328 protein-coding genes and 11 pseudogenes (2 of these 339 only partly in view) are annotated in these 461,373 nt (G+C 61.1%); 168 read left to right on the top strand and 171 right to left on the bottom strand.

From position 1 onward, the window contains the following. Both ACMGT0_RS20665 and ACMGT0_RS20660 read right to left on the bottom strand, forming a co-directional pair. A protein-coding gene (locus ACMGT0_RS20665; protein WP_416769582.1) for a DUF2357 domain-containing protein crosses the window boundary here: on the bottom strand, positions 1–1,233 show its 5' portion. Its footprint begins 378 nt before the window's first position; 1,233 of the gene's 1,611 nt are visible here — the first part of the coding sequence; its start codon is at positions 1,231–1,233; its stop codon lies off the left edge, out of view. A gap of 6 nt (positions 1,234–1,239) precedes the next feature. Continuing rightward, complete coding sequence (locus ACMGT0_RS20660; protein WP_416769580.1) at positions 1,240–3,636, bottom strand: McrB family protein; 2,397 nt, start codon at positions 3,634–3,636, stop codon at positions 1,240–1,242. A gap of 115 nt (positions 3,637–3,751) precedes the next feature. On the opposite strand from ACMGT0_RS20660, the gene ACMGT0_RS20655 reads away from it, so the two are divergent. The 3 genes and pseudogenes from ACMGT0_RS20655 to ACMGT0_RS20645 all read left to right on the top strand — a co-directional run bounded on the left by ACMGT0_RS20655 (position 3,752) and on the right by ACMGT0_RS20645 (position 4,973). Beyond that, positions 3,752–4,219: a hypothetical protein gene (locus ACMGT0_RS20655; protein ID WP_416769578.1), complete on the top strand. Its 468-nt coding sequence runs from the start codon at positions 3,752–3,754 to the stop codon at positions 4,217–4,219. 109 nt (positions 4,220–4,328) lie between these two features. Continuing rightward, positions 4,329–4,703, top strand: a pseudogene (locus tag ACMGT0_RS20650) (DUF6896 domain-containing protein); the annotation flags it as partial. A 69-nt stretch (positions 4,704–4,772) separates the two neighbouring features. Beyond that, positions 4,773–4,973: a hypothetical protein gene (locus tag ACMGT0_RS20645; protein ID WP_054064530.1), complete on the top strand. Its 201-nt coding sequence runs from the start codon at positions 4,773–4,775 to the stop codon at positions 4,971–4,973. Positions 4,974–5,067: 94 nt separating this feature from the next. Here ACMGT0_RS20645 and ACMGT0_RS20640 read toward each other — a convergent pair whose 3' ends face one another. After that, positions 5,068–5,421, bottom strand: coding sequence for a DUF6124 family protein (locus ACMGT0_RS20640; protein WP_416769576.1), 354 nt, complete (start codon positions 5,419–5,421; stop codon positions 5,068–5,070). 477 nt (positions 5,422–5,898) lie between these two features. Here ACMGT0_RS20640 and ACMGT0_RS20635 point away from each other — a divergent pair, with 477 nt between their 5' ends. Continuing rightward, positions 5,899–6,258, top strand: a complete 360-nt coding sequence (locus tag ACMGT0_RS20635) for a DUF3742 family protein (protein ID WP_416769574.1) — start codon at positions 5,899–5,901, stop codon at positions 6,256–6,258. A gap of 10 nt (positions 6,259–6,268) precedes the next feature. Here ACMGT0_RS20635 and ACMGT0_RS20630 read toward each other — a convergent pair whose 3' ends face one another. The 6 genes from ACMGT0_RS20630 to ACMGT0_RS20605 form a co-directional block, all read right to left on the bottom strand. Then, complete coding sequence (locus tag ACMGT0_RS20630) at positions 6,269–7,789, bottom strand: conjugal transfer protein TraG N-terminal domain-containing protein (protein ID WP_416769572.1); 1,521 nt, start codon at positions 7,787–7,789, stop codon at positions 6,269–6,271. Further along, complete coding sequence (locus ACMGT0_RS20625) at positions 7,786–8,139, bottom strand: hypothetical protein (RefSeq protein ID WP_416769570.1); 354 nt, start codon at positions 8,137–8,139, stop codon at positions 7,786–7,788. The genes ACMGT0_RS20630 and ACMGT0_RS20625 overlap by 4 nt, the downstream gene beginning before the upstream one ends. A 379-nt stretch (positions 8,140–8,518) precedes the next feature. Then, positions 8,519–9,259, bottom strand: a complete 741-nt coding sequence (locus tag ACMGT0_RS20620; protein WP_416769568.1) for a hypothetical protein — start codon at positions 9,257–9,259, stop codon at positions 8,519–8,521. Further along, positions 9,259–10,173 (bottom strand): endonuclease/exonuclease/phosphatase family protein, encoded by a 915-nt coding sequence (locus tag ACMGT0_RS20615; protein ID WP_416769567.1) that lies wholly within the window; start codon positions 10,171–10,173, stop codon positions 9,259–9,261. Before ACMGT0_RS20615 ends, ACMGT0_RS20620 begins: the two co-directional genes overlap by 1 nt. Positions 10,174–10,540: 367 nt before the next feature. Further along, entirely contained in the window at positions 10,541–12,790 is a 2,250-nt protein-coding gene (locus ACMGT0_RS20610) for a KAP family P-loop NTPase fold protein (protein WP_416773529.1), read from the bottom strand. A gap of 644 nt (positions 12,791–13,434) precedes the next feature. Then, on the bottom strand, positions 13,435–13,749 hold the full coding sequence (locus ACMGT0_RS20605) for a hypothetical protein (RefSeq protein WP_416769565.1): 315 nt from the start codon (positions 13,747–13,749) through the stop codon (positions 13,435–13,437). Positions 13,750–14,489: 740 nt separating this feature from the next. Between ACMGT0_RS20605 and ACMGT0_RS20600 the strand changes: the two genes are divergently transcribed. From ACMGT0_RS20600 to ACMGT0_RS20590, 3 genes are all read left to right on the top strand, one after another. Beyond that, on the top strand, positions 14,490–15,779 hold the full coding sequence (locus ACMGT0_RS20600) for an AAA family ATPase (protein ID WP_416769563.1): 1,290 nt from the start codon (positions 14,490–14,492) through the stop codon (positions 15,777–15,779). Then, positions 15,776–16,432: a hypothetical protein gene (locus ACMGT0_RS20595; protein ID WP_416769562.1), complete on the top strand. Its 657-nt coding sequence runs from the start codon at positions 15,776–15,778 to the stop codon at positions 16,430–16,432. The genes ACMGT0_RS20600 and ACMGT0_RS20595 overlap by 4 nt, the downstream gene beginning before the upstream one ends. Before the next feature lie 160 nt (positions 16,433–16,592). Continuing rightward, positions 16,593–17,270, top strand: coding sequence for a DUF5710 domain-containing protein (locus ACMGT0_RS20590; RefSeq protein WP_416769560.1), 678 nt, complete (start codon positions 16,593–16,595; stop codon positions 17,268–17,270). Here ACMGT0_RS20590 and ACMGT0_RS20585 read toward each other — a convergent pair. From ACMGT0_RS20585 to ACMGT0_RS20565, 5 genes are all read right to left on the bottom strand, one after another. Next, positions 17,260–17,532 (bottom strand): hypothetical protein, encoded by a 273-nt coding sequence (locus tag ACMGT0_RS20585; RefSeq protein ID WP_416769559.1) that lies wholly within the window; start codon positions 17,530–17,532, stop codon positions 17,260–17,262. The two genes, ACMGT0_RS20590 and ACMGT0_RS20585, sit on opposite strands and share 11 nt — an antisense overlap. A 450-nt stretch (positions 17,533–17,982) precedes the next feature. Next, a complete protein-coding gene (locus tag ACMGT0_RS20580) occupies positions 17,983–18,393 on the bottom strand; it encodes a hypothetical protein (protein WP_416769557.1) in 411 nt (136 codons plus the stop codon). A 123-nt stretch (positions 18,394–18,516) separates the two neighbouring features. Beyond that, entirely contained in the window at positions 18,517–19,299 is a 783-nt protein-coding gene (gene istB / locus ACMGT0_RS20575; protein ID WP_416768943.1) for an IS21-like element helper ATPase IstB, read from the bottom strand. Further along, positions 19,296–20,321 (bottom strand): IS21 family transposase, encoded by a 1,026-nt coding sequence (istA, locus tag ACMGT0_RS20570; RefSeq protein ID WP_416768942.1) that lies wholly within the window; start codon positions 20,319–20,321, stop codon positions 19,296–19,298. The genes istB and istA overlap by 4 nt, the downstream gene beginning before the upstream one ends. A 442-nt stretch (positions 20,322–20,763) precedes the next feature. Beyond that, positions 20,764–21,207 (bottom strand): hypothetical protein, encoded by a 444-nt coding sequence (locus tag ACMGT0_RS20565; protein ID WP_416769555.1) that lies wholly within the window; start codon positions 21,205–21,207, stop codon positions 20,764–20,766. 531 nt (positions 21,208–21,738) lie between these two features. Here ACMGT0_RS20565 and ACMGT0_RS20560 point away from each other — a divergent pair. The 7 genes from ACMGT0_RS20560 to ACMGT0_RS20530 all read left to right on the top strand — a co-directional run bounded on the left by ACMGT0_RS20560 (position 21,739) and on the right by ACMGT0_RS20530 (position 35,022). Next, positions 21,739–23,892, top strand: a complete 2,154-nt coding sequence (locus ACMGT0_RS20560; protein ID WP_416769553.1) for a type I secretion system permease/ATPase — start codon at positions 21,739–21,741, stop codon at positions 23,890–23,892. Next, positions 23,879–25,300, top strand: a complete 1,422-nt coding sequence (locus ACMGT0_RS20555) for an HlyD family type I secretion periplasmic adaptor subunit (RefSeq protein ID WP_416769551.1) — start codon at positions 23,879–23,881, stop codon at positions 25,298–25,300. Before ACMGT0_RS20560 ends, ACMGT0_RS20555 begins: the two co-directional genes overlap by 14 nt. A gap of 114 nt (positions 25,301–25,414) precedes the next feature. Then, a complete protein-coding gene (locus ACMGT0_RS20550) occupies positions 25,415–25,912 on the top strand; it encodes a hypothetical protein (protein WP_416769549.1) in 498 nt (165 codons plus the stop codon). Between the two features lie 29 nt (positions 25,913–25,941). Continuing rightward, the gene (locus tag ACMGT0_RS20545; protein WP_416769547.1) at positions 25,942–32,049 is read left to right on the top strand and encodes a beta strand repeat-containing protein; all 6,108 of its coding nucleotides are present in this window, start codon (positions 25,942–25,944) and stop codon (positions 32,047–32,049) included. Positions 32,050–32,179: 130 nt separating this feature from the next. After that, positions 32,180–33,007 carry a sulfotransferase family protein gene (locus tag ACMGT0_RS20540; protein ID WP_416769546.1) on the top strand — a complete coding sequence of 276 codons (828 nt, stop codon included), beginning with the start codon at positions 32,180–32,182 and terminating at the stop codon, positions 33,005–33,007. 35 nt (positions 33,008–33,042) lie between these two features. Next, complete coding sequence (locus ACMGT0_RS20535) at positions 33,043–34,509, top strand: TolC family protein (RefSeq protein ID WP_416769545.1); 1,467 nt, start codon at positions 33,043–33,045, stop codon at positions 34,507–34,509. Positions 34,510–34,614: 105 nt separating this feature from the next. Further along, on the top strand, positions 34,615–35,022 hold the full coding sequence (locus ACMGT0_RS20530) for a lysozyme inhibitor LprI family protein (protein ID WP_416769544.1): 408 nt from the start codon (positions 34,615–34,617) through the stop codon (positions 35,020–35,022). A 249-nt stretch (positions 35,023–35,271) separates the two neighbouring features. On the opposite strand, the gene ACMGT0_RS20525 is transcribed toward ACMGT0_RS20530, so the two are convergent. Then, positions 35,272–35,469, bottom strand: coding sequence for a hypothetical protein (locus ACMGT0_RS20525; protein WP_416769543.1), 198 nt, complete (start codon positions 35,467–35,469; stop codon positions 35,272–35,274). A gap of 536 nt (positions 35,470–36,005) precedes the next feature. Between ACMGT0_RS20525 and tnpC the strand changes: the two are divergent. After that, positions 36,006–36,597, top strand: a pseudogene (gene tnpC, locus ACMGT0_RS20520) (IS66 family transposase); the annotation flags it as partial. Positions 36,598–36,682: 85 nt separating this feature from the next. On the opposite strand, the gene ACMGT0_RS20515 reads toward tnpC, so the two are convergent. Further along, positions 36,683–37,303: an exonuclease domain-containing protein gene (locus tag ACMGT0_RS20515; protein ID WP_416773527.1), complete on the bottom strand. Its 621-nt coding sequence runs from the start codon at positions 37,301–37,303 to the stop codon at positions 36,683–36,685. Between the two features lie 382 nt (positions 37,304–37,685). On the opposite strand from ACMGT0_RS20515, the gene ACMGT0_RS20510 reads away from it, so the two are divergent. From ACMGT0_RS20510 to ACMGT0_RS20495, 4 genes are all read left to right on the top strand, one after another. Beyond that, the gene (locus tag ACMGT0_RS20510; RefSeq protein ID WP_416769541.1) at positions 37,686–37,880 is read left to right on the top strand and encodes a hypothetical protein; all 195 of its coding nucleotides are present in this window, start codon (positions 37,686–37,688) and stop codon (positions 37,878–37,880) included. Positions 37,881–38,034: 154 nt separating this feature from the next. Then, positions 38,035–38,397: a hypothetical protein gene (locus tag ACMGT0_RS20505; RefSeq protein WP_416769539.1), complete on the top strand. Its 363-nt coding sequence runs from the start codon at positions 38,035–38,037 to the stop codon at positions 38,395–38,397. After that, the gene (locus tag ACMGT0_RS20500; protein ID WP_416769537.1) at positions 38,391–38,804 is read left to right on the top strand and encodes a hypothetical protein; all 414 of its coding nucleotides are present in this window, start codon (positions 38,391–38,393) and stop codon (positions 38,802–38,804) included. Before ACMGT0_RS20505 ends, ACMGT0_RS20500 begins: the two co-directional genes overlap by 7 nt. A gap of 54 nt (positions 38,805–38,858) precedes the next feature. Beyond that, positions 38,859–39,251 (top strand): hypothetical protein, encoded by a 393-nt coding sequence (locus tag ACMGT0_RS20495; protein ID WP_416769535.1) that lies wholly within the window; start codon positions 38,859–38,861, stop codon positions 39,249–39,251. 108 nt (positions 39,252–39,359) lie between these two features. Here ACMGT0_RS20495 and ACMGT0_RS20490 read toward each other — a convergent pair whose 3' ends face one another. From ACMGT0_RS20490 to ACMGT0_RS20480, 3 genes are all read right to left on the bottom strand, one after another. Next, the gene (locus ACMGT0_RS20490) at positions 39,360–39,674 is read right to left on the bottom strand and encodes a hypothetical protein (protein WP_416769533.1); all 315 of its coding nucleotides are present in this window, start codon (positions 39,672–39,674) and stop codon (positions 39,360–39,362) included. A gap of 80 nt (positions 39,675–39,754) precedes the next feature. Beyond that, positions 39,755–40,384, bottom strand: a complete 630-nt coding sequence (locus tag ACMGT0_RS20485) for a hypothetical protein (protein WP_416769531.1) — start codon at positions 40,382–40,384, stop codon at positions 39,755–39,757. Positions 40,385–40,847: 463 nt separating this feature from the next. After that, positions 40,848–41,297 (bottom strand): hypothetical protein, encoded by a 450-nt coding sequence (locus ACMGT0_RS20480; protein ID WP_416769530.1) that lies wholly within the window; start codon positions 41,295–41,297, stop codon positions 40,848–40,850. 739 nt (positions 41,298–42,036) lie between these two features. Between ACMGT0_RS20480 and ACMGT0_RS20475 the strand changes: the two genes are divergently transcribed. Together ACMGT0_RS20475 and ACMGT0_RS20470 are read left to right on the top strand one after the other, a co-directional pair. After that, entirely contained in the window at positions 42,037–42,297 is a 261-nt protein-coding gene (locus ACMGT0_RS20475) for a hypothetical protein (RefSeq protein ID WP_416769528.1), read from the top strand. After that, positions 42,294–42,455, top strand: coding sequence for a hypothetical protein (locus ACMGT0_RS20470; protein WP_416769526.1), 162 nt, complete (start codon positions 42,294–42,296; stop codon positions 42,453–42,455). The genes ACMGT0_RS20475 and ACMGT0_RS20470 overlap by 4 nt, the downstream gene beginning before the upstream one ends. Before the next feature lie 105 nt (positions 42,456–42,560). Here the strand turns inward: ACMGT0_RS20470 and ACMGT0_RS20465 are convergent, their stop codons facing one another. Next, a complete protein-coding gene (locus tag ACMGT0_RS20465; RefSeq protein WP_416769524.1) occupies positions 42,561–44,051 on the bottom strand; it encodes a P-loop ATPase, Sll1717 family in 1,491 nt (496 codons plus the stop codon). Positions 44,052–44,955: 904 nt separating this feature from the next. Here ACMGT0_RS20465 and ACMGT0_RS20460 point away from each other — a divergent pair. From ACMGT0_RS20460 to ACMGT0_RS20450, 3 genes are read left to right on the top strand one after another with little or no spacing between them, the layout of a single operon-like run. Next, positions 44,956–45,864 carry a pentapeptide repeat-containing protein gene (locus ACMGT0_RS20460; RefSeq protein WP_416769522.1) on the top strand — a complete coding sequence of 303 codons (909 nt, stop codon included), beginning with the start codon at positions 44,956–44,958 and terminating at the stop codon, positions 45,862–45,864. Continuing rightward, entirely contained in the window at positions 45,861–46,484 is a 624-nt protein-coding gene (locus ACMGT0_RS20455; protein WP_416769521.1) for a hypothetical protein, read from the top strand. The genes ACMGT0_RS20460 and ACMGT0_RS20455 overlap by 4 nt, the downstream gene beginning before the upstream one ends. Beyond that, entirely contained in the window at positions 46,481–46,774 is a 294-nt protein-coding gene (locus ACMGT0_RS20450) for a hypothetical protein (RefSeq protein ID WP_416769519.1), read from the top strand. Before ACMGT0_RS20455 ends, ACMGT0_RS20450 begins: the two co-directional genes overlap by 4 nt. 162 nt (positions 46,775–46,936) lie before the next feature. Here the strand turns inward: ACMGT0_RS20450 and ACMGT0_RS20445 are convergent, their stop codons facing one another. The 4 genes from ACMGT0_RS20445 to ACMGT0_RS20430 all read right to left on the bottom strand — a co-directional run bounded on the left by ACMGT0_RS20445 (position 46,937) and on the right by ACMGT0_RS20430 (position 49,944). Next, on the bottom strand, positions 46,937–48,271 hold the full coding sequence (locus ACMGT0_RS20445; RefSeq protein ID WP_416769518.1) for a chloride channel protein: 1,335 nt from the start codon (positions 48,269–48,271) through the stop codon (positions 46,937–46,939). A gap of 196 nt (positions 48,272–48,467) precedes the next feature. Further along, positions 48,468–48,833, bottom strand: a complete 366-nt coding sequence (locus tag ACMGT0_RS20440; RefSeq protein WP_416769516.1) for a DUF6124 family protein — start codon at positions 48,831–48,833, stop codon at positions 48,468–48,470. 290 nt (positions 48,834–49,123) lie between these two features. Further along, on the bottom strand, positions 49,124–49,375 hold the full coding sequence (locus ACMGT0_RS20435) for a hypothetical protein (RefSeq protein ID WP_416769514.1): 252 nt from the start codon (positions 49,373–49,375) through the stop codon (positions 49,124–49,126). Between the two features lie 17 nt (positions 49,376–49,392). Next, positions 49,393–49,944 (bottom strand): cytochrome b, encoded by a 552-nt coding sequence (locus ACMGT0_RS20430; protein ID WP_054063188.1) that lies wholly within the window; start codon positions 49,942–49,944, stop codon positions 49,393–49,395. A 259-nt stretch (positions 49,945–50,203) separates the two neighbouring features. On the opposite strand from ACMGT0_RS20430, the gene ACMGT0_RS20425 reads away from it, so the two are divergent. The 11 genes and pseudogenes from ACMGT0_RS20425 to ACMGT0_RS20375 all read left to right on the top strand — a co-directional run bounded on the left by ACMGT0_RS20425 (position 50,204) and on the right by ACMGT0_RS20375 (position 64,985). Beyond that, positions 50,204–50,866: a response regulator gene (locus ACMGT0_RS20425; protein ID WP_054063197.1), complete on the top strand. Its 663-nt coding sequence runs from the start codon at positions 50,204–50,206 to the stop codon at positions 50,864–50,866. Next, positions 50,863–52,230, top strand: coding sequence for an ATP-binding protein (locus ACMGT0_RS20420; protein WP_054063187.1), 1,368 nt, complete (start codon positions 50,863–50,865; stop codon positions 52,228–52,230). Before ACMGT0_RS20425 ends, ACMGT0_RS20420 begins: the two co-directional genes overlap by 4 nt. Before the next feature lie 236 nt (positions 52,231–52,466). After that, a pseudogene (locus ACMGT0_RS20415) lies at positions 52,467–53,222 on the top strand (MCP four helix bundle domain-containing protein); the annotation flags it as partial. Then, positions 53,199–54,080 carry a methyl-accepting chemotaxis protein gene (locus ACMGT0_RS20410; protein WP_416773525.1) on the top strand — a complete coding sequence of 294 codons (882 nt, stop codon included), beginning with the start codon at positions 53,199–53,201 and terminating at the stop codon, positions 54,078–54,080. The pseudogene ACMGT0_RS20415 and the gene ACMGT0_RS20410, both read left to right, overlap by 24 nt. Positions 54,081–54,179: 99 nt before the next feature. Continuing rightward, positions 54,180–57,053: a sensor histidine kinase gene (locus ACMGT0_RS20405; protein ID WP_416769512.1), complete on the top strand. Its 2,874-nt coding sequence runs from the start codon at positions 54,180–54,182 to the stop codon at positions 57,051–57,053. Further along, the gene (locus ACMGT0_RS20400; RefSeq protein WP_054063184.1) at positions 57,043–58,119 is read left to right on the top strand and encodes an HD-GYP domain-containing protein; all 1,077 of its coding nucleotides are present in this window, start codon (positions 57,043–57,045) and stop codon (positions 58,117–58,119) included. Before ACMGT0_RS20405 ends, ACMGT0_RS20400 begins: the two co-directional genes overlap by 11 nt. Before the next feature lie 57 nt (positions 58,120–58,176). Further along, the gene (locus ACMGT0_RS20395; protein WP_054063183.1) at positions 58,177–58,398 is read left to right on the top strand and encodes a hypothetical protein; all 222 of its coding nucleotides are present in this window, start codon (positions 58,177–58,179) and stop codon (positions 58,396–58,398) included. Positions 58,399–58,439: 41 nt separating this feature from the next. Continuing rightward, the gene (locus ACMGT0_RS20390; protein WP_152973036.1) at positions 58,440–58,682 is read left to right on the top strand and encodes a GGDEF domain-containing protein; all 243 of its coding nucleotides are present in this window, start codon (positions 58,440–58,442) and stop codon (positions 58,680–58,682) included. A gap of 26 nt (positions 58,683–58,708) precedes the next feature. Then, positions 58,709–62,764: a CHASE domain-containing protein gene (locus ACMGT0_RS20385; RefSeq protein ID WP_416773523.1), complete on the top strand. Its 4,056-nt coding sequence runs from the start codon at positions 58,709–58,711 to the stop codon at positions 62,762–62,764. Positions 62,765–62,781: 17 nt separating this feature from the next. Next, positions 62,782–63,729, top strand: a complete 948-nt coding sequence (locus ACMGT0_RS20380; protein ID WP_416773521.1) for a diguanylate cyclase domain-containing protein — start codon at positions 62,782–62,784, stop codon at positions 63,727–63,729. 103 nt (positions 63,730–63,832) lie between these two features. Continuing rightward, positions 63,833–64,985 (top strand): IS3 family transposase gene (locus ACMGT0_RS20375; protein WP_152973035.1). Its coding sequence is split into 2 segments (ribosomal slippage): positions 63,833–64,074 and positions 64,073–64,985, totalling 1,155 coding nucleotides; the frame shifts between segments, so codons are not numbered across the junction. A 100-nt stretch (positions 64,986–65,085) separates the two neighbouring features. Here the strand turns inward: ACMGT0_RS20375 and ACMGT0_RS20370 are convergent. Together ACMGT0_RS20370 and ACMGT0_RS20365 are read right to left on the bottom strand one after the other, a co-directional pair. Next, on the bottom strand, positions 65,086–65,547 hold the full coding sequence (locus ACMGT0_RS20370; RefSeq protein WP_416769509.1) for a PAS domain-containing protein: 462 nt from the start codon (positions 65,545–65,547) through the stop codon (positions 65,086–65,088). Positions 65,548–65,577: 30 nt separating this feature from the next. Continuing rightward, positions 65,578–65,673 (bottom strand): annotated as a pseudogene (locus ACMGT0_RS20365) (DUF2256 domain-containing protein); the annotation flags it as partial. 155 nt (positions 65,674–65,828) lie between these two features. On the opposite strand from ACMGT0_RS20365, the gene ACMGT0_RS20360 reads away from it, so the two are divergent. The 3 genes from ACMGT0_RS20360 to ACMGT0_RS20350 all read left to right on the top strand — a co-directional run bounded on the left by ACMGT0_RS20360 (position 65,829) and on the right by ACMGT0_RS20350 (position 68,366). After that, the gene (locus ACMGT0_RS20360; RefSeq protein WP_054063179.1) at positions 65,829–66,287 is read left to right on the top strand and encodes an Hsp20 family protein; all 459 of its coding nucleotides are present in this window, start codon (positions 65,829–65,831) and stop codon (positions 66,285–66,287) included. A gap of 703 nt (positions 66,288–66,990) precedes the next feature. Beyond that, positions 66,991–67,170 carry a hypothetical protein gene (locus ACMGT0_RS20355; protein ID WP_054063178.1) on the top strand — a complete coding sequence of 60 codons (180 nt, stop codon included), beginning with the start codon at positions 66,991–66,993 and terminating at the stop codon, positions 67,168–67,170. 554 nt (positions 67,171–67,724) lie between these two features. Next, a complete protein-coding gene (locus ACMGT0_RS20350) occupies positions 67,725–68,366 on the top strand; it encodes a DUF1349 domain-containing protein (RefSeq protein WP_416769507.1) in 642 nt (213 codons plus the stop codon). Positions 68,367–68,578: 212 nt separating this feature from the next. Here ACMGT0_RS20350 and ACMGT0_RS20345 read toward each other — a convergent pair whose 3' ends face one another. Both ACMGT0_RS20345 and ACMGT0_RS20340 read right to left on the bottom strand, forming a co-directional pair. After that, positions 68,579–68,710, bottom strand: a complete 132-nt coding sequence (locus ACMGT0_RS20345) for a DUF2256 domain-containing protein (RefSeq protein ID WP_081009867.1) — start codon at positions 68,708–68,710, stop codon at positions 68,579–68,581. A gap of 330 nt (positions 68,711–69,040) precedes the next feature. Beyond that, positions 69,041–69,208, bottom strand: a pseudogene (locus tag ACMGT0_RS20340) (IS5/IS1182 family transposase); the annotation flags it as partial. 47 nt (positions 69,209–69,255) lie between these two features. Here ACMGT0_RS20340 and ACMGT0_RS20335 point away from each other — a divergent pair. Further along, positions 69,256–69,771: a hypothetical protein gene (locus ACMGT0_RS20335; RefSeq protein ID WP_054063175.1), complete on the top strand. Its 516-nt coding sequence runs from the start codon at positions 69,256–69,258 to the stop codon at positions 69,769–69,771. Positions 69,772–69,793: 22 nt separating this feature from the next. Here the strand turns inward: ACMGT0_RS20335 and ACMGT0_RS20330 are convergent. From ACMGT0_RS20330 to ACMGT0_RS20280, 11 genes and pseudogenes are all read right to left on the bottom strand, one after another. Further along, a pseudogene (locus ACMGT0_RS20330) lies at positions 69,794–70,186 on the bottom strand (hypothetical protein); the annotation flags it as partial. 103 nt (positions 70,187–70,289) lie between these two features. Further along, positions 70,290–71,762 (bottom strand): TIGR03752 family integrating conjugative element protein, encoded by a 1,473-nt coding sequence (locus ACMGT0_RS20325; protein ID WP_054063173.1) that lies wholly within the window; start codon positions 71,760–71,762, stop codon positions 70,290–70,292. Beyond that, positions 71,759–71,998, bottom strand: coding sequence for a DUF3438 family protein (locus tag ACMGT0_RS20320; protein WP_152973033.1), 240 nt, complete (start codon positions 71,996–71,998; stop codon positions 71,759–71,761). The genes ACMGT0_RS20325 and ACMGT0_RS20320 overlap by 4 nt, the downstream gene beginning before the upstream one ends. Before the next feature lie 64 nt (positions 71,999–72,062). Continuing rightward, entirely contained in the window at positions 72,063–72,731 is a 669-nt protein-coding gene (locus tag ACMGT0_RS20315) for a PFL_4703 family integrating conjugative element protein (RefSeq protein WP_054063172.1), read from the bottom strand. Further along, on the bottom strand, positions 72,728–73,132 hold the full coding sequence (locus tag ACMGT0_RS20310) for a TIGR03750 family conjugal transfer protein (protein WP_054059681.1): 405 nt from the start codon (positions 73,130–73,132) through the stop codon (positions 72,728–72,730). The genes ACMGT0_RS20315 and ACMGT0_RS20310 overlap by 4 nt, the downstream gene beginning before the upstream one ends. Before the next feature lie 12 nt (positions 73,133–73,144). Continuing rightward, positions 73,145–73,519: a TIGR03745 family integrating conjugative element membrane protein gene (locus ACMGT0_RS20305; RefSeq protein WP_054059682.1), complete on the bottom strand. Its 375-nt coding sequence runs from the start codon at positions 73,517–73,519 to the stop codon at positions 73,145–73,147. A 38-nt stretch (positions 73,520–73,557) separates the two neighbouring features. Then, the gene (locus ACMGT0_RS20300) at positions 73,558–73,791 is read right to left on the bottom strand and encodes a TIGR03758 family integrating conjugative element protein (RefSeq protein ID WP_054063171.1); all 234 of its coding nucleotides are present in this window, start codon (positions 73,789–73,791) and stop codon (positions 73,558–73,560) included. Further along, positions 73,788–74,123, bottom strand: coding sequence for an RAQPRD family integrative conjugative element protein (locus ACMGT0_RS20295; RefSeq protein ID WP_081009866.1), 336 nt, complete (start codon positions 74,121–74,123; stop codon positions 73,788–73,790). The genes ACMGT0_RS20300 and ACMGT0_RS20295 overlap by 4 nt, the downstream gene beginning before the upstream one ends. A 250-nt stretch (positions 74,124–74,373) precedes the next feature. After that, positions 74,374–75,114 (bottom strand): TIGR03747 family integrating conjugative element membrane protein, encoded by a 741-nt coding sequence (locus ACMGT0_RS20290; protein ID WP_054063193.1) that lies wholly within the window; start codon positions 75,112–75,114, stop codon positions 74,374–74,376. A gap of 364 nt (positions 75,115–75,478) precedes the next feature. After that, a complete protein-coding gene (locus tag ACMGT0_RS20285; protein WP_054063170.1) occupies positions 75,479–76,129 on the bottom strand; it encodes a hypothetical protein in 651 nt (216 codons plus the stop codon). Positions 76,130–76,217: 88 nt separating this feature from the next. After that, the gene (locus ACMGT0_RS20280; RefSeq protein ID WP_054063169.1) at positions 76,218–76,610 is read right to left on the bottom strand and encodes a hypothetical protein; all 393 of its coding nucleotides are present in this window, start codon (positions 76,608–76,610) and stop codon (positions 76,218–76,220) included. An 842-nt stretch (positions 76,611–77,452) separates the two neighbouring features. Between ACMGT0_RS20280 and ACMGT0_RS20275 the strand changes: the two genes are divergently transcribed. Then, positions 77,453–77,650 (top strand): hypothetical protein, encoded by a 198-nt coding sequence (locus tag ACMGT0_RS20275; RefSeq protein WP_054063167.1) that lies wholly within the window; start codon positions 77,453–77,455, stop codon positions 77,648–77,650. Positions 77,651–77,698: 48 nt separating this feature from the next. Beyond that, the gene (locus tag ACMGT0_RS20270; protein ID WP_054063166.1) at positions 77,699–78,250 is read left to right on the top strand and encodes an STY4526/YPO1902 family pathogenicity island replication protein; all 552 of its coding nucleotides are present in this window, start codon (positions 77,699–77,701) and stop codon (positions 78,248–78,250) included. Between the two features lie 173 nt (positions 78,251–78,423). Here the strand turns inward: ACMGT0_RS20270 and ACMGT0_RS20265 are convergent, their stop codons facing one another. The 3 genes from ACMGT0_RS20265 to ACMGT0_RS20255 all read right to left on the bottom strand — a co-directional run bounded on the left by ACMGT0_RS20265 (position 78,424) and on the right by ACMGT0_RS20255 (position 81,763). Next, entirely contained in the window at positions 78,424–78,834 is a 411-nt protein-coding gene (locus ACMGT0_RS20265) for a hypothetical protein (protein ID WP_416769501.1), read from the bottom strand. 739 nt (positions 78,835–79,573) lie between these two features. After that, on the bottom strand, positions 79,574–80,014 hold the full coding sequence (locus ACMGT0_RS20260; RefSeq protein ID WP_054063164.1) for a hypothetical protein: 441 nt from the start codon (positions 80,012–80,014) through the stop codon (positions 79,574–79,576). Between the two features lie 87 nt (positions 80,015–80,101). After that, on the bottom strand, positions 80,102–81,763 hold the full coding sequence (locus ACMGT0_RS20255) for a hypothetical protein (RefSeq protein WP_054063163.1): 1,662 nt from the start codon (positions 81,761–81,763) through the stop codon (positions 80,102–80,104). 143 nt (positions 81,764–81,906) lie between these two features. Here ACMGT0_RS20255 and ACMGT0_RS20250 point away from each other — a divergent pair, with 143 nt between their 5' ends. The 8 genes from ACMGT0_RS20250 (at position 81,907) to ACMGT0_RS20215 (ending at position 96,336) form a co-directional block, all read left to right on the top strand. Beyond that, positions 81,907–82,599: a hypothetical protein gene (locus ACMGT0_RS20250; protein WP_152973032.1), complete on the top strand. Its 693-nt coding sequence runs from the start codon at positions 81,907–81,909 to the stop codon at positions 82,597–82,599. A gap of 270 nt (positions 82,600–82,869) precedes the next feature. Beyond that, positions 82,870–84,333, top strand: a complete 1,464-nt coding sequence (locus ACMGT0_RS20245) for a TolC family outer membrane protein (RefSeq protein ID WP_054063161.1) — start codon at positions 82,870–82,872, stop codon at positions 84,331–84,333. 167 nt (positions 84,334–84,500) lie between these two features. Next, positions 84,501–86,645 carry a type I secretion system permease/ATPase gene (locus tag ACMGT0_RS20240; protein WP_416769498.1) on the top strand — a complete coding sequence of 715 codons (2,145 nt, stop codon included), beginning with the start codon at positions 84,501–84,503 and terminating at the stop codon, positions 86,643–86,645. A 6-nt stretch (positions 86,646–86,651) separates the two neighbouring features. Beyond that, positions 86,652–88,076, top strand: a complete 1,425-nt coding sequence (locus tag ACMGT0_RS20235; RefSeq protein WP_054063159.1) for an HlyD family type I secretion periplasmic adaptor subunit — start codon at positions 86,652–86,654, stop codon at positions 88,074–88,076. Between the two features lie 40 nt (positions 88,077–88,116). Further along, a complete protein-coding gene (locus ACMGT0_RS20230) occupies positions 88,117–88,662 on the top strand; it encodes a hypothetical protein (protein WP_152973031.1) in 546 nt (181 codons plus the stop codon). Positions 88,663–88,860: 198 nt separating this feature from the next. Next, complete coding sequence (locus tag ACMGT0_RS20225; protein WP_054063158.1) at positions 88,861–89,331, top strand: hypothetical protein; 471 nt, start codon at positions 88,861–88,863, stop codon at positions 89,329–89,331. Positions 89,332–89,384: 53 nt separating this feature from the next. Further along, positions 89,385–94,829, top strand: a complete 5,445-nt coding sequence (locus ACMGT0_RS20220; protein WP_416769495.1) for a calcium-binding protein — start codon at positions 89,385–89,387, stop codon at positions 94,827–94,829. A gap of 220 nt (positions 94,830–95,049) precedes the next feature. After that, the gene (locus ACMGT0_RS20215; RefSeq protein ID WP_416769493.1) at positions 95,050–96,336 is read left to right on the top strand and encodes a DUF1173 family protein; all 1,287 of its coding nucleotides are present in this window, start codon (positions 95,050–95,052) and stop codon (positions 96,334–96,336) included. Positions 96,337–96,481: 145 nt separating this feature from the next. Here ACMGT0_RS20215 and ACMGT0_RS20210 read toward each other — a convergent pair whose 3' ends face one another. Further along, positions 96,482–97,111: a hypothetical protein gene (locus ACMGT0_RS20210; RefSeq protein ID WP_241494371.1), complete on the bottom strand. Its 630-nt coding sequence runs from the start codon at positions 97,109–97,111 to the stop codon at positions 96,482–96,484. A 181-nt stretch (positions 97,112–97,292) separates the two neighbouring features. Continuing rightward, on the bottom strand, positions 97,293–97,832 hold the full coding sequence (locus ACMGT0_RS20205) for a DUF3577 domain-containing protein (RefSeq protein WP_054063157.1): 540 nt from the start codon (positions 97,830–97,832) through the stop codon (positions 97,293–97,295). A 541-nt stretch (positions 97,833–98,373) separates the two neighbouring features. Between ACMGT0_RS20205 and mobH the strand changes: the two genes are divergently transcribed. Further along, complete coding sequence (gene mobH, locus ACMGT0_RS20200; protein WP_416769491.1) at positions 98,374–100,299, top strand: MobH family relaxase; 1,926 nt, start codon at positions 98,374–98,376, stop codon at positions 100,297–100,299. Between the two features lie 89 nt (positions 100,300–100,388). Here the strand turns inward: mobH and ACMGT0_RS20195 are convergent, their stop codons facing one another. Continuing rightward, a complete protein-coding gene (locus tag ACMGT0_RS20195; protein WP_416769489.1) occupies positions 100,389–101,336 on the bottom strand; it encodes a LysR family transcriptional regulator in 948 nt (315 codons plus the stop codon). A gap of 189 nt (positions 101,337–101,525) precedes the next feature. Between ACMGT0_RS20195 and mdlC the strand changes: the two genes are divergently transcribed. Together mdlC and ACMGT0_RS20185 are read left to right on the top strand one after the other, a co-directional pair. Next, entirely contained in the window at positions 101,526–103,115 is a 1,590-nt protein-coding gene (gene mdlC, locus ACMGT0_RS20190; RefSeq protein ID WP_416769487.1) for a benzoylformate decarboxylase, read from the top strand. Positions 103,116–103,176: 61 nt separating this feature from the next. After that, entirely contained in the window at positions 103,177–104,511 is a 1,335-nt protein-coding gene (locus ACMGT0_RS20185) for an MFS transporter (RefSeq protein ID WP_416773519.1), read from the top strand. Here the strand turns inward: ACMGT0_RS20185 and ACMGT0_RS20180 are convergent. Continuing rightward, positions 104,487–104,816 carry a nitrilase-related carbon-nitrogen hydrolase gene (locus ACMGT0_RS20180; RefSeq protein ID WP_416769485.1) on the bottom strand — a complete coding sequence of 110 codons (330 nt, stop codon included), beginning with the start codon at positions 104,814–104,816 and terminating at the stop codon, positions 104,487–104,489. The genes ACMGT0_RS20185 and ACMGT0_RS20180 overlap by 25 nt on opposite strands. A gap of 230 nt (positions 104,817–105,046) precedes the next feature. Here ACMGT0_RS20180 and ACMGT0_RS20175 point away from each other — a divergent pair, with 230 nt between their 5' ends. From ACMGT0_RS20175 to ACMGT0_RS20160, 4 genes are all read left to right on the top strand, one after another. After that, a complete protein-coding gene (locus ACMGT0_RS20175; protein WP_416769483.1) occupies positions 105,047–105,955 on the top strand; it encodes a ketopantoate reductase family protein in 909 nt (302 codons plus the stop codon). A gap of 85 nt (positions 105,956–106,040) precedes the next feature. Further along, a complete protein-coding gene (locus ACMGT0_RS20170) occupies positions 106,041–107,516 on the top strand; it encodes an aldehyde dehydrogenase family protein (RefSeq protein ID WP_054059703.1) in 1,476 nt (491 codons plus the stop codon). Positions 107,517–107,535: 19 nt separating this feature from the next. Then, complete coding sequence (locus ACMGT0_RS20165) at positions 107,536–108,318, top strand: coniferyl-alcohol dehydrogenase (RefSeq protein WP_416769481.1); 783 nt, start codon at positions 107,536–107,538, stop codon at positions 108,316–108,318. A gap of 292 nt (positions 108,319–108,610) precedes the next feature. Beyond that, entirely contained in the window at positions 108,611–109,120 is a 510-nt protein-coding gene (locus ACMGT0_RS20160) for a ferritin-like domain-containing protein (protein WP_054063155.1), read from the top strand. Between the two features lie 1,009 nt (positions 109,121–110,129). On the opposite strand, the gene ACMGT0_RS20155 is transcribed toward ACMGT0_RS20160, so the two are convergent. Continuing rightward, on the bottom strand, positions 110,130–111,116 hold the full coding sequence (locus tag ACMGT0_RS20155; protein WP_416769479.1) for a GNAT family N-acetyltransferase: 987 nt from the start codon (positions 111,114–111,116) through the stop codon (positions 110,130–110,132). A 1,013-nt stretch (positions 111,117–112,129) separates the two neighbouring features. Between ACMGT0_RS20155 and ACMGT0_RS20150 the strand changes: the two genes are divergently transcribed. The 16 genes from ACMGT0_RS20150 (at position 112,130) to ACMGT0_RS20075 (ending at position 154,516) form a co-directional block, all read left to right on the top strand. Continuing rightward, the gene (locus ACMGT0_RS20150; protein ID WP_054063153.1) at positions 112,130–112,507 is read left to right on the top strand and encodes a bleomycin resistance protein; all 378 of its coding nucleotides are present in this window, start codon (positions 112,130–112,132) and stop codon (positions 112,505–112,507) included. Positions 112,508–112,648: 141 nt separating this feature from the next. Continuing rightward, complete coding sequence (locus ACMGT0_RS20145; RefSeq protein WP_416769476.1) at positions 112,649–122,113, top strand: amino acid adenylation domain-containing protein; 9,465 nt, start codon at positions 112,649–112,651, stop codon at positions 122,111–122,113. Between the two features lie 41 nt (positions 122,114–122,154). Further along, positions 122,155–122,367 (top strand): MbtH family protein, encoded by a 213-nt coding sequence (locus tag ACMGT0_RS20140; protein WP_054063151.1) that lies wholly within the window; start codon positions 122,155–122,157, stop codon positions 122,365–122,367. 2 nt (positions 122,368–122,369) lie between these two features. Further along, positions 122,370–123,242 carry a class I SAM-dependent methyltransferase gene (locus tag ACMGT0_RS20135; RefSeq protein ID WP_054063150.1) on the top strand — a complete coding sequence of 291 codons (873 nt, stop codon included), beginning with the start codon at positions 122,370–122,372 and terminating at the stop codon, positions 123,240–123,242. Then, complete coding sequence (locus ACMGT0_RS20130) at positions 123,232–123,978, top strand: thioesterase II family protein (protein ID WP_054063149.1); 747 nt, start codon at positions 123,232–123,234, stop codon at positions 123,976–123,978. The genes ACMGT0_RS20135 and ACMGT0_RS20130 overlap by 11 nt, the downstream gene beginning before the upstream one ends. A gap of 46 nt (positions 123,979–124,024) precedes the next feature. Further along, positions 124,025–124,948 carry an aspartyl/asparaginyl beta-hydroxylase domain-containing protein gene (locus ACMGT0_RS20125; protein WP_054063148.1) on the top strand — a complete coding sequence of 308 codons (924 nt, stop codon included), beginning with the start codon at positions 124,025–124,027 and terminating at the stop codon, positions 124,946–124,948. 7 nt (positions 124,949–124,955) lie between these two features. Continuing rightward, positions 124,956–125,954 carry a TauD/TfdA family dioxygenase gene (locus ACMGT0_RS20120; protein WP_416769474.1) on the top strand — a complete coding sequence of 333 codons (999 nt, stop codon included), beginning with the start codon at positions 124,956–124,958 and terminating at the stop codon, positions 125,952–125,954. 66 nt (positions 125,955–126,020) lie between these two features. Beyond that, positions 126,021–131,045 (top strand): non-ribosomal peptide synthetase, encoded by a 5,025-nt coding sequence (locus ACMGT0_RS20115; RefSeq protein WP_054063146.1) that lies wholly within the window; start codon positions 126,021–126,023, stop codon positions 131,043–131,045. Further along, the gene (locus ACMGT0_RS20110; RefSeq protein WP_081009861.1) at positions 131,017–134,373 is read left to right on the top strand and encodes an AMP-binding protein; all 3,357 of its coding nucleotides are present in this window, start codon (positions 131,017–131,019) and stop codon (positions 134,371–134,373) included. The genes ACMGT0_RS20115 and ACMGT0_RS20110 overlap by 29 nt, the downstream gene beginning before the upstream one ends. Next, complete coding sequence (locus ACMGT0_RS20105) at positions 134,351–139,030, top strand: beta-ketoacyl synthase N-terminal-like domain-containing protein (protein ID WP_416769471.1); 4,680 nt, start codon at positions 134,351–134,353, stop codon at positions 139,028–139,030. The genes ACMGT0_RS20110 and ACMGT0_RS20105 overlap by 23 nt, the downstream gene beginning before the upstream one ends. Beyond that, complete coding sequence (locus ACMGT0_RS20100) at positions 138,987–140,639, top strand: condensation domain-containing protein (RefSeq protein ID WP_416769469.1); 1,653 nt, start codon at positions 138,987–138,989, stop codon at positions 140,637–140,639. Before ACMGT0_RS20105 ends, ACMGT0_RS20100 begins: the two co-directional genes overlap by 44 nt. Further along, complete coding sequence (locus tag ACMGT0_RS20095; RefSeq protein ID WP_416769466.1) at positions 140,632–141,699, top strand: TauD/TfdA family dioxygenase; 1,068 nt, start codon at positions 140,632–140,634, stop codon at positions 141,697–141,699. The genes ACMGT0_RS20100 and ACMGT0_RS20095 overlap by 8 nt, the downstream gene beginning before the upstream one ends. Further along, entirely contained in the window at positions 141,696–144,659 is a 2,964-nt protein-coding gene (locus ACMGT0_RS20090) for an AMP-binding protein (RefSeq protein WP_416769464.1), read from the top strand. The genes ACMGT0_RS20095 and ACMGT0_RS20090 overlap by 4 nt, the downstream gene beginning before the upstream one ends. Continuing rightward, the gene (locus tag ACMGT0_RS20085) at positions 144,656–146,158 is read left to right on the top strand and encodes an FAD/NAD(P)-binding protein (protein WP_054063140.1); all 1,503 of its coding nucleotides are present in this window, start codon (positions 144,656–144,658) and stop codon (positions 146,156–146,158) included. Before ACMGT0_RS20090 ends, ACMGT0_RS20085 begins: the two co-directional genes overlap by 4 nt. Before the next feature lie 194 nt (positions 146,159–146,352). After that, on the top strand, positions 146,353–152,844 hold the full coding sequence (locus ACMGT0_RS20080; RefSeq protein ID WP_054063139.1) for a non-ribosomal peptide synthetase: 6,492 nt from the start codon (positions 146,353–146,355) through the stop codon (positions 152,842–152,844). Next, positions 152,837–154,516 (top strand): condensation domain-containing protein, encoded by a 1,680-nt coding sequence (locus ACMGT0_RS20075; protein WP_416769462.1) that lies wholly within the window; start codon positions 152,837–152,839, stop codon positions 154,514–154,516. The genes ACMGT0_RS20080 and ACMGT0_RS20075 overlap by 8 nt, the downstream gene beginning before the upstream one ends. Positions 154,517–154,544: 28 nt before the next feature. Here the strand turns inward: ACMGT0_RS20075 and ACMGT0_RS20070 are convergent, their stop codons facing one another. After that, the gene (locus ACMGT0_RS20070; RefSeq protein ID WP_054063137.1) at positions 154,545–155,342 is read right to left on the bottom strand and encodes a cupin-like domain-containing protein; all 798 of its coding nucleotides are present in this window, start codon (positions 155,340–155,342) and stop codon (positions 154,545–154,547) included. Positions 155,343–155,510: 168 nt separating this feature from the next. Here ACMGT0_RS20070 and ACMGT0_RS20065 point away from each other — a divergent pair, with 168 nt between their 5' ends. Further along, entirely contained in the window at positions 155,511–162,017 is a 6,507-nt protein-coding gene (locus ACMGT0_RS20065) for an amino acid adenylation domain-containing protein (RefSeq protein ID WP_416769460.1), read from the top strand. 105 nt (positions 162,018–162,122) lie between these two features. Further along, positions 162,123–162,524, top strand: a complete 402-nt coding sequence (locus ACMGT0_RS20060; protein WP_054063135.1) for a DUF5990 family protein — start codon at positions 162,123–162,125, stop codon at positions 162,522–162,524. A gap of 28 nt (positions 162,525–162,552) precedes the next feature. Here the strand turns inward: ACMGT0_RS20060 and ACMGT0_RS20055 are convergent, their stop codons facing one another. Next, positions 162,553–163,818, bottom strand: a complete 1,266-nt coding sequence (locus tag ACMGT0_RS20055) for a lysine N(6)-hydroxylase/L-ornithine N(5)-oxygenase family protein (protein WP_054063134.1) — start codon at positions 163,816–163,818, stop codon at positions 162,553–162,555. 697 nt (positions 163,819–164,515) lie between these two features. Between ACMGT0_RS20055 and ACMGT0_RS20050 the strand changes: the two genes are divergently transcribed. The 3 genes from ACMGT0_RS20050 to ACMGT0_RS20040 all read left to right on the top strand — a co-directional run bounded on the left by ACMGT0_RS20050 (position 164,516) and on the right by ACMGT0_RS20040 (position 185,285). Further along, the gene (locus ACMGT0_RS20050) at positions 164,516–166,966 is read left to right on the top strand and encodes a penicillin acylase family protein (protein WP_416769457.1); all 2,451 of its coding nucleotides are present in this window, start codon (positions 164,516–164,518) and stop codon (positions 166,964–166,966) included. Further along, on the top strand, positions 166,950–168,674 hold the full coding sequence (locus tag ACMGT0_RS20045) for a cyclic peptide export ABC transporter (RefSeq protein ID WP_416769455.1): 1,725 nt from the start codon (positions 166,950–166,952) through the stop codon (positions 168,672–168,674). The genes ACMGT0_RS20050 and ACMGT0_RS20045 overlap by 17 nt, the downstream gene beginning before the upstream one ends. 174 nt (positions 168,675–168,848) lie before the next feature. Continuing rightward, positions 168,849–185,285: an amino acid adenylation domain-containing protein gene (locus ACMGT0_RS20040; RefSeq protein ID WP_416769453.1), complete on the top strand. Its 16,437-nt coding sequence runs from the start codon at positions 168,849–168,851 to the stop codon at positions 185,283–185,285. A gap of 113 nt (positions 185,286–185,398) precedes the next feature. Here the strand turns inward: ACMGT0_RS20040 and ACMGT0_RS20035 are convergent, their stop codons facing one another. The 5 genes from ACMGT0_RS20035 to ACMGT0_RS20015 form a co-directional block, all read right to left on the bottom strand. After that, a complete protein-coding gene (locus tag ACMGT0_RS20035; RefSeq protein WP_160320663.1) occupies positions 185,399–186,169 on the bottom strand; it encodes a cupin-like domain-containing protein in 771 nt (256 codons plus the stop codon). A 91-nt stretch (positions 186,170–186,260) separates the two neighbouring features. Further along, positions 186,261–187,277, bottom strand: coding sequence for a CmcI family methyltransferase (locus ACMGT0_RS20030; protein WP_081009892.1), 1,017 nt, complete (start codon positions 187,275–187,277; stop codon positions 186,261–186,263). Between the two features lie 9 nt (positions 187,278–187,286). Next, entirely contained in the window at positions 187,287–188,141 is an 855-nt protein-coding gene (locus ACMGT0_RS20025; RefSeq protein WP_054063638.1) for a TauD/TfdA family dioxygenase, read from the bottom strand. A 77-nt stretch (positions 188,142–188,218) separates the two neighbouring features. Beyond that, entirely contained in the window at positions 188,219–190,207 is a 1,989-nt protein-coding gene (locus ACMGT0_RS20020; RefSeq protein WP_416769450.1) for an ABC transporter permease, read from the bottom strand. Next, positions 190,204–191,394, bottom strand: a complete 1,191-nt coding sequence (locus tag ACMGT0_RS20015; RefSeq protein WP_081009893.1) for an efflux RND transporter periplasmic adaptor subunit — start codon at positions 191,392–191,394, stop codon at positions 190,204–190,206. Before ACMGT0_RS20015 ends, ACMGT0_RS20020 begins: the two co-directional genes overlap by 4 nt. A 368-nt stretch (positions 191,395–191,762) precedes the next feature. On the opposite strand from ACMGT0_RS20015, the gene ACMGT0_RS20010 reads away from it, so the two are divergent. Then, positions 191,763–192,692 (top strand): LysR family transcriptional regulator, encoded by a 930-nt coding sequence (locus ACMGT0_RS20010; RefSeq protein WP_416769448.1) that lies wholly within the window; start codon positions 191,763–191,765, stop codon positions 192,690–192,692. Here ACMGT0_RS20010 and ACMGT0_RS20005 read toward each other — a convergent pair. Further along, on the bottom strand, positions 192,683–193,126 hold the full coding sequence (locus ACMGT0_RS20005; RefSeq protein ID WP_416769446.1) for a GlcG/HbpS family heme-binding protein: 444 nt from the start codon (positions 193,124–193,126) through the stop codon (positions 192,683–192,685). The two genes, ACMGT0_RS20010 and ACMGT0_RS20005, sit on opposite strands and share 10 nt — an antisense overlap. Before the next feature lie 2 nt (positions 193,127–193,128). Continuing rightward, on the bottom strand, positions 193,129–194,472 hold the full coding sequence (locus ACMGT0_RS20000) for an amidohydrolase family protein (RefSeq protein WP_416769445.1): 1,344 nt from the start codon (positions 194,470–194,472) through the stop codon (positions 193,129–193,131). A gap of 259 nt (positions 194,473–194,731) precedes the next feature. Between ACMGT0_RS20000 and ACMGT0_RS19995 the strand changes: the two genes are divergently transcribed. Further along, complete coding sequence (locus tag ACMGT0_RS19995; RefSeq protein ID WP_416769443.1) at positions 194,732–194,944, top strand: hypothetical protein; 213 nt, start codon at positions 194,732–194,734, stop codon at positions 194,942–194,944. Here ACMGT0_RS19995 and ACMGT0_RS19990 read toward each other — a convergent pair. Then, positions 194,932–196,089: an alpha/beta hydrolase family protein gene (locus ACMGT0_RS19990; RefSeq protein WP_416769442.1), complete on the bottom strand. Its 1,158-nt coding sequence runs from the start codon at positions 196,087–196,089 to the stop codon at positions 194,932–194,934. The genes ACMGT0_RS19995 and ACMGT0_RS19990 overlap by 13 nt on opposite strands. A gap of 183 nt (positions 196,090–196,272) precedes the next feature. Further along, on the bottom strand, positions 196,273–197,211 hold the full coding sequence (locus tag ACMGT0_RS19985) for a LysR family transcriptional regulator (RefSeq protein WP_054061245.1): 939 nt from the start codon (positions 197,209–197,211) through the stop codon (positions 196,273–196,275). Between the two features lie 277 nt (positions 197,212–197,488). Here ACMGT0_RS19985 and ACMGT0_RS19980 point away from each other — a divergent pair, with 277 nt between their 5' ends. From ACMGT0_RS19980 to ACMGT0_RS19920, 13 genes are all read left to right on the top strand, one after another. After that, on the top strand, positions 197,489–198,430 hold the full coding sequence (locus tag ACMGT0_RS19980) for a VOC family protein (RefSeq protein WP_054061246.1): 942 nt from the start codon (positions 197,489–197,491) through the stop codon (positions 198,428–198,430). A gap of 3 nt (positions 198,431–198,433) precedes the next feature. Next, positions 198,434–198,781: a Rieske (2Fe-2S) protein gene (locus ACMGT0_RS19975; RefSeq protein WP_416769439.1), complete on the top strand. Its 348-nt coding sequence runs from the start codon at positions 198,434–198,436 to the stop codon at positions 198,779–198,781. 139 nt (positions 198,782–198,920) lie between these two features. Beyond that, complete coding sequence (locus tag ACMGT0_RS19970; protein ID WP_054063647.1) at positions 198,921–200,045, top strand: FAD-dependent oxidoreductase; 1,125 nt, start codon at positions 198,921–198,923, stop codon at positions 200,043–200,045. Between the two features lie 87 nt (positions 200,046–200,132). Continuing rightward, positions 200,133–201,803: a DUF1302 domain-containing protein gene (locus ACMGT0_RS19965; RefSeq protein ID WP_054061249.1), complete on the top strand. Its 1,671-nt coding sequence runs from the start codon at positions 200,133–200,135 to the stop codon at positions 201,801–201,803. A gap of 14 nt (positions 201,804–201,817) precedes the next feature. Further along, a complete protein-coding gene (locus ACMGT0_RS19960) occupies positions 201,818–203,185 on the top strand; it encodes a DUF1329 domain-containing protein (protein WP_054061250.1) in 1,368 nt (455 codons plus the stop codon). A 55-nt stretch (positions 203,186–203,240) separates the two neighbouring features. Further along, entirely contained in the window at positions 203,241–204,302 is a 1,062-nt protein-coding gene (locus ACMGT0_RS19955) for a WD40/YVTN/BNR-like repeat-containing protein (RefSeq protein WP_054063648.1), read from the top strand. Positions 204,303–204,305: 3 nt separating this feature from the next. Beyond that, on the top strand, positions 204,306–206,804 hold the full coding sequence (locus tag ACMGT0_RS19950; protein WP_416769436.1) for an efflux RND transporter permease subunit: 2,499 nt from the start codon (positions 204,306–204,308) through the stop codon (positions 206,802–206,804). Then, complete coding sequence (locus ACMGT0_RS19945) at positions 206,794–207,984, top strand: MFS transporter (protein WP_416769434.1); 1,191 nt, start codon at positions 206,794–206,796, stop codon at positions 207,982–207,984. Before ACMGT0_RS19950 ends, ACMGT0_RS19945 begins: the two co-directional genes overlap by 11 nt. After that, positions 207,981–208,754: an SDR family NAD(P)-dependent oxidoreductase gene (locus tag ACMGT0_RS19940; protein WP_054063651.1), complete on the top strand. Its 774-nt coding sequence runs from the start codon at positions 207,981–207,983 to the stop codon at positions 208,752–208,754. Before ACMGT0_RS19945 ends, ACMGT0_RS19940 begins: the two co-directional genes overlap by 4 nt. Before the next feature lie 11 nt (positions 208,755–208,765). Continuing rightward, on the top strand, positions 208,766–209,338 hold the full coding sequence (locus tag ACMGT0_RS19935) for a cupin domain-containing protein (protein WP_054057536.1): 573 nt from the start codon (positions 208,766–208,768) through the stop codon (positions 209,336–209,338). After that, entirely contained in the window at positions 209,335–210,327 is a 993-nt protein-coding gene (locus ACMGT0_RS19930; RefSeq protein ID WP_054063652.1) for a fumarylacetoacetate hydrolase family protein, read from the top strand. The genes ACMGT0_RS19935 and ACMGT0_RS19930 overlap by 4 nt, the downstream gene beginning before the upstream one ends. After that, positions 210,318–211,304, top strand: coding sequence for an NAD-dependent epimerase/dehydratase family protein (locus ACMGT0_RS19925; RefSeq protein ID WP_416769431.1), 987 nt, complete (start codon positions 210,318–210,320; stop codon positions 211,302–211,304). Before ACMGT0_RS19930 ends, ACMGT0_RS19925 begins: the two co-directional genes overlap by 10 nt. Further along, a complete protein-coding gene (locus ACMGT0_RS19920) occupies positions 211,301–212,083 on the top strand; it encodes a cyclase family protein (protein WP_416769429.1) in 783 nt (260 codons plus the stop codon). Before ACMGT0_RS19925 ends, ACMGT0_RS19920 begins: the two co-directional genes overlap by 4 nt. Before the next feature lie 112 nt (positions 212,084–212,195). Here ACMGT0_RS19920 and ACMGT0_RS19915 read toward each other — a convergent pair whose 3' ends face one another. Both ACMGT0_RS19915 and ACMGT0_RS19910 read right to left on the bottom strand, forming a co-directional pair. After that, positions 212,196–216,971, bottom strand: coding sequence for a hypothetical protein (locus ACMGT0_RS19915; protein ID WP_416769428.1), 4,776 nt, complete (start codon positions 216,969–216,971; stop codon positions 212,196–212,198). 78 nt (positions 216,972–217,049) lie between these two features. Beyond that, positions 217,050–217,658: a DUF7673 family protein gene (locus ACMGT0_RS19910; protein WP_152973063.1), complete on the bottom strand. Its 609-nt coding sequence runs from the start codon at positions 217,656–217,658 to the stop codon at positions 217,050–217,052. Positions 217,659–217,841: 183 nt separating this feature from the next. Between ACMGT0_RS19910 and ACMGT0_RS19905 the strand changes: the two genes are divergently transcribed. Then, a complete protein-coding gene (locus ACMGT0_RS19905; RefSeq protein WP_054057530.1) occupies positions 217,842–219,287 on the top strand; it encodes a PLP-dependent aminotransferase family protein in 1,446 nt (481 codons plus the stop codon). Here ACMGT0_RS19905 and ACMGT0_RS19900 read toward each other — a convergent pair. From ACMGT0_RS19900 to ACMGT0_RS19850, 11 genes are all read right to left on the bottom strand, one after another. Beyond that, positions 219,253–220,389 carry a PLP-dependent aminotransferase family protein gene (locus ACMGT0_RS19900; protein WP_054063657.1) on the bottom strand — a complete coding sequence of 379 codons (1,137 nt, stop codon included), beginning with the start codon at positions 220,387–220,389 and terminating at the stop codon, positions 219,253–219,255. The genes ACMGT0_RS19905 and ACMGT0_RS19900 overlap by 35 nt on opposite strands. Before the next feature lie 16 nt (positions 220,390–220,405). After that, on the bottom strand, positions 220,406–221,986 hold the full coding sequence (locus ACMGT0_RS19895; RefSeq protein WP_081005906.1) for a class I tRNA ligase family protein: 1,581 nt from the start codon (positions 221,984–221,986) through the stop codon (positions 220,406–220,408). A 1-nt stretch (position 221,987) separates the two neighbouring features. Then, positions 221,988–222,317, bottom strand: coding sequence for a cupin domain-containing protein (locus ACMGT0_RS19890; protein ID WP_054057528.1), 330 nt, complete (start codon positions 222,315–222,317; stop codon positions 221,988–221,990). Between the two features lie 19 nt (positions 222,318–222,336). After that, the gene (locus ACMGT0_RS19885) at positions 222,337–223,116 is read right to left on the bottom strand and encodes a phytanoyl-CoA dioxygenase family protein (protein WP_054057527.1); all 780 of its coding nucleotides are present in this window, start codon (positions 223,114–223,116) and stop codon (positions 222,337–222,339) included. 34 nt (positions 223,117–223,150) lie between these two features. After that, positions 223,151–224,353 carry an MFS transporter gene (locus ACMGT0_RS19880; protein WP_416769424.1) on the bottom strand — a complete coding sequence of 401 codons (1,203 nt, stop codon included), beginning with the start codon at positions 224,351–224,353 and terminating at the stop codon, positions 223,151–223,153. A gap of 31 nt (positions 224,354–224,384) precedes the next feature. Continuing rightward, positions 224,385–225,701, bottom strand: a complete 1,317-nt coding sequence (locus ACMGT0_RS19875) for a lysine N(6)-hydroxylase/L-ornithine N(5)-oxygenase family protein (protein WP_416769422.1) — start codon at positions 225,699–225,701, stop codon at positions 224,385–224,387. A gap of 196 nt (positions 225,702–225,897) precedes the next feature. Further along, positions 225,898–226,137 (bottom strand): helix-turn-helix domain-containing protein, encoded by a 240-nt coding sequence (locus ACMGT0_RS19870; protein WP_416769420.1) that lies wholly within the window; start codon positions 226,135–226,137, stop codon positions 225,898–225,900. A 177-nt stretch (positions 226,138–226,314) separates the two neighbouring features. Beyond that, positions 226,315–226,860 (bottom strand): cytochrome b, encoded by a 546-nt coding sequence (locus ACMGT0_RS19865; protein ID WP_416769418.1) that lies wholly within the window; start codon positions 226,858–226,860, stop codon positions 226,315–226,317. Between the two features lie 2 nt (positions 226,861–226,862). Continuing rightward, the gene (locus tag ACMGT0_RS19860; RefSeq protein WP_416769416.1) at positions 226,863–227,936 is read right to left on the bottom strand and encodes a catalase family peroxidase; all 1,074 of its coding nucleotides are present in this window, start codon (positions 227,934–227,936) and stop codon (positions 226,863–226,865) included. A 224-nt stretch (positions 227,937–228,160) separates the two neighbouring features. After that, complete coding sequence (locus tag ACMGT0_RS19855) at positions 228,161–229,648, bottom strand: aldehyde dehydrogenase family protein (RefSeq protein ID WP_416769415.1); 1,488 nt, start codon at positions 229,646–229,648, stop codon at positions 228,161–228,163. A 139-nt stretch (positions 229,649–229,787) separates the two neighbouring features. After that, on the bottom strand, positions 229,788–231,116 hold the full coding sequence (locus ACMGT0_RS19850; protein WP_054057520.1) for a hypothetical protein: 1,329 nt from the start codon (positions 231,114–231,116) through the stop codon (positions 229,788–229,790). Positions 231,117–231,417: 301 nt separating this feature from the next. Here ACMGT0_RS19850 and ACMGT0_RS19845 point away from each other — a divergent pair, with 301 nt between their 5' ends. From ACMGT0_RS19845 to feaR, 3 genes are all read left to right on the top strand, one after another. Beyond that, on the top strand, positions 231,418–232,917 hold the full coding sequence (locus ACMGT0_RS19845) for an APC family permease (protein WP_054057519.1): 1,500 nt from the start codon (positions 231,418–231,420) through the stop codon (positions 232,915–232,917). Next, entirely contained in the window at positions 232,898–233,479 is a 582-nt protein-coding gene (locus ACMGT0_RS19840; RefSeq protein WP_054063663.1) for a DUF3156 family protein, read from the top strand. Before ACMGT0_RS19845 ends, ACMGT0_RS19840 begins: the two co-directional genes overlap by 20 nt. 122 nt (positions 233,480–233,601) lie before the next feature. Beyond that, complete coding sequence (gene feaR / locus ACMGT0_RS19835) at positions 233,602–234,564, top strand: transcriptional regulator FeaR (protein WP_054057517.1); 963 nt, start codon at positions 233,602–233,604, stop codon at positions 234,562–234,564. 58 nt (positions 234,565–234,622) lie between these two features. On the opposite strand, the gene ACMGT0_RS19830 is transcribed toward feaR, so the two are convergent. The 7 genes from ACMGT0_RS19830 to ACMGT0_RS19800 all read right to left on the bottom strand — a co-directional run bounded on the left by ACMGT0_RS19830 (position 234,623) and on the right by ACMGT0_RS19800 (position 240,334). Then, positions 234,623–235,378: an SDR family oxidoreductase gene (locus tag ACMGT0_RS19830; RefSeq protein WP_416769412.1), complete on the bottom strand. Its 756-nt coding sequence runs from the start codon at positions 235,376–235,378 to the stop codon at positions 234,623–234,625. Beyond that, positions 235,371–236,171: an SDR family NAD(P)-dependent oxidoreductase gene (locus tag ACMGT0_RS19825; protein WP_416769410.1), complete on the bottom strand. Its 801-nt coding sequence runs from the start codon at positions 236,169–236,171 to the stop codon at positions 235,371–235,373. The genes ACMGT0_RS19830 and ACMGT0_RS19825 overlap by 8 nt, the downstream gene beginning before the upstream one ends. Beyond that, on the bottom strand, positions 236,164–236,988 hold the full coding sequence (locus tag ACMGT0_RS19820) for a molybdenum cofactor biosynthesis F family protein (protein ID WP_416769408.1): 825 nt from the start codon (positions 236,986–236,988) through the stop codon (positions 236,164–236,166). The genes ACMGT0_RS19825 and ACMGT0_RS19820 overlap by 8 nt, the downstream gene beginning before the upstream one ends. An 85-nt stretch (positions 236,989–237,073) precedes the next feature. Then, positions 237,074–237,733 carry a helix-turn-helix transcriptional regulator gene (locus tag ACMGT0_RS19815; RefSeq protein WP_416769407.1) on the bottom strand — a complete coding sequence of 220 codons (660 nt, stop codon included), beginning with the start codon at positions 237,731–237,733 and terminating at the stop codon, positions 237,074–237,076. Positions 237,734–237,784: 51 nt separating this feature from the next. Then, complete coding sequence (locus ACMGT0_RS19810) at positions 237,785–238,150, bottom strand: cupin domain-containing protein (protein ID WP_054060869.1); 366 nt, start codon at positions 238,148–238,150, stop codon at positions 237,785–237,787. Positions 238,151–238,199: 49 nt separating this feature from the next. Then, positions 238,200–239,498 (bottom strand): NAD(P)/FAD-dependent oxidoreductase, encoded by a 1,299-nt coding sequence (locus ACMGT0_RS19805; protein WP_054060868.1) that lies wholly within the window; start codon positions 239,496–239,498, stop codon positions 238,200–238,202. A gap of 434 nt (positions 239,499–239,932) precedes the next feature. Continuing rightward, positions 239,933–240,334, bottom strand: a complete 402-nt coding sequence (locus tag ACMGT0_RS19800) for a hypothetical protein (RefSeq protein ID WP_416769405.1) — start codon at positions 240,332–240,334, stop codon at positions 239,933–239,935. A 187-nt stretch (positions 240,335–240,521) separates the two neighbouring features. Here ACMGT0_RS19800 and ACMGT0_RS19795 point away from each other — a divergent pair, with 187 nt between their 5' ends. Then, positions 240,522–240,980, top strand: coding sequence for a metallophosphoesterase family protein (locus ACMGT0_RS19795; RefSeq protein ID WP_416769403.1), 459 nt, complete (start codon positions 240,522–240,524; stop codon positions 240,978–240,980). A 6-nt stretch (positions 240,981–240,986) separates the two neighbouring features. Here ACMGT0_RS19795 and ACMGT0_RS19790 read toward each other — a convergent pair whose 3' ends face one another. The 3 genes from ACMGT0_RS19790 to ACMGT0_RS19780 all read right to left on the bottom strand — a co-directional run bounded on the left by ACMGT0_RS19790 (position 240,987) and on the right by ACMGT0_RS19780 (position 243,499). Beyond that, positions 240,987–241,715 carry a type 1 glutamine amidotransferase gene (locus ACMGT0_RS19790; RefSeq protein ID WP_054060865.1) on the bottom strand — a complete coding sequence of 243 codons (729 nt, stop codon included), beginning with the start codon at positions 241,713–241,715 and terminating at the stop codon, positions 240,987–240,989. Positions 241,716–241,777: 62 nt separating this feature from the next. Beyond that, positions 241,778–242,671: a dihydrodipicolinate synthase family protein gene (locus ACMGT0_RS19785; protein WP_416769401.1), complete on the bottom strand. Its 894-nt coding sequence runs from the start codon at positions 242,669–242,671 to the stop codon at positions 241,778–241,780. A 45-nt stretch (positions 242,672–242,716) separates the two neighbouring features. After that, on the bottom strand, positions 242,717–243,499 hold the full coding sequence (locus ACMGT0_RS19780; protein ID WP_054063671.1) for an aldolase: 783 nt from the start codon (positions 243,497–243,499) through the stop codon (positions 242,717–242,719). Between the two features lie 136 nt (positions 243,500–243,635). On the opposite strand from ACMGT0_RS19780, the gene ACMGT0_RS19775 reads away from it, so the two are divergent. Next, positions 243,636–244,172 carry a helix-turn-helix domain-containing protein gene (locus ACMGT0_RS19775; RefSeq protein WP_054060862.1) on the top strand — a complete coding sequence of 179 codons (537 nt, stop codon included), beginning with the start codon at positions 243,636–243,638 and terminating at the stop codon, positions 244,170–244,172. A gap of 21 nt (positions 244,173–244,193) precedes the next feature. Here the strand turns inward: ACMGT0_RS19775 and ACMGT0_RS19770 are convergent, their stop codons facing one another. From ACMGT0_RS19770 to ACMGT0_RS19760, 3 genes are read right to left on the bottom strand one after another with little or no spacing between them, the layout of a single operon-like run. Further along, complete coding sequence (locus ACMGT0_RS19770) at positions 244,194–245,051, bottom strand: alpha/beta fold hydrolase (protein ID WP_054063672.1); 858 nt, start codon at positions 245,049–245,051, stop codon at positions 244,194–244,196. A 23-nt stretch (positions 245,052–245,074) separates the two neighbouring features. Further along, complete coding sequence (locus ACMGT0_RS19765) at positions 245,075–246,055, bottom strand: MBL fold metallo-hydrolase (protein ID WP_416769399.1); 981 nt, start codon at positions 246,053–246,055, stop codon at positions 245,075–245,077. A 60-nt stretch (positions 246,056–246,115) separates the two neighbouring features. Next, positions 246,116–247,318, bottom strand: coding sequence for an MFS transporter (locus ACMGT0_RS19760; RefSeq protein ID WP_416769397.1), 1,203 nt, complete (start codon positions 247,316–247,318; stop codon positions 246,116–246,118). Between the two features lie 145 nt (positions 247,319–247,463). Here ACMGT0_RS19760 and ACMGT0_RS19755 point away from each other — a divergent pair, with 145 nt between their 5' ends. Continuing rightward, positions 247,464–248,348 carry a LysR family transcriptional regulator gene (locus ACMGT0_RS19755; protein WP_416769395.1) on the top strand — a complete coding sequence of 295 codons (885 nt, stop codon included), beginning with the start codon at positions 247,464–247,466 and terminating at the stop codon, positions 248,346–248,348. 8 nt (positions 248,349–248,356) lie between these two features. Here the strand turns inward: ACMGT0_RS19755 and ACMGT0_RS19750 are convergent, their stop codons facing one another. Continuing rightward, positions 248,357–248,791: a DUF6678 family protein gene (locus ACMGT0_RS19750; protein ID WP_416769393.1), complete on the bottom strand. Its 435-nt coding sequence runs from the start codon at positions 248,789–248,791 to the stop codon at positions 248,357–248,359. Positions 248,792–248,900: 109 nt separating this feature from the next. Between ACMGT0_RS19750 and ACMGT0_RS19745 the strand changes: the two genes are divergently transcribed. Continuing rightward, the gene (locus ACMGT0_RS19745; protein ID WP_416769391.1) at positions 248,901–250,091 is read left to right on the top strand and encodes an MFS transporter; all 1,191 of its coding nucleotides are present in this window, start codon (positions 248,901–248,903) and stop codon (positions 250,089–250,091) included. On the opposite strand, the gene ACMGT0_RS19740 is transcribed toward ACMGT0_RS19745, so the two are convergent. Then, positions 250,016–251,035, bottom strand: coding sequence for a LysR substrate-binding domain-containing protein (locus tag ACMGT0_RS19740; RefSeq protein WP_416769389.1), 1,020 nt, complete (start codon positions 251,033–251,035; stop codon positions 250,016–250,018). The genes ACMGT0_RS19745 and ACMGT0_RS19740 overlap by 76 nt on opposite strands. A gap of 163 nt (positions 251,036–251,198) precedes the next feature. Then, complete coding sequence (locus ACMGT0_RS19735) at positions 251,199–251,675, bottom strand: hemerythrin domain-containing protein (protein ID WP_054058128.1); 477 nt, start codon at positions 251,673–251,675, stop codon at positions 251,199–251,201. Positions 251,676–252,007: 332 nt separating this feature from the next. On the opposite strand from ACMGT0_RS19735, the gene ACMGT0_RS19730 reads away from it, so the two are divergent. Next, positions 252,008–253,552, top strand: coding sequence for an EAL domain-containing protein (locus tag ACMGT0_RS19730; protein WP_416769387.1), 1,545 nt, complete (start codon positions 252,008–252,010; stop codon positions 253,550–253,552). Here ACMGT0_RS19730 and ACMGT0_RS19725 read toward each other — a convergent pair. Together ACMGT0_RS19725 and ACMGT0_RS19720 are read right to left on the bottom strand one after the other, a co-directional pair. Then, positions 253,542–254,222 (bottom strand): response regulator transcription factor, encoded by a 681-nt coding sequence (locus ACMGT0_RS19725; protein ID WP_054058126.1) that lies wholly within the window; start codon positions 254,220–254,222, stop codon positions 253,542–253,544. The genes ACMGT0_RS19730 and ACMGT0_RS19725 overlap by 11 nt on opposite strands. Beyond that, positions 254,222–256,021, bottom strand: a complete 1,800-nt coding sequence (locus ACMGT0_RS19720) for a PAS domain S-box protein (protein WP_416769384.1) — start codon at positions 256,019–256,021, stop codon at positions 254,222–254,224. The genes ACMGT0_RS19725 and ACMGT0_RS19720 overlap by 1 nt, the downstream gene beginning before the upstream one ends. Before the next feature lie 199 nt (positions 256,022–256,220). On the opposite strand from ACMGT0_RS19720, the gene ACMGT0_RS19715 reads away from it, so the two are divergent. Further along, positions 256,221–257,843 carry an acyl-CoA synthetase gene (locus tag ACMGT0_RS19715; protein WP_054058124.1) on the top strand — a complete coding sequence of 541 codons (1,623 nt, stop codon included), beginning with the start codon at positions 256,221–256,223 and terminating at the stop codon, positions 257,841–257,843. Between the two features lie 15 nt (positions 257,844–257,858). Then, on the top strand, positions 257,859–259,628 hold the full coding sequence (locus ACMGT0_RS19710) for an acyl-CoA dehydrogenase C-terminal domain-containing protein (protein WP_416769382.1): 1,770 nt from the start codon (positions 257,859–257,861) through the stop codon (positions 259,626–259,628). 125 nt (positions 259,629–259,753) lie between these two features. Here ACMGT0_RS19710 and ACMGT0_RS19705 read toward each other — a convergent pair whose 3' ends face one another. The 4 genes from ACMGT0_RS19705 to ACMGT0_RS19690 form a co-directional block, all read right to left on the bottom strand. Further along, positions 259,754–260,101, bottom strand: a complete 348-nt coding sequence (locus tag ACMGT0_RS19705; protein WP_054058122.1) for a DUF6124 family protein — start codon at positions 260,099–260,101, stop codon at positions 259,754–259,756. 388 nt (positions 260,102–260,489) lie between these two features. Then, positions 260,490–260,729: a hypothetical protein gene (locus ACMGT0_RS19700; RefSeq protein ID WP_054058134.1), complete on the bottom strand. Its 240-nt coding sequence runs from the start codon at positions 260,727–260,729 to the stop codon at positions 260,490–260,492. A gap of 269 nt (positions 260,730–260,998) precedes the next feature. Further along, positions 260,999–262,693: a hypothetical protein gene (locus tag ACMGT0_RS19695; RefSeq protein ID WP_416769379.1), complete on the bottom strand. Its 1,695-nt coding sequence runs from the start codon at positions 262,691–262,693 to the stop codon at positions 260,999–261,001. Between the two features lie 388 nt (positions 262,694–263,081). Then, positions 263,082–264,860 (bottom strand): ATP-dependent nuclease, encoded by a 1,779-nt coding sequence (locus tag ACMGT0_RS19690; protein ID WP_054058121.1) that lies wholly within the window; start codon positions 264,858–264,860, stop codon positions 263,082–263,084. Between the two features lie 417 nt (positions 264,861–265,277). Here ACMGT0_RS19690 and ACMGT0_RS19685 point away from each other — a divergent pair, with 417 nt between their 5' ends. Next, entirely contained in the window at positions 265,278–266,075 is a 798-nt protein-coding gene (locus tag ACMGT0_RS19685; RefSeq protein ID WP_054058120.1) for an alpha/beta fold hydrolase, read from the top strand. A 106-nt stretch (positions 266,076–266,181) separates the two neighbouring features. Here ACMGT0_RS19685 and ACMGT0_RS19680 read toward each other — a convergent pair. The 6 genes and pseudogenes from ACMGT0_RS19680 to ACMGT0_RS19655 all read right to left on the bottom strand — a co-directional run. After that, positions 266,182–266,374 (bottom strand): annotated as a pseudogene (locus tag ACMGT0_RS19680) (integrase); the annotation flags it as partial. A gap of 193 nt (positions 266,375–266,567) precedes the next feature. Continuing rightward, positions 266,568–266,999, bottom strand: coding sequence for a DUF6124 family protein (locus ACMGT0_RS19675; protein ID WP_054058119.1), 432 nt, complete (start codon positions 266,997–266,999; stop codon positions 266,568–266,570). A 664-nt stretch (positions 267,000–267,663) separates the two neighbouring features. Next, entirely contained in the window at positions 267,664–269,316 is a 1,653-nt protein-coding gene (locus tag ACMGT0_RS19670) for a hypothetical protein (protein WP_416769376.1), read from the bottom strand. A gap of 56 nt (positions 269,317–269,372) precedes the next feature. Next, entirely contained in the window at positions 269,373–270,773 is a 1,401-nt protein-coding gene (locus ACMGT0_RS19665) for an integrating conjugative element protein (protein WP_416769374.1), read from the bottom strand. A 44-nt stretch (positions 270,774–270,817) separates the two neighbouring features. Beyond that, the gene (locus tag ACMGT0_RS19660) at positions 270,818–271,762 is read right to left on the bottom strand and encodes a TIGR03756 family integrating conjugative element protein (protein ID WP_273822322.1); all 945 of its coding nucleotides are present in this window, start codon (positions 271,760–271,762) and stop codon (positions 270,818–270,820) included. Between the two features lie 286 nt (positions 271,763–272,048). Further along, positions 272,049–273,089, bottom strand: a complete 1,041-nt coding sequence (locus tag ACMGT0_RS19655; protein ID WP_416769372.1) for an alpha/beta hydrolase family protein — start codon at positions 273,087–273,089, stop codon at positions 272,049–272,051. A 309-nt stretch (positions 273,090–273,398) separates the two neighbouring features. On the opposite strand from ACMGT0_RS19655, the gene ACMGT0_RS19650 reads away from it, so the two are divergent. Together ACMGT0_RS19650 and ACMGT0_RS19645 are read left to right on the top strand one after the other, a co-directional pair. Beyond that, positions 273,399–274,037, top strand: coding sequence for a glycoside hydrolase family 25 protein (locus tag ACMGT0_RS19650; RefSeq protein ID WP_054064285.1), 639 nt, complete (start codon positions 273,399–273,401; stop codon positions 274,035–274,037). Positions 274,038–274,122: 85 nt separating this feature from the next. After that, positions 274,123–275,676 carry an ATP-binding protein gene (locus ACMGT0_RS19645; RefSeq protein ID WP_416769369.1) on the top strand — a complete coding sequence of 518 codons (1,554 nt, stop codon included), beginning with the start codon at positions 274,123–274,125 and terminating at the stop codon, positions 275,674–275,676. Between the two features lie 28 nt (positions 275,677–275,704). On the opposite strand, the gene ACMGT0_RS19640 is transcribed toward ACMGT0_RS19645, so the two are convergent. The 9 genes from ACMGT0_RS19640 to ACMGT0_RS19600 form a co-directional block, all read right to left on the bottom strand. Further along, the gene (locus ACMGT0_RS19640) at positions 275,705–276,415 is read right to left on the bottom strand and encodes an SDR family NAD(P)-dependent oxidoreductase (RefSeq protein ID WP_054058113.1); all 711 of its coding nucleotides are present in this window, start codon (positions 276,413–276,415) and stop codon (positions 275,705–275,707) included. Positions 276,416–276,467: 52 nt separating this feature from the next. Continuing rightward, a complete protein-coding gene (locus ACMGT0_RS19635; protein WP_054058112.1) occupies positions 276,468–276,683 on the bottom strand; it encodes a tautomerase family protein in 216 nt (71 codons plus the stop codon). A gap of 231 nt (positions 276,684–276,914) precedes the next feature. Beyond that, positions 276,915–278,159, bottom strand: a complete 1,245-nt coding sequence (locus ACMGT0_RS19630) for a saccharopine dehydrogenase family protein (protein WP_054058132.1) — start codon at positions 278,157–278,159, stop codon at positions 276,915–276,917. Between the two features lie 29 nt (positions 278,160–278,188). Continuing rightward, the gene (locus ACMGT0_RS19625; RefSeq protein ID WP_054058111.1) at positions 278,189–279,286 is read right to left on the bottom strand and encodes a carboxynorspermidine decarboxylase; all 1,098 of its coding nucleotides are present in this window, start codon (positions 279,284–279,286) and stop codon (positions 278,189–278,191) included. A gap of 382 nt (positions 279,287–279,668) precedes the next feature. After that, entirely contained in the window at positions 279,669–279,896 is a 228-nt protein-coding gene (locus ACMGT0_RS19620; protein WP_054058110.1) for a hypothetical protein, read from the bottom strand. Positions 279,897–279,968: 72 nt separating this feature from the next. Further along, positions 279,969–280,799 carry a helix-turn-helix domain-containing protein gene (locus ACMGT0_RS19615; protein WP_054058109.1) on the bottom strand — a complete coding sequence of 277 codons (831 nt, stop codon included), beginning with the start codon at positions 280,797–280,799 and terminating at the stop codon, positions 279,969–279,971. Between the two features lie 540 nt (positions 280,800–281,339). Further along, positions 281,340–282,680, bottom strand: coding sequence for a diaminobutyrate--2-oxoglutarate transaminase family protein (locus tag ACMGT0_RS19610; protein WP_054058108.1), 1,341 nt, complete (start codon positions 282,678–282,680; stop codon positions 281,340–281,342). Between the two features lie 586 nt (positions 282,681–283,266). Beyond that, positions 283,267–284,082: a helix-turn-helix transcriptional regulator gene (locus tag ACMGT0_RS19605; protein ID WP_416769365.1), complete on the bottom strand. Its 816-nt coding sequence runs from the start codon at positions 284,080–284,082 to the stop codon at positions 283,267–283,269. A gap of 165 nt (positions 284,083–284,247) precedes the next feature. Beyond that, complete coding sequence (locus ACMGT0_RS19600; RefSeq protein ID WP_416769363.1) at positions 284,248–285,132, bottom strand: TauD/TfdA family dioxygenase; 885 nt, start codon at positions 285,130–285,132, stop codon at positions 284,248–284,250. Between the two features lie 201 nt (positions 285,133–285,333). On the opposite strand from ACMGT0_RS19600, the gene ACMGT0_RS19595 reads away from it, so the two are divergent. Beyond that, the gene (locus tag ACMGT0_RS19595; protein ID WP_054058105.1) at positions 285,334–286,284 is read left to right on the top strand and encodes a LysR family transcriptional regulator; all 951 of its coding nucleotides are present in this window, start codon (positions 285,334–285,336) and stop codon (positions 286,282–286,284) included. A 37-nt stretch (positions 286,285–286,321) separates the two neighbouring features. On the opposite strand, the gene ACMGT0_RS19590 is transcribed toward ACMGT0_RS19595, so the two are convergent. Both ACMGT0_RS19590 and ACMGT0_RS19585 read right to left on the bottom strand, forming a co-directional pair. Further along, positions 286,322–287,764 carry an efflux transporter outer membrane subunit gene (locus ACMGT0_RS19590; RefSeq protein WP_416773516.1) on the bottom strand — a complete coding sequence of 481 codons (1,443 nt, stop codon included), beginning with the start codon at positions 287,762–287,764 and terminating at the stop codon, positions 286,322–286,324. 2 nt (positions 287,765–287,766) lie between these two features. Then, positions 287,767–288,567: a helix-turn-helix transcriptional regulator gene (locus ACMGT0_RS19585; protein WP_054058103.1), complete on the bottom strand. Its 801-nt coding sequence runs from the start codon at positions 288,565–288,567 to the stop codon at positions 287,767–287,769. Positions 288,568–289,066: 499 nt separating this feature from the next. Here ACMGT0_RS19585 and ACMGT0_RS19580 point away from each other — a divergent pair, with 499 nt between their 5' ends. The 5 genes from ACMGT0_RS19580 (at position 289,067) to ACMGT0_RS19560 (ending at position 336,480) form a co-directional block, all read left to right on the top strand. Next, positions 289,067–295,468, top strand: coding sequence for an amino acid adenylation domain-containing protein (locus ACMGT0_RS19580; RefSeq protein WP_416769360.1), 6,402 nt, complete (start codon positions 289,067–289,069; stop codon positions 295,466–295,468). Positions 295,469–295,914: 446 nt separating this feature from the next. Then, a complete protein-coding gene (locus ACMGT0_RS19575) occupies positions 295,915–318,618 on the top strand; it encodes a non-ribosomal peptide synthase/polyketide synthase (RefSeq protein WP_416769358.1) in 22,704 nt (7,567 codons plus the stop codon). Next, positions 318,615–333,311: an amino acid adenylation domain-containing protein gene (locus ACMGT0_RS19570; protein WP_416769356.1), complete on the top strand. Its 14,697-nt coding sequence runs from the start codon at positions 318,615–318,617 to the stop codon at positions 333,309–333,311. Before ACMGT0_RS19575 ends, ACMGT0_RS19570 begins: the two co-directional genes overlap by 4 nt. Before the next feature lie 56 nt (positions 333,312–333,367). Next, the gene (gene macA / locus ACMGT0_RS19565) at positions 333,368–334,525 is read left to right on the top strand and encodes a macrolide transporter subunit MacA (RefSeq protein ID WP_054064278.1); all 1,158 of its coding nucleotides are present in this window, start codon (positions 333,368–333,370) and stop codon (positions 334,523–334,525) included. Beyond that, positions 334,522–336,480, top strand: a complete 1,959-nt coding sequence (locus tag ACMGT0_RS19560; protein WP_054064277.1) for a MacB family efflux pump subunit — start codon at positions 334,522–334,524, stop codon at positions 336,478–336,480. Before macA ends, ACMGT0_RS19560 begins: the two co-directional genes overlap by 4 nt. Positions 336,481–336,537: 57 nt before the next feature. On the opposite strand, the gene ACMGT0_RS19555 is transcribed toward ACMGT0_RS19560, so the two are convergent. Further along, on the bottom strand, positions 336,538–337,257 hold the full coding sequence (locus ACMGT0_RS19555; protein ID WP_054056569.1) for a helix-turn-helix transcriptional regulator: 720 nt from the start codon (positions 337,255–337,257) through the stop codon (positions 336,538–336,540). Positions 337,258–337,440: 183 nt separating this feature from the next. Between ACMGT0_RS19555 and yfcF the strand changes: the two genes are divergently transcribed. Then, positions 337,441–338,076 carry a glutathione transferase gene (yfcF, locus tag ACMGT0_RS19550; RefSeq protein WP_054064276.1) on the top strand — a complete coding sequence of 212 codons (636 nt, stop codon included), beginning with the start codon at positions 337,441–337,443 and terminating at the stop codon, positions 338,074–338,076. A gap of 412 nt (positions 338,077–338,488) precedes the next feature. Here yfcF and ACMGT0_RS19545 read toward each other — a convergent pair whose 3' ends face one another. Then, positions 338,489–338,989 carry a hypothetical protein gene (locus tag ACMGT0_RS19545; RefSeq protein WP_054060647.1) on the bottom strand — a complete coding sequence of 167 codons (501 nt, stop codon included), beginning with the start codon at positions 338,987–338,989 and terminating at the stop codon, positions 338,489–338,491. 543 nt (positions 338,990–339,532) lie between these two features. Next, positions 339,533–340,387, bottom strand: a complete 855-nt coding sequence (locus ACMGT0_RS19540; RefSeq protein WP_054060648.1) for a LysR family transcriptional regulator — start codon at positions 340,385–340,387, stop codon at positions 339,533–339,535. Between the two features lie 108 nt (positions 340,388–340,495). On the opposite strand from ACMGT0_RS19540, the gene ACMGT0_RS19535 reads away from it, so the two are divergent. From ACMGT0_RS19535 to ACMGT0_RS19445, 19 genes and pseudogenes are all read left to right on the top strand, one after another. After that, on the top strand, positions 340,496–341,137 hold the full coding sequence (locus tag ACMGT0_RS19535; RefSeq protein WP_054064275.1) for an FMN-dependent NADH-azoreductase: 642 nt from the start codon (positions 340,496–340,498) through the stop codon (positions 341,135–341,137). 371 nt (positions 341,138–341,508) lie between these two features. After that, entirely contained in the window at positions 341,509–342,300 is a 792-nt protein-coding gene (locus tag ACMGT0_RS19530; RefSeq protein ID WP_054064274.1) for an SDR family NAD(P)-dependent oxidoreductase, read from the top strand. A gap of 273 nt (positions 342,301–342,573) precedes the next feature. Further along, positions 342,574–343,242: a GntR family transcriptional regulator gene (locus ACMGT0_RS19525; RefSeq protein ID WP_054060653.1), complete on the top strand. Its 669-nt coding sequence runs from the start codon at positions 342,574–342,576 to the stop codon at positions 343,240–343,242. Between the two features lie 71 nt (positions 343,243–343,313). Then, positions 343,314–344,120 (top strand): ABC transporter substrate-binding protein, encoded by an 807-nt coding sequence (locus tag ACMGT0_RS19520; protein ID WP_054060652.1) that lies wholly within the window; start codon positions 343,314–343,316, stop codon positions 344,118–344,120. A gap of 12 nt (positions 344,121–344,132) precedes the next feature. Next, positions 344,133–344,909 (top strand): amino acid ABC transporter permease, encoded by a 777-nt coding sequence (locus ACMGT0_RS19515; protein ID WP_054060651.1) that lies wholly within the window; start codon positions 344,133–344,135, stop codon positions 344,907–344,909. A gap of 2 nt (positions 344,910–344,911) precedes the next feature. Continuing rightward, a complete protein-coding gene (locus tag ACMGT0_RS19510) occupies positions 344,912–345,691 on the top strand; it encodes an amino acid ABC transporter ATP-binding protein (protein WP_054064272.1) in 780 nt (259 codons plus the stop codon). Positions 345,692–345,762: 71 nt separating this feature from the next. Beyond that, positions 345,763–347,373: a gamma-glutamyltransferase family protein gene (locus ACMGT0_RS19505; RefSeq protein ID WP_273820921.1), complete on the top strand. Its 1,611-nt coding sequence runs from the start codon at positions 345,763–345,765 to the stop codon at positions 347,371–347,373. 739 nt (positions 347,374–348,112) lie between these two features. Beyond that, positions 348,113–349,279, top strand: coding sequence for a hypothetical protein (locus ACMGT0_RS19500; RefSeq protein ID WP_160320669.1), 1,167 nt, complete (start codon positions 348,113–348,115; stop codon positions 349,277–349,279). Positions 349,280–349,309: 30 nt separating this feature from the next. Next, the gene (locus ACMGT0_RS19495) at positions 349,310–350,272 is read left to right on the top strand and encodes a hypothetical protein (RefSeq protein WP_054057642.1); all 963 of its coding nucleotides are present in this window, start codon (positions 349,310–349,312) and stop codon (positions 350,270–350,272) included. A 77-nt stretch (positions 350,273–350,349) separates the two neighbouring features. Then, a complete protein-coding gene (locus ACMGT0_RS19490) occupies positions 350,350–351,720 on the top strand; it encodes a hypothetical protein (RefSeq protein ID WP_054057643.1) in 1,371 nt (456 codons plus the stop codon). Between the two features lie 13 nt (positions 351,721–351,733). After that, positions 351,734–356,230, top strand: coding sequence for a DUF6603 domain-containing protein (locus ACMGT0_RS19485; RefSeq protein WP_054057644.1), 4,497 nt, complete (start codon positions 351,734–351,736; stop codon positions 356,228–356,230). Positions 356,231–356,289: 59 nt separating this feature from the next. After that, on the top strand, positions 356,290–358,728 hold the full coding sequence (locus ACMGT0_RS19480) for a hypothetical protein (RefSeq protein ID WP_054057645.1): 2,439 nt from the start codon (positions 356,290–356,292) through the stop codon (positions 358,726–358,728). Continuing rightward, positions 358,725–363,041, top strand: coding sequence for a hypothetical protein (locus ACMGT0_RS19475; protein ID WP_054064270.1), 4,317 nt, complete (start codon positions 358,725–358,727; stop codon positions 363,039–363,041). The genes ACMGT0_RS19480 and ACMGT0_RS19475 overlap by 4 nt, the downstream gene beginning before the upstream one ends. 26 nt (positions 363,042–363,067) lie before the next feature. Next, positions 363,068–365,392 carry a hypothetical protein gene (locus ACMGT0_RS19470; protein WP_054057647.1) on the top strand — a complete coding sequence of 775 codons (2,325 nt, stop codon included), beginning with the start codon at positions 363,068–363,070 and terminating at the stop codon, positions 365,390–365,392. Positions 365,393–365,436: 44 nt separating this feature from the next. Continuing rightward, on the top strand, positions 365,437–366,936 hold the full coding sequence (glcD, locus tag ACMGT0_RS19465; RefSeq protein ID WP_416769347.1) for a glycolate oxidase subunit GlcD: 1,500 nt from the start codon (positions 365,437–365,439) through the stop codon (positions 366,934–366,936). Next, complete coding sequence (glcE, locus tag ACMGT0_RS19460) at positions 366,936–367,991, top strand: glycolate oxidase subunit GlcE (RefSeq protein WP_054064267.1); 1,056 nt, start codon at positions 366,936–366,938, stop codon at positions 367,989–367,991. The genes glcD and glcE overlap by 1 nt, the downstream gene beginning before the upstream one ends. A gap of 4 nt (positions 367,992–367,995) precedes the next feature. Continuing rightward, positions 367,996–369,231, top strand: a complete 1,236-nt coding sequence (gene glcF / locus ACMGT0_RS19455) for a glycolate oxidase subunit GlcF (RefSeq protein ID WP_054064266.1) — start codon at positions 367,996–367,998, stop codon at positions 369,229–369,231. Between the two features lie 158 nt (positions 369,232–369,389). Next, positions 369,390–370,172: pseudogene (locus ACMGT0_RS19450) on the top strand (MCP four helix bundle domain-containing protein); the annotation flags it as partial. Then, complete coding sequence (locus ACMGT0_RS19445; RefSeq protein WP_416773514.1) at positions 370,167–371,030, top strand: methyl-accepting chemotaxis protein; 864 nt, start codon at positions 370,167–370,169, stop codon at positions 371,028–371,030. The pseudogene ACMGT0_RS19450 and the gene ACMGT0_RS19445, both read left to right, overlap by 6 nt. Positions 371,031–371,057: 27 nt before the next feature. Here the strand turns inward: ACMGT0_RS19445 and ACMGT0_RS19440 are convergent, their stop codons facing one another. The 5 genes from ACMGT0_RS19440 to ACMGT0_RS19420 all read right to left on the bottom strand — a co-directional run bounded on the left by ACMGT0_RS19440 (position 371,058) and on the right by ACMGT0_RS19420 (position 376,543). Beyond that, positions 371,058–372,203, bottom strand: a complete 1,146-nt coding sequence (locus tag ACMGT0_RS19440; protein ID WP_054064264.1) for a class II histone deacetylase — start codon at positions 372,201–372,203, stop codon at positions 371,058–371,060. 14 nt (positions 372,204–372,217) lie between these two features. Next, positions 372,218–373,396, bottom strand: a complete 1,179-nt coding sequence (locus tag ACMGT0_RS19435; RefSeq protein ID WP_416769344.1) for an MFS transporter — start codon at positions 373,394–373,396, stop codon at positions 372,218–372,220. 21 nt (positions 373,397–373,417) lie between these two features. Beyond that, complete coding sequence (locus ACMGT0_RS19430) at positions 373,418–374,299, bottom strand: transporter (protein WP_054057349.1); 882 nt, start codon at positions 374,297–374,299, stop codon at positions 373,418–373,420. Between the two features lie 113 nt (positions 374,300–374,412). Beyond that, the gene (locus ACMGT0_RS19425; protein WP_054057348.1) at positions 374,413–375,375 is read right to left on the bottom strand and encodes a helix-turn-helix transcriptional regulator; all 963 of its coding nucleotides are present in this window, start codon (positions 375,373–375,375) and stop codon (positions 374,413–374,415) included. A 235-nt stretch (positions 375,376–375,610) separates the two neighbouring features. Further along, positions 375,611–376,543, bottom strand: a complete 933-nt coding sequence (locus ACMGT0_RS19420; protein WP_416769341.1) for a LysR substrate-binding domain-containing protein — start codon at positions 376,541–376,543, stop codon at positions 375,611–375,613. A 107-nt stretch (positions 376,544–376,650) separates the two neighbouring features. On the opposite strand from ACMGT0_RS19420, the gene ACMGT0_RS19415 reads away from it, so the two are divergent. Next, on the top strand, positions 376,651–377,262 hold the full coding sequence (locus ACMGT0_RS19415) for a glutathione S-transferase (RefSeq protein ID WP_054064260.1): 612 nt from the start codon (positions 376,651–376,653) through the stop codon (positions 377,260–377,262). Positions 377,263–377,594: 332 nt separating this feature from the next. On the opposite strand, the gene ACMGT0_RS19410 is transcribed toward ACMGT0_RS19415, so the two are convergent. Continuing rightward, positions 377,595–378,542, bottom strand: coding sequence for a helix-turn-helix transcriptional regulator (locus tag ACMGT0_RS19410; protein WP_416769339.1), 948 nt, complete (start codon positions 378,540–378,542; stop codon positions 377,595–377,597). A gap of 179 nt (positions 378,543–378,721) precedes the next feature. On the opposite strand from ACMGT0_RS19410, the gene ACMGT0_RS19405 reads away from it, so the two are divergent. Both ACMGT0_RS19405 and ACMGT0_RS19400 read left to right on the top strand, forming a co-directional pair. Beyond that, a complete protein-coding gene (locus ACMGT0_RS19405) occupies positions 378,722–379,150 on the top strand; it encodes a hypothetical protein (protein ID WP_054064259.1) in 429 nt (142 codons plus the stop codon). Between the two features lie 27 nt (positions 379,151–379,177). After that, the gene (locus ACMGT0_RS19400; protein ID WP_416769337.1) at positions 379,178–379,828 is read left to right on the top strand and encodes a hypothetical protein; all 651 of its coding nucleotides are present in this window, start codon (positions 379,178–379,180) and stop codon (positions 379,826–379,828) included. Positions 379,829–379,922: 94 nt separating this feature from the next. Here the strand turns inward: ACMGT0_RS19400 and ACMGT0_RS19395 are convergent, their stop codons facing one another. After that, positions 379,923–381,278, bottom strand: a complete 1,356-nt coding sequence (locus ACMGT0_RS19395) for a hypothetical protein (RefSeq protein WP_054057343.1) — start codon at positions 381,276–381,278, stop codon at positions 379,923–379,925. Positions 381,279–381,851: 573 nt separating this feature from the next. Between ACMGT0_RS19395 and ACMGT0_RS19390 the strand changes: the two genes are divergently transcribed. The 3 genes from ACMGT0_RS19390 (at position 381,852) to ACMGT0_RS19380 (ending at position 385,838) form a co-directional block, all read left to right on the top strand. Beyond that, positions 381,852–381,989, top strand: a complete 138-nt coding sequence (locus ACMGT0_RS19390) for a PA0050 family protein (RefSeq protein ID WP_017904532.1) — start codon at positions 381,852–381,854, stop codon at positions 381,987–381,989. A 147-nt stretch (positions 381,990–382,136) separates the two neighbouring features. After that, on the top strand, positions 382,137–383,186 hold the full coding sequence (locus ACMGT0_RS19385; protein ID WP_054057342.1) for a nucleoside hydrolase: 1,050 nt from the start codon (positions 382,137–382,139) through the stop codon (positions 383,184–383,186). 162 nt (positions 383,187–383,348) lie between these two features. Beyond that, positions 383,349–385,838 (top strand): exo-alpha-sialidase, encoded by a 2,490-nt coding sequence (locus ACMGT0_RS19380; protein WP_416769334.1) that lies wholly within the window; start codon positions 383,349–383,351, stop codon positions 385,836–385,838. A gap of 124 nt (positions 385,839–385,962) precedes the next feature. On the opposite strand, the gene ACMGT0_RS19375 is transcribed toward ACMGT0_RS19380, so the two are convergent. Next, the gene (locus ACMGT0_RS19375) at positions 385,963–386,868 is read right to left on the bottom strand and encodes a LysR family transcriptional regulator (protein WP_054057340.1); all 906 of its coding nucleotides are present in this window, start codon (positions 386,866–386,868) and stop codon (positions 385,963–385,965) included. Positions 386,869–386,963: 95 nt separating this feature from the next. Here ACMGT0_RS19375 and ACMGT0_RS19370 point away from each other — a divergent pair, with 95 nt between their 5' ends. After that, the gene (locus ACMGT0_RS19370; RefSeq protein WP_416769332.1) at positions 386,964–388,097 is read left to right on the top strand and encodes an alanine racemase; all 1,134 of its coding nucleotides are present in this window, start codon (positions 386,964–386,966) and stop codon (positions 388,095–388,097) included. A 30-nt stretch (positions 388,098–388,127) separates the two neighbouring features. Here ACMGT0_RS19370 and ACMGT0_RS19365 read toward each other — a convergent pair whose 3' ends face one another. Together ACMGT0_RS19365 and ACMGT0_RS19360 are read right to left on the bottom strand one after the other, a co-directional pair. Then, positions 388,128–389,351 carry a hypothetical protein gene (locus tag ACMGT0_RS19365; protein WP_416769331.1) on the bottom strand — a complete coding sequence of 408 codons (1,224 nt, stop codon included), beginning with the start codon at positions 389,349–389,351 and terminating at the stop codon, positions 388,128–388,130. 88 nt (positions 389,352–389,439) lie between these two features. After that, positions 389,440–390,189, bottom strand: coding sequence for a substrate-binding periplasmic protein (locus tag ACMGT0_RS19360; protein WP_416769329.1), 750 nt, complete (start codon positions 390,187–390,189; stop codon positions 389,440–389,442). A gap of 179 nt (positions 390,190–390,368) precedes the next feature. Between ACMGT0_RS19360 and vapC the strand changes: the two are divergent. After that, positions 390,369–390,626: pseudogene (vapC, locus tag ACMGT0_RS19355) on the top strand (tRNA(fMet)-specific endonuclease VapC); the annotation flags it as partial. Between the two features lie 46 nt (positions 390,627–390,672). On the opposite strand, the gene hpaI reads toward vapC, so the two are convergent. The 8 genes from hpaI to ACMGT0_RS19315 form a co-directional block, all read right to left on the bottom strand. Next, positions 390,673–391,470 (bottom strand): 4-hydroxy-2-oxoheptanedioate aldolase, encoded by a 798-nt coding sequence (gene hpaI / locus ACMGT0_RS19350; protein WP_416769327.1) that lies wholly within the window; start codon positions 391,468–391,470, stop codon positions 390,673–390,675. A gap of 16 nt (positions 391,471–391,486) precedes the next feature. Next, complete coding sequence (hpaH, locus tag ACMGT0_RS19345) at positions 391,487–392,290, bottom strand: 2-oxo-hept-4-ene-1,7-dioate hydratase (RefSeq protein WP_416769325.1); 804 nt, start codon at positions 392,288–392,290, stop codon at positions 391,487–391,489. A gap of 14 nt (positions 392,291–392,304) precedes the next feature. Next, on the bottom strand, positions 392,305–393,612 hold the full coding sequence (locus ACMGT0_RS19340) for an MFS transporter (protein WP_054057333.1): 1,308 nt from the start codon (positions 393,610–393,612) through the stop codon (positions 392,305–392,307). Positions 393,613–393,648: 36 nt separating this feature from the next. Next, positions 393,649–394,059 (bottom strand): 5-carboxymethyl-2-hydroxymuconate Delta-isomerase, encoded by a 411-nt coding sequence (locus tag ACMGT0_RS19335; RefSeq protein WP_054057332.1) that lies wholly within the window; start codon positions 394,057–394,059, stop codon positions 393,649–393,651. A 15-nt stretch (positions 394,060–394,074) separates the two neighbouring features. After that, positions 394,075–394,998: a 3,4-dihydroxyphenylacetate 2,3-dioxygenase gene (hpaD, locus tag ACMGT0_RS19330; RefSeq protein WP_054064255.1), complete on the bottom strand. Its 924-nt coding sequence runs from the start codon at positions 394,996–394,998 to the stop codon at positions 394,075–394,077. 80 nt (positions 394,999–395,078) lie between these two features. Continuing rightward, complete coding sequence (gene hpaE / locus ACMGT0_RS19325; protein ID WP_054057353.1) at positions 395,079–396,539, bottom strand: 5-carboxymethyl-2-hydroxymuconate semialdehyde dehydrogenase; 1,461 nt, start codon at positions 396,537–396,539, stop codon at positions 395,079–395,081. 5 nt (positions 396,540–396,544) lie between these two features. Continuing rightward, the gene (locus tag ACMGT0_RS19320; protein WP_054064254.1) at positions 396,545–397,312 is read right to left on the bottom strand and encodes a fumarylacetoacetate hydrolase family protein; all 768 of its coding nucleotides are present in this window, start codon (positions 397,310–397,312) and stop codon (positions 396,545–396,547) included. After that, complete coding sequence (locus tag ACMGT0_RS19315) at positions 397,309–397,980, bottom strand: fumarylacetoacetate hydrolase family protein (RefSeq protein ID WP_416769323.1); 672 nt, start codon at positions 397,978–397,980, stop codon at positions 397,309–397,311. Before ACMGT0_RS19315 ends, ACMGT0_RS19320 begins: the two co-directional genes overlap by 4 nt. 154 nt (positions 397,981–398,134) lie before the next feature. On the opposite strand from ACMGT0_RS19315, the gene hpaA reads away from it, so the two are divergent. The 4 genes from hpaA (at position 398,135) to ACMGT0_RS19295 (ending at position 401,926) form a co-directional block, all read left to right on the top strand. After that, the gene (gene hpaA, locus ACMGT0_RS19310; RefSeq protein WP_054057328.1) at positions 398,135–399,043 is read left to right on the top strand and encodes a 4-hydroxyphenylacetate catabolism regulatory protein HpaA; all 909 of its coding nucleotides are present in this window, start codon (positions 398,135–398,137) and stop codon (positions 399,041–399,043) included. Positions 399,044–399,224: 181 nt separating this feature from the next. Next, positions 399,225–399,647 carry a homoprotocatechuate degradation operon regulator HpaR gene (gene hpaR / locus ACMGT0_RS19305; protein WP_054064252.1) on the top strand — a complete coding sequence of 141 codons (423 nt, stop codon included), beginning with the start codon at positions 399,225–399,227 and terminating at the stop codon, positions 399,645–399,647. A 121-nt stretch (positions 399,648–399,768) separates the two neighbouring features. Continuing rightward, positions 399,769–400,938 carry a p-hydroxyphenylacetate 3-hydroxylase oxygenase component gene (locus tag ACMGT0_RS19300; protein WP_416769320.1) on the top strand — a complete coding sequence of 390 codons (1,170 nt, stop codon included), beginning with the start codon at positions 399,769–399,771 and terminating at the stop codon, positions 400,936–400,938. Between the two features lie 61 nt (positions 400,939–400,999). After that, complete coding sequence (locus ACMGT0_RS19295; RefSeq protein ID WP_054057325.1) at positions 401,000–401,926, top strand: p-hydroxyphenylacetate 3-hydroxylase reductase component; 927 nt, start codon at positions 401,000–401,002, stop codon at positions 401,924–401,926. A gap of 231 nt (positions 401,927–402,157) precedes the next feature. On the opposite strand, the gene ACMGT0_RS19290 is transcribed toward ACMGT0_RS19295, so the two are convergent. Beyond that, positions 402,158–402,586 (bottom strand): helix-turn-helix domain-containing protein, encoded by a 429-nt coding sequence (locus ACMGT0_RS19290; RefSeq protein ID WP_416773513.1) that lies wholly within the window; start codon positions 402,584–402,586, stop codon positions 402,158–402,160. A gap of 343 nt (positions 402,587–402,929) precedes the next feature. Here ACMGT0_RS19290 and ACMGT0_RS19285 point away from each other — a divergent pair, with 343 nt between their 5' ends. Then, positions 402,930–403,391, top strand: coding sequence for a RidA family protein (locus ACMGT0_RS19285; protein ID WP_054057323.1), 462 nt, complete (start codon positions 402,930–402,932; stop codon positions 403,389–403,391). 18 nt (positions 403,392–403,409) lie between these two features. Here the strand turns inward: ACMGT0_RS19285 and ACMGT0_RS19280 are convergent, their stop codons facing one another. The 5 genes from ACMGT0_RS19280 to ACMGT0_RS19260 form a co-directional block, all read right to left on the bottom strand. Next, positions 403,410–404,396, bottom strand: a complete 987-nt coding sequence (locus ACMGT0_RS19280; protein ID WP_416769317.1) for a LysR family transcriptional regulator — start codon at positions 404,394–404,396, stop codon at positions 403,410–403,412. A gap of 63 nt (positions 404,397–404,459) precedes the next feature. Next, complete coding sequence (locus ACMGT0_RS19275) at positions 404,460–405,152, bottom strand: DUF1963 domain-containing protein (RefSeq protein WP_416769315.1); 693 nt, start codon at positions 405,150–405,152, stop codon at positions 404,460–404,462. A gap of 820 nt (positions 405,153–405,972) precedes the next feature. Then, on the bottom strand, positions 405,973–406,275 hold the full coding sequence (locus ACMGT0_RS19270; RefSeq protein WP_416769314.1) for an SDR family NAD(P)-dependent oxidoreductase: 303 nt from the start codon (positions 406,273–406,275) through the stop codon (positions 405,973–405,975). 184 nt (positions 406,276–406,459) lie between these two features. Then, the gene (locus ACMGT0_RS19265; RefSeq protein ID WP_416769312.1) at positions 406,460–407,323 is read right to left on the bottom strand and encodes an SDR family NAD(P)-dependent oxidoreductase; all 864 of its coding nucleotides are present in this window, start codon (positions 407,321–407,323) and stop codon (positions 406,460–406,462) included. 4 nt (positions 407,324–407,327) lie between these two features. After that, positions 407,328–408,248: an alpha/beta hydrolase gene (locus tag ACMGT0_RS19260; protein WP_416769310.1), complete on the bottom strand. Its 921-nt coding sequence runs from the start codon at positions 408,246–408,248 to the stop codon at positions 407,328–407,330. Positions 408,249–408,381: 133 nt separating this feature from the next. Between ACMGT0_RS19260 and ACMGT0_RS19255 the strand changes: the two genes are divergently transcribed. Next, positions 408,382–409,434, top strand: coding sequence for an AraC family transcriptional regulator (locus ACMGT0_RS19255; RefSeq protein ID WP_416769307.1), 1,053 nt, complete (start codon positions 408,382–408,384; stop codon positions 409,432–409,434). Between the two features lie 142 nt (positions 409,435–409,576). On the opposite strand, the gene ACMGT0_RS19250 is transcribed toward ACMGT0_RS19255, so the two are convergent. From ACMGT0_RS19250 to ACMGT0_RS19240, 3 genes are all read right to left on the bottom strand, one after another. Then, the gene (locus ACMGT0_RS19250) at positions 409,577–409,936 is read right to left on the bottom strand and encodes a cupin domain-containing protein (RefSeq protein ID WP_416769306.1); all 360 of its coding nucleotides are present in this window, start codon (positions 409,934–409,936) and stop codon (positions 409,577–409,579) included. Beyond that, complete coding sequence (locus ACMGT0_RS19245; protein ID WP_241494446.1) at positions 409,933–410,526, bottom strand: GNAT family N-acetyltransferase; 594 nt, start codon at positions 410,524–410,526, stop codon at positions 409,933–409,935. The genes ACMGT0_RS19250 and ACMGT0_RS19245 overlap by 4 nt, the downstream gene beginning before the upstream one ends. Before the next feature lie 210 nt (positions 410,527–410,736). Continuing rightward, positions 410,737–411,708 (bottom strand): GlxA family transcriptional regulator, encoded by a 972-nt coding sequence (locus ACMGT0_RS19240; RefSeq protein WP_416769304.1) that lies wholly within the window; start codon positions 411,706–411,708, stop codon positions 410,737–410,739. Between the two features lie 109 nt (positions 411,709–411,817). Between ACMGT0_RS19240 and ACMGT0_RS19235 the strand changes: the two genes are divergently transcribed. Next, complete coding sequence (locus tag ACMGT0_RS19235; protein ID WP_416773511.1) at positions 411,818–412,381, top strand: thioesterase family protein; 564 nt, start codon at positions 411,818–411,820, stop codon at positions 412,379–412,381. 406 nt (positions 412,382–412,787) lie between these two features. Here the strand turns inward: ACMGT0_RS19235 and ACMGT0_RS19230 are convergent, their stop codons facing one another. Then, the gene (locus ACMGT0_RS19230; RefSeq protein ID WP_416769302.1) at positions 412,788–413,192 is read right to left on the bottom strand and encodes a hypothetical protein; all 405 of its coding nucleotides are present in this window, start codon (positions 413,190–413,192) and stop codon (positions 412,788–412,790) included. A gap of 346 nt (positions 413,193–413,538) precedes the next feature. Here ACMGT0_RS19230 and ACMGT0_RS19225 point away from each other — a divergent pair, with 346 nt between their 5' ends. Then, the gene (locus ACMGT0_RS19225) at positions 413,539–413,994 is read left to right on the top strand and encodes a methyltransferase family protein (RefSeq protein WP_416769300.1); all 456 of its coding nucleotides are present in this window, start codon (positions 413,539–413,541) and stop codon (positions 413,992–413,994) included. 414 nt (positions 413,995–414,408) lie between these two features. On the opposite strand, the gene ACMGT0_RS19220 is transcribed toward ACMGT0_RS19225, so the two are convergent. Next, positions 414,409–414,813: a MerR family transcriptional regulator gene (locus ACMGT0_RS19220; RefSeq protein ID WP_054057898.1), complete on the bottom strand. Its 405-nt coding sequence runs from the start codon at positions 414,811–414,813 to the stop codon at positions 414,409–414,411. A 74-nt stretch (positions 414,814–414,887) separates the two neighbouring features. Between ACMGT0_RS19220 and ACMGT0_RS19215 the strand changes: the two genes are divergently transcribed. Further along, positions 414,888–415,952, top strand: a complete 1,065-nt coding sequence (locus ACMGT0_RS19215; RefSeq protein WP_416769298.1) for an SDR family oxidoreductase — start codon at positions 414,888–414,890, stop codon at positions 415,950–415,952. 242 nt (positions 415,953–416,194) lie between these two features. On the opposite strand, the gene ACMGT0_RS19210 is transcribed toward ACMGT0_RS19215, so the two are convergent. The 3 genes from ACMGT0_RS19210 to ACMGT0_RS19200 form a co-directional block, all read right to left on the bottom strand. Next, complete coding sequence (locus ACMGT0_RS19210) at positions 416,195–416,551, bottom strand: DUF6124 family protein (protein ID WP_416769296.1); 357 nt, start codon at positions 416,549–416,551, stop codon at positions 416,195–416,197. 434 nt (positions 416,552–416,985) lie between these two features. Then, positions 416,986–417,852, bottom strand: coding sequence for a DNA adenine methylase (locus tag ACMGT0_RS19205; protein WP_416769294.1), 867 nt, complete (start codon positions 417,850–417,852; stop codon positions 416,986–416,988). Positions 417,853–417,914: 62 nt separating this feature from the next. Next, on the bottom strand, positions 417,915–419,549 hold the full coding sequence (locus ACMGT0_RS19200) for a hypothetical protein (RefSeq protein ID WP_416769293.1): 1,635 nt from the start codon (positions 419,547–419,549) through the stop codon (positions 417,915–417,917). An 893-nt stretch (positions 419,550–420,442) separates the two neighbouring features. On the opposite strand from ACMGT0_RS19200, the gene ACMGT0_RS19195 reads away from it, so the two are divergent. Beyond that, positions 420,443–420,811 (top strand): hypothetical protein, encoded by a 369-nt coding sequence (locus tag ACMGT0_RS19195; protein WP_416769292.1) that lies wholly within the window; start codon positions 420,443–420,445, stop codon positions 420,809–420,811. Positions 420,812–420,911: 100 nt separating this feature from the next. On the opposite strand, the gene ACMGT0_RS19190 is transcribed toward ACMGT0_RS19195, so the two are convergent. The 5 genes from ACMGT0_RS19190 to ACMGT0_RS19170 form a co-directional block, all read right to left on the bottom strand. Next, positions 420,912–422,492 carry an aldehyde dehydrogenase (NADP(+)) gene (locus tag ACMGT0_RS19190; protein WP_416769290.1) on the bottom strand — a complete coding sequence of 527 codons (1,581 nt, stop codon included), beginning with the start codon at positions 422,490–422,492 and terminating at the stop codon, positions 420,912–420,914. A 92-nt stretch (positions 422,493–422,584) separates the two neighbouring features. Continuing rightward, positions 422,585–424,138 carry a galactarate dehydratase gene (gene garD / locus ACMGT0_RS19185; protein WP_054064555.1) on the bottom strand — a complete coding sequence of 518 codons (1,554 nt, stop codon included), beginning with the start codon at positions 424,136–424,138 and terminating at the stop codon, positions 422,585–422,587. 80 nt (positions 424,139–424,218) lie between these two features. After that, the gene (locus ACMGT0_RS19180; protein WP_416769288.1) at positions 424,219–425,586 is read right to left on the bottom strand and encodes an MFS transporter; all 1,368 of its coding nucleotides are present in this window, start codon (positions 425,584–425,586) and stop codon (positions 424,219–424,221) included. A gap of 104 nt (positions 425,587–425,690) precedes the next feature. Then, complete coding sequence (gene kdgD / locus ACMGT0_RS19175) at positions 425,691–426,602, bottom strand: 5-dehydro-4-deoxyglucarate dehydratase (protein ID WP_054064553.1); 912 nt, start codon at positions 426,600–426,602, stop codon at positions 425,691–425,693. 284 nt (positions 426,603–426,886) lie between these two features. Beyond that, complete coding sequence (locus ACMGT0_RS19170; RefSeq protein ID WP_416769286.1) at positions 426,887–427,786, bottom strand: LysR family transcriptional regulator; 900 nt, start codon at positions 427,784–427,786, stop codon at positions 426,887–426,889. A 100-nt stretch (positions 427,787–427,886) separates the two neighbouring features. Here ACMGT0_RS19170 and ACMGT0_RS19165 point away from each other — a divergent pair, with 100 nt between their 5' ends. The 5 genes from ACMGT0_RS19165 to ACMGT0_RS19145 all read left to right on the top strand — a co-directional run bounded on the left by ACMGT0_RS19165 (position 427,887) and on the right by ACMGT0_RS19145 (position 432,156). Further along, the gene (locus ACMGT0_RS19165; protein WP_273820979.1) at positions 427,887–428,018 is read left to right on the top strand and encodes a hypothetical protein; all 132 of its coding nucleotides are present in this window, start codon (positions 427,887–427,889) and stop codon (positions 428,016–428,018) included. Next, entirely contained in the window at positions 428,015–429,802 is a 1,788-nt protein-coding gene (locus tag ACMGT0_RS19160) for an acyl-CoA dehydrogenase C-terminal domain-containing protein (protein ID WP_416769285.1), read from the top strand. The genes ACMGT0_RS19165 and ACMGT0_RS19160 overlap by 4 nt, the downstream gene beginning before the upstream one ends. A gap of 77 nt (positions 429,803–429,879) precedes the next feature. Continuing rightward, positions 429,880–431,043 carry an iron-containing alcohol dehydrogenase gene (locus ACMGT0_RS19155; RefSeq protein WP_416769283.1) on the top strand — a complete coding sequence of 388 codons (1,164 nt, stop codon included), beginning with the start codon at positions 429,880–429,882 and terminating at the stop codon, positions 431,041–431,043. 308 nt (positions 431,044–431,351) lie between these two features. After that, positions 431,352–431,549: a hypothetical protein gene (locus ACMGT0_RS19150; RefSeq protein WP_054056974.1), complete on the top strand. Its 198-nt coding sequence runs from the start codon at positions 431,352–431,354 to the stop codon at positions 431,547–431,549. 55 nt (positions 431,550–431,604) lie between these two features. After that, positions 431,605–432,156: a DUF2857 domain-containing protein gene (locus tag ACMGT0_RS19145; protein ID WP_054056973.1), complete on the top strand. Its 552-nt coding sequence runs from the start codon at positions 431,605–431,607 to the stop codon at positions 432,154–432,156. Positions 432,157–432,223: 67 nt separating this feature from the next. Here the strand turns inward: ACMGT0_RS19145 and ACMGT0_RS19140 are convergent, their stop codons facing one another. Beyond that, positions 432,224–434,299, bottom strand: a complete 2,076-nt coding sequence (locus ACMGT0_RS19140) for a TonB-dependent siderophore receptor (protein WP_416773509.1) — start codon at positions 434,297–434,299, stop codon at positions 432,224–432,226. Positions 434,300–434,605: 306 nt separating this feature from the next. Here ACMGT0_RS19140 and ACMGT0_RS19135 point away from each other — a divergent pair, with 306 nt between their 5' ends. Next, complete coding sequence (locus ACMGT0_RS19135) at positions 434,606–435,451, top strand: fumarylacetoacetate hydrolase family protein (RefSeq protein ID WP_054056972.1); 846 nt, start codon at positions 434,606–434,608, stop codon at positions 435,449–435,451. 16 nt (positions 435,452–435,467) lie between these two features. Here ACMGT0_RS19135 and ACMGT0_RS19130 read toward each other — a convergent pair whose 3' ends face one another. Next, positions 435,468–436,091: a TetR/AcrR family transcriptional regulator gene (locus ACMGT0_RS19130; RefSeq protein ID WP_416769280.1), complete on the bottom strand. Its 624-nt coding sequence runs from the start codon at positions 436,089–436,091 to the stop codon at positions 435,468–435,470. Positions 436,092–436,296: 205 nt separating this feature from the next. Between ACMGT0_RS19130 and ACMGT0_RS19125 the strand changes: the two genes are divergently transcribed. Both ACMGT0_RS19125 and ACMGT0_RS19120 read left to right on the top strand, forming a co-directional pair. Next, complete coding sequence (locus tag ACMGT0_RS19125) at positions 436,297–437,817, top strand: phytoene desaturase family protein (protein ID WP_416769278.1); 1,521 nt, start codon at positions 436,297–436,299, stop codon at positions 437,815–437,817. After that, positions 437,810–438,973, top strand: a complete 1,164-nt coding sequence (locus ACMGT0_RS19120) for a 2Fe-2S iron-sulfur cluster-binding protein (protein ID WP_054064549.1) — start codon at positions 437,810–437,812, stop codon at positions 438,971–438,973. The genes ACMGT0_RS19125 and ACMGT0_RS19120 overlap by 8 nt, the downstream gene beginning before the upstream one ends. Positions 438,974–438,992: 19 nt before the next feature. On the opposite strand, the gene ACMGT0_RS19115 is transcribed toward ACMGT0_RS19120, so the two are convergent. From ACMGT0_RS19115 to ACMGT0_RS19100, 4 genes are read right to left on the bottom strand one after another with little or no spacing between them, the layout of a single operon-like run. Continuing rightward, positions 438,993–439,406: a DoxX family protein gene (locus tag ACMGT0_RS19115; RefSeq protein ID WP_239687910.1), complete on the bottom strand. Its 414-nt coding sequence runs from the start codon at positions 439,404–439,406 to the stop codon at positions 438,993–438,995. Between the two features lie 11 nt (positions 439,407–439,417). After that, positions 439,418–440,170: a putative DNA-binding domain-containing protein gene (locus ACMGT0_RS19110; protein ID WP_416769275.1), complete on the bottom strand. Its 753-nt coding sequence runs from the start codon at positions 440,168–440,170 to the stop codon at positions 439,418–439,420. Then, positions 440,167–440,991 (bottom strand): DUF692 domain-containing protein, encoded by an 825-nt coding sequence (locus ACMGT0_RS19105; RefSeq protein WP_416769273.1) that lies wholly within the window; start codon positions 440,989–440,991, stop codon positions 440,167–440,169. Before ACMGT0_RS19105 ends, ACMGT0_RS19110 begins: the two co-directional genes overlap by 4 nt. A gap of 1 nt (position 440,992) precedes the next feature. Next, positions 440,993–441,286, bottom strand: coding sequence for a DUF2282 domain-containing protein (locus tag ACMGT0_RS19100; RefSeq protein WP_054056965.1), 294 nt, complete (start codon positions 441,284–441,286; stop codon positions 440,993–440,995). Between the two features lie 217 nt (positions 441,287–441,503). Between ACMGT0_RS19100 and ACMGT0_RS19095 the strand changes: the two are divergent. The 6 genes and pseudogenes from ACMGT0_RS19095 to ACMGT0_RS19070 all read left to right on the top strand — a co-directional run bounded on the left by ACMGT0_RS19095 (position 441,504) and on the right by ACMGT0_RS19070 (position 446,284). After that, positions 441,504–442,092, top strand: a pseudogene (locus ACMGT0_RS19095) (sigma-70 family RNA polymerase sigma factor). Next, the gene (locus ACMGT0_RS19090; RefSeq protein WP_416769271.1) at positions 442,082–442,723 is read left to right on the top strand and encodes a DUF1109 domain-containing protein; all 642 of its coding nucleotides are present in this window, start codon (positions 442,082–442,084) and stop codon (positions 442,721–442,723) included. The pseudogene ACMGT0_RS19095 and the gene ACMGT0_RS19090 overlap by 11 nt, the downstream one beginning before the upstream one ends. Before the next feature lie 162 nt (positions 442,724–442,885). Further along, positions 442,886–444,244, top strand: coding sequence for a Na+/H+ antiporter NhaA (gene nhaA / locus ACMGT0_RS19085; protein ID WP_416769270.1), 1,359 nt, complete (start codon positions 442,886–442,888; stop codon positions 444,242–444,244). 243 nt (positions 444,245–444,487) lie between these two features. After that, positions 444,488–444,697, top strand: a complete 210-nt coding sequence (locus ACMGT0_RS19080; RefSeq protein ID WP_026145362.1) for a hypothetical protein — start codon at positions 444,488–444,490, stop codon at positions 444,695–444,697. Positions 444,698–444,727: 30 nt separating this feature from the next. Beyond that, the gene (locus ACMGT0_RS19075; RefSeq protein ID WP_162491358.1) at positions 444,728–444,889 is read left to right on the top strand and encodes a hypothetical protein; all 162 of its coding nucleotides are present in this window, start codon (positions 444,728–444,730) and stop codon (positions 444,887–444,889) included. Between the two features lie 210 nt (positions 444,890–445,099). Beyond that, entirely contained in the window at positions 445,100–446,284 is a 1,185-nt protein-coding gene (locus tag ACMGT0_RS19070; protein ID WP_416769268.1) for a sugar transporter, read from the top strand. Between the two features lie 4 nt (positions 446,285–446,288). Here ACMGT0_RS19070 and ACMGT0_RS19065 read toward each other — a convergent pair whose 3' ends face one another. After that, positions 446,289–447,305 (bottom strand): GlxA family transcriptional regulator, encoded by a 1,017-nt coding sequence (locus ACMGT0_RS19065; protein WP_416769266.1) that lies wholly within the window; start codon positions 447,303–447,305, stop codon positions 446,289–446,291. A gap of 87 nt (positions 447,306–447,392) precedes the next feature. Between ACMGT0_RS19065 and ACMGT0_RS19060 the strand changes: the two genes are divergently transcribed. After that, positions 447,393–448,505 carry a DJ-1/PfpI family protein gene (locus tag ACMGT0_RS19060; RefSeq protein WP_416769264.1) on the top strand — a complete coding sequence of 371 codons (1,113 nt, stop codon included), beginning with the start codon at positions 447,393–447,395 and terminating at the stop codon, positions 448,503–448,505. An 88-nt stretch (positions 448,506–448,593) separates the two neighbouring features. On the opposite strand, the pseudogene ACMGT0_RS19055 reads toward ACMGT0_RS19060, so the two are convergent. Together ACMGT0_RS19055 and ACMGT0_RS19050 are read right to left on the bottom strand one after the other, a co-directional pair. Then, positions 448,594–448,665, bottom strand: a pseudogene (locus tag ACMGT0_RS19055) (helix-turn-helix domain-containing protein); the annotation flags it as partial. Between the two features lie 17 nt (positions 448,666–448,682). Next, on the bottom strand, positions 448,683–448,811 hold the full coding sequence (locus ACMGT0_RS19050; RefSeq protein WP_239687909.1) for a type II toxin-antitoxin system RelE/ParE family toxin: 129 nt from the start codon (positions 448,809–448,811) through the stop codon (positions 448,683–448,685). A 242-nt stretch (positions 448,812–449,053) separates the two neighbouring features. Here ACMGT0_RS19050 and ACMGT0_RS19045 point away from each other — a divergent pair, with 242 nt between their 5' ends. Continuing rightward, complete coding sequence (locus ACMGT0_RS19045) at positions 449,054–449,401, top strand: BON domain-containing protein (protein ID WP_273821001.1); 348 nt, start codon at positions 449,054–449,056, stop codon at positions 449,399–449,401. Between the two features lie 63 nt (positions 449,402–449,464). Here ACMGT0_RS19045 and ACMGT0_RS19040 read toward each other — a convergent pair whose 3' ends face one another. The 10 genes from ACMGT0_RS19040 to ACMGT0_RS18995 form a co-directional block, all read right to left on the bottom strand. Continuing rightward, entirely contained in the window at positions 449,465–449,905 is a 441-nt protein-coding gene (locus ACMGT0_RS19040) for a type II toxin-antitoxin system YafO family toxin (protein ID WP_416769262.1), read from the bottom strand. A gap of 8 nt (positions 449,906–449,913) precedes the next feature. After that, the gene (locus ACMGT0_RS19035; RefSeq protein WP_416769260.1) at positions 449,914–450,420 is read right to left on the bottom strand and encodes a hypothetical protein; all 507 of its coding nucleotides are present in this window, start codon (positions 450,418–450,420) and stop codon (positions 449,914–449,916) included. A gap of 157 nt (positions 450,421–450,577) precedes the next feature. Then, positions 450,578–451,549: an oligopeptide/dipeptide ABC transporter ATP-binding protein gene (locus tag ACMGT0_RS19030; protein ID WP_054056956.1), complete on the bottom strand. Its 972-nt coding sequence runs from the start codon at positions 451,547–451,549 to the stop codon at positions 450,578–450,580. After that, entirely contained in the window at positions 451,546–452,538 is a 993-nt protein-coding gene (locus ACMGT0_RS19025) for an ABC transporter ATP-binding protein (RefSeq protein WP_416769258.1), read from the bottom strand. The genes ACMGT0_RS19030 and ACMGT0_RS19025 overlap by 4 nt, the downstream gene beginning before the upstream one ends. Positions 452,539–452,540: 2 nt before the next feature. Then, on the bottom strand, positions 452,541–453,422 hold the full coding sequence (ddpC, locus tag ACMGT0_RS19020) for a D,D-dipeptide ABC transporter permease (RefSeq protein ID WP_054056954.1): 882 nt from the start codon (positions 453,420–453,422) through the stop codon (positions 452,541–452,543). 1 nt (position 453,423) lies between these two features. Then, on the bottom strand, positions 453,424–454,440 hold the full coding sequence (locus ACMGT0_RS19015) for an ABC transporter permease (protein WP_416769256.1): 1,017 nt from the start codon (positions 454,438–454,440) through the stop codon (positions 453,424–453,426). 70 nt (positions 454,441–454,510) lie between these two features. Continuing rightward, positions 454,511–456,091, bottom strand: a complete 1,581-nt coding sequence (locus ACMGT0_RS19010) for an ABC transporter substrate-binding protein (protein WP_054056952.1) — start codon at positions 456,089–456,091, stop codon at positions 454,511–454,513. Between the two features lie 195 nt (positions 456,092–456,286). Then, a complete protein-coding gene (ddpX, locus tag ACMGT0_RS19005) occupies positions 456,287–456,826 on the bottom strand; it encodes a D-alanyl-D-alanine dipeptidase (RefSeq protein ID WP_054056951.1) in 540 nt (179 codons plus the stop codon). 35 nt (positions 456,827–456,861) lie between these two features. Then, positions 456,862–457,722, bottom strand: a complete 861-nt coding sequence (locus ACMGT0_RS19000; protein ID WP_054056950.1) for a MurR/RpiR family transcriptional regulator — start codon at positions 457,720–457,722, stop codon at positions 456,862–456,864. A gap of 157 nt (positions 457,723–457,879) precedes the next feature. Then, positions 457,880–458,215, bottom strand: coding sequence for a DUF6124 family protein (locus ACMGT0_RS18995; protein ID WP_416769254.1), 336 nt, complete (start codon positions 458,213–458,215; stop codon positions 457,880–457,882). Positions 458,216–458,643: 428 nt separating this feature from the next. Here ACMGT0_RS18995 and ACMGT0_RS18990 point away from each other — a divergent pair, with 428 nt between their 5' ends. Next, the gene (locus ACMGT0_RS18990; RefSeq protein WP_416769252.1) at positions 458,644–459,240 is read left to right on the top strand and encodes a helix-turn-helix transcriptional regulator; all 597 of its coding nucleotides are present in this window, start codon (positions 458,644–458,646) and stop codon (positions 459,238–459,240) included. Then, positions 459,233–460,111: a queuosine precursor transporter gene (locus ACMGT0_RS18985; protein ID WP_416769250.1), complete on the top strand. Its 879-nt coding sequence runs from the start codon at positions 459,233–459,235 to the stop codon at positions 460,109–460,111. The genes ACMGT0_RS18990 and ACMGT0_RS18985 overlap by 8 nt, the downstream gene beginning before the upstream one ends. Positions 460,112–460,160: 49 nt before the next feature. On the opposite strand, the gene queC is transcribed toward ACMGT0_RS18985, so the two are convergent. Further along, the gene (gene queC / locus ACMGT0_RS18980; protein ID WP_054064542.1) at positions 460,161–460,856 is read right to left on the bottom strand and encodes a 7-cyano-7-deazaguanine synthase QueC; all 696 of its coding nucleotides are present in this window, start codon (positions 460,854–460,856) and stop codon (positions 460,161–460,163) included. A gap of 129 nt (positions 460,857–460,985) precedes the next feature. After that, positions 460,986–461,373 carry the 3' portion of a winged helix-turn-helix transcriptional regulator gene (locus tag ACMGT0_RS18975; protein ID WP_416769248.1) on the bottom strand. The gene runs 104 nt beyond the window's last position, so the window shows 388 of its 492 coding nt (coding positions 105–492); the start codon falls outside the window, past its right edge — the gene reads right to left on this strand; its stop codon occupies positions 460,986–460,988.

The following is a 461,373-nucleotide window of genomic DNA, read 5'->3' as shown; positions in this document are numbered from 1 at the left end:
TAGGCTGGCGAATCCCTGCCAATGAGGGCGATCCACTGCAGGGCAGCGTGCCTGTAACCACACTTCAATGACCTGCTGGTCGTCGGCACCTCGCCAGAAAAAACGATCAACCTTCTGTGAGGGGCTGTGCTCAGTCCAGCGCATCTGCGGGTAGCACAGGCGCAACTGCTCCAGAATCTTCACATAGCACCAGCGTTCGTAGATCTCCCAAGTGGGGCTGATCCACAGCGACTCGGCCGATGCCTGGCCCTGTACGCCGGCTCGCAACGCGTACCAGGTGAACCGGTAGGCACGGGCATAGTCGGGGTGAGCAGAAATGGCGTTGAGGCCGGCGGCCGATAGCCGCCGACGACTGAGCTGACGAAAAAGAGAGGCGTTGGCGAGACGTTCCAGGCGCTGGCGCAACTGACTCAGGAACTGAATACGGCGGCGTAGACGAGGAGCCAGCGGCGTACGGGTATCGCTGGCTCGTTCATTACTCTCCAGTTCCGAGAAGACAGCAATGACGCTGTTGCAGCGGCGCAGCACCTCATGCAGAACCAAGCCCAACGCTTGGTTGGCGGGATTGTCCAGCGTCTCATGGGCCAAGGCCACGTCCAGACTGACGGTGTTGAGGGCAGGGCGCGTCAGAACATCACGGTGAAGCAGGGCTAGGCCATTGGGAGAACCCATGGCCTTGCGGACCGTGGTGGCATCCATGCGTTTGACCTGATGAGCAGGCGCTGAACGGCGCTCGCGGTGCAGTCTTGTCAGCGGCTTGCGTAGGACCTGGGCATAGGCATCGACGATCGGCTTCCAGTACCGGCGCAGCCTGGCGTATTGCAGGTGAGGGTTGGACAGTATGCCGTCGGTGCCGATCAGGCTCTGGGCCTGCTCCGATCCGTACAGCAACTGTGGATCGAAGTCGGCGATATCCTGCAGCATGCCGGCGAAAATCTCTGCGCCCAACTTGCCTGGATGAGGCGACACGTCCAGGCGGTAGGTCGCCAACGAATTGCCCTCGGCATCGACCAACTCACCTACGACCTCACCAGCGTAGTATCCCACCGACCAGCGCCAAGCCTGCGAGCTGCCGTGCAGGACGACCTCAAGAGGCTGATCATCAACGTACAACTGCGCGCCAGGATGCACCGAGATGAAGTACTCACCCTGTTCGATGAATCCTGTAGTGAGCTCGTCGGGGACCAGTTCCAGGCGCGTTGCATCGCTGGCACAGTGACAATGAAGTCGCATCCGCTATTACCGCCAGAATCTCGTTGATCCACTGTGCAGCAGGTCCTGCTGCATGTCACCGACCTTCACCGCAGACCGTGCCAGCTTGTAGCGCTCTAGGGTGTCCCCAAGCTCCTTGAAGACCTTCTGCAGGCGAGGGGAGTCCTCACCTCGCAGCTTGGGCAGGATCTTGGAGTAGATGGCTTGGTCCAGGGCCTCCTGGAACTCGATGATCCCACCCTGTTGGGTCTGCTGCAGGTAGCCGATGATGTCGTGCAGAGTTCGCCAACCAAAGTGCAGGCGGGCAGGGCGCAGGATCGTCATCAGCTGCTCCATCAGTTCGCGTAGCGTCGCCAACTGCTCCGTGGCAAGGTCCGCCTTGTCCCAGCCCGGATAGGCATGAACATCGATGTCCCAGAACTCGATTACCGAGGCCCGGTCCAGCACCTTGTCGCTCAGTCCATGGGTGGTCTCGTCCATGTTGACCGTGCCGATGATCACCAGGTTGGACGGATAGGCGATGGTGGCGGGTACGCCATTGATGGCTTCGGCTTGGCCATGCAGGTCGATGCATTCGCCCGTCTCCATCGCAGAAAGGAAGGGCGCCAAGTACTGCTCGGGATGGGAGAGATTCATCTCGTCGAGTACGAGGGTGTAGGGGCGAGTAGGGTCCGAGGCAGCCTGCAGGACGAAGTCCAGAACGCGGGTACGCACATAGGATTCGCTTTCCAGTGGGTTCACGTAACCCAACAGGCTTGAGTATTCGTGCCAGCCCGGCTGCACGGGGACGATCAGCAGACCATCCGATGGCTGTTGTTCACCCTGCCAGAGGCTCAGGGCGTAGCCGCGGGCCAGTTGTGTCTTGCCAGCGCCACTCAGGCCTGTGAGCACTGCAAAGTGCCTACGAGGATGGCTCCAGAGCCCAGCATCGAGCTGGCCGATCAAGCTGGGCGAGAAGGGCAAGCTTGAGTCGAAGGCTTGGATGATCTCCGCAAGCGCTGGGCGTTCGACATCTTCACTCCAAGCCAGGTTAGGGAGGAGAGCGATCAACGAATCTATATCTTCCTCGACCTGAAGTGGCTCGGGCGTCCAGTCGATGCGCTGGACCCACTGCTCACCCAGAGCAGTCAACTGCACTCGCTTGTCGATTATCTCTATCAGCTGTAGCCAACGGAGCCAGTTGAACAAGCTTGTAGGGGCGAAGTCGGACTTCCAGTTGGGATTGACTTCGCGCAGTTTGAGCAGCGTGTCGCGACGGCTCAAACGCTCGAAGCTGAGCGCCTTTAGCAGGTAGTCGAAGCCGAGGATGCGTGTGACCATCCAGTCGATCACTTCGTTCGGTTCGCCGGACTCCAGCAGCGCCTCACCACGCGCGGTCAAATGCAGGTTGTTCTGATCTGCCCGAACAACTCCCCACTCAGCGATCAATGCATTGAGCTGGAGGTTCAAGGTGGAACGTTTACACTGTGGGCTCATCGATTGCAGGTGGTCAATGAAGTCGTCACGCGTGCTGCCATGCGCCAGAAACTCGATCATTGCCTGGATCGTTGCCAGTCCGCCGCCGATAGCCAGCATGCCACGTCGCCGGCGCTCGGGAGGCAATGGATTGAGTCGCTCGTCGCGGCTATCTGGCTCTGAAATCTCAGTGGCTTCCTGCTCTTGGTTCTGCACGTAGGAGGCGTATAGGAACCAGGGAAGGGTCAGTCGAGTTACACCTTCATGACTCAGCGCATCAGGGGCCGCACCGAGAACTTCCTCAAGGCGTTCTAGCACCAGCCTGTGCATTGCGGGGCGAACCTCGCCTGAATGGTTAACGCCCATTTGAGACGCGAGCTCTAACAGCTTGCGAAAGTCAGCGATAGTGGTGAAGGAGCCTGGGCACAGAAGCGCAAACAGCCGGTACATCTTCAGTCTGGGGCGACGCTTTGAAAGTTGTGTGACGAGGCTGGAGACTTTGGACCAAGCATTGTTGATCAGTACTTCGCGACCCAGCGGGGCGGGCGTGTTCGCGTAGCTGACCTTCAACTGCCAGAGCTGTTCTGCTACTTCAGCATCGGCTGCCACTTTGGAGATGTCGACGTGGCCCATTCCTGTGGCCGACACCGATTGGGTGTTCCAAAGCTCAAGCTGGAACTTTTCACTGACGAACTCGTCGTGACCCACATCTCTGACACGCTGCATCCAATGCAGCACTTCACTGATCCAGGCTTGGTTGCCTGGGAGTGACACGACGTTTTCCAGCAGACTCTCGCAGGCAAGGCGGAGCTGTTCATCATCCATTAGATTAAGCACGGCGTCCTGGCTCTCGGTTCCAAAATGATGGCCGGATGATGCCAGCTTGAGCTGATTGGCCGCCAGCGCTTCCTTGGTGCTTGCTTGAAAAAAAGGCCTGACGAGTCTGCTGCAACGCTCCTCGGGACTCATGGCTCTCGGCCACGAGCCGCACGCTGACGGTCGGCGAGCAGAAGCGTGGACGTAGTGTGGAGGCATCTGTAGCCTGCTGGGAGCATGGAATCGAACACGGAAGACAGCCCCCTCAATGAACCGCCTGACCATCGTTCAGCACACCTCCAAATACATCACCCAGCCATACCCGACGTTCGCCATTGATGGCCTGCCGTTTGAGGTCTGGCTACCACAGCAAAACCCAGACACGGAGATGGATCTCGTCAGTGCGCATTGGGGACTCGACAACGATTGGGATGTCGAGCTGATCTGGGACCGGAGCTATTCAACGGCCCCGGGCTGGAAAACACTGGTTCCGCTGCTGGTCTGCTCGGAGGACCTGGATCTGAACTGCGCTGTCGTGGCGGTTGAACAGGCAGCGGATCAAGAGCGCATTCATTGGCAGCGGTTCGGGGTAATGCGCGGCTGGATACATGACGCAGACCCCGAGGTCGACTGGTTTGAGGGTGTACCCCCCGTCTCGTTTGAACGAGCGGAGTTCATGAGCGCCCTGGACAGCTTCCGTCAGCTCATCGGCCTCAAGCTCGACTGGTACGACTAACGCGGAAACCCTCGAGCATTGGCACAGGCTCAGCCACCGCCGATAGCACCTGTCCACGCAGTCGTCTCCCTGCTGAGGGAGCGACCCACTTTCTGCCGTTCGAGATTCCATGAATACCCAACTTGCCCGTTTGATTTCTGACTACCAGGCCAGCGTCCGAATGGCCGTGCAGCTCATGCAGCGCTCGGGTTTCGAACTGCCGGCTACCCCTACCGATTGGTTGGCTGCTGACATTCCCGAGCAAGGAACGCTTGAGGGCGGCGTACGCTACTTCAAGCATGGCCACGGCTGCGCCGTTCTGCTTTCCACGGGTGCTGTGAGCTTTGACTTTGGGGCGCAGGGACAGATCGACGGTTTCAATGTGGGACGGCTTGCAGGCTTTGCGGCATCCCGATTGCCCGGGTACGGCTTTGCGACGGAGGATGCGCTCAAGGCGTGTTTCAAGGCTGGGGTGGAGCAGGGCGCGCTGGTGTATTCAGGGGACGTCCTCTACTACGTTGCCGGTGCGGCTCATTCATACGCTGTCGACCTCTACACGGGCAGCCCATCGCGGCTGGAAGTTGAGAGCGCCAGCTACCACGAGTTTCTCGAACGATGGGAGCAGGGCTTGTTTGCTGGGCAGCGACTGGGCCAGGCGTTCTACAACCATTTTCGCCTGCATCGACTCGCTGACCAGGCCTGTTTACAGGGCCTGTATGAGGCCGACGGCGATAAAGCCCGTGCTCTGATTTCTCGGGTTTTTCAGATCCGTTAGCACGGGGCGCCGGCATCGGCGTCAGGCCCGACGGATACGAGTAGAGCGGGAAGCTGTGCTCCTGCTTCCCGCTTTTCCCTGAAGCCCGTCGTGATCAGCTGCTGGCGCTGATCGGCTGCCCATTCAGGAACTGATCCATCCTCGACTGCGCCAGCTCAATCAGGTACACCACGCCCATCGCCACCTTGCGATTGGGGCCGGTCTGGTTGTCGGCGTTCTCATAGGCCGTGGCCGCGGCCGACTGCAGGATTGAGTGGATGTCGACCAGGACCTCTTCTTGGCCGAGCAGCGTAGGTGAGTTGCATGGCGGTATCACTGTGGGCAGAGGAGTGGGCTCCGTACCTGCCTCCGGGCCTAGGTTGTGGTGGGCCAGTGCTCGATCGGCGATGCGGGAGTCGATGATTGCTGCGTTGCGTTTCGCTGGCGGATTGGGGGTTACTTTGAACATGTCTGCACTTCCAATGTTAAGTGGAACTGCCTGCGTCGCGACTAAACGAGTGGGAGGCAGCTGTACGCAGGTTAGTCGTACCGGAACATTGGGAACCCGGCGCGCTCGAAAGCGCCCTACGCACAGCCACCATCAAGCAGGGCACAGAAATGCCCGATTGGGAGGTGACGCTTGTGCGACCAATGTAAGATTTCCAGGCGACTAAACCTGGTCACTGATGAGCAGTGACGAGCCGAAGACTAGCGGCGAGATTGGGCGCAAAACAAGCACTTGGGATTGTCTCGGAAATTTCACTCAAGGGAAAGCGAGTTGTCTTGCAGGAGGCTGAATAAGCCAAACTTCTTTGCTCTTGCTGCCGAATCCACCGTTATTTGGGAAAAATCCTACAAGCCCATATTAGAGCCCTCTGCCAAGCTGATTTGAACGTCGTACTGGCCGTCGGTACGACGACAGAAATCTCAATCGCGAGGTGGAAGCATGGCTACCGAAACAAAGAAAAAAGGACTCATCTACCGCTTGGGATACGCATTCGGCTGGTTCTCTGGTCGCTATCGCAGACTGGAGGAACCGGTCCTTCGCTGGGCAATGAAAAAAGGCATGCCCGCCACGTTGGCGAGCTTGCTGAGTGGGTTGGTGCGACTATCTCTGATCGGTTTGTTCCTATACCTAGCGTTTTGGGTTGTGGTCGTGATTTTTGGAGTATACATAGTCAAAGAGATGGTTAACTATGAAATAGACTCCAGTGAAGATGAGGGAAAATTTGATGATATAGATTTTTGCCCTGATCGATTCTCTCCTGAGTATATTCATGACCCGAGATTTGATCATAAGCCATGAGCTTGATTTTTCACTTCTTCGAAAGCAGCTTAGTTGCGGATTTCTTTAGTACGTTCTTGCCCGCGCCTCCGTATTGTCGAACATCGCTAGTACCATCTGCGAATCCTCGAAGAGCTGATCCAGCATGTTGCCCAGCCCAACCTAAAGCCGTTATCCAGAAAGTTGGCAGGAAAATAAATATCGCTCCCATCACCATACTCAACAGAAAATCCGCCTGCTCATTGTTCAGTCCCATCAACGGGTTCAGGGGCGCGTGGGGCGAGCCGGATCCGTACAGGGCATCGAAGATGGTGCTGTCCATCCAGCGTGCCAACTGGAACCAGAAATCCACGAAGATCAGTGCGAACTGCACTACCGATATCGTGACCAGCGCTTTCAAGTCGTAGCTGCCGAGCACCAGCACCAACGGAATGCAGATCACCAGCGCCATCTTCAAGAAGGCCATGATCATCGGCAGCGCCTGGCGAACCACATCCATGGCTGGCATGTTCGTCAGCGTGCCCATGGTCGTTCCCACTGCTCCTGTTACCCTGGCGGCAACGTCAGGTATCGAGGAACCGATCCTTCCGCCGTAGTCGGTATAGACCTTGCCCTGGGTCATTTGCTGGTTCCTCGGCGACACCACCTGCCGAATGAGCGCCTCGTCCACCTTGTCCTTGCTGGTAAAGGTGGCCCACTTTGTGAAGCGCTCCAGTAGGGAGCTGTCCACTTCGGCAAGTAGTCGGCTTTTCAATCCCTCCTTTTCGTCACTCCACCACTGCTTGCACGTCGGGTAGCCGCCACCGCTGGGTACTTTCGCCAGGCCCGCGTCCCGCTCTGGATCGTAAGGCCATGCGTCGCGTGGAGTCTTGGAGTGATAGGTGTCGTAGAAGCCCGTGTTCTGCAGGAAATACCGCGAGCCAATCCAGTTGGTGTCGTTGGTCTGCTCCTCGGTCAGGGTCGGTTGCTTCATGAACAGCTTGGCCCGGGAATAGCCATAGCAGTTGTCGACGAAGTCGGCCACCTCCTGGGCCAGCAGCGGGTTTTTCAGGCGAGTGTTGTTCACTTCCATGCGCATCTGCCGCAGATCCGTCCCGCAGGGAATGGCGGCCACGGCGGCACCACTGATCGCTTTGGATACCGAATGCACAAAGAACCACCAGATCGGCACTTTCGCACTCTGGCCGTTCAGGGTGGTGAAGGACTTTGACCAACCGGTGTTCTGGGGCAGGGGGGCCTGATGCTGACACTGTTCCGAACGACTCTGGTCGAACTTCAGGGTGCTCAGGCTCACCGTGATGAAGGGCACCCCGGCGAACATCACCACCGCAGTCGCCAACCACAGGCGATGCTCGATGCTGGCGCTGGCCGCCAGCGCCGCATCAGCACCACCGCCTTCCTCTCGGCCCCTGAACCATTCCTGCAGAATGATCACCAGGAACGGCAACGCGAAGAAGCCTGAGTCCATCAGCACGTTCCAGATGCCATTGCTGACCAGCCAACCCACCAGGGTCAGGTAGAACTCCAGGTAGTCGTTGGTGTAGAGCGTCATACCAGGCTCTCCCACAACGCACTGATCCGCACCAGTTCGATCAGCAGGATGCCTAAGACTGCGGTCACTTCAGCCCTTTTCACAGTGTGAAGAAAGACCGGTTGAACCTTGAGCGTCCGGCGGCGAAACCACACCCAGCCCCACGCAACGAAACCGAAGAACACGATGCGAGCGATCAGGAAGAGCCAGTAGTTGTGGATCTGCCACTCCTGCCACTGTGCAAAACGCATCAGGGAAAGCCCACCGATCGTCACAAGGCTCCCCACGAGCACGCTCAAGAGAGCGAGCACCATGGGCACAAAGACAATCAGCGCCAGCAGCTTGAGGTATTTGCGCGTGGTCAGGTTCATGGCTTCACCGCCTGTGTCTGCGCACACCGTACAGCGGCATAGCCATACTCAGCGGCCCGTGGCAGCTCGCGGCATTGAGACGATGGACCAAATACCGCCGGGGCATAGCGCAGGAGGAGGGCGCTTAAAGACCTGGCTACGGCCGGCGCAGGCACGGTCCTTTGCATTGAGGCGGTATTGGAGGCCGCAGCTGGCGTGTGTAAGAGGTGGAGTTGAGACATAGCGAGGCTCCTGAAAGAGAAGCCTCAAATCCTCCTTAGGGGCTCTCGCCAGTGCAGCTGGAAAACTGGATTATGAGAGGTATATTTTGCAGGGGAAATCGCTGCGTAATAGGTTGTAATACACACTGGCCATGTCTTGCTAATCTGGTAGGAACAGCTCAAGAAGTAGCTAGCCGTTCGCTGATAACTTCCTCAGCAGATGGTAGCGCTTGAAACTCAAGCGTTTGATTCCACTTGTCCGAGAATGTGTTTATAGGAGTTCTTGTTCTTCTTGCAGTAGATTTGGTGAGATTTTTTTTAATTGTGGGCATATTTTTTGATTTGTTAGCTGTGGTTCTAGCTGTCTTCGTGGCTGCTGTGTTGGCTGTGCATTTAATTTGGTTCTTGTTTAGAGGTTTCTTGGTTTTTTCTGATTTGTTGGCAGTGATAGTAGAGCGCTTTAAATTTTTAGTAGGTAAGTTTGCTTTTTTTTCATTTGCATGCTTGAGTAATGTCAAGCCTACAGCCGGGGACTCAAGAAGGCCGCTGAGAGCATTTTCTATGTTTTCAGCGGAATCAATAATTACTTGCTTTCCATCGTAAACGATAGAGAATTCGAAATTCGAATCGGCTTGATGCCAGTCTGCAATTCTTTCTGTCTTGTTACTTTCTGGAGAGTACAGGAAAATTGAGCCATACTTTCTTTTAGAATTTTTTGCTTCTTTAATTTTCGTTGTGAGGTCGGCAGGGTTTTTTATTGTTAAGTTGCTTGGTCCTTTGACCACTTTCACTCGGTTTTTTGTGAAATTTTTAATTGTTAGGTCGAGTTTTTCAAATGCTGCCTGAAGCTGCTTTTGATTGTCTTCGTGATCTTTTGCGGCTTTTAGGCCCTTTTTCAAAGAGTCAGCGAGTTTTGACATTACGCTCTCCTAATTTGGCTTATTACTGGGAAGTGGTCTGAGACATTTTTTCGCCATTTTTTGTATTTCTCATCTAAAGCAGGCTCAGAGCAAATCTTTGTTTTCGATTCTATCAGATGCCAGCCCTGACTATCAATAAAGGCGCTGGAGAACAATATTTGGTCGAATGTTTTCCAGTAGGTCATTTCCTTTCGCTCTTTATATAGGCAGGTTCCCCCGACATGGGACCACGTGTGTACATTCTCATGATCATGTGGGGAGTGAGCGCCGAGTATTCGCCAGAAGGGGTTGTAGAGGACTTTGGGGAATTCCTTTACAACAGCTTTGTCGCGGGAAGATAAAAGTTCGAAGCAGACTGAGTCATCGAATGGCTCATCATTGAAATCCCCCATTAATATTATGTGTGGGGATGTGTTTTCTTGAAAAATAGTATTCAGGGCTTTTCGTAAAAATCCGCCAAGCTTTCTTCTGTGCTTTGCTTTCATTGAAAGCTGGCTTTGCCAGTGTGACAAGAACAAGAAGAAGCTATCATTGTTTATTTCTAGATTTACTCTGATACCAATTTTGTAGTAGGTTTCTAGTTCGTCGCGGCAGTATTCGAGTTCTAGGCTGTCTTTGAATGTGATTTTTGTTGAATTGATGATTAGGCAATAATCATCAATGCGTCCTTCATGCTTTTTGTAAAGGGGGATGACTTTGTAATCGTTGAGATTTGAATTTGTGAGGTGGGTTTTTATTTTGTCGATATCTATTAGATCTACTTCGCAAAGGCCAAGTAGGTCTATATGCTCATGTGTTATAAGGTGTTCTATTATTTTAAGATAGAGCCCGGTCTTCTTTTTTCCGGTATCTTTTGTTTTTTTTGCTACGGGTGGAGAAAGGCTTGTATTCCACCAGCCAATGTTAATTTCCATATAATGCTCTCTGGATGGGTGAGTCGATAGTTGTGGTGCCTAAATGTTTTCTCATTTGAGCTTTCTAATGCTACTGAGAGTAAGTGCGATTGATATTCTTGGCAAGCCTTATTTGGCTTGGTAAGCTTGATTCCTAGATGCTCAGTCGGTCCATGAGAAAAACCAGAAGCAAAAACTCAGCTGTCCCATGTCCACTTCCTTTGAGGCTAGTAGCTGGGCTTCTTTCACCTACAAAATGCCATATGCCTTCTCTCTCAGCATGTTCTCTTTACCTTATCTCTGCTTGGTTCATAGCAGACCTGCCTCGCAAGAGGTTTCTGGTTATTGATGTTGTTGAGTGTTTCATGTGTCATTATTTTTCTTGATTTTAATCGAAGTCTGATTTTTCACCGCGGTCATACCTTGAGATTGCATTTTCAACAAGGGAGAGAGCTTCGATGTCTTCTTTTTTTAAGTTTAGCTGTTTGGATTGGTGTATAAGTTCTTTGCAGGAGTCTATCCCTAGTAAATCGTCTAGCGTCTTTATGGAGATATATCGATAATGAGACGTGTTTCCCTCGCTGCTCTGTATGGCGGTGCTTGCGGCAGCTTGAGAGAACTTCAAAAAACGCACGCCATTATTTATATTTAGCTTAGCCCAATTGGTTCCGGAGTTTTCGTGGAAATTATTAAGTCGATAGAGGAAGGGTACGAGATTCCAGTGGGATATAAAAGCATCGGGGTCGGAGTCAGCGGTTTCTATTAAGGAGTTTGAAAATGCTCGTTTTAGATTCTGAAATCCTGAGAAGTCTAAATAACTTTCAGACTCTCTTGTCCTTCTGGAATATTCTAGGCCAAGTAGAAAGTTAAGTGTTACAAATGATTTTTCTTGGTTGAAAGCATCCAGGAGTAGTTGGCTCCTAATGTGCTCTTCTGGATGCCGGCATAAAAACTCTTGTAGCAAGCCGCACACCAGCATTGGGCTTGATAGCGTCAACAACGAACTGTCATCTTCCCTTACAGACTCTCCAAGTCTGATGAACGTGCGTACCACTGCTGGAGAATCCTGAATCGGAAAGTCCTCTACTCTACCCTCTAATCGATTGAGGATTTCACGCTGTAGCTCAGGTCTCTGAGTGCCGAATAGGCTACAGAACGACTCCGCATCATTGATCACGCTCACCAGCTCAGATAAAAGGCTGTTCGTTATATCTCGTATAGGAAGAGAAAGCTCGAAATATCGATCGAACACTTCGGCACGGCAAACTCGAGAGTCTGCCAGCCAGACTGAAGGTCTCTGCTGTCGGTGGCTTGACGGGTGGGTCAAAGCCCAATCCAGTCCCGGAAACATCAGCTCAATCACTCGTCTTGTTGCGTTGCGATGAATTTCGGGCGCCAGGGTTACGAGTTCATCTACTACTTTTTTGACTTCGATTTCATGGTCAGTGTCTCGTCGAGAAATTGGATTGCTGTCTGTGAGCAAAACCTTATGGCGTGACATGTTCGCATAGGTGTCTGGTGAGAAAATTCGTAAGCACTCGAGCGCAAATAAATCGACTGCACTGACCTCGGCTACTTCTGTTCCGCGAAGTAGGCGAGAGTGAAACGCTAAAGTAGAAGTGTAGCGATATACGTTCCGTAAATTGCTGAAAAATGGCCGCAATCCTTGCGAAAACATAGTATGCCAATAATTTTTGTCGAATCTGGTGAGTAATTGAGGTTCGGAGGCGAGTATTGCTTCTAGTCGCTGGTTTAGTACTTCCTCAAGCTTTAATTGAGGCATCACGGGGACGCTGAATGGTACCTGGATTATTTTCTCCAAATAATCAGCGCCTTCGAATCCGGCGCGCTGCAAACCTCGTTCAACAACGTCGCGCTGGAATAATAACAAAAAAACTACATTTGGGAATGCCATGTTAGCTTTGACTAACTGGAAAATCGCACGCATCTGGTCGGCAGACAATCGATCAAGATCATCAAGCACTATTACTAGAGGATGTTCTTTCTTAATTAAGAGCTTGTGGATTTCCTGCCTGACTTCACTCAGCGTGCTTTCGTTGTCCTTGGCCTTATCTTCCTCTACCTTCGAACGATCGGACAGAAAGGTACCAATCTTTCGTATTGTTGGTGTGAGTACCCCGGCCCATGCCACGAGACTCACGACGCTTAGGATGGTCTGCGTCAGCACCTCTGAAGCAAATCCGCTGAGGGCTGTCGAGACTGAAGCAAATAGTATTAGGGTGTGCTTGGCGATGCCGTCTACCATGTCAGCGCCGGTAGTGAGGCGGCGGCCGTACTGCCTTAGGGCTTTAGCGAGTTTTTTGCCGTACTTGCTTTTATCCTTACGGCGTATTGTGAGTGAAATATCTTCGAAGAATGCAGCGCTTAGGCTCTCCTGGCTGGCCCATTCCCACGGATTAAACTCAATCAGTTGGCACAGATTGGCCTGCTTTAACTCCTGCACAACCATATTTTTGATCGAGCTCTTCCCGCAACCCCAGTTTCCGGTCAAACCGATGACCAAGCTCTCTTGCTTTCGCCAAGATGCAACTGCAGTGGTGAGTGCATGAGCGAAAGCGGCACGTTCCAGAATGTCTTGATCCTTAGACGTAATTGCTCGATCCGTTGCAAAGTCCATATGATCCACGGTTTTTTAAATCTCCCAGAAAGCTATGTAGTGAAGATCTGTGCGAGTGATGGCATTCTAACCTCATCCGCTCGCCTAAGTAGAGGTGTCAGCAAGGACGCAACGTCCACTGCAGCTGGTTCACCTTTGCCGTAACGGGGGGGGTTGAGGTTTTTCTAGAAGCCGACAGCACGCTCACTCTGCCGATGCAGGAGCAGGTCCTGATCAAGGTTGGCGCCGAGCAGACCTGATGGGAGGAGGGCCTGTTGAAGGCGTACTTCACCTCGGGTATTTCAGTTTGGGTCGAGGAAAGGACTGTAGACTTCGACATCTACGCAGAGGATACCAAGGACATGGACTTTCGCGTCTCGGTGTTCGCAATCTCAGGATCAAAATCCCGGAGCCAGAGGGACACTCGAGCATGGGAGATCTGGATAATATCGCCCGTGGCATCCCCAAGCATGCCCAAGGTTCTTCGTGATCAGCCTCCAGTTTGAAACCATGATGTACTGGCGGGATGCTGTCGGATTGCATCACCAATCGACGCGAAGCTGAGGCCCTTTTCCTGCACCTGGCCGCTGCCCCTCATGTACACCTGCAGAAAAAAGCCCGGCAGAGCCGGGCTGGAGTGAAGTACCGCTACAGCTCGAACCCGGTCATCCCACTACCGGCTCTCCCAGCAGCGACAGGAGCAAATACGGCACTCCTTGCGGTGGATCTATGCGCCTCAGCGTCAGTGCCAGAGCACCTTCCTTTTGCTCTGGGGAGCCCAAGTCAAAATCGACCTGCCTCGCCTGAGGGTTCTGGTTGTGGGCCCTGGCCACCGCCTGGAACAGACCCATCAACCGACTCTCGTACGTCGAGCGCCGGCGATCGGCCGGATCCAGCAGCACCTGGTCCCACACCTGTGCAGTGATCGCGATGCCATATTCCATTACCTGGTCAACGCGTTGTTTCTTCATTCGGGGCATCTGATTTCTCCTTCAAATTGAGAAACCACTTGCCCCAACCGGGAAGTGGTTTCCCGGTGACAGCGATTACGATTGCAGCGTCAAGCGTTGCAGCAGGTGACGCCTGTGTTGTCGAGCGCCTGCAGGGCAAACCCTCGCCATCTGGGTGAAATCAGAAAGCCCCTGAGTTCCATGGCTTCCCGGCGGGCCCTCCTGGCCGATTCAAAAGCCTCCTGGCTCATGTCCTGGTGCGCCTGCTCGTAGAGCGCCGCCATCCGCTGTCCAACAGCCCAAACTTCAGCTGCCGTCCGGCAGGGACGTCGCCACACGATCTCCGATGCCTAATTCTCTGTCCGGGCTTGGAGTCTTTCGACGAGTTCGCCTCGATGCATTACAATAGGCACATGTGCCTACGAGGCTTTCCATGTACCCTAAAGACAAGCTCCTGTGGCTTATTGAGCAATCGGGTGTCACTCAGGCCCGGGCGGCCGAACTCATTGCTCAAGAAACCAAGCGCCCGTGTAGCGTTCGTAGCGTACGGGCATGGCTGGCGGACTCAGACAAATCCAGTGCAAGGACATGCCCAGAGTGGGCTGCCAATGCCTTGGAGAGTCGTCTGCGTTTACTCAAAATGATTATTTGAGAACAGGCACAAGTGCCCTGTATGGATTCTCATCGCGACCTGCTGGACAACGCCCCAGATCCCTGGTGGCCTACACAGCGCCCATGGGTTGGCACCCGAATGATTGGAGACACCGCCCATGCTTAAAAATTTGACGTTTGAAGGCGTTGGTCCTGCTCATACGCTTGCCCTCGACTTCAAACCTCGCCTGAACTTCCTGACCGGCGACAACGGCCTGGGCAAGAGCTTCGTGCTGGACATTGCCTGGTGGTCGTTGACGCGTACTTGGCACAGAGACGGCATCGCCACGCCGCGTCAGGATGCCAGCCGTTCGAGCATTGCTTACTGTTATGAAGGCAGCACTGGCGATTTCGCCTACAAAAGTGACTTCGATCATGAGGCCCAGCAATGGTCCGTCAAGCAGAGCCGTCCGGCGATTCCGGGGGTCGTGATCTACGCCGGTGTCGACGGGAGCTTCTCGGTCTGGGACCCCGCCCGTAACCACTGGAGAGAGCAGGGAGAGACTGCAGCGCCCGCCCGCCCTCGTAGTTTTGACTTTTCACCGGATGAAGTTTGGAACGGCCTGCACTTCGGCGACGTTAAGATCCAATTGTGCAACGGGCTGATCAGTGACTGGGTGCTTTGGCAGGAAGGGGGAAAGCCCGCCTTCGATGACCTGGTCAAAGTGTTGGATGCTCTATCACCCTCTGGCGTAGAAAAGATGCAACCAGGGGAACCGATGCGTGTGGGTGATAGCGTTCGTGACATTCCCTCGCTGCGCATGCCTTATGGGCAGGATGTCCCGCTGACCCAGGCCTCAGCCGGTATGCGTCGTATTGCGGCGCTGGCCTACCTGCTGGTGTGGACATGGCGAGAGCATCAATTGGCTTGTAAGCGATACCGTATCCAGCCAGCCAGAGAAATCATCTTTCTGATCGATGAAATCGAGTGCCACCTGCACCCTCAATGGCAGCGCCGAATTGTTCCGGCCTTGCTCGATGTCATGAACGCTCTGACTGGCAGCCGTGATGTACCCGTACAGCTCCTGGCAGCGACTCACTCCCCGTTGGTACTGGCCTCGGTGGAGCCCCAATTTGATAACGAGCGCGACTGCATCTGGGACTTCGATCTGGTCGGCACCGAGGTACAGGCGTCGCTGTATCCCTATTCGCGCAAAGGTGATGTGAACGCCTGGCTATCGTCCGAGGTGTTCAACCTGAAAGAGCCCAGTTCGGTCGCCGCTGAAGAGGCATTGCTGAGGGCGCGTGAGTTCCTGCGAGACGTCAGTCTGCAGAAGACACCTCTGACCGCTGAGCAAAAGGGCACGCTGCTGGAGATCGACTCAGCCTTGCGGGGCAGCCTAAGTGATGTCGATTCCTTCTGGATTCGTTGGAGCCATTTCCGCGAGCAGAAGGTCGGCATCGCATGATTCGAGTTCAGCCAGCAGATGAGCCTGAGAGCTTTGATGAAAAAGTCCGACAACCAGGACTGCGCGCTATCGCTGAATTGATCGGGGAGCAGGGGCTGGAGAAGCGCAAGGGCCGGCCCAGAAAGGTTGTCGCGCAAACACGCGAAGAGATACCTGCTGACAAATTCCCTCCGGTTTGGACCGAAGCCCTGCCAGATTTGATGGAGGCATACGGTCGTCTGTGTGCCTACGTCTGCATCTACATCGAGCGGGTCACTGGCGGTGGTTCAGTGGATCACATGCTGCCCAAGTCTCAGGCGTGGAACGACGTCTATGAGTGGCAGAACTATCGCCTGGCCTGCACGCTGATGAACGCTCGCAAGAGCCACTATCAGGACGTTCTGGATCCGTTCGAGGTCGAGGAGGGATGGTTTCGTCTCGAGCTGGTCGGCTACCAGGTCGTGCCAGGCGAGAATCTAGATGCCGAGATCGAGGCACGCGTGCGCGCCACGATTGATCGCCTGAAGTTGAATGATCATGATTGCGTGAAGGTCCGTGAAGAGTACGCCACGGCCTATTTCAACGATGACATCTCACTGGACTATCTGCGCCAGCGTGCGCCGTTCCTGGCAATAGAGCTTGAGGCTCAGGGTGCGATTGCTCCTAGGCAGTAGATAGCATTAGTCAATGCTGTGTTGGTGACCCCTTCCTGATGATGTGGTCGGTCTGAGTCGCTCACATGCGATAGGAACACATTGTTTAAAGGTAGCATTCGACTGCGTGGTGCACGCGCAAACGGAGCATCTAAGACGTAAGAGAATATGGATATTGTCTATGGCTAGAGTTGATCTGAATGTTCCGTTTTCCCAAAAGGACTTGGCGAAATCACTCGGTGCGCGTTGGGATCCGCAGGCGAAAGTCTGGTATGTGCCTGACGGGGTTGAAATCGGGGAGATGGAGCGATGGGTGCCCCCACCCGATAAGTCAGAGCTGGAGCACCAGCCTGAATTTAGAACCAGATCACCTTACTACTACGTTATGGAGTCGATATCCGATTGTTGGAAATGCTGTGCCCCGACACGCGTGTTCTCATTCCGGCTCCCTGATGAATACGAAGAGTTTCATTACATTGAGGAGTACGAAGATCCTCAGGTGTTCACGCTGACCAGTAACCTGGGTCAGTGGAAAAGCCGAGGCTACGGAGGCACGGTGTCCGACGTGGGCAGCCTATCTCCTCAAGTACTGAGGCGGATTCGCCAATTCACGGGGAGCTTTAGGCTGGACTACAGCAAAATGGCTGGATGTCGTTACTTCATGAATCACTGCCAGCACTGTGGTGCGAAGCTTGGGGACTTCTACATGCATGCGGAACCCGGTGGTGCCTTCGTCCCGATGTCTCCAGAGCAAGCCGGCAAAATCACTCTCCACAGAATCAACGAGCGCTTCGATGCAAATTGCGGTGTCGGATTTGCAACGCAAGACTTCATGGAGTGGATGCAGATCAGAGATTAAGGCGGCCGGTTTCGGCGATGTGCTCGACTGATATCCCGCAGAAGAAGTGGAGGACAATTTGCTCTGCAACTGTACGAACCTCCGGCGCCTGAATGACACTTGGTAAAAACACGTTCGCCTGATCCTCTGGCAGACTCCGCACATCCGTAGAGACAATCGCGAACTGTTGTTGGAGCCGATCCAGACGCGATGCCGAACCGGATAGGTAAGGGTTGCCAATGAACGGAAACGGCAGTCGTAGTCCATTCACCGGTCCTTCCATGTAGCTCTCCTCAGGTGCGAGACGGACCTCGTCTCATAGGACAAGGAAATCCCAGTGGATGGTTGTCAGGTTTAAGCCGCGGCCAGGCCCGGCGCGGTGTAAAGACATCCGAAAGCAAACCGCAGAAGCGACCAGCAGCCGGTAGCAGCGGACAGCAGAGTCGGGTATCTGCCCCCACCTGACGAAAAATCAGTGGCAGGGCCGCGTGTAGTGGGTGGGCGCGCCAAACAGCAGTACGCCCATGAAGTGAAAGCCGATGAACAACGAACCCCAACAGCAGGCCGACGTTCAGATCAGCAAGTCAGCCCAGGGCTGACGCAGTCAAAGTGGAGCGATCAACGCTCGAAAGTACAACAGCAGGGCTTCGCGATTCTCCGTGTGAAACAGAATGCGGAGAACACTTCGCCCGGCGGGGGAGTGTCCCCGCATGGGTGGTGACAACAGAAGCGGCTAGAGGTACTTCAGCGCAGCGAACAACAAGCTCACGCAGCCAACTAACATCGCACCCAACCGTAAGGTCAGTTTGTTCTCCTGTTTCGCAAGCTCTTTGCTTTGCCTTTCTCCGTTGACCTCAAGCGTGTGGCGAATCTCTGACATATCGGCCCTGATTTCAGAACGAAATGTCGCCATATTCGCTTCAAGCCTCGTGATGTCCAGCTTGAACTCACTACGAACAGCCATGAGTTCATGACGAACGTCTGCTATATCCGCTTTCAGTTCGTTACGAGCCTCAGTGAGATCGGCCTTGCTAGCAAGGACACTGGTCATATCTTTCTCCAACGCATTCACGAGAGCGGTTGCGCTTCGATGCGGCATGCCGCTATTGCGTAGCGCGCCGTAATAAGCAGTTCCCATTTTCATCAGACCTCCAGATTGGGGAGGGCCTGCCCCTACGGGCGAGGCCCATAGGTGTCAACGCCAACCCAAAACTGACCCCTCTACCTCATTTTTCGCCAACTGAAATTTGACCCCCTTGGCCTGTTTCTAAACGGTTTTCTCTGCCCTGGTCGGGCTGGTACCCGCCTTGCGTTTGTCCTTGAGGCGATAGCTGTCGCCCGAGATCTGCACGATGTGTGCGTGGTGTAGCAACCGATCCAGCATCGCGGCCGTCAGCGTCTGGTCATCCGCAAAGGTGCCAGCCCACTGGGTAAACGGCAGGTTGCTGGTCAGAATCATGCTGCCGCGCTCGTAGCGCCTGGCGACCACGTTGAAGAACAGGTTGGCTTCGTCGCGACCGAAAGGCAGGTAGCCAATTTCGTCGATGACCAACAACCGAGGCCCCATCACCGCACGGTTGAAATACTCTTTCAGGCGATCCTGTCGATGGGCCGCTGCCAGTTGCAGCATCAGGTCAGCGGCGGTGATGAAACGGGTTTTGATACCCGCCTGGGTCGCGCGATAGGCCAGGGCGCAAGCCAGGTGCGTTTTGCCTACGCCACTGGGGCCGAGCAGGACGATGTTCTCGGCACGTTCGACGAAGCTCAGCCCGGCCAACTCCTGCAGTTGCGCTCGCGGCGCACCGCTGGCAAACGCGAAATCGTACTGCTCCAACGTCTTGAGCGCAGGCAGTGTCGCCATCTTCAGCAATGTCTGGCGCGAGCGCTCAAGGCGTGCCTCAGCTTCAGCGCGCAGCAACTGCTCCAGGAAATCGGCGAAGCTCTGTTCCTGAGTCGCGGCTTGTTGTGCCAGGCCCGCCCAGTCCACCGCCATCCGTTCAAGCTTGAGCTGTTGGCACAGTTCGATGATGCGGGCATGCTGCAGGTTCATCGGCTCAACTCCAGTAACTCATCATAGACCGAAAGCGGGTGCTGCAAGCTCTCATGCGGTAGAACCCGTCCCAGGCGCAACGAGGTGATCGTCGGTGCGCTCGTCACCCGGCAGGCTGGTAGGGGCAGCAAGACATCACGTTCTTCAGCCAGGCGAGTTGCCGGTTTTACACCGGTGGTGCCATGTATCCGCTGGTGCGCGATTTCCTCGAGCCAACGACCAATATGCGCATTGGCGGTGGCCACATCCAACGGTAATCCCGCGCTCTTGAGCGTGGCCGCCAATGGTGTAATGAAACTGCCCTTGAGGTAGCCGTTGAAGCGCTCGACCTTGCCTTTGGTCTTGGCCCGATAGGGCCTACAAACACGAGGACGAAAGCCATATTCGTCGGCCAGCGCCAATAACCGGGGATGCCAGCGATGCAGACCTTCGCCATAGGCATCGCGCTCCAGGATGATCGCTCCGGCGTTGTCGAACAGCGCCTCCTCGGGTACCCCGCCGAAATAAACAAAAGCCTCACGCAAGCCGTCCAGCCATGCATCACTGTCTTCGCGGGCACCGAAGCGGACGAAAGTGACGCGGCTGTAGCCCAGCGTGGCGACGAATGCCTTGAGCGGGTTACTGCCCCTGCGGATGGTGGTGAAATCGACTTGCACCTGCTGACCGGGCGCCGTCTCGAAGCGCACCACAGGGTCATGACGCGGACATTTGAACGGTGCCAGGTAGGATTTGAGCCGGCTGATGCCGCCTGTGTAGCCTTGTGCCTGGACTTCACGCAATAGCACCGTCGCAGGAATCCAATGTGGCCGGGCCGCTTCCACGCGTTCTTGCAGATAAGCCTTGAACGGGTCGAGCTTCTCTGGACGCGCTGCTCGGCCTGTATAGCGCGGCGACTCGGCTTCGCCACGCAGGTACTTGCGCACGGTGTTGCGCGACAAGCCCAGCGTGCGCGCGATGGTTTTGATGCCCATGCCCTGACGGGCCAATACCCTGATTTCCACTGACTGCTCCTGGGTCAACATCTCGGCAGCTCAAAGCCGCCATGATGGCCCAGGGGGTCAAATTTGCGTTGGCGTTAGGGGGTCAGTTTTACATTGGCGGTGACACATAGGGGGAAATCATGTCCAGCAGTGCTTCCATCGACCGCAATGGCAGTCGAGTGGTCGCATCGTGGGAAGCTTAGCGACCGGTTGGTTGGATCACGCGCAATGGCGCGTCGTAGCCCCTCCGATCCCAAGCTACTGTGCATGTTGCTGACAAGGCCAGCAGTACGCCCCCGCACAATGAACACCCCGGCTGTAGGCTGTCAAATCGGTCTCTGCAACAGGTTATTTCTGGAGTGAGCTACCTGTAGGACGCAGGAGCGGTGGAGAGAAATTTGTCTTCCTGGTTGGGGTAGGAATTGCTCTATCAGGCCTGTCGGTCGATGCTGTGCTTGTCTACAGAAACCAGACTCCCTGCTACTCAATCACTGGCGCTACCCATCAGAATCCAGCGCTGCCCGTCGGCGTGAATGTCGAAGGCAAAATCCCACCACACCGGGTAAGCCGGATGACCTTCGGCGAGCCAGAACGAGCTGAGGGTGTCGGCCTGGTCCAGGCGCACACGGCTGAGCAGTGCCTCGGCCAAACGGATGATCTCCAAGCGCTTACCCGGTAAATCCACCGGCCCATAGCCGCCATCTCCCGAGTGCAGCAGGTGCTCCAGTACCTGGCTGCGCACCTCGCCGGCAGGCACGGGAGTCTCCCTACCCACGACGCTGCGGTTGCTGACTGAGTGGCGCAGTTGCTCTTCGAGTGAGCAGTCGGAGTTGAAGGGGCCGTAAACGCCTACCCAGGCGGAGTAATTCATCCCTTCCAGCAGATGCTCAAGTCTCTGAATTTCGGGTGCCCGGGTGTCTGCGGTCATTCGCATCGTGGCGACTCCATCCTGCTGCGGGTGAGCGGGTAGTGTGCGGCAAGGCGGACGACAGCGGTAGGCCGCTGCCGCAATGTCGCTCTCAAGCGATTGTTCCTGTCGGCCGGCGGCAGGTTTGTGGGGGATGCACAGACTGCCGGCGCTATCGAAAGATGAAAAAAATTTCATCTTCTAAATTTGGAAAATTTCATTGCTCGTATATAGCAATAACTATTCCAATTTATGTAATAGCTCCTGAAGTTTCATCTAATTTATCTCATGCTGAACCGCGGCTGAATGGAAATGTTAAAAACTGTTCTTGCGAGAAAATTCGCAGGAAAAGCCCCGTGCAGCCTGATAGAAATATGGCGTTTTGATAACACTCCAAAGCCTGATTAAAAGCGGGGGAAGAGGGCTTTGTTCAGCCTTTAACTTAACCGTTGCCCTCAGTCAGAACCCTTGAAGCGTTGTTAAGTATCGAGTCTGTTACGAAGTCAGGCAGGCATGCTGACCTAGGGATTTTTTGTGTCAGGAAGCGCATCAATGGACAGGGCTCCCCATCCCGCTGAAATCACCCAGGGCGACAGCGGCATTGCCTCGCTTGTGGTCATTGCCCAACTCTCGGGTGTGGCGGTCAGCGCTGAACGTCTGCGGCACCTGTCCGGGCTCTCCAAGCCGGTCGACACCCTGACTCTGGTGCGCCTGGCTCGACAGATCGACCTCAAGGCCCGTGCCACCCATACCCAGATCAGTCGCCTCGCACAGACGCCGTTGCCAGCGATTGTCGAGATGGGGGATGGTCGCTTTCTGGTGCTGGCCAAATGCGCAAACGAGCAGGCCCTGCTGCACGACGAAGTGCAGCAGCGGACCTTCCAGATCAGCATGAGTGACTTCGAAAAAGTCTGGTCCGGTCGTTTGATCCTCATCACCTCGCGTGCGGTGCTGGCGCAAGGCGGTGGGAAGTTCGACCTGTCGTGGTTCATTCCCTCGATCGTCAAGTACCGCAAGCAGTTTCTGGAAGTGCTGACCGGGTCGTTCTTCCTGCAATTGTTTGGACTGGTCTCACCGCTGTTCATGCAGGTGGTCATCGACAAGGTGCTGGTGCACAAGTCGATGTCGACCCTGGATGTCCTGGTGTTCGGCCTGGTCACCATCTCGGTGTTCGAAGCGTTGCTGGGCGGCCTGCGTACCTACGTCTTCAGCCACACGACCAACCGGGTCGACGTTGAGCTGGGGGCTCGCCTGTTCAACCACCTGCTGGGCCTGCCACTGGCCTACTTCCAGGCCAGGCGTGTGGGCGACAGCGTGGCGCGGGTACGCGAACTGGAAAACATCCGCAACTTCCTTACCGGCAATGCGCTGACGGTGGCGATGGACCTGTTCTTCACCTTGGTGTTCTTCGCGGTGATGCTGACCTATTCGCCGTGGCTGACCCTGATCGTGTTCGTCTCGCTGCCGTGCTACGTCGCCTTGTCGGTGCTGGTGACGCCGGTGCTCAAGGCGCGGCTCGATGAGAAATTCCGTCGCAGCTCGGAAAACCAGTCGTTTCTGGTCGAGTCCGTAACCGGTATCGAAACCCTCAAGTCGATGGCCGTCGAACCTCTGATCCAACGGCGCTGGGAGGAGCAACTGGCGGCCTATGTCTCCAGCGCCTTCAAGGCCTCCAACCTCTCCAGCTCGGCCAACCAGGTGGCCTCCCTGATCAGCAAACTCACCACGGCGGCGCTGTTGTGGTTCGGGGCTCGACTGGTGATTGGGGGCGATCTGTCGGTGGGTGAGCTGATCGCCTTCAACATGCTCTCCGGCCGCGTCAGTGGCCCCATCCTGCGCCTGGCACAACTGTGGCAGGACTTCCAGCAGGTACGGCTGTCCATGGCCCGGCTGGGCGATATTCTGGACAACAAGGCCGAGTCCGGCGCATCTGCCGGGCAAGCCTCGATGCCACCGGTGAAAGGTGAGGTGGTCTTCGACCGCGTGGTATTTCGCTATCGCGCCGATGGCCCCGAGATCCTGCGTGGCCTCTCGCTGACGGCCCAGGCCGGCAGCGTGATCGGTATCGTTGGTCCCTCCGGCTCAGGCAAAAGCACCCTGACCAAGTTGATACAGCGCCTTTACTCACCTGAGCGCGGACGGGTGCTGATCGATGGCATGGACCTGTCCGTGCTCGATCCTGCTTCTCTGCGCCGGCAGATCGGTGTGGTCCTGCAGGAGAACATGCTGTTCAAGGGCACGGTGCGCGACAACATCGCTTTCGCTTCACCCGGCATGGCCTTCGAGCAGGTGGTCGAAGCTGCGGAGTTGGCCGGCGCTCACGATTTCATCCTGGAACTGCCGCAGGGCTACGACACTGAACTGGGGGAGCGGGGCACAGGCCTGTCCGGCGGGCAACGGCAACGCATCGCAATTGCCCGGGCCCTGGCGACCCAACCGAAGATCCTGATCTTCGATGAGGCCACCTCCGCGCTGGACGCCGAGTCCGAATCCATCATCCACGGCAACATGCACAAGATCTGCAAGGGGCGCACGGTGTTCATCATCGCCCACCGCCTGTCTGCCGTCAGGATCGCTCAGCGCATCATCACCGTCGAGAAGGGCACCATCGTCGAAGAGGGCAGCCACGAGGAACTGCTCGAACAGAACGGCCGCTATGCCTCGCTGTGGCGCCACCAGACGGGGCATCTCCATGTCGCTGCTTGATCGCTTGTTCCCCCGGTTGCGGCATTACCGCGACATTGCCCGTGCGGCCCTCGAAGCAGAGAAGGCCCAGGGCAGCAGTGTGCAGCGAAGGCGCGATGAGGTCGAATTTCTGCCCGCAGCACTGGAGGTGCTCGAAACCCCCGCATCGCCCATAGGACGTGGCTTGATGTGGATGTTGATGCTGCTGTTCGCGATCGCCCTGGTCTGGTCCATCGTCGGCAAGCTGGATGTGGTGGCGGTGGCCGAGGGCAAGGTCGTGCCCAATGGCAACAGCAAGACCATCCAGCCGCTGGAAGCGGGCATCGTCAAGGCGATCATGGTCGACAATGGTCAGCACGTGACCCAGGGGCAGGCGCTGATCGACCTGGACCCGACCGAGGCCACCGCCGATGTCAGCAAGTCCAGGATGGCCCGAATCGACGCGATGCTGGTGATCAATCGTGCCCAGGCCTTGCTGGATACCCAAACCACCAACCGTGCGCCGGTGGTCGAGGCGGTGCAGGATGCGAGCGAAGACCGCCAACGTGATACCCAGCGCTTTGCCGAAAGTGCTTTCTACGAGCAACGCAGCAAGCTCACGGGCCTGCGTTCGGAACTGCAAAAGCGCCTGCAGGAGTTGCAGACCACTCAGCACAAGATCAGCGGCCTGCAGCAGACCTTGCCCATGACCCGTGCTGAGGAGGAGGACTACAAGACCCTGCTGCAGCAAAGCTATGTGCCACGGCACGCCTACCTGGAAAAGATGCAGGCGCGCATCCAGCAGGAGCAGGAACTGGCCGGGCAGCAGAGCTACGCCAAGGAGCTGCAAGCCACCATCCAGGAACAACGCGACGATATCGATACGGCGATCGCCCAGTTTCGTCGTGAACAACTCGACCTGCTCAATCAGGCGCAACAGCAGTTGGCCCAGGACCAAGGCGATGAAACCAAGTCCCGCCAGCGGCAGGGCCAAACCCACCTGACCGCTCCCGTGAGCGGTACCGTCCAGGAACTGGCGGTGCACACCATCGGCGGGGTGGTGACGCCAGCGCAGGCCTTGCTGGTGATCGTGCCTGATGACGTCGGGCTGGAGGTCGATGCGCAGATTCTCAACCGGGACATTGGTTTTGTCCGGCCGGGTCAGGACGCCGAAATCAAGCTCGATGCCTTTCCGTACACCCACTACGGGACGATCGCCGGCAGGGTCATGTCGATTTCGCAGGACTCGGTGAAGGACGACAAGCTGGGACTAGTTTATCCAGCCCGAATCGAACTCGGTGCGCACCAAATTCTCGCTGACGGCAAGAGCATTCCGTTGGAGCCGGGGATGACCAGTTCGGTGGAGATCAAGACCGAGCAACGGCGGATTATCGAATACCTGCTGACACCGCTGTTGAGGTACGAAAGCGAGGCGCTGAGAGAACGATAAAACTCATTCTATCTGACGGTTCCTCAGAGTGAGTTTTTTTATTAATGGGGGTTTTGCTTTTAAACTTTTCCGGGAAGAGATGGGGGGTTTAAGAGCGGTATAGGAGATGAAGTAGTGATAAAGCCAGCGCCGTCCCTGAGCAGCAATGAGGATGAATTTTTTTATGGTGCGCATGAAGGTCGTCTAATGAAAGTCATGAGGCGGCCTGCAGGCTCTCTGCGAGGCTGGTGGAAAGCGCTATTGATCTTGGCAGTTTTCACTTCTCATGAGGCCTGCGCTGATTCTTCCCCAGGTGACAATAATCCTCTGTGGGTGACGAGCGTTTGCAGTAAATTTGATTTTTCTGCATGGGATAAAATAAGTGCGCATCCCCCCTATCGTCTAAAGTATGTCGTTAAGCGTACTCTCTATACATATACTGCGGAGAAGTTCTCTGATAATTCGGGGTCTTCACCCAAGGCGAAATTTCCAGACGATTTTGTTGACGGTTCTGGTCGGCCTGCGCATTTAACGAGTTCATGTGCTGTTGGAAAAATGACCTATGAGATTTACGTTGATGGTACTCGACTGGAGGCCGGCGAGATCAATGTTGGATTAAAGGTTGATAACTGATTAATTCTTATAGGTGCAAGGAGTGTAGCATGGCAAATAGCATGTCGGGCTTGAACGCTAATCAACTGGACGTAGCCAATCAAATTATAGCTGCGGGTATCCAGGCCGGAGAGCCAGCAATTGTCATCCAGTCGGCCGTTCTGATTGCATTTTCAGAGTCATCGCTTGGTGAGCATATGCACACGGATGGTCACTCTGCTACGGGGCTTTTTCAGTTTCAGCCACCCTCATGGGAACCACTTTGGAATAATTTTGTAATTGCCAATCCTGATAATCCTTTGTCAAGCCTATCGGCGGAACAGGCCATAAATGAATCCGATGCACAAATTCAGATTATGTATAAGAATCTGAATAAGTGGTATGCCGGATACGATGAAGGGAGCTTGGCTAGAAACTATCTGCCGGGTCACGATTTATACACGAGTGTGACAGTTCCTTTGCAGAATTCCGGTATCGATATTTTAACGAATTTTCTCGATTACTCATACCTGCGTCACAATACGACTGTTGATCAAACGACCAAAATTATAAATGCTGATTATACGCCAGAAAATCTCGGGATTTCTTCCCAGATGATCTCGTCGCAGATGCAGGGTTCTTCGGCTGGGCAGGAAAATTCATCAGTGAGTGAAGATGGTCTAACGGTGACCACAAGTATCAAGGATGATAACGGTACTGTAATTGGTCAAGATATACAGACGTACACAGACGCTGATCGGGATACGTTATTATCTGAAGTCGTAACGGAGAAGAGCAATGTGGGTGGTACGGCAGCCACGACTACGACCACGATCAGTTATAACCCCGACGGTAGCTCTTGCACGTTTGATAGCACAGTCACAGACAGCAATACTGGCTCGGTGCTGAACTCCACTTCGGGTACTCAAGATAGCAATGGTTCTGTTAGTGAGAATGTGGCAGGAAATAATGCCAACGTTAATCTTTCTGGCGCAAATTTATCGATCGCCGATGACACATCAACCAATGTCAATGGCTCCCATAACGACATAACCGTTGGCTCAGACTCGAAGGTCAATCTGTCAAACGATTCGGATTGGGATGTCCTGACCATGATGAAAAACGGCGAGGTGATCCTCGCCAGTACAGACGACGATATTGAAGTCCACGCCAATAGTGGCTCTGTGGCCATGGGGACAGGAAACGGAGTTTCCATTGATGGCGACAACGTGAAGGTCACGGGCGGTGAAAACAACCAGGTCACCACTCATGGCGCCGAAGAAGATGTCACGCTGGGCAACGGGAGCACCCTGAAAGTCGAGAGCGGTTCTGCAACGGCAAACCTCAGCGACAGTGCTGTTGATGTTGCGCAAGGGGCCAAGGCCACTATCGCCGGTAGCGAAGACTCAGTCGGGATCGGTGCGAACGATACGATTACACTGGCATCGGGATCAGACAATGATGTGATCTCCTTGGCCGGAGTGGGCACAGTCAATATTGCTGACGGCGATATCGGGGAAGCCATTAGCGCAAGCGGCAGTACCTTTTCATTGGGGCAGGGGGTCAGTGCTACCATCAGCGGTAGTGCCGATTACTTCGCAGGGAGCAACGACACTTTAACCCTGCTGGGCTCAGGCGATTTGATCACAGGCGCTGGCAATACCATTAACGCCAGTAACGCTAGCCTGACTCTCTCTACGGGAACCGGTGTAGCGAGCGATGTGCTCATCGGAGACAACAACTCCATTTCGGCCAACGGCAGTGTGCTGACCCTGGATGGTTCCGGTGAGTCCATCATTGGGGGCAGCAATACCCTGGAGTTTTCTGGCAGCAACGAATCCGTTTTAGGCAACTTCGACATCATCCGCCTAGATGATGGTGGCTCTGCCACGTTGCACACCTACGGGGCTTCGATCACCTTGGGCGATGGTGTGACCCTGATCAGTGATGGCGACGGTTCCAACACCATCACTGCCACCGCTGACGACAAGCTCACCATCGGCAACGACTCCTACTACACCGACACGCTGATCGTTTCCAATAACCAGAACATCGCATTGGACGGTGGTGTTTACCTCAACCTGGTCGGGACGGGCAACGCGCTCACAGGTGCCGGCGGTGACACCATTTCGGGTAGCGGTGATACGTTCACGTTCCTCGGCTCAGGCGACTCGGTGACCGGCTCCGGTGACACGATTGCGGCCATTAACGACTCGCTGTTCATTTCCGGGGGAGCCAGTGGTGCCGCAGACGTTGTGATCGGTGACAACAACTCCATTTCGGCCAACAGCAGTGTGTTGAGCTTGCAGGGATCGGGTGAGTCTGTCACTGGGAGCGGCGACACCGTTGAACTCTCTGGTACTGGCGAGTCTGTCTTTGGCAACTTTGAGACCATCACGCTGGACGACGCTGCATCGGCTGTCTTGCATACCTACGGTGCTTCAATCAGCCTGGGCGCCGGTGCGACACTGACCAGTGATGGTGACGGTTCCAACACCATCACTGCCACCGCTGACGACAAGCTCACCATCGGCAACGACTCCTACTACACCGACACGCTGATCGTTTCCAATAACCAGAACATCGCATTGGACGGTGGTGTTTACCTCAACCTGGTCGGGACGGGCAACGCGCTCACAGGTGCCGGCGGTGACACCATTTCGGGTAGCGGTGATACGTTCACGTTCCTCGGCTCAGGCGACTCGGTGACCGGCTCCGGTGACACGATTGCGGCCATTAACGACTCGCTGTTCATTTCCGGGGGAGCCAGTGGTGCCGCAGACGTTGTGATCGGTGACAACAACTCCATTTCGGCCAACAGCAGTGTGTTGAGCTTGCAGGGATCGGGTGAGTCTGTCACTGGGAGCGGCGACACCGTTGAACTCTCTGGTACCGGCGAGTCTGTCTTTGGCAACTTTGAGACCATCACGCTGGACGACGCTGCATCGGCTGTCTTGCATACCTACGGCGCTTCAATCAGCCTGGGCGCCGGTGCGACACTGACCAGTGATGGTGACGGTTCCAACACCATCACCGCGACCTCTGACGACAAGGTCACCATCGGCTATGACTCTTACTACACCGATACGCTGAACGTTTCCAACAACCAGAACATAACGTTGGACGGCGGCGTCTACGTCAATATTGTCGGGGCAGGAAATACGATCACGGGTGCCGGCGGTGATTCAGTGTACGGCAGCAACGACACATTCACGTTCCTGGGCTCGGGCGATTCAATTTCGGGTGCAGGCGACACCATCAACGCCAGCAATGACAGCCTGAGTATTACGATGGGAGCTGGTGGCGCGAGCGATATTGTCGTGGGGGATAGCAACTCCATTTCGGCCAATAACAGCGTGCTCACCTTGGAGGGATCGGGTGATAACCTATCGGGTAACTACGACTCGTTGAGCATCGGGGAGGGGGATAGCGCGTCTCTCAATACCTACGGGGCGACGGTGACCTTGGGTGCCGGTTCTAGCCTGGTCAGTTCCGGCAGCGGTTTCAACTCCATTTACGCAGCTTCCGATTCCACCGTGCTGTTGAATGCAGTGGCGAACTCGAGTTACTACTTCAACGATACGCTGTACGCCAATGATAACCAGAGCATCACGCTGGGTACCGGCGCCTCGGTCAATGTGGTGGGTAGCGGCAATACCCTGGCAGTGGATGGTGGGGATGTTGTAACAGCCAGCAACGATACGCTGAACATTTTGGGTAGCAACGACTCCATCACCGGTGGTGGTGATGCAATCTCCGCCAGCGGCGACAGTTTGTGGATTTCGAACAATGGCGGCGCAAGTGACGTCATCAGTGGCGACAACGACACCCTGTCGGCCGACCACAGTGCCGTGACCCTTGCGGGTGCTGGTGAGTCGGTCACGGGCACCTTTGACACCTTGACGCTGACCGGTACGGACGAAACCGTCTCAGGTAACTACAACTCGGTCACCTTCGGTCCTCACACCACGGCATCGGTGACGAGCTACGGGGATACGATCTCCTTGGGGGCAGGCTCGAGTCTGAACAGCGTCGGTGATGGCTTCAACACCATTTACGCGACCTCCGATGACATCTTGTCGATCGGCGCAACGGTGAACTCAGACTACTACTTCACCAATAGGCTTTATGTGGATGACAACCAGAACATCAGTCTGGCCAGTGGTTCATCCCTCAACGTTGTGGGTAGTGGCAACACCGTCACTGCCAACGGTAGCGATAACATCATCGCCAGCAACGACACGCTGGACCTGGTGGGCGGTGGCGATGCAATCACCGGTGCGGGTGACGCGATCACCGCTAGTGGCGAAAGTTTGTCTATCTCCAATGCCGGTGGTGGTGCCAGCGACGTCATCACGGGTGACGGCAACACGGTGTCGGCCGATAACAGTGTCGTGACCTTGGTGGGCTCGAACGAAACCCTGTCGGCTAGCCATGCCGCTGTATCCATGACTGGCACAAACGAGAATGTGGTCGGTTACTACGACTCCTTCAGCTTCGGAGATGGCAGCTCAGTCAATCTCAATGGCTATGGCCATGGCATTACACTGGGCAGCGATGTCGCGTTGATCAGCGATGGTTGGGGCGACAACACCATCAATGCCAGCACTGGGGATCTTATCCACATTGGGACCACGGGGGGCAGTGAGTACAGCACCGATACCATCAATGCCAAAGGCGACCAAGTCTTTCTCGATACAAGCGCAGCGGTCAACGTCGTAGGCGATGGTAACGACATCACGGTCAGCGGCTCGGACAGCATCTCGGCCAGCGACAATAACATCAGCGTCCTGGGTGATGGGTCTGTTATCACGGGGTCGGGTGACGCGATTTCGGCCAATGGGCAGAGCCTGACCATCAGCAACCGGTATAGCAATGCCACGGATGTTGTCACAGGCAACAACAACGCGATCTCCGCGAACAACAGCAACATCACGCTCGACGGTTCCTCCAATGTGCTGTCCGGTAGCAACAACACCCTTACCGTCACCTTCGGGAAAGCCGTATCGATCAATGGCTCGGGGAACGTGATACAAGGGTCATCGGATCAGATCACCCTTCTGGGCGATAACAGCACGATGGTCGTCCAGGGCAACAAGGATAATTTCTCCGCGACCGGCATCAATGACCGCATCATCGATGACCGCGCTGATGGCACCTCTGTCGTTTACAACTGGAGCGGCAGCGGTGTTGAAACCGACACCGTCTACTCCGGCGCTGACGGCTCGGGTGACATCATAGGCGGCTACGGCTACACCGGTAGCGGCCCCGGGGAGGACCTGCCGGGCAGCTACGGTGGTGGGGATGAGGGGGGCGGATACGGTTTTGCCGGCACGCAATCCCTGGTGTCCTCTCGTGTTGGGGCCGACATTGGTTCTATCGCGCAATACGATCTGAGCCACGGTAATTTCTCTGCCGCGCAATCGGCGGAGGCGGCCCAACACCAGGCAGCCAGCATTGCAGCGTTGACGCCCACCGCAGGCTCCGGCTCTGCCGTCCTGGAAGGCGCCAAGTGGGACCAACAGGTCATCACCTGGAGCCTGGCGGACAGCTCAGGAACCCAGGCTGCTCCGTTCTCTGGCTACATGGGCAGTGCTGAGGAGTCTGTTGTGCAGGCGGCCTTTGGCGCCTGGGCCAGTGCGATGCCAGGTGTCACCTTCGAAGAGGTGACCGACTCCGCGCAGTCTGATATCCGGATCGGCTTTGGCGATTTCGATAGCGCCAATACCGGTGTGGTTGGCTACACCAGCTATCAGGCCAAAGCCGGCCAGTTGGAGTCGAGCACCATCATTCGAGTTGAAGACACGGCGCAGGACACACTGACCACCGGCGCCGATGGGCAACAGACCTATGCCGGCACCGACGCCACGCTTTCCCAAGTGCTGCTGCATGAAATCGGTCACGCCCTGGGCCTGGCGGACAACGCTGACCAGAACTCGGTGATGAACTACCAGCTCACCGCCAGCAACCGTACGTTGGATCAGACCGACTTGGCAGGTATCGGGTCGCTCTATGGCGGCAGCGCCAACACCTCGCCAGTGGGCGGCAGCGGCGTGAGCCAGTTGATTCAGGCGATGTCCACGTTTGGTGCTGACGGTGGGGTGGCTGACACCACGTTGTTGCCGCCTTCGTTGGCAGACCAGAAGGTGACACTGAGCGCGTCTTCTCACGCGGCTTGATTGCCCGACCACGTCCTTCCATCAACCGATCGACACCCCTGACGGCGATCAGCCGCCAGGGGTGTCGCCTGTCAGCGTACGGTGATTTCGGCGTGCTGTTCCGAAGTCGAAAACGCCTAAGGAGTGCCCTTTGGCTACTCAGTTTCACGCGATATCGGGTTTGCCGCGCTCGGGGTCGACGCTCTTGTCGGCCTTGCTGCGCCAGAACCCACGATTTTCTGCCGCCATTACCAGTCCGGTTGCCGCACTGGTGGGGGCCGCGCATGCCAAGATGTGCGGCGGTGAGTTCGGTGGCTTTTTCGATGACCATAAACGCGCAACGATCCTGCGCGCGGTCGTCGAGTCCTACTACACCGAGCAGATTTCCGACATGCCCGATGACAGGGTGCTCTTTGACACCAACCGCACCTGGACGGGGCGGGCGGCGCTATGGGGAGCCCTGTACCCTCAATCGCGCATCATCTGCTGCGTCCGAGAGGTCGGCTGGATCATCGACAGTGTCGAACGAATGCTCGCCAAGAACCCCCTGCAACTGTCGCGCATGTTCAACTTCCAGCCGGGCGCGTCTGTCTATGCCCGGGCCGAAACCTTGATGAACTCCGACACCGGCCTAATCGGCCTGGCCTGGAGCAATCTGCGCGAGGCCTGGTTCGGCGAGCAGGCCAAGCGCCTGATCCTGGTCCCATACGATCACCTGGTCAAAGAGCCGCGGCGCACCCTCGAGCGGCTTTACGCCGAATTGGGGCAGCCCTGGTTCGAACATGACCTGCAGAACGTGGTGTACGACGAGCCGGATTACGATGCGCAACTGGGTATGCCTGGCCTGCACGCCGTGCGTAAAACTGTCGAGTACCAGGCCCGCCCGCTCTGCATCCCGCCAGATCTTTTTGCTCGCTACGCGACGACCAGCTTCTGGAACCATACCGAACTCAACACGCGTGGCGTGACGATCATCTGAGTAGGAAGTGAAGGGCCAGGATGAGTGCGCAAAGCATGCTGAAAACTCGTAAGGCGATGTCGTTCACTCAGAGCGTGACCTTCGCGCTGGTGATCGGAATGGGGCCGGCAGCGGCTTGGGGATTCGGACCTTCCGGTCCGCTGCGCCAGTTCAATGATGTGCCGGCCACCGCCGCCAACCACATGTTCGATTCAGCACCCGAGGTGGATGGCTGTACGGACAATTCCAGGGTCGACCTGAGCCTGCTGGACATCGTCTCCAGTGCGCTGTGCCACAACCCCAAGACCCGCGAGGCCTGGGCCAACGTCAAGGTACAAACCGCACAGGTGGGCGTATCCAAGGCCGCCTACCTGCCGACCCTGAGCAGCACGCTACAGGAGGCCAAAGACAGCTCGACCAGCCACGGCACCTCGTCCAATCCGTTCGTGGTCCAGTCCAACAGCCATTTCCAGAACGCCGTCATGAGCTTGAACTGGGTGCTGTACGACTTCGGTGCCCGATCGGCAGGCGTCGACTACGCCCAGAGCAAACTCGCCTCGGCGCTGGCCGAGCAGGACAATGCCCTGCAGACGGTCTTCGCCAGCACCGTGAAGGACTACTACGCCGCCCTCGTGGCGCAGAAGGACCGACAGGCGACCCAGCAGATCGAAGCCGATGCCAAGCAGGTGCTGGATGCTGCCGCCTTGCGCGTTCGCCATGGGGTGGCAGCGATCAGCGATCAACTGCAAGCCCAGACCTCCTACTACCAGGCCACCTTCAATCGCAACAAAGCCGAAGGCGACTGGAGAAGCGCGCTGGGGCAGGTGGCGATCGACATGGGAAGGCGTCCTAATCTAGCCCTGCATCTGCTGGGAGAGGAGGGCGTAGCCCCACCGGACCTGGCGTTTGAAGAGTCCGTCGAGGACCTGCTCAAGACCGCCCAGCAACGACACCCCTCACTGATTGCCGCCCGTGCCGAACTGGCCGCAGCCCAGGCCAACGAACAGGTGGTCCGTGCCCAGGGGCGGCCGACGATCAGCTTCGTCGGCAAATACAGCTACGACAACCAGCCCCAAAGCTCCGGTGCCGGCCAGCAGTTCACGGGGGAGACGGTGCGGGATCGATCGGTTTCCCTGCAGGTGAACATTCCTCTGTTCGAGGGCTTCACCCGCACCTATCAGGTCCGCGGTGCACAGGCCCAGACCGAGAGCAAGGAGGCGGCCCTGAACGATGCCGAACTGCAGGTGGCCTCCAGCGTCTGGTCGGATTACCAGACCCTGAAAGTCGATACCGAAAACGTGCGCACCAGTCAGCAGGTGCTGGAGAGTGCCAGGCAATCCTTCGACGCGGCGCAGGCACGCTACGCCAAAGGCGTGACAGGCATTCTCGAAGTCATCACCACCCAGACGGCCCTGGCCAACGCTCAACAGCAGCAGATCAGCGCCATGGCCGGCTGGCAGAACGCACGTATTCAGCTCGCCTCCAGTCTGGGTAACCTGGACCTGAAGAGCATCTACCCATAGTTGGATAGATCTGATCCACCCAGTCGGTGTAGTGCAATACGCCTCGTTATCGGAACAGTGCGCGTTGCGGAGTATCAACGCATCTTCAGAGCAGTGAGGTTTGGGATGAGCGTGTTCGTGAAAGTGAGAGCTGTATTGGTTTTTAGCATGCTCGGTATTGGCAGTTGTCTGAGCGTGTTTGCAGATGACCAGACATGCTCGCTGAACACTACGCTAGGCGTGGCACAGTGCTCGGGAGAGAAGCTCAAGATACTGGAACAACAGCTGCAATCGAGCTACGAGGCTGCCCTTGATGAGCTGCCTGAAACAGATAACTGGGATACGAGAAAGACCAAGGGGCAGTTGATCAGGGCACAGACTGCTTGGAAGACCTTCAGGGACGAGCACTGCAGCTATGTGGGTGGGCTTCAGGGAGGGAACAACATGATGGTGAACGTGTTCTCTAACGAGTGTGCGATTGAGGAAACAAAAAAACGAATTGGTTTTTTCAGCCATCTACCCAGAGGCGGTTGAGAGCACATTTAGTCGTGATGCAGACCAGGCAGCGGAGCACGCGGACCAGAAAAGGCTCGAGAGGGAAATCGGGCGTTGCGCTCTTGCTGAGTGATAAGGGGTGGAGAACCCAACGCCCGAAGGCGAAGGGTTTCCGTTCAAGATGACACGCGAAATCAAGGAGCGCGTCGTCATCTACTCCCTGGATGAACAGCTCTTTGCGACGCTAGACGTCCTAGGTATCAAGCCGAGACAGAGACTTGAGGCTTTTCAGATTGCTCCGTCCTGGTGGAGCGTTGCGTGACCCGTTTCGCGCCTGTCAGATTCTGCCTTAAACCACGAGGCTTCCCCTTTTCTGCGGTGCATATCATCGATGGCATCATCCAAGGCATCAGCGACAATTAAAGCTTTTTCATCCGTGACATCGATTGCGATCAGAGCCCGGTACATCGCTAAACTCAGTTTCATCAGACCTCCAGCATTCATGAGAGAGCCTGCTCCAAGGTGCGAGGCTGTTATGGGTAAACATTGAGCGCGGCAGTGCTAAGGGCGACTGTCGCAGACGTCCATGAGCCGCAACACGGATAGCATCGCGACCTGAGGGCACATGCGGCGACGGCACCGATTAGCCCTCAGATTCCTGGTTCATTGGCATGCTGCTGACAAGCTCAGCAGTACGCGCCCAGCACAATGATTACCCCGCTCCAGGTCTGTCAAAAAACGCTCTGCAACAAGCTTTTTCCGCAGTGGGGTGTTTGTATGAAACTTGAGATATCGCTGCCGTGGGGGCTCCGGGAAGCATGTAAGAAACCTCTTGCATTGCCTTACGCTGTTGCTGCTTCTCGTGTGCGTAATGCTCAATCGGCCCGGACTGACGCCTGTTCGCCAGGGTAAGCACTGCTGGTCGTACCCAACGTCGGCTTGCATTCGTTCAAATCCCGTTGATACCAGTGAGCCAGTCACCACTTCTATCGGTGTCGGCCGGTCGCACGAGCGATGTCGATCGTGGCAAGTGGGCCTGCCGCCAATGCGAAACTCTGATTCAAGCGCCGGTACCGGCACAGGTGATCGACAAGGGCACACCCACCGACGGCTTGTTGGCTCACGTGATGGTGGCCAAATTCGCCGACCATCTTCCGCTGTACCGGCAGGAAAAGATCTTCGGCCGTGCCGGTTTGGCGATCCCGCGCTCGACGCTGGCTCAGTTGGTGGGCCAAACCGGCGTACAACTGCAACCGCTGGTAGATGTAGTGCGCGAGTCCGTGTTGGCCCGGCAGGTCATCCATGCCGATGAAACTCCGGTGCAGATGTTGGCGGCAGTCGAAAAAAACGCATCGTGCGTATGTCTGGGCCTACTGCACGACACCATGCTGCGCATTGAAAGCGGTGGCCTACGACTTCAGCCCCAGCCGTGCTGGCGAACATGAGCGCAACATCCTGGGCACCTGGAACGGCAAGTTGGTGTGCGATGACTTCGCGGGTTACAACGCCGGCTTCGAGCAAGGCATCACCGAAATCGGTTGCATGGCCCACGCCCGGCGTAAATTTTTCGACCTGCATGTGGCGAATAAAAACCAGTTGGCCGAACAAGCGCTGTCGCAGACTGGCTCATCGCTCGATCGTCAGCAAATCGGTGCTGGCACCCTGTCGATAACGGGCCCCCTATGCATTTTGACCATGGTCAGCTAAGCAGGTGAATGGCCACATTTGCCACGTTGCGGGCATCATCGATGCCGCGGTGGTAGGTACCTTCCCATTCGAGCCCTAGCATCTCCACGGCAGGCTGTAGGCCCATCGCGCGGCACTCGAAGACCTTCCAGTGCCATTTCTTCAAATTGGTGTGAAGCATCCCATCTAGCATCGGTTTGCAGTGCAAACGTGAGGCATCTTTCTGAAGCTGTTTGTAGTCGTAATCACCCCACGAGCACCACATTGAATTGGGGTAGGCCTCTAGGAATGCCTCAAGCATCTGAGCAACCCTGGCATAGCCAGGAGCAGCATCAACATCGCTTTGCTTGATCGTGGTTAGCTTTCGGCAGAAGTCGGTGAGTACCGGGTGCAGGGTGGGTCGGACAAAGCTTTGAAAGTGGTCGACCACCTGGAGCGATGAGAGGTCGATCACAACCAAGCCAATCTCAATCGTTTCCATATCCTCACGATGCACGAGCAGTGGGCGTGGAGGCTCTCCCGGCTTGGCGTCCTCATCGCACGTAGCCTCAAGGTCGACGCACAGTAGGTAGTGATAAGGGTGTAATAACTCCCTTAGCGCTTCTAAATGTTGGGGCTTACGAACAGGTACCATGCGTAGCTCTAATTTGGGGAATGATGAAAAGTAGCCAACACCTTGTTGGCCGTCGGGAAAATTATCCGATGCCAATGCGCATTGTCCACCGGACGGCTCATCCTGAGAGTGCTGCATAGGTGAGCGTATATCCTGGTCAGACTGACAACGTTTCGCTCCGCCACGGCTCAGCAGGGTAGCCGCAGACTTTTCTTACAGACGATGTCGGTGAACCTGATGCACCGTATCAGCCAGTCGCCATCGCCCACGCGTGAGTGGCAAGTGAAAATAATGAACAGTGCGACTCCACTCAGGCCAATGGGGCCTTGTCCCAGCATGCGCCTGCAGAAACGGCTCCTCCCGCCGATACATTCACGTTCAGATCCTGCGAGCCACTGACTTGATGAACCTCTCCGACGCTGTGCTGATCCTGCTCCTGGCCGCCCGTATCCATGGTACGGACGAAGCCGTGCGGGCCTCAGCCAAGAGCTGCGTGAAGAAGCTGCCCCGGTCCAAACGTGACCCGATCTACAACGTGATCAACAGCCGCAGTCCCATGGAACTGATCGCTTTCCTGGCCGAAAACCTCGAGGATTGAAAACGCCTGCATGAACACCGGCTGCCGGGCGCACGTCCGGTCCTTCATGAGGTGCCAAGCGCTCGAAGGGAGTCGCTCCTCCAGGGGCAAATTGAGTATTTCAAGGACAGGCGGGTAGGGTGGGCGCACTACCTGCAAAAACGAGATTTCTGGAATGAGTGATACCTACACGGCCTACGAACATGCCAATCGCAATCAGGCCGAGATCGAAAGCAGCAGCACCTGCGCCTGCTATGGCTGCTACGCCAGCTTTGCCGCTAGCGAGGTCACTCGGTTCACCCACACAACGGCCTGGTGTCCTCGCTGTGAGGCCTGGGCCACGGTGATGGGTGATGCCTCGGGACTGCCTCTGGAACGAGACTTCCTTGAGGCCGTGCACGATCACTGGATCGGCCCCCAGGAATGGCTGGACGAACAGGCTGAGCGGACTCACCTGATCGCGAAAGCGCTCTATGAGAAACCGGACAGTCCTCCTGCCGCGCCTGCGAAAACTCGGCCATGGTGGCGGTTGTGGTAAATCCCTTCGAGGGCAAAATCCGGATACCCGATTGCCGGTCCATCCTGGACGTGATCCGCCTGATCAAGTGTGAAGGTCCTGTGTGGGCGTCACGCTACGTCACTCTTCGGTTCCCCAGTCCAGTTGATGCCTGGGTTCTGGTGTACCCGCTCTGGGAAAACAGTGCTCCATACTTTGACGTCCAATACACCCGTGACGAGCCCCCTCGCCAGGCGCTGGCCGGGCTGCTGGAGAGGTACCCGCAGTGCGCCGTTCTGGACTGGTCGCCCGGCCGACTGGCTTGCATCGAGGTCCTCAATGAAAGCCTGGAGAGCCTTGCACAGATCATTCAGGACGTCGTTGAAGCGATCGGTGGCGAGCGCATCACGGTCCTTGAGGCTTTCTACGAGCAAGCGGGCAGGGCGTAAGCCGTTCAGTCGAGAACAACCCTTGTAATGACACCCCATGAGGTAGGTTTCAACGTGAGCCTTGAGATGTTTTTGGAAGCCGATAGCGCACTCAGCTTGCCGATCCTGGAGCAGGTCTTGGCCCGGGCGGGCGCTGAGGAAGTCTATTGGGAGGATGGCCTGCTGAAGGCCAACTTCACCTCAGGTATTTCAGTCTGGGCCGAGGAAAGAGCTGAAGACTTCGACATCTACGCAGAGGATGCCAAGGGCATGGACTTTCGTGTCTCGGTGTACTGCAATCTCAGGCTCAAGGGCCCGGAGCCAGAGGGGCATTCGAGCATGGAGGATCTGGACAAAATCGCCCGTGGCATTGCTCAAGCATGCCCAGCATGCTTCGTGATCAGCTTCCAGTTCGAAACCACGATGTACTGGCGTGACGCCGCCGGATTGCATCACCATTGGAGATGAAGTTGTCCTCCCGGTTCCTACCGCTGGCTGCTGCCTTTCATGCGCACTTGCAGGAAAAAGCCCGGCAGAGCCGGGCTTGAGTGAGGTACCGCTACAGCTTGAACCCAGTCATTTCTCGACCGGTTCTCCCTGAAGCGACAGGAGCAAATACGGCACTCCTTGCGTTGGATCCATGCGCCTCAGCGTCAACGCCAGAGCACCTTCCTTTTGCTCTGAGGAGGACAGGTCAAAATCCACCTGCCTCGCCTGAGGGTTCTGGTTGTGGGCCCTGGCCACTGCCTGAAACAGACCCATCAACCGACTCTCGTACGTCGAGCGCCGGCGATCGGCCGGATCCAGCAGCACCTGGTCCCACACCTGCGCAGTGATCGCGATGCCATATTCCATTACCTGGTCAATGCGTTGTTTCTTCATTCGGGGCATCTGATTTCTCCTTCAAGTTGAGAAACCACCTGCCCCAACCGGGAAGTGGTTTCCCGGTGACAGCGATTACGATTGCAGCGTCAAGCGTTGCAGCAGGTGACGCCTGTGTTGTCGAGTGCCTGCAGGGCAAACACTCGCCATCTGGGGGAAATCAGAAAGCCCCTGAGTTCCATGGCTTCCCGGCGGGCCCTCCTGGCCGATTCAAAAGCCTCCTGGCTCATGTCCTGATGCGCCTGCTCGTAGAGCGCCGCCATCCGCTGTCCAACAGCCCACACTTCAGCTGCCGTCCGGCAGGGACGTCGCCACACGATCTCCGATGCCTGAATGACACCGGACAGCACCCGTCGAGCGTCATCGCTGGCACAGGCCATGGGCTTTCGCCGATAGACCTTCGTCAGCGTGTCGTAGACCTCCACCGTCCGTGGATCGAACGAGGCCACGGCGCCGAGCTTTGGATACGCATGCAGCTCGTAGAAGCGCGACTCGCACAACGCAATCGCCTCTTCAAGCAAGCCGCAATACCCCACGACGTACTCACCCGACACGGAGTAGAACCCCACGTGCGGTTCGTCCTGGGGCAAGCTCAACACGCCCGTACAGACAATCGTGAACTGCCGTTGGAACCGATCCAGTCGCAACGCCGTACCGGGTAGGTAAGGGTTGCGGATGAACGGAAACGGCAGCCGTAGAACATTCACAGGTTTTTCCATGTAGCTCTCCTCAGGGGCGGGACGGACCTCGCCCCATAGGGCAAGGAAATCCCTATGGATGGATGTCAGGTTCAGGCCGCGGCTATGCACCGGCACAGGCGCACAAGGCACCCGAAATGCAAACCGCGAACGCGATCAGCCGCCGGTACGAGCGAACAGCAAAGTGGGGTATTCGCCACACCACAAACCTGACGAAAAATCAGGGGGCAGGGCAGTGCGTAATGGGTGGGCGATGCCAACCGGTAGCACGCCCATGAAGTGGATGCCGACGAACAACGAACCTCACAGGAGGCCGGCATTCGGATCAGCGGGTCAGCCCAGGGCTGACGGAGTCAAAGAGGAGCGATCTCGCTCGAAAGTGCAAAAGCAGGGCATCGCGATTCTCCGGGTTCAGAAACAGAATGCGGAGAACACTTCGCCCGGCGGGGAGTGTTCCCCGCGTGGGTGGTTACAACAGATGGTCCTACTTGAAGAACCTGAGTGCAGCGAACAGCAAGCTCCCTGCAATCCCTTGCAGTGCGGTCATGACGACCACCATCCTTACGGTGAGTGTGGTGTTCAGGTTGGCCATCTCTTTCAGCAGGCTCAGTTCCACAGTCTTCAGATCAGTAGCCACTTTCGTGATTTCTATCTTCAGCTCTGCGCGGACCTGAGCGATATCCGCCTTCAGTTCAGATCGAACTGTTGCGATCTCAGCCTTCAGATCATTCCGAACTGTTGTGATTTCAGCCTTCAGATCATTCCGAACTTCTGCGATCTCAGCCTTCAGTTCATTCCGAACTTCTGTGAGATCGGTTTTGTTTGCCAATACTGAGGTCACATCTCTCTCCCAGGCTTCAACGAGCGCAGTAGCGTTTTGCTCTGAGACGTTGGATGCAACCATCGCCTTGTACAGAGCTGTTTCCATTTTCATTTGACCTCCAGATTTCAGTAGGAGGGCCAGCCCATACGGGCTAGGCCCGTATGGGGGAAACATCACGTTCAGCAGTGCTTCCACCGACCGCAATGGCAGTCGATTGGTCGCATCACTGGAAGCTTGGCGACCTGTTGGTTGGATCACGCGCAATGGCGCATCGTAGCCCCAGATCCCAGCTACTTTGGCATGTTGCTGACAAGGCCAGCAGAACGCCCCTCCACCATGAATGTCCCAGCCACTGGCAGTCAAAGTGCTCTGTGCAACAGGCTATTTCCGGAGCGGGGCATCCGTAGGAAACAGGGACAGAGTCTATTGAGTCCACCCTTATTGACGCTGTAGGAGCACCTCTGCATTGAGTGTCGGGCGCTGCTGTATTTCACGTGCGGCTGCTCCTCGCTTCAGGGCAGGAGCAGGCGCGAATGGCTGCTATGGACCCAAGCCGTCGTGATGCAGCTTCCGAGTCATGGCTTGAACGGATCGATCCAGCTAGGCCGAAGTCCTGCCTCGTATTCTTGGCGTACGTAGTCGAGCGACTCTGCGCATCCCATTTGCGCCTCGATAGCGCCTATGCATCCCCAGCAATCCCCGCCGGTATTGCCTGATAGCAGATCTTGCGGATTGTCGAGTAGGCGTGCGCAGATCGTGCAGTGTTGCGGCTTCTTGTTGTTTGTCATACTACTCTTCCGATACGTTCCTTCTTAGCCCTCGCGTGCGAGCCAGCGGAATGATGGGACACGTGAGGGCTACCGATGAGTTTCTGCCCGGCGTGGTCCTGCCGGCCGGCTACCACGACGTGCTGCGCCGGCGCCTGGCCGAGATCAACACCGCCGACACCGCGGTTAATTGCCTGATCGCCCAGGCCCGCGTCGAGGGCATGGTCGAAGCCCTGGAAATGCTCAAGGCGTTGGACAGCTCGCGCATCGAGCGCCTGTATCAGCTGGAGATCGATACCGCCACGGCGCGCCTGTTGGAGCTGGAACAGGGGCAGGGCGAATGATCGGCCTGGCTGTCGAAAGCAATACCCTGCGGGTGCTGGTCAGCACCCGTCAGGTGCGCGACGCCGTGGCCGGGCTGTATGAGCTGGACCGCGGCCAGTGGACGCTGGGCATTCGCGTCGGCGGGCCTTTGGTGCGGCTGGCCCCGGTGCGCCCCTAGCGCTAGCCGGTGAAGACCTTGGCCAGCTTGGATACCCTGGTGAAGTTCGCAGAGGACTGCGGCCTGGACGGCCTGCGAATCGAGCTGTAAGCGGCGCCGATAGTTCTAGTTTGCTTTCCCCTGAATAAGGTCGAGGGCATCGCGATACAAAAATGGGACCCAATAAGTTGGCTGATTCTTATCATTTCGAGCTTCGAAAAAGCCTGCAGCAACAAGTTGGTCTGCGATTGACAACGCTTTCTCAGGGGGGATATCCCATATTCGCGCTAGCGTATCAATCTTCTGCTCCGCTTTCTCATTTTTGAGGAGCTCGGTATAGGATTTCAAATTGGGGTATTCAGCGCACAAGGTTTGTCGGTATCTTACTTCCGACACCGATGAGAGCGATTCTTTAAATACGGTCCTATCGAAAAGTATCTCGGCTTCCGGCTCGGGCTTGCCCTGTTCTATCTTTTTCAGCTGGCTCGCCAGAAGACATTCCAGCATGTGGATTATCTCGCGCGGGGCAGACTTTTTAGTGCCATCTTGAACCCGAGAGACGATCCAGTCGAATGCATCAGGGTTCTTACCAGTATCAACCTTTTCGGGAAGGATTCGTTTGATTATTGCCTCTTGCTTTGTGATGTCGTTGATCACGGTGTCTTTATCGGTTTTTAGATAATCTACCAAGGATTGGTTGTTCAGTAGTCGGCTAATAACCAGATTCAAAAGTCCGTCGCGATCCCATTCAATAGTATCTGTTTTGATTACATGACTTGCTTCTCGGAATCCGCCTTCCGTAATGCGTTCCCAAATATCTTTCCGGACAAATATCTTTGCCTTTATATTGGTGTAAGGTTTCAGGTCTGCATACACACGGAACAAAGCACGCAACGCTGATTTCTCAAGCTCTGGTGAGCTGGAAAACGATACGTCTAAACGATCAAATAGCAGCCAGATATTAAGATGTTCGTCTACAAGTCCTTCGTTTGCGAAATGCAGTAAGTCATTAACTGGGACGCTTGATAGTTTTGACTTGATATCCGTGGGTCCGTAGGACGCTTTCCTAGTAGCACTAGGTGCTCCAGAGGTCGGGTCCAAAGATAGTGTCCACTCTATATCAGTAGTTTCTTTGTCGCCGAAGCTTTTTATGTAATTAATTGCCCTGCTGAACAAACTTCCAAGTGTGTATGATTTTGGTAGAAGGCCGGCTGTTTCCAAGGCTTCAATTAGTTTCGTTGATACGCTGCTTGCAGAGTTGCTCCCTCGCAGCTTGGCTGATATTAGTTGAAGGATGTATAGCTTCCAAATATAAGTAAGGTCGGCTTCGCTACAGGACTCATCGTCAATAAGCTCTTGAAAGGCAGACGCTCCCAGAGGGTTTTCTGCGGGTGCTAGAAGGATTCCTCTTGTTTTGAATTCTTCTATATTGTTTGTGAGTAAGGAGTACAGGGCGCTCTTTCCCGTGCCTTTTGCGCCGTATATGACGTCTATTTCGCCGTTCGAAAGCTTATTCCATTGCGATGTTTTGATGAAGTAATTGGCTAATTCATTTTTTTCATCTTCTGCAACCCGGTGCCCGACTCGAATCGAAGATAGTAGGTTTTTTTTGTTCAACTTTTAGCTCCATGCAAATTCTTAGTGAAGGCAATCTGAGCGATCTATGGCCGATTCGCTTGGATGCCATCATATTTTTTGGGTTTGGTCAATTTGTGCAAGCGATGCAGGGGTAGTGGAGAGGTTACGAATTGCTTCGGCGTTGGTACAAAATTGGTACATAACTTGATTTGGATGCGGCAGGGCCACGCAAATAGAGGGGGCTCAGGCGGTATGCCTCCAATCCTCAATTGCGCCAGTTCAATCAGGTACACCACACCCATGGCCACCTTGCGATTCGGACCGCTCCGATTGTCGGCCTTCTCGTAGGCCGTGGCCGCTGCCGAGGCGGATTGGGGGTGGCTTTGAACATGGAGTCGCTCCTGTGATGAGTGACTACCGCCCGTTGCTGTCAAACAGTAAGGGTGGCAGCTGTACGTAGGTTGACAGACCGGACACAGGATACCCGGCGCATCCGAAGATGCCCTGCGCACAGCCGCCATAACACGCAACCGAACGCAGAGTGAAAGCGTCGGCAGGGGGGATGGGGCTGTTTGTGCCTGTGTATTTCAGTCTGTCAAAACCGAGTCACCCGCTAAGTGGTGACGCTCAGGAGACTATTGCACTGGAATTGTCAGGCGCAAGCGGCCGGGATTTTCTAGGAAAATTCACTCAAGGGAAAGCGAGACGTCTGGTCAGCCGCTGAGTGGAGGTGTCCAATGTCGAATGACAGCTATCGACCCAAGGCTGCCTATCGAGAGTCACGAGCATGCAACAGGGCTGTAACTCCTGAAAGCTGCGTCATCCAGAATCTTGCTGCCCGCGAATATTGATAATTGCAGGACTTCCACGGGGCTTTGAAGCACCGGCGATTTAGGTCATTATGCACTCCAACAATGGAGCGATAGGGCAGCATAAGCTGATCATGATGGACGAGAACCCACCCTCAGAGAACGCAGGCCTCGAGGCACTAACGGCGGACGGGGTTGCCAGTATCGTACAGAGAAAGCCTCGTGAGGCACTGCTGCCAGGGAACCGGGAGGTGATCACTGATCTTTACGTCAGCAGGAATGTCGAGAACGAGCCTAAAGACTATGCGTTCAAGGTTTATGTCAGGCTAAACGCCAAGAAACAGACGCTTCGTAAGGTCTCCTTCCAGCATAGCGTTTTCGACGCTTGCTACTTCAATAACTGTAACTTCGACTCCTGCGACTTCACCGGCTGCCGGTTCGTTGGCTGTAATTTCCATCAGTCCGCATTTTCCGGATGCAAGTTTGAGTATGCGGTCTTCGAGCGTTGCCAAATCGACGACGACATCCTTGAGCGGGAGGCACCGCGTGAGGAAAACTTGAAAATGCGGTTTGCCAGATCGCTTCGAATGAATTTTCAGCAAATCGGCGATGCCAAAGCTGTCAACAGAGCGATTTCACACGAGTTGGAGGCTACATCGAGCTATCTGAAAAAATCTTGGTCATCAAGAGAGACGTATTACCGGGATAAGTATCCAGGCTGGAAGAAGGTGCCACAGTTCATCAAATGGCTTGAGTTCAGAGTACTAGATGCGATATGGGGCAATGGCGAGGATACACTTAAGCTGTTACGGGCGATCATAGTAGTTCATTTCCTAATAGCTTTTTATGATACTTATCACTTCGGCAATCCCTGGGATCTTACTGCCTATCTCACTAGCCTTGCGGCCTCTCCTGGGGTATTCTTTGGGATAGCCACCCCGCACGCCTACCCAATTTGGTTCTCATCGATTATTGCTGCTACGCGTCTAGTGGGATTCGCCTTTCTCACCGCTATTCTTGTAAAACGGTTTGGTCGGCGATGAATATGCACATTTATGCCTTCGGCTCCATCTGCCGAGGGGAGATTGACTTAGGATCAGATGTCGATCTACTGGCCTGCGTCGGCGGCCCAGCAGAGCAGATTGATCACGAAAAATACTCCGTGTATCGATATGAGCGGATTCAGGCTTTGTGGAAAGAAGGCAATCCCTTCGCCTGGCACCTGCATCTAGAGTCGAGATTACTTTTCTCCCCAGATGGCACGGACTTTCTGGACGGCCTAGGGAAGCCAGCGCGTTACATCGCGGATGCCCAAGACTGCACCAAATTCCAAAGACTTTTCGACCGCTCTTACCAAGAATTGAGGCAGTCTTTAAACAGTGCGACCTTTCACCTATCCTGCATATTCTTGGCCATCCGAAATTTCGCAACCTGTCATTCGCTTTCGCTCGAGCAACCCATCTTCTCGAGGAAGTCTCCTCTGATGGTGCTGCCAAGCCTCAATATCGACCCCCACGCATTCTCCATCCTGACACGCGCGCGATTACTATCGACACGAGGTTATGGAGAAAACCTCACGCGTGAAGAAATCGTCGCAACTATCAACGCAGTCGCCATCGTTCCACGCTGGATGGAAGCGTTACGGAGCCAGCGTTCGCCATGATTGAATTCAACAATCGAATTGACGCTCAGCGTGTAATTCTGAATCTTGTTAATCGCGGGATCTGGAAGGAGGAGCTTTATGGTCTCTCTACTGGCGCAATCGACCGTTGGGTTCGTGTCAATGGAATTGATCCCTCCGCCGATCTGCCCCGTGCAATCTGCGAGTCGGCCGATAAACTTTTTTTCCTAGCCAACAAAAGTCAGGAACAAGTTACGGATGAGTATCGCCTCCTATCGGTAGAAGTTCTCGAATTGACTCAGCGAATCGCTAGGATCCTGGATATCGTATGACTGCTCTTGGCCGATTGTAGCCTGTCGCGAAAGGCTACATCGACCCAAAGCAGCCGCTAGCACCCGGCAACTCACGCGGCTGAGCATCCGTGCGGTGACGTGCCGCCCAAGTAATCGCCGCGGTTGGACTCATCGATCACCACCGACATGGCGATACACGGATCAAGGGTTGCTCGGTGCGATTTTGTCCAGCAACTGCCGGGCCAGCGCGTGGTACAGCGAGACCGGGGCGATCCAGCCGGAAATGGTGGCGGCCATGACCGTGGCGGCCAGCATAGGGATGAGCAGGTCGGGACTGTGGGACAGTTCCAGCACGATCACCGAGGCGGTCAGCGGCGAGCGGGTCACGCCAGCGAGGTAGGCCCCCATGCCCAGCAGCGCACAGGTCTGTGGGTTGAGGTTGGGCAGCAACGACAGCAGCGGGGCGAAAGCCGCGCCTATGCTCAGCGAGGGCGAGAAGAGGCCGCCAGGAATCCCGGAGAGATAGGACACCACGTTGGCCAGAAACTTCCACAGCAGGAAGTCCTGCCCGGTCATCGGGTGGCCTTCGAGCAGGGCGCGGGTTTCTTCGTAGCCGGTACCAAACACATGGTTGCCGGAGACCAGCCCCAGCAGCGCCAGCAACAGGCCGCAGGCGGCGGCGAAGGGTACCGGGAAGCGCTCGCGCAGCCGGCACATGCGGCCAAGCCAGCCGGCCTGGGTGGGGAGCACCAGTTTGACGTAGAGCCCGCCCAGCAGGCCGCCGAGCAGGGCGCAGGCTGGCACTTCGCTCCAGCCCCAGCCGGCCGGCAGGCTGCCGCCGATCTCACCGAAGTACGAGTAGTGGCCCATCAGGCCGAGGGTGATGGATCCGCCGATTAGAACCGCTGTCAGCACTAGGCCGCTGAAGCGTTGCTCGAAGGTGCGGCTGAGTTCCTCGATGGCGAAAACGATACCTGCCAGCGGCGTGTTGAAAGCTGCAGCGATGCCGGCGGCGGCGCCGGCGAGAATCAGTCCTGCGATGGTGCGCCTGCCGTGCAGGCCCAGACGTCGACCGAAGGCATAGATGATGGCGGCGCCGACGTGCACCGTAGGCCCTTCGCGGCCCACCGAGCCACCGACCAGCAGGGCGGCCAGGGTGAAGAGCATTCGCGCGGCGGCAACCGGTAACGCTAGCACCCTGGCGCGCAAGCGCCGCGAGGGCGACTCCAGTGCGGCAATTACTTGGGGTATGCCGCTGCCCCTGGCCTGAACGAGCCAGCGCTGGGTGATCCAGGCCAACAGGGCGAAGCCCGCCGGGGTGACCAGCAGCGGCAGCCAGGAGGCGACGCCGAGCATGTGCTTAAACAGAGCGAAGGATTGGTCCGCCAGCCAGGCGAAGGCCAGCGCGACCAGGCCCACCAGCAGCGCGCCGACCCAGAACGCCAGGCGTTGTCGCCACTCCAGCCAGCGTGGCCGTCGGAAGCGTCGTGGCTGGGTGGTTACGGGTGATACGTTTGGGTTGGGGTGTTCGGACATCGGCGCGACCAGGATCGTGGAGCAAGGGGCAATTCTACTCAAATCTGCTGCCCATACAGGTGATACAGCACGTTGTCATTGGAAGACCAGGCCGTGCATACATTGCTCCAGGAGTTGGTACTGATCCGCACCGAGCACCTCTTGCTGCTGGGCAAAAAACGGGACGCTGGGCTTCCCGCTCCACGGCAGAATGACGTCAGCCATTGGCACAGACGATCGACTTCTCCAGCATCGAATCCATCCTCAGTTGCGCCAGCTCTATCAGGTGCACCACACCCATCGCCACCTTGCGATTCGAGCCGGTCTGGTTGTCGGCGTTCTCGTAGGCCGTGGCTGCCGCTGACTGCAGAATCGAATGGAGGTCGAGAAGAGTAGCCTCGTGGTTCAACGAGAGCGGAGGCTGCCCAGGTGGCGCGGCTGGTGCAGAGACAGCAAACGTCGGTACGGGTCTCGGTGTTGCCTCTGGCCCTAGGTCATAGTGGGACAGTGCCCGGTCGGCGATGCGCGGATCGATGGCTCCGGCGTTGGATCTTGCCGGCGGATTGGGGGTAGGTTTGAACATGTGGCGTGACTCCAGTCAGTCAGCTGAGAGAGCCGCAACCATCGCTACTAAACGATAGGGTGGCGGCCGAACGCAGGTTAGTAGACCGGTGACTAGGCCCGGTGCGCACGAAGACGCCCTGCGCACGGCCACCATAAAGCGAAGGCTGAAAAACGAGCCTGGCAGAAGGGGCACTTTGCGCCTAGTCACATGGCGGGCTACTAAACCCGGTCACTGAATTGGCAGTGACAAACCGGAGCCTAGCCCCGTGATCAGGCGCAAAACAAGCGCTCGTGATTTTCTAGGAAATTTCACTCAAGGGAAAGGGAGTTGTCTGGTTTGGAGGCCAGCTGCAGTTCGTACGGTGTACTCCGGTTTTTTTCAGCACAGGCCATCTCTGCTTCGACCTGGCTATGAAACAGAGTAATGATCCGACATTTTTCTTCGTTGTCGTAAATGTCGAAGCGGGGGGGAGCCGGTTCAGCGCTGTACGATGTGCCGCGACGAGGATAGGAAACCCTGTTTTGAGAAACCGCCGGGATCACCACGAATCTGGACTTCATCGAAGGCCCCCTTTTATTCAGCTCTTGCGAGAGATCGGGAGCATGCGTACCAGCGTATTGTCCCTGACCCAGTAATGGTGGAAGAGGCCCGCTGCGGCGTGCATCGCGATCAACCAGTAACCCGCACTGCCGATGAATTCATGCCAATGCTTAAGCTGTTTCGCCAGGTCAGGGCTGACCTGGACCGGGGCCCACACGCTGAAGCCGAAGTAGGGAAACGGTTTGTCCGCTGCGGCAAGCATCAGCCAGGCGAACAGCGGTGTGGCGATCATCAGTCCATAAAGGGCCAGGTGCATGACTTGGGAAAGGTTTTCCTGCCATTTCACCAGCCTGGGAGTAATCGGCGGACGTGGAGTCAGACGTCCGAGCAGGCGAAGCCAGACCAGCGTAAAAATGCTCATTCCGAATGCGCCGTGCAATCCCAGCAACAGGCTGCGAGCATTGCTTCCCCGAGGTAGATAGCCCTTGATCTCTATACAGGCATAGACACCCACAAACAGAGCCAGCATCAACCAGTGCAAGGTGATGGAAAGTGTTGCATAGCGCTGAGGCTTCGTATCTCTGGTCATGACATACCTCATGAAATCCTAGTGGGGAACGACGATGTGCTGAGCCTACTGACGAAATCTTAAGCCCATCTGAAGGCCTTCTCGGGTCTAGCTCAATCATCAGGGGATACCTCCGTTCCACAGCCGCTGTCGCGTTCGGTGCTTGGAGGCGATGGAGCGGTTCTGGAGACCTCCTGCCGGCCTGTACTTGCGGGATAATCACTTCTATCGTAAAGCCAACGGGGATGCCTGGAAGATCAAACTATTGAAGGGAAAGATCGTGCGGCTATTGCTGATCGAGGACGATGTGGCCTTGCGAGAGGGTGTCCACCAGGCGCTGGCCCGTGAGGGCTATACCGTCGATTGGGTTCACGACGGACAGGATGCGCTGCATTCTCTGCTCAGTGAGACCTTTGACCTGGCCGTGCTGGATCTTGGGTTGCCGCGGCTTGACGGTCTGGAGGTGTTGCGTCGGCTGCGTGAGAGCGGCTCGACCCTGCCCGTGCTGGTGCTGACCGCCAGGGATGCGACGGATGACCGTATCGCTGGCCTAGATGCCGGGGCCGACGACTATCTGGTCAAACCCTTCGACCTCGCTGAACTTAAGGCCAGGTTGCGCGCGTTGCTGCGGCGCAGCGCCGGGCGGGCCAGCCCGCTGATCGAGCATGCCGGCATCACCCTTGACCCGGTCAGCCAGCAGGTATGCTGGGGAGGCCAGCCGGTTACCTTAACACCCAAGGAATACCAGCTGCTTTACGAGTTGCTTTCACCGCCGGGACGGGTGATGACACGCGAGCGCCTGACTCAGTTGCTGTACGGTTGGGGGGATGAGGCCGAGAGCAATACGCTGGAGGTTCATATCTACAATCTGCGCAAGAAGTTCTCCACCGATTTGATTCGGACTATCCGCGGTGTCGGGTACCGCATGGAAAAGACTTCATGATTTCGATACGGCGTCGCACGGTGACGCTGATCATCGGGATACTGTTAGTTGGGAGATTGATCATTACCTTGCTCAGTCTGCACGATAGCAATCGGGAGATCGACGAGGTCTACGATGCGCAGCTGGCGCAGAATGCCCGTCTGCTTCAGGGCGTGATGCGCATGCCGTTGGTACAGGGCGACGAGAGCAAACTCTATGAGGCCTTCAATCAGGCGCTGGGGGAGGGCGTGTCGAAGTCCGATGGCCACCCCTACGAGCGCAAGATTGCCTTCCAGGTCTGGAGCCCCCGAGGAGAAGTGCTGGTGAGAACGGCCAGCGCTCCGGTCTTTGAGCAACTACCGTCCGTGGCAGGCTTCAGTGATGTCGTCGACCTCAAGCAACATGCCTGGCGGGCCTTTCTGCTCGAGGATAAGCAGAATCACCAGCGTATCTGGGTCGGCGAAAGGGATGATGTCCGTTCCGACCTGGTCTATCGGATCATCCGCCACACCATCTGGCCCAATGTCTTTGGCACATTAATCCTGGCCATCCTGGCCTGGCTGGCCATTGGCTGGGGGCTGGGCCCCCTGGCGAAGATGGCCATGATCCTGAGAGGAAGGCATCCTGGCTCCCTAGAGCCGCTACGCCTGGAGCCCTTGCCCTCGGAGCTTGAACCCATGCAGTCGGCCCTCAACAGGGTGTTGGTGCAGGTGCAAGAATTGCTGGGGCGCGAGCGCCGTTTTATCGACGATGCGGCCCATGAGATGCGCACCCCGCTGGCGGTATTGCGTGTCCATGCCCAGAATCTGCTGGAGGCTGAAACCGAGCAGCAGCGAAGCCAATCCTTGCATCACCTGATCAGCGGCGTGGATCGCACCACCCGGCTGGTCAATCAACTGCTGACCATGGCCCGCCTTGAGCCATTGAGGGACGTCACGGCGACGCAACTGATCGATCTTGAGCAGGTCCTGCGCGAGAACCTGTCACAGTTGGGGGCCTGGTTGCTGGACAAGGGGCTGGAGTTCGAGTTCGATGTTGAGCCGGGCGAGTACCAGGCCCGGATCAGTGCCGATGCACTGGCGATTGCCTTGCACAACCTGATCACCAACGCGGCCAATTTCTCCCCGGCCGCAGGACTGATCTCTGTCCGTCTGTCGAGCAGGGCGGGGCAATTCGAGCTGTCTGTGCAAGATCAGGGCCCTGGCATCGATGAGAGCCAGAGAGAGCGGTTGTTCGAGCGTTTCTACAGCCGGGGGAACGACCAGGGAGCAGGGCTGGGACTGACTATTGTCCAGACGATTGCCCTACAGTTCGGCGGCCAGGTCCGCCTGGAGAACCGTGATGCGGGCGGACTGTGTGCCTCGTTGACGATTCCGCGTCCCTAGAAGCATCCTGGCCGTTTGCTCAGGAAAGGGAGCAGTCTCGGTGCCCGATCAATCCATCTTCAGATTTCCTTAAGGTTGTAATGTCATTGTGACATCACGGCTTTCAGTCGCCACGTCTATCATCAATCTGTGGGCGCTGCACTGACGTTCTGATGCGTTGATGACCTGTTGATCTGACGCATTAAAAGCCGCCGTGAGCCGGGCCTATATCGAAAATGGGATAAACGGGTGAGTAAATGAACATGCGTAGACTAAAGGTTTCTACACGGGTTGTAGCAGGCTTTCTCAGTCTTATCGTACTCATGCTTGTGATCGGGTTGGGATCCCTGGCCCAGATGAGGAAGATGAACCAGAGCTCCCACGAAGTTGATAGCAACTGGTTGCCCAGCATTCTGGCATTGAACGGCATCGATGAGGCTGTCATGCGCTTGCGAACCCTCACCTTGCGTGCGGCCATCGGTTTCAATTCCCAGACGCCCAATGATGTGACACGTGCCCGGGAACAACTGGATGATGCAGTGCGTACCTACAGCGCATTGATCTCCAGCCCGGAAGAGCATGCGATCTACGAGCGTTTCCTCAAGGCCCGCCAGGATTACGAGCAAACCCAATCCAGTATTGTCGTCCTGCTGGCCAATAATGAAACCGGCAAGGCGATAGAGTTGATCAACAATGTCCTCAATGCCAAGGGCAGTGCCGTCGTGGCCGAGGTGGATGCCTTGGTCAAGCTGAACACCGCGGGAGCCAGGCAGGCGACCCTGGCCAGCGCTGCTGCCTATGACCAAGCCAACCTGATGGTGATCGGAATACTGGTGGCCTCCGTGATAGCTGGGGCGATTCTGGCAATGATCTTGTCGCGCAGCGTCGTATTGCCTCTGCTGCAAGCGGTGCGCGTTGCCCGGACCGTCGCCTCGGGGGACCTGACGCAGAGCATTCCCAATGAGGGGCGTGATGAGGCATCGCAACTGATGGACGCCCTGCGAGACATGCAAGGCAGCTTACGCGGTACCTTGGGCCTAATTGCGGACTCCTCGGCTCAGTTGGCTTCGGCTTCACAGCAACTGCATGCCGTCACCGAGGATGCCCACCGCGGAATTCAGCAACAGAGCCACGAAATCGAACAGGCTGCCACTGCTTGCAATCAGATGAGCGCAGCCGTTGACGGAGTTGCCCAGAACGCGGCGACTACGCTGGAAGCTTCCAGGGAGGCGGATCGGGCTGCCAGCCAGGGTCGAAATCAGGTCGACGAGACGGTGGTCTCGATCGGCAACTTGGCCAATGACGTGCACTCCAGCGTTTCTCGAGTGGAGGCTCTGGCGAATGAGATGCAGGAAGTCGGCAAGGTGCTGGATGTGATCCGCGCCATCGCCGAGCAGACCAACCTTCTGGCGCTTAACGCGGCGATCGAGGCTGCGCGGGCCGGGGAGCAGGGACGAGGCTTCGCGGTGGTGGCAGACGAGGTTCGCATGCTGGCCCAGCGCACCCAGCAGTCAACACAGGACATCGAGAAAATGGTGTCCTCATTGCAACAGCAGGCGGTCGAGACCGTCCAGACGATGCAAGGCAGCGCCAGGCAGGTTCGCGCGACCGTCGAGAGTGCTGAAGCTACCAAGGCGTCGTTGGGCGCCATCGTGCGTACCATTGCCGCGATCAACGAGCAGAACGTGATGATCGCCAGCGCCGCGGAAGAGCAGGCAGCCGTCGCCAAGGAAGTCGACCGTAGCCTGGTCAGTATCCGCGACCTGTCCTTCCAGACCAGCGCAGGGGCCAATCAGACCAGTCATTCCAGCCATGACCTGTCTAGGCTGGCAACAGACTTGAAAGGCGTTGTCGCCGGGTTTCGCTTCTGAAATCCGACTCCCGGGTCCTGTCTCTAGCGTATTCGACTATAACTGGGTGATGGCTTTTTGCTCTGTCGCTGACAGGGGATCCGCCCATCAGGAGGCTTAATGAGACAGGGTGTCCCAAAAATCCGCTTGCGCCAATGGATCTGGCGCGCCTTCCTGAGCAGTGCGCTGATACCACTGATCCTGGTGGAAACGGTGTTGATTGCGAGCTACTTACTGACCAACCAGGTCATACGGGAGGCACAGGTCGATTATCTCAAGCGTAGTGCAGTCGATAGCTTGAGTGCCAGTGTCGAGCAGAATGCACTCATTGTCGAGAGCAAGCTCGAGCACCTGACCGGCGTGGCCGGCCTGCTGGGGACAATGACAGAGCAAGCACTGCTGACGCCGGCCAGCGTACCAGGCGAAGTGCTGGCCGTGACGCCCGAAGGTGCGCGTTACAGCGCGACGGATCTAGGTGGTGCGGCCTCTTTCTATTCAGCAGCGACACCTTTGGCTCTTCAGGATCTGGACAAGGTACGGCGGCTTGCCAGTCTCGATACCCTGTTCAAGCAGATCAGACAGGCTGACCCGATGATTGCCAGTCTCTATTTCAACTCCTGGGACAGCTACAACCGGATCTACCCTTGGTTTCGCACCAATGAGCAGTATCCGGCTGACATCCGTATTCCAGAGTTCAACTTCTACTATTTGGCGGACGCGACCCACAATCCACAAAAAGCGACCCGTTGGACCGAAGTCTACCTAGATCCCGCTGGACATGGGTGGATGATGTCCGCTGTATCACCTGTATATCGTGGTGATTTTCTTGAAGGAGTCGTTGGGCTCGACATCACCGTCGATGGCATGCTGAATGAGATTGCGCACTTGAGGGTGCCATGGTCCGGGTACCTGCTGCTGGTCAGCAATGAGATGACCATCATGGCGATGCCGCCCCAGGCTGAGGATGATTTCGGCATGAGTGAACTCAAGGCTCCTGATGCGAAGACGGTGGTGTCAGGGAATGTCCTAAAACCTCGCACATTCAACCTCGGGCAACGTGATGACGCGGTAGTAATGGCAAACGAGCTCGAGACGGCTGACTCAGGATTCAGTGAGGTAACACTGCAAGGCCGCCCACATCTGTTTGCCTGGCGAACGATCAAGAATACTGGCTGGCGGCTGGTTGCCCTGGCCGAGAAAGAAGATGTCATGGCTGAAACGTACGGTTTGGCCAGGCATTTTCGCAACATAGGCTATCTGATGATTGTCGGCCTGGTATTGTTCTATATCGTGTTTTTCACGGTCCTATGGCGTCGTTCCCGCAAGCTGAGTGAACGGCTGCGCCAGCCCATTTCGGGCATCGTCCAGATGCTTCGCGAGATCGGCCAGGGGCGCTGGCAACCGGCCCGCGTCGAGTCCGGGATCGCCGAACTCGACGAGATGGCCGGCAATGTCCTGACAATGGGCAGCCAACTGGCAACCAGTGAGCAACAGCGCCATGTTGCACAGGAGCGTTTGGCGCTGGTGATGGAAAACGCCTCAACCGGTCTGTGGGAGTACCACCTGGATGATGACAGCCTGACCTTGCGTGGGGGATTGGTCGTCAGGCTCGAGCTGCCTGAAACGTCGATGAGTCGAGAAGCTTTCCTGGCCCGGTTGGATGCCAACGATGCGCGGGCCGTGATGCAGGCTTTCGACTCGCTGCGCATGGGGCAGACCAGTCGTATCGACATCGAGTTCAGGCTCAGTCGTCCGGATGGCAGCTTTCTGTGGCTGCTCGGACGTGGCCGGATGATCAAGGGCGTTCTGGACGGTGGGAACGTAGCGGTGGGCACCTTGGTGGACATTGATGCGCTGAAACTGACGGAAATGGAGCTGCGTGAGCGCACCTTGCAGGCCCAGGCGGCTAGCCAGGCCAAGTCACGCTTCATTTCCAGCATGAGCCATGAACTGCGAACTCCCCTCAATGCCATCCAGGGCTTTACCCAGTTGATGCGCATGGGCGCGCGTCATGAAACGGACGAGCAACACCTGGACGAGATACTGGGCGCCACCACGCACCTGGCGCAACTGGTCGATGACCTACTCGATTGGTCCAGCCTGCAGGCCGAGCCCCAGAAACTCACGCTCAAGCCCGTCCCGGTTCTTAGCATATTGAAAGAATGTGCCGACATGGTTCGTTCCCAGGCAATGGCGGCGGGCCTGTTGCTTGAGCTGGAGCTCGAGCTGACGGATACGCCGGCAGAGGTGTATGCGGATGCGCGGCGTTTACGCCAGGTCCTGCTGAATCTCTTGTCCAATGCAATCAAGTACAACCGTCCCGGTGGTCGCCTGTTGATCGGTGCACTGAGGGTCGGGGAATGGATACGCCTGTTTGTCGAGGATGGCGGGCTGGGTATCGAGCCTGCTCTGCAAACGGCCTTGTTCGAACCGTTCCAGCGGCTTGGCAAGGAGAACACGGCTATCCAGGGGACAGGCATCGGCCTGGCCCTGTGTCGTGAGCTGGCCGGGTTGATGGGCGGGCAGATGGGGCTTTCAAGTGAGCCCGGCAAGGGCAGCCGATTCTGGATCGATCTTGTCCCCACGCACCTGGTCGAGCCCTCTGGCATTCGGGAAAAACGACGAACTGCGATTTTCTATGCCGGGAACGATGAGTCTATTTTGCCATTCATTTCTACCATTGCTGGAGAGCGTGCCACGCTCAAGTCCGGAACATTGGAGGGCTGTGTCGTTGACTCAGGCACTGAGGGTGCGCCTGGTATCCTGCTGCTCGATTGCGATGATGAAAATACCAACCGTTCGGCCCAGCTTGGAAGGCTAAGACGTAGTCTGAACGCCGAGTTCATGTCGGTCGTGCTGTTGGGGTCTGCACCCAAGGCATTGGCCTGGGTGGGCTTTGAGTTTCAGGCCGTGCTGAAAAAACCATTGGAAGTGGAAGCGTTGCGTGAGGTTCTTGACGCGCTGCTGGAGAAGGAGAGCTCGAATGTTCACTGATATTCCTCTCGATACCCGTATTCTTATCATTGATGACGTCGCGGCCAATCTGCGCTTGCTCTCCTCGAGTCTCAAGGCGTTTGGGTTGAATGAAATCGTCAGCTTTTCCGACTCAGGGCAAGGGCTGGAGTGTGCCCGGCATGAAGATTGGGATCTTCTGCTGCTGGATCTGGATATGCCTGAACCGGATGGGTTCGAGATTCTGCGACAGCTCAAGGACCGCGACCGGTCACGGCAGCCGATCATCATCCTGACGGCGTTGAGCGATGCGAACAGCCGGCGATTGGGGTTGGAGTTGGGGGCCAACGACTATCTGACCAAACCTCTGGATTTACCTGAGCTGATCTTGCGTGTACGCAATTGTCTGCGTCTGGCACAAGCGAGCAAGAAGCTGCAAACACTGAATCTTGAGCTCGAGATGAAGGTCGTGGAGCGCACTCTGCAACTGCAGCAAAGTCACCAAGCGGCGATCAGGGCCTTATCTCGCGCAGCCAGCTATCGCGACAATGAAACCGGCAATCATATTCGCCGGATTGGCGATGCATCGGCATTACTGGCAAAAACCATCGGTATGCCAGCTCAATGGTGTGAAAGGCTGCGTTTGGCGGCCCCTATGCATGATCTTGGAAAGATAGGCATATCGGATGAAATACTTCTGAAGGAAGGGCCGCTTACCCCGGATGAGCGACAGAACATGATGAAGCATGCCGCCATCGGTCATGAAATTCTGCATGAGGAGCAAGGAAGTGACCTGACCCGCATGGCGGCAGAAATTGCCTACTGCCACCATGAAAAATGGGACGGGAGTGGCTATCCTCGCGGGCTTGCGGGTGAGGAAATTCCTCTGTCGGCGCGTATTGTCGCGTTATGCGATGTTTACGATGCTTTGCGCATGCCGCGTCCCTACAAAAGCAGTTGGTCCGCTGAGAGAGCCCAGTCCTACCTGGCCGAGCAGTCTGGGCGACATTTCGATCCCTCGCTTGTCGAGGCTATTCAGAAAGTCTTCGGTGAAATAGAGAACCTGTTCCAAGAGGACACGGAAGTTACATTGCGAGGGATGGCATAAGTGCGCACCTTAATATCCATGTGGAAGCCACACTTGCTGATGTAGTGGAATGATTTGATGTCAACACTGAAACAACCAAGGCTCAAGCTGAGAACGCTTATTCTTTTGTTTGCCTTGCTTTCGGCATGCGTGACGCTGGCCAACAGTCTATGGGTTATCTATACGGGGCAGCGTGACGTGGGCATCAGCGATGTCCTTGAGGACAAAACCCCCTATGGCTACCGAATACCCGTGAGCGTGGATCAACTGCTCAGCGCCGAATTGTTCAGGCTGGACTAAAGCGCTGACAGGATAGCCGGCAGTGCGCGGAACAAGGCAGGGTGAAGGAACAGCCGATTGCCAGCGCCTCACTGATGGAGGCTACCGAGGTGGCAGAGCGACTGCGGCGAACTGTGGAAACCACGGATATCGAGCGCATCACGATTTCGGCGGCTGTTGCACGCTGGCGTCTGGATGGCAAATTCACTGCTACTGTGTTTGAAGCCGTAGATCGGCTGCTGTACCAGACCAAGGAATCAGGTCGAAATGCTGTCGTCGTGCAGTACCTTGACTCTCCCATGTAATCATTTCTGCAGTGAGCGCCGGGTCGATGAAAGCAAACTCTTTCAAGTGGTCGGTGGGCTGGATGGCCATGATACTAGTGGTAGGCCTGGCAGCCAGCTACGTCGTCAGCTACCAGCAGGCCAAGACCATCGAGGGTCATGTCGGGTCGGTTCTCAAGGACGCCGGGGAAGCAATCGGTGACAACCTGCAGACACGCTTGAAACTATATGAGTACCGTCTTCGTGGCATGCGCGGTGCTATCCAGATGCTGAACCTGGATTACGTCAGCAACCGCCAGATGGCTCGTTTTGGCCAGGGGCGTGATATTGAAAAGGAGTACCCGGGGGCGCGCGGTTTCGGCTTCATTCGTCGGGTACCGGCTGACGGCGAAGAGCAATTCATGCGTAACGTCAGGGCTGACGGTCAGCCTGATTTCAAGTTCACCCGGCTGGGCGCTCACCCGGGAGATCGTTTCATCATTCAGTTCATCGACCCACCTGCTGGCAACTCCCAGGCCCTTGGGTTGGACATCGCCTCGGAAACACGTCGTCGTGAGGCGGCTATCGAGGCAATGCGCACAGGGGTTTCAAGGCTGACTGCGCCGATCACGCTGCAGCAGGACGCTCAAGAGAGCCTGCGAGCGTTTTTACTCCTGTCGCCGGTTTATAACACGCCGGAGACCCCAACCGATGTTGCGCTGCGGGAGAAGAACCTGATTGGTTGGACCTATGCTCCCCTGACCATGCGTGAGGTGATGACCAGCCTGGACCCGGCGAATCACCGGTTGCATCTGAAACTCTACGATGTCGGGGATACCAGGCAACTGATCTATCAGACCCCGGAAAATGGCCAGGACCCTCAAGTACTGCAAACCTATACCTTTGAGCGAGAGATCTATGGGCGCCACTGGCGGATGGAGGTGGGCGCACACCAGGCGTTTGTCGATGCGCTTGATCCGGTACCGGCGAGCCGGGTCTTTGCCATCGGCGCAGCGGCCAGCTTCCTGTTGACAGGGCTGGTTGGCACGTTGCTGATCTCACGGCAGCGCAAACAGCAAGTCGTGGCCGGTCAGGCCCGACTCGCGACCATCGTTGAAAACTCCAGCGATGCGATCATCGGTGAGGCGCTGGATGGCCGGATCATCACCTGGAACCGCGCCGCCGAGCAGATGTTCGGTTACACCGAGTATGAGGTACTGGGGCAACCGTTGGCACCGTTGTTGGTGCCAGTGGAACGCGTGCATGAGGACGAACAACTGCTGGAACAGGTCGCTCGCGGTGACCGCGGTTCGACCCTGGAAACCCAACGCCTGCACAAGGACGGTCGGCTGATCGATGTGACCATCACCTGCAGTCTGATCCGGGAGGCCGATGGCGCTATCCTGGGCGCGGCGAAGATGATGCATGACATCACCGATCGCAAGCGGGTCGAACGCTACCTCATGGAGTTCAATGCCCAACTCGAGAAGCAGGTCAGCGAGCGTACGGCCGAGCTGTCCAGGCTCGCCGGGTTAATGCAGGCGGTTCTGGATGCGTCGTCGGAGGTTTCGATCATTGCCACCGACACCCAGGGGCAGATTGTCGTGTTCAACCGCGGCGCCGAACTGTTGTTGGGCTACAGCCATGCCGAGATGGTCAGGCGCAAGACCCCGGCGGATTTTCATCTGCCTGAAGAGATCGCTGAGCGTTCTGTCGAACTGACCCAGGAATATGGCATCCCCATCGAAGGCATCGATGTCTTTTGCTACAAGGCTGCACTGCAAGGCTCCGAAACCCGGCAGTGGACCTATGTGCGCAAGGATAGCTCGCAGGTGCAGGTGTCGATGGTCATCACCCCGATTCGCACCGCCGATGGTGAATTGACCGGTCATCTGGGCATTGCTCAGGACATCACCGATCGCCTGCGCCACAGCGCCGAATTGCAGACGGCCAAGGCCAGCGCGGAGGCGGCGAATGCGGCCAAGAGCCTGTTCCTGGCGAACATGAGCCATGAAATCCGCACGCCCATGAATGCCGTGATCGGCATCGCCCATCTGTTGCAGAACAGCTCCTTGAACGAGCAGCAGCGCCAGTTGCTGACCAAATTGCAGATCGCTGGACGATCCCTGTTGGGCATCATCAACGACATTCTGGACATCGCCAAGATCGAAGCCGGCGAGATGCGTCTGGAGCACAACCCGTTCAGCCCACGGCAGTTGCTTGAGGACTTGGGTGATCTGTTTGCGGCTCAGGCCGAGCAGAAGGGGTTGAGCTTTGCCGTGAAAGGAGCGCTGCAGTTGCCCGGGCTGCTGATTGGCGATGCATTGCGGATCAACCAGATCCTGATGAATCTGGTGGGCAACGCCCTAAAGTTCACCACGCAAGGGCGGGTCGAGGTGATCGTCAGTCACGAGCCAGATGCCACCGATCACTGTTGGCTGCGCTTCAGCGTACAGGATACCGGTTGTGGCATCGCTGCCGATGCCCTGGGCCAGTTGTTCACCCCGTTTACCCAGGCGGACGCCTCCACTACCCGTCGCTTTGGTGGAACCGGATTGGGTCTATCCGTTGTGCGTGGGTTAGCCGAGCAGATGGGCGGCCATGTGTTGGTGCGCAGTGAGTTGGGCAGCGGCAGTGAGTTCCAGGTTTCCTTGCCCTTCCAGGTCTGTTCGAGCGAACTGGAGGCGACCATCACCGGTGGCAGCCTGGAAGTGTTGATGCTCAGTGATGATACCGCCTCGGCGCAGGCACTGCAGCGGGTCTGCCGAGGCCTGGGTTGGCGGGTGTCGAGCGTGACTGACGAGCAGGCATTGCGGCTGATGCTTCAGGAGCGCCATCAGACCCAGGGGCCTTTACCGGATATCCTCCTGGTCGATTGGCGTGACCCGATCGAGCAGGATCTGCGGCGCTTGCGCGAAAGCACGCAACTACCGTTGATTTTGGTGACCCCGTGCGCTGCGGAGCTGATGCTCGATGACCAGGTCGACCGTGTGCTGTCCAAGCCGCTGGACAGTTCCGCACTGTTCAATGCGGTCAACGCTTGTATTGCCCGGTACCAGGGCAGCACGGAACGGGTCCTGCAGTCCACGCGACTGGATACCGGCATGACCCACTGGTTGAGCGGGCTGCAGTTGCTGTTGGTCGATGACAGCGAGATCAACCTGGAGGTGGCGACCCTGCTTTTGGAACAGCAGGGCGCTCAGGTGCAGACTTGCATCAATGGTTTGCAGGCTTTGGAGCGTCTGCGCCAAACCCCCGATTTCTTCGACGCGGTGCTGATGGATGTACAGATGCCGGAAATGGATGGCTACGAGGCGACCCGGCGCCTGCGCAACGAGTTGGGACTCAAGACCCTGCCGGTGCTGGCGCTCACTGCCGGAGCGCTGGCTGAGGAGCGTCGACAGGCCGAGATGGCGGGCATGGATGACTTCCTGACCAAACCGCTGGAACCGAGTGCCCTGATCCGTGCCATACGGCGGGCCGTCGAAAGGGTGCGTGGTACCTCCGTTGCGGTCAGTACCATCGCGACCTCTGAGGATGAGCCCGCTGAGCAGTGGCCTGTGATAGAGGGGCTGGATATGCGCGAAGCCGCCTACCGCTTTGGCAACGACGTGCAGTTGTTCCGCACTTCGGTCCGACGCTTTTTCAATGAGTTTGCCGGATTTGCCGATAGCGAGGCGGTGTTGCAGCGCAAGCAGCAGCCTGGCCCGTTGATCGCGGATCTGCATAAGTTGCGTGGCGTGGCAGGCCTGCTGGGCGCCACCCTGGTGGGACAGTTGGCTGGGCAGGCTGAATCGCTGCTGCGCGACGGGCAGGGAGCCGAGCCGGTGCTCAGCGCCTTGAGTGCGGCGCTCTCAGCACTATTCAAGCAGACGGTCAACGTACAGGAGTCCGTGCTGGCGGTGCCGAGTACAGAGACGGACCAAGAAGCCGCTCAGCAGGCCTTGGCGAGGTTGCATGCCTTGCTCGAAAACCACGATCTGGCCGCGCTGGATCAGTTTGCAGCGGCTGCGCCGGCACTGCGGGCGGCAGCCGGGCAGGTGCTGGTTGAACAGCTGTGGGAGGCCATCGAGGAATTGGAGTTCGAGCGAGCGCTGCACATGCTCGAACGTGCGAATTTGTGAACGGAGAGCCACTCATGATGCAACGCACACCTAGCTTGCTGATCGTTGATGATGATATTTCTGCCATCCGCGTGCTGAGCCGTATCCTTCAGGGCCTGGGCCAGATCCGTTTTGCGACGGGGGGGGAGCAGGCACTGAAGATTGTCCAGGAAATGCGTCCAGACCTGATCCTGCTCGATGCCGAGATGCCCGGCATGAGTGGATTCCAAGTGTGCGAGAAGCTCCAGTCCGATCCACTGCTGCAGGGTGTACCCATCATCTTCATCACCAGTCATACCGAAACCCAGGTGGAGGAGGCCGGGCTGGCACTCGGGGCGGTGGATTTCATCGGAAAGCCAGTCAAGCCCGCGATCGTCACGGCTCGGGTCAAGACGCACCTGAACCTGAAAATGGCCATGGATCAGCTCAGCCTACTGGCCCAGACCGATGGACTGACCGGATTAGCCAATCGTCGCTTGCTTGACCAGCGTATCGAGTATGAGTGGCTCCGCTCACTACGCAACCAAAGTGCATTTTCGGTGTTGTTGCTGGATATCGATTTTTTCAAGCGCTACAACGACCGCTATGGACACCTGCAAGGCGACGAGTGCCTGATTGCAGTTGCCCAGACGCTCAAGCGCTGTGTGCAGAGATCCACTGATCTGGTAGCACGCTATGGCGGGGAGGAATTTGCCGTACTGCTGCCAGAAACGGGCGAGGAGGGGGCTCGGCAGTTGGCAGACGAAATTGTTCAGAGCGTCCACAGCCTGGGCGAGGTGCACGAAACCAGTGACTTTGGCAGGGTGACGATTTCCGTGGGTGTCGCAAGCTTAGAGGCGGGCTCGCTACTGCCCCCGAGCACGCATACCAGCGATGTACCATCCATCGCTGCAGCGCTGCTTGCTGAAGCCGACCGGGCTTTGTATCAGGCTAAGCATGATGGTCGAAATTGTAGCCGCTTTGTACCCATAGAGCTTGCACCCTGAAGGTCCATGCTTTTTGGTGCCAAGCACCGCTGTAAATTACAGGGTTCTACCCCACTAATACGGACACTTTCGAGTAAGCTCGCACCGAGCTGAAGGAGTGTTCATGAAGCGCAAGAAATACAGCCCCGAGTTCAAGCGGGAAGCCATCGAGCTGGTTCGTCGTTCAGGAGCGAGCTGTCGACAGGTAGCCCTGGAGATTGGTGTTGCTCCCAACCTGCTCACACGCTGGGTACGGGAGGCACAACCAGATACTGAGAAAGCCTTTCCTGGAACGGGAAGCCCGCGAGATGAGGAGCTTGCCCGCCTCAAGCGCGAGTTAGCCCGAGTCACCAAGGAACGTGATTTTTAAGAGACGCGGCAGCGTACTTTGCCAAGGAGTCATCGAGCGGTACACGGTGATCCAGCGCTGCCGCAAAGACTACCCGGTACGATTGATGTGCCGTTGCCTGAAGGTTTCCGCTAGCGGCTATTACGCCTGGCAGGATCGTGAACCAAGCCCGCGAGCTCAGGAGAATGCGCGCTTGGTGAAGCGCATTCGGGAGATTCACGAAGATAGCCGTGGTGTGATCGGAGCGCCACGTATGCATGAGGATCTGCTCGACGAGGGCGAAGCCGTCAGCCTGAACCGAGTTGCTCGCCTGATGGCGGCTGAGCGAATTCAAGGCTGGCCACGCCGGAAGCGGCGTGGCTTTGGGAGAGTCGCCAGCAGCCGTCCAGCAGGCGTGAAAAACCTGCTGGAGCGCAACTTCACCGTGCAGGAACCAGAGCGCAAGTGGGTCACGGACCTCACGGAAATCGCCACCCAGGAAGGCAAACTCTTTCTATGCGTGGTGCTCGACTTGTACAGCAAGTTGGTGATCGGTTGGTCGATGCACCACCGCCAGGATCGGCAGATGGTGATTCGAGCGGTGGAGATGGCGATCTGGCAGCGCCAGGGTGACTGGTCAGTGATCCTGCATTCGGATCGCGGTAGCCAATTCACCAGCGGCGACTACCAGCGTTTTCTGAATCGCAACACACTGGTTTGCAGCATGAGTGCCGTCGAGCACTGCGGCGACAACGCGGCCTGTGAAGGCTTCTTCGGTCAGCTCAAACGGGAGCGCGTTGTCCATCAGTCGTATCGAACTCGTGATGAGGCACGAGCGGATTTATTCGACTACATCAAGCGGTTTCATAACCCACGAATGCGTCGTAGAGTTGCCCGGCAAGATCTGAAGTTTTCAGCCCTTTTCAAACCGTCCGTGGAAATGGGGTAGAACCCGCGTTTGAATCGTAAGCGAACGGCAAACACGCCTACCGAACTCCAGTTTTAAGGGCGATGGTGTCCGTCTATTTTTGCCGTTTTTCTATAGCTCTCTAAGTCGATGAAATGCTTCGTTGTAATCGAGCCAGCTGAATTTTCAGATCCTCGACTTCAGCCTCCAACTGACGGGCACGTTCGCTAGCCTCAACCTGGACGGTAACGTCCTTTTGGATGCCGATGTAATAGGTGAGTTGATCCTCGTCGTTAAACACTGGGGTTATCGAAAGCTCATTCCAGAAAACACGGCCGTCTTTGCGATAGTTTCGAATGATATGCCGGCAAGGCTGAAAATTTTTTATTGCTTCGCGGATAGCAGCAATGCCTGGTTGGTCTCGATCATCGCCCTGCAGGAACCGGCAGTCCTGATACAGGGTGTCATCAATGCTATAGCCGGTCAGGTGCTGAAAGGCTTGGTTGGCGTAGATGAGGATGTGTTCATCGCCTTCCTGCTCTGCCACCACAATGCCATCGTTGGAAGACTCGATCATCAGTTTCAGCAGTTCTGCATCGATCATTTTCGGAGCCCTTATGAGTTTCAAAGAAGTCTATACCAACCTTTCCGATCTGACCTTGAGAGGCGATTTGCGCCAGCAACGCTTCGAGCAGTAACGCACTTCATCCCAGCAGAGTGCCCATTTCTTCCTCCCAGCTGGTAGATCACGGCGTGATCAGATCACCGCTAAAAATTTCCCGAGCGCCCTTGAATTTTTGTCTTCGATTCCTACTTAGGATTTTGCGCGATGCCGAATGCGGGTCGCGCCTCAAATCACTTGGAGAAAACTCAGGAGATTTAGCAATGGCTACTACTCTTTCGTTGGCCCCACTTTTCCGTCACTCGGTCGGCTTTGACCGTTTCAACGATCTTTTCGAATCGGCGCTTCGCAGTGAGGCCGGAACTTCCTATCCTCCTCACAACGTTGAAAAACACGGTGATGACCAATATCGAATTGTCATCGCGGTGGCTGGCTTGGCTGAGGAGGACTTGGACATTCAGGTTGAAAAGGGCGTTTTGACGGTCGCCGGCGATAAGCGAGAAAGCAACGGAGATGTCACTTACCTGCACCAAGGTATCGCTCAGCGTGCTTTCCGGCTGTCGTTCCGCTTGATGGATCACATCGAGGTGCAGGGCGCGAAGCTCGCTAACGGTTTGCTGAACATAGACTTGCTTAGAGTGGTACCGGAGGAAGCGAAGCCTAAGCGCATCATGATCGGAGGGGCTGAGTCTGCTCACTCCAGGCCGGTCAGTGAGCAGTAAGGTGAATAATGGGGCGCTCTTCGGAGCGCCTCTTTTTTGTGGGTATCTCAGGCACCTTCCTGACGGCGCAGCAGTGACCTTGACCTTCAGAGCATGGCGGTTGCGCTATGCAATCTCCTGATTGTGGAAAGCGTCCGCCCAACTCACCTTGCGTAAGTCAGGCCGGCATCCACTGAGGCGGCAGCAACTGCCCGATCTCACTGGCCCGTTGGGTCGGCAAACGGCGCTGAGGTGCGCACGCTGAGGTGCTTAGCCTGGCTGATAGCCGATGCTGAGTGTCCAGGCCGCAAAGATCAGCGCTACGGTCAGAACCAGGCCCGACAACAGGGTGGTGCTTTCTGCTGGCGTGAAACCGCCCATGGCGTGCGTTCCTGATCCGAGGGTTCGGTCCGCACCCCCATACGCAGCAGAGCTGGCTGAGGGCGCGAGACGTCGAAGGTGTCTGAAGGCAAGGGGCATGGGAGCGGCTCGCTGGGATAAGGTTCATCGTGCGTGCCGAAGAGCGCTGACGAGGACAGCAGGAAAACAGGAATCGGGGTGACTGGGTTTTGCGCAGTGTTTAGCGGTTCACAATAGGGTCTAGACGACCATCGCGAACGGTATGACGCTGAGTCGATTCGGGTTATTCCGATCGCGATCAACTGGCGAAAATGTTGAAATGGGCTTCGAAGCATGAAGCTTCAAGCGAAAAGTGAGGTGATAGGTGAATATCGGTGAGGTTCTTGAGTACTCGGTGGAAGGTATTTTCGAGGAGGACGAGGATGCTTCGCGAGAGGGCGTTGAAGCGTTAAGCCGAGCGATGTCGGAGCTGTCGCGCAAAGTCCACAATGGCGAGGACATTGATATTGAACCCTCTCGGGTTCACACCTACGTCTTCGAGTAACCTTGACCCCATTTGGGGACGTAGGCCTTTGAGGAGACAATAGGTTTTCCGCTGAAGTGGTCCACAATTCCCGGGTACCGAATGAGCTGTTCCTGTCGCAACCGCCGGCAGCCCGAAACAGTGGCTTGTGCAGCAAGCGAAATCTGATCGGCACGCTTGATTAGGTCGCCGCCGTATTTATGCGTTACCTTCGCATCACCCCTTGGACGATAGAAGATGAGTCCGACTCTCCATAAGGCAGCTAACGGTCATCTGTCACTTGATGTCAACGGGTGGCCAGAGACGTGCTGGCGATCGCTGGAAGACGAATTGATAACGCGCCGAGGATTCACGCGCGTGGGCGCCTCCGTCATAGGCATGGATGAAGAAATTCATCCAACCTTCCACTGTGCCGAGTTCAGTCTCACAGCGGGCTGGGATCATTGGTCGGGTCGTTATTTGCTGTCAGATTCAGTGGAGGGCGATATCTTTCTGCAAGAGCTATTCGACCAGCTCCGTGTCTGACAGAGGACGTCGGGAGGTATTCCTAAGAAACCAATAGCGAGAGTCAAATCATGGAGGACATTTTGACGAGTAAAAAGACAAGCGCAGCGATCGTTCAGCGTTTTGATGAATCGGTCTGGGTCAAGGCCCACTGGCTCAATGAACCCAAGCATTATCTCACCCACCCAGACGGCTCACTGGAGGTAATGACGAGCCTGCAGACCGATTTCTGGCGTGAAACCCACTATGGCTTCATACGGGACAGCGGACACCTGCTGGCCTTTGAAACCGAGGGAGACTTTACCGCCCAAGTCAGGGTGAACGCCGATTTTCGTGAGCTGTACGATCAAGCGGGCCTGATGGTCAGACTCAATGAGCAGACGTGGGTAAAAGCGGGCATCGAGTTCAACGACGGGAACCCGATGATCAGCAGCGTCCTGACCCAAGGCCAGTCGGACTGGGCGCCCGCTCACTTTACGGGAGACCCCACCAGCTTTTGGCTGCGTGTAACGGTCTCTGACGGTGTGCTGCGGGTGCAGTATTCGACCGATGGGAAAGTCTGGCCGCTTCTCAGACTGGCACCGTTTCCAAAGGCAAACCATTACCAGGTGGGCCCGATGTGCTGCACACCGGAGCGTGAGGGCTTGAGGGTGAGGTTCTCCGAGTGGTCTCTAACACGTCCGTTGGGCCGAGATCTGCATGATTTGAGCTAGGCAACCGTTCGCGAGCAGGTCCCATCTTGCTCGCTAATCTCCAAGCTCGTATTGCTGAACCCCCACGCGCGTGACCTGCATCACCTCTTCTTGAGGTGGTGGTGCGCCGGCAAAACGACGCCGGGAAGGCGAAAGAATGGATAACGGCTTCTAGCGCAGACAGGTTCCGATGACCTTCAGATTGATGGGCGTCCACGCACTTTTGAGGGGCTTCATTTTTTGGTGCGCCGGCAGCGTTCCGAACAATAACGAACCTCCTCCCAGCAGCGAGCCCACTTCTTGCGCCAAGTGAAGGGAAGGCCGCAGGTGACGCAGACTTTTACTGGAAGCTCGCTTTTTTTCAAAATGATCCACCCTCATTCGATTAGGCATGTACAACGGACCGCGTCGGCGCTGCGCGTCCTGTTCAGATCCACCCGTTCGGTCACGATTGTATGATCGTGGCCCTACGCTCATTGCCTGGCAGACGATCGTCGTGGCGCTTCAGGTGATCGGTTCTCAAGCGAGGCGCCGCCGGTTAATTGTGAAATGGTTTGGGTGTCGGGTCCACGCCACCGATCACCATGAATGGGGAGCCCCAGCGCAATAACTATCGATGTTTAGCGAAGTGGCAGGCCATCGCCCCTGTCCGCACATGGCCACTAGCACCTCGACAGTGGGGCAGTGGAGCACCTTGTCGTTGCAATGCGCCGAGCCACATCACGAGCAGCTTCATGGACGCTGTGAGCAATCTTGCGAATCGAAGTGCTCGGGCAGCACTTGGCTTTCACCGAACATGCCGCGCAGTCGGTCTGTCTGGGGTGGAAGATGACGGTGTTGGCTTTGGTGACGTGCGAACGCTCGTTCTTGGTATTGTGCTCTCTGAAGGGCATGCATTTGAGGAGCGAGCATGGGAAAAAGGGCTAGCAATTTTAAAGGTGACACCCTGAAGCTGATCAGTAAGCTTCCAGCCGAATGGGGCTTTGCTTTTCTGCTGGGTACGTTGCCGATTTGGGTGTTCAGCAAAACTTCCAAGGACTTCGAAGAGATGGTGTCGGGGCTTCTGGCAATCGGGCCATTGATTGAATACTTTGGTTGGATGTTGATTCCTTATGGTTTGTTGTTTGTCTTCAAGTACGTGATGCGCTTTGGTTCAGATCGGGGTACGCAGGTATTCGGCTTTTTTCATAAGCTCATCGCTGAAGTAGGGACCGGTCTGTTGACCATTACCCGAACAGGCTTAGGCGTAGCCGCTGGCATCTTTTTCCTATCGGATGAGGTGGTGACGCTCACTCAAGATCAAATGGTGCGTTTGTGCTGGATGATTGGCGTGCTCACCCTCGCTAACTGTGCCCTGGCGATGCTGAAGGATGAAATGATCGAGAAGACCAGCAGGCCGGCTTACAAGAACCCCATCAAGCTCTAAGAGCGGCCCGCCACCCGCGCACTCAGGTATCACCCTTGAGTATCGTGGTGTTGGAAATCCCACGGGCCTGATCTATCCGGCGCGCCATGGCCATGGCCGCTTCCAGCTCACTGAGCCCCTGGGTTTTCATGAGCTCGAAGCGCTCGGGTTTCTCTTCCGGTGCGGTCATGGCCATGATCAGGTAGAGGCTGGGCGGTACCGCACGAAACAGCACCTCCATCGACTTGGAGAGGACCAACTGCGCGTTGTAGCCCTCGTGTGCGTAGGTCGCGAGGTCCACCAGGGTGATGTCGGCTTCCGGCCAGGGCGTGCCGTCGCGGTTGAACAGATCGACATTGACGCCCTGGCAGAACATGTCCATGGCGTCGGCCATTTCCAGCAGGCGCAGGCGGCGTGATTCTGGGGACCGACCGTCCCATATGTCAACCATAGTGTGCGGACCGTGGGGCAGCAACTGGTCCTTGTCGGTGGCGCAGCCGCTGACCCGCAGCGCGCTCATCAATAAACCGGGCATGGCCTTAATCGAGGCTGTCGGCAGGGGAGGCTCCTGCCAACTGCCGCACCTGACGGCCTTCGGGTTCGTAATCGATCTCCAGTTGCTGATCCAGGTGCACGGCCACCTGGGCGCCGGGTTGCACATAGACCGCGGCAAAGGCCTGGCCGTAGAGCTTGTTGACCCAGTCGCCGATGTCCTTCACGCCCCCGGAGAGGATGCTGTTGAGCGCCGAAGGTCCGGTCTTGACGGCGCTGCCGCCCGGTGCGACCACGTTGCTGACATCGGGCTGATCGGCTTCAAGCAGCTTGGCCACCCCCGCGCCGGCGGCGGTGATCAGGCTCTTGGTGCCCAGGTACTGCTGGGCGTTTGAGCGCCGTTCACCGGCGATACACGGCACCCCATAGGGATCGCTGAGCCAGCCGATACCGCCCTGGATCTTGCCCGGTGCGGCATTGCCGCTGGCGCTGTTGCCCTGGCGACCGGTCAGCTTCTGGGGCGCGGGCAGGGTGCGAATACGCCCATCGTTGAAGACAAAGGTCAGGCTCACGATATGGCCGCGCACGCAGGACAGGGTCCAGTCGCCGGCGGCGGTACCACTGAGGACCGCACCGGCCACATCCGGCAGGTCAATGCCGTTGGCGGTGAGGTTGTCCGGGCCGATCAGCACCTTGAACGGGTAGGGGTCATTGACCACACCGTCCACCGGGACCCGGCCGATCAGGGCTGTCATGGCGATGGAGCCGGTCAGGGTGCTGTTTTCCGGCAGGGTGTAGACCGCCCTGGCGGGGGCCTTCTGTGCGCTGGCGGTGGGATTGCCGCCCTCCAGGGCGGTACTGTCCTTGAGCTGGCGCTGGCCTGGGGTGGGCGGCTCGATGAAGGCGTTGGGGAAGCTCACCCCCTTTGCCGGCTGGCCGGAACCGGTGGGTAGGGGTTTGCCATTGGCGTCGACAGCGGTCGCATCCTGAGGCTCGATCCAGATCAGCTCGTGTTCGTCCGTGGAGAATGATGCACTGTCGCCAGCCTCAAGCCCCAGGCCAATCGGCAGGTCCTCACTCGACTTGCTGAGAAACTCGGTCGACAGCGCCTGCCTGAGATCGTCCAGCAGGTGCTTTTTCTGCTGCGGGCTCAGGTCTGGTCGACCGCCGTTGCCCATTTGCTCCCGCTCGGCACTCACGGCCTTCTGGATCCGCAGATCCACCTCGCTTTCGCGTAGCCTCAGGCGATCGTTTTCCTCTTTCTGTTGCCGGTTTTCCGAGAGCAGGGTTTTGAGTTCCTCGCGCATGGCCTTGGTCTGGGCCACCAGGGTGGCGACCGTGTCATGCGGCGTGTCGCCGTCGATGCCCAGTTGCTTCATTTCCTCAGGGGTGAGGCGGTATTGATGGGGATCAGAGTCATTGGAGGCGCTCTGCTGGCTGCTGCAGGCCTTGATCAGGCCAAACAGCGCGAGCGCTACCACGGGTAGCAGCAGCCACTTGAACAGGGCATTACTTTTCATTGGGGAAGTCCCTCTACAGCGTTGGGCCCCGCAGGGGCAGCGGGCGCACTGACGACGGGCAGCAGGGCCTGCGCCAGGTCGCGTCTGCGCATGACCCGATACACCAATGAGGTGTCACGACTCGGGTGCGCCGACCCCACGCACGGAGGCTGAAAGGCCGCACGGATGAAGTTGCTCTGCGGGTGCGGTGAATCGAGGTGCAGCGGTACGTTCTGGGGCAGACGGTCATAGGTCATCAGTTCGACCGCCTGGGCGGTGTAACCGAGCAGCCAGAGCGCAGGCCGTACCGTAATCGAGGCCTCAACCCTCTGCGTCCTGCGCGCTTGCAGCCGTCCCTGATGAGCCTGCGGACAGGCGCTTGGGGACGCCGTCGTAGCAATCGATGGCGAGGCCGAATGGATTGGTTTCCGGGTCCACATCGCGACGCACCACCTTGATGGGGTAGCGCACGAAGGTCTGCTTGATCCGCTCCGAGCCAAAGAACTCCTCGGTCGCCAGATCCAGGTTCAGCAGCCACTGATCGCGTCCCTGCACCTGGACGCGTAGCTGAGGAGAGCGGCCGTAGTTACGATCCGGAAGCTCGAACACCCCACGGGTGCGGTTGCGCAATTCACCGGCGATCTGACGCTTCTGGGCATCCTGTTCCAGCTGGGATTTGCAACTGGGGGTCAGGTAGGCCGATAGCCGATGGATGGCCGAGGGATAGTCCTTCTCCCCATCCGCCGGCCAGCGGTTGAGCTGCTGGAAGATATACAACCCGAAGGTGTACACCGACTCCGGCGGCACCTCCCACCATTTGCGGGTACTGCCTGAGCGCAGGTCGGGCGGGATGTTGATGGTCAGGTTGCGTGGGGCATCCCACCAGCCCAGTCCCGAGAGCAACGTCGTGCCCAGCAGCACCGCGCAGCCGATGCGCAGGGACGTGACATGGGCCTGCAGTCGGTTCACCTCGTTCTTGAAGCGACTCATGCCCCAGGGCTCCGGCGTGTGCTCCAGAGCCCCGAGCGCATCACCAGACCGGTTGCGCCGATCCAGGGAGCCAGCCAGGGCCAGGCGAGTGCCAGGCGCCATTGCAGATGACGGTACAGCCACGTCTGGGGCTTGCCGCGCTTGTGCCGACGCAGCAGCCTGCCGCCGACCAACAGGCCGCCGCCAATGCTCAGCACAATCCCCGTGGGGGCCAGGGCAATGCTGTTGAACCCGATGGCGGCGGCGGTACCCAGACAGGCCCCCACCAGGGTGGCGGCGATCACGGTGAGCCACATTTCGTCAGCGGTGAGCCCCAGCACAATGACCGGTTGGTGATTGAGGCGTGAGGGCAGAAACCGAATGGTTCCGTCGGGCAGGTAATGGTCAGCATCATGTGTCATGGCGGTTTCTCCTCACAGCACCGACGTGGCTTTGGTTAGCAGCCAGATACTGATCACCAGCAGCGCGGCGCCGACGCCGCAGGTCAGGCCGAACTGGCCCCAGGTCTTTTTGCCGCTCTGAACGTCGGAGTAGGTGGTGTAGGCGTGGTAGGCCACGCCGCAGAACGAGGCCGCGGCAATCAGCAGGGCGATCAGCGAAACGATGTCATACGCATGGTTTTGCAGGGTCTGGATGATGCCGGTGCCCGGTCGGCTGGGGGTTTCCAACTCGGGCAGCCCGGCAAGGCTGCGCGAAGGCGATAGCAGATGGCTGGTGAGCAGACCCAGGGTGATGACCCGGCGAGCCAGGGAATGGGAATGGGATTTGAGGGAGGAGAAGCGGTTCATCAGTGCCTCCATGGCGTGGTTGAGTGTGTGTCGGGAAATCAATTGAGCAGGAGCAGGGTGAGCAGGATGTAGATCAGCGCCACCTTGGCTGTGATTTCCGCCCATCGGCCCTGTGACAGTTGTCCGCGAGCCCACGCGCGGTAGGCACTGCCAATGGCCCAGGCGGCAAACACCAGCGCCAGGACCAGGCCACAGAGCAAGGCGGTGGTTTGCGCAGGGGTAAAGCCGCCCATGGCGCCAAAGGCCTTGAGCTGAAAGTCCGTCATGCTCATGGCATGGCCTCGGTGGACTGGGTGTAGTGGCCGGTCAATTCAGGCAAGGCCCGGGGCTGGGCGCGCGAGGGCGTGAGGTAGTGCTCGATGCCCTGTTGGATCAACTCCAGATCAGCGGCCAGGCGTGGATAGTCGAAGTGAAAACGCGCCTGCTCATCGACGGGCTGGGCCGCACGGGTGTGGACCTGTTGGGTCAGGGTGTCGAGCTGGCGCAGCCAGGCACTGAGCAGCGTGCGTTCTTGAGCCGTGGGCTCGGCCTGCGCCATGGTCGCCTTGAGGCTGAGGACGAGACTGAGTGCGATGTAGCGCGGGAGGGGGATGACAGCAGGCATCGGGGCATTCCGCTCAAAGAAAGTTCTCCGAGCGTGCCGTAGGACATGAGGAGCAACAGCAAGAAAACTGGATCGGACCGGTCAGTTTTAGCGCCAGGATACGGCCCGAACCCACCGGGCAGGGGCATCGTCGGTTTATTGTCTGTGGGGTAGCGAGCGCATGGAACTTCGTTCCAGTGCTGTCCCACGTTGCCTGCTGGGGTGTGGTCAGCGCTGGAGCGATGAAGATCGCCGATCTTCCTTACCGTGCTTACAGGTACTTCTTGAAGCTGCCCACGGTGATACTCACCACCAGGCTCAGGGCCAGCGCACTGGGCAGTAGCACCAGCATGGGATTGACCGTCATGGGCAGGGCCGGGTAGATGATCCAGGGCGCCACCCACAGCGGCATGATCAGCATCTTGGCCCGGTGGTAGATGAACCCGGACTCACGGCCGGCGCCGAAGCGTCGCAGGTCTCGGCGCACCAGGCCATCTGCGGCACCGGTAAAGACTGCGACCAGCACCATCGGCATTGTAAGGATCAGGATCATCACGCGCGCCAGCAGGGTCAGCACGGCGTACACGGCCGCCAGGCCATAGTCTTCGAGGTACGCATAGGCCTTTAGCAGATGCCGCTGAGGTCCGGCCATCGCGGGGTGGGTCTGTTGGGCGGGTTGGACGATCCACTCGATCAGGCCGGTTTTCTCAAAGCCCCACTCATAGGCCTGCACGATGATCCAGCGGGCGTTTTGCTCCACTTCGTTCAGCAGCAGGCTGTTGGGGAAGGCCGTCGAGATCCAGGTCAATTCACTGTTGAGCATGTCCTGGGAATGGCGCCAGCCTTCCTCGGGCCAGAAAAAGAACAGGCCGACCCACTCGCTGACGATGCTGAAAAACAGCGCCACCATCAGGATGCCGAGGAGGGTGAAGGGCAGGCCCAATAGTCGGCTGATCGGCCCCTTTTCACGGTAGGCTTGCTGGTTCTTTGCGGTGTCAGTCGTATTGGCCATGGGCATCCGCGCTCAAGGGGCGTGAGCGCCTGCCGCTCGGCAGATGCCGGCAGCGGGGCGGGCAGGAGGTGAGCGCCCAGGCGTGTTCACGTGAGATGGGGCACAGGCTTGCACATCGACGGGGCTATTACGCCGCAGAAACGAGACCCGCCTTGGAGCGTTTTGCCGAGCAGCACACGTCCAGGGCGCACAGCGTTTGAAGCGGATGAGGGCACTGCGATCAGGTCCAGACTCGGTCAGGTGAGGGTGGTCACCAACCGGGGCGTGGCACAAAAGAAAAGCCCGACAGAGTCGGGCTGAGGTGAGGGTGTTTCAGAAGGTCAGGCGCGGGGCCTGACCTGCAGGGTTGTGCAGCGATCTTGTCTCAACGGCCACTGCTGGAGGGGTACTGCTCCGTCACGCAGGACACGCCCGTTTGATCGAGCGCCTTGAGCGCGAAGTTCCGCCATTTCAGCCGATCGGCAAACTTCTTCAGCTCCGGGGCTGCTCGGCCGACGATCCTGGCGATGTCCACCTCGTCGGTGCAGGTCTCTGCGGTGAACTGACGCTGAAACGTATCCAGCCAGTACTGGAACTCGTGGATCTCGTTCACCACCTCATCAGGGCGGCGCCAGATGATCTCCGACTCCTCGACCACCCCCCACAGAACGCAGGGAACGCCCAGGCCCAAGGCTTGGGAGCTGGCTCTGTAGGCCTTGCCCGCGGTGTAGAAGATCTCCACCAGATGCGGCTCAAACGCTGCACCGGCCTTGATCTGCGGGTAGACATACAGGTCGTGGAACTTCGAGGTACAGAAGCGGATGGCGTCCTCGATCGAGCTACGATGACCCATGGTGTATTCCGCACTGACCTGGCGATAGCCCAAGCCATGATCGTTGAGTGGCAGTTTCATCTCGCCGGTACAGACGACGGTGAACTGCTTGTGAAACGCATCCAGTCGCAGAAACGAATGGGGTGCGTAGGGGTTACGGACAAACGGAAACAGCGGCCGCAGCACGTCCAGTATTTTTTCCATGGGGATTCTCCTGTTCACAAAGGCAAACGCGGAGAACCTCTCGCCCGACGGGGAGACATTCCCCGCGTGGGTGGGTTGAAGCAGAGGGTTAGGCCAGGTACTTGATGCTCAGGGCCGTCACGGTACCGAGCGCCAGCGCCAGGGCTGCGAACGACTGAAACAGCCGTACGGTCAGCTTGTGGCTCATGGCGTCCATCTTGGTGTTGATCATCATCAGGCTCGTATTGAGCGCCAAGGCTGTGTCTTTCGACTCACCGCGCAGGGTGGAGGCGTCGAGCAGAATCTTCGACAGGTCCGACTTCATCTCTGCGCGAAACGCCGTAATCTCCAGCTTCAGGTCATGACGAGACTCGGTGACATCGGTTTTGCTGGCGAGCAATGAGGTTCTTTCGAACTCCAGGGCTTCACTCACATCGTGTGCGTTTTTCTCCGGGACACCGGCGGCGACCAAGGCTTTGTAGAGCGCCATATCCAGTTTCATCAGACCTCCAGATTTTATGGGATGGGCCTGCCCCGACGGGCAAGACCCGTGCGGGGAAAACAAGAACAGCGATGCTTCCACCGACCGCAATCGCCGTCGGTTGGTCGCATCATTGGAAGCTTGGCGACCGATGGGGTGGATCATGCGCAATGGCGCATCGTAGCTCCTCCGATCCCAAGCTACTGTGCATGTCGCTGACAAGGCCAGCAGTACGCCCCTGCACAATGAACACCCCCACCCAGGGCTGTCAAAACACCCACTGCAACAAGTTTTTGCCGGCGCAGACACGCTGTGCGAAAGCGCGCCTGCGCCTTTTGAACGCCATCCTCGACAGGCGCAGGAAGGCGCGCGCTGCATCGGTCAGACATGGCTGATTCCTCTGGCAGCAAAGGCGCACGCGCGCGGTAGCCTGCTGGCCGACATCGCGCTCCAGGTGCTGCTCAGCGGGCATTGGCGGTGAGTTCAAACGCTGGCGACGACTCTCTGCCAGGATCAGCTCCACCCAATAGATGACTGCCCTGTTCAAGTCTTCGGCTGGCAACCCTCCAGGGCTTAGGCCTGCGAGCCAATCACTGCCCCAGCGTTCCACCGGCCAAGGGCCTCCCACAATGCCTCACACACGACGCCTGCTTTTCCTCGCTGGCGCGATGCTTTGCCCTACAGAGGGTTGTGGTCCCAGCAACTACATATTCATGGGCAACACACAATTGAGCAGCAGGGCAGGCGAAGGGCGCTCCCGTCATGGGGCCCATCGCGCACTGCCTGGGTGAAGCCTCACGGCCTGCTCATCCATCAAGCCCGTCGCAGATGGAGGCGATAGGCATCACAGGGAGTACTCACCTATGGACATGAGTCCTGAACACACCGCTGAAAAGACCTGCCAGATCCTGCTCAAAATCAGCGTGCAGGCACGCCGGCGTGACGGCCTGCTGCTTGAGCTGGTCGGCCACATCGAAGGCTTTGCAGGCGCTGAAATCCTGGGCTTCGAATTTGGGCGCACAGGCGAACCTGAGCCTCGCCCAAAGGCGTACCTTGCTTGAAACACACCGGCCCGCGCGCGGGCCATCACTGACCATGGAGTGGTTGATATGCACCCTTTGAATATGGCTGTCGCCTTTCAAATCATGAACAACATCAAGAGCGGCCAGTTGCGCAATTGTCTGGCCATGGGGTTTCAGGAGCGGGACCTGGAGGCCCTGATCGATCCCCGTTGCGTCGGGGCCCTGGTGAATTCGCCGGTGCCCTGGTTCAAGCTGCTGGTCGACAGCGATGTCGTTCAGCGCCTGATGGCCCATGTCCGGAGTGATGACGAGGAGGGACTGATCCGCCGGGCTCTCACCCTCGGCGCCAGCTCTCCCATGCTTCACCAGCTCTTTGGGCTGCCGCCCAAAGAGGTTGCCGTGCGCCGCAACATGCTGGGCCTTGAGCACCGCCGGGGGCGCTGGCCACTCATTGGTCATGATGATGAAATGCGCCTGTGGGAACACTGGCGACGGATATCCAAGGAGCAGGGCACCCACCCGAACGATCCGCGCTCGGTGCTGCATGTCGCGATGCTGATGACCGAGTGCGAGCCGACCTTGAACTTGGCGATGATCTGGAACCAGATCCAACAGTGGATTTCCGACGACCTGGTCTGAGGTTTGGCAGTGGTACCGAGAAAGCAATTCATCGCTCTGCGGCAGGCGACACCGTGAACTGTGCCGGCTTGCCTCAGGCCACCGCGAGAACGATCGATCGTTGTTGAACGCCGTCTGGCATCGCAAAAAGCCTACTCACCGGTGACGGTGAGTAGGCGAACAGTCAGATTAAATTATCTGTGGGTCTGCAGGTGTTGCATGCAGTCAAGCTCGTCTGCCAGCAACATCAACGTAAAGGCCCGGCTTGGGGCGCTGTAGAGGTACAGGCAGATTTCGTCATTGCCACCGGCGTAATAGATCGAGAGCAGTCCTTCACCGTTTTGTAGCGATTGCAGGTTGACCGCCCATTGTGCAGCCTTGAGGTTTCCCCAGTCGCACAGCAGATGCCGTATCAGGTAGGGAAGGCCGTCGAGTAGACCTACGGCTTGAAGCGCCTGGACTCCGTCGGTCATCAGCAGCCTGCCCGGTTCAAAGAGCAGTCGCAGATCTTTCGGGATATCCAGTGTCTGCAGGATCAACGTGGCGTGTGTGTCGCAACACTCAGCCGCCAACAGTGCTTGGTACATCGTTGTTTGTGTCTTCATTCAGACCTCCAGATTTCACAGGGGAGGGCCTGCCCATACGGGCATGACCCGTATGGGGGGAAAACATTCAGAACAGCAGTGCTTCCTCGACCGCAATGGCAGTCGATCGGTCGCATTACCGGAAGCTTGGCGACCTGAGCATGGATCATGCGCAATGGCGCATCGTAGCTCTCAGATCCCGGCTACATTGGCATGTTGCTGACAAGGCCAGCAGTACGCGCCTTCACAATGGACAAGCTCAGGAGGGCTGTCAAAAGTCCATCTGCAACGGGCTGTTTCCACAGTTTTGGTGAGCGACGTACGACAAATATCAAGCCGGTGCTTGGTGAAGGAGACTGTGCGGGAAAAGGTTCAGGCGCGGCTCTATCTCGTGTGGGAAAACGCGACTCGCTCGTTTGTTTATCGACGCTGCTTGGCGCTGTCACTAACCTTGATGCCGTTCTGATCAGCCCAAGTAGATGAATGGCTGATGAACGTTAGGCGAGGCCCTGCAATCCTGAGCCGAGTAGATGATTGGGTCCTTCAGTTCAGCAGTTCTAGTGAAATATATAGATATCTAGCTATGTATAGTGAACTCAGCTAGACATAGCTCTATTTGTGTAGAGATCAGTATTCTTGAGGCCGCTGTGGATCCGTTCCGAAACCCTTTTGCACCTTGCGCAGGCAGTAGGCCACCTGAGTTGGCGGTTGGGACGTATGGGTTGGCCTTCAAGAAAGCGCAGTGTTTGATTGCTGGCACTCAGGGGCCAAACCTCAACGCCACCGTGCCGTCGTGAGCGATCGCCACCATCCAATTCAGGCTCTCGTCGAAGATCTCAATGTCGTCAACACCTGGGTACCAGATGCTGGAGAACACCTTGAAGAGGTCCGTGGTGCGTAAGGCGTCGATGTCATCGAATCGGCCCCAGTTGATGAACACCCGCTCTCTGGATCGTATGCCCAGGTATTGGAAGCACTCGCTCAGTGAGAAGTGATCATCCGCTGCGTTGTCGGGGTGAACAGAAACGACAATCTTCTGAGTTTTTGCCATTTCGTGGGGCAGGACTATTTCGAACCTGATGGAAAATAGATGGAAAATCCTGCTCTTAAGCGCGGCGAGATCATCTCCAAGAACCTTCTGAACATCAGGAAATGGATCGGCAGTCACGTCGCTGTGATTCTTGATTTTATGAGCATCCATGCTTGTCTCCTAAGGGGGAAGGCGATTGCTTACGAATTTTCCCGGACTGGTAGGCAACCGCTGACGCGACAGCGGTTGCCATGGCCCTCAAATGACCGCTAGTTGTACATTGAGCGGTTCAGACGGATTGGTGGATTGCAGTGCTTCGCCACCAGCCGACGGGCTGAACGCGGCCATGCTGCTGATCAACATTTGTGTCTGCTGTTCCACGACCGGATCGATCGAACTGTTAGTCGTTGGCTTATCTGACACCGCCGAAGCCGGTTTACTGTAGCTGAAATAGACGTCTGCGATCTCGCGGGTCTCGCCCGATTCCAAGGTGTACTCGGAGATCCACTTGATAGTGTTGCCGTTCATGTCGGGGCGATGGGTACTCTCAACGTCATTCAGCGAAATCGATTTGATGCCCGCATCGCGCAACGTCTTGAGTTCTCCTTCGTCTGAAATGGCGTTCTGATTGGTATCCTGCCAAACCAGTAGCTTTTCGAAGAGCTCATCGGAGGCATCGATATGCCCATCACCATTGGAGTCAAGTCGGCGTAAAGCAGTAAAACCATCCTCTGTTGGGCCGCCGAACAGCTCGGTTCCATCATCGATCGTGCCGTTGCCATTACGATCCAGGGCCAGGAACCCACTGTTGGCATCTAGCCAGCCGTGGTAGGCACCTTTTTCTCCTGGAATAAATTCGAAGCCCTTGATGCCATCGAAAATTGAGCGTGTCCCAATCCCATTTCCGCTGAGGTCAAACGCCAGCGGTGTCAGCTCCGCTAGTGCGTCCTGAATGATGCTAGATGTCTCACCGGCTCTGTCAGCAAGAGCGGAGGCCTGACCTGCCAACGCTTCGTTAGCCCGGCCGTAATTGTTATTAATGAACTCTTCCATATTTCTGGCCGAGTCGACCAGATTGGTCAGTTTTTCATTGAAAGCGCTTTGCCAACTGTCGCTGCCTGAGAGATCAAGCCCACCACGATTGAACGCGTAATCTTGAAGTGCGTTATAACCTCCATTCCACTGGAGCAGGCCATTTTTGTCATAATGAAGGAAATCATCGCCTGGCTTGATCAGGCTTGAAAGTGAGAAGTTAAAATTATTGATTTGATTTTGTGCCTGCTGAAGGAAGCCTCGGTCCAAGCCTCGCTGATAGTTGTCAATAAACCTCTGAGTACCTTCTTCGATGTTATACCCATCATAGTGCCCATTGACGTAAGTTACGTCGAGTTCCAGCACTGGCGGTCGATTGATATCGAAGTTTTCGGGTAGCGAAGCTGGGTTGAGCTTCATGAATGTATAGACAGTTCTTGCCGCTTGCTTGCTCCAGTCACTTGCCGCTAGCTTGCTCAAACCATAGATCCCTTCGGCTGCTTTGCTACCAGCCCATCCGGCGCCGTAGAGGAAGCCGCCTAATGCGAGGGTTCCCACGATGGGATATACCGTAGTAAGGGCGCCGATCCCTAAGGCAAAAGGAACCGACATGGTAATCAGGGCTTCTAGTGCCGCCACTCCAGCCACAGTCCCCAACATCCCGGCGGAAACTTTTGCCGCGCTATCGAGCACACTCGCAATGTCCTCCGTCGACTCAGCCATACTGGCAAAGTCGGACAATATACCGCCGATGTCTCCTGAATTGGCCAGTGCCTCACCCAAGGCCTTCAGTTTCGGATTTCCGTTGTTTTTGAGCGAGTTTCCCATCGCGGTTACAAGATCCGAGATGAGTTTGGCTTGCTCGATTTCCTTGGCTGTAAAGGCCATACGTTTATTTCCTTCTACTCATCCACACGCCGGATGACTTGCGCGCATGATGGCTAACCCATCATGACGTCCTAGCCGCCTGACCCTGTCCTTTGGGTGTCTTCATGATGCGTTGACGAAGAGACCTATGGCGAAAAGCCGGCATGTATGCCAAGATGGCTACCCCTTGTCAACAGCGATTATCGTTTGCGATTGGTGTTGGTTTGCATTATCGGCCCGGTTGCTGCAGCGCAAAAGTTGCTGATCAGGTGCTGTACGCGTATTTGAAATGTGGTGGAAGGAATTCAGGGATGGGGCTTAAAGCTTTGCTGTACGGCTGGATAACCTATTGGGTTATTTCTTGGTTGACCAGCTTGGGTATTTTTTATAGCGACATAGCGCTCGACAGCGATTTGCACCGTTGGTTGCCTGTCATTGCCCGTGCAGAGAGCTACTTTGTTGCTAACGGTCAGTTGGACTTTTTGAAAAAAGCTGCCTGGATCTACGAAAAAGACTTTATGCTGTTGACCTGCATGATGGTGTGGGTGTGTCTATTTTGTCGGTTCTCGCTAAAGGGAAGTTTTCTCACCTTCTTCAGAGTCTCGAGCTATCGGCAAAGCTGGATATCGTTTGCCGGGCTGTTGGTTTGTGCTGGTCTGATCTCGACAGTAATTTTCGGACCTGATGTGGGGCAGTCCACGCGAGGTATTTACGAAAACCAACTGTACCGCCTTAGTGTCTTCTTTGGCGCAATGCACAGCACGCTAGTACTGCCTCCTTTGGTGTCAGCCATTGCTTTTAGTCTTGGTAGCTTTCTTGATCCCATTAAGGATCGTACAACTGCCCTGCGTCACTAAGTGGCTTGGGCGCTCATCAGACCACCCACTTGGTTGAGCGCCTGAGTACGAATCTCTTCTTTGGTGGAATGGAAAAACACCTTTTTCAGCATTTCTGAAGATCGCGCAGCGAGCTATGCGTAGACTTGCAGCCCACCGTATTTCGCAGGACTATTTCGTTTCTTTCTGAGTGTGATGAAATTGACTTGCCGCATGCACTGACATAGCGTGCTCGCCCGCGAGGCCACTGTGCCCCTTTCTCGTTTTTTGGCCTCACAAAAGGACTTGTTCATGACCCGCAGGTATTGCGTCTGGTTGATGGTGTGTTTGACGCCTGTCAGTGTACTGGCAGCTCAACTGGAATCGCTCCCATCTGACCGCGCCGAACTGATGTCGGTTTATCGCGAGGCGGTCTCGAACAACGCCGAACTCAAGGCTGCCCGGGCCGGCTTCGAAGCACAACAGGAAGCGATTGCGCAGGCACGCGCCAACCTGTTGCCGGCAATCAACACCAGTGCAACGATCGAGTCGACTCGACTGGAGCGCGATGCTCCCGAGCTGACCCGCGCCCGCAGTGGGACTACCTACCAGGCCAACCTGAGGCAGCCACTGTTTCGGGCGGATGCCTGGTATGGTCTGAAGGCCGCCAAGGCCAGTGTCTCCCAGGCCGCTATCGAGCTGTCAGCGACGGAGCAGGAACTGATCCTGAAAACCGCCGAGACCTACTTCGAGACATTGCGCGCCTCTGACACCCATGCTGCGGCGCTGGCTGAAGAGGTTGCCTTCAAACAGCAGATGGAACAGGCCCGCGGGCGCCTAAAAGGTGGTTTGGCCAGCATCACCGACGTGCTCGATGCAGAGGCTGCCTACGACAATGCCCAAGCCAATCGGGAACTGGCGGCGCGCAAGGTCGACGATGCCTTCGAACAACTGGTCCATCTGACCCATCACGACTACACCAGCATCGAAGGGATTGAGCATCATTTGCCAGTGCTGGCACCGGTTCCAGCCGACGCCAAACAGTGGGTCGATGCCGCAATGAAACAGAACTTCAAACTGCAGGCCAGTGACATGGCCGTTGAGTCGGCTGAACAGGTGCTCTCCCAGCGCAAGGCTGGGCACGCTCCGACACTGGATGCAGTGGCCTCTTACCGCAAGGGCGACAACGATAGCTTCGGCTACAGCAACCCTAGCGACTTTGGTCGGGACGGTTATCGTGACAACGTCACCCAAAGCTCGATTGGCTTTGAGGTCAACTTGCCGATCTACAGCGGTGGCCGAACCAGTTCCCAGGCTCGGGAGGCTTACAAGAAGCTGAGCCAGAGTGAGGAACAGAGGGAAGGGCAGCGCCGGGACGTGGTGCTCAATACCCGAGGGTTTTATCGCGCTGTCAATTCGGACATCGAGCAGATTCGGGCCCGAAAAAAAACTATTCTGTCGGCCCAAAGCTCGCTCAAGGCTACCAAGGTCGGCGCTGATATCGGCAGTCGCAACACGGTAGACGTACTCAATGCCCAGCGGCAGTTGTTCACCTCGGTCCGTGACTACAACAACGCCCGGTACGATTACATCCTGAACAACCTTCGCCTGAAACAGTCGGCTGGCACGCTCAGTCCTGCAGACTTGCAGAGCCTGGCCCAGTACCTGAAGGCGGACTATGACCCGCAGCGCGATTTTTTGCCGCCTGAAATGGCCAACACCAACCTGGATTCGTCGCGGTTTTCAGCACCTCGGGCAGACAGCAAAAGCCTTTAATTCGGGCGTTAAACCATATTTTTGAGTGTCAAGTGAAATATTGTTTGGGAAATGCATGGCTGATGTCGTTTTGCCCTTCCGCCGTTGAATCCGTCCGCATATTATCTGCCTGCCCCGCGTCTGACGGGGTATTACGGGCTTGAAGCTTTTAGCAAGGATGCGGTTGTATGCACGAACAAGGCGGGGGGGCTGCTCGGTCCTCGGATACTGTTGATACTGGCCTTGCGTGCCTGGTCATGTTGGCAAGGTTTCACAGTGTTGCCGCATCGCCGGAGCAATTGGCGCACGAATATGTCGCGGAAGGTCAGCGATTTTCAAAGCCGGACATCCTGTTGGCTGCCAAGCAGCTAAAGCTCAAGACCAAGGCCGTCCGTACCTACGCCGAACGCCTTTCGCAAACCCCTTTGCCCGCCATTGCCTGCTCGAACGACGGTAGCTTTTTTATCATTGCCCGTGTCGACCAGGAAAAAACACTAGTCCACGATCCGCTTCTGCAGCGCCCGACGGTACTCAGCACCGAGCAGTTGCAGGCGCGTTGGAATGGTGAGCTGATTCTGGTCCAATCGGCTTCCTCGCAGGCCGGTGAGGTTTCACGGTTCGATTTCACGTGGTTCATTCCGGCCATCGTCAAGTATCGAAAGCTGCTGGGCGAGGTGTTGCTGGTATCGCTGGTTCTGCAGATTTTCTCCTTACTGACGCCGTTATTCTTCCAGGTAGTGATGGACAAGGTGCTGGTGCACCACGGGCTGACCACCCTTGATGTCGTGGCCATCGGTCTGTTGGGCATCATGTTGTTTGAGTCTACGCTCAGTGGTCTGCGCAGTTACGTGTTTGCCCACACCGCCAGCCGGATCGATGTCGAGCTCGGATCGCGGTTGTTTCGTCACCTGGTGACCTTGCCCCTGGCGTACTTCCAGGCTCGGCGAGTGGGGGATTCCGTGGCACGCGTGCGGGAGCTTGAGAACATTCGAAGCTTTCTGACCGGCAATGCCATCACGCTGCTGCTGGATGTGCTGTTCTCGGTGGTCTTCATTGCGGTGATGTGTTTCTACAGCGGGTGGCTGACCCTGATTGTGCTGGTGTCGTTGCCGCTGTACTTCATCGTGTCATTGTTCATCACGCCGCTGTTGCGGGCTCGACTGAACGAGAGCTTTGCCCGCGGTGCCGAGAACCAGTCCTTTCTGGTCGAAACGATCAATGGCATCGACACCGTCAAGTCGATGGCTGTCGAGCCGCAGGTCACCCGCAAATGGGACAACCAACTGGCGGCCTACGTGTCGGCTGGTTTCAAGACCCAGACGCTATCCACCATCGCTAACGAGGCCGTTTCGCTGATCGGTAAGTTGGTTACGGTGGCGACTCTGTGGTTGGGGGCACGTCTGGTGATTGATGGGCAACTGTCGGTCGGCCAACTAGTGGCTTTTAATATGCTGGCCGGCCGTGTCGCCCAGCCGATCATGCGCCTGGCGCAGTTGTGGACCAACTTCCAGCAGACGGGCGTTTCGGTCCAGCGCCTGGGCGATATCCTCAATACCCGCACCGAGCTGTCCCAAGCCACACGCAGCGCGCTGCCCACCCTCAAGGGACGTATCGAATTTGACCAGGTGCACTTCCGTTATCGCCCGGAGGGCTCGGAGGTGCTGCGTGGCGTGAAGCTGGTGGTAGAGGCTGGCGAAGTCATCGGCGTGGTTGGGCGCTCAGGCTCGGGCAAAAGCACCCTGACTCGCTTGTTGCAGCGACTGTACGTACCCGAGCGAGGGCGTGTACTGGTTGACGGCATGGACCTGGCACTGGCGGACGTGTCCTCGTTGCGTCGGCAGATCGGGGTTGTGCTGCAGGACAACATGCTGTTCAACCGCAGCATTCGCGAGAACATTGCTCTGACGGATCCCGGTGCGCCGCTGGAGGCCGTCATGCACGCCGCCAAAATGGCCGGTGCGCACGAGTTCATCCTAGAGTTACCCGAGGGCTACGACACCGTAGTAGGCGAGCATGGCGCCTCCCTGTCCGGCGGCCAGCGTCAGCGTGTTGCCATCGCCCGGGCTCTGATCGGCAACCCCCGTATTCTGATCTTCGACGAGGCCACCAGTGCCTTGGACTATGAGTCGGAACGGATCATCCAGCAGAACATGCAGGCGATCTGCAAAGGGCGGACGGTGATCATCATTGCTCACCGACTTTCTGCTGTGCGTGATGCCAACCGAATCATCGTCATGGACCGTGGGCAAATCGTGGAGCAAGGCAGTCATGCCGAACTCCTGACTCTTCAAGCAGGGCATTACTCGCGTCTGTACCGTTTGCAACAAGGATAAGTTGTCATGAGCCAAGCTTCAGCAGGTCGTGAGCTGTTTCGACGGTATTGTCGTGTCTGGAAACAGGCGTGGGCGCAGCGCAAGTCGATGGATGCACCCAAACGCCTGCCCCATGAGGTGCAGTTTCTACCGGCGGCGTTGGCGCTACAGGATCAGCCCGTTCACCCCGCGCCTCGTTACATCCAGTGGGTCATCATGTTGTTTGCGCTGCTGGCTTTGCTCTGGTCCATTTTTGGCCAGATTGATGTTGTTGCCACCGCCACCGGGAAGGTGGTTGCCAGCGGTAAGAGCAAGACCATCCAACCCAGTGAGGTTGCTGTCGTCAAATCGATCAAGGTGCACGACGGGCAGGCTGTGAAGGCCGGGGAGGTGCTGGTCGAGTTGGACACCAGTGCCACCGGAGCTGACATCAAACGCTTGCAGAGCGAGTTGCTTGCTGCCCAGGTGGACACCGCACGTGCGACAGCCCTGATCGAAGCCATTCAGACCGGCAAGGAACCTGGCTCACTTGTTGGGCGCATCCCTCAGGCGGCTCCTGAGCAAGAGCTGGCGGCCCAGCGCTGGTTACAGGGGCAATACCTAGAACTGCGCAGCTCGATGGAACAGATCGACGCAGAAATCGAACAGCGGTCCGCCGAGATACAGTCCACCAAGGCAACGCTGGCGTCCTTGCACAAAACGTTGCCGATCGCCCGTCGTCTGGCTGAGGACTACCAGCAGATGCTGGAGCAGCAGTACGTGCCCCGTCACGCCTACCTGGAAAAGCAGCAGGCTCTTTTGGACCAGGAGAGGGACATGGCCGTGCAGCAATCGCGCCTCGCCGAAGTCGAGGCCTCGAAAAAAGAAGCCGAGCGCAGGCGGTCAGTACTGCTGGCCCAAACGCGGCGCACGATGCTGGACCTGCAACAGCAGTCGGAACAGAAGGCGGCGTCACTCACCCAGGAACTCAACAAGGCCGAGCAGCGCGATCATCTGATGAGCCTGACCGCTCCTGTGGACGGTACCGTTCAGCAATTGGCGGTGCACACCATTGGCGGCGTGGTGACCGCGGCGCAGCCGCTGATGGTCATTGCTCCAAGTGACCAGCCAGTTGAGGTCGAGGCGATGTTCGAGAACAAGGACATTGGCTTTGTGCGGCCTGGGCAGCCGGTCACCGTGAAGGTTGAGACCTTCACTTTCACCAAGTACGGCACAGTCGATGGTGAGGTGGTGAGCGTTTCCAGCGATGCCATTGAGGACGAGAAACGCGGGCCGATCTATAGCAGCCGTATTCGACTGCTCAAGGATAAGGTCAATGTGCAAGGGAAAGAGGTTTTGCTGTCTCCCGGCATGTCGGTGACGGCGGAGGCGAAGACGGATAAGCGACGCGTGATCGAGTACTTCTTGAGTCCTCTGGAGGCCTATGCGAGTTCAAGTTTGAGCGAGCGATAATCGCGCTGTGCCGGTTTTCTCCGATGGGAGTTTAATGCGAATGGATAAGTGTGCGCGATCAAAATTGTTCTCTCCGCTTCTCTTAACGGCTGCCATTTTTTTGTGTGGCTCGAAGGCGTTTGGTAGCTGTGATTTTTACTTTGATAGTGGCCCGAAGGTGGTGTTCAACGGGGCGGGTGCGGAGTGCAAAAAAGCTAGATTCAATGGGGCTGTTTTGACGTTCTATGTTAATTATCCAGGTGGTGAAGTGTTGAGTGGTAGGGCTATTGATGGCTCTGTGGTTGTTGATCGTGTACGCAAGATTTCGAGCGATTTGGTACGTGGTGATGTAAGTATTAAATACATGTCGTTAGCTTCCAGTGTTGACGGTGTTGAGTTTTATGAGGCAGGTGATAGGAAGCTATTTAGGTTCAAGGGCGTAGATGGTCAGCGGGTGTATGTTGGTGGAGGGGATGTTAGTGAGGGTAATCGGGCGTTTCAGGGATTAGAAATTCTTTATCAATTTTCAAAGGGGTATGTGAATTTCAAGGTCATTGATGATTTTGTGTTGGGTGTGTTGACTTCAAGAGTAGCCATTGGAAATTAATGGAGTGAATGATGGTCTTATTGGAAATGAGTGCCTCGCTGTTGGGTGGGTTGAGTCGTCTTCGGTCTGTTGAAGCATACCCTGAAACTTATTTTCATTCGTCTGCTCAAGGATAAGGGGTGATGAAAATATTATTTAAATGGACTGTGGTGTTGCTTGGCTAGCGGTTAATTTCCTAGTGCGGGTGGAGGTTTTTAAATGAGTTTTTTGGTTATGTTTTTGGGGTTTCTTCTGTTCTTGCCTTACTATGCTTCTGGGATTGAGGCTAGATTTGATGTGGATAAAAAATTCAAACCTTATGATTTGATGGGGAATCTTAGGGCGCGGAAGAAGGGGGGCACTGTACTGCCGGTATTTGGTTTGCTTCTGATTGTTGCTAGCCTTGTATTATATTTTGTTCTGCCTATTGGTCCTCCGGTTAGTTTGCGTGATCGAGTTAAAGATCTCGCTTGTTTATTGTTGTTTTTCTTGATCTTTTTCTATGGGTATATGCAGGAGTTGTATCTTGAGAAATTCGATAAAGGGATGGGGAAGGTGAAGTTCTCTGAGTTATTTGAGGTTATTCCTTTCTCGGAAAAGGTCTCATGTTTTGTGCGGGCAGCACGAAGCTACTCTGTGGTTTTGATTTTCTTTGGTGTTGTTGTTTTTATTAAAAGAATTTTGCCTTGAGGTAATTGGGTGTGGCGAGAACAAAGTTATTTGAAGATTTAATAGATGCCTTGATGATCAACAAGTCTGGTGATGACCTGATTGATTCAAAGACTGTTTTTGAAGGTGTGACGAATTCTTTTGGTCTGATTTCAGCAATTTTTGCAAAAAACCCCGGCCTGCAGCTTTCTAATTTGATTTGGCAGGGAGGTGTATTAATAAAAGGTGGTAGCGAAGGTTCCATATCTGGTAAAGATATCTTGGGGGCCACAGGGGCCATTATTGGTACCGTGGCTGCATTTGCGATTGTCCTTGAAGCCTCTGTTCCGGTCGCCATTGTCAGTGCTGTGCTTGGGTTGATGTTGTCAAGAGATGAGCTCAGTGATGTTCTAAAGGAAGTGTCAGATTGGCTTTCCGAACCGGAGAATATCGATGGGCTGGCAGATGGTTTGCGCGATCTTTACCCTGACATCGATGTTGCTAAGGTAATAGAAGATCTTGCGTCAGCCGGACGGTCAACTGAAGAAGTTATTGAGGAGGCTTTGGGTGCAGGCTATGACTGGATCTCTAAGAGCGTGAAATCCATGCTTGCATCTAGCCTTGGAGGGGGCAGTGAAGTAAGTAGTGGGGTGAACGACTCCTTTGTTGGAGCGCTAAATTTCGTCCCGCGAGCTGATCCGCTTACGCTAGATCTAGATGGTGATGGAATCGAGACGGCCTCTGCAGATACCGGTATTACATTCGATTTCGATGGTGATGGCGTTAAGACTGGTACTGGATGGGTAAAGGGCGATGATGGGTTCTTGGTCCTTGATCGAAATGGTAATGGACTGATCGATAGTGGGCGTGAGCTGTTTGGTGTCGATACAGTCAAGTCAGATGGCGCGAAAGCTCGCAATGGTTTTGATGCCCTAAGTGACTTGGACAGTAACGGCGACGGTGTGTTCGATGCCCAAGATGCCGAGTTCAAAAATGTCCTTGTCTGGCAAGATAAAAATCAAGATGGTATCTCGCAAGCCGGTGAGCTAAAAAGCCTGAATGAATTACATATTCAGTCGATAAATCTGGCATCGACTGATTCTAATAAAAACTCAAATGGCAATATCATCAGTGCTACCGGTGCTTTTACTTTTGCTGATGGACATACTGGCACGGTAAATGGCAATCAGAGCCTCGCTGCAAATCTGGACCTGGCGTCCAATCCGTTCTATCGAGAGTTTACTGACAAGATCCCTTTAGATGAGACAGTCAAGGCTTTGCCTAATATGACTGGCTCTGGTGCAGTGCGCGATCTGCGTGAGGCATCAATGCAGGATGATCAGTTGAAAACCACATTGTTGGCCTACAGTCAGGCGCACAGTCGTGATGAGCAGCTTGGTTTGATTGACCAGTTACTTGCAGATTGGGCAAAAAGTGCCAACTATGCCACCTTTGACAAGCGTATTGATGCACTCGATACGGCTGGCTTAGACGTTCGCTTTCAATACTCATGGGATGTAAGTGGCGCACCGCCCACACTTGCTCAGCAGGGCGCTCGGCAGCTTTTGGAACGAATAAAGGTACTGGAAGTCTTCAATTCTCAGAATTTCTTTAACTTTAATTTTGGAGTGGTTGTTAATAATTACTACCAGCTGTCAATGACTTTCGGAACACTTCATGGGCTTGGTTTGATCTCTTCCCAAGATGGAAAGGCGACTGTTACGGAAGCGAATCTGGGAATAGATGGAACCCAGGCATCTTTTGTCAACCGTGCATACGAAGAGTTACGTCGGTCCGTCTATGTCGGCTTGCTTTTTCAGACTCGCCTAAAACCGTACATCGATAGCGTCGAAATGAAGCTCGAAGGCGGAACGCTGAGTATGGACTGGTCTCCTCTCAAAGCGATTTTTCTGGAACGATCCGCCGTATCGTTGACTAACGCCTTCGAGGAGTTTCAGGACCTGATCCAAAGCCCTTTGCTGTCCGGAGAAGTAAAAAATCAGATTATTTCTGAAGTGGGGTTGTGGCTTAAAGATGGGAAACTTGATGTTGTCGGCTCAGAAGCGAATGACAAGATTACCAGCATCGATGGTTACTACAGTGTTTTAAACGGGATGGGTGGCGATGACACGCTCATTGGTGGTTCGGGCAATGACCAGCTTGATGGCGGCGAGGGCAACGATAGCCTAACCGGAGGTGCTGGAAACGATACGCTGATCGGCGGTGCGGGTAACGACAACATGGACGGTGGTGAGGGTAACGATACTCTCAACGGAGGCTTAGGCGACGATACGCTCAATGGTGGGTATGGTATCGACATCCTGTCAGGCGGCACCGGTAACGATGTGTTGATAGGCTCCACTGGCAGCGACACCTACCTCTTTGATCTGGGGGATGGTCAGGACACTATCTATGAAGCAGAGTCCATGTGGAGCACCGACGTGTTGCGTTTCGGTGCTGGCATCAAGGCTTCGGACATCCAGGTCAGTCGAGACGGTGCGAATCTGGTGCTGCAGCACATTAATGGTCAAGACCGTGTCACGATCATGAACTGGCTCCTAACGGCCTATAGCTTCAGCAACTACTCACAGTTGAGCCGTATTGAGTTCGCGGATGGAACTGTCTGGGGACAGCAAGAGCTAACTGCTGCCGTGATCACGACTTACGGCACGGGAGATGACGACACACTCACTGGTATGGATCAGGTTAATGACGACCTTAGGGGCCTGGGAGGAAACGACTCTCTTCACGGCCTGAGTGGCGATGACCGCCTGGAAGGCGGTGACGGCGACGACAAGCTCTACGGTGGCCAGGGCCACGATGTGCTCGAAGGCGGTAATGGTAACGATACGCTGGATGGGGGAGAGGGCGATGACACGCTCAATGGGGGCGCGGGCAACGACACGCTCGACGGTGGTAACGGCAACGACACCCTCAGTGGTGGCGCAGGCGACGACACACTGAGTGGTGGCTATGGCAACGACATCCTGTCCGGTGGTGTAGGTAACGATCTGCTGATTGGCGCCACTGGCAGCGACACCTACCTCTTTGAACTGGGGGACGGTCAGGACACGATCTCTGATGTGGAGTCGATGTGGACCACAGACGTGTTGCGTTTTGGCTCGGGCATCAAGGCGTCGGATATCCAGGTGATTCGAGACGGCGTGAATCTGGTGCTGCAACACAGCAATGGCCAGGATCGAGTGACGATCGCGAACTGGTTCCTGAACGCCTACGGCTACAGCAACTACTACCAGTTGAGCCGTGTCGAGTTTGCCGATGGAACCGTGTGGAGCCAGCAACAGCTCACGGCCGCAGTTCTGACGACTTACGGCACCGAGGGAGATGACACCCTCACTGGTCTGGACAATGGTAACGATGACCTGCGTGGCCTGGGGGGCAACGATACGCTCAGTGGTCTTGGCGGCGATGACCGCCTGGAAGGCGGTAACGGCGACGACAAGCTCTACGGTGGCCAGGGCCACGATGTGCTCGAAGGCGGTAATGGTAACGATACGCTGGATGGTGGAGAGGGCGATGACACGCTCAATGGGGGCGCGGGCAACGACACGCTCGACGGTGGTAACGGCAACGACACCCTCAGTGGTGGCGCAGGCGACGACACACTGAACGGTGGCTATGGCAACGACATCCTGTCCGGTGGTGTAGGTAACGATCTGCTGATTGGCGCCACTGGCAGCGACACCTACCTCTTTGAACTGGGGGATGGTCAGGACACGATCTCTGATGTGGAGTCGATGTGGACCACAGACGTGTTGCGTTTTGGCTCGGGCATCAAGGCGTCGGATATCCAGGTGATTCGAGACGGCGTGAATCTGGTGCTGCAACACAGCAATGGCCAGGATCGAGTGACGATCGCGAACTGGTTCCTGAACGCCTACGGCTACAGCAACTACTACCAGTTGAGCCGTGTCGAGTTTGCCGATGGAACCGTGTGGAGCCAGCAACAGCTCACGGCCGCAGTTCTGACGACTTACGGCACCGAGGGAGATGACACCCTCACTGGTCTGGACAATGGTAACGATGACCTGCGTGGCCTGGGGGGCAACGATACGCTCAGTGGTCTTGGCGGCGATGACCGCCTGGAAGGCGGTGACGGCGACGACAAGCTCTACGGTGGCCAGGGCCACGATGTGCTCGAAGGCGGTAATGGTAACGATACGCTGGATGGTGGGGAGGGCGATGACACGCTCAATGGGGGCGCGGGCAACGACACGCTCGACGGTGGTAACGGCAACGACACCCTCAGTGGTGGCGCAGGCGACGACACACTGAACGGTGGCTATGGCAACGACATCCTGTCCGGTGGTGTAGGTAACGATCTGCTGATTGGCGCCACTGGCAGCGACACCTACCTCTTTGAACTGGGGGATGGTCAGGACACGATCTCTGATGTGGAGTCGATGTGGACCACAGACGTGTTGCGTTTTGGCTCGGGCATCAAGGCGTCGGATATCCAGGTGATTCGAGACGGCGTGAATCTGGTGCTGCAACACAGCAATGGCCAGGATCGGGTCACGATCGCGAACTGGTTCCTGAACGCCTACGGCTACAGCAACTACTACCAGTTGAGCCGTGTCGAGTTTGCCGATGGAACCGTGTGGAGCCAGCAACAGCTCACGGCCGCAGTTCTGACGACTTACGGCACCGAGGGAGATGACACCCTCACTGGTCTGGACAATGGTAACGATGACCTGCGTGGCCTGGGGGGCAACGATACGCTCAGTGGTCTTGGCGGCGATGACCGCCTGGAAGGCGGTAACGGCGACGACAAGCTCTACGGTGGACAGGGCCACGATGTGCTCGAAGGCGGGAATGGTAACGATACGCTGGATGGTGGGGAGGGCGATGACACGCTCAATGGGGGCGCGGGCAACGACACGCTCGACGGTGGTAACGGCAACGACATCCTCAGTGGTGGCGCAGGCGACGACACACTGAGTGGTGGCTATGGCAACGACATCCTGTCCGGTGGTGTAGGTAACGATCTGCTGATTGGCGCCACTGGCAGCGACACCTACCTCTTTGAACTGGGGGACGGTCAGGACACGATCTCTGACGTGGAGTCGATGTGGACCACAGACGTACTGCAATTCGGCGCCGGTATTAAAGCGTCTGATATCCAGGTGAGTCGTGACGGTACGAGCCTGGTGTTGCAGCACATCAACGGTGAGGATCGAGTGACGATCGCGAACTGGTTTGCGACCGCCTATGGCTACAGCAACTACCACCAGTTGAGCCGTGTCGAGTTTGCAGATGGTACCCAATGGTCCCAGGAGAAACTAACGGCGGACGCCCAAGCGAGCACTATGACCATTAGCGCTGTTACCGCCATGGCGAAGGCGAATGATGGCGGCAGCCAGGTTTCAAGCTTGAGCGGAGATGCAGATATGGAGAGGCAGACCAACATTCTGATTGACGCTATGGCGGGCTTTGGCGTTCAGGCAGGCAGTCTGTCAAGTTTTGCCGTAAACCAAGCGTCTCAGCTCGACGCTGTGATTGTTTCAAACGCGAGCTAAGTGCCTACAGCAATGGCGGCTGAGTACCTCTGGTTCTCGGTCGTTTGAGCAGGTCTTGAAATTGCCGTTCGTTCTTATAAGCCACTTCATGCCCTGCCAGTTGGGTCGGGGCATGGAGTGGCTCAATCTTTCAGGTACGTCCATGTAAAACACCTTGTAACGCCTAGGCAGTTCGAACCTCTCCTTAGCAAGGGTACAGTCAACCAGCAGCCTCCGCTGTATGACGTACCAAGGCAAGGAGTGCCTGCGCATGGTGTATGAGCGATTCCCCGTCGTCATCGACGGCAAACCCTTCTCGACGGTTTTCCAGACGCAGGAGGCGTTCGCCAGCGCCTGGAAGGCCGTTCTCGAAAAAGCCTACGGACGCACCCATGCCATCTGCCGGTGCCCAGGCAAGGGCGAGCGCAAGTTGGCTATCAAGCGCCGTGAGGACACCGATGGTTTTCACCTGGCGCGGTTCGCTGGCACAGGACCTGAGCACGCCAACGAATGTCGCTTCTACGCTCCCGCTCCTGAACGCTCCGGCATGCAGGGCTATGAGGTGGGCGTGATCGAGGAAACTGGCGACGGCACCCTGCGTGTCCGGCTGGCCCGCGGCCTGGTCGAGCTGCCCGCTAGAGCGAGCAGCCTACAGGGCGAGCGCCTCACCCTGAACACCAGCAGCCCACGCAAACGTGCCATGACGCTCCTGGGGTTGCTCTGCCTGCTCTGGCAGGAAGCCCGACTGAGCATCTGGTACCCCACCATGGAGGGCAAACGCAACAGCGGACAGGTCCATGGCCTGCTGCGCAAAACGGCCCGCCGCATCCAGGCTGGCCACGTGATGCTTCACGAGGTGCTGATGGTGTGTGCGACACCACGCTCGCGTGCCGAGGCGACCAACATGGCCGTCGCGCAACGGACAAGCAAGGCTGGGCGCAGGGCCTTGGTGATCTCCCCGCTGGCGCACTTTGACGCCCGTAAGCACGATGGCTCGATGACCAAGCTCCCCGTGGCAGGCCCCTATGGCATTCCGCACCTGAGCATGGACCACGAGATCTGGGAGGACGCCCAGAAACGTTTCCCTGTCGAGGTGGCGGCCTGGAGGCGGGGCGAGCGCATCATGGTCTTGGCTCAACTCAATATTGAGGCTGACAAGAACCAGCTATGGGCGGGGGTGACGGACCTGGCCCTGATGCACATCAGCAAGCGCTGGATCCCCGTGGACTCCGCATACGAGTCCATCCTTGAGTCGGAACTGGCTGCCGCCGGCCGCAGCTTCGAGAAGCCCCTGCGCTATGACGCAGCAGAGTGCGAGTTCTTCCCCGACTTCTGGCTCCTGGACATGAAGCGAGACTTCCCCCTGGAGGTCTTCGGGATGGACACCCCTGAATACCTCGCGCAAAAGGCTCGCAAGACCCAGTGGTACAACCGGGTCTATGGCCCTGAAGGGTGGTGGCGTTGGGAGGCGGCACAGAGCGATGATATCGACCTGATTCCTGCGTTGCCGGTATCCAAACGCTGGTAGTCACCGATATGCGTCCTGCAGATCTGGCGCAGAGTGAACGATCGCGCGATGGCGGGATGCTGCCGGCACAAACAAGAAACCGCCTACTCGCCCCAGGGGCCAGTAGACGGTTTAGAAGCCCCCGCTAGGCAGGGGCAGGGTGGAATCAGTACTCCGACGGCAAGAGCAGCGTGGTGCAGCTTCTGTCCGCTTCAGTGATGATCCAGAGCTTGTCTTCTCCTGCGGCGTCTATCTTGTACGCGGACAACAAACGTAGACCGTGCTCCAGAGCCTGTTTGTTGCTTTGTTTGTCCTCATCGTCCAGATCTCCCCAATCACCTACCAGGTGGCGACTGAGGTAGACCGATGGGTCCAGCAGTTTTTGTTTCACTAAGGCATGCACACCTTTTGATTGCACGAAGCGGCCTGGTTGGAAAAATATCCCAGGTATAGGTTGTTCAGGATCAAAAACCTCATCCCTGAGCATGATCTTCAAGCCTCTGGGCTCACCCTGTTTGCGCACCACGACAACACGCAGTTGCAACCAGTGATCTTCGAGCGGATCACCCGTGGTGACCACACAAGGCACCTCAATATCATAGAACTCCTGAACCTCGGGTGAGGTGCATAGAGCAAGGGCCTCCAGCGCCATATAGATCGTGTCATTCCTGCGCTCAAGCATCTGCGCCGATGTGGCATGGCCTTCCAGGTTCATGGCTTGCCAAGCGTTATCGGAGATAACGATAGGCCATTTGATTAGCTGAGCCTGTTGCTCGGTTGGTTCTTCAAACATCATGGAGCTCTCCGGAATATCCCATCGCGCAGAGACACCTCGCCCTTGCGGGGAGTGTTCCCCGCATGGGTCGTTTCAGATCAGCGCTTTAGCAGCGCCGTTTTACGCAGACATGCCTTCCCAAGGGACGGTATGCCTGTGTGTGAGTAAGGCGCCCATGTGAGCGCCTTGGTTGAATGAACGATCAGACCGCTTGTTCAGCGTCTGTCGTGGGAGGTAAAGCACAAGCCCCAGAGGGCCCTGGGTTATCAGGAGGATCGCTTGGATCCGTTGGTTCAGCGTTTTCAGCTTGTGTCGATGACTCCGAGCCAGCTTCTGCTTTCTTGTCCGGCGCGGTGTAGATCATCTCGCCATTAATGATCATGTTTTTGATCGAAATCAGGTCTGCCCTGATACTCGATCCAAGCTGTCCCTCTTTATCACCTGTTGGGTAGATGAAGGGCATGACCCAAAGATTACTAAGGACGAACCGCACGAAGACGGTTTCTCCCGTATTGATAGGTCGAGCGCACAGCTTGATGATCTCCTTGGCTGCGTTACCAGTCACCCGGCAATCGAAGTAGGTGTAACTGTGGTCTCCTTCGGGACCTTGTATCGCGGCAATCTTCACCACCAGATAGGGCGTCTTGTTGGGTGGTGAGATGGTACGGACATTGTTGAGGTAGCCAATGCCGTGTATGTAGTAATTGAAGTATCTCTTTTCTTCTATGTTGCTTTCACTCATGTGCTTCTCCTTACTCAATACGATAAAGGGGAAGCACTTGCCCCAAAGGGGAAGTGACTTCCCCCATGGGTTATTCAGCATGCGTTCGCTCACCAGCACGTCTGGGGAGTGACCGCATCTCTGAACGCTTCAGCGGTCTTCATTCGATCCCGCGACTGGCACGGAGCAACCTCTCAGATCGTGGCTACCTAACAATGTCGCCGACAATGTCAGCTGAACACGCTTCAAGCATGGAAAAGTCGCCAGGGCCGGTCCAGTCCTCTTCTTCGACAACCGCTGTAGGAGAACTCACTTCGTAGGTCCCGGTACGAACCGCAGAAGTCAACGGCCGTTACGTCGCAAAACACGCCCAATTGCATCCCGTTTTCCCCTCGAATCGCCCGCGCCGAAAGGGTCATAACGCAAAGGGAAAAAGGGGAGAAATGGGCAAAGGGAAAGGCCCACAAGGGAAACAAAACGAAGGGTAAAAGGCCTGCCCGAAAAGGTTGCTGATCCCCCCAAAGGGAGCGCTTTCCACGACGACACACATGGACGAGACTGCATGCTCTGGCGCTGGATGCTGAGAAAAAAGGCCGCAAACCCCACCACAGACGAAGATGATGAACCACCGGCCCAATACACCACGCCTCAGTCGGCCAGCGAACTGCTCTCGACTCCGCGCCGCAAGAAACTCATGGCGCAGATCTGGCAGCTCACCTCCCTGTCGCGCCAGCAGTTCGCCGATCTCTATCAGTACCCCATCGAACGCTACGCCGAGCTGGTCCAGCAACTGCCCGCTTCGGAGAATCACCACCATGCCTACCTGGGCGGCATGCTCGACCATGGCCTGGAAATCGTGGTGTACGCCCTGAAACTGCGTCAATCGCACCTGTTGCCCGCCGGCGCTGGTGCTGAAGCCCAGGCCTCCCAGACCGAGGCCTGGACCTTGGTGATCGCTTACGCCGCGCTGCTGCACGACATGGGCAAAATCATCGTCGATGTTGAGGTGCAATTGTCCAACGGCACCTGGTGGCATCCCTGGAAAGGCCCCCTCAACAAACCCTATCGCTTCAAGTACGTCAAAGGCCGGGAGTACAAGCTCCATGGCGCCGCTGCGGGCATTTTGTTGACCCGTATCCTGCCCGAATCAACCCTCGACTGGCTGATCACCTACCGTGAGCCCTGGACTGCGCTGCTCTATGTCCTGGCCGGACAATACGAGCACGCCGGCATTCTGGGTGAACTGGTCGTGCAGGCTGATCAGGCCTCGGTCGCCAAGGAGCTGGGCGGCGACCCCTCCAAAGCCCTGGCCGCCCCGAAATCATCCCTGCAGCGTCGACTGGTGGAGGGCCTGCGTTTTCTGGTCACCGAGCAATTGAAAATCAACCAGACACGTGCCTCCGACGGCTGGCTGACCGAGGATGCCCTCTGGCTGGTCAGCAAAACCGTCGCCGATCGGCTGCGGGCCCACTTGCTGTCCCAAGGCACCGACGGTGTTCCGTCCTCGAATGCGACGCTGTTCGACATCATGCAGGACAACTCGCTGATCCTGCCCAATGCACACGGAAAGGCGATCTGGAACGTCACGATCCAGAACGGCAAATGGAGAAAGACTCTGACCTTCTTCAAGGTCGCACCGGCGCTGATCTGGGACACCGAGCAGCGGCCGCCGGTCTTCGCAGGCTCGGTGACCATTGAGTTGGACTCTGAAGCAGGCGAGGAGGGTGTACCGCCCGCTTCAGACCTGCAACCTATCGCAGAGAACAGCGCATCCCCCCAAGATCCATCACAGAGCCGACAGCCGCCTGTCCAGGGCGCTTTTGCCCTGGAAGTACCCTCGCACCACCTCACTGATGTACCGGATTTCGACGAACCACCGTGGGCAGAGGACCTGGGTGATCCCACAGCGTTCGACCCGAGCCCCGATACCCATACCACCTGGAGCGAGGAAGAGGCTGAGGTGCACAGCACCCAGGCAGAGCCCATACCGGCATCCCGCCAGGCGCCGTCATCTGCACCCCAGCAACCTGCAAAACCGCCTCAGCCGACCAGCCCCCACCCAAAGCCCAAGGCTCATTCACTTCAGCCGACCGCAAGCGCGGATGACTTGGGCAAGGCCTTCATCAAGTGGCTGCGCCACGGCATTCTGACCAACAAGATTCCCATCAACAATGCCACGGCCAAGGTGCACAGCGTGGCCGGCACCGCCTTTCTGATCTCACCGGGCATCTTCAAACGCTACACTGACGAACACCCTGAAGTCGCCCACCTCGCCAAGTTGCAGGGCACCAACGACTGGCGCTGGCTGCAGCGCTGCTTCGACAAACTGGGTGTCCACCACAAGAGCGAAGACGGCCAGAACGTCTGGACCTGCGAAATCAAGGGCCCTCGCAAGACCCGCGACATCAAGGGCTACCTGCTCAAGGATCCGATGCTGATCTTCAGCGAGCAGCCCTATGACAATCCTTACCTGCGGGTGAAGGAATGAGATTGCACACTGGCCCCAAAGCGCCAACGGCACTGGCGCATTAAATGGTAGGGAATCAGCGTCAACGCTTTCGCCTCCTGCCGGTCCTGCTAGTGGTCAACTTGGCTACCTGGGCTATCCTGCGCCGCCCCCATGTCGCTGCCCAAGGCGATCTGCACCTGGCGGACAAACCAGGTCAGCGCAGTGGACTGGGCGCTGCGTGAATGCCAATACAGAGTGACGTCAAAGGCCGGGACATCGAAGGGCAACTCGAGCATCTTGAGCTTCCTGGGCAGCGGCATTTCACAAAAGCTCTGGGCAATCTGGTGGGGCAGGATGCCCAGCAGATCGGTGCCCGGAATCAGTCGAGGCAGTACCGAAAAATGCGGCAGACGCAGTTTGATCCAGCGCTCGATGCCGAGCAGCTGCAGCGCGTCTTCAGCCATGCCATGGCCGGAGGTGCGAGTCACCAGCACGTGCGGCTCAGCGAGAAACTGCTGCATGTTGATGGTTTCACCAATCCGTGGATGGCCTGCATCGAGCAGCAATACATAGCGCTCTTTCATCAGTACACGCGAGGCCATTCCGGTTTCGTTAAGCTTCCTGCTGCAGATGGCTGCGTCGATGTGGCCATCGTTCAGCCAGGTGCCGACCTGGTCGATTTCCAGCGGGACCACTTCCAGTTCGATGTTCGGTGCCAGGGTACTCAGGTGTTCTATCAGCCGAGGCAATAGCGCCATCTCGCCCAGGTCCGACAGCGCCAGACGGAACTGACGCCGCGAATGACCGGGTTCGAACTTGCGCGCTTCGCCTACCGCCGCGTCGATGCAGCGTGAGGCTTCCTTGAAACCGCCGTAAAGCTGTGTGGCCAGTCGCGTCGGTTGCATGCCCTGGCGGTTGCGCACGAACAACGCGTCGTCAAATTGCTCTCTGAGTTTTGCCAAGGCGTAACTGACTGACGGCTGGGTGACAAACAGACGTTGTGCTGTGGCCGTCACGCTTTGGGTTTCATAGAGGGTGATGAAGGTGGTTATCAGATTCAGATCGAAGCTGGCCATGAGCGTGCGCCTGTTCCTTTTTGTTCTCGAGTCAGGTCTGGGCCGCTTGCAGCGTGGCTGGGTCGCGCAGCGGATTTGAGCAAAGCTCACATAATCCATATTTATACATAGGCTGCAAATCATTTATTTGATCGATTTGTTTTTGCTTCTTAGAGTGAAGCCCTCACGACATACGCGGAACTCTGCCCCATGCAAACCATCCACTCGGCCGCCTATACGCTGCTACGGCGCCACGGCATAACCACAATCTTCGGCAACCCGGGCTCCAACGAACTGCCGTTTCTGAAGTCATTCCCTGAAGATTTTCAATACGTACTCGGGCTGCATGAGGGGGCGGTGGTCGGTATGGCCGACGGCTTTGCATTGGCGAGCGGCAAACCGGCTTTTGTCAATCTGCACGCCGCGGCGGGCACCGGCAATGGCATGGGCGCACTGACCAATTCATGGTATTCACACAGCCCGCTGGTGATCACCGCGGGTCAGCAAGTGCGGCCGATGATCGGTGTCGAGGCGATGCTGGCGAATGTGGATGCAGTGCAACTGCCCAAGCCGCTGGTCAAGTGGAGCTACGAACCTGCCAATGCGCAGGACGTGCCGCGTGCGCTCAGCCAGGCAATTCATTACGCCAACACCACGCCCAAGGCACCGGTATACCTTTCTATTCCCTATGATGACTGGGACGCGCCATGCGCTCCCGGTGTCGAGCATCTGTTCGAGCGCCAGGTGCAGGTCGCAGGCACGCCCGACGCGGCTCAGTTGCAGGCGCTGATCGAGCAGTTGGATCAGGCACGTAATCCGGTACTGGTGCTCGGGCCCGAGGTGGACGCCACCCTCGGCAACGCCGCCGCCGTAGCCCTGGCCGACAAACTGCACTTGCCGGTATGGATCGCGCCGTCGGCCTCGCGTTGCCCGTTTCCCACCCGTCACCCGAGCTTCCGTGGCGTGCTTCCGGCAGCTATTGCCGGGATCAGCAGGATGCTTGACGGGCATGACCTGATCGTTGTGGTCGGGGCGCCGGTATTCCGTTATCACCAGTTCGCGCCAGGCGACTACCTGCCAGTGGGGGCACGCCTGTTGCACATCACGTCCGATCCGCAGGAAGCGGCGCGTGCGCCCATGGGCGACGCCTTGATTGGTGATATCGCGGTCGCCCTGCGGGCGCTGGCCGAGGGCGTCAGGCTGCATTCGCGAGCCTATCCCGAGCCACTGCCGGTGCCACAGCAGATGGCTGACGAGCCTGGTCATCTGCGTCCGGAAACCCTGTTCGATGTGCTCGATGCCGTCGCACCGGAAGATGCCATCTACGTCAAGGAGTCGACCTCCACCACCAGCGCCTTCTGGCAGCGCATGAACCTACGCCATCCCGGCAGCTACTACTTCCCGGCTGCTGGCGGACTGGGCTTTGGATTGCCCGCAGCAGTAGGCGTACAGCTGGCCCAGCCGCAGCGGCGGGTGGTCGCGCTGATCGGTGATGGCTCTGCCAACTACGGTATCACCGCCTTGTGGACCGCTGCGCAATACCGCGTGCCAGTGGTGTTCATCATTCTTAAGAACGGCACCTACGGCGCATTGCGCTGGTTCGCAGGCGTGCTCAAGGCCGAAGACGCCCCAGGCCTGGATGTACCCGGGCTGGATTTCTGTGCCATCGCCAAGGGCTACGGCGTAAACGCCGTGCACACCGACACCCGCGAAAGCTTCGAAGCGGCATTGCGCGCCGCGCTTGATGCAAACGAGCCCACCGTCATCGAGGTACCGACCGTCACCATCGAACCCCACTGACAGCGGGAGGGGGCATTACGGCCCTCTCAATCCACAGACATAAAAACAAGAAGACATGATGATGACTCATAAATCTGCGCTGGACATTGCGGGGGCAGCGCCCCTCGGCAAGCTTCATTACACCCTGCTGTTCTGGTGTTCTTTCATCATGCTGTTCGATGGCTACGACCTGGTCATCTACGGTTCGGTGGTTCCCCGCCTGATGGAAGAATGGGCTCTGACGCCGGTGGTTGCCGGCTGGATGGGCAGTGCCGCGCTGTTCGGCATGATGTTCGGCGCGGTCGTGGTCGGCCCGCAGGCCGACCGACTCGGGCGTCGCAAGGTGATCATCGGCTCCATCGCCCTCGCAAGCCTGTGTACCTTGGGGACCGCGTTCACCTGGGATGCACCGGGCTTTGCCCTGCTGCGCTTCATCACCGGCGTAGGCCTTGGGGGGGCGATTCCCAACATCGTTGCTTTGATGAACGACCTTGCGCCGACATCGCGCCGCAGCTCCCTCACCACCATCATGCTCAGCTTCTACTCGATTGGCGCGATGGTTTCCGCGCTGGTCGCGATGTTGATCATCCCTCGCTACGGCTGGGAGGCGACCTTCCTCATCGGCGGTCTGCCGCTGCTGTGCCTGCCTTGGCTGGCGCAGCAACTACCCGAGTCGCTGCACTATCTGCTGGAAAAGGACCGTGATGCGGCGAGCCATCTGCTCACCCGTATCGTTGCGCAGGTTGATACGAGCAACGTCAGCTTCGATGCACCGCTCAGGACCTCTTCTGCGGCACCGCTTTCGCGTCTGTTCGCCGAAGGTCGTGGCGTTGGTACGGTGTTCCTCTGGCTAGGCTTCGGCATGTGCATGCTGATGGTCTACGGACTCAACACCTGGTTACCGAAAATCATGGTTGCCGGGGGCTTCGAGCTGGGCTCCAGCCTGATGTTCCTGGTTACCCTGAACATCGGCGCTACGGCCGGCGCGCTGGGCGGTGGCTGGCTGGCTGACCGCTGGGGTTGCAAGCCCACGCTGATGCTGTTCTTCCTGCTTGCCGTAGCGTCGCTGTGCATTCTGGGCATCAAGCCTGGCCCGGTGTTGCTCAACGTCATGTTGCTGATAGCAGGGGCTACCACCATCGGCACCTTGGCGGTAATCCATGCCTTTGCCGCTCAGCAGTACCCCAGCGAAATTCGCTCGACCGGCGTCAGTTGGTGCTCGGCAATTGGCCGCTTCGGTGGCGTCGCCGGTCCAACCCTGGGCGGGCTGATGCTGAGCATGAACCTGCCGCTGCAACTCAACTTCATCCTCTGTGCAGTGCCTGGAGTGATAGCGGTGTTTGCCATCGCGATGATCCGCAAACGCACTATCGCAGCGCCCGCCGCTGCAGGTCAGGCGCTGGGCCCCCAGCACTGACCTGAGATAGACGCTCGGCGCCTGGCTGGCGCCGAGCCCATCCCGGGCGAGCCTGCGCCCCACTTCAATCCCGGCAGCATTAGCCGCTCGGCCTTGAGCTGCGGATGGATCGAGCCGTTCTGAAAACAATAAAAAGGTATCGGGTAGCCGGGGAAGAAATTCTCGGGAAATGCAATCAGGCTTGCGCCTGCGCTAGCGGCCTGTTGCATCAGACCGACAGCTTTCTCGAGGGTGGCTTCGAGGTCCAGAGACTCAGGGGCCGCCTGAACGGCGGCAACCCGGTATTTGGGGTGATTGATGGGCATCGCAGGCTCCTTTGGACATGTGCAGCCTCATTCTATGGATACGACATGCCGCGCTTTTTCCCCTGCGTTGCGTAAAAGTTGCCTAGGCGTAGCAAATTCGGAATCAAGCGTTGGGACAGCTGAGGGCTTCAATTTCATAAGTGCTGTCTATGTTTTCCCTATTAATTATTTATTTGTGAGATATCCAATGAGTTCTTACAGTGTGTTTTTATTCACTCGGAGGAACAGCGATGAAGATTGCGATTGTTGGTGCAGGCGCCATGGGCGGGCTGTTTGGTGCGCGTCTGGCATTGGCAGGGCAAGATGTTTCGTTCGTTGAAGCTTCCGATCACACCATTGACGTCATCAGTCGACACGGTTTGCGCCTTGAAGCCCCCGATGTGCAGGCCACCGTGCAGGTCCCGATTGCTCGGGCAGCACAATTGTCAGGTCACTTTGATTTGCTGGTGATCTTCACCAAAGGCTTTCACACCGCAGCGGCAATCGACTCGGTGCGCCATCTGGTCGGGCCCGACACCTGGGCGCTGTCAGTACAGAATGGCCTGGGCAACGCTGAACTGATTGCCGACGTGGTGCCTGCCGAGCGCGTTATCGTTGGCATGACCAATCTGCCTGCGGACCTGGTGGCACCCGGCGTGGTTCATAGCCATGGCGAAGGCCACGTCAACCTCTGGTCCTACGGCGGCGAAGATAGCCCGATAGTCCAAAAGGTCGCTGCTGTGTTCAGTCAGGCTGGCTTACCCTGCGAGGCCGATCCGCGGGTGCAGGTAGCGATCTGGGAGAAGGTGGCCTTCAACGCAGCACTCAACTCGGTGTGTGCCGTTACTCGCCAGACGGTGGGGGCAGTTGGCCGCTGCGAGCAGGGGCGGCAAGTATTGGCCAGCCTCCTTGCGGAAACGGTGGCCGTTGCCCAAGCCAATGGGGTCGCGGTCGATAGCGAGCGAGTCAACGCCGCAGTGAACCACGCCTTACACCATCACCAGCAGCACAAGCCGTCGATGCTGCAGGACCTGGAAGCAGGGCGAAAGACCGAGATTGATTTCATCAATGGGGCAGTGGTGGCGCAAGGCAGGCGTTTGGGCGTGGCGACGCCTGTATTGCAGGCGCTGTACAACCTGGTCAAGGTCAGCGAGGGCTAAACCTCACGGCGTTGCAGACGGAACCCCTGCGCTGTGATCAATGACTCATCGAACGATGAGCGCTATTCCAATAAAGAGGTAACTCATGACTCACCTTGCCACGCAATTCCCAGTCTTCACCCAACAGTTCATTGCCGGTCAATGGCGCGACGGCCGTGACGGCAGTGTGCTGCAGGTGACCAACCCGTTCGATGGCAGCCAGTTGGCACAAATTGTCCAGGCTGATCGGGACGACCTTGACGAAGCCTATCGCAAGGCTGCCGAAGCGCAGGTGCAGTGGGCCGCCACTGGCCCCGCCGAGCGGGCCGCGGTGATGCATCGAGTGGTGCAGTTGTTCGATGAACACCGCGAAGCGATCATTGACTGGATCATTCGCGAGTCGGGCAGTACCCGGATAAAGGCGCAGATCGAATGGGGCGCGGCACGCAGCATTACCCTGGAGTCCGCCTCGTTTCCGGCCCGGGTTCAGGGGCGCCTGTTGCCGTCCAACGTGCCTGGCAAGGAAAACCGCGTATACCGTGAGGCCCTGGGCGTAGTGGGGGTGATCAGCCCATGGAACTTCCCGCTGCACTTGTCACAGCGCTCCGTGGCGCCTGCCTTGGCCTTGGGGAACGCTGTCGTGATCAAGCCTGCCAGCGATACGCCAGTCACCGGCGGCTTGCTCCTGGCCAGTCTGTACGAAGCGGCCGGTCTACCGGCGGGGCTGATCAGCGTCGTAGTCGGCGCCGGGTCGAAAATTGGTAATGCTTTCGTCGAGCATGAGGTGCCCAAGTTCATCTCCTTCACCGGCTCGACGCCCGTCGGGCTGAACATTGGCCGCCTGGCGTCGGGCGGGCAGCACCTCAAGCATGTGGCCCTGGAACTGGGTGGCAATAGCCCTTTCGTGGTCTTGGCCGATGCCGACCTGGAACAAGCGACCAGTGCTGCGGTGGTGGGCAAGTTCCTTCACCAAGGCCAGATCTGCATGGCGATCAATCGGATCATCGTCGAGGACGCGATTTACGACGAGTTTGTGTTGCGTTATGCCGAAAAGGTCAAGGCGTTGAAGGTGGGTAACCCGCATGACGCCGACACAGTGGTCGGCCCGATCATCAACCCCAGGCAGTTGCAAGGTCTGCTGGAAAAGGTGGCGCGCGCTAAACAGGAAGGCGCCCGGGTAGTGGTCGAAGGCGAGGTGCAGGGCCAGTTGCTGCCGCCCCATGTGTTCGTTGATGTAACCAGGGATATGGAGATCGCCCGTGAAGAGATCTTCGGACCACTGGTCGGTATCCAGCGCGCACGTGATGAAGCGCACGCGCTGGATTTGGCCAACGACAGCGAGTTCGGCCTATCCAGCGCCGTGTTTAGTGGCGATTTGGAGCGTGCGGTGCGTTTCGCTCGTCAGGTCAAGGCCGGCATGACCCATGTCAACGATATCCCGGTTAATGACGAGGCTCATGCACCGTTCGGAGGCGAGAAAAATTCCGGACTCGGCCGTTTCAATGGCGACTGGGCCATCGAGGAGTTCACTACCGATCATTGGGTCAGCGTGCAGGCCAGCCCACGCCGCTATCCATTCTGATGCAATCGGGAGAACGTTCATGCTCAACGGTAAAGTGCTGGTCATAACCGGAGTGGCTTCCGGCATCGGCGAAGAAACCGCGCGTACTGCGTGCGCGCAAGGCGCCCACGTCATCGGTGTGGACATCAATCGACCCAAGGTCGAAGTCGACCGCTTCATCCAGGCTGACCTGTCGTCCCAAGCCTCCATCGACAGCCTGTTGGGGCAACTCCCTGACGGCCTTGACGGTTTGGCTAACATTGCCGGGTTGCCGCCGACGCAAAGTGCCGAACTGGTGCTCAAGGTCAATCTGGTCGGCCTCAAGTATCTGACGCTTGGGATGTTGCCACGACTGGCTGACAATGCCTCCATTGTCAACTTGGCCTCGCTGGCGGGCATCGGGTGGACTCAGTCGGTCTCGGCGATCAATGAGAGTGAACACCTGAGTTTCTCTGGCGCTGCGGCGTTCTGTGCTCGCCATGGGATCGTCGGCGCGCGCAGCTATTTCTTCTCTAAGGAAGCGTTGATCGCCTGGACTCTGCAGCACCGCTGGACGTGGCGGGAGCGCGGCATTCGCATGAACGCCGTAAGCCCCGGGCCGGTGGATACCCCGATCCTCCAGGACTTCATCGAAACCCTTGGTGCCCGCGCCGAGGAAGACATGAAAACCATGGATCGGCCCGGTAAGGCCACTGATATCGCTCCGGTGGTGGCCTTTATGCTAAGCGATGGTTCGCGCTGGATGCGTGGTACCAATTTGTCGGTCGATGGCGGTATGCACTCGCATATTCTTGCCAGCAGTAATGGCTTGCGAACTCCATAGTGCAGGTATTTCGACGAAGTCCGACGTTTAGGGACTTCGTCGAACCTTGCGCGGGTACCTGCTCAAGGATCCGATGCTGATCTTCAGCGAGCAGGCCTATGACAACCCTTACCGGCAGGTGAAGGAATGAGCTTCCACACTTGCCCCCAAGCGCCAGCGGCACCTGCCTGCAACCGCTGGTCGTGCTTTCAGAGCATATTTTGAAATTTACTTGCCCGTATCTGCCTCACTGAAAGTAAGCGAGTGCCCGAATCAGGGGGCCGCTTTCATTTTCTAAGAGAGGAATAACGCCATGGCTACCCCACAGGAAAACGTACTCGACTGGCTACGCGATGCTCATGCGATGGAGCAGCAGGCCGAGAAGATGCTCAAGGCGCAATCCGAACGCCTGGAACATTACCCCCAGCTCAAGGCACGAATCGACCAGCACATCCAGGAAACCCTTGGCCAGCAGCAGCTCATTGACGAATGCCTGAGGCGCCTGGGAGGGAGTCCTTCCACTCTGAAAGATCTGGGCGGCAAGCTGATGGCTTTCGGGCAGGCGGTGGGTGGCTCACTCATGAGTGATGAGGTGATCAAGGGCGCGATGGCCGGTTATGTGTTCGAAAATATGGAAATTGCAAGTTACACGGTGCTCATAGCGGCCGCGAAGGAGGCGGGTGACGCGCTGACCCTGGCGGCGTGCGAAGAAATTCTGCCCCAGGAAATTGCCATGGCTCAATGGCTGCTGGAAAAGTTGCCCGAACTGACGCAGGCATTTCTGGAGCGTTCTGCCGATCCCGACGCACAAGCCAAACGCTAACGCTAAGCCCGGCGCCCAACTGCGATAGGGCGCCGGGCTGGACGCCTCATTCCGCTGGCATAAACGGCTGTGGGTTCTTGAGTGGCTCCTCTGGCGGCCTACAACGGCGCACAAAATTTTCCCACTGCTCAGGTTTACGCTGTTCACCACAGTGCATACAAACATACACACCCTGATCCACTCCCAGATAATAGCCTTTGCGGATATAAGGGTGGTCGCACTGGCCGCAGGTATTGTCTTGACCAGGCTGAGGACACTGGTTACTCATGCACATCACCATAAAAAAGCCCGTACTGCGTACGGGCAAGACAGGAGCGTATCAGGAGTCTGCACGGGGTAGACTCATTATTGGGATGAAAAATACTGGGAGCAGTTTATTCTTTCGCCGTAAGCTGCGACGAATGGTAATTACCGTCTTGCTCAGCGCTTTTGTTTGGATAGTTTGAAGGGCATGGTCCATTTTTTTGTTATGTGATGTTTGTACTGCGGTGAGTTCGTCATATGCTTTGGTATGGGGCCGCTTGGGCAGAGCAAGACTACTTCCTGCCGAGCCTGGAAAGTTTTAGTTTAGTTACAGCCGTTTTTACATAATCTTTGGCATTGTAGCCAACGTCAAAAGTACGGGGCGTCAGGCTTGCCTTGCTCTTCCAAAATTCGGTAGACCGCGAACCGAAACGAACTGCGCAGTCAGAACGATAGCTAGGCTCGGTACGAAATGTATCTGTATTCGCCCAGGCTGAGTTGGAGATAGGATTGGAGTGCGTATTTGCTCCCGTAACGTCGGGATTAAAGAACTCTCAGGAAGTAGAGGTCATGATAGCAACTACCTTCATCTGACGTTCGATAAGAACGGTGTTTTCAAATCATGATCGCAATAATCGAATGTTGCTCGCCGCTCGCGGAAGGGTCGTAGGGGTCGTCCGCCTCACGGTTGTCGCCGGGGCGGGACGGTATAGGGACTTGAAATCCCTCTAGGCGTGCTCGATCCCAGTGCATCACACGCCTTGTCTCACGAACAGTTTCGAGCAATAAAAGTCTCGCGGGCGAGTGTCATCAGTGCGGCCCGCTTATGCGGGAAGTCGAAATGCTTTTCAAATTCGAAGTCGTGGCGCCGAAGCAATGCAATTGTTTTAGCGTTATCTGCCCGAGGCTCCACGACAATACGATTGGTCCTCGTTTCATCTGAAAATAGGTATCGCACTATTGAGGACAGTAATACGTCAGTTCGTCCTCGGCCCAAAAAGCGCTTTTCGCCAACCAGCAAGTGAAAACCGCGGTCATAGTCCTGGGCATTGCAAAAGGGAGCGATACGATCCTCCTTTGCCCAGTATGCTTCAAGATAAGCAAAGGGTTCACTTTGAAAGCAGGCTATTATTGAATAAATGTGGGGGTCGGAGTCAATCCGGCTGAGATACTCGAAGTGATCATCAAGGCTTCCTTCCTCCTGCCAGTAATGTGCAACTCTGGGGTCGTTTTGCCATTTGTTGAAGATCTCTAGGTCATCATCAATACAAAGGCTTCGTAAGCTCAGCGTTTCATTTAGCATCGGATCGAAGTGGTGATAAAGCTCACCTGTTGGCTTAGCAGGGCGAGTAGGAGGAACGTGAGGGGGTGCAGTCATAGTCTCGTTTTTCCGTAATTGTGAAATTTGTAAATTTTCTGCTTGAGAGAATATGTAGCGATTTAAGGTTTTGTCGATTGGCGTGATTCTTGAAGCTCTTGCGGCAAGGTCGCTCGATAAATGTTCGCATTGCACAAAGAAGGCTTCCTCGTCGCGATAAAGCTTTGCTAAATGATGAAAAAGTTCGCGTAGTGCTTTATCTCTTATAGCTGGGTCTATAAATGAAATTTCTCCACCGGAGATGTTATCAGTTTTTCTGATTCTGGCTACCAAGACTTTTCTGTCATCGTGGGCTAACGTCAGGAAAGCCCCATCCTGATCGACAGTCAAAATCATTCCGTTCTGTGTTGACATTGTCGGTGTTTGGTCAGTCACGTGGGGGCTCACTCTTGATCACAAAATATTTAACCAGCGCGGGGCCGAGGTGAATCATGCGTAGGTGAAATGCTGACAGACATTACGATTTTGAAGGGAATACTAATGCAAAGAAAGGTTGGTGACCATTGGGTTGTGGAGGGGAGTTTTGGCTTGTCTTGGCGTGGGCGGCAATTGCCTCGGCAGGTCTGACAGGTTGGTTAAGATCAGCTTTCTCCCCTTCAAGCTGCTTTGGGCTGATCGCTGGCGAACCTTCGGCGGATTTTGTTCAGATTGAAATGGTCGCTATCTTCGTAAGTCAATTGGATGTCATTTCAATGCTGGATTTGGTTGTTTTTTCTTGCTAGCACCTGCTTGTTGAGTGCCTTTGATGCTTCGGTTTAGGCTGCTCAAGTGGTGTCTGTCTCCACTCCTGGAGCTGCTGTGAGAAGAGTGGACGGCCCCGGATTCATGCCGTTACCGATATGCGCTTCGGCGCCATGGGTAGGCTATCTTGGCTTGCTTAATGGTCTGCGGGCGGGACAAATACGATGGCGAGTCTGCTGAGCGTTTTCATCGACGGATGACAGTTTCTACTCTGCCAGTTTGTCACTAGGAACAAGATATCTCGACGTACGTCCTTGCATTCAGCGCTACCACTAGGGTGGCTGAGCGGGTGCAAGCATGGTGCCACCATCCGCGCAATCCGGTCGAGCCAACCTGGGAGAATTGTCGAATGCGTGTTGATTTTCCAGTGTGTCTGCGTATTATTGACGCCATCGCTAATGATACAGGGACTGTACGTGAAGCATCATCTAAATCACAGTTCATCTTGTCCTGTCCTGAAATTGGCACAATATTTGCCCCATTGGCATTTGTGTTGTGTGCTGTCTTGCCTATGTGCTTGCATTTGCCTCCCGCTGTGGCGGTATTTGATGTTTTTCGCTGGGTATGCGAAAAGGTTGATCGGTTGTAATGCCTGTAATTAGTGGGTCATCTTTGAATGGTATCCATGGCTTTTTTGGAGGGAGAGTATGGCAGAGGTTAAGGACGTTCTTCTGAAGGCGGTTCCGATACTTGCTTCTACGGATATTGCGCGTACGATAGATTTTTATCGTTCGCTGGGGTTCAAGGGGCACTATTTCGAAGACTTCTCCTACGGTATGGCTGGGTGGGGGGAGGTGGAGCTGCATTTTTGGAAGTGTGAGGACAAGCGGATTGCTGAAAGCACGTCCTGCTACATACGGGTTTCTGATATCAATGTGCTACGCGAAGCTTTGGTCCAGGTGTTGCCAGAGCTTCCAGAGGTCAAGCGCACTGCCTGGGGTACGGCGGAGCTTTATATTCTCGATCCTGACGGGAACCTTCTTAAGTTTGGCGAGTCGCTTGATGACGAGGAGCATCACGACTGAGCTGTACTGACGCCTTGGTCGTTCGCCTATTGGTGCTGTACAGGAAGTTTGTTAGAGACTTTATGGTGATCGGTCGCATGGGGGCTCCCGCGTTAGCTGCTATTGCACGTAATTAACCTTTCGGATGGCGAAGCAACTTTAATGGAATCGTTTAGTTCAAGGATGAACCCCGGTACTGGGAAGTTTGTTTCGTCTGCTGAAAAATTTCGGGTTACTCATTTGCAGGAGTCTATTTGGCTCCGAGAGCAACGGGCGCCTGGAGAATCTGCTTACAATTCACCTGTAGTTGTGCGCGTTAAGGGGTGGTTGCACTCTGATGTGCTTGCTTCGGCGCTGGATAAAGTCCTTGCGTCGAATGAAGCGCTGCGTGCCTGCTTTATCGAGAACAGTGGGCAAGTTTGGCAATATGCTGCGACGGGTCGATCTGTTCCCTTTGTTGTGGAAGATTTCTCGACGTCTAGTCGCGTGGATCGCTGGCGTAGGTTGTACGCTGCGATAAAAAATGAAGTCGACAAGCCCTTTGATTTGCAGCAAGGCGTATTGTTGCGTTGTGCTCAGTTTATATTGAGCGAAGACGAGTGCGTACTTGTGCTCGTGGTGCATCATATCGTTTCGGATGGCTGGTCGCAGGGTATACTGCTCTCTGAGCTCATCCAATACTATCGCCAGAATGCCTTGCCCACGCAGGCCAAGGTGAGTTTTTTCGAGTACGCACATGCCCGTCGGCTGGGACTCGATTCGCAACGTTCGTTCGAAGCGTCCCGCGATTATTGGCACCAGTTCATTGAGCAGCATCAATGTGCGGCGATACATTGCGATCACGTGCGGGCAATGGATCAACTGAGTGTGGGGCGCAAGCAGTTCTTTTCTCTCGATTCCGCCAGCGCCATGCGGCTCAGGGCCTTGTGCGCATCATCAGGTACATCGCCATTTATTGTGTTTTTGGCTGTGTTGGGGCTGTTGCTGGAAGAGCGCAACACGAGCACTGGCAGTTGGTGCATTCCTGTAACGGTTGGATATCGCGAAGATGCGCAGTGGTTCAATGTCATCGGCTGCTTCGTTGATCATGTGCTGGTACGGCCTCTTGCCGATGCGACGCTTCCTTTTTCTGCTTATCTGAATCGTGTCTATTCCGCTTGGCAAGCGGCCTTCGAGCACCGTGATTACCCGTTTGATCGGTTGCGGATGGAGGGGTTCGAGAAGGGCCTTTCGCTTGAACCTTCAACCGTATTCGTTTATCAGAATCTGACCCCTTTCGCTGGCCTCGATGACATTGAACTGATCCCCCTGGTATTGCCTGAGGCTCCGGCCAAGTTCGATATGACCTTTATGGTTGCCGAGCAGGTCGATACTTTTGCATTGTCGCTGGAGTACGATTCCACGCTTTACGATGAAGCGACCATCGGGGAGCTGGGCGAACGTTTCATCCATCTCTGCGAGAGATTGCTCGGCGCTTCCGATGAGCCTGTAGCGGATATCCTGCATGCAGGCGCAAGGCTAAAGCTGCCCAGCGTAGCCGAGGGTGAGCGTTGTGCATGGCCGGTGCAGTCCTTTGCCCAGATTTTCGATGCGACCGCTCGGCGTCAGCCCGAGAAGGCAGCGATACGCTCTGGTTCCACCGTCCTCAGTTATGGCGAGTTGAAAGCGCGTGTTGATGCTCTAGCAGCCAAGCTTGGGAGCCTGGAAGGGCAAGGCGTCAGGGTGGGGGTGCACCTGGATCGCTCGATCGAGTTGATCGTGTCGGTTCTTGCGATTCTGTCCGAAGGGCATTGCTATGTGCCTCTGCCCCCCGCGTATCCTGATGCCAGGCTTGCCCTGCAGATCGCTGATAGCGACCCTGTTGTGATATTGACCGATGCTCAAGGTCTCAAGCGTCTGAGCGGGGTTACCCCAGGTCGCCGGGCTTTCGACGTTAACCAAGTGGAAGTGGTTGAACCTCGGCAAGCCTCATTATGTCGCCGTCACGGCCCCGATGCGCCCGCATACTTGATCTATACGTCGGGAAGCACTGGTCAGCCAAAAGGCGCCTATGGGTTGGCAGATGCCTTGCTCAATCGACTCCATTGGCAATGGAGCAGCGCGCCTTACGAGCCCGATGATCGTGTCGTCCTGCGCAGCCCGCCGATGTTTGTGGACTCCTTCATCGAGATGCTTGCACCCATCCTGGGCGGTGCATGCGTAGTTGTGGCTTCCCAGGAGTCGCTGAGCGATCCCCGACAGTTCTGGCGCCTGCTCGCAACCGAGCGGATCACCCACCTGACGATTGTTCCCTCCTACTTGCAGTTGCTTCTCGATACATCAGTCTCAGGAGCGGAGCTGGCCTTAAAGCGTGTGCATTGCAGTGGCGAAGCGTTGCTAGAGTCGACTGCCCTGGCGTTTCGCAAAGTGCTTCCCGGCGTTTCGCTCATCAATTTGTACGGTTCCACCGAGGTGACTGCTGATGCCACTTGGCATGTCGTGGACGGCGGGCGCCTTTCGATTGGCAAAGCTATCAGCAATACCTCGCTCTATATTGTGGATGCCCACGGGAGGGTGGTGCCGCGGGGGACACACGGCGAGATCGCGGTCTCGGGAAGCGCGGTGGGTGGCGGTTACCATGCTGCACCAGCGCTGACTGCTGATCGGTTCTGGCCTGCACCCGAGGGCGGCAGAATGTTCCGCTCTGGCGACTATGGCTTCATGGATGAAACAGGGGCCTGTCACTATCTTGGTCGCCTCGACATGCAGATCAAGGTGCGCGGCATGCGCACCAGCGTGTTGGAGATCGAGGTGGCCATGCGGACACTGCCAGGCCTGCGGGATATTTGCGTGATCCTTGATGAGTCTGACCGTGGGGGCTTGATTGCCTTCTACTCCGCCGATATCGAGCTGTCTAAAGCACGTTTGAACGAGCACGCCCGAGCGCTCCTTCCCGCGCATGCCATTCCTACACTTTGGCTGAAAGTGGCGGATATACCACGTACCGACTCGGGCAAGGCCGTGCGTGACGGACGTGCCCTCAAAGCACTCGCGTTGCCAACCGGTGCATACGAAGACAGTGCTGACATCTCCTTGCTGGAGCGAGACGTCATGCATGTCTGGAAGGATGTACTCGGTGCTGGAATGTTGTCGATCGACGATCACTTCGATCAGGTCGGTGGCCATTCTCTTTTGGCGATTCGCCTGGTTGATACGTTAAACCTGCGGTTCGGCTGCTCGATGCGCCTCGCAGAGTTTTTCGCAGCGCCCACGGTGCGTGGCATGGCCTTGTACATCGCCGAACACACTGGTGAACAGGTCGCTGCGCGTGCCCCGTTGGTGGTTGATCCCAGGTCACGGTACGAGCCATTCCCGCTGCTGCTCATGCAACAAGCCTACCGAATAGGCCATGACGTTGAGAATCATGCTCAGATGTCGACAATCTGCGCATTCTCGATGGACTACGATTGCCTGTCGTTGCCGGACTTCGCCGAGGCGCTCAACCGTTGCATCCGTCGACATGACATGCTGCGAGCCGTACTCGTCGGTGAGGATGCGCAGCGCATTCTTAGCGAGGTACCGATTTATCAGATCGAAACCCAAGACCTGTCTCAATTGGCCGAGCAAGACTTGGCCATAAAGCTGGATCAATGTCGCGACGAGTTTTCCTGCACACGTTTCGAGCCGGGACAATGGCCATCGTTTCGCGTCGCCGCTGCATACTTAGGGGGCGAGCGCTATCGGCTGTTCTTCGCTTTCGACATGTTGTTCATTGACCTCTTCAGTGCACGGTTGTTGATGCGTGAGCTGGAGGCAAGCTACCAGCGGGACTTGGTGCAATTACCGCAGATCGCGCTGTCATTCCGTGATTATGTGATCGCGAGTCAATCTTCGCAGCAAGGCGCGACATTCGAGCTAGCCAAGGCTTACTGGCTTGAGCGCATGGAGTCGTTGGGCAAGACGCCGCAATTGCCCATGGCGCGGCGCCGCCCCAGCGATGAGACGCCGATGCGCTTCAATCGACGAGGCATGAGACTTTCTGGCGTTCAATGGCGGGCTCTGCAGGCGCGTGCCGCGCAATCAGGAGTCTCGGTTACCAGTGTCCTGCTGGGTGCCTATGCCTCGACCATTGAGGCGTGGTGCGCCAGTGAGGCATTCTCGCTGGTTCTGACGCTTTTTGATCGTCAGTTGCTGCACTGCGACATCGACAAGGTGGTCGGCGATTTCACATCCTCATTGGTTTTCAGCTGCGAATCCTGCGCAAACGAAGTGGCATCTCAAACCTTCGTTCGTGTGCAATCGCAATTACGGGAGGTGCTCGAGAATCGAGCCTTCTGTGGTGTTCAGGTTCAGCGTGAGCTGACTCGACGCAATGGCGGCGAACGAATCGCCCTGCCCGTGGTATTCACCAGCGCGTTGGGGTTGCCTGAAGCGATGAGTGAGCAGACGAGTCGACTTTCTGGGCGCCTTGTCCATAGTGTCACGCAAACCTCGAACGTATGGATCGATTGCCAGATCGAAGAGGCGGGTGGTGAGCTGGTCGTCAATTGGGATGCCGTCGATGAAGCGTTTCAAGCCGGCGTCGTCGAAGCGATGTTCGCTCATTACCGTTGCCTGCTTTGCGCGCTAGCGACCCAAGATGATGCCTGGATGACTAGCCTTCGTACGACACGAGATGCGGATGCCTGGCCGTCGTTCGATAACCGGCAAGTGATCAGCAGCACGCTGCCTGAACAAGTCATCAAGGCTGCCTACCTCTACTCGGATCATGCCGCGATTATCGCGGCTGATCGAACACTTAGCTACGCGCAATTGCTGGACCTGGCTCAGCGCTTGCGTGCGACGTTGGAAGCTGCAGGCATGCGGCCCGGAGATCGGGTCGGTCTGCTATTGGAAAAAGGCTGGGAAGCTGTGGTGGCTATGCTCGCCATCAACCTGGGCGGTTGCGCATATGTGCCTATCGATCGCGCCTGGCCTAAGGCACGCCGCGATACGGTCATCTCGGCAGCACGGCTTTCATTGCTGATCACCCATCCGGGCTCGACCGAGGGCTTGGGAGGGGGCTATTCGGTGGTGGTGCTCGATGACGCTGCGTTTGAATCCGCGCCGAGTTCCTGCCCCGTCGAGGCTATGCCAGACGGCATTGCCTACATCATCTTTACCTCGGGCACCACGGGAACGCCCAAAGGTGTCGTGATCGAGCATGGCGCCGTATTGAACACCATAGAGTCTGTCAACCAGTTGTTCGAGGTGACAGAACATGATCGAGTTCTTTGCGTTTCTTCACTGTGCTTTGACCTTTCCGTCTACGATATCTGGGGGCCGCTCTTCGTTGGTGGCGCCTGTGTGATGCTGACCTCTGAGGAGGGCGCACGCCCCTGGCGATGGCCAGAGCTGATCAGCAAGCATGACGTGACGGTGTGGAACTCCGTTCCGGCACTGATGGAATTGCTGATCGATAACTGCAAGGGCCGGGGCGACGCCCTGGCAAGTCTTCGCTTGGCGTTTCTTAGTGGCGACTGGATCGCTCTGACGCTGCATGCGCGGTTGAGCCAGATCGTGCCTGCTATGCAGCTCGTCTCTCTGGGGGGCGCAACCGAAGCATCGATTTGGTCAATCTACTTCCCCATCGACGCCATTGACCCGCAGTGGGTCAGTATTCCTTACGGTCGCGCCTTGCCCGGTCAGAGCATGTATGTGCTCGATGTGCTGCTTCAACCCTGTCCGGTGTGGGTGGCGGGTGAAATCTACATCGGTGGCGCGGGGCTGGCGCGTGGCTATTGGGAATCCCCACAGAAAACAGCCGCTCAGTTCATTTGCCATCCTGTCACGGGCGAGCGTCTATATCGGACAGGTGACATCGGCTGTTACATGCAAGATGGCAATATTCGCTTCATGGGGCGCCAGGATGGACAGGTCAAGCTCAATGGTTTGCGAATCGAACTCGGAGAGGTGGAGGGGGTACTTCAGGCGCACCCGATGGTAAAGAGCGCTGTTGCCATCCTCAACCATGCTCGACAACTGAATGCTTATGTCGTACTGACACCTGACATCGGTGTGACCGATGAAGTCCGGCTTCGACGCTCATTGTTCGATCATGCACAGGCACACCTTCCGGGCTATATGGTGCCTGCTGCCTTGCAGATATTGACGGCCTTGCCGATGGGCGCCAACGGCAAGGTCGACCGTGCGATGCTCCAGAGTGAAGCTCTGCCTGAACACAAACTCGAACGAGAGCGGGGCTCGAGCGATGTCATCGTGGAGCCAGTCGTTGCCGAGTTGTGGCAGGTCATGCTTGGTGTCATGCACCCCCAAAAACAAGAGAACTTTTTCAGCAGCGGTGGCGACTCGCTCGTCGCCACCCGATTCGTCGCCAAGCTCAACTCGATCTTCGACCTGGATCTGACTGCCCGGGCGATTTATGATCACCCCACCCTGCAGGCAATTGCCGAACACGTTGAGCGTTGCCGAGACATGAGCGGGGGAGCGGTTGCGCCTCTGCCGATGGCCATCGCCGCCGAGGCTGCCGAGCAGTTCCTGCCGTTCCCGTTGACGGATATCCAGCGCTCGTATCATGTTGGGCGTCGTGATGATATGACGCTGGGCGCGGTTGCCGCCCATTCCTATATCGAGATCGATTATCGTGGGTTGGAACTGGCGCGTTTCGAGGAGGCTCTGAATCGCACCGTCGAACGGCACGGTATGTTGAGATGCGTGTTCAAAGATGGCGAGCAACGCATTTTGGAGCGTGTACCGCGTTATTGCATAGCCGTGGATGACGTGCGTGCCCATTCGCTCCAAGTCCAGGCGCAGCGCCTAGAAGCCAACCGCCGGAGACAATCGCTGGCGGCGAAAGATCCAGCTCAATGGCCGCTGTTCTCGATCACCGCGACTCGTCATGCTGACGACGTAGTACGCCTGCATATCAGCCTGGATATCATCATCGCGGATGCATGGAGTACCAACCTCATTGCGCGTGATCTTCTCGCGTTCTATCGAGAAAACGAAAGCACGCTGCCGAGATTGGATTTCTCCTTCCGTGATTACGTCAACTACATGGCATCGTTGCGCCATTCGCTGCACTATGTGCGCATGCGTGACTACTGGCAGGAAAGGCTCGACAGCTTGCCGCCGCCACCGGCCTTGCCGGTCCGACGCGTTGGCGACGAAAGCGCCGCTGCCCGATTCACGCGTTACACTCAGGTCATTGAGTCACAGCAGTGGGCGCGTTTGAAGATGCGATCCCTCGAATGTGGTGCGACGCCGTCGTCAATGTTGTTGACCGTCTTCGGTCGGGTGTTGCGCTTGGCTTGCGACAACGCATCGTTTGTCATCAATGTCACCCACTTCAATCGTCCTCCTATTCATCCTGATATCAACGATATCGTGGGCGATTTCGCTTCGACATTCTTGCTCGAATACCGGTGTAACGATGGAGAGCCTCTGGATGCATCGATTGGCGCTCTGTGCCGGCAAGTTCTTTCGGATCTCGATAATAGCCAGTACAGCGGTGTGCAAGTGCTTCAGGACCTGTCGAAGCGGCGGGGGCGTGTGGCCTTGGCGCCGGTTGTATTTACCAGCGCCCTGGTACTTCCGGTAAACAGTGGGGCCTCGTTGACGCTTGAAAATGTTCAGGGCGAAGTGGCCTATGCGCTGACGCAGACGCCTCAGGTTTGGCTCGACCATCAGGTGTACCAGGAGCATGGTAATCTGCTGTTGGCCTGGGACGTGCGCGATGACGTGCTGGATCAACCATTGGTGCAGGCGCTTTTCAATCTTTATGTCGCTGCGCTTGAGCGCTTGAGCGACAATCCGATGGCCTGGCGTGCCTCTGAGCTCGAAGTGCCAGAAACCTTGATCGCCGCTTGTCATGATCACTTGGCACGTATCCGCGCAGAACAGGATCCTCTCGATGCCATGGTGGCGTGCCTGCAGGCTCATCCTCGTGTTGCTGAAGCGTGGCAGCAGTCGCCTGGGCAAGGTCTTGCGCCTACGGTAGGCGTGCGCTTGGCACCCTTGGCATTGGAGCTTTGGGCCAAAGGTGCGCTGGACATGCCAACGAGTCCGCTTTCGTGGGTTGATCGTCTGGAGCAAAAACGCCAATGGATGATCGGGGCCAGGAGTACCGAGATCAGTTGTTCGCTACCTGAGCGTGATGACGCATCGAGGACTCAAGTATTGGGGCGTCGCAGCTATCGCACGTTCTGGGGTGCTGCCTTGCAAGATGCCCAGATCATGGAGTGGCTGGAGTCCGCGCGCGCGAGCCCGGTCCTGGCGCTGCGCTCACGGCGCATCGAGTCGAGCGATGTGTTGAGGTGGATCGGCAGCTTGACGGCTGTGGAGAGTATTGCGCTGCCGTTGCCCAAATACCCTTATCCCTCCGCCGGGAGCTGCTACGCGGTACATGCCTATCTGGCCGTAACGGATGGCTATGGGCTGGCGGCTGGATGGTACGCCCTCGACCCGATTGCCCGTAGCCTTACGCGCTGTGTGGACCCTGCGATGGAACGTGGGTTGCCAAGTGAAGGTGTTCATCTGCTGTTGGCCGCCGACCTTGAGCGTATTGCGTCGCTTTATGGTGAGAAGTCGCAGGCGTTCGCCCAGTTTGAGGCGGGAGCAATGCTTGCTGTGCTTGAGCAGGCTGCTAATCGGCATGGATTGCGTATCTGTGAGCAGATGCTTGATAGCACGGTGGCCGTTTCGGGCCTGACGTCGCTGGCCACGGTTACACTGCTTGCGGGTGACGCGCCTGGGCAAGGGCTGATGGCGATGGCGGAACCTGTTCGTACTCGCATCTATCGGCGTGATGGCGCGCATTTGAAGATTGTTGGTCGCGAGGGCGCGGAGCTGCTCAGCGAGCAGATTCTCAGTGGGCCTAATCCAATACTCGACGGACTCATCGGGGACGCAAGTCAATGCCTGCTCGAGCTGTACGTCGAGGGCAATTTCATCGATGAAGATGCTCAGCGCCGGGCACGGCTGGCAATCGGCGGCTATGCGCAGCGGCTGATGATGCAATCGGGGCATCGTAATCTTGGCATGTGTATGCTCGGTTTCACCCCTGGTGGCATGGTCGATCCGAGCGGGGCGGGGGTCCGCTGCGCGGTGCTGGCCGGCGCGCTCGACCCGCGTCAGCAAGAGATTCCACAGGGCGACACGAAAGCTGAGTATGAACTGGCTTCGACGTCACTGGCGATGTATGCGTCTGAGCTGCTTACGCATGTGCCTGCTGCGATTCTCATCGAGCGTGGCGAACGTCCGGTGATCACTGACGAGGCACATGACTACGACATGGCGGCGAGTGCCAGCGAGCCTGAGGATCTGGTCGACCAGGCTATCCGCATGATCTGGTGCGAGGTGCTGCGTGTGCCCCAGGTGTCGCTCGACTCCAATTTCTTCCGCATTGGCGGAACATCGATCGATGCTTTGGGCATTCTGGGGCGCTTGCACGAACTCTATTTCATCGAGCTGCGACTGCATGACGTCATGGCGGAACCGACCGTGGGGGCGATGATCCGACTTGTGCGCAGCGATAACCGCTGGGTGGAAACCATTCACGAAGTTCATGCGATGCTCAATGAGTTGAATGAAGACTCCGGCCATCTGCATGCTGTCATAGATATCGAGGCGCCAGCGATACGGCGCTGAAGCAACATTCACTCACTGAGTATCAACGGAAGGAAAACTTGATGTTTGACGATAATGACCAAATCACTTTCTGTGTTGTGATGAACGATGAAGAACAATATTCGATCTGGCCACAGGATCGTGCTTTGCCAGCCGGTTGGAGAACAGTAGGCAAGTCGGGTACGAGGCAAGCCTGTCTCGACCATATCGACCAGGTCTGGACCGACATGCGACCACTGAGCCTGCGTCGCTGGATGCAAGAGAACGCACGCTGAGTATGAAGCTCGCGATACCAGGAACGGCCGATGACATCGCCGGGCATCTCGATCTGGAGGCCAGCCATCCTTTCTTTGGGTCGGTTAGCGATGCCGATCATTTTGCCTGTACGGCAATGCTGCCCAACCTCCCTACGAAACCTGGGCCAGTGCGCATCATGGATTTCGGGGGCGGGCAAGGGCTATTGCTGGAGCGGTGCATGAGGCTGTTGGCCAAAGAGGGTGTTCAATGCGATGCGCTGCTCGTCGATGCGAACCCCACCTTCGTCGCGCGCGCCCATGCTCGAGGTATCGCGGCTGTCGTGAGTGATATCTCCTCCTACGTAGGTCAACCGGCGGATATCATCCTCATGCGCTTGGTATTGCATTACAACAGCGAGGCCGCGCAACAAGCGATGATCGCCAATGTGCGTAGGCACTTGCGCCCCGACGGGCTGTTCATCCTTCAGTATGAAACGAGCCCGGCGTTGGGCTGCGAGCTTCGAAATCGCGTGGCCACATTCTGTGCCGAGGCTACAGGAATGCGTGCTCGTTACTGGGCCAGTGCCGAGGTGCTGAAACGATGGTTGCATGACGCCGGTTTTGCCCAGGTGGTCGACGTTGCGCAGCATCATTATGAGAGTGATGTCATTGCATTGTTGCGCAATGCATGGCAGCGACAGGCTCCTGTTCTGGTTTCGCATGGCCTGCGTGAAGAGGCGTTTCACCGGGCGTGCGCTGACATTGTCTTCGAATACTACCCACTAGCGGGGGAGAATGTCCTCTATCGCAAGGAAGGGCGGCTAATTCTCAGCACGTCATATCCCATCGTCTGTGCCCGGCAGGCGACGTCAACAGTTGCACAGACGTCTGGAGGATCATCCGATGAGCAATGACAGTATTCAGCTCCTCTCGAAGGGCTCCGATGAGCGGGTTCGTCTGCTTTGTTTCCCTCACGCCGGAGCAGGAGCTTCGATTTATCACGTCTGGAGCAATCACCTGCCGTCTTGGGTTGGCGTCCATGGGGTGCAATTGCCCGGACGCGAACAGCGCGTGCATGAGGCTGCGCTGATGGATTGGCAGCCTCTGGTAGAGCAGATTTGCCAGGGGGTGGCTGAGTGGGATGACACGCCATTCATTTTCTATGGACACAGTTTGGGCGGGCTGTTGGCATATGAAGTTGCCAGAAGCCTGCAGCTTAGAGGCGCTACCGGTCCAAGAGTTTTGGTTACGGGAGGAGCCTATGCACCCTCAGCCGTGCGCAAGGACAAGACACGTTTTACCAACCAGGCCGAATTGATTGAGTCGATTCGCCGTCTGGGGGGCGTCGATGAAGCGGTGATACAGGACAAGGATTTCATCCAGCATTTCATGCCGATGATTGCGGCGGATTTCACGTTGTTCAATCGCTATGTTCATGATGCCGACGCTACGCCGTTGGCTTGTCCAGTGGTCGCACTGTTCGGTCGTTACGATGAAAACCATGATCGTGAAAATGCCCTGCAATGGCGAGCGCATACGAGCGGCAATCTGCATGTGCGTGAGGTGGCAGGGGGGCATTTCTTTCATCGCGAATGTGTGGGTGAGACACTCGATATCGTTAAGCGATTCGCCAGTGCTGGAGCATGGTGAACAGAGTTTAAGCCTGTTTCTTCCGGGTCGTTAATTGGAGCAAACAATGAATATGGACAGCACGGAAGAGGGCCTTCGTGCACGAGCTAACGAACTGATCGGGCAGATGGCTGCGTGTGCCGATTGGACGGCGGCGCGAAGGCTCGCTCAGTTGATGGCTGAGCTGGGCTATTTTCCCAGCGCATTGCAACGGCCGATCCGTTACCTCAGGGAGGTGGCGGGACCCGCGCTCTACCGCGCAGGAGATTTCGAGGTGGTTCGTCATCTTGAGGCCCATGGGCACATCATCGTCGATGAAGTAATGGCCGCTGTGGCTGGGGGCTTCGAGAGCTTCTCCGATGTCGAGGAGCCGCTAGTAGAGCCGGGAGGGCAATGGCAGCAGTTGGTCTTCTTCGAGGCGGGGGTACGTTCTGAGCGCGCCGCGTGTCATTTGCCTGCGACCTTTGCCGTGCTCAATGCGTTGCCCACCGAACTGCTGGGCGCCGGGGTCGTAATGTTATCCAGGATCATTCCCGGGACGCATATCGTCCCCCATTGTGGCGAGACCAACGGTCGTTTGCGTTTGCACATGGGGATCAATACACCTGCTGATGCCATGATGCGCGTCGGTTCAGAAACAGTACGTTGGCAAGTAGGGCGCTGCATTGTGTTCGACGACTCATATGAGCATGAGGTGTGGAACCTGAGTGATGAGGATCGAATCGTATTGATTTTCGACTTCCCTCATCCAGAAGCGAAAAGCTCATGCTCGTCAGCCAGATCGCCTGCCGAAGGCTTGCAGGAGCGAGTAGCTGACTTGCTCAGGGAGGCACATTTGAAAGGGATCTATATGGACGAGCAAAGTACTGAGCCACGGTTGTTGCCTGATGCTTTTCTGGAAGGAAAACTCCGCCGCTACATGACTGAGCTCGGCGCTCGGAGGGTTGAACTCGATGGCCTGAAACGCCTGCGCATTTCCACCAGCGTATGAGGCCAGCATGTATTCACTAGCGGATGCCCGGCGGCGACTGGGTGTATGCCAAGCCTTGATGCCATCGGGCGTCACCCTTGAATTGCTCGATGACCAAGCTGCCTGCGTGGTCGTGCGCGCGGCTACGGCCAACATGGAATTGTCAGCGTTGCTAAGCGAGGTCGCGGGCTCTTTGGTCGATTTGGTGCAACACGTCGGGGCGATTTTGTTCCGCGGCTTCAGTGTGTCCACTCTCGATGAGTTTTCTGCCGCATTGCAGATGTTTGGCAGCGAGTCGCTTGAGTATGAAGAGCGTAGTACGCCTCGAACTGAGGTAGGTACTCATCTGTATACCGCCACCGAGTACCCTGCTCGTGAACCCATTTTTCTCCATAACGAGAACGCTTACGCCTCGAGCTGGCCACGCTTGCTCGGCTTTTATTGCGAACAACCTGCCTCGTCGGGAGGATCGATGATCCTTGCCGATACCCGCCAGGTGTACGCCGAGATTCCTGCTTCCTTGTGCGAGGCATGCGAGAGCCAGGGCTTGAAATACCGGCGTCGTTTCATCGAAGGCGTTGGATACAGCTGGCGCCAGGCGTTTGCGGTGCCAGATGAGGAAGAGTTGACTCTGTTGCTTTCGGCGCGCGGCTATCAATGGTTCAAGTTGGAAGACCAACTTGTGGTGGAGCGCGCTGCGAGGTGGTCTTTTCAGCACCCTCACACCCATCAGTCAGTTTGGTTCAACCATGGCGTTTTCTTCAATGCACTATCGCTTCCTGAGTCGACGCGACAGGCCTTCAATCAATTGTTCGGTCCAGATGTCTATCCCTTTCAAACGTTGTATGGCGACGGTTCGGCAATTGAGCCGCAGACGTATCAGGTGCTCAGGGAGGCTTACGAGCGGGCACTTTATCGGCTGGCACTGCAACGAGGTGATGTACTGATTATCGATAATATGCTGACCGCGCATGGTCGTGATGCTTACACGGGACTGCGCAAACACTACGTGAAGATGCTTGCCTGACCTGGTTCCGCCGTGCCGAGGCGGCGAACGGGTTGTATAAACAAAACTACGAACGGAACGAAGCCAATGATTATGGATCATCAACAAGCCACCCTTACGTCCACATTGTCGCTGTTCGACGAGCAGGTGCGGTATGCACCTGATGCTGTCGCATTGCGTGAGGACGCGCGAACTGTCTGCTACCGAGAGCTGGCCGAGCGTGTGCAAGTAGCCAGTAACGCCCTGCTGGTAAAAGGTGTAGAGCCTGGTAACCATATCGTGTTGTTTATGCCGCGCTCGATCGAGTTCGTAGTGGCTGCTCTTGCGACCCTCAGGGTCGGGGCTGCGTATGTGCCGGTGGATCCAAATTCGCCAATACAGCGTTCACGAACCATTATGGCCCGTTGTGCACCGGCATTGGTTCTCACCGCCGGAAGCACCGCATTGCCTGGGATCGATTGGCCTGCGCTGTCGCTTCAAGAATTGTGTGAAGAGCAGAGTCAGGCACCCGCTCAGTTCCAGGCTTTGGGGACTGGCGACGAAATCGCTTACGTTCTACACACCTCAGGTACGACCGGTGAACCTAACGGGGTACAGATAACCAACCGTGGTCTGGTCAACTATTTGACCTGGGCTGCGCGAAGCTACGCGACCGAAGGTGCCTACGATGCAATCTGGCACACAGCCACGACCTTCGACCTTTCCATCACCAGCTTCCTGGTACCGCTGATCGCCGGTGGCTGTGTGGACATCGTCCCAGGCGATTCGGCCTTGGAGAAGCTTCTGCATCGTCTGTTTGACGCCGCTCAACCTGTTGTCGTCAAAGTCACCCCCACTCATGTGCGAGCGATTATCGACTGGTTCGATGCTCAGCAGCATGTCCGCGAGGTGGCACACGTGTTCGTGATCGGCGGTGAGGAACTGCTCGTTCGTGATTGCGTAGCGCTGCAGCGAATCTTCCCCAATTGCCGTATCTACAACGAATACGGGCCAACCGAAGCGACCGTCGGTTGCTGTGTTCAAGCATGGGGCGGCGCGACTGCTGCCAACTTGGAAAGTGTGGCCATCGGCACACCTATCGATGGCATGGCGCTGTATGTGGTCAATGAGTCCGGTGAGCAGGTGCCGGCTGGAACGCGTGGAGAGCTTCTGATTGCTGGTGTGGGCGTCATGGCGGGTTATCTGGGTAACCCTGAGCTTTCGGCGAAAAAACTCCTTAACGTGACATGGGACGATCGGCTTTGTTATGCGACGGGGGACATGGGCGCGTTGCGTGAGGACGGTGTCTTCCTTTATTTCGGGCGCACAGACACTCAAGTCAAACTCAATGGCTATCGTATTGAACTGACGGAAATCGAAACGCAGGCGATGGCGGTCGCGCAAGTGAGCAATGCCGCCGCGGTCGTCAAGCGTGAAGGTGGCGGCAGTATCTTGGCACTGTTCGTCGAGACCCAGGCTGATCCCGCGCAGGTGGAGCAATCTGTGGCCAAGCATTTGGGCGATGCACTGCCAGATTACATGCGCCCGTCGCGCATCATGGCTTTGCCTGCGTTGCCTGTCACTGCCCATGGCAAGATTGATCGCCGTAGTCTTGCCGAGTTGCAAGTGGCGCAAGCGCAGGCCAGCGCTGAGTTTCATACCGACAGCATCGAGGAGACGCTGATTGCCGTATGGCAACGTGTACTGCAACGCGACGTCGTCACGCTGGACGACAATTACTTCGCCCTCGGAGGGGATTCGTTACGTAGCATCGAAGTCACCGCATTGGCTGAGCAGCGTGGAGTGCGTTTCACCATCGCGACGCTGCACATGCATCCGACCGTGCGCTCCCTGGCCAAAGCCGTACGCGAGGCGACAGCGCCGGTCGATCTGCCAGTCTCCGAGCCTTTCTATTTGGTTTCCGAGCAGGACCGAGCGCGAATTCCGTCTGACGTGGAGGACGCGTATCCTCTGAACCTTCTGCAGGAAGGGATGATCTATCACCGCGAGTTCGCTGCAAAGTCGGCGGTTTACCACGCCATTTGCTCATATCATGTGGAGATGCCTGTTGACGTGGACGCGATGCGCGATGCCGTGCATGAGCTGGTTGCCCGTCATCCATTGCTGCGTACTTCGTTCGACCTGACGCATTTCAGCCGTCCGCTGCAACTGGTGCACAAGGCAAGCGAGCCGGAGTTCGGCTACCTCGACCTCAGGCATGTCGACCCACAGACCCATCAGGATTACGTGGACTCCTGGTTGGAAGATGAAAAGAAGCGCGGCTTCGAGATCGAGCAGTACCCGCTGATTCGATTTATGCTGCATCATTTTTCAGAGGGCACTTGTCAGCTCAGCTACAGCTTCCACCACGAAATCATCGATGGCTGGAGCGATGCCTTGATGGTGACGGAGCTGGTCAATCGTTACATGGCCCGTGTCAGTGGCGAAGTGTTCGAGCTGCCCGAACTGCGCTCGACCTTCCGTGATTCGATTCTGCTTGAGCAGTTGGCGGTCAACGACGATAGCTACCGAGAGTTCTGGAATGAGCGGATGCGTGATGTCTCGGTCATGCGCCTTCCCAGTTTCGTCCCACCCCGTGCGGATCTCGGTCAGCGAGAGATCATCAAGTTCGAAGTGCCCATCAGTGGCGAGTTGTCCGATGCCGTCAAGCAACTGGCCCGTGAGCTGGCCGTTCCCCTCAAGTCCGTGTTGCTGGCGGCTCACATGAAGGTGATGAGCCTGCTGGGCGGTGTGGATGATGTCATGTCATACACCGTCTCCAATGGGCGGCCTGAGAACCGTGATAGTCATGCGGTCATTGGTCTATTCGTGAACAGCTTGGCGTTTCGCATGAGTCTGCCGGGTGGGAGCTGGCGAGAGTTGATTCTCGATACCTTGCACAGCGAGCATGAAGTTCTGGCAAGGCGTCGTTACCCTATGGCGGAGGTCAAGCGACAGCACGGTAGCGAGCCACTTTCCGAAACTCTGTTCTTCTTCAACCACTATCATGTCACCGATGAGCTCGAGCGTTGGCCTAACCTCAAGATGTTGGGGCTGAAGGTCTACGCTGAATCGACTTTCCCCTTCTGCGTTAATGCCTTCCTGACGCCTTTCGAGAAAGATCTGCGTATCCGCCTGGAGTACGACAATCTGCGCTATGACAAGGCAGTGATGGACGTCGCCGGCGATTTCTACCTGGCGGTGCTGACGGCGATGGTTAAAGATCCGTCGGCCGACTACCATGCCGATGCTTTCCTGGCGCGCGAGCAGCTCGACCGTGTTCTTGGTGTGGCTTCTGGCGCTTTGAAACGTGAACAGCGTCCATTCCTGTCGGTTGTGGCCCAGATCGCCGAGCATGCTCGTCGCACACCGGAGCACATCGCCGTTGTCAGTGGTGAGTCGCGTATCACCTATGCAGAGCTGGACGCAATGGCGGCCCGGTTCGCGAAACACTTGGTGGAAGAAGAGCATGTGCGTCCCGCCGACATGGTCGGGGTGCTCATGTCCCGTGGTTTGCCTGCGATCGTCGCCATGCTAGGTATCCTAAAGAGCGGTGCGGCCTATGTACCGCTCAATGTCGATCAGCCGGCTGCAAGGCTTGCGTGCGCAATCAAGCAGACTGGGAGCCTGGTCGTTTGCGATGACGCTGCGTATGCTCATCTGGTCCCAGGCCTGGATAGCGAGATTCGTTTCGTACGCTATTCGGATGTAGATGCGGATGCGGACATTCATGATGATGTACCTGTTTGCGCTCAAAGCGCCGCCTACGTCATCTTCACATCGGGCTCGACCGGGGTTCCCAAGGCGACGGTAGTGTCCCACGCCAACCTCGACAGTTCGACACGTGAGCGGGTTGCCTACTACGGGCTGGGAGGGCGGGACCGTTGCGCGTTGTTGTCCTCGCAAGCTTTTGATAGTGCCGTTGGCGTTATCTTTGGGGCGTTGGTCGGTGGCGCGACCTTGGTCATTCCCGATGAGGAAACCCTGCTCGACCTGGCGGGGCTTGTGCAATACCTGCGTGCATCGCAGGTGACAATGACACTTTGCACACCTTCGTTGCTTGATACGTTGCTGGCGACGGACGATTTCATCACGCTGAAGTTGCGTCAGATCATCTCTGCAGGGGAAGCGCTTTCGTGTGACACCTACGCGCGTGCTGCGGCGATTCCGGGCGCCACTGTCTACAACGAGTACGGACCAACAGAGGCAACGGTCTGGGCGAGCGTGTGGCAAGGACAGCCTTACCGTCCGGTTTCGACGATGCCGATCGGCCGCGCCATCCCCAGTGCAAGGCTCTATGTTCTAGATCAGCGCATGCATCCAGTGGCGGTAGGCGTACCTGGAGAGTTGTACATTGGTGGCGAAGGGGTTGCTCAGGGCTACCTGGGCGCTCCGGCGCAGACGGCTGCCGTCTACCTGCCGGATCCGTTCGGCGATGTACCTGGCGCTCGGCTCTACCGTACTGGCGATCTGGTGCGACTGGATCTTGAAGGGAATATCGAGTTCCTGAGTCGTCGCGACCGACTGGTCAAAGTCCAGGGTTTCCGTGTCGAACCGGGCGAGATCGAGCATGTCCTAGCCACCCATCCGCAAATCCACCGGGCTGTCGCCGTGGTCAAGGCGATCAACGGGATCAAGCAACTGGTTGCCTACATCGTACGACGCGATACCGCACAGGCGCTTTCGGTGGATCAACTCAAGGCATTCTGTAAGCAGAACCTGCCAAAATACATGCTGCCTGCCCAGTTTGTGTTCGTCGATGCGGTGCCGGTCTCTAGTACCGGCAAGGTCGATCTGGCCTCTCTCGAACATTCGGCCTCCCTGGCTGCGGCCGACCATTCTTCCGCCGCGCCGCAGTCTCCACTGCAGGCAATGCTGGCCGGCATCTGGCAGACTGCCCTGAATGTGGAGCGCGTAGGCATTCATGACGACTTCATGACATTGGGTGGAGAGTCGCTGGCAGCCTTGCGTATCGCCGCTAAGGTGCGCAGTACGCTCGATGTTGATATTCCAGTACGCACACTGCTGGCGGCGATGGATAACATAGCCATGTTGGCGGAGGCGCTGGAGGCGCATTCGGCGTTGCAGGGCAGTCAGAAGCGCCATGAAGAACTTGAAAGTGGCACGCTGTAACGCCACAGAGGTCGCCGGGGAGCTTGTTGCCGCAGGACTTACCCTTTGGAGCGAGGAGGGCCGGCTGTGTTATGCCGGCCCAGCCGGGGCCTTGAGCGATCGGCTCAAGGCTCGGGCCTCTGAAGTACGGGATGCTCTCGTTGAGCGCCTGATGGCTGAGCGCCAAATCCTGGCACCTCCCTCACTTGCGCAGCAACGGATCTATGCGGCTCATGTGATCGGAGGGGAAGGGGCGAGTTATTCGGTGCCCATGGCTTGGCAGATGAACGGGCCGTTGGATATCGATCGGGTGCGTAACTGCATGCAAATGCTGGTCCAGCGCCATGAAGTATTGCGACAGTCCTTCGTGCGTTTTGGCGGAGAGTTGGTCGGTGTCATCTCGCTGCGCGCCGAATTGGATTTCACCGCGCTGTCGCTCCTGGATGTGCCAGGCCAAGCCCCGTCGGCGGTCGCACACAGATGGCTGGAGGAGGAGGCGAGCAGACCTTTTGATGTGGCCCACGGCAGGCTTTTTCGAGGCCGTGTCATCAATGCAAGGGACGGCAGCAGCTATCTGCTATGGATACTGCACCACCTAGTGTGCGATGAGTGGTCCACCGCGCAGTTGCTGGAGGAATTCGTTGCTTTGTACAACGACGGCCTGGTGGCATTGCCGCCGCCATCAGCTTATCGGGACTACGTGCAGTGGGAACGTCAGCAAGGGGACAGCGACGGCCTGACCCATTTGTTGGAAAAATGCGTAAAGCGTCTGGAACGGGCCAGTGCTGAACCAAGTCGTGTTGTGCGCAATGACATGACTAACGGTAATCGGACTGCCCTGGAACAGCGTGAGCTTGGCTGTGAGGCGAGTGCCGCCGTCAGTAAGGCCGCACGAGCTCTGAAGGTTTCAGAGTTCGTTTTCATGCTGGCCGCCTTCGTCATGTTGCAAGCACGTTACTCGACTACGCGCAATGTTTCACTCATCACCCCTGTGACGGCGCGCTTGGACGAGCGATTGATGAGTGTCGTTGGACCTGTGCAGCAACTGGCGCTCATTGGCGAGAGGGTAGCGCCGAATCAAGCGTTTTCGGACGTATGCCAGCGCATTGCCCGGCAGGTCGAGGAAGCGATGTCGCCAGATTACCCTTCGATGAACCGCGTTTTGAGCGAGCATGCCTTGCGCAACAGCGGGGCGCGCGCCGATTTACCCGGAACCCTCTTTGTGATGACCGGTCCGGCCATGGACTTGCAACTGGGGGGAGTTCAAGGCTCATCGTTGGGGCTGCGCAACCGGGAGGCCAAGACGAACCTCTTGGTGTGTGCAAGTCGCAGCAATGGTGTTGTGCACTTGGCTTTTGAATATCGGCAGGAGGTGTTCGACCAGGGGATCTGCGAGCAAATGTTGGCCGACTATGCGCATTTGCTCGAGCTTTGTGCTAACGATGATTTGACCTGCGAACAACGGGTGGGGCAAGCCTACCCGTCACACCGACCAGTCAACCCTTTAGCGCAGGCGGTTCCTCGAGGGAGCGTGCCACAATGGCTGGCCGACGTTGCACGTAGCAATCCCGAAGCTGTCGCGATCACCGGTGCCGAACAGGTTACCTACGGCCAGCTTGATCAGTTCTCCGCAGACGTCGCGCAGCGCCTAGCCACCATGGCCTTGCACGGTGAAGCCTGTGTAGCGGTATGGGGCCGGCTGAGCGCTCGGATGATCGGTGCGATGTGGGGGGTGATGCGATCTGGCGCTTGTGTTGTGCCATTCGATGCCGACCTTCCGTGGTACCGCGTAGAAATGCTCTGCCAGCGCGACGGTATCCAGTCGCTGGTGATCTGCGACCCGTCTTTGGTGGCAAATTATGCCCCGCAAGACATGGGCATGCCTGTGGTGGTGCTCGATCAGGCGTTGGCGGTGATGCCGTCCTGCCCGGTTATCGAGGCGATGGTGCCTGTACATGCAAGCTCACTGGCCTATGTAATGTACACCTCTGGATCCACTGGTGAGCCGAAGGGGGTGAGCGTTTCCCATAGTGCTTTCGCCAGCTTTATCCATTGGGCGACAAACGCTTTCGAATTCAGGCGCATCGAAGCGTTCAACGTACTGACGCATGCGTCGTTTGATGTGTCGCTGTTCGAGGTGTTCGCGCCCCTTGCAGCGGGTTGCCCGTTATACATCGATGCTGGTAAGACCTATCATGACCGGCTGCGTGGCTTAAGCGCCGGAGGGTTCGCAGCTGTCCCTTCGGTACTGCGGTCAGCTCTTGCAACGGGTATCTCGCTGCAGTCCGTGACACACCTGTTTGTTGCCGGTGAGGTGTTTTCTCCGGCATTGGCCGCCTTATTGACCAGCGAGGCCCCCGAGAGTTCGGTGTGGAACTTGTACGGTCCAACGGAGGCTGTGGTCTACACAAGTCTTCATAAAGTGGTGGGCCAGGGGCCGGTTCCAATTGGCGTTTCTCGCGATGGTCTCCAATGCTACGTGATACGAGACGACTGGACTCGGCTGCCTGATGGTGCGGTAGGGGAATTGGCCATCGGTGGGGCTATCGCGCGTGGGTATCGCGACATGCCTGCCTTAACCGCCGCGCGCTTTGTACCTGATCCGTTTAGCGGTCAGATCGGGGCGCGAATGTACTTGACCGGTGACAGCGTATTCGTGGACGGGCGCGGCATGCTCAACTATGTCGGGCGACGGGACCGGCAGCTCAAGAGTCTAGGCGCGAGGCTGGAACCAGAGGAGATCGAGCGGGCTTTGCTCGATCATCCGCAGGTCACGGCTGCGTTCGTCTGCGGCAGCTCGAAAGAAGGGCTGCTTGTCGCCTTTGTTGAGGCCAGAGCGGCACAGTTGCAGGAGCATGATTTGCGCCGCTTCTGCCTTCAACGTTTGCCTCGCGCGATGACCCCCAAGCGTTTCGTCATCAGCGATCACCTCGAACGCACGGCCGCTGGCAAGCTCGATGCGTCAGCACTACGGGGGCGGTTGAAGCAGCTTGAGTACCAGGCCCTGACAGCAGGGCAGCCGACGACCGAAACCCAAAGGCTACTCATGCAGCTCTGGGGCGAGCTGCTTGGGCACACGGCTTTTGACATTCGCACCAACTTTTTCGAGGCCGGCGGCAATTCATTGATGCTGCTGGCGCTCCATGACCGATTGCCGGGCAATAAAAGTGGTGTCGATGCACTCAGCGTGATCGATCTGTTCACTTACACAACAGTGGAACAAATGGCAGCTCGGCTGGACCATACCGTTCGTCCCATCATGGATGAAACGTCTTCGCGCAGTGCCAATAACTACCGGGCGGCTTTGCGTCGTCACAAGGTCAAGTATGGAAACGATGAATCGATTTGAAGATGAAGAACAATGGCTGGGCAAAGCCGCGATTGTCGGCATGTCATGCCGGTTCCCAGGAGCGTCGGATGTGCGACGGTACTGGACGAACTTGCTTGAAGGGGTTGAGTCTGTCGAGCGATTTGACCCCATGCTCAGCACCCGTAGTCGTTTCGCCTCCAATGAGCTGCCTGATGGCGGGGTAGTCGGTGCCGAAGCCGTTATGCCGGATGTCGATGCGTTCGACTACGAGCTCTTCGGTTATACCCTTGGCGAGGCCCGACGATTGGACCCGCAGATGCGCATTGCGCTGCAATGCGCTCATGAGGCCCTGGAGGATGCTGGCTGCGCGGGGATGAAAACCGGTGACGGCAAGGTCGGCGTGTTCTTTTCCGCCAGCATGAGCACCTACCTGCTGGAACACTTGCTCGAAGAGAACATGGACGGGCTCGGTGCCTTGCTGGGTAACGACAAGGACCATATTGCGACCACCATCGCCTTTCGACTGGGGCTCACTGGCGCTGCTGTCAGTGTCGGAAGCGGCTGCTCCAGTTCGGCGGCAGCGCTGCATTTCGCGTGCCTGGCCCTGGCGACCTACCAATGCGACGTGGCGGTTGTCGGCGGGGCATCGATTATCTTCCCGCAGCGTCAAGGTCATGTCTATCGGGAGGGAGGGGTCTATTCCAAGGATGGCCACTGTCGACCTTTCTCCGCGGACGCGACCGGTACGGTAGGTGGAAGTGGCGTCGGAGTCGTTGTACTCAGGCGACTGGACGATGCCGTGCGTGACAATCATTCCATCTATTGCGCCATTGCCGGGAGTGCCTGTGGCAATGATGGGCGACGTAAGGTCGGCTACGCAGCGCCTTCGGTCGAGGGACAGGTTGAAACGATTCGTCTCGCCCTTGCTACAGCCCAGGCAGACCCCAAGGCATTTGCATTCATCGAGGCGCATGCCACCGGTACGGCGTTGGGAGACCCGATTGAACTCGATGCTCTGCACAGGGCCTTCGGTGCGACCTCGGATCATGAGCCGTACTGCGCCCTGGGTTCCGTGAAGGCGAATATCGGGCACCTCGACAGTGCCAGCGGCATAGCCAGTGTGATCAAGGCTGCCTTGTGCGTATCCGAGCGTAAACGACCCGCTCAGATCGGCTTCAGAGAAGGCCACCCGCTGATTCCATGGAAAACCTCGCCATTCCATGTTGTCCCCAGTGCAGGCGCGCTGTTCGACACTGAGCAGGCGCGCTATGTGGGGGTGAACTCCCTCGGTATGGGTGGCACGAATGTCTTTGTGGTCCTGGAGCCGGCCCCCGAACCTGTTCCCCGGCTGCTCCAAGCGCCCCCGGCCTTGCCAATTCTACTGAGTGCGCATCGACCGGAGGTTCTGGAGGAGGTCGTGAAGGCGCTACAGGTCTTCGTCATGACACATAGACCTGATTTGGCTGACTTGGCTTATACCCTGAGCGTGGGGCGAAAATGCTATGACTGTCGCGCGGCGTTCATTTGCACGGACCTGGACGATTTGCTCCTGCAACTGGAGCAAGGCCGGTCTGCTAAGGTTGCAGAGAGTGAGCTGGAGTCTCGCGTAAGCGCTTGGTTGGTAGGCGAGGCCGTGGATTTCAGCGATCTGTTTCCGGCGAACTCGCGGCGTCTGCATTTGCCTGCCTATCCCTATCGCCGTACCGAGTGCCGTGTGGAGCGAAGCGAGGCGCCACGCGCGTCGAAATGGTGGCAAGTTGCGAGCAAGGTCCCCGATGTGCCATTGCCGCCGCAGGATCCCGTTACCGAGAGACTGGTGGAAGACTACAGTGCCGGCCTGATTCGCGATTTTTTGCTCGATCGGGTGACGGCTCTCAGCGCAGATCCAACCATCGAGCGTGCCCAATTGATCGATCAGCTTGGGCTTGATCCCGACTACCAGCGCTTCGGTGAGTACCTGGTCGAAAGCATGCTGGCGCGTGGCCTTCTATTAGGCGAGCAGTCAATGTTGCAGGCAAGTGCTCTGATGGGCCTACCTCAGTCGTCGCAGTTGGCCGCATCGGTGCTTGAGCGCTGTCCCGCCCGTGCGCCGTTGGTGCGACTGCTTGCAGATTTGGCAGAGCAGCGTGCATCGATCATGTGTCAAGGATGCCCCGCGCTGGAGGTTTTGGCTGAACAAGGCATGGACCGACTTAGCCAGGCCATTGGCAGCGATGTTCAGCGCAACGCTATCGTGGCCGATCAATTCGCTCAGGTCGACCTGTTCCTGCGTCGGTTCTGCGCCGAGCTGGGCAGACCGCTGCGTATCCTCGAGATCGGCTGCGGCCACTTGGCCTTGACCCAGCACTTGCTCGCTGCTCCGAACACGGAGCATCTGGCCGAATACTGGATTAGCGATGAGAGTCAGTCTTTGGTCGAGCGGGCCCGAGAGAGACTCGAGGAAAAGGTACAAGCAACGCTTGGACAACTGCGTTTCGCACGTTTCGATATAGACCGTCGGCCAGCTGCCCAGTCGATACCTGTCGATCACTTCGACGTGGTGATCGGTTTCAATGTCTTGCACGTAGCGACGAATCTGCAAGCCGCGTTGGCCAATCTTGGTGAGTTGATCAACGATCAGGGCGTACTGTGCCAAATCGATTCGACAGATTCGCGGCTCTCCACGCAATTGATCTGGGGCATGCTTGCGCAGTGGTGGCGTTACGAAGACAAACGCGCTCATGGCCCTTTGTTGTCGGTCGCGGGCTACCAGCAGTTGCTGGCATCCGCATGCGGTGAATACCTGCTTGCGGGGTCGCCCAGCCAAGAGACCGAATCTTTGCTGTGGTGGGGGCGACCCAATCCCTACGCCAAAGAGCACACCTATATTCCTCAATGGCGACGTTTTACCGGAGCGTGCGGGCAGCGCTGGCCGACCGGTGATGTTGTGCTCGCATTCGTCGATGATGCAACGCTGCGGCGCGGGATCGAAAACCTGGCCGAGGAAAGTCAAGCGAAGGTCTTTGCGGTGGTCAGTGCCGCGAGTGATGCGCTATCCCCCGAAGATCACATTGTATCTATGGGCAACGAGGAATACGTCCGCTTGGCGATAGATGCATGCCTGCGGCGTCATGGCCGGATCGATCGGGTCGTGTATGCCTGGGCTCGCCCCGTCCCGGGTCGTGAGTTGGAGGCTGCTGTAACTACTTCTCTGGGTACTTTGCACTGGACCGCGAAGATCCTCGATCAGATGCAGGGTGATAAGAGCATCGAGTGGTTGGTCATTTCCCGCGGTCTTTTCAGGGTGGCGGGCGATGAGCCTGTATACGCTTCCCAGAGCTTGGCTTACGACATGTCGAAAATGATTGAGCTGGAATATCCCCAGTTTCATCTGCGTCATGTCGAGCTGCCGGCCGACGGTGCATTACCACCGGCGTTTGCCACCGCATGTACCTGCGCAAACGTCTCTGGGACGCTAGCCGTTCGGGGGCGGTACCTCTGGCAGCCTTACCATGCGCAGGTGGATCTCTCCCCTGATGAACCCGATCTCGATGGTGCCGTCCTCGTGCTGGTTGGAGGACTGGGTGGCATTGGTTTAACTGTCGCGCAAGCGCTCGTGCGTCGCTTTGCCGTCCACCTGGTCATCCTCCATCGCGCGCAGTGGCTGGATCGCCCCGAGTCCGAGAATGATGAGCGGCAGGTGGCGATTCGCCGGCAGCTTGCTACGATCCGTGGCCAAGCCTCCTCCCTACAACTCGAGCAGCTTGATGCCAATGATCGAGAAGCGGTGTTTGCCGCAGCGCGACGCATCGGCGAACGCCATAGCAAGATTGACGGCGTGCTGTATCTGGCGGGCGAGATCGATCGCGAAGGCGTGTTGCGCAATCGTTCGTTCAGCATGCTCGAACGCTCGATTCGCACCAAGACTCATGGCGTTACCAATGTTACTGAAGCATTCGCCCACTTGCGCCCGGATTTTCATGTGAATTTCTCCTCAATCGGTGCGGTCTTGCACAAGGCGAAGTTCGGGGAGGCCGGTTACGTCATCGGGAATGGTTATCTGAATGCTCATGCGCGAGCCGGCGCAGTAGACTCTACGTGCCGATTCATTTGCATCAATTGGACCGATTGGCAAACCGACGGGATGTGGGCCTATGCGCAGAGCGAGTTCCAGTCACGCTACAGGTTGAACGACGAAAAGCGTGAGAGCACGACGGACACCTGGGGCGATAGCCACTGGCTTCAGAGCGTATCTGCTCGGCAGGGTGTCGAAACGCTCCTCAGAGTCATCGCGAGCGACCATGAAGAAGTGGTGGTGTGTGCCCAAGACTTGCCCTCGCTCATGGCCTATCAACAACAGGCGACGCACGCCGATTATGGGCGCTACCTCGATAGTCTGAAACTGAGCGCTGCCGTGCAGCCCGGCTCTCGAGAGGGCGGGTTGGCATTTGTGTCGCACGACACTGCTCGATCACTGGCGCAGATATGGGAGGAGTTGCTGGGCGTTGCAGTGCAGGGCAATGATGACAATTTCTACAGCGCGGGTGGTGATTCGTTGTTGGCGTTGCGACTGTCGGCCCTGGTGAAACAGGCACATGGTGTCGATCTTTCGCTCTCCACGTTGCTTGACACGCTCACGTTTGGTGCTCTCGTGGCCTACATCGACATGAAAATTGCCGAGAAGGCGCCGTCTTCGGAGGTTGGTATTGAACTCTGAGTCGCAGGCATTCGAATCGCTCGTCGAACTCTATCGACAAGGGGGGCGCGTTCTACTGCAGGGGGAAGCGCTACAGGTCAAAGGACCCAAGGAGCATTTGTCGAGTGAGCTGCTACAGGCCTTGGCGCGGCACCGGAGTGAGCTGAGGCAGTTGCTTGGTGCTTCAGGTAAGGGGGCCGGTGCCTCGGTCGGTGTTCCGTTGTCCAATGCTCAGGAAGAAATATGGGCTATGGAACGGGCTCGCCCCAGCAGCTCGCGATTTGGCTTGACCAGCTGTGTATTGATCCAAGGGAGTTTGGACCCAGGCATCGTGACTGAAGTTGTGAATGCCTTGATGGAGCGGCATGTTGCCTTGCGCATGGGGTTCGATGCAGAGCATGGCGACGCCCGCCAGCAGGTGCATCCGTTCAGGCCTGTCAAGGTATCGGTCGAGCGTGGTAGCGAGCAGTTACCCGACAACATGCTCTCGGTACTGCGCTACCTCGCCGCCGAGCACGCCACACGGCCCTTCGACCTGTCGACTGGCCCATTGCTGGACGTCAACCTCTGCACCCTGGGCAGTGAGCACACTCTGTTGACATTGCGTCGGCACCACATTGCCAGTGATGGAACTTCCTTCGCGATCATCGTCGATGAGTTCTGCCGGGGTTACCGGGCGTTGCATGCCGGTCAGGCGCTGCCGGAAAGCGCCGGATCCTTGGGGTATCCCGCATTCGTGGCGTATGAGCGAGCGACGATTGCCAAGCAGGGGCGGGCGGCACTGCTCGCTTGGTGGCGAGCACAAATGTGCTGCGCGCTGGAAATTGCGTCCGCGGCGGGGCGTCCGAGCCTCGAACGAGCAGCGTTGATCGGCGGTTCCGGCAGTATGCGTTCGTTCGAGTTCACCTTGCAGGCCCCCGTAATTGCCAGCCTGCAAGCGTTGTCGCGACGGTGCGGTGAAACACTTTATTCGACAATGTTTGCCCTTTTTCGATTGTTGCTCGAGGCCAGGCAATCGCCCGGTGCCGAGTGTATTGGGCTAGATGCCTCGATGCGTGACGCCGCCGAGTTCGAACGAACCGTGGGCTTGTTCGTCAATCGTGTACCCATCGTCCAGGGCGTGGAGCCAGCCATCCCTTTCACGGCAATGGTCGCACAGGTCGGCAGAACCCTACGCGCCGCGCTGGCTCACAAGTGGCTGGCGCATCATGAAATCGATGCGCAAGCCACAGCTGCCGGGCTGTCGGGCTTGAGCTATCTCTTCGGATTCCATAACAACGCACATGCCACGTTTTCGTTACCTGGGTGTTCAGTAGCGGCAAACCATGTTCATAGTGAGCAAGAGCACGATGTGCCCTTCGTCTGCTATTTGAGTGATGCAGGTACCTCATTTCGCATCAGTGTGGCCTATCGCATCCTCGCGCACACCGAGGCCTTGGCCAGCGATTTCGATGTACTGTACCAGCAGGTGGCCCAACTGGCAGTCGATTGTCCAGACGCGAGCTGCAGTGAGTTCATAGGGGCTTTGCAGGCTCGACAAGAGCAGCTGTATAGCGGACATCGAGCAGCTTTCGCGCGGATGAAACAGCGGCGGTTTGCGCGAACCAGCGGGAGTGGCAGCGATGCATGAATGGAAAAAGCGGTTTTCGCTCGATCGTTCGGCTCAGCCCAGCGGACACATGTCCGACTGGCGGGACAGCCTGGTGCAGGTACCGGCTGAGGGGCCTTTCTTGTCGGTGTTCATGCCCGCACGTCCAGATGTTCGGCTGGCTGAGGTGTTCCGCCGGTATGCTGCGTGGATCGAGGCCCGGCTCGCCGAGCGTGGCGCATTGCTGTTTCGTGGTTTTGAAGTCGGTGGCGCGCGCGAGTTTGAATTGTTAGGCCAATGGCTGGGCTGTACCCCCACCATCAGTCGTGAGGAAACCTCTCCTCGCACGCGTATTTCCGGCAGCGTGTTCACCGCCACGGAGTACCCTGGTGCCTACCCCATCGCGTTTCACAACGAAAATTCCTATCAGCGGGCGATGCCTACCAAGCTGCTTTTTTACTGCAGCCAGCCTTCGCAAACAGGGGGGGCGACATGGCTTGCCGATTGCCGAGCGGTATGGAAGATGCTACCTGAGGGCATCCGGTCATCTTTTGCCCTTGGCGGTTATCAACTGGTACGCAGTTATCACCCTTACTTCGGTATGTCCTGGCAGCAAGCTTTCGGTGTGAATGATCGAGCCGCTGTTGAGGCCATCGCCGCTTGCGACGAGATACACCTAGAGTGGAAGGACAATGGCGTGTTGACCACGACGCAAGTTCGTCCTTGTGTGGCAGTGCACCCGCGTACCGGTGCGCTCTGTTGGACCAATCATGTGTTTTTCTTCCACCACTCGAATTTGCCGCTGCATGCGCGCGAGGCTTTGGCTGTCGAGGCGCGGGGAGATCAACTGATCAATGACACGCGTTACGCCAACGGCGAGGCTATCGAACTCGACATACTCATGGCGATCGGGCAGGCTTATGACGCTAATACGGTGTCAATCGAATGGCAGCCTGGTGATGTGCTGTTGATCGATAACCTGTCCATAGCGCATGGCCGCGCACCGTATGCGGGTGCGAGGATCATCTATTTTTCCCAGTTGGATCAGATCGAGTGGGCGCAACTGCGTACCCCATCGTGTGTTCAGGAAGAACCATCATGAGCTTTTCCTCTCTGTCTTTGCCGCAGTTGCAGGCTTATGGCCGTCGTACTACGGGTGAAGAGTCCTCGGAAATCATCTGCTGCACCTTTTCTCTTTCCGGCGACCTCAGCATCGATATGCTGCGACAATCTGCCTTCGATGTGCTGTCGCGCAGTCGGATTTACCTGCCGGGAATCAACGTCGAATGCTCGGTGCAAGCGATCGAGGCGTCAACTCTGCAAGGTGCATCTGAGCGCATGGCCAAGGCGCAGTTGCTGGCCAGTTCTGCGTGCGCTCTGGCATTGGTTAGTATCGACCAGCGCAAATGGTTGGTCGCAGTTTCCCGCGCCTGGGTTTTTGACGCGGATGGCTTATCGCTGTTCGTCGTACAGGCACTTGAACAGATGTCGAGCGGCGCATGTGGGTATGAGGGGCGCATATGCTACGCGGACTACATGAACTGGCAGCACGAGTTGATGGCCAGTCCAGAAGCCCAGTTCGGCAAGCAGTTTTGGACCCGGGCGGCCGCTTCTTTCGAACCGCTCCTGGAGCTCCCGATCGAAGAGCGCCTGAAAGCGCCTTTTGCCACCAGCGCGACCTTTTCAACGTGTGCATTGAGTGAGGCGCTCGGGCAACGCCTCGATTCAATCGCCGCTCGGCTACAAGTGTCTGCCCAAAGCTTGGTGCTGAGTGCGTGGCTAGTGGTGCTTGAGCGTCTGCTGCCGGAGCGAAGCAAAGACCTGATCGTCGTCCTCAGTAACCGTGAAGAGATGTTCGAACATCTGGTCGGCCGGTTGGACTACGAACTGCCGGTGACATTCGAGGTTTCCAGCAGCACGTCGTTCGCCGGGCTGGCCAAGCATGTATTCAAGAAATTGGATGAGTGCGGTGAGTGGAAGGAGTGCTTTTTTGAGCAACATTTGGCGATTGATGCCGATCGACAGAATATTCGTTTCTCCACGCGCACGCTGCGAACTGGGCAAAGTCGGGAGTTGAGCTGGGAAGAGCACCCGCATGCCTGTTTCGCGCCGTCCAGCCACCTCGAGGTGACCTTTGCCCGCGGGGCGCGAGCGCACCTGGTAATGAGTGCGAACCCCGCTCGTTATTCCCAGGCGACCGTCGATTTTCTTCTGGATGAATTGCACGACATCCTGACCCGGGCAATTTCGGATGTATCGGTCCAGGTCGGTCAGTTGAACGTGGCTGATCTGCAGGCTGATGGATGGATGGTGTCGAGGCGGCGAGGACACACCGAGCACGCTTTAATGATGGTTGATGACCGTATCCGGAATGTCATTGAGCAGCAGGGGCAGCAAATCGCGCTCGATTACGGCGCTCAGGCATGGACCTACGCTGAGCTGGGTGAGCTTGTTAGCGAGCAGGCGCAAGCGTTGCGCGACATCGGTATTGGCATTGAGGATTGCGTGGGCTTGTCCGTTGCTGACCCGGTGCGCTACCTGATCGGCGCCTTGGCAGTTTGGCGGGTTGGCGCTCATTTCGTTGCGCTCGGCGAGCATGTGCCGGCGGTACGTCGACAGCACATCATCGAGAGTTCGAAAGTGAAAGCGATCATTGAGATCGACGGCGGCGTCCGGGCGCAGTCGGCACTGGGGGCCACCACGCCGCGCGCTCAGGCGCGACGATGGCCTCTGGACGTGCTGGCCTACATAATCTGCACGTCCGGCACCACCGGGGAGCCGCGGGCGGTCGCGGTATCGCAGAGGGCGCTCGCCAACCAGGTGGAGGCCTTGACCAGACACTTCCCCCTCATACCGGGTGAACGCGTACTGGGGCGCACGCCTGCGACCTTCGATGCCTCTCTTTGGGAGTGGGTGCTGACATTCTGCCGTGGTGCGCGGCTGCACCTGCTGAACGTCGTGGATGGCGCCTCGGAGCGCGCTGTTATTGCGGCGCTCGAGGCGTTTCCATTTCACATCGTGCAAATGACTCCCAGTCTTCTGTCGCGTTGCTTGCATGCGGGCGGCGCGCCAGCATTGGCGAAAGTTGCGCATGTGGTCATCGGTGGTGAGGCTCTCCCGGGGACTTTCGTTGCCGCGTTGGCTCAGCACGGTGGTTCGCTGATCAATGCGTATGGGCCTGCAGAGACCTGTATTAACGCCAGTTTGTATCGAACCACGGACGACGTGCATTCCAGAACTGTGCCCATTGGTGAACCATTGGATGAATACGTCTTTTATGTCGTAGATACCGCCTGTCGGCCCACTCCAGTGGCCGGCATCGGCATGCTGTGCATTGGTGGTGCAGGATTGGCGAGGGGGCTGGTGGGGGCATCTGCTGCTACTGCTCGTCACTTCGTGCCGGATCCGTTCACCTCTTGCGCGGGTGCGAGAATGTACGTTACCGGTGATTGGGTGCGTCGCCTGCCAAACGGCACCATCGAGTTCGTCGGGCGCCAGGATGACCAGATGAAACTCAACGGTGTACGCATCGACCGAGCGGAAATCATCGCTGCCATTAACGCTGAGCCTGGAGTGAAGCAGGCCACGCTCATAAAACTGAGCGAGCCATTGCCTTGTCTGGTCGCGTTCGTGGTTCCTGTATCGCCTAACCATTTCAGCGTTGAAGCACTGAGCGCTGCACTAAGGGTGAAGTTGCCGATGAGCATGTGTCCGGCCAGGATCGTCGTGCTCGCGGACTTGGCGCTGGACCCGCACGGTAAGGTCGATCAACAAGTGTTGCGTGATCTCGCCCAAGCAGATCGGCAATCCGAGTTCGTGGCGCCGCGCACGCCGACCGAAGCTCTGGTCGCGAAATGTTGGTGCTCGGTGCTCGAGATGGAGCAGGTGGGTGTGCATGATAACTTTTTCATGAGTGGCGGCCATTCACTTTCGTTTAGCCGCCTGATCGTCGCATTGCGTGAAGCCTTTGGTATCAGCCTTTCGCTGGGCAGTGTGATTGATGCGCCGAGTGTCGCTTCGCTGGCACGTCACATTGATGAACAACTGAACCGAGGCGTATGAGCGTGCCGGATGATATTGCGATCATCGGTGGGGGACAGTCAGCCAAATATGTGCTGCTGGCACTTGCCCATGCAATCGTGTCCGGACGGTTGCCCAGCAGTTTGCGCGTTGCTGTCTATGAGCAGGGCAGGCAATGGGGGACGGGACTGGCCTGGTCTCCGGAGGCTGTTGGAGACGCGCATCTGTCGAGCCTTGCAGCACCCTCGCTGCGGGCAGAGGTGGGTCGCCAAGAGGGGGGTAGGTTCGAACAGATCGTGGCGTTTCTACGCAGTCAGGGGGCTCGGGTAACCACCGAATTGCAAACGACGATTGAAGTGATCGAGCCCGCTGCTGAGGGCTGGACCTTGCACGGCAATCGGGGGCCTGTGCCGGGCGCTCGACACGTCGTGTTGGCGATCGGGCATAGCGCCTTTGCCCAGAAGAAACCCGTCGACGGAGTGCTTCACTGTCCTTGGCCTTTCGCTCAGTTGTGCGCTCGTGTCGATGCGCAGGTTGCCCAAGGCGGGGCACGCGTCCTGATTTTGGGCAGCTACCTGACGGCGGTAGACGTGGCGGTGGGGCTGGGGGCGAGCGCAGAAGCGGGTCAGTTGCACCTTAGCGTGCTATCCGGTAGTGGGGAGTTGCCGAAGGTTTGGGGGGCTCCGCCACCGCCTTTGGATGTCGACGCACTGTGCCAAGAGGTCATGCGCGAACCTATCGCCCAGTGTCGCGCGCAGGGGAGACTGGATCTAGCGGCAATTGAGCGGATGATCCTATTCGCCGCATTCGGTGAGTTGCATGGGACGGGCGCTTCGTTGGCGGGAAAACTGCAGCGACTCTGTGCTGGTGAGCCCGGGCAGCGTCTGAAGGAGGACCTGCGGGAAATCGAGCATGGAGCGGTATTGGCGTGGCAGACGGGATTGTTCGGTGGACTGCCTTTATTGAGTGAGGCGTTCCCAACATTCAGCGATTGCGACAAGCTCAGATTCCTCTCGTTGCGCTCTCGCTACTACCGTGCGGCGATGCCCATGGCTGGTGAGAACGCACGGCGACTCAATGCCCTGTTCGAGGCTGGCTCGCTTGATGTTCTAGCTGCACCACAAGGATATCGCTTGATTCAGGATCAGAAGCACAATGTCCAGTACCTCGAGATCCAGGACGACGCTGGCAATTTCCTAAGCGTTGGGGAATTCGATCTGGTGGTAGCTGCCGCTGGGTCGGATGTACGCCTTGAACGAACGGTTTCCCCTTTGCTGCGTGACCTGTACGAGCGCGGCCTGGCCTGCTCGGTCTACGCCCAGGATGCAGGCAAAACCGTCGAGCTGGGTGGGATTAGGGTGAACCCGCGCACCTGTGAGGTGGTGCCGGCAGAAGAGGCTGCAGGGCCGGCAGAGGGCAGCCTGTTCGCAATCGGGCCTTTATTAATCGGAACCTATCCGGACGCGCAGAGCGTCGGTCATATCGCGCGTGATGCCGAACGCATCGCCGAGCGGCTGGTGGCCTTGATCGCAAGGGATTGACGGTCGCCCCTCTGATTTCAAGGGGTGGCTCAAAGGAATTGAATAGCACAGCGAGAGAACATGCAGTCGATTATCCAGCTTCTTCTCCTTCAAAATCAGCTCTGCAAGCGAGGTTCCGCAGTAGCGATCAGCGCTCGATTGAGGAGCCCTCGTGCGCCAGATAGGCTGGTCAGCGTAGGCCGTGAGGCACGAGTATGAGTTGTAAGCTCGGTCAGGCAGGGCGCACCCGTTCCAACAGCATCCATTATCTGCGTGACGGTGTGAACGCTTCCACTTCACTCACCTTCGCGGAGTTGGACGAGGCCGTTCGCGAGGCCGCTGCGTTTCTTCAGCATGGCTGTGATGTACGTGCCGGGCAGCATGTGATGATAACGCTGCGAGACCCGCTGCGCTTTGCCACCGCATTCCTGGCCTGCCAGTACATCGGTGCCGTGCCGATTGGCCTCTCATCCAATTTCAAGCGTTTCAGTGTTGGCGATCATTTGCTGGCGATCGCTCGCGACGCTCAGGCCAGAGTGCTGCTGGTTGATGCGATGCAACAGCAACACGGGGCGATCGACGTGTTGCGCCAGTACACCGATGTCTCGGTGGTCGCAATCGGGGAGCGCTTTGAGTGTGGCTTTCGCGCAGCCGCTCGAGTGGACTCCCCGGTCGCCTTTGTCCAGTACACATCAGGTTCTACCCGCGATCCGAAAGGATCGGTGGTCAGCCGCAAGGCGCTTGAGGCCCAATTTGACTTGCTGATGCGTACATTTGGCTTCGACGAGCATTCGCGATTCGTAAACTGGCTGCCGCTGCACCACGACATGGGATTGGTAAGCAAGTTGTTGCTGCCCTATCACCTGGGCGCGACAAGTGTGCATATGCTGCCAGCCACTTTCATGCAACGTCCGTCCCGTTGGTTGCGGGTCATCGATGAGTTTGGCGGCACGGTCAGCAGCGCCCCGAACTTCGCTTATGAGCTTTGTCTTCACATACCGGAGCATGAGCTGCAGGGCATCGATCTTTCAAGCTGGTCCAGCGCCGTGTGTGGTGCGGAAGCGGTTCGCCATGACACGCTGGCAAAGTTCGCGACTCGGTTTGCCAGCCATGGCTTCGATAGCCGATCCCTGTGCCCTGCTTACGGCATGGCTGAAGCCACCCTCATGATCAGCGCACGGCGTGGTCTGGCACATGACGCCCCCGCGCAACGGGGGGAGCAGGCTGCCGGTGAGTCTCTCGCTACCATGGGCGCACTTGCCAGCTGTGGGATGCCTGAGGACACAGATGTCGACATCAGGATCGTTGACACGGCAACCCGTCGTGAATGCGAGCCTGGTCAGGTCGGAGAGATTTGGGTTAGCGCTCCGAGTCTTGCGCAAGGCTACTTGCGCAATGGGCAAATCGATAGCGATGCGTTCGACCATTGCCTACCTCAGGTCCCCCGTAGGCGCTACCTGGCCACTGGGGACCTGGGTTACATCGCAAGCTCCGGCATTCATGTGCTGGGCCGTATAGGCAGCGCGATCACGGTGGCCGGACGCAAGTATTTCTTCACCGACATCGAGTTTGCCATGCTGCAACTCGATTCACGCTTTACGCCTAACAGCGCGGCGGCGTTGAGCCGAGATGGTGGACAGACGGTGACACTCGTCTATCAAGTGCGACCGAGCGCCATTGCGTTGGACGACCTTCCTGTACTTGGCGAGCGTTGTGCCTCACGGATCGAAGCCATGTTCCCGATCGCCGTTGCCGGGGTGTTGTTCACTCATCGCTCCTTGCCTCGTACCAGCAGCGGTAAGCTGCAACGCGATCGTGTGCGCGAAATGTTCGAGGTTGAGCCTTTGCAGGGCTCTTATATCATGCGCGCACATCGGCAGTCGGCCCCTGAGCCCGGTGCCGGGGCGGGCCCGCTGGAAACTGTTGCGCATCTGCTCGGACGCGCCGCGCACGAGCTTGATCTAGAGCGAACCCTGGTCGAGCTGGGAGCGGATTCGTTGACAATTGTCCGTATCCAGTTTGAGTGGGAGCGTCGCTTTGCTTGTGTCCTTGATCGGGCACGGATGTATGCCGGCGCTCGTCTTGGCGATCTGCTCGATGAAATTCACCCATCGGTACCACAGGTCATAGCGCCCCCTGAACCTGTAAGCGCTCGCAGCGTTGCGGCGACGCATTACCAGCGTGCCTTGGTGTTTGCGCAGACATTGGCGGGTCAGCCGATTTACACTCTGCAACGTGCAGTGTGTATCGAGGGGCAGATCGAGCCAGATCGGCTGCGGCTCGTGCTGGCTCGCCTGGAAGAACGGCATGAGGCTTTGTGCGGGCATTTCAGCCTCGCGTCCGGTGAGCTAAGTTATGTCGTCGACGCTGATTGTGCGCCCTCGCTCGTTTTTGAAGACCTGGGCATGCAGGATGCAACTGCGTCCGCCCGTCTGCATGAATGGAGTGTTCAGGGTATAGAAATCGATGCTGCTCGACTTTATCGGGTGGTACTGCTACGTCGACGCGAGGGTGGGGCGTTTCTCTTGCTTCAAGTCCACCATGCTATTACCGACTTTTGGTCGTTCGTCATTATCTGGCGTGATCTGTTCGCGTTGTATGAAGCCGTCTCGCGCGATGAGCTTGTGCACAAGTCGCCTGACGCTGCGCTCTATCGGCATTTTTGTCAGGAACATCAGGCTTATCTGGGGTCTCAGCAAGCCCAGAACGATGCACATTACTGGCAGTCAAAACTGAACTCGGCCTGTGATCCGCGCCTACCCCTCCTGGCGCAAGGTCTTGAACGGTATGAGGCGCGTAGGCATCGCAGTGAGTTGTCGAAGGACCTGGTCGCGGCGATTCGTGTTCGAGCGGCCGAAGTGGGCGTGACGGTTGGCTGTGTGTTGCAATTGGCAATGGAGGCAAGCCTCGGCATTCTCACGCGTCGCGAACGCGTCCGATATGGCGTTGCTTTACTCAATCGTGCTGCTCGGTATCGTGACACGGTGGGGATGTTCGCCAACCTGATACCAATGGAAGCCGAGGTAACTGCTAATGCGTGCATCGATGACGCGCTGCTAGATGTCAGAAATCGGTTGGCTAGCGCGCTGGCCCACGAGGCCGTGCCGCTTTCGCAGTTGGGCACGGACCTGGCCGCCAGCGGCAGTACGTCGGGCACCTGCTTCGATGTCGTGTTTGCCTACTTCGATATGGCAGGGCTCGATGTCGGCGCCGAATCCGTTGGGATTGCGTTTGAACGAGAGTTCGCCTCCTTCGATATTGGTGGACTGAAGGTGTCGCCCTTCCAACTGCCGCCGGCCTTTGTGCATTATCCCATGCAGATACAGTTGCTGGGTGACGATGACCATTTGCAGTTGTGTGTCGACTATCGTCATGACGCGCTGGATTCGCTGTTGGTGTGGTCATGGGTCCAGCAATTCCATTCGGCGCTAGCGGTCATTGCCCAAGGCAGTAATCGTCGGCTGTCCGCAGCAATGGCACTGCCCGCAACGATCCTTTGTAAATTGCAGGCGTGGGGTGAGGAAGCGGGCAGCCCCCCACCATCCACTATGGCGCGAATCGTCGGGCAGGCTTTGGCGCATCCCGATGCGATCGCTCTGATCCCCGCTGGTGAAGGTGAGGTGTGGACCTACGGGCGTTTGCTGGTCATGGCTGACGCCTACGCCAGGCAGGTGCGTGCGCATGCCACTGATAAGCGCCAGGTCGTAGTGGCCGTTATGCTGCCGCGCAGTCCGTTGGGCGTCGCTGCTTGCCTGGGGGTGATGTTGGCGGGGGGTATCTATCTTCCGATTGACCCATCGACACCCGTGTCCAGGCGTGACTACATGCTAAGTGACAGTGGTGCTGTCGCGGTGATAGCGAATAGTGAATCACTCCAGGCGGGCCTGACCCTGCCCTTGATCGCTACGCCGGATGATACGAGGGACTCATTGGCATCAAGCGATTCGATGAATCTATTCGCGTGCGCTAATGCGGGTGCCTACGTGCTTTACACATCCGGTAGTACGGGGCAGCCCAAAGGGGTTCTGGTCGACCACCGAGCTCTTGATCATCGACTCGACTGGATGATCGAGCGCCTTGCGCTTTCAGCCGATGATGTGTTCGTACAGAAGACGATTTGGACGTTCGATGTTTCGCTTTGGGAAATCCTTGCCCCCTTAGCACTGGGCGCCAAGGCTGTCTGCATACAACCCCAGCACGAGCGATATCCCGAAGCGGTGGCCGATGCGGTCTTGCGCAATGGGGTCACCATCATGCATTTCGTTCCCTCTGTGCTGAGCCATTGGTTGGGCATAGACGGTGTACGCAAGGCAATCGCAGGGTTACGGCACGTAGTGTGCAGTGGTGAAGCGATGCTGCCGGCCCATGTCCAAGCATTTTTCGCCTGCGCGCCCCACGTACGCCTTTTTAACTTTTACGGGCCCACGGAGGCCGGTATCGATGTGACCTATGCCGAGCTGTTTGCGAACTCGACAGAGGTTTCCATCGGGCGGCCTGCACCGAACTGCGAGGTGTCGATAGTCGATGAACAGGGCGTTCCGGTACTTCCTGGGGCTGAGGGTGAACTTGTGGTTGCCGGGCCACAAGTGGCGATTGGCTATATCGGTAAGCCGGCGTTGACCGCTGACCGATTCATCCCGCCACCCTTGGGAAGGGGATCGCGGAGCTATCGCACCGGCGATCGGGCTCGTTTCGATGAGCATGGCAACATATTCTACCTCGGACGTCTGGACGGTCAGGTCAAGCTCTCTGGATATCGCATCGAACTCGGCGAAATCGAGCAGACACTCAGCCGTCTACCGGGGATTCGCAACGTGGTGGTCATGCTTGTGGAAGAGGTTGGCCCTGCACGACTTTGCGCATTTGTGCACATCGACCATCAGGTAGCGTTGACCAGGATAGAGATCGAGGCGCATGCGCGGGCATGGTTGCCTGAATTCATGGTCCCTCGAGAGTGGCGATTGCTGACGGAATGGCCATTGCTGACTAACGGTAAGGTCGATCGCGCGCAGTTGCGCGCCGAGCGACGTCGTGACGGCGCTGACGCGCCGGTTGTTGGCGCCACCGGCCTTCGCGACCAACTTGCGCTGCATTGGCAGGCCGTGTTGGGCGGGCCTGTTCCTTGCGATGCTGATGATTTCTTCGAGTGCGGTGGCGACTCGATCTTGGCATTGCATCTGATTGGTCGTCTTCGCGAGGCCGGCATTGCCTTGTCGGTTCAAGCCTTATTCCGTAGCAGCAGTTTCGCTGGGATACAGGAGACCCTCGCCAGCAGCGGGAATGTGCAGCCCGCTGTCCCAGCCGTCGCGCCGTTCAGTCTGCTAAGCGAGCAGGAGCGTTCGGTTCTGGAAACGGCTGAGTTCGAGGATGCTTACCCGCTGAGCTATTTGCAGCGGGGAATCGTGTACAAGTTTTTCAACGATGATCACTACGAGGTCTTCGTAACAACCTTGGAACTCGTTGCTCGTTGGGACGCGCCGGCGTTACACCGTGCGTTGCGCCATGTCGTTGCTGAGCATGGTTTCTTGCGAACCTCTGTCGATTTGGAGCGCTTTGCCGAACCGGTGCAGATCCTGCACCGGTTCGTGGAGGTGGAACTGGCGGTCGAGGACTTGACCGAGTTCACCGAGGCCGAGCGTCAGCGCCAGTTGAAGTCCTGGATAGAGGCGGAGAAAAAAAGGCCTTTCACGTGGGAAGTGGCACCCCATTTCCGCTGCACTGTCCACTTGCTCGATCAAGAGCGCTTTCAGTTGACCTTTGCCGATGCTTCGCTCGACGGCTGGTGTGTGGCAACCGTGTTGACGGAGCTGCTAGAAGTCTATTCTGCCTATAGCATGGGCAAGGTGCCGGATACGGCCAGACGCCCACTGCTCGGCTATGCCGAGTTCGTGGCTTTGGAGCGTCAGGCGCTGACCAGTGCGGCCCATGCCCAGTTCTGGGCTAATGTGCTTGAGACCGGGTGTTTCGCCGATACACAGGCACCGTCGCTGTCCGCTGGTGGGCTGCACCGTCGGCTGACCTGGCAGGCCACGGCCCGACCGGTGGAACGTCTCAAGGCTATCGCCCAAGTGGCACGGGTACCATTGAAGAATCTGCTGATGGCGATCCATTTCTACGCATTGGCTCGCGTCACCAACAGTACGTTGCAGCGCAGTGGAGTTGAATTCAATGGCAGGCCAGAGCTGAGCGGTGGCGACCGTTGCATCGGGGTATTCAATAATCTGCTCCCGGTAGCTATCGATCTGCAAGGCATGAGTTGGGGGCAATTGCTGCGCACCTGCTTTGACATAGAGAAGAGCTATTTACCGTACCGGCGCTTTCCCTATGCTCGACTGGTCGCTATGAATGACGGGCGTCCGTTGTTTCAGGCGCTCTTCGTATATACGCATTTTCATGTGTATCGCGGCTTGCAGGCACTTCCACTGAAGGTGGCCAGTCACTATGCGTCCGACCAAACTTATGTGCCGCTGACCGTCCACTTTAACCAGGATCACCTTGGAGACGGTCTGCGGGTTCTTTTCGATTACGATGCACGGCATGTCTCGCGTGATCAAGTCGAGCAAGTCCGCGCGGCTATCGCTACGACGTTCGAGTTTTTGTCCCAGTACGACTCCATCAAGGACATGCTGGGCGAAGCGGTCTTTCCTGGTCCGGCGCTACCTGCCCCCCTTTCACTTAACGTTACACTGGACGAACCTTATGCATAGCCGTTCCAAGCCCACCGGTTTCAATGAGCAGAAGGAAAAACAGCAGTTTCTCTCCGAGCTTCTTGGGCAAACGGTGGCTGCACCGAGCGCCACCAGCCATGAGGTGGAGGGGGAGCCGCTGTCCAATCTTGAGGCTAAGCTGCTAGATATCTGGAGTGAGTCGTTTGCCCGTCCCGTCCAGGTGGAGGACAACTATTTCGCGCTAGGCGGTGACTCGCTCAAGAGCATCCGCATCTCTGCGCGGGCCAGGCGCGCAGGGCTTGATATAGCCATGCAGGACATCATCAATCACCCCACGGTGCGCGCGCTTGCCCAGCATCTGGCGGCTTGTGCGACGAGCACCAGCCTCTCGATTGATACCGTTGTGACGGCAGGCCAGGCCGAGAGTGGTATTTATCCCTCCACGGCTGCCCAGGAGGGTATGCTGTACCACTGCTTGGCCAACCCGCAGGATTCGCTCTATGTCTCGCAATTCAGCTGTGTGCTGGTGGGCGCGCTTGATCCTGGGCGTTTCGAGACCGCGTTGCGTCTACTGATAAAGCGACACCCCGCGTTACGTACGGCCTTTCCAGAAAGCCTTCGTGCTTGCCACAGCCAGCAAATCCATGAAAATGTGACGGTGATGCTGCGCTATGAGTCGCCTGACGTACAGACAGGCGTCACGGAGCTGGATCAGCTCAAGCGTCGCGAGCGCGAACTTCCTTTCGAATTCTCCCTCCCACCACTGTTGCGCATTTGCCTGGTGAGGTTGTCCGCAGAGCGGCATTTGTGGATTTGGACACAACACCATCTAATCGCCGACGGACGAGCTCAAGAATGTCTGATGATCGAGCTTGCGGACTTGTATGCCGGTCTGGCGATAGACTCAGCGTTGCACGTAGAAGAGGATCCGAGTTATCGCCATCTTCTGCTCGACACGCGAGCAAGAGCTCGGGCTGAACAACAATTCTGGGCCGATTATCTTGCGCATGTCGATGTCACGGCATTGCTAGGCAGGCAATCGGATGTCACCACGCCCGAGGAACTCTCGTTCGAGCTTTCTCAAGAAATCACTGGTGCGCTTGGTGATGCGCTAGTCAGTGCGCAACTGACGATGGCCAGCGCCTTTGCTTCCTGGTTTGCGTTGGCGCTTGCGGTAACGTTCGACCGCCGTGACCTGTTGGTGGGCCTAGTGACGTCTGGACGACATGCCGAGCATTCGGACTACGCCGACACCGTGGGTAACTTGATCAGCACACTGCCTTTGAGAGCGACGCTCAACGGCGGCCGAAGCTTGAAGCAGTGGACGCGGGCCATGCAGTCCAGCATCGCCTGTCTGCAACAGCGCGCACATGATTCGCTGCCTGACATCAAGCGCAGTATCGGTTGGCCGGCCGAGTCGGCGCTTTTCGATGCCATCTACGTGCACGAGAACCATGCCCCTGTGGGGCGGTTATTTGGAGTGGCGACAGGACTGCAGGTAGAGGACATGCAGTTTCACATCAACGAGGGCTACCCACTGGTCATCGTCTGCGAGCAAGCGGAGCGTGTGCGTTTCACTCTGCGTTATCAATCGCAGGTCTGCTCCAGTACTCAGGCGCAAGAGTTGATCAGCCGGCTACAGCAGCTGTGCAGCACTTGGGCGGATAAAGCATCGCTGGATCTCTCGAGGGTCGTTGAACTCATTCGATGAGCGCGATTTTCCAGCCGGCCGCGCCGTTTCAGCCGATGGCGGCGACGGCCTGGTCCAGATAGGCAAGGTTTGCCCGTTGTGCAGCTTGTTTGACGCGTTCGAGATTGGCTCGATCAATGAAGTTCTCTGTGATTGAAATGCCGCCTCGTTCGTTCAGAACCTGGTGCCACCAGCCACTGGGCGTGAACACAAGATCCCCGGGTTGTTGCACGCATTCGATCGCTTGGGCCTGGGCGAAGAGTGGGTGGGCCGTCAGGTCAGGTTCGAAAGTGTTTACATGACCTTGATACATCAGGGCCTGCTGATCCGGAGAATAGAAGCGCCAGCGCTTGCGACCCGTAATCACGACATTCCAGGCACTGGTGTCGAGAACATCGACGTGCAGATGAGTGCCTGATCCAGCCGGTCCGATGAACATCCAGCGCCATTGCGGTCGCAAGTTTTCAGGCAGTTTCGCTTCTAGACGCTCGAACAGGTCGAGTGCTTCGTAATCGTTCAGTAGTTGCGGGCAATTGCGTTCGAAAATCCAATTGCACAGATACAAAGGATCGGCTTCTTGAGTGCACTCGAGATACTTCAGGTATGTGGCAAGCAGCATGTCTTGCGCGTCGCGGCCCCTTTGGCGGCTGACCGTTACCGTTGTATGGCCGGCATGTTTGGCGAAGTACTCATGGGACCATTTCCAACGCGCGGGCCAATGATCCGTTACGCCGCGAATGAGCACGGGTTTGCCCGGTGTGATGTAGAGACTGTTGAGCGTCTCGGGTGTGGGGGCGGTGATAATATCTATCGCCAGCGGCGCAGGTGGTAGGGGGTGATTTGACATGATCAATGAGGCCGAGATCGCGAGGGAGAGAGTATTCTATTGTCTTGGCGCTGTCGTTTGACAAGACATCTTAGAAGGATCTATGCGACTCTATCAATAGACATTTCAGAACAGCTCGATCATTGCTGATCGATGTGCCAATCAAAACAATTGTTCAGGGAAGAATGTATGCGTGATGAACCCTATGTCAACGCGCCATCGTTGACGGCGGAGCAGCGCGAAGCGTTACGCCAGAGGCTTGTCAAAAAGAACCTGATCGACTCGACACAACACGAGGCAGCACAAACCTTTATTTGCGAGGCGCGTGATCGACAAACGATTGTTTCCTTGGTGCCGGGGGGAGAATCGAACCTCGAAGGCATCTACCCTCTGACCTCCCTACAGGAGGGGTTGCTGTACCATCATATGTTGGCTGGCGATGCCGACCCATATTTACGTCATCAGATTGTTCATTTCACAAGCCGCGATGCGCTTGATCGTTTTGTCCTGGCTCTGTGTAAGGTGGTTGAACGCCATGCGGTCCTGAGAACCGCAGTGCTGTGGGAAGGGCTCGCTATGCCCTTGCAGGTGGTGCTACGTGCCGTTGAGTTGCCGATACTGGAGCTCCAGGCTCCGGTGCAGGGTGCCAGCGATCAATGGCTGACCGACCAACTAGGACCTGAGCATCGCATTGATATCAGTACCGCTCCGCTGATGAAAGGGCTTTTCGCCCGATCGAATTCCGGTGGCTGGTCATTGTTGATCCTGTCTCATCATCTGGTGGGGGATCGCACCTCCTTGCGTCTGATGCAAGACGAGTTGTCCCTGATCATGGCTGGTGATGAGGCACGCCTGCCGATCGTGAATCAGTTCCCAGATTACGCAGTAAAGGTTTGGGCGCTCGGTACGCAACGCGATGAGGCGTTTTTCCGCGAACGGCTTGGCGATCTACGTGAGCCGACTGCACCGTTGGGACTATTGGACGCGGTGGATGCACGAGCGGTGCTCGGTGAGGCCAGGACAGTGCTTGATGCTTCTCTGGTGACACGTCTACGTGAGCTGACGAGGCGTCATGGTGTCGGCATCCCCGCAATTCTGCACGTGGCATGGACGCTGGTGCTGTCGCGCCTGAGCGGGGTACAGGACGTGGTTTTCGGTACGGTGTTATCTGGGCGTATGAACGACCGGGCTCGTACTTCCAACATGCTAGGTATGTTGGTCAATACCTTGCCTTTCCGTCTGAACTTGCTGAGCCTGGACGTGAGCCAAAGTTTGATTCAGGCACAACGACTGTTAGGTGAGTTGGTCGAACACGAGCATGCGCCGTTCTCGCTGGCCCGTCGCTGTAGCGGCGTTGAGGGGAGCGGGGCGCTGACGGGGGCACTGCTCGATTACCGTTACCTGCCCGCATCGTCCGCAGCGCCATTGGCCGAGCGCTCGGAAGATGACCTGGTCAGTGAGCGCACGAGTTTCCCTCTGGTGCTTACGGTCGATGACTCCGGTCAGGCGCTGGTGTTGAAGGTGCAGACCTTGGCCGATCTGCAACCTGAGCGGGTTGCGCTCTACTGTGAACAGGCGTTAGAGCAGTTGGCGGTAGCGGTGGAGCACGCACCTTATCGTGCTGTCAGCGATCTGCAGGTGATCCCGGAGGAACAAATGGCTCGTCTCGTCCCTTCGAACGGGCGAGTCGATGATTTTCTGTTAGCCCGTGACAGCGTACATGGCCTCTTTGAGGCGCAGGTTGCACGTACGCCAAGGGCACCTTGTCTGATCAGCGACGCGGAGACCATCGATTATCTCGAGCTGGATACGCGAGCGAGCAGATTGGCGACGCACCTGCGCAATCTTGGACTGCGCGCGGAAGACCGGATCGCGTTGTGCTTGCCTCGCGGGATCGAGATGATCGTGGCGATGCTCGCGGTGATGAAGTCTGGAGGGGCCTATGTGCCGCTTGATCCTGGCTATCCGCAAGCACGTCTGCGTTTGCTGATTCGGCTTGCGCGGCCTGCTCTTGTATTGAGCGGGGCCGAGGGGGCTGAGTTGGCCCGCGAGTTGGGGCTGGCTCATGTTGACCTGCGGCAGCTCGAACGCTGGTCTGGCACCCAGGACGTCGATGCACCGTCGTCTTTGCCGCGCGTGTCTGCGCAGCAAGCTGCTTATATCATGTTCACTTCAGGCTCTACTGGGGAGCCGAAGGGCGTTACGGTCGAGCACCGCAACGTCGTCACATTCATGCGTGCGCATGCGCGATGGTGTCGGCTGGGGGAAGAGGATCGTGTACTACATTTCGCTTCGCCCTCGTTTGACAATGCCATTGCCGAGATTTTCCCTGCCTTGAGCGTGGGCGCCGCCATCGTGGTGCGCCCCGATGGTCCGGTGGCGCCTGACGATGCCTTCGTGCGCTATTTGGCGCGTCATCGTGTCACCCTGGTAGATCTGCCGACCGCATTCTGGCACCTTTGGGCACAGCAGGTCGCCACGGGTGACCAAGGCTGCCTGCCCAGGCCGCCATTGCGTCTTATCCTGGCGGGTGGCGAGAAGCTGCAGCATGACGCCTTGCGCGACTGGTTCAAGGCCTCGGGGACTCAGGAAATACGCCTTGGCGATAGCTATGGCCTGACCGAAACGACGGTCAATTCCATCATGGGCGAGCTGACTGCGGATCATGCCCGCTCAGAGAGAACATTGCCCCTTGGCAACGCTCTCGATAACAGCCGTACCTATATTCTTGATAGATACGGACGTCTGGCGCCACAAGGCTTGGCCGCAGAGATCTGCATTGGTGGTGCAGGCGTCGCACGAGGTTATCTCGATCGCCCCGCGTTGACCGCTGCCCGCTTCTTGCCTGATCCCTATGGGCCGCCCGGCGCGCGTCTGTATTGCACGGGCGACATCGGGCGGCGGAATCGGGACGCGCAGTTCGAGTATGTTTGCCGCAACGACAAGCAGATCAAGTTGCGGGGCTATCGCATTGAACCGGAGGAGGTGGAGTCGACACTCCGAGGTGTTGGCGGCGTTCGAGATGCCAAAGTCATTGCTGATCAACAGCGGCTGATTGCCTATATCATCTGCGAAGACGGTGCAGCCCTCGACAGCGAGCGCTTGCGTGCTGGATTGTGCGAGGTGCTGCCCGCCTACATGGTGCCGGCCCTGTACCTTGAAGTAGCGCGATGGCCGGTCAATACCCATGGCAAGATCGACATCTCCGCATTGCCTTCGCCTGATGTCAACCGGTCCGACGAGCCTATGTCGCTGGTGTCATTGACGCCGATGCAGTCACTGCTGGCAGGCGTGTGGCGGGAGTTGCTGGAGCGCGATGTATTTGGTGTCGATGATGACTTTTTCGCATTGGGCGGTCATTCACTGCTGGCTATCAGGGTGGTATCGAGAGTTCGCTCCCTGACACAGGTCGCGCTCAGCGTTCGTGATGTATTCGCCTATCCGTTGCTCAAGGATTTCGCGCTCGCCCTCGAACGAGCTAAACCACAAGAGGAGCGTGTGATCAAGCGCCAGGGAGGTCCGGCTAGATTGTCGTTTGCCCAGGAACGACTGTGGTTCCTGAGTCGGCTCGATCGTCGCCAGAGTCTTGCCTACCATCTGAGCGGCGGCTTGCGGATCCGGGGAGCGCTCGATAGCGCTGCCTTAAGGGCCGCCTTCGCGGAGGTGGTCGAGCGCCACGAAGTTCTTCGCACCGTATTCATCGAAGAGCGAGGTGTTGTGCAGCCGGTCGTTGTCTCTGCCGATGAGGGGTTCAATTGGCGCGTCGAAGCGATAGCGATCGAGGAAAACGCCGAGTTGCACGTGGCCAAGCTGTTCGCCCATGCTGCCCAGCGACCGTTCGACTTGGCATGTGGGCCCCTGATTGACGCTACTTTGCTTCAGCTCGCGGCTGATGAACATGTGTTGCTCGTTACAATGCACCATATCATCTCCGATGGCTGGTCGATGAGCCTGCTCGCCAGCGAGCTGTCCGGGCTGTATGGGCACTTCGCCCACGGCGACATGTACCCTCTGATGCCGATGACGCTGCAATATTCGGACTACGCGCTGTGGCAACGTGAGACCATGGTTGTGCATGATGAAGATCTTCGTTACTGGCGCAAACATATGGCCGGCGCGCCAGCCTGTCTGAAGCTGCCTGCGCAACGTGCTCGCCCCGCGATTCAGGATCCAGCAGGGAAATGTCTGACCTTCACTCTCGATTGTGCCTTGACGGCTGCCCTACGTGAACTGGGGAGACGTCACGGTGTAACGCTCTACATGATTTTGCTGGGTGCCTATGCCGTGTTGCTGGATAGGCTGGCGGGGCAGACATCGGTGGTTATTGGTACGCCAGTGGCCAACCGTACTACGCTTGAGCTCGAGGGGCTCATCGGTTGCTTCGTCAACACCTTGCCCCTGCATATACGTCTGGGCGACAAGCCTTCGGTGGCGCAGCTGTTGGCGCGCATCAAGCAACTGACGATCGATGCGCAGGAGCGACAACACGTGCCGTTTGAGCAAATCGTCGACGCGGTACGCCCTGTTCGTGACCGTGCCTACAATCCCCTTTTCCAGGCCATGCTGGTCTGGCAGAACACACCGACCGCCAAGTTTCGGCTCGAAGGGCTGGAAATCAGCGAGGTGCATCCGCAGATTCAAACCACGCAATGCGATCTGGCCCTGATGATGGAAGAGCGCACCGATGAGGTGGGGGGGACATGGGTTTACGCGACTGCGTTGTTCGACGAGGACACTGTCGCTGACTTCCTTCAGACGTTCAAGTGTGTGCTGGTGGCATTGGTTGAGGAGCGCAACCTGTTTTCCGATGCGAGTTCCGGTCTAGCATCTGATCGTCTGCTCCGCGCTCACGATGTTGCCGCCATGATTCCTTCATCGAGTTCCGCCTGTCTGCACGATTGCGTGTCCCATTGGGCGCGAATGACCCCGAATGCCGTTGCGATCGAAGAGGGTTCGCGACAACTCGGTTACTTGGAACTGGATGCCTCGGCGAATCAGCTGGCTCGCTATCTGCGCTCACGCGGTGTCGGCGCTGGCAGTCATGTCGCGGTGGCGATGTCGAAGAGCATCGAACTGGTCATCGCAATTGTGGCGATACTCAAGGCCGGTGGCGCTTATGTGCCGCTTGAAACGCAATCGGTTAAGGGCCGCATGCTCGAGATCATCGAAGACAGCCAGCCTCTGCTGGTGATCATCGATGACGAGGGGCGCCAAGCGCTGGCGGGAGAAAGCGATGCTGCATGGCTTGACTATCACATGGAACATGCAGCCTGGGGAGGGCTTGCGGCTCACGGGCTCGATGTTGAAATCGCCGGCGCAGCTGCGGCTTATGTCATCTACACCTCTGGCTCGACAGGGCGTCCAAAGGGAGTGGTTGTGGAGCACGCCCAGGTCCGCTCGCTGCTGGACGTTCTCGTGGGCACGATAGGCGCGTTACAGGACGATGTCTGGAGTCTCTTCCACTCGATCGCTTTCGATTTTTCGGTATGGGAATTGTTCGGCGGTCTGCGCGCCGGGTCGAAGGTACTGATGGTCCCTGCAGCGCTAACACGCATCCCCGGAGAACTGTACCGTTGGCTCTGTGAGCGGAGGGTGACGGTATTCAGCCAGACCCCAGGTGCGTTCGCGCAGATAGTTGAGGAGCACCTGCGTGCACCTCGAGCCCATAGCTTGCGTCAGGTGATTTTTGGAGGTGAACAGCTGGATCCGGCACTGCTTCGTGGTTGGTTCGATGCCGATGCCGCTGGCCAAACCCAGTTTATCGACATGTATGGTATCACCGAGGGCACGATCCATACGACCTGGCATCGCTTGAGCGAGGACGACACACAACCATGGGCCCAGAGGTCGGTCGGCAAAGCGATCTCGGGGCGGCATGTGTATGTCCTAGATGAGCAGTTGCAGCCTGCAGGCAACGGCATCTTGGGCGAGATTTGGATTGCTGGTGAAGGGGTTGCTCGGGGATATTACAGGCTGCCGGCATTGACTGCGGAGCGTTTCGTGCCCGACCCATTTTCTGCCCGGTCAGGGGCGCGCATGTATCGCAGTGGTGACCTTGGACGCTTGCTCGACAATGGCGAGCTGGAATACGCAGGGCGCGCAGATGAACAAGTGAATGTCCGTGGCTTCCGTGTCGAGCTTGGAGAGGTTTCGGCGCGGCTGGCCATGCATCCTGCCGTCGGACAAGCTCACGTCGTTGCTCTTGCATCAGCAAGCGGCGGGATTCGACTCGTTGCTTATTATCGCCTCGGTCAACCTGATGAAGTCCCACCCTCACCGATTGCGTTTCGTGAGTATTTGTCCGGTATTTTGCCAGCTTATATGGTGCCGGTCGCCTATGTGCAAATTGCACAGTTTCCATTAACGGTGAATGGCAAAGTCGATGTGAAGGTCTTGCCAATGCCAGCGTCGGAAGATTTTTCCAGGCGCTTGTACGAACCCGCGATCAATGACACCGAATCTTGGCTGGTCGCGACATGGTCGCAGCTATTGGCAGTCGACGATATTAGCCGGCACGATGACTTTTTCGAGCTGGGCGGCCACTCATTATTGGTTGGGCAACTGGTGGCGCGCATCCGTGATAAATTCGATATCGAGGTGTCTATGGGAGACATCTTCGATATTCCCGTGCTGCATGCCTTCGCCGCACGCCTCGACGAGCTGTCATGCGATGAATTCGAAACGTTCGATTTTTGATAGTCCATCCGATAGTCGCCTGCGAGGTGGTCTGTGGTAGGCGGCGCATGAGGTCTCCACTAGGCGGTCAGTATAAGGCCGCCCACATTCCAATGAGGGGATAGAATGAGCGATTTGCCCGCGCGTATAACAGTGGTCCTATCCTGTAAGGCCTTGCCAGAATTCGAGGAGGCAGTCCAGGTTGGCTTGCAGGATAAGAAGCAGGTGGTTCATGAAGGTGTGGAAAACCAGGCTGGTATTCATGAATTCACATGCCAAGTTCAAGTGCGGTCCAAGGACCACGGGCAGGTCGATTTTTCAGGGCCTTTCGTCCATGGAGTGGCCCAGGCACGCTTCCTCTATTTGAGCTGGAGGCGTGGCGGAGATTGCGCAACGCCATGGGTGCAGCGCGTCAAGGTTCCCTTGCAGTTCACGGCAGCAGACCTGACTGGCGCGACTCGGTTGCGCGCCGACATAACAGGGCGAAAGCCCCATGCACGAGAGGCTGTGGCATGGCAAATAGCGTGATATGAGCGCTATTTGCCGCTAGTGCGGCTCAGGCCTGTTCGCAGGTGTGCAGACTGGTCGCTAGTGCATGAGAAATCTCTGCCGACCGGGTAGCGAGGATCGACAGCAGCGTGTCGCTCAGGCCATGCGAGTTTTCACAGGCCCCTTGGAGGAAAATCGAGGGTTGAAAGTCATCTGTCGTATGCAGGCGATAGTGCCTGTCTACGCGCAAGTCGCTCAGATACGAGGCCAAGGGTTGGAGTAGGGTGCGATGATGGTCTCGTTGATAGCCTGTGGCGAGTATGACCAAGTCGTACTGCTCAGTGGTGCGCGTATTGTCGTGCATATCGCGTAGCGCGATATGCACTCCTTGTGCCGACGTTTCGACGGCAGTGATTTCTTGGTCGTTGAGAACACGATGCCGCTCCACGCCGTTGACCTTCTGCTGATAGATGAGCTGGTAAATGCGCTCGACTAAGTCCAGGTTGGCAGCAGCGTAATTGGTATGGCGAAAATCTTTGATATAGGCACTGTTTCGCTCGGGGTTCTCAAATAGAGAGTCGACTATGTCGGCGTCGAAGATTTCGTTGACGAAAGGGCTGTCGTCCGAGACCCGCAAGGCACTCTGACGCATGATCAAATCGCACTTTACGTGGGGCAGGTGATTCGGCAGATCCATGAATATTTCTGCAGCGCTCTGCCCGGCGCCTACCAGCGCGATGCGTTGGGCGCCGCGGTGCTCGGCGATGTGTTTCAGATAGCTGCTTGAGTGAAATATCCTTGGATCGTGCTTATAAGGCGAGAACTGCTCGGGTATGCGTATGCTTCCGCCAACGCCCATGACAAGATGGCGCGTAAGGTAAGAGCGTTCGAGCCCCTGGGTATCGCGCGTGTGCACATTCAACAGTTTGACGGAGCGCGCTTCTGACACGGGTGTGACATGGATGACCTCTTGGCCATATTCGATACAGTCATCGAAATGACTGGCGGCCCATGCCAAGTAGTCGCTGAATTCCTGTCGGCTGGGATAGAAAGTTTTCAGGTTGATGAATGCCTGAAGACGGTTCTTCTCATGAAGGTAGTTGACGAAAGTAAAGTGACTCTTGGGGTTGCGTAACGAAACCAGATCCTTGAGAAATGCTACTTGCATACGCGTGTCGGGCAGCAACATGTGCTCATGCCACGAAAAGTTCTTTGACTTTTCGAGGAAGCGTATGTTCTGAGGGCGTCTGTCCTGGTGTTGTTCGTGCAGCGCAATGGCCAGCGCCAGATTGGAAGGGCCGAAGCCAACTCCGATGAGATCATGTATTTCCATATGCAACCGTATCCTTTGGCTTGGCGTTCGGCGCCGACGAGTATGGGGCCTCTACGACTCTCTTGCGCAGTTTCTCAAGTAGCGCAAAGAAAACGAAGTATACACACCTGTATAATCGAGAAAACCATATTTCGCCTGTCCCGCTCAACACTTACACTTCGTTTAGGAGGGGGCGCCGCAGCGCGCTACGCCTGTGACAGCTCAGGGGAGCGGGCTTGCGGCTGCATGGCTTCGGTATAGGCCAGTCATTGCGTGCAACGAGTTGGGGACTTTCGGATCCGGGCTCCGGAGCGCTCAGGTACGACCTGAAGCGCTGTACGTAGGAGTCCGCCCTGTTTATCAGGACTTCAACACTTTCGGCGGCGATGGATGCCCGGATGTAGGTTAGTAGGCTGGGATGGGCCGATCGCGCCAAGGTCTTTCGACAGTAGATTCCGCTTGGTCATTGCGTTAGGATGCTAACCGTTTGACACGTAACTCATATTAAATGGAATTATTGAAGGTTATGCGGTTATTTGATGATTTTCTGTTAGTTTTGCTGGCGAATAGTGTTGCAGCGAATCATTGCTCGCAGTCGTTAGGCTCTCGGTTGGATACTGGCTTGTTGATATGAGTCGGTGGGATGGACTTGTATGATTTTAGGTCGGCGATGAAGAGTTTTCGTTAGCCTCCATCCCGTTGAGAGAAAGGATTCGTTGTGATCAATAAGTTTCCGCTGTTGTCTCGTCTGTTGCTGATCATCATACTTCCTTTGTTGATCGTGCTTGGGATTGGGCTGTGCTATCTGCACTCATCATTGCCTCCAGCAAAGGCAACGTTGTTCTGGCGCGGTCATGATCCGGGCGCAGTGACCATCACCCGTGATGCGCACGGTATGCCGCATATTCGCGGAGCATCGGATCTCGCCGTCTTCTATGCGGCGGGGTATGCTCAGGCGCAGGACCGCTTATGGCAAATGGAGATTCAACGTCGCATCGCGCAGGGGCGCCTGAGCGAAATACTGGGTCGTGGCTCGGTCAAGCAGGACGCTTGGTTTAAAACCCTGGGGCTCTATCGTGCAGCAGGCAAAGCATGGGAATCGTTGAGTGAGGCGTCGCGCGCTTCCCTCTTGGCGTACGCCGAGGGCGTCAACGCCTGGATCTCCGAGCAGCGGGCCTTGCCACCCGAATTCATCGCGTTCGGGATAAAACCGCAGCCATGGACTCCGGTGGATTCGCTGGCTTGGATCAAAGTATTCGCCCTGAACCTGTCGGGGAACTTCGACGACGAGATGCAGCGCTATATAGCGAGTGCCTATTTCAATTCCGATCAGATCAACTTTCTTTTCAGCCGGCACCAGGACGGTGGGGGGACGCAGAGCAATGGGGTCGATAACGCTCATGTGCAGGCCCTGGCGGCTGTGGTCGAAGGGCAGCGGGTCTTGCGGGAAGATCTGAACTTGGGAGGCAAATGGCTGGGGAGCAATGCCTGGGTGACGGCCGGGCGATTGGCTGCGGATGGTCGACCTACGCTTGCCAATGACCCGCATCTTGGATTGAGCATTCCGTCCTGGTGGTATCCGGTCGCGCTCGAAGGGGAGCATCTAAAAAGCGTCGGCATGAGCTTGATCGGGTTGCCGGTGGTGGTGCTGGGGCTGAACAGCGACATCGCTTGGGGGGCTACCAGCATGACGGCTGACGTACAGGATCTATATTTCGAGACGCTCGATGCGAAGCGGCCGGGTCAGTATCTCCGTGACGGCCGATGGGAGCCGCTTGAAGTGCGCACCGAGGAAATACAGGTCAAAGCGGACTTTCCCGCAGTGCTGCGAACAGCGCTCGAGCCTGTGCGCTTGCAGGTCAGAAGTTCCGTCCATGGACCTATTATCACCGCTATGGATCCTGCCCTTGAAGCGGTGGCGTCATTACGCTGGGTGGCCTTCGATAATAACGACACCACCTATGAAGCCTTGCTCAGGTTGAACTATGCCAAGGATTGGCAGGCCTTCAAGTCGGCATTGTCCTTGTTCGTTTCACCGGCGCTGAATTTTTTATACGCTGACGTTCAAGGTAATATTGGCTATCAAGGCGCCGGTCGGATTCCTATTCGTAAGAACGGACATGGACTTGCTCCTGTATCTGGCGAAACGAGTGAATTTGAGTGGGAAGGCTATATCCCTTTTAACGATATGCCTCAGCGTTTCAATCCGCCAGAAGGATACTTGGTGTCGGCAAATGACGACGTAACGGGGGCGGATTATCCTTATTTCATTTCCAGTAACTGGGCTCCACCCGGTCGAGCCTTGCGTATTCGCCAGTTGATCGCCGAAAGTCTCGAGCGCTCGGGCGGTCTTGACTTGGAGACCCACCAGCGAATTCAGCAGGACGTGATGAGTCTACCGGCTTTGCGAATGGCCACAGCCTTGGCAACGCTCGAGGGGCGTACGCCGCGACAGAGTCTCGCCTTGACGCAACTGCGTGGTTGGGATGGAAACATGTCGTTGGACAGTGTGCCAGCGGCGATCTTCAACGTCTGGATGCGCCATGTGGTTGATCGAGTCTTCGCGGCTAAGGCACGCGTTCCGTTCAACCAGCGAGGTCATCTGGTCGACGTCGAAGCGTTGTTTGCGCGATTAAGTACGGATGATGTGTATGCGGCGTTGGACGGTACCTCTAGCGCATGGTGTGACCTTAAGGAAAAACCCAGGCCTTGTGCCGCGGCACTTTATGAGTCCTTGGATCTGGCGTTGGATGAGCTGGAGAAGCTGAAAGGCGGAGATATGAGTGCTTGGCGCTGGGGGGGGCTGCAGCACGGGCTATACGAACATACCCCATTCAGTTTCATAAAACCGTTGAACGCGATTTTCGAGCGTAGTGTCGCCGCCGCTGGTTCTACGGATACAGTGAATGTTTCATATTATTCATTCATGAACGCCAATAGCTATGTGAAGCATGTTGGGGCTGGCTTCCGCCAGGTCATGAGCATGGGGGCGGTGGAAAACTCGTATTCCTACATGAACTCCACGGGGCAGTCGGGGAGCGTGCTAAGTGCTCACTACGCCGACATGCTCACTCCGTTCGCTCTGGGGCAGTATTATCACATGACGCTGCGCCGGGATGACGTCGAAAACAATTCGGAGAACAGTCGCCGGCATGATGCTCATCAGTGAATTTGGGCGCAAAGCCCCCAATCGATTGTTTTTTGCATTGATCCTTGGTTCCCTGGCGGGTATTTGCTATGCCTTCCTCATTCCAATTGTTTTGAGTACTTTGGGTGGTCAGGACGATGGCCTTTCGCCAGTGAGTGAGGAGCGTTACACCTTCCTGTCGATCGAGATTGCGAACCACAAGATGGCGGCGGTCTTCCTGGCGCTATGCGTGATAATCGTGCTGGCGCGAACGGCATCGCGCACAATTCTGATGCGAATCTCCGCAGAGCTGACGTTGAATCTGCGCATCAAACTTTATCAGAAGATATCAGGGGCAGATCTGCGTAACCTCGAGGGTGTCGGACATTCCAGGATCATTACCGCCATGACTGAGGATGTTCGTCGCGTGGTGTTAGGGGGGCAGTTGCTGCCTGACCTATTGATGAGCAGTGTCACGCTACTGGGTATGTTGACTTTCTTGGCGCTTCTGAATACAGCAGTGTTCGTGTTCGTCGTTCAGGCTATCTGCGTGGGCGTGCTCATGCATCAGTTGCCGGTATTCTTCGGCAATCGTAGCTTCTCCCGATCACGTGCAATACTGGGCAAACTACAAAGCGCCATGACCGGTTTGGTCTATGGCGCTAAGGAGCTGAAATTAAACTCTGAGGGGTTGAAGTACTACATGGAAAATGTGGTACTTGCGCACGAGCGGGACCTGCTCAAGGCCGACAGAACCACTTATACGTTTTTGGTCGCGGCGAATTCGTATGGTGACTTGCTGAGTTTCTTCGTGATTGGGGTCGTTTCGTTTATTTTCGTCAATTACCACGCTATCAGCTCGACGGAACTGGTGGGAGTGGTAATGGCTCTGCTCTACGTAGCGGGCCCTGTGGCGATGATCATTGATGTGACGTTTCCTATCATCATGGGTAAGAACGCATTGCGCCAGCTTGAGCAATTGTTCGGTGAGCTGTCCGAGGATCGATCGCTTGAAGGTGTGGAACCCGCAGGGCCTTGGCAGTGCATGGAGTTGTCCAACATTGTCTTCCAGCACGAGTCTCAAGTGCATGGAGAGATCTATAAGGTTGGGCCGGTCTCCCTGAGCGTACGCCGTGGCAACTTGACGTTCATTGTTGGTGGCAACGGCTCCGGTAAGACGACACTGTGCAAGATGATTTCACTGCATTACTCGCCCCTGAGTGGGAGCATTTCATTCGATGGGCGTGCTGTTGATGATTCTTCACGTGAGGGGTTTCGTCAGGAAATTTCGGCAATTTATTCTGACTACCATTTGTTCGAGCAATTACTGGCTCCAATGACGGAGCATATTCATGAACGAGCCCGTGGCTATTTGTCTATGCTCGGCCTGGAAAACAAGGTAACGATCAATGATGGCGTGTTCTCCACCCTGGCGTTGTCGGATGGGCAGCGTAAGCGTCTGGCGTTGCTGGTCGCTTTGCTGCAAGACCGGTCCTTGTACATCTTCGATGAGTGGGCGGCAGATCAGGATCCTGGATTCAAGGAGATATTCTATCGCCGTGTTCTCCCCCTCTTGCGAGCGGAGGGCAAGGCTGTGGTCGTGATCAGCCATGATGATAGATATTTCGATGTGGCCGACCAGATCGTTGTGATGGAAGATGGCTCGCTGGTTGATTTCCAAACGGTTGGCTCGGATCACAAGGGGCGGACGAAGACGTCACCGGGGGTAGTGCTCGGCGAGAGGTCATGAACGATTTGATCTGTAGGGGCTATTCATATTTAGAACATAGGGTGTGGTGTTTTAATTTGTAGCGGACTCATTTCCCAAGGTCTGGCAGGTTTTGGGTATAGGTTGTACGGTCATTGATACTGCGCTGGCTGATTATTGGGTGAGCGGGGCGATGCTGGAGTAGCGCGGTGTCGGATGGCCATGCTGGCGCGTCTTTTTTCTCATGGATTGGAGTTCTTCATTGTGCACGCTGACGGTTTAGTTGTTCCGCAGGATCCCGTAATCTACTTGTTGCGGACATTGGATCAGTCAGGAGTTCGTCTTAGCGTAAACGCAAATGGACAGCTCAGCGTCAAGGCACCCAAGGGAGGTTTGACTCCCGAGCTCAGACAATTGATCAGTGACAACAAGGCAGCGCTTGTTGCTCAGTTGCGCGACAGTGGCGCGCCTGTGCGTTTGTCGGTCGAGCAGCGTTCAACTCCCTTCCCGCTTTCCTCGGGGCAGCAGCGCCTCTGGTTCCTTGACCGTTACTCACCGGGGGAAGCACGTTATACGATCTCGGCCGCCGTTAGCCTTAGGGGCGCTGCTTTTCAGGTAGGACTGCTTCAGTACGCGGTCGATGCCTTATGTGAGCGCCATGAGGTATTGCGCACCACATTCATTGAAGTGAATGGCGAGCCGAGGCAGTGCGTGCAACCCACGTCGCGCCAGCCGATAGCGGTTATCGACTTGGAAGCATTGGAGCCGGCGGCCCGTACCGCGAAACTATATGCGACGCTAGAGTCTGAGGCGAATAAACCGTTCGACCTGGCGCTCGGACCGTTGCTGCGCGTTGGGGTTATTCGGCTGGCACCGGCAGAGCATGTTCTGTTCATCAATATTCACCATATCATCGCTGATGATTGGTCAATGACATTGTTGGTCCACGAAATAGCCGAGTTTTATAGTCGCGGTGTGGCGGGTATGGCCTGCGAATTTACGCCCCTGGCCCTGCAATACCTCGACTATGCAGCGTGGCAACGCAGGCAGGTGCAAAACGGCCTATTGATTCCGCAGATCGAATATTGGCGGACGCAGTTGGCGGATGCACCAGAGTTATTGCACTTGCCCACGGATCGTTCACGTCCTGCCGTGCAAACCTATCGAGGGGCGAGTCTACCTTTCCGCCTGAAGTCGCAGATGGTTTCTCGCTTGACGGCGATTGCTCAATCTCGCGGAGCGACGCTTTTTATGGTGTTGCATGCGGCATTCTGCGTGTTGTTGCATCGCTATAGCGGGCAGACAGATTTATGCATTGGCGTCCCCGTTGCCGGTCGTGGCAGAGTGGAGTTCGAGCCCCTGATAGGCTTTTTCGTCAATACTCTGGTATTGCGCACACGTATTGAACCTTCCGCCAATTTCAGTGAATTGTTAGAGCATGTGAAAGCCACGGCGTTGCAGGCCTACGCATGCCAAGACGTTCCTTTTGAGCAGTTGGTCAACGAGCTTAAACTACCTCGTAATCTGAGCCATTCGCCGTTGTTCCAGGTCATGCTGGTGATGCAAGGTGCCAGCAGAGGAGCGATCAACATTCCGGGTTTGCGTGTTGAACCGTTAGATGTGGCTGTACAGGTGAGCAAATACGATCTCACCTGTATGTTCATGCAGAGTGGCCAGGAAGGGCACATGCTAGGCAGTATGGAATATAACTGCGATCTATTCGATGTGCTCACCATCGAACGCCTCATACGGCATTTCCAGGCAGTGCTTGAAGATGTCATGGAGCGCCCGGATGTACCGGTTCATAAGCTACGCATGCTTTCGCACGATGAGGTGCGGCAGACACTCTATGGCTGGAATGATACACGGGTTGCGCTAACCAAACCTTTGCTGGCGCATCAACAGTTTGAGCGTCAGGCCCGGCAAAACCCCGCGAAGTGTGCAGTCCTTCATGAAGGCAAAGAGCTTACTTATCACGAGTTGGAGGTCTACTCCCGTCAGTTGGCAGGGGAACTTCTCCGGCATGGTGTCGGTGCAGGGACATATGTTGCGGTAATGCTTGAACGCGGTCTGGACATACCCATTGCACTACTGGGTATTCTTCGCGCTGGTGCGACATATGTACCTTTGGATCCAAGCCACCCTGTAGAACGAATCAATTTCATGCTTGAGGATTGTGGCTCGGCATTTATCTTGGCGGGGCGCGATGCCTTCAACGGGCTCGAATCGATTGTGGGATGTACAAGGCTCGAACCCTGGGCATTGTATGGCCCGGATGTGCCAGTACCGTTGCCTGAGAGTCTACCCGTCGTTTCGGAGAGTGGGCTTGCTTATGTGATTTATACATCTGGGTCCACAGGCCTGCCTAAAGGTGTCATGGTAGAGCACCGCAACCTAATGAATCTCCTTCGGGCTATGCAGCGGCAAATTCCATTGGGCGTTGCAGATCGATTCCTGTCTGTGACCACACTGTCATTTGATATTGCCGCACTTGAGCTGTTCCACCCACTTATCCATGGTGCTCTTCTGCTGCTTGCTTCTAGGCAAACGGCGGCCAACCCGCAGTCACTAGCGAAAATCGTCGATGATCATGCCGTCACGGTGATGCAGGCGACTCCTTCTACCTGGCGTATGCTCGCCGAGCAGGGCTGGCCTTCGCGTAGGATGCAGATCCTTTCAGGTGGAGAGCCGTTGCCGGCAGGGTTAAGGCAGAGTTTGCTCGATTATGCCGGTGCATTCTGGAACCTCTATGGCCCCACTGAGACGACCATATGGTCTACCTGCCATCGTTTCGACACGGCCGATGGGAGAGACACAATCATTGGTGCCCCGATCGACAACACGCAAGTGTATGTGCTCGGACCCGCTGGCGAGTTGCTGCCTATCGGGGTAGTGGGGGAGATTTACATAGGTGGTGCAGGTGTGAGCCGCGGTTATCTGAATCGCCCAGCCCTGACCGCCCAGCGGTTTGTGCCGGATCCGTATGGAACGGAGCACGGTGGCCGTCTTTACCGGACGGGAGACTTGGGGGCCTGGCGGGCTGACGGTAGTCTCGAGTACGTGGGGCGATACGATTTTCAAGTCAAGATACGCGGTGCGCGTATCGAGCTTGGCGAGATCGAGTCGGCTCTGGCCAAGCACGAACAGGTTAGGCAAGTCGTAGTGGATGCCCGCTTTGACGCTGAAGGGAATCAGCGGCTGGTTGCTTATGTCGTGTCTCGCCAAGCCGATCAGGACATGCTGGTTACAACGTTGCGTGCTCATTTGCGCGCAACTCTGGCGGAACACATGCTGCCGAGCGTGCTGGTGTTTCTTGACGCCTTGCCATTGACGGCGAACGGGAAAATTGACCGTAAAGCCCTACCGGCTCCCGAGCGGCTTTTGCCGATGACATCGAACGACACGGCGCCTCAGTCTGAGTATGAGCAGGTTCTGGTAGAGGTGTGGAAGGGGCTGCTGGGGCTGGAGCGAGTAGGGCGCAATGATAACTTTTTTGAAATCGGCGGGCATTCTTTGCTCGCTGTTTCAATGGTCGCGAAGCTGCGCAAGTACGGATTGGAACTGGACATCCATTCGATTTTCGCCAGGCCTCGTCTGGCGGAGATGGCCGATGTTTTGCGAGAGGCGAGTAATGTCGAGGTACCGGCAAACCTGATTACATCCGAGACATCCAGCATCACGCCTGAGATGTTGCCATTGATTGCATTATCCCAGGCCGATATTGATTTGCTGGTCCAGCAGGTGCCTGGAGGTATTGCCAACATTCAAGATATCTATGCCCTGTCGCCCATGCAGGACGGCATTTTGTTCCATCACTTGTTGGCCCCTCAAGGGGACCCCTATCTGATGGTCTACGAGCTTGCCTTCGCCGAACGCGCCATACTCGATCGCTACCTGAGTAAAGTCGAACAAGTCATTGGTCGTCATGACATCTTGCGTACCTCGTTTCATTGGCGTGACCTCCCTGTTCCGGCGCAGGTCGTCTGGCGTCATGCCCCTCTACAGACGACTTTCCTTGAGCTGGATGCCCGGCATGGCCCTGTCCTCGAGCAGCTTCGTGACCGTTTCGACCCGCGTAAACATAGTTTAGACATCAGCCAAGCTGGGTTATTACGGGCGGTTGTTGCCGAGGATGCCGAGCAGGGACGATGGTTGCTGCATTTGCGTTTGCATCATCTGATTGGTGACCATGTCACGCTGCAAATGCTCAATAACGAGGTCTTCTCCCTGCTTGCCGACCAGCAGTGTGCGCTGGCGCCGGTGCGTCATTTTCGAGATTTTGTGGCCCATACCTACCTTGAGTCGGCTGTTGGCCGCTACGAACGATTTTTCCGCGATTACCTTTCCTCGGTTAGTCAGCCGAGCTTGCCCTTCGGGATCGCGCAGGCGTCGCCTGAACATTTCCAGGAACATCGACAATGGGTGCCAGCCCAACTCCTCGGGCGCCTGAATTACCATGCGCGTCGCCTCGGCGTCAGTTTGAGTAGCCTATGCCATCTTGCTTGGGCGCTGACAGTTGCGCGGACCAGCCAGAACCGCCATGTGGTGTTTGGCACTGTGTTGCTAGGACGGGCATCTTCCTCAGCATTCGACGAGCCCGCTATGGGACTCCTGATCAACACGCTTCCCTTCAGCCTCGCCGTGCAAGATGTCTCGGTTGATGAAGCTGTTCGCAATGCCCATGCTTCCCTGGCTCTGTTGCTGCGTCATGAGCACGCGCCGCTGACGTTGGCGCAGCGCTGCGGTTCCATTCCCGCGTCCACGCCTCTGTTCAGCGCGTTGCTCAACTACCGACATAATCTTGCGAGCGTCGTCGGTACTGAGGATGCCCTGCCTGCGGGAATTCAGTGGTTAGGCGGACGTGTGGGCGTGACATACCCCTTCAGCATGACGATCGAGGCTCATGAGGAGTCGATGGAGCTTATCGCGCATGTCGTTGCGCCAGTTCCAGCGCGGCGAATGGGTGACTACATGCTGCGGTCATTGCAAGCCTTGGCAAACAGCATGGACGATGATTCACAGGCGATGCTCGATGGTCTTGATATCCTGTCACCCGATGAGCGGCGCCAGGTTTTGCAAGGCTGGAACGCAACGGTCACGCCGGTGCCGGCCGGTGACTTGATCGAGTTGTTCGAGGCCCAGGTAGCCCGCACGCCATCGGCAGTAGCGCTCAGCCATGGCGAGCGTCAGGTGAGTTATGCCGAGCTCAACGCGCAGGCCAATGCCGTGGCCCATGCCTTGCGGGCCGATGGAATCGGCGCCCAGGATGTGGTGGCGCTGGCCCTGCCACGCTCGCTGGAGCTGGTGGTGGGCATCCTGGGGGTGCTCAAGGCCGGCGCGGCCTACTTGCCGATGGACCTGAATCACCCGGCGGAGCGGTTGGCCTGGATGCTGGAGGACGTACGTCCACGGGGTGGATTGTGCCTGGCCTCGGCGTGCGAGCGCTTGCCGGCGCTTGTGGCCTGGCAGCCCCTGGATGGGCGTGCGGGTGAGCAATGGTTGGAGGGACGCGATCGAGGAAACCCGCTGGGGTGCCGCCAGGGTGATGAGCTGGCGTATGTCGTGCATACCTCCGGCTCGACGGGGCAGCCCAAGGGTGTGATGGTGACGCACGCCAGCCTTGCCAACAAGATCGCAGACGCGGCGCGCCACCTGTCACTCTCGGCCAGCGACCGCTTGAGCCTGCTCAGTGGTCCGTCGTTCGATGCGCTGATCATCCAGATGGGCACGCCCCTGCTTGCAGGGGCTTGCGTGGTGGTGATCGAGGACACGGTGCGCGATGATCTCGACCGGTTCTGGGCCTATGTGCAGGACCAGGCGATCAGCGTCCTTAGTTGCGTGCCATCGTATCTGACCCATGCGCTGCGCAGTGGCCATGCCAAGCCGTCGGTGCGGCATGTCATCCTATGGGAGGAGGCGTGGCCCTCGGAGCTGTGCCAGAGTATCCGCCAGGCGCTGAGGGCTGAACGCGTCACCAATCTGTATGCGTCGGCTGAGGCCGGTAGCACGGGCGCGCAAATGGTGCCGAATGAGACGGGGGAGGACAGTGATTCGCCGATCAATACCTCATTCGGCGGTTATCAAGTCTACACCATGGCTGTGCGCAAAGAGGGTAGTCGCGCCGCACGCAACGACCATGAATTTCTACTCTGTCAGCTTTTTGCCCAGATGCTTGGGTTGGACACAGTAGGCATCGACGATAGCTTCTTTGAATTGGGCGGGCACTCGTTGCTGGCCATGCGTCTGGTCAATGCCGTGCGCGAGTCGCTGGGCGTGGAGTTGCCCCTGCGCAGTGTGTTCGAGACACCGACGGTCGCTCAACTGGTCAATGAGTGCCGAAACCTGAACGCGCAGCGTCCGCGGCTGGTTGCCATGCAGCGGCCCGAGTTGTTGCCGTTGTCGTTCGCGCAGCAGCGGTTGTGGTTTCTGGCACAGCTCGAAGGGGATGCCTCGACCTACATCGTCCCGACGGCCCTGCGCCTGCAGGGCGTGGTGGATTCGCAGGCGTTGCAGTCAGCCCTGGCCGACCTGGCGATGCGCCATGAGACCCTGCGCACCTGCTTCCAGGTGCGCCACGGTGAGCCATGGCAGGTCATCGCATCTCAGGCGCATGTGGACTTCGTCCAGCTCGACACGGACGCGGCGGCGCTGGAGGGCCTGCTGGCCGCCGAGCTCGAGCGGCCATTCGCCCTGGATCTTTCGCCGCCCTGGCGAGTCCGGTTGTATCGTTTGGGAGCCGAGGATCACGTGCTGCTGCTGGTGTTGCACCACATCGTTACCGATGGTGCTTCTCAAGGTCCCCTGTTGAATGACCTGGTACAGGCTTATCGAGCACGCTCGACCGGAAGGTCGCCGGACTGGACGGCGTTGCCGGTGCAGTACGCGGATTACAGCCTGTGGCAACGGGGCTGGTTGGGCGAGCTTGAAGACGAGCAGAGCGCACTGGCCCACCAGTTGGGCTATTGGCGTCAGGCGCTGCACGAGCTGCCCACGCAGATTTCCCTGCCGACGGATCGGCCTCGCCCAGCCGTCGCCAACACGGAAGGTGGCGTGGTCCGCTTCCAGGTGCCAGCCGCGTTGCACCAGCGGTTGCAGGCCTTGGCCCAGTCACGGCGGGCGACCTTGTTCATGGTACTGCAGGCGGGTTTCGCAGGGCTATTGAGCCGCCTGGGCGCCGGGACCGACATTCCGATCGGCAGCCCGGTCGCAGGGCGGATCGAGGAAAGCCTGGAGCCACTGGTGGGATTCTTCGTCAACACCTTGGTGTTGCGCACGGACACCAGCGGCAACCCTGACTTCCTGAGCTTGATCGACCGTGTGCGGGCAACCGACCTGGAGGCCTATTCGAATCAGGACCTGCCGTTCGAGCGCCTGGTCGAGGCGCTCAACCCTGTGCGTTCGTTGGCGCACCATGCGTTGTTCCAGGTCACACTGACCTTGGAGGCCAGCCAGAGCGCGGATCTTGAGCAACTGGCGTTGCCGGGCTTGGTGGTGAGTCCGCTGGCGGCCAGTGGCACTCGAGTCAAGTTCGACCTGTCCCTGTCGTTCACGGAGCAGGCTGGGCAGCAGGGCATGCAAGGTGCGCTGGAGTATCGCCAGGATCTGTTCGACTCGGCCACGGTCGAGACCTTGGCGCAGCGCTTGCTGATCCTGCTCGAGGCGGCCAGCCAGTCGCCCGAGACCTCACTGGGTGAACTGGACATATTACGACCCGATGAGCGGCGCCAGGTGTTGCAAGGCTGGAACGCAACGGTCACGCCGGTGCCGGCCGGTGACTTGATCGAGTTGTTCGAGGCCCAGGTAGCCCGCACGCCATCGGCAGTAGCGCTCAGCCATGGCGAGCGTCAGGTGAGTTATGCCGAGCTCAACGCGCAGGCCAATGCCGTGGCCCATGCCTTGCGGGCCGATGGAATCGGCGCCCAGGATGTGGTGGCGCTGGCCCTGCCACGCTCGCTGGAGCTGGTGGTGGGCATCCTGGGGGTGCTCAAGGCCGGCGCGGCCTACTTGCCGATGGACCTGAATCACCCGGCGGAGCGGTTGGCCTGGATGCTGGAGGACGTACGTCCACGGGGTGGATTGTGCCTGGCCTCGGCGTGCGAGCGCTTGCCGGCGCTTGTGGCCTGGCAGCCCCTGGATGGGCGTGCGGGTGAGCAATGGTTGGAGGGACGCGATCGAGGAAACCCGCTGGGGTGCCGCCAGGGTGATGAGCTGGCGTATGTCGTGCATACCTCCGGCTCGACGGGGCAGCCCAAGGGTGTGATGGTGACGCACGCCAGCCTTGCCAACAAGATCGCAGACGCGGCGCGCCACCTGTCACTCTCGGCCAGCGACCGCTTGAGCCTGCTCAGTGGTCCGTCGTTCGATGCGCTGATCATCCAGATGGGCACGCCCCTGCTTGCAGGGGCTTGCGTGGTGGTGATCGAGGACACGGTGCGCGATGATCTCGACCGGTTCTGGGCCTATGTGCAGGACCAGGCGATCAGCGTCCTTAGTTGCGTGCCGTCGTACTTGGCGTATGCGCTGCGCAGTGGTCATGCCAAGCCGTCGGTGCGGCATGTCATTCTGGGGGGCGAGGCACTGGCCACGGAGTTGTGCCGCAGTATCCGCCAGGCGCTGGGTACCGAGCGGATCACCAACCTGTATGGGCCGACCGAGGCGACGTGCGATGCCACGGGGCACCGGGTCGGGTGGGACGAATTGGAAGACGCCAGCCAGTTACCGATAGGCGTGCCGGCGGCGAACTACCAGGTGTACGTGCTGGACGCACGGCTGGAGCCCGTGCCGGCCGGTACGGTCGGCGAGATCTATCTGGCCGGTGTCGGCCTGGCGCGTGGTTATTGGCAGCAGGGCGGGCTGACGGCGCGGCAGTTCGTGCCCAACCCCTACGGCGCAGCGGGTAGTCGGATGTACCGCACTGGCGACCTGGGGCAGTGGCGTGAAGACGGTTGCCTGCTCTATCGCGGGCGTCTCGACCAACAGGTCAAGATCAATGGCGTGCGCATCGAGCCGGGAGAGATCGAGGCGGTCTTGCTGAGGCATGAGGCGGTGGCACAGGCTGCGGTGCTGCTGCGTGGTGCCTCGCGCCTGGTGGGGTATGTGGTGTTGCACGAAGGGCAAGCGGTGGAGGTCGATGTCTTGCGTCAACACCTGTTGCAATGCCTGCCGGCCTACATGGTGCCCAGTGCCTTGGTGTTGCTGGCGTCGCTGCCGCGCACGGCCAACGGCAAGCTCGACCAGCGCGCCTTGCCGGAGCCACAAGCGCACAGGCCGGCCAGCCGTGCTGCGCGCGACGAGCAGGAAGCCTTGCTGTGCCGCCTGTTTGCCGAGGTGCTGGGCGTGGAAGCGGTGGGCATCGACGACAACTTCTTCGAAATGGGTGGACACTCGTTGCTGGCCATGCGTCTGGTCAATGCCGTGCGCGAGTCGTTGGGCGTGGAGTTGCCCCTGCGCAGTGTGTTCGAGACACCGACGGTCGCTCAACTGGTCAATGAGTGCCGAAACCTGAACGCGCAGCGTCCGCGGCTGGTTGCCATGCAGCGGCCCGAGTTGTTGCCGTTGTCGTTCGCGCAGCAGCGGTTGTGGTTTCTGGCACAGCTCGAAGGGGATGCCTCGACCTACATCGTCCCGACGGCCCTGCGCCTGCAGGGCGTGGTGGATTCGCAGGCGTTGCAGTCAGCCCTGGCCGACCTGGCGATGCGCCATGAGACCCTGCGCACCTGCTTCCAGGTGCGCCACGGTGAGCCATGGCAGGTCATCGCATCTCAGGCGCATGTGGACTTCGTCCAGCTCGACACGGACGCGGCGGCGCTGGAGGGCCTGCTGGCCGCCGAGCTCGAGCGGCCATTCGCCCTGGATCTTTCGCCGCCCTGGCGAGTCCGGTTGTATCGTTTGGGAGCCGAGGATCACGTGCTGCTGCTGGTGTTGCACCACATCGTTACCGATGGTGCTTCTCAAGGTCCCCTGTTGAATGACCTGGTACAGGCTTATCGAGCACGCTCGACCGGAAGGTCGCCGGACTGGACGGCGTTGCCGGTGCAGTACGCGGATTACAGCCTGTGGCAACGGGGCTGGTTGGGCGAGCTTGAAGACGAGCAGAGCGCACTGGCCCACCAGTTGGGCTATTGGCGTCAGGCGCTGCACGAGCTGCCCACGCAGATTTCCCTGCCGACGGATCGGCCTCGCCCAGCCGTCGCCAACACGGAAGGTGGCGTGGTCCGCTTCCAGGTGCCAGCCGCGTTGCACCAGCGGTTGCAGGCCTTGGCCCAGTCACGGCGGGCGACCTTGTTCATGGTACTGCAGGCGGGTTTCGCAGGGCTATTGAGCCGCCTGGGCGCCGGGACCGACATTCCGATCGGCAGCCCGGTCGCAGGGCGGATCGAGGAAAGCCTGGAGCCACTGGTGGGATTCTTCGTCAACACCTTGGTGTTGCGCACGGACACCAGCGGCAACCCTGACTTCCTGAGCTTGATCGACCGTGTGCGGGCAACCGACCTGGAGGCCTATTCGAATCAGGACCTGCCGTTCGAGCGCCTGGTCGAGGCGCTCAACCCTGTGCGTTCGTTGGCGCACCATGCGTTGTTCCAGGTCACACTGACCTTGGAGGCCAGCCAGAGCGCGGATCTTGAGCAACTGGCGTTGCCGGGCTTGGTGGTGAGTCCGCTGGCGGCCAGTGGCACTCGAGTCAAGTTCGACCTGTCCCTGTCGTTCACGGAGCAGGCTGGGCAGCAGGGCATGCAAGGTGCGCTGGAGTATCGCCAGGATCTGTTCGACTCGGCCACGGTCGAGACCTTGGCGCAGCGCTTGCTGATCCTGCTCGAGGCGGCCAGCCAGTCGCCCGAGACCTCACTGGGTGAACTGGACATATTACGACCCGATGAGCGGCGCCAGGTGTTGCAAGGCTGGAACGCAACGGTCACGCCGGTGCCGGCCGGTGACTTGATCGAGTTGTTCGAGGCCCAGGTAGCCCGCACGCCATCGGCAGTAGCGCTCAGCCATGGCGAGCGTCAGGTGAGTTATGCCGAGCTCAACGCGCAGGCCAATGCCGTGGCCCATGCCTTGCGGGCCGATGGAATCGGCGCCCAGGATGTGGTGGCGCTGGCCCTGCCACGCTCGCTGGAGCTGGTGGTGGGCATCCTGGGGGTGCTCAAGGCCGGCGCGGCCTACTTGCCGATGGACCTGAATCACCCGGCGGAGCGGTTGGCCTGGATGCTGGAGGACGTACGTCCACGGGGTGGATTGTGCCTGGCCTCGGCGTGCGAGCGCTTGCCGGCGCTTGTGGCCTGGCAGCCCCTGGATGGGCGTGCGGGTGAGCAATGGTTGGAGGGACGCGATCGAGGAAACCCGCTGGGGTGCCGCCAGGGTGATGAGCTGGCGTATGTCGTGCATACCTCCGGCTCGACGGGGCAGCCCAAGGGTGTGATGGTGACGCACGCCAGCCTTGCCAACAAGATCGCAGACGCGGCGCGCCACCTGTCACTCTCGGCCAGCGACCGCTTGAGCCTGCTCAGTGGTCCGTCGTTCGATGCGCTGATCATCCAGATGGGCACGCCCCTGCTTGCAGGGGCTTGCGTGGTGGTGATCGAGGACACGGTGCGCGATGATCTCGACCGGTTCTGGGCCTATGTGCAGGACCAGGCGATCAGCGTCCTTAGTTGCGTGCCGTCGTACTTGGCGTATGCGCTGCGCAGTGGTCATGCCAAGCCGTCGGTGCGGCATGTCATTCTGGGGGGCGAGGCACTGGCCACGGAGTTGTGCCGCAGTATCCGCCAGGCGCTGGGTACCGAGCGGATCACCAACCTGTATGGGCCGACCGAGGCGACGTGCGATGCCACGGGGCACCGGGTCGGGTGGGACGAATTGGAAGACGCCAGCCAGTTACCGATAGGCGTGCCGGCGGCGAACTACCAGGTGTACGTGCTGGACGCACGGCTGGAGCCCGTGCCGGCCGGTACGGTCGGCGAGATCTATCTGGCCGGTGTCGGCCTGGCGCGTGGTTATTGGCAGCAGGGCGGGCTGACGGCGCGGCAGTTCGTGCCCAACCCCTACGGCGCAGCGGGTAGTCGGATGTACCGCACTGGCGACCTGGGGCAGTGGCGTGAAGACGGTTGCCTGCTCTATCGCGGGCGTCTCGACCAACAGGTCAAGATCAATGGCGTGCGCATCGAGCCGGGAGAGATCGAGGCGGTCTTGCTGAGGCATGAGGCGGTGGCACAGGCTGCGGTGCTGCTGCGTGGTGCCTCGCGCCTGGTGGGGTATGTGGTGTTGCACGAAGGGCAAGCGGTGGAGGTCGATGTCTTGCGTCAACACCTGTTGCAATGCCTGCCGGCCTACATGGTGCCCAGTGCCTTGGTGTTGCTGGCGTCGCTGCCGCGCACGGCCAACGGCAAGCTCGACCAGCGCGCCTTGCCGGAGCCACAAGCGCACAGGCCGGCCAGCCGTGCTGCGCGCGACGAGCAGGAAGCCTTGCTGTGCCGCCTGTTTGCCGAGGTGCTGGGCGTGGAAGCGGTGGGCATCGACGACAACTTCTTCGAAATGGGTGGACACTCGTTGCTGGCCATGCGTCTGGTCAATGCCGTGCGCGAGTCGCTGGGCGTGGAGTTGCCCCTGCGCAGTGTGTTCGAGACACCGACGGTCGCTCAACTGGTCAATGAGTGCCGAAACCTGAACGCGCAGCGTCCGCGGCTGGTTGCCATGCAGCGGCCCGAGTTGTTGCCGTTGTCGTTCGCGCAGCAGCGGTTGTGGTTTCTGGCACAACTCGAAGGGGATGCCTCGACCTACATCGTCCCGACGGCCCTGCGCCTGCAGGGCGTGGTGGATTCGCAGGCGTTGCAGTCAGCCCTGGCCGACCTGGCGATGCGCCATGAGACCCTGCGCACCTGCTTCCAGGTGCGCCACGGTGAGCCATGGCAGGTCATCGCATCTCAGGCGCATGTGGACTTCGTCCAGCTCGACACGGACGCGGCGGTGTTGGAGGGCCTGCTGGCCGCCGAGCTCGAGCGGCCATTCGCCCTGGATCTTTCGCCGCCCTGGCGAGTCCGGTTGTATCGTTTGGGAGCCGAGGATCACGTGCTGCTGCTGGTGTTGCACCACATCGTTACCGATGGTGCTTCTCAAGGCCCCCTGTTGAATGACCTGGTACAGGCTTATCGAGCACGCTCGACCGGACGGTCGCCGGACTGGACGGCGTTGCCGGTGCAGTACGCGGATTACAGCCTGTGGCAACGGGACTGGTTGGGCGAGCTTGAAGACGAGCAGAGCGCACTGGCCCACCAGTTGGGCTATTGGCGTCAGGCGCTGCACGAGCTGCCTACGCAGATTTCCCTGCCGACGGATCGGCCTCGCCCAGCCGTCGCCAACACGGAAGGTGGCGTGGTCCGCTTCCAGGTGCCGGCCGCGTTGCACCAGCGGTTGCAGGCCTTGGCCCAGTCACGGCGGGCGACCTTGTTCATGGTACTGCAGGCGGGTTTCGCAGGGCTATTGAGCCGCCTGGGCGCCGGGACCGACATTCCGATCGGCAGCCCGGTCGCAGGGCGGATCGAGGAAAGCCTGGAGCCACTGGTGGGATTCTTCGTCAACACCTTGGTGTTGCGCACGGACACCAGCGGCAACCCTGACTTCCTGAGCTTGATCGACCGTGTGCGGGCAACCGACCTGGAGGCCTATTCGAATCAGGACCTGCCGTTCGAGCGCCTGGTCGAGGCGCTCAACCCTGTGCGTTCGTTGGCGCACCATGCGTTGTTCCAGGTCACACTGACCTTGGAGGCCAGCCAGAGCGCGGATCTTGAGCAACTGGCGTTGCCGGGCTTGGTGGTGAGTCCGCTGGCGGCCAGTGGCACTCGAGTCAAGTTCGACCTGTCCCTGTCGTTCACGGAGCAGGCTGGGCAGCAGGGCATGCAAGGTGCGCTGGAGTATCGCCAGGATCTGTTCGACTCGGCCACGGTCGAGACCTTGGCGCAGCGCTTGCTGATCCTGCTCGAGGCGGCCAGCCAGTCGCCCGAGACCTCACTGGGTGAACTGGACATATTACGACCCGATGAGCGGCGCCAGGTGTTGCAAGGCTGGAACGCAACGGTCACGCCGGTGCCGGCCGGTGACTTGATCGAGTTGTTCGAGGCCCAGGTAGCCCGCACGCCATCGGCAGTAGCGCTCAGCCATGGCGAGCGTCAGGTGAGTTATGCCGAGCTCAACGCGCAGGCCAATGCCGTGGCCCATGCCTTGCGGGCCGATGGAATCGGCGCCCAGGATGTGGTGGCGCTGGCCCTGCCACGCTCGCTGGAGCTGGTGGTGGGCATCCTGGGGGTGCTCAAGGCCGGCGCGGCCTACTTGCCGATGGACCTGAATCACCCGGCGGAGCGGTTGGCCTGGATGCTGGAGGACGTACGTCCACGGGGTGGATTGTGCCTGGCCTCGGCGTGCGAGCGCTTGCCGGCGCTTGTGGCCTGGCAGCCCCTGGATGGGCGTGCGGGTGAGCAATGGTTGGAGGGACGCGATCGAGGAAACCCGCTGGGGTGCCGCCAGGGTGATGAGCTGGCGTATGTCGTGCATACCTCCGGCTCGACGGGGCAGCCCAAGGGTGTGATGGTGACGCACGCCAGCCTTGCCAACAAGATCGCAGACGCGGCGCGCCACCTGTCACTCTCGGCCAGCGACCGCTTGAGCCTGCTCAGTGGTCCGTCGTTCGATGCGCTGATCATCCAGATGGGCACGCCCCTGCTTGCAGGGGCTTGCGTGGTGGTGATCGAGGACACGGTGCGCGATGATCTCGACCGGTTCTGGGCCTATGTGCAGGACCAGGCGATCAGCGTCCTTAGTTGCGTGCCGTCGTACTTGGCGTATGCGCTGCGCAGTGGTCATGCCAAGCCGTCGGTGCGGCATGTCATTCTGGGGGGCGAGGCACTGGCCACGGAGTTGTGCCGCAGTATCCGCCAGGCGCTGGGTACCGAGCGGATCACCAACCTGTATGGGCCGACCGAGGCGACGTGCGATGCCACGGGGCACCGGGTCGGGTGGGACGAATTGGAAGACGCCAGCCAGTTACCGATAGGCGTGCCGGCGGCGAACTACCAGGTGTACGTGCTGGACGCACGGCTGGAGCCCGTGCCGGCCGGTACGGTCGGCGAGATCTATCTGGCCGGTGTCGGCCTGGCGCGTGGTTATTGGCAGCAGGGCGGGCTGACGGCGCGGCAGTTCGTGCCCAACCCCTACGGCGCAGCGGGTAGTCGGATGTACCGCACTGGCGACCTGGGGCAGTGGCGTGAAGACGGTTGCCTGCTCTATCGCGGGCGTCTCGACCAACAGGTCAAGATCAATGGCGTGCGCATCGAGCCGGGAGAGATCGAGGCGGTCTTGCTGAGGCATGAGGCGGTGGCACAGGCTGCGGTGCTGCTGCGTGGTGCCTCGCGCCTGGTGGGGTATGTGGTGTTGCACGAAGGGCAAGCGGTGGAGGTCGATGTCTTGCGTCAACACCTGTTGCAATGCCTGCCGGCCTACATGGTGCCCAGTGCCTTGGTGTTGCTGGCGTCGCTGCCGCGCACGGCCAACGGCAAGCTCGACCAGCGCGCCTTGCCGGAGCCACAAGCGCACAGGCCGGCCAGCCGTGCTGCGCGCGACGAGCAGGAAGCCTTGCTGTGCCGCCTGTTTGCCGAGGTGCTGGGCGTGGAAGCGGTGGGCATCGACGACAACTTCTTCGAAATGGGTGGACACTCGCTGCTGGCCATGCGTCTGGTCAATGCCGTGCGCGAGTCGCTGGGCGTGGAGTTGGCCATTCGCAGCTTGTTCGAGGCACCGGCAGTCGCCCAGTTATCGGAGAGGCTGGCAGAGCCGCAAGCCTCTTCGCTCGCCATGCTGTTGCCTCTGCGCGTACTAAAGGGGACACCTACTCTGTTCTGCTTGCATCCAGGTCGCGGATTATGTTGGTCGTACTCTCAATTCATCAGGTATCTGCCTGGTGTATCGATGTATGGTCTGCAGGCGCGTGGAATCGAAAACGACGAACCACCAGCGGCAACCCTGGCAGTCATGGTAGAGGAATATATCGAGTGCATCCTGCAGACTCAACCGACCGGCCCCTATCATTTGATGGGATGGTCTTTCGGCGGCAGGATTGCCTTCGAGGTGGCGTGCGCACTTAAAGGTTTGGGGCATGAGATTGGCGAAGTTATCTTGCTTGATGCTCGGGTGCCGTTCGAAGGCTTTAACCACAGTTCAATCACGGAGCGGACGGTGTTCAATGCGATACTTTCAGAAAATGAGCCGCTTGGCCCGGGCGTTGAACGAGCTATCGGTAGCATGTCGGCGTTTCATGAATATTTGAAGCGCCAAAACAACCCGCTGGGGATGCTGGATGTTGAGATATTTCGACGAGTCGTTAAAACCACTATAAATAATACATGGCTGGGGGAAACCTCCATTGAGCGATGCTATCCGGGAACGCTTACCTATTTCAGCGCAGGCCGCAGTGCGCCGTCCGGTATGACGCAAAGCGACCAATGGTCTGGCTTTACATCCATGCCAATTCGGAATATTACGCTCGATTGTTCGCACGATGATATTGTCAAGGTTCCTGCCGTTCAGGAGGTCTGCCGCTATATTTCGAGTCGGCTGGGGCAGGGCGAGTGGCAATCAATTGAAACGATTGCCGCGATGAGAGTCTAGTCGAGGGCAATGACTGTTCGATGATGACACGCCCCCGGTGGGGATTATCTACTGCCGGGAGCGTTGTGCCTGCGACGCAGTGTTTAGATGCCTGTCAAGATACCTTTCAAGGTTTATGCAAGGGCCAAAGGTGTGTCTGGCGTCCATCGATTTATGGACAATGAGAAATCCAGTGCCTTGACATGATGGAACCAACCGGCAGGCAAATAGAACAGATCTCCTGGGTGCAGAATGCATTCAACGAAGTCTACGGTGCTGGCTAGCGGATATCTGTCATAGTCTGGTTGATCTGGATCGAAGGACGAAACGCATAAGGTGGGTTCGACCGCTTCGACGTAAAGATTGTCGACGGTAGCCGGTGAAGCAAGAAGGAAGCGCTTGCGTCCCCAGATTTGGGCGAACAAGTTATCTTCATAGTCACAATGTAGGCAGGTCACCGTACCCGCTGGCCCCAGCCATACGCGAGGGGTGTGCCAGCTATCGAAATAGGCGGGCCATTGGCATAAAGCATCCATCGGCAACGGGTGATCTCCGACGTAAGGGGGAACGGCGAAGTCGTTGTGATTGATCAGATCAAGATATTCCTTGAGGCTCATGTCATTGGGTGCGCTACCATCGGGCAATATGGGCGGAACATAGTCGCCGTACCGTGGAACGACCCTAAGCTCACCAAAGTGATGGTGCAGATCATCTGGACGATACATGTTGATCGGCCACATGTTGACGATTCCTTCGATGATGAAGGGTAAGCCGCCTGTGGCTGTTCGCTCAAAGTCGATTGAAGTGAAGGAGTATCGAGGTACCGACTGCAGCGGTGAAAGTTGAAGAGCGGTGTTCACTATCTGCTTACGGATATCGACGGCGCTACCAATGTTTGCGGGCATCGATGTATGAGCGTCTTGAGGGATTACGGGCTCGAGATTTTTCATAGGAAGAAAATGGCTATATTCTAAAGGTCCGGAGAGGCGCCCGCATCTATGCAGGCATGAAGGCCAGAATCTGATCGGGACTGCAGGTCGCGTTGTAGCCAAAGTAATCGGTGAAGAAAGTGTCTACACGATATTGATTTGGGTTGAGCAACAAGTGCTGGCCAATTTCCGATTCGGCATTTTCATCCTCGATAATGAAATAGTCCCCAGGCTGCATGTGTGCGGAAAAATGAGCAAGAATTCCGCCGATATTGACATGTGAGTCCTCAATGACCAGCCAGGGATGAGGCGCCTGACGCAGAAAATCGGCAGGAAAGGTTTTCTCCGGCGAGTGGGCGTCACCTTGAATAAAGGTCACCTGGTCGTGGCGAGTCAGTGGTGGAGCAAGGTCCACTGAATAGACATGGCAGTCCAGGTTGAACATTCTCATGAGGTCTGCCAGCCACACAGCGCTGCCCCCCGCTTCGCTACCGAATTCGAATATTGTCGCCGGCTTTATGTGCTCAAGCATCAGTGGGTACAAGGTGAAATCATATACCCCTTTCAGCAAGGGTAATCCTTTCCAGCGGTTGGCACCGTTGACGCCTTGGGAGAAAACTTGCATTGCTCCGCTCAGTACGGTTCCTGATAGGACTTTTCGTGCGAAGAAATCGACAAATCGACCCATGCCCCGCAGTTGAATGAACTTCTCCAACGCGGCTTTGGCCTGCAACGTTGACTCTTCAGTAAGGCCAAGGTGGTCGATATGTCCCGATAGGATAGCGCGCGCATAGTTTGAAAAAAATGTCGCTGCGGCCGAGAACGTCTGATTATTTTCCAAGTCTTCGCGCATTTCAGAGATCACCTGCTCTCGCTGAGCCCCCACTAGTGGCTTTATCCCTGGATATAATGTGAGGTTGGCAAGCCCGTTTGGCAGAGCATGGGCGCAGGCCATGCATAGATCTTTATGATGTTGCAGGCAATGGTAACGATTAGCAGAGATCGCTATTTCAACAGAACACGCGTCACAAAAGGTTTTGGCGAAACCGACGGGACACTGGGAATGCATTTCGTAGCTGCGCATGGAGTGGCCTTAGAAGTTAGCAAGCGACATGAAGGTGTAGTGTGTTCTGGCTGAGCATTGAAACGCGCGACGTCCGTGCACGTAGCGGGTATTGTCAATCAGCATGATGTCACCTGCCTGCCAATGAACTTCCTGCACTAGCGCTCGGTGAACGTCATCGATTTCATCGAGGACGCACTGTGGAATCGCCGTACCATCTTCGAAGGTTACCGTGTGATTGTAGGGCCCTCGCAGGCTGTTGACGAAAGCGGCTTGCTGGCACCATTTAGGGGAGACAACCGCAGGCGATATGTACTCTCGAATCAGCGTGTCATCGTCATCGAAGCGCACGCTGGAACCCTTGAGTCTCAGTGACCCCACATGCATGCGGGCATCGAGAAACCCATCTGCTGTCAACCATGCTTCTCGGGGAAGGCAGTCGGAGTACTTGATCTTTTGAGCAAGGAAGCGCTCGCGGGTTTCTGCCGCCAGGGCTTGCCATATCGCGATACCGTCCGCATAGGTGGTTTGGCCTTGGCTGGCTGCCGGGGTTGCGCAGTAAAACCATAACAGCTCAGGGCGCGACGCAATCGCACCATTTTCCTGATGAAGGTCCTGCTCTGCGCCGTCACGGGCGATCATTTGCATACCGCTGCCGACGGCACTGCCCAATTTGGCTTCGCCGGGGCTGATAATGGTTTGGCTTGAAAACTGGCTGGCGAAGGATTCGAAAATCTGTGGAGACGTTTCGAATCCTCGGAAAAGCAAAAGGCCGGCGCTTTTGAAGGTGTCTTCGATAGCGCTGCGGTCAAGTTTGAAGAGGTCACGACAGTTGCCGCTGGAGCATAGTTTTGCGGTGCCGCAGGAAAGATCAGATAAGTCCATTTTTACTCGGTCCAGTCTTCAATCGTATCGAAGGTAATGTATACCCTGCAAAGTACTCATGCCATCAAGACATTTATTCAATGCGTGGATAGGGCGTGCGCGGGATTGAGGCGCGCAGCTTTGCGTGCCGGAATGAAGCCAAATACAAGCCCGGTCAGGACGGCACAGGTTAATGCGCCCAGACAAGCGAGTAGCGAAAGTTCAACGGGAACGTCGATTATCTCCAAGACCTGAACGGTGCCGACTCCCGAGACGACACCGATAATGCCGCCTATTGTCGTGACCATTATCGCCTCTATCAAAAACTGCGCATGAATATCTATTTGGCGGGCTCCGGTCGCCATTCTCATGCCAATTTCGCGAATGCGTTCCCGAATGTTCATGAGCATGACGTTCATTACACCAATGCCGCCCACGATCAGTGAGATGGCCGCCACTAGGCCGAGCATACGTGTCATGGACTGGGATGAATTTTCTTGGGCTTGGACCGTTTCGATCGGGTTCCAGACTTGGATATCCCTTGTGCGCCTCTGGCGTGCCAGTGTGTTTTGAATTGATTCTATGGTTTCGCTTGCCTTGTCGATCTGCTGCAACTGCACGGCTATCCAGGCGGGATAAGGGTGGCCGAACAGCCGGGCCGTCGCAGCGCGGTAGGGGACTGTCACCCGGTTGTCTTGATCCACGCCCCCACTAGGACCTTTGGCGGAGAAGACACCGATGACAAGAAACGGAACGCGATCAATCAGGATCGTTTGTCCTAGCGCAGAAGAACCGTCGGCAAACAGGGCTTTCTTGACCGTCTGGCCAATGATCGCAACTTGGTCGGTTCCGCGATAATCCTGCTCGTTGAAGAGCTTTCCCTCCGACACGCTCCAATTCAGAACGCTGGGACAATCAGAGGTGGCACCGCCGCCATAGGTTTCATGGTCGATATTGCCGCGCCGTACTATCACGCTCTCCTGGCTATAGGGCGCGACGGCCTGAACATTGGGTAGGCTCCTGATGGCCTCGGCGTCTTCTAGCGTCAACGGTGCGCTTCCCGAGCGCGTGCTGGACGGCTTGGTATATACAAACATCGTTCTGACGCCGAGCGTGTCGAACTGGGCCATGACCTGCCTCTGTGCACCACTGCCCACGGCTAGCATGATGATGACCGAGGCGACGCCTATGATGATTCCAAGTAGCGTCAAACCGGCCCTGATGCGGTTCAAATGCAAAGATCGCCAAGCAGTTCTAGCGAGTTCGAAAAAAATATGAGCGTGTTGATAATCGTGCTCGACGCGGTGCTTGGTCACGGATTCAGCGGAAGATGGCGCGAGGGCCGGGCGTGATTGGGTAGTGTCCCCCACGATCTGTCCGTCATGGATCTCGACAATTCGCTGAGCTTGAGCCGCGACATTGGGATCGTGGGTTACCAATATGATGGTATGGCCCTTTTCTGACAGTTCGTGGAGCATGCCGAGGACTTCGCTGCCGCTGCTGCTATCGAGCGCTCCGGTGGGCTCGTCTGCCAGTATGATGTGCCCGCCATTTATGAGTGCCCGGGCGATAGCCACGCGCTGTTGTTGGCCGCCTGACAATTGACTGGGTTTGTGTTCTATACGTTCAGCCATTCCCAATCGTCGCAGCAGTTCAATGGCGCGGGTGCGACGTTCGGTGGCGGTCAGTCCGGCGTAGAGTCCCGGGAGTTCGACATTTTCCCTGGCGGTTTCCGTCGACAGCAATTGGTAGTTTTGAAAGACGAAGCCAAAGGTATTTCTGCGCAGTGCGGCTGTCTTGTCGCTATCGAGGTCAGCGGTGAGTTCTCCGTTCAAGCGGTAAGTGCCGGTGCTCGCGCTGTCGAGCATGCCGATGATGTTCATCAGCGTTGACTTGCCCGATCCTGACGCGCCAACGATCGCGACGAACTCTCCGGCGTAGATGTTCAGATCAATGCCGCGTAAGACGTCCGAGCTGACGGAAGATTCCCCGGCGATGCTTGTAGGCGACGCGTACCTTTTATGCACACCACGCAGTTCAATCAGTGGGACACTGTTATCGATCATTGCTGCTTTGAAGGCCGTCATCCGTTAGGGCCTGTCTTGTTATTTTCATTCTGCAGCACGACGTCGCCAGGTGTCAGCCCCTCCAGCACCTGGGCCGTGTCTCGATTGCGAACGCCGATGCGAACATGGCGAACGTCAACGCTGCCATCAGCTTGCTGAACGCGGGCAGTGTATTGATCCTGGCCAGTCCCCGTGAGTGACAATGCAGAAATAGGAACGGTCAAGGTGTTCTTTGCCAGTTGGCGAGTGAAGACAACTTGGGCGGTCATTTGCGGCAAGAGCGCGGTATCGGCGTTATCAACATCGAACAGTACCGTGTATACGACCACCTTGCTATTCGCTGGCATCTTGCCTTTGCTTGCGCCAATATCCATGGAAGCCGGCGGAGCAGGTAGCAACTGGCGCACCTTGCCCTGCCAGTGCCGTTGATCATCAGAAAGGGTTGTAAATTGCGCGGGCATGCCAGGCTTGATCTTATCAATGTCGGCTTCTGATACTTCAGTCCAGACCGTCATTTTTGTCAGGTCGGCGATTCGCAAAATATCGGGAGTCTGATAATTGGCATTCAATGTCTGGCCTTCCCGCGCATCAACAGAGATCACAGTGCCTGCCATCGGTGCATAGATTTTTGTATAACTCAGTCTCGCTTCATCAGCTTTCAATGTTGCTGAAGTTTGCACAATCTCAGCTTGAAGTTGTTCAATTTGAGCGCCGGTAGAGGTTAGCGTCGCCTCGGCACTTTGTAGGTCATCCAGGCTCGTGGCACCGTTCTGGGCGAGCACGCGAAGCCGTGCCAATCGCTGAGATGCAAGCCAGTGCTGTGCCCTTTGATCTAATAATCGTGCTTTTAGGGCTTTGAGGGAGGCCCGGCCAGCATCCACCGCTGCGGTTAAAACGCTCGGATCAATCTCAACAAGGAGTTCACCCTTGGCTACAATATCTCCCGGCTGTACATGCAGTTGCATGATCTGCCCTGAAACTTGGGCCCCTACATCGACATATTTTTTTGGTTGTAAATTGCCTAGTGCGGTGACATTGGTTTCTATGTCAGAGAGGCTGACTGATACGAATGTTGGGATAGTAGTCGCTTGAACTTGAGATTGTCGCCATAGTGTGGCTCCTGCAACGGTCAAGGCCAAGGTTATAAATGAAACTGCCAACTTGTGTTGTAGTGCTAGATGGGGTTGAAAGCATTTAAAAAAAGGCATTGCACTAGACTACCATGTCGATTGACAACTTTAAGGGCGTTCCTTACGGGCCCAGTATACGCAGGAAATGACTTTTTGCACTAGTGTGGTGTTTCAGAAGTGCCACTGAAATCACCCACCCCGTGCTTGTGCCGTGCGGGCTACTGAGCAAAGGATGTCTTCGCCGTGCTGTGCTATCTGAACGGCTTCGAGTTCCGGTGGTAATTTTGCAGGTTGTGCACAATCGACTCTTCAAGAGCTTTGACGCAGCAGCCTTATGACAACCCGCATCCAAGGGTGAAGGAGTAAGGGCAGCTATCGCCAACGCCGATACCAGGTAACGCAAAACACGCCCCCTCCAGACCTGGCACACAGGTATAACTCCCTCCATGCGCTACCGACGTCTGGATCTCAACCTGCTGGTCGCCCTGGATGTGCTGCTCGAAGAGCGCAGTGTCAGCCGGGCGGCACAGCGTCTCAACCTTGGCCAATCGGCGACGAGTGCGGCGCTGGGGCGTTTGCGCGAGCACTTTCAGGACCCGCTGCTGGTGCCGCTCGGGCGTGGCCTTGAGCCCAGTGCCCTGGCCCGCCAACTGACACCCAAGGTGCGCGAGCTGCTGAGCCTGACGGGCGAAGTGGTGGAAATGTCCCTGGCCTTCGAGCCGGCCCGCTGCGACCGACGCTTCGTGCTGGTGGCCTCGGACTATGTGTCCGCTACCCTGGTACCGGCGGTCAGCCGCACATTGGCCCGCCTGGCGCCCGATGCATCGCTGGTGGTTCGCGATTTGCCACTGCCGCGTGAGGGTGATGTGGTGGCCGAGGCACTGGATTATCGCCGCAGCGACCTGGTGATTGTGCCGCAGCGGCGCCTCAACACCCGCTATCCACACACCTCCCTGCTCCAGGACGAACTCTGCTGCATCGTCTGCGCGCACGAACCGCTTTATCAGGCGGGCCTGGACCTGGCGGACTACTGCGCGGCCGGCCACGTGGTGCGCGAGTTCACCGATGGCCAGAACCTCTCGCTGGACACCCAGTACCTGCGCGACATGGGCATCGAACGGCGGGTCGTGGTGGCGGTGCAGAGCTTTGCCCTGATGGCCGAGTTCGTCGTCGGCACGCCGCGTATCTCGACGTTGTTTCGCCGCCAGGCCGAGGCGCTGGCACGGCGCTATCCGTTGCGGGTCTGGCCGTCGCCGATCGCTTTTCCAGGGGCTCAACAGGTCTTGCAATGGCACCCGCAGCAGGCCAATGACCCGGCGCTGACCTGGCTCCGTCAGGTGCTGACGGAGCAGGCCGCGGCGCTCGCTCAGGACTGAAGATCGCCGGTGTCACCAACCAGGCCAAGCTCCTCGATTGCCAGCAGCGCGCAACGCTCATCGTTGTCCGAGGTATCTCCGCTGACACCCATGGCGCCCAGCAGTTGCCCTTCGTCATCGCGCAACAGCAGGCCGCCGGCCACGGGGATGACGTCGCCGCCGGTCAGGCTGTTGATGGCATCGAAGAACGCCGGCATGGCCTGGGCGCGGCGCGCCAGCTCCCGTCCGCCGAAGCCCAGGCCCAGGCAGCCGCGGGCCTTGCCGGTGGCGATCTGTGGGCGCAGAAAGCTCGCCTGTTCATCACGCAGCACGGCCAGGGGATGGCCCGCAGCGTCGAGGATGGCGACAGCCAGCGGACGCACGCCCAGCGCGCGGGCATGCCGCAGGGTCGAGGCAGCCAGGCGCGCGGCCCGTTCGAAATCAAGGACGATCATATTCACAGGCTCCATTTACCGAGTTCGGCCACGCGATCGCGGGTGTAAAGGTCGGTCCATTTCAGCGAGTTGAAGTCCGACACCTGCTTGGGGTTGTAGGCGGTGCGTTGCAGGCGTACCGGCTCGCCGGCCTTGTAGACGGCCTGCAGGCGCTGGCGATCCTGCAGGATACGAATGTCGTCCAGGGGCGAGCCGTCCAGGATCAGCAGGTCGGCCTGCTTGCCCACTTCCAGGGTACCGAGGGACTCGCCCTTGGGCATCAGGCGCGCACCGACGTGGGTGGCGGCAAACAGCGCTTCGGCCGGGGTGAAGTCCAGGCGCCGCACCAGCAGCTCCAGCTCGCGCGCGTGCCATTCACCGTAGGGCGTGACGGCAAAGCCGCTGTCGCTGCCGCAGGCGAAGGGAATACCGGCGGCCTTGGCGCGCTTGAGCACCGGCGTACCCAGCTCCAGCGTGCGCGCACAGTAGCCGGCATAGCCGGTGGTTATGGCGGGGTCGTGAGGCTGGCAGAAGTCCACGGTGTTCTGCGGGAAGGTCAGGGTCGGGGCCAGCACGCTGCCGGCCTCCAGCAGCGCCTCGATGCAGGCGTCGTCCATGTAGAAAGCGTGAAACACCAGGTCGACACCGGCCTTGGCCGCGTACATCACCGCTTCTCGGCCGTAGGCGTGGGTGGCGACACGGCACCCCAGGCGGTGGGCCTCATCGACCATTTCGCGGGTTTCATCGGCGGTGAAGGCGGCGATGATTTCACCGTTGGGGCGCCGGTGGGTACCGTCCATGGCGATCTTGATCAGGTCCACCCCATCCTTGGCCTGCTTGCGGATCTGTGCGATGGCTTCGGTGCGGCTGGTGACCAGAGCGGCGGTGAAATACTCCGGGGCGCCGACCCGGCTGGGAAACCAGTCGTTGAGGCTCTGCCGGTTGGTGATCACCCGGCTGCTGGCGGCGATACGCGGGCCCTCGAACAACCCGGCGTTGACGGTGTTGCGCACGGCGATGCTGAGCTGACCGCTGTCGCCGGGGCAGACCATCGAGGTCACGCCGGCGGCCAGCACGTGCTGGGCGAAGAACAGCCCGCGCAAGGCGCGAAATTCGTCGCTGGTCCAGATGTCGATGTCTTCCTCGCTCTGGGCGTTACCGAATGCCAGGTGGGTGTGCACATCCACCAGTCCCGGCATGACGAAGTGGCCATGTTCTTCGCGGTCACCGGGTTGCGGGCGGGGCGCCTCCGACGTTGGCCCGACATGGCGGATCACGCCGCCTTCGATGATCAGCGTCTGTTGCCGGCGGGTGTGCAGGCCGGTGCCGTCGAACAGGGTGGAGCAGTGCAGGTGCAGGGTGCCCATGGGTGGTCTCCTCGTCTTGTTGTTGGCCGGCAGGCTAGGCTGGCGGTGCGACCCAGCACCATCAGATGCTGTCGATGGCCAGCCATCGATGCCATCGATACCTGGCGCAGAGCCGTGTATGGGTTGGGGGCGCCCGTGGCAAAGGCCCGTCAAGGGCGGGTATCGGGAGTGGTGATGCCTGGCATGGCCAATGGCGATTTTTCCGCAGGGCAAGGCGGGGTGAGGATGCGCCCGCCAATCCACTATCAAGGACAATCCCATGAAGGCGATTCACGATCTGTTGCTGAACCTGGAAACCGAGCGCCAGCGCGCCCTGGTCGAGCAGGACCATGCCCGGCTGCATGAGCCGTTCGACGATGAGCTGCTCTACGTGCACACCACCGGACTTGTTGCCGATCAACAAAGGCGCAGCGGGGCGACCTGCACGAACCTTGCGCAGGTCCCCTTGCGTGCAACCTGTCAGGCGGTATGACCGCCCAGGGTCTCGGCCACCCAGTCGGCGATGTAGTGGCCGGCGTTGATGCTGTTGTCGAAGCTGGAGTGCTGCACGCCACCTTCGCGCTCGGTGAAGATCTTCAGCTCGCGTTTCGGGCTGTTCACCAATTGCTCGTAGGTGCGATGTGCCCATTTGAGCGGGATCTGCGAGTCCTTCTCGCCGTGAGTGACCAGGAACGGCACGCGGATACGGTCCAGCACGCCGTCGAGGTGTACGTGTTCGGCGATGCGCATGAACTCGTCCATGTCATTCGCCCCCCAGACCCAGCGCACGTGTGCCCAGTAGTGCGGCACCGGGAAGTTGCCTTCCTTCTCCAGGCGGCGCTTCTGCACATCGCGCCAGTCATGGTTGGCGCCCCAGACCACGCCACAGGCAAAGCGCGGCTCGAAGGCCACGGCGCGCGGGCAGTAGTAGCCGCCCAGCGACACGCCCTCCAGGCCGATACGCTTGGGATCGACCTCGGGGCGGGTCTCCAGCCAGTCCACCACGCGGCTGGCCCAGTGCTCGCTGTCGTAACGGGCCGTCAGACCGTGCAGACGCAGCGCTTCGCCGGTACCGGGCTGGTCGATGATCAACGACGATACGCCGCGCCTGGCCAGCCAGGCGGGCAGGCCAACGCGGTATTTCATCTCCTTGGTCGAGTCCAGGCCATTGACCTGAACCAGCAGCGGCGCAGGGCCGCTCACGCCCTCGGCGCGTACGAACAGGCCTGAGAGGCACTGGCCTTCATAAGGGATTTCCACCCGTTCGCAATTTTCCCTGGACAGGTCGATGCCACGGGCGAAGGTCTCCAGGAAGCGCTGGTACAGCTCGGCGCGTCCCGGCGCGCCGTGGGCTTGAAGGCGTTCGCAGGTGAGGTAGTAGGTGGCGGCGCGGTTGTACTTCTCGCCAGCGGAGAGGCGGCGGCCGGCGGCCTCATCCTCTTCGGCCAGGGCGCACAGCTTGTCGGCCATTTTCGACCAGGTTTCGCGAAAAGCCTGGGTGCCGGCGGCGTCGGGCTGCTTGGCGGCCTCCTGCAGCGGGGCGCACATTGCCTCGATCTCACCCAGGCGGGCACCCATCTCGATGGCCAGGTCCACCGAGAGATTCCAGACGTAGTTGGTGGGGAAGTAACGGAACATTCTTATTGTCCTTCTGCGGTCGTTGAGTCCGGCGCCGTTGAACTGCGGCAGGCACGCAGGGCGCGGTTCCACGATCAAGGTACGCAGGCCGGGCAGGCGGGGGCCAATCGTGAGTCGGGATGCGAGGTATCGCCAAACGCGATGCCCCGCCGCCGTAGCGACGGTCGAGGCGATGAGTGGGGCTCAGGCGGTGGCGCGAAGGGGCGCCGGGTGCTGGTCGGCGCGCTGGATGAAGTCGCCGATGCGCTCACGTAGCCAGCGGTGCATGGAGTCGCCGTCCATGCTGCGGTGCCACAGCATGAATTCGCGCATCACCGGGATTTTCACCGGTGGTGGCAGGATGCGCAGCGGCAGGTAGCCCGCGTAGAGTTCGGCCAGTCGGCGGTGCATGGTGGCGATGCGTTGAGTGCCCACCAGCAACTGCGGCAGGGTGTTGAAATCGTTGGTGATCACTTCCAGGCGGCGGTTGAAACCGTACTGGCTCATGAACCAGTCCTCGATGCTCAGGTGCCGGTTGCGGCCAAAACCCACCGAGATATGCCCCATTTCCATGTACTGCTCCAGGGTCAGTTGGTCACCGACCTCGGGGTTGTCCCGCCAGACGACGCAGACATGGTCTTCCTCGAACAGCAGTTGCGCCGGGTGGCCCTCGATGAGGTAGCGCTCGGGCACGATCATCATGTCGACCTCGCCGCGCATCAGCAATTCGGCACTGTTGTCGCCAGGGCTGACCATTTCGAAGGTAATGTGCGGCGCCTCGCGGTGGATGTTCTGGATGACCTGGGCGAACAGCACGCTGATCAGGTAGTCCGAGGTCACCAGGCGAAAGTGCCGCTTGCTGCTGGCCGGTTCGAACACCGGCTTGGCGGTGATCGAGGAGCGGATGGTCAACAGCACCTCGCGCACCGGTTTGGCCAGCTCCAGCGCATACGGCGTGGGCTGCATCTTGCGGCCGACCTGCACCAGCAGTTCGTCCTCGAAGAAGGTCCGCAAACGCCCCAGCACACCGCTGGTGGCCGATTGGGTCATGTGCAGGCGTTCGGCAGCTCGGGTGATGTTCTGCTCCTCGAGCAGGACATCCAGGGCCACCAGCAGGTTCAGATCCAGGTGGTGAAAGCGCATGGCGATGGCTCACGGTTCTTGTAGTTATTTTCGCGATACCTTCCGGCTCCCTGACCCGCACGTCAAGACCCATTCGCTGCCCGAATGAGCCAACAGCCCACGCCATGGGCTGGCGTACAGGTATCGCAATTGCCGATGCCTCGCATCCTGACACGCGATTGGTCAGCCAGCCCCGACAGCCTTCAACCTGCGCTCCAGTCGAGCGACCTGCCGTCGCCAGACCCCTTACCGGGCGACCTGCCTGGCGCCCCATAATAATTTCAACGGAGTGGTAGCCATGAACATTCTTGGACTCGACGCGCTGGTGTTCGGCGTCGACGATATCCAGGCCTGTGCCGATTGCCTGCGTGACTACGGCCTGACGGCCACCGATCTGGAGGCCGACGGTGGGCGTTTCGAGGCCCTGGACGGCACCGCGATCATCATCCGCCGCGGGGACGACCCGAGCCTGCCGCAGGCCCTGGGCCCGACCCCGTCATTGCGCGAGACGGTTTATGGCGTGGCCTCGGCGCAGGAGCTGGAGGCCATCGCCGATGAACTGGGGCGTGACCGCGAACTGCGCCGCGATGCTCACGGCGTGCTGCATACCGTCGATGACCTGGGCTTTGCCATCGCCTTCCAGGTCTCGTGCCGCCGGGCCTTCGACGCGCCGGCCGACCTCACCAATGCGCCTGGCAGCGCGCCGCAACGTCCCCTCAACCAGTTGGGCATTACCCCGGACATGCCGGCGCAGCCGCGCACCTTGTCCCACGTGGTGTATTTCGTACCCGACGCTGCCAAGGGTGAAGCGTTCTATCGCGACCGCCTGGGCTTCGTCACCACCGACAGTTTCGTGGGAGTCGGTCCTTTCATGCGCACGGCGGGCATGGACGACCATCACTGCCTGTTCATGATCCAGACTCCGCCGCACATGCAGGGCTGCGAGCATTTCACCTTCCACATGGGCAGCGGCACCGAAGTGCTGCTGGCCGGCACCCGTTTTCAGCAAAAGGGCTGGACCAGCTTCTGGGGCCCGGGCCGGCACCTGCTGGGCTCCAACTGGTTCTGGTACTTCAACAGCCCGCTGGGCTGCCACATCGAGTACGACGCCGACATGGACAAGCATGACGACGACTGGGCCGCGCGCCAGGCGCCGATGTCGGCGGACAACTCGCAACTGTTCCTGTTTACCTCCCGGGAGAAGTGGGCACCCGGTGGCCCGCCACCCAGGAAGGACTAGGTCGTGGGCTGCGTAGCGCTGTGCCCGCTCGAGGCGCTGGGCAATGGCCAGGCCCGTGGCTTCGACCCGCAGGGCCGAGGCGCCGACAGCCTGTTTGCCCTGCGGCATCAGGGACAGGTGCGGGTCTACCGCAACCTCTGTCCGCACCTGCTGGTGCCCCTGGAGTACCGCAAGGACCGCTTTCTCAGTGCCGATGGCCAGTGGGTGATCTGTTACGCCCACGGGGCGCGCTTTCGGCCGGACGACGGCACCTGTGTCCACGGCCCTTGCCGCGGCGATGTGCTGCAGGCGTTGGAGCACCGTGAGGTGGACGGCTGGCTGCTATTGCCGCTGGCTCAGTTGGAACGCTGACCTATCGCGCCGCGCGATAGGTCGCATCCCAGGACTCGATTGGTCAAAACCCGGCGCTGCCGGGAAGCTGTGCCCAGGCACAGGAAACGGCCGCCACGCATGACGGGGCGGACAACAAGAACAAGACGTGAGACATGCCATGAATACTGTGAACAACGTGCTGATCGTGGGCGGCGGAATTGGCGGGCTGTGCGCTGCCATTGCCCTGCGCCGCAAGGGCATTGCGGTCGACCTGGTCGAACTGAAAACCGAGTGGACCGTCTACGGCGTCGGCATCATCCAGCAGAGCAACGTCGTGCGCGAAATGCACCGCCTGGGCCTGCTCGACGCCTACCTTGATGCGGCCTACGCCTTCGAGGACGTGGCCATTTACACCACCCAGGGCCAGCAGTTGGCGCGTATTCCCGGACAGCGCCTGGCCGGCCCGCAGTACCCGGCCAACGTCGGCATCTCCCGCCGTGCTCTGCACAAGGTGTTGAGCGAAACCGCCATCGAACTCGGCACCCGGGTGCGCCTGGGCACCTCGGTGGAGAGCTTCGAGCAGGAAGCCAGTGGCGTGGACGTGCTGTTCAGCGACGGCAGCCAGGGCCGCTATGCGCTGATGGTCGGTGCCGACGGGCTGTTCTCGAAGGTACGTGGGCTGCTGTTCGGCGACCGCTACCGGCCGCATTTCACCGGGCAGTCGGTATGGCGCTACAACTTTCCCCGGGCCGCCGGCATCGACCATCTGGCCAACTATCAGGGGCCTGCGGGCAACGCCGGCCTGGTGCCCCTGGCCGACGACCTGATGTACCTGTTCACCACCTCCCACGAACCGGGCAACCCCTGGATGGAGCCCGCCAGCCTGGCCGATGGCCTGCGCCAGCGCCTGGCCGGTTTCGGTGGGCTGATTGGCGAGTTGCGCGAGCAGGTCCGCGACAGTGCCGAGGTCGTCTACAAACCGCTGGAAGCCGTGTTCGTCGACGAGCCCTGGTATCGCGGGCGTGTCCTGCTGATTGGCGATGCCGCCCATGCCACCACGCCGCACTTGGGACAGGGCGCCGGCATGGCCATCGAGGATGCCGTGGTGCTGGCCGAGGAAATCACGGCCGGTGGCGGCCTGGACGAGCAGTTGCAGCGTTTCATGGCACGCCGTTTCGAGCGTTGCAAGTTCATCAGCGACATGTCCCTGCTCGCGGGCGAGAAGGAGGTCCAGCGTGACCCGTCCTTCGACCGCATCGGCCTGGTCAAGCAGATGCTGGAGGTCACCGCACGACCCATCTGAATGCCCGTAGCCGGTGTTCCCTGCCTTGCTGGCGCGCCGGACCTTACGCCAACACCGACGTACAAGAACAAGAAAGAGGAAACCCCGATGTTGACTCGCAAAGGTGCAACCGTGCGGCCGCTGCCGCCGCTCAAACCCATGACCCTGGCGCTGCTTGCACTGGCTGCAGGCCAGGCCCAGGCTTTTGAAATCGACACCGGCAACCCCGACCTGCGGGTGCGCTGGGACAATACCCTCAAGTACAGCGCCGCCTGGCGCACCCAGCACGCCAGCAGCCAGCTCACCGAAGGGCAGACCGCCCTGAACCTGGACGATGGCGATCGCAACTTCGACAAGGGCCTGATCTCCAACCGCCTGGATTTGCTGTCGGAGTTCGATATCACCTATGGCAACGTCGGTGCGCGGGTCAGCGGTGCGGCCTGGTATGACGATGTCTACAACCAGGGCACCGACAACAGTGACCCCAGCCGGGCCAACAGTTATTCGGTCGGCCACGACACCTTCACCGACGACACCCGTACCCTGCACGGGCGCAAGGGCGAGTTGCTCGACGCCTTCATCTTCGGCAAGACCGAGATTGGCGACAGACCCGTGTCCGGAAGGCTGGGCCAATACGCCATGCAATGGGGCGAGAGCCTGTTCTATGGCATGAACGGCATTGCCGGCGGCATGGCGCCGGTGGATGTGGTCAAGGGCCTCTCGGTGCCCAATACCCAGTTCAAGGAACTGATCCGGCCGGTCAGGCAGATGTCCGGTCAACTGCAACTGACCCCCGACGTTTCCCTGGGCGCCTACTACCAGTTCGAGTGGGAGGCCAACCGCCTGCCGGCGGCCGGCAGCTATTTCTCCAACGATGATTTCTTCGGCGACGGCGGCGAGCGCATGTACGTGGGCAGCGCGGTCATGCCGGGCGGTCAGCCGCTGGCGTTCTACCGTGGCCAGGACAAGAAGGCCAAGGACTCGGGGCAGGGCGGGGTGCAACTGCGCTGGCGCACCGAAACCGTGGACTGGGGTGTCTATGCCATCCGTTTCCACGACAAGTCGCCGCAGCTCAACGTGCGCCCCGATTTCGCCAATCTGAACCCGGTCACCGGCAAGGCCGGCGAATTCTACTGGGTCTACCCCGAAGGCATCGAGGCCTTGGGGGCGAGCTTCTCCACGACCCTGAGCAACTTCAACATCGCCGGTGAGCTGTCCACCCGCTGGAACCAGCCGTTGGCCTCGACCAACCAGCATGCCTTGCTCGTCGGTGAGGCGATCAACAACAGCGACGACCCGCTCTACGCCACAGGCCGCACGCTGCACGCCAACTTCTCCTGGCTGGCGAGCCTGGAGCCGAACTTCATCGCTCCCGAATCGAGCTTCCTCGGTGAGATCGCCTGGAACCGGGTGATGAGCATCAGCCAGAACGCCGATGCTGTCGACCCCAACGCCGACCGCGACGCCACCAGCCTGCGCCTGGTTTTCGAGCCGATGTACCGGCAGATCCTGCCCGGCCTCGACCTGTCCGTGCCGGTCGGTGCCAGCTACACCCATGGCGCCTCCATGGCGTTGGGAACCGGCTTTGGCAGCGACCACGGTGGGGACCTGAACATTGGCCTGAAGGGCAACTACCTCAACACCTGGAACCTGGGCCTGACCTACACGCATTACTACGGCCCGCAGAACACCTTCCTCGACGCCAACAGCCACTACACCTTCGAACAGTCGCTCAAAGACCGCGACTTCATCGCCTTCACCGTCAGCCGTACCTTCTGACCGAGGATTACCCGATGAAACACAACAAGAAAGTCGTTTGCCTGCTCACTGCCCTGAGTGCTTCCCTGCTGTTTGCCCACGGCGCCCTGGCCGCCGTCTCTGCCGAAGAGGCGGGCAAGCTCAGGACCACCCTGACACCGCTCGGTGGCGAGCGGGCCGGTAATGCCGACGGCAGTATTCCGGCCTGGACCGGTGGCTACACCCAGGTCGACCCGGCCTACAAGGACGGCGGCAAGCGTGGCGATCCGTTCGCCAGCGAGCAGCCACAACTGACCATCACCGCGCAGAACATGGCGCAGTACGCCGACAAGCTGACCCCGGGCATCCAGGCGATGCTGAAGAAGTACCCGGACAGCTACCGGTTGCAGGTCTACCCCACCCATCGCAGCGCCGCCGCGCCGCAATCGGTGTACGACGCCACCTTTGCCAACGCGACCCAAGGCAAGCTGGTCGATGGCCCGGCAGGCCCGATGCCGGAAGGCGCGTCCGGGGGTATTCCGTTCCCGATTCCGGCCAATGGCGTGGAAGCCATGTGGAACCACCTGCTGCGCTGGCGGGGTGCCTCCTGGCACGCCAGCTTCAATCAGTACCTGACCACCGCCGACGGCAAGCACGTGCTGACCAACGACTCGCGCTCCGATTTGCAGATGCCCTGGTACCTGCCTGGCGGCAGTGGCGAGAAGGGCGTGTTCTGGTCCATCCGCATGACCAACGACGGCCCGCCGCTGCGGGCTGGCGAAGCCATCACCGGCCTTGAAAACCTCAACGCCGACAAGGCCGCGGTGTGGACCTATCTGCCGGGCCAGCGCCGGGTGCGCCGCCTGCCCAATGCCTGCTGCGACACCCCCACACCTGCCACCGCCGGGGTCATGAGTTTCGACGAGCTGTACGTGTTCAACGGCCGTCTCGACCGCTTCGACTGGAAGCTGGTAGGCAAGAAGGAAATGTACATCCCCTACAACGCCAACAAGGTCTTCACGGCGGCCAACGCCGAAGCACTGCTCGACCCGCATCACTTGAGCCCCCAAGTCATTCGCTGGGAGCTGCATCGCGTCTGGGTGGTGGAGGCGACGTTGAAGAGTGGCCAGCGCCATGTGATGCCCAGGAGCACCTACTACCTCGACGAGGACACCTGGGCTGCCGTACTGGGTGAGCGTTACGACGCGCGCAACCAGTTGGCCAAGGTGGTCTGGACTTCGCCCGTGGTGCTGCCTGACCTGCCCGGCGTCGTGACCCTCACCAACGGCTTCTACGACCTGCTCTCGGGTGCCTGGTTTGCGGGCGACCTGTTCGCCGGCAAGAACGAGCAGTACCGCATCGTGCCGCCCTACAAGGACTCGGTGTTCACCGCCGACGCCATGGCGGGCGAGGGTGTGCGCTGAGGGGGGGCACCTCCTGCTGCGGCTGTACCGACTACAAGAATAAAGGTTGCGTGCGATGAAGAAGATCCTCTACGGCTGGCTGCTCGCGGCCTGTTGCGGGCTGCCCCCGGCTTTTGCCGGGAACAGTGTGAATATCCTGGCGCAGCCCGCGCTGCAAGGTCCCCAGGCACTGCGCGCGGTGCTGCTGGATGTGGCCCGGGCCGGCCAGCGCCTGGTGGCGGTGGGCGAGCGCGGTGTGGTGCTGCTCTGCGATGACAACGGCACGACCTGGCGCCAGGCCACGCAGGTACCGGTGAGCGTCAGCCTGACCGCCGTGCAGTTCGTGGATGAACACCACGGCTGGGCGGTCGGTCACGCCGGGGTAGTGCTGTACACGCAAGATGGCGGTGAGCACTGGGCCTTGCAGCTTGATGGGCAGCGCGCCGCCGCCCTGGAGCTGCAGGCCGCCGAGGCTTCCGGCGACGCCAACCGCGTCGGCGCCGCACAACGGCTGCTGGCCGACGGTGCCGACAAGCCGTTGCTGGCCCTGAGTTTTGCCGACGCACGGCACGGCCTGGTCGTGGGCGCCTATGGACTGGCCCTGAGTACCGCCGACGGCGGGCACAGCTGGCAGTCGAGCATGGACCGGTTACCGAATCCGCGCGGGCTGCATCTCTATGCCCTGGCGCGCCAGGGCGCCGACCTGTACATCGCCGGCGAGCAGGGCCTGCTGCTGCGTTCGCGTGACGGTGGTGCCCATTTCGAGGCCCTTGAGGGGCCTTACGACGGCAGCTACTTCGCAGCCAGCGTGCTGCCCAACGGTCGGCTGCTGGTCGGTGGGCTGCGCGGTTCGCTGTTTGCCTCCGATGACGCGGGCGCCAGCTTCCAGGCCCTGGCCAATCCCGTTCCCGCTTCGCTCAACGGCATTCGCGTGGCCGGCGACCAACTGCTGCTCGCCAGCCAGGCGGGAATATTACTGCGCAGTGATCTCGATCACTTCACCGCGCAGCCCTTGCCGGTGTCCGAGGGGCTGCCGCTGAGCGCCGCGACCCTGGCCGCCGATGGGGCCGTTGTCGCCGTTGGCATGGCCGGTGCCCGCCGCCTGACGCCTTCCTCCCACTCCACCACGACGGACTGAGCCATGCACGCCACGAACTCTCCTGCGCCGTCCAGCGGCCGTCTCGATGATTTCGACAGCACCTCCGGTTCGCTGCTGGAACGTGCCTTGTTCAACCATCGTGCGCTGGTTCTGCTGCTGTGCCTGGCCGCGACTCTGCTACTGGGCTGGCAGGCTTCGCGCCTGACCCTCAACGCCAGTTTCGAGAAGATGATTCCGGGTGACCACCCGTTCATTCACAACTACCTGGAGCATCGCCAGGAACTGGCCGGCCTGGGTAACGCGGTGCGCATTGCCGTGGCCAACCCGCGCGGCACGCTCTATGACAAGGACTACCTGCGCAGCCTGCAGCAGCTCAACGACGCGGTGTACCTGCTACCGGGCGTGGACCGCGCGGCGATGAAGTCGCTGTGGACACCGTCCACCCGCTGGACCGGCGTGACCGAGGAGGGCCTGGAAGGTGGCCCGGTGATCCCCGACGGCTATGATGGCGGTGAAGCGAGCCTGCAGGCACTCAAGCGTAACGTGGAACGCTCCAACGAGATCGGCCAACTGGTGGCCTTTGATCAGCGTTCGAGCATCCTCTACGTGCCGCTGCTGGACAAAACGCCGGACGGCCAGGCGCTGGACTACACCGCTTTCGCCCATGAGCTCGAGGCGCTGCGTGAGCGCTTTGAAGGACAGGGCGTGGAGATTCACATCACCGGCTTCGCCAAGGTGGTGGGCGACCTCATCGACGGCCTGAAGCAGATCCTGCTGTTCTTTGCCGCCGCCATCGCGATCACTGCCGCGGTGCTCTACTGGTACACCCGCTGCGTGCGCAGCACCGCGCTGGTGGTGATCTGCTCGCTGGTGGCGGTGATCTGGCAGCTCGGCCTGCTGCCACTGCTGGGCTACGAACTCGATCCGTACTCGGTGCTGGTGCCGTTCCTGGTGTTTGCCATCGGCATGAGCCACGGCGCGCAGAAGATGAACGGCATCATGCAGGACATCGGCCGCGGCATGCATCGCCTGGTGGCGGCGCGCTTCACCTTCCGCCGGCTGTTCCTGGCCGGGCTCACCGCGTTGTTGTGCGATGCGGTGGGGTTTGCCGTGCTGATGATCATCCGGATTCAGGTGATCCAGGACCTGGCGGTTATCGCGAGCCTGGGGGTGGCGGTGCTGATCTTCACCAACCTGATCCTGTTGCCGGTGCTGCTGTCCTACGTGGGCGTCAGTGCCCGCGCGGCACGTCGCAGCCTGCGGGCCGAAGAGGCCGAGGCGAGCGGGGCGGGCAGGCAGGCGCTGTGGCGCTTTCTGGACCTGTTCACCCGTCGCCGCTGGGCTGCAGCCTGCATCGCCCTGGCCGCGCTGATGGCCGCCGGCGGATACGCCGTGAGCCTGCACCTGAAGGTGGGGGATCTCGACGCCGGTGCCCCCGAACTGCGGGCGGATTCGCGTTACAACCGGGACAACACCTTCATGGCCCGGCATTACGGCGCCAGCAGCGACGTCTTCGCCGTGATGGTGCGCACGGCCCCTGGCGGCTGCTCGGCCTATGACACCCTGAAACGGGTGGATGACCTGGACTGGCAGTTGCGTGGCCTGCCGGGGGTGGACTCGACCAACTCGCTGGCGCTGCTCAATCGCCGGGTGCTGGTCGGCCTGTCCGAAGGCAACCCGAAGTGGTACGAGTTGGTGAACAACCAGGCGACCTTGAACATGGTCACCGCCAACGCCCCGCGTGGGCTGTACAACGATGATTGCAGCCTGCTCACGCTCTACGCCTACCTGACCGACCACAAGGCCGACACCCTGGCGCGGGTCGTCGACAGCGTGCAGGCCTTTGCCAAGGCCAACGACAGCGAGCAGGCGACCTTTCTGATGGCGGCTGGCAGCGCCGGCATCGAGGCGGCGACCAACCAGGTGGTGAAGCAGGCCAACCGCGACATGCTCTGGTGGGTCTATGGCGCGGTGATCCTGCTTTGCCTGGTGACCTTCCGCTCTTGGCGGGCGGTGCTCTGCGCGGTACTGCCGCTGGTGCTGACCTCGATTCTTTGCGAGGCGCTGATGGTGGCGCTGGGCATGGGCGTGAAGGTGGCGACGCTGCCGGTAATCGCCCTGGGCGTGGGTATCGGCGTGGATTATGCACTCTACGTGATGAGCATCGTGCTGGCCCAGTTGCGCCAGGGCGCGAGCCTGTCCGAGGCTTATTACCGGGCTCTGCTGTTCACCGGCAAGGTGGTGATGCTCACCGGCGTCACCCTGGCCATTGGCGTGGGAACCTGGATCTTCTCGCCGATCAAGTTCCAGGCCGACATGGGCGTGCTGCTGGCCTTCATGTTCATCTGGAACATGGTGGGGGCGTTGATCCTGCTGCCGGCACTGGCCTACTTCCTGTTGCCGCGTCAGCAACCCCGGACGCAGGTGGAGCCGGTGTTGCCGGTTCAGGAGCAGAGGGCCCGGCTGCACGAGCAGCGCGTCGACCCGGTTCGTCACGGCACCCGCCTGCGCACGCTTGAGGAGGTGAGTCATGGGCGCTGAACGCACTGCGGGTAACGCGCAAGCCTTGTTGTTGCTGTTCGGCAGTTGCCTGCCCGTGCTGGGCGCGGTGCTGATTGCACCGGTGCTGCCACGCATGCAGGCGCATTTCGTCGAGACGCCCGGTGCTGCTGTGCTGGTACCGGTGGCCCTCACGCTGCCAGCCCTGGTGATCGCCTTGCTGGCGCCGCTGGCTGGCGTGCTGGCGGACCGTATTGGCCGCCGCCCGCTGCTGTTGGCCAGCATGTTGCTGTACAGCCTCTGCGGAATAGTGCCGCTGTGGCTGGACTCACTGGGCCTGATCGTGGCCAGCCGTGCCGGTATTGGCTTGGCCGAGGCCGGCATCATGACCTGCTGCACCACGCTGATGGGCGATTACTTCGAGGGGCAGCGCCGGGAGCGGCTGTTCGCCTTGCAGATGGTGGTGACCTCGCTGTCGGCTGCGGTGTTCATGGGGGTAGGGGGGGCGCTGGGTGAAAGTGGCTGGCGTACGCCGTTCACGCTCTACGCCGTGGGCTTGTTGTGCCTGCCGTTGATGGCCGCGCTGCTCTGGGAGCCTCGGGCCCATCGTATCCAACCTGACTCGACCTGCGTGACACGCTTTGCGTGGGCGGCCTTGGCGCCGTTGTACCTGCTCACGGGCCTGGCCGGTGTCAGCCTGTTCATCGTGCCGGTGCAGGTGGGTTACCTGCTGCAACTCCTGCACGTCGACGCACCGCAACAAGTTGGCTTGACCATGGGCGCCAATCAACTGGGCGTGCTGGTCGGTGCACTGGCTTTTCGCCGGTTGGGTCGCCTGCCGGCGGCGAAGCTGCTGGCCCTGGGGTTCGCTACGGCGGGCTTGGGCGGCGCGCTGATGGCCTTCTCGAGCAGCCATGCCCCCGTGGTACTGGCGGTGCTGATCAATGGCCTGGGTGTCGGCCTGCTACTGCCGACGCTGATTACGCAGGTGATGCAACAAGTTGGCTTCGATCAGCGTGGTCGTGCCACGGGCGGCTTCACGGCTTCGATTTTCGCCGGTGAGTTTGCCAGCCCACTGCTGGTGCTGGACCTGACCGACGGTGTGACGGCGCAACTGCCGAACGTGCTGTGGTTGATCGCAATCGGCCAACTGATCCTGGCACCGTTGTGCCTGTGGTGGCTGCGTCGTCATCGGCCGGCGGCGATGGCAGGTGTCCAATGAGCGAGCTGTTCTCCCTGGCGGGCAAGACCGCACTCATTACCGGCGCCACCCGTGGTATCGGCTTGGCGATCGCCCGCGAGTACGGTCGGGCCGGCGCACGTATTGCCATCAGCAGCGAAAGCGCCCAGGACTGTGCGCAGGCTCGGGTGCAGTTGAAGCAGGAGGGAATCGAGGCCATCACCCTGGTGGCCGACCTGCGTGACGCCGAGCAGGTGAAAGTACTGGCACATCGTTGCCTGGACCATTTCGGGCGCCTCGATGCCCTGGTGTGCAACGCCGGTGTCGCCCCCCACATGGGGCCGCTGGCGACCGCCAGCGCTGCCGAGTGGGAGCTCACCTTCACCGTCAACCTGCGCAGTGCTGTCTGGCTGACCAGTGCGTTGCTACCGGCCATGGCCGAAGGGGGCGGCGGCAGCGTGGTACTGATGGCCAGCATTGCCGGTGTGCGCGGCAACAAAGGCTTGGGTCTCTACGGACTCTCCAAGGCAGGCCTTGCGCAACTGGCGCGCAACCTGGCGGTGGAATGGGGGCCCTCGAACATTCGGGTCAACGCCATCAGCCCGGGCGTCATTCACACCGAATTCGCCCGACCACTCACCGACAACCCGGATGTCCTGCAACGACGCCTGGCCCTGACCCCGCTGCGCCGGGGCGGCCGCCCTGAAGAGGTGGCGGCCCTGGCATTGCTGTTGGCGGCGCCGGGAGGCGCCTTCATCAGCGGACAGAATCTTATTGTCGACGGTGGCACGACCATCGGCGACGGCAATTGAAAGGAGACAGCATGCAATCTCTTCCAGCATTCAAACGTGTGGTCACCGGCCACGATGCCCAGGGGCAGGCGGTTGTCGCCAGTTGTGGCCCGACGCCGAACAACTTCCCGCTCAAGGCGGTGCCCGGGACCCTGTTCTATGAGGTCTGGAACAGCCTCGGCAGCCCGGCGTTGCTGGATAACGGTGACGATCCGACGGCGCAGCCGCTGCAACTGAGTCCCGGCCCGCTCGGGAGTGTGATCCGTGTGGTGGACATTCCGCCGGACAGCGTGCAGAACCAGGTCAGCGCCGAGGACGCGGCTGCTGTCTTCGCCGAAATCGGTGAAGCCCATGCCGGCACAGGCAAGAGCGATTCGAAGCACAAATTGATGCACCGTACCCAGACCCTGGATTACGGCATCGTCACCGAAGGCGAGGTCTGGCTGGTGCTGGATGGCGACGAGGTGCACCTCAAGCGTGGCGACATCGTGGTGCAGCGCGGTACCAATCATGCCTGGAGCAATCGCAGCGAACAGATGGCGCGGATGGTCTTCATCCTGCTCGATGGCCGTTACGCCGAGGGCCTGAAGGAGTTGCTGCCATGAAGCTCGCCACCCTCAACGACGGTAGCCGCGATGGCCGTCTGCTGGTTGTCGCCCGTGACCTGGGACAGGCGGTCGAGGCCAGTGGCATCGTTGCGACGCTGCAGGCGGCGCTGGAGCATTGGGCGCTGGTCGAGGCCGACTTGCAGCACCTTTACCAGCGGCTCAACGCCCATGAGGTGGAGCAGGCCTTTGCACTCGACCTGCAGCAGCTTGCCGCGCCATTGCCGCGCGCCAGCCAGTGGCTCGACGGCTCCTGTTTTCTCAGTCACGGCGAGTTGATGCAGAAGGCCTTCAACCTGGAACCCATCGAGGGTGTCGAGCACACGCCGCTGATTTATCAGGGGGCCAGCGACGATTTCCTCGGACCGTGCGTGGACATTCCGTTGCCCAGCGAGGCCCATGGCATCGACTTCGAAGGCGAGTTCGCCGTATTGGTCGGTGACGTGCCGATGGGCTGTCCGGCTGAACACGCCCTGCAACATGTGCGTTTGGTGCTGCAACTGAACGATGTCAGCCTGCGCGCCTTGGCACCGCGGGAGATGAAGACGGGGTTTGGCTTTCTCCAGGCCAAGCCGGCCAGCAGCTTTGCGCCGGTGGCGGTCACCCCGGATGAGTTGGGCGATGCCTGGCGCGACGGCCGTGTGCACCTGCCCCTGAACGTGGAGTGGAACGGCGAGTGGTTCGGCCACCCCCACGGGGGCGCCATGCACTTCGGTTTTCACGACCTGATTGCCCACGCCGCGCTGACACGACGCCTGAGCGCCGGCACGCTGATCGGTTCCGGCACCGTTTCCAACGCGGACCGTGCCGTGGGGTCGGCCTGCATCGCCGAGCGCCGCGCCATCGAAACCCTTGCTCACGGCGCGCCGCGTACGGGCTTCATGCGTTTTGGCGACCGTGTCCGGATGGAGGCGCTTGGGGCCGCGGGCGAGGTGCTGTTCGGGGCGATTGACCAGCGTGTCGTGCAGGGGGGCTGGCCATGCGTGTGATGGTCACGGGGGCCAATGGTTTCGTCGGTCGCCAGTTGGTCCATCGTCTGCGGGAAAGGGGCGGGTTGCGCGGCCGGCGTATCGAGGCGTTGTTGCTGCTGGATCAGCAGTTGGAGGGGTTTTCCGAAGACGAACGCCTGCGCCGGCATCAGGGCAGTGTTACCGACCCTGCCTTGTTGCGTCGGGCATTGGCCGATGGTGTCGATGTGGTTTTCCACCTGATCAGTGTGCCGGGAGGGGCGGCCGAGGCGCAGTACGAGCTGGGTTACCAAGTGAACCTGCAGGCCAGCCTGGAACTGATGAACCAGTTGCGCAATGCGGTTTGTCCGCCCGTGCTGGTGTACGCCAGCAGTGTGGCGGTATACGGCGGCGAGTTGCCTGCACGCATGGATGAACATCACCCGGCCTCGCCGCAACTGTCCTATGCCGCGCACAAACGCATGGTGGAAATTGCCTTGCAGGACCTGGCCCGGCGCGGCGAAGTGGACGGCCGTGCACTGCGCCTGCCCGGTATCGTCGCCCGTCCCCGTGAGCCGAACGGTTTGCGCTCGGCATTCATGAGCGACCTGCTGCACGCCTACGCGGCAGGGGAGGCCTATACCTGCCCGGTCTCACCCCAGGCGTGCGCCTGGTGGATGTCGGCCCGCTGCTGCGTGGACAACCTGATACATGCCGCTGAGCTGGAGAACCCCGGCCGCCAGCGTGTCTGGCAACTGCCGGTGCTGCATCTTTCCATTGCCCAGGTGCTGGCTGGCCTGGCGGCCAGTTTTGGCGAGGCCAACGGCGAGCACATCGCCTTCGCCCCCGACCCGCAACTGGAAGCACTGTTTGGCCATTATCCGCCGCTGCGCACCTCGCTGGCCCGCGCGTTGGGTTTCAGCCACGACGGCTCGGTAACCGGCCTGTTGAACAACGCCCTCGATCTGCCCGTGCGCCGCAGCCGCCGCGCGACCACCCGTAAAGGAATTTCCGCATGAGCCTGCACAAACGTCGTCTGCTGGACCTGTCCGTGACTCTGGACAACAACCCCTATACCGATCCGCCACCGCTGCTGCCCAGGATTGATTACATGGACCACCAACAGGGCTGGCCGGAAATGGCGGCGATGTTTCCTGGCCTGCGCAAGGAAGACCTGCCGGGTGATGAGTCCTGGGCGGCGGAGCGCCTGCAGATCACCACCCACAGTGGTACGCACATGGATGCGCCTTGGCATTACGCATCCACCACCGACGGCGGCAAGCCGGCCTTCGGCATTGATGAACTGCCGCTGGAGTGGTGTCTGCAACCGGGGGTGAAGCTGGATTTTCGTCATCTGCCGGATGGTCACGTGGTCACGGCGGCGCAGGTCGAAGAGGAACTGCTACGCATCGGTCATCCATTGCAGCCGCTGGACATCGTGCTGGTGAACACCCGTGCGGGCTGCCTGTTCGGTCAGCCAGGCTATCTCGACGCGGGTGTGGGCATGGGCCGCGAGGCCACGCTGTACCTGCTGGAGCGAGGGGTGAGGGTGGTCGGCACTGACGCCTGGAGCTGGGACGCGCCGTTCAAGTACACCCGCGAACGCTTCAGTGCGACGGGGGATGCCTCGATCATCTGGGAAGGGCACAAAGCTGGTCGCGACATCGGCTACGGCCAGATGGAAAAACTGGCCAACCTGGATCAACTCCCGGCGTTTGGCTTTCTGGTCAGTTGCTTCCCGTACAAGATCCGCCATGCGTCTGCGGGGTTTGTTCGGGCCGTGGCAATCTTCGAGTAGCGGATCGATGTCCGATCTCGCTGCTGGGAAACTATTGAAGGCTACAGACGCATTTTCCAGAAGGCCATTTCGTGTGTCAGAACCGCTCTCGACCCCGCACCCACCGCAACACTCAACCCACCTTATCCGGCTCGGTCGCATTAAAGAACAACGTCTGCGCCAGGCTCCTGTTCAGAATCTGCCCCCGATGAATCTCCAGCGTCAGCTGCGCTCTGCCACCTTGTCCGGCCTGAATCCTCGTGGCTGCCTGTTCCCGGGCCGCCGCCTGGGAACGGGCACCCAGTCGGCGTTGCGCCAGCGTCTTCAAGTGCGCACTGGCGAACTCGCTGTCCACCGTCGTGGCCGTTGGGTAATGAAAGTGCGCGTACCACAGCGGCCGGCCGTCCTTGTTGCTGATCACGTACTCCTGCAGGAAGTCATCCCGGCGCAGCATCTGCCGCCCTCCGGCCCGGTGAATGTCGACCTGGTCCTGTTCCTTGAGATATTGCAGGCGCGTCAGTTGCGGCAGGTTTTTCTTGATCGCGGCGATGCGCGCCGTGCGCCCCTCGCTGACCAACAGCGCGGCGTCCTGGCGCAGGCCGTCGCGCAGGTCTTCGGCGGTTTTAACCTGGTCCGGCTTGGCGCCGCCCTCGGTCAGCACCTCCTGGATATCGTCTGCCAGGGTCGTCAGTTTCTGCGCCTTGTGTTCCAGCAGTTCCTGCAGGCTCTGGGGCTCCTTGCTGGTTCCGGTCAACGCCATCACCTGGCGGATCAAGGCCTGCACGCTCTCCCGTGCGGCACGGCCCTGGGTCATGAGGCGAGGTAGCCCGACCTTGCCGCGTCCGGGAGCCGGGGCGGGCGCCGGTTTTGCCTTCACTTCCTCCCAGAAGCTGTTCTGGGCATCCTCCCGGTTCTCCTTGAAGGCCGACACCAGCCTGCCGTTGGGGTCGGTGATCTCGACGATTTCATCCTCCTGCTCGGGCGTTTTTGCGCGCACCCGGCCGACGAATACCTCCCGGTTGCGGGTGCGGATGAATTTCTTCCTGCCGTTGCCGGCCGACGGCCCCGGCCTGGGCGCCGTTGCCCCCGGCGCCGGTGTGGTGTTGTCCCACAGCCCGGAAAGGCTGGTCAGTGCCCGCTCCCGTAGCTGTCCCAGTAATGTCGACAGGCGAGTGGCGTACTCGCGCAGTTGCTGCTCGGGCATGCGGCCCCGCAGGAATTGCAGCAGGTCGAGGGTTTCGTCGTAGCGTCCGATCGCCGTCTGCAAGGCGTCGATACGATCCTGGCGGGAGTCTTCGGCCGTCAGGCGGTTGATGGTGTTGGTCACGTACTTGGTCTGTTCGGCGCTCTGCTTGATCGCGGCGAAGACCTGGTCGTCCAGTTGCTGGGTGATCTGCGACGGCAGTTCGTCTATGGCCAATGCCAGCAGTGTCGGCAGTTGCACCGCCTGCCAGTCCAGTGGGGTGAAGGGCTGTACCACTTCCCGCTCCAGGACGGCGGCTTCTGCCGGCCCGATTTCCGGTAGTGCGCGCAATTCGTCGAGCGCGGCATATTCGCGGGTGCTCCAGGCGATCTGCCGGTCGGTGAGGTCGGCATTGTTCTTCAGGTTGGCGATGACCTGGTCGTAGTGGGTCGCCGTGTCGCCGGCAAGCATTTCGCCAATCTGCAGGGCCGTCAGGCTGTCCTCGCGTCCCACCGCCAGGGAGACATTCATCAGCGTGCGGCAGGTGCGCACGTTGTCGACCAGGGTCGAGGCCAGTGCCTGCGGCTGCGGCACCACCTGGCGATTGTCGTTGAATGCCCTGATCAGGCGAAGCTTCTCTTCGAGCGCGGCCTGCAACTCGACCAGCTTGCCCAGGTATTCGCGGCGCTTGTCGCTGCGTTGCCGGTTGGTGAAGTGCTTCGCGTCGCGGCCTTCGCTCATGGCCTCCAGGCGCCTGTTGAGGGTTTCGGCCTCGTGGAGCAGGGTACTGACCCGGTTCGACGCCTGGGTCGCTTGCCCATGCAGCACGCTGGCCCTGTCGAGCAGCTTGCGTTGCAGGCGTGCCTGCACGGTTTCCCGGCCGCTGCCACCACGCAGGCGCAAGCGCAGATCCAGTTGCCAGCGTCCCTGTCCATCACGCTCCAGAAACGGCCCCGAGGTGCCAGAGGCGTCAACCAGGCGGGCGCCGTCTTCGCACCACGCGACCTGATAGAGGGTGGTGTCGAGCAGCACATGCCAGCCCTTGTTGTCCGCGTTGTCGAGATGCACCAGCCCCTGGCTCGGGCCGCTTTTCGAGACGCTGCCGAGGCTGTCGAGTCGTGGTGGCGTGTCGAACACCTTGACGGCGAATTTCTCCAGCACCTGGCCAGAGGCCGCCGACAAGGTCCCGCGCGGGCTCGACCAGGACCCGTCGAACGGCCATTGCGGCAGCTCATCGACCGCCGCTGGCAGGGTGATGCGATCCAGCGAGACCTCTCCCTCGATCGGTGGCGGCTCGCGCTTTTGCGACAGCGGCGGCGGCCCGAACGGCTGCGACGGGTCCGCTGTCACCTCGTGCAACAGCACCACCGCCAGGTTGCTCAACAGATCGGCCCAGGCCTGGGCCCGGGATTGCTCCTCGTCACCCTGCAGCGCGGCAAGATCCTGGCGAACGCCACGGTAAAGCAGGATCAGCCAGCCGGCCTGGGTCAACGGGCCGCTGGCGAACATCAGCCACGAACTGAACAGTTGCCAGCCGCTGTCCTTCAGGCGTGCCCAGCGCTTTTCCGCGTTCGACAGCAACTGCAGGTCGGCCTGTTGGATCACGGCACCGATACAGGCCTGAAACAGGTGATGGACATAGTCCCCGGTGACTTCCTCGCTGTCCAGGGTGGCCGGTGCCGGAGGCGATGGCAACGGTGCGGTCTCGTCACCGGGCAAGAGCGACTCGATGTGCGGTTCACGGAAACCGCCTTGTGCATACACCGCCACCCGGCTGGCAGGGAGCCAGGCCAGCACGCTGTCCTGCAGGGCGCCGGCTTGCAGGATCGCCTCGAACAGCGCCTGCCGGCTGGCATACTCGCTCAGGGGCGGGTCGAACAGCGGTCGGTAGAGCAGGTGCGGCCCCTGGGTGATATCCCGCGGTTCGATCAGAAACATGCCCCCGACCTGGTCCGCACTGGCTTCGGGAGCAGTCTTGAACGCCAGGGGGCGGAGCACGATGGGGCGACCGTCCAGTTGCCGTTCATGGGCGTCGAAGCCCAGCATGGCCCTGACCGTCCGGTATCCCTGTTCGGTCAGCCCCTGTTCGCCCCGCAGCTTGAGTTCCAGGGCCACCAGCGGCAGTTGCGCATGGATCTGGCGAAAGAAACGCTGCTGGCGCAGCGAGGCATAGCGTGTGTCGTCCAGCAACCGATGCCGCAGGTGGGCCGGGTAGCGGGCGCCGATATCCACGTCGGTGACCAGCTCCACCAGATAGTCGGCGGTCATCCAGTCCGGCAGGGCGGCATGGTCGGCGAGCTCGATACGCATCTGCGTCGCACCGAAACGAAAGTCGTCGAGGTTTTCCAGGGCCAGTTCGGGCAGCGTCAGCCGGACCTCCTCGAACTCGCCCAGCACGTCCGGTGGTACCGGTTTTCGTCGATACTTCTCCAGCGTGAGCTGGATGTCCTGCATGCGGATCTGCGGCATCCGCGGGTGCCGTCGCGCCATGGTCTGCGCGAGCATTTGCCGGCTGTAGTCGGAGAGGGACGAGACGTCATCGAACAGGTTGTGCGAGGCTGATTTTTTCAGTGCCGTGACCAGTGTCGACAGCAGTTCGGCGTAGTCGCGCCGCTCCGTCGCCGATGCGTTCAGCAGCCACAGGGGCGCCGCTTCGCGTACCCGTCGTTGCAGAGGGGAGAGCGGCTCGGGTGCGGGTGTGGCGAACCAGTTCCCGGGGTCGAGCACCCGCTCGACACGCTTCGGCCAGGATTCGCCAGCCTCGTCCGCCAGGCCCCTCGGCAAGCGCTCCAGTACCCGCAACTGGTTCTCCAGCAGCGCCCCGGCCAGGTTGTCGAAGACATTGAGCTGCGAGGCGATCAGTTCGAGCCTGCCGGAATCCGGCAGTTGCCCGCGCAACAGCGGCCAGAGCTCATTGAGGTTTTGCAGGCGCCGCACGTCGTGACCCGGACGCAGCAGCAGGTACACGAAGGTCTGCGCGGGCTGCTGGCGGGCGAACACCACCGCGACCGGCGTGATGCCGGCTCGCTCCCGTGGCTCGCTGACATGCAGCAGATAGGCCTTCAGGGCATTGTTTCCCAGCAGGCTGTCACGCATGGCCTGCTCTTCAGTGACCAGCGCCTTGGGCAGCAACTGGCTGGCCTGGAACGCCAGGCTGTCGGGCAGTTGGCCGGCACCGTACATCGACACGAACAGCAGGTTCGACAGGGCCGCGCAGCGGCTGGGGACCTGCGGCGAGTGGCGGTCCCAGCCCGGTACCCAGGCATCCGATCCCGGCACCTTGCCCGCCCAGTCGGGCACCGGTTCATTCCAGAAGGCGACCAGGCGTGTCTTGAACACTTCGAGCAGGGCATCGCCGTAACGGTCGAGGGTCGCGCCCAGGCGCTTCAGGTCGACCGTGGTGATGGACGTGTCGACCTGCGAGCCTGGCGTACGGCTCACCAGTTTCGTATCGGGATCGTCATAAGCTGGGCTGCGGCCCTCGCTGAAGCGGCGCAACAGCACATCGGCCAACGTTCGGTATCGATAGGTGGATGCCGGGCCCAGTTCGCCCAGCCACAGGCTGTCGCCGGGGACCTGTTGCCCGTGGACGTCGAGCCCGGGCGCATGCAGGTCCAGCGCCGCCTGGACCAGCGACTGGATGACCGAGGACAGGGTCGGTCGGGCGGCGAACAGCGTGCGTGCCGTGTTGCGGTACTGTTGAAGCGAAGTCTCCAGCGAGGTCATGGGGCCACGATCCTTGATCAGGGAAAGCGGCCAGTTGATGACAACCCGGCAAGCCCGGGGCGGTAGCGGGGTACCGCGTCAGGCGAAGCGTCCCGGCATCGCCCGTTCCATCGCCACCCCGCGCGGTGTCGAGCGCAGGCGGCGCTCGCCCATCAGCGTGCGCAGCTCGATCCACAGCGTCAGGGGGATCGGGTGGCAGTCCTGCTCCCACTCCTTGTAGAGGGCGGTCGGTACCCTGACCAGTTCGGCGCAGGCCTGCGGGGTCAGGTCGTGCCGGCGGCGGAAGGCCTTCAGTTCTGTGCCGGCCGGAGGCCGCGGAGCAAGGCCGAGCACTTCGGGGAACCAGGCGGCCAGCAGGGCGCGGGCTCTGTCCTCCAGGCCGAGCTGGGACACGCCGACACCACGTTGCTGCAGTTGCACCATCAGTTGAAAGACCAGCGCCATGTCGGCGGCAACGGCGGGCGAGACTTTCCAGGCGACCAGCGACAGGTCGATGCCGCCCACCTCGCCAGGGTAGAACCAGCCCAGCAGGAATACGGCACAACGGGACGCTTCGAGGGTCAGGCCGTGGCCCACCGTGAACAGGCGGTCCAGTGCCTCCAGCTGTTCCCCGAAGTGCCTGCCGGCGGCTATCGTACCGACGGTCACGGGTGTTCTGCCCAACTGTTCTGCGCTCACTTCAAGCATCGAAACCTCTGCGATATCCGGCATTCCACGCGGGGGTGGCTCCCTGTTTCCCGTTCTTGTGCAAGCGCTCTGGACGCTGTGGCGGCACCCACTATCGGCGTTGTCTGGTGACACAACAAGTAACAGTTCCAGCCCTTTTATGGTTAACTGTTCCCCTGATAAGACCGAACAGTGGATGTTCCAGTGAAAGACTTCACGGTGAGCAAGGACGATGACCTTTCCCTGACGCAGCAACTGGTCAATGGCATCTGCCAGTGGGTCGAGGCCCAGCGGATGCGGCCGGGCACGCGCCTGCCGTCGATCCGTCAACTGGCCCGGGAGAAGCAGGTCAGCCATTCGCGGGTCATCGAGGCCTATGACCGGCTGGTATCGATGGGCATCCTCGAATCGCGCCAGGGCAAGGGCTTTTTCCTGACCGAACAGGCCGCCACCGAGAGTGCCGGCGCGCCCGACGAGCAGACGATCAACGATGCGCATTGGCAGCCGCTGACCCAGTTCTGCAGCAACCGGCTGAACCTGTGCTGCGGCTGGATGCCCGAAGACTGGCGCGAGCCTCAGGCCATCGGCTTTGCCATTCGCCAGGTGACCCGGACCGACCCCGACAGTCTGTTCAGCTACGGCACGCCGCTGGGGCTGCCGCTGCTGCGCCAGCAGATTCACAAGCGCCTCGAACGCATGGACGTTCGGGTCGGCCACGAGCAGATCCTCACCACCCAGGGGGTCAGCCACGCCATGGACCTGCTGGTCAGGAGCCTGCTCAAGCCGGGGGACTGCGTGGTGGTCGAATCCCCCGGCTACCCGAATCTGTTCCATCTGCTGCAAGCCAGCGGCATCCGCCTGCTGAGCGTGCCGCGCGAGCAGGACGGGCCGGATATCCGCCAGCTCGAAGCCCTGCTGCAATGCCATCGGCCGCGGTGCCTGTTCATCAACAGCATGTACCACAACCCCACGGGCACCTCGCTGCGTCCGGCGATCGCCCATCGGCTGTTGCAACTGGCGGAAATCCACGACTTCCAGATCGTCGAGGACGATACCTACGCCGACCTGCACAACGGTTCCGGAACACGTCTGGCCAGCCTGGACTCCCAGAACCGGGTGATCTATGTCGCCAGTTTTTCCAAGACCCTCAGCGGCTCGTTGCGGGTCGGTTACCTGGTGTCCAGTGCGCAGCGGGTTCGGCACCTGGCCCAGCTCAAGTCGGTGACGAGCATGGGCACCTCGCGGTTTGTCGAGAGCGTGGTGGCCACGCTGCTGGGCAATGGCGCCTATCGCAAACTGGTGCAACGGCTGCGCGAGCGCCTGGACAAGGCAATGGCCCAGACCCTCAAGCGCCTGGAGGACCATGGCTGGGAAACCTTCGCCGAGCCGGTGGGCGGGATGTTCGTCTGGGCGCGCTGCCCGCCGTTCAGCTTTGCCCGGCTCAATACCCTTGCCGCCGCCTGTGACGTGATGCTGTCCAGCGGCGATGCCTACTACCTGGACGGCCAGCACAGCGACTGGATCCGGATCAATGTCGCCTACGCCGGCGATCCGCGCGCCCTGGCGTTTTTCCAGCGCCTGGCCGCCGAGCGCGATCGGGATCCAGGCGAGGTGATCAGGGCCGCAGGGAGCGGTAGGCTTCCTCGATGAGGTGCAGGCCCTGGCGGATCTGCGCGGGTGACAGGTAGCTGAAGCACAGGCGCACATGGCGCTGCGACTGCGGGCCATTGTGCACACCGTGGGACAGGCGCACGTTGCCCAGCGCCCGGGCCTTGTCGATCAGGGCTGCCGGTTCGACATCGTCGGCAATCCTGACCCAGAACGAGAAACCGCCGGTGGGTACCAGGTAGTCCTGCACGCAGAACGTGCAGGACTTCAGCAGGTCGGCCATTAGGTCGCGCCGGGTCCGGTAGTGTTCACGCAGGTCTTCGATGTGCGCCTCGAACGCCTCGTTGCGCAGCAGGCTCAACACCAGGTTGCTGACCAGCGGGCTGACCCCGCCATCGAGCTTGAGTTGCGCCAGGCTGCGGATGACCTCGGGATCTGCCAGCACCCAGCCGACCCGCAATCCCGCCCCGGCGATCTTCGAGCAACTGTGCACGTTGATCACCCCCTGGCCGGCCGGCAGGACCTCCGGGCGCAGGGGCTGATACGGCAGTTCGGCGTAGACCAGGTCCTGGACCAGCGGGACCTGGTGACGGCTGAGCAACCGGGCCACGGCCTGCATGCGTTCGATGGAGAAGCAGCAGCCCGTCGGGTTGTGGAAGACCGGCGAGGTGTAATACAGCGCCACCTTGCCGCTGGCGGTCGTCAAGGCGTGGGCCAGCTCATCGAGGTTGACCCCATCACGGTCCATACCCAACTGGATGATCTTCGCCCCGGCCACCGAAAAGATCCGCAGGGCCCCCAGATAGCTGGGGTCTTCGGTCAGGACGATATCGCCCGGATCGATCAGCAGGTCGGCCAGCAGGGTCAGGGCCTGGGAGGCCCCGGCCGTCACCTGGACCTGCTCCATGGCCACCCCATGGCGCCGGGCAACGGCCTGGCGCAGTTCGGGAAGCCCCAGGGAGTCGGTGTACTGCAGCAGGTCGCCGAGGCCGACGCCGGTCTCCGGCAGTGGCGAGGCCGGCAGTGGGACACCGGCGAAGGTCTGCGGATCGGGCATGCCGATGGCGAAGTTGATGACCTCTTTGGTCGCTGAGTAATCGAACGCGCCGAAGTGGCTGGCGCGTTGACTGCGTGACGAATGCATGGCTTTCTCCTCGGCCTCAGGCGGTGGCGGCGGCGCGGAAACGCTGCTGGTAGGCGCGAACGTAGTGATCGGGGATCTGCGCCTCGATCATCGGGAACGCCGCTTGCGGCAGCGGTAGCGCCGGCAACGACAGCTTGCCGGTTGCCGGCGTCCAGTCCGGGCCGAAGTACAGCGTTGCGTAGCGCTGGCTCCAGTCCGGGATGAAGGGCGCGAGCATGCCCAGCAGGGCCGATACCTGGCCGGCCTGCCAGCGGGGTGAGGCGAGGGTGATGTCGGCGTTGGCGAGGAACTCGTCGATTGCCCGCAGTGCCTCCCAGAAGGCCAGCCCGTCCATCGCGGCGGTGTAGCGCCCGAGCTGTTCGGCCAGGGACGGCGGCAGGGGTTCGTCGACCACCTCCCGGGCGTCATCGGCATGAGCCCGCAGGGACGCTTCCCAGACGTGCAGCTTGCGCGCAGTGGCCATCAGGCCCTCGAGTTCGAACTCGTTGTCCTGGTTGCCGAAGGGTTTGGCGATGCTCGCCAGGTACAGGCGCAGAATGTTCGGGTCGATCACCCTGGCCACTTCATCGGCCCAGATCACGTGATCGCGGCTGGTGGAGAACTTCGCACCTTCGAGGGTCGAGAAATCCTGGATGCTCTGGTTGTAGGGCGCAGGGAAGCCCCGGCCCAGCAGGCTCGCGGTGACGCCGACGGTGTAGTAGAAGCGGTTGTCCTGGCCCATGAAGAACACCACCCGGGTGTCCGGGCTGGCCATGACCTGCCGGTAGTCGGTGCCTTCGCGTGCGCACAGCCGGCGGATGCCGGTATCGAAGCACCACAGGCCTTCGAACCAGGTCAGCAGGGTTTGTCCGGCCACCTCCTCGCCGTCGCCGAGAACCACGCCACGCTCGAAGTGACGGGACATCGGCAGGGTACGCAGGGCCTCGCGCAGCCAGGTCAGTTCGAGGTCCTTGATGGTTTGCGGCCATTGGCTGTCGGCGATCGCCCGTTGCAGGGTCGGCGCCAGTTTCTCGATATCCAGGTGCGCCTGGCGGATCGGCTTCAGCGTCAGCGGCCCCGAGCAGGGCGCGTGCCGCGGCTGCTGCAGGCGCGCATGGGGTACGGCCAGGCCGCAGTGCTCGCACAGGTTGCTGTCGGTCGGAGCCGAACAGTCCGGGCAGGTACCGCTGGCCAGCGAGTCGGCGGCGAACTCCGCGCAGTGCTCGCAGTACAGTTGCACGCCGTCCTTGATGGTGATGAAACCGTTGTCCTTGAGCGCCCGATAGATGCCCAGGCTGTTCTCGATGTGATCGGCGCTGCTGGTGCGCACGAACTCGTCGGGTTCGATGCCCAGCGCGTTCAGGCAGGCGAGGATCTCGTGGTTGTGCATCCGGGCCACTTCATCGACCGGTCGTTGCAGCTTCTGCGCCTTGACCAGGGTGTAGGTGCCGTGTTCGTCGGAGCCGGTGATGTGGAAGGCGCGATGTCCGGCCAGGCGCTGGAAGCGCACGTAGATATCGGTCAGCAGATAGACGCCGGCGATGTGCCCCAGGTGCAGCTTGCCGTTGGGGCAGGGCGGAGCGGGACAGACGAAATAGGTTTTTTGTGTGTCGGTCATGTTAATCCCACCAGACGGCCAGGAATTTCAGCGGCTGTTGTGAATGTGTATTGCGAATGGAGTGCGCGATATGCGGCTTCATGTAGAAGAGCATGGAACCGGCCACCGGCATCTGCCGTTCCTGCTCCTGGAAGATGCCTTCACCTTCCATCAGCACCCACACCTCATGTTCGTGATGCGAGTGCAGGTCGACCGCGCCACCGGGCTCGACCTCGACGATCGACATGCCGAACGCCGGGCTCAGGGTGGCGGGCAGGTGATCCAGCAGGCGGCAGACCAGTACGCCGTACTCCGGGCGCATCATCTGCGGCTCAATCGGCTTTACATGCATGGTGGCCTCATCCAGTCACTCAGTCGCGGTAGAAGATGCCGTTGGACGGCTTGAGGTTGTCGAGATCGGAAACACGGCCCTCCGGCGGGTTGTAGGCGCGTTTCATGGCGTTGTATTCGTCACGGGTCGGGCCGCCCGTCGAGGCGCGCTGATACACCAGGTACAGGGTGCGGCGGGAGCGATCGCTCTTGTTCGGCAGCGAGTAGTGCGGGGCATAGTCATCGAAGATGAAGATGTCGCCGGCGCGCCAGGGGGTTTCTTCCCAACTGAACTGCTTGGCGACTTCCGGCAGGATCACGCCGCCTTCGTCCATGGGAAACACACCCTGTTTATGCTGGCCGGGGCTGAAGAACAGGCCGCCGTTGCTGGCATCGGCGTCGTCGATGGCGACCGCGACCACGGCATGGACCATCCGCTCCTTGAGCTTGTGCGGGATGTGATAGATGTCCTGGTGCGGGCGGAAACCCCCGCTGTCCGGGTACTTGAAGATCAGCAGTTCCTTGAGGCGGCGGGTCTTTTCATCGAGCAGGTGTTCGACGGTGCGGGTGATGCGCTCGTCCTGCAGCAGCACCTGCTGCAGGCCTGGGTGGAACTCGATGAAGTTCTCGACCTTGGAGGTGATGCGCTCGCCCTTGTCGGTCTTCTCGAACCACATCATCCAGCGATCGTCGCTGATGTCCCAGCGGCTGACTTCGTTGGTGAATTCGCAAAGCCGCGCCACGTCCTCGGGCGGGAAAAACCCTTCCAGCCTGATATAGCCTTCTTCGTGCCACTGGTTTTTTTGAGCTTCAGACAACATCAACGCTACTCCTTTACGTGTGATTGACCAGTTTTCAAACCGCCAGCATCTTGCTGGCGCGGGTGCTCGCCATCAGGACCAGGTTGGCCAGCGCGGCCACCAGCAGGCACGCCAGGACCCAATCGACACCCCAACGGCTCATGATCGCGCCGCCGATCGAAGGGAACCCGAACAGCCCGATGAAGTAACCCAGGGTGAAGACCTGCGAGGTGACCGCCGGCGACAGCCCGTTGGCTTCCGCCTCGTTGACCGCCAGGCTGTTGAGCGTGGAGTAGCTCAGGCCATAGCCGATGGCGAAGACCACCGTTGCCAGCAGGTAGATCAGCGTGCTGCCGTCGTTGAGCAGGAACAGCCCGAGCGACACGCTGGTGAACAGGAACAGGCCGATCGCCAGGCGTTGCAACGGCAGGCGGCCGATCGAGCGGGCCACCGAGAAGCGCAGCAGCACGCTGGTGAGGGTGAAGGTGATGAAGAAGTTGTCCGCCTTGAGCTGGCGGATCTGCGCGTAGCTGGCCTGGTAGGTGGACAGGCCGGAGAAGATGCAGGCGCCCAGCACGATCATCGCGATCGGCAGGGCGGCCCGGCTGCCGAGCAGGGCTTTGAGGTCGACGATGCGCAGCGAGACCTGCCGGGTCGCGGCTTTCGGCAGGTCGGTCATGGCCCGGCCCGCCAGCACGACGCACACGGCCGACACCAGGCAGGCGATACCCAGCAGCACGTAGAACAGGCTGTAGCTGGCACTGGCCTTGACCACCAGATGGCCCAGCGGCGTGGTCAGGCCGAGCCCGGCCATCTGGGCCCCGGACATGATCGTGAAGTACTGCAGGCGGGCGGCAGGGCGCAGGTGATGGATGATCTGCAAGGGCGCCAGGATGTAGAACACCGACCAGCCCACGCCCAGCAACAGCCCGCCCGGATACGCCGCGCCCGGCAGCAGCGGCACGCAGGCGAAGGCGAGCATCGCCAGGGCCATGGCGGCGCAGGCGACGGTGATGCTGCCCATCACCCCGATGCGCTGCGCCGTCCAGCCGGCCAGGCAGCAGCACAGGATGGTGGTGATCATCCCGGTGGAGATCACCCGGCCGATCGTGGCGTTGTCGAACCCCAGCGATTGCAGGTATTCCGGCAGCAGGAAGCTCGAACCGTAGGCCCCGGCGATGATCACGCCCGCGATCAGGAACGGCAGGAAGGCGGCTGACGGCAGCCGGTCGGGCAATGGCTCGGTGGATTCGGGCATGGCGCGGTGCTCTGGCGGTGTGGGCGGCAACTCAGTACTGCACGAGGCTGAGGGCGTGTCGGGGCTCCAGGTGACGGGCTGGCGCTTCGGGCAGTGCATCGAGATGGCTGAACATCGGCGTGTCCGGTTCGGCCTGGAAGTATTCGTAACCGAGCAGGTCGTTGAGGATGCGGCTGTTGCGGTAGGCCACCATCGACAGGTTCACCGACTGCAGGCCGTGCTGGACGAGGCTGCGATTCTGCAAATAAACAGGCCCCGGCATCGGCGTGGCGAATTGCACGCAGTAGTTGGCGTCGATCAGCGGCAGCCCGCCATCGCGCCGGGCCTTGGCCAGCAGCGCATCGACATAGGGTTGCGGGCAGGGTTGGAAGCCGGTGGCGAGAATGACCCGGTCGACCACGAGGGTGCGCTGGCTCCCGCTGCTCAGTGACCTGAGCCGCGCGCGCCAGCGCCGGCCATCCGGTTCGAGCCCATCGAGCACGGCGGCTTGCAGGATATCGATGGGAGGGCGTGGCTCCTGGCCGACACGGCGTTCGTAGAGCTGCTCGTACAGCCGGTTGCACAGGTCTGCCGAGATTCCGTCGCTGGTCAGCCGTTCCTGCTGCACCGCGTGGCTGCGCTGGGCCATGGGCAGGTTCTGGAAACGCTGGTTGTAGGCGGGGCAGAAGGCCTCGTTGACGAACGCGTTGTCGTCCATGGCGAACAGGTTCGAGCGCGACGTGACCCAGGTGAAACCACCCAGCGCTGGTGTGCCCAGCAGTTGCTCGACGGTTTCGGCGCCGCTCTGACCGCCGCCGACCACCAGCACGTGCTCGCCGGGGCGCAAGGCTTCGCGATGAAGGAAGTCCGCCACGTGATAGATGGAGTCACCCAGCCAGGGGCGAGCGCATTCGGGCACGCGCGGGCTGATCCCGACACCGATGGCGACGGCCCTGGCGTGGTAGCTCTGCTCGGCGGTGACGACCGTGTAGCCGTCATTGCATTCGACGACATCCAGCACTTGCTGGGCGAACCTCAGGTTGGAGAGCTGCCGGGCGACCCAGCCGTAGTAGTCGGCAAATTCCTTGCGGGAAGTGCAGGCACCGCCCTTGTTGATGAAGCTGTAGAGCCGGCGATGCTCGGCGAGGTAGTTGAGGAAGGAATAGCGGCTGGTCGGCGCGGCCAGGGTGACGCAGTCCTTGAGCGGTGAAACCTGCAGCTGGCCATTGGATACGAGCATCCCGGGGTGCCACGCAAAGGCGTCCCGCTTGTCCAGGAACAGGGTGTCCAGGCCGGTCGGTTCCGCCAATGCGGCGAGACTGAGGTTGAAGGGACCGATGCCGATACCGATGAGGTCGTATGTTTTCATTAATTGCTCGCCGCCCTGCGAATCAATGGTGAATGCATCCGGCCGTCCTGTCCTGACGGGCCTGCCGATTGGCCTGACGCTCCTGTACGTTGCGGTTGGCCGTGGGGTATCAGCCAACGCGAATGTAGGATATATCCGACATTTTGGCGTTGCAAGCGGCGCCGTGCACTTTTCATTCTGGGTGGATGAGAGGGGGTTAGAGCAGCTCGGCCAGGGGATAGCCGATCGCGTTCGCCAGGCGGTCCATCATGTCGATGGTGACGTTGTGCTTGCCTTGCTCGATGTCCGAGAGGGTGCTGCGCTGCACGCCGGAGCGGTTCATCACGTCCGCCTGAGTCAAGCCGGCGGCCCGGCGAGCCTGCTTGAATTTCTGGGCGAAGCGCAGGCGGGCTGGGGAAGCGCCTTCGACCGAGCGGCGCAGGGGTTCATCCGTCATGGGAGTCTCGCGGGCAGGTATGTGAGTCAGGTCTGCCGGCGCGGGGCTTCGACCTGAGGCCTAGGCCGATCATGGTATCAATACTGGTGCCCATGCGGGGCGCGGATCGCCCTGGCGGGGGAAATCCAGGGACAGCCCTCGACCGCGCCGGCTTCAGCCAGGTGAAACCACCCCCCGTCAGTCGGAGTTCCCCGCACCCCTGGCCATGCTGGAGAACACTCCATCCCGGTAGATCCAGGCATGTACCAGGGCCGCCGAGAGATGTCCGATCACGACGAAGTACAGCAACCAGGCCAGCCAGCCGTGGGTATCGCGCAGCCAGGCATAGGAAACAGGGTTGGCCGGGATGATCGCGGGCAGGTTGAACCCTTCGATCAGCACAATCGGGTAGCCACCGGCGGACAGCAGCGCCCAGCCCAGCAGCGGCAGCCCGAGCATCAGCGCATACAGCAGGGCATGCGAGGCGAGCGCCGCCCGCTGTTGCCAACGGGGCAGGCTGGCCGGCAGGGGCGGTGGCGGATGACGCCAGCGGTTGGCCAGGCGAATGACTACCAGGGCCAGGATGGCGATGCCGAGCGGCCGGTGCAGGTCGATCAGCCAGATCCGATAGGTCAGGGACGTGGTCATGCCCACACCAATGAACAGCATGGCGAGGACCATGCAGGCCATCAGCCAGTGCAGCCATCGCGCGAGGCGGTTGAAAGCGTGATTGTGCCCGGTCATTTTCACTTTTCCTCCTGCTTGCCGATGGCTTCGCTGGCCTGGCCATGACCGATCTCGCCCAGCCGCAGGTTGAACGAGTGCGAATAGGCGCCTGAGCGGGCACTGAGCACGGGGTCATTCGAGGGCTCGATGCCCGCCGGAACGATCGACGGGTCATAGTTGACGTCGCGGCAGGCGCCCGTGGCCTGGTCGGTGACCTGGGTGACTTCCAGGGTGCCGGCCACGACTTGCCTGCGCTGCGCCGGCCAGGGCTGCGAGGGATCGTCGACCGGGTCGCCAGGCTCTGCCAGTTGCAGCACCAAGTCCCAGTAGAGCGGCTGCTGCGCCAGCTTCTGGCGCAGGTCGTCGAACAGGAAGTCATGGGCTGCCGAGGGTTTCTGCTCGTTGGGCAGCGGCTGGAAGGGCAGGCGTGAACGCATCGACCAGCGAACCGCCTGCCGTTGCCCCTGGGCGTCGACCAGCTCGAAGGCATTGATGCCGAAGAATTCCACCCCTGCAAAACTGCCGGGCGCCGGGGCCTTTGCTCGCCAGGCGAGGAATTTCTCCGCCTCCGGGTACTGTTTCAGAAACGCCGCCAGGCGCTGCGGGTTTGGCTGGCCGGTCGCCGGGTCGGCGGCGGTCGCCTTGAGCAGGGCGCTGAACCCTTCGGCGTCGCGTGTGGCGAAGTACGGCTGGTTGTTCAGCGCCATGCGCCATTGCTGCTGGTCGTCGGTGGTCAGCAGCAGCGCCATGCTGACCGTGCCGGTCGAATTGTCGGCGGCGTGCGGGTTGCCCGCACCGATCGAGAAGCGGCCGATGACGGGCACTGGCGATTGGCTGAACGCCCGCGCTGTCGACAGGGTGTGCGCTTCCCGGCTGCTGCTGAACGTCCCGGCAAAGCACATGCCCTTGCCATGGGCGCGGCGAAATCCGGGAGGAAAGGAGGGCGGTGTTTGTCCGACCAGGCCCTTGCTGGTCGGGCGCGTGCCGATCCAGCCGGCGGTCCAGGCGAACGCGGCGGTCAGCGTCGCGGCAATTCCGATGATCGCGACGGACGCCAGCCAGGTGCGTTTCGAGTTGATCTGCAGTTTTGACATCGCTCGTTCCATTGCTCTTGGGGCGGATGTACCGGAGCCGGCCTGGATAAAGGGTTCGATCCAGGGCCGGTTCCAGCGTTCCAGGGAACGATGATATAGAGCTGTTACGTGGTCGGGGCCTCGCAAGAGTTAACATTTTCGTGAAGGTTTTCATGAACATGCCAGAGTGCTCCGCGGTTTCGGGAGCCCCCTGACGTTCATTCCAAAGCCGCGCGCCCCGTGCCTCAGTAACGAATCATCACCGACTTGAGCTCGGTGTAGTCCTCGATGAAGGCATCGCCGAATTCGCGCCCGATGCCGGAAGCCTTGCTGCCGCCAAACGGCACCGCCGGGTCGAGCAGAGTGTGCATGTTCACCCACACCGTGCCGGCGTTGATGGCCGGTATCATGCGCAGGGCCTTGCCCAGGTCCTGGGTCCAGAGGCTGGCGCTGAGGCCGTAGGGCGTGTTGTTCATCAGCTCCAGTAGCTCTTGCTCGGTGTCATAGGGGAGGAAGGTGGCGATCGGGCCGAAGGTTTCCTCGTTGAGCAGGGTGTCGTTGACGCTGTTGGCGAGGATCACGGTCGGCTCGACATAGCAGCCGGGCCGCTCGATCAGCTTGCCGCCGTGGATGATGTGGTTGTTCTCGGCCCGGGCCCTGGCGAAGAACCCTTCGAGCTTGAGCAGGTGCTGGCGGTTGGTGACCGGGCCGAACTCGGTGCGCTCATCCAGGGGCGAGCCGATGTTCAGCCGGCTCAGGCGCTGGGACAGCTTGTCCATGATCGGCTCGATCTGCGAGCGGTGGACGAAGAAGCGCTCGGCGGCGGCGCAGATCTGCCCGGAGTGCAGGAAACCGGCCTCGATGATGCCATCCACCGCCTTGTCCAGGTCGACGTCGCGCAGGAAACCGGCGGAGTTCTTGCCGCCCAGTTCCAGGGTGGCGCGGGTCAGGTTGGCGCCCATGGCCGTCTGGCCCACCGCGATGCCGGTCGGTACCGAGCCGGTGAACGACACCTTGTCGGTGCCGGGGTGTTCGATCAGGCCCTTGCCGACCGGCCCGCCACCGGTCAGCACGTTCAGCGCGCCCGCCGGCAGGCCGGCTTCGATCGCCAGTTCGGCGATGCGCAGGATGGTCAGCGGGGTGAACTCGCTGGGCTTGATGATGATGCTGCAACCGGTCACCAGTGCCGAGGCGAGTTTCCAGATGGCGATCATGGTCGAGAAATTCCACGGCACGATGCCCACCACCACGCCGACCGGCTCACGCAGGGTGAAGGCGCTGTAGCGCTCGCCGGCGAAGGAGGGCAGCGACGGGGTGATGGTCTGGCCGCTGATCTTGCTGGCCCAGCCCGCGTAGTAGCGCAGGAAGTGGGCCGCCTGGTCCACTTCGAAGGCGCGCGCCACCTGGATGATCTTGCCCGACTGCAGGGTTTCGAGCTGGGCCAGTTCCTCGCGGTGGCGCTCCAGCAGGTCGGCCAGTTTCAGCAGCACGTGGCCGCGCACCGCGGGGGCGGTCTGCGACCACTGCCGGAAACCGCGGCGGGCCGAGTCCACGGCGGCATCGATGTCGGCCTGGTCGGCATCGGCCACCCGGGCAATCACCTGGTCGGTGGCCGGGTTGATCACCTCCAGCGTGCGGCTGGAGTGGCTCGGGACGGCAACACCGTCGATGAACAGGGCAGGGCTTCGACGCAGAAAGGCTTCGACTTGGGGCAGCAGCGCGATATCGCTCATGGGGTTTTCCTGAGGGAGGCAGCGGAAAAGCCCGAGGGTATTCAAGGAGCGCCGGGTTGGCTTGACTGTGGCTGCCCGGCCGCTTGACTGTGGCTGCCGGGCGCCTGGGCAGCGGTGCAGGCCGCTCCCGGAAGGGGGATCAGAACGGTACGGCGACAGTGACCTGGCTGTAGACGTTGGTGCCGTTGCCACCGACCTGGTTGCCGCCGTTGCTGGCGTCCTTGTCCGGCTTGTACAGGCCCAGCAGCGGGGTGACGATCAGGTGTTCATTCACCGCCCATTCGGCATACAGGTCCAGCTCGCGGCCGTCCAGGTTCAGGGCATCCTGCTTGTGCAGGGTCTTGTAGTCGAAGAACAGCACGCCGACGGTCACCGGCTCCACCGGCTTGACCTTGAGCGCCACATGCTGGATCGCCGTGTTGCTGTTGAACGGTCCGGCATAGTTGCCGGTCACCTCGCCCTGGAACCAGGTGCCGTAGCCCCGGCTGAGGCCGTTGAACATCGAGTCCCAGTTCCTGGAGTAGCGGCTGTAGCGGTAGGTCAGGTCCGGCGACCAGGGCAGGTCGGCGAAGGTGTAGCCGGCTTCGGTGTACCAGGCTTTTTCCGTACGGACATCCTTGTCCTGCCAGGCGTATTCGAAGGCGAAGTGCGCGTGTTCGATGCCGGCGTTGCCGGCGCCGCGCAGGCTGTAGATGTCCATGCCTTCGCGTTCCTTCTGGAAGGCGCTGGCATAACGATCGTCGACACTGATGCCATGGAGGTAGGTCAGCCCCAGGGTGCCGGGAGCGGCGGTGTATTCCAGGGTGCCGGCCGCCATCTCGGTGTTGGCCTGGGCGCGGTTGTCGGACTTGAACCACATCACGCTGCCATGCACACCGTCCTTGCCGCCCAGGCGCAGGACGGCCGTCTGGTCGAACGCATGGCGCGCCGCCAGGTAGTAGGCGCCGCCGCGGTTGAGTTTGCCGTCGGCCGGGCCCTTGCCGAAGTTCAGGCCGTCATCGTTGATGATGAAACCGTCACCGAGGGTGATGATCTGGCGCCCGAACGACACATCCACGCCGTCCTTGCCGAGCACCGGGAACAGGTCGCCCGAGCGCCAGCCGGCGAAGGCCTCGTCGAATTTCGTCGTGCGCTCGGTGCCATCGCTCAGGCCGGCCGCGTCGCCGTCGCCCCAGGTCGCGGAGCTGACCAGGTTGGCCGTGCCATAGGCGCTGCCCAGGTTGCCCAGGGTCTGGTCAATGCTCAGGCCGTACTTGATGAACCCTTCACGCCAGCTGGAACCGCCGGTGGTACCGTCGTAGTTCTTGCGGCTGTTGAACATCCCGTAGACTGCCAGGAAGTTGCCGGTGACCTTGGTGTCGCCATCGGCATACAGCTCGAAGGCCCCGGCCGACGAGTTGACGAACAGCAGCGTCATACCCAGGCCGATGGCCTTGGACAGCGCCCGCGTTTTCAGTGTTTGCTCCATTATTGTTTTCCCCGGTCGTGTTGGACAGCTCAGTAGAACGAGTGCGCATTAGGACGACCGGGAACGGCAAAGTCTTTCACCTGCGTGCCAGATAATTGATCCTGTCAGCCAGGCGTCGAGCCCTGGCAGGCAGCAACAAAACCGCCGGCAGACAGGGGCAAGACGGTCGCGGTGGGCGGGGCGCACAGTGCCTGGGTACACGGCGCCGTTTGCTCAGGGACAGGCAGGGAGGAGTAATCGCCGACTCCTCGAACGGTTCGCGAAATCCATAAAATAACAATCCGCTTCGAGGATCTGCACCATGTCGATCAACGACAGACTCACCGAGCACCTCAAACGTGGCACGGTCGGTTTTCCCACCGCGCTAGCCAGCACCATCGGCCTGATCATGGCCAGCCCGGTCATTCTCACCGCGACCATGGGCTTCGGCATTGGCGGCAGTACCTTCGCGGTGGCGATCCTGATCGCCGTGGTGATGATGCTGGCCCAGGCGACCACCTTCGCCGAGGCCGCCTCGGTGCTGCCGACCACCGGTTCGGTCTACGACTACATCAACTGCGGCATGGGCCGTTTCTTCGCCATCACCGGGACCCTGTCGGCCTACCTGATCGTCCATGTCTTCGCCGGCACCGCGGAAACCATCCTGTCCGGGGTCATGGCGCTGGTGAATTTCGAGCACCTCAACACCCTGGCCGAGTCGGCCGGCGGCTCCTGGTTGCTGGGGGTGGGCTTCGTCATCGTCTTCGGTGTTCTCAATGCCTTCGGCGTCAGCGTGTTCGGCAAGGCCGAGATCATCCTGACCTTCGGCATGTGGACCACCCTGATGGTGTTCGGTGTGCTGGGCCTGATCGCCGCACCGGCGGTCCAGCTCGACGGCTGGTTCGGCGCATCGCTGGTGGGCACCGACCCGGTCACGGTGCTGTCGCTGGTGGGCATGGCGATGTTCATGTTCGTCGGCTGCGAATTCGTCACGCCGCTGGCACCGGACCTGCGCAATTCGGCCAGGGTCATGCCCCGGGCGATGATCCTCGGCTTGCTCGGCGTCGCCACCTGCATGTTCATCTATGGTGCGGCCATGAAGCGCCAGGTGGAAAACGTGCTGCTCGATGCCACCGCCGGGGTGCACCTGCTGGATACGCCGATGGCGATTCCACGTTTCGCCGAGCAGGTGATGGGGCATGTCGGCCCGCTGTGGCTGGGGCTGGGCTTCCTGTTCGCCGGCGCGGCGACGATCAATACGCTGATGGCCGGGGTGCCACGGATTCTCTACGGCATGGCGGTCGACGGTGCCTTGCCCAAGGTCTTCACTTACCTGCACCCGCGCTTCAAGACGCCGCTGCTGTGCATCCTGGTGGCGATGCTGATTCCCTGCCTGCACGCGCTGTACCTGGGCGGCAATACCGACAACATCATGCACCTGGTGCTGGCCGCGGTGTGTGCCTGGAGCTTCGCCTACCTGCTGGTGACGCTGTCGGTGGTGATCCTGCGCATCCGCCGTCCCGACCTGCCGCGGGCCTATCGTTCGCCGCTGTTCCCGCTGCCGCAGATCGTCTCCAGCGCCGGTATCCTGCTGGGCATGTGGTTCATCACGCCACCGGGCATGAACCCGGCGGACATCTATATCCCGTTCGGCGTGATGCTCGCGGGTACCGCAGCCTATGCGCTGTTCTGGACGCTGGTGGTACAGCGCGTCAATCCATTCAAGCCGGCGTCGGTCGAAGACGTGCTGGCCAAGGAGTTCGCCCATGAACCGGGGCACCCGCACAACGGCTACGCCGACCATGCTGCAAAAGCTGTCTGAGCTGTTCGGCGCCAATCGTGCGCCGACCGGCTACCGGCCGGGAGTCACCCTGGAGCACCTGCGCCGCAATCTGGCGGTGGCCGGTTTCGCGCAGAGCGGGCCGAGCTCGGCGCAGATCACGCTGGATGATGGCTTGCAACTGGAAGTGGTCGAGCGCACCGAGTCGCAGTTGTTCATGCACCTGGTCATGACCGAGTTCGTGCTCAGGGTACCCGCCTTGAGTGAGGGCACGGCCCGTTTCGACCTGCACCATGGCGGGGCGATTCGGCGCACGGCTGTTCGCTGCCGGCAGCGCTCCGGCGAGCATTCGCTGCTGGTCGCACTCGAGGCCGGGTTGCAGCCGGGCAGTGCCCTGTACCAGGCGCTGATGCCGCTGGACTTCAAGCGCCTGCGCATCGACCTGGCGCAGGGGCAGTGGTGCGTACGCCTGGAACACATGGGCGGCAGCGAGGTGGTCAACCGGATGCCGGCCTTTCGCCGGTACATCGCCCTGAGCCGCGAGCAGCGCGCCAGCCTGTTCGCGGCCCTGGCCGGGTTGCAACGGTTGTTGCGAACGCTGTGAGAAAAAGACCGACCTGGCACCTTTAGTGCTTGTACAGGGGGCACTCACGTACTTGTTGCGCCTATATAGATAACATGTTAACTATTGCGCAACAAAAACAAGAAGCCACTGTGGAGAGCCCCATGAGCATCCATCAATCCGTGCCAGACGGTCTGGAAACCTGGAACCGCGACCTGCGTGCCGCCTGTGGTCATTTCGACACGGAGCTGGCCTGCCACCGTGCGCTGTTCATCGGCGAGGTGTCCGAGTTTTCCCGAGGGGGTCTGCCGCTGGCGACCTTGCGCACCAATGCCGGGCTGATCAGGCGTGATCGGCCCAATGCCGATCATGACAACGAGCAGGATTGCTTCCTGGTCAGCCAGCGTGGCGGCTATTGCCAGATCACCCAGTACGGCCAGAGCATCCGCCTGGCGCCCGGTGACCTGCTGCTGATGGATTCGGCAGGGGCGATCGAGATCAGCCCGTTCGGCCTGATCGAACATGTTTCGCTGTCGTTGTCCCGCCACGAGGTGTGCCGACAGCTCGGCGGCCAGTCGCGGACCTTCGGCAAGATTTCCTCGAGCAAGGCCTGCGGACGAATGTTGCACGTGCTGGTCGACCAGTTGTGCAAGGACACCTCGGTGGGCGCCGGCGTGGCCGCTGAAGGCGAGGCCCTGCAGTCGGCCTTCGTGTCGTTGCTCGGTTCGGCGTTCGAGGAAGACCAGGACCCGGGAGAGGAGGCCACGCCACTGCAGGGCAGCAGCCTGCGCAGCTATGTGCAGAAGGTCATCGACGAGTCCCTGAGTCAGCCCGGCCTGAGTCCCGCAGGCCTGGCCAACCGCCTGAACATTTCGGTACGGCACCTGTACCGCCTGTTCGAGGAACAGGACGACAGCGTCTGCCGCTACATCCAGCGGGCGCGGCTCAAGCGCAGTGCCGATGACCTGACCAACCCGTTGCTGCGCAGTGAGTCGATCACCTCGATCGCTTACAAGTGGGGGTTCACCGATTCGGCGCACTTCAGCCGTTCGTTCAAGAAGCAGTTCGAGCTGTCGCCCAAGGATTTTCGTTCCAGCCATCTGCAGCAGGCGTTGGGCGCGGCGTGACTGGGCGGGCGTAAAAAAGGGGCCAGTTGGCCCCTTTCCTGTTTCTGCAAGCGCCTGATCACACCTCCGGCAAGGTCGCCCCGCCATCGACCACCAGCGTCTGCCCGGTGATGTAGCCCGCCAGGTCCGAGGCCAGGAACAGCATGGCCGCGGCAATGTCCGCCGCCTGGCCCAGCCGCCCCAGCGGCACCCGGCTGGCGATCGCCGCGCTCTGTTGTGCATCACCCAGGTTGTCCATGGCCGGCGTGGCGATCATGCCCGGTTCGACCCCGTTGACCCGGACATTGTCGGCAGCCAGTTCCAGCGCCGCATTACGGATGAAGCCATTGACGCCTGCCTTGGACGCCGCGTAGTGGCTCAGCCCCGGATAGGCCACCCGCGGGCCGGTGACCGAGGAGGTGACCAGTACGCAGCCGCGGCCCTGGCGCCGGAACAGCGGCAGCGCCGCCTGGGTCAGCCAGAACAGCGCCGAGAGGTTGACCGCCAGGGTGCGTTCGAGCATCGCCGGCGTGATTTCGGCGAACGGCGTCAGCGGGAAGTACCCGGCGTTGTGCACCAGGATGTCCAACTGCTGCAGTTTTGCGACCAGCTCGAACACTGCGCTGGCATTCGCCAGGTCAACGTACAAGGCTTCGACCCGACAGCCCCTGGCCTGCCACTCGTCGGCCAGTTCCCGGGCCTGAGGCAGGCGCAGGTCGGCGATCACCACGTGGGCGCCACGCAGGGCGAAGGCTTCGACGATCGCCCGGCCGATGCCCTGGGCCCCGCCGGTGACCAGCACATGGCGGCCGCTGAAATCCAGGTCTTCAGGCATGGGCGGGCTCCTTGTGGGCAAAAGCCAGGGTCGGCACGTCGACGATGCTCGACCCGCCGTCGGCGACCAGCGTCGCCCCGGTGATGATCGAGGCGTCGTCGGACGCGAGGAAACGGCAGACCCTGGCGATTTCCTCGGCACTGGCCGGGCGGCGCAGCGGTACGTCGGCGCAGACCCGGGCATAGGCCTGCTGCAGGGTTTCGCCGTGCCGGTCCATCAGCGGCTGCATTTCCTCATCGGCCATGGGCGTACGCACCCAGCCCGGGCATACGGCGTTCACCCGCACGCCGTGGGGGCCATAGTCCCTGGCCAGCGAGCGGTTGAGGCCGAGCAGGGCATGTTTGGCCGTGGTGTAGCCACACACCTCCGGGCCCGCCGCCAGGGAGGCGATCGAGCCGATCAGGACGATGTTGCCAGCCGTTTCCTGTAGCAGGGGCAGGCAGGCCCGGGCGCTGTAGAAGGCGCTGTCGAGGTTGCTGCGCAGCGCCGCCTGCCAGCCTTCCGGGGTGGTCTCGGTGGCGCTGCCCAGGCCGTGGCCGCCGGCACAGGCCAGCAGCACATCGAGGCGGGCATAGCGCTGGCGGATGCGGGCGATGAAGTCGTCCCAGGCATCCGGGCTGGCGGCATCGCCGACCAGCACCAGGCCACCGGTTTGCCTGGCGACCTGTTCCAGCGGTTCGCGCCGCCGGCCGATCAGCACCAGGTTGTCGCCCTGCGCGGCATACAGCCGGGCACAGGCCGCGCCGATGCCGGTTCCGGCACCGGTGATGATGAGGGTCCGTGGTTCAGGCATCGGGGTACTCCGTGCGGTTCAGGACCTGGCAGTAGGAACTGACCGGGAAGTTCGACAGCTCGTCGAAGGAGGCGCCGGCATAACCGAAGATCTTGCCGTCGCTGCGGTGCTGTTGCAGGTCGATCAAGACCAGGCCGAGGGTCGGGACGATCTTTTCGCGCCAGACGAACAGGTAGAGTTGATCGGCGATCTTGTAGTAATGGCAGCGATCGGTATCGCACAGGCCCTTTTCCACGCCTTCCAGGCACTGCCAGGTGTAGAACCGGTCGTTGAGATAGATGTGTTCGTAGACTTCGCTCGGGCTGTAGCGGTAATGGTTGCGCAGGCCGCTCAGTTCTTTGGTCGGGGCGTGGGGGCAGAGGCCCTCCCGCCAGGGGCGGTCGAGGCTGCCATGCAGGAACTCGGCCTCGACCGTGGTCAGGTCCTTGCCGGCCAGGGCGCGGCTGTAGAGTCCTTCGCGCGTCTGCTCGGCGCTCGGCATGCGGCCGATCACGGCGGTGAAGGCGGCGTTGTCGGTGTCGAGCACCAGGCTGATCGACCAGGCCTGGCCGCTTTCGTGCTTGATGAAATCCACCAGGTACAGACCGGGGCGTACGGAGGTTGCCCGATAGTTCGCGGTGCCGCTGGAGTGACCGTCGGCGGCGTTCCAGGACAGGGTTTCGCGCTCGAAGCGGTGCTCGATCTGCCAGCCATTGGCGAAGTGCAGGGTGAAGGTCCTGCCTTGCAGGTCGGCCAGATTCGGCAGGATGAAGGCTTGCGGGGCGAAGCCGTCGGCCAGGGCGCCAACGGTGATCCAGTCTTTATTGTTTGCGGTCATGATGAAGCTCCGGTTGCTTGGATGGACCTGCCGGATCATGCCGCTGGCGGCTTTGCCCGCCTATCAACCGGATGGTTGAGGTGGGCTAGAAAAAGAGGTGGACCACCAGTTCGGTGCGGCTGCTGGCACCGGTCTTTCGAAACAGGTTGATCAGGTGGGTCTTGATGGTCGCCAGGCTGACCTCCAGCTCCTGGGCCAGTTGCTTGTTGCTGGCGCCCTGGCGCAGCAGGTGGGCGATCTGGCGCTCCCTGGGGGTCAGGTCGAGCAGCGGGTCCTCGCAGGGCTGCAGGTTGGCGACCGCCAGTTGCAGCAGTGATTGCAGGGCCTGGAGTCGAGCCAGTTGTTCGGTGTCGAAGGGCCCCAGGTCGGCCGTACGCAGCAGCGAGATCGCGGCCTGGGGGTGGCCGGCGCGATGGGCGAGGATCTCCACCACGTCGACGATACCGTGGCGCCGCAGAAAGTCGGCATAGCGCTGGTTGTCGCGTCTGGGTTGGCGCGTCATGGCCAGCCCGATAGGCACCACGGCCAGCCCGCTGGACAGGCAGTTGCGCGGTTGCAGGGGATCGAACTGACGGTAGTGGTCGAGGTAGTCGCGGTGCATCTCGCCTGTCATGCGCAGCAGGCGGAAATCACGGGCCTGCAGGTCGCGGTCGACGCGGTAGAAGGCGGCGCGGCTGGCCGGGACCAGTTGCGTGAAGGCGCCCAGGCAATGCTGGGCGATTTCCTGGAGGGGAATGCTGTGCATGCGCGCCCGGCCTCGTCGGTGGGCTGCCGGTGGGGCCGGCAGCCGGGTTGGTCAGGCGACTGCGAAGTAGTGCTTGACGAAGCTTTCGCTGACCACTTCCCAGAGCACCGGGGTGCCCTTGGTCACGAACCAGCTGTCACCGGCCTTGTAGCGGGTGCTCTGGCCGCTGTTCTCGTCGGTCAGGATCACTTCGCCGGTGACCACGGTGGCCTGTTCGGCGAACGGATAGACCATGCGGAACTTGCCCTGGGTGGTGCCGAAGTAGGCGCTGCTGACCGGGTCGGTCGGGGCGCCGAAGGTCATCTTGCCGAAGGCGCGCACTTCGCCTTCGAGGATCTGCGAGCCGAGGTCGGCGACGGTGCCCCAGGCATCGAGCTCGGACAGTTGGACATCTTTCTTCACGGTGGTAAGGGTCATGGCAGTTGCTCCTGATGAGTGGAAATGAAAGGGAAGGGCGCCTTGGCCATCAGCGGCGCCCGTTCCAGTAGCCCGAGAGTTGGTGCCAGGACTTGCCGCCGGTCAGCAGCAGTGGACGAATCACGTCCTTGCCGATGATGGTCGGGCGCGGGATCGAGCTGACCAGGTCGTAGCGCGCCGAGCCTTCGCTCATGCCCTCGGCCAGCACCTTGCAGATGATGTGGCTCGGGGTCACGCCGAAACCGGAGTAGCCCTGGACGTAGAAGGCGTTGCGCCGGCCCGGCAATGTGCCGATCTGCGGGAACAGGTTCGGGCTGCAGGCCATCGGGCCGCCCCAGGCCAGGTCGATCTTCACGTCCTTGAGGTAGGGGAAGATCTTCAGCATCAGGTTGCGGTTCCAGGCCTTGAGGTCGCGCGGGATGTGCTCGACCAGCGGGGTGGCTGCGCCGAACAGCAGGCGGTTCTCGTTGGTGACGCGGTAGTAGTCGATCACCGGGCGAATGTCGCTGTAGGCGCCGCGGATCGGGCTGATGCGGTTGATCAGTTCCTCCGACAGCGGCTCGGTCATCATCTGGAAGGCGTAGGTGTTGATGGTCGAGCGATGCAGTTCCGGTTCCAGCTTGTTGAGGAAGCTGTCGCAGGCCCACAGCAGCTTGCTGGCCTTGACCGAGCCGCGTCCGGTGCGCACGGTGATCTGCTCGCCGTAGCGCACTTCCAGGGCCGGGCTGTTCTCGAAGATCCGCGCGCCATGGCCGACCAGCGCCTTGGCCTCGCCGAGCAGCAGGTTCAGCGAGTGCACGTGACCGCCGCCCATGTGCAGCAGGGCGCTGCTGTAGGCATCGGAGCCGATGATCTGCTTGACCTCGGAGCCCGCCAGGAAGCGGATCTCGTGCTGGCTGTTGATCGACTTGAAGTCCTTCTCCCAGGCGCGCAGGGTCTTTTCCTGGCGGGCATTGAAACCCATGTAGCCGTAGCCGTGGCAGAAGTCGGCATCGATATCGTACTTGGCGATGCGGTTCTTGATGATGTCGGCGCCCAGGTCGCTGATCTCGAAGATCCGCCGCAGGCCGTCTTCGCCCACGTCTTTCTTGATCTTTTCCAGGTCGTGACCGATCCCGGCCATGATCTGCCCACCGTTGCGCCCGGTGCCGCCAAAGCCCAGGTAGCGCGCTTCCAACACGACGATGTTGGTGATGCCTTTTTCGGCGAGCTCCAGGGCCGTGTTGATGCCGGAGAAACCGCCGCCGATAACGACAACGTCGGCTTCCACATCCTGTTCCAGGGTCGGGAAACTGAGGTTGTATTTCTTGGTGGCCGTGTAGTAGGTGGGCGTTTCGATAGTGATCATGGCGCAGCCTGAAAAAGTGAAGGAAAGCTCAAGGCAGGGAGTCCGGGAGACTCTGTCGTCGATGACGTCCATTAAGAGCCCTGGCGCGGCGGATGTCTTGATTCTCTGTGCCGGTTTTTTTGATTCAGCGCGCCAGGGCGGGCAAGGCCGTCCCGGGACCGCCCCACGCTCAGGTGGAAATGGAGGGTCAACTCAAGACATGATGGCTGAAGGAGGGCGTTGGGCAAGTGCTGTAGGTATTGGCTGACTTGTCCCGGGGCGGTGCAGGCACTGGCCTGTCACGGCGGTCCCGATGCGTTGCTGGCCGGGGCGTGTTTCGAAACACAGGCGGGGAAGGGGTGGTACAGGCAACGGCGCGCACCTGAGGCGCTTCTTTGCGGGGTCAGGGGTGACCGGTGTTTCAACCGGCCACCCGGCACAGGGGCGATACGACCTTAACCCCCTGAACCGCCGCCCGCGCCGCCACCGGCACCACCGCCAGCCGCGCCACCGGATGCTCCGCCAGAGGCGCCCCCGGAACCAGAACCGGTCCCGCCGCTGCCGCCGTTGCCCGCACCGCCGTCGCCTTCGCCACCGCTGGTGTTGCCGGAGCCCGGGTTGGTGCTGCTGCCACTGGCATTACCGCCGTTGCCGCTTTGCGAACTGCCCGGATAGGAGCCTGGCGGCAGGGCTGAACCTGACCCGGTCGAGCCCGGCGTCGATGAGGAGGCACCGTTGCCGGTGTTGCCCATGGTGCCGTTCGTTCCCGTGCCGGTGGTACCGGCGGCGAGGACTGCCGTGCTGAAGGCGCAGACCAGGCCGGCTGCTGTCAGAAGTCTTGCGATGGATGATTTCATCGGATTTTCCTCGTGCAAGAATGGATCGTGTTTCCGGCGTCCCGTGCCGTCATTCCTCTCGCGCAGGCGGCCTGGCCGACGGGGGTGGGGGCAATCGTGTCGTCCCTGATGTTTGGAAGAAGGCGAGGAAGGCTAAGTTTGAATAATCTGGGAAAAGGACGACGAATGGCGTGGGTAGGGAGCTGATATGAAAGTGGGCGTGATTTCCGATACCCATGGGCTGCTGCGTCCCGAGGCCATTGCCGCCTTGCAGGGCTGTGAGCGGATCATTCACGCCGGTGACATCGGCAAACCCGAGGTGCTCGAACGACTGTCCGCCATCGCGCCGCTGTTCGTCGTGCGGGGCAACAACGACCAGAACCTGCCCTGGGCCGGGCATCTGCCTGACGTTCTGCGCCTGGACCTGGACGGCTGGCTGACCCTGCTGGTTCATGACCTTGCCGATGTGCCGGCCCTGTTGGATGAGACGATCAGGGTCGTGATCACCGGCCACTCGCACAAGCCGCTGATCGAATGGCGCGGCGAATGCCTGTACCTGAACCCGGGCAGTGCCGGGCCGCGACGTTTCAAGCTGCCGGTGACGCTGGCGCTGCTGGACGTGCAGGGGGCGTCGATCGAGTCTCGGTTGGTGTCGTTGCTGGAGTGAAGTCCCTCACGCGGCGCGGGCGTTTGCGTACTCTTCAACCAGCTTGTCCAGAAAGATAAACAGCGTCTGGTTCATCTCTTCCCAGTCGTTCGCCCGCAGGGCCGCCGGCTGCTGGACGAAGCGGCGATCGAGGAGGGTGGCCAGTTCGCGCTCGGAAGCGGCGATCAGCAGCTCGACGACCTCACGGGTGAATTCCATGTGGCACTGGAATCCATAGACGAGCTTGCTGTATTCGACAATCTGGCGGGGGCAGCCTTCGCTGGTCGCGATGATCGTCGCGTCGGCGGTCAGGCCGGGCATGTCGTTGTGCCAATGGCCGACCTGCAGCACTTCGCCGAAGTGGGCGAACTTGGCGTTGACCTTGCCCTCGGCGGTCAGGCTGATCGGAAACTGGCCGATCTCCTTCTCCGGGCTGTGCTCGAACCGGGCACCCAGCGCCTCGCCGATGAGCTGGGAGCCCAGGCAGATGCCGACGACCGCCTTGCCCGCGTCGATCGCCTGGCCGATCAGGCGGCATTCGGCGGCCGCATCGAAGTGCGGGCATTGTTCGAGGGTGGTGGCCGGGTCCTGGGGGCCGCCGAGGATCACCAGCAGGTCGATCGCGTCCGCATTGGCCGGCAGTGCCTGGTTGGCGTACACGCGGGAGTAGCTGGCGGCATGGCCTCGTTCCCTGACCCAGGTTTCATAGGCACCCGGTGCCTCGAACGCTTCGTGAACGATGAAGTGGACTTTCATGGGAGGTTCTCTTGAGTGGCAGGAGCGCAAGCTGCCCGGCGCCGGGCAGCTTGCCAGTGGGCTCAGCGGGCGACGGCCAGCTCGTCCAGCAGGCCCTTGAGGTAGGCAGTGCCTTGTGGGTCCAGCGGTTGCAGCGGTAGGCGCGGCGCACCAACGTCCAGGCCGAGCATTTTCAAACCGGCCTTGATGGTGGTCGGCAGGCCACGGCGGGTGATGTACTCCAGCAGCTCGTACTGGCGGTAGAACAGGTCGCGAGCCTGTTGCAGATCGTGATGCTGCACCGCGTCCCACAGGGCCAGGTTCAGTTGTGGAATCAGGTTCGGCGCCGCGGTGCACCAGCCGGCCGCACCGGCCACCAGGGCTTCTAGCGTCAGCGGGTTGCAGCCGTTGTAGAACGCCACCTGGCCGCCGGTGGCCTGGTACAGGCGGTGCATGCGCTGGATGTCACCGGTGCTCTCCTTGACCATGGTGACGTTCTTCACCTCCTTCAGGATGCGCAGGATCAGTTCCACCGACAGGTCGGTGCCGCTGGTGCCCGGGTTGTTGTAGAGCATGATCGGGATATCGATCGCCGCACCGACCGCCTTGTAGTGGTCGACGATTTCCGTCTCGGTCAGCTTCCAATAGGAGGCGGGCAGCACCATCACCGCCGTGGCGCCGCAGGCCTGGGCCAACTGCGCCCGCTGCACGGTGCGTGCGGTGGTCAGGTCGGAAACGCTGACCACGCTGGGCACGCGCCCGGCGATTTTCTCCTGGCTGTAGCGCACCACCGATTCCCATTCGCTGTCGGCGAGGTAGGCGCCTTCGCCGGTGCTGCCCAGCGGCGCGATGGCGTGCACGCCGGACTGGATCAGGCGGTCGATGGAGTGGCCCAGGGCCGTCAGATCGATCGAACCGTCTGCTGCGAAGGGAGTGATGGTGTAACCGATAACGCCGCGAATCTGAGGAGTGGACATGCAAGGCACCTCTTGACTGTTTTCTGGAAGGGAGTACCGCTTCGATCAGCTCAGGCAATCGCCGTGGGCACGCAGGGCACGGCGCGCGTAGTAGCTGAAGGCGGCGCCGTGGCGCTTGGGCGTGGAGATCCAGTCGTGGGCTTCCTTGCCGAGCGCTTCGGGGATGGGGCGGATTTCGCCGGCACTCATGGCCAGCAACTGCATTTTCGCGGCGCGTTCGAACAGCAGGGCGAGAACGCAGGCTTCCTCGATCGAGCCGCCGGCGATCAGCAGGCCGTGGTGCGAGAGCAGGATGGCGCGCTTGTCGCCAATGGCCTTCGAGATGATCTCGCCTTCCTCGTTGCCCACCGGAACACCCGGCCAGTCCTTGAGGAATGCGCAGTCGTCGAACAGCGGGCAGATGTCCATGTGCGACACCTGCAGCGGCACTTCCAGCATCGACAGCGTGGCGCTGTGCAGCGGGTGGGTGTGGATGATGCAGTTCACGTCGGGGCGGGCCCGGTACAGCCAGCTGTGGAAACGGTTGGCGGGGTTGGCCATGCCGCGGCCGTTGAGCACGTTCAGGTCCTCGTCGACCACCAGCAGGTTGGACGCCGAGATCTCGTCGAAGCCCAGGCCCAGCTGTTGCGTATAATAGGTGCCCGGTTCATCCGCGCGGGCGGTGATCTGGCCGGCCAGGCCCGAGTCATGCCCGCCGTCGAACAGGATGCGGCAGGTCAGGGCGAGTTTCTGCCGCGGGGTGTAGGTATTATCGATCAGCGCCGTCAGCATCTGCTTCTCGGCGAGCTTGACGAGCTGGTCCTTCGGGGTCTGCAGGGTCGTGGTCACGGTCGGTACCTGAGCGGGAAGTGGACGATGTTTGCCTGGTGGCCGCTGCAACGGCACCAGGACACACGGATGATCTTAATGACACTTTGTGTCATAAACAATACTTGTGTCATTATTTTTGAAGGAACGGCGTTGGATGTCGGTGCAGCTGAGAATTTTGCGTAAGAAGATGGGCATGACCCTGGAGCAGCTGGCCGGGCATACCGGGCTGACCAAGAGCTACCTGTCGAAGGTGGAAAGGGGCATGAGTTCGCCTTCCATCGCGGTGGCGCTCAAGCTGGCCAAGGCGCTCAATGCCCCGGCCGAGGAACTGTTCAGTTCCGAAGCGGTGCCCGAGGAGGGCTATAGTCTGGTTCGTCGGCAGCAGCGGGACACCGCCGGGGATCCGCCGGCGCCGACCCACGTGCCCCTGGCGCGACACATCGGCCAGCGGGCGCTGCTGCCGTTCCTGGTCTATCCGCCGCGTTCGTTCGGGCACTCGGCGTTCAAGGAGCACCTGGGCGAGGAGTTCGTCTACGTGCACCGTGGCAGCGTCGAGGTCGACTTCGGCAGCGAACGGTTGATCCTGGAGGAGGGGGACGCCCTGCATTTCAATGCGCAGAAGTCCCACCGCATCCGCACGGTTTCATCGGAGCAGGCGGAGCTGCTGGTGGTGGTGCACAGCTCCGAGTGAGGAAGGGGCCCGCTCGACGGGTCACTTGCCGCGCCAGCCCTCGAGGAAGTTCAGCAGCAGTTCATTGACCTTCTCCGGCTGCTCTTCCTGGGGCAAGTGCCCGCACGCTTCGATGGGGTAGGCCTGCAGGTCGTCGGCCATCTCCGCCCAGACGCTGGCCATGTCGAAGAGCTTGCCGACCGCGTGGAAGTCGTTGCCCCACAGCGACATCACCGGGCAGGCGATCTTCACTTCGGCATCCTCGAGGTCCTGGGCGATATCCTCGGCGTTGGCCCGGTAGTCGGCCATCGCCCCGCGTACCGCGCCTGGAGCCTGGTAAGCCCGGACGTAGGTGTCGAAGGCTTCGCCGCTGATGGTCGACGGGTCGTAGGTCCAGTCCGAGAAGAAATGCCGCAGCCAGATGTGTTCGCGGCCGGCGATCAGCGCCTCCGGCAGGTCCGGCACCAGGTGGAACAGGAAGAACCAGTAGGCCTTGGCGATCGAGGCATTCAGGTCCCGCGCGACGATCCGGGTCGGCACGTTGTCCATCACCACCAGGCGGTCCACCAACTCGGGGTAGTCCTTGGCGAAGCGGGTGGCCACGCGGGCGCCACGGTCGTGGCCCACCAGCGCGACCTTCTCGATACCCAGCTCGCGCATCAGTTCGCGGATGTCCCGGGCCATGTTGCGCTTGTCGTAGCCGGCGGCCGGCTTGTCGGTTTCGCCGTAGCCGCGCAGGTCCGGCGCGATGACCCGGAAGTGTTTCGACAGCACCGGGATCTGGTAGCGCCAGGCGAAGTTCGTTTCCGGGAACCCATGCAGCAGGATGACCGGGGCGCCTGCGCCTTCCTCGACCACGAATTGACGGATGCCGTTGGCCGTCACTGTGTAGCTTTTCATGTTGAAGCTCCTTTGGGCAGGGGTTATTTCAGCAAGGGAACGTCGGCTGCACGGGTGTAGGGGCCATACAGGGCGGGCACCCAGGTGAAGTGTTTGCCCGCCTGGGTGACATGGCCGATGCCCGGGAACGGCAGATGGGCCGCCGCCAGCCATTCACCGTCCGCCGCCAATTGGAAGAACTCGTCCTGGCGTGCCTTGACGGCCTTTTTCGGGTCGACGTCGAAGCGGATGGCGACCTCGGGATGGTCGAACTGCACGGCCGCGTTGTGGATCAGGTCACCGATGAAGCTGATCGCCGAACCGTTCGAGGCGAAGCGATAGACCGTGCTGCCCGGGGTATGGCCGATGGCGTAGGCCGCTTGCACTTCCGGGATCGGCGAGGCGGGTGGGGTGAAGGTCTTGAGTCGGCCGCTGTCCTGGTAGGGCGCGAGGGCGTGCTGGGCGATATCGAAGTATTCCCTGGCGTTTTCCGGTGCGTTGGCCTTTCGCTGTGGGTCCAGCCAGAAGTCGGCTTCGGCCTGGGCGACATAGACCGTGGCGTTGGGGAACAGCGCCTTTCCCTGTGCGTCGACCAGACCGCAGACGTGGTCCAGGTGCAGGTGCGTCAGGAAGATCGTGTCGACCTGGGCCGGCTGGTAGCCGGAAGCCTGGAGGTTCGGCACCAGTTGCCCGGCGGTCTGCGGCACGCAGTGGCCAGCCCCGCTGTCGACCAGTACCAGGTGCTTGCCGGTGTTGATCAGGTAGGCGTTGAAGGTGGTGGGCATCCGGTCCGGCCCGATGGCCTGGCGTTTGAGCAGGCCACGGATTTTCTCGGGCGACAGGCCCTTGAGCAGGCCCGGTGACAGGTCGTTGTAGCCGTCGAAGAGGGCGGTGACTTCGTAGTTGCCGACGGCCTGGCGGAAATAGCCGGGGACTTGCTGGTGAATCGGCTCGGGGGCCTCTGCCAGGGCTTGGTCGATGAAGGCCAGACTGGCCAGTGCGAGGAGGCTTGCGAGATTTTTCATGGTTGGGCTCTTCACGTTCATTTCGGTGAGTGGGATTGGGGGGCTTGCCGTTTGGCTGATTCAGCAGAGGCTGCGGCGGCCGCGGATGGCCGTGAGCTGCACCAGGGTGGCGACGATCGCCAGTGCCGCGCCCAGCACCGAGATGCCGAGCCAGCCGCTGCTCTGCCAGACCTGTGTCGCGGCCGCCGCGCCGGCGGCACCGCCGAGGAACATCGAACCCATGAAGAGGGTGTTCAGGCGGGCGCGGGCTTGTGGCTGGAGCGTGTAGACGATGTGCTGGTTGGAGACCAGGACGCTCTGCACGGCGAAGTCGAGCAGGATGCAGCCGATCACGATGCCGGTGAGGGAGGTCCACAGGCCGAACAGCAGCCACGAGGCGAAGGTCAGCAGGGTGCCGACGATGATCACCTTGTGCGGGCCGCGACGGTCGGCGATGCGCCCGGCCATCGGGGCGGCCAGGATGCCGATGGCACCGACGATGCCGAACAGGCCGGCGGCCTGGGCGTCGAGGTCGAAACCGGGTTGCTCCAGGCGCAGGGCGAGTACGGTCCAGAAGGTGGTGAAGGCGGCGAACAGCAGCGCCTGGGTGATCGCCGCCACACGCAGCTCACCGTGGGCGCGCCACAGGTGCAGCATCGAACCGATCAGGCGGGCATAGGACGTTTTGGCGCTGGGCAGGCTGCGGGGCAGGGCCACGGCCATGAGCGTGCCGGCAAACAGGGCCAGGGGTACGCCCAGCCAGAACATGGCGCGCCAGCCATAATGCGCCGCGACGAAACCGGACAGCGTCCGGCTGAGCAGGATACCGCACAGCACCCCGGACATGACCGTGCCGACCACGGCGCCGCGCCGCTCCGGCTGCGCCAGTTGGGCGGCGAAGGGCACGATCTGCTGCGCGACGGTGGAGGTCATGCCGAGCAGGAACGAGGCGATCAGCAGGACCGCCGCAGTGGGGGCCAGGGCGGCGGCGATCAGGGTCGCGGCCAGCAGCGCGAACTGGGTCATGATCAGGCGACGGCGTTCGATGAGGTCGCCCAGGGGCACCAGGGCGAACAGGCCGATGGCATAGCCCAGTTGCGTGGCGGTCGGTACCAGTGCCGTGAGGCTGCCGGGCAGCTCGTTCTCCAGGATGCCCAGCATCGGCTGGTTGTAGTAGATGTTCGCCACCGCCAGCCCGGCGGAGGCGGCCATGGCGAAGGTGAGCCCGGTATTGATCCCTGGTGGGGCGCTTGTCTGTTCTGCGAGTGCGGTTGTGCTGTTCATGATCTGCCCTTGCGCGATCACCCGTTCCACCTGCCTCAGAGAGTGAGGCCGTGAGGGCGTCGTGATGTGGGGGCAACTATGGCGATATAACCGGAAATGGTGTAGATGTTGAAATCGTTACGGCAATCTAACGGAAATCGATGTAATGAAGCTTGAGGATGTCGAGGTCTTCGTCGAAGCGGTACAGGTTGGCAGCCTCGCCGGGGCGGCCCGCCGCCTGTCCCTGACGGCGATGGCCGCCTCCCGGAGCCTGAACAGCCTGGAGGCCGAGCTCGGCGTGCGGCTGGTGCACCGCACCACCCGCTCGCTGTCGCCCACCAGCGACGGCGAGACCTTCCTGCCGCACGCGCAGGCGCTGCTCGAAGGGCGGGCCAATGCCCTGGCCGATCTGCGTCCCCACGGCAATGCGCTGTCCGGGCACCTGCGCATCACCGCATCGGCCGCCTTCGCCCGCAAGGTGGTGGCGCCGATGCTGGCCTCGTTCATGGCCCAGCACCCGGCACTGCGGGTCGACCTGCTTTCCACCGACGAGCAGGTGGATATCGTTGCGCAGGGCATCGACGTGGCGATCCGCATCGCGCCACTGCGGGACAACCGACTGGTGGCGCGGCGCCTGGCCGACAGCCCCCGGGTGCTCTGTGTCGCACCGGGTTATCTGGCAAGCCATGGGCGGCCCGCCTCGCTGGCAGAGCTGTCAGCCCATGACTGCCTGGTGATCTCGGGGACCTCGCACTGGTCGTTCGTGTGCGCAGAGAAGAGTGTCCGGCAGCGAGTGGCGGGGCGGTTTGCCGCCAGTTCCATCGATGCGCTGTACGAAGCCTGCGCAGGCGGGCTGGGCATTGCCAACCTGTCCAGCTGGTACGTCGAACCGGCCCTCGCCGCAGGTGCCGTCGAACGACTGGTGCTGGCGGATGCCGAACCCGAGCCCCTGGCCATCTGGGCGGTGTACCCCACGGCCCGGCTGGTGCCGCTCAAGGTGCGAATGTTCATCGATGCGTTGGAGAGCCACATCCAGCAAAGGCCGAGCTGACCGGCCTGTCAGGCCGGCGGGAAATCCTCGTAGGACTTGGGCAGGTAGCCCCAGATTCGCAGCACATCGCTGCGCACTTCGAACTCGAAGCCGATGTGGGCGACGACCGTCGTGATCTCATCGGTGTGATCGATGATCGTCTGGGGCAGCAGCCGGCCCTGTGACGGGGCCATTTCCCACAGGCCGATATCGAACCATTCCACGCCGGCGAAGGGAAACGGCAGGTGGCAGAACCACTCGACGTCCCAGCCCGAGATATAGCCGGTGACGTACTTGGATCGATAGGACGGCGACCAGCCATCGCGTTCGCGGAAATACTCGATCAGCTCATCCCATTTGGTGTTGTTCGCTGCGCTCGCGAGGTTTCTGGTGGCGACGGCGGCACGGATTTTCTTGCGCATCGCGTCGTCATGGCCGGTGCCGGCCCGGGGAAATTCGTTCATGTACCCTCACGATTGATGAATCTGGTTCGCTTGATAAATGACTAGATGCCCTAAATCGGACAAAAAATAATAAATAGAATGCTCCCATTTCCACTGGAGAGACATTCTGATGTCGGCATACGATTCAACCCGCCCCGTCGCTTGCGCAGCCAGAGGCACCCGGCTCAGCATTGCGATCCTGGCGTTCTCGGCGTTCCTGATCGTGACCACCGAGTTCCTGATCGTGGGGCTTTTGCCGGCGCTGGCGCGTGACCTGAACCTTTCGATTGCCTTGGCCGGCCAACTCGTCACGCTGTTCGCCTTCACCGTGATGATCTTCGGCCCACCGCTTACCGCCGAACTTTCGCATCTGGACAGAAAGAAGCTGTTCATCGCGATCCTCCTGCTCTTCGCCGCCGCCAACGCACTGGCCGCTGCTTCCACGAACTTCTGGGTGCTGGCGGTCGCGCGAATCGTTCCTGCGCTCATGCTCCCGGTCTTCTGGGGAACGGCCAGCGAAACCGCAGGCAAACTCGCCGGCCCGCAGGCAGCCGGGCAGGCGATTTCCAGAGTCTACCTGGGTATTTCCGCGGCCATGCTGCTGGGAATTCCGCTGGGTACCGTGGCCGCCCACCTCATCGGTTGGAGAGGGGCCTTTTGGGTGCTGGCCGGCCTGTCGCTGATCATGGCGCTGGCAATCATGACCTGCATGCCAGGCGTTGAACGGGCACCCAAGGTCGACTGGCGTCAACAGGCCCGAATCTTCAGGGAGCCGTTCTTCCTCGCCAACGTGATGCTCTCGGTGCTGGTGTTTACCGCGATGTTCGTGGCCTATACCTACCTGGCGGACCTCCTCGAACGGGTGGCCGGCGTCGATTCCGCGCATGTCGGTTGGTGGTTGATGGGCTTCGGTGCCATTGGCCTGGTCGGCAACTGGCTCGGCGGCAGGATCGTCGACCAATCGCCGATCAAGGCTTCGGCACTGTTCCTGGTGCTGCTCGCGATCGGCATGGGCACAGTCGTGCCGCTGGCACAGCTGGGCATCGTGTTCTGCCTGGCCCTGGGCCTTTGGGGCGTGGCGAACACGGCGCTTTATCCGGTCAGCCAGGTCAGAGTCATGAGTTCGGTCAGCCATTCCCAGGCCCTGGCCGGTACCACCAATGTGTCTGCCGCCAATGCCGGTATTGGGCTGGGTGCGATTATTGGCGGGCTGACCATCACGCACGCGGGGGTCGAGTCTGTCGGTTATGTGGCGGCTGTCGTCGCGGTGAGTGCCCTGGCCCTGATACCGATGGTGTCCCGGCTGGCCCCATCCGAGTGAGGGGGCGGCGCGGTCCGGGGGACGACCTGCGTGCCATGGATGCAGAGACGTGGGAGCAGGTAGTCCAGCAGTGCCCTCACTTTGGGCAAGCCCTCGCGGCTCTTCTGCCAGACCAGGTTCATCGGCATGCTGTCCAGGGCTAGGTCGGGCAGGACTTCCACCAGGGTGCCGGCCTCGAGGTGGCTCTGAATCAGCCAGGTGGGCAGTTGGCCAATGCCGTGTCCCGCCAGAATGGCCGCGACTTCGCCTTCGCCATCTCCCACGGCGATCCGGGCCTGGACAACCCGGCGCTCGATATCGCCCGGTAGTCGGCCCTTGAAATACCAGGGGCTGACCCTGCCGTCGGCCAGACCGTAACCGACGCAATGGTGGTCATCCAGGTCACGTTCGGTCCGGGGGGCACCGTGAGTCTCGATGTAGGCAGGCGATGCGCAGAACATCATCCGCTGGGAGCCGAAATACTCATGGCCCAGTGCGGCCGGCCAGGTGTCCGGTCCACCGATGCGCACCAGAATATCGATACCTTCATGCACGGGGTCGACGAACCGGTCGGAGAAGGAGATATGCGGCTGCAGCAACGGGTGGGCACGGACGAACTCCAGGATCAACGGCAGCACGTGCAACCTGCCATAGGCGGCGGGGAGGTCTATCCGAATCTTTCCGTGAAGCTCATCACTCTCGGCCACCAGGGCGTGCTCGACTTCCTCCAGGTCGGCGAGAACCGAAGCGCAGGTCTTGTAGAACACCATCCCGGCCTCGGTCAGGGCCAGTCGCCGGGTGGTGCGATTGAACAGCCGCCGGCCCAGCCGGCCTTCCAGGCGTGCCACGCTTTTGCTGACGGCCGAACTGCTGAGGTTCAAACGCTCCGCCGCGGCCGTGAAGCTCCCAAGGTCCGCCACCGCGACGAAGACGTCGATACCCTTGAGTCGTTCAGACGAGAACATGGAAACTCCGCCATTGATGAGTGCCTGCCAATCCTACACCCTCTGGCGGCACGCTCCGTCAGGGAGTGCTTCGGCGAACAGCCGCGTGCGACGCTTCCCAAGTTCCGTAACGGCCGCGCGTCTTCACGCAGGCGCTCAGGTTGATGCGGCCCGGCAGGCCGCTTCAGGCAGCCATCTTCGAGGCACTCAGGGTTTTCTTCAGCGATGCCTTGAGCACCTGCATCTGCTCTCCCAGGCTCTCGAGCTTTTCCTTGCCGAGGAGCTTCTCGGCTTCTGGAAACATCTCGTTTTCCTCTTCCTCGATGTGGTGTTCCAGCAACTCCTTGACCACCTTGACGCGACCGGCGAACTCGGGTGTGGTCGGGGAGGTATTCTTCAGGTCGGGCAGCACCAGCGAGTCCACCGTGCGGTGTTCCTCCTTGGCCTCATGGTACATTTGCTCCTGCTGCCTGCCGCCTGCTTCCTTGAAGGCGGGATAGAGAATTTCCTCTTCAAGCTGCGTATGAATGGTGACTTCCAGCTCCAGTTTCTGCAGCAGCTCGGTGCGTTTCTTTTGCGCCCGGTCGGTCGACTCGCTGAGTTGGGTGAGGAGGGTCTTGACCTTTTCGTGGTCGGCTTTGAGCAGCTCGATGGCGTTCATGGGGGTACCTCGCTATCACGTATGAAAGGGCGGCCGATCTGCGTCGGCGCGATGATCTCGGGAGAGTAGTGGCATTTGTCGTGCCAGCCCCGTGAATGATGAAACCTCCTGTTTTTCAGGCGGTTGCGCCGGGTGATGGCGAATGGCGGTCATGCAGGCTGCACGAACGGGTTGCGGCGATGATGCAGATAGCCCTGCCAACCGGCAGCGGCACCGGACACCTGGATCCGCCGGCCGATGATGGCAAGCTGCTGGTGCTGGGCTACGGTTGAGTGCAGGATCGCCAGCTGATGAAAAACTTCGACAATAGCGAGTCGCTATAAGGTTCAGGGATGCCCGGTTACAGAGACAGCGGGAGGTGGCGTACGCTTCTGCATTTGGCCGTATGGGTGGCCTGCGGTGTGGCGCTGTCCATCTGGGTGGCCCAGATCGTGTGGCTGGCCGCGTCCGAAAGCCGTGTGGACGCCTATGCGCGCGCGATCCTGCTCCAGGCCGATTCGGTTGCGGACAATATCGTGACCGCGCTGGAGGCCATCAATCGGGATTCGAACCCGATCTGTCGTGAGGACGATCAGGCAAGCCTGAAACAGATCGCCTTCCATTACCGGTTCGTGAGGGACGCCGGCCGAATGATCGACCGTGACGTACAGTGTTCGGCGCTGTGGGGGGCATCGGCAAAGTACCGGATCGAGGGCGATGGCAAGTTGGGCAAGACCGGTTCGATGCTCTGGCGGGCGGTCTTCGATGATGACGGCAGGCACATCAACGTGGATATCACCTCCCGGGGCTCGGCGTTCGTGGTGACTTCCCCGGTAGCGTTTTCCTCTTTCGAATCGCCACCCGAGGAATTGAGTGCGCGGGTGACCTCGGCGGACGGCCAACTGATCATGCGTTCCTTCGGTCAGCTCAAGCGTCTGGGCTATCTGGAGGGCAAGAATGTCAGGGTCTGCTCGGACCGGTTCAGCATCTGCGTGGAGGCGCAGGTGCAAAGCCATGTTCTGTCCTGCAAGCATGCCGGACTGCTCGGCCTTGTGATCCTTCTGGGGGCGGTGTTCGGTGGCCTGGCCTGGTATGCGCTCAACCACAGAATCACCCAATCCAGGTCATTGCCGGTGCGCTTGAAAAAGGCGATTCGACATTCGCGCATCGATCTTGTCTATCAGCCGATTGTCCAGGCCGGCAGCGGTCGGATCTGTGGCATGGAGGTGCTGTCCAGGTGGCACGACCCGGAGCTTGGCTGGGTGGCGCCCGACAGCTTTTTCAGCGTGGCGGCGGAGTTGGGGCTGGCCTTTGATCTCAATAAAATCGTCCTGCGAAAGTGCCTGGCCGAGCTGTCCACGGTGTTGCAGGCCAATCCACCGTTGTATGCCAGCATCAACCTGGCGGCCAGGGATCTGCTGGACCCCAGGACCCTGGTTTTCTTGAAGGCCGAGGCCGCGCGGGCGAACGTCCGACTGGCACAACTGGCGATCGAGGTGCTGGAGAGTTCCACGGCGAACATGGCGATGGTCGCGCAGAAAATCGATGAATTCCGCGCCCTGGGCGGCCAGGTGTTTGTCGACGACTTCGGTGCCGGCTACTCGAGTTTGTCCTACCTCGCCAATCTGCGGGTCGACAAGATAAAAATCGACCGATCCTTTACCAGTGCGGTGGGCGATTGCTCGCCGGCGGCGTTCGCCCTGCTCAAGGTCAACGAGATCGCCGAGGCCATGGATGCCCAGGTGATCTTCGAGGGCGTTGAGACCGAACAGCAGCGGCAAGCGGTCCTGAACTTCTGCCCCCAGGCCTTTGCCCAGGGCTGGCTGTTCAGCAAGGCGCTGCCGATCGGCGAACTGCTGTCCAGGATCGATCTGGCCAGCCTGACACTCAAGCCCTGAACTCGAAGCGGGCTTCCCGTGACGGCGGCGAGTCGTCTGTCACCCTGGCTCGCAAACTCAGGGCGTCGATCAGACCACAGGCAATGGCCATCCCCACGAGCGAGGGCAAGCTCTGCGCTTGCATTCGCTTCATCACCCGACTCCGATACAGGTCGATGGTCTTGATGCTCACGTCCAGGTGTTCGGCGATCTCTCGGTTGCTCAACCCCTGGACGAGGGGAATGAAGACATCCCGTTCCCGCGGCGTGAGGCTGTCGATTCGCTCCTGAACCTGGGCCAGTTCCGTCGTGCCGGCGAGCGAACTGCCTGCGCGATGCAGTGCTGCCTGAACGCTGTCCAGCAACAGCTGATCGTTGTAGGGCTTTTCGATGAAGTCGCAGGCGCCGGCCTTGAAGGCGCGAACGACGATGGGCACATCGGCATGGGCGCTGACAAAAATCACCGGGATCTTGAGGCCGCGCTTGTGGAGCGTCTCCTGGACAGCCAGACCGCCCATGGCCGGCATGCGAACGTCGAGCAGCACGCAGGCCGGCCCGGCAGGATCGACGGCGTCAAGGAAGGCCTGGCCGCTGGTGAACGGAACGGCCTCCAGGCCCACCGACTCCAGCAGCCAGACGGTTGAGTCGAGCATGCCCTGGTCATCGTCGATCACATACACCGTTGCCTTCATCAGCGTTCCTCTTTCCATCCGTTATTGACCGGCAGCCTGCAGCACAGCACCAGACCACCCGTGTTGCCGGCCCGTGCCTGCAAGCTCCCACCGAAGCCTTCGACGATGCTGCGGCTCATCGACAGGCCAAGCCCCAGCCCCTCAGGCTTGCTGGTGGTGAAGGGGGTGAAAATCTCATCGAGGCGCTCGGCGGGCACGCCGCCTCCCTGATCCGTTACCTCGATCTGCAGCCAATCACCCTGGCGCTCGGCGCCGAGCAGAATACGCGACGGTTGGCCGCCATGCTGCTCCCGATTGGCATCAATCGCGTTACGCAGCAGATTGAGCAGGACCTGTTCGAGCAGCACACGGTCGGCGTACACGCCTGGCAGGTCATCGGCCATGCGCAACTCTATGCTGACCTGATCCCGCAACGCTTCCCAGGCACACAGGCGTACCGCTTCGCTGGCCACCTGGGCCGGGACCAGTTCCTGCAGTCGGCGGGGCTCTTTGCGCAGGAAGGCGCGAAGCCGCCGAATCACCTGCGCGGCGTGAGTGGCCTGTTCACTGATGCGTTGCAGGCCTTGGCTGATCCGGTCGCGGGCCTTCGGGTCCTGGTCGAGACTTTGCAGGTAGCGCTGACTGGCACTGGCGTAATTGACCACCGCTGCCAGGGGCTGATTGATTTCGTGGGCGATGCCGGAGGCCAGCTCGCCGAGGGTCATCAGGCGTGCGGTGTGAGCCAGCTCATCCTGATGCCGTCGCGACTGCTGCTCCCGCAGTTCGCGTTCCGTCATGTCGCGGGCCACGAGAGAGTAGTAGCGTTCTGCGCCAATGGCGCGATGGGCCAGCAGCACCAGGGAGACCGGAAAGGGGCCGCCTTCGCGCCACGGCTGAAGCCGTGCCTCTGTCTGCCACACCCCCTGTCGCTCAGCGCTCTCCCACCCTTCGGTGTCCAGCCTCTGGCGCGTCTGATCATCCAGCAGCGCGGCGAGGGGGGGCAGCGCCTGCAGGCCATCGAGTGCCAAGGCCTGACGTGCGGAGGCATTCAGGTAGCTGATGTGCCCCTGGCGATCGATGAACAGCACCAGGTCGGTATTGGCCTCAACGACTTCGGCCAGACGACGGCGGTTTTCCTGGGCCTCCACGCGAACGCTGACATCGCGCGAAATGCTGACGATCTCTGCCACCGCACCCGTGTAGGTCTCGCGGATGGCATGGCTGGCAATCTCGAACCAGCGGTAGCCCCCATCGGTGTGGCGTACCCGGCAGGTCATGGTGTGGTAGCCGTCCTGCACCAACGCCGCGGCGGCCACGGGTAGCACCTCCCGGCATTCACGCGGGTGCAGCAATGCTTGCACCGGCCTGTCACGCAGTTGCTCGGGCCACAGGCCGAGCAAGCGGTACGCGGCCGGCGAGGCATCGAGACACACCCCATCCGGACTATGGCGAGAGATCAGGTCTGTGGTGTTTTCCGTGATCAGGCGGTAGAGCCGGCGCGCGCGGCTGGCCTCTCGAATGCTATGGCGCTCCTCACTGGCATCCCGGCAGCGCACCAGGACTTGCCCGTTCGCCTCATCGGGCACATAGGTCCAGAGGAAGGTTCGCTCATCCCGTACGACCTCCACGTCAATGATCGAACGGTTTTGTCGCAGACAGGCCTGGACCAGCGCGGGGTGATTGGCCGCCAGCACGTTCCCCAACTCGCCAGACTCGGCAATCAAGGCCTGCAGGGCAGGGTTCAGGCTCAGTGGCTGGGCGTCGGCACCTGCGAGCAGCGTGGGCTGTGGATCTTTTTCCAGCAGGGGGAATGATCTCATTTTTATCGGTTTCAGCTTGTTTTATAGTATTTGTACCATATTGCTATGGTAAATAATCCAATTACTATAGTGGTTCGCGTAAAAAGCGACGGTGGGAGTCTGAGGCCTTGCTCAGCTCCCGACCCCTGATCAGAGCTAACAATCAGCCACCGGGGATCATGCGCACTGGCTGCGCCTGGCTCCCACACAGGATGACCGCATGTCGATCTTCTCCCAGGGCTTGCAGCCCACCCCTGTCAATCACGTCGCCTTGACCCCCTTGAGTTTCATTGAGCGAACCGCCGCCATCTACGGTGAATATCCGGCCGTGATCCACGGTGCTATCCGGCGTAACTGGAGCCAGACCTATGAGCGCTGTCGGCGGCTGGCAAGCGCCCTGGCGGGGCGCGGTGTCGGCCCTGGCGATACCGTGGCGGTGATGCTGCCGAACATTCCCGAGATGCTGGAAGCGCACTTTGGTGTGCCCATGACCGGGGCGGTGCTCAACACCCTCAATGTGCGCCTGGATGCCGAAGCGATTGCCTTCATGCTCCGGCACGGTGAGGCCAAGGTGCTGATCGGCGATCGTGAGTTTCACCGTGTGATCAGCGATGCACTGGGTAGGCTGGAGCACCCGCCGTTGGTCATCGACGTGGACGATCCGGAGTTTGGCGAGGGCCAGGCTGTCAGCGAGCTGGGGTATGAGGCGTTTCTGGCCGAGGGCGATCCGGCATTTGCCTGGCAATGGCCGGATGATGAGTGGGCGGCGATTTCGCTCAACTACACCTCCGGCACCACCGGCAACCCCAAGGGCGTGGTCTATCATCACCGCGGTGCCTACCTCAATGCCATCGGCAACCAGATGACCTGGACCATGGGCCATCGCCCGGTTTACCTGTGGACCCTGCCGATGTTCCATTGCAACGGCTGGTGCTATCCCTGGACCATCACTGCCCTGGCGGGGACCCATGTGTTCCTGCGTCGGGTCGACCCACAGAAGATCCTCATCCTGATCCGCGAGCACCGGGTGACCCACCTGTGTAGCGCACCGATCGTGTTGAACGCCCTGGTCAACATGCCCGATACCGCCAAGGCGGCGATCGAGCACAGGGTGCAGGCCATGGTCGCCGGGGCAGCGCCGCCGGCCAAGGTCATCGGTGCCATCGAGGAGATGGGCATTCAGGTCACCCATACCTACGGTTTGACCGAGGTGTATGGACCGGTGACGGTCTGCGCCTGGCACGACGAGTGGGATGCGCTGTCGTTGCAAGAACGTGCGCGGATCAAGTCACGCCAGGGGGTGCGCTACCCGACACTGGACGGCCTGATGGTCGCCGACGCGCAGACCCTTCAACCGGTGCCGCGTGACGGTAATACCCTGGGCGAGATCTTCATGCGGGGTAACACCGTCATGAAAGGCTACCTGAAAAACCCGGAGGCCACGGCCGAGGCCTTCCGGGGAGGCTGGTTTCACACCGGTGACCTGGCGGTCTGGCATCCCGATGGCTATGTTGAAATCAAGGACCGGCTCAAGGACATCATCATCTCCGGCGGCGAGAACATCTCGACCATCGAGGTCGAGGACACCCTGTACAGGCACCCGGCAGTCCTTGAGGCTGCCGTGGTGGCCCGTCCGGACGAGAAGTGGGGGGAGACGCCGTGCGCCTTCGTCGCCCTCAAGCCCGGGTACGGTGCGACACAAGCGTCGGACATCATCACCTGGTGTCGCGAGCACCTGGCCGGCTTCAAGGTGCCCAAAACCGTGGTGTTTGGTGAGCTGCCCAAGACCTCGACCGGCAAGATCCAGAAATTTCTCCTGCGCGACTGGGCCAAGGCCCTTTGAACGGTGAACTCACAGATGACTGATTACACTGCACCGCTGCGTGACATGCGTTTTGTTCTTCATGAAGTGTTTCAGGGCCCGGCGATGTGGGCCCGTTTACCGGCGCTGGCCGAGCGTGTCGACACGGACACCGCCGATGCCATCCTCGAGGAGGCGGCGAAGATCACCGGGCAACTGATTGCACCGTTGAGCCGCAACGGAGATGAACAGGGTGTTCGCTTCGACGCTGGCGAGGTGACCACCCCGGACGGCTTCCAGGCGGCCTGGCAGACGTATCGCGAGGGCGGATGGGTGGGCCTGGGGGGCAACCCTGAATACGGCGGCATGGGCATGCCCAAGATGCTCTCGGTGCTGTTTGAGGAAATGATGTATGCCGCCGACAGCAGCTTCAGCCTGTACTCGGCGCTGAGTGCGGGGAGCTGCCTGGCCATCGATGCCCACGCCAGTGAGGTTCTCAAGCAAACCTTCCTTGTCCCGATCTACGAAGGCCGCTGGTCGGGCACCATGTGCCTGACCGAGCCGCATGCCGGGACCGATCTGGGGTTGATCAGGACGCGGGCTGAACCGCAGGCAAACGGCAGCTACCGGGTCACGGGCAGCAAGATTTTCATCACCGGCGGCGAGCAGGACCTGACCGAGAACATCATTCACCTGGTGCTGGCCAAGTTGCCCGATGCACCGGCGGGCCCCAAAGGTATCTCTCTGTTCCTGGTGCCCAAGTACCTGATCGGTGCCGATGGCGGCCTGGGCGAGCGTAATGGCGTCCACTGCGGGTCGATCGAGCACAAGATGGGCATCAAGGCATCGGCCACCTGCGTCATGAACTTCGACGGTGCGGTGGGTTACCTGGTGGGCGAGCCGAACAAGGGGCTGGCGGCGATGTTCACCATGATGAACTACGAGCGTTTGTCCATTGGCATCCAGGGCATAGGCTGCGCCGAGGCCTCGTACCAGAACGCTGCCCGCTACGCCAATGAGCGCCTGCAAAGCCGCTCTGCAATGGGCCCGCAGGCCAAGGACAAGATGGCCGACCCCATCATCCACCATGGTGATGTCCGCCGCATGTTGCTGACCATGCGGGCCCTGACAGAAGGTGGGCGCGCGTTTGCCACCTATGTCGGCCAGCAGCTCGATCTGGCCCGTTATGCCGAGGCTGCGGGGGAACGCGAGAACGCACAGCGCCTGGTCTCGCTGCTGACGCCCGTGGCCAAGGCCTTCTTCACCGACAATGGACTGGAGAGTTGTGTGCTGGGCCAGCAAGTGTATGGCGGCCACGGCTACATCCGCGAATGGGGCCAGGAGCAATTGGTACGGGACGTACGCATCGCGCAGATCTACGAGGGCACTAATGGCATTCAGGCTCTGGATTTGCTGGGGCGCAAGGTGCTGGCCGATGGCGGTCAGGCTCTGGCTGTGTTCACCGACGAGATCCGCCTGTTCTGCGCCGATGCTGCGCTGCATCGCGATGCGGTGCTCCAGGCCATTGAGCGGCTGAGTGACACCTCCCACTGGCTGATGCGCCATGCGGTGGATGACGCGAACCTGATCAGCGCCTCAGCGGTGGAGTACCTGCAGTTGTTCGGCCTGACAGCCTACGCCTACATGTGGGCACGAATGGCGGCCGCGGCTCAGCCAGCCATGGCAGACGATCCGGCGTTCTACGGCGCCAAGCTGGCCAGCGCCGAGTTCTTCTTCCAGCGTCTGTTGCCCCGTTCGTTGGCCTTGGAGGCCAGCATCAAGGCCGGCAGCCACAGCCTGTACCAGTTGCGGCCCGAGCAGTTCTGATCAGCATGTCTCGCCAGCTCGCTTCTCGACGTCACTCAAGCCTGGCTAGCCTTTGCCACTGATAGCTAAGGCCAACGACTAGGTGAAACGGGAAGCGGTGCTTCCCGCACCTCAACGACGTGCTGTCAGCCTGTGGAGCCGACTGTCTGCGTCTCCAGCATTGAGTCCATACGCAGTTGTGCAAGCTCAATCAGGTGCACGACACCCATCGCCAATTTGCGATTAGAGCCGGTCTGGTTATCGGCATGCTCATAAGCTGTGGCCGCAGCTGATTGCAGGATTGAGTAGACATCGATCAAGGCTTCCTCCTGGTTCTCAGGTTCGGGCAGGCGTCTGCCAGCACCGTCAACCGGTGATGATTTCGAAGCAGCGTCTGGCCGGAGGTTGTAGTGAGACAAAGCCCGGTCCGCAACACGCGGATTGATGCCACCAGCATGGGAGGAGGGCGGGGGATTTGGCGTGACCTTGAACATAGGGTGGTTACTCCCGATCTGTTTGGGAGCCGTCACATTCGCGACTAAACGAAGAGGTGGCAGCCGTACGCAGGTTAGTCGACCGGTGATCAGGAAAACCGGCGCACCGAAGTGCCCTGCGCACGGCCACCATAAAAAGGAGGCTGCAAAAAAGCGCCTCGTAGAAGGTGGCGCTGTGCGCCTGATCAAACTGGCGGGCGACTAAACCCGGTCACTGAATTGGCAGTGACGAAACCGAGCCTAGCCCCGCGATCAGGCGCAAACAAGCGCTCGGGATTTTCTAGGAAAATTCACTCAAGTGAAAGGGAGTTGTCTGGTTTGGCGCTGAATGGGCAGAAGCTGCTGATCGGTGTCTTCGTGGAAATGGGGTAGAACCCGGCGGGATCTTTTAGAACCAGTGTTCGTGCATTTTCGAAAGAAATTCAAGGGTAATCGGCAGACGGGATGCTGAACCGATGACCGAGTCGATCCCGCACTTCGGACACAAAGCGGTTCTATCCAGATCAACCCATTCAGTGATTGCTGAGGGTGAAAACACACCTAAACAATAAAAACAGCCACAGTGATCGCTTGCTTCAATTTGAGCACGGTGATTGATAGAAAACAGGTGCGCTGAGATTACATCCATGATCAACTCCTTGAACTCCAAATTGACTAGCATTTCTTTCTTGCTGTCCTGGTCGACGAACTCGACCGAAAGTTGCCGGTGATTTAGGGTCGCAATTGACCTATTGCTGCCCTTCGTAGAGGACAGCTATCGGCCAAAAGCGGACGCATGATCACATGTCAGCTTCCATTCAAAACAGTAAGCCCGCTCCCGGCAGCTAAAGGAAAAGCAGGCGATCATAACGCGCATTACGCAGTGGAGGTTCAAAATTTATATTGTAATAAGTTTTCCTATGTTTTAATTTTTTGAACAATACAAGTATAAAGCCGAAAGCCGTAGTGGATAAGCATCAGAAATCCAATTACAACTGCGACCGATACTCCGATTCCAAATATTTTTCCAACATGATCTTCAGCGAAGGTTAGGCCATAATGCTTTGCTAGTGGCTGCATCAACTCTGGCGACAGCGTGGCAGATGCAATGATTCCAAAGATAATGGTAATTCGGCGCGTATAAGACTCCGATGCAATTTTCTCATCTAGTTCAAGTGCCTTTCGGATAGTATCAATTTTTTTATGTAGAAGCCTACAAACTGACGCCAAGTGATCGCCGCACTTGACCTCTTCCAAATATTGGGCTATCTCGCCGTGCTTGTGCGCAGAAAGAAGAGATTCTTCAAAACTTAGGATATTTAGCTCTAGTCGCGCCACGTCAATTGCGGACTTGCACCTCTCCAAACCAAGCAAGGCATATGAATAATATATTCGAATGTAGTGCGATGTCTCGTTTAATACTTGTATGTCTGAGGTTAAATTATTAAAAGTATAGGATCTGTTGTTTTCAATTGATGACGCTACTGCCGCTGAGGACAGCATCAGTGAAACCGCCTCGGAGTAGAAGCTATTATAATCATCGAAATTTCGCATATCGCTGTAATCTAAGGCTGTGTACAGCGAAGACTCCGCAAGATACACTCGACTCATGACACTATCCACTAGATGCTTATGCAAAGCCCAGTTCTCTGACGAGCTATTTTTTTGCCTGGAGTGTGAGCCAATATAAATAATTGGCTTTCCTATCCAGTGAGCGCCGATAGAGTCCTCGTGGTATTGGCTCCCCAGCCAATTTATATGAGTTTTAACTACTCCATTCTTTAAGGCTCGAGCCACTACTGACAACAGATTTCTTGCTACATCTGTGAGTGTGAGCTGATCGGTATGGACTAGCTCATATACCTCTAGTCTCTCATCAAGAAATTCTAATTTTTCGGGAGCATCCAATGATTTTTTTATCATGCCCTCGAATGTCCGTCGTTGTGAAGTTCGCTCTCGTGTGGGCATTTGTGAAACTTGAGTTTCGGTGCTGGCTAAAAATAATTCCCTCTCGCACAAAACAGAATTCATGTTGCGCTGCGATTTGTTAACCTCCTTATATACCACTTCATTCGCAGTTGCATCCTGAAACCCCAATATCGAGCTAAGAGATATACTTAGAATTCCTCCGGCATAAATTCGTATGTAAGGAATAAACATTTCGTATTCTTCATCATCTTCGAATCTGATTGCTAGTGGGCGCATGAAAATTCGCGCACTTTCGGTCGGAAAGCCGAAAGCAGTATTAAACAATTTTTTGTCTGACAGGAGCAGATTAAACGCACTAAGCAACGAGTAAATATTTGAGTCTCCAGGATTGGCTCTCACAAAATCATTATGCCCGCGCACTGTCATGCCTAGCCCAGAGATTGTAGTTTCGACGCCCAGCAAATGAGATCTAAGTCTGCCGTTTTCTTTGAAATAAATCCGACCTTGGCTATCCAGAGCGAAACTACAAAGTTTAGACGCGACAAGTAACTCGCAGGCAGCTGCGACATTTACTCCATCATGAACTTTCGAAGAACATAAAAAAGTAGAATCTCCCGAGTAAGTGTCTTCACTTTTTGAATTAAATTCTGATCCTGATTCTATATCTGAACAAGACGTTAACATTAAACGTATTCCTCTCAGCTAATTTTTTGGCCTAGGTGCGTCAAAAAATCTGTACCTGCTTAATAAGTATTATTTTTTTTGCTACGTCAAGGTCTGAGTGAAATGAACGAGGGGCGACCTGTGTAACGGATCGTGATCCTGCGGCGGCGAGGAGAGCACGCGAATCTCATCGAAAATCGAAAGGTTTGGGAACAATGGATCAGTTATTGGAAAGGTCGGAAAGATACGATGAATAGCTATGACTAGACGAATTTGGTCTTTGGGCAGAAATGACAAGAAGGATTGATCCTAGCCATTCCTGCAGGACTGTTTTGGCCGACTTCGTGTTAGATAGAAATCGGCCAGAACCAGACATTAGAAAGAATAGCCACCACTGAAGTTACGTTCACTAAAATGCTCTTAACCATTCTAAGCAAGCCTTCAGCAACGGAGCCTTGGCTTCAGTTGATGCACCATCTGCGCTACGCAGAAAGTCCTCTTGCTCAAGAATGGCTTCTTCACCTTTTTCGTGAATACCGAATACATCTTCGATACAGCCAATAGGCCATACCCATGTATTTCGGGCCAGAAGCTCGTTATGAACTGCTTCCGCTAATTCGAAGCCTTCCGGGTCGTGTGCGAATAGCGCCCAAGTATCTGCGGCTCTTAATCCTCCAGAATTCACGGGCAGACCGTTCCCACCCAGCGGTACACCGTGCTCTGCTCCAATTCTGATCAACACGCCTTTCACTTTGGCCATATCCTCACCGTCTTTTGATAACCAAGCCTCGCCACCACTTCGAGCGTGCGTGAAAGCAAAATCCAAATCTGCAATAACACCACAGGTAATACCCATAGCTGAGAGTACTGAAACCCCTTTAGGGATGCTGGAGCAACTGCCTAGCGCCACAAAGCAGATGCGATCAAGTTCTGGCCTCGATCCATACAGCCTTTCGTACACCAGTGGAAGCAGACGCTGATCGGTTTTACCTTCACAAAGAATTACCTTCTCAGCGAAGTAAATGTCAGCAACGTTGCCTAATTCGAAGAGAGCACGGGATTGAGCCTGAGCTTCCTCCATTGCATTAGCAACAGCTTCCCGTAACTGTGCGCGGACGACAGAGCCATCAACTGGATGCCTGCGAACGATGACTGTATCTGGAGCGTTATCCCTGCTGAGCATTAAGGGAGAATGAGTGGTGAATACAATCTGAAAGCCTGCGACCGAAAGTTGCTTAAGCGCTTCTCGAAGCTTGCGAACCCCTTGAGGGTGTAAGAAGAGTTCCGGCTCATCAATTAGCAGCATCCGCCTAGAAATCCCTTGAGCGGTGGTTTGACGCAAATCTGCCAGCAACCGAATCAACGCCATTTGAATCGCTCGTTGTGCACCACTTCCTACCTGATCAAATCGTCGACGATCACCAGATGCTTCGTCGGTAACGTGCAGGTCTCCCGATTTGAAGAATTCTTTTACATCGATTGAGGGAACGTCTAAATCCAAGCGCAACCCTGGAAAGAAATCCCCAAGCGCAGCGGTAGCATCATTATCAAAGCCAGTTAATACAGGTGATCTCTGCTCACCATCAACTCTCAATATACGTCTGACTGCTTCCAAGGCTTGGGTGACTTCAACATGTGCTGTGAGGATTGGCGTCATAATTTCATCTAGCAGCCCACGAATAGTGCTGCCAGCTTTTCCTTTTCCTAAATCCTCCGGCACATCGTCCATTGCTTGAATGTGGAGAGCTTCAGGAAGCAAAGCAGAAACAACTGATGGCAGACCCGTCGGATATGAACGCCAGGTTGTAGGAATGCCATTTGCGTCCTTTTCATCTGGTTGCCAAACCTCCTGAACTGGCTTTGCGGTGCCTGTGCCAGTGGTGCGGATCCATAGCTCTCCGTTAACACAATAGGGTTCAATAGCTAGGCGGTGTCTGGGCTCTGGAATTAACGAGATTAATTCTGGAGTTATTCCGGAAATACATGCACTGAGCACTATCGGCAGCGCAGGGTCAAAGGCATCATTTTTAACGAACGCTTTTGGCGCTAGAACAATTCGGATGGCATCTAATATGGTGGACTTGCCAACGTTGTTTTGTCCCACCAGAGGTGTGAAGCTTCCCAAGGATAGAAAGACATTTTTACAGGCACGAAAGTTTTGAATATGGATTTGAGTTAATCCGTGCATTTCGCGATCTCCTTGTTACCCTAGCTCTGGATGCAAGGGCTCTGGAGATTCAGCATAGAACCATTTTTTCAATGTGCTTTTAATGATGCAGGATGTGGTTTGAAGCTACAGGATGAGTAAACCCTACGAGTGCCCGTGTGTACCTGAAAGCGGTCATCTGTAAGTGAAAGCCATCGGCCGTTAGCCGTCGATTGCCAACGTCCGCTTTCGGCCATGAGCGGTCGTCCGACCAGGGGCCGATTCGCATGTAGGAACGGCGCTTGATGCCCGCACTTCGGTCATGCATCCGTAGGCGAGTTCGCCTCCTATTGATCCATGCTCAGGGGATTGGTAACATGAAATTGCTTTGAAAACGCCCTCCCAGTTTGCCGGGAGGGCGTTTTATTTTGGTTCCGCCAATCACACAGGAACCATAGAATGAAAGCGCCCTTTGAAGCTCGCTCCGAATCTGACGCCATCTTGGGATATGTGCCATACGGCAACGGCCCGATTCACGTGCTGGTCATGCATGACTGGCTAGGCGACCACTCCAGCTACCACGCTGTCATGCCCTGGCTTGACGACCAGGCGTTCACCTATATTTTCGTTGATTTGCGTGGCTACGGGCGATCGATTGAATTGTTGGGCGAATTCACGGTAGAGGAAATTGCTGCCGATTGCCTCATGCTCGCCGACCATCTCGGTTGGACGAGCTTTCACGTAATTGGCCACTCAATGACCGGGATGATCACGCAACGCATTGCTGCGGACGCGCCGTCGCGCGTCACGAGCGCGATTGCGGTGTGTCCCGTTTCTGCCGCAGGCAATCGCTTGAGTCCGGACGCTCTGGCTTTCTTTGCCAGCACGATAGAAGACGACGATGCCCTTCGGCGCTTGTTCAAATTCGTGACCGGAGGTCTTTCCGATGGTTGGGCTAATCGCAAGGTCCGACAAAGTCGCGACACGGTTGCGCCTGCTTGCCGGGCGAGATACCTCGAAATGCTGGTCACGGCGAACTTCGTCGATGACGTTCGGGGCCTTGAAACACCCTACTTGGTCATCATCGGTGACAAGGATCCCGGACTGGATTCGCAGGCAATGACGCGTACCTTTCTCGCGTGGCATCCGAACGCAGAGCTGCACGTGATTCCTAACTGCGGTCATTATCCGATGCAGGAGTGCCCGCCACATTTCGCAAGCGTTATCGAGGCCTTCTTGAAACGCAGCACCATTTGACCTGAATGACTGGAGGAAGGCTGCAAGCGGACATATTCGGGTGAGGCCGGATTGTCCGCAATGGGTCGGAAAGCGACGGTCTGCCGCAGACCGTCGCAGTGGAAGCTTACACGTCTGTTTGCTCTGCCATTTCTAGGGCATCGTCTACCTCGATGCCCAAATACCTGACAGTGCTTTCGAGTTTCGTATGACCAAGCAAGAGTTGAACTGCCCTCAAGTTCTTGATCCTACGATAGATCAACGAAGCCTTGGTTCGCCAACGTGTGGATACCGTACATCGTCGGGTCCAGTCCAATGGCTGTTTAAGCCCAATTGCAGCCTGACTCAAACAAAACAGCCTCCGCGATACCCGGGGCGGTTCACTACATGCAACTGGAGGCCTTCGAGGCGGTCAGCGATAATCCGCAGGCCAAGCTGTCGGCCGTGATCAACTAAACGGCAAACTCAGTGGCCAAGGCCACGATGAGTTACACCACTTCCTGGGACACGATCTCATAGCTCTTTCGAAGTGTCTAAGGCAGGAACTGAATGTCCATCAAGCAGTGCCTCCACGACAGCTCGTGACAGCCTGATCGAGCGCGCCATTCCCATCAGCAGATCCCGTTCGAAACCATCCAGGCGAGGGCAGATTTCATCGGCGCTCAGCTCGGCAGTTCTGAGCAATTCCGATACTTGGGTCAGTGCATCCTGGGCGGTGACGCCTGGTTGAACAGAGAACAGTGGCGGCGAGGTTGCTGTACCGGCCTCTACTGCTTTGAAGGCGGTCGTGGCGAGTGCGTCGAGAGGAATTGGCTCTTGGGTACAAGGCGGCGCCGATTTTATCTGTGCCAGTGATTCCTGCATGATCTTGCGCAGGTAGGCGGCTTTTTCCTCAGGGCTGGAGGTGCTGCAGGGTGGCGGGTCGGGAGTGATTTTTTTGACCATGGTGAATCCTCTGTGTATTGGAGAAGTTCACCACTTTCGTGTCCAAGCGAAGGGTGGCGAACTGTACGCAGGTTGGACAACCGGGACACAGATAACCCGGCACACTCGAAAGTGTCCCGCGCACAGCCCGCCATAATGCGAGCACAAAAAAACCGCTATCGCGGTGCTGTACGCACTGTGAGATCCCGGGTGTCCAAGCCCGATCGCTGAATTGGCAGCGACCTCCGGACTCTAGCCACCAGGGCAGGCGTGGACAATATTCTCCCATGTCCATAGTGCGTAGGAAACAGGCTCATTTTCGGAAAGCTGCTTCGTACGTTTCCAGGTGTTGCTGAGTGATCACTCTGGGTCCTTGGGATGAGAATGGAAGAGTGCTGTGGCAGGCTTCTCGCTAATGGGCGTGTGGTGCAATGGCCCTACAAGTTCTCGATGGGACCAAAACCATGATTCGCAAGCTGGGCCATCGACTGTGCGATCGATGTGGGCACGACTCCCATAAAGAGGAGGCTGTAGAAAAGCACCTCGCAAAAGGTGGCGCTGCGCGCCTGATCAACTCTTAGTTCGCTCAGTGCCTTAATTCTGAGCGTGAGGTGCGCGGCTGACCGGTGCCCAACTTGATTGCTACTTCAATCAATGCGAGCCTCGTATGCTGCCTATACGGCTCTCAATCCTTGACGGTACCCACCAGCGAGTCGATCAACATCGCCGAAGCGGTATCGCCATTCTCCAGCATCAGTTGGCGCAGCGATTTACCAAACACGGGCACCGGTGTGTCGAAGGAGAAGCTGGCCTTGCCCTGGTAGCTGGCAACCACGCGAATCCGATCCTCGGACCAGCGGATCGTGTGGCCGCTTGCTCTTTCGCGATAGTCCTTGAGAAAGGCCGCCGCCAGCGGGGTTGTGCCGTTGAGGTCCGTGGCATCGAGGTCGGCACCGGCAGCCGCAAGGGCCTGCGCGAAGCTGAGATCGCGCTCGGCCATGCAGGCATGCAATGGCGTCTCACCCCCGTAAGCCTTGGCGTTTATGTCACTGCCGTTGAGCAGGGCCTGAAACAGCTCCTGTATCTGATCGCCGGTGTTGCGGCGCCTCAGCAGCTTCTCGGTCCGCCTGCAGAACAGTGACAGGGCCGTGTCGCCGTAGGCGTTGTGCGCCTTCAGGTCTTCCTTGCCAGCCAGTGTGATCATGTGTCCCAGGCTGCAGTTGAGAAAGTGCAGGGGGCCCAGGCAGCTCATCAACCGGGTGTTGCCCTCGCCATCGCGGCCCATCGGATCGGCACCTTCGGCCACCAGGTAGTCGTAGGCGCTTTCTGCGGCCGAGGTGATCAGTGGGCGGTCCTGATCGGTCAGCCGTTGATTGATATCGATGCCGGAGCTTTTCAGCAGATAGGCGAAGCCGTCCAGGTCCTTGAGGGCCATGCTTCCATCCGGGGTGAGATGGTCACCGCCTGAGGCCCTCCAGACACGCTCGGCCATGGGGGTTCTGTTCGGCGGATTGTCGTAGTCGCGCACCGTGGCTTCGCCGAATTGGTAGCGGGTCCAGACTCCCACCTGCAGGTCATCCTGATAATGGCCTTTTTCTTCCACAGTGCCGGCGGGCCAGTCGCGCATGAAGTAAATTTCCGAAGGGCCGTTTTTCTTGCCGGCGCTGTAGGTGACTTTGGTTCTCGGCACCCTTGTACCTTGGGCGTCTACCCAGGTCTCCAGCACACCGTTGAGCACGCCATTCTGGTACGTGGCGCGGTCCTTGAGGTCGCCTTTGTAGTCGTAATGTTCCACCCGGCCATCGAGCTTGCCGGAACCGTCGCTGGCGAAGGTTTCCAGCAAGGTCAGCTTCTGTTCCCCCTCGATCACCCGCCATTTGCGCTGCGCACCGACGCGCACCTCACTGCCCGCCAGGGAGGTGCTGTCACCGACCTGCAGGCCGGTGGCGCAATCATAGGTTTGCACGGCGCTACGTCCGCCTTCCTCCGTCAACAACTCGTGCAGTTGCCGGGAGAAGGTGCCCGTGCACCAGGTCTTGCGTGTCCCGACGAACACGCCGGCTTTCAACTGGCCTTCGACCAACAGCGCGCCGCTCGGGTCGAACTGTTTCCATTCTCCCACGGCCCGGCCATTTTCCACCTTGAAGGACAGCAGCAGCTGGTCACCGACCTTATGCGTCACGGTGCCATTGAGGGGCTGACCGGACTGGGGCTCGATGTACAGCGCATGGGGAGAGCCGAGCCTGCCGGCTTTGGCGGAGATTTCATCGAAGGTGTACTCGGCATTGCAGCCGGCCAGGGCCAAAGCCAGGGCACAGAGCGAGAAACGTTTTTTCATCACTGATCCTTGTAATAAAACCTGGGGGGCGACAGTTACGGGGGCAGCGGCCTTGCTCAGGGAGGTGGCGGCCGCCCCCCATTGCCCTTGACCTCCTTCTCCAACGACTCCAGCCGATTGGCATCCGGATCCCCCTCGAAGATCGTGCGTGAGTTGTCCTTGCGCTGCTGGTGCCGCGCGATAATTGCCGAGGGTGAATTGCTGGTCAGGGAACGGCGCATTTCCAGGTCGGTGAGCAGGTTGGCGATTTCCTGTTGCAGGGCCTCGCGCTCGACGTCGATGGTCTTGGCGGCGAGGCCGCTGGCGGACACATTGGGCTCCTTCTGGCCGGCGAGCAGGGCGCGTTGCAGCAGCAGGGCTTTCTCCAGAATGCTGGTGACGGCAATTTCCGAGACCAGGCGCTGGGCCAGCAGCTCCTGGTCGGGCTCATCACGCAGGGCGGTGATGACGCCCCGGGTGATCGGCATCGAGTTGCTGCCCGCGCTGGCGAGATTTTCCGGCGTGGTGGTCTGGCTGCCGTCGATCAACGCCTTCAGTGCCTTGAGCTTGGCCTCGTACTCTTCCTGAATCAGCGGTGTCAGGCCCACGCCAGCGGTGGCGGTGCTCTTGGTGCAGTCTTCACACGTTTGCTGTTCGTCTTCCCCCAGCACGCGGTTGGCAAACCCGGCCGCTTCATCCGGTGATTTCCAGGTCTTGCACAGCAGGCCGCTGTTGCAGGCCTTGGGATCGATGCTGCTGTTGTCCGTGGCACCGCGGCCATTGAGCAGGTTGTAGCCGGCCTTGGTCACATCCTTGACCACCTTGATCGGTGCCTGTTGTTTGCCTCCGGCTTTTTCCCCTCCGACCCAGGGCACACCGGTGTTGCCGTTGTCCTTCTCGGCCTGGGCGGTGACCGCAACGGCGTCAGTGTTCTGGACCATGGCCTCCTTGAGTGCCTGGCCCTCGGCGAGCGCACCCCAACGGTTCTGGTTGCCGGCGACCTTCATCATGCGCTCGGCCATCTCGCGGCAACTGGCCTTGGAGCGGTCGAAGTCCAGCCGTGCCTGCAGGATGCCGTTGGTGAGCAGGTTGTAAAGGCCCGGGTCCGCTCGCTGAATGATCAGCGCCGGCAGCGAGGCCACAGCCCCCGTGGCGCCCTGGATCAGGTCGCCCATGATGTTCTGGAAACCCTCGGTGAGGCCGTTGAGCTGGTTGTGCAGGGTGGTGTTCAAATCCATCTTCCCGCACATCAGGTCGGTGTTCCACCCCACGCCGACCTGGAGGCTTTGCATGTCGCCGGCCCGGCCCATGTTCACGGCGCTGCCACCGCCAATCCGGTACAGCACGTCGTCACTTATGGCACTGCCGCTGCTACCGAACTCCGTCGCCGTGGCTGTCGGCGGAACGCTCCCCAGGGCCATGAGCAGAAGCAGCCAGCGACTGGGGCTGGGGCGGCGAAACGATGACATCCGAATCATGAGAGGCTCCATTACGAGAGAGGCGATCGTTCGGCGTCGCGAGGTCATTGGCCGCCGGTGCTGCCCAGGAAAGTCTGTCCTTCCTGCTTGCAGCAGCTGTAGGGGCGCCAGAGCGACCAGGCATAGGCGCCATCCGGGGCCTGCTGGTGAATGCCCGGTTCAGGGAAGGTGGCACAGGAGGCACTGGCCGTCGGCGTCAGTTGCTGCCACTTGCCCGTCAGCGCATCGGATTCACGCAACTCGCCGGCGGGCCAGTAACCGGGCTTGGCGAGTGCCAGCAGAGGGCGATAGACATGTACCTGCCCAGGGCGGGTCACGATGTCGCCGGCGCGCTGAGCCATCACCGCTGACGCCTTGTAGTCATCCGGCTGGTGCAGGAAACCACTGCGCGGATAGACGTTGCCCCACAGGTTCATCGACAGCCGACTGCCGACTTCGCGCATGCCAGGGACCAGCGACTGGGGGAATACACTCTCAGGAATGCCGTGGCGCCAGCCAATCGGGTCCAGGGTGCTGAGAAAATGGGGCATGTAAGGTGTTCCGGCACCCTCGCAGGTGTAGCCCGAACCGCTGGCGAAGGCGTTGAAGGCGGCGATGCCGGGATGACCGATCACGTCGACGTTCTTGAATACCGAGAGGCTGTTTTCGCGGGAGCTGTTGGTGGTGCCACTGCCGCCCCCCTGGGCACCGGAGGTTGGGGCGCTCAAGGCCCTGACCTCTGTCCAGGGGTTGTCGCCCGTGCTGGAATAGCTGGAAACCACCGCATCCGGCACGTAGTGCCGCACCTTGGCGGAGGTTTTGACACTGCAGCCGAAGTTAGTGCAACGCAGCCAGTAGCACACCCCCACGACCTGGTACTCCAGGCAATCGGGCGAGGATACCGTCGGGATGATGCTGGCGGTGTTCAAGGCAAAACTCAGGGTGCAGTAGGGCAGGGTCAGGAGGGCGGGCAACCAGCACCTGGCACCTCGATGAGAAACGCGTTGCATGACGTAGATCCGACTGGAAGAAAGGTGGATCTTCTGAAAAGCGCTGCATGTCTACCGCCTGAAAACAGGTTTATGGCTGACTGTATTTGGAGGGGAGCCTGGTGCCCCATACGGGCCTGGGACACGGCAGGTGTGCAAGACTGGGCATATCGGACCCCGGCAGACTCGAAGGTCTGCCGCTCCATGTCATCCATTGGGATGACACGGCCAAGACGATCGGCGGCGTATGGCTCAAACACGCGGTCGGTGCTCGTCCAGCACCTACCGTCAATCGAATCAACCACCGTCAGTTGCGAAATGACTGTGCCAGAAACTCGGTGATCAACGAGGCGATCTGTGACTGGATCAGCGCCCGTGGTCGAGCGTTATCGCCATCCCGGCAAATGATGCCATCGCCGGGTTCGTCTGCTTCGAGCAACGCCATTGCGCCAGGTTTGCACAACGACAGGAAGCTGAAGTGGCTGGCGTCCCGGATCTCGACATAACGACGGGTCGCCGATGGCAATCGCTTGGCCAGGTCGGCGGACTCCAAGCGTGCAGGGAGATCTTCGGAGGGCGCACCCGCCGCGATCACCAGTGCCGGTACCGACCACGCCGCCAGGCTTTCATTGGTGATGCCCCGTGACAGGCCCAGGTCCAGGGTGACGATGGCGGTGACGCGTTTGTCCCTCAGATCACCTTCCAGTCGAGCTTTCGATACCGGATCGCTGTCAGGGTTGATCTGTTTGTAGACGCTGCAACTGGACAGTTGCGGATGGGTGACGCATTCCTGGATAAACCGCTTGGAGTCGAACCGGGCGCCGGCAATTTCCAGCGCGGTCCAGCCACCCAGTGAATGTCCCACCACCGCAATTTGACCTTTCGCCACCCCTCCATACTGACTCGGCTGAGCCATGACCGCATCGATGGCCCGTTGCAGGTCGATGGGCCGCTGCCACAGCTGTGCCGCAGCCTTCCGGTTTCGATCGCGGGTTGTGGTGCCGGGGTGGTTGACCGCGGCCACGATGTAACCCTGGTGAGCCAGGGTGCTGGCCAACCAGGACTGGTTCCCCCAGTTACCGCGAAAACCATGGGAAAGCACCACCAACGGGTGCGCGCCTGCGTCCGGAAGCGCATCGCGTACAGCCAGGTCACCGACGAATACCGCGGTATCAGCGATCAACTGCGGTGTGGCGGTGGTGGTGCTCGGGTACCAGACGACCAGTTCCAGCGGGCGATCATTGTCCTCGTCCGGCAGCGTCCTGGTCTGAAAACCGATGGTCTGGTAGCTTGCGAAGGCCGGTATGTTCAGGCAGATCAGCAGCACGAGGCCGAGTACTTTTTTCATTGTTTTTTCTTCCTTGATGGGATCTGCGTCGATGGGATGCGGCCCGAGGCGCGAGCAACATATCAGTCTTCGTGACGGCTTACTCAAGCATTTCCCGTTGCCAGTGACCACTTCTGGCTGGTAGCAGCCGGGCGTGGGTGGTCGCTTTGGACCCGGAACAGACTGTCGTTCCTGAAGAGCGGGCGACAAACCTCATGTGCTCCAACTTGAACAGCGGGCGGTATCCCCTTAGTGCCTTGGCACCGGCTGCCCATGAAAACATCGGTACGACGGACTATCCGACGGCTGATAACCTCATGGGAGAGAACGATGAGTTGCAGGGAACCAGGCAGCAACGCCTATGCGCGGGGTATCGATGTGTCGCGCTGGCAGGGTGAGATCGATTGGGCGAGGGTGGCGGCGGCCGGCGTCACCCATGGGATCGCGAAAATGAGCGAGGGCGCCACCTACGCCGACCCCAGGTTCGTCGAGAATTTTCGCGGCATGCGCGCCAACGGCTTGCAGGCGGGGGCCTATCACTACTTCAGGGCCTTGAACTGCACCCCAGGCGAGCAACTGGCCAATATCCGCGATCGGCTCGCCGCGGTGGATTTCGAGGTGGGGCGGGACCTTTTCGCCATCGATGTCGAGGCCCGGTACAACGAACAGGCGACCCCGGAGCAGATGGCCGACGGCCTGTTCCAGCTGGTCACGCTGGTCAGGGAACTGCACGGTGGCGCTCATCCGGTCATCTACACCGCTGCCGGCTTCTGGGACCGCCAGGTGGCGTGGCAGTCCTACGATTTCAGCGAGTGCCCGCTGTGGGTCGCCCATTGGCAGGTCGACGAGCCGGTCCTGCCGCAAAGCTGGCGCTGTCGAGGCCTGGGCTGGCGTTGGTGGCAGCACAGCAGCAAGGGCCTGGTGGACGGTATCCAGGGCGAAGTGGACCTTGACTGGGTCACGGTCTGACGGACCGGTCCGGATTTTGGAGGTTTTCTTGGGCAGGCCGATAGCTCGGGTGTAAGGTAACGCAAAAATACCCGTCGAGGCCCCCATGTCCGATCAACCCCTGTCTGGCAGCGTGACCGATGGCGACCGTTTCCGTTTGTTGGTCGATGCCTTGACCGATCACGCGATCTACATGCTCGATCCGCAGGGGAATGTCAGCAGTTGGAACCAGGGCGCACAGCGTATCAAGGGCTACACGGCGGCGGAGGTCGTGGGCAAGCATTTCGCCATGTTCTATACCGCCGAGGACCGGGCCAACGGTGAACCGCAGCGGGCGCTGTCGGTTGCCGCGACCGAAGGGCGCTTCGAGAGGCAGGCCTGGCGGCTGCGCAAGGACGGCACGCGGTTCATGGCCCATGTGATACTGGACCCGATCCGCGCCGACAACGGCGAGATTCTCGGCTTTGCCAAGATCACCCGTGATATCACCGAGTCGGTCCAGGCGCAGAAGGAGCTGGATCTGGCCCGCGAAGCCCTGTTCCAGTCGCAGAAACTCCAGGCCATCGGCCAGCTCAGTGGCGGTATCGCCCATGACTTCAACAACCTGCTGACGGTGATCCGCGGCAACCTCGAACTGCTGAGCAAGCGGGTCGACGGTGATGTGCGGCTCTCCCGGCTGGTGGACAATGCCTTGCAGGGGACCGCGCGCGGCGTCTCGCTGACCCAGCGCATGCTGGCCTTCGCCCGGCGCCAGGAGTTGCGCACCGAGGCGGTCCGCCTGCCACTCCTGCTGGACAACCTCATCGAGCTGTTGCGCAGTTCGGCAGGCGGCCAGGTGACGGTCCTGACCCAACTGGACGAGGCGCTGCCGCCGGTGCATGCCGATATCAACCAGCTGGAACTGGCCCTGCTCAACCTGGTGAGCAATGCCCGCGACGCCATGCCGACGGGTGGCAGCATCCGCATCGCCGCCGAAGTTCACGGCAAGGTCGACAGGCTGCCTCACGATGAGTACGTGTGCCTGTCGGTCAGCGACGACGGCGAGGGCATGGACGAGCGCACCCTGGCCTACGCCGCCGACCCGTTCTTCACCACCAAGGGGGTGGGCAAGGGCACCGGTCTGGGTTTGTCGATGGTCCACGGTCTGGCCGAGCAACTGGGGGGGCGCCTGGTCCTCAAGAGCACCAGGGGCCAGGGCACCACCGCCGAACTCTGGCTGCCGGTGGACAAGGAGGCCGACCCGGGAGTCCGTCCACTGGCCGAGGGCCGGCAACAGCCGTTGTTCAAGCCGCTGACGGTGCTGCTGGTCGATGATGACAGCCTGGTGCTCAACAGCACCGTGCTGCTGCTCGAGGATCTGGGGCATCGGGTGCTCTGCGCGACTTCCGGCGCCCAGGCGCTGCTGTGTCTGGAGCAGCATTCGGGCATCGACCTGATGATCACCGACATGATCATGCCGGAAATGGACGGGGCCCAACTGGCCAAGGTGGTGCGCCAGTTGCAGCCGGAACTGCCGATCATTCTGGCCACCGGTTACTCCGGGCACCTGGATGACATGGCCGTCCAGCTGCCGCGGATTCTCAAGCCCTACAGCCAGTCGCAACTGGCGGAGATCCTGGCGCAGGTGTTGTCCCGCAGCACTCGCCCGGCGGCGGACTGACCGCAGGGCGGGTGACCGGTTGCGCCCGTCAATGGCCGGCGCTTTGCCCGCCATCCACATGCAGGATCTCGCCGGTGACGAATCCGGCCGACTCCAGGTAGACGATCGCCTGGGCAATGTCGCCGACTTCGCCCATGCGCCCGACCGGGTGCAGCCGGCCCAGCGCGGCATGGGTCTGCTCGCCGTGCATCGGCGTCTTGATGATGCCGGGGCTGACCGCATTCACCCGGATCCCGCGCTTGGCGTATTCGATCGCCAGTGACTTGGTCGCCGAGTTGAGCCCGCCCTTGGTCAGCGAGGCCAGTACCGAGGGCACGCCGTCGACGGCGTGATCCACCAGGCTGGTGGTGACGTTGACGATATGACCACCGCCCTGTTTCTCCATCTGTGCGACCGCCAGTTGGGTGATGTAGAAGAAACCGTTGAGGTTCACCGACAGCACATTGGCGTAGTCGGCCGGGGTGTAGGCGGTGAAGGGCTTGGCGATGAAGATCCCGGCGTTGTTGATCAGGCTGTCGATGCGGCCGAAGCGCGCCAGGCCTTCGCTGATCACCCGTTCGGCGGTGGCCGGCTCGCCGATGTCACCGGCGATGGTGAGGATGTCCGGATCGTCGGACGGCTGGATCGAGCGGGAGGTGGCGACCACCCGGTAGTCGAGGGCGCGGAAGGCCTTGACCACCTCGGCGCCGATCCCCTGGGAAGCGCCGGTAATCACGACGACTTTGCTGGCATTGCTCATGATGAAACCTCTGTAGTCGGTAAAGGAGGGGGCAGCCGGTGGCGCGCGGTGGTCACGACGAGGTCCGGGCCAACTGCTCGCGGTAGGCGGTAGTGGTGATGCCGGCGTAGCCCCAGTTATCGGTGTCGACTTCCTCGATCACGATATGGGTCAGGTCCGGACGTTTGCCGAGCACCCGTTGCAGGGTTTCGGTGATTTCGGCGATGACCTGGGCCTTCTGCTCCCGGGTGACGCCGTCGCGGGTGATGCGCACGTTGACGAAAGGCATGACAACTCTCCAGTGACCGGCCGATCGGGATGACCGGCAGGCAGTGGGGTCAATCTATTGAGTTGCCTGGATGAGATAAATCGGCTTTCAAGAACATCATTAGTGATGTCATGTAATGAATGGCCAGGGCGCCCGCATCGACCGGGTACTGGAATGAAAAACGCCCCGGACCGCAACGGCCGGGGCGTTTTTCGTTTACGCGGGCCTCGGCGAGGCCCGGCAGGGCAGCGATCAGGCGATAGCGTCCCAGGCGCGATCACCGCGCTCGTCCTTGATGCGGGTCGGCAGGCCCATCACGTCCAGCGCCTTGAGGAACGGCTCGGCTGGCAGTTCCTCGACGTTGGCCATGCGCTGCACGTCCCACTCGCCACGGGCGACCAGCAGGGCGGCGGCCACTGGCGGTACGCCGGCGGTGTAGGAAATGCCCTGGCTGTCGGTTTCGGCGTAGGCGTCCTCATGGTCGGCCACGTTGTAGATGAACAGCTCGCGTGGCTGGCCATCCCTGGTGCCCTTGACCAGGTCGCCGATGCAGGTCTTGCCGGTGTAGCCCGGTGCCAGCGAGGCAGGGTCGGGCAGCACGGCCTTGACCACTTTCAGCGGCACCACTTCCAGGCCTTCGGCGGTCTTGACCGGCTTCTCGGAGAGCAGGCCGAGGTTCTTCAGCACGGTGAACACGTTGATGTAGTGTTCGCCGAAGCTCATCCAGAAGCGCACGTTGGGCACGTCGAGGTTCTTCGACAGCGAGTGCACTTCATCGTGGCCGGTCAGGTACAGGTTCTGCGAGCCCACGACCGGCAGGTCGTCGGTGCGCTTGACTTCGAACATGGTGTTGCTGGTCCACTGGCTGTTCTGCCAGCTCCACACCTGTCCGGTGAATTCGCGGAAATTGATCTCGGGATCGAAATTGGTGGCGAAATATTTGCCATGGGAACCGGCGTTGACGTCGAGAATGTCGATCGAGTCAATGCGGTCGAAATACTGTTGCTGCGCCAGGGCCGCATAGGCATTGACCACACCCGGGTCGAAGCCTACGCCGAGAATGGCGGTGATGTTCTTCTGTTGGCATTCCTCGAGGTGCTTCCACTCGTAGTTGCCATACCATGGCGGGGTCTCGCAGACCTTGCCCGGTTCTTCGTGGATGGCGGTGTCGAGGTAGGCCACGCCGGTATCGATGCAGGCACGCAGTACCGACATGTTGAGGAACGCGGAGCCGACGTTGATGACGATCTGCGATTCGGTCTCGCGGATCAGCGCCTTGGTCGCTTCGACGTCCAGGGCGTTCAGTGCAAAAGCCTTGATGTCGGCGGGCTGCTTGAGGCTGCCCTTGGCTTTGACGCTGTCGATGATGGCCTGGCATTTGGAGATGTTGCGCGACGCGATAGCAATACGACCGAGTTCATCGTTGTGCTGCGCGCACTTGTGGGCCACCACCTTGGCGACACCTCCTGCACCAATGATAAGTACGTTCTTCTTCAATTTGCTCATTTCTCCTTGGGACGGCCAGCTTACGAGAGGCTGGACAGGTAATCGTCGTAGCTGAACTCACGAACCGTCTCGACGCTACCGTCGAGTTGTTTCACTACGATGGACGGCATTTTCAGGCCGTTGAACCAGTTTTTCTTGACCATTGTGTAGCCTGCCGCATCGATGAACGACAGTCGATCGCCGATGGCCAGCGGCCGATCGAAGGTGTATTCGCCGAAGATGTCACCCGCCAGGCAGGACTTGCCGCAGACCATGTAGGTGTGGCTGCCGTCGTTCGGCTCCATCTTGGCGTTGAGGCGGTAGATCAGCAGGTCGAGCATGTGCGCTTCGATCGAGCTGTCGACCACCGCCAGGTTCTTGCCGTTGTAGAGGGTGTCGAGCACGGTGACTTCCAGCGAGGCGCTCTGGGTGATCGCCGCTTCGCCCGGCTCCAGGTAGACCTGCACGCCGTACTTCTGCGAGAACGCCTTGAGCCGTGCGCAGAACGCATCCAGGGCGTAGCCTTCACCGGTGAAATGGATACCGCCGCCCAGGCTGACCCATTCGACCTTGTGCAGCAGGTGGCCGAAGCGTTCCTCGATGGTGCCCAGCATCTGGTCGAACAGGCCGAAGTCGCCGTTCTCGCAGTTGTTGTGGAACATGAAGCCGGAGATCTGCCCGATGACCTGCTCGATCTTCGCCGGGTCCCATTCGCCCAGGCGGCTGAACGGCCGGGCCGGGTCGGCCAGCAGGTAGTCGGAGCTGCTCACCTGCGGGTTGACCCGCAGACCGCGGGTCTTGCCCGCCGAGGCTTGGGCAAAGCGCTGCAACTGGCCGATGGAGTTGAAGATGATCTTGTCGCAGTTCTCCAGCATTTCGCCGATTTCGTCATCGGCCCAGGCCACGCTGTAGGCATGGGTTTCGCCGGCGAACTTCTGGCGGCCGAGCTTGAGCTCGTAGAGCGACGAGGACGTCGTGCCATCCATGTATTGCTGCATGAGGTCGAACACCGACCAGGTGGCGAAACACTTGAGCGCCAGGAGCGCCTTGGCCCCGGACTGTTCGCGCACGTAGGCGATCTTCTGCAGGTTGACCAGCAGTTTCTGCTTGTCGATGAGGTAGTACGGCGTCTTGATCATTTCGAGGCCTCCGGCAGGGCTAGCCAAAAAAAGGACGCGCATTGTGCCCTTAGTTGGTTCATATCGAAAGGTTATCGGGTGTATTTCGCCCATTGAGTGACTCGCACGGCTCTGCGGGCAGCCTGGACGCAGCGTGACGCAGGCCTGCCGCACCCTGGTTTTCGTCGGTGCGCACGGCCCTTGACGGACAGGACGCCGGGCTGCGGCCCGAGGCATCCGTGTTCCGGGTGCATGAAAAGCGAAAAGCCCGCCTGGTTCAGGAGCGGGCTTTCGGCAGATGGGTCAAATCCCTTTGACTGCGATCATTGTGTCTGGGGATTGTGACGATATCATGATTGACGGATGGCGCCGTGGCAGCTCGCCAGGCGGCGGGTCGGGTGGCTCAGGACTCGGGGCGTTCCTGAGGGTCGCTCCTTCGCTGCGGCGCAGTGCCGACGTGCACCAGGTTGGCCTCGGCGAAGAAGCCCTGCACGGTACGGTGCTTGGCCTGGTACTCGCAGTGCACCAGGGTGCTGTCCGGCAACTGGCCGGCCTGGGCGGGTTGCTTGACCACCATCCGGATCCCTCCCGAACGCAGTCTTACGTGTTGGCCCGGCTCGAACTTGCTCATGGTTGTCGCTCCAGTAAGGACCCGCCTGCACGAGTGCGCAGAGCGGCGGCAGGGTAAACGCAAGGGTGACTGTCAGGCCTGCATGGGCACCGGGGTACCGACCATCCATTTGGCCAGCCCATGCCGGCCACTGACCCCCAGCTTGGCGGCAGCGCGCTTGAGATAGGTTTCGATGGAGCTGTTCTTGACGCACAGCTTTTCGGCCATCTCCGGCACGGTGCCGCCGTTGAGCAGGCCCAGGCAGACCTCCTGCTCGCGGACCGACAGGGTGATGTCGCACAGCGCCAGGCGTTCCTTGAAGTCACGCTGCAGAGACGTCAGTTCGTTTTCCGCGGCCGGGTTGGGCAGCCAGGTCCCGAGCTTCTGGAGCGACTGGCGGGTGATCTGGGCATGGCGCTCGATCAGCGGCAGGAGCGTTTCCGAGAGGCTCTTGAGGAACGACAGTTCCGTCAGGGAAAAGGTCTTCTGGTGCAGCGGGCGATACAGCGAGATCAGGCTGCGGCGGTTGCTCTTGAGCGACACCAGGCAGCACTGGTGGTACTCGGCATGGCTGCGCGGTCTGCCGGCCACGGCAGGCCTGGCGTTCACCTGGATCAGCAAGGGGTGATCCATCTCGAGGATGTCCTTGCTCAGCGGGTGTTCGCTCGGGTGCCTGACGTTGCTCGGCGGCGGAATGTCTTCCGGCTCGCCGGCCCCGCCCATCAGGCGGATGTCGACGACACGGCCCTGGCGGTCGTCGACGGTCCATTCGCTCAACTCCACCGCATTGACCGGCACCAGTTGCGTGACCAGGCGATAGAGACCCTCGGCGAAGTGTTGCTGACCTACATTGAGGACCAGTTCGCCCAGTTCGTGATAGAAGCGGGCACTTTCCAAATTCAGGATACTGCTGGTTCGGTTCATTCCTGTTTACCTGTTCAGGTGCAGCACCCTGGCAACCTTCCAAAGACCGTTGCCATACGGTGCAAGCCCTACGTTCCTACGACTTCACGAAGCGATTCAGCAATTGGAGTGAATTTGAATCCATATGGGAATCGAGTGTCTGTAGCGGAATTCTGGGACAGAAAAGACGCGGAATCGACGCCAAAAACCTGGCTCTTTATATGATGAATATATTCAAAAGGGTGAAAACGCTCCCTGGGAAGGCCTTTTGGGAATATCAATGTATTGATTTGAAAGAATATTTCTGGCCGGAGGGGCTGGACTAAGAGATGACATTTTTGTTACAGGGTTGTTGTTGTAAGTCATCGCTTACATGAAGAACTGTTATTTTTCCTTCTCTATGTATGGATATGCCTACAACCTCTGCGCAAGGAAAATGGTCCGAACCCCTGCCATCCATGACGTTCGCGTACGAAGTTGAACGCTGTTGAATGTTGCCGCGCCGGACGGCGGCGGCATGGCGGGGATCCGGGCTGGATCGTGGGTTGCTGGAGCCGGGGGTCAGGCGATCTCGCCGAGCACGTGCCGGCGTTTGTCGCAGGTCTTGCGTACCGCCTGTTCGAAGCGCTCGAGCACCTGGCCAATATCGGCCTCGGTGATGTTCAGCGGCGGCAGCAAGCGCAGCACCGCACCGTGGCGGCCACCGGTTTCGATCACCAGACCGTTCTCGAAGCAGTTGAGCTTGATCTCCCGTGCGCGCTGGCCATCACCCGGGCCCGCACGCCCGCCGACGCCGGGGCGGGTGATTTCGACGCCGAGCATCAGGCCACGCCCGCGCACGTCACCAATGAAGTCATGGCGCTGGGCAATCTGTTTCAGGCCATTCTCGAGTATCTGGCCCATCGCCGAGGCGTTGGCCTCCAGTCGGTTTTCGCGGATATGGCGCATGGTCGCGGCGCCGGCGACCATCGCCAATTGGTTGCCGCGGAAGGTTCCTGCGTGGGTGCCCGGGCCCCAGGTGTCGAGGTGGTCGGCATAGACGATAACCGACAGTGGGTAGCCGCCACCGATGGCCTTGGACAACACCAGGATATCCGGGACGATGCCCGCCTGTTCCAGGGCGAAGGTGGTGCCGGTTCGGCCGAGACCGGTCTGGACTTCATCGATGATCAGCAGGATTTCCTGTTCGAGGGTGATTGCCCGCAGTTCCCGCAGCCAGTTGGCCGAGGCCGGGATGCAGCCACCTTCGCCCTGTATGACTTCCACGATCACCGCCGCCGGCTTGGTCACGCCGCCCTCGGGGTCGCAGAGCACATTGCGGATGTAGTCGATGGACAACTGCTCGGTGTGTTCGCCGCTGGTGCCGAAAGGGCAACGGAAGCGGTAGGGGAAGGGCAGGAAGTGGGTGTCCTGGGCGATGATGCCATGGTTGCTCTTGGGGCGCAGATTGCCCATGGCCGACAAGGCACCGGCGGTCATGCCATGGTAGCCGCCCTGGAACGCCATCAGGGCCGAACGCCGGGTGTAGTGGCGGGCGAGCTTGATGGCGGCTTCGACGGCATCCGAGCCGGTGGGGCCGCAGAACAGGATCTTGCTGGTGTTGCGCATGGCGTCGGGCAGCAGTGAGAACAGTTCCTGGACAAACGCGTACTTGGCCGGCGTCGCCAGATCCAGGCCTTGCTGCAGGTGATCGCCGGCGAGGAACTCCATGACTGCGGCCTTGACCGGGGGCGGGTTGTGGCCCAGGGCCAGGGTTCCGGCGTTGGACAGGCAATCGAGGTATTCCTTGCCATGGGCGTCCCTGATCCGCATGCCCTTGCCGCTGACGAACAGTTGCTGGAATGTCGCTGCATAAGTGCGCGCATTCGACTCGACTTTCCTGAGGTAGCTGAGTTCTTCCATTACTTGATCACCCTATGACGGTTGGTGAAACAACAGGTTGCCAACAGATAGCGCTGCTCGCGCATAACAAATCCCGAATGAAGGTTCAGTCGAGTGATGTAACGCTCATGTATTCCTGCAACTGTCGAGCGACAGCCGGGTCGCCGCCGGTATCGATAAGGCCGGTTTGATTCAAGCCGGCCGGGCTTCGATGAACAGATGGCGATTCATGATCTTGCGATGCTGTAGCGGGGCATGCAAATGTTTCATCGGGAAGTTGTCCCGGTATTGGATGGCAGTCGCCCGGTTATTTCATGCCAGCTGACGGAAGGGATTACGACTGGCTGTCCGGTTTGCCCCTGGGGAGGCTCTCGGGTATAGACGGGAAAGACTTGGCAAGTCATCAGCGAAGTGGAACTTTTCAGGCCTGGAAAAGTCCCGCAAGGCTGATTGGGAGAAAAGAATCGTTCAGCAGAAATTCATTTGAAAAGTTGTAGCGAAAGGGTTCTTTCAGACTCTAGGGGCAGCATCGATACAGCGACTTCGAGCGTTCTGCGGGTACTGCGCAAGGCGCCCGCGGGATGGCCCGCCGGGTGGCCTGCGTGAGTCACCCGGCAGTGCGTTCGCTGGCGTGCATCCAGCGGATCAGCGAATGGCGCCCGCTTATTCCCATCTTGATGGCGGCCCGTTTGAGGTAGCTTTCCACCGTATTGACCCCCAGGCCCAGGTGTTTTGCCAGCTCTGGCCCGGTCAGGCCGGCGAGCAGGCCGACGCAGATTTCGGTTTCCCGCGATGACAGTTTCAAGCCGGACTGGGACAGGCGCAGGTCGAAGCGCTGGCGCAGGCTTTCGATACCACGGTGGTACTGGCCATCCAGATCAAAGACCGGTTCCTCGCGGCGACGGGCGGGTTGGCGAATGGTGCTGATATGTTTTTCCACCAGGGGCAGCAGCAAGTGAGAGAAGTTATGCAGGGAGGAGCGTTCCTGTGCTGAAAAGTGCTGCGAAGGATTGCAGCGATACAGCGAGATAACGTAGCGGTAGTCTTTCTTGTTGCTGCTCAAGTGCAGTTCAGCGGAATTGTCTGAAGAGAAATCATGCTCCTGGGGGATGCTCTGTCGGCAAGTAGCGAAGCTGGCCAGGCGTTGTGTCGAGTTGTATCCGGCGAGCAAGTCGTCAGTCAATGAGATCGGCGGGGAGGTGTCTGCAGAGGTCCAGTTTGTGTCACGATTTTTATTGTCGAAAGATACTTTCGAGAGGTTGTCTGAAAGATTACCGATCGGTTCTGCAGGGAACTGGGTAATATGCGTGGCGTCCACTGGAAGGTGGGTCAGAATCAGATCGTGAAGCAGGCGCGGAAAGTGGCTGCTGCCGGTACTTGCAATAACTTTTCCAATGTGTGGGAACAACTTCTGTGCGTTCATCGACTTTACCCGTGTGTCGCCATTTTTCTGTTTAAGGCATAAAAACTCATTACCGATAGAGGGGGCATGAACAGCGAATGCCCCTTGCCACGGCACAATGAATTGTTCACGCCGCCAGTGATTTCAGGCTGTCGTCCGGCACCCCGTGGTCCAGGTCCGTCGTCTTCATGAAGGTGTTACCAGCGTCAGCCGTGGCTTGTGCTTGCGAGCTGGCGTGGTGTGCTCGGTGGACATGACGAAGGTTCTTTGAATCCAGCGATCGCGCCCATCGAGTTGCGCGGAGAAGGCGCTGCGGGCGTGGGCGGTTTTGCGGTTATCGATCACCAGCAGGTCACCGGCCTGGAGGGCCACCGGCTGTGCCACTTCCCAGGCCACGCGGCGCAGCTGCTGCATCTTGTCTTGCGCCAGGCCGCTGGCGGCGACCATGAAGTGCGGGTCGAAACGGAAGGAGGGCCATTGCGGATTGCCGTACAGCACGGTCTGCTTCCTGTTTATATCGATTCGACAGTTCTTTTCTTTCACGCCGTAATCAGAAAGGAAGTTATATTTTTCGGTTTGAAAGAATTCGATATCCGCAGCACTCAGGCGATCGAGAATGTTATCGACCGAACTGATATAGGTGATGGCTTGTGCAGCAGGATCCTGACGCAGGCAGAGGAGAATCAGATAGTCCGGCGACTGGTCGTGGAAGGCATTCTCGGTGTGCAGGTCGAGTTCGGTGTCATAGCTGTCGGAAGTTGCTTGTGCGGAGAACTTCTTTTGCGGGAAAAAATTGTTTACGAGAGCTCCGTCAGACTCTTGAATATAGCCTATTGGCTCCCCTAGTATGCTTGTTGCTGATAGAATTGTTTGTTCGCTGATGTTGCACTTCTTATCTAGCACGGAACGATCCGTTGGAGTTGGGGGGATGTCGCCGATGGGCTGATTTTTCAGGACTATATAACCGCTTTTGTTACTGTTCAGGCGGAAATCCAGCAGCGTGGATTGGGTTTCCGGGCTCAGCTTTTCAGCCAGGGTAGTAGCGGGCAGTAGAAGGGTGGAATTGCGCATGTCGAGTGTTCTTCTGTGTGGAGTTCGTGGGTCGTTTCAGGCTGGTAAAAGGGATCGCGGCAGGCATCTCTTTGTGCGCAATTTGTGTTTTTGGGATTGGTCTGTGCGCCGATTCTTATAGTTAGTTGGCTCTCTTATGAATGTTCGAAATTATCCAGCAGTTCTTTATCTTGAAAAAACAGAAAATAGGGATGGGTAAGGATGAGTATTTATCATGATCCGTACGGTGAAGTTCTCAACCGCTTGCCGCCGCTGTACGCCTTGCGCGCTTTTGAACTGGCGGCTCGTTTCAGTTCCTTTACCACTGCGGCGGATCATCTGTGTATTACCCAGAGTGCCGTGAGTCGGCACGTTCGAACTTTGGAGGAACACTTCGGTTGTTCTTTGTTCGAGCGCAAGGGACCGAAGATCTTTCTGACTGACGCGGGTCGACTATTGGCCCAGGAACTGAAAATAGGTTTCAGGATCATCGAACATGCCTGTCTCTCCACCGCGCGCAAGGAACAGGCACTGCGACTCAAGGCGCCTTCCACATTGACCATGCGCTGGCTGTTGAATGTGCTGGACGGATTCAATGAATTGCATCCCGACGATCAGGTGCAATTGACCAGCGAATGGATGGATGTCGATTTCGTCGACTTCGACTCAGAGCCTTTCGACTGTGCGGTGTTATTGGGCTCGGGTGTGTTTCCGGGAGACTGGAACTACATCAAGCTGTTTGACGAGTGGCTGGTCCCCGTCTGTTCTCCGCAACTGATCGAGCGCCTGGAACTACAGGGCGGTCATATTTTCTCCGCCGGACTGATTCATCCTTCCCGGGACCGTCGCGACTGGCAGCGCTGGCTGGAAAGTACCGGGCTGATCGGGGCCGTGTCCTGGCAGAAGGGCAAGATCTTCGACACCCTGGAACTGGGCATTTCCGCCGCTATCCAGGGGCATGGCATTTCCATCGGTGACCTGGCGCTGGTCGGCGACGAATTGCTCAAGGGCGCCCTGATGCTGCCATCGAAAAAAGCCGTGCGTACCGGCGACAGCTACTATCTGGTCTGGCCCGACCGGGCTCGTGACAACAAGATGCTGGGGATGCTGAAAAACCATCTTTGCGAAAACGTCCCCAAGATCGATCGGGTGGACATGGAATTTCTGGACTGAAAGAGGGCGGCAGCGTGAGCGGGGCCGCCCCCCGGATTCAGCGTCGCGCATCGGACAGTGCCAGGTTGTTGGCCGGCTGTGCCCAGGGCCCACCCAGTGCGGTGTACAGGTTGACCTGGGCCACCAGTTGCGCCAACCGGTCGTTGATCAGTCCCTGCTGGGCGGTGAACAGCGAACGCTGGGCGTCGAGGAATACCAGACTGCTGTCGACTCCGGTGCGATAGCGGCGTTGGGCCAGGTCGTAGTAGGTCTGCGTCGCCTCCACCAGGTCGCGTTGGGCACTGAGCTGTTCGTGGTAGGTCTGACGAGCCGCCAGTCCATCGGCGACTTCCTGGAAGGCGGTCTGGATCGATTTCTCGTACTGCGCCACCAGCATGTCTTTCTGCAACTTGGCGTAATCCAGGCTGGCCCGCAGGGCGCCTGCGTTGAAGATCGGCAGGTTGATCTGCGGTTGGAAGGTCCAGCCGCCGGAGCCGGCCTCGAACAGTCCGGACAGTTCCTTGCTCGAAGTGCCGGTGCTGGCGGTCAGCGTGACGCTGGGGAAGAACGCCGCCCGGGCCGCACCGATATTGGCGTTGGCCGCCTTGAGCTTGTATTCCGCCTGGAGGATATCCGGGCGCCGCTGCAACAGATCCGATGGCAGGCCCGCCGGGACCTGCGCGACCAGGTCATTGGCCAGCGGCAGGCCGGGCAGGGTATCGGGCACCGGTCCGCCGACCAGCAGGGTCAGGTTGTTCAGGTCCTGGGCCACCAGGCGCTGGTAGCGGGCCACGCTGGCGCGGGCGCTTTCGACGCTGGTCTGGGCCTGGAGCGTATCGAGGGTCGACATCTTGCCGGCGTCGCGGTTGTGTCGGGTCAGGCTCAGGCTTTCCTCGTCGGCCTGCAGGGTCTTGCGGCTCAGCGCCAGCAGTTCCTGGTCGGCGCGCCAGGTCAGGTAGGCGTTGGCAACATTCGCCACTAGGCTGAGGTGGGTGCTGCGGCGGGCCTCCTCGGTGGCAAGGTAGTTGGCCATCGCCTGGTCGGTGAGGCTGCGTACCCGGCCGAACAGGTCCAGTTCATAGGCGCTGATGCCCAGGTTCGCCGAATAGGTCGAGGTGATCGCCGACTTGTTGGTGCCGGTCAGGCTGCCGGGTACGCGCTGGCGGGTACCGCTGCCATTGGCGGACACCGCCGGGAACAGGTCGGCCCGCTGGATCCGGTACTGTGCCTGGAAGGCTTCCACGTTCAGCGCGGCCACGCGCAGGTCGCGGTTGTTGTCCAGGGCCTGGGCGATCAGCTGGCGCATCGACGGGTCCTGGAACACCTGTTGCCAGTCGGCGCCCGCCGCGACCTGGGCGTCGGCCGCGGATGGCGCTGCGTAGGCCGGCCCCGACGGAAACTGGGCGGCGCTGGGCGAAGCGGGTTGCCGATACTCCGGTATCAGCGAGCAGCCGCCGAGCAGCAGTGCCATGAGCAGCAGGGAGATCGGCGACTTGTTCATTTTCACGCTCGGGCCATCCATCGTGCGAGTCCGTGTCGGCCGCTGACACCCAGTTTGCTGGCGGCACGCTTGAGGTAGGTTTCGATCGAACTGTTCTTCACGCAAAGCTGTTCGGCCAGGCGCGGAATGGTGCCGCCGCTGAGCAGCCCGAGACAGACCTCCTTTTCCCTGGCCGAGAGCACGACCTGCTCCAGCGCCAGACGCTCGTCGAAGGCCTGCTCCAGTGGCTTGTGTTCCAGCTCGACGTCAGCCGCGGGCGGGGTATTCATCACGGCTCTCGCGGCCGTCTGCCGGCTGATCCAGGCGTGCCGTTCGGTCAGTGGCAGCAGGGTATCGGAGAGGTTCTTGAGGAACGACAGTTCGCTCAGGGAAAACACCGGCCGCACCTGCGGGCGGCAGAACGAGATGACCCAGCGCCGATTGGCGGTGCGCGAGACCAGGTTGCACTGGTGGTTGTTGTCCCGGGTGCCTCGGCTACCGGCATTCATCTGGATCAGCAGCGAGTCGTCCATCCCGGTCATCCTTTCCAGCAGCGGACTGTTGTCGTGATGGTGCAGTACGGCGGCGGGCGCAGGGTCCTGTTCGAGGGCGGCGCAACCCAGAGGCTTGATATCGAGCACGCTGGCCTGGCGCTCGTCGAGTGTCCACTCGCTGAGTTCGACCAGGTCCACCGGCACCAGCTTGTCCACCAGCCGCAGCATGTTGGCGGCGAAGTGATCGTTGCCGGTACTGGAAATCAGCTCCCCCAGTTCACAGTAGAAGTGGGAGTTTTCAAGGTTCGTCATGCTACTGCCAAGACTCATATCGTCATCATCCTTGAGCCGGACCCGGGCGGGAGTGCTCTGGCATCCGTGTTTGCAAGCAAGCCTCTTCTCCCTGAAGAGGATTACGGACCGGATTTAATCTTATACATCAGTCTGGCGTCTGTAATGGAAAACCGGGACACAAAATGACATGGAAAAACCCTGGGCTGCGCGGGCATTGCTGGAGATGAAAGCCCCGGCGTCAGGGCCGCCACTGTTTGAGTATGAAAAATAACTCTTTGATTTTTAAAAACTATTTTGATCGGTTTGGTTGCTGCGCCGAATTGTCTTACCCAGGTTTGTAGCTGATTTCCTACAGCGAATTGGGCTGATGTACTCGGGGGATTCGAGCAAGCCGTGGCCGGCGAATCCGTCCACACTGGCCCGGATGAGTACGCCAGCGATCAGCGCCTGCTCATCGTGTCGTCTTCGCCGACAGCGCGTGGTGATCGAGGGATCACCGCCTGGATTTTCCCTGCCAATACAACGAGAAGGATCTATGGAAAGGTTTTTTTCACCGGCCGCCGCCGAGGCTGCCCGTCCGGCTTCCGTGCCTTACCCGCTCACCGCCGCTCAACAGGATATCTGGCTGGACCAGTCGAGTCGGGGTGATTCGCCGTTGTACAACATTGGCGGTTATGTCGAGTTGCGTGGCGCGGTGGATCCGTCGCTGCTGCGAAGCGCGATCGAGTTCCTGGTACAGCGTCACGATGCCCTGCGCACGGTGCTGCAGCCCGGTACCGACGGCCTGCCGCAGCAGCGGTTTGTCGAGCGGCTGGAGGTACGGGTCCCCCTGTATTGCTTCGCCGACCATGCCGAGCCGCTGGCCGCCGCGCTGGAACGGGTCGAGCAAGAGATGGCCCAGGTCTATCCGCTGGATGGTTCACCGCTGTTCCGGTTTTTCCTGATGCGCCTGAGTGACGACCACTACCTGCTGGGCACCCAGGCGCACCACCTGATTCTCGACGGCTGGGGTTTTGGCCAGATGCTCGCGGACCTGGGGCGGATCTACAGCGCCCTGGTGCGGGGCGAGGAGGTCGCCGACGCGGCGGCCTCCTATGTCGACTTCATCGAGGAGGACCGGCTCTACCAGGCCTCGCCGCGTTACCTGCGCGATCGCGACTATTGGCTCGACAAGTACCGCACGCTCCCCGAGCCCATGCTGCTGCCCCGTCATCGCGAGCGTCCGCTCGCGGGTACGCCACCCGGCGACAGCGTGGTGCAGGCATTCCCCACGGCGTTGCACGAGCGCATGCAGAACCTGGCGAAGGTCTGCCAGGCCTCGACCTTTCATGTCTGGCTGGCTGCGCTGTACCTGTGCTTTACCCGCAGCCACCAGCGCGACGAGTGGGTGGTCGGGTTGCCGATCCTCAATCGCAGCCATGCCCGCTTCAAGGCGACCGTGGGGCTGTTCGCCCAGGTCAGCCCGACGCGGCTGGCATTCCCTGACGACACGCCGTTCGGCGAACTGGTGCGGGGTATCGGCCAGGTGCTGCGACAGGACCTGCGTCACCAGCGCTTTCCCCTGAGCGAACTCAATCGCGGCCTGGGCCTGCTGCGTGAGGACCGCGCGCAACTGTTCGAGGTGTCGGTGTCCTATGAACAGGATGACCATGACTACCGTTATGGGCAGGTGCCGGCACACACGGTCAAGGTTTCCAACCGTCACGAATCGATGCCGCTGGCGATTCACCTGCGCAGCAATCGCTTCAACGACCGGGTCTGGATGCATTGCGTCTACGACGCGGCGTACTTCGAGGCGGGGGAGGTCGAGGCGCTGGCCGCGCGGGTCATCCATGTGCTCGAACAGGGCCTGGCGAATGCCAGGCTGCCGTTGGCCGCCTTCTCCCTGCTCGCGCCACAGGAAGCCGGGCGGCTGGCGCAGTGGAACGACAGCGTGGCCGACTACCGCCACGACGTGACCCTTCACCGGCGTATCGAGGAACAGGCCGCCGCCCGCCCCGAGGCCGTGGCGGCGGTGCACCAGGGCCGTTCGCTGAGCTATGCCGAGCTGAACCGGCGCGCCAACGCCCTGGCCGCCCACCTGCAGGAGCTGGGTGTGCGCCCTGACGACCGGGTGGCGATCGTCGCCCGGCGCGGGCTGGAGACGCTGGTGGCGCTGCTGGCCATCCTCAAGTCCGGGGCGGCCTATGTCCCGGTCGACCCGAGCCATCCCGACGAGCGTCTGCGCTACCTGCTCGATGACAGCGCGCCGGTGGCGGTACTGGCCCAGCGCGAACTGCTGGCGCGCCTGTCGCCTTCATCGGTGCCCCTGATCGAACTGGACAGCCAGCGCTGGCACGCCGGCAGCGATGCCAATCCGCAGGTTACCGGGCTCGGTGCGCAGCACCTGGCCTATGTGATCTATACCTCCGGCTCCACCGGCCTGCCCAAGGGGGTGATGGTCGAGCACCGGACGCTGTCCAACCTGGTGGACTGGCACAACCGTGCCTTCGATCTCGGTCGGCACAGCCACGTCTCCAGCCTGGCCGGGTTCGGCTTCGACGCCATGGCCTGGGAGATCTGGCCGACGCTTTGCGCCGGGGCGACCCTGCACCTGGCGCCGGTATCCGCAGGGGCCGAGGACCTCGACGCGCTACTGGCCTGGTGGTGCGCGCAGCCGCTGGATATCAGTTTCCTGCCCACGCCGGTGGCTGAATACGCCTTCAGCCGCGAGCTGGACCACCCGACCCTGCGCACCCTGCTGATCGGTGGCGATCGCCTGCGCCAGTTCAGCCAGGCCCGACGCTTCGCCGTGGTCAACAATTATGGCCCGACCGAGACCACGGTGGTCGCCACCTCCGGCGCCCTGTCGCCCGGCCGGGTGCTGCCGATCGGCCGGCCGGTGGCCAACACGCGGATCTATCTGCTCGATGAGCAGCGGCGCCTGCTGCCGATTGGCGCTACCGGCGAGTTGTACATCGGCGGAGCCGGGGTGGCGCGGGGCTACCTGAACCGTGCCGAACTGACCGCCGAGCGTTTTCTGGACGACCCCTACAGCGACGAGCCGGGAGCGCGCATGTACCGCACCGGCGACCTGGCGCGCTGGCACCAGGACGGCAGCCTGGAATACCTGGGGCGCAACGATGACCAGGTGAAGATCCGCGGTGTGCGGGTCGAGCTGGGCGAGATCGAGGCCGCGGTGACCAGCCATCCGTCGGTGCGCGAAGCGGTGGTGCAACTGCGCGACGGGCGCCTGCTGGCCTGGTTTATCGCCGATCGGGCGCTGCCTGCGCAGACCTTGCACGGCCATTTGCAGGGCCAACTGCCGGGGCACCTGCTGCCGAGCGCCTACGTGCAACTGCACGCCTGGCCACTGACGGCCAACGGCAAGCTTGACCGCCGGGCCCTGCCGGCCCCGGACAGCGAGGCGCTGGTCAGCCGCGAGTACCAGGCGCCCGAGGGGGCGGTCGAAGGCACCCTGGCGCTGATCTGGGCCGAGTTGCTGCAGGTCGAGCGGGTCGGGCGCCAGGATCATTTCTTCGAACTGGGAGGCAACTCGCTGCTGGCCGTGGCACTGGTCGAGCGCATGCGCCAGGCCGGCCTGCAGGCCGATGTCCAGGTGCTGTTCGGCCAGCCGACCCTGGCGGCGCTGGCTGCCTCGGTGACGGCGCGCCAGGCCGTCGAGGTCCCCGCCAACCGGGTCGCAGCCGATTGCCAGTCCCTTACCCCGTCGATGCTGGCCCTGGTAGAACTGCAGCAGGAGGTCATCGACCGGATCGTCGCCGGCGTCCCCGGCCACGCCGCCAACGTGCAGGAAATCTATCCGCTGGCGCCGCTGCAGGAAGGGCTGCTCTATCACCACATGACTGCCACCGCGGGCGATCCCTACCAGCAATACGCGTTGTTCGCCTTCGATGATCGCCAGCGCCTGGAGGCCTTTGCCCAGGCGCTGCAGGCGGTGATCGCGCGGCACGACATCCTGCGCACCAGCCTGGCCTGGGAAGGCCTCGAACAACCGATGCAGGTGGTCTGGCGCGAGGCCCGGCTGGCGGTTGAAATGCCGCAGCTGGCAGCCGAGGGGGGGGACGTCGGTGCGCAGTTGCTGGCGCGTTTCGACCCGGTACAGCGTCCGCTGGACATCCGCCAGGCACCGCTGATGGCGCTGGCCTGCGCCGAAGATGCCGCGAATGGCCGCTGGGTGGGCCTGCTGCGTTTCCATCACCTGATCAACGATGCGACGTCCACCGCCGTGCTGTTGGCGGAAATCAATGCGCACATGCGCGGCCATGAGCACCAGCTCGCATCTTCGGTGCCGTACCGCAACTACGTCGCGCAAGTCCGTCAGGACGAGCGGCAAGCCGGGCACGAGGCGTTTTTCCGTGAACTGCTGGGTGATGTCGAGGAGCCGACGCTGGCGTTCGGGATGCAGCGGCGCCAGGGCGACAGCCAGGACCATGAACGCCTGGAGCAGGCGCTGGACGGCGAGCTGGCCCGGCGTCTGCGCGGTGTGGCCCGGCAACTGGGGGTGAGCGCCGCGAGCCTCTACCATCTGGCCTGGGCACAGGTGCTGGGCGGGTTGTCGGGCCGTGACGATGTGGTGTTCGGTACCGTGCTGCTGGGCCGTTTGCAGGCCGGGGCGGGGGCCGACCGGGCCCTGGGCATGTTCATCAATACCTTGCCCTTGCGGATAAACCTGGGCGGCAAGAGCGTGGTCGATGCCCTGCGGCATACCCACCAGCGGCTGACCGAGCTGCTGGCCCACGAGCATGCGCCGCTGGCCCTGGCCCAGCGTTGCAGCGCGGTTCCCGCCACCACACCGCTGTTCAACAGCCTGCTCAACTACCGGCATAGTGCCGCGGCACCGGTGGGCGCGGTGCACACCGGCGTCGAGCTGCTGGACAGTGCGCAGATCGTCAGTCACCTGGTGATGCTGTCGATCGACGATCTCGGCGAGGACTATCGCCTGGCGGCCACAGCCCCGCGGTCGCTGGGTGCGCAACGGGTGCTGGACTACCTGGAAACGGCCCTGGAGGGGCTGGTGGAAGCCCTCGCCCGGGCACCGGGCACGGCCCTCGACCGCTTGCCGATCCTGCCGCCGGCGGAGCGTCGGTACCTGCTGGACGAGCTCAATGCGACACAGGCCGACCACCCGCTGGAGCAATGCATTCAGGCCCTGTTCGAGCAGCAGGTGCGCCGGACCCCGGACGCCGTGGCGCTGGTGGCCGGCGAGCGGCAACTGTCCTATCGCGAGCTCAATGAACGGGCCAACCAGTTGGCCTGCCATCTGCGCGAGCAGGGCGTGCGACCGGATACGCGGGTGGCGATCTGCGTCGAGCGTGGACCGGAGCTGGTCATCGGCCTGTGGGCGATCGTCAAGGCCGGTGGTGTCTATCTGCCGTTGGATCCGGGCTATCCGCTGGAGCGCCTGGTCTACATGTTGCAGGACAGCTCGGCGGTGGCGGTGCTGGTGCACCAGGCGACGCGCGACCTGTTGGGGTCGGTGACCCTCCCGCTGGTCGATTTCGACCGCAACACCTGGCACGACCGCCCGGTCAGCGACCCGGTGATCGCCGACCTCGGCCCGTCGAACCTGGCCTATGTGATCTATACCTCCGGTTCCACCGGCACGCCCAAGGGCGTTGCGCTCGAACACCGTGGCCTGTGCAACCTGATGCACTGGAGTTCGAAGCTGTGCCCGGACATGGGCAACAGTGGCCTGCTGCAGAAGGCGCCGTTCAGTTTCGACGGTTCGATCTGGGAGTTCTTCTGGCCGCTGACCGTCGGCATGCGCCTGGTGCTGGCGCGGCCCGACGGGCATCGCGATCCGGACTACCTGGTGCGCCTGGTGCGCGAGCAGCGGATCCGTGTGATCAAGTTCGTACCGGCGATGCTGCAGCAGTTCCTCGAGCAGGGCGAGGTCAGCCAGTGCACCAGCCTGACGGACGTCTTCTGTGGCGGTGGTGAACTGACGGCGGCGTTGGCCCAGGCGGTGCAGGCGAAGTTGCCGCAGGTGCGCCTGCACAACGTCTATGGCCCGACCGAGGCCACGGTCGACAGCACCGCCTGGACCCTGGAGCCGGGCGCGCCGGTACCGGCGCTGCAACTGCCGATCGGCCGGCCGATCTGCAACACCCGGGTGTACGTGCTCGATGCCCATGATCGGCCGGTACCACTGGGGGTGAGCGGGCAACTGCATATCGGCGGTGTCGGTGTCGCCCGCGGCTACCTCGGCCTGGCGAAGCTGACGGCCGAACGCTTCATCGACAGTCCGTTCGTGGCGGGTGATCGCCTGTACCGGACGGGCGACCTGGTGCGTTACCGCGCCGATGGCAACCTCGAGTTCCTCGGCCGGGACGACTTCCAGGTGAAGCTGCATGGCTTGCGCCTGGAACTGGGCGAGATCGAGGCGGCGCTGCTGTCGCATGAGGCGCTGCGCGAAGTGGCGGTGCTGATGCGTGACGAGCGGCTGGTGGCCTACTTCACGGCACGGGTGGCCGGCCAGGTGCCGACGATCGAGGCGCTGCGTGGCTACCTGCTGGGGCTGCTGCCGGACTACATGGTGCCTTCGGCCTACGTGCAGCTCGACGTGCTGCCGTTGAGTCCCAACGGCAAGCTCGATCGGCGGGCCTTGCCGGCGCCGGGCCAGGATGCGGTGATCAGTCGCGACTACGAGGCGCCTCGTGGTCCGGTGGAGATCGCCCTGGCCGAGATCTGGGCCGAGGTGCTGAAGATCGAGCGGGTAGGGCGCAACGACCACTTCTTCGAGCTGGGCGGGCACTCGCTGCTGGCGGTCAGTCTGGTGGCGCGGATGCGCCAGGCGGGACTGAATGCCGATGCGCGGGAGGTGTTCAGCCAGCCGACCCTGGCGGCACTGGCGGCCAAGTCCGTCGGCCGCGTGCAGCAGGTACAGGTGCCGGCGACCACCATTCCGACCCTGAACCGCAAGCGTCGCCTGTAGCGGTGACGCTGCGCTGACTTGCTGCGCGGTGGCAGCAAGACCGCTATCGCCAGCCAGCCGGCTCCCACGGGGCTCGTGTCATGCGCTCATTCCGGGCATGACGCGGTCCCTGTCGGAGCCGGCTTGTCGTGGGCGGCATTCCGACGATCCGCCTTGGGCGACCCTTCACTCCCTCCTCTCAAAAAGTTCCGCAAAGACCCCTCCAGCCCGGGACAGATGTCGGGGGGTGTCCCCGCTTGCCGTGTCAGCCACTGCCATGCGGATGATTTAGTTTCTCAAATACCGAAACAGTGATGGCTAATTGACGCCATTTTTCCTTCAACCTCCTGTGCGAGCCGGCCAGAAATGCCGCTCCGCCAGTACAAGGGCGCGCCGTACCGCTGACACGTTGCCTTTGAAAATGGACTTTCTCGTCAACCGTTTCCGAATTTAAAGCAGGTCTCACTATGCAGTTCAGTGAATTGATGGCAGTTATTTCCACCCATGCGATCCGTCTTCAAAGGGAAGATGACGATCTGGTGATCCTGGGTAACGACGATGCGCTGGACGATGCGCTGTGGGACCAGTTGAGCCGTTACAAGGCCCAGTTGCTGGAGCTGGTGGCCCGACATGATGGCGACTGGCTGAGCCCGGCCTTTCGCATCACCCCGGACATGCTGCCGCTGGTGAGCCTGGACCAGGAGGCCATCGACCGCATCGTCGCCACGGTTCCCGGCGGCGCGGCGAACCTGCAGGACATCTACCCGCTGGCGCCCCTGCAGAGCGGCATGCTCTACCACCATCTGTCCGCCCCCCAGGGCGACCCCTACGTGCTGCAGGCGCAGTTCGCCTTCGACAGCCGCGAGCGCCTGGAGCGTTTCGCCGAGGCCCTGCAATGGGTGATCGGCCGGCACGATATCCTGCGCACCTCGATCGCCTGGGAAAGCCTGGACGAGCCGCTGCAGGTGGTCTGGCGCGAGGCGCCGCTGGTCTGCGAGCAATACCGGCCGCAGACCCTGGACGGCGATGTGCTGGCCCGTCTGCGCGAGGCCCACGATGCCCGCGACTACCGCCTCGACCTGCGCCAGGCGCCATTGCTGAGGCTGGTGTTCGCTGAGGATGAGGCCAACCGGCGGGTGGTCGCGCTGTTGCTGTTCCATCACATGGTCATGGACCACACCGGGCTGGACGTGGTGCGCCAGGAGATCGCCGCCTGCCTGCGCGGGGAGGCCGGGCAGGTGCCGCCGGCGGTCGCGTTCCGCGATTATCTGGCCCGCGCGCGGATGAGCCTCGACGAAGCCGCGCACGAAAGCTTTTTCCGCCACATGCTGGGTGACATCGACGAGCCGACCTTGCCCTTCGGGCTGCGCGAAGTCGCGGATGATGGCATCGGCACCGAGGAGGGCCGGTTGACCCTGGAGCCCGGCCTGAGCCTGCGCCTGCGCAACCAGGCACGGCAGCTCGGGGTCAGCGCGGCGAGCCTGATGCACCTGGCCTGGGCGCGGGTGCTGGGCAGCCTGTCCGGTCGCGAGGCGGTGGTTTTCGGGACCGTGCTGCTCGGCCGGATGGATGCCGGCGAGGGCGCCGAACGGGCCCTGGGCATGTTCATCAACACCCTGCCGCTGCGGATCGACGTGGACGGGCAGGGCGTGCGAGCCGGGGTGCTCGCCACCCATGAGCGCCTGACCGCGCTGCTCGACCACGAGCAGGCGTCCCTGGCCCTGGCCCAGCGTTGCAGCGGCGTGAGCGCGCCGACGCCGCTGTTCAGCGCCATGCTCAACTATCGCCACAGCGCCGCGGGCGATGCCGCCGAGGTGATCGACGTCGCCGAGGGCGTGCAGGTGCTGGGCGCCCGGGAGCGCAGCAACTATCCGTTGAGCCTGAGTGTCGACGACCTCGGCGAAGACTTCCGCCTGACCGTTCACGTCGTGGCAGCGGCAGGCGCGCAGCGGCTCTGCGAAATGATGCGCAACGCGCTGCAGGCCCTGCAGCAGGCCCTGGAGCAGGCTCCGGATACGGCGCTGAACAGCCTGGCGATCCTGCCGGCGGCAGAGCGCGAGCAGGTGCTGGTGGCGTTCAACGGCAGCGCGGTCGACTTCCCGCGCGGGCACACCGTGCATGGCCTGTTCGAGGCCCAGGTCGAGCGCTTGCCCGAGGCGGTGGCCATGGTGCAGGGCGAAACTTCACTGAGCTACGGCGAGCTCAATCGCCAGGCCAACCAACTGGCTCACCATCTGCGTACGCTGGGTGTGCAACCGGATGACCGCGTTGCCATCAGCCTGCAGCGCGGCCCGCAACTGCTGGTCGGGCTGCTGGCGATCCTCAAGGCCGGGGCCGGTTATGTGCCGGTCGATCCGAGCCTGCCGCTAGAGCGCCGTCGTTACCTGCTCGAAGACAGCGCACCGGTTGCCTTGCTGACCCGCAGTGAAGGGCGGGGGCAACTGCCGGCACTGTCGATTCCGGTCGTGGAGCTGGACCGGGTCACCTGGCAGGAGCAGTCCGTCGACAACCCGGCGCCGGGCGCGTTGACCCCCGCGCACCTGGCCTATGTGATCTACACCTCCGGTTCCACCGGTCTGCCGAAAGGGGTGATGGTCGAGCACCGTACCGTGGAGAACCTGGTGCACTGGCACCGCACGGCCTTCGACCTGCAGCCCGGTGGCCATGCCTCCAGTGTCGCCGGTTTCGGTTTCGACGCCATGGCCTGGGAAGTCTGGTCGACGCTGTGCGTCGGCGCGACCCTGCACCTGCCGCCGGAGGATATCGGACACCAGGAGATCGACCGGTTGCTGGCCTGGTGGCAGGCCCAGCCACTGGACGTGTGCTTCCTGGCGACGCCGATTGCCGAGCATGTCTTCGCCCAACGACTTGAGCACCCGACCCTGCGCACCCTGCTAATCGGTGGCGACCGCCTGCGTCAGTTCAGCCAGGCGCAGCGCTTCGCGGTGATCAACAACTACGGTCCGACCGAAGCCACGGTGGTGGCGACCTCCGGCCTGATGGAAGCCGGGCAGGTGCTGCATATCGGCAGGCCGATCGCCAATGCCCAGGTCTACCTGCTGGACGAGCGACAACAACCGGTACCGATTGGCGTGGCCGGTGAGTTGTACATCGGCGGTGTCGGGGTGGCGCGGGGTTATCTCAACCGTCCGGATCTGACCGCCGAACGTTTCATCCGCGATCCCTTCAGCGCCGATCCGCAGGCGCGCCTCTACCGTACCGGCGACCAGGCCCGCTGGCTGGCCGATGGCAATCTCGACTACCTCGGACGTAACGACGACCAACTGAAGATCCGCGGGGTGCGCATCGAGCCGGGTGAAATCGAGGCGGCGCTGAACAGCCATGAGGTCATCGGCGAATCCGTGGTGCTGGTCCGCGATGGTCGTCTGGTGGCCTGGTTCACCGCCAGCGAAGCCCTGGCGATCGAAGCCCTGAACATCTACCTGCAGGGCCGCCTGCCGGACTACATGATCCCCTCGGCCTATGTGCAGCTCGACGCGCTGCCGCTGACCGCCAACGGCAAGCTCGATCGCCGGGCGTTGCCGGCACCGGACCAGCAGGCGCTGCTGAACCGGGCGTTCGAGGCCCCGCAAGGGGAGGTCGAAACCGCCCTGGCGCGGATCTGGGCCGAAGTGCTCAAGGTCGAGCGGGTCGGACGCCACGACCATTTCTTCGAATTGGGCGGCCACTCGCTGTCGGCGGTGATCCTGATCGAACGCATGCGCCAGGTGGGCTTGAGCACCGACGTGCGGGTGCTGTTCAGCCAGCCGACCCTCGCGGCGCTGGCCGCGGCCATCGGCAGCGGCCGCGAAGTCGAGGTGCCGGAAAATCGCATTCCCGCCGATTGCCGGCACATTACCCCGGACCTGTTGCCACTGATCGAGCTGGACCAGGCGAGCATCGACCGTATCGTCGCGACGGTGCCCGGTGGGGCGGCCAATGTGCAGGATATCTACCCGCTGGCGCCGTTGCAGGAAGGCATCCTCTATCACCACATGAGCGCCGAACAGGGCGATCCGTACCTGTTGCAGGCGCAGTTGGCCTTTGACGGCCTGGAGCGTCTGCAGACCTTCGCCGCCGCCTTGCAGCAGGTGGTCCGGCGCCACGATATCCTGCGCACCAGCGTGCTCTGGGAGGGCCTGGAGCAGCCGGTGCAGGTGGTCTGGCGCGAGGTCGAACTGCCGGTCCGGGAGGAGCGTTTCGACGCGGCTGGTGGCGAGGTGCTCGAGCAACTGCTGCAACGCTTCGACGCCCGTGCCTATCGCCTGGACATCCGCCAGGCGCCGCTGATGCAACTGGCCTATGCGCAGGACCCGGCGCGGCAGCGGATCGTCGCGGTGCTGATGTTCCACCACCTGGCCATGGACCATACCGCGCTGGCGGTGGTGGTGCAGGAAATCCGCAGCCTGCTATTGGAGCAGGGCGAGCGCCTGGGCGCGGCGGTGCCGTATCGCAACTACGTGGCCCAGGCCCTGCTGGGGGCCAGCGAACAGGAGCACGAAGCGTTCTTCCGCGACATGCTCGGCGATATCGACGAGCCGACCCTGCCATTCGGCCTGCAGGACGTGCAGGGCGACGGGCGCGAGATCGAGTCGGCCCTGCTGCCGCTCGACGCCGAACTGAACCGCCGGCTGCGCGAGCAGGCACGCCTGCTCGGGGTCAGCGTGGCGAGCCTGATGCACCTGGCCTGGGCCCGGGTGCTGGCGGCCACTTCCGGCAAGGACAGCGTGGTGTTCGGCACCGTGCTGATGGGCCGCCTGCAGGGCGGCGAGGGCGCCGATCGCGCCCTGGGCATGTTCATCAACACCCTGCCGCTACGGGTCGAGGTCGGCGACACGTCGGTGCGTGCCGGGGTCAAGGCGACCCATGCCCGGCTGACCGCCTTGCTCGCCCACGAACACGCCTCGCTGGCCCTGGCCCAGCGCTGCAGCGCGGTGGAGGCGTCGCTGCCGCTGTTCAGCGCCCTGCTCAACTACCGTCATAGCGCCGCCGATGAGCGCCCGGCAGCCGGCCAGGGGCTCTGGGACGGCATCCAGTCCCTGGGGGGCGAGGAGCGCAGCAACTACCCGTTGACCCTGAGTGTCGATGACATCGGCAGCGGCTTCGAGCTGCGCGTGCTGGCGGCGCTGTCCGTGGGGGCGCAGCGCATGGCCGACTACATGTGCGCTGCGCTGGAACACCTGGTGCTGGCACTGGAACAGGCTCCGGAACAGGCCCTCGGCCAACTGTCGGTCCTGCCGGCGGCGGAGCGGCAGCAGGTCCTGTTCGACTTCAATGCCCGCCAACGCGACTACCCGAGCGAGCAGACCCTGCACCGGCTGTTCGAGATTCGTGCCGCGGCCCACCCGGATGCGCCGGCGGTGGTCCATGGCGAGCAGGTGCTCGGCTATGGCGAACTCAACCGCCGTGCCAACCGCCTGGCCCATCATCTGCTGGGGCTCGGCGTACGACCGGGCGAGCACCTGGCGATCCTGCTGGAGCGCTCGGCGGACCTGCTGGTCAGCCAACTGGCGATCAGCAAATGCGCCGCGGCCTACGTGCCGCTGGATATCAACGCACCGCTCGAGCGCCAGCGTTTCATGCTCGAGGACAGCCAGGCGTCGTGGCTGCTGACCACCCACGACCAGCCGGACGAGCACGGCGTACGACGCATCGAGCTGGACCGGCTGGCCGTCGAGGCGCTGGCGACCGATGACCCGGATCTGCCGCAGTCGGCCGAGGCGCTGGCCTACATCATGTACACCTCCGGCTCCACCGGTACCCCCAAGGGCGTACTGGTGCCGCACCGGGCGGTCGCGCGATTGGTGCTGAACAACGGTTATGCCGAGTTCAACGAGCGGGACCGGGTGGCCTTCGCCGCCAACCCGGCGTTCGACGCCAGCACCCTGGAAGTCTGGGCGCCGCTGCTCAATGGCGGCTGCGTGGTGGTGGTCGACCAGGATGTGCTGCTGTCCCGCGACGCCCTGGCGAACCTGCTGCGCGAGCAGGCGGTCAGCGTGCTGTGGATGACCGCCGGGCTGTTCCACCAGTATGCCGATGGCCTGATGGAAAGTTTCCGGGCCCTGCGCTACCTGATCGTCGGGGGCGACGTGCTCGACCCGGCAGTGATCGAACGGGTGCTGCGTGACGGCGCGCCACAACACCTGCTCAACGGCTACGGTCCGACCGAAGCGACCACGTTCTCCACCACCTACGAGATCACCACGGTCGAGGGTGGCAGCATTCCGATCGGCCGGCCCATCGGCAACAGCCGGGCCTATGTGCTCGATGCCCGGCAGCAGCCGGTGCCGGTGGGTGCGGTGGGTGAGCTGTACGTGGCTGGCGCAGGGGTTGCCAGGGGCTATCTGAACCAGCCTGAGCTGAGCGCCGAAACATTCATGGCCGATCCATTCGCCGGCGGTTCGATGTACCGGACCGGCGACCTGGTGCGCTGGCGTGCCGACGGCAATCTGGAGTATCTGGGGCGCAACGACAACCAGGTGAAGATCCGCGGCTTCCGTATCGAGCTGGGCGAGATCGAGACCCGCCTGGGACGCCATCCGCAGGTCCGCGACGTGGCCGTGCTGGTGCGTGAGGTCGCCCCCGGTGACAAGCGCCTGGTGGCCTGGTTCAGCGCCGAGGGGGCGGCTCAAACGCCCGATCCCGAAGCGCTGCGCGATTACCTGCAGGAGCAGTTGCCGGATTACATGGTGCCCTCGGCCTATGTGCAGCTCGAGGCGCTGCCGCTGACCGCCAATGGCAAGCTCGACCGCAAGGCGCTGCCGGCGCCGGACCAGAGCGCCTTGCTCAGCCGTGGCTACGAGGCGCCGCAGGGGGCGGTGGAAACCACCCTGGCGCAGATCTGGGCCGAGCTGCTGCAGGTCGGGCAGGTGGGGCGGCACGATCACTTCTTTGAACTGGGCGGGCACTCGCTGCTGGCGGTGACGCTGATCGAACGCATGCGCCAGGCCGGCCTCAACGCCGACGTGCGTGCGCTGTTCAGTCAGCCGACCCTGGCCGGCCTCGCCGCGGCGATTGGCCATGGCCGCGAGCTGCAGGTACCGGAAAATCGTATTGCCGCCGATTGCCAGCGCATCACGCCCGAGCTGCTGCCGCTGGTCGAACTGGACCAGGCGGCCATCGACCGGATCGTGGCCAGCGTGCCGGGCGGCGCGGCCAACGTGCAGGATATCTACCCGCTGACGCCGTTGCAGGAAGGCATCCTCTATCACCATCTCAGTGCCGGGCAGGGCGACCCCTACGTGTTGCAGTCGCGGCTGGCCTTCGACAGCCCGCAACGCCTACAGGCCTTCGCCGGCGCCTTGCAGCAGGTCATCGACCGCCACGACATCCTGCGTACCGGTTTCCTCTGGGAAGGCCTGGAGCAGCCGGTGCAGGTGGTCTGGCGCCGGGCCGAACTGGCGGTCCAGGCGTTGTCGCTGGAGCCGGCCGACGGCGATGTGCTGGAGCAGTTGCACAGCCGTTTCGATTCGCGCCACTACCGTCTGGACCTGAGCCGGGCACCGCTGATCCGCCTGGTGCATGCTTACGATGCACGGCGCCAGCGCACCGTCGCGGCGTTGCTGTTCCATCACCTGGTGCTGGACCACACCGCGCTCAAGGTGGTGCTCCAGGAAATGCGGGCCGGCCTGCTCGGCCAGGAGGCCGTGCTGAGCGAACCGGTGCCGTATCGCAACCATGTGGCCCAGGCGCGCCTGGGTGTCAGCGAGGCGGAGCACGAGGCATTCTTCCGCGAGATGCTGGGTAGCATCGACGAACCGACCTTGCCCTTCGGCCTGCAGGACGTGCAGAACGATGGCCGTGATATCGAGGAGGTCGCCCGGCCGTTGCCGGAGGGGCTGAGCCGTCGCCTGCGCGCTCGTGCCCGGGCGCTCGGGGTCACGGCGGCGAGCCTGTTCCACCTGGCCTGGGGCCAGGTGCTGGCGGCCACTTCCGGTCGCGAGCAGGTGGTGTTCGGCACGGTGCTGCTGGGCCGGATGCAGGGGGGGCAGGGCGCCGACCGGGCGCTGGGGATGTTCATCAATACCCTGCCATTGCGGGTGGACATCGACGCCACCCCGGCCAGGGCCGCGGTCATGGCCACCCACGCCCGGCTCACCGGGCTGATGGGACATGAACACGCCTCGCTGGCGCTGGCCCAGCGTTGCAGTGCCGTGGCGGCGCCGGCGCCGTTGTTCAGTGCCATGCTCAACTACCGCCAGAGCCGCGACGAGGAGCAGGCCGCCTGGCCGGGGATCGAGACCCTGGCCAGTGATGGCCGGACCAACTATGCGCTGAGCCTGAGTGTCAACGACCTGGGCGAAGGCTTCCGGCTGATCGCCCTGACCCTGGCCTCGGTGGGCGCGCAACGCATCTGCGAGCTGATGGAGACGGCCCTGGAGTCGCTGGTCGAGGCCCTGGAGCAACAGCCCGGTACGGCGGTGAACCGCCTGCCGGTGCTGCCGGCCGGGGAGCGCGAGCAACTGGTGTCCGGGCTCAATGCCAGCGCGGTCGACCACGCTCTCGACCCGTCGATCCATGGCTTGTTCGAGGCCCGTGTCGAGCGCGCGCCAGAGGCGCTGGCCCTGGTGGCGGACGGTCAGTCACTGAGCTATCGGGAACTGAACCGACGCGCCAACCGTCTGGCCCATTACCTGCGCGAGCAGGGGGTGGGGCCGGATGAGCGGGTGGCGATCTGCGTCGAGCGCGGCGTGGAGATGCTGGTCGGGTTGCTGGCGATCCTCAAGGCCGGCGGTGCCTATGTGCCGCTGGACCCGGGCTATCCGCAGGAGCGGATCGCCTACATGCTCAAGGACAGCGCGCCGCGGGTGGTGCTGGCGCAGGACGTCACCCTCGCGCGCCTGGGCAGCGTTGCGGTACCGCTGATCAACCTCGACCGCAATGTCTGGGCTGATCGCGCCGAGGCCAACCTGGCGCCGGTGCAGGCCTCGGACCTGGCCTACGTGATCTACACCTCCGGTTCCACCGGTACCCCCAAAGGGGTGGCGGTGGAACATCGTGGTCTGTGCAACCTGGTGCAGTGGAGTTCCCGACTGCATGGCAAGGATGCGCAGGGCGCGCTGCTGCACAAGACGCCCTTCAGCTTCGACGCCTCGGTATGGGAGCTGTTCTGGCCGCTCAGCGCCGGCCTGCGCCTGGTACTGGCACGCCCCGAGGGGCATCGCGACCCGGCCTACCTGGCGCAGTTGGTGCGTGAGCAACAGGTCAGCGTGATCCAGTTCGTTCCGGCGATGCTGCAGCAGTTCCTTGACGTGGAAGCGGCCGGCCAGTGCCACAGCCTGACCGACGTGTTCTGTGGCGGCGGCGAGCTGACCTCGGCGCTGGCCCAGGCGGTGCGCGCACGCCTGCCCTGGGTGCGCTTGCACAACGTCTACGGGCCGACCGAGGCCACGGTGGACAGTACCGTGTGGACCTTGGAGCCGGACGCAGCGGTCCCGGATTCACAACTGCCGATCGGCCGGCCGATCGACAACACCCGCCTTTATGTCCTGGACGCCCGGGATCAGCCGGTACCGCTGGGGGTCAGCGGCCAACTGCACATCGGCGGCGTCGGGGTGGCCCGCGGCTACATCGGCCTGGCCGAACTCAGTGCCGAGCGCTTCATCGACAGCCCGTTCGTGGCCGGCGAGCGCCTGTATCGCACCGGCGACCTGGTGCGCTACCGCCTCGACGGCAACCTCGAATTCCTCGGCCGCAACGACGACCAGGTCAAGCTGCGCGGCCTGCGTATCGAACTGGGCGAGGTGCAGGCGCGGCTGGCCGAGCACCCGGCGTTGACAGCTGCGGTGGCGATGGTCCGCGAGGACCTGCCGGGCGACCCGCGTCTGGTCGCCTACTACACCGCGAGCGAGGCGCAGGCGGTCGACGACCTGCGGGCCCACCTGCTGGGCTACCTGCCGGAATACATGCTGCCGACGCTGTTCGTGCACCTGCCGGCACTGCCCCTGAGCCCCAACGGCAAGCCGGATCGCAAGGCGTTGCCGGCACCGGACCAGGGCGCGCTGTCCAGCCGCGAATACGTGGCCCCGGTGGGCGAGGTCGAGACCCGCCTGGCCCGGATCTGGGCCGACCTGCTCAAGGTCGAGCGGGTGGGACGCCACGATCACTTCTTCGAACTGGGCGGCCATTCGCTGCTGGCGGTGACGCTGATCGAGCGCATGCGCCAGGCCGGCCTGAGTGCCGACATTCGCGTGCTGTTCAGCCAGCCGAGCCTGGCGGCGCTGGCCGCGGCGGTGGGCAGCGGGCGGGCGGTGACGGTACCGGAAAACCGCATTCCAGCCGATTGCCGGCAGATTACGCCGGACCTGCTGCCGTTGATCGAACTGGACCAGGCGAGCATCGACCGCATCGTCGCCAGCGTGCCCGGTGGCGCGGCCAACGTGCAGGACATCTACCCGCTGGCACCGCTGCAGGAAGGCATTCTCTATCACCACCTGAGTGCGGAGCAGGGCGACCCGTACCTGCTGCAATCGCAGATGGCCTTCGACGATCCGCAGCGCCTGCAGGCCTTTGCCGCCGCCCTGCAACAGGTCATCGATCGCCACGATATCCTGCGTACCGGCATGCTCTGGGAGGGCCTGGACCAGCCGGTGCAGGTGGTCTGGCGCAAGGCCGGGCTGGTGGTCGAGGAGGTGGCCCTGGAGCCGGCGGCCGGCGATGCGCTGGAGCAGTTGCAGGCGCGTTTCGACGCCCGCCACTATCGCCTGGATCTGAACCAGGCGCCGCTGATCCGCCTGGTGCACGGCTACGATGCTGTGCATCAACGCACGGTGGCGGTGCTGCTGTTCCATCACCTGGTGCTGGACCATACCGCCCTTGAGGTGGTCAGCGAGGAAATGCAGGCCGGCCTGCTGGGGCGGGTCGAGCCGCTGGGCGCGGCGGTGCCTTATCGCAACTACGTGGCCCAGGCGCGCCTGGGTGTCAGTGAGGAGGAGCACGAAGCCTTCTTCCGCGAGCAACTGGGCGATATCGACGAGCCGACCCTGCCATTCGGCCTGCTGGATGTGCAGGGCGATGGCCGGGCCATCGAGGAGACCAGCCAGCGGCTGCCGGTCGACCTGAATCTGCGCCTGCGGGCCCAGGCCCGGCTGCTGGGGGTGAGCGCCGCGAGCCTGTTCCATCTGGCCTGGGCCCGGGTACTGGCGGCCACCAGTGGCCGCTCGTCGGTGGTGTTCGGTACCGTTCTGCTCGGTCGCATGCAGGGCGGTGCCGGCAGCGACCGCGCCCTGGGGATGTTCATCAATACCTTGCCGCTGCGGGTCGATATCGATGCCGCGTCGGTACGCGACGCAGTCAAGGCGACCCATGACCGGCTCACCGCGCTGCTCGGTCACGAGCACGCCTCGCTGGCCCTGGCCCAGCGTTGCAGTGGGGTGGCGGCGCCGCTGCCGCTGTTCAGTGCCATGCTCAACTATCGCCACGGCAGCGCGGGCGAGCCGGATGCCGAAACCCGCCAGGCCTGGCAGGGCATCGAGGTGCTGACCAGCGAGGAGCGCACCAACTTCCCGCTGAGCCTGAACGTCGACGATCTGGGCGATGCCTTCCGCCTGGTCGCCCAGGTGGCCGAAGTGGGCGCGCAGCGGATCTGCGACTACATGCAGGTGGCGCTGGAGGCGCTGGTGCAGGCCCTGGAGTTCGAGCCGCAGTTGGCCGTCGAGCGCCTGCCGGTGCTGGGCGCGGCCGAGCGTGCGCAACTGCTCGACGGGCTCAATGCCACCGCGGTCGACTACGATCTCGAACAGACCCTGCACGGGTTGTTCGAGGCCCGGGTCGTACAGGCAGCCCAGGCTCCGGCCGTGCAGGCCGGCGAGCAGTGGCTGAGCTACGACCAATTGAACCGCCGCGCCAACCAGCTGGCCCATCACCTGCGCGAGCAGGGCGTGGGGCCGGATGCGCGGGTGGCGATCTGCGTCGAACGCGGCCTGGACATGGTCATCGGCCTGCTGGCGATCCTCAAGGCCGGTGGTGCCTACGTGCCACTGGATCCGGCTTATCCGCAGGAACGGATCGCCTACATGCTGGCCGACAGCACGCCGCTCGTCGTGTTGGTACAGGGCCGTACCCGCGGCTTGCTGGGCGAGCTGGCCGTGCCGGTGATCGACCTGGAGAACAACGTCTGGGCCCATCAGCCGGACAGCAATCCGCAGGTTCCACGACTCAGCCCACGGCACAGTGCCTACGTGATCTACACCTCCGGTTCCACCGGCCAGCCCAAGGGTGTGATCAACGAACACGCGGCGGTGGTCAACCGTCTGCTGTGGATGCAGGACAAGTATGGCCTGACCCCTGACGACGCGGTGCTGCAGAAGACCCCGTTCAGCTTCGACGTGTCGGTGTGGGAGTTCTTCTGGACGCTGTTCAGCGGCGCACGGCTGGTGATGGCCCGTCCGGAAGGGCACAAGGACCCGGTCTACCTCAGTGAGGTGATCGCGGCCGAGCGCATCACCACCCTGCATTTCGTACCGTCGATGCTCGACGTCTTCCTCGCCCATGGCGACAGCGCCCTGTGCGGTGGCGTCAAGCGGGTGATCTGCAGCGGCGAGGCGCTGCCGGGCAGTGTGGTGCGCCGGTTCAAGGCGCAGTTGCCGCACGCCGGGTTGCACAATCTCTACGGCCCGACCGAGGCCGCGGTGGACGTGACGGCCTGGGAGTGCAGCGAACCGCTCGCACAGACCCCGGACAACACGCCGATCGGCAAGCCGATCGCCAACACCCGGATGTACCTGCTGGATGCGCAACTGCAGCCGGTGCCCATGGGCGTGGTGGGCGAGTTGTACATCGGTGGCGTACAGGTGGCGCGCGGTTACCTGAACCGTCCCGAGCTGACCGCCGAGCGCTTCCTGAAGGATCCGTTCAGCCCGGCCGCCGAAGCCCGCATGTACCGCACCGGTGACATCGGCCGCTACCTGGCGGACGGCAATATTGAATACCTGGGGCGTAACGACGACCAGGTGAAGATCCGCGGCCTGCGTATCGAGCTGGGCGAGATCCAGGCGCGCCTGAGCGCTTTCCCGGCGATTCAGGAGGCAGTGGTGGTGGCCCGTGAGGACGTCGCGGGCGACAAGCGCCTGGTGGCCTACTACACGGCGGCCGATGTCCAGGACATCGATGCGCTGCGGGCCCATCTGCTGGAGCAACTGCCGGACTACATGGTTCCGGCGCTGTTCGTGCACCTGGCGGCGCTGCCGCTGAGCCCCAACGGCAAGCTCGATCGCAAGGCGCTGCCGGCGCCGGACCAGGCGGCCCTGGTCGTGCGCGAATACCAGGCGCCGCAAGGCGAGGTGGAAGTCGCCCTGGCGCGCATCTGGGCCGAAGTGCTCCGGGTCGGGCAGGTCGGGCGCCACGACAACTTCTTCGAACTGGGAGGGCATTCGCTGCTGGCGGTCAAGCTGATCGAGCGCATGCGCCAGCAGGGCCTGGCGGCCGATGTGCGGGTGCTGTTCGGCCAGCCGACCCTGGCGGCCCTGGCGGCGGCCGTGGGTGGTCAGGTCGAGGTGCAGGTGCCGGCCAACCGCATCGCCGTCGATTGCCCGCGCATCACACCGGACCTGCTGCCCCTGGCCGATCTCGACCAGGCGTCCATCGACCGTCTGGTGGAAAGCATCCCCGGCGGCGTGGCCAATGTGCAGGATATCTACGGCCTGGCGCCGTTGCAGGCGGGCATTCTCTATCACCACCTGGCGACGAGTGTCGGCGACCCCTATGTGATGCAGGCCCAGTTCGAGTTCGCCGGGCTGAAGCCGTTGCACGCCTTCGTCCACGCGCTCGACGCGGTGATCGAGCGCAACGACATCCTGCGTACCAGCGTGCATTGGCAAGGCCTGGGCGAACCGGTGCAGGTGGTCTGGCGCCGGGCGCCTCTGGCGCTCGAACGGATCGACAGCGATCCGCACGGCGGCGATGCCCTGGGGCAACTGCAGCGGCGCTTCGATCCACGCCACTACCGATTGGACCTCAACCAGGCGCCGCTGCTGCGCCTGGCCTATGCCCATGACGAGCAGGCCGACCGCTGGTTCGGCATCCTGCTGTTCCACCACATCCTGCTGGATCACACCGCTCTGGACGTGCTGGTGCACGAGATGAGCGCCAGCCTGGAAGGGCGGATGGCGCAACTGGCAGCCCCGGTGCCTTACCGCAACCAGGTGGCGCAGACCCGCCTGGGCACCAGCGAGGCCCAGCACGAGGCGTTCTTCCGCGGGATGCTCGGCGATATCGACGAGCCGACCCTGGCCTTCGGCCTGCAGGAAGTCGCTGGCGATGGCCGCGATATCGAGGAACTGCCAGTGCCCCTGGACACGGCCTTGAGCCGACGCCTGCGTGGGCAGGCCCGCCAGCTCGGCGTGAGTGCCGCCAGCCTGCTGCACCTGGCCTGGGCCCGGGTGCTGGGGCAGGTGTCGGGGCGCGAGGAGGTAGTATTCGGCACCGTACTGCTGGGGCGGATGCAGGGCGGCGAAGGGGCCGACCGTGCGCTGGGGATGTTCATCAACACCTTGCCGTTGCGGGTCAGTGTGGGTTCCGTCGGCGTCCGCGAAGCCCTGCGCACCACTCACGGGCGGCTGTCGCAACTGCTCGGCCACGAGCACGCCTCGCTGGCCCTGGCCCAGCGTTGCAGCGGCGTGCCGGCTTCGCTGCCGCTGTTCAGCAGCCTGTTCAACTACCGTCATAGCGCCGCGGGCGAGACTTCGGCGCAGCAGGCGGCGACCTGGGACGGCATCCGCCTGCTGCAGGCGCGCGAGCGCAGCAACTATCCGCTGGTGCTCAACGTCGATGACCTGGGCGAGGACTTCTCGTTCAAGATCCAGGCTCCGGCCGAACTCGGTCTGGAACGGATCGGCGGCTACCTGCGCACGACCCTGCAGCATCTGGTCGATGCCCTGGAGCACGCGCCGACGACGCCGCTGCAGACGCTGCCGATGCTGCCGCCGCAGGAGCGCGAGCACCTGCTGCACGGCTTCAACGCCACCGAACGCCGCTATCCCGTCGAGCAGACCCTGCACAGCCTGTTCGAGGCACGGGCCGAGGCCCGTCCGCACGCGACGGCGCTCATCCATGGCGAGCAGGTGCTCGACTATGGCGAACTCAACCGTCGTGCCAACCGCCTGGCCCATCATCTGATCGGCCTGGGCGTGAGGCCCGGCCATCATCTGGCGATCCTGCTGGAGCGCTCGGCGGACCTGCTGGTCAGCCAACTGGCGATCAGCAAGTGTGCGGCGGTCTATGTGCCGCTGGACATCAACGCACCGGCCGAGCGCCAGGCCTTCATGATCGAGGATAGCCAGGCGCTGCTGTTGCTGACCCGCAGCAGCGAGACGCTCGGCTATCCGGTCCGGCGTGTCGATCTCGACCAGCTCGATCTCGACGGCCAGCCGGACCATGACCCACGCTTGCGGCAGTCGAGCGAGTCGGCGGCCTACATCATGTACACCTCCGGCTCCACCGGTACGCCCAAGGGGGTCCTGGTGCCCCATCGGGCGGTCAGCCGGCTGGTGCTCAACAACGGCTATGCCGAGTTCAATGAGCAGGACCGGGTGGCCTTCGCCTCCAACCCGGCGTTCGACGCCAGCACCCTGGAAGTCTGGGCGCCACTGCTCAACGGCGGCTGTGCGGTGGTGGTCGAACAGGACGTGCTGCTGTCCCGCGAGGCCCTGGCGAACCTGCTGCGCGAGCAGCGGATCAGTGTGCTGTGGATGACCGCCGGCCTGTTCCACCAGCATGCCGATGGCCTGCTGGCGGCCTTGCGCGGCCTGCGCTACCTGATCGTCGGTGGCGATGTGCTCGACCCCGCGGTGGTCGAGCGGGTGCTGCGCGACGGTGCGCCACAGCATCTGCTCAACGGTTACGGACCGACCGAAGCCACCACCTTCTCGACCACCTTCGAAATCACCGCAGTCGAGGGCGGCAGCATTCCGATCGGCCGGCCCATCGGCAACACACGCGCCTATGTGCTCGACGCCCGCCAGCAGCCGGTGCCGGTCGGCGTGGTCGGTGAGTTGTACATCGGTGGCCTCGGGGTTGCCCTGGGCTACCTGAACCAGCCGCAACTGAGCGCCGAGAAGTTCCTCGTCGATCCGTTCAGCCCCAGTTCCCAGGGCCTGATGTACCGCAGCGGCGACCTGGTGCGCTGGCGTGCCGACGGCAACCTGGAGTATCTGGGCCGTAACGACAATCAGGTCAAGCTGCGTGGTTTCCGCATCGAGCTGGGCGAGATCGAGACCCGCCTGGGCCGCCATCCGCAGGTGCGCGATGTGGCGGTGCTGGTGCGTGAACTCGCGCCGGGCGACAAGCGCCTGGTGGCCTGGTTCACCGCTGCCGTGGCCGGCGCGGCGCCGGATGTCGAAGCGCTGCGCAATCACCTGCAGGCACAGTTGCCGGACTACATGGTGCCTTCGGCCTACGTGCAGCTCGACGCCTTGCCGCTGACCGCCAACGGCAAGCTCGACCGCCGGGCGCTGCCGGCACCGGACCAGGCCGCGCTGTCGAGTCGGGCGTTCGAAGCCCCGCAAGGGGAGGTGGAAACCGCCCTGGCGCGGATCTGGGCCGAGGTGCTCAAGGTCGAACAGGTGGGTCGCCACGACCACTTCTTCGAACTGGGCGGCCACTCGCTGCTGGCGGTGACGCTGATCGAGCGCATGCGCCAGGCCGGCCTCAGTGCCGACGTGCGGGTGCTGTTCAGCCAGCCGACCCTGGCGGCCCTGGCCGCCGCCATCGGCAGCGGTCGCGAGATCGAGGTACCGCGCAACCTGATCGAGGTCGGTTGCCAGCACATCACCCCGCAACTGCTGCCCCTGGTGGAACTGGACCAGGCGAGCATCGATCGTCTCGTCGCCACGGTACCCGGCGGGGCGGCCAACGTGCAGGACATCTACCCGCTGGCGCCGTTGCAGGAAGGCATTCTCTATCACCACATGAGTGCCGGACAGGGCGATCCGTACCTGCTGCAATCGCAGATGGCCTTCGACAGCCGGGTGCATCTGCAGGCGGTGATCGAGGCCTTGCAGCAGGTGGTCGACCGCCACGACATTCTGCGTACCAGCGTGCACTGGGACGGCCTGGAGCGGCCGTTGCAACTGGTGCGCCGGCAGGCCAAACTGCCGGTGCAGGAGCTGCTGCTCGACCCGGCGGCCGGGGACGTGCTGGAGCAGTTGCAGCAGCGCTTCGAGACCCGCCGCTACCGCCTGGATATCCGTCAGGCGCCGCTGCTGCAACTGGTGTATGCCAACGATCCGCTGAACCGGCGCATCGTCGCGATCCTGATGTTCCACCACCTGGCACTGGACCATACCGCCATGGCGGTGGTAGTCGAGGAAATGCATGCGCTGTTGCAGCGCGGCGGCGAGGGCCTGGCCGCGCCGGTGCCGTATCGCAACTATGTGGCCCAGGCGCGCCTGGGGGGCAGCGAGCAGGAGCACGAGGCGTTCTTCCGCGACATGCTGGGCGATATCGACGAGCCGACCCTGCCGTTCGGCCTGCAGGACGTGCAGGGCGATGGCCGGGACATCGAGGAAGCACCGCTGATGCTGGCCGAGGCCCTGAGCCGCCGGCTGCGTGAGCAGGCCCGCCTGCTCGGGGTCAGTGCGGCGAGCCTGATGCACCTGGCCTGGGCGCGCGTGCTGGGCGTCACCGCCGGCAAGGACCGGGTGGTGTTCGGCACGGTGCTGATGGGTCGCATGCAGGGCGGCGAGGGGGCCGACCGGGCCCTGGGGATGTTCATCAATACCCTGCCGCTGCGGGTCGAGGTGGACGGTACGGCGGTACGTGAAGGGGTCAAGGCCACCCACGAGCGCCTGACCGCACTGCTGGGCCATGAGCATGCCTCGCTGGCCCTGGCCCAGCGCTGCAGCGCGGTGGAGCCTGCGCTGCCGCTATTCAGTGCCCTGCTCAACTACCGCCATAGCGCCCACGACGCGTTGCCGGCAGAGGCCGGGGATGTCTGGCAGGGTATTCACCTGCTGGGCGGCGAGGAGCGCACCAACTATCCGCTGACCCTGAGTGTCGATGACCTCGGTCTCGACTTCCGGCTGCGGGTGCTGGCGGCGACTTCGGTCGGCGCGCGGCGCGTGGCCGGGTACATGCAGGGTGCCCTGGAGCAGTTGGCCGAGGCACTGGAGCAGGGGGGCGCGCTTGCCCTGAACCGTCTGGCGATCCTGCCGGCGGCAGAGCGCCGGCAACTGCTGGTGGGCTTCAATGCCAGTGCCGCCGGTTTCCCGCAGGGCCAGACCGTCCATGGTCTGTTCGAGGCCGAGGCCGAGCGTCGGCCAGAGGCGCTGGCGGTGGTGCAGGGCGACGCGACGCTCAGCTACCGCGAGCTCAATCGCCAGGCCAACCGGTTGGCCCACCATCTGCGCACGCTGGGCGTGCAGCCGGATGATCGGGTGGCGATCTCGGTCCGTCGTGGCCCGCAGATGCTGGTGGGCCTGTTGGCGATTCTCAAGGCCGGGGCCGGTTATGTGCCGGTCGATCCGGCCCTGCCGGATGAGCGCCAGCGTTACCTGCTCGAAGACAGCGCACCGGCGGTGCTGCTGACCCAGAGCGAGTGGCGTGGACGGTTGCCGGGCCTGCAGGTGCCGGTGCTGGAACTGGACCGGGTCACCTGGCAGGAGCAGTCCGTCGACAATCCCGTGCCGGGCGCGCTGACGCCGGCGCACCTGGCCTATGTGATCTACACCTCCGGTTCCACCGGTCTGCCGAAAGGGGTGATGGTCGAGCACCGTACCGTGGAGAACCTGGTGCACTGGCATCGCACGGCCTTCGACCTGCAGCCCGGCGGCCATGCCTCCAGCGTCGCCGGTTTCGGTTTCGACGCCATGGCCTGGGAAGTCTGGTCGACGCTGTGCGTCGGCGCGACCCTGCACCTGCCACCGGCGCAGATCGATCACCAGGACATCGATCGCCTGCTCGGCTGGTGGTTGCAGCAACCGTTGCAGGTGAGTTTCCTGTCCACCCCGGTGGCCGAACATGCCTTCAGCCGGCAACTCGAACATCCGACCCTGCGTACCCTGCTGATCGGTGGCGACCGCCTGCGCCAGTTCAGCCAGGCGCAGCGCTTCGCGGTGATCAACAACTACGGCCCGACCGAAGCCACGGTGGTGGCGACCTCCGGCCTGATGGAAGCCGGGCAGGTGCTGCATATCGGCAAGCCGATCGCCAATACCCGGGTCTACCTGCTGGACGAACAGCTGCAACCGGTGCCGGTCGGCGTGGCGGGCGAGTTGTATATCGGCGGGGCCGGCGTGGCGCGGGGTTATCTCAACCGTCCTGATCTGACCGCCGAACGTTTCATCCGCGATCCGTTCAGTGCCGATCCGCAGGCGCGCCTCTACCGTACCGGCGACCAGGCGCGGTGGCTGGCCGATGGCAATCTCGATTACCTCGGCCGTAACGACGACCAGCTGAAAATCCGCGGGGTGCGCATCGAACCGGGCGAGATCGAGGCGGCCTTGAGCGGTCATGCGTCGGTCAGGGACGCCGTGGTGCTGGTCCGTGACGGACGTCTGGTGGCCTGGTTCAGCGCCGATGAAAGTCTGTCGATCGAAACGTTGAGCGACTACCTGCACGATCACCTGCCGGACTACATGGTGCCGTCGGCCTATGTGCAGCTCGATGCGCTGCCGCTGACCGCCAACGGCAAGCTCGATCGCCGGGCACTGCCGGCGCCGGACCAGGCGGCCCTGTTGAGCCGCGCGTTCGAGGCCCCGCAAGGGGCCGTCGAGATCGCCCTGGCGCAGATCTGGGCCGAGGTGCTCAAGGTCGAGCGGGTGGGTCGCCACGACCACTTCTTCGAGCTGGGCGGCCATTCGCTGCTGGCGGTGACGCTGATCGAGCGCATGCGCCAGGTCGGTCTCGACAGCGATGTGCGGGTGCTGTTCAACCAGCCGACCCTGGCGGCGCTGGCCGCAGCCATCGGCAGCGGTCGCGAAGTCGAGGTACCGGAAAACCGCATTCCCGCCGCTTGCCGGCACATCACCCCGGATCTGCTGTCGCTGATCGAGCTGGACCAGTCGAGCATCGATCGTCTCGTCGCCGCCATCCCCGGTGGCGCGGCCAACGTGCAGGACATCTACCCGCTGGCACCGCTGCAGGAAGGCATCCTCTATCACCACATGAGTGCCGGGCAGGGCGACCCGTACCTGCTGCAGTCGCAGATGGCCTTTGACAGCCTGGCGGACCTGCAGGCCTTTACCGGCGCCCTGCAGCAGGTGATCGACCGCCACGACATCCTGCGCACCAGCGTGCACTGGGAAGGGCTGGAACGGCCGCTGCAGGTGGTGCGCCGGCAGGCGCCGCTGCGGATCCGGGAGGTCGCGCTGCAGGCCGCTGATGGCGATGTCCTGGCGCAGTTGCACCGGCGCTTCGATGCCCGGCACTACCGCCTGGATATCCGCCAGGCACCCCTGGTGGAGCTGGTGCATGCCCACGACCCGGTCGGCCAGCGGATCGTCGCGATCCTGCTGTTCCATCACCTGGCCGTCGACCACACTGCGATGGAAGTGGTGGGCCACGAAATGCGTGCCTTCATCGAAGGCCGTGCCGATGCACTCGGCGCGCCGGTGCCGTACCGCAACTACGTAGCCCAGGCGCGCCTGGGCGTCAGCGAACAGGAGCACGAAGCGTTCTTCCGCGAGATGCTTGGCGATATCGATGAGCCGACCCTGCCATTCGGCCTGCAGGACGTGCAGGGCGACGGGCACGACATCGAGGAAGCCTGGCAGCGCCTGCCACTGGAGCTTGCCATTCGGCTGCGCCAGCAGGCACGGCTGCTCGGGGTCAGCGCCGCGAGCCTGTTCCACCTGGCCTGGGCCCGGGTGCTGGCGGCCGCTTCCGGCCGGCAGACGGTGGTGTTCGGCACGGTGCTGCTGGGGCGCATGCAGGGCGGCGACGGTGCCGACCGGGCGTTGGGCATGTTCATCAACAGCCTGCCGTTGCGGGTCGATATCGACGACACGCCGGCGCGCGCCGGGGTCAAGGCGATCCACGGCCGCCTGACCGCGCTGCTCGGCCACGAGCACGCCTCGCTGGCCCTGGCCCAGCGCTGCAGTGGCGTGGCCGCGTCGCTGCCGCTGTTCAGCGCGATGCTCAACTATCGCCACAGTGATGCCGGTCTCTTCGACAAGGCCACCCCAGGTGCCTGGAGGGGCATCGAGACCCTGGCCAGCGAGGAGCGCACCAATTATCCGCTGAGCCTGAACGTCGACGACCTGGGTGAAGGCTTCAGCATGACCGCGATGACGCCGACCCGCATCGGTGCGCAGCGCGTCTGTGACTTCATGCTGGCGGCCCTGGAAGGGCTGGTCGAGGCGCTGGAGCAGGCGCCGCGGCGGGCGCTCAACCGCCTGCCGGTGCTGACTGACCGCGAGCGTCGGCAGGTGCTGGAGGCGTTCAATGCCACCGAGGTCGCCTACGACCTCGAGCGGACCCTCCATGGCCTGTTCGAGGCCCAGGCCGAACGTGCGCCGCAGGCGCAGGCGGTGGCCGCCGGCGAGCAGCGCCTGGGCTACGGCGAACTGAATCGCCGCGCCAACCAGTTGGCCCACTACCTGCGCGAGCGGGGTGTGGGGCCGGACAGCCGGGTGGCGATCTGCGTCGAACGCGGCCTGGGCATGGTCGTCGGCCTGCTGGCGATCCTCAAGGCCGGTGGCGCCTACGTGCCGCTGGACCCGGCCTATCCGGCCGAGCGGATCGCCTACATGCTCGCTGACAGCGCGCCGCTGGCGGTGCTGGTGCAGGGCCGCACCCGCGACCTGCTGGGTGAGGTGACGGCACCGGTGATCGATCTGGACTGCAACACCTGGCAGGACCGCTCGGCGGACAATCCACAGGTACCCGGCCTGACCCCACGGCACAGCGCCTACGTGATCTACACCTCCGGTTCCACCGGCCAGCCCAAGGGCGTGATCAACGAACACGCGGCGGTGGTCAACCGCCTGCTGTGGATGCAGGACGAGTACGGCCTGACTGCGGATGATGCGGTGCTGCAGAAAACCCCGTTCAGCTTCGACGTGTCGGTCTGGGAGTTCTTCTGGCCGCTGTTCACCGGTGCACGGCTGGTGATGGCGCGTCCGGAAGGGCACAAGGACCCGATCTACCTGGGCGAGGTGATCAAGGCCGAACAGATCACCACCTTGCACTTCGTACCGTCGATGCTCGACCTCTTCCTGGCCCATGGCGATGTCAGCCGTTGTGCCAGCGTCCAGCGGGTGATGTGCAGCGGTGAGGCCTTGCCGGGCAGCGTGGTGCGGCGGTTCAAGGCGCAGTTGCCGCATGCCGGGTTGCACAACCTCTATGGCCCGACCGAGGCCGCGGTGGACGTGACGGCCTGGAACTGTGCCGGCCCGATCGAGCAGACCCCGGACAACACGCCGATCGGCAAACCGATCGCCAACACCCGGATGTACCTGCTCGACGCTCAGATGCAGCCGGTACCGCTGGGTGTGGTCGGTGAGCTGTACATCGGCGGGGTGCAGGTGGCACGCGGTTACCTCAATCGTCCCGAGCTGACTGCGGAACGTTTCCTCGACGATCCGTTCAGCGCGACGCCGGAGGCCCGGATGTACCGCACGGGCGATGTCGGCCGCTACCTGGCGGACGGCAACATCGAGTACCTGGGGCGTAACGACGACCAGGTGAAGATCCGCGGCCTGCGTATCGAGCTGGGCGAGATCCAGGCGCGCCTGACCGCCTTCCCGGCGGTGCAGGAGGCGGTGGTGGTGGCCCGTGAGGACGTCGCGGGCGACAAGCGCCTGGTGGCCTACTACACGGCGGCCGAGGTCCAGGACATCGATGCGCTGCGGGCCCATCTGCTGGAGCAACTGCCGGACTACATGGTCCCGGCGCTGTTCGTGCACCTGGCGGCGCTGCCGCTGAGCCCCAACGGCAAGCTCGATCGCAAGGCGCTGCCGGCGCCGGACCAGGCGGCCCTGGTCGTGCGCGAGTACGAGGCACCGCTGGGTGAAACCGAAATACTGATGGCCCGGCTCTGGGCGGAACTGCTGAATGTCGAGCGTGTAGGGCGCCACGACAACTTCTTCGAGCTGGGTGGGCACTCACTGCTGGCCGTCAGCCTGATCGGCCGTCTGCACCAGGAAGGCATGGAAGCCGACATGAGGGCGCTGTTCGAACAACCGACGTTGGCCGGATACGCCGCAATTACCGAACAAATGGAGATCGCCTTGTGAACGTGACGGAACTGCTGGCCATATTGAAGGCAAAAGGCATCCAACTGGCTGTCAGGAACGATCAACTGATCGTACAGGGTAACAAGCAGGCACTGACCGAGCCTGAACTGCTGGCGCGCCTGCGCGAGTACAAACCGGTGCTGATCGGCATGATCCGCGACGGTTCCTATTCGCCGGCGGCGAGCGGCCAGGTGACGGTGCCGGCCAACGCCATCGAGGCCGGGACCACCCGCATCACCCCGGCGATGCTGCCCCTGGCCAATCTGGACCAGGAGCAGATCGACCGGATCGTCGCCCAGGTACCGGGCGGGGTCGCCAACGTGCAGGATATCTACCCGCTGGCACCGTTGCAGGAGGGCATCCTGTTCCACCACGCCAGTGCGACGCAGGGGGATCCCTATGTCATGCAGTCACAGTTCGCCTTCGCCGACCTGGAGCGGCTGACGGCTTTCGCCCAGGCCTTGCAGAAGGTCATCGACCGCCACGACATCCTGCGCACCGCAGTGCTCTGGGAGGGCCTGGAAAGTCCGGTACAGGTGGTCTGGCGCAAGGCCGAACTGGTGGTGGAAGAGGTGCTGCTCGAACCGCACGAGGGTGAGGCGCTGCAACGGTTGCACGAGCGTTTCGACGCTCGCCACTATCGCCTCGATGTGAGCCGGGCACCGCTGATCCGCCTGGTGTACGCGCGCGATGAAGCCGCGCAGCGGCTGGTGGCGATGTTGCTGTTCCACCACATGGCCCTGGACCATAGCGCACTGGACGTAGTGCGCCATGAGATGGGCGCGTTCCTGCGCGGGCAGGGTGGGCAACTGGGCCAGCCGGTGCCGTTTCGCAACTATGTAGCCCAGGCCCGCCTGGGAATCAGCCAGGCGGAGCATGAAAGCTTCTTCCGCGAGATGCTGGCGGAGATCGACGAGCCGACCTTGCCCTACGGCCTGCAGGACGTGCAGGGCGACGGCACGGCCATCGACGAATTCAATCTGGCGCTGGAGCCGCAACTGAACCTTCGGCTGCGGGCCCTGGCCCGGCAGCAGGGGGCGAGTGTCGCCAGCCTGTTCCACCTGGCCTGGGGCCAGGTGCTGGCGGCGTTGTCGGGCAGGCGCAGCGTGGTCTTTGGCACGGTGCTGATGGGCCGCATGCAGGGCGGTGGCGATGGCGACCGGGCGCTGGGAATCTTCATCAACACGCTGCCGGTGCGGGTCGATATCGGCGGCCTGACGGTCCAGGCCGGGGTCCGTGCGACCCAGGCCCGGCTCACCGCGCTGATGCGCCACGAACACGCACCGCTGGCGCTGGCCCAGCGCTGCAGTGGGGTCGAGGTGCCAACGCCGCTGTTCAGCAGCCTGCTCAACTACCGGCACAACGGCCTGGCGGTCGCCGCCAGCGCCAGCGACGCGGCCTCGGCCTGGCATGGCATCACCCCGCTGAGTTCCGAGGAGCGCACCAACTACCCGCTGACCCTGAGCGTCGACGATCAGGGCGAGGACTTCCGCCTGGCCCTGCTGGCCAGTTCGCAGATCGACGGGCAGCGGGTCTGTGACTACATGCGCACGGCCCTGGAGCAACTGGCGCAGGCCCTCGAACAGAGTCCGCAGGCGTTGCTGGAGCACCTGTCGATCCTGCCGATGGATGAGCGCGAGCTGTTGCTGAAGGGCTTCAACGCCAGCCAGGCCGACTACCGGCAAGGGTTGACCCTGCACCAGCGCATCGCCGCCCGGGCTGCCGAACAGCCGCAGGCGGTGGCTGCGGTGTGCCAGGGACAATCATTGAGTTATGCCGAGTTGAACCGGCAGGCCGAGGTCCTGGCCCACCACCTGGGTGAACTCGGCGTTCGCCCCGACCAGCGGGTGGCGATCGTTGCCCGGCGCGGGCTCGATACCCTGGTCGGGTTGCTGGCGATTCTCAAGGCCGGGGCCGGCTATGTGCCGATCGATCCGGCCCACCCGGCCGAGCGCCTGCGTTACCTGCTCGACGACAGCGCACCGGTGGCGGTGCTGACCCAGGACGACCTGCTGGCCCGCCTGCCGGAACTGGCGGTGCCGGTGATCAACCTCGACAAACCGTTCTGGCAGGAGCACACCGTCGCCAGCGGGCAACTGCCGACCCCTGATCCCCGGCACCTGGCCTATGTGATCTACACCTCCGGTTCCACCGGGCTGCCCAAGGGGGTGATGGTCGAGCACCACACCGTGTCCAACCTGGTGGACTGGCATTGCGCGGCCTTCGATCTGTGCCCGGGACGGCACACCTCCAGCGTCGCCGGTTTCGGCTTCGACGCCATGGCCTGGGAAGTCTGGCCGGCCCTGTGCGCCGGGGCGACCCTGCACCTGCCGCCGCCGGCCGAGGGCGGCGAGGATGTCGACGGCCTGCTCGACTGGTGGTGCGCGCAGCCGCTGGACGTCAGCTTCCTGCCGACGCCGATCGCCGAACACGCCTTTGCCCGGAATCTCGAACACCCGACCCTGCGCACACTGCTGATCGGCGGTGACCGCCTGCGCCAGTTCAGCCGCAACCAGACCTTCGAGGTGATCAACAACTATGGCCCGACCGAGGCCACGGTGGTCGCCACCTCGGGGCGGGTCGAGGCCGGGCAGCTCCTGCATATCGGCAAGCCGATGAGCAATGCGCGCGTCTACCTGCTCGACGAACGCCAACGCCCGGTGCCGCTGGGGGTGGCCGGTGAGCTGTATGTCGGCGGTGCCGGCGTCGCCCGCGGTTACCTCAACCGCCCGGAACTGACCGCCGAGCGTTTTCTCCATGATCCGTTCAGCGATGATCCCCGGGCGCGCATGTACCGCACCGGCGACCTGGCCCGCTGGCAGCTCGACGGCACCCTCGAGTACCTGGGACGCAACGACGACCAGGTGAAGATCCGCGGCATGCGCATCGAGCTGGGCGAGATCGAGAGCCGGCTCAACCAGCTTCCCGGTATCCAGGAAGCGGTGGTGCTGGCCCGCGAGGACCAGCCGGGGCAAGCGCGGCTGGTGGCCTATTTCACCGAGCAGGCGCAGGTCGATGCGTTGCAAACCGCCGAGCTGCGGGCCTGGCTGCAGGCCCACCTGCCGGACTACATGGTGCCGGCCGCCTATGTGAAGCTGGCCGCGCTGCCGCTCACGGCCAACGGCAAGCTCGATCGTCGGGCGCTGCCCAGGCCCGAGCTGGATGACCTGTTCACCCGCGAGTACGAAGCGCCCGAGGGCGAGCTGGAAATCACCCTGGCGCAGATCTGGAGCGAGGTGCTGCAGGTCGAGCGGGTCGGTCGCCGCGATCATTTCTTCGAACTGGGCGGGCACTCGCTGCTGGCGATGCGCATGGTGGCGCAGGTCCGCCAGCGCCTCGGCGTGGAATTGGCGCTGGCGCAACTGTTCGCCAATGCCGAGCTGGCGGCGGTGGCCGAAACCCTCGGCCAGGCGGCCCGCAGTACCCTGCCGGACATTCTCGCGGTGGCGCGGGACCAGGCGCTGCCACTGTCGTTCGCCCAGCAGCGGCTGTGGTTCCTGGCGCAGATGGGCGCCGCGAGCAGCGCCTACAACATTCCGGTCGGCCTGGGCCTGCACGGCCCGCTGGACAGCCAGGCGCTGCAACGGGCGCTGGCGCGTATCGTCGAGCGTCACGAGACCCTGCGCAGTCGTTTCGTCCTGCACGGTGACGAGCCACGGGTGGAGATCGCTCCGGTCGGCCAGGGGCTGCGGTTCGCCATCGAGGACCTGCGCGCGACCCCCGATGCCCAGACCTGCGTCCAGGCGCGCCTGCGCGAGGAAGCCGGCGAACCGTTCGACCTGCAACAGGGGCCGCTGATCCGTGGCCGTCTGCTGTGCCTGGCCGACCGGCACCATGTGCTGCTGCTGACCCTGCACCATATCGTCTCCGATGGCTGGTCGATGGGCGTGCTGACCCGCGAGCTGATGGCGCTCTACGAGGCCTTCCGCCACGCCCGGCCTGACCCGCTGCCACCGTTGGCGGTGCAGTACGGCGACTTCGCCGTGTGGCAACGGCGTTGGCTCGATGGCGAGCTGTTGCAGCAGCAGGGCAGCTACTGGCAACAGGCCCTGGCCGGCGCGCCAGCCCTGCTGATGGTGCCCACCGACCGGCCGCGTCCGGCCCGCCAGGACTACGCCGGCGCCACGATCGGTTTCACTCTGGATGAACGCCTGAGCGCCGCGGTCAGGGCCCTCGGCCAGCGTCATGGCACCACCCCCTACATGACCCTGCTGGCCGCCTGGGCCCTGCTGCTGGGGCGCCTCAGCGGGCAGCATGATCTGGTGATCGGCTCGCCGGTGGCCAACCGCCAGCGGGCCGAGGTGGAAGGCCTGGTGGGGCTGTTCGTCAACACCCTGGCGATCCGCCTCGATGTCTCCCCGCAGCAGACCGTCGAGGCGCTGCTGGCCCAGGTGCGCGAACGGACCCTGCAGGCCCAGGCTCACCAGGACCTGCCGTTCGAGCAGGTGGTGGAGCTGACCCGGCCGGAGCGCAGCCTGGCCCACAGCCCGCTGTTCCAGAGCATGTTCTCCTGGCAGAACCACGATGAGGCGGCGCTGCAACTGGGCGACCTGCAACTGGAGGCGCTGGCCGGCAGCGGGCAGTTCGCCAAGTTCGACCTGGCCCTCGACCTCGGTGACGGCGGCGCGCAACTGGTGGGCTCGCTGACCTATGCCACGGCCCTGTTCGACGCGGCCACCATCGAGCGTTATCTCGGTTATCTGCGTGGTGTGCTGCAGGCGATGGTCGACAACGACCAGGCCAGCCTCGGCCAGGCCAATCTGCTGGACGAAGCGCAGCGCGTGCAGTTGCTGCAGGACTTCAATGCCAGCCAGGTCGAGTACCCCCGTGGGCATACCCTGCACGGGTTGTTTGAACGTCAGGTCGAGCGCACGCCGGATGCCGTGGCGGTGCGGATGGACGGGCAGGCACTGAGCTACCGTGAGCTCAACCGTCAGGCCAACCAGCTGGCCCATCATCTGCGGGCACTGGGTGTGCAGGCGGATGAGCGGGTGGCGATCTGCGTGACCCGCGGGCCACGGATGCTGGTGGGCCTGTTGGCGATTCTCAAGGCCGGTGGCGCCTATGTGCCGGTCGATCCGGCCCATCCGGCCGAGCGGATCCGCTATCTGCTGGAGGACAGCGCCCCCCTGGCCGTGCTGGTCCAGGGCAACACCCGCGAGCTGGCGGGCCGGTTGCAGGTGCCGCTGGTCGATCTCGACCAGCCGACCTGGCACGACCAGCCCGTCAGCGATCCGCACGTGGCGGGGCTCGCTGCCCGGCACCTGGCCTATGTGATCTACACCTCTGGCTCCACCGGCCTGCCCAAGGGCGTGATGGTCGAGCACGGCACCGTGGAGAACCTGGTGCACTGGCACTGTGCGGCCTTCGATCTGCGTGCCGGCAGTCACACCGCCAGCGTTGCCGGCGTCGGTTTCGATGCCATGGTCTGGGAAGTCTGGCCGGCGCTGTGCGTGGGCGCGACCCTGCACCTGCCGCCGGCGAGCCTGGGCAGCGGCGAGCTGGATGGCCTGCTCGACTGGTGGCGGGCGCAGCCGTTGCAGGTGGCGTTCCTGCCGACGCCGGTGGCCGAGTATGCCTTTGGCCAGGGCCGTGGCCATCCGACCCTGCGCACCCTGCTGATCGGCGGCGACCGCCTGCGGCACTTCGCCGAGGACCCGGGCTTCGCGGTGATCAACAACTACGGCCCGACCGAAGCCACGGTGGTGGCGACCTCCGGGCAGGTCGAGCCGAATGGGCTGCTGCATATCGGTCGGCCGATCGCCAACGCGCGCCTCTATCTGCTGGACGAACAACTGCGTCCGGTGCCGGTGGGGGTGGCCGGCGAGCTGTATGTCGGGGGGGCCGGGGTGGCGCGCGGTTATCTGCACCGCCCGGAACTGACCGCCGAGCGCTTTCTCGACGACCCGTTCAGCACGCTGCCGCAGGCCCGCATGTATCGCACCGGCGACCTGGCGCGCTGGCGGGCCGACGGTACCGTCGAGTACCTGGGCCGCAACGACGACCAGGTGAAGATCCGTGGTGTACGGATCGAGCTGGGCGAGATCGAGGCCAGCCTCAACCGCCTGCCGGGCGTCCGTGAAGCGGTGGTGCTGGCCCGTGAGGATGAGCCCGGCCAGGTGCGCCTGGTGGCCTATCTGACCGAGGCGGCATCGGGCGGCTTGCCCGAGCCTGGCGAACTGCGCGCGCAGTTGGCGACGCAACTACCGGAGTACATGGTGCCGGTGGCCTATGTCCGGCTCGACGCGCTGCCGCTGACCGCCAATGGCAAGCTCGATCGCCGGGCGCTGCCGGCGCCGGCGCTGACGGCCCTGTCGCAGCGCGAATACCAGGCGCCCGAGGGCGAGCTGGAAAACACCCTGGCGCGGATCTGGGGCGAATTGCTGCAGGTCGAGCGGGTCGGTCGGCGGGACCATTTCTTCGAGCTGGGCGGCCACTCGTTGCTGGCGATGCGCATGGTTTCCCAGGTGCGCCTGCAATTGCAGCGCGAGCTGCCGTTGGGCGAGTTGTTCGCCAATCCCGAACTGGCGGCCGTGGCACGGTTTCTCCAGAGCGATGCACCGGTCAGCCTGCCGGCCATCGTCGCGGTTCCCCGTGACGGCGCGCTACCGCTGTCGTTCGCCCAGCAGCGGCTGTGGTTCCTGGCCCAGATGGACGGTGCCAACAGCGCCTATAACATTCCCGTCGCCCTGCGCCTGCGTGGGCAGTTGCAGGCCCAGGCCCTGCAACAGGCGCTGGCGACCCTCGTCGCGCGCCACGAAACCCTGCGCAGCCGTTTCGTCGAATGCGATGAAACACCCCAGGTGCTGATCGCCCCGGTTGAGGCCGGTCTGCTCCTGCAGGTAGAGGACCTGCGCCAGCATCCGCAGGCCGCCACCGCCCTGGAAGACCTGCTGAGCGATGAAGCCCGTGCTCCGTTCGACCTTGCGCGCGGGCCGTTGATTCGTGGCCGGCTGGTGATCATCGGCGAGGAGCATCATGTACTGCTGCTGACCCTGCACCACATCATCGCCGATGGCTGGTCGATGGACGTGCTGACCCGCGAGCTGGTCGCGCTGTACGCCGCCTTCAGCCGCGGCGAGGATGACCCGCTGCCGCCCCTGGCCTTGCAGTATGGCGACTTCGCCGTCTGGCAGCGGCAGTGGTTGAGCGGCGAAGTGCTGGCGCGGCAGAACGCCTACTGGCAGCAGGCCCTGAGTGGTGCGCCAGCCCTGTTGATGCTGCCCACGGACCGACCGCGTCCGGCGCGTCAGGACTATGCCGGGGGCCAGGTCGAGATCCATCTCGACGCGTCGTTGAGCGCGGGGCTCAGGGCGCTCGGCCAGCGCCATGGGCTGACGCTGTACATGACCCTGATGGCCGGCTGGGGCGCGCTGCTCGCTCGCCTGGCCGGACAGGACGAGGTGGTGATCGGTTCGCCGGTCGCCAACCGCCAGGGCGCGGAGATCGAGGGCCTGATCGGGCTGTTCGTCAATACCCTGGCGATTCGTCTCGATGTGGCCGGCGCCGGAAATGTCGCCGCGCTGTTGGCACAGGTTCGCCAGCGCATTCTTGAGGCCCAGGCGCACCAGGACCTGCCGTTCGAGCAGGTGGTGGAACTGATCCGGCCGGCGCGCAGCCTGGCCCACAGCCCGCTGTTCCAGACCCTGCTGACCTGGCAGGCGGGCGAGCGTGCCGAAGCGGTGCCCGGTGGCCTGCAGTTGGAAGGGATCGCTGCCCCGGGGCATTTCGCCAAGTTCGATCTGTCCCTGAACCTGGGCGAGACCCAGGGCTGCATCAGCGGTGGCCTGGTGTACGCCACGGCGTTGTTCGACGAGTCGACGATGCAGCGTTATGCCGGCTACTTCGAACGCCTGCTGCGGGCCATGGTCGCCGACGACCAGGCCCGGTTGGCGCGGATCGACCTGCTGGACATGACCGAGCGCGAGCACTTGCTGGGGGATTTCAATGCCACCGACACCGGCTACAACCTGGCGCAGACCCTTCATGGCCTGTTCCAGGACCAGGTCGAGTGGGCGCCGGAAGCCGTGGCGCTGCAGGCGGACGAGGAGCGCCTGACCTACCGGGCGCTGAACCAGCGCGCCAACCAGTTGGCCCACCACCTGCGCGAGCAGGGTGTGGAGCCGGATGCACGCGTGGCGATCTGCGTCGAACGCGGCCTGGAGATGGTCGTCGGCCTGTTGGCGATCCTCAAGGCCGGCGGCGCCTATGTACCGCTGGATCCGGCCTATCCGCAGGAGCGCATCGCCTACATGCTCGCTGACAGCGCACCGGCGGTGGTGCTGGTGCAGGGCCGCACCCGCGACCTGTTGGCTGAGGTGGCGGTACCGGTGATCGACCTGGACTGCAACACCTGGCACAACCGCTCGGTGAACAACCCGTGGGTGGGTGGACTGACCCCAAGGCATAGCGCCTACGTGATCTACACCTCCGGCTCCACCGGCCAGCCCAAGGGCGTGATCAACGAACACGCGGCGGTGGTCAACCGCCTGCTGTGGATGCAGGACGAATACGGCCTGACCCCGGATGACGCGGTGCTGCAGAAAACTCCGTTCAGCTTCGACGTGTCGGTCTGGGAGTTCTTCTGGCCGCTGTTCACCGGCGCGCGGCTGGTGATGGCGCGTCCGCAAGGGCACAAGGACCCGCTGTACCTGAGCGAGGTGATCCAGGCCGAGCAGATCACCACCTTGCATTTCGTGCCGTCGATGCTCGATGTGTTCCTGGCCCACGGTGATGCCGAACGCTGCGCCAGCGTGAAACGGGTCATGTGCAGCGGTGAAGCCTTGCCTGGCAGTGTGGTGCGTCGGTTCAAGGCGCAGTTGCCGGGTGCCGAACTGCACAACCTCTACGGTCCGACCGAGGCCGCGGTGGACGTGACGGCCTGGAACTGTGCCGGCCCGATCGAGCAGACTCCGGACAATACGCCGATCGGCAAGCCGATCGCCAACACCCGGATGTACCTGCTCGACCCACAGATGCAGCCGGTACCGCTGGGTGTGGTCGGTGAGTTGTACATCGGCGGGGTGCAGGTGGCACGCGGTTACCTCAATCGCCCCGAACTGACTGCGGAACGTTTCCTCGACGATCCGTTCAGCACGACGCCGGAGGCCCGGATGTACCGCACGGGCGATGTCGGCCGCTACCTGGCGGACGGCAACATCGAGTACCTGGGGCGTAACGACGACCAGGTGAAGATCCGCGGCCTGCGTATCGAGCTGGGCGAGATCCAGGCGCGCCTGACCGCCTTCCCGGCGATTCAGGAGGCAGTGGTGGTGGCCCGTGAGGACGTCGCGGGCGACAAGCGCCTGGTGGCCTACTACACGGCGGCCGAGGTTCAGGACATCGATGCGCTGCGGGCCCATCTGCTGGAGCAACTGCCGGACTACATGGTCCCGGCGCTGTTCGTGCACCTGGCGGCGCTGCCGCTGAGCCCCAACGGCAAGCTCGATCGCAAGGCGCTGCCGGCGCCGGACCAGGCGGCCCTGGTCGTGCGCGAGTACGAGGCACCGCTGGGTGAAACCGAAATACTGATGGCCCGGCTCTGGGCGCAGCTGCTGAAGGTCGAGCGTGTGGGGCGCCACGACAACTTCTTCGAGCTGGGTGGTCACTCGCTGCTGGCGGTCAGCCTGATCGGACGCATGCGCCGGCTTGGCCTGACGGCCGATGTGCGGGTGCTGTTCGGCCAGCCGACCCTGGCCGCGTTTGCCGCCAGCCTCGGCGCGGGGCGCGAGATCGAGATTCCGGCCAACCGCATCCGGGCCGGTGCCCGGCGGATCACGCCGGCTGACCTGGCGCTGGTGACACTGGAGCAGGAGGCCATCGACCGGATCGTCGCCAGCGTGCCGGGTGGCAGCGCCAACGTGCAGGACATCTACCCGCTGGCGCCGTTGCAGGCGGGGATTCTCTACCACCACCTGGCCGCCAGCGAAGGCGACCCGTACCTGCTGCAGGCGCAATTCGCGTTTGCCAGCCGGGAGCGCCTGGACGCCTTCAGCCAGGCTCTGGGGCAGGTGATCGAACGCAATGACATCCTGCGCAGCGCGGTCCTCTGGGACGGACTGCCGGAACCGTTGCAGGTGGTGCTGCGCGAGGCGCCGCTGGTGTGCGAGGCGGTGTCGCTGGATCCGGCCGATGGGGAGGTGTCCAGCCAGTTGCTGGCGCGCTTCGATACCCGCCACTATCGCCTGGACATCACCCGAGCGCCGTTGCTGCGCCTGGTGCACTGCGCCGATCCGGCCAATGGCCGGATCATCGGGCTGCTGTTGTTCCATCACCTGGTCATGGACCACGTCGCGCTGGAGGTGCTGCAGCAGGAACTGCAAGCCTGCCTGCTCGGCCATGGCGAACGGCTGGGCGCCGCAGTGCCTTACCGCAACTACGTGGCCCAGGCCCGTCTGGGCATGAGCGAGCAGGAGCACGAGACGTTCTTCCGCGAGCAACTGGGGGACATCGATGAGCCGACCCTGCCGTTCGGCCTGCGGGACGTTCAGAGCAATGGCGGTGGCGTCGAGGAGCGCCAGCGGCCGGTCGATCCGGCGTTGAGCCGACGCCTGCGCCAGCAGGCCCGGCAACTGGGGGTCAGCGCCGCGAGCCTGGTGCACCTGGCCTGGGCGCGGTTGCTCGGGGCGGCGGCGGCCCGTGAGCAGGTGGTGTTCGGCACCGTGCTGCTCGGGCGCCTGCAGGGCGGCGAGGGCGCCGAGCGGGCCCTGGGGGTCTTCATCAATACCTTGCCGTTGCGCGTCGACATCGACGCCCGGCCGGTACGCGAGGCCCTGCAGGCCACCCATGGACGCCTGGCCCGGCTGCTGGCCCATGAACATGCGCCGCTGGCGCTGATGCAGCGTTGCAGCGGCGTGGCCGCTGGCACGCCGCTGTTCAGTGCCTTGCTCAACTACCGGCACGGAGCCTCGGCAACGGCGGCAGACGATGAGGTTCGGGGCGCCTGGCAGGGCATCGAGTTGCTCAAGGCCGAGGAACGTACCAACTACCTGTTGACTCTCAGCGTCGACGACCTGGGCGAGGACTTCGCCCTGACCGCGCTGGCACCGGCACAGATCGGTGCGCAGCGGGTCTGCGACCTGATGCACGCGGTGCTGGAGAACCTGGCGCAGGCCCTGGAGCAGCAACCGACCTTGCCGATCGAGCAACTGTCGGTGCTGCCGGGCGATCAGCGTCGGCAGTTGCTGGACGGATTCAACGCGACCACGCGCGAGTATCCGCACCTGCAGACCGTGCACCGGCTGTTCGAGGCGCAGGCCCTGGCCCGTCCCGAGGCCCAGGCGCTGGTGCACGGGACACAGAGCCTCAGCTACCACGCCTTGAACGCCCGGGCCAACCGCTTGGCCCATCACCTGCTGGCCCTCGGCGTGGCGCCGGGTGACACGGTGGCGATCCTGCTGGAGCGCTCGGCGGACCTGCTGGCCAGCCAGTTGGCGATCAGCAAGTGCGCGGCGGTGTACGTGCCGCTGGACATCAATGCCCCGGTCGAACGCCAGCGCTTCATGCTTGAAGACAGCCGGGCGGTGCTGCTGTTGACGCGTGGTGATGAGCTGGCCGACCTGGCATTGCCCCGGGTCGAGCTGGACAGCCTGGCCCTCGACTGGCGGCCGGAGCACAACCCGGATCTGCCGCAGTCGTCCGAGACGGTGGCCTACCTCATGTACACCTCCGGCTCCACCGGTACCCCCAAGGGCGTACTGGTGCCGCACCGGGCGATCACGCGTTTGGTGATCAACAACGGCTACGCCGATTTCAACGAGCACGACCGGGTGGCCTTCGCTTCCAACCCGGCGTTCGACGCCAGTACCCTGGAGGTCTGGGCACCGTTGCTCAACGGCGGTTGCGTGGTGGTGGTCGACCAGGGCGACCTGCTGTCGCGTGATGTGCTGGGGGCGTTGTTGCAGGAGCAGGCCGTCAGCGTGTTGTGGATGACCGCCGGCCTGTTCCAGCAGTACGCCGACGGCTTGATGGAGGCTTTGCGTGGCCTGCGCTACCTGATCGTCGGTGGCGACGTGCTCGACCCGGCCGTGATCGAGCGGGTGCTCAGGCACGGGGCACCCCGGCATCTGCTCAATGGCTACGGCCCGACCGAGGCCACGACCTTCTCCACCACCTTCGAGATCACCACGGTGGGCGAGGGCAGCATCCCCATCGGCCGGCCGATCGGCAACGCCCGCGCCTATGTGCTGGATGCCCGGCGGCAGCCGGTGCCGGTAGGCGTGGTCGGTGAGTTGTATGTCGGTGGCGCGGGCGTGGCGAAGGGCTACCTGAACCAGCCGGAACTGACGGCGGAGAAATTCCTCGCCGACCCGTTCAACCCGCTGCCGGACAGCCTGATGTATCGCACCGGCGACCTGGTGCGCTGGCGCGCCGATGGCAACCTGGAGTACCTGGGGCGCAACGACGGCCAGGTGAAGATCCGTGGCTTCCGCATCGAGCTGGGCGAGATCGAGACCCGCCTGGGCCGGCATCCGCAGGTTCGCGAGGTGGTCGTGCAGGTACATGAGCTGGCGCCGGGCGACAAGCGCCTGGTGGCCTACTTCACGGCGATCGGCGAAGGCGTGGCGCCGCAGGTCGAGGAACTGCGCAACCATCTGCTCGGGCAATTGCCGGACTACATGGTGCCGTCGGCCTATGTGCGGTTGCCTCTGCTGCCCCTGACCGCCAACGGCAAGCTCGATCGCAAGGCGCTGCCGGTGCCGCTCATCGAGGACTTCGCCAGCCGTGCCCATGTCGCTCCGGCGAACCCGCTCGAGCAGACCCTGGCGCAGCTCTGGGCCGACGTGCTCAAGGTCGAGCGGATCGGCCGCCACGACAACTTCTTCGAGCTGGGAGGCCATTCGCTGTTGGCGATCCGCCTGGTCAACCTGCTGGAACAGGCGGGCCTGCCAGTGTCGCTGGCGGAGTTGTTCCAGCATGCCAGCGTCGAATCGCTCGCCACCTTGCTCAGCCAGCGCGGCGCCGCGCCGCAAGGGCGCGACGAGGTGATCACCGTGCGGGCCGGCGGCAGTCAGCCGGGGCTGTTCCTGGTGCATGAGTTCAGTGGTGCGGATGCCTATTTCCCGGTGCTGGGCCAGCACCTGCCCGGCGATTTCCCGATCTACGGCCTGCCGGGCATCGCCCTGGGCCAGCCGCAGTTGCGGACCATGGAGTGCCTGGCGGCACGGCTGGTGGAACTGATCCGCGAGGTGCAGCCGCAGGGGCCGTATCGCCTGGCCGGCTGGTCGTTCGGGGGGGTACTGGCCTACGAGATCGCCATCCAGTTGCTGGGCCAGGACCAGCCGGTGCAGTTCCTCGGCCTGTTGGACAGCTACGTGCCGCGCCTGACCGACCAGGGCAAGGCGCGCTGGGCCGGTGAGGCGGCGCACAAGCGCCACCTGCTGCTGCAATGCTCGGCCTGGCTTACCGTCGAAGGGCCGGCGGGCAGCGATGGCCTGGCGCAGGTGCGGCAGTTGGAGCAGGACCTGGACCGCTTCGACTTCGACGGCCTGCTGGAGCACTGCCGCGAACGGCAGTTGCTGCCGGCCAGTCTCGGTTCGGTATCGTCGCAGGCGTTGTGGCCGTTCATCGATCGCGAGGTGGCCCATGGGCATGCCTTGGCCCATTACCGCCTGCACCCGATCGGCATGCCGGTGCACCTGTTCCGGGCCGGCGAGCGTACCAGCGAGCTGGCGCGGCGCAGCGAGTCGCTGGGCTGGGCAGAGGCCCTGGGGCGTGGCGAACTGCGCTGCATCGAGGTACCGGGCGATCACTTGAGCATGATGCAGGCGCCGCATGTCCAGGTCCTCGGCCAGGCGCTCGGCGACGCCCTGGAGCGTGCGCAGGTGGCGCCGGGCAGCGTGCACCAGCCGCTGTTGACGATCCAGCAGGGCCGCGCCGGCCGCCCGCCGATCTTCTGCGTGCCCGGTGCCGGGGACAGTGTCACCGGATTTATCGGGCTCACCGATGCCCTCGGGCCGGACTGGCCGGTGATCGGCCTGCAGCCCCGCGGGCTGGATGGCGAGTCGGTGCCGCACAGTTGTGTCGAGAGTGCCGCGCAGTTGTATCTACAGGCGCTGGAGCAGGCCTGCCCGGAGGGGCCGTTGCATCTGGTCGGCCATTCCTTCGGTGGCTGGGTCGCCTTCGAAATGGCCACCCGGCTGCAGGCGGCCGGGCGCGAGGTGGCCTCGCTGACGTTGATCGACAGCGAGTCGCCCGGCGGCAACAGCGTGATCGGCAAGCCCTATACCACCACTGCGGCCCTGCAGCGGCTGGTCGAGGCGATGCAGTTGGCCTCGGGCAAGTCCCTGGGCATCGATGCGCAGGCCTTCGCCGAACAGGACGACAACACCCAACTGGCGCAACTGCATGCCGGCATGGTCCGGGTCGGTCTGCTTTCGGCACGGGCGGCGCCGCAGGCCATGCATGGCCCGGCGCGGACCTTCGCCAGCGCACTGCGTACCGTCTATCGGCCGCAGCGGGGTTTTGTCGGTCGGGCCAGCCTGGTGCTGGCGGACGATCCGACCCTGGACGCGGCCGGCAACCAGCGCGAGCAACAGGCGATGGTCGCCGGCTGGAGCGCCCAGGTCGACGAACTGACGGTCTGGTATGGGCCGGGCAACCATTTCAGCCTGCTCAAGGCGCCCGCCGTGAGCCAGCTGGCGGCCTGGTGGCTGGGCCGATTGTCGGCTGCCGTGGAGGAGGGGGTGTCGTGAGACGCCCCGTCCCCGGGTTCGATTTCAGGTATTTCTCAAGGTATTGATGGTCACTTATGAAAAAAACGAAGTTTCGCAAGACGGGTATCGGGCTGGCGCTGGTGCTGGTCGCAGGCCTGGTGTTCTATGCGGTGCAGGCGCCGGCAGAGCCGCCGCAGTACCTGATCGCCACGGTCGAGCGCAGCGATATCGAGAACACGGTGCTGGCGACCGGGGTGCTCGAAGGCATCCGCCAGGTCGATGTCGGCGCCCAGGTTTCCGGGCAGTTGAAATCCCTCAAGGTCAAGGTCGGCGACAAGGTCAGGCGCGGCCAGTGGTTGGCCGAGATCGACCCGCAGGTGCTGCAGAACACCCTGCGCCAGGCCCAGGTCGATGAGGAAAACCTGCAGGCGCAACGGCGCGCGACCCAGGCCCAGCTCAAGCAGACCAAGGCGGTCTACGAGCGTTACCTGGGGCTGCAGAGCGATGCGGCGATCTCCCGGCAGGATTTCGAGACCGCCGAATCCAACTATGAGGTGCAGCGCGCCAACCTGGGTGCCCTCGAGGCGCAGATCAAGAGTGCACAGGTGCAGATCGACACGGCCAAGATCAACCTGGCCTATACCCGCATCGTCGCGCCGATCGATGGCGACGTGGTGGGCATCGTCACCCAGGAAGGCCAGACCGTGATCGCCAACCAGCTGGCACCGGTACTGCTCAAGCTGGCTGACCTGGACACCATGACCGTCAAGGCCCAGGTCTCGGAAGCCGACGTGATCCATATCAGCCCCGGCCAGGAGGTGTACTTCACCATCCTCGGCGAGGCGGACAAGCGCTACTACGCCAAGCTGCGTGGCACCGAGCCGGCACCGCAGAACTTCGTGGAGACCCAGACCGCCGGCACGCCCAAGCAGAACACCGCGGTGTTCTACAACGCGCTGTTCGATGTGCCCAACCCCGACCATCGCCTGCGGATTTCCATGACCGCCCAGGTGCGTATCGTCCTCGACACCGCCAAGTCGGTGCTCACGGTGCCGGTCGCGGCCCTCGGCCCGCGCGACGCCGATGGCCGTTTCCCGGTTCGGGTGGTCGACGCCAAGGGCGTGGCCCATGAGCGCAAGGTGCGCACCGGGATCAACAACAACGTCAAGGTGCAGATCAGCGAAGGTCTGGCCGAAGGCGACAAGGTGGTGATCGGCGAACCGACGCCGGCGGTGGCGGGAGCCGGCCAATGACGCAGCCACTGCTGGAACTGCGCGGCATCAGCCGCAGCTTCATGGCCGGGGAACGTGAGTTCACCGCGCTGAAGAACATCGACCTGAGCATTCATGCCGGGGAAATGGTGGCGATTACCGGCGCCTCGGGTTCGGGCAAGTCGACCCTGATGAACATCCTCGGTTGCCTCGACTACGCCACCGCCGGCAGCTACAGGATCAACGGTCGCGAGACCCGCGACCTGGGCAGCGAAGAACTGGCCGAACTGCGCCGCGACTATTTCGGTTTCATCTTCCAGCGCTACCACCTGCTGCCGCACCTGAGCGCCATGCACAACGTCGAGATGCCGGCGATCTATGCCGGTACCGGCGAGTCCCGGCGCCATGGCCGGGCCCGCGAACTGCTCGGCCGCCTCGGCCTGGCCGCACACCTGGAGAATCGGCCGAGCCAGCTCTCCGGTGGCCAGCAGCAGCGGGTGAGTATCGCCCGGGCACTGATGAACGGCGGCGAGGTGATTCTTGCCGACGAACCCACCGGTGCGCTGGACACCCACAGCGGCAAGGAGGTGATGCAGATTCTCCAGGAACTGCATGCCGCCGGGCATACGGTAATCATCGTCACCCATGACCCCAAGGTGGCCGCCAACGCCGAGCGGATCATCGAGGTGCGCGATGGCGAGATCATCAGCGACCGGGCCAACGAGCGCCCCACCGACGAGACGGCGGGCACGCACAAGGCCACCCTGGCGTCCAAGAGCACAGGGCGCCTGGTGGCCGGCTTCGGGCTGTTCAAGGAGGCCTTCAACATGGCCTGGGTGGCGCTGATCTCGCACCGCATGCGCACGCTGCTGACCATGCTCGGCATCGTCATCGGCATCACCTCGGTGGTGTCGATCTCGGCCATCGGCGAGGGGGCCAAGCGTTATGTGCTCAAGGACATCCAGGCGATCGGCAGCAACACCATCGACATCTACCCGGGGACCAGTTTCGGCGACAGCCGGGCCAGCCGGATCGAGACCCTGGTGCCGGCCGATGTGCTCGCGCTGAGCCAGCTCTACTACGTCGACAGCGCCACGCCCATGGTCGGACGCAACATGCTCCTGCGCTACCAGAACGTCGATCTCGATGCCCAGGTCAACGGAGTCAGTGATCGCTACTTCCAGGTTCGTGGATTGAAGCTGGCGCAGGGCATTGCCTTCAGCGAAAGCGACGCCCGGCGCCAGGCCCAGGTGGTGGTGATCGACCACAACACGCGCAACCGCCTGTTCGGTCCGAATGTCGACCCGCTGGGCCAGGTGATCCTGCTGGACAACCTGCCCTGCACGGTGATCGGGGTCACGGCCGACAACAAGAACATCTTCACCTCCAGCAAGCAGTTGAACGTCTGGGTACCCTACGAGACCGCGGCGGGCCGCCTGCTCGGGCAACGCTACCTGGACAGCATCATGGTGCGGATCAAGGACGGGCAGCCGAGCAAGGTGGTCGAGGACAACGTGATCAAGCTGATGCAGCAGCGCCACGGCACCAAGGACTTCTTCACCAACAACCTCGACAACATCATGCAGACGGTGGACAAGACCAGCCGCTCGCTGGCGCTGCTGCTGTCGCTGATCGCGGTGATTTCCCTGGCGGTGGGCGGCATCGGCGTGATGAACATCATGCTGGTGTCGGTCACCGAGCGTACCCGCGAGATCGGCATCCGCATGGCGGTCGGTGCGCGCCAGTCGGACATTCGCCAGCAGTTCCTGGTGGAAGCGGTGATGGTCTGCCTGATTGGCGGGATGATCGGCATCTCGCTGTCATTCGGGATCGGCTACCTGTTCTCGCTGTTCATCAAGGAATGGCAGATGGTGTTCTCCCTGGGGGCGATCGCCACGGCGGTGATCTGTTCGACGCTGATCGGCATCGTGTTCGGCTTCGTACCGGCGCGCAACGCCTCGCGGCTCGACCCGATCGAGGCGCTGGCGCGCGATTGAGAGAGGCGGGGGGATCGCACGCTGCAATCCCCTCGCCGGTCCGCTGGCAGGAGACGGTTACACGGGCGTTGCCGGCACCACCGGCGCCGGCGCTTCCTCTGCCGCGTACATCCAGCGCATCAGCGAGTGGCGTCCGCTGATGCCCAGCTTGATGGACGCGCGCTTGAGGTAGCTCTCCACGGTATTGACCTTCAACTGGAGCATTTCGGCCAGCACCGGTGCCGTGCGCCCGGACAGCAGGCCGACGCAGACGTCCGTTTCACGGTTGGACAGTGTCAGCCCCGACTGCGCCAGGCGGTCGACAAAACGCAGGCGCAAGGCCTGCAGCCCCTGGCTCTCCATGTCGTCGAGTTGGCCGGGCTGGCTGTCCAGCGGGGGCGACAGGGGTTGCAGGGCGCTGATGTGCTTTTCAACCATCGGCAGCAGCAGCGGGGAGAAGTCCTGCAGGATGCTCCTTTCCTGTGCGGAGAACTGCTGCGACTGGTTCGAACGGTACACCGAGAGGGTGTAGCTGCAGTCATCCTTGCGCCGGGTCAGGTGCAGGGCCGATTCCTTGGCGTTGGACGCCGGGGAGATCGGTTCGCCATGGGTGATGACCTGGCTGCCGGCATGGGCCGATAGGGGGGTGGTTTGCGGGTGTATCGGCAGCTTGCGGATGTGGGTGGCGTCGACTGACAACTGGGTGAGAATGAGGTCGTGCAACATCCGCGGAAAACGGCGACTGCCAGTGCTGGCGATGACCTTGCCAATTTGCGGGAAAAGCTGTTGTGAGTTCATCGATTCATCCATGAGTTTCAAAATCCGGAACATTTGCTTACCAGGAAACGAGCCTGGAGCAGCGGCCTTTACCATAGCCCAATTCCCAGTATTCCGCTCGGGAATACGCCCATGAAAATCGTTGATTTCATTTGTCCGGGCAGATCCCGTAGCGTGTCGCTCTCATTCCAAGGAGAGTCTGCCGTGAACGATGCCCGTCTGCGTTTGTATGTCGATGCCCAGTACACCAGTCCCTATGCCCTGTCGGTATTTGTCGCGCTGCGGGAAAAGGCCCTCGAATTCGATCTTCACCCCCTCGACCTGGACGCCCATGAGCAGCAGTCGCAGGCGTACGCCGGCTTGTCCCTGACCCAGCGGGTGCCGACCCTGGAGCAGGGGGGCTTCGCGCTCTCCGAGTCCTCGGCGATCACCGAGTACCTGGACGAACTGTTCCCGCAGGCACCGCTCTATCCACGCGATGCCCAGCAGCGGGCCCGGGCGCGGCAGGTGCAGGCCTGGTTGCGCAGCGACCTGCAGGCGCTGCGCCAGGAGCGTTCGACCCTGGTGATCTTCTATGGGCGCAAGGCTGGCCCGTTGTCGGCCGCCGGCGAGGCGGCGGCGCGCAAGCTGATCGAGGCGGCGCAGGTTCTGCTGGGGGATGGCAGAGAGTACCTGTGCGGCCAATGGTCGATTGCCGATGTCGACCTGGCGCTGATGCTCAACCGGCTGATCCTCAATGGCGACCCGGTGCCCGCCGGGCTGGCCGACTATGCCCGCCGCCAGTGGCAGCACCCGGCGGTGCAGGCGTGGGTGGCGCTGGAACGTCCGGCCCTGGGGTGATACAGGGGGCCTCCTGGCTCAACGGCTGGATGGCGCCAGCAGGGTTCTGACGACCTCGATCTCGGGGGCCACATGGCGGGCGCCTGGAAGCGCCAGCAAGGGGTGCTCCGGTCGGCTGGCAGCGGCACGGCCGACGATCAGCGTTTCGCCCCGCCATTGTCGGAACAGTTCGAACAGCGGTATCGATGCACAGGCCTTCGCTGAACGAAATGATGCTGCCGGATAACCGGTCGCCGTTTTTCAGCAGCAGCGTGTCGGCCAGTGCCGGCAGGGTTTCGTAGAGATAGAAAAAGATCACACCGATGCCGCAGAGCAACTTCAGCGGGCTGATCATGCTGGTGTCCTTGCCCCAGGCCGAGGCGGTAGCCAGCCACGCTCAGGGAGCGTGGCCTGGTGAGTGGCCGCGAGGCGATCAGGACAGCGCGATGCCGAGCCGGCCGACATACTCGGCCATCTTCGGATCGTTTCTTATGCCTTCGAGGAACTCCTGATGGAGCTTTTCGTTCATCGAGCGGGAGTTGAGGGCGGCGTAGGTGGACTCCTCGTCGACAAGACCGTTTCGTTCGTACAGGGCATCCATGTGGGATTGCAGCAGGTTGAAGTATTCATCTCTTTCCCCAGACGAAAGATTCGAAAACTTTCCATCCATGAACATTGATGTTCCATCTGGCCGGGTTATGACTTGGATCGCGAATTCACCCGACCATCCTGGCATCGCACCCACAGGAACAGGCGGATCCATCGCATCGGACATCTCGGCGCCAGCGGCGCTGATGCTGACCGGGTCAGAAGTGTTTTTCGTATTGCCGGGAGTTTCCAGTGAGAAGCCTTTCTGGCCTTGTTCTTGATGTGTCACTGATTTGGCCGTGGATGGATTGTATGTAGAGAGTGATAAACGGCTGTTGATGTTCATGAGGGTACCTTGCGTAAGAGGTTTTGTGTTCTTTCGGTTTAGGTTGTGCGGTTTTAACTCCAGATGCGGTTTGGCGTCAGGATAAAGAGCGCCCTATCTGCCTGCCGTATTGGGCTGGCGATGGCGTCGCTCTCTCGGTTGCAAGAAAGTTGGTGCTGCTCTTTTGTAAGCGGATATTTAATATCTTTTGCTGGGACTTAATAACTGGCCGAATGGATGGGTTCTTTATTATTTTGAAGTAATAAAGGTTGTTCTGAGGTTGTGCGGGAATATGTGTGGGAAGTGGCTGTAGTCTTGATATTACAAAAGAAGGTTGCACACTGGACGCAGTGGAGGTTTGGCCTGTTTTCCAGGATTGAGGACCTATTCGCGGGCAAGCCCGGCTCCTACGGGAAGGTGTCGTAGGCAAGCTCCGTGAACGACGCCACCTTGGCGCCGGGCATGCTTGTCTTTGATCTACCGGCCCCGTTTCTGACAGGGCCGCGGCGAGAGCCTATGGAGGGGGCCGCCAGACCCGGAAGCAGCGGCCTTGTTGAAAGTCGCTCAAGCCCTGCGCGTGGAGCAATATTCCACAATCAGCCGAGTGACCGCCGCCACGATCGCCTGATCCGCTTCAGGTGAGGTGAACAGCCGAAATTGCACATCCGGCAAATCCGGCAGCCCCTGCTCGGCTCCAAGCACCGCCAGCCCTTGCCCTACCTGGCTGAGTGTCATGGGGGCGATTGCGAAGCCTGCGAGCGCCGCCGCCCGCAACCCGGCAGCGCTGCTGCATAACAGCGCCGTGCGTTGGGCGATGCCCGCCTGGGCCAGCCGCGTCAGTGCGGCCTCTCGATAAGGGCACGGCTCCGGGAACAGCGCCAGCGGCAACGGTGTCGGTAAGGCGGTGGCGGCCTGCGCTGGCCAAGCCCACACCAGTGGTTCCTGCCACAGCAGCAGCCCCGCTTCGCCGGTTTCGCACAGAGAACCGATGACCAGTTCCAGATGGCCTTGTTTCATCAGGCTCAGCAACGTGCCCGGAATGCCCACCTGCACATCGATCTCCAGGCCCGGGTACTGCGCCGCGAAATCCTGAAAGGTGCGCAATAACCGCGATTCGACAAAATCCTCGGACACCCCGATCCGCAGCCGTCCGTGAAACGGCGTACGCGTCAGTTCTGCCCAGGCATCACGGTTCAACACCAGGATCGTACGCGCATAGGAAACCAGGCGTTCGCCATCGGGAGTCAATTGCTGGGAGCGGGTGGTACGCGTCAACAGCGGTTTGCCAATCTGTTCTTCCAGCCGCCGCACGTGGCCACTGACTGCCGACTGCGTGAGGTGCAGCTTCTGGGCGGCACGGCTGAAACCTTCTTCATCGACGACCGTGACAAATGTCTTGAGCAGCAGCGTATCGAACATAGTTGTATTCGTGATGAATGTCGTATTTATTTACGATTTATATTTTAAATCAAGCTATGTTGCAATGCGCGTATCGGTTCTGTTCACCCCCAACCCCCGAGGCGCGCCATGACGACTCTTCTGCATATTGAATGTTCTCCCCGCAAGCAACGTTCGGCTTCCCTTGAGGTGGCCCGCAGGTTCATTGCGCGTTATCAGGAACATGCCCCGGATACCGAACTCATCACGCTCGACCTTTGGCAGATGGCGTTACCGGAGTTCGACGACCTGGCCATGCAGGCCAAATACGCCGGGCTCAGTGGCACGCCCTTGACCCCCGCGCAACAGGACGCCTGGGACACCTTGAAAGCGTTGGCCAGTCACCTGCACCGCGCGGATGTGCTGGTGATGTCCGTGCCGCTGTGGAATTTCAGTATCCCGTACAAACTCAAGCACTTCATCGACCTGGTGTCGCAGAAAGACATCCTGTTCAGTTTTGACGCGGAGCGCGGCCTGCAAGGCATGCTGTTCAACAAGACCGCTGTGGTGATGTACGCCCGAGGCCTGGATTTTTCGGCGCAGTCGATCACGCCGGCCACACGCTTCGATTTTCAGAAGCCTTATGTGGAAGCCTGGCTGAAGTTTGTCGGCGTGATGGATGTGCATTCGGTGATTGTGGAGAAAACCATCCTGGGCGAAGAGGTTGATCGCAGCGCACGCGAAGCCGCGGTCCAGCAGGCCAGGGGTTTGGCAGACAGTCTGTGTCGCTGACGTTTCAGGAGCTTGATGGGCTTCAATTGAAAAAATCCCACTAGGCTGTGTACGAAATTGTTTGAAACGCAGGTTAGGCAAGGCAAAAACCGGCGAGGAAGCGCAGTTGACTGGTTGTCAATGAGCATTCCGAGCCGGTTTTTAACGCCGCATAACCAAGTTTCAAGCGATTTCGTACATAGCCTAGACTCTTTCGTGCGCCTTAACCCGTGCATCCATCTTGTGTCGGACGATTCGTCTGTTGTGACCGGTACGGCTGCGCCGGTCGGTGGTGGCGCCTCGATTGCGCGTATGTGAACCCGTTGGCGGCATCCCGTTGTTCAAGACTCGGTGCCGTCCTGTCTACTTCACCCACGAAAAAGGAGTCACCGATGGACCTGAATCTGAAAGGCAAACTCGCGCTGGTCAGCGGGAGCACGGCCGGCATTGGCCTGGCGATCGCCAGCACGTTGGCGCAGGAGGGCGCCCGTGTCATCGTCAACGGCCGCTCCCAGTCGTCTGTGGACGATGTGGTTGCGCAACTGAAAGCGCAGACCGGTGGCGATGTGCAGGGGTTCGCGGGCGATCTGAGCACGGCCGCCGCAGCCGAAGAGGTCGCACGACGCTATCCGCAGGTGGACATTCTGGTCAACAACCTGGGCATCTTCGAGCCCAAGCTGTTTGAAGAGATCCCTGACGCGGACTGGCAACGTTTCTTCGATGTCAACGTGCTGAGTGGTGTACGCCTGGCTCGCCTGTTTCTGCCGGCGATGAGGCGGGCCGACTGGGGGCGTATTATTTTCATCTCGAGCGAAAGCGGGGTGCAGATTCCGGTCGAAATGATCCACTACGGGGTGACGAAAACGGCGCAGCTTGCCGTCTCGCGTGGCTTGGCCGAGGCCGTTGCCGGCACGGGCATTACCGTCAACAGCGTCCTGCCGGGGCCGACGAAATCGCGCGGAGTGGGCGAATTCGTCGAGACCCTTGCCAAAGCCGAGGGGCAATCGTTCGAAGCGTTCGAAAAGGCCTTTTTCGAGAAGGTTCGCCCCACCTCGCTCATCAAGCGATTTGGCTCACCGCAGGAGATTGCCTCCCTCGTGGCCTATCTGGCCAGTCCGCTTTCGTCGGCCACGACGGGCGCTGCGTTGCGAGCCGATGGGGGCGTGATAAAGAGCGCTTTCTAGACCCACGCCGGCGTTGAGCCGGCGTCTTGCTCCTTGGCTTCGGGACGAGGCGGGCCACGGACTGTTACCCAACCGCCAACCTGCACACTCGCGGTGCACTCCGTGAGCCATTCGGTAGCACTCACCTCTGTTCCCCCTCAACCGTCCATCTCCCATTTGCGAAGCTCTTTCCCTTCCCTATCAGTCCCTTAAACCTCCGCCCTGCAACCTGGCACACAGTTTGCTGTTTTGCATCCATGGATAATTGGATACAAAAATACAAAAGGTGCCGTCATGCAATTCGCTCCCGCCTATGTAGACCGTCAGCCCCAGACCGCCGAGGAGGAGGCCTACAACTTCCTGCTGCAGGCCATCTGTAACGGCCGCTACCGCCAGGGTGACCGCCTGATTGCCGAGGACATCGCCACGGAAATCGGCATGAGCCGCATGCCGGTGCGCGAGGCCTTTCGCCGCCTCGATGCCCAGGGCCTGGTGACCCTGCGCCCCAACCGCGGCGCGGTGGTCAGTGGCCTGGATATCGATGAGCTGCATGAGGTATTCGAGATGCGCAGCGCCCTTGAGGGCCTGGCGGTGCGGATCGCTGTCGGCCGTATCGGCGAGCGTCAACTGGCGGCGCTGGAGCGCATGCTCGACGAGATGGACGACTATCGCGATGACGGTGCGCAGTGGGTCAGTCGCCATCGCGCTTTCCACGAACATTTGTGCAGCTTCAGTGGTCGCCCGCGGCTGATGAAGCAGATTTTCGCGCTGTACTCGCTGATCGAGGCGCCCATGCGCCTGTGGCTGCAGCACGGCGAGAAACCCCTCAGCGCCCGCGATGAACACGCGGTGATTCTCGATGCGATCCGCTCCGGTGATGCGGCGAAGGTCGAAGCCGTGGTTCGCGAGCACATCGAGGGCACCGTGCCGGCGCTGATCCAGTTCCTGCAATCGGAAAAATAGAGGCGGGTCCGAACCCGCCCGTGTGTTGACTTTGAATCCTGCCGTTTTCCAACGAAGTGGAGTGTCTGGTCATGCATTTACGCCGTGCCTTGCTGCTGGCTGTTTCCCTCGGGCTGTCCGCGCAATGGGCCGCCGCCGCGCCCCAGGTGCCGGAGCGCCTGAAGTCGGTCGAAAAACTCACTTATTGCTCGGGGATGGATTCGCCACCCCTGGTGTCCTTCGACGAAGCGCAGAAGCCCCGCGGGCTGACCGTCGACCTCGGCCTGGAGATCGCCAGGCGCCTGGGCAATAAACCGGTGCAGTGGCGGGTGATTCCGTTCTCCGGCCTGGTGCCGGCGCTGCTCGCCGGGCAGTGCGACATGATCGTCGACCAACTGTTCGACAAGCCCGAACGGCGCCAGGTGATCGATATCGTCAACTACATGTACTCCAGCCAGGCGGTGGTGGTACCCAAGGGCAATCCCAAGGGGCTCAAGACCCTGGACAGCCTGTCCGGGCACAAGGTTGCGGTGCTCAACGGTTCCACCATCAAGACCCTGCTCGACGCCCAGAACGACAGCCTGACCAAGGCCGGCAAGGCGCCCATGAAGGTGGTGGTCTACAACACCGACACCGACGCCTTCCAGGCCCTGCGCATCAACCAGGTGGATGCCTACGGCACCACGGTCGAGACCGCCGGCTACTACGCCGCGATGGCGCCGGACCTGTTCGAGGAGGGCGTGCCGGCCTTCAGCCGCATCCTTACCGGCCTGGGCATCCGCAAGGACGACGCGCAACTGAGCGCCGCGGTGCAGCAGATCGTCAACGACATGCGCAGCGATGGCAGCTACGCCAAATTGCTGGGCACCTGGCATGTCAGCAGCGACACCCTCGACTGAGGAACAGCATCGATGAACTTCAACTGGGATGTGTTCTGGCAGTACCTGTTGCAGCCCAGCGGGGTGTACCTCACGGGGCTGTGGCTGACCTGCCTGATCGCCGTGCTGGCCATGCTGCTGGGCTGCGTGCTGGGTCTGGCGGCGGCGCTGATGCGCCTGTCCGGCAACCCGCTGCTGCAATGGCCGGTACGCTTTTACGTGTGGCTGATGCGCGGCACGCCGTTGCTGGTGCAGATCGTCTTTCTCTACACGGCACTGGCTGCGGGGGGCGTCTTTCGTTTCGAGGATATCTCGCTGTTCGGCCTGGTGGTGCCCGGCAATATCCAGGCGGCGATCATCGCCCTGGGCCTGAATGAAGGCGCCTACATGGCCGAGATCATCCGCGCCGGCATCGGCGCGGTGGACAAGGGCCAGTACGAGGCCGGGCGGTCCCTGGGCATGACCTTCGGCAAGCTGATGCGCCGCATCGTGTTGCCCCAGGCCTTTCGGGTGATCGTGCCGCCGATCGGCAACGAGTTCAACGTGATGCTGAAGAACACCACCCTGGTCAGCGTGATCGGCGTGCAGGAGCTGTTGCTGAGCACGCAGATGGTCACTTCGGCGACCTTCCGCGTGTTCGAGCTGTACCTGGTGGTGGCCGTCTACTTCCTGCTGCTGACGACCTTGTGGGGCTTCTTCCAGCGCTGGCTGGAAAGCCGTTCCGGTCGCTCCGACCGGCCGGACTCGTCGCCACCGGCCGCCAGCCGGATGTTCGGCCGCGGCTCCCTGAAACTGCTGAGAGGACGTTGAGCATGGCGCACAAAAGCGAAGAGCTGGTGATCGAGGCGCTGGACATTCACAAGTCCTTTGGCAATCTGCCGATTCTCAAGGGCGTGTCGCTGCAGGTCCGGCGCGGTGAAGTGGTGGTGCTGATCGGCGCCTCGGGCTCGGGCAAGACCACCTTCATCCGCTGCATCAACCTGCTCGAAGACATCCAGGGCGGACGCATCCGCGTCAACGGCCATGCCATGGGCTATCGCGAGCGTCCCGACGGCAGCCGGGTGCGCGACTCCGAGCGCAATATCGCTCGCCAGCGCCGGGACATCGGCATGGTCTTCCAGCGCTTCAACCTGTTCCCGCACATGACCGCGCTGGAAAACATCATCGAGGCGCCGATCCAGGTGCTCGGCGTGCCCAAGGCCGAGGCCCTGGAGCAGGCCAGGCAACTGCTGGCCCGGGTCGGCCTGGCGGACAAGGGCGGGCATTACCCGTCGATGCTTTCCGGGGGCCAGCAACAGCGGGTGGCGATTGCACGGGCCCTGGCGATGAAACCCCAGGCGATGCTCTTCGACGAGCCCACCAGCGCCCTCGATCCGGAAATCGTCGGCGAGGTGCTGCAGGTGATGAAGGAGCTGGCCGAGGAGGGCATGACCATGGTCGTGGTCACTCATGAAATGGGTTTTGCCCGGGAAGTCGCCGACCGCGTGGTGGTGCTCGACCAGGGCGAACTGATCGAGCAGGGCCCGCCGGAACAGATCTTCAACCATCCGACCCATGCCCGTACCCGGGCCTTTCTCAGCCGCGTGCTCTGAGTCTGTTCGTCGAATTTGTCCGCGGTGCGTTGCCGCGGCCCATGAATGCCCCTATTTCAAGAGCCTTTGTCATGTTGAATCTCTCTGCCCATGAATATCCCTATCCGTCGCAGCGCCAGAGCGTCTTCGCCCGCCGAGGCATGGTTGCCGCCTCCCAGCCTTTGGCAGCCCAGGCTGGCATTGAAATGCTGCACAAGGGTGGCAATGCGATTGATGCCGCAATCGCCACGGCTGCTGCACTGACCGTGGTCGAACCGACGGGCTGCGGGATTGGCGGCGATGCCTTCGCCCTGGTCTGGACCCGGGGTCAACTGCATGGTCTCAACGCGAACGGCCAGGCGCCTGCCGCGCTCGACAGGGCGTCGGTCAAGGCGGCCGGCCACGCCGAGATGCCGCTCTACGGCTGGACCCCGGTCACCGTCCCCGGCTGCCCCTCGGCCTGGGCGCAGTTGTCGCAGCGCTTCGGCAAGCTGCCGTTTGCCGAGCTGCTGCAACCGGCCATCAGCCTGGCCCGCGACGGCTTTCCGGTGTCGCCGGTGGTCGCCCATCAATGGCAGATCGCGCTGAACGAATTCACCCCGCACCGCGACGGCGTGCTGCAGGCCTGGTTCGACACCTTCCTGATCGACGGCCGCGCCCCCAGGGCCGGTGAGCTGTTCAGCAATCCGGCCCAGGCCGATACCCTGGCGGAACTGGCCGCCACCCGCTGTGAAAGCTTCTACCGCGGGCCGCTGGCCCAGCGCCTCGACGCCCACTCACGCGCCACCGGCGGCTACCTGCGCGCCAGTGACCTGGACGGTTACCGCGCTCAGTGGGTCGACCCGATCCATATCAACTACCGGGGCGTCGACGTCTGGGAAATCCCTCCCAGTGGTCAGGGCCTGGTGGCGCTGATGGCGCTGAAGATCCTCGAAGGCTTCGACTTCGACCATCGCGACAGTCAGCAGACCTGGCACCGGCAGTTGGAGGCGATGAAGCTTGCCTACAGCGACGGCCTGCACTACATCACCGACCCGCAGCACATGCGCGTGGCGGTGCAGCAATTGCTCAGCGACGACTATGCCCGGCGCCGGCGCGGACAGATCACCGAACGGGCCCAGTCGCCCAAACCGGGCGACCCTCATGCCAGCGGCACGGTCTACCTGGCGACAGCGGATGCCGAGGGCAACATGGTCTCGTTCATCCAGAGCAACTATCACGGCTTCGGCTCGGGGGTGGTGCTGCCGGACAGCGGGATCGCCCTGCAGAACCGCGGGCAGGAGTTCAGCCTCGACCCCGCGCACGCGAACTGCCTGGTACCGGGCAAGAAAACCTTTCACACCATCATTCCCGGATTCCTCACCAGGAACGGGCAGGCGCTGGGACCGTTTGGCGTGATGGGCGGCTACATGCAGCCGCAGGGGCATGTGCAGATGGTGATGAACCTGGTGGACTTCGGGCTCAATCCGCAGGCGGCCCTGGATGCTCCACGCTGGCAGTGGCTGGGCGGTAACAAGGTCGGGATCGAGCAGGGCGCGTCGCGGGATCTGATCAATGCCCTGGCGCGCCGGGGGCATGAGGTGGTGGTGGCCAGTGACCTGACCGACTATGGGCGCGGGCAGATCATCTTGCGCGACCCGGTGAGCGGAGTGCTGTGGGGCGGGACGGAGCCGCGGGCGGATTCGGTGGTGGGGGTTTGGTAGAGGCGTCCTCGTTGCCATGGTTCGGGGCATCGTCTGCAGTCTTGCGCCTGGCCATGGGCAACCCCCAGGACCTCATCCTGGGCAGCAGCCATCAGCCGATCGGGAGCGCAAGCCAGCAGATCCCGGGGGCGCTTGCCACCGAGCATGCTGTTGTCGGAGCGGAACCAGTAGGCCATACCCCAGCTGTCCTTATGACCGGCAAACACCTCGAAATACGGCCCGCACAGGGCTGCTTGAGTGGCTGGTCAGCGTTTGCAGCCAAGCCATCAGGCGATGTAGGCGACGGGCGGTAGCAAACCCCTTCGGAAAAAATTCGACAGAGTAATGGCGCTTGGCTATACCCAATCGGCGGGTTGAGCCTTCGCCCCTCGAGGCCGCTTTCAGGCACGTCAGTGTGGGGAGAAATCTTCCTGATCACCAAGCATTTCAGCGTCAAGCAATCGAGCTCTTCAATCGCAACGGTTCCCTGCCAACCGTGCCGGGAATCTGGTTCGTAGCCCCAGGCCATGGAGGCCAATGATGCGTTTGCCAATGACCCGTGTGGACTCGCTCCACTTATTGCCGAATCTGCCAAAAACCGACCGACACCTGCCTGGTGTGCTGGCTGAGCGACACCCCGTCCCCCTGTCCCCCTAGATCGGCATGCGTTACTTGCCGTGAGGCTGCGTCGCTAAGCCGCTGCCTTCGCGGATGTCGTGATGACTTCAACTATCACTCGTTCAAAGTGTGAGGACTTCTTATGGCTGTCAAAAATGATTTTCTCGTTCGAAACAATCTGAGTGACACAGGGAAACTGCCGCGTTCGGGGAGCTGGACCGGAAGCCCGGATATTCTGGTCGCCGGCCAGAGTGCCTTGTCGACTCAGGAGATGATTTCCAAGTACGGCCAGGCTTTCGACCAGGACGTGAAGGAGTATTTCACCAACAACTTTTATGTCCGGGCAAAGAACGTCAGCGCTGCAAAAGCCACGCAGAACGTGTACCTGTTCCGGGTGCCGCAGAATCTGTTCCTGGCACCGAACGTCTGGTACAACGAAGACAACCTGATGGTCTACACCTCCGTTGTCCCCGACCCCAACGATCCGACCAAAACCATAGAAGTCCGACAGGACTACCAGACCCTCAGCGCCGCCCCCAACGAGATCGTCGCCACCAATGCCTTCACCTGGAAGCCGCAGACCACCGAACATCATTGCCTGGTCGCGGTGATTGCCGACAGCTTCGATGCGGTCAACGCGCAGTTTCCCTCCGGCGTCAATTCCAGCGTCGACCAGTATGCGGCGTGGATCTATGCCAACCGCAACCTGGGCTGGCACAACGTGAACATCCAGGCGGTCACGGCCTCGGATGTCTATGAGCAGCAGATCAGCCTGAACCAGACCTGGGACGATGCCTTGTTCACCTGCTCGATCCAGGTCACCAATGTTCCGGTGGGGGCGGTGGTGGGGTTCACCTCGAACAACAACACCAAATGGGGCGACTCCATCGCGGTAGGAGACACCACCGTTCCGGAGAAACCGGGGGCCAAGGACCCGAACATCAACCCCAACTTTGTCGTCGGCACCAATGTGAAGATCCAGGGCGGCTATGCCGGGAAAGTCACCTTCTATATCAATTTCAAGGGCAAGCCCAAGCCGGCGAACTTCTCCATGCAGTTCGTGGTCACCAACGCCCCTGAACTGTCTGCCGCCGCGCGCGCCAGCGTGAGCCATCTGCTGGAGCAGGACTCGAATCTGGAAAATCACTACCGGCGTTGCAACTTCGATGAGCACAGCATTTTCGTGGACCCGAAAAACGGTGAGCACTACCTGGGCTATGAGGGCTACAGGACGCTTTTGAGCGTACAGCCGACGCTGGTGACCATCGTCGGCTCCAACGGTGTCATTCCCAACGGCGGTTTCCGCTAGGGCTCAGGTCAATCCAAGGAGGAATGCAAAATGTCCAATGACTACAACTGGCTGTTCATCCGCAACAACCTGGCCCAGACCGCGCCGGGCAAGACACCGCCGACCGATGAGTCGCCCGATTTGATCACTCGCCTTACGCCTGCCAGTGCTGCCGATCTCAGCAGTTTCGTCGAGTGCTACGACCAGAAGTTCTCGCAGGATGTCGACTACCACGCTACCAACTACGTTTATGTCCGGGCCAGGAACCTGGGCAAGGATACGACCAAAACCGCAGTGGGCAGTGTTCAACTGTGGTACTGCAGCGCCAATAACATCAACAGCAAGCCACAGTGGGTCCGGTTGAATACACAGGACCAGAGCAACGTGGTCACCATCAGTGCGCCGGGGCAGGGGGTTGCCGTCACAGAGACGCCTTTTCTGTTCAGCAACGTCTCGCCACCGGCGCAGGGCGCGCCCTACAACCTGATCGCCTTCATCACCGATGCCAACCATCCCGCACCTTCAGGCAGCGCGTTCGTGCCGCTGCAAGAGGCAATCGTGGAAGCCGGCAACGCGGCCTACGTGGCCCTGGCGGTTCCGCCCAAGCCTCCGACTCCCGCCACGGGCTTCGGCTGGTCCAGCACGGTGGCCTTGAACAATGCCCATTCCGTGGATGTGTCCGTGACCCTATCGGCTTCCAGGTTCGATCCGGGTGCCGAAATGTATTTCATATTCGACAAGCCCGATGCCAATGGCGAGGTCATTTCGATCGGCAAGGTGCCGGTGGTCAGCGGTCAGGTCTACAGCACCAACGTGACCTTGCCGGCCAACTACGTCAGCCAGGTGACGGTCTTCTACAACGCCAAGGTGCCTGCCGGTGGACAGCTCGCTTCTGACTTCCAGCTGCAGGTGATTCAGCTTCCACCCCAGCAGGGGGGGGGGACTATCCAGCCATCGAAGCTGCTCGAACAGTTCAAGGTGTCGCTGACTCAGGTCCTTTCGGTTGCCAAGTAAGGTCTGGCTCAACGCGGGAGGCCACGCAGGTGGTCTCCCGCCACAGCACTTCCCTCGACGAGCGGCCCGGAGTTCCCATGGCGATATCCTTGAAGGTGAAAAGCAACTATGGCGGCAACCTGGTCAGCCAGAAGTATCAGCCGGTCGAAACGCCGGCGTTGGAGGTGGCCGACAAGGACGATTGCCTGGCCCTGGCCAATGAGCGCATCAATGTACTGAGTGAGTTTTGCAAGCTGCCCAGGGTGCTGGATTTTTTTACCGGTGGCACCGCTGCGGCGATCCTGCACGCAGAAGACCAAGCAACCTCCCTGCCGCCCCTGGTGGTCATTTCAAGCAATCGCAGCAGTTGGATCGCCTGCGGCTTTGCACGCGGTGCCGATCGCTTGAGCGAACTGGGGCTGAACGAATTCACCGATGTCACCGACCTTCGTGCACTGGACCCCAGACCCGGGCCTGATACTCGCCCGGTCCCGGCCTGGTATTACCCCCCGCGGGTCAACAGCCCGGGCCGACGCATCTACGTCATGGTTCACGTTCTTGAATACAAGAAGTACCGCAAGGCATTGGGAGCCGTCCCCAACCTGCATGTCATCGGCTGGTCGTTTCATGCCGATGGCACTGATTGGTGGCTGAGCGGCGACTACCCCTATGTCGGTTTCGGCGCCAGCCGCTATGCGGCCATCGAGTTCTGCAAATGGCTGCGCCGCAACTCCAACCACCGCTGGGACTATGCCTGGCTCGTGGATGACAACGTTTACTACCTCAACAGTTTTCGTGGCCTGGCGGAAGCCGAGGCGGCAATGCTGGCGCGAGGCTATGTCGGCCTGGGTTTTGGCAGTGAAACGGCAACGGACACCACCGATGCCATTCTTGCCGATCGCAAGGCCAAGCGCCGTTTCGTGAGCAACCCGGGTGGCACCTACGCAGGTTCCACATTCAGGAAGGACCGGGTCCTGCAGCAGGCCGTGCTGTGGAATATCGACTGGTTGGACCAGCATAACCTGAACTTCAGTCCGTATTTCATCGCCTCGGCCGAAGACACCAGCATCACCAACTACCTGGACACCCACGGACATGCCTTCGGTATCACCACCGAGTCGACGATCCTCAAACAGACCAACAGTTATTTCGATGACGACAAGCTGGGCAAGACCCTCAACAGCATCCGTTACAACTATGAGCGTTGGTATGCGATTACCGAGGGCGCCAGGCGCGTGATCAACAAGGAGGGGGCTGCCACACCGGTCCCGCTCAAGGACTTGATCGTCAACAGTGTCTTTCCGGTTTCACTGATCAAGGACCAGGCCACAAAGAATGAAGCGCGCAATCGTGCCATTTGCCAGGCCACGGAGTCGATCCTTGCCGTCGGTGTGAAGCACGACGGTTTTACGCCCGACCAGTTGTTCCAGCCCAACGGTAATCAGCAGCAAGTGACCAGCATCACTTGAGCAGGAGTCAGCAGTGGATATCAACCAACTGGCAAGCGATCTGCGCAAGCAGGCAACGGATGACGGCAAGCTGGTGCTCGACAAGCGCCTGCTCAGCGATGAACAGGTAGCGCAGATTGCCGTCGCCTTCCTGCTCGACAAGGACGCGGCGCTGATCGTGGAGGGCGTCCAGGGCAGTGACATCATTGGTCCGGATGCCGGAGTGGTGCGGGTTACGTCAGGCACTGGCGCCCTGTTCAAGGTCAAGGATGTCGGCCTGCAACTGAGCTTTAGCATCGACGGTGACAAGGTGGCGGTGCTGATCGAGGCGAGCCTGCCTTCGGGTTGGGACTTTGCCTCAAGCTGGCCGGCGATGACGTTCTTTCCCTTCAACCTGCTCAAGCCGGCCAACCCGCGCCTGGTTTACACCTCGCTGGCGCAGGCGGCGTTTCGCTGGTCGAAGGAGGATGCAAGCACCATCGGCCTGGCCCAGGGGCAGAACTTCCTGTCCACGATCGGGCTGCAGAACATTGCCGGTGTCGGGGCGATTCTGGGGGACCTGGTAGGGACTTCGGCCTACAAGTTCTACGGCCCGTTTGCGCCAGTCAGCGATGCCCCGTACCCGGTTGGCCGGATCAGTGCCCCGGTCTCCGATGCGGTGTTTGCCATCGGGATCGGGGACTGGGCATTGAGCTTGTCCGCACCGGCGGTTGGCGTGAGCATCAGCGCCCCGGACGACAGCCCGCAGCAGATCGGTTTCGCGGTGTCCTCGCTGTTCAATGGCAAGCTCGATTGCGGCGTGGAGATCTCCCAGGGCCTCGATTCGCTGGTGATCTTTGCGCAGCCGGCACCCGGCGCGCAGTTCAATGCATCGGACATGATCAGGAGCCTGCCCGGCGGCCAGCATTACGACGACTACATTCCCCAGGCACTCAGCCAGGTGTTTGAAAACATCAGCCTGACGCGGTATCGCATGGTGCTGGTGAACAAGTCCGCGCCGGTCAGTTCGGTGACCCTGGGCATCCATACCCGGAACCCATGGACGCTGATTTCCAATGTCCTGACCCTGGAGTCCCTGACGCTCCTGATCCGGCTGATTGCACCCACCGGGCCAAAGGCCGAGACCAGCGTCGAGATCACCGCGACGGCGCAGTTTCTACCGACGCTGTTCAACACGTCATTCGACTTCACGCTTTCGCTGGCCAAACAGGCCAATGCCTGGAACATCGAGCAGATCAGCGGGCAGATGACCGAGAGTGTATCCCTGGAACACATCGTCAAGGGGGTGGTGGGAGCATCCGTACCGGTGCCCGCGGCACTGGGCGAAATCGTCTTCGACAGCTTCGGCATGACCGTGACCGGCGACCAGGGGACCTACGCCTACACGGTGTTCGGATCGGTGCGTACGGCGTTCACCTTGCTGGACACCAGCGTCGATGCGCAACTGTCGGTGTTGTTCAAGAAAACCGGTGCGGATGCCAGTGTGGCCTTGAGCGGCAGTTTCCTGGTCGGGCAGCAGAACTTCAGCTTCGAGCTCAAGTTCGATGCCGGCACCCAGCCCGGCGTGAAGCTCCAGGCGCACTGGCAGGCCGAGGACAACGACTATCTGCAGTTCGCGGATATCGCCTCGGCGCTGGGCTTTTCCATCCCCGCCATTCCTCCCGAACTCGACCTGGCCCTGTCACAGGCCAGTTTCGTCTATGACATGGGCAATAACACCGTGTTGCTCTCGGCCACCTCGGCCCATTACGGCACCGGTACCTTCGTCGCGTTGAAGACCCTGGACCCGAAAACCCAGGCAAGCACCTCCAATTATGTGTTTCAGATGTTACTCGGCTTTGAGGTGTCGCTGGCCGATCTGCCCCTGGTGGGCAAGATCTTCACCGATGACCGCCTGGGCAGTATCAGGAACGTCCAGGCACTGTTCGCCGCTTCGCCTCTGAGTGCCGACGAGGTGAAGACGCTCAACGCCATGCTGACCCAGGCCAAGGTCCCGGCGCAGTTGCCGCTGCCCAAGGATGCCAAGGGAACGACGATAGCGATCGCCGCGGGCTTCAACTTCTCGGCCGACATCGAGCTGGGAGGCGTGGCGTTGCCGCTCGCCGCCGGGGGCGATACCGCCCCGGTCAACACCCAGACCGCACCGGCCGTGGCGGCCAGGCCACCGACCGGCAATGCGGCCTGGCTGACAGTGGGCAAATCGATCGGCCCGGTATCGTTGGCGCGTATAGGCGTGCGCTATGAGGACGGCCGGGTCTGGTTGCTGATCGACGCCGGCTTCAGCCTGGCGATGCTGTCGTTCGACCTGCAGGGGCTGGGGCTCGGCTTCAGGATTCCGGACAGCAAAGGCGGTGACCTGGGCGTGGCGGCGCAGTTGGACGGCATGAGCCTGGCGCTGCAGGCCGGCCCCTTGAGCATCGCCGGTGGCTTCCTGCGCTTTGACAATGACTTTCTCGGCGAGGCGCGGGTGAGCGTGGCGACGTTCTCGCTCACAGCCATTGGCGGTTATGCCCCGGATGAAAGCTCGTTCTTCATTTTCGTGCGCCTGCAGCAACCGCTGGGGGGGCCTCCCTTCTTCTTCGTCACCGGCCTGGCTGGCGGTTTTGGTATCAACCGCAGCCTGCTGCTGCCCACTATCGATCAATTGACCAGCTACCCGCTGTTGCCACAGAACAACAAGCGCCCGGAGAACAGCTTTCCCACAACGCTGGGCACCAGCAACCCGGGGCAGGTGCTGCAGCAGACCCTGGTCAAGACCCAGTCCTACATCCACCCCCAGGCCGGCGAGTACTGGGTGGCCGCCGGTATCGACTTCACGTCGTTCGAAATGGTCGATGCCACGGCCTTGTTGACCGTGTCGTTCGGTGTATCGCTGGAGGTGGCCCTCCTGGGGATCTGCCGGGTGACCGTCCCCAAGGGCGCCCCCAAGCCCATCGTCTACCTGGAGGTGGCGCTGGAGGCCCGCTTCGAGTCGAGCAGCGGGCTGATCGCCGTCGATGGCCGGTTGACCCCGGCGTCGTTCATCTACGCCGGGCTCTGCCATGTCAGTGGCGGCTTTGCGTTCTACACCTGGTATGCCGGCGAGCATGCCGGCGAGTTCCTGGTGTCGATCGGCGGCTACAGCCCGCGATTCAAGAAGCCGGACTATTTCCCGACTGTCCCGCGTCTGCAGATGGTCTACGAGACCGGCCCCCTGGTCCTCAAGGGCGAGTGCTATTTCGCGTTGCTCTCGCACACCCTGATGGCCGGCTTCAACGTCCAAGCTACCTGGGAGTCGGGGCCGATCAGTGCCTGGTTCAGCGTCGGGGTCGATTTCCTGCTGGGCTGGCGACCGTTCCACTACGAGGCCGATGCCTATATCCACCTGGGCGCCTCGTTCAAGGCCAACCTGCTGTTCGTCACCGTGAGGATCACCATTCACGTCGGCGTCGAGCTGAGCGTCTGGGGCCCCGAGTTCGGCGGCGTGGCGACGGTCGACCTGGATATCATCAGCTTCAGTGTGCGTTTCGGCAGCGACAGGGCCCAACCGGACCCGGTGAGCTGGGAGGACTTCAAGACCTCCTTCCTGCCTGCAGCCAACGGCGCCACCCGCCAGCAGGGGCTGCAGGCCCGCAGCAATGCCGACAAGGCCGCAGGCGCACAACCGGCCCAACTGGTCATGGGCATGGTTCAACAGGGACTGATCAGCGACCTGAAAGCCAAGGACAGCGCGGCATTCTTTGACTGGGTGCTGGACCCCAACCATTTCGCCCTGGCCTCGAGCCTGGTGATCCCCAGCAAGACCGCACGGTTCAACGACTTCAAGGTCAACACGCCGTTCACTCCGACCGGTGCGTTCACCTATGTCGGCAGCGGCACGGCCCCGGATGGCCCCAGCGCCTATGGTGCCAGGGATGACGCGGGCTGGGCCGATGACTTTGGCGTTCTGCCCATGGCCCTGGACTCGGCGGATTTCAGTGTCGATCACCAGTTGCAACTGACCCGCCTGCCGGCCGGCGAGGATTACACCAAGCCTGAGAATTATCGGCTGCCGGTCAATGAAGTCGCCGTGGGCATCGTGTTGCAGAACGCCCAGGCGGCGCTCTGGGCGGGAACGGATCCGGGGCTCAACGGTACCCGCATGATCGCCGACACCCTGAGCGGCCTGCAGTTGCTGCCGATGATTCGCCACCCCGCGATAACGGCGGATGCGGACCTCTGGGCGCTGTTGTTCGACACCACGAAGAAGATGCTCTGGCTGCTCGACACCCCGACCATCGCCACCGAAGACAATTTCGCCGCCACCCTCAGCGAGCAGGGCACCGTGCTCAGCTACGAGCGGGCCGGTAACCCTGTGCGCAATGTCGATTTCGAGCTGGCCGACCTGGCCGCTGCGGCGGTCGTTGCCGAGCGCGGCAAGATGGTCGATAGCCTCAATGCCCTGGGCTTCAGCTTTGACAGTGCAGCCCTTGATGTCAGCCGCCTGGCCAGCTTCCCGCTTTGGGACTGGCCGATGATTCGCGTGCTGGGTGAAGAAACCAGCGCAATCTGATCACGACGTGTTGGAGACAAGCAGTGGCGGATAATCGGGAACATCCCATTCAGGGAACGGTGAAATTCATCCAGCACAACCTGCCCGGGCTGGAGGCTGGCGAGTACCAGTTCACGGTCTCCCAGCGTGTCTCGCAGGAGCGGCAGAACTACGCCAGCCAGTATCACTTCGCGGTGCAGGCCCCGCGTTTCAGCCTCGACAGGAATGATATCCAGGCGGTGTTTCCGCCTGACCAGACCCAGGGCGAGTACACCAACACGCTGGCCCATGTGGTGTTCACCAAGCAGACCCTGCCGTGGATGCGTCGCCCCGGCCTGGCTGAGCCCGTGGTGGCTTTTCCCGACCAGGAGCATGACCACGATGTGCCGACCTGGATGGCCGTGTTGATCTTCGATGAAGACGATGAACTGGCGTTCAAGGATCAGGGGTTCAGTGCCAGTCCCCGTGCCGGCAAGTTGCGCGACCTGTTCTTCAAGCGCCCGCAGGGGCAGGGCAGCCAGGGCTATTCGTATTTCTATGCGGCTGCGGACCTGGACAGCTCCAGCGATGCGGCCCAGCTGGAGAAGTACCTGGACCATGGTCAGCAGGCCGAAGACGCCTGCAACTACATCGACATCCCCCTGGGGCTGTTCTGGAACGTGGCACCATCCCTGGACGACCTGAAGATGATGGCCCATGTCCGTAACGTGGAGATTATCCGCAAGGCGACGCAGAACGGTGTACCGGCCTCGCGTAACGACCTGTCCAGGGTCCCCGGCACTTCCAATTTCGCGATCGTCACCGGCAGTCGCCTGCCGCAGACCGGCAAGCGTTGCATTGCCCACCTGGTGTCGCTGGAGGCCCTGGAACCCTTCCTGCCGATTGACCCGGCCACCAGCGACAACGCCGCCGAGATCACTCGCCCGCGTTCGGTACAGGCGCCGGGTGAGTCGGCATTTGCCATCGACGACCAGGGGTTCATGCGCCTGGTTTCGCTCACCAGCTGGTCTTTCACTTCCACCGGCACGGGCAAGCGTTTCGAGCAACTGTTGCTCGAGCTCAAACCGAAGAACCCACTGCCCGAGCCGGACACGCCTTCGACCGTGGCCGCCAACTTTGCCATGGGCCTGCCGGTGACGGCGGTGCAGGCGGGTGATTCGACGCAAACCCGGCAGGCCAAGAACGCCCTGCAGATGGGCTACACGGCGCTCAGGCATCAAACCCGCGATGCCGGCAACACGGTTTCGTGGTATCGCGGCCCGCTGACGCCCTACCAGATCAAGACTCATACCGTTCCACCCACCTGGACCTCGGCGGACGCGGCAACCCATTACAATCCCGATACCGGGCTGTTTGACATCTCCTACGCGGCGGCCTGGCAGTTGGGCCAGTTGCTGGCGTTGCAGAACAAGCACTTTTCGGTACTGCTCTACAACTGGCGACGGGACAACCTGCGCGATGTGGTCGCGCAGATGGAGGCGATCGTGCTGCAGCAGTCGTTCGATGAAATCCGGCAGCAATTGCACAGTGATCCGCTGATCTACCCGTTGCTCAGGCCCTTCCTGCCGACCCCCGAAGCCACACTCGATACGGGCAACCTGGCGGTGGCCCGCTCGCACCGGGTCCGGCACCAGCGTGAAGTGCTGTCGGACGCCTCGCAGTTTCTGACCGTTGGCGACTCCCGATTGAGCGTGCCGCTGGAGATCTATACCTGGCTGGGCAAGCTCAAGCTGCTCGACGGCGTACCGTTCAATTACCTGGTGCCGGATGAACGGATGCTGCCATCGGAGTCGATACGTTTCTTCTACCTGGATGAGAACTGGATCCAGAGCCTGCTCGACGGCGCGTTGAGTATCGGCCGGGCTGTCACCGGCAATGCCGCCGATCCGTCGTTGGCCCACGATGTGGCGATCAGGGCCAAGGTCAACCGGCGAGCCACTGGCCATGCCTCGACCCTGCGCCGGGTCGCCCTGGGGCTGGAGGATCAGGCCGAGGAAAAAGTCGAAATGGACGTGGTCAGTGGCTTCGTTCTGCGTTCGCAGGTGGTGCAGGGATGGCCGGGGCTTGAGGTCAATGCCTACACCCCCGACGGCAAGGCCATGGACATCGTGCGCTTTGAGCGCCTGGCGCCAGACGTGCTGTTGTGCCTGTTCGAGCTCGATGGGCAGACCCTGGGGTCGCTGGACATTCACGAGCCTGCCGAGGGCTTGCATTTCGGCGTGGCGGACACCGAGCCGAAAAGCATCAACCTTCGCTACAACTTCACCAATGCCACCCAGACCCATACCGCCGGTGAACAGGTGCCGGATGTGTTCCAGAGCGTGCCCTTCCGCGATCAGGCACAGCGGTTGCTGCGACTGTATCGCCTGTCCAGGAACCTGCATGACCCCCGGTACGGTGACTACATCCAGGGTATCTACAGTGGCTTCGACCACCTGCCGTCTTCCGAATTCGCCTTGCAGATGGTCAAGGGCGTGGGCCTTGTTTCGTTCGATCTCAGCGCAGGAACCGACCAATGACCTTGATAATCCCTGTGAACGTACAAGCCCTGCGGGTCAGCACGAATGATGCGAGCCTGGTGACCAAGAGCACCGAGCTGTTCTGCGGTGCCACCACGAACTACGGCGGGTTGCCCTGGCGCGAGCCGGATCCCAATGGGGCCATCGTGCATTCCGGCACCTGGACCAAGGCCAATGTCAGTACCAACACCTACAACCCGATGAACCAGAATGTGATCGAGCAGCTCAAGGCGGGCATTCACCTGCATTGGGCCTTGCCCGATAGCATCGCCCAGGGACGCCAGGCGCCTGATGGTACGGTCGATTACCCGCCGGCGCCCAATCGTTGGCTGGTGACGCGCATCATCCAGCAATCACAGGGCACCCAAGTGAAGCAGTGGGTGGTCGAGAGCGATTATCTGATGACGCCCGAGCAGTACCGCTCGGAGTACTACCCGGCCAGTCAGCGCAACAGCATCTCGCTGCCGGTGGGTTGGGACGTGCCACCCGGCTATGACGTCGAGGGTAATGGCGGGGCGGCCTACTACCCGCCTTCACGGCGCATGGGGCGGGTCTTTGAACTCAGGAACTGGCAGCCCACGCCTGACGCACCGGGGGCGGCGCTGACCGATGTACGCCATCTGCCGGCGTTCGTGCTGTCGCCCGGCAACTTCATGGCCGCCGGGCAGAACCTGGGCTCGATCAGCGCCCTGGGCAACAGTGGGCCGACGTTCAGCGCCTACTATCCCGATTGCGCCAGCGCATTCGGTTTTCACGACACCTTCCTGGACCTGGAGCAAGACAAGCCACAGAAATGGCATCTGGACAATGTACAGTTCCAGGTGTCGTACCAGGTCAGCGGCTGGCACAGCAGCGCGGCCGATGACCCCCTGCAGGGCCAGGCCTTCAGGCAGGCGCTGGCTGTGGCCGAGGCTGACAACGCCAACAGGCCGGCCGATCGGCGACTGACCCCCGCGCAAGTGTTCGCCCAGGTGGTGCAGGGCTTCCATGGCTGGCAGTACCAGCCGACAGTTGATGAGCGGCCTTCACGCTGTCTGTACAGCGCACAGGTGGCGGGCATTCCCTGGAACACCACCGGGCAGAATCCGCTGCAGCCCAACACCCGGCCCGGGTTTCCCAAGTGCTACCTGGCGCCTTTGACCACCCGCGACGAGACGGTGCGCGCGGCCATGGGCAGCTCCAGTTCCTCCGCCCTGGCTGCCTTGATCAAGGAGCAGTGGAGTGGCTGGAAACCGCAGGAACCCCAGGGCGACCTGCCGCCGGCGAGTGACGAAATCGAGCACAACCTGGAGTTTCTGCTCGATGCCCTGCAGATGGGCCTTCTGGAGCGGCTGGGCCGCTCCCTGACCCTGGTCCAGCTGGAGCAGGAGGTGCATCAGAATGGCTTTGGCGCGCTGCAGTCCGGGCGTATCTGGATGATTCGCCAGAAACAGACGGGGAGCGGTTCGCCCTACGCTGCGCCGCAGGTGGTGCTGCCTGACGACAGCAACCAACTGGCGGAGAAACTCAACTCACTGAACCTGTACCAGCAGCGCCTGGACGCGCTGCTCAACATCATCGTGTCGTGTCGCCAGCAGATTTTCATGGACTGGTACAAGTACATCACCGGGCTCTACGACGAAACCGGTTCGGTGCCTTTCGACGTCACGCAGTTGAACAGCTACCTGGCCGAACAGATCCTGGACCTGTGGGCCAAGTTCGAAGCGGCCTTTGGCAAGTCTGCCGACGCGTCCCCGGCGACGGGTAACATTCCGGTTTTCCCTTGTGGGCCTCAGGACTTTCTCAGCCAGGCCGCCAATGGTACCTACCTCACCAAGGCTTCGCCGCAGAGCCTGGTCGGGCAACTGGTCTCCCAGGCCAATACGCTGGTGGGCCTGCTGGCCAGCGACTACAGCCAGTTCGAGTTGCAGACCACCAACGCGGCGCGTTTCTGGCAACCCAACGAGCCGGTGCTGGTGGTCACCGGCGACAGCCTGCAACCGGCCCGGCGTAATGGCAACGTCAAGAGCCTGCCATGCCGTCTGGGCGGGCAGTTGTTGAGCCAGGTCGGCACGGCGGCTGGCGCCCGGTTGACGGCCACGGTCCTGCAGGGCTCCCTGGCGCTCGGTGTGCCCCAGGTCAATCCGGGGCAGGGCCCGGAGGCGCGCGACCTGCAACCGATCCTCGCCGACCTGGCGCTTGTGCTGGGAGAAAAGAGTCTGCTCGACCCGCTGCTGGCACCGCAGATTGCCGGGGCACTCAACGGCGCGCCGGTGGCCGATGTACTGGCGGCCCAGCAGGCGCTCATCGGGAAAATCCAGCAGGCCTGGACGGTGAACTCGTCAGCGCCCTGGAAAACCCTGCCGATCATCGAGAACCCCAGCGCAACCGGCAATGGCTTGACGCTGACCTGGAGCGGGCAGGCCCCGCAGGGGTTGGCGCTCAATCATGCGCTGGACTGGCAGGACCCGTTCCTGCCGCTCTTTCTGGTCTGGGAGGCCAGCTACGTACCCTTCGAACACAATCGCAACGGGGTGCCGAACTACAGCACCGACTACATCACCGAACAGTTCCAGCTCGACGAACGCGAGATCGAACTGGTGCAGGGCAAGACCCCCGCGCAGCCGGTACAGAGCCAGGTGAAACTGAGCGACAGCATCCTGCTGTCGTCCAGGATTGCCGAGCCGCTGATCGAACAACTGCGCCGCTACCTGCAGGACAACGACAATCCCGAACTGCAGGCGATCGTCCAATACCTGCTGGACAAGCCGCTGCTGGCCCAGGGCCTGAGCGGGGTCAACGCCGGGTTCCTCACGCGGGCGGCGGGTTTGCAGCTCAACCCGTTCAACCCCTTCTACGATGAGGAGTCGACACCGGGCGCGCTGGTCGACGGCTTCGACAACACCCAGTACATCAACAGCCTGACCCACTTCGTGGCCTGGGCGGCAGGCGAGCAGACCGGGCAGGTACCGATCACTCAGCAGAGCCTGTACAACCTGTTGCGCGCAGGCTTTTTCACCCTCTCGAAGTTGCAATTGGTCGATGTGTTCGGGCGCAGGCGGGACCTGATCGATACCGAGCATTTCGAGGACAGCCGGAAGGTCACCGTCTCGTGGCAGATGCAGGCCCCAGACAACACCGCGGGCAAGGCTTACCTGGCGCCACGGGTTGCCCAGCCCAGTCGCCTGCTGTTTCGCTGGCTCAGCGCCGAGAACGACGAGGTGCAGATGAATCCGGTGCCCTCGACCTCGCCACTGTGCGGCTGGATCGTGCCGAACTACCTGGAGAATGCGCTGATGCTGTTCACCGGAACCGGGGAGGTGCTGGGTTCGCTCGGGGTGTTTGGCGCCCAGCAGCGTGTCACCTGGCATTCGGCGCCGGGCAATGCCGCCCGCTCGATGCAGCAGGACCTGGCCGATGCCAACCCCCACCTGGTGAAGTTGGCCACGTTCATCCAGGGCAAGCCCAGGGACTTTTTCGCGGCCTTGCTCGGTACCTTCGACAACGCCCATACCTACATCCTGCCGGATGACAAGCAGGCGGCCCAGGCGCAGGCGGTGTTGATGGGCCAGCCGCTGGCGCTGGTGCGGGCCAGCTTGCGCTACGAGATCCAGGGGTTGCCGGCCTCGGTGACCAGCAGCGAAGAACTGGCACGGTTGCTGCCGACCCAGAGCGACAAGACCTACGACTGGACACAGCGTGACAGCGCCGGTATCGGCCAGGTGGATATTCCCGTACGGCTGGGCGATCGTGATCACCTGGAAGACGGCCTGGTGGCCTACCTGCTCGATGGCGAGACGCCCTATACCACCCTATATGCCCCGGCAGCGCCGACCCCGGCGGTGGAGGGGATCGAACGGCCCGCAGCCGACACCATCACGCTCAACCTGCGCGCCAATATCGACCCGCCCGCGCGGCCCTATGCGGACGCCAGGGCGCAGATCGCCGACCTGCGCAACGTTCATGTTCCGTTGCAAAAGACCCTGAGCCTGCTGGTCGACCCTCGTGCGAGGGTGCATGCAACGACCGGCCTGCTGCCGGTCAAGGCCATTGGCATTCCACCCGACATCACGGCTGCGGCCTTGCGCAACATCGAGATGACCTTCTTCACCCACCCGATCCTGCGCAGTCGGCAGGGCCTGAGCCTGCCGGTGCCCCCCGAGTCGGGGTTCGTCTGGGAATGGACCACCAGTGTCCTGCGCGATGGCCAGCAGGTGCCGCATGACGAGGCGCTGCCACCCAGCCAGACAGGAGACCGTGCGTCGTTCTCCTATACACCGCAAACGGCTGAGGATGGCTGGCTCAAACTCAAGCCAGCACCGCAAACCGAATAGGGATTGGACAAGAGAGGGACCATGCCATGGCTGTGAGCGCGCAATTGCTGAATGACTCGACGAGCAAGCCCGACATCTATATCGGGCGCACTGACCTGGGGGCGTATACGCTGACGGTGACCAGCAGCGTGGCGGTGACCGCGACGGACATTCGCCTGCAGTTCCCGACCACGATCTTCACGGTATTGGATGTGTCGAAGATCATTGTCAGTAGTGGCGGCTGGAAGCCAACGGTCCAGGGTAACATGCTGGTGCTCAACGGCAGTCAGCCGATCGCTGCCGGGGGCAGCTTGCAGATCAGGCTGGGGGCGGTGCGCTCCAGCCTCCTCAGCCAGACCAACGCCGACCTCGGCGTACGGGTCAACGGACAGAACATTTCTCCTACCTTCAGGATTTTCCTGCTGCGCTACCCGGAGTCCGCCGGCGACCTTCGCCAGAACATGGCCGCAGCGCTGCTGCCGGACAGCAGCGTCTACCGGACGCCGCAGGACAACGACGTTATCCACAACCTGCTGCTGTTGCAGTTGAGCAACCTGCAGCCGGGCGAACCGCTGGTCACCAAGCCCTGGGTGCAGACCCCGACGGTGCTGTTGTCCTTCGTGTATGGCGACAGTATCGGTGCGCTCACGCCAGCCGACCCGCAGGACCAGTACTCGGCCTGGAACATCAAGGCCTCGGTGGAAGCCACCTACCATGATGGCCAGCAGACCTACGAGTGGGATGCCACCAATCCCGATCCGGGGGGCGGGGCCACCGACCCGATCTGGACGTTCAAACCGGTCGAAACCAACCGTGCCGTGCTGGGGGCGGGCAGCGGAGCGACGGCGTCGTTCATCGTCGAGGACATCACCACCCAGGCGCCGCACGGAACTACGCTGGCCTATCTGCAGTACAGCAATTTTCCCGGCTATGACGACGGCTACTTCTCCCTGCCGCTGCGAAAACTCGAGCCGACGCCGAACATCATCTTCTTCAATGCGGTACCGTCCAACCTGGCCAACCTGGGCGATGAAGTCACCTTGCGTTGGCAATGCTTCGACATTCGCCAGGTCAAGTTGCAGTTCGGCAACACCACCCTCGACAGCGCCAAGGGTGAGATTGGTACCGGGGTGAGCAGCATTGCCCAATACAGGATCAAGCTCGACACCACGACCCAGTTCACGCTCAATGCCTACCAGAAACTCAACGCTGGTACTCCGGATTTCACCAGCCAGTTCACCGTGAACGTGCCGCCGGTGGGTATCGATTCCTTTCTCGCCAGTGCCGATAGCGGCACCTTGCCGGCCGAGGTGCAACTGAGCTGGGAGATCCGGGCAGCCTTGTCGGCGACCATCACGGCGCCGGGGCAGAGCGATTACGAGATACCCGGGAAGGATCTGGCGGCAGGCCGTCACCCGGTATTTCCACCCAGGCCGTTGACCTACACCCTGACCGTTCAGGGGCAGGGTGGGCCGCTGGTCAGGAAGCTGGACCTGTTCTTTCTCAAGCGAGGTTTCACCACCTTCCACACGGATACCGATTTCAGGGCGTTGAGCGGCGCCATCCTGCTGGGCAATGCCCAGGTCCTGTGGCTGTTCTCACCGGACCAGGGCAAGGCGATTTTCAATACGCGGGACGGGCAGACCTGGACCCAGGTGGCGGTCCTTGCCGACAGCTTTGCGGCACGCTCCAATGCCGGTGGCGTGTTTTGGAAGGGCAAGTTCTGGATCATGGGGGGGGACACCGGGTCCCAGCGCCTCAATGACATCTGGAGCAGCGGCGACGGCATGCAATGGACGCAGGTGACGGCGGGTGCGGCCTGGCCCGGGCGCAGTGATTTCGGGTGCGTGGTTTTCCAGGACAAGCTGTGGGTGATGGGCGGGGTGGACCAGAACTATCAGTTGCTCAACGACGTCTGGTGCACCAGCGATGGCAGCAACTGGCAAAAGGTTGGCACGGCAGGTTGGGTGCCACGCTCGCGTTTTGGCGTCGCGGCTTCGAGTACCACCCTCTATGTCGTGGGTGGCATGATCGACATCAATACGGTCAGTGGTGACCTGTGGACCTGCGAACAGGGCGGAACCTGGAATCAGCAGCCGGGGTTGCCGGCATTGAGCCGTTCGGACCCTATCGTATTCAGCCGTGACGGCGCCTTGTATGTTCTGGGCGGCATCGCGCCGGATGGTACGGCATTGAAGGATCTGCATCGCTATTCCAATAGCAGTTGGAGTGCTTTACCCGGGATCGATTGGACCGTATCGCGTCCGGGGGCCACCTGGTTCCGCGGGGGCCTGTGGATTGCGGCAGGTACCCGTGGGACCCATGACGCCGGTGCCGGGCCGAACAAGGATGTGTTTGTGCTGATGCTCTAGGTTGGGTTGACCAAGGCACAATAATAGCCATGAGCGGGGTGACCATGAACATTCTCCACGATGAGAGCGTCGATGGCGTTCTGCCGCGGGTCGATAAACAACAGTTGTTGTCCGCCCTTGCAGCCGACATCCCGGACCTGACCGTGCTCAGCCGCAGCGAAGACCTCAGGCCTTATGAGTGCGATGGGTTGTCCGCCTATCGCACGATGCCGTTGCTGGTGCTGCTGCCCGAGCGGATCGAGCAGGTCGAGTCGATACTCGTGATCTGCCACCGCTTGCAGGTTCCCGTTGTAGCGCGCGGCAGTGGCACCGGCCTGTCCGGGGGCGCGTTGCCGTTGGAGCAGGGCGTGCTGCTGGTGATGTCGCGCTTCAACCGGATCCTGGAGATCAATGCGCAAGGGCGTTATGCCAGGGTCCAGCCCGGCGTGCGCAACCTGGCCATCTCGCAGGCCGCGGCGCCGTTCAACCTTTACTACGCGCCCGACCCCTCGTCCCAGATCGCCTGCTCGATCGGCGGCAATGTCGCCGAGAATGCCGGCGGCGTGCACTGCCTCAAGTACGGGCTGACCGTGCATAACCTGCTGCAAGTGCAGATCCTCACCGTCGAGGGGGAACGGCTGACCCTGGGTGCCGAGAGCCTGGATTGTCCGGGTTTCGATCTGCTGGCGCTGTTCACCGGCTCCGAGGGCATGCTCGGGGTGGTGACGGAGGTGACGGTCAAGCTGCTGCCCAAGCCCCAGGTGGCCAAGGTGCTGCTGGCGGCGTTCGACTCGGTGGAGCAGGCCGGTGCCGCGGTCGGCCGCATTATCGCCGCGGGCATCATTCCCGGCGGGCTGGAGATGATGGACAACCTGGCGATCCGCGCCGCCGAGGACTTCATTCATGCCGGCTACCCGGTGGACGCGGCGGCCATCCTGCTCTGCGAGCTGGATGGGGTGGAGTCCGATGTGCATGACGACTGCACGCGGGTTCGCCGGATCCTGGTGGAGGGGGGCGCCACCCAGGTGCGCCAGGCCGAGGATGAGGCCGAGCGGGTGCGTTTCTGGGCCGGGCGCAAGAATGCCTTTCCCGCAGTTGGGCGTATCTCGCCGGACTACTACTGCATGGACGGTACCATCCCCCGGCGTGCGCTGCCGGGGGTGTTGAAAGCGATCGCCGAACTGTCCCGCGAGTACGACCTGCGCGTGGCCAACGTCTTTCATGCCGGTGACGGCAACATGCACCCGCTGATTCTCTTCGATGCCAACACGCCGGGTGAACTGGAGCGGGCCGAGCAGCTTGGCGGGCGGATCCTCGAACTGTGCGTGTCGGTCGGCGGCAGCATCACCGGTGAGCACGGCGTCGGCCGCGAGAAGATCAACCAGATGTGTGTCCAGTTCAACGCCGACGAGCTCACGGCGCTCCATGCCATCAAGGCGGCCTTCGATCCGGCGGGGCTGCTCAACCCGGGCAAGAACATTCCCACCCTGCACCGATGCGCCGAATTCGGTGCCCTGCATGTGCACAACGGTCAATTGCCTTTTCCTGAACTTGAGCGCTTTTGATGCACGAGAGAGCTTTCGACGCCAGTGCCCAACTGCTCGATCAGGTCAAGGCCGCGCTGGCCTCGGGTACCCGTCTCGACATCCGGGGCGGCCAGTCCAAGGCCTGGCTGGGCCGGGCGGTCCAGGGACAGGTTATCGATACCCGTGCCCACCAGGGCATCGTCAACTACGATCCCACCGAATTGATTGTCACGGCACGGGCCGGGACGCCGCTGCGGGTGCTTGAGGCGACCCTGGCCGAGCACGGGCAATGCCTGCCGTGCGAGCCACCGCATTTTGGCCCCGACGCCACCGTCGGCGGCATGGTCGCCGTCGGGCTGTCGGGGCCGCGCCGTCCCTGGGCGGGCTCGGTCCGTGATTTCGTGCTCGGCACGCGGGTGATCAGCGGCGAGGCGAAGCACCTGCGTTTTGGTGCCGAGGTCATGAAGAACGTCGCCGGCTACGATGTCTCGAGGTTGATGGCCGGCAGTTTTGGCTGCCTGGGCCTGATCACCGAAGTGTCGCTGAAGGTCCTCCCCAGGCCACGTGCGGTGGCCAACCTGCGGCTGGACCTGGAACTGCCGCAGGCCATGCGTCGTCTGGCCGAGTGGGGCCGGCAGCCGCTGCCGATCAGCGCGGCCTGTCATGATGGCCGCGTCCTGCACCTTCGCCTGGAAGGGGGAGAGGGCTCGGTCCACGCGGCCCGTGAGCGCCTGGGCTGTGAGACCGTCGAGCCAGGCTTCTGGGAGGACCTGAAGGAGCATCGCCTGGCGTTCTTCGCCGACTCGCGGCCCCTCTGGCGCTTGTCCGTACCGGCGATGGCCGCGCCACTGGATCTGCCCGGCGATCAATGGGTCGACTGGGGTGGCGCCCAGCGCTGGCTCAAGAGCGAGGCCGAGCCTGAGCGGATTCGGCATGTCGTCAGCCAGGTCGGAGGGCATGCCACCTGTTTTTCCGGTGGCGATTCGCCCTTCCACCCGCTGCCGCAAGGGCTGCTGCACTATCACCGCCAGCTCAAGCGCCGGCTCGATCCGCAGGGCATCTTCAACCCGGGCCGCCTGTACAAGGAGCTGTGAGACCATGCAGACCCATCTGAGTGACCAGGCCCGGGCCCTGCCTCGGGCGCAAGAGGCCGAAGCGATCCTGAGGAGCTGCGTGCACTGCGGGTTCTGCAACGCGACCTGCCCGACCTACCAGTTGCTGGGGGACGAACTGGATGGGCCCAGGGGGCGCATCTACCTGATCAAGCAGATGCTGGAAGGGCAGGCCCCAACGGCCAGTACCCGCCAGCATCTGGACCGCTGCCTGAGCTGCTGCAATTGCGAGTCCACCTGCCCCTCGGGGGTGAAGTACCACAACCTGCTGGATATCGGCCGGGCCGTGGTCGAAGAGGCGGTTCCGCGCTCGCTGTCAGAGAAGTCCCTGCGTACCGGCCTGCGCCTGGTGCTGGCCGAGCCTGCGGTATTCAGCCTGTTACTGCGCATGGGGCGTGCATTACGCCCGGTACTGCCGCAGGCACTCAGGGACAAGATTCCGAGCGAGGTACGGCCCGCCGGCAATCGGCCGCCGGTACGGCATGCGCGCCAGGTACTGGTGCTCGAGGGCTGCGTCCAGCCGAGCCTGTCGCCCAATACCAATGCGGCGGCGGCAAGGGTTCTGGATCGGCTGGGCATCAGCACGCTGCCCGTCCGCGAGGCCGGCTGTTGCGGTGCGCTGGACTACCACCTCAATGCCCAGGAAAAGGGCCTGGAGCGTGCTCGCCGCAACATCGATGCCTGGTGGCCGGCCGTGGAGGCCGGGGCCGAGGCGATCATCACCACGGCCAGCGGTTGTGGGGCCTTCGTCAAGGAGTACGGCCAACTGCTCCAGCGTGATCCCCGGTATGCCGACAAGGCTGGGCGAATCAGCTCCCTGGCCGTCGACCTGGTCGAAGTGCTGCGTGCAGAGCCGTTGCAGGAGCTGGCGTCGGGGATTGACTTCAAGGTCGCGTTCCATTGCCCCTGCACGCTGCAGCATGCCCAGCGCCTGGGCGGAGCGGTCGAGCAGGTGCTGGCACGACTGGGTTTCAATCTCACCGCAGTACCCGACGGCCACCTTTGTTGTGGTTCGGCGGGCACCTACTCCCTGACCCAGCCCGAACTCGCCCGGCAATTGCGGGACAACAGGCTCAATGCGCTCGAAAGCGCGAACCCGCAGGTCATCGCGACGGCCAATATCGGCTGTCAGATCCATTTGAATGGGGCCGGCCGCACCCCTGTACGTCATTGGATAGAGCTGGTGGATGAGGCGTTGGCCCCGGCAACCAGCCCCGGATGAGTACAGGGGATGCAGGTACGGGAAGCCACCGGAAGGGGACCAGGGCGCAAATAAACCCATTCATGCCCCTTAAGGCTGCCCAGGCACGGTCGATAGGATGACTATACTCGCGCGACCGTGCGGTCACCGCTCATCCCCTCTCTACTACAGGTTTGCCCATGAACTGGTTCTACAACGCCAAGATATCCACCAAGCTTTATCTCGCTTTCGCCCTTTGCGCTTCCATCACGTTGGTGGTCGGTATTCTCGGCAGCCTGGGAATCGGCTCGTTGTCTTCAAGCCTGCAACTGGTGTTTTCCAACAACCTCGTGTCGGTCGCCAAGACCGCCGAGGCCCGCTCCTTTGCCATTACCCAGAGCCGTGAACTGTATCGCCTGCTCTCAATCGCCGCTGCGGGCGGTACGGCGTCCGAACGTAGCCCCATTGTTGCGGCCATGAAGGACAGTCGCGAGAAGAGCGAGCGTGCTTTCGCCCTCTACCGTACCACGCCGCTGGCCGATGACGAGCGCGCCGCCGGCGATCGCATGATGAAGGCTTGGCCCGCCTATCAGGCACTGGTCGACCGCGCGGTAGCGACTATCGACGAGGGTGATCTGGCGGGAGCCAGGCGGCTCATCTCCGGGGAGGTGCATGAGGCCTTCCGCGCCATCAACGATGAACTGACCATCATGGTCGAGTCCAACAACCGCCAGATCGGTGAGGGCGGCGACGAGGCGCGCGCCACGGAAGCGGCCGCCAAACTCAAGTTGTATACCGGTATCGGCCTGGCCTTTGTGGCGGCCATTATATTGGGCCTGTTCATCAGTCGGGTGATCAGTGCCCCGCTCGTGTCCGCTGTTCGCAACGCCCAGCGTATCGCCGGCGGCGATCTCACCCAGCCGATCGAAAGCGGTCACCGGGATGAGGCCGGTCAACTGTTGACGGCGCTCGGGGAGATGCAGGGCGGTCTGAAGGGCACCATTCAGCAGATCGCCAGCGCCGCGGATCAACTGGCGTCGGCCGCTGAAGAACTCAATGCCGTGACCGAGGAGAGCAGTCGTGGTCTGATCCGGCAGAACGACGAGATCCAGCTGGCCGCCACCGCCGTCACCGAGATGAGCGCGGCGGTCGAAGAAGTGGCGCGCAATGCCACTTCGGCCTCGGAAGCGTCCGGGCAGACCAGCAAGGAGGCTGCCAGCGGTCGCGATCAGGCCCGCGAAGCGGTCAAGGCCATCACCAGTGTGAACAACGAGATTGGCCAGTCGACGGTGATCGTCGATGAGTTGGCCGGCAGTGTGCGCGATATCGCCAAGGTGCTCGATGTGATCCGCGGTATCGCCGAGCAGACCAACCTGCTGGCGCTCAACGCGGCCATCGAGGCGGCCCGGGCCGGTGAACAGGGGCGCGGCTTTGCGGTGGTGGCTGACGAAGTGCGGGCCCTGGCGGCCCGTACCCAGGCCTCGACCGGTGAGATCGAGGCGATGATCGCCAGCGTGCAGTCGCGCGCCGACGACGCGGTCAAGGCCATGGGCAACAGCCGGACCCTGGCCAGCAGCACCCAGGAGCTGGCCCAGGCGACGGGCGAATCCCTCGAACGCATCGCCCAGAACATCGCCGCGATCAACGACCGCAACCTGCTGATCGCCACGGCCTCGGAAGAGCAGGCCAACGTCGCGCGCGAAGTGGACCGCAACCTGGTCAACATCCAGGACCTGTCCACCCAGACGGCGGCCGGCGCCAACCAGACCAGCGCCTCCAGCCAGGAACTGTCGCGTCTGGCTATCTCGTTCAACCAACTGGTGGGCACCTTCAAGCTGTAAGGACCCGCTGTCGGGCTGCCGAGGCGGCTATCCCGCAGCTCGCCGGGCGGCGTCGCTTTCGGTGGCCTGGAACCAGGCCTCGCGCTGGCTGTCCAGCAACTGGCGCTGCCAGGCCTGCATCTGGCTGTTGGGCTGCTGCTGACGGATGAACGCCAGCAGCGGGTCCACCACCGCGGTACGCACGCCCGACAGGGCCTCCAGCGTCGCCAGGCCACAGAACGGCACGTACGCTTCGGCATAGCCGCCTTCATGCACCAGCACCAGACGACCACCGCACAGGCGATCAGCCACCTTGCGCACCTTGGCGGTCATCAGGCGGAACGACTCGCTGTGCAGCAGCATCCGCGCCAGCGGATCGACCGCGTTGGCGTCGTAGCCGCAGGCGACGAGGATGAGTTCCGGTTCGAAGCGCTCCAGCGCGGGAATGACCAGCGTGTCCATGGCGTACTGATAGGCGTCGTCGCCGCTGCCCGGCAGCAGGGGGATATTCAGGTTGGTGCCGACGGCAGGCCCCTCGCCGCGGTCTTCGGCACCGCTGTAGCCCGGTGGGAAGCAGCCTTCCTGATGCAGCGAAATGGTCAGGACGTCACTGCGCTCGGCATAGATCGCCTGCGTGCCGTTGCCGTGATGCACATCCCAGTCGAGCACCGCGACCTTGCCCAGACCGTGGCGGGCCTTGGCCGTTTCGATGGCCACCGCGATGTTGTTGAAGAAGCAGAAGCCCATGGCCTGGTCGGCCGAGCAGTGATGCCCCGGCGGGCGCGACAGCGAGTAGGCGTTGCTGGCCTCGCCGAGCAGTACCGCCTCGACGGCGGCAATGGCCAGGCCGGCCGACAGCCTGGCGATCTCGAAGCTGCCCGGCCCGATGGGCGCGTCGTTGCCCAGGCTGCCGCCGCCAGCGTCGCTCAAGGCCTGGAAGCGCTGCAGATAGTGGGCCGGATGCACCCTGAGCAGGTCGGTGTCGGAGGCCGGCTCGGCGCTGCGCACTGCCAACTGGCGGGTCAGGCCGCTGACATCCATGAGGTTCTTCAGGCGTCGTTTGGTTTCCGGCGACTCGGCGTGTCCGGCCGCCGACGGCGGTTGCACCCAGCCGCCCACCGGCAAGGTCAGGGCGTGCAGCCCGGCGCTGTGCCACAGGCTGAGTTCGTCGAAGAAAAAGGCGGTCTTGTGCATGTTATCGGTCTCTTTCAAGGGTGTACGGTAGCAGCGGCACCTGGGCGCCGGCCCGCGAGGATCAACAGCAGCGACAGCAGCGTCAGGGCCGCCGCGCCCAGGAGTGTGGTGCGGTAGTCGCCGCTGGCCTGGATCAGGTGCCCGGCGATCCCGGGGCCGATGGCCAGGCCGGCGCCGATCACCAGGTTGCTGAGGTTCATCAGCCGGCCGCTGGGGTCGAGTTCGGCCAGGCAGGCCAGGATCAGCGGCAGGACGAAGGTCCAGGTGAACTTGAAGATCAGCGCCGCGCAGGCGAAGCGCAGGGCGGCCGGTTCGTTCTGCAGGAGCAGCACGGCGCCGAGCATCAGTGCGTAACCCAGGATCAGCAGCGGGGTACGCGGCAGGCGGCCACCGATCAGGGCGGTGCACGCCGCGCCGACGATGCCCATCAGGGTGGCGATTGCCAGGATCTGGCCGCTGTCCTGGGGGCTGATCGAGGCATGGCTGGCGATGCCGCCGATGAAGGTCCAGACGCCGCTCAGGCTCACGTAGAAGCACAGGATGGCCAGGATCCCCAGGAGCGCACGGCCCTTGGCGACCGGTGCCCGGGGCTGATCCGCAGCGCTGCTGAGGGCAATCGGGAAGGTGCGCACCAGGGGCAAGGCCACGGCCATCAGGGCGGCGAGGCTCAGGTAGCAGGCCGCCAGGCCATGGCGGGCGAACAGCAGGGGCAGTACCTGCAGGCCGATGGCGCCGAGGACCAGTTGCCCCAGCACCCAGAAGCCATACACGCGGCTGCCATTGCCCATCAGGGCGGCACTGACCATGCACAGGATCATCAGCGACCCGCCGCCCAGGCCCGCGGTGATGCGCATCAGCATCAGCAGGGAGTAGTCGCTGACCAGCGCCGAGAGCAGGTTGCCGACGACGAACAGGGCACCGGCGAGCAACCCGGCCTTGCGCAGGTCGACCCGCTTGAGCCACCAGAAGGCGGGCACTGTCGCCAGGCTCATGGCGCCCAGCTCGGCCATGAACAGGTTGCCGATCCGGGCCGGTGCCAGCCCCCACTGACTGGCGAGCTGCGCCGCCACGGCCGGGGCCGTCATCAGCAGGGAAGGGGTGATGGCCGCCAGCACTACCAGGGCGATCATCAGGGGCCGTTGGCGGGTGATTTCCGGGGCGGATACCTGAGTGTTATCGATGGAAAGGCTCATGAAGGAACGCTCCGGTGCGGGTTAAAACACATGGACCAGACGCAGCAGCGCCTGACTGCCGTGGTAGCCGTTGTCGGTGTCGACATTGCGGGTCAGGGCCAGCAGCCCCTGGTTCCGCTTGTCGAACCAGTGGCCCAGCTCGAAGCCGACCTGGGTGTAGCGCTGGTGGGTGTCGGCCAGGCGGTTGTCATTGAGGCGCAGTTCCCCGCCGTCGGCGTGGATCAGGCGCAGTGCGCCGTAGGTGGCGGGGGTGAAGTCGTAGGAGGCGAAGGCCTGCAGGCGATAGAGCGGGTCCTGCTTGAGCGTCGAGCCGTAGTAGTCATCGTTCTTGCCGTAGACCTGGGCCTCGAGGTTGGCCTCGAGCAGCCACTTTTCGCCGATGCCCTGGGTGAAGTTGTAGACGAAGTGTCCGGCCCAGCGGTTGGCGCCGGGCGAGACGTCCGGGTTCTGGCTGTGGTATTCGCCCACCGGCAGGCTGATCAGGCTCAGGAAGCCGCTGTAGGTGCGGCTGGCCGGGTTGTTGATCAGGTACAGGGTGCCGCCGACCTGCGGATCGCCGAACCCGCTCTCGTGGCTGCGCGAGGTGGCGCCGGGCAGGCGGGCGTCGATGTCGGCGAACGGTACGATGAACTGCGGCGTGCACAAGGTGCCGCAGATGTCGGTGAAGATCAGCTGGCGCCAGGCCAGGGCGTTGACGTTCAGGTCCGCCCGGCCGGTGCTGTTGGCGCGGCCGTGGTAGTCATTGTCGCGGGTCATGGGCAGGTAGAAGACGCCCAGGGTCGTGCCCACGGGAGCGCTGACGAAGTCGCGGGCGTTGAGGTCGGCGGCCTGGGTGCCCGTCGAACCAAGGGCGGTGGTCAGTGCCAGTGCTGCGGTAAAGCCGGGTGCGTGGGGCGATTTCATCGATCAGGCTCACTTCTGTCGGGAGAGGGGGAAGGGCAGATTTCAGGCATGAGGGCGCCCAGGCCGCCGGTGGGGCGGCAGGATTGCTCAGCATGGAAGGCGTGGCCGGGTGGTCAGTCGGGTGTGGCGCGCAGCAACTGGGCGATGCGCGCCTTGTCCTTGACCCCGAGCTTCGTATAGATCGTGCGGATGTGATGGCGCACGGTGTTCGGCGCCAGGCCCAGCTCGCGGGCCACTTCCTTGTAGGTCTTGCCTTCGCCGAAGCCCTGGGCGACGTCGTACTCCCGTGGGCTCAAGCGTTGCAGTGGCGTGCGCGGACGGGCCGCGAGTACGAACAGGTCTCCGGTGCGGGAAATGCTCAGTTGCAGCGTGCCCAGTGTCTGTTCGCCCTCGGTGATGGCAATGGGCAGGTTCGGCCCGCTCCAGTCGGCAAAGCAGCCCAGCCAGCGCTCGATGAAGCCGCGTTCGGCGCACTGCAGGGTGCCTTTGCGATCACACACGGCCAGGGCCAGGTTGTGCGGGGAGTCGAGGCTCTCGCGCTGGGCGATCAGGGTGCGGATCTGGTTGGCGGAAATGGCCGCCGCCAGGTGCGGCATCACGTGGTCCAGCAGCAGCCGGTCGGTGTCGCTGAAGCGCGGCTGGCCAGGGCTGCGGTACAGCGCCAGGTGTTCACTCAGTTGTGTCAGCGGGTCGATGACCATCACGCACAGCAGCTCCTGGATGCTGTGCCGCGCTCCCAGCCAGCGCAACCCTTCAGTGCTGTGCATGTCGATGATCACGGCCTGGCCCGGGTGCGAGTGGGTCATGGCAAGGGTGATGTCATCCTCGTGGATGCAACGCCAGTCCTGCAGGTAGTCCGCGGGCAGGTGAAACAGGTGATTGCGGTGCTCTTCAAGCATGCCGTCAATCAGGGCGGCGCGCCCCCACCAGGCCTTGTCGAAGGAGACCAGCCCCTGCAACCGGGCCAGCATCGCGTCATGAAAGTGCTCGACGCTCCGGTCATTGGCCAGGCGCTGGATATCCAGAAGGGCGCTGCTGAATAGGCTCAGCAGCATGTTGCCGGTAGGGCTGCTCATGGGCGGTACCTCGGTGCGACCTGTTATTTTTATTGTCACGCGATCGGTTGGACCAGACGCCGGGGACGGCGTGGGCAGGGCCAGTGGGGGCAGTATCCGCCGAGGGATGGGGGATGGCTATCCTACAGATGCAGGATGCGGAACCCCCAGGGTGCCGTGCGCCGGCCCTGAAGATCGACGACAGGCCCGACTGGCCGCTCTAAAAAAGGGTGGAGGGTGGTTTTGAGGGGAGTCGTTACCCAAAAGGCTCTCTTTGTGGTTCGCCCATGGAGTAGGCTCTACCCGCGGACGCCATGTACTGCTCGGCCTCTGCCAGCAGCCACGCTGCAAAGGCATCTCGCCGTGCTGCCGAGCGCGACTGCAGAGGTTGTACCAGCCAGTAGGGGTAGGGATACGGCACGACATGCTCGGACAACTGCACCAGTTCTCCCCGCTGGATGGCGTCATGCACCAGGCTGCGACGCTCCAGGGCGATCCCCTGGCCCAGGGTCACGGCGCGCAGGACGAGGTTGGAGTCATTGCTGCGCAGGCCTCTTCGAGGCGCCTCGATATCCAGGCCCGCGGCCTGGCACCACGGCTGCCAGGACTCCATGCTGAAGATGATCGGGCTGTCGACGATTTCCGCGGGTGTTCCTGGAAGGCGCCCGCCATTGAAATGCGGGGCGGCCACCACGACCGACTCATCCTGGAACAGCAGGCGGCTCTCCACGCCCCCCCAGTCGCCACGGCCCATGCGAATGCCGATGTCCATGTTTTCCTTGGGCGAGCGGGACACCGCCAGGCTCGCCTGCAGACGGACATTCACGTCCGGGTGCAAGGCCTGGAACCCGGGCAATCGGGGTACCAGCCAGTGGGCGCCGAACGAGGGTACGACGGCCACGACCAGTTCGCTGGCGGCGGGCTGGGTTTTGACCGAGCGCGTGGCTTCAACGATGTGGCCGAGGGCTTCGCGAATCTGCAGGGCGTACAGCCGTCCATCCTCGGTGACCCGCACCCCGCGACCCTCACGAGCCAGCAAGGTGACGCCCAGGGTCTCTTCCAGCAGTTTGATCTGCTGGCTGACCGCCGAATGGGTGACGTGCAGTTCCCTGGCGGCCGCGGTCACGCTGCCCAGGCGGGCCACGGCCTCGAAGCTGCGCAGGCAACTCGTAGGAGGGATATCGAACATGTAAGTCAGGCTTACCAAAAGTGACAGTATTTACCGATATTACGCCGATTTTCAGTCAGGTAGTGTAAGTGGGAGTGAAATAACCCCTGATGCAAGGAGCTGGAATCGTGAAACTACTGGGTATGCTGGATTCACCTTACGTGCGCCGCGTTGCCATCTCGCTTGACCTGCTCGGTGTCGAGTTCGAGCATGCGTCGCTGTCGGTCTTCAGCCAATTCGATGCCTTCGCCGCGATCAATCCGGTGGTCAAGGCGCCGACGCTGGTACTCGACGACGGCACGGTGCTGATGGACTCCTCGCTGATCATCGATTACCTCGAAGCGTCCCAGGCTCACGACCATGGCTTGTGGCCCCGGCAACCTCAGGCGCTCGCCAGTGCATTGCGCACCACCGGCCTGGCATTGGCCGCCTGCGAGAAGGCGGTTCAACTGGTCTACGAGCGCAAGTTGCGCCCGGCCGAAAAGCAGCACCAGCCGTGGATCGATCGTGTCATCGGTCAACTGGTTGCCGCCTGTCGGGCGCTGGATCAGCAAACCGCATCGATGGCACAGGATTCAAGCGGGCGGCCGGATCAGGCCGCGCTCTCTGCGGCGGTGGCGGGGTCGTTCATCGAGCTGATGCTACCCGACCTCATCAGACTGGAGGACTTTCCGGCCTTTCATGCACACACGCAGCGCCTGGAGCAGACCGAGCTGTTCAAGCGCTACCCAGTGCAGTAGTTCTGGCTGGCGGAGATATCCTCCCAGAGATCCACAGGCTCGATCTGCCGGTGCGTGGTGTCCGTGTCGATCTTATAAGTCGACAAAACGATCAGCCTGGGTCAGTAGCAGGGCAAAGAGACGCGGCATTTTCTGGCAGGGCAGGCGCATTGGCTCGATCAGTCGCCTGCATAGCGTTGGCTTGGGTAGTCAGTGGGGAAGGGCGGGTCTGGCGGCGTTGAGGAGGGCAAGTTGTTCAGGCCTGGTGCGAGCAGCCAAGGGAGCGGCAGTTCAGCTCACTTGGGCATAACGCTCGATGGGGGGGGGCCCGCGTCGTTACTCGAACAGCTCCGTCATCCCTCCGCCCCCGGCGCATAACCAAAATACGCCTTGTACGCATGATTGAAATTCGCCGGATTGGCGTACCCCAACCGATACGCAATCTGCGCCACCTGCCATTTCTTCTGCTGCAACAACGTCCGCGCCAACTCCATCCGCTGTTGCCGCACATACTCCAGCATCGACTGCCCGAACACCTGCCCGAACGCTCGTCGCAAGGTGGTTTCGCCGACTCCCAACTGCTGCGCCAAAGCCAGGCTGCCAGGCGGGTCGAGCAGATGAGCATCCAGTTGTCGGCGTGCCTCATGCGCCAGGTCCCGATGCCCGCGTACCGCTGGTGCCTGCTTGGCCACCTGGCCCTTGAGATGCGCCGCCAGTTCCACCAGCACCGCCAAACTGAGGCTCTCCTGGTGCAGGCGTTCCAGCGCACCTTCGTACGGCGAATGATAAAGCCGCTCCAGCAGACTCCCCAGCGCCCGGCAACGCTTGAGCGCCGAGAACTGCATGCCCTTGTCGAGCAGCCCGAGCAAGGGTTGCAAGGTTGAATCCTCTTCGGCCAGTTCCCGCAGGTAGTCACCGGCGATCCGTAGCCCGGCCATGCGCGCATGGCTGCCGGCCGGCAACTGGTCCACCGCCTCCATGCTCTCGCTCAGGCCCAAAATATGCGGGGCACCGATGGTGTACTGATTGAGCCGACCGTCGACCCGATGCTGCCACTGCCCGTGCAGCACCTGGACGATGCACAGGCTGCCGGGCAGTACCTTGTCGATGCGCAGGGGCTCGGGGAACTGCAGGTCGCAGTCGAAGTACTGCAGGTGCGGACGCACGGTCCGTGCACGATAGTGACCGCTGGCGCTGCCCAGCACCTGGCCGATTGCGGGATCGAGCACGCCGGTGTGTGCCAGCGAGGCGGGGCGGTCGAAGCAGAATTGTGTATCCAGATAGGCGTTCCAGCGTTCCATCGACACGGCGTTTCCATGAAAACTTGGCTACATGGTCACAAATGTTAACGCGATCACGGGCACGGCGTCAGCGCTTGTGATCGACGGCGTGATTGTTGTGGGTGGCGGCCATGGCGGTTGGCAGTACGCCGGGGGCGGACTTCAATAGTCGCCCCTCCCACCTTCAAGGAACCTGAACGATGCTCGATTTTCGCAAGTGGGCGCTGCTGTTCGTCACCACGCTGGCCCTGCTGGCCGGCTTCGCCCAGGCCGAGGAACGCCCGCCGGTGGCGGACAAGGTCCTGGCCTATTCCGGCCAGCAAGGCGTCAAGGTCTGGACCCTGCGTATCGGTGAGCGCAGCGATAACCAGGCGCTGGTACAAGTGGAAGACGTGGACCATGACTGGAACCTGCGCATCCAGAAAATGAATGTGGAGAAAACCGCGAAGGACACCCGCTATTCCACCACCGTCGATGGCCAGAAGTTCGTCGTGCTGATCCTCCAGGAAGGCTGGGGCGAGCTGTATCTGCCGGGCGAGTCCAAAGCCCTGACCGTCGGCTATGACGAGAACCTGTCCAGCCGCGGCGATGCTCAGGCGTTTCTCACCGAATACCTCAAGAAGCAGTAAGTGATGAGCCAAGAGAGCGAGACTCCGATGACCAATCCTCAACAACCCGACCTGTCGGCCAGTCTCGGCGGTGAGTACGACCGCTTCAGCGCCACCCAGCGCGAGCAGACGATCGCCGAACTCAAGCAGGTGATCGAGCGTGTACCCGAGCAGTCCGAGTTCACCAACACCGGCCGCTACAAGTTGCTCGGCCCGCTGTTCACGGTGATTGCGCTGGGCATGCTGGCCCTGGGCATGCATCATGGCAAGACCGGCCTGATGGTCTGTGGCGGGTTCCTGGCCCTGCTTTTCCTGCTGGTCACCTGGCAGCACCGCAACGCCGGTCAACACGCGTTCATGCGCCTGACCCGTCGCCAGTTGTTCGTCGACACCCTCAGTGCGCCGGTCAACCTGGCGGACGTCGTTGACATCTTCGTCAAGGACGAGGGCCTGGTGACGCTGCAGAAGCTGACCCTGCGTCCCGGCAGCCCCCTGCCGACCCACCGTGCCGTTCGGCAGTTGTTCGGCAACCAGGCCATGGCGTTGAAGAAACCGGAACCGCACATCCGCATTCATTCGGCAGGGCTGATGAGCAATGGCCGCAAGCTGGACTGCGACGAGATCGACGCGCTGCTCAATGCCTATTGGCAGGCCGCACATGCTCAGCAGGAACTGGATGCGTTGCAGCGCAACGGTTGAGAAAGCGGGCACGGCTTCGGCTCGTGCCAACCGCGTGAATGCTTGCTGAATCAAGCCCGGCTCCGGGCAACCCCTGCCCGGAGCCAGGTCACCGTTACTCGAGCAGTTGTTCCAGGCTCGGGTCGCGAATCACGCGCTGCAATGGCAGTTGAGGCGCGCTGCCGGACTTGAGCATTTTCAGCTTCGGACTGGCCACTTTCGTGCAGGCATTGCCGCCGTTGGCGTAGATCCCGCCCATGGCGCATTTCCACTCGTAGAAGTTCGCCAACCCATTGGACATCTGCAGGCTGAAGTCCGTGCTCTGGGTGCCTGGCGTGAACGGATGACCGGCCTGGATGTTCTGGAACCACTTCATCCATTCAGGCGAGCCCACCGGTGGCACCTTGTCCGGACTCTGGAACGTCGGGTTCATGAGCGCAACTTGCGGTGACTCGGCCGTCATGTGGCAGCTCTGGCAGGAACTGACGGGGTTGTCCACCGGGCCATTGAGGCGCCCGTTCCAGCCCAGGTGGGTCGGTGGCAGCTCCTGGGTGTTGGCGTTGATGGCGGTCTGTTTCAGCGCGGTGTTGATCTTGGTGACGGTCGGCTGCTTGTTGGTGAAGTCATCGCCTGTCTGTTGCGGATCGTTGCCCCACATGATCCCCACCGGTACCAGGTTGTCCCAGCCGGCCTTGCCGGTCTTGGCCCCGTTGTACTGGAAGGTGCCGAAGATCCAGCCGGTGTCTTTCATGCGCGTGTCGCGCACGGCGATGTCCATCTGGATCAGCGCGACGTCGCGGACCACACGGTTGGTCGACTTGAAGGTATCGGTGATGTATGCCTGCCATAGGACCGGGTTGGCCAGAAATGGCACGGTGCTGCGATCGATGTCGGCGAACAGCGCCTTGCACACCACTGTCCCGTTGGGGAAGCTGTTGGGTTGCGAGGTGTAGCTCGGGTCGGGGTTCTGCGGGTCTTTCCAGACCTGGCCGACGGTGTAGGCGCCGATGTCGTTGTAAATGCCCACGGCATAGGTCTGGCCGGTGGCGGTCTGCGTCGGTGCCAGTTGCTTGACCTGGATCTGCGCTTCCTTGGTCAGGCCATGGATGCCCTCACGCCCCAGCGGACCATAGTGCTGCCACGGCATGTGGTACCACTGGCGCACCTTGTTCTTCTGCACGTCCCAATTGACCTCGATGTTGCCCTCCAGGCAGTAGTTCTTCACCTCGTTCATGTAGACGCGCCAGGTTTCGAAGTTGTTGTCCGGCTTGGCCGGCAGTTTCTTGAAGAACGCCGGTGGCGAGCCGGTCGGCGGCTGGGTGGGGTAGTTCTGGCTGAGCACGAATTTGGGGCCGGTGTAGCTGTCCGGCGGCGCATAGCCGTAGTCGGGGTAGGTTCCGGCCTGTGCCGCGACGCTGAACAAGGCGGCCGCCACCGCCAATCCTGTGAGTGTTGTCTGGTGCTGGTTCATCGATTATCTCCTTGATGGGGAATACGCCGGGCACGTTTCGAGTCTGTGCTCGTGCTCAGCCGGGCTTTCCTTTTTTTCTTGGTCTGGGTCTCGGTTTGGCCATCGAGACGGGCTTCACGGGTCAGCAGGGCATGGGGTGGTTCACCTCCTCGGCAGTGCCGGACAAACGAGTTCAATCCCCGGCAATTGCCGGAAATGCGGGAAAAGGGGAGACGGATTGTGCGCAGCGGATGCGAGGGGGGAATTGCCTATCGACTCCTTGTCGATCGCGTGCCGTTCTTCCTTGCTACAGGTGTAGGCGACTTCCGTAAAAACGCCATGCCCTGGGTGAAAAATAGCGGTCTTTCGGTTGCCCGGGGTTCTGCGAACTGCATCTGACCTGCGGCCGTCCACCACACTGGCGCGTTCGACAGAGCTGATCTTTACTCTCCGGCGACTCGTGGGCGAGTGTCGGGAGGGGATCCCTGTGTGGGGCCGCTGCCGGGAGCGATCGTCTGCGAGTGTCCGTGATGACCGACTGTACCCTCGATCAGGGACAGGGAACGTTCGATTATTAACCTCAGGAGGTTGCAAATGAAGAAAGTACTGTTGGCCGTGTTCCTGCTCTGTGGCGTCTCTCTGACTGCCCAAGCCGCCTGCCCGGTGTTCGGCCCGTCCAAGGATCCGTGCAGCGGACCGGTGTTCGGTCCGTCGACTTGCGAATGCCCTTGAGGTAGGTCGCATGGCGGATCCGGTGCGCCGGGTCCGTCAAGGATTCTCTGATCAAGTCACCACAGGCCATCCGAACGCTTGGGCAGCAGGATCGTTTTGTATTGGAACCGGACTTGAATGCGTTATTTAGCCAGGAGGGCTAAGGATATGTCTGCGCAACCGCTTACACATGTGCTCGTGGATACCGATGTCGATTTCGACGACTACATGGCCATCTCGTATTTGCTCAAGCACCATGCGATCAAGGTTGACGGCATCACCGTGACCGGAGTGGGGGCTGTTCACCTGAGTCACGGCGTGGAAAACATCAACAACTTCCTCACGCTGTTCAATGACAAGACCATCGAGCAGACGCCGGTCGTGGCGGGCTTCCAGCGTCCGCTGCTGTATAGCAACACCTTTGCCTTCGATACACGCCAGGCGGCGGATAAACATTACGACGCCGCATTTCCCCGCAAGAATGCCAACCCGACGCGCACCGGCGCGGTCGAGTTCATCAGGGAAACCCTGGAAAGCGCTGACCACAAGTTCACCGTGCTGCTGATCGGCGGCGGCACGACCTGGGGCCACCTGTTCCGGCAGGCCAGGACGGACGCGGTCTTGCAGAAACTCTTGCGCAGCAAGGTCGAGCGCATCGTGGTGATGGGCGGCAACCTGCTGCCGCAGTACGTCAAGCCCGGTGCGGGCGGCAACATCAAGGACGCGCTGGGGTCTACGCCGTACTACACCAACGAGGTGGCCGAATGGAACATCTTCCTGGACCCACTGGGCGCCCAACTGGTCTTCGACAGTGGGATTCCCGTGCAACTGGTGGCGCTCAATGCCTCCAATGATATTCCCATCACCCAGGATTTCGTGCGCCAGCTCTCGCAGATCAAAGATCCGGTCGCACAGTTCCTCACCCAGGTGCTGGGCAGCTCGACCATCGTCCACGGCATCGGCAACTACCTGTATTTCTGGGACCCGCTGGCGGCCGTCGCCATCACCGATCCGCAACTGATCACATTCAAGCCCTACAAGCTGCGGGTGGAGCAGGAACTGAACGAGGAGCAGGACACCAGCGGGCAACTGATCCCGGACGAGGCCAAGTCTGCGGTCGACGTTGCTCTGGACGCCGCCAGCGGGTTTGTCCTGTCGCTGTATCTGGCCACTCTCGCAGGTCGATCGACCGAGGCCACGGTAGAAAACACGCGATGATCGTCAGGGGCTGCGTGGCCCCACAAACGGCAACGCCAGGGAGCACCGGTCTCGTCGAGTCTGACCCTGCGTTGCCCATCCCCCTCTTGCAGACAATGGAAATGCTGTTGCTTCAGGACACTCCACGGCCTGGAGCAGCGGTCACTTCAACGGAGTGAAAACATGAACCTCAGAACGGTGCTTGGCCGCTCGATCGTGTGCCTGTGTGGTTTATTGGCGACCTTTTCGATCCATGCGGAAAATTTCATTGTGGCGACACCGCAACAGGGTGTCGGCATTGCAGTCGATGTTTTCGATAAACCCGACGCCGCCAGTGGCACGCCTGCCTTTTCGAGTACCGTCAGATTTACGCTGCCGGCCTATTTCGTGCCTTCAGTCAATTCGTTCAAGGGCAAGGTGTATATGTTCTGGTCGAACAACTATGACCAGAAACATGTCTACTTCTCCAGTTCGCCCGATGGGCGCAACTGGTCCAGGGCGCAAGCCATCGACGTGGGCAGTGTACTGGGCAATGTCTCCGTCAGTGCCTTCAACCAGAAGCTGGTACTGACCTTCACCGACGCCCAGAGGCGGCTCAAAACCGTCAGTTCCGAGGATGGAACGGCCTGGTCCACGGCTCAGCCGATCGATACGAATCACACTGCCGTCACCAATAAGCCTGTGGTGTATAATGGCAAGTTGTTCGTGCTGTACAGCGAGAACTCGGGCAAGGCCGTGTACTCGGTCAGCTCCCGCGACGGGATCGCCTGGAGCCGCGAAAGCCTGGCCTTCCAGGAGACCGCCGATTCGATTCTGACGATGGTCCCGGTGGTCTACAACGGCCAGTTGTGGGCTTACTACGCCTTTGAAAATGGCGCCACGTTCGCGCGTACCTACGACCGGGCTGGCCAGTGGGGCGCCCGGCGTGACCTGCAGGGGATTGCCGGCCAGGGTGGGCTCAAGGGGTTTCTGAACAGCGCCGCGATGATTGACGATCGGGTGTTCATCAGCAGCAGTTCCACCACGTTCTATTCGACCGATGGGTTGAACTGGCATCCGTACTTCTCCAAGCGCTTCTCGGGCAATTCGGCCTACCCCTCCGGGCTGGGTGTGTCCTATGCGATCAGCGCAAACGACCTGACCCGCAGCAACCCGCCATTGCCATCGGACCTGGCGACCGGCATCAGCCATACCGACTATGCCACCTTTGCCTGGCGCAGCTTCATTGCCCTGAACAACACCGCCAACACCCCGTTGCCGGCCAACCGCGGCGTGGGCAACCCGAGCGGAAGCTTCGCCGATTCGGGCAAGGCCTCCCAAACGGCCAACCCCCTGCTGTGGCAGACCTTCGCCCACCGCACCGAGCTGTTTCCGGCGGTAGGCAAGAGCGCTGTCGGCGGCCCAACCCGTCCGTTCGGCTCCAGCCCGCAGTACAGCTACGTCCAGTTCCCCAATGGGGCGCCGTTGGCGCCGGGGGCCAGCTATGCCCATTACAACAACCTCGATGAGGCGACCCAGATCGGGCAGAACGCGATATTTTTCCCGGTCAATCCGCCGAAGGCGGCGATGAAGGGGAACGATTACGCGCCTTCGAACGACAGCCAGATCCTGTTCGAGGCCAAGGCCAACCCGGTGGTCTACGAGTATGCGAAGAGCCTCAGGAGCTACCCGGATCACATCGTCCTGCCCAACGGTGCCGTGGAAGTCAAGGCCGCCTGGCGCAAGCTGGCGGACATCCCGGTGGGGCAGCGTTCGCGCTACCACACGGCAACCGTGGTGACCTACCACGGCGATGACAGCAAACCGGTGGCCTATAACGAGGAGTACGCACTGGTCGCCTTGCACATCATCCACAAGACGCCCAACTACCCGACTTTCATCTTCGCCACCTTCGAGCATGAAGATGCGCTGAACCTGCCCGACAACTCGCCGACCGGGCTCTACTACATCGCCAACTACGACAGGATCGCCTACGCCTCGCCGCCGGATGACACGCCGCCGCCGGTGGCGACCTTCTCGGACGGCAAGGGCATTCACCGGGTGACCTTGCCCAAGGGTTACCTGGCCGATGCGAAGCATACGCCGCCGATCTACTCCGGCAGCAACGGGATTCCCAAGGGACAGGCCGGTCCGATCACGGTGGTGCAGCCGCAGACCACCCATGCTGAAGTCGCCGCAGTGAACGAGCAGGTCAGGCAGCTGATGGACGCCAGTGGCCAGTTCGGCAATTCAGTCTGGAAGCACTACCGGCTCAAGGGCGTGCAGGCCATCCCGTCGAGCAACGAGACCGACCCGGACTACTACCTGGCCAACATCATGGTCGAGAGCAGCCAGCCGGGGATTCAGCTGTTTCGGGGGACCAACATTTTCCCGGTTCCGCAGAACAACACCCTGACCAACATGCGCAACGTGGCCAACATCAAGGTGCCGGACTATGACCACAGCAGCCAGAGCCTGACCATGGGCGGTTGCATGGGCTGTCACGGTGTGGCCCAGTCTGCACTGAAGCAGGGTTTCAGCTTCCTGTTCGATGCCATCAATATTCCGGCTGGCTCCGGTACCCCCACCGGTTTCGCCAACCCGGAAACCATTGGCCTGCCGGATGTACGTGTCCAGCAGCAGCGGGCCCTGAAGTACTCGCTGAGCGTCAAGGACCGGGGCGCGGCCCAGTAAGCCAAGGCCGGGCCATCCCTTGTGGGTGAGGGGATGGCCACGGCCAGGGCATCATGGACACGGGCCTTAAACCCTCCGGGCGTCTTGTACAGTGCCACCGGCCGGTGGCCTGGGTGATGCCGACTTATCTGTCCGCAGATCCGCCAGGCGTACGCAGCGAGTCGCCGAGAAAGCTGCACAGGGCTTGCAGTTTGCCAGAACGCTGCTTGCGCGTTGGCACCAGCAACAGGATCGGTGCGGACTCGAACTGCCAGTCGGCCAGCACCCGCAGCAATGACCCGCTGGCCAGGGATTCGGCGACATCCCACTGCGATCTGAGCACCAGCCCCAGATCCTGTTCCGCCCAGCGACGGGCCACGCCGCCATCGTTGGTCACCATCGCCGGTGTGATAGGCAGGGTTGCCTGAAGCTGCCCTTTGCGCAGTTGCCAGACCGTCGCCGGTTCATGGTTTTCCCGAATCGAAATGCAGCGGTGCCGGTCCAGTTCGTCGGGATGTCGAGGCACACCGTACTGCTTCAGGTAGCCGGGGGAAGCGCAGAGCCAGCGCTCGTTGCTGGCCAGGGTCTGCGCCGTCCACGAGCTGTCGCTGATGGGGCCGATATGGATCACGGCATCGCAGTTGTGTCGATCCGCCCAGGGTGCTTCGCGCAGATCGAGTTCGAGCCTGAGCCGCGGGTGCAATTTGGCAAAGCGCGCGATGATGGGGGCGATGCGCAAGCGACCGAACCCGAAAGGGGCTGCCAGTTTGAGGTGGCCCCTCAGTCCCCCGTCGGGTGACACCATCGAATCGGACAACTCCTCCAGTTGCCGCAGCAACTGCAGGCCTTCCTGCGCCAGCCGCTCACCTTCCTCGGTCAGCCTCAGGCAGCGGGCATCCCGGTTCGCCAGACGTACTCCCAGGTCCGCCTCGAGCTTGCGCAGGCGCATCGAGAGTGCTGGCGCAGTCACCTGCAGATGGCGAGCCGCCTCGCTCAGCGATCTGGAGCGGGCGAGGGTGGTCATCAACTGCAGGTCGGGGATGCTGATCATGTAGCTGAGCTTAACGTATGGATAATGGGACGTTAACCAGGGAATGGGGTGTCTGTATTAGTTTTCAGCGCTCACCATCCCCCTGGAGATCAGCCATGAGTGCGTCGCTCGAAACCCTGAACACCCCCGCCGCGATCATCGATGTCGCCCGCATGCACCGCAACATTGCGCGCATGCAGGCCCGGGCGGACAGGCTGGGTGTGCGTTTGCGGCCTCACGTCAAAACCTCCAAGTGTCTGCAGGTGGCTCGGGCACAGATCGCTGCCGGAGCCAGCGGGATTACCGTGTCGACGCTCAGGGAGGCCGAGGCCTTTTTCGCGGACGGCATCACGGACATTCTCTACGCCGTGGCCATGGCCCCGAGCAAGCTCGACCAGGCCTGGGCACTTCGCCGTCGGGGCTGCTCGCTGAAAATCATCACCGACAGCGTGCTGGGCGCCCAGGCCATGGTGGACTTTGCCCGTAGCCACCGCGCCAGCTTCGAGGTCTACATCGAAATCGACAGCGATCATCATCGCTCGGGAATGCGCAGCGACGATCCGTTGCTGATAGAGATCGCCAAGGTCCTGCACGACGGCGGCGTGACTCTGGTTGGGGTTCTGACCCATGCCGGCGAAAGCTACAAGCTCGACACCCCGCAGGCCTTGCAGGCCCTGGCCGAAGTCGAGCGTCGCGAGTGCGTGGCGGCGGCACAAGCCATTCGCGCGGCAGGGTTGCCATGCCCCGAGGTGAGTGTGGGGTCCACGCCGACGGCATTGAGTGCCGCGGATCTGGCGGGTGTCACCGAACTGCGTGCGGGTGTCTATGTGTTCTTCGATCTGGTGATGCTCAACATCGGGGTCTGCGCGATGCCTGAGCTGGCGTTGAGTGTGTTGACCACCGTCATCGGTCATCAGCCGCAGAAGGGTTGGATCATCACCGACTCGGGGTGGATGGCCATGAGTCGCGACCGTGGTACCCAGTCCCAGGCCCGGGACTTTGGCTATGGGCAGGTCTGTGCCGCTGATGGGACGCCTATCGAAGGCCTGCTGCTGAGCAGTACCAACCAGGAGCACGGCGTCGCGTCCCATGAGTCGGTCGAGTGCGATGTGCTGGAGCGCTACCCGATCGGTACCCGTTTGCGCATCCTGCCGAACCATGCCTGCGCCACGGGTGCCCAGTTCCCCGGCTATGAGGCCCTGGAAGAGGACGGGAGCCTGCGGCGGTGGGGACGCTTGCACGGTTGGTGATCGGCCCGGCGGGCCACGCACTCGCTGGCATCAACCCAGCGGCGTCAGTTCCTGTAACTGCTCGCTGGTGGGAAAGCCGGTCGTGCGATAGCGCGGAGGATAGACACTGGCCGGTGTCAGCAGCGTTGCGACCCTGGGCACCAGCTCATCCCATGCGAACACCTGGGTCCGGGCGCTGCCATCCTCCTGCGGCTCGACCAGGACCACCCGGTCGGTCTGGGGCAGCAGGCTGTCGACGCTCTGTGTCCAACTGCACATCGAGAAGGTCCGGCTGTCGTCCTCCGAGCGCTGGTAGAGCATGTAGGAGGCCACGAACACGTCTTCCTGCTGCTCTTCATGGATCTTGTCGAGCAGTTCCTTCTGCGTGTGGTAGGTACCCTGCAGCAGCAGGTGTTCCAGGGTGGCAAGACGCGCCTTGAGCGCTTCGTTCCCGGCCTGGAAGGGGACGATGTCCTGCTCCTGGTAGGTGTAGATCTGGCTGGAGACGGCCCGGCCGTTTTCCATCGCCTTGAAGCTGACCTCGACCATCTGGGCCATGCCTTGCTCGTCCTTGTCGCCGGTCACCATCAGCACGTCGTTGGTGGGGATCATGAACACCGGGCGGCCCTTGATCGGGGCACGCTGCAGGACATCCGGCAGCAGCACCCGGCTGATGTCGTAACCGTCGCCCCAGCGACCCAGATACAGCCCCGGGATGATGGGTTCGAAGGCCTCCGGCGTCGTTTCCCGCAGGTTCTGCACCGCGCTCGACAAGGCTTCGTCGAAGGTCACGCCCCAGCTTTCCTCCGGCCCCTTGGTCAAGGTGGCCGTGGATTCGAGGGAATCGACCGCCAGCAGCATCACGCAGTCCTTGCCCAGGGCGCGGTGGACCACCGTGTAGGGGGCCGCCCAGCCTTCGCTGCGAACATGATGCAGGCGCACTTCATCCAGCATGCCGAGGTTGCGAATGACCGGCCGCAGCGCGGGGCGGACCTGTGCGAAGGTTTGCGGGGTCTTGCTCTTGGTGTTGAGCAGCGTGGCCACGTAGCCGTCGAGTACGGCGGCCTTCTTCGGCTTCTCAGCCTTCTGGTAGTCGCGAAACGCGTTGTGAAGGTTGAAGTAGCCACCGTTGCCGTGCAGCAGCCGAAACTCATCGGGCACGTATTCGAGGTGGTCGCCATAGCCGGCCTGACGAGCGGCCTGGATGAACTTCCGGGCGAACTCTTCTTCGGTCAGCGGGCGATTGAAGAGTTTGCCGAGTAGGGTGCCGAACATGCGCGACGTTCTCCTTGAGTGCGAAGGGGTCATGGTGCGGGGTGAACAGGGCGGGGGTAAAGCACCTGCACGCAGCGCCGTGTGCCGCTCACGGCCCGGCAGCCGCCCTGTAGCGATTGTGGATGCGCTCCAGCTCGCCTGACTGACGCATGTGTTCCAGTGCGCGAGCCCAGTTGGCGACCACCTGGTCGTCGGAGTCGAGGCTGAAGGCGATGTAGAGTGAGGACCGGTACAGCTCGATGGGAACCTGCCGCAGTGTGCCGGGCTCGATGCCCAACTGGCGGCAGTAGTAGGCCACGCCGGCATCGGTGTCGCCGACGACGATCTCGGTGCGTCCGGCCAGCAGCATGCGATAGAGCTGCTGGCTCCCGGTGGCGCTTTTCTCGAGGTTCTGGAAGCCCTGCGCCTGCAGGGTGTCGGGGATCAGGCCGGCATGCCGGGTGGTGATGCGTGGAGCCTGCATCAGTTGTTCCAGGGTAGTCACCGGCTGCCGCGTATTGGCCAACTGGTAGGGATGAATGGATTCCTCCGCTATGGGCCCGACCCATTTGTACAAGGGTTCGCGCTCCGCCGTGCGAAACAGCGAATACATGATGGTCCTGGGCTGGTTCTGCAAGGAACGGGTGGCGCGCATGCTGGGCACCATCATCATGTCGAACTCGTCGCCGGTCATTGCCATGATGCCCCGTACCACCTCCGTGGCCATGCCGGTGAGTTGGCCGTTCTCAAGATAATTGTACGGCGCCCACTCCTCGGTGACGACCTGATAGTGCTCGGCCCTGGCGGGAGTGCCGGGCAGCAGGCAGAACAGCACTGCAACAAGTACCGAATACTTCACGTCTTGGGCCTGGTGAGCTGTGGGGTGATCAAGGAAGGGTATGGTTCAACGGCTAGCGTGAGTATAGACACTAAACCCCTGAGAACGGTTCTCATGGGCTGCGGATGTTCAATTCTGTTAAGGCTGGAGGAAGGGCTATACGGCAAAGTGTGTGGCAATCGTTAGGGGTGAGGTGCTCGTGCATCAGCACTGTCACGTTGATGGAGCTGATCTACGGCGCTGAAAAATCCTCGAACCCTGAGCGCAACCTGGCTGATGTCGAGGGCTTTGCAACACGCCTGGAGGTGCTGGCTTATGATCAGGCCGCAGCGGTACACACTGGCCAGCTTCGTGCAGAGTTGGCCAGGGTTGGACAGCCCATTGGTCCCTATGACCAGATGATTGCAGGGCATGCCCGCTCCCAGGGACTTATTGTCGTCACTAACAACGCCATTTGAGTCGGGTTGGGTGGTGTTACTGGCACCACCCTCGGAAAACCAACAGTCAGTAGACCCCACCCCCCGACGTTGCGGGTTGTCCGGTTTCCTTGAAACGCGCCGCCAGCGTCTGCAATCCACGCATCAGCACCGTGGTGTCGACGCCCACCGCGACGAACAGTGCGCCCAGTGCCAGGTAGCGTCGAGCCAGTGTCTCGTCCGCACTCAGAATCCCCGCCGCCTTGCCAGCCTTGCCCACCCGCAGGATGGCATCCTCGATCGCCGCCTGCACTTGCGGATGGCCCGGATTGCCGCGATGGCCCATCGACGCCGACAGGTCGGCCGGGCCGATGAACACCCCGTCCACACCCTCGACCGCGGCAATCTCGTCGAGGTTGGCCAGGCCTTCACGGTTCTCGATCTGCACCAGCAGGCACATCTGCTCATCGGCCTTGTCCAGGTAGCCGGGCAGCGTGTTCCAGCGCGAGGCCCGGGCCAGGGCGCTGCCCACGCCACGAATGCCCTTGGGCGGGTAGCTGATGGCGCGCACCAGTTCCCGTGCCTGCTCCGCGGTCTCGACCATCGGCACCAGCAGGGTCTGCGCGCCGATGTCCAGCACCTGCTTGATCAGCGCGGTGTCGCCGATGACCGGGCGGATGATCGGCTGTGACGGGTAGGGCGCCACCGCCTGCAACTGGCCGAGCAGGCTGCGCAGGTCGTTCGGGGCGTGTTCGCCGTCGATCAGCAGCCAGTCGAAACCGGCATTGGCCGCCAGTTCCGCGCAGTAGGCATCGGCCAGCCCCAGCCAGAGGCCGATCTGTGGCTCCCTGGCTTTGAGGCGAGCCTTGAAGGTATTGATCAACATGAGCGTGTCCTCCGGCTCAGACGAAGCGGCAGGCGATGCTGCCGAGCAGGTCGTAGTCGACGTGGAAGGTATCGCCGGGGTTGGCGGCGACCGGACGGGTGAACGAGCCACCGAGGATGATCTGTCCAGGCAGCAGAGTGACGTCGTACGGTGCCAGCTTGTTCGCCAGCCACGCCACGCCCTTGGCCGGGTGGTTGAGCACCGCGGCGCTGACGCCGGATTCCTCGATCACGCCATTGCGGTACAGCACCGCCGGCACCTTGCGCAGGTCGATGTCGGTCGGTCGTACGGCGCGGCCACCCATGACCACGCCGGCGTTGGCGGCGTTGTCGGAGATGGTGTCGAAGACCTTGCGCGTGGCCTTGGTCTGCGGGTCGATCTGCTGGATGCGCGCATCGATGATTTCCAGGGCGGGGATCACCCACTCGGTGGCATCGAGCACATCGAACACCGTGCAGTGGGGGCCCTTGAGCGGCTTGCCGAGGATGAACGCCAGCTCCACTTCGACCCGCGGGACGATGAAGCGCTCGAAGGGAATGTCGCTGCCTTCGTCGAAGAACATGTCGTCGAGCAACGCGCCGTAGTCCGGCTCGGTGATGTTCGACGACACCTGCATGGCACGCGAGGTCAGGCCGATCTTGTGGCCGACCAGCTTGCGGCCGCCTTCGATCTTTTTCGCGACCCAGGCGCGCTGGATCGCGTAGGCGTCCTCGATGGTGATGCCGGGGTGGTCGAGCGAGAACTGGCGGACCTGTTCGCGCGAACGTTCGGCCTGGTCGAGGCGGGCGGCGGCTTGCTGGATCAAGGTGGAGTCGAGCATGGAGGCAATCTCTTTCAAGGGTTGACGGTGGCGGCCCGGGTGCGCAGCACCAGCAGGCCGCCGAAGACGATGAACAGGGCCAGGATGTGCAGGGCCAGGCTCGGGCTGTGGGTGGTGTCGCGCATCCAGCCGATGAAGTAGGGGGTGAGGAACGAGGCGATGCTGCCCAGGGAACTGATCAGGGCGATGCCGGTGCCTTGGGTCCGGTCATTGAGGTAGGCCGGCGGCAGTTGCCAGAACATCGGCAGAGCGGCGCTGGCGCCCATGCCGGCGATGATCAGCCCGGCCATCACCGGTAGCGGCTGCTCCGGGGCGAGGCCGGCCAGGGCGATGCCGAAGGCGGCCATCAGCAGCGGCACGCACAGGTGCCAGCGGCGCTCCCGGCGACGGTCCGAAGAGCGGCCGCAGGCGAGCATGAACACGCAGCCGATCAGGTACGGCAGTGCGCTGAGCAGGCCGACGCTGGCGTCGTTGCCGATGCCGGCGCCATGGATCAGGCTCGGCATCCAGAACGCCAGGGTGTTGACCGCCAGCATCACCGCGCAATAGATCGCCACCAGCAGCCAGATCGCCCGGTTCGCCAGCAGGCCGGCGAAGGAGGTGACCACCTTGCGCTGTTCCTCGCGGCCGAATGCCTCGCGCAGGGCGGCTTTCTGCCCGTCGTCGAGCCAGGCCACGCTTTCGAAATGCTCCGGCAGCACCGCCAGCACCAGCAGGCCGAGCAGGATCACCGGCGCGCCCTCAAGCAGGAACATCCATTGCCAGCCGGCCAGGCCGGCGGTGTTGTGCATGAGGCTGAGAATGGCACCGGACAGCGGTCCGCCGACCACGCCCGCCAGGGGCACGGCAATCGCGAACAGCGCGGTCACCTGCGCCCGGCGCCCGGCCGGATACCAACGGTTGAGGTACACCAGAATGCCCGGGAAGAAGCCGGCCTCGGCCGCCCCCAGGGCAAAGCGCAACAGGTAGAACACGCCGCTGCTGTCGATCAGCAGCATGCTGGTCGACAGCGCGCCCCACACCACCATCAGCGTGGCGATCCAGCGCCGTGGCCCGATCCGCTCCAGCGCCAGGTTGCTCGGCACGCCGAACAGCGCGTAGGCAATGAAGAACAGCCCGGCACCCAGGCCGTAGACCGTATCGCTCAGGTGCAGGTCGGCGGCCATCTGCATCTTGGCGAAGCCGATATTGATCCGGTCCAGGTGCGCGAACAGGTAGCACACCAGCAGCAGTGGAATCAGTCGCCAGGTCACCTGGCGGTGAGCGCTGGCAGCAGGGTCCTGTGCCGCGCACAGGGTCGAGGCGGAGTGGGTCGTGCTCATGGTCTTGTACTTTTTATGGGATGAGACGGGATGGGCTCAGGCGCGGCCGTTGAACAGCGGGTGCAGGCTGCTGTGCTTGCCGTCGTAGACCTGGGCCTGGCTTTCGTCGATCTGCAGGGTGATGCCGATCGGTCGTCGCTTTACCAGCGGGTCCAGGACTTCCTTCAGCACCGCCAGCAGGCTGTCGCCGACCGCACTGTGCACGGCCCGGCTGCGCCCTTGGCCCATGCGCAGGTTGGCGTAGAGAAAGCCGTAGTCACCCCGGCCGTCGGCCACCGCGCAATGCGCGGCGGGGTAGGCCAGCACCCGGGTGCCGCCGGTGGGAAACACCGCCTTGCCGCTTTCGTCGCGGGCCTGGAGCATGGTGTCGGCCAGGCGTCGGCACAGCGACGGGATATCGGCCTCGGCCTCAAGGTCCGGGGTGTAGAGCAATACCAGATGGGGCATGAGCGGCTCCTGGAGTCAAAGGCGGTTGGCAAGGCCGACCGACGCGGGGTTGGAGGCCTGGGCGGCGGGGATCGCCGAACCGTCCTGGGGCGTGACCGGGAACAGGGCGTTGATCTGCCCGGTGCCGGAGGAGCCGAAGTACGGGGTCAGCACTTCGACATGGCCGTCATAGGCCGACCAGCCGAGTGCACCGAGCAGCATCGCCGTGTCATGCATGAAACCTTCGCCGTGGCCCTTGGCGGCGTATTCCGGGAGCATCGCGCAGAAGTCCGCCCATTCGGCGTCTTCCCACATTTTCACCACGCGGTTGTCCAGGGTTTCCAGGAACGGGCTCCAGACCTTGGTGGCGAAATCCGGCGCCTGGCCGTTCTGGGCAAAGCGATGGGACAGCGAGCCGCTGGCGAGAAACGCCACGGTACCGTCGTAGTGGTCCTCGACCGCCTTGCGCATGGCCCAGCCCAGGCGCGCGCTGTCGGCGAGGAAGTGCGAGGTGCACAGGGCCGAGACCGAGACCACCTTGAAATGCTGGTCCTGGTTCATGTAGCGCATCGGCACCAGCGTGCCGTATTCCGGGCCCAGGGTGGTGGCGTGGTGGGCCATGGTCTCGACCCCGAAGCGGTTGCAGGTGTCGGCCAGCAGCTTGCCCAGTTCACTGTTGCCGGGAAAGGCGTAGGGCATGTTGCTGATGAAGTGCGGCAGCTCGTTGCTGGTGTAGACGCCCTCGAAGTGCGGGCTGCAGAGCACGTGGTAGTTGGCGTTGACCAGCCAGTGGGTGTCGAACACGACGATGGTGTCCACGCCCAGTTCGCGGCAGCGTCGGCTGATCTCGTGATGCCCGTCGATGGCGGCCTGGCGGAAGCCCTGGCGTGGGCCGGGCAGTTCGGACAGGTACATGGACGGCACGTGGGTGATCTTGGCGGCCAGAGCGAGCTTGCCCATGGGGTTCTCCGGTAGTTGATTGTTGTTGTAGGCCCGCGTCGGCGGTAGGAGCCGGCCGGGCCGGCTCCAGCAGGATCAAGTTACACGCCCCAGCGCGGGATGTGGTGGCTGCCCATGGAGATGCACACGTTCTTGATCTCGGCGAACACCTCGAAGCTGTACTGGCCGCCTTCGCGGCCGGTGCCCGAGCCTTTTACACCGCCGAACGGCTGGCGCAGGTCGCGCACGTTCTGGCTGTTGATGAACACCATACCGGCCTCGATGCCGCGGGCCAGGCGATGAGCTTTGCCGATGTCCTGGGTCCAGATGTAGGAGGCCAGGCCGTACTCGGTGTCGTTGGCCAGTTTGAGCGCTTCGGCTTCGTCCTTGAACGGGATCAGGCAGACCACCGGGCCGAAGATCTCTTCCTGGGCGATGCGCATGCTGTTGTTCACGTCGGCGAACACGGTCGGCTGGATGAACTGACCTTTTGCCAGGTGCGCCGGCAGGTTGGCCGGGCGCTCCAGGCCACCGGCGAGCAGGGTGGCGCCTTCCTCGATGCCGATGCGGATGTAGCCGGTGACCTTGTCGTAGTGCTGCTGGGTGATCATCGAGCCGACCTGGGTCTTCGGATCGGTCGGGTCACCGACGATCAGGCGTTTGGCCCGCGCAGCGAACTCGGTGACGAATTGCGGGTAGACGCTTTCCTGGATGAAGATCCGGCTGCCGGCGGTGCAACGCTCGCCGTTGAGCGAGAAGATGGTGAACAGCGCGGCGTCCAGTGCACGTTCCAGATCGGCGTCTTCGAAGATCAGCACGGGCGACTTGCCGCCCAGTTCCATGGAGTACTTCTTCAGGCCCGCGGTCTGCATGATCTTCCTGCCGGTGGCGGTGCCGCCGGTGAAGGAGATCGCCCGCACGTCCGGGTGACGCACCAGCGCGTCGCCGGCGGTCGCGCCGTAGCCCTGGATCACGTTCAGCACACCGTTGGGAATGCCGGCCTCGACCGCCAGGCGGCCCAGCTCGTTGGCGGTCAGCGGCGACAGCTCGGACATCTTCAGCACTGCGGTGTTGCCCAGGGCCAGGCAGGGCGCGGTCTTCCAGGTGGCGGTCATGAACGGCACGTTCCACGGCGACACCAGGCCACAGACACCCACTGGCTGGTACAGGGTGTAGTTGAGCATCTGGTCGTCGACCGGGTAGGTGTGGCCATCCATGCGGGTGCAGACTTCGGCGAAGAAATCGAAGTTGTGCGAGGCGCGTGGAATCAGCACGTTCCGGGTCTGGTGGATCGGCAGGCCGGTGTCCAGGGTCTCCAGCTCGGCCAGATGCGGCACGTTCTGGTCGATCAGCTCCCCGAGCTTGCGCATCAGCCGGGCGCGTTCCTTGGCCGGGGTGTTGGCCCACTTCGGAAAGGCTTCCTTGGCCGCAGCCACGGCCTGGGCGACTTCCTCGGCGCCGCCGCTGGCGACTTCACCGATCGCTTCGCCGGTGGCCGGGTTGTAGTTGATGAAGGTGTCTTTGCTCTCGACCTCACGGCCGTTGATCCAGTGCTTGATCATGCTGCTCATGCCTTGTTGTTCTTGAAGAAGTCAGTTTCACTGACGATTCGATTGACCAGGCGGCCGACGCCTTCGACTTCCACCACCACTTCATCGCCCGGCACCACGTCGGCCAGGCCCTCCGGCGTGCCGGTGGCGATCATGTCGCCCGGCTGCAGGGTCATGAAGCTGGAGAAGTATTCGATCAGGTACGGGATGTCGAAGATCATGTCCGCCGTGGTGCCTTCCTGTTTCAGTTCACCGTTGATCCAGGTGCGCAGTTTCAGGTTCGACGGGTCCGGCACATCGGCGACATCGACGATCCACGGGCCGACCGGGGTGGTGGCGTCGCGGTTCTTCACCCGCAGGTTGGGGCGGTAGTAGTTTTCCAGGTAGTCGCGGATGGCGTAGTCGTTGCACACGGTGTAGCCGGCCAGGTACTGCAGGGCGTCCTCGCGCTTGACGTTCTTCGCCGGTTTGCCGATCACCGCGACCAGCTCGCACTCGTAGTGCATGTAGGTCACGCCGTCCGGGCGCCAGGTCTGCTGGTTGTGGCCGGTGTAGGTGCCCGGCGATTTGATGAACGCCAGCGGCTCGGTCGGCGGGGTGAAGGCCAACTCGCGGGCGTGGTCGGCGTAGTTCAGGCCCAGGGCGAACATGTTGCCGGTGGCCGGTGGCAGCCAGGTGACCTGCTGCTCGCCGAGCACGCGGCCGTCTTCCAGGCGCACGCTGTGGTCAGCGTCGACCAGCACCGCATGCACGGCGCCTTCGAACTGGATACGGGCGTGTTTCATGGGCGTGGCTCCTGTTCGCTGACGATGTGGTTGGTCAGGCGGCCCAGACCTGTGATCTCGACGTCGACCCGGTCGCCCGGCTGCACATCGACGCGGCCTTCCGGGGTGCCGGTGATCAGTACGTCGCCGACATCCAGAGTCATGAACTCGCTCAGTTCGGCGATCAGCCTGGCCACGCCACGCACCTGGTTGGCGGTGGTGTTTTCCTGCACGACTGCGCCGTTGACCCACAGCTTGATGGTCAGCATCTGTGGGTTGGGCACGTCCTGGGGCGGTACCAGCACCGGGCCCAGGGCACAGAAACCGTCGCGACACTTGGCCTTGACCGCCGGGCGGTAGTAGCTGTCTTCCGGCAGGCTGAATTCGTTGGCGATGGTGTAGCCGGCCACATGCTCCAGGGCCTGGGCCTCTCTGACCCGGCTGGCGCGCTTGCCGATCACCACGGCCAGAGCCGGGCCCGGTTGCAGGCGCTCGCCGGCGGGATGTTCGACGGTACCGTCGTGCTGGTTGCGGGTGTTGGGCGTCTTGATGAACAGCACCGGTTTGACCGGTGGTTCCTTGTAAGGCGCCGCGTTGAACTCGGGCAGGCGCTGGGCGAGCAGGCCTTGGTAGTTCAGGGCGATGCCGAACAGCGTTCCGTGGGCCGTGTCGTACAGGCTTCGGGGCATCTCGATCTCCTGGAGGGGCCTGGGGCCCGATATTGTTAATGTGTTAACGTTATAATTAAGATGTTAACGACCGTCAAGCCAGGTTGCGTCCGGCCAACTGTTCAAAGCCGGTAAAAGCGCGCAGCATGCAGCCATAACAACAAGGAATTCCCTGATGCGCAGCGAACGTTCGCCCATCCCCAACATCAACATCGGGCAGGTCTACGACCAGCGCTACAGCGATGCCGAGATCCATTACGACCGCCTGAGCAACCTGGCCGGGTTCTTCGGCCGCAACATGCCGGTGCACCGGCACGACCGGTTCTTCCAGGTGCACTACGTCAAGAGCGGTGCGGTACGGGTGTACCTGGACGACCGCCAGTTCGTCGAAAGCGGGCCGATGTTCTTCCTCACGCCGCCGACCATTCCGCATTCTTTCGTCACCGAGTTCGACGCCGACGGGCACGTGCTGACCGTGCGCCAGCAACTGGTCTGGCAACTGCTCGAAGAAGACCCGGCGCTCGCGCCGCCACCGCCGATGGCGCCGGCCTGCGTGGCCCTGGACCGGCTCGAAGGCGAGCAGTTGGCCGAGGCCAGGCGCCTGGAGCTGATGTTCGACGCGCTCAGGGAAGAGATCGAAGGACAGGCCAGCGGTCGTGCGCCCGCGCTGCATGCCCTGACGCGGCTGGTGCTGATCAGCCTGCTGCGGCTGTCGGCGCATTCGCTCACGGCGCAACCGGCGCGGCATGAGGACCTGCAGGTGTTTCACCGCTTCAACGCGCTGATCGAGGCCCATTACCTCGAGCACCTGCCGCTGGCGGCCTACGCCGAGCGCCTGGGCGTGACCGAGGCGCGGCTGAACGACATTTGCCGGCGCATCGCCGACCTGTCTTCCAAGCGCCTGGTGCTCGAGCGTCTGATGCAGGAAGCGCGGCGCCTGCTGCTGTTCACCGGTCATTCGGCCAACGAGATCTGCTACCAGCTCGGCTTCAAGGACCCGGCCTATTTCAGCCGGTTCTTCCAGCGTTATGCGCAGATGACGCCGGGCGAGTACCGACAGCGCCAGGGCGGTTTCAGAGGATGACGGCATGGTGCGGCCTTGGGGTGAGAGCCTTTTGTGCCGTTATCGTGGCGGCGCCCGGAACGACGGCCAATGCCTTTTCCGGGCAAGCGCTGGTACTTTCCATGAACGGTGCCAGTGTCGCTTGCCACCGCCTGTCGCCGGCTCGTAAGCTGATCGGCCTTTCACTGACCTTGTCCTGAAGATGCCCGTGCCACGTCCCTCACTGACCCTTTCGTTGCTCCAGGCCCGCGAAGCCGCGATGGCCTTTTTCCGTCCTTCGCTCAACGCCCACGATCTGACCGAGCAGCAGTGGCGGATCATCCGCATCCTGCGCCAGAACGGTGAGCTGGAGAGTTACCAGTTGGCCGAGAAGGCCTGCATCCTCAAGCCGAGCATGTCCGGGGTGCTGGTGCGCATGGAGCGCGACGGACTGGTGCGCCGTTTCAAATCCAGCGAGGACCAGCGACGCATGTTCGTCGCCCTGACCGAGGCCGGTCAGCGGCGGTTTGTCGAGATGGCCGATGACATGGAGTTGAACTACCAGCGCCTGGTGTCGCGCCTGGGCGAAGACAAGCTGGCACTGCTGCACGAGCTGCTCGACGAGCTGAAAGCCATCGAGCCGTGACAGGAGTCGGGGTGGCCAGGGGGTCGTGAAAAGTACAATCGGCCCTGTGGAACGTCCATTTTCCAAGTGGGGGCTGCGGGAAATACTGAAGGGGAGTCCAATAATAATTCGGTACCCCCCCATGAAACAGCCCAACCCGCTGCTCGAAGACCTCAAGGCCATTCTGCCGACCATCGCCGCCAATGCCGCGCAGGCGGAAAAGGACCGCCAGGTCCCCGCGCAAAACATTGCCCTGCTCAAGCAGATCGGCTTGCACCGGGCGTTCCTGCCCAAGGTCTACGGCGGCCTGGAAATTTCCCTGCCGCAGTTCTGCGACTGCATCGCCCTGCTGGCCGGTGCCTGTGCCAGCACCGCCTGGGCGATGAGCCTGCTGTGCACCCACAGCCACCAGATGGCGATGTTCTCCAAGCAGATGCAGGACGAGATCTGGGGCGAAAACCCCGATGCCACCGCCAGCAGCTCCATCGCACCGTTCGGCAAGGTCGAAGAGGTCGAGGGCGGGGTGATGTTCAGCGGCCAGATGGGCTGGAGCAGCGGTTGCGACCATGCCGAATGGGCGATCCTCGGCTGCCGCCGGCTCAACAGTGAAGGCGGCCAGGACTACTGCTTCGCCGTGCTGCCGCGCAGCGACTACGAAATCCGTGACGACTGGTTCTCCGCCGGCATCAAGGGCAGCGGTACCAAGACCCTGATCGTCGACAACGTGTTCGTCCCCAACCATCGCATCCAGAAAGCCAAGGACATGATGGAAGGCAAGTCAGACGGTTTCGGCCTGTACCCGGACAGCAAGATCTTCTACTCGCCTTACCGTCCGTACTTCGCCAGCGGTTTCGCCACCGTCAGCCTGGGCGTGGCCGAGCGCATGCTCGAAGCCTTCAAGGAAAAGACCCGCAACCGCGTGCGGGCCTATACCGGTGCCCAGGTCGGCGCAGCCACCCCGGCGCTGATGCGCCTGGCCGAATCCACCCACCAGGTGGCCGCGGCACGGGCCTTCCTGGAAAAGACCTGGGCCGAGCACGCCGAGCACAGCGAAGCGCATCGCTACCCGAGCCGCGAGACCCTGGCTTTCTGGCGGACCAACCAGGGGTACGCGGTGAAGATGTGCATCCAGGCCGTCGACCGGCTGTTCGAAGCCGCCGGGGGTGGGGCGTGGATGGAGTCCAACGAACTGCAACGGCTGTGGCGCGACTCGCACATGACCGGCGCGCATGCCTACACCGACTACGACGTCTGCACGCAGATCCTCGGCCGCGAGCTGATGGGCCTGGAACCCGATCCGAGCATGGTCTGAAACCGCTCCATCCATAACAACAATCGAGGGGCTGCCGGTGTGGCGGCTCCGGGAGTCTTGCATGTCTGCTGAATTCGATTCGCGCGCGTTTCGCCGTGCGCTGGGTAACTTCGCCACCGGCGTGACCGTGGTCACCGCCGCCACCGCCGACGGTCGCCGGGTCGGCGTCACCGCCAACAGTTTCAACTCGGTGTCGCTGGAACCGGCGCTGATTCTCTGGAGCCTGGACAAGCGCTCGGGCAGCCTGGAGGTGTTCGAACAGGCCAGCCATTTCGCGGTGAACATCCTGGCGGCCGACCAGATCGACCATTCCAATCACTTCGCCCGCAGCAAGGACGATCGCTTCGCCGACGTCGAGCATGAAGTGGGCGAGGGCGGGGCACCGCTGCTGGCCGACTGCTCGGCACGCTTTCGCTGTGAAAAGTACCAGATGGTCGACGGCGGCGATCACTGGATCCTGATCGGCAAGGTCATTGCCTTTGACGATTTCGGCCGTGCACCGCTGCTGTATCACCAGGGCGCCTATTCGATGGTGCTGCCGCACACCCGTATCACCCAGCCGGACCTGGCGCAGCGGCCGAGCAGCCACTTCCAGGGCCGACTGCGCGACAACCTCTACTACCTGATGACCCAGGCGGTGCGTTGCTACCAGAGCAACTATCAGCCACGGCAACTGGCGACCGGCCTGCGTACCAGCGAAGCACGGATGCTGATGGTGCTGGAGAACGACGCCGGTCTGAGCCAGGCCGAGCTGCTGCGGGAAGTGGCGATGCCGCAGCGGGAGGTGGAAGAGGCGATTGCCAACCTGTGCCGCAAGGGGCTGGTCACCGAGACGCAAGGGCGTGTTCGGTTGTCCGTGGCCGGCATCGACCAGACCGAGGCGCTGTGGGCCATTGCCCGCGAGCAGCAGGAGCGGGTGTTCAGCCAGTTCGAGGATGAGCAGGTGGCGAACTTCAAGCAGGTGTTGCAGGCGATCATCTCGGCCTGAGCGGGTTAGCCACCGCCATGACATGACGGGCGTTTTGCGCTGAGGCGACTGGCCTGTTCGCGGGCAAGCCCGGCTCCTAAAGGATAGAGGCGATCACCCATCCGATGAGCGCCAACATGCCGTAGGAGCCGGGCTAGCCCGCGAAGCGTTTGACCTTCAACCTCTCGGCAGATCCAGCGGTACCAACCGGTCCGTAGAGGTATCGGACGCGCTCCTGGCCGGCCCGGCCGGTCATCGTTGTACAGACCCCCGGCCAGCGTCCGGATAGGTGGCTTGTTGTCTCCAGGACCGCGGCGTCATCCCTTCAGCTTTCATGAAGGTTCTGGAAAAGTGCGCCTGATCGCAGAAGCCGCACTCAAGCGCGATGTCCACCACCAGCATCCTCGAGCGGCTGAGTAGCTCCTTGCTCTTGCTCAGCCGCTGTTCGCGCAGCCACTCCTGAGGAGAGAACCGAGTGCTTTCCTTGAACATGCGCGTAAAGTGACTGCGTGACAGTGCGCAGGCTTGTGCGACCTCTGTCACCGATATGCCGCTATCCAAATGATCCAGCATCAACTGCTTGGCCGTGCTGACTTGCCATGGCTTGAGTCGTTGGGGCAAATCCACTTCAACCGTCGCCAACACGATGCAATCGTCACCCCGGGTGTCGGCATCGTCCACGCCCGTACCGCAGGCACCGGCGTGCTCCTTCACCTGTGCCATGACCGCATCGTAGGCGTCGCCATCTTGAGGCTGCTGGCCGATGGAGACCCGTTGGCTGTTGAAAGGCGTCAGGGTTTCAGTGTGTGGACGGCTCATGGTTCTTCCCTTTTGCTGAACGGTGGCGAGAGTGCTCTTGGCGGGTTGTCGCCGAGTGCCAGCAAAAGATAGCGAAACATGTCTCGAAGTGATGGCGCATTTTTGCGCCCTTGAAAGCGCATTAATGCACCCTATGCGGCTGTCTTCACGGTGCTAGGATCCGCGCTACCCGGATCACGTCGATCCCACTCGCCAGGAGAATCCAATGGCTGCTTCACGACCTTTCAACGACGACACCGCCTACTGGGGCGTTCCCTGGGAGGACAGCTACGGTTATCCGCAGGTGCGGCGGGTAGGGAACGAGATCTTCGTTTCGGGGCAGTTCAACCACGACGAAGAGGGCAACCTGGTCGCCCCCGCGCCGCTGGATGCCGACGGCAGGCCGAGCGATTACTCCTCGATGGGAGAACAGATGCGGGTCGCCTACGACAACATTGCCAAGCTGCTCGCCCTGTTTGGCGCCACGCTGCAGGATGTCGTCGAAGAGACGCTGTATGTGCTGGACATGGACGCGGCCTTTGCTGTTGTCGGCAAGGTGCGCAAGGCGGCCTATGGACTGGAGCGCCCTCAGGCCGCCAGTAACATCATCGGCGTATCGCGCCTCGCCCAGCGGCCGCAACTGATCGAGATCGTGTGCCGGGCGGTGATCGGCGCGCAGACCCGATAATCGGGGCCGGATGACGACCTATGAGGCCTGGAAAGGCTGATGCCCTTCCACGAGGGGCTTCAGGTCGGCCACGGCCGCTGCGCAGAAGGTCATGAAGGCCTTGACCCGCCAGGACTTCCTGATGTCCTGGTGGGTGAGCAGCCATAGCTCGTCCTGCAGCTCTCGCACCACCGGGCCGACGCGCACCAACCCCGGGGTGATGTCGCCGAGCATGCAGGGCAGAAAGCCCAGACCCAGGCCGGCCGCGATGGCCGCGCTGGCGGCGGCAACCGAATCGGTGCGGTACGAGATGCGCTCCGGGGGTACCCGGCATTCGACATGGTTTGTCGCCTTCAAGCCGTATAGACCTCCCGAGTAGGACACCCATGACTGACCTTCGGTGAAGGGATCGGCAGCGACCGTATGCCTGGCGCTGCCGTAAGCGGCCCAGGCGATATTGGCCAGCTTGCGCCCCACCAGTGTGTCCGCCGGCTTTCGGGTGGCCCGCACGGCGATATCCGATTCATCCCTGGCCAGGCTCAACGTCTGGTTGCCCACCAGCACTTCAATCGTGATGCCTTCATTGAGGGCTTTGAAATTCGCGATGATCGGGGTGAGAAAGTACAGAAGCAGCGAGTCGCTGGTGGTGATTCGCAGTTTGCCCAGGGGGCCCTGGCCGGCACGGGAAACCCTGCGGGTGACACTGACGATGTCCAGCTCGACCCGCTCGGCCAGTGCACGCAACTCCGCGCCTTCGGCCGTCAGCAGGTAGCCCGCCTTTCGGTGATCGAACAGCGCCACCCCGAGCGATTTCTCAACCTGGGAGATGCGCCGCGACACGGTGGAGACATTGATGCCGAGCTTCTTGGCCGTGTCAGCGCGATTGCCACAATCGCTCAGGGTCTTGATGATCCGCAAATCGTCCCATGAGAGCTGGCTGACAGCCTCGCCAGCATCCCATTTGGGTCCTTGGGGAGCAGTAGGGGCAGGCGAACTACTTTCAGGTGACGACTTCACGTAAATCATTCCAGATAGGGTGCGCTGATGATACGAGAAGGGACCGGTTCAACCAATATGGCGAAAACACCCTCAATAGAAGTCGTAGTAAAGCTGCCATTCCCCCGTCGCCGTGTTTTTCCAGAACATCAGGCTGCCGCTGTCCACCACGTTCAACTGGATCTTGGCATCTGACGACACCTGGAACACGAACTCAAAACCCTCCCCCGGGTCAACGCCCGACTGGCAAAACGAGGGATAGCCGCCGATCTTGTGCTCGTAAACATGGGTGATCAGGTCGTAGTAACTGCCTATAGTCCCCGCTCGCTCGAGTTTGAGTATTTCATCCTCAAGTTCTTCGGGAACGCCACCGCCATCCCATAACGGGAAGTCTTCCATCAACTCGGCCTTCAAGGGAAAAGCCTTGAGCGGGGAGTCCGTCACTGAAAGCGATTTGTTGACCAGGGTATCGGCATCGCCGTACTCCCTGATCAACCAGTTGTCGCCCATGGGTTCGAATGGCTCTGGAAACTCCCGGGAAACGAAGAGCGTGAGCACCCGCACGTTTGCCAGTGCCGGGCAGGTGTACGGCAGGCTGGGCAGGTGAAACTGCGCATAGGGCAGCATGGGCTCACCCGCGGCGTTCACCGGAATGGTCTCATCAGGTCGGAACAGGAAGACCTTGCCCAGCCAGCTTTCGTCGTGCGCATGGGTGGGTCGAAATCCACCGGCGACAAATTTTGTGGCTGGCCTTGCCAGGCGTAGCTTGATTTCTTCGATATCCATTCGGGCGTTAACTTGATCGGGAAATAAGTCGATGGGCGTATACCATGGGGATTTTATGCTGCTCAGACGGGAGTGTGGGAACGATCATGGCTGTCTGGCTCGGGACGATAGTTGCCGGGTCCGAGCAGTAGCGTTCCTTCAAGCCGGCTGCTGTCCGGTCTCCCCAACGCTCACTCAGTCAAACTGATGGGCATAAATCTCTACTTGGTTTGGGAACAGCTCTTCGTAAAGGGAATGAGGCACTCCCAGAACGCTGACTTCTATACTGCCGTCCTTTAGGTCTTTCGAATAATCCGAAATATTAATGCCTGCGCATGGAATCGTAATGCCTACAACAGTTCTAACGGAAAGGCATAGAGACGATTGGTCTCTGAGGCCGGATTGGCACTCAACTTGGATGGCGGCGTAACCATCGGCTGGTTTGAACTCGCCAGAGGCGACGCCCATCGGAGGATCACCGTCTTCGAGCGCTGACCAGCCCACCAAAGTTGACCCGCTGTAAAAGTGAAATAGCTCCATGTCTGCGCCCGCTGCTTCTTCCGAGGGCGGCGTGCGCCCTAGTTTTGATTTCACCCAGTAGTAGGAAGATAGAGTATTTGCGAGGCCAACGGCAACCCGACGCTGCCTCGTCGACCGACCAATAATAGACATTTTTGTCTATACAAATTCGGCTCGCGACATGAGCGTGGTGCCGGATTTTTCGTAGTGGGCATCTATGGCGCCGTTGTTTCAGGTGCGTTGTTGCGACGCAGCCCATTGTGCTCTGGTAAGTCCGTAACACTTACACAAGGCAGGTGCAGTGGACACTTTCAGCTCGGCGTCATACAAGTGCACCGCGCCGATCTTCATGGCGGCTTTTTGTGAGCGAATGTTCGAAGGAGCGATGTGGAAATATACGGTGTCGACGAAGCTCCAGGCGCAAACTGTCACACAGGGCCCAGACGCCGGCCTTGCTGGCAGTGTAGGCCGTGTTCAACGGCGAATGGACGAAAGCCGCCATGGACGAAACAGCCAGTAGATAGCCCTGCCGCGCCTTCACATGGGACAGTGCCGCGCGGAAGGTGCGCGCTACGCCATTGAGGTTGATATCGATGACCTGGTCGTTCAACGAGTCGTTTTCCATGGGGGTACCTTAGGCTATGTACGAAATCGCTTGAAACTTGGTTATGCGGCGTTAAAAACCGGCTCGGAATGCTCATTTACTCCAGTAAAGTCGGGCGCGACCCCGGCCGTTCCTCGCCGGTTTTTGCCTTGCCTAACCTGCGTTTCAAACAATTTCGTACACAGCCTAAGCAAGCGGCGGGGCATCAACCCGGGGTTTGGGTGCGAACGGCTTCTTCTTCCAACTGGTGGAGCAACCGTTGCAGGCGGGCATCGCGGGCCAACTGCCAGTCCGTGAACACGTTGAACAGGCCGCGCATCAGGGCGATAGGCGCCCAGCGAGCCGGTACAACGATGCGCGGCTGGCGCTTTTGCAGACCGCGCACCACGCCACGTGCCACCTGTTCCGGTGCAATCGCCCGATGCAGAAAGGCCGGTAACAGGGTTTCGTTCAACTGGGTGGCGATGGCGTTGCCACCGAAGGCAACCTTGGCGATGGCGGTCGCTGTCCAGCCGGGATAGAGAACGCTGGCGCTGGCCCCGGTCGCACTCAACTCGGCGCGCAACGAGCGGGCCAGCGACTCCACCGCCGCCTTGCTCGCGGCGTAGGGTGCGTTGGCCAGACCGTTCAAGTAGGCATAGGCCGACGACGTGACCAGCACCTGGCCCTGGTTGCGCACGACCTCCGGCAGCGCGGCGCGTACCGTGTGCCACACGCCAAACAGATCCACCTCGATGATGCGGCGGAACTCCGCTTCATCGCAGGTGCGTAGGGTCGCCGGTACGCCCCGCCAGGAGATGCCGGCATTGGCGAAGGCCACGTCGAGACGACCGAAGCGCTCGACCGTCTGGCGCACCACGACCTTTGCCGCCTCGGCGTCGGTGACGTCGAAGGCCAGCGGCAACACGCGTTGGTCGTTGAACTCCTGGGCCAGCGTGTCCACTGCCTGCTGCGCGGTATCGGTGAGCACCAGGCTAGCGCCCTGGACGTACAGTTTCCGGGCGCTGGCGGCACCGATGCCGCCAGCCGCGCCGGTGATCAGAACCACTTTGCCTTGAAGGTCGTACATATTCTTATCTCTTTGTTAGGATGCTGGGTACGTTGCGCTTGAGGAAGTCGAGTTGATCAGCCACCACCTGCTCGAAGGCTTCGCCTACATAGATATCGAAGTGCCCATGGGCATAACGCTTGATCTCATGACGAGGCGTGCGCCGGGCGTGATGCAGCGTCCGCTTTGCCGGTGCCACGCTGTCGGGGTCGCACACGCAAAACAGCACGGGGGCCTGGACGCGAGGTGTACTACGTCCGGGGTAGTAGCGAATGATGTCCAGCGCAAAGCGCGCGGCGGCCTCGGTGCGGATCTGCGCACCTGGCGGGATCAGCCCGTGATAGCCGCTCCAGGCATCCGGCGAAGTCATGAGTGCCGTATCGCCCGGTTGACCGGCCAGTGGCACCAGAATGGGCTTGGCGCCGAACCACGAGCCGATACGGTCGGCCAGGGCCAGCACGGTCAGGCGAAATGACACCAGGGTTTCGGTGGCAAGACAGGAACTCAGGCCGTCGGTAAAGGGACATTGGGATATGACGGCGGCCACCCCGGCATCGGCGGCGGCGGTGGCCAGCACATGGCCGCCACCGAACGAGGTGCCCCAGATCACTACCCGCTGCGGGTCCACCTCCGCGAGCTGGCGGGCGTGAGCTATCGCGGCTTTCCAGTCGTCGAGCTGGCGCTTGATATCCAGCAGTTGGCGGGGCTTGCCCTCGCTGTCGCCGAAGTGGCGATAGTCGAACACCAGGCAGGCGTAGCCGGCGGCAGCGAAACGCTCGGCAAAGGCCGGCAAGCGCATCTTGCGTGTCCCGCCAAGCCCATGGGCCATCACCACCACCGGGAAAGGTCCGGCACCCAGGGGGCGGTAAAAGTCGGCAATGCAACGTGAGCCGTTGGAGAGGAACTGGATTGTCGCTGGTGCCAGAAGATCGGTGATCGTGTTCATGAACGGCATCTGCTGGAGTGGCTTAAGTGCCGTCATTCTCGGCAGTTGCCGGTTGGAAGGCTTGACGGTATCCGACTCCCGGCTTGACACTTGGCGCCAAACAACAACAGGCCACCCCCAAAAAAGAGGCCCGATGAGCCAGCCCTTGTATCGGCGCGTGGTGCCCGAAACCTACGTGCAACTGCTCTACGAATACCTGGAGGCACTCGGTCATGAGCCGGAATCGGTGCTGGGGCAGCCCTGGCCCATACCCGCCCAGGAAGGTGTGGGCGGCGTCGCTGTGGAGGAGTGGGACCGACTGCTGGTGATGGCGGCGCACGTGTTGGGCGATCCGCTGTTGGGACTGCACCTCGGTCAAACCATCAACGCCCGGCATATCGGTGTGCTGGGAGCGGTGATGCTGGCCTGCGGTAATCTCGGTACGGCGCTGCAACGCCTGGAACGCTACATTCGCCTGGTGTACGACGTCATTCCCATGATTCGCCGTGACGGCGACGGCTGGTTCGAACTGGTCTGGGATGTCAGCCAGTATCAGCCCGGCCCTTTGGTGAACGAAACCGGTATGGTTGCCATCGTGCAGTTCTGCCGCGCTCTGGTCCGTGGAACGGCCAACCCGCTGCGGGTCCACCTCAATCACGCGGGGCCCCTCGATACCCGCCCGTACGAAGCCTTCTTCGGCTGCCCGGTACGTTTCGGTCAGTCCGAGGCGGTCTTGCGTTTCTCCGCACAACTGCTCGAACTGCCCTTCAAGAGCCCCGACCCGACGCTGGTCTGCCTGTTGGAACAACATGCGGATCGCTTGCTGGCCCAGTTGCCACAGCAGGATGAGTTCGTGGAACAGCTGCGCAAAGCCATCACCCAGGCCATGTGCATGGGTGAGCCGAGCATAAAGCGGATAAGTCCCCAACTGCGCCTCTCGTCCCGCACGCTACAGCGCCGCCTGCAAGAAGCCGGCACCAGCTTTCGCCATGAACTGAACCTGGTCCGCTACGAACTGGCGTTGTCGTACCTGCGCGATCCACGCCTGCAAATCGTGGATATCGCCATGCTGCTGGGTTATTCGGAGCACAGCGCCTTCACTCGCGCCTTCAAGGAATGGAGCGGAATGTCGCCCCATGAGGCCAGGCAACTCAACCCGGTGAGTGCCTGTTCGCGGGCAAGCCACGCTCCTACAGGATGGCGGTGACCACCACTCTGATGACCGCCGCAACACGGTAGGAGCGTGGCTTGCCCTCGAAGCTGTTGACCTTCAGCCAGCGATCAACTGTTGGCTGCTACAACCTGCTGTTCCAGCAGACTCTCAAGCTGGATGCAACGTGGCCCCGTGCCTAGTTCGTGGGCAAGAGGATCACGAAGTTCTTTTTCATGTCTTCCAGCACGGTCCATTTGCCCTTGGCGCCCGGTTCGATAATGAACGTGTCGCCAGCGGCCAGTCTGACGGGGGCGCGACCCTCAAGCTCGATGACGCAGCATCCGCTCAGGACATGGCAGAATTCCCACACTTTGTAATCGATGCGCCACGCTCCGGTGCTGGCTTCCCATTCTCCGGAAATGCGACCCTGCTGTTCATCGTGATAGTACTTGGACGTCAGCGTGTGAGGGTCGCCTTCCACGACCTCTTCAAAAAAGGGCAGGTCGCGCACCGGTTGGATATCCAGTTCGCGGAATACGGTCAGTTTCTTGTTCATGGTCTTTTCTCGAGCACGTTGTGGTTAGGGCGATACATCAAATAGGCTTCACCGGTGACACCCAGCATCGGGTGCGGAACGATCTGGCAGGTTTTAACGATTTGAAAACCGTGACGTTCGTAGAAGCGGCGTGCCCCGTGGTTTTCTGCGTAGTCGATCAGGCATAGCCCATCCAGGCCTAAGTCCTCGGCGCGCTGCTGGGCGTGGCGAAGAAACTCGACGCCCAGCCCCTGGCTGCGCCAGGCCTCATCCAGGGCCAGGCTGGAGATGTATAAGGTGTCGGGTATTTCCATGTCGGCATAAGGCGCGAGGACCGGGTCTGTCTCGACAGGCCTGTCAGGGGTCTCGCGCAAGGCATAGCTATGCATCATGCCGATGACGCGCCCTTCGAAAGTGGCCATCAGGCAGTTCTTGTAGGAAAAGTCGCCCTGTTCCCTGGCATAGCGAGACGCACCGACACTCAGCAAGGCTTCTCCAGGTGCGGCAAGCTTGCTCCATATGTAATCGGCCATGCCCTCCGATGTCAGTTGAAAGAAGCGCGCAATGTCGTGCGCGTCCGAGGCTTGAGCGGGCCTGAAGCCGATAGGCATGTACAGTGCTCCCATGGGATCGGGTGGTTGGTTTTCAAGGATTGCGCCTTTGACAGGGGGGCAGGGTAGGCGGGTTGAGTGGTTCCCATCATGCTCTGGGCGAACACCGTCAGCACGATGTGCGACGTTGCCCCCTGCTCAAGGGCACGTGGCCGTCCAATGAGTCAGGCCTGGGGAATCGATCGTGCAGTTGCCGCTAGTCGTGGGCTGTTACGTGCTCGGCGCAAGCCGATGAAAGCGCTTTCGGAAAAGCGCGGGTGAGATACCAACACGCCGGCAGAAAAGCCGCCTGAACGAATTGCTGTCTTCGTAGCCCACTTGGTGGGTGATGACCTCAAAACCAAGGCGGGTGGTTTCCAGCAATTGCTTGGCCTTTTCCAGGCGCAGGGTCTGGAGGTAGGTCAGCGGCGTTTGGCCGGTGGCTTCCTTGAAGCGACGCTTGAAGTTGCGCACGCCGAAGCCGAATTGATCGGCCAGCTGGGCGATACTGTTGGGTTCGGCGAAGTTGGCCTCCATCCAGTCCTGCACGCGCATGACCGCCTCGTCCGCATGCCCACGCGGCATCGACCAACTGATGTAAACCGTCTGCTCGCTGCGCACGCCGTCAACCAACAGGTAACGGCCACACTGTTGTGCCAGTTCAAACGAGGCAAAACGGCGAACCAGGTGCAGCAGCAGGTCCATGGCGGCACTCGCGCCGGCACTGCTGATCAGGCGACCGTCTTCGCAAAGGATACGGCGCTCATCCAGGCAGACCTTCGGATAGTGCCGGCGCAGAAAATCGGCGAACGCCCAGTGAGTGGTGGCCTCTACACCGTCGAGCAGGCCGGCTTCGGCGAGCATGAAGGCGGCGGTGCACATGGAGGCGATGATGGCGCCCTTGCGGTGCTGGTGGCGCAACCAGGTGCCGCACTGGGCAAAAGCCGGCAGGGCCTCACGCAAGCTGAAGAGAAAACCAGGAATCAGTACGAGGTCTGTTTTATCAATCGTATCGAGCCTCGCATCCACGGGCATGGGGCGTCCCAGGGCATTGTTCACTGGCAGCCCATCCAACGAGGCGATGCACACGGTAAAGGGCTTCTCGGCAGGAGCCGCCAGGCGGTTTGCCGCATCCAGTACCTCTATTGCCAGGGCGGCAGAGGCCTGGGAGCTGTACTCGGCCAGGAGAAGCGTGACGTGCATGAAAATCCCTTTGCGCAATTGGCATGAAATTAGTCATTTCTGCATCTACCTTACTCCGAACAGCGCCTCTAGAGTGCGGCATCTTTCCGCTCCAGCAGGTATTTTTTGCATGAACTTATGGTTTCGCCTTCTCCTGATGCTGTTGCGCCGACCGTGGCGCCGCCCTGTGCACGGTCTCGCCACCACGGTGGTGCACCTGCGCGTCTGGCCACTGGACCTGGACTTCAACCGGCACGTTACCAACGGCCGCTACTTCACCCTGGCCGACGTCGGCCGAATGGATTATGTGCTTCGCAGCGGCGCGTTTCGCGTGGCACTCAAGCACCGCGCAATGCCTATCGTGGGCGATGTGTGGGGCAAGTTCCGCCGCGAACTCAAGCTGTTCGAGCGCTTTGAAATTCACACACGCATGCTCGGCTGGGACCACAAGTGGAGCTTCGTCGAACACCGCTTTGTCAAAGACCGGCGCGTGATTGGGGTCGTGGTCATGCGCGGGTTGTTTCGCGGGCCAAAAGGCAGTGTCGCACCGGCCGAATTTGCCGCTGCCTTGGGCCTGGACAAGCAATCGCCAGCGCTGCCTCGATGGCTGGCTGAATGGTCGGCCAGTTGCGACGGTTTGAGCGCCGACCTGCGCGAAGCAGAGCAGTTGGAGCAGCCGCAAACAGCGAAATGAGCATGATGGGTGGGTGGTAAAGAAATCCTGATGGGATCTAAAAGATCAGCGCTTGGCCGATAGCGGATGCGTAATGCCGCCATCGGCCGGGATGCCGTCAACGGCTGGCGGCTACCACCTGCTGCTCCAGCAGGCCCATTCTCAACTGTGCCAGTTCAATCAGGTGCGAGCTACGCCAGTGTGCGAAGCATGTTCATGAACATCGGACCCGATAGATCTCGTACCAGCCCATCATCAGCAACCAGGCAGCCCGCAGCGCCAGCGAATGACTCCTGTTCATGGTCAGGAATGTTCAAACTGCAATGGATGTAGGTATTTAAGAGCGCAGTTCCGAGGCAATTATGCTGATCGTTTTGGCCTGCGTGAATGGTGCAGAGTCCTGTGTAAAGCATGTAAGCCGATGCACCTACGGTTGCGCATACTGTTCGTAACCCAGCGAAATCCCATCATTGGCCGGGTAGCTGACGTAAACCACGATATTGTCACTGGTGGCCACGATTGCGTACGGCCATTTCCCATTGGCTTTGCGCATTTCCTCGTAGAGCGGAAGGAAAAAGTTTTTCGTCTGCCCAGTCGGATCGTACGGCACTTGCCCGGTGAAGATAGGGTAGTGGTCACCGTTGCACAGCTGAACCCGTTCCAGCTTGATGTCATGTTTTTCCAGAACAGCGCGGGCCGGGTGCTGCCAAGTCTTGAGATCCACATCGTGACAGTCCGTCGCCTTGCTGCTGTAAAGCTCGGTGTCCTTCAGCGCCGGCAGTGCCCAAGCCAGAGAGGGCAGCATCAATAACAACACGGAAAGAAAACGCATCGCACGGGCATCCTTGAACGTTGGGATGCGGATTGTAGAGGTTTCCGTGTGCGAGCGACTATCGGCACCACGCGCAGCACGGCTACAAGTGCCTCGGGCGTTGGGCTTTCCGGCCAGGTTGCGAGGTTGGCGGGCAGGCTCAGCCAAGGTTGCGATGCTCCACGACCTGAAGCGGGTATGGCGGGTCACTCAGGTGTTTGATGCTCTCTCGCAGGCGCTTCCACGCTTTTTGAGCGACGCTTGATGGGCCAAATGCCCCGCAGTCTTCATCGGCTCAGGATGCTTGACCCTGAAGTGGCTACAAGCCTCATCCTGATAGCAGTTCATCTCTATCAGGAATTCATCTATGGACAATCGCATTCCTCCGCCGCTGGTGGCTACGCTGTTTGGCCTGCTGGCATGGCTCGCTGCCCGGCACTTGCCGGGTACCTTGGCGTTGGCTATCGAGTGGCGTATTGGCCTGGCGCTGGTGGTGTTGCTGGCAGGTGTGGCGATTTGTCTGGCTGGCGTATTTTCATTCCGCCGTGCGCGGACCACGGTCAACCCGCTGAGGCCGGAGACGGCTTCTGCTCTGGTCCGCTCGGGCATCTACCGGTACACCCGCAACCCCATGTATTTGGGTTTCGCCACCGTGCTGGTCGCCTGGTCCATCTTCCTCGCCTGGCCGCCAGCCCTCTTGGGCGTGCTGGGTTTCGTGACCTACATGAACCGCTTCCAGATCGGGCCGGAGGAGCGAGCGCTTGCCGGTCTTTTCGGCAGGGATTTCACTCAGTACTGCAGCGAGGTCAGGCGTTGGCTCTAGGCTATGTACGAAATCGCTTGAAACTTGGTTATGCGGCGTTAAAAACCGGCTCGGAATGCTCATTGACAACCAGTCAACTGCGCTTCCTCGCCGGTTTTTGCCTTGCCTAACCTGCGTTTCAAACAATTTCGTACACAGCCTAGGACAGGAACCGTCTGCCATTGACGTTCCTCTTCGTGGACTCCAGCCGATGGGGCTCTGTGTCTCCCTGAAACGGGTTCATACGTTGCCGCGCCATACCAGGCGTTTTGTGGTGAGACGGCTGGCCTGTTCGCGGGCAAGCCCGGCTCCTACAGAATGGAGGCGATCACCATTTTGATGGCCGCCGCAACCCGGTAGGAGCGTGGCTTGCCCGCGAAGCTTTTGATCTTCAGGCACTCGACAAAGGCTGCCGGTTGAGGCGTTGCCGGCAGGCTATGGCGCCGAGACCGGCTCAGGGACAGGCAGGTGAGCCATCATCTGCCCGTTGGCAATGGCACTGGCTTCAAGCTTCGCCCGTTCGCCGTCCAGAAACGCATACGTGGCCTGCAGGGTGGTGATCTTCGTTTGAATCTCGGCCATCTTGCTGGCGACCAAGGCCGCGCCTTGGGCGCAATTGATCGTATTGCCCCGCCTGGCCGCCAGGATCTCCCCGATCTCGGCGAGTGAAAACCCCACGCCCTGGGCACTCTGAATGAACGCCAGATCAGCCACGGTCTGATCGCTGTAGCTGCGGTAGTTATTGGCCTGTCGATGAGCCACGATCAGCCCGAGCTGTTCGTAATAGCGCAACGCATGGCGGCCGACTCCACTGCGGCGCTCCAACTCTCCGATGTTCACGACAAAAAAATCCTTGACTGTAGAGTAGGCTCTACACCTTAGCCTGCGCCGATCATCCAAACAAGGATTCAGACATGAGCGTGGAATGCTTCGTCACCGGCGGCAGTGGGTTTGTGGGTCAACATTTACTGGCCCGTCTCACCGCGACAGGACACAAGACCTGGGTGCTGATGCGCACCCCCGAAAACATTGAGCGGCTCAGAGAGCAGGTAGGCCGGCTCGGCGGTAATCCCGCGCATATTCACGCCGTTGCGGGCGATATCAGCAGAGAGGGCCTGGGACTCAGCGAGGCGGACCAGCAGCGCGTGTCTTCGGTCGGTGTGGTCTTTCACCTGGCGGCGCAATTTTCCTGGGGGCTGACAATGGAGCGCGCCCGCACGATCAATGTGCAAGGGGCGCTGAGAGTCGCCAGGCTTGCGGCGACCCAGCGCATCCGATTGGTGATGGTGGGCGGCTATATGCTGCAGAACCTTAGCCACCTTGCCAACATCGGGGTGGATAATGAGTGCCCGGAAAACACCGATTGGCCCGCAGTCTATGGCCGTGTGGGCGGCTACGAAGGCAGTAAGCTCGAGTCGCATTTCGCCGTCATCCGCCACATGCAGGAAGCGGGCGCGGATTACACGATCGTTCACCCTGCAACGGTGTGTGGCCACAGCGAGAGTGGACACATCGTCGAAGGACAACCCCTGGTCGAACTCATTCGAAACCTGGCGCAAGGGCGGTTCAAGGCTATCCCCGGTTCCGCCAGGCACTGGTTGCCATTGGTCAGCGTCGATTACCTGGTGTCGATGATCGCCTGCGTGGCATTCGACCCCACGATGGTCAACCGCCAGGTCCTGGCGCTCTACCAGCACACACCGAACCTGAAGGGGATGCTTGAGCAGATGGCAAAAACCCTGGAGGTCACGGCCCCCCGCCGCCATGTGGCGATAGGGTTGCTCAAGTGGCTTTTGAAGATTCCCGGCCTGGCGGCCCGCTTGGCGATCAGCGCCGAGTCACTGGACTTCATCCAGACGCAGCGCTTCGACATGAGCCATAGCGAGCAACTGGAGCGCAAGTATCGGCTAAGCCATCCCGATATGACCCGGACTCTGGAAAGGACGGTGCGCTACGCCAGGGGTCACTTGCCCCATTGAGGCCAACCGGTCAGGCCATCTTCGAGTCGGTAGAGAATGCCTTGTGTTCGGCCAGGTCCACGCTGAAACCCTTGTTGGATGCTGTTCGAGGGGGGCGCGCAATCCCGCGGTGATCGGTATGGGCTGGCGACTGACCGCGGATAAGAGAGCCCCGCCAAAGCGGGGCTCTCTCCATCATGATGACCACCGTTGTACTGTAGGAGCAGGGCTTGCCCGCGAAGCTTTTGACCTTCAGCCAGCCATCAAGCGTTGACCGCCACAACCTGCTGCTCCAGCGAACTCATTCTCAACTGTGCCAGCTCAATCAAGTGCACCACCCCCATCGCGACCTTGCGATTCGGGCCGGTCTGGTTGTCGGCGTTCTCATAGGCCGTAGCGGCTGCTGACTGCAGAATCGAGTGGAGGTCGAGCAGGGTGTCTTCGTGAGTTTGCGAGGTCGGCGGCGGGCTTGGAGGCGTGGCGGCTGCGGTGGAGGCGGGTGCCGGTTTCGAGCCTGCCTCTGGCCCCAGGTCATAGTGGGCCAGTGCCTGATCGGCGACACGAGGATCAATGATTCCGACACGGGGTGTAGTCGGCGGATTGGGGGTTACTTTGAACATGCTGGTAACTCCTAACGTAGGTTAGAAGCCGCCAAAATCACTGCTAAATGATGGGTGGCGGCCGTACGCAGGTTAGCAGACCGGTACGTTAGGAAACCGGCGCATCCGAAGATGCCCTGCGCACAGCCACCATAAAGCACCGAGCACAAAAGGCCGGTGGGATGGGTGACGCTGTGCGCCTAACGATTTACCGAGCTGCTAAACCCGATCACTGGATTGGCAGTGACGGGCCGAGACTAAACCACCGAAATTATTAGGCGCAACCAGCCGGGATTTTCTAGGAAATTTCATTCAAGGGAAAGGGAGTTGTCTGGTTGGGCGCTGAGTGGGGGAAGCTGCCGTTCGCGACGGGGAGAAGCGGCCATGAGTAGCCACTCGCCCACCGGTCTTTATCGCAAAAGGAATAGTAATCTCGAGTGTAATTCTTGGGCGAGTTAAGATGCTTTTCGGTTCAAGCCACTTCCGGGTGCTATGATATTAGGACCGTAAATCATTACTTCGGAGCCTTTTTTCTTCTCCTGTGCTGTGTAGCTGAGAAAGTATTCGTCCTGACGATAGCTTGAGTAAATCTCTTTGATCTCTCTCACGTTGTCATAGGAGACAATCCAAGGCTTGTCGATATTGCTCAGCGTGTTGGCGATCTGAACATGATCGTCGTGGATGTAGAAGTTACGATAGAGGCCCGATCCTTTGATGTAATACGGAGGATCTAGGTAGGTAAGGGATTTCGATGGTAGTGTCGGTATTACATTGCTAATAAAGTCGAGGGCGTCTTCATTGTAAAGTTTGATTCGGTTTTTGTACTTTCCAATTAGTTCAATGCGTTTGATTAAATCAGGCTTGTTGTAACGAACATCAAGCTTCCACTTGCCTGCCTGTCCTTGCCCGCCGATTACCCCGGCTTTCAATATTCCCGAGCGATTAGTTCTATTGAGGAAGAATGTAGCCATGGCGAGATCAATGACAGAGCAATCTTGAGGGTTGGCTAAGACGGCCTTGAACTTATGCCAGTTCTCCATTGTGACCGGCGTGTCGTTAATTAACTTGCTGATCTCGTCAGTGTGGTGTACCACCGACTGCCAGAAGGCATGTATAGCAGGGTCTAGATCATTGATATGAATGATCGAGGCGTATTCGTGGAACATAAGCTCCAAGGCGACGCCTGCGCCTCCCGCATAAGGCTCAATATAATGACCATCATGTAAGTTGTTCACTTCAAACATCTGTTTAATGAAGTGAGCAAATTTTCCCTTACCACCTGGGTAGCGTAGCGGAGTGGAAAATACCTTAGAAGCGCCCATGGATTTTATCCCAGCCAATCAAGCCGTGCATGAGAACACACATTAAGGTATTTTCCAATGGCTCAGCCCCAGATGGCCTCAAGCATCGGTCGGTACTCCTCAGCAATGTCCTTGAGCTCTGATGGCACAGGGGCACCATGTGCGCTGTGAACGAAGAGGTTGAAGTGGTCAATCGAGCCGGGCTGATCACTTGAGCCTGCTCTCTTGAAAATAGCCTTTGCAGGGCCTGCTGCTACCAAATTTTTCGCCTGCAGATACTTGATAACTGCTTGAACTTTTATAGTGAGTTTATCGCCGCCTACGCCGCCGCGCACCTCATGATTTGTGTCCCAGCGAAGAATTGGAGTGCCTGCTTCCTTTTTGAGTTTTATATATTCATCGCACGTGGTTTCCAGGAATACTCGAAATGTGATTGCGGCTGCGTTAGGGCAATCATCAACCTTCAGTATCGTGCGTAGTTCTTTGTATATTGCGTTGATGCGAGTGTTGTGGATTTTCAGTGACCATGGCGTTAGATACTTTCTTGCCCGTACCTGAGGTTTAGCCCGAATGTCTGGCTCTTTTGGGGAGTCAAATTTTGATGGGGTGGTTGCATATGGATTGCCTGTGTCGCTTTCGCTTTCTTGTGGTGCTTGTGAAGCTTCAGGCTGAGATGTAGCAGTATTAGCATCAATACCCTTATTGTTATTTGGATCGCCGTTCACATGGCTACCGCTCACTCCAGAATCATTCCCGCTGGAAGGGGCGTAGGCCTTTTGGCCACTTTCTGGGCTTTGTTTAGTGTCTCCAGATGGTACTTTATTGACACCTACGTTTGGATCCTGTTCCGCAGGTTTGTCCCGGAATTTCGCTGCCTCTGCCAATTTATGAGGAAGGTATTCCGGCGGGATGTGGCCAAGAGTTGTTTTTTGGTTCTCATGGTTGCGAACGTCGTTTACGTTGTATCCGTGGGATACAAACATCTCCAGCAAAAACTCAAGCGATGGAGCGATGTGCTCGAGAGGGAGCTGCGGAACTAGAGTCTTATTCTCGACCTTAAGGCGGAATGTACTCTGTCCCAAACTGGATGCGAAAATACGAGTAAGTGTGGTGACGTCGACTTCCATTACATCCAGTGCCGCTTTGGCCGAGAAAATGTGCTGGTTGTCGTTAACGAGGTTCCGAACCTGGCGGCCGATGGATTCGACTCCTGTCTGGCGAGCGCGACGTTCATCTCGAATGTCACTATCCCAGCCAACTCGACCAACGCCCCGGTTCTCACCGGTGTGTTTTAGTTCGATCCATAAATCACCAGCAGCCCGGCTTTCTACAACACTGCATTGTAGGTTTTCGGGGATACCATTCAGCAACTGGCTGTGGGCCTTTGCGAACCCTTTATAGCCACGGTCAGATGGGCAGAGGTCTGGGCGTTGTAGGAGCTTAAGTGCGGTTAATCGACGGTTGCCCTCAAGGACAATGAAGTTGCCGTCTTCGTCGGGAGTCACGAGCTGAAGTTCAGTAGGATCAAGCCCGTTTTCAGCAATGTGCTCAGCAAGCCGAAGGATTTTCTTGGCGTCCTCAGGGTTTGATAGCATCAGCTTGATCGCCTCGCGCTGGTTGAGCGCGACATCATTGCCGAAACGAACGTTTTCTTGGTCTAACTTAATCTTATCTAGTGAGATGACCCGAATGTCCCGCATCATTACTTCATTTTTCATATTTCGTACCGAAATCGCAATCCAATGCTGGCACGATGATAATACAAACGGAGAAGGCCGTAGGGTACTACCCAACGCAGCAATGGATTCTACTTTCTAAGCAACTGATTTATAAGGGTAAATTTTTTGCTAGATTGCCCGGATTTTTTGAATCATCTGACTGCTTTGGGTCGATTCTGTTGAAAAAGTCTGATTTTCAGCTCGCCTGAATTCGGGCACGACCATAACCGGAGAACCTACTCACCACGTTGCGTGGTTTTTCGGTCCTTCGTTGACCTTGGCTGCTCTGTTATTGGGTTGTTTGAGGTTTTTGCTTTGTGCGGACGCACCTATCCCGTGAGCGGTGACCCTTGAGAGGTCAATTTGGCCGGCCGTCGCAGGGGGAAACGGGGACAAATTTATTTGGGGGAAACGGGGACAAATTTATTTTTAGCGCTGTGGGCTGTGAAAATTAACCGGTTCTCGTTTCAGCAATGCTGATGGCCGCAGCGTTTTGTGGCAGCACTCCGTCTGTGTTGTGGTTTCGTACGGCGTCTCTTCCCCCTAGCGCATCAATGTTACCCAGCTTTCAAGGCTAAGCTGAAACATCCTTCCTAAAAATCTCATATTTCCCACGCGATTCAGGCATGGGACAATATTGTGTGCACCAAACGTCATGGCTACAGTCCCAAGGTCGCTGCAAATTCAGCGATACGGGTTTTGCAGCCCGTGACAACAAAGGCGCACAACGCCGCGATCAGCGGCATTTTTTCGTTCGCGTTATGGCGAGCTGTGCGCAGGAGGCTTCGGCCTGCCGGTTCCTTTGTTGCCGGTCTGCAAACCTGTGTACGGCTCGCCACCCCTCGTTTTGCAGCGTAGGTGACGGGCTCCTGACCCAACAAAGGAACTTCACCATGACCAAGAAAATTGTCCCTGATCCGCCGCCTACCAACAGGGCTTTCGGCACAGATAACAAAGCATCCACCACCCGCTTGCTCGACAGTCTCACATTCACCCGTTTCCGTCCCGTTGCTCCAGAATCCCTTGATAAACCTTCCTTGTTCGCCATCCAGCAGGGCGTCAGTGTCTATGACGCGCTGGCCCACGTCTCGCGCCTGCTCGAAACGGCAGAACTCAACGGCGACGAACTCAGCCTGCACGCCGATCCTTTCGAGCGGGCATTGTTCTGGAGCATGCTGCATTCCGTGGAGATGGCACGGGCAGTGGTCGACGCGCTGCTGGATGGCGTCCCCGTAGCGAACCAGATGCCCCCCGAAAACTGAAGACCGTCAGGGGTAGGTCACGCCTCCCTTCAAACGGACACGCACCGCGCTGGAAATAAAAAGCCCCGCCAAAGCGGGGCTCTCTCCATCAACGCCGCAATCAGATCGCCGCATCACTCCACTGCCCATTCACCAGGCGACGCAGCCCCAACGGGTTGCCGTCACGCAGCGCCTCAGGCAGCAGCGACTGCGGGTAGTTCTGGTAGCACACCGGACGCAGGAAGCGATCGATCGCCAGGGTACCCACCGACGTCCCACGGGCATCGGAAGTCGCCGGGTACGGCCCACCGTGAACCATGGCATCACACACTTCGACCCCAGTCGGGTAGCCGTTGATCAGGATACGGCCGACTTTCTCTTCCAGTAGCGGCACCAGCCAGGCGAAGGCTTCGAAGTCTTCCGCTTCGCCGATCAGGGTGGCGGTCAGCTGACCCCGCAGGCCGAGTAGGGCCGCGCGCAGTTGCTCGTTGTCCTTGACCTCGACGGCGACGGTGGTCGGGCCGAAGACTTCTTCCTGCAGCAGGGGATCGGATTCCACCAGCAGGCGCGCGTCAGCCTTGAACAGCTGGGCACGGGCCTGGCTGCCTTCCTGGGCCTGACCGGCCAGGTGTTCGATACCGGCGTGGGCCTTCAGGTGTTCCAGGCCACCGACGTAGCTGCGCAGGCCACCGGCGTTGAGCATGGTCTGACCCGCTTGCTGGTCCAGGTGCTGGCCCAGCTCACCCAGCAGTTGGCTGTACTGTGGCGATTGCAGGCCGATGACCAGGCCCGGGTTGGTGCAGAACTGGCCGGCGCCCAGGCAGACGGAGCCTGCCAGTTCGCGGGCGATGGCTTCGCCGCGCTTGGCCAGGGCGCCCGGCAGGATGATCACCGGGTTGATGCTGGACATTTCGGCGAACACCGGGATCGGCTGTGGACGCTCGGCGGCCATGCGGCACAGGGCGTCGCCACCTTTCAGCGAACCAGTGAAGCCAACGGCCTGGATCGCCGGGTGCTTGACCAGCCACTCGCCAACGCCACCCCCGAAGACCATGTTGAACACGCCTTTCGGCATGCCGGTACGCTCGGCGGCGCGCTGGATGGCGCAGCCGACCAGGTCGGCGGTGGCCATGTGGCCGCTGTGGGCCTTGAACACCACCGGGCAACCGGCCGCCAGGGCTGCCGCGGTGTCACCGCCGGCGGTGGAGAAGGCCAGCGGGAAGTTGCTGGCGCCGAACACGGCGACCGGGCCGACGCCGATGCGCATCTGGCGCAGGTCGACGCGTGGCAGTGGCTGACGCTCAGGCAGGGCCAGGTCGATGCGGGCACCGAGGAAATCGCCACGGCGCAATACCTGGGCGAACAGGCGCATCTGGCCGCTGGTACGGCCACGCTCGCCCTGGATACGGGCAGCGGGCAGGGCGGTTTCACGGCAGACGATGGCGACGAAGGCCTCGTCCAGCTCATCCAGTTCGGCGGCGATGGCGTCGAGGAATTCGGCGCGACGGGTCGGCGCCAGTTGGCGGAACTCGGCGAAGGCGGCAGCGGCGGCCTTGGCCGCCTGGTCCACTTCGGCTTCGGTGGCCTGGGCGAAGTGGTAGGGCAGGGCTTCGCCCGTGGTGGCGTCCAGGCTCTGCAGACGCTGGGTGCCAGCGGCGCTGCGCTGACCGGCGATGAAGTTGTGGCCGAGGATCTCAGGCATGGAATGCTCCTTTAGAGAGAAGTGAAGGAAGGAATGCGGATGGAACGGGCCGGCTCCTACAGGGGCTGCGAACATCGAGCCGGCCGGGTACATCAGGTGATCGGCGCCGGGTTGAACAGGGTGATGTCGTTGTGCAGCTTATGCTGCTCGGCCCAGGTCTGCTTGCGGCCGCTGGCCACATCCAGATAGTAGTGGAACAACTCCCAGCCCAGTTCCTCGATGCTCGAACGGCCGGTGGCGATGCGCCCGGCGTCGATGTCGATCAGGTCGGGCCAGCGCTCGGCCAGTTCGGTGCGGGTGCACACCTTGACCACCGGGGCCATGGCCAGGCCATAGGGCGTGCCACGACCGGTGGTGAACACGTGCAGGTTCATCCCGGCGGCCAGTTGCAGGGTGCCGCAGACGAAGTCGCTGGCCGGGGTGGCGCAGAAGATCAGGCCCTTGCGGTCGACCCGCTCGCCCGGGCCGAGCACGCCCTGGATGGCGCCGCTGCCGGACTTGACGATGGAGCCCAGGGACTTCTCGACGATGTTCGACAGGCCGCCTTTCTTGTTGCCCGGCGTGGTGTTGGCGCTGCGGTCGGCGGCGCCTTGTTGCAGGTAGCGGTCGTACCAGTCCATCTCGCGCACCAGCGCGTCAGCGACGTCCTGGTTTTCGGCACGGGAGGTGAGCATGTAGATGGCGTCGCGCACTTCGGTGACTTCCGAGAACAGCACGGTGGCACCGGCACGTACCAGCAGGTCGGCGGCGTAGCCCAGGGCCGGGTTGGCGGTGATGCCGGAGAAGGCATCGCTGCCGCCGCATTGCATGCCGAGGATCAGCTCGCTGGCCGGCACGCTTTCGCGGCGGCGCTGGTCGAGTTTCTTCAGGCGCGTTTCGGCCAGGCCCATGATCTGATCGATCATTTCAGTGAAGCCCAGGCTGGCGTCCTGCAGGCGGTACAGCCACGGCTCGCTGAGGTCGACCGACGGGTCGTTGTCGTGCATCACCTGGCCGGCCTGCAGCTTCTCGCAGCCCAGGCTGATGACCAGCGCTTCGCCGCCCAGGTTGGGGTTGCGTGCCAGGTTGCGTACGGTGCGGATCGGGATGTAGGCGTCGCGGGCGTTGATCGCCACGCCGCAGCCATAGCTGTGGGTGAGGGCGACCACGTCATCGACGTGGGGGTATTTGGGCAGCAGCTCGGCCTTGATGCGCTTGACCGCGTGTTCGAGCACGCCGGTCACGCATTGTACGGTGGTGGTGATGCCGAGGATGTTGCGGGTACCGACGGTGCCGTCGGCGTTGCGGTAGCCTTCGAAGGTGAAGCCTTCCAGCGGGGGCAGGGCGTCGGGCACGGCATCGCAGCGTGGCAGGCTGTCCAGTTCCGGGGCGGCCGGCATGGCCAGTTGGCTTTCCTGCACCCAACTGCCCTGGCGCAGGTCTTCCAGGGCGTAGCCGATGATCTGGCCGTAGCGGCGCACCGGTTCGCCCTTGGCGATGAACACGGTGGCGACCTTGTGGCTCTGTGGCACGGCTTGTACCAGCGTCAGGCCATCGGAGAAGCGGGCGCCTTCGCCCAGGCCGCCGTCATTGACCACCACCACGACGTTGTCGTCGTCGTGCAGGCGGACGTAGCGGGGCGAGTCAGAATGTTCGATCAACTGCATGGTCGTGCCTTTCTTATGGATTTCTCAGGCTTTGTTCTGCGTGCATGCCCGCGGTGTAGCGGGCATGCACGGGTTCTTGCTCAGTGACGCGCACCCGCGACGTTCATCGTGGGGTTGGCATCCGTTGCCGCTTCATCCTTTGGGCCGTCACGCAACTCGATCCGCCTGATCGGGCCGACGATCACCAGGTAGCTGAACACCGCGACCAAAGCGTTGGCACCGACATACACCAGGGCCCACTTGAACGAGCCGGTGGCGCTGATGATGTAGCCGATGACGATCGGCGTGGTGATCGAGGCAATGTTGCCGAAGGTGTTGAACAGGCCACCGGACAGGCCGGCGATCTGCTTGGGCGAGGTGTCGGCCACGACCGCCCAGCCCAGGGCACCGATGCCTTTGCCGAAGAATGCCAGGGTCATGAAGCCGACCACCATCCATTCCGCCTCGACGTAGTTGCAGAAGACCATGGTGGTCGACAGCATCAGGCCGCAGACGATCGGCAGCTTGCGCGAGAAGGTCAGCGTGTGGCCACGACGCAGCAGCCAGTCCGAGATTACACCACCGAGCACACCGCCGATGAAGCCGCAGATGGCCGGCAGCGAGGCGATGAAGCCCGCCTTGAGGATGGTCATGCCGCGTTCCTGCACCAGGTACACCGGGAACCAGGTCAGGAAGAAGTAGGTGATGGCGTTGATGCAGTACTGGCCCAGGTACACGCCCAGCAGCATGCGGCTGGTCAGCAGTTGCTTGACGTAGTGCCACTTCGGACCGTCGTTGCTGCGTTTCTGGTCCATGTCCACCAGGCCACCGTTCTGCTCGATGTGTTCGAGTTCACTCGGGCTGATGCGCGGGTGCTGTTTCGGGTTGTAGATGGTCTTCATCCAGATGCCCGAGAACACGATGCCGAACACGCCCATCACGATGAACACGTGTTCCCAACCGAAGTGGTAGACGATCCAGCCCATGATCGGCGCGAACAGCGCGGTGGCGAAGTATTGCGCCGAGTTGAAGATCGCCGAGGCCGTGCCGCGTTCCGCCGCCGGGAACCAGGCCGCGACGATCCGGGCGTTGCCGGGGAACGACGGGGCTTCGGCGAAACCGACCAGAAAGCGCAGGGTGAACAGGGTGACGACCGCCCAGGTCACCGGCAGGCCGCCGACAAAACCCTGCAGCATGGTGAACAGCGACCAGCTGAAGATACTGAAGGCGTAGACGTTTTTCGAACCGAATCGGTCGAGCAGCCAGCCGCCGGGGATCTGGCCGGCCACGTAGGCCCAGCCGAAGGCGGAGAAGATGTAGCCGAGGGTGACAGCGTCGATGCCCAGGTCTTTCTGCAGACTGGAGCCGGCAATGGCGATGGTGGCCCGGTCGGCATAGTTGATCGTGGTCACCAGGAACAGCATGAGCAGAATCAGGTAGCGCACATGCGTCTTTTTAGTCGCTTGCATGCCTTGTACTCCCACTAGTTATTTTTGTGCGGGCTAACGAGTTGTGACCGGAGCCGGCGGTTGCCCGGCTCCGGGTGCGGTGTTGGCAGTCCGCAGGGGCGCGCTTATTGTGGGCCCATCTTGTCCATCAGCGCCGCCAGGGCTTCGTACTCCTGTTCGGTCAGGTCGGTCAGCGGGGTCCGTACCGGGCCGGCGTCGTAGCCGGCGATCTTCGCACCGGCCTTGACGATGCTCACCGCATAGCCGGCCTTGCGGTTGCGGATGTCCAGGTACGGCAGGAAGAAGTCGTCGATCAGCTTGCCCACGGTGGCGTGGTCGTCGCGGGCGATGGCGTTGTAGAAGTCCATCGCGGTTTTCGGGATGAAGTTGAACACCGCCGAGGAGTAGACCGGCACGCCCAGGGCCTTGTAGGCCGCCGCATAGACCTCGGCGGTCGGCAGGCCTCCCAGGTAGCTGAAACGATCGCCCAGGCGGCGACGGATGGACACCATCAGTTCGATGTCACCCAGGCCGTCCTTGTAGCCGATCAGGTTCGGGCAGCGCTCGGCCAGCTTTTCCAGCAGGTCGGCGTTCAGGCGGCAGACGTTGCGGTTGTACACCACCACGCCGATCTTCACCGATTTGCACACCGCTTCCACGTGGGCGGCAACACCGTCCTGGCTGGCTTCGGTCAGGTAGTGGGGCAGCAGCAGCAGGCCCTTGGCGCCCAGACGCTCGGCTTCCTGGGCATATTCGATGGCCTGGCGGGTCGAGCCGCCGACACCGGCGAGGATCGGCACCGACTGGGCGCAGGTGTCGACGGCGGTCTTGATCACCTGACTGTATTCGCTGGCCGCGAGGGAGAAGAATTCACCGGTGCCACCGGCGGCGAACAGGGCGCTGGCGCCGTAGGGCGCGAGCCATTCCAGGCGCTTGACGTAGCCGGCGGCGTTGAAGTCGCCCTGGGCATTGAAGTCGGTGACCGGGAAGGACAGCAGGCCGTGGGAAAGGATGGATTTCAGTTCTTGTGGCGTCATTGTTCTAGGTATCCAGTGGCACGAGGGTGGAAGGAATTTCTGTAGAGGTAAGTTATCGTACAACTTAAGCGAAAGCTAGTGCCATTTTTCTCGATCGGCGAGATGGGTGCCTTTGCGAAGGTGCCGCGTCAGCTCAGGTAGATCGCCCGGTTATAAAGGTTGAGCCCTGGGTGGTCGAAGGCTTCTGCGGCTGAGGACGAGCCATTCGGGGCTCTTCACTGGCAGAAGGCTAGGGAAGATAGTTGTCGTACGATTGGCGGTCGACAACCTGTTCGGCCCTCTCCTCAGGTCGCGCGGATATCCATGATCCGTTCCACCAGCCAGGCCAGCGCCGGGTCGTGCTGGCGTTGCGCGAGGTAGACCAGTTCCAGCTGGAACGGCTCCAGCGCGAACGGCAGTTCGAACAGTTGCAGCGGCAGCAGTTGCGCGAAGTGCGTGGCCAGCGCGGTCGGCAGGACCACGCACAGGTCCGATTCCGCCGCCAGGTGCGCGGCCTGCAGGTAGTTGGGCGTGGTGTAGACGATACGCCGCGACAGGCCCTGTTCCGCCAGCCATTGGTCGACCATGCCGCGGGTCTGGCCGCCATGCACCCAGAGGTGGCGCAGGCCGAGAAAGGTTGCCAGGTCGAGCGTTGCGTTCACCACCGGATGGTCGCGACGTACCGCGATACGCAGGGTTTCGCTGCGCCAGTGGCGGCGTTCGAAGCGCGCGGGAGACTCATCGAAGCGGCCGAGCACCAGGTCCAGCTCGCCCCGGTCGAGGGCTTCCACCGGCAGGCTCGGTGCCAGGTGCACCACATCGACCCGCAGGTGCGGCGCCTGGGTCTGCAAGGTGGCGAGCAGCCCGGACATGCACAGCTGTTCGGCGTAGTCGGTCAGGGCGATGCGCAACTGGCGGTGGCTGCGGCCGGGATCGAAGCTGTTGTCGCTGCCCAGGGTCTGTTCGATCTGTTGCAGCGCGGCGCGGATCGGCCCTTCCAACGCCAGGGCGCGAGGCGTGGGGCGCATGTGCCGGCCAACCCGTACCAGCAGCGGATCACCCAGCAGGTCGCGCAGGCGGGCCAGGGCGTTGCTCACGGTCGGCTGGGTCAGGGCCAGGCGCTCGGCGGCCCGCGACACGTTCTGTTCGCGCAGGAGCATGTCCAGCACCCGCAGCAGATTGAGATCGAAGGTCGATATATTCATGGCTGGAATACATGGGATGCAAAATTAAAATTTCAAAAATACTAGGGCTCTGACTAGGGTTGCGGCAATCCCTTCGATCATCGATTCAGGAGCGCCGCGAGTGAGCCACCCCTACCACGTTCAGCAAACCGCCGTTATCGGCGCCGCGACTTCGCCCGCCGTGCTCGACACCGCGCAGGACCTGGGGTTGATCCTGGCGCGGCTGGCCGATGTGCGGGAGGGCCGGGCATGAACTATCGGGCACCCTTGCGTGACATGCGTTTCGTGCTCCATGAGGTCTTCGATGGGGTGGCGCACTGCCGCCGCCTTGGCAATGGCCTGGACGGCGAGACGATCGATGGCATCCTCGAGCAGGGCGCACGGTTCGCCAGCGAGGTGGTGGCACCGCTCAACCGCCAGGGCGACGAGCAGGGCTGTCGTCTGGAGCAGGGCCGGGTACTGACCCCGGAGGGCTTTGCCCAGGCCTATCGGCAATACGTCGAACAGGGTTGGGCCGCGATGACCGGCCCGCTCGAGTACGAGGGGCAGGGGCTGCCGCAGCTGGTCTCGGCCAGTTTCCATGAAATGCTGATGGGCGCCTCGCTGTCGTTTCGCATCTACTCCGGGCTCACCGAGAGCGCCGTGCTGGCCCTGCATCGCCACGGCAGCGAGGCGCTCAAGCGCGATTACCTGGGCAAGCTGGTCAGCGGCGAGTGGACGGGCACCATGTGCCTGACCGAACCGCAGGCCGGTACCGACCTGGCGCTGCTGCGCACACGGGCCCAACCGGAAGCGGATGGCAGCTACCGCATCAGCGGCAGCAAGATCTTCATCAGCGGAGGCGACCAGGACCTGAGCGAGAACATCGTGCATCTGGTGCTGGCCCGCTTGCCGGAGGCACCGGTCGGTGTGCGGGGCATCAGCCTGTTCCTGGTGCCGAAGTTCGAGCCGGGTGCGGACGGCGGCGTGGGGCGACGCAATGCCGTCGAGTGCGGCGCCCTGGAGCACAAGATGGGCATCCGCGGTGCTGCCACCTGTGTGATGAACTTCGACGGCGCCCGCGGCTGGCTGGTGGGCGAGGCCAACCAGGGGTTGGCGTGCATGTTCACCATGATGAACGATGCGCGCTTTCAGGTCGGCCTGCAGGGCCTGGGCATCGCCGAGGCGGCGTTCCAGGGTGCGCTGGCCTATGCCCGCGAGCGCCTGCAGTCGCGCAGCCTGGCCGGGCCGGTGGCGCCCGGGCGCGCCGCCGACCCGATCATCAGCCACCCCGATGTGCGCCGCATGCTGCTGACCCAGAAGACCCTGGTCGAAGGCTGCCGCCTGCTGGCGGCGTGCGTGGCCCGCGAGCTCGACCTGGAGCACGGCGACCCGGACCCACAGGCCCGCGCCGCCGCCGGCCGCCGGGCCGCGTTGCTGATCCCCATCGTCAAGGCCTTTCTCACCGACGTCGGCCAGGAGGTTTCCAGCCTGGCGGTGCAGGTCCATGGCGGGCACGGCTATATCCGCGAGTGGGGCATGGAGCAGTTGATGCGCGACAGCCGCATCACCCAGCTGTACGAGGGCACCAACGGTATCCAGGCGCTGGATCTGATTCGCCGCAAGGTGCTGGCCGATGGTGGCGAGCAGGTGCAACAACTGATCCGGGGACTGCTCGATGAGGTGGCTGCCTGCAGCGATCCCGCCCTGGACGAGATGGCCCGGGTGGTGGGCCAGCGCCTGGAGCAGTGGCATTCGCTCAGCCAGCACGTGCTGGATGTCTGCCGGGCCGATCCCCAGGAGATCGGCGCGGTGTCGGTGGATTTCCTCGCCTATTCTGGCTACGTGCTGTTGGCGGCGTTGTGGTTGCGGGCGGCGGTGTGTGCCGCCGCGGCGCTTGACCGTGGCACGGATGACCGGGCGTTCTACCAGGCCAAGCTGCAGGCGGCGGAGTTCTACTGGCGACGGCTGCTGCCGCGCGCCGGTGCCCATCGGGAGGCGCTGCTCGGCGGCGCCCCGTGCCTGATGGTCATGAGCGAGGAGCACTTCGCCTTCTAGCCGGGTTCCCCTGCCGCCGTTCGCGCAGGCCGCGCCACGGCGAGTGCCATGAATACAAGAACAAGAGGAATAGGGACATGCAGCCTTTCAGCTTCGCCACCACGCCACATCTGCTCTGTGAACCGGGCGCGGCCGCCCGCCTGGCGTCATTGTGTCAGCAGCGCGGTGCCCGCCGGGTACTGATCGTCACCGACCCCGGCATTATCCGCCTGGGCCTGTTGGATGAGCTGTTGCCCGGTTTCACCCAGGCCCGGCTGGGCGTGGCGATCTTCAGCGATGTCTGCGCCGACCCGAGTGACACTTGCGTACAGTCCGCGGTCGAGCGGGCCCGCCACATCGGGGCTGAGTTGATCGTCGGTTTCGGTGGCGGCAGTTCGATGGATGTCGCCAAGCTGGTGGCGTTGCTGGCTCATCCCGAATGCAACCAGGACCTGCAGGCCATCTACGGCGTCGACCGGGCCCAGGGCCGGCGTCTGCCGCTGATCCAGGTACCGACCACTGCCGGCACCGGCTCGGAGGTCACGCCCATCGCGGTGATCACCACCGGGCAAGCCAGCAAGATGGGCGTGGTGGCCTCGATCCTGCTGCCGGACCTGGCGCTGCTCGATGCCCGGCTCACCCTCGGCCTGCCGCCGGCGATCACGGCGGCCACCGGTATCGATGCCATGGTCCATGCCATCGAAGCCTACACCAGCAGGATCAGGCGCAACCCGCTGTCGAGCCTGTTGGCCCGGGAGGCGTTGCGTCTGCTGGCCGCCAACCTCGACCAGGCCGTGCACCAGGGGGACGACCTCGCGGCCCGCCAGGCCATGCTGCTGGGCGCCTGTCTGGCCGGGCAGGCGTTCGCCAACGCACCGGTGGCGGCGGTGCATGCACTGGCCTATCCGCTGGGGGCGCAGTTCCACGTGCCCCATGGGCTGGCCAATTCCCTGGTGTTGCCGCACGTGATGCGCTTCAACCGCGCCGAAGCCTTTGCCGACTACGCCGAGCTGGCGCCGATGCTGCTCGGCGAGCGGCTGCGGGCCGGTGATCCGCCGGCACGCTGCGAGCAGTTCATCGAGGAACTGGCGCAACTGGCGCCTCGCTGCGGTTTACCTACCCGGCTGCGCGATGTGGACGTGCCTCGCCAGCGTCTCCGGCAACTGGCCGAGGACGCGATGCAGCAACAGCGGCTGCTGGTGAACAATCCGCGTGAGGTCCGGCTGGCCGATGCCCTGGCGATCTACGAAGCCGCGTTCTGAAGGGCTCGGCGAACGCCCGCCATGGGACGCTCGCGGGCCGGCGGCTCGGATCCGAACAGGCCCCCACCCTGAACGCCCCACAAATGACGCCCGTTTTTTCCCGCAGGAGGGACGCTTTGTCTTACAGATAGCCTTGCGTGGAGCGACTACATAATTAGGGGCAGCACAAAATCGAGCGGTGCAGTGAAGGAGGGCGCTCTGAACCACCGAGGTGGATTCGCGAGCGGCCTGAGGAAAGTTCGCCGCACCGGCTCAACCACCAGTCCGTCGCACCCGGCTGCGATAGCGATCACAGGGAGTACACACAAATGGATTTGAGTTCCGATATCAGCGCTGACCAGACCTGCATGGTGCTGCTCAGAATCAACCAGGAGTCATTGCGGCGCGACGGTTTTCTGTTCGAACTGGCCAGCCACGTGGAGGGCTGGGCGGGTGTCGAGATCCTCAGCGTCGAGTTCGGCCGGCGTGACGAGCACGCTCCCGGCCCGGCGGACGTTCTGGCGTGAAGCAGTCTGGCCCACGCACGGGCCGTCATCCGACCATGGAATGGTAGAGGTTTATATGCACCCGTTGAATCTGGCTGTCGCCTTTCAAATCATGAACAACATCAAGACCGGTCAGTTGCGCAATTGCCTGGCCATGGGGTTTGAGGAAAAGGACCTGCAGACCCTGATCGACCCGCGCTGCATGGGCGCCCTGGTGAACTCGCCGGTGCCCTGGTTCAAGGTGCTGGTCGACGGTGATGTCGTCCAGCGGCTGCTCTCGCGCACCCGCGACAGTGACGAGGAGGAGCAGATCAGCCGGGCGCTCCGCCTGGGGGCCAGCTCGCCGATGATCCTCGAACTGTTCGGGCTGTCGCCCAAGGAAGTCGCCATCCGCCGCACCATGTTGGGCATACCGTACCGCAAGGGTCGCTGGCCAACGGTCAGTCAGGACGGGGAAATGCGTCTGTGGGGACATTGGGTCCGGCTGACCAAGGAGCTGGATACCGATACGCAGGACCCGCGCTCGGTGCTGCAGGTGGCGATGCTGATGACCGAGTGCGAGCCGACCTTGAACCTGGCCATGGTCTGGAGCCTGATCCGCGGCTGGATTGACGAGGAACTGGTGTGAGGCGTGGCTGAGCGGGTCGCAGGGGCTGGTTCCTTGGACCAGCCCCCGAGGCCCCCGGTGAGGGCCCTCAGTATTTCCAGGTCAGCGAAGCGGTCAGGTTGCGTGGTGCGCCGTAGTTGCTGGCCGTGCCGCTGTACAGGGACACCAGGTACTTCTCGTCGGTGACGTTGTTGAGGTTCAGCGACGTGCTCCAGTTGCGGTTGATATCGTAGCTGGCCATCAGGTCGACCACGGCATAGGGATTCTGGCGAATGCTGCTGTACACGTCATTCTGTACGGCGCTCTGCCAGCTCACCCGGGTCCCGACCTTGGCCTGTGGCAGGCCAGGCAGGCGGTAGGTCAGCATGCCGTGGACGCTGTGCTTGGGCACGTACTTGCGTGCCCGGTCGCCATCGGCACCGTCGATTCGCACATAGGTGTAGCCGCCCAGCAGGTCGAGGCCGGGCAGCACTTCGCCGCTAGCCTGCAACTCGATGCCGTGGCTCTTGTAGTCATCGGTGTAGTAGCGGTATTGGGAGCCCACCTGAATGTATCGGCTGTTGGACGGCACATTGCTCTGTTCGGTCTTGAATACGGCTCCCGTCAGGGTCAGGCGATCATCCATCAGGCTGCCTTTCACCCCGGCTTCCAGGCTCTTGCCTTCGAGTGGGGCGAGTGGCTTGCCGTCGATGCCGACCGTGCCGTACTGCGGATTGAAGATCTTCGTCCAACTGGTGTAGAGGCTCCACTGCCTGTTCAGGTCATAGACCAGGCCGGTGTAGGGCGTGACCTTGCCATGTTCGCGTTGGGAGTGGTCGACACCATAGCTGTCGCCCGAGCCGTCGGCGCTGAGCATGCGCGCGCCGGCGATCCAGTGCAGGTCGTCCGCCAGGCTGAAGCGCGTGGCGGCGAACAGGCTTTTCTGGGCGTCGGTGAAGTTCTGTGTATTGGTATCGCTGGTGTAGATGAACGGCGGCGGTGTTTCGGTGCCCGCAAGAATGCTGGCAAATGAGGTTGGGTAGTAACCCGCCGCTGCGGCATCGTATTCGCGTGCCGTCTGGTGGGTACGGCCATAGCTGGCACCGACGGTCAGCTCATGTTCGCGCCCGAACAGGCTGAACGGGCCGGAGAGCTTCGCCTCACCCAGTAACTCGTGGGCCTTGCTGGTGGTATGGGCCGCGAACGCCGTGGCGTCATCGCCGGTGACGCTGGAAACATAGAGCATGTTGGTGTCTTGTTTCTCGGTGATCCCGGTGGCGGTGATCGTCGCGTTCCAGCCGTTGCCGAAATCATGCTTGAGCTCGGCAAAGGCACGCTGGGTGTGCATGTTCCAGTAGGTCCACGGCTGGCCGACGCTGGAGCTGCGGCTGTGGTAGTGGATCGGGTTGTTGTTGCTGTCCACCAGGGGCAGGTTGCCCCACGTACTGCCGTTGGCGTCGCTGTTGTGCTGCGAGAAACCGACCGTGAGGGTGTCGGCATCGGACAGGTCGAACGCGAGCAGGCCGGCGACCACGTTCTTTTCGTGGCTGTAGCGATCGAGCCAGGCGTTGCCCTTGTCGTGGGCGTAGATGAAGCGTGCGCGTACGTTGCCGCTTTCCGTCAGCGGGCCCGATACGTCCATGTCGATTCGGCGGTTGTCCCAGGAGCCGGCGCTGGTGTCGATCTGCGCCTGGAAGGTGTCGGTCGGCCGCTTGCGCACGAAGTTGACCGTGGCCGACGGGTTGCCGGTGCCACTCATCAGGCCATTGGCGCCATGGAGCACGTCGATCTGCTCGTATTCGGCCATGTCCTGGTCGCCGATCAGGATTGTCTGGGCGAACGGCATGCCCATGCCGTCGTACTCGAACGTCCCGATATCGAAGCCGCGAGAAGTGAACTCGGTGCGGTCGGTTTCGCTCTGCTCCACCGTTACTGAAGGGGCGGAACGCAGGGCGTCCTTGACGCCATTGAGCTTGAAGTCATCCATTTGGGCGCGGGTGATGGTGGTGATGGCTTGTGGCGTTTCCTTGTCCGTCAGTCCCAGCTTGGTGGTGCTGGACGAGGGCTGTCCCTGGTAGCCCTCGCTCTGGGTGTCGCCCTGAGTGACAGTGCCTTGAATTTGCGTAGCGGGCAGGGTGAGCTCGTCGGCGGCGTTCGCCTGCGGCAGCACACTGATAGCGCCCATCAGTAGCAGGGTGGTGGTGGAAAGGCAAGGATTCAAAATTCATGTTTCCTGATATGTCAAAAGGAAACACTATTCTTAATCAAGATGATAATCATTACCAAATGTGTCGATCTTGTTACCCAGCGGACAAGTGGTTTCATAGTGCGCAACGGATCATGACGAGCCCAGGGTGCAGTGCCCCGGCGGCGATCGGTGCTACTCTGGTGGTCCGCTTGTTTTCGAGCTGGCGCCGGATGCCGCCCGTATCGGCAGGTTTCCCTTTCAGGGCCCGTGGAACACGCGCCCCGCACGATGAGGAACAATCAGATGAAGCTCTGCCGTGTTGGCCAACCCGGACAGGAACGTCCGGGCCTTGTAGACGCCCAGGGACGTATCCGTGACTTGTCGGCTCACCTGGACGACATCACGCCCGACGATGTCACGCCAGCCGGCCTGGCACGCATCGCCCGGCTCGACATCGCTTCGCTGCCGCTGGTCGAGCAGGGCGTTCGCCATGGCGCGCCGGTGGCGGGGATTCGCAAGTTCATTGCCATTGGCCTCAATTATCGCGACCACGCCGAAGAAGCCGGCATGGCGATTCCGGATGAACCGGTGATCTTCACCAAGGCAATCACCTGTATCTGTGGCGCGCACGACAACATCGTGCAACCGCGCGAGTCGACCAGGCTGGACTGGGAAGTGGAGCTGGGGGTGGTCATCGGTACCGAGGCCCGTTCGGTTTCCGAGGCGCAGGCCCTCGATTTCGTGGCCGGTTACTGTGTGGTCAACGACGTCTCCGAGCGTGCGTTCCAGCTGCAGTCATCGCAGTGGGACAAGGGCAAGGGTTGCGACACCTTCGGTCCCATCGGGCCCTGGTTAGTGACCCGCGACGAGATCGCCGATCCGCAGAACCTGGACATGTGGCTGGACGTGAATGGCGAGCGCCGCCAGACCGGCAACACCCGCACCATGATCTTCACGGTGGCGCAGATCGTTTCCTACGTCAGCCGCTACATCACCCTGCAGCCGGGAGACGTTCTCTGCACGGGGACCCCGCCGGGTGTCGGCATGGGCATGAAGCCGCAACCGCAATGGCTCAAGCCCGGCGACACGGTTCGCCTGTGGATCGAGGGCCTGGGTGAACAGCAGCAGACGGTCGTGTCCGCTGCCTGAGGACTGCTCGTCGGGTTCAGTCCCGGTTCTCGACCTTGAACAACTGCGCAAAGCCTTGCAGGGTGCTGTCGACGAAACGCTCGTCGGTGGTCCCGGCCGGGAAGTGCAGGACGTTATGGATCACCAGCGATGCCAGGCCATGGGTATAGGACCAGCCGGCGAGGGCGGCCCGGCGCACTTCTGCATGCTGCACATCCAGCCCCAGTATTTCGGCGATGATGCGCTTGAGCTCGCCGAACGCCTCTTCGCGCGCGACCTTGAGCTCCGGGATCATCTCGCCGTTGGCGAATTCGGGGCCGAACATCAACTGGTACAGGGCCGGGTTGCCGCGGGCGAAGCTGAAGTAGGCCAGGCTCGCGTTACGCAGTTTCCGCACGCCGTCGCTGTGGGCATCCCTGATCACCAGCACCTTGCCCAGTTCGCGAAAACCCTGGGCGGCCAGATGGCCGATGAGTTCCGCGCGGTTCGCGTAGTGGTGGTACGCCGCGGTTGAACTGACTCCGACCCGCTCCGAAACCGCCCGCAACGAGAGTTTGGTCGGTCCCACTTGCTCGAGCATCTGTCGCGCGGCGTCGAGCAGTTGCGGCGCCAGGTTGCCCACGTGGTAGGTATCGCGTGAGCGGGCGGAGGTCTTGGTCATGCGGGGGTGGTCTCGACAGCAGGGAATTGGAAGGTATCAGCGTGGCCACGATCTTAGCATGGCGAAGTATCTTGACAGTGCTAAGATTGCTTCGTAGCCTGTGCCCCACAATGAGGCCGAAGTCGTGAGTCGTGCGAACGGAGGCCAGCCCGTCCGGGGTGTTTTTTTAGCGTGATCTTAGCACTGATAAGTTAAGGGGAAGAACATGCAACACTATGACGCCGTCGTGATCGGCGCTGGCAACGCCGGATTGACCGCCGCAACGGCCTTGCAGCGGGGCGGCTGTCGCACCCTGCTGCTGGAGCGCCACAACATTCCGGGCGGTTGCGCCACGTCCTTCGTGCGTGGCGATTTCGAGTTCGAAGTGGCGCTGCACCAGCTCAGCGGCCTGGGCACCGAGGACAAACCCTTCGTCATGCGCAAGCTGTTCGACAAGCTCGGCGTGCTGGACAAGGTCGAGTTCGTCCAGGAGCAGGCGCTGTATCGCCTGGTGGTGCCGGGGGAGATCGACGTCACCCTGCCTGCCAGCTGGTCGGGGGTGCGTAATACCCTGCAGGGGCTGTTTCCGGCGCAATCCCAGGCGATTGCGGACTTCCTGGCGCTCTGCGAGAAGATCACCGTGGAAAGCTTCATGACCCTGCCCCAGGCGCGCCGCAGCAACAGCCAGGCGATGCTCGAGTCGATGTGCCCGTGCTTCGTGAAGTACGGTTTCCGCTCGGTGAAAGAGGTGCTGGACGAATTTTTCAGCGACCCCAAGCTGAAGCGGGTGGTGGCCACCTATTGGCTCTACCTCGGCGTGCCCCCCAGCAGGCTGCCGTTTCCGGACCTGGCCGCGATGTTGTATGCCTACGCGGCATTCAAGCCCTGGCATATCAAGGGTGGCTCCCAGGCCTTGTCCAGTGCGTTGGTGGAGTCGTTTCTCGAAGCCGGTGGCGAAGTCCGTTTCAACTGCGGCGTAGAGAAGATTCATACCCGCGGCGGTCGCATCAGTGGTGTACGCCTTGAGGGGGGCGAGAGCGTTTCCTGTGCGGCCGTGGTGTCCAATGCCAGCCCATTGACCACCTTCAACGAGTTGCTGGATCTCGAGCAGCCCCCGCTCAAGGTCCGGCAGGATTTCAAATCCCGGCGCATGGGGACCTCGGCCTTCGTCATCTACCTGGGCCTGGATTGCACCCCGCAGGAACTGGGCGTCACGCAAGCGTCCAGTTTCATCTACGAGACCCTGGACGAAGAGCAGATCTTCCAGCGCATGGGCAGCCTGGAACCCCCCCTGGGCGGCATGCTGACCTGCTACAACCTCGAAGATCCCGAGGCCGCGCCCCCCGGCAAGAGCCAGGTGGTGCTGGTTTGCCTGCAATATGCCGAGCCCTGGAAGGCCGTGTCGCCGGAGCATTACGCGCAAACCAAGTACGCGTTCGCCGAGCAACTGATCGGGGTGATCGAGAAGGTCTACCCGAAGGTGCGCCAGTACATCGAGGAGGTCGAAGTCGCCACGCCGCTGACCATGATGCGCTATCTCAATACGCCGGGTGGCGCCATCTATGGGTTCCAGCAAAGCACACAGGATTCGGCCTTGCTGCGCGAGCGCCTGGAGGGTGTGCCCGGTCTCTATATCGCCGGCTCATGGACCACCATGGGCGGCTTCCAGCCGACCTACATGGCGGGTGAATCCACCGCCAGGGCGGTGCTCAAACAGTTGAAAACCAGGGAGGTGGAGCATGTCTGAGCAGAACCTGCTGAATGCCGTCGCGGGCTTTCGTGAAGCCTGGCAAGCCAAGGAGGTGCTGGAGCGGACGGGCAGCGACTTCCGCGAAATCAGGGGGGAGGTCGCCAGCACCGTGGTGCAGTTGCATCCCAAGCGGCTGGAACTGGAGGTCGCCGAGATCATCGACGAGACCGCCAGCACCCGGACCTTGCGCCTGGTCGCCGCGGACCGTGGCGTGCTGCCACCGTTCCAGGCCGGGCAGTACATCAACCTGTTCGTCGACATCGATGGCGTGGCCACCGCTCGACCCTATGCCATGTCTTCTTCGCCCGCGCAGCGTTCCCATTACGACCTGACGGTGAAGCGGGCCGCAGGTGGTTTCGTGTCCAACCATCTGCTCGACAGGGTCGTGGTGGGGCAGCGCCTGCTCGGTTCCGGGCCGATGGGCAGCTTTCACCACAATCCGCTGTTCCATGGCGATGACCTGGTGTTCCTGGCCGGCGGCTCGGGCGGTGCGCCGGCGCGCAGTATCCTGCTGGACATCCTCGAGCGTGGCCTGCCGTACCGTTTCCACCTCATTTACGTGAACAGCTACATCGATGATGTGATTTTCGATGATGAACTGCGTGGCCTGGCCGATCGCCATGCCCACTTCACCTTGAGCGAGGTGATTTCCCGTCCTCCGGCCGACCACCGGGGCCACACCGGTCGCCTGACGCAGCCACTGCTGCAGCAACTGCTCGGCGAGATCGGCGACAAGATGTTCTACGTGTGTGGTCCCACGCCGTTCAATGACAGTTGTATCGAGCTGCTCATGGCACTGGGTGTGAAGCGTCGACGTATCCGCGTCGAGGCCAATGGTGCGCCCAAGGCGCCGAATGAGCAGCCAGGGTGGCCTGAAGGCGTCTCACTGGATGATGAGGTCACCGTCACGGTCAATGGGCGCGGTCAGTTCCGCAGCCGCGTGGGCGAGCCCTTGCTCAATGCCCTGGAGCGCAATGGCTACGGCACCGAAAACGCCTGCCGTTCAGGCGAGTGCAGCCTGTGCCGGGTCAAGTTGCTTCGTGGCACGGTGTTCAATCCGCAGGAGGCCCATTTGCGCAAGTCCGATCGTGACTTCGGCTGGATCTATTCCTGTGTCGCGTTCCCCACGGGAGATATCGAAATCCTGCTCTGAAAGGGCGACTACCGCGATTTCAGCGCCAGCCCAGGCGTCGATCCAGCGCCCAACTGCCAGCACCGCGGCCGACCAGCAGCAACAGCAGGGCGGCCCAGGTCAGGTGGGTCGGCCAGGCATCGGGGTAGACGAATATCTCGATCACCAGGGTCATGCCCAGCAGGGCCAGGGCCGAGAACCGGGTGGCCAGGCCCAGCACCAGCAGCAGGGGGAACAGATGCTCGGCGTAGGTGGCCAGGTGTGCCGCCAGCTCCGGGGGCAGCAGGGGCAGGGCATATTCATCGCGAAACAGCGAATAGGTGCCGGGCCTGATCGTCAGCAGGCCTTCGACCTTGGTGCGCCCGGAGAGCCAGAACACCGAAGCGATGCCCAGGCGGGCCAGCAGCAACAGGAGGTTGTCACTCAGCAGGCGGGTCAGCACGGAAGCGTTCATGGAAGGTACCTTCATTCGAGTGGGAGAGGGGCGAAGACCTGTGCGGCCATCAACGTGCCGAACAGCGTTGTGAAATCAAGATCCGGTTCACGCCGCTGGGCGTGGGTGCTGGCGGCGTCCAGCGACAGCCCGTCGGCGCAGGCGTCGAGAAAGGCCACCGCGCCAGCACTCAGGGGCGCATGGGTGACCCCGTCCAGTTCGCCGACCAGCAAGGTGCCTTCCCCGTGCCAATGGGCTGGCTGCCGGGCGATGCCCTCGAAACGGCTGCAGTCCCACAAGGCATGGGCCGGGTGTTGCGCGCACCACTGCCAGCGCACACTGGTGCGTGGGCGCAGTGCCTGTCTGCCGAGCGCTTCCGGCGCGACGCTGGCCAGTGCCGCAGGCGCCAGGGCCGGTTCTACCGTCGAGCAGAAGGCTTCCAGCCAGAGTCGGTCCAACTGCGCCACATCCGGCAGGTAGGGCAAGTGCTGGGCGCCGGGATGTTCCGCCAGGAATGCCGGGAACTCATGGCCATACAGCGCCAGCCGTGCATCGATGGGGGGGTGTGCCTGGGCGTAGGTGTCCGCAGCGGCCCGCATCCATGCTTCGCCCACCAGGGTGAGCACGCTCGGGAAGTTGTCGCACAGGGCGTCGATGCACGCGGCTCGCACGGTGTTGCGGTACACGGCGAAACCCGGCTGTGCGGTGAGCGACTCCAGCGCCGGTGCCGGGTGTTGGTAGAGGGCCGCGACGAAGTCGTCCTGAAAACGGGCCAGGGTACTCATGGCGTGTTCTCCAGCAGCGTTTGCGCTTGCGTGCGCTCGCTCATCAACGTGTCGAAGTCCGGCAGCGCGTCATCGCGTTCGATCAGGGTGGGCAGGGGCCCCGTGCGTGCCAACAGGTTCCGGTAGAGCGCCCAGACCGGTTCGCTGATCTCGGTGTCGTGGCTGTCGATCAGCAGTGCGCTGGCGTGGTCGGCGCGATGCCCGGCCAGGTGCACTTCCATCACCTGGTCGAGAGGAAAGTCCCTGAGGTAGACGTCGGCATGTTGGCCGAGGTTGTGGGTGCTGACGTAAACGTTGTTCAGGTCCAGCAGCAGGCCGCAACCGCTGAGGTGGGCCAGTTCCCCGAGGAACGCCGGCTCGTCCAGCTCATGGCCTTCCAGGTGCAGATAATGGCTGGGGTTTTCCACGGCGATGCGCCGGCCCAGTGCATCCTGGGTGCGGGCGACGTTGTCGGCGATACGTGCCAGGGCCGTGCGGCTGCGTGGGCACGGCAGCAGGTCAGGGTAGTAGTGGCCGCGCCAAGTGGCCCAGGCCAGGTGTTCGGAGACCAGCACCGGCGCCACGGCATCAGCCAGGTGGCGCAGGCGGGCCAGGTGTTGTGGGTCGGGTGGGGCGTCGGCAGCCAGTGACAGCGATACCCCGTGCAGGGCCAGTGGATGGCGCTGGCCGAGGCGTTCGAGCCAGGCACGGCGGGGGCCGCCGAGCAGGTAGTTCTCCGCGTGCACCTCGAACCACAACCCGGGGGCTGTGGCCTCGAGTGCCTCGGTGAAGTGCTGGGGCTTGAGCCCCAGCCCTGCGCCCAGTGAGGCGGTGCTGTTCATCTCAGGCGTTTTTCGGGGTCAGCGAGCCGGCGCCGTTGGGCGTCATGATCCCGGTGCAGGTGCCGGCCGGCACTTCCTTGAAGGCGTTACCCTGATAGTCCTTTTTCGCGGTGCCTGCGCAGGTGGTACCGGCACCGGCCTTGCAGTCGTTCTCGCCGGCCTTGGCCACGCCGTAGCATTTTTCCATGGCCGGGTTCTTGCTCATGGCGGCGCCTTGGCTGGTGGTATCGGCCATGGCGGTACCGGCGAGGGCGGCCAGGGCGAGGGCGGCGGCGCTGAGGGCAATAGCTTTCATGAGGTGGACTCCAATGATGTTCAGGATTGAATGGGCCACTGTTCGCAGTGGTCAGTAGCTAATTCGTTGCACCCTGAGGTTTGGTTACAGCGGTACCGATTTTTTTTCAGAGGGTCTGTTTGGGTCGATCTTGTGAGTCCGCCGGGAGCTTGGGTAGGATCTGCCGCTTGCAACGGCCCGTGCATTTTTCAGCCACGGGTTGTAACCAGGGCAGCGTATGCAACGAACTAACCATCAGGAACGCCTTGCCGAGCGTGAACAACAGCTCAAGAGCCTGCTGCTCGCCGGATTGGCCGGTGATGCCGCTAGTTATCGGGCGTTCCTCACGGCATTGGCCGGTCACCTGCGCGCGTTTCTGGGGCGGCGTCTGATCGGCCGGCCGGCCGGCGGAGGTGGAGGATGTGGTGCAGGAGGTGCTGCTGGCGGTGCACAATGCACGACACAGCTACCTGCCCGGGCAGCCGGTCACCGCCTGGGTGCAAGCCATCGGGCGTTACAAGCTGGCTGATTACCTGCGCACGGCACGACGCGTCCAGGATCGGCAGCTGCCGTTGGACGATCAGGCCGAATGGTTCGCCGAGACTGACGACCAGGCCACCGAAGCGAGCCGGGACCTGGGGCGCCTGCTGAGCCAGCTGCCCGACCGGCAGCGCCTGCCCATCGAGTACGTCAAGCTCGAAGGGCTGTCGGTGGACGAAACCGCGCACAAGGTGGGGCAGTCCATCTCCGCAGTGAAGGTGAACATTCACCGTGGCCTGAAAAGCCTGGCGAAAATGATTCGAGGTGAGCGTAACGATGAACACTGACGAACTGATCGGGCTGCTGGCCACCGGCAACCCCCGGGTGCCGCCCCATGTGTTGGCGCGCCGCCTGGTACTGGCGCTGGCCGCCGGCGGGCTGGGTGCCGTGCTGCTGATGGCCAGCCTGTATGGCGTGCGCCCGGACCTGGCCGAGGTCGCACGTACGCCGCTGTTCTGGGCCAAGTTGGCCTTGCCGGGTGTACTGCTGGGCGTGGCACTGGTGTTGGTGCACCGTCTCGCTCGCCCTGGCGTGAAGACCGGGCCGGCCGCAGGAGCATTGCTCATACCGGTGGCACTGGTGTGGCTGGGGGGCGCTCTGGAGTGGTTCGGCGCATCGGTGGGTGATCGCACAGGCCTGTTGTTCGGCACCACCTGGAAAACCTGCGCGCTGAACATCGCGCTGCTTTCGCTACCGGCGCTGGTCGCCAATGTGTGGGTGCTGCGCACGATGAATCCGACCCGCTTGCGCGCCGCAGGGGCTGCCGGTGGTTTGCTGGCGGGCGCCACCGCCACGCTGGCCTACTGTCTGCATTGTCCGGAAATGAACGTGACCTTCTGGTGCGTATGGTATCTGGCCGGGATGCTGCTGCCCACGGTGCTGGGGGCTTGGTTGGGACCGCGACTATTGAGGTGGTAGCGGGCCCGAACCCGATCGGTTCGCAGCGCAGGGCCTGGTATATCGGTTCGACCGGGTTGCAGCCACACTGGCATTCACCCTACGATATACAGGGGTGTGGCTTTCCATCGAAAGGCGCAGGTTAAAGACTTACGCCGGTCGGGCCGCTGGTGAGGATGGCTCATGCCCGCACCCAACACACCCGCGTCCCACTCTATCCCTCGCGTTCAGCAACTCACCCAGCAGGCGCTCGCCGCCATCGAACGCTTCAGTCATATCGAAGCCGTCAGCGGTATCGTGCTGCTCATTGCCGCCATCGTCGCCCTGCTCTGGGCCAACCTGCCGACATCTGTCGACTACGAGGCCTTCTGGCATGCCCGCCTGAGCATTTCATTGGGCAGTTTTTCCGCCGGAGCGACATTGCACTACCTGGTCAATGACGGCCTCATGACGATCTTCTTCCTGGTGGTCGGGATGGAGATCCGCTCTGAGATGAAGGACGGTTCCCTGTCCAACATGCGTATGGCGACACTGCCGGTCATGGCGGCTTTGGGCGGGGTGGCAGTGCCGGCCCTGGTCTACGTGTTCTTCAACGCCGGCCATGCGTCCATCAGCGGTTGGGCCGTGCCGACGGCGACGGATATCGCTTTTGCCGTCGGGGTGCTCGCCCTTCTCGGGAAAACGATTCCTTCCGGGGTGCGGGTGTTCCTGCTCGCCCTGGCGATCATCGACGACATCGTGGCGGTGCTGATCATCGCCCTGTTCTATACCAGCTCACTCAATCCGCTGGGCGCCGTCGTGGCGCTGGCGGGGATCCTGGCGGTGCTGCTGTTCCAGCGAATGGGGATCGCCAATGCCTGGCTGTACCTGATTCCGGGCGCCATTCTCTGGGCCGGCTTTGCCATCCTGGGCGTGCATCCAACCCTGGCCGGGGTGGTGCTGGGGCTGATGACCCCGGTCTATTCCCGACCCGCCACGGAGCGTCCGCTGGCGACCCTCAGCCAGGCCATTCGTGAGCTGGTCGTCCACGTCAGTGAGCGTCCGGACCACGATGCCGTGCATCAACCGCTCGCTCGGATTCGCCAGGCCCATCGTGAACTGCTGGCACCGGTCAAGCGCGTGCAGGTTGCCCTGCATCCCTGGGTGGCCTACGGCATCATGCCGCTGTTCGCGCTGGCCAATGCCGGGGTCGAGATGGGCCATCTGTCGCTGGATTCCGGGACTACCCAGGCGGTCATGATCGGCGTTTTCCTGGCCCTGGTCCTGGGCAAGCCGCTCGGAGTGGTGCTGTCCTGCCTGGTGCTGGTCAAGACGCGGCTTTGCCAACTGCCGGAAGGCGTGGAGTGGCGGGGCGTGGTGCTGATCGGTCTGCTGGCCGGTATCGGTTTCACCATGTCCATCTTCATTGCCGGCCTGGCCTACACCGACCAGAGCCTGCTGGGGATTGCCAAGCTGGGTGTGCTGTCGGCTTCCGGCTGCGCTGCGTTGCTCGGGTTGCTCTGGGGGCTGGGGGCGTTCGTTTTCCGGCGCGTCAGATCCTGATTGTCCGGCCCTGGCGCCTTAATTCATTTTTTCAGGCAGCCAGGGCAGTGTTCTCTCTGTGGTGTACTGTCTTGGAGAGATAGCCACGAACACATCGCAGCCTGGCGGCGTTGCACGGCGGCTTGTGAAGCTGCCGTGGCGAGACACGTTCTTCGGGTCGCCAGGAAGACAAACGTGTCTTACTTTCAGTAGCGGGCCTGGCGTGGTAAAAAACTCCATCCCTCCTCAATCGAAGTTCGAAAAATGCCCAAGACACAGCTGGCAGGTAGCTCGGCAGCGACAGCGGCCGATATCGAAAAGTCGATCCAGGCCCTGAACAAAATGGCCGAACGCCTTTGGGGTGATGGTCGGGAAGCAGAGGCCCAGGCGCTGCTCAATGCCCTGGACGCCTTGAATCGTGCGCTGGACCGCATCCGGATCGGCCAGAGTCGTCGCGCGGCGACGCTGCACTGAAAACAGGAGGAACCCGCGCTATGGATGCACATGAGCGAGCTACTTGATCTGATCGCCGGGATTCTGAATCTGCCGGACGGTTCGAACCATCGCAGAAAACGCGTGTTTTCTCCGGGATTCCTGATTTTCGCGGCGTGTGTAGCCTTCGTGGAACTGGTGCTGCTCAATGCCTGGTATGGGTCAGGCGCTTGAGTATCGCTGCCACTGTCCTATCTGCGAGGCAGTACAACTGTTATGTTGCAACGTGACCGGGGCATGCTCGTCAGTTCCCAGCCATCGAGCTGCCTCAGGGAGCGAGCCTTGCACCCTGTGCGTCACCCAGGCTTCACCTGCTTTTCTTCGGGCGTCGGGCCCCTGAGCCGTCGATGGCCCGATCCTCGATAGCGTAAGACGGATTGGCAAATGACCACCCCAGCAACTGAAAACACCGGCAACTGGCAACAGGTGATCGCCCTGGCCCTGGCCGCCTTTGTCTTCAACACCACCGAATTCGTGCCGGTCGGGCTGTTGAGTGCCATCGGCGAGAGCTTCGACATGTCGACCGCACAGGTCGGCCTGATGCTGACCATCTACGCCTGGGTGGTGTCGCTGACTTCGCTGCCGATGATGCTGCTGACCCGTAACGTCGAGCGACGCAAGCTGCTGATCGTGCTGTTCGGGTTGTTCATTGCCAGCCATGTACTGTCGAGCATCGCCAGCAGTTTCGGCGTCCTGCTGGTGAGCCGGATCGGCATTGCCCTGGCCCACGCATTGTTCTGGTCCATCACCGCGTCCCTGGCGGTACGGGTGGCGCCGGCGGGCAAGCAGGTGCAGGCGTTGGGGTTGTTGTCGACCGGGACGTCCATGGCGATGGTGCTGGGGATTCCGCTGGGCCGGTTGCTGGGCGAAGCCATGGGTTGGCGTACGACGTTCCTGGTGATTGCCGTATTGGCTGGCGGCCTGGTGCTCTGGCTGGGTAAGACCCTGCCGTTGCTGCCGAGCCAGAACTCGGGATCACTGAGAAGCCTGCCGGTGTTGTTCAAGCGCCCGGCGCTGGTGGCGGTCTACTGCCTGACGGCATCGGTAATCACTGCGCAATTCACTGCCTACAGTTATGTCGAACCGTTCATCAAGACCGTGGCGGGCATGAGTGGCGAGGTGGTCACCCTGATCCTGCTGCTGTTCGGTGGTGCCGGAGTCCTGGGCTCATGGCTGTTCAGCAGGTTCAATCGGCAACACCCGCAGCCGTTTCTGTTGGTGGTGACCTCGTTGCTGACTGTCTGTCTGCTCCTGCTGCTGCCCTTGAGTGGCAATGTTTCGGCGCTGAGTGTGCTGAGCATCTTCTGGGGTATCGCCATCATGGGCTTTGGCCTGTCGCTGCAGCGCAAGGTGCTGGAACTGGCGCCGGACGCCACCGACGTGGCCATGGCGATGTTTTCCGGGATCTACAACATCGGCATTGGCGGTGGGGCGCTGGTGGGGAGTTGGGTAGGGCGGCAGCTGGGGTTTTCCTACATCGGCGTGGTCGGCGGTGCGCTGGCGGGTGTGGCGTTGGCGCTTTACTGCGTGTCGCTGTACCGCCACTCACTCAAGGGTGCCCAGGGCTAGGGTCTCAGTAGTCGGGTGGGCCCCGGTCAGCGCGTTGTGCTCCAAATCGCTCACGATAGAAGCCCGGCGTTGCGCCTACACGTTTGAGAAACGCCCTGTGCAGGGCGTCCAGGCTGCCGAAACCGGCGCGATCGGCAATTCTTGCCAATGGCCACTCCGATGTTTCGAGCAATAGCTTGGCCCGGTCGACGCGAGCGGTTTCGATGAAGTAGCCCGGTGGATGGCCTGTTTCCTTGCGGAACATCCGCGACAGCGTTCTTTCACTCATACCGGCCCGTTGAGCCAGCGCCGGACCGCTGAGGTCCCCACTGGGGTCGTCGATGATTTCGGCTATCAACGAGCGCAAGCGCGGTGTTGCGTTCGCTGGAACCTTCAGTCCGGCACTGAACTGCGACTGCCCGCCTGGTCGACGCATATAGAGCACCAGCTCACGGGCAACGGCCAGGGCGACAGCCGCCCCACAGTCGGCTTCTACCAGTGATAGGCACAAGTCGATCCCTGCCGTGACACCGGCCGACGTGTAAAAAGGTGGTTGGGCGACATAGATCGCATCCGGCTCGACGTGAATCGCGGGTCTGAGTGCCTTCAGCAACTCGCAGGCGTTCCAGTGGGTGGTCGCGCGACGATTGTCGAGAAAGCCCGCTGCCGCCAGTACGAAGGCGCCTGTACAGACGCTGGCGATGCGTCTTGTCTGGGTGGAGCGCTCGCGTAACCAGGGCAAAACTCCGTCTTCGCAAGCAGCACTACGCAGCGCATCCTCACTACCTCCGGCAATGATGATCGTGTCCAATTCTGCGGGTAGGTCAGCAAGGGCGATGGCTCCAGCGAGTCGAAAACCGGCGTGGGTGGCGATCTCATGGCCATCGGTCGAGGCCAGTACGACCTCATATGGAGCCACCTCGGCAGGGCTGTGGCGATTGGCGACGGCGAATACCTCCATCGGCCCAACTACGTCCAGTGACTGAACACCGTCGAAGCCGACGACGACGACCGTGCGGGTTTTTCGTTGCAGATAAGTCATGGCGGAAAATGCGACTGAATTGACCTTTTGGTCACGTCATGGTGCGTGTAATTTTCCTGGCGAGCAATCAGGCAGAAGAGACGCTTCATGACATACGCCCACCGTAGCGCAATCGTGGTACTCGCATTGGGATTATTGCTGCTGGTGGCCTGCTCCGTTCCGTCGCTTTCCGAGTCCCCGAAACAGGTGGTTCGCAATGATGTGCGGAGCCTGATCCAGGTGCCGGTGCCCAAGCCGGGGCGCAGTCGCCCGCTTGTGGTGGTACTGGCTGACAACGCGGGTACCGAGACCACCGATTTTCTGGTGCCCTATGGCGTGCTCAAGGAGTCCGGGGTGATGGAGGTGGTCGCCGTATCGACCCGGCCTGGCAGGGTAAAGTTGATGCCGGCACTCGAGATCCAGGCGCAGATGACCACCGCCGAGTTCGACCTTGCCACGCCGGAGGGCGCCGACATTCTTGTGGTGCCAGCCATGCACCGCGCGGATGACCCGGCGCTGCTTGCCTGGGTGCGCAAACAGGCAAGCGCGGGTGCGCGGATCGTCTCGATTTGCGACGGCGCCTGGGTGCTGGCCAATGCTGGACTGTTGCGCGACCGGGTTGCGACTTCACACTGGTATTCGCTGGCCTCGCTCAAGCGGCAGTACCCAGACACCACCTGGGTGCAGGGTCGCCGTTACGTGGCCGATCGCAACGTGATGACGACCACGGGTGTGAGTGCGTCGATTCCGGCGTCTTTGGCGCTGGTCGAGGCCGTCGCAGGCCGCTCGGCAGCCGATGTCACGGCCAGGCGCCTGGGTGTGGATTCATGGGGGCCAGCCCACGACAGCAGCCAATTCAAGTTGACGACGGGTCTGGGTTTTGTCGCGTTGGCAAACCTGTTCGCCTTCTGGAGGGATGAGACGGTCGAGGTGCCGGTGGAGGAGGGCTACGATGAGATTGCACTGGCGCTGACCGCCGATGCCTGGTCACGTACCTACCGTTCCCATGCGCTGGCGAGCAGTACCCGTACAAGCGTTCATTCAAGGCATGGCTTGCTGTTGCTGCCTGAGGTGGTTGCAGGTTCCGGCCAGCCAACGTTTGCTCCCCATACCGGTGTAGCGGCGGGCGCGCTGGATCTTGCGTTGGAAGGCATTGCCAGTCGTTACGGTGCGGCGACAGCTGATTTTGTGGCCCTTCAGCTTGAGTATGTCAAAAAGTGAGGTTCAGGGCGGCCAACGAGCCCATCTTCGAATCAATTCGAGGGATCAGCGTCTTCGAACTCGATTGCTTGCAAATCCTTTGTCCGCAAATGATGTTGAGCAGTTTGAGTGCCGGCCCGGCAGGGCGTGTATCGCCTTGCTCCCACTTGCGCACGAGCGAGGTCGCCACGTAGGGATTCAATGATTTCCCAAGTCTGCATCGATCAGTCCCTTTTCCATCTCCATGACGGCTTTGCACAAGATCGCATCGGACTGCTTTTCGCCTGTTTGCCAGCGCGAAAAGTCTTTGCGTTTGAGAGTGATCATGCGGGCTCGACCCATGAGGTATACCCGTAACGGGTATGATTTGAAGCCTGTTCCGTGTGACTGCATCGGACTCTTCAGGAGAGTGGCAGGCCTTGCCCTGGCGCTGCGCCGCCTGGCCGGCCGCGTCATGCTCCCCGACGCCACACACTATACTGATTGAGTGTTGGTGCGGCTGCGGCGCGTACTCCACAACCACACCCTGGGCATGAACAGTACGTCTGCAACCGACAGAGGGTTCTGCCATGAAACAACCATCCCTGCAGCATCTATCCCATGATCTGGGCATGGCCGTGCACGACACCTGGACCACCGCCCGGGTCAAGTCCGTCCTGGCCATGGCGGATTCCGCCCAGAGCCTGCACATCCATGTGAAAACCCATGCCGGGATGGTGTCCCTGAGTGGGCGGGTGATGAATCATCGCCAGTATGAGCGGGTGGTCGACCTGGTCCGCCTGGTGCCGGGTGTCATCGACGTCGACGCCCATGAACTGCTGACCCACGTGTTCATGCCCACGGGCCCGATGCAGCCGCCGAATGCGGAAGAGAGCAGCGAGTACCGTTCGCCAATGCCGCCGCGCAAGGACGAATGATCTCTTCGGATAATCCGGGCAGGAACGTTGATTACCAGGCGTTCCTGCCTGCGGGGTGATCCGTCAGTTTTTCTCTCGCCATTCCTTGGCCAAGCGGGCCAGGTACTTCATGGCTGCCTGGTTTCGAGCTTTGCCGTGCGCATCAGGCCAAAGGAAGGCCAGAATCAGATATCTATTTTCATACAGCTCTCCAGGCACGTATACGAGCGCAGCATCCTCGCCTGGCCGACCCGCTTTGCAAACTCTATCTCGCTGAGGGGTGCCCTCACGAAATCTGGCCGGTGGAATTCTGACAGGGATGTGCATCATGCATGCCTGGAGCGCGAGTGAGGGCTGGGTGTAGGGTGCATCTCTTCCAAAAATAGAGGGTAAGCACGACCGGTTTGACCCGATGTAGCGCTCAAACTCGTTCTTCAAGGCAGAGGAAAATCCAGGATGCTGGACGTCAACAGGTTCAAAGAATTCTGCAAACGTTTTGGGGTGGAAGGAAACCTCGACTGCCATTCAATCCCTTAGGTCAATTCTCTTAACCGATGGCTGGTGTGCTTAGCAAGATCTCGAAGTGCAGAGGGGGAGAGTTTGCTTTCGAATTCCTCAGGGCGTGAGAAGAATTGCTTGTACAAGCTGTCGATCGTGGCAAGTCGGGTTCTGACCTTGGCTACTGCTCTACGAAGTGCCTCATGGTCGTCAGTAAGGGCCAAGGGTACTTGTGCCTTTCTGAGGTCATCCTCCAACTGTCGAGTAGCTTTCAGCAACTCGATATTCCTCAAGAACCGCTCATCGTCAAATGTTGTCGATGAGGCCAGTGAGGTGATGTTTCTCGAAAATACGGTATCCAGTTCCTGCCAGCCCTTCGTCAGCCCGGTTATCACCCTCTGCAGGTCGCTAAGGGTTGGCTTCTCGACCATGGATTCCCTTGTCGATGACGATGAGCTTTTTCCCGAAAGGTTGGTGTAATCACCGACCAAGGCGAGAGCCGCGACAATGAGCGCTGTCGGTGCTGCCGCTTTGATAGACATGGGGCCTCCACGGTACGATGGCATTTGTACCGAAATTCAGAGGGTGATTATCGGTTCTGCACTTCACTAGTACAACGACTGGACATGGCATGAAATGAAAAACCGATAATCTGCAGTTCCTGACGCTCAGTGTAGATCAGCCCGGTTGGTCCCTCGATCAGCGCTGGATATGACACCGGACCCGTTGCTGTTCCGAGCCCACCATGACCTGGGGTTTCTCACAGCCCACGGTGCAGATCCGGCAGCGCTCGCGAAAGAAACACCCCTGCGGCAGTCGCCGGTTGCCCGGCAGCTCGGTCGGCGCCGCCACCTGGTCGGCCTGTAGCGGCACACCCAGGCGTGGCACCGCCTCGAACAGCAGGCGGGTGTACGGATGCCGCGGCGTGTCCAGCACTTTGGCGGCGCTGCCCAGTTCGACGATCTGCCCCAGGTACATCACGGCCACCCGATCGGCCATGTGCCGCACCACCGAGACGTTGTGCGAGATCAGGATGTAGGTCAGCTGGCGCGCGCGTTGCAGTTCCGCCAGCAGGTTGAGGATTTGCGCCTGCACGGAGATGTCCAAAGCCGAGGTCGGTTCGTCGAGGACGATGATGTCCGGGTCCGAGGACAGTGCACGGGCAATGGCGATCCGCTGGCGCTGGCCGCCGGAGAACTGGTGCGGGAAGCGATCGAGGTATTCCGGGCGTATGCCCACCTGGGACGCGACCTTGGCGGCGACTTCGCGCATCTGTTCGCGGGACTGGTGGCCGCGGGCATACAGCGGTTCGGTGATGATGCGCCAGATCGGCAGGCGCGGGTCGAGGGACGACTGCGGATCCTGGAAGACGATCTGCACGTTGTGCCCGGCCTTGCCGTTGTCGTGCTCGGGCCAGTTCAGGGCGCCGCTGCTGGGGGCGATCAGGCCCATCAGCAACTGCGCCAGGGTGCTTTTGCCGCAGCCCGACTCGCCGACAATACCGAGGGTTTCGCCTGCCCGGACCTGCAGGTCGATGCCGTTCAGCGCATGGGCGTAGCCCCGTGGGCGGCCGAGCCAGTCGCTGCTCACCGGGAAGCGCACACGGACGTCGTCGAGCCGCAGGATCTCGGGTGCCGTTTCCGGCCGCGGATGAATGATGGCACTGTTCATTGCGACAGCTCCTTGGCCGGCAGCCAGCAGGCGCTCTTGCGTTGCTCGTTGCCGTTGATGGGGGTGAGGGAGGGACGCTGGGCGCAGGCGGGCATGCGATGTGGGCAGCGTTCGCCGAAGGTGCAGCCCTCGGGCAGGGCGGCCAGGTTCGGTACCTGCCCGGGAATGGTCTGCAGCGGCTGGCCCGGTTCGACCATCTCCGGCAGGCCGCTGAGCAGGCCGCGGGTGTACGGATGCTGCGGATTGCCCATCACCTCGGCGGTGTTGCCCTGTTCGACCACGGCCCCGGTGTACATCACATAGACCCGGTCGCAGAACTGCGAGACCAGTGCCATGTCATGGGTGATCAGCAGGATGGCGGTGCCTTTCTGCCGGGCCTTCTCGCGCAGCAACAGCAGCACCTGGCGTTGTACGGTGACATCGAGCGCCGTGGTCGGCTCGTCGGCGATCAGCAACTGCGGTTCGCAGGAGAACGCCAGGGCGATCATCACCCGTTGGCGCATGCCGCCGGACAGTTCGAAGGGGTAGGCGTCCAGCACCTGCTCGGGGCTGGCGATGTGCATGTCGCGCAGCAGGGCGATGGCCTTCTGGCGGGCCTCGGCGGCGCTGATCTTCTGGTGGTGGATGATCACGTCGAGCATCTGCCGGCCGATGCGCCGGGTCGGGTTCAGGGCGGTCATCGGTTCCTGGAAGATCATCGCCGCATCGCGGCCACGAATGTGCAGCAGATCCTTTTCGGACGCGGCGAGCATGTCGCGCTGGAGCATGCTCAGGCTGCCGGCGGTGATGCGGTAGCTGCGTTCGGGCAGCAGGCGCATGCTGAGCATGGCGGTGACCGACTTGCCCGAGCCGGACTCGCCGACCACGCCGACGATCTCGCCGGGATTGACGTGCAGGGTGACGCCGTTGAGCGCCTTGACGTTGTTTTTGTAGGCCGGGAACTCCAGGCTCAGGTTGTCGATGGCCAGGATGGGAGCGGGTGTGGGCATGGTCATTTCCCCTGTTGCCGTGGGTCGAGCAGATCGCGTACGCCATCGCCGAGCAGGTTGAAGCCGGTGGCGGTGATCAGGATCGCCAGGCCCGGAAAGGTCGAATACCACCAGTTGTCGAGGATGTAGTTGCGCCCGGTGGCGACCATCGCGCCCCATTCGGCGGTGGGTTGCTGGGCGCCAAGGCCGATGAAACCGAGCGCCGAGGCCATGAGGATGGCGCTGCCGATGTCCAGGCTCAGTTGCACCAGCAACGGCGGCATGGCATTGCGCGCCACGTGCCAGTGCACCAGGTGCCAGCGCCCGGCGCCGAAGGTCTGCGCGGCCTTGACGTAGCCCATCTGGCGGATGCTCAGGGATTGGCCGCGGGCCAGGCGCACGTAGGACGGAATCCGCACCAGGGTGATCGCCAGCATGGCGTTGAACAGGCTGGCGCCCAGGGCGGCGGCCAGGGCCATGATCAGCACCAGCGAGGGTACCGAGAGCATGATGTCCATCAGGCGCATCACCAGCGCGTCGAAGCGGCCGCCAATGACGCCGGAAAAGCAGCCCAGCAGGCCGCCGATCAGGCACGAGGCAAAGGCCACGAACAGGCCGACACCGACCGACTGCTGGCTGCCGAACAACACGCGGCTGAAGAGGTCCCGGCCGACTTCATCGGTGCCGAACCAGTGCTCGGCCGAGGGTTCGGCCAGGCGCTCGGCCAGGTTCAGCGCATTGGGGTCGTGGCTGGCCAGCCAGGGCGCGAAGATCATGCACAGCAGCACGATGGAGGTGATCGCAAGGCCCGCCAGGGTCAGCGGGCTGCGGCGGACCTGGTAGGCCAGGTAGGCGAACGTGTCGCTCCAGCGCGGGCTGCGGGTTGCACTCAAGGGGACGGACATTTCAGCTCACCTCGCCGATGCGTGGGTCGATCACGCGGTACAGAAGATCGATGGCCATGTTCAGCAGCACATAGATGAAGGACACCAGGATCGCGAAGCCCATCACCGCCGGGAAATCCAGCGACTGGATCGACTTGACCACATAGGCGCCCATGCCGGGCCAGGCGAACACGGTTTCGGTCAGCACGGCGCCGTAGAGCAGATCGCCGAGGGTCAGGCCGAGCACGGTGACCGAAGGAATCAGCGCGTTGGGCAGGGCATGGCGCAGGATCACCGTCCAGCGCGACAGGCCATAGGCCCTGGCGGTGCGGATGTAGTCCTCGCCGAGTTGATCGAGCATCGCCGAGCGGATCTGCCGGGCGACCACGCCCAGGGTCACGAAACCGAGGGTGGCGGCGGGCAGGATCAGGTGCTGCAGCGCATCGCCGAACAGGCTGCCGTCGCCGGCGAGCAGCGAGTCGATCAGGTAGAAACCGGTGAAGGTCGGTGGGGGTGTCAGCCCTTCGGACAAACGACCGCCACCGGGCAGCCAGCCGAGTTGGCCGTAGAACAGCACGATGGTGCCCAGGCCCAGCCAGAACGCCGGGGTGGAAATGCCGGTCACCGCCAGGGTGCGGGCGATCTGGTCGATGGCGCGGTTGTGGTAGACCGACGACAGCACGCCCAGTGGCACGCCGACGAGAATGGCCAACAGCAGCGCCACCAGCGCCAGTTCCAGGGTAGCGGGGAAGAACGCCTGCAAGTCTTCGAGCACCGGCCGGTTGGTGCGGATCGAGGTGCCCAGGTCACCGTGCAGCAGGTCCATCAGGTAGCGGCCGTATTGTTGATACAGCGGCAGGTCCAGGCCCAACTGGTGGCGGATGCCGGCCACCAGTTCATCGCTGGCGCGATCGCCGGCGATCAGCCGGGCCGGGTCCCCGGGGATCAGGTGGGAAATTGCGAAGGTAATCAGCGAAACACCGAACACGACCAGTACCAGGCCGAGCAGGCGCTTGCGCAACAGAGTCAGGAAGGCCATCTGGCACCTCAGTCACACGAACGACGGGAACGCCGCGCCAGTCGCGAACGACCGGCGCGGGCGAGCAGGCTTACTTGCTCATGCTGCCCAGGTTGAACACCTGTTCGAGCATCGGATTGAACACGTAGCCCTTGACCGAATCACGCATCGGCAGGGTGTAGCTCTTCTGGTAGAGGTAGGCGTAGACGCTGTCCTTGAGCACCCTTTTCTGCGCCGTCTGGTACAGCTCGACGCGCTTGGCGGTGTCACTGGTGGCCGCCGCTTCACGGATCAGCTTGTCGACCTCGGGGTTGCTGTAGAACGAGCGGTTGCCCTGCAGGCCCTGCATCCTGGAGTCGAACCAGAAATTCATGAACATGTACGGATCGGCGAAGTCCGGGCTCCAGGCGCCGGCGGCGATGTCGTAGTCGGCCTGGCCGACGCGCTCGCGCAGGGTCGCGTTGGCGAGTTTTTCCAGCTTGAGGTTGACTCCCAGCGGGGCCAGCGCCGCCTGCAGCGTCAGGCCGATCGGTTCCCAGTTCGGGTCCTTGTCGGAGTACAGGTAGCTCAGGTTGGTGACTTTCTGCGGGGCCTTGGCCAGGCTTGCCTTGGCTGCGGCGAGGTCCTGCTTCATCGCCGGCAGGGTGCTGTCGTAGGCCCACATGCCATCCGGGATCGGCCCGTTCATCAGCTTGGCCTTGTCCTTGAGGATGCCCTTGACGATACCGCTGTAGTCCACCGCCTCGGTGATGCCACGGCGGGCGTCGACGCTGGTCAGCGGGCCCTTCTTGTTGTTCAGGTACAGGTAGGTCACGCGCAGCGACGGGAATTCCCTGACCGCCACCCCGGGCTTCTTGGCCAGTACGCTGAGCTGGTCTTCGGGCATGTCCTCGATGATGTCCAGGTCGCCTTTTTCCAGTTGCAGGCGGCGTACCGACGGCTCGGCGATGATCTTGATGATCACGCTTTTCAGCGCCGGCCTGGCACCGGCGAAATAGCTGTTCGGTTCCAGGGTCAGCGACTGGCCCTTCTGCCAGTTGCTCAGGCGGAAGGGGCCGGAACCGGCGGTGTGGCTGGACAGCCAGGCGTTGACGTCGCTGCTCTTGTTCACCACATCCGGGTTGATGATCGAGGCGCCGTTGTGGGCCAGGGTGAACAGGAACGGCGCGAACGGTGTCTTGAGGGTGAAACGGATGGTCTGCGGGTCGACCACCGAGACCACCATGTCCTCGGGGAAGGCGCCGGACGGGCCTTGCTTGAGGGTCATCAGGCGGTCGAAGGAGAACTTCACGGCGGCGGCGTCCACCGGTGCGCCGTCATCGAACTTGTTGCCGGCCTTGAGTTTGAACTCCCAGACCAGGTTGTCCGGAGAGACGGTCCAGCTTTCGGCCAGGTCGCCCTGGACTTCGGTGCTGCTCCTGTCGCCTTCGACCTTGTAGCCGACCAGGCGCTGGTAGGACGGGTAGGTGATGGTCCAGTCGTTGTTGTCGAAGGTCACCGCCGGGTCGAGGGTCTGTGGGTCGGCGGGCTTGCCGATGACCAGCGTGTCCTGTGGCGTGGCCGCGCTGGTGGCCTGCCAGGCGCCGAGGCTCAGGGCGCTGCACAGCAGGGTCAGCAGCAGCTTGCCGGTGCCGGGGACGGTCTTGCGGGTCACGGTGTCGATTGGGTTCATGCCGGTTTCCTTGATCATTCGATGTATGGAAGTTCGTCAGGTTTTTTATAAAAGCTATAACCGGGCAGTTGCAGGTGAAGCGTAAGTCGCGCGGGTTATTGTTGTTTTCAGCCCCTTTGAGGCGGCTGTGCTGCGTAGCGTTCGAGGCTCTCTGGCCGCGTTGGTATCGGGTTGGAACGGTTACTGGGCGTTTGTCTATTCGTCCTCCAGCAGGGGGTAGTCGTCGGCATTGGGCAGCTCGTAATGCCACCACTCGGTGGCGATGGCCTGAAATCCGGCCGCGAGCATCACGCCGAGCAACAGCAGGCGATTGCGCTGCACCAGGGCGGGCAGGTCGGGGTAGAACTGATGGGAGCGTTCTTCCATGGTGTCGAAGGCGCTGCCCATGTCCAGCGGCTGGTTGTCGCTGTCGACCAGGGTCAGGTCCACCGCCACGCCACGGCTGTGGTGCGAGCCAAGGTGCGGGTCGCGCACGTAGTCGTTGTTCGGCAGCGCTTCCCACAACAGGTGTTGGGCGTAGGGCGGCCGGTAGGCGTCATAGATGCGCAGGGTGTAGCCGGCCTGGCGGGCCAGCCGGCTGGCCAGTTCCAGGCGTTCGGCGGCTTCGCGGTGCAGCCGGCAGCGGGCAGTGGGGTAGATCACTTTCCCGGCCAGGTTGTCCGCGCTGGCGTAGATCATTTCGATCTGCACCTGGTAGCGCCGGGCATCGATTTCTACAAGGGGGTTGCTGTTCACACAAACACTCCGGTTGGGACTTGCTGGGCGTTGAATCAACCTTCGAACTGGCCGAAGGCTTTCTGCAGTTGGCGGTTACGGGCCAGGCGCTCGTCGAGTCGATCGCCGTACTTCTCCGCCACCGCCGAGACCACCAGGTTGAGCAGGCAGGTCAGTGGTGCGAGGGAGTCCCAGAACTGGCCGACATCGGTTTTCAGTTGCAGCAGGTCCAGGTCATGGTCGCGGGCCCAGGGGCATTGCAGGTCGGTGATCAGCGCGAGGGGCAGGTCGTTGTCCCTGGCCACCTGGCAGAAGGTCTGGGCCACGCTGGAGTAGGCGCGGAAGTCGGCGATGATCGCGTAGGGGTTGGCGAAGCCGGAGTTCAGCGTTTCGGCATAGATGCCCGAGAGGCCGTCGACGTAGTAGACCTTGGGGCGAATGTATTCGAGGTGGCTGTGGAAGGCGGTGAGAATCCCGCGGGTCGACTGGATCCCCAGGATGAATACGGCATCGGCTGCATGGATGCGCTGCACGATCCGGGCAAAGGCCTCGCTGCGTGCCAGACCGTAGGCATGCTCTATGGCCTCGATTTCGCGGTGCATGGAGCGGTCGAGGGCGTCTCCCTGGTTGGCCTCGGCCCGAAAGGCGCCGATGCGGTCGGTGATCAGCCAGGACGCCGGAGCCTCGCCACGCAGGCTCTTCTTCACGTCGTCGATGTTCTGGTAACCCAGTGAACGCAGGAAACGCCCCACGGATATGCCGGTGGTCGAGGCGTGCTGGGCGATGCTGTCGGCCGACTCGAACGGCAGCTGTTCCGGGTTGCCCAGCAGGTAGCTGGCGATGCGCTTGCCGGTCGGGGTCAGGCTGGAGAACTGTTGCTCCAGTTGCTGCAGGAAGCGGTTTTTTTCCGTGGACATGTCGGCGTGCCAGCGTCTGAGTTGTTATATCTATGTCATTTTCATGTTGCTTGTTATGAAAATAACATTGCTTTTCGAGATAGCACAATGCCTTTTTTCAGGCGCTGATCGGGGGGCTGGGCAAAGCGGATGTCCTATCTGGGCTGGCGAGCCGGATTCAGCATGGGTTCTCCACTACGGCTTCAGACAGTCCTGCCGGTGGCTCCAGATTGTTCAACGCCCGGTTGACCAGCAATTCCCCCAGCTCAGTCAGTTGCTGCACCGCCAGTACGACGCTGCGGTGTGAACCTTCCAGTTCGCTGGCCAGGTCGGTGGTCATGACGTTCAAGGAGGCAAGGGTCTCGCTGGCGTGACAGAGCAGTGATCGGGTGTCGATATCTGGCACTACGGTGAAGAGCGGCGGCCAGCGGCTCGCAGGTTGTGAACACCTTTGAGGGTTGCACCTGGAAAGGAGGCGGTCCGACTCCGGGGCGTGGGGGATGGCCTTTTTCATGCTTGAGCTCCTTGCGGGGTGGGTGTCGGACTCATGGGCAAGCGGCATTGCATGGCAGTCACATGAGCGGACGGACCGCTAGTTATTACCAGAAAAACTCCATTGAATTAATCAAAATAATGAACATCGGTAAAAATAAGCCGTTGGCGTAGGAAAGTTCTGTGAGGTAATTCTATTAAAAGGGTGGGAGGTTTGTTTTTGTTGGGTGGGTGTAATATTTTTCCGTAAGGATTTTCTTGTTTTGATGTGTAGGTTGTTCTGGTGTTTCGATGACGGCGGTATCGTGGTAGGAAGGTGTCTGGTTATTCGTGGGGTGCTATCAAGGTGATTTTCCAGGGTGGTGTGTATAAGGTGATTTCAGGTTGAAAGGATTTTCCGGTTGATATACGAAGATGTGTTGTCTTTGCGAGGATAAGGAAGTGGTGTGTATGTACAAAAGGGACAAGGTGGAGAATCTGAAGAACAATATCAGATACCTCATGAAGAGCCGCGGCGAGACAAGGTTGTCGTTATGCAGTGCCAGTGGGCTGACCAGGACGACGATCTACAATATTCTGGAAGGTAGGGTGGTCAACGTCCAGCAATCGACCATCCGCAAGATATCCGACTTCTTTGGGGTTTCCTACCAGGAAATAGAAACCGTCGACCTTGAACGCAGGGAAGTTGTAGAAAACAGTGTTTCCCTGCATGGAAACATGAATCCGGCGGCGGTGCCGATTATCAGGGAGCGCTCGTTACCCGATAAACTTGACAGGAGAATCGGTGAGTTGGTCGTCAGCCATCCACTGACCTACTATTTCGGGGCGGCTTGCAACCTGATCGGGGTGCTTCTGGAAAATGGTATTCGAGGCATCAATGAGCCGGGAGACTTGCTGATCGTCAGAAGGAGCGCGTCTGGCAGCGAAGGGCAAAAGCTGGTTTATGAAAGGGAAACCAACGAGTTGCAGGTGGTGGGCGAGGCGGTTGTGGACTCTGCGGCATTTCTGCTGGTGGGCGATATCATCGAGGAACGGTTCAATGGTTGAGCACAGGAAGAGCGAAAACAGCAGGTATAAGTTATTGGGTTTTGAAAATAACAAGAGCCTCGCCGTGGTCATGTTGATTTCTACAGGCAGGGTCATCAAGGTGAAGTTGGATGAGCTGCTCAAAAGTGAAATGCTGGATGACTTGAACAAGTCTGAAATCAAGGAGGTTTACCGGAAATTCTATTCGGGTGGCTCCGTGTTGACGGCCTACGAAATGAATGACCGGAATGAGCGCTCCTGGATGACCTATGTGGCCCTCAATCTGGCTTTATGCGCCATTTACATTTTTACCAATGTCTCTGCGGCAAAGCTCATACATGTCGAAGCGCTGGACGTTGTCGTGACCCCTGGTGTGTTTCTCTATCCGCTGACGTTTCTGGTCGTGGACCTGTTGAATGAGTCCTATGGGCTCAGGCTGGCAAGACGGGCGATATTGTTTGCTTTTGTGAACAATGCTTTCATCCTGTTGTTGCTGAGTCTTTCCAGTTGGGCCCCGGGCCTGCCCGGTTGGGCACTTGGGGCCTCCTACGGTGAGGTGGTCGGTCATGTTTCCTCGGCATTGATTGCTTCTTCGGTTTCGTTTCTGTTTTCCGAGTATGTGAACTCGTACCTGTTATGCAGGATAAAGCGGCTTACGAACTCCAGGTTTCTTTTCCTGCGCGTGTTTGTCAGTACTTTTTTTGCCGTGATCATAGACAGTTTTGTTTTTTGCTTTGTGCTTTTTTATGGAACGATGCCGAATGAGAAAATCCTGGGTCTGATCTATGTGCAGATTGTCATAAAGATGTTTTTTGCCTTCTTCAATGTGCTGCCTGCCTATGGCGCCAGGGCACTGTTCAGACGCTATGTTTTCCAGGCTCGGCCGGCATAGGGGGGAAAGACGAGCCATGGAAGTGGCTCGTCCCCTTGAGCGGGTGTCGTCAGAGACCCAGTTTTTCTTTCAGGCTACCCATGACCTCGCGCCGATGACCCAGGAATTGCTCCAGCCCCTTCGCGCGAAGATGGCAGGCATCACACTCGGCACAGCCATCTCCTTTCACGCCCCTGTAGCAGGTCAGGGTCTCCCGCCGAATCCGCTCCAACTCTCCGTGGTGGTCCGCCAATGCCCAGGTTTCGGCCTTGCTCAACCACATCAGCGGAGTCTCGATCCGCAACGGGTAGTCCAGGCCCAATTCAATGGCCGGGTTCAGCGCCTTGATGAAGTGGTCACGGCAATCCGGATAGCCGGAAAAGTCCGTCTCGCAGACGCCGGTGACCACGGTTCGTGCACCGAGCTGGTGGGCATGGATCGATGCGAGTGTCAGAAACAGGATATTGCGGCCCGGCACGAACGTGCTGGGCACGCCGCCTGCCAGGCTGTTGGCCGCAGGGACCGGTATGGCGTCGCGGGTCAGGCTGCTGACGGCCAGTTCGTTCAACACCGTGGTGTCCAATACCTTGTGCGTGGTGACGCCCAATTGTTTGGCCAGTTGCCGCGCCACTTCGATCTCGGCGCGGTGGCGTTGGCCATAATCGAAGGTGATGCAATGGATTTCGTCGTACAGGGGGCGGACATGGATCAGACAGGTCGTCGAGTCCTGGCCACCGCTGAAAACGATTACTGCTTTTTCGGTCATTATGCTCATCCCTGGGCGGTTGTGGGTTCGCGTCGACCCTACCGCAAATGACCAACCGGCTGGCGTGGGACGTTTCTGAAATTGCGCGTGCCGTCAGGGATGACACGGTCGCGCCCGGCCAGGCTGAACTCAGTCGTCGTCCCGGCGACCTTCCAGGCGCTGACGCATCTGTTTGCTGGCGGCCGGCCCGGGCTTCACGGTGCTGTTCTGCAGCGGTACCGGACGGCCATCGGCGACGTCCGCCAGCATGAAGTGCAGTGGCCGTCCGCTTTCGCGTTCGACGATCTGCACGCTTTCGCCTTCCGGCGCGTAATGGCGATTGCCCCATTCCACCAGCGCCATCAGCACCACGCGAAAATCCCGGCCCTTGGCGGTCGGTACGTACTGGTAGCGCAGCGGGCGCTGGCTGTAGGCCTGGCGTTCGAGCAAGCCGTCTTCCACCAGCCCGTTCAGGCGCCGGGTGAGCATATTGGGGGCGATGTCCAGGCTGCGGGAGAACTCGTCGAAGCGTTTCAGC

The sequence above is a fragment of the Pseudomonas sp. RHF3.3-3 genome, from assembly GCF_048069595.1.
In the GTDB taxonomy this organism is placed as follows: Bacteria; Pseudomonadota; Gammaproteobacteria; order Pseudomonadales; family Pseudomonadaceae; genus Aquipseudomonas; species Aquipseudomonas fuscovaginae_B.
Note: the sequence above shows the minus strand (reverse complement) of the source record. Positions and strands in the feature narration are given on the sequence as shown.

Excerpts from the sequence above, each read along its gene's own strand:
- ACMGT0_RS20660 (WP_416769580.1), bottom strand. The coding sequence starts at position 3,636 with ATGAGTCCCGAGGAGCGTTGCAGCAGACTCGTCAGGCCTTTTTTTCAA.
- ACMGT0_RS20655 (WP_416769578.1), top strand. The coding sequence starts at position 3,752 with ATGAACCGCCTGACCATCGTTCAGCACACCTCCAAATACATCACCCAG.
- ACMGT0_RS20640 (WP_416769576.1), bottom strand. The coding sequence starts at position 5,421 with ATGTTCAAAGTAACCCCCAATCCGCCAGCGAAACGCAACGCAGCAATC.
- ACMGT0_RS20635 (WP_416769574.1), top strand. The coding sequence starts at position 5,899 with ATGGCTACCGAAACAAAGAAAAAAGGACTCATCTACCGCTTGGGATAC.
- ACMGT0_RS20630 (WP_416769572.1), bottom strand. The coding sequence starts at position 7,789 with ATGACGCTCTACACCAACGACTACCTGGAGTTCTACCTGACCCTGGTG.
- ACMGT0_RS20625 (WP_416769570.1), bottom strand. The coding sequence starts at position 8,139 with ATGAACCTGACCACGCGCAAATACCTCAAGCTGCTGGCGCTGATTGTC.
- ACMGT0_RS20620 (WP_416769568.1), bottom strand. The coding sequence starts at position 9,259 with ATGTCAAAACTCGCTGACTCTTTGAAAAAGGGCCTAAAAGCCGCAAAA.
- ACMGT0_RS20615 (WP_416769567.1), bottom strand. The coding sequence starts at position 10,173 with ATGGAAATTAACATTGGCTGGTGGAATACAAGCCTTTCTCCACCCGTA.
- ACMGT0_RS20610 (WP_416773529.1), bottom strand. The coding sequence starts at position 12,790 with ATGGACTTTGCAACGGATCGAGCAATTACGTCTAAGGATCAAGACATT.
- ACMGT0_RS20605 (WP_416769565.1), bottom strand. The coding sequence starts at position 13,749 with ATGCCCCGAATGAAGAAACAACGCGTTGACCAGGTAATGGAATATGGC.
- ACMGT0_RS20600 (WP_416769563.1), top strand. The coding sequence starts at position 14,490 with ATGCTTAAAAATTTGACGTTTGAAGGCGTTGGTCCTGCTCATACGCTT.
- ACMGT0_RS20595 (WP_416769562.1), top strand. The coding sequence starts at position 15,776 with ATGATTCGAGTTCAGCCAGCAGATGAGCCTGAGAGCTTTGATGAAAAA.
- ACMGT0_RS20590 (WP_416769560.1), top strand. The coding sequence starts at position 16,593 with ATGGCTAGAGTTGATCTGAATGTTCCGTTTTCCCAAAAGGACTTGGCG.
- ACMGT0_RS20585 (WP_416769559.1), bottom strand. The coding sequence starts at position 17,532 with ATGGAAGGACCGGTGAATGGACTACGACTGCCGTTTCCGTTCATTGGC.
- ACMGT0_RS20580 (WP_416769557.1), bottom strand. The coding sequence starts at position 18,393 with ATGAAAATGGGAACTGCTTATTACGGCGCGCTACGCAATAGCGGCATG.
- istB (WP_416768943.1), bottom strand. The coding sequence starts at position 19,299 with ATGAACCTGCAGCATGCCCGCATCATCGAACTGTGCCAACAGCTCAAG.
- istA (WP_416768942.1), bottom strand. The coding sequence starts at position 20,321 with ATGTTGACCCAGGAGCAGTCAGTGGAAATCAGGGTATTGGCCCGTCAG.
- ACMGT0_RS20565 (WP_416769555.1), bottom strand. The coding sequence starts at position 21,207 with ATGACCGCAGACACCCGGGCACCCGAAATTCAGAGACTTGAGCATCTG.
- ACMGT0_RS20560 (WP_416769553.1), top strand. The coding sequence starts at position 21,739 with ATGGACAGGGCTCCCCATCCCGCTGAAATCACCCAGGGCGACAGCGGC.
- ACMGT0_RS20555 (WP_416769551.1), top strand. The coding sequence starts at position 23,879 with ATGTCGCTGCTTGATCGCTTGTTCCCCCGGTTGCGGCATTACCGCGAC.
- ACMGT0_RS20545 (WP_416769547.1), top strand. The coding sequence starts at position 25,942 with ATGGCAAATAGCATGTCGGGCTTGAACGCTAATCAACTGGACGTAGCC.
- ACMGT0_RS20535 (WP_416769545.1), top strand. The coding sequence starts at position 33,043 with ATGCTGAAAACTCGTAAGGCGATGTCGTTCACTCAGAGCGTGACCTTC.
- ACMGT0_RS20530 (WP_416769544.1), top strand. The coding sequence starts at position 34,615 with ATGAGCGTGTTCGTGAAAGTGAGAGCTGTATTGGTTTTTAGCATGCTC.
- ACMGT0_RS20525 (WP_416769543.1), bottom strand. The coding sequence starts at position 35,469 with ATGAAACTGAGTTTAGCGATGTACCGGGCTCTGATCGCAATCGATGTC.
- ACMGT0_RS20515 (WP_416773527.1), bottom strand. The coding sequence starts at position 37,303 with ATGGTACCTGTTCGTAAGCCCCAACATTTAGAAGCGCTAAGGGAGTTA.
- ACMGT0_RS20510 (WP_416769541.1), top strand. The coding sequence starts at position 37,686 with ATGAACCTCTCCGACGCTGTGCTGATCCTGCTCCTGGCCGCCCGTATC.
- ACMGT0_RS20505 (WP_416769539.1), top strand. The coding sequence starts at position 38,035 with ATGAGTGATACCTACACGGCCTACGAACATGCCAATCGCAATCAGGCC.
- ACMGT0_RS20490 (WP_416769533.1), bottom strand. The coding sequence starts at position 39,674 with ATGCCCCGAATGAAGAAACAACGCATTGACCAGGTAATGGAATATGGC.
- ACMGT0_RS20485 (WP_416769531.1), bottom strand. The coding sequence starts at position 40,384 with ATGGAAAAACCTGTGAATGTTCTACGGCTGCCGTTTCCGTTCATCCGC.
- ACMGT0_RS20480 (WP_416769530.1), bottom strand. The coding sequence starts at position 41,297 with ATGAAAATGGAAACAGCTCTGTACAAGGCGATGGTTGCATCCAACGTC.
- ACMGT0_RS20470 (WP_416769526.1), top strand. The coding sequence starts at position 42,294 with ATGATCGGCCTGGCTGTCGAAAGCAATACCCTGCGGGTGCTGGTCAGC.
- ACMGT0_RS20460 (WP_416769522.1), top strand. The coding sequence starts at position 44,956 with ATGATGGACGAGAACCCACCCTCAGAGAACGCAGGCCTCGAGGCACTA.
- ACMGT0_RS20455 (WP_416769521.1), top strand. The coding sequence starts at position 45,861 with ATGAATATGCACATTTATGCCTTCGGCTCCATCTGCCGAGGGGAGATT.
- ACMGT0_RS20450 (WP_416769519.1), top strand. The coding sequence starts at position 46,481 with ATGATTGAATTCAACAATCGAATTGACGCTCAGCGTGTAATTCTGAAT.
- ACMGT0_RS20445 (WP_416769518.1), bottom strand. The coding sequence starts at position 48,271 with ATGTCCGAACACCCCAACCCAAACGTATCACCCGTAACCACCCAGCCA.
- ACMGT0_RS20440 (WP_416769516.1), bottom strand. The coding sequence starts at position 48,833 with ATGTTCAAACCTACCCCCAATCCGCCGGCAAGATCCAACGCCGGAGCC.
- ACMGT0_RS20435 (WP_416769514.1), bottom strand. The coding sequence starts at position 49,375 with ATGAAGTCCAGATTCGTGGTGATCCCGGCGGTTTCTCAAAACAGGGTT.
- ACMGT0_RS20430 (WP_054063188.1), bottom strand. The coding sequence starts at position 49,944 with ATGACCAGAGATACGAAGCCTCAGCGCTATGCAACACTTTCCATCACC.
- ACMGT0_RS20420 (WP_054063187.1), top strand. The coding sequence starts at position 50,863 with ATGATTTCGATACGGCGTCGCACGGTGACGCTGATCATCGGGATACTG.
- ACMGT0_RS20410 (WP_416773525.1), top strand. The coding sequence starts at position 53,199 with ATGGACGCCCTGCGAGACATGCAAGGCAGCTTACGCGGTACCTTGGGC.
- ACMGT0_RS20405 (WP_416769512.1), top strand. The coding sequence starts at position 54,180 with ATGAGACAGGGTGTCCCAAAAATCCGCTTGCGCCAATGGATCTGGCGC.
- ACMGT0_RS20400 (WP_054063184.1), top strand. The coding sequence starts at position 57,043 with ATGTTCACTGATATTCCTCTCGATACCCGTATTCTTATCATTGATGAC.
- ACMGT0_RS20395 (WP_054063183.1), top strand. The coding sequence starts at position 58,177 with ATGTCAACACTGAAACAACCAAGGCTCAAGCTGAGAACGCTTATTCTT.
- ACMGT0_RS20385 (WP_416773523.1), top strand. The coding sequence starts at position 58,709 with ATGAAAGCAAACTCTTTCAAGTGGTCGGTGGGCTGGATGGCCATGATA.
- ACMGT0_RS20380 (WP_416773521.1), top strand. The coding sequence starts at position 62,782 with ATGCAACGCACACCTAGCTTGCTGATCGTTGATGATGATATTTCTGCC.
- ACMGT0_RS20370 (WP_416769509.1), bottom strand. The coding sequence starts at position 65,547 with ATGATCGATGCAGAACTGCTGAAACTGATGATCGAGTCTTCCAACGAT.
- ACMGT0_RS20360 (WP_054063179.1), top strand. The coding sequence starts at position 65,829 with ATGGCTACTACTCTTTCGTTGGCCCCACTTTTCCGTCACTCGGTCGGC.
- ACMGT0_RS20350 (WP_416769507.1), top strand. The coding sequence starts at position 67,725 with ATGGAGGACATTTTGACGAGTAAAAAGACAAGCGCAGCGATCGTTCAG.
- ACMGT0_RS20335 (WP_054063175.1), top strand. The coding sequence starts at position 69,256 with ATGGGAAAAAGGGCTAGCAATTTTAAAGGTGACACCCTGAAGCTGATC.
- ACMGT0_RS20325 (WP_054063173.1), bottom strand. The coding sequence starts at position 71,762 with ATGAAAAGTAATGCCCTGTTCAAGTGGCTGCTGCTACCCGTGGTAGCG.
- ACMGT0_RS20320 (WP_152973033.1), bottom strand. The coding sequence starts at position 71,998 with ATGACCTATGACCGTCTGCCCCAGAACGTACCGCTGCACCTCGATTCA.
- ACMGT0_RS20315 (WP_054063172.1), bottom strand. The coding sequence starts at position 72,731 with ATGAGTCGCTTCAAGAACGAGGTGAACCGACTGCAGGCCCATGTCACG.
- ACMGT0_RS20310 (WP_054059681.1), bottom strand. The coding sequence starts at position 73,132 with ATGACACATGATGCTGACCATTACCTGCCCGACGGAACCATTCGGTTT.
- ACMGT0_RS20305 (WP_054059682.1), bottom strand. The coding sequence starts at position 73,519 with ATGAACCGCTTCTCCTCCCTCAAATCCCATTCCCATTCCCTGGCTCGC.
- ACMGT0_RS20300 (WP_054063171.1), bottom strand. The coding sequence starts at position 73,791 with ATGAGCATGACGGACTTTCAGCTCAAGGCCTTTGGCGCCATGGGCGGC.
- ACMGT0_RS20295 (WP_081009866.1), bottom strand. The coding sequence starts at position 74,123 with ATGCCTGCTGTCATCCCCCTCCCGCGCTACATCGCACTCAGTCTCGTC.
- ACMGT0_RS20290 (WP_054063193.1), bottom strand. The coding sequence starts at position 75,114 with ATGGCCAATACGACTGACACCGCAAAGAACCAGCAAGCCTACCGTGAA.
- ACMGT0_RS20285 (WP_054063170.1), bottom strand. The coding sequence starts at position 76,129 with ATGGAAAAAATACTGGACGTGCTGCGGCCGCTGTTTCCGTTTGTCCGT.
- ACMGT0_RS20280 (WP_054063169.1), bottom strand. The coding sequence starts at position 76,610 with ATGAAACTGGATATGGCGCTCTACAAAGCCTTGGTCGCCGCCGGTGTC.
- ACMGT0_RS20275 (WP_054063167.1), top strand. The coding sequence starts at position 77,453 with ATGGACATGAGTCCTGAACACACCGCTGAAAAGACCTGCCAGATCCTG.
- ACMGT0_RS20270 (WP_054063166.1), top strand. The coding sequence starts at position 77,699 with ATGCACCCTTTGAATATGGCTGTCGCCTTTCAAATCATGAACAACATC.
- ACMGT0_RS20265 (WP_416769501.1), bottom strand. The coding sequence starts at position 78,834 with ATGAAGACACAAACAACGATGTACCAAGCACTGTTGGCGGCTGAGTGT.
- ACMGT0_RS20260 (WP_054063164.1), bottom strand. The coding sequence starts at position 80,014 with ATGGATGCTCATAAAATCAAGAATCACAGCGACGTGACTGCCGATCCA.
- ACMGT0_RS20255 (WP_054063163.1), bottom strand. The coding sequence starts at position 81,763 with ATGGCCTTTACAGCCAAGGAAATCGAGCAAGCCAAACTCATCTCGGAT.
- ACMGT0_RS20250 (WP_152973032.1), top strand. The coding sequence starts at position 81,907 with ATGTATGCCAAGATGGCTACCCCTTGTCAACAGCGATTATCGTTTGCG.
- ACMGT0_RS20245 (WP_054063161.1), top strand. The coding sequence starts at position 82,870 with ATGACCCGCAGGTATTGCGTCTGGTTGATGGTGTGTTTGACGCCTGTC.
- ACMGT0_RS20240 (WP_416769498.1), top strand. The coding sequence starts at position 84,501 with ATGCACGAACAAGGCGGGGGGGCTGCTCGGTCCTCGGATACTGTTGAT.
- ACMGT0_RS20235 (WP_054063159.1), top strand. The coding sequence starts at position 86,652 with ATGAGCCAAGCTTCAGCAGGTCGTGAGCTGTTTCGACGGTATTGTCGT.
- ACMGT0_RS20230 (WP_152973031.1), top strand. The coding sequence starts at position 88,117 with ATGGATAAGTGTGCGCGATCAAAATTGTTCTCTCCGCTTCTCTTAACG.
- ACMGT0_RS20225 (WP_054063158.1), top strand. The coding sequence starts at position 88,861 with ATGAGTTTTTTGGTTATGTTTTTGGGGTTTCTTCTGTTCTTGCCTTAC.
- ACMGT0_RS20220 (WP_416769495.1), top strand. The coding sequence starts at position 89,385 with ATGATCAACAAGTCTGGTGATGACCTGATTGATTCAAAGACTGTTTTT.
- ACMGT0_RS20215 (WP_416769493.1), top strand. The coding sequence starts at position 95,050 with ATGACGTACCAAGGCAAGGAGTGCCTGCGCATGGTGTATGAGCGATTC.
- ACMGT0_RS20210 (WP_241494371.1), bottom strand. The coding sequence starts at position 97,111 with ATGATGTTTGAAGAACCAACCGAGCAACAGGCTCAGCTAATCAAATGG.
- ACMGT0_RS20205 (WP_054063157.1), bottom strand. The coding sequence starts at position 97,832 with ATGAGTGAAAGCAACATAGAAGAAAAGAGATACTTCAATTACTACATA.
- mobH (WP_416769491.1), top strand. The coding sequence starts at position 98,374 with ATGCTCTGGCGCTGGATGCTGAGAAAAAAGGCCGCAAACCCCACCACA.
- ACMGT0_RS20195 (WP_416769489.1), bottom strand. The coding sequence starts at position 101,336 with ATGGCCAGCTTCGATCTGAATCTGATAACCACCTTCATCACCCTCTAT.
- mdlC (WP_416769487.1), top strand. The coding sequence starts at position 101,526 with ATGCAAACCATCCACTCGGCCGCCTATACGCTGCTACGGCGCCACGGC.
- ACMGT0_RS20185 (WP_416773519.1), top strand. The coding sequence starts at position 103,177 with ATGACTCATAAATCTGCGCTGGACATTGCGGGGGCAGCGCCCCTCGGC.
- ACMGT0_RS20180 (WP_416769485.1), bottom strand. The coding sequence starts at position 104,816 with ATGCCCATCAATCACCCCAAATACCGGGTTGCCGCCGTTCAGGCGGCC.
- ACMGT0_RS20175 (WP_416769483.1), top strand. The coding sequence starts at position 105,047 with ATGAAGATTGCGATTGTTGGTGCAGGCGCCATGGGCGGGCTGTTTGGT.
- ACMGT0_RS20170 (WP_054059703.1), top strand. The coding sequence starts at position 106,041 with ATGACTCACCTTGCCACGCAATTCCCAGTCTTCACCCAACAGTTCATT.
- ACMGT0_RS20165 (WP_416769481.1), top strand. The coding sequence starts at position 107,536 with ATGCTCAACGGTAAAGTGCTGGTCATAACCGGAGTGGCTTCCGGCATC.
- ACMGT0_RS20160 (WP_054063155.1), top strand. The coding sequence starts at position 108,611 with ATGGCTACCCCACAGGAAAACGTACTCGACTGGCTACGCGATGCTCAT.
- ACMGT0_RS20150 (WP_054063153.1), top strand. The coding sequence starts at position 112,130 with ATGGCAGAGGTTAAGGACGTTCTTCTGAAGGCGGTTCCGATACTTGCT.
- ACMGT0_RS20145 (WP_416769476.1), top strand. The coding sequence starts at position 112,649 with ATGGAATCGTTTAGTTCAAGGATGAACCCCGGTACTGGGAAGTTTGTT.
- ACMGT0_RS20140 (WP_054063151.1), top strand. The coding sequence starts at position 122,155 with ATGTTTGACGATAATGACCAAATCACTTTCTGTGTTGTGATGAACGAT.
- ACMGT0_RS20135 (WP_054063150.1), top strand. The coding sequence starts at position 122,370 with ATGAAGCTCGCGATACCAGGAACGGCCGATGACATCGCCGGGCATCTC.
- ACMGT0_RS20130 (WP_054063149.1), top strand. The coding sequence starts at position 123,232 with ATGAGCAATGACAGTATTCAGCTCCTCTCGAAGGGCTCCGATGAGCGG.
- ACMGT0_RS20125 (WP_054063148.1), top strand. The coding sequence starts at position 124,025 with ATGAATATGGACAGCACGGAAGAGGGCCTTCGTGCACGAGCTAACGAA.
- ACMGT0_RS20120 (WP_416769474.1), top strand. The coding sequence starts at position 124,956 with ATGTATTCACTAGCGGATGCCCGGCGGCGACTGGGTGTATGCCAAGCC.
- ACMGT0_RS20115 (WP_054063146.1), top strand. The coding sequence starts at position 126,021 with ATGATTATGGATCATCAACAAGCCACCCTTACGTCCACATTGTCGCTG.
- ACMGT0_RS20110 (WP_081009861.1), top strand. The coding sequence starts at position 131,017 with ATGAAGAACTTGAAAGTGGCACGCTGTAACGCCACAGAGGTCGCCGGG.
- ACMGT0_RS20105 (WP_416769471.1), top strand. The coding sequence starts at position 134,351 with ATGGAAACGATGAATCGATTTGAAGATGAAGAACAATGGCTGGGCAAA.
- ACMGT0_RS20095 (WP_416769466.1), top strand. The coding sequence starts at position 140,632 with ATGCATGAATGGAAAAAGCGGTTTTCGCTCGATCGTTCGGCTCAGCCC.
- ACMGT0_RS20090 (WP_416769464.1), top strand. The coding sequence starts at position 141,696 with ATGAGCTTTTCCTCTCTGTCTTTGCCGCAGTTGCAGGCTTATGGCCGT.
- ACMGT0_RS20085 (WP_054063140.1), top strand. The coding sequence starts at position 144,656 with ATGAGCGTGCCGGATGATATTGCGATCATCGGTGGGGGACAGTCAGCC.
- ACMGT0_RS20080 (WP_054063139.1), top strand. The coding sequence starts at position 146,353 with ATGAGTTGTAAGCTCGGTCAGGCAGGGCGCACCCGTTCCAACAGCATC.
- ACMGT0_RS20075 (WP_416769462.1), top strand. The coding sequence starts at position 152,837 with ATGCATAGCCGTTCCAAGCCCACCGGTTTCAATGAGCAGAAGGAAAAA.
- ACMGT0_RS20070 (WP_054063137.1), bottom strand. The coding sequence starts at position 155,342 with ATGTCAAATCACCCCCTACCACCTGCGCCGCTGGCGATAGATATTATC.
- ACMGT0_RS20065 (WP_416769460.1), top strand. The coding sequence starts at position 155,511 with ATGCGTGATGAACCCTATGTCAACGCGCCATCGTTGACGGCGGAGCAG.
- ACMGT0_RS20060 (WP_054063135.1), top strand. The coding sequence starts at position 162,123 with ATGAGCGATTTGCCCGCGCGTATAACAGTGGTCCTATCCTGTAAGGCC.
- ACMGT0_RS20055 (WP_054063134.1), bottom strand. The coding sequence starts at position 163,818 with ATGGAAATACATGATCTCATCGGAGTTGGCTTCGGCCCTTCCAATCTG.
- ACMGT0_RS20045 (WP_416769455.1), top strand. The coding sequence starts at position 166,950 with ATGATGCTCATCAGTGAATTTGGGCGCAAAGCCCCCAATCGATTGTTT.
- ACMGT0_RS20040 (WP_416769453.1), top strand. The coding sequence starts at position 168,849 with ATGGCCATGCTGGCGCGTCTTTTTTCTCATGGATTGGAGTTCTTCATT.
- ACMGT0_RS20035 (WP_160320663.1), bottom strand. The coding sequence starts at position 186,169 with ATGCCCGCAAACATTGGTAGCGCCGTCGATATCCGTAAGCAGATAGTG.
- ACMGT0_RS20030 (WP_081009892.1), bottom strand. The coding sequence starts at position 187,277 with ATGCGCAGCTACGAAATGCATTCCCAGTGTCCCGTCGGTTTCGCCAAA.
- ACMGT0_RS20025 (WP_054063638.1), bottom strand. The coding sequence starts at position 188,141 with ATGGACTTATCTGATCTTTCCTGCGGCACCGCAAAACTATGCTCCAGC.
- ACMGT0_RS20020 (WP_416769450.1), bottom strand. The coding sequence starts at position 190,207 with ATGACGGCCTTCAAAGCAGCAATGATCGATAACAGTGTCCCACTGATT.
- ACMGT0_RS20015 (WP_081009893.1), bottom strand. The coding sequence starts at position 191,394 with ATGCCTTTTTTTAAATGCTTTCAACCCCATCTAGCACTACAACACAAG.
- ACMGT0_RS20010 (WP_416769448.1), top strand. The coding sequence starts at position 191,763 with ATGCGCTACCGACGTCTGGATCTCAACCTGCTGGTCGCCCTGGATGTG.
- ACMGT0_RS20005 (WP_416769446.1), bottom strand. The coding sequence starts at position 193,126 with ATGATCGTCCTTGATTTCGAACGGGCCGCGCGCCTGGCTGCCTCGACC.
- ACMGT0_RS20000 (WP_416769445.1), bottom strand. The coding sequence starts at position 194,472 with ATGGGCACCCTGCACCTGCACTGCTCCACCCTGTTCGACGGCACCGGC.
- ACMGT0_RS19995 (WP_416769443.1), top strand. The coding sequence starts at position 194,732 with ATGAAGGCGATTCACGATCTGTTGCTGAACCTGGAAACCGAGCGCCAG.
- ACMGT0_RS19990 (WP_416769442.1), bottom strand. The coding sequence starts at position 196,089 with ATGTTCCGTTACTTCCCCACCAACTACGTCTGGAATCTCTCGGTGGAC.
- ACMGT0_RS19985 (WP_054061245.1), bottom strand. The coding sequence starts at position 197,211 with ATGCGCTTTCACCACCTGGATCTGAACCTGCTGGTGGCCCTGGATGTC.
- ACMGT0_RS19980 (WP_054061246.1), top strand. The coding sequence starts at position 197,489 with ATGAACATTCTTGGACTCGACGCGCTGGTGTTCGGCGTCGACGATATC.
- ACMGT0_RS19970 (WP_054063647.1), top strand. The coding sequence starts at position 198,921 with ATGAATACTGTGAACAACGTGCTGATCGTGGGCGGCGGAATTGGCGGG.
- ACMGT0_RS19965 (WP_054061249.1), top strand. The coding sequence starts at position 200,133 with ATGTTGACTCGCAAAGGTGCAACCGTGCGGCCGCTGCCGCCGCTCAAA.
- ACMGT0_RS19960 (WP_054061250.1), top strand. The coding sequence starts at position 201,818 with ATGAAACACAACAAGAAAGTCGTTTGCCTGCTCACTGCCCTGAGTGCT.
- ACMGT0_RS19955 (WP_054063648.1), top strand. The coding sequence starts at position 203,241 with ATGAAGAAGATCCTCTACGGCTGGCTGCTCGCGGCCTGTTGCGGGCTG.
- ACMGT0_RS19950 (WP_416769436.1), top strand. The coding sequence starts at position 204,306 with ATGCACGCCACGAACTCTCCTGCGCCGTCCAGCGGCCGTCTCGATGAT.
- ACMGT0_RS19945 (WP_416769434.1), top strand. The coding sequence starts at position 206,794 with ATGGGCGCTGAACGCACTGCGGGTAACGCGCAAGCCTTGTTGTTGCTG.
- ACMGT0_RS19940 (WP_054063651.1), top strand. The coding sequence starts at position 207,981 with ATGAGCGAGCTGTTCTCCCTGGCGGGCAAGACCGCACTCATTACCGGC.
- ACMGT0_RS19935 (WP_054057536.1), top strand. The coding sequence starts at position 208,766 with ATGCAATCTCTTCCAGCATTCAAACGTGTGGTCACCGGCCACGATGCC.
- ACMGT0_RS19930 (WP_054063652.1), top strand. The coding sequence starts at position 209,335 with ATGAAGCTCGCCACCCTCAACGACGGTAGCCGCGATGGCCGTCTGCTG.
- ACMGT0_RS19925 (WP_416769431.1), top strand. The coding sequence starts at position 210,318 with ATGCGTGTGATGGTCACGGGGGCCAATGGTTTCGTCGGTCGCCAGTTG.
- ACMGT0_RS19920 (WP_416769429.1), top strand. The coding sequence starts at position 211,301 with ATGAGCCTGCACAAACGTCGTCTGCTGGACCTGTCCGTGACTCTGGAC.
- ACMGT0_RS19915 (WP_416769428.1), bottom strand. The coding sequence starts at position 216,971 with ATGACCTCGCTGGAGACTTCGCTTCAACAGTACCGCAACACGGCACGC.
- ACMGT0_RS19910 (WP_152973063.1), bottom strand. The coding sequence starts at position 217,658 with ATGCTTGAAGTGAGCGCAGAACAGTTGGGCAGAACACCCGTGACCGTC.
- ACMGT0_RS19900 (WP_054063657.1), bottom strand. The coding sequence starts at position 220,389 with ATGCATTCGTCACGCAGTCAACGCGCCAGCCACTTCGGCGCGTTCGAT.
- ACMGT0_RS19895 (WP_081005906.1), bottom strand. The coding sequence starts at position 221,986 with ATGACCGACACACAAAAAACCTATTTCGTCTGTCCCGCTCCGCCCTGC.
- ACMGT0_RS19890 (WP_054057528.1), bottom strand. The coding sequence starts at position 222,317 with ATGCATGTAAAGCCGATTGAGCCGCAGATGATGCGCCCGGAGTACGGC.
- ACMGT0_RS19885 (WP_054057527.1), bottom strand. The coding sequence starts at position 223,116 with ATGTTGTCTGAAGCTCAAAAAAACCAGTGGCACGAAGAAGGCTATATC.
- ACMGT0_RS19880 (WP_416769424.1), bottom strand. The coding sequence starts at position 224,353 with ATGCCCGAATCCACCGAGCCATTGCCCGACCGGCTGCCGTCAGCCGCC.
- ACMGT0_RS19875 (WP_416769422.1), bottom strand. The coding sequence starts at position 225,701 with ATGAAAACATACGACCTCATCGGTATCGGCATCGGTCCCTTCAACCTC.
- ACMGT0_RS19870 (WP_416769420.1), bottom strand. The coding sequence starts at position 226,137 with ATGACGGATGAACCCCTGCGCCGCTCGGTCGAAGGCGCTTCCCCAGCC.
- ACMGT0_RS19865 (WP_416769418.1), bottom strand. The coding sequence starts at position 226,860 with ATGACCGGGCACAATCACGCTTTCAACCGCCTCGCGCGATGGCTGCAC.
- ACMGT0_RS19860 (WP_416769416.1), bottom strand. The coding sequence starts at position 227,936 with ATGTCAAAACTGCAGATCAACTCGAAACGCACCTGGCTGGCGTCCGTC.
- ACMGT0_RS19855 (WP_416769415.1), bottom strand. The coding sequence starts at position 229,648 with ATGAGCGATATCGCGCTGCTGCCCCAAGTCGAAGCCTTTCTGCGTCGA.
- ACMGT0_RS19850 (WP_054057520.1), bottom strand. The coding sequence starts at position 231,116 with ATGGAGCAAACACTGAAAACGCGGGCGCTGTCCAAGGCCATCGGCCTG.
- ACMGT0_RS19845 (WP_054057519.1), top strand. The coding sequence starts at position 231,418 with ATGTCGATCAACGACAGACTCACCGAGCACCTCAAACGTGGCACGGTC.
- ACMGT0_RS19840 (WP_054063663.1), top strand. The coding sequence starts at position 232,898 with ATGCTGCAAAAGCTGTCTGAGCTGTTCGGCGCCAATCGTGCGCCGACC.
- feaR (WP_054057517.1), top strand. The coding sequence starts at position 233,602 with ATGAGCATCCATCAATCCGTGCCAGACGGTCTGGAAACCTGGAACCGC.
- ACMGT0_RS19830 (WP_416769412.1), bottom strand. The coding sequence starts at position 235,378 with ATGCCTGAAGACCTGGATTTCAGCGGCCGCCATGTGCTGGTCACCGGC.
- ACMGT0_RS19825 (WP_416769410.1), bottom strand. The coding sequence starts at position 236,171 with ATGCCTGAACCACGGACCCTCATCATCACCGGTGCCGGAACCGGCATC.
- ACMGT0_RS19820 (WP_416769408.1), bottom strand. The coding sequence starts at position 236,988 with ATGACCGCAAACAATAAAGACTGGATCACCGTTGGCGCCCTGGCCGAC.
- ACMGT0_RS19815 (WP_416769407.1), bottom strand. The coding sequence starts at position 237,733 with ATGCACAGCATTCCCCTCCAGGAAATCGCCCAGCATTGCCTGGGCGCC.
- ACMGT0_RS19810 (WP_054060869.1), bottom strand. The coding sequence starts at position 238,150 with ATGACCCTTACCACCGTGAAGAAAGATGTCCAACTGTCCGAGCTCGAT.
- ACMGT0_RS19805 (WP_054060868.1), bottom strand. The coding sequence starts at position 239,498 with ATGATCACTATCGAAACGCCCACCTACTACACGGCCACCAAGAAATAC.
- ACMGT0_RS19800 (WP_416769405.1), bottom strand. The coding sequence starts at position 240,334 with ATGAAATCATCCATCGCAAGACTTCTGACAGCAGCCGGCCTGGTCTGC.
- ACMGT0_RS19795 (WP_416769403.1), top strand. The coding sequence starts at position 240,522 with ATGAAAGTGGGCGTGATTTCCGATACCCATGGGCTGCTGCGTCCCGAG.
- ACMGT0_RS19790 (WP_054060865.1), bottom strand. The coding sequence starts at position 241,715 with ATGAAAGTCCACTTCATCGTTCACGAAGCGTTCGAGGCACCGGGTGCC.
- ACMGT0_RS19785 (WP_416769401.1), bottom strand. The coding sequence starts at position 242,671 with ATGTCCACTCCTCAGATTCGCGGCGTTATCGGTTACACCATCACTCCC.
- ACMGT0_RS19775 (WP_054060862.1), top strand. The coding sequence starts at position 243,636 with ATGTCGGTGCAGCTGAGAATTTTGCGTAAGAAGATGGGCATGACCCTG.
- ACMGT0_RS19770 (WP_054063672.1), bottom strand. The coding sequence starts at position 245,051 with ATGAAAAGCTACACAGTGACGGCCAACGGCATCCGTCAATTCGTGGTC.
- ACMGT0_RS19765 (WP_416769399.1), bottom strand. The coding sequence starts at position 246,055 with ATGAAAAATCTCGCAAGCCTCCTCGCACTGGCCAGTCTGGCCTTCATC.
- ACMGT0_RS19760 (WP_416769397.1), bottom strand. The coding sequence starts at position 247,318 with ATGAACAGCACAACCGCACTCGCAGAACAGACAAGCGCCCCACCAGGG.
- ACMGT0_RS19755 (WP_416769395.1), top strand. The coding sequence starts at position 247,464 with ATGAAGCTTGAGGATGTCGAGGTCTTCGTCGAAGCGGTACAGGTTGGC.
- ACMGT0_RS19750 (WP_416769393.1), bottom strand. The coding sequence starts at position 248,791 with ATGAACGAATTTCCCCGGGCCGGCACCGGCCATGACGACGCGATGCGC.
- ACMGT0_RS19745 (WP_416769391.1), top strand. The coding sequence starts at position 248,901 with ATGTCGGCATACGATTCAACCCGCCCCGTCGCTTGCGCAGCCAGAGGC.
- ACMGT0_RS19740 (WP_416769389.1), bottom strand. The coding sequence starts at position 251,035 with ATGTTCTCGTCTGAACGACTCAAGGGTATCGACGTCTTCGTCGCGGTG.
- ACMGT0_RS19735 (WP_054058128.1), bottom strand. The coding sequence starts at position 251,675 with ATGAACGCCATCGAGCTGCTCAAAGCCGACCACGAAAAGGTCAAGACC.
- ACMGT0_RS19730 (WP_416769387.1), top strand. The coding sequence starts at position 252,008 with ATGCCCGGTTACAGAGACAGCGGGAGGTGGCGTACGCTTCTGCATTTG.
- ACMGT0_RS19725 (WP_054058126.1), bottom strand. The coding sequence starts at position 254,222 with ATGAAGGCAACGGTGTATGTGATCGACGATGACCAGGGCATGCTCGAC.
- ACMGT0_RS19720 (WP_416769384.1), bottom strand. The coding sequence starts at position 256,021 with ATGAGATCATTCCCCCTGCTGGAAAAAGATCCACAGCCCACGCTGCTC.
- ACMGT0_RS19715 (WP_054058124.1), top strand. The coding sequence starts at position 256,221 with ATGTCGATCTTCTCCCAGGGCTTGCAGCCCACCCCTGTCAATCACGTC.
- ACMGT0_RS19710 (WP_416769382.1), top strand. The coding sequence starts at position 257,859 with ATGACTGATTACACTGCACCGCTGCGTGACATGCGTTTTGTTCTTCAT.
- ACMGT0_RS19705 (WP_054058122.1), bottom strand. The coding sequence starts at position 260,101 with ATGTTCAAGGTCACGCCAAATCCCCCGCCCTCCTCCCATGCTGGTGGC.
- ACMGT0_RS19700 (WP_054058134.1), bottom strand. The coding sequence starts at position 260,729 with ATGGATGTAATCTCAGCGCACCTGTTTTCTATCAATCACCGTGCTCAA.
- ACMGT0_RS19695 (WP_416769379.1), bottom strand. The coding sequence starts at position 262,693 with ATGTTAACGTCTTGTTCAGATATAGAATCAGGATCAGAATTTAATTCA.
- ACMGT0_RS19690 (WP_054058121.1), bottom strand. The coding sequence starts at position 264,860 with ATGCACGGATTAACTCAAATCCATATTCAAAACTTTCGTGCCTGTAAA.
- ACMGT0_RS19685 (WP_054058120.1), top strand. The coding sequence starts at position 265,278 with ATGAAAGCGCCCTTTGAAGCTCGCTCCGAATCTGACGCCATCTTGGGA.
- ACMGT0_RS19675 (WP_054058119.1), bottom strand. The coding sequence starts at position 266,999 with ATGGTCAAAAAAATCACTCCCGACCCGCCACCCTGCAGCACCTCCAGC.
- ACMGT0_RS19670 (WP_416769376.1), bottom strand. The coding sequence starts at position 269,316 with ATGAAAAAACGTTTCTCGCTCTGTGCCCTGGCTTTGGCCCTGGCCGGC.
- ACMGT0_RS19665 (WP_416769374.1), bottom strand. The coding sequence starts at position 270,773 with ATGATTCGGATGTCATCGTTTCGCCGCCCCAGCCCCAGTCGCTGGCTG.
- ACMGT0_RS19660 (WP_273822322.1), bottom strand. The coding sequence starts at position 271,762 with ATGCAACGCGTTTCTCATCGAGGTGCCAGGTGCTGGTTGCCCGCCCTC.
- ACMGT0_RS19655 (WP_416769372.1), bottom strand. The coding sequence starts at position 273,089 with ATGAAAAAAGTACTCGGCCTCGTGCTGCTGATCTGCCTGAACATACCG.
- ACMGT0_RS19650 (WP_054064285.1), top strand. The coding sequence starts at position 273,399 with ATGAGTTGCAGGGAACCAGGCAGCAACGCCTATGCGCGGGGTATCGAT.
- ACMGT0_RS19645 (WP_416769369.1), top strand. The coding sequence starts at position 274,123 with ATGTCCGATCAACCCCTGTCTGGCAGCGTGACCGATGGCGACCGTTTC.
- ACMGT0_RS19640 (WP_054058113.1), bottom strand. The coding sequence starts at position 276,415 with ATGAGCAATGCCAGCAAAGTCGTCGTGATTACCGGCGCTTCCCAGGGG.
- ACMGT0_RS19635 (WP_054058112.1), bottom strand. The coding sequence starts at position 276,683 with ATGCCTTTCGTCAACGTGCGCATCACCCGCGACGGCGTCACCCGGGAG.
- ACMGT0_RS19625 (WP_054058111.1), bottom strand. The coding sequence starts at position 279,286 with ATGATCAAGACGCCGTACTACCTCATCGACAAGCAGAAACTGCTGGTC.
- ACMGT0_RS19620 (WP_054058110.1), bottom strand. The coding sequence starts at position 279,896 with ATGAGCAAGTTCGAGCCGGGCCAACACGTAAGACTGCGTTCGGGAGGG.
- ACMGT0_RS19615 (WP_054058109.1), bottom strand. The coding sequence starts at position 280,799 with ATGAACCGAACCAGCAGTATCCTGAATTTGGAAAGTGCCCGCTTCTAT.
- ACMGT0_RS19610 (WP_054058108.1), bottom strand. The coding sequence starts at position 282,680 with ATGGAAGAACTCAGCTACCTCAGGAAAGTCGAGTCGAATGCGCGCACT.
- ACMGT0_RS19605 (WP_416769365.1), bottom strand. The coding sequence starts at position 284,082 with ATGAACGCACAGAAGTTGTTCCCACACATTGGAAAAGTTATTGCAAGT.
- ACMGT0_RS19600 (WP_416769363.1), bottom strand. The coding sequence starts at position 285,132 with ATGCGCAATTCCACCCTTCTACTGCCCGCTACTACCCTGGCTGAAAAG.
- ACMGT0_RS19595 (WP_054058105.1), top strand. The coding sequence starts at position 285,334 with ATGAGTATTTATCATGATCCGTACGGTGAAGTTCTCAACCGCTTGCCG.
- ACMGT0_RS19590 (WP_416773516.1), bottom strand. The coding sequence starts at position 287,764 with ATGAACAAGTCGCCGATCTCCCTGCTGCTCATGGCACTGCTGCTCGGC.
- ACMGT0_RS19585 (WP_054058103.1), bottom strand. The coding sequence starts at position 288,567 with ATGAGTCTTGGCAGTAGCATGACGAACCTTGAAAACTCCCACTTCTAC.
- ACMGT0_RS19580 (WP_416769360.1), top strand. The coding sequence starts at position 289,067 with ATGGAAAGGTTTTTTTCACCGGCCGCCGCCGAGGCTGCCCGTCCGGCT.
- ACMGT0_RS19575 (WP_416769358.1), top strand. The coding sequence starts at position 295,915 with ATGCAGTTCAGTGAATTGATGGCAGTTATTTCCACCCATGCGATCCGT.
- macA (WP_054064278.1), top strand. The coding sequence starts at position 333,368 with ATGAAAAAAACGAAGTTTCGCAAGACGGGTATCGGGCTGGCGCTGGTG.
- ACMGT0_RS19560 (WP_054064277.1), top strand. The coding sequence starts at position 334,522 with ATGACGCAGCCACTGCTGGAACTGCGCGGCATCAGCCGCAGCTTCATG.
- ACMGT0_RS19555 (WP_054056569.1), bottom strand. The coding sequence starts at position 337,257 with ATGAACTCACAACAGCTTTTCCCGCAAATTGGCAAGGTCATCGCCAGC.
- ACMGT0_RS19545 (WP_054060647.1), bottom strand. The coding sequence starts at position 338,989 with ATGAACATCAACAGCCGTTTATCACTCTCTACATACAATCCATCCACG.
- ACMGT0_RS19540 (WP_054060648.1), bottom strand. The coding sequence starts at position 340,387 with ATGTTCGATACGCTGCTGCTCAAGACATTTGTCACGGTCGTCGATGAA.
- ACMGT0_RS19535 (WP_054064275.1), top strand. The coding sequence starts at position 340,496 with ATGACGACTCTTCTGCATATTGAATGTTCTCCCCGCAAGCAACGTTCG.
- ACMGT0_RS19530 (WP_054064274.1), top strand. The coding sequence starts at position 341,509 with ATGGACCTGAATCTGAAAGGCAAACTCGCGCTGGTCAGCGGGAGCACG.
- ACMGT0_RS19525 (WP_054060653.1), top strand. The coding sequence starts at position 342,574 with ATGCAATTCGCTCCCGCCTATGTAGACCGTCAGCCCCAGACCGCCGAG.
- ACMGT0_RS19520 (WP_054060652.1), top strand. The coding sequence starts at position 343,314 with ATGCATTTACGCCGTGCCTTGCTGCTGGCTGTTTCCCTCGGGCTGTCC.
- ACMGT0_RS19515 (WP_054060651.1), top strand. The coding sequence starts at position 344,133 with ATGAACTTCAACTGGGATGTGTTCTGGCAGTACCTGTTGCAGCCCAGC.
- ACMGT0_RS19510 (WP_054064272.1), top strand. The coding sequence starts at position 344,912 with ATGGCGCACAAAAGCGAAGAGCTGGTGATCGAGGCGCTGGACATTCAC.
- ACMGT0_RS19505 (WP_273820921.1), top strand. The coding sequence starts at position 345,763 with ATGTTGAATCTCTCTGCCCATGAATATCCCTATCCGTCGCAGCGCCAG.
- ACMGT0_RS19500 (WP_160320669.1), top strand. The coding sequence starts at position 348,113 with ATGGCTGTCAAAAATGATTTTCTCGTTCGAAACAATCTGAGTGACACA.
- ACMGT0_RS19495 (WP_054057642.1), top strand. The coding sequence starts at position 349,310 with ATGTCCAATGACTACAACTGGCTGTTCATCCGCAACAACCTGGCCCAG.
- ACMGT0_RS19490 (WP_054057643.1), top strand. The coding sequence starts at position 350,350 with ATGGCGATATCCTTGAAGGTGAAAAGCAACTATGGCGGCAACCTGGTC.
- ACMGT0_RS19475 (WP_054064270.1), top strand. The coding sequence starts at position 358,725 with ATGACCTTGATAATCCCTGTGAACGTACAAGCCCTGCGGGTCAGCACG.
- ACMGT0_RS19470 (WP_054057647.1), top strand. The coding sequence starts at position 363,068 with ATGGCTGTGAGCGCGCAATTGCTGAATGACTCGACGAGCAAGCCCGAC.
- glcD (WP_416769347.1), top strand. The coding sequence starts at position 365,437 with ATGAACATTCTCCACGATGAGAGCGTCGATGGCGTTCTGCCGCGGGTC.
- glcE (WP_054064267.1), top strand. The coding sequence starts at position 366,936 with ATGCACGAGAGAGCTTTCGACGCCAGTGCCCAACTGCTCGATCAGGTC.
- glcF (WP_054064266.1), top strand. The coding sequence starts at position 367,996 with ATGCAGACCCATCTGAGTGACCAGGCCCGGGCCCTGCCTCGGGCGCAA.
- ACMGT0_RS19445 (WP_416773514.1), top strand. The coding sequence starts at position 370,167 with ATGCAGGGCGGTCTGAAGGGCACCATTCAGCAGATCGCCAGCGCCGCG.
- ACMGT0_RS19440 (WP_054064264.1), bottom strand. The coding sequence starts at position 372,203 with ATGCACAAGACCGCCTTTTTCTTCGACGAACTCAGCCTGTGGCACAGC.
- ACMGT0_RS19435 (WP_416769344.1), bottom strand. The coding sequence starts at position 373,396 with ATGAGCCTTTCCATCGATAACACTCAGGTATCCGCCCCGGAAATCACC.
- ACMGT0_RS19430 (WP_054057349.1), bottom strand. The coding sequence starts at position 374,299 with ATGAAATCGCCCCACGCACCCGGCTTTACCGCAGCACTGGCACTGACC.
- ACMGT0_RS19425 (WP_054057348.1), bottom strand. The coding sequence starts at position 375,375 with ATGAGCAGCCCTACCGGCAACATGCTGCTGAGCCTATTCAGCAGCGCC.
- ACMGT0_RS19420 (WP_416769341.1), bottom strand. The coding sequence starts at position 376,543 with ATGTTCGATATCCCTCCTACGAGTTGCCTGCGCAGCTTCGAGGCCGTG.
- ACMGT0_RS19410 (WP_416769339.1), bottom strand. The coding sequence starts at position 378,542 with ATGGAACGCTGGAACGCCTATCTGGATACACAATTCTGCTTCGACCGC.
- ACMGT0_RS19405 (WP_054064259.1), top strand. The coding sequence starts at position 378,722 with ATGCTCGATTTTCGCAAGTGGGCGCTGCTGTTCGTCACCACGCTGGCC.
- ACMGT0_RS19400 (WP_416769337.1), top strand. The coding sequence starts at position 379,178 with ATGACCAATCCTCAACAACCCGACCTGTCGGCCAGTCTCGGCGGTGAG.
- ACMGT0_RS19395 (WP_054057343.1), bottom strand. The coding sequence starts at position 381,278 with ATGAACCAGCACCAGACAACACTCACAGGATTGGCGGTGGCGGCCGCC.
- ACMGT0_RS19390 (WP_017904532.1), top strand. The coding sequence starts at position 381,852 with ATGAAGAAAGTACTGTTGGCCGTGTTCCTGCTCTGTGGCGTCTCTCTG.
- ACMGT0_RS19385 (WP_054057342.1), top strand. The coding sequence starts at position 382,137 with ATGTCTGCGCAACCGCTTACACATGTGCTCGTGGATACCGATGTCGAT.
- ACMGT0_RS19380 (WP_416769334.1), top strand. The coding sequence starts at position 383,349 with ATGAACCTCAGAACGGTGCTTGGCCGCTCGATCGTGTGCCTGTGTGGT.
- ACMGT0_RS19375 (WP_054057340.1), bottom strand. The coding sequence starts at position 386,868 with ATGATCAGCATCCCCGACCTGCAGTTGATGACCACCCTCGCCCGCTCC.
- ACMGT0_RS19370 (WP_416769332.1), top strand. The coding sequence starts at position 386,964 with ATGAGTGCGTCGCTCGAAACCCTGAACACCCCCGCCGCGATCATCGAT.
- ACMGT0_RS19365 (WP_416769331.1), bottom strand. The coding sequence starts at position 389,351 with ATGTTCGGCACCCTACTCGGCAAACTCTTCAATCGCCCGCTGACCGAA.
- hpaI (WP_416769327.1), bottom strand. The coding sequence starts at position 391,470 with ATGTTGATCAATACCTTCAAGGCTCGCCTCAAAGCCAGGGAGCCACAG.
- hpaH (WP_416769325.1), bottom strand. The coding sequence starts at position 392,290 with ATGCTCGACTCCACCTTGATCCAGCAAGCCGCCGCCCGCCTCGACCAG.
- ACMGT0_RS19340 (WP_054057333.1), bottom strand. The coding sequence starts at position 393,612 with ATGAGCACGACCCACTCCGCCTCGACCCTGTGCGCGGCACAGGACCCT.
- ACMGT0_RS19335 (WP_054057332.1), bottom strand. The coding sequence starts at position 394,059 with ATGCCCCATCTGGTATTGCTCTACACCCCGGACCTTGAGGCCGAGGCC.
- hpaD (WP_054064255.1), bottom strand. The coding sequence starts at position 394,998 with ATGGGCAAGCTCGCTCTGGCCGCCAAGATCACCCACGTGCCGTCCATG.
- hpaE (WP_054057353.1), bottom strand. The coding sequence starts at position 396,539 with ATGATCAAGCACTGGATCAACGGCCGTGAGGTCGAGAGCAAAGACACC.
- ACMGT0_RS19320 (WP_054064254.1), bottom strand. The coding sequence starts at position 397,312 with ATGAAACACGCCCGTATCCAGTTCGAAGGCGCCGTGCATGCGGTGCTG.
- ACMGT0_RS19315 (WP_416769323.1), bottom strand. The coding sequence starts at position 397,980 with ATGCCCCGAAGCCTGTACGACACGGCCCACGGAACGCTGTTCGGCATC.
- hpaA (WP_054057328.1), top strand. The coding sequence starts at position 398,135 with ATGCGCAGCGAACGTTCGCCCATCCCCAACATCAACATCGGGCAGGTC.
- hpaR (WP_054064252.1), top strand. The coding sequence starts at position 399,225 with ATGCCCGTGCCACGTCCCTCACTGACCCTTTCGTTGCTCCAGGCCCGC.
- ACMGT0_RS19300 (WP_416769320.1), top strand. The coding sequence starts at position 399,769 with ATGAAACAGCCCAACCCGCTGCTCGAAGACCTCAAGGCCATTCTGCCG.
- ACMGT0_RS19295 (WP_054057325.1), top strand. The coding sequence starts at position 401,000 with ATGTCTGCTGAATTCGATTCGCGCGCGTTTCGCCGTGCGCTGGGTAAC.
- ACMGT0_RS19285 (WP_054057323.1), top strand. The coding sequence starts at position 402,930 with ATGGCTGCTTCACGACCTTTCAACGACGACACCGCCTACTGGGGCGTT.
- ACMGT0_RS19280 (WP_416769317.1), bottom strand. The coding sequence starts at position 404,396 with ATGATTTACGTGAAGTCGTCACCTGAAAGTAGTTCGCCTGCCCCTACT.
- ACMGT0_RS19275 (WP_416769315.1), bottom strand. The coding sequence starts at position 405,152 with ATGGATATCGAAGAAATCAAGCTACGCCTGGCAAGGCCAGCCACAAAA.
- ACMGT0_RS19270 (WP_416769314.1), bottom strand. The coding sequence starts at position 406,275 with ATGGAAAACGACTCGTTGAACGACCAGGTCATCGATATCAACCTCAAT.
- ACMGT0_RS19265 (WP_416769312.1), bottom strand. The coding sequence starts at position 407,323 with ATGTACGACCTTCAAGGCAAAGTGGTTCTGATCACCGGCGCGGCTGGC.
- ACMGT0_RS19260 (WP_416769310.1), bottom strand. The coding sequence starts at position 408,248 with ATGAACACGATCACCGATCTTCTGGCACCAGCGACAATCCAGTTCCTC.
- ACMGT0_RS19255 (WP_416769307.1), top strand. The coding sequence starts at position 408,382 with ATGAGCCAGCCCTTGTATCGGCGCGTGGTGCCCGAAACCTACGTGCAA.
- ACMGT0_RS19250 (WP_416769306.1), bottom strand. The coding sequence starts at position 409,936 with ATGAACAAGAAACTGACCGTATTCCGCGAACTGGATATCCAACCGGTG.
- ACMGT0_RS19245 (WP_241494446.1), bottom strand. The coding sequence starts at position 410,526 with ATGCCTATCGGCTTCAGGCCCGCTCAAGCCTCGGACGCGCACGACATT.
- ACMGT0_RS19240 (WP_416769304.1), bottom strand. The coding sequence starts at position 411,708 with ATGCACGTCACGCTTCTCCTGGCCGAGTACAGCTCCCAGGCCTCTGCC.
- ACMGT0_RS19235 (WP_416773511.1), top strand. The coding sequence starts at position 411,818 with ATGAACTTATGGTTTCGCCTTCTCCTGATGCTGTTGCGCCGACCGTGG.
- ACMGT0_RS19230 (WP_416769302.1), bottom strand. The coding sequence starts at position 413,192 with ATGCGTTTTCTTTCCGTGTTGTTATTGATGCTGCCCTCTCTGGCTTGG.
- ACMGT0_RS19225 (WP_416769300.1), top strand. The coding sequence starts at position 413,539 with ATGGACAATCGCATTCCTCCGCCGCTGGTGGCTACGCTGTTTGGCCTG.
- ACMGT0_RS19215 (WP_416769298.1), top strand. The coding sequence starts at position 414,888 with ATGAGCGTGGAATGCTTCGTCACCGGCGGCAGTGGGTTTGTGGGTCAA.
- ACMGT0_RS19210 (WP_416769296.1), bottom strand. The coding sequence starts at position 416,551 with ATGTTCAAAGTAACCCCCAATCCGCCGACTACACCCCGTGTCGGAATC.
- ACMGT0_RS19205 (WP_416769294.1), bottom strand. The coding sequence starts at position 417,852 with ATGGGCGCTTCTAAGGTATTTTCCACTCCGCTACGCTACCCAGGTGGT.
- ACMGT0_RS19200 (WP_416769293.1), bottom strand. The coding sequence starts at position 419,549 with ATGAAAAATGAAGTAATGATGCGGGACATTCGGGTCATCTCACTAGAT.
- ACMGT0_RS19195 (WP_416769292.1), top strand. The coding sequence starts at position 420,443 with ATGACCAAGAAAATTGTCCCTGATCCGCCGCCTACCAACAGGGCTTTC.
- ACMGT0_RS19190 (WP_416769290.1), bottom strand. The coding sequence starts at position 422,492 with ATGCCTGAGATCCTCGGCCACAACTTCATCGCCGGTCAGCGCAGCGCC.
- garD (WP_054064555.1), bottom strand. The coding sequence starts at position 424,138 with ATGCAGTTGATCGAACATTCTGACTCGCCCCGCTACGTCCGCCTGCAC.
- ACMGT0_RS19180 (WP_416769288.1), bottom strand. The coding sequence starts at position 425,586 with ATGCAAGCGACTAAAAAGACGCATGTGCGCTACCTGATTCTGCTCATG.
- kdgD (WP_054064553.1), bottom strand. The coding sequence starts at position 426,602 with ATGACGCCACAAGAACTGAAATCCATCCTTTCCCACGGCCTGCTGTCC.
- ACMGT0_RS19170 (WP_416769286.1), bottom strand. The coding sequence starts at position 427,786 with ATGAATATATCGACCTTCGATCTCAATCTGCTGCGGGTGCTGGACATG.
- ACMGT0_RS19160 (WP_416769285.1), top strand. The coding sequence starts at position 428,015 with ATGAACTATCGGGCACCCTTGCGTGACATGCGTTTCGTGCTCCATGAG.
- ACMGT0_RS19155 (WP_416769283.1), top strand. The coding sequence starts at position 429,880 with ATGCAGCCTTTCAGCTTCGCCACCACGCCACATCTGCTCTGTGAACCG.
- ACMGT0_RS19150 (WP_054056974.1), top strand. The coding sequence starts at position 431,352 with ATGGATTTGAGTTCCGATATCAGCGCTGACCAGACCTGCATGGTGCTG.
- ACMGT0_RS19145 (WP_054056973.1), top strand. The coding sequence starts at position 431,605 with ATGCACCCGTTGAATCTGGCTGTCGCCTTTCAAATCATGAACAACATC.
- ACMGT0_RS19140 (WP_416773509.1), bottom strand. The coding sequence starts at position 434,299 with ATGGGCGCTATCAGTGTGCTGCCGCAGGCGAACGCCGCCGACGAGCTC.
- ACMGT0_RS19135 (WP_054056972.1), top strand. The coding sequence starts at position 434,606 with ATGAAGCTCTGCCGTGTTGGCCAACCCGGACAGGAACGTCCGGGCCTT.
- ACMGT0_RS19130 (WP_416769280.1), bottom strand. The coding sequence starts at position 436,091 with ATGACCAAGACCTCCGCCCGCTCACGCGATACCTACCACGTGGGCAAC.
- ACMGT0_RS19125 (WP_416769278.1), top strand. The coding sequence starts at position 436,297 with ATGCAACACTATGACGCCGTCGTGATCGGCGCTGGCAACGCCGGATTG.
- ACMGT0_RS19120 (WP_054064549.1), top strand. The coding sequence starts at position 437,810 with ATGTCTGAGCAGAACCTGCTGAATGCCGTCGCGGGCTTTCGTGAAGCC.
- ACMGT0_RS19115 (WP_239687910.1), bottom strand. The coding sequence starts at position 439,406 with ATGAACGCTTCCGTGCTGACCCGCCTGCTGAGTGACAACCTCCTGTTG.
- ACMGT0_RS19110 (WP_416769275.1), bottom strand. The coding sequence starts at position 440,170 with ATGAGTACCCTGGCCCGTTTTCAGGACGACTTCGTCGCGGCCCTCTAC.
- ACMGT0_RS19105 (WP_416769273.1), bottom strand. The coding sequence starts at position 440,991 with ATGAACAGCACCGCCTCACTGGGCGCAGGGCTGGGGCTCAAGCCCCAG.
- ACMGT0_RS19100 (WP_054056965.1), bottom strand. The coding sequence starts at position 441,286 with ATGAAAGCTATTGCCCTCAGCGCCGCCGCCCTCGCCCTGGCCGCCCTC.
- ACMGT0_RS19090 (WP_416769271.1), top strand. The coding sequence starts at position 442,082 with ATGAACACTGACGAACTGATCGGGCTGCTGGCCACCGGCAACCCCCGG.
- nhaA (WP_416769270.1), top strand. The coding sequence starts at position 442,886 with ATGCCCGCACCCAACACACCCGCGTCCCACTCTATCCCTCGCGTTCAG.
- ACMGT0_RS19080 (WP_026145362.1), top strand. The coding sequence starts at position 444,488 with ATGCCCAAGACACAGCTGGCAGGTAGCTCGGCAGCGACAGCGGCCGAT.
- ACMGT0_RS19075 (WP_162491358.1), top strand. The coding sequence starts at position 444,728 with ATGAGCGAGCTACTTGATCTGATCGCCGGGATTCTGAATCTGCCGGAC.
- ACMGT0_RS19070 (WP_416769268.1), top strand. The coding sequence starts at position 445,100 with ATGACCACCCCAGCAACTGAAAACACCGGCAACTGGCAACAGGTGATC.
- ACMGT0_RS19065 (WP_416769266.1), bottom strand. The coding sequence starts at position 447,305 with ATGACTTATCTGCAACGAAAAACCCGCACGGTCGTCGTCGTCGGCTTC.
- ACMGT0_RS19060 (WP_416769264.1), top strand. The coding sequence starts at position 447,393 with ATGACATACGCCCACCGTAGCGCAATCGTGGTACTCGCATTGGGATTA.
- ACMGT0_RS19050 (WP_239687909.1), bottom strand. The coding sequence starts at position 448,811 with ATGATCACTCTCAAACGCAAAGACTTTTCGCGCTGGCAAACAGGCGAA.
- ACMGT0_RS19045 (WP_273821001.1), top strand. The coding sequence starts at position 449,054 with ATGAAACAACCATCCCTGCAGCATCTATCCCATGATCTGGGCATGGCC.
- ACMGT0_RS19040 (WP_416769262.1), bottom strand. The coding sequence starts at position 449,905 with ATGGCAGTCGAGGTTTCCTTCCACCCCAAAACGTTTGCAGAATTCTTT.
- ACMGT0_RS19035 (WP_416769260.1), bottom strand. The coding sequence starts at position 450,420 with ATGTCTATCAAAGCGGCAGCACCGACAGCGCTCATTGTCGCGGCTCTC.
- ACMGT0_RS19030 (WP_054056956.1), bottom strand. The coding sequence starts at position 451,549 with ATGAACAGTGCCATCATTCATCCGCGGCCGGAAACGGCACCCGAGATC.
- ACMGT0_RS19025 (WP_416769258.1), bottom strand. The coding sequence starts at position 452,538 with ATGCCCACACCCGCTCCCATCCTGGCCATCGACAACCTGAGCCTGGAG.
- ddpC (WP_054056954.1), bottom strand. The coding sequence starts at position 453,422 with ATGTCCGTCCCCTTGAGTGCAACCCGCAGCCCGCGCTGGAGCGACACG.
- ACMGT0_RS19015 (WP_416769256.1), bottom strand. The coding sequence starts at position 454,440 with ATGGCCTTCCTGACTCTGTTGCGCAAGCGCCTGCTCGGCCTGGTACTG.
- ACMGT0_RS19010 (WP_054056952.1), bottom strand. The coding sequence starts at position 456,091 with ATGAACCCAATCGACACCGTGACCCGCAAGACCGTCCCCGGCACCGGC.
- ACMGT0_RS19000 (WP_054056950.1), bottom strand. The coding sequence starts at position 457,722 with ATGTCCACGGAAAAAAACCGCTTCCTGCAGCAACTGGAGCAACAGTTC.
- ACMGT0_RS18995 (WP_416769254.1), bottom strand. The coding sequence starts at position 458,215 with ATGAAAAAGGCCATCCCCCACGCCCCGGAGTCGGACCGCCTCCTTTCC.
- ACMGT0_RS18990 (WP_416769252.1), top strand. The coding sequence starts at position 458,644 with ATGTACAAAAGGGACAAGGTGGAGAATCTGAAGAACAATATCAGATAC.
- ACMGT0_RS18985 (WP_416769250.1), top strand. The coding sequence starts at position 459,233 with ATGGTTGAGCACAGGAAGAGCGAAAACAGCAGGTATAAGTTATTGGGT.
- queC (WP_054064542.1), bottom strand. The coding sequence starts at position 460,856 with ATGACCGAAAAAGCAGTAATCGTTTTCAGCGGTGGCCAGGACTCGACG.